Genomic DNA, 461,373 nt, shown 5'->3' with positions numbered 1-461,373 from the left:
TGCCCTGCGCCTGCGCGAGGGCGAGGCCGACGATGTAGTTGGCCACCACCTGCGCCAGAAACGCCTTCGTGGAGGCCACGCCGATCTCCGGGCCGGCGTGGGTGTAGAGCACCGCGTCCGATTCGCGCGGGATCTGCGAGCCGTTCGTGTTGCACACCGCCAGCACCTTCGCGCCCTGGGCCTTGGCGTGGCGCACGGCCTCCAAGGTGTCGGCGGTCTCGCCGGACTGGGAGATCGCGAGCACCAGCGTGCGCTCGCCGAGCACTGGGTCGCGGTAGCGGAACTCACTGGCGACCTCGATCTGCACCGGGATGCGCACCCAGTGCTCGATGGCGTACTTCGCCAACAGGCCCGAGTGATACGCGGAACCGCAGGCGACGACGAAGACCTGGTCGAAGGACTTCAAGTCGGTGTCGGCGAGGTTGTTCTCGTCGAGGGTGACGCGCTCGCCGTCCCAGTGACCGGCCAGCGTGTCGCGGATGGCGGCGGGCTGCTCGTGGATCTCCTTCATCATGAAGGAGTCGAACCCGCCCTTCTCGGCGGCCTCCAGGTCCCAGTCGATGGTGAAGGGGTTGCCCTGCGCGGGCGTGCCGTCGAAGTTGAGGATGTCGTAGTAGTCAGCGGCGAGGTAGACCACGGTGTCCTGGCCCAGCTCCACGGCGTGTTTGGTGTGCTCGATGAAAGCCGCGACATCCGAGCCCAAGAACATCTCGCCGTCGCCCACGCCGACGATCAGCGGGGTGGAGCGTCGCGCCGCGATGATCTCATCCGGGTGATCGGCGTGGGTGAACAAGATGGTAAACGCACCCTCGAGGCGGTTGAGCACCTTGAGCGCGGAGGCCCGGAAATCACCGGCGGTATCGCCCTCGTTGTACGCCTGGGCGAGCAGGTGCGGGGCGACCTCAGAATCCGTGTCGGAGACAAGCTCGATCCCATCGCGCTCGAGTTCCTCGCGCAGGGACGCGAAGTTCTCGATGATGCCGTTGTGCACCACCGCGACCTTGCCGTCATAGGACAGGTGCGGGTGGGCGTTCTCATCCGTCGGGCGGCCGTGGGTGGCCCAGCGGGTATGCCCGATGGCCGTGGTGCCCTCGAACTTATCGACGCCGACCTCCGCAATCCGGTCATCCAGGTTCGCGATCTTCCCGGCGCGCTTGACGGCATGGATGGCGTTGTGGCCGTCCGCATCTTTTCCGACGACCGCAACTCCCGCGGAGTCATAGCCCCGGTACTCCATGCGACGCAGCGCATCAACGGCCAGGTTCAGGGCCTGTCGGTGGCCCACATATCCGACGATTCCACACATGGGCTACAGAATAAACGACGCATGCATCTCTGTAATGACGCGCTGGCCGAGTGTCTGCCCGAGCCCGCGGCCGACATCCTGACCCCGTACAGATACACCTCAGGTAATTTCCACTACTCTGGGTGCCGTGTCTGCGAACCTGAAGAAGTCTCTGTCCAAGCTCTCCAAGCGGGGCCCGCACCGCGTGCTGGTCGGCGACCTCGCGTACGCCGGCTTAGAAGGCAAGGTCTACACCCCCGCCGAGGGCGATGGCCTGCCCGCCGTGGCTTTCGGCCACGACTGGATGAAGCGGCCGAAGCACTACCACGCCACGCTGCGCCACCTGGCGAGCTGGGGAATCGTCGCCGGCGCGCCGGCCACCGAGCGGGGCATCAACCCGGATCACACCGGGTTCGCCGCCGATTTAGATTCGACCCTCCAGATCCTCGCCGGCGTGCGCCTCGGCCACGGCAAAGCCACCGTGAACCCGGGCCGGCTCGGCTTGGTTGGCCACGGCATGGGCGCGGGCGCTGCGGTGCTGGCCGCCGCCAACAATGAGCGGGTGAAGGCCGTCGGCGCTCTCTTCCCGGCCGAGGTCTCCCCCTCCTCCTACGACGCCGCCCGCAACGTGAAGGTGCCGGGCATGATCGTCGGCTCCGGCACGGGCGAGCTCTTCGGCGCCGGCAATCCGGAGAAGCTGGCGAACTGGTGGGGCGGCGAGGCCGTCTACCGCGAGGTCGACGGCATTAACCAGCAGACCTTCTCCGAGGACACGCTGTTCAAGATCGCTTTCGGCATCGGCTGGCCGCAGCCCTCCGGCCAGGAGCGCGTGCGCGGCCTGCTCACCGGCTACCTGCTGCACCAGCTCACCGGCGACAATGACTACTCCGATTATTCGGAGGAGCTCGCCGAGAGCCCGAAGATCGAAAGCGTTAGCCGGGCTGAGCTGGCCGAGCGTGTCGACGACAACGTCGAAGGCATGACCCGCGCCATCGCCCAGCCGGAGAACTAGTCGCGGCGTAACACCCCCTTGACGCGGGCGTCGGTATGCCGGCGGGCGTGCTGCGGGTGCCGACGGCCCCGCTCCCCCTTCCGCGCCGCAGAGCGCGCCACATTGTTCTCGACGTCCTCCTGGACTTTCTGCAGGTTCTTTTCGAATTCCAACATGCGCGCCGCGGTGCGTTGACGAAACTGGCGGGCAAATTCTTCGAAGTCGTTCACCAGCTACCTGCCTTTCGGGTGCGGTTTCCGTCGTCGGGCTCATCCTCAGGACCATGCTCTGGCGCCGGTGGCGGTGGTGGCTCCGGGACATCCGGCACCGGCGCCGCGCTAGCGGCTGATGCCGGCTGTGGTGCCGGCGGTGGTGGCTGCGGAGGATCGAGTTTCTTCGGTGGTGGGTCCGGCTCCGGCACCTGGTCGAGCTTCTTCGGAGGTGGATCTGGCTCGGGTACTTCGTCGAGCTTCGGTGGCGGAGCTGGTTCAGGTTCGGGTTCGGGTTCCGACTCCGGCGTCTCCGCGGGCTCGCAGCAATTAACCGCCTCGATCAGGGCAACCACCCCGATAGCTAAAAGGCCTAACCCGGCGCTGCCGGTAGTACCTATACACGGCTCGGGGCCGACTTCAGTGACTGCCTCGCAATAGCACTGCTCGACCTGCTGGCAGGCCTCCTCGGTGATGTTGACCTCGATGATCTCCGGCTCCGGCGTCGGCGGCACCTGTGGCGGCTTAGGCTCAGGCGCCGGAGCTGGAGGCATATCTACCGCTAGCGGCGGGCAGGCCTGGGCTGCGATCGTGGCCAGCGCCCCGGCCGCCTGGAGCGCTACCTGCCCAGACGAGTGCGCTACCGGTTGCGCTGGTATTTCGGCAGCCGGGTTCGGATCCTTCGGCGGCGGGCAGTCCGGCGCGGACGGTTCCTGCGCAACCGTCTTTTCCGGAATAGGTTTCTCCGGAACCGGCTTCTCGCTCATGGGCTCCGGCTGCGGCTGCGGCTTAGCGACGGGCGCCTCCCCACCATCACCAGGCTTCTCCGGTGCAGGTTTCTCCGGACCGGGTTTCTCCGGACCCGGCTCCGATTCCGGCTCCGGCTCCGGCGCGGGCTTGGGAGGGTCTTTTTCTTCGTCGTCGCAGTGCTCTTCGCAGCGGCGGATCCACTCATCCAAGCAGCTTCCGATCATCTCGTCACGGTCGTGGCAGGTCTCCACGCTCGTCGACAGGGCGCTTTCGATGAGTGTCGTGCCGGCCGTGATGAGGATCCCCAACAGCCGGCTGTGCGGAATAAGGAGCATGATCTGGCCCAGCACCCTCAGCATGGGGATCACGGCGATGAGGATCTCGCTGATGCCGGTATCGGCGTCCCTTTCGATGCTGTCGATCGCCGCGCAGCACTGCGCCATCTCTTCATCGAGCTGGCAGGCCTTGTCGAGCTGGCGGTCATGCCGATCATTTTCGTCCTTGAAACGCCCGCTCATGACCCCGTCCGCGATCCCGGAGGCTAAGTCGCTGAGAGGACCCAGGACGTCGAAACGCGGCCGGCCCCGCCCGCGCCCGCCGCCCACGGCGGTACTCACCGCGCTACGCAGCGCCGGCGTATCGAGGCCGTCGATCGAGCCGAGCGCATGACGCAGCTGCGAGATGGTGGTCTCCGGGCCGGCGTAGCCGCCTTTGGCGGCAACGGTGAACTCGTTGACGGCGCTCGCGAATTCGTCGACCAACTGGGAAATCATGCGTGTCGTCACGACGACCTCCCGGACAAGCGGGCGGCGAAGTTGTCATCCGCCTCGCGTAGGACGGCGACCTGGCGGTCGCCGGCGTCGGAGGCGGCCAGCAGGGCGTCGATACGCACTTGCCCCGCAGCATGCAGACGCTGCAGCGCCGCGTCCAACCGGCGGGCGGTGGCGCTGAAATCGCGGCCCGCGGCCTGCGGCGGGACGTGCGGCCGGGCGCTGGCATGGGCCGTGCTGGCATCGGCGGCCGTCGACTTAAGCCCCCGAAGCTTCTCGACGAGCTGGTCCGAATCGAACAATAAGGCTGAATCCGTCATGGGCGATGCGGTGTCCTTCCCCTTCGTGTGTGCGGGCTAACCGCCGGCGGCGGGCCCGCCGGGTGCCCGCTCGCGTGACGGGCCCCGACACCAGATATGACTGGCGGGAAAGACGGATGGTTCCCGTGGGTTTCCTTCGCTTAAGGCCCATCCCCAAAGCGTGCCGTCCATGGGAAGCCGTCACACGGGTTCTACTGACACAAGCTCTTTAGTATTACTTAACAAAGATATTGTCTAGTCCCATAGTTCACAGTATCTTTAGGACGTAGGATGTCCGACGGGTATGAGTCCTGTGCCTGCCTGCGAGGATGTTCTTCCTGAGTCAACTAGAAGAATCCATGTCACAGAAAGTTGAATCCAATGTCAAAGTTGGAAAACTTCGCCGCTAAGGCGATGCCTATTGCGGGCCGCATCGCACAGAACAAGTGGCTGACCTCCGTGCGTGACGGTGTCATCTACGCAATGCCACTCCTCATCATCGGCTCATTCCTCATTCCCCGGCTGGGAGGACTACCTGACCGAAATAGGCGTGTCCGCCTACCTGTGGAAGGGGGTGAACAGCTCTTTCGGCCTCCTACATGGCATCGCAGGGGCTGTTCGTGGCTATCGTTCTCGGCCTCATCAACGGCTGGGTCTACCAGTGGTTTATCAATCACAACATTCAGCTGCGGATGCCTGAGGGCGTGCCCCCGGCCGTCGCCAAGAGCCTGAGCGCTATCGTCCCGGGCGCGGTCCTCGTCGTGGCCTGGCTCATCGTCTACGCGCTGCTCGACGCCCTCAGCTTGCCTGACATTCACTCCATCATTCAGGCTGTCGTCGCCGGGCCTCTTGGTCTGCTCGGCTCCAACGTCTTCGGCATCTTCATCCTCATCCTCTTGAACTGCGCGTTCTGGTTCCTCGGAATCCACGGAGGCAGCGTTGTCGACGGGATCATGAAGCCCGTGTGGATCGCTAACCTCGACGAGAACCGCGCAACCTACGAGGCGGGCCAAGAGCTGCCGAACATCTTCACTCTTTCCTTCACGGAAAACTTCGTCTATCTCGGCGGTTCCGGCGCTGCCCTCGGCCTAGGTATTGCGTTGTTCGTCATGTCCCGCAAGCGCAAGGCTTCCCAGCGATCCAAGACCCTCGGCCCGCTGGTCATGCTCCCCGGCTGGTTCAACATTAACGAGCCGATGATGTTCGGCGTGCCGGTTGTGTTAAACCCCCTGCTCATCGTTCCCTTCGTCGCCGCACCGATCATCAACATGCTCATTACGTACGTGTGCATGAAGGTGGGCATCGTGCCCCTGACCTACGTCACCCCGGGCTGGACCACGCCGCCGATCATCTCCGGTGTGCTCGCCACTGGCAGCATCATGGGCTCAATACTTCAGCTCGTCCTGGTGATCATTGACGTTTGCCTCTACCTTCCCTTCATCTTCACCCAGGAGCGCAAGTGGAAGACCGAGGAAGCGCCTGACGCTGCCACCGATGCGGAAAGGGCATAAAACTGTGCGCCGACTTATTAGTGCCAACGCCTCGGAAATCCTCAACGCCAGCACTGCCGAGCTCATCGAAGCCATTCGCGCCTCCGAGGGACGCGTGATCCTCAGCGAAAACGTCGCCCCGCGTCAGGCCTTCATCGAGGACATCACGAACGCGGAGATTGCCCGGGCCTTTGGCGCGAACCTCATCCTTTTGAACTTGGTGGACGTATTCAACCCTGTCGTTTCCGGCCTGGACTGCGAGCCGGAGAAGCTCGTGGAGCGCTTGCACGAGCTCACTGGACTCCCGATTGGGGTCAACCTCGAGCCGGTCGATCCGGACGTCGACATGATGGATGAGCGCCTTGACGTCGCACGCGGCCGTACCGTGAACGCTGAATCCGTCGCCGCCTTATCCTCCCTCGGGTTTGACTTCGTGTGCCTCACCGGCAACCCGGGTACCGGGGTGACCAACGCTCACATCGCCGCAGCGATTTCCACCGTGAAGGCCGGCTTCGACGGCTTCATCATCGCGGGCAAGATGCACGCGGCCGGAGTCAACGAGCCCATCATCGACAAAGACTCCGTCCGGCAGTTCATCGACGCGGGAGCAGACATCATCCTGGCGCCGGCCGTGGGCACCGTGCCTGGTTTCACGGCGGAGGAGCTGACCTCCATTGTGGACGTGGCTCATGGCGCAGGTGCGCTGGTCATGACGGCGATCGGCACCAGTCAGGAGGGCTCCGACCCGCAGGTCATTCGCGCATTGCCTTGACCAACAAGATCTGTGATGCCGACATTCAACACATCGGTGACGCCGGCTACGGCGGCGTGGCCCCCGGGGTGAATATCAACACGCTGAGCGACGCTATTCGCGGCGTAAGGCACACGGTTTCCCACATGGCACGTTCAGTTCGACGATAGTGAAAGAAAGGAACTATACGATGCAGAAGATCAGCATTCTTCTCGCCTGTGTGTCCGGCATGTCAACCAGCATGATGGTGCAGAAGATGAAGGAGGCGGCCTCCCAGCGCGGGATTGAGGTCTTCATCGACGCGGTCTCGACCGCGGAGGCACTGGAATCCACCGGCGACTACGACGTTCTCCTCCTCGGGCCCCAGGTCGCCTACATGGAGAACGAGTTTCAGTCCAAGGTCAGCATCCCGGTGGGCGTCATCCCGATGATGATGTACGGCACCATGAACGGCGAGGGCGCGCTCGACTATGCCGTCACTGTGAAGGAAGGCAAGTAAATGGCCGAGCCGGCTAACTCGGAATCGGCCATGGGCCTGATCCTCCATGGCGGAACGGCACGCAGCCATGCCATGAACGCCATCCGTGAGGCCAAGGCGGGAGACTTCGAGGCCGCCCGTGCGTCTCTCGCCGAGGCTGACAAGTCTTTCATCGAGGCTCACGCATTCCAGAAGGCCCTTCTCACGCAAGAGGTTCGTGGCGGCTCGACGGAGCTATCCCTCCTGCTCATCCATGGCGAGGACCACCTCATGACCGCGCAGGTGATCAAGGACCTGGCCGTAGAGTTCGTCGATTTATACGAAAGGATCGACGCGTAACGCCGCGCCGCCCGGGCTAAGCCCGGGCCAAGCGCTTACACCGCGGCGGCCACGGCCGCGATGCGCCCGGCGACCTTGCGGGCCTGTTCCTCGTCGGCGGCTTCGACCATGACGCGGAAGATCTCCTCGGTTCCCGACGGGCGCAAAAGCACCCGGCCGGCATCCCCGAGCTCCTCTTCGGCGGCGGCACGGCAGGAGATCACGTCGTCGTTGCTCAAGATGATCGACTTATCGGAGACCGGCACGTTGATGAGGACCTGGGGTAAGACGGTCATGACGTCGGCAAGCTCGGCCAGCGACTTGCCCGTGGTGGCCATGCGCTTCATCAGGTGCAGACCCGTGAGGGTGCCGTCGCCGGTGGTGGCGTACTCGGAGAACACGACGTGGCCGGACTGCTCGCCGCCTAAGTCGTAGCCGCCGCGGTTGAGTTCTTCCAAGACGTAGCGGTCGCCCACCTTGGTGTCGATGACCTTAATGCCCTCGCGCTCCATGGCGAGCCGCAAGCCGAGGTTCGACATCACCGTCGCCACGAGGGTGCTGTGGCGCAAATCGTTGTCCTCGTTGAGCGCGACGGCGAGGATCGCCATGATCTGATCGCCGTCGACAACGTTGCCCTCCGCGTCGACCGCCAGGCAGCGATCGGCGTCGCCATCGTGGGCGAGCCCCAGGTCCGCGCCGTATTCGACGACGGCCTGCTGGATCTGCTCGATGTGGGTGGAGCCGCAGTTGTCGTTGATGTTGTAGGAATCCGGACGGTTGTGGATCGGCGTGACCTGCGCGCCCGCTGCCTCGTACGCCAAGGGTGCGACGGCGCTGGCGGCACCGTTGGCGGTGTCGACGACCACGTGGATGCCGCTGAGGTCGGTCTGCATCGCGTCGGCGAGGTGGCTGAGGTAGCGCGAGCGGGCGTCCGGGGCTTCTTCGATGATGCGGCCGATGCTCGTGCCGGTGGGGCCCTGCTCCTGGAGATCCTGCATAGTCTCCTCGATCTCGTTTTCGACGTCGTCGGGAAGCTTGTGCCCGCCGGCCGAGAAGAACTTGATGCCGTTATCGGGCATCGGGTTGTGCGACGCGGAGATCATCACCCCCAAATCAGCGCCATAATCATCCGTGAGGAAGGCAACGCCGGGGGTGGGTAGGACGCCGACGCGTAAAACGTCGACACCCCGCGAGGCCAAGCCTGCGGACAGGGCGGCGGCGAGCATCTCGCCGGAGACGCGCGGGTCTCGGCCGATGATCGCGGTCGGGCGGCGTTTGTGAGAGCGGCGGTCCTTGGTCAGCACCACTGCCGCCGCCGCCCCAAGGCGCAGGGCGAGGGACGCGGTGAGCTTTTCGTTCGCGAGTCCGCGAACGCCGTCGGTTCCGAAGAGTCGAGTCATAAGAAATATTATGCCTGCCCGCCCGGCTACATCCCCCACGTGTGGTTGATATACCTTTTCCGGTAGCCATTAGTGCAACTTTCATATTAACTACGGGTACTGTGTCCTAAATCTCGCACGACCGGAAGTCTCTATGGATCAGATTGATCAGTTAATCGAGTCTGGGCTCGGCCCCGTAGCCGACATTCTGGACGCTATTGTCTTCTTCGAGCTGCCGATCGCCGGCGGTATCCCCTTGATCGTCATCTGGCTGATGGCCGCGGCGATCTTCCTCACCGTCTGGCTGGGCTTCCAGCCGATTACCGGTATCAAGCACTCCTTCAACGTCATCCGAGGCAAGTTCAACCGCAAGACCGACCCCGGCGAAATCTCCACCTTCCAGGCGCTGGCCCCCGAGCTTTCGGGCACGATCGGCCTCGGCAACATCGCGGGCGTGGCGGTGGCGATCTCCGTCGGTGGGCCCGGCGCCGCGCTCTGGATCGTCGTCTTCGGCCTCATCGGCATGAGCGTGAAGATGTCAGAGGCCACCCTCGGCGTCATGTTCCGCAAGGTGCGTGACGACGGCACCATCGCCGGCGGGCCCATGTACTACCTGCGTGACGGTCTCCGCAAGGTCGGTTGGGTCAAAACCGGCAGCGTGCTCGCGTGGCTCTACGCCCTGTTCACTTTGCTCGGCCTCTACGGCGCGGACCTCTTCCAGTCCAACCAGGTCGCCGAGATCGTCTCCGAGTCTTCCGGCTCCGAGTTCTTGCAGCAGAACAACTGGGTGATCGGCATCGTCATCGCCACCCTGGTGGGCATCGTGATCATCGGGGGTGTGAAGTCGATCGGCAAGTGGACCGGCCGCATCACCCCGGCCATGGCCGCGATCTACATGATCTCCGTGACCGCGGTGAGCATCGTCAACATCAACGACGTCCCGGCGGCACTGGCCTCCATGGTCACGGGCATGATCACTCCGGAAGGCGTGACCGGCGGCGTCATCGGTGTCGCGGTCGTCGGCATCCAGCGTGCGCTGTTTTCCAACGCGGCCGGTGTGGGTACCGCCGGCTTCGCGCACTCGGCCTCCAAGACCCGCCGGCCCGCGACCGAGGGCTTCACCGCGATGTGGGGACCGTTCTTCGACTCGGTCATCGTCTGCATGCTCACCGCCACCGCCATCGTGGTCACCGGCGTCTACGAGGGCGCCGGCGAAGACGTCGAAGGCGTGGCGCTGACCGCCTCCGCCTTCGGCACGGTCGCCGGTTGGTTCCCGTACCTGCTCACGGTCTGTGTCGCACTGTTCGGCTTCTCGACGGTCCTCGCCTACTCCTACTACTTCGAGCAGGCAGCCACCTACATCTTCGGCCACAGCGACGGCGTGCGCTGGACCGTCAAGGTCATCTGGGTCATCGGCCCCATCATCGGCGCCTCTGCCTCGCTGGATGCGGCGATCACTTTCGCCGACGCCTCCTTCTTCCTCATGGCGATCCCGAACCTCTTGGGCATCTACTTCCTGTCCAACGTGCTGCGCCGCGAGATCCTCTCCTACCGCAAGTCGCTATCCCGCGGGCAGATCACCGCGATTCCCGACGAAGACCTCCAGGTCGGCATGGGCAACCACGAGCCGACCGCCGAACAGGTCGAGCACGCCGAGGCCGTCGAGCGCGGCGAGCGCGAACCCGATACCGGACCGCAAGAGGTCGATCCGGACGAGTTGGTGAAGCGTTAGGCGTTGTGCGGGGTGGTTACGGGCTGGTGTGTGCTACTCACTTTGAGAGGTGCTAGCGCTGCATGAGGCCAGGCGGGCCCGGATCCCGGCGTTCAGCCGGAGGCGTTCTAACCGACCTGCGCGATAAGGACCGCGGTGGGAATCCCGACCGCTATCGGCACGATCGCCAGCCCGGCGAAGATGAAGCGCTTCCACCCGAACTGAACGCCTACTCGTTTCAGCTGGTCGTGCCACAACAGCGTGGCCAGCGACGCCCACGGAGTAATCAATGGGCCAGCGTTGACCCCAATCAGCAAGGCTGTCACCCCGGCCGGGATTGTCACCGCCGGCTCTAACATCAGATACGCCGGAATGTTGTTGATGACGTTGCTCGCTACCACCCCGGCGCCGGCCACCGCATACAACCCACCCGGGGTATCGCCTGCCCCACCGAGTAGATCTTGGACCACGGCGGCACCGCCCAAGATGTTGATCAGCGTCGCCAATACTGAAAAGCCGGTGGCCAACACCAGCGCCGACCATGGCACCAGATCCAGGCTGATGCTTTCTCGACGTTGCCACCACGCCGCGCAGAGCAGGATGCCGGCGGCGAATGTGCTCGATACCCAATAAGGAATCGGCGAGACGAGCGCGGGCAGAAGGCAGCCGATCACCACGAGGGCGAGTACTAGGAGCGGATCTTTCTGCGCCCGAGGATGCGGGGCCGTAACCGCGTGGCCGGTTGCCGCGCGCAGTTGCACCAGCCATGAGGCTGCACCCACCACCGCCAGCGCAGCGATCGCCGGCAAAAACACATAGTGCTGATACCCCGCGGGGGAAGAGAAGTAGCCGCCCCCGACGGCAAGGAGGTTCGTCAGGTTGGACACCGGCAGCACGAGGGATCCGATGTTTGCGATCCACACCACCGAGATCGCGGTGGCCATCACCGAAAGCCCGTTTCTTCGGGCCAGCACGATCGCCAGCGGAGTGATCAAGATAGCGGTGGTATCCAGCGAAAAGAAGACCGTCACGAGCACCGCGAGCACCAGGATTCCTACCCAGATGACAGCCTTCCGCGCCTCCGTCGATCGCGGAGCGCGGTGTTCGATCCAGCGGGTGACTTCCTCGAAGGCACCGAAATCGGAGGCGAGATTGACTACGACCGACATCCCGATGACGAATCCGAAGATCGGCAGAAGCCGGGCGAAAAGCTCACCGGCTTGCGCAGGATCCAGCCACACCAACAAGGCGGAGAAGATGAGCGTGCCCGCTGCCAGGCAAGCAAGCGCTGACTTGTTCATGGCTTCCAGGTTTACGCCTCTATGTGTTGCGAGCACCGGCTCGGGTGAAACGATCGAAGCTGGCCGTGGACTGCCCCGTCACCCGGGCGTCTTTGAGCCAGCGCACCTCACGATACACAGCCGGCGGGCACGCGAGTAGCCGGCGCTTAACCGTCAGATGCGAAGAAAACATCCCCGCAGCACACATGTACTGCGGGGACGGCGGGTCGATTCCCTAGTTGGAAGGGGACTGACTCCTTAAGGCTCCAAGCACACCGGCATAACACATCGCCGAAATCAGGATGACCGGGAAGGAGGTCAGCGCGTCGACGATGGCGCCCTCCTTAACGATCACCATCGTGACCACGCCCACGATCCAACCAGCGAGGGGAAGGCAGAGGGTTTTCTTCCTGTCTCAGCTAGGAGTAATGCCCCTTAAGGTGGTGTAACTCGGTGGCCGAGATCGTCTGCAGATTCGTGTTGTGCACGGATGTAGAGCGGCCACCGTGTGATCCTTCGAGTCAACCTCTTACCGAATCCTCGAATGGAGTCATCACGATGACCGCACCTCATATCGTCGACCCTGCCGGCCTTCTTGGCCAAGCCCTCGCCGAGGCGTCGCCGGATCTGATGCGCGAGCTGCTGCAGACCATGATCAACGCCTTGCTGTCCGCCGATGCCGACGCCGTCTGCGGGGCGGAGTGGAACGCCCGCTCTGCCGAGCGCACCAACTACCGAAACGGCTACCGCCACCGCCCGCTCGATACGCGGGTTGGCACCGTCGACGTGGCGGTGCCCAAGCTGCGGTCGGGGTCCTACTTTCCCGAGTGGCTGCTCGAGCGCCGCAAGCGTGCTGAGTCCGCGCTGATCACCGTCGTGGCGGATTGCTATCTGGCCGGAGTGTCCACCCGCCGCATGGACAAGCTGGTCAAGACCCTGGGCATCGACTCACTGTCGAAGTCGCAGGTCTCCCGCATGGCCACCGACCTGGATGAGCAGGTCGCCGCGTTCCGGCACCGGCGCCTGGATGAGGCAGGGCCGTTGACTTTCGTCACCGCCGATGCGTTGACGATCAAGGTTCGGGAAAACAAGCAGGTCGTCAAGGCCTCGGTGCTGCTGGCCACCGGGGTCAACGGCGACGGGCACCGCGAGGTGCTGGGCATGCAAGTGGCGACCAGTGAGACCAAGGCCTCGTGGAACACCTTCTTCGCCGACCTGGTCGCCCGCGGCCTGGGCGGCATGCGGCTGGTGACCTCTGATGCGCACGCCGGCCTCGTGGATGCGATCTCGGCGAATCTGCCCGGAGCCGCCTGGCAGCGCTGCCGCACCCACTACGCGGCGAACCTCATGGCGGTGTGCCCGAAGTCCATGTGGCCGGCCGTGAAGGCCATGCTGCACAGCGTCTATGACCAGCCCACCGCAGACGCCGTCAACGCCCAGTTCGACCGACTATTGGACTACACCGAGCACCGGCTGCCCGAGGTCGCCGACCACCTCGGTGACGCTCGAGAGGACCTGCTCGCCTTCACCACGTTCCCCGACGACGTGTGGCGGAAGATCTGGTCCAACAACCCCACCGAGCGGCTCAACCGCGAGATCCGCCGCCGCACCGACGTTGTAGGGATCTTCTCCAACCGGGATGCCATCGTCCGCCTCATCGGCGCCGTCCTGGCCGAGCAGACCGACGAATGGGCCGAAGGACGTCGCTGCCTCGGCCTCGAAGTCCTGAGCCGATGCCGACTCGCCCTGACCACCGACACCAGCTCGCAGACGGAGGTAAACACCGACCCACTGATGCAACTACCCGCCTGACCACCAACGAAGGATCAAAAACCAGTTACACCACTACCAGGGGCTTGACCCAGCTAGGCATCGAGACTCTTAATCCATACCGTTGAAGTGTGACCGGCAGCCAGGACATAGATTTCCCTAGCCCGGGGCATCGAGGTGATACGCGCACACAATTATGACCTTTTATAAGTCAAACACTGTGCACGGTCAATGCTAAGAGCCCAAGGCGACTCCGACGGTGTGGTCTCGTGTACCTATGAGTCTCCCCGGATCCATTGATTCCCGATTACGCACGTGCGTAAAGACCGCTTCGCACTATGCCGCGGCATAGTAAGTCTGGGGCTGTTTCAGCTCGCGGGGTCACTGCGGCGGCCTTGTTAGGGCGAACGCCTGAGGGATTCCGACTCTGTTTTACGCACGTGCGTAAAACCCACTCCACACTATGCCACGGCATAGTAAGTCCGGGGTTACCGAAGACGACTCCGACAGTATGGCCTCGCGCACCTATCAATTCCCCCGGGACCCATCGATTTCCGATTACGCACGTGCGTAAAGACCGCTTCGCACTATGCCGCGGCATAGTAAGTCTGGGGCTGTTTCAGCTCGCGGGGTCACTGCGGCGGCCTTGTTAGGGCGAACGCCTGAGGGATTCCGACTCTGTTTTACGCACGTGCGTAAAACCCACTCCACACTATGCCACGGCATAGTAAGTCCGGGGCTGTTTCAGCTCGCGGGGTCGACTCATTTCAACCTCGCGCACAGACCACACCCCATAAACAACGAATAAACAACGAAAACGCCGCCCGCCCCAAACCAGGAGCAGACGGCGTCTCGACAACGCAGCTGAACCGAAGCTTTAGCGCTTGGAGTACTGCGGTGCGCGGCGGGCCTTGTGCAGACCGGCCTTCTTGCGCTCGACGGCACGAGCGTCACGGGTGAGGTAGCCGGCCTTCTTCAAAGCCGGGCGGTCAGCCGGGTTGTACTTGTTCAGCGCGCGGGCGATAGCCAGGCGCAGGGCACCGGCCTGGCCGGTGGGGCCACCGCCGCCGATGTTGGCCTTGATGTCGAACTGGCCTTCGCGCTCGAGCAGCGTCAGCGGGGAAAGGATGTCCTGCTGGTGCAGCTTGTTCGGGAAGTAGTCGTCCAGGGTGCGGCCGTTGACGAGGATCTCGCCGGTGCCCGGCTTCAGCAGCACGCGGGCGATGGCGCGCTTACGGCGGCCGACGGTCTGGATCGGGCCCTCATTAACAACCGGGGCGGCCTCTTCGACCTCGTCCTCGGCCTCGGTGTTGAGGGTGTCGCCGATGGTGTAGCTGAAGTCCTCGGTCGCGGCCTGGACGGCAGCGATGTCCTCAGCGGAGGCGACGTTGTCCTGCTCCTGCTCGTTGGAGATGTTCGGATCAGTCATTACTGGCTCACCTGCTTGAACTCGAAGGTCTCGGGCTGCTGACCGGCGTACGGGTGCTCGGAGCCGGCGAAGACGTGCAGCTTCTTGATGGACGTGCGGGAAAGCTTGTTGTGCGGCATCATGCCACGCACGGATTCCTCGATCAGTCGCGCCGGGTTGCGGTCGAGAGCCTGACCCAGGGTCATGGTCTTCAGACCACCCGGGTAGCCGGAGTGACGGTAGCGGTTCTCGCGCTCGCGCTTGTTGGAGGAGATGTGGACCTTGTCGGCGTTGATCACGATGACGTGGTCGCCGGTGTCGACGTTCGGTGCGAAGATCGGCTTGTGCTTACCGCGCAGCAGGTCAGCGGCGGTGGAAGCAAGCTTGCCGAGCACCACGTCGGTAGCGTCGATGACGTACCATTTACGGGTAATGTCACCGCTCTTCGGGTGGTAAGTAGACATGCATGACTCCTTTAAAAGTCTGTCTAGAGGTGTGCCGGCCAACTGGTCACGCTCCGTCGACTTCGGCACCACTGTGCTGAAGCCCCCGATGCACCCGCGGCGGCCGGTGGAGACCCGCTGGTGACGCGTAGACGTAACTCGAAACGTTGATTTTAGGACACCTGCTGTTAGGACACCAAAACGCCCGGGGCCGTCTTAAAGACGACTCCCGGGCGAGGTGTAGGCGTCACTGGTCCCAACAGATCTGTGTCAGAAGCATTCCCCCAAATGCTTCCGACGCAGACATCCCTACCGTGACAGCGCGCGGGCGTGCTCAAGCATCTGCCCCCGAGGCCGGGATGAGCCCGCGGCGCTGGGTGTGCGGTGGTTACTGCCAGGAGGCGGCGGCGCGACGGTTGATGTCGCTCATGTTGGCGTTGCCCTCGGCGAGAGTGGTGGAAATGGTGGACAAGATGGTGTTGAGTTCGGCGGCGGCAGCATCCCACTGGGCCTGGGCGGCCTGGTAGGCGGCAGCCGAGTCACCCTCCCAGGCCTCGATCATGGGCTGGAGCTGACGCTTGAGGTCGTCGAGCTCGCCGGCGATGCGGGCGGAGGTGTTCTGGATGTCGGCCGAGCCGGCCTCGATCTCACCGAACTGGTACTTGATCTGGCTCATGGATAGTTCCTCTCCTTGCGTGGTTCCTACTAGAGGTTCAGGCCCGGGGTGGCCACGGCGTTGAACGCCTGGGCGTTAGTGGCCTCAACGTCCGAGAAGTTGTGGGCGTTGGAGCGCAGGTTGTCGGAGATCGACGCCAGCGCCTCCTGCAGCTGGTGGGCGGCGGTGTTGTAGCGCTCCATCAGGTTGTCGAAGCTGACCTGGGCGTTGCCGGCCCAGGCCCCGCGCAGGCCGTCGACGACGCCGCGCAGGCGGTTGAGTTCGGCCTGGACGTTCGAGTTCACGCCGTCCACGTTGCCGGCAGTGGCAACCATGACCTCGGATTCGGTACGAAACATCTGGCTCATCTTCGCGATGGTCCCTTCCTGTGTGAGTGGCGGGCAGTAGCGAAAGGAGTTCTTCTTCTCTTTCCTTCCGCACCGATATATGACTGGGCTTTAGGTCAACTGGTTCCCGGCACGTACCCCGGAATCTGCGATTGTTAAAGAATCCACCGCCATCGTGCACGCGGCGTGTTGTGCTACCGAGGCTTCGGCACGCGTGTGGCAGCCGACGGAGACCTGCTCAGTGCCTTCGGTCCAGCTAGTCCAGCGCACCTGGGAGCCATCCTCGGGGTATTCGACATAAGCCGCGCGCTCGCCTTCGCGGTGGAATTCGGCGAGCTCGTCGTCCATGCCGACCTGGCGTTCCAGCTCCGCATACAGGGCCTCCTGGCTGATGCCGTGCAGCGGATCGGTGGCTATCAGGATGCGCAGCTCCGGATCGGGGCCGGTTGCGCGCAGTACATCGCCGTCTTCTTCTATAGCGAATCCCTCGGGCAGCTCGACGGAGATCTCGCCGGCTTCCAGCACGACACTCGCCGGCCTCTCCGGCTCCGGCTCTGGCGATACAGACTCCTCCGGTTCTACCTGCACAGCCGGGGGTTCTTCTACCACCTCCGAACCGGCGCCGGCAACCGCGCGCAGCCCAAACCACACCACTCCCCCGACCAAGATGAACACCGCGACAGCGATCGCCACCAGCGTCATCAGCCGGGAGGGATCGTCGCTGGCCAGGCGGTGTTTGCCCGCAGCACCAGCCGACACCTCCGCAAACTCGCCGGTATCGGGCCCCTCGGGCGCGGCGTCCGCTATGCCGGGTTCCTCCACCGCCACGCCGGCGGTGGCGAAGAGCCGGTGCAAGGTCTCGGCGATCTCGTCGTCAGCATCGATGGTTACTGCGACCTCCGGCCAGACCTCGCCGGCGAGCGTGCGCACCTGATCGACGACCGCGTTCGCCGCCCAGCCCTCCGTGATGCCGCGGGCGGGCAGGTCGTAGCGGTAGACGACGTCGGAGGGGCGCAGGCCGTCGAAAACCGTCGCGGAGTCGAAGACCGTCACCCCGAGCGTCGGGTTGCCGGTGCGTGGGGCGGCGAGATTCGTCATGGCGTGTCCTTCCTCGCGATCTGACAGGTGCCGACGACACCACCGCGCGCCACATACGTCCCTCGCCCCGGCGGCTGGGTGGTGGGGTTAACGCCGAAGAGCGTGCCGTCGTCGCGGTCGGCCGAAAGCACGATCGCGGCGTGTTGTTCCTTACGCACCGCGGCGAGCAGCCCGGAGAACAACGCCCGTCCAATCCCACCGGAGCGCCGCGCAATAACCAGGTGCAGCCCGATATCGCGGGCGTGCGGGATGAGCTCGAGCAGCGCGTGGATATCGTTGTCGGCAACGAGGTCGAGATCGTCGATGACCACGTAGATCTCCGGGCCCGACCACCAGGAGCGTTCCTTCAGCTCGGCCACCGAAATGTCCTGGTCGGGAAGGCGCGCGCTCAGCGTGGCGACGGTATCGCGCACCACCTGCCCCACCGCGGTCGACGAGGCGGCGTAGGCGGCGAGCATGGCCTCATCAATGCGCCCGAGGTGAGCCCGGCGCGGGTCGATGACCACGAGGCGGGCGCGCTTAGGGCCCAGGCCCACGATGCCGTGCATGATCGTGGCCAGCGCCGTGGATTTGCCGGCACCTGCCTGGCCGGTGATGACGAGGTGGCCATCGTCGTCACGCCAGGACAGCGTCTCCAGCGCCGGGCCGCCGCGGCCGAAGGCCACGGGGACGCTGGTATCGAGTTCGGAAAGCTGCAGCTGGGCGGGCAGTTCCTTGAGCGCGGGCACGGGCTCTCCGGCGGTGGTGGCGCGGATGTGTTCGATGTCTTGGGCGGCGGTGTGCGCGATGAGCATCTGGGATCCATCCGGCGCAAGACCGCGCCCAGGGTGGGTGGGCAGGCGTTTTTGGGCCTTGCGGTCGATAACGGAGTCGAGGGGTTCGACGAGTCGCAGCTCGATGCGGTGGGTGATCAGATCGCGCAGGGCCGGGCGGATGGTCGACCAGCGCGGCGTCGATAAGATGAGGTGCACGCGCGCGGCCGGGCCGTCGGCGGCGAGCCGGGTGACGGGATCGACGAGGTCGTCGAGCTCGCCTCCCGTGGTCGCGATCGCGTGCCAGCCGTCGATGACTAAGAAGGTGTGGCGCTTTTCTGGCTTATCGACGAGTGCGCCCACCTCATCCACGATCCGCCGAATGCGCTCTTCATTGCTGCGATCGGCGTAGCCGGCGACGTGCGGGAGGCGGGCGAGGTGCGCCAGTGCGCTGCCGAAGTCGATGATGTAGAAGCGCGCGGTGGAGGTATCGGCCGTGACGGCCGCGGAGGCAACGAGCGTGCGCAACGCACCGGATTTGCCGCTTTGCGGACCACCGCAGACAGCGACGTGCCCGCCGCCGGCCTTCAGGTCAATGCGCAGCGGGTCCTGGCGCTGGCGATACGGGCGATCGATAATGCCGATGACCGGCTGCAACGCCGGTTCTTCCTCCGCCACGGCGGAAAGCTCGAGCATCTCCGGCAGCGGATCGAGCCAGATCCGGTGCGCGGACAGCCCGCGGATCTCGGCGGCGCCTTGGGCGGCGGTGACGACGGCGTCGAGAAGCGTGTGATCCTCCTCGATCGTCTCGGTGATATCGGGCTCCGCTGCCGGTTCGACGCCGGTGAAGCGTCGTACGCTCGTCTCAGGTTGAACAGGGCTACGGCGGATGTGGCGGCGGGCGGGCCCAGAGACGTAGGCAGCCTGGAAGCGCACGAGGCGCTGGGCGTCGGTACGCAAGAAACCGGCACCGGGCCGGGCGGGCAGTTCGTGGGCGTCGGCAACGCCTAAGACCTGGCGGGATTCGCCGGCGGAGAAGGTCTTCAGCCCGATGCGATAGGACAGGTGCGAATCCAGGCCGCGGAGCTTGCCTTCCTCGAGGCGCTGGGAGGCCAAAAGGAGGTGTACTCCCAGCGAGCGTCCGAGGCGACCGATGGCGACGAAGAGGTCGGCGAAATCCGGGTGCTGGCCTAAAAGCTCGGAGAACTCGTCGACCACGATGACCAGGGCGGGCAGCGCCTCGAGATCCGGGCGCGTGCTGCGGCGCGCCTGGGCGTAGTCGGTGATGTTGGCGAAGTTCCCGGCCCGGCGCAGCACCTCCTGGCGACGGTTGAGCTCTCCGGACAGCGCGTCATACATGCGCTCGACGAGTACGGCCTCGTCTTCCAGGTTCGTGATCACCGCGGAGGTGTGCGGGAGCTTTTCACAACCCAAAAACGTCGCACCCCCCTTGAAGTCGACGAGCACGAGGTTCAGCTCACTCGGATCGTGGGTGAGCGACAGGCCGGCGACGAGGGTGCGCAAGAGCTCGGATTTTCCGGAGCCAGTCGCCCCGATGCACAGGCCGTGCGGGCCCATGCCGCCTTGGGCGGATTCCTTCATGTCGAGCTTCAACGGGGCGCCGGTCTCCGTCACGCCGATCGGGGTGACCAGGCGCGTGGACGCATGCGTACGCTGCGGCCACAGCCGTGCGGGGTCTAAGGATTCCACTCCCCCTAGCCCGACGAGGGCCAGCAGTTCGTTGCTGCTGCGGCCGGAGGCGTGCTCGGAGCGTCGATAAGCGGTCATCGCCCGCGCGTGCTGCGCCGCAGCTGCCGAGCTCAGTGCGTCGGGCGAGCCTAGATCCTCCGAGCCGGTCGCCGTGGTCACCGCGAGATGCTCGCCGACGCGCAACGCGATGCCCTCGGCCTCCGCGCGGTAGCGCAACGCACTGGCCGCCGAGCGGGTGTCGACCTCGATGAGGCAGGTGTAGGCCTCGTCGTCGATAAATGCCTCCGTGCCGTTCGTCATCGTCTCCGAGACGATGAGCACCCGATGCCGCGCCTTTGTCGGCTGGTGGGCGTGTGGGTACCACTTCAGCTCGTCGAAACCCCCGCCGACTAACTCGATGCCGAGCGTGTCCGGGCCGTGTGCCGTGGTCAGCTGGGCGATGAGCGCGCGGGTGAGCGCCGGTGCCTGCGGGCCGTTGAGGGAGAGGAAGCGAAACGCGCGCAGCTGAACCACCACGGGCATATCCGCCACCGTCGAGACCGCCGCGAGGGTGCGGCGTAGGCTCACCGCGCACACCGGCTCGAGATCCTCCGCCGCCCCGGAGTCCTTGACCTCCAGGGAGGTGCTCAAGGAGGCGGCGCCGGTGCCGAGGCGGACCTCGAGGACATCGTCGTCCTCCCCGGCGCGCTCCCACATGCGGGCGGTGCCGACGCGCGACAACAGCTCGTCGGGCGACGGGTGGCGGTGCAGCTCGTGCGAACGCTGCCGCGCGGCCGCCGAGAGCGCCTTCTCGCGCACGATCTGCAGGTGACGTAGGTAGGTGCGGCGCGTTTCGTCGACATCCCCCTCGCTCTGCGGCGGGGAGAACATCATGAGCATGGACACGCCCATCATGAGCGGCAGGACCAGCATCATCGGGCTGGCCGCGCGCCCGCCGGCGAACATGACGGCAACCATGGCCACCATCGCCGCGACCATGATCACCGGCATGAGGATCCGGATGATCGGCATCGGCTTCGGCCGCTGCGCGGCCGGCACCGCGTCGACGGTGATGGTGCCGGAAGGTTACGGTGGAGCCGGCTCCCGCTGCCCAGGAGCTGGGGTCTCCACGATGTAATCGGACTGCTCAACAAGCACGCTCACGTGCGCATCCTTCCCCCGAAGGTGTGTCACTTCGCCACCGATTCCCCCGAATCCGTGGACACGCCCGCGATTCTAGGCGATGATGCCACTGTTGGCAGCGCTGTTTTTCTAGCCGGCCTTTCCTGCCCTCTCCACCCGGCTCAGCATCGCGTTGATCAGCAGGCAGGCGGCTAGAAACGCCGCGACAGACCCCGTGGCTTCGAACAGCGACTGCCCGAGAGTAATCGTGTAGCACCCGGAGGCGAAATTGAAGGCCCCTGAGCCAAGCAGCAGGGACGCCCCGGGGGTCCGCTCCACCCTTCCCCCTCCATGACGTAGATCACAGTGTACCGGTGGACAGGACTGCCGCCTTCCGCCATGATGAACACCATCGGCAGGTGGGGGGCCTGCCGGATTCACACGCACATATTTCGGGGGAGTACTGACATGCCTGCGCATTCACTGCGCCTGACCACCCGCCTGCACGTCGGCGGATTCCACCGCGAGATCGACCTGACGCTACCGACGTCCTCGGCGATCGCCGAGGTCCTTCCCGAAGTCCTCGAGCTCGCCGAAGCACCACAGATCACCCGGCCCTGGCGCGCCTCGACCGTCGGGGGCAAGGCGCTCGACATGTCCTCGCCGCTGGCGGAAACGGGCTTACATCACGGCCACGTGCTCGTGCTCACGCCGGCCGAGCCTGTCGACGCCCCCATCGTCCGCGACTCCGCCGAAGCACTCGTCGCCCATTCCTCGGGCCGCGGCGCCGTCGGCGGTCTCACCGCCGCCGTCATCACCGGCGCTTTCATGGCGATCACCCTGCTGAACAGCTACGTCGAGCTCGAATGGGCGCTGCTCGCCGGTGCCGTACTCGCGGTCATGAGCGCCCGCCAACACCCCCTTCTCGCCCTGCCCATCGCGGCGCTGGTCGCCTACGCCTGCGCCCGGCTGGTCACGGGAGGCTCGCTTATCGACGCCCCCACCTGGGCACTCATCACCGCCGCCTCGGCGGCGCTGGTGACACTGGCGGTGTTGGGACTGGTGGGTGCCGTCGGCACGCGTACGGCCGGCGGCATCGGTGCGGCCTCGGCGATCGCTTATGCCGCTTCTATCGGCGCTCTTCTGTCTTTCGAGGCCGCCGCGGCCAGCGCGCTGGTCGCCGGAGTGGCGCTGGTGACGTGCACCCCGGGGCTGGTGACCACCCTGGCCGGGCTGGAGGTACCGCGCCTGCCCACCGCCGGCCAGGACTTGGCCGTCGCCGATGGCAACCCTCCTGATACCGACGAACGCGCCCGGCGCGCCGGGCGCATCCACGATGGCATGAGCATCGGCACGGCCGCGGGGATGCTTGTGGCCCTGGGATATCTCGCGAGCCTCGACGGCTGGGCACCGCTTTTGTTGTCCCTGGCCATCGCGGGTGCGACGATCCTGCACGCCGCGCGTCACCGCCGCCTCGTGCCCGCCTGGGCGTTGAGCGCTGTGGGACTCGGCGCGCTGCTGGCGGCCGCCGAGGCGGCGGCGTCTGATCTCGCGGCGGTGATTGTCGGGATGGTCGCCCTCGTCGCTGTCACGGCCGGGCGCTGGGCCGACCACATACGCACCATGGCCCCGACCACCGCCGCCTGGTTGGAGCGCGCCGAGTTCGTCGCAGTTATCGCCGTGCTACCGCTGGCGGGGTGGGTCGGAGGACTCTTTGCCCTCATCAGGGGGTTGGGATGAGACGCTTACTCGCCTGCCTTCTCCCGTTAGCAGCCCTGGTCGCTGCGCCTTTGGCCACGGCCGAAGAGTGCGTCCGCGGCGTGCCCGCCCCTCCGCCTGAGCTGCCGCCTCGACCTGTCGCGGAGCCGAAGCTTCATGATTTCGCCACCGGCGCCGGGGTCACCGTCGCGGTGATCGATACCGGAATCCATCCCCACCCGGAGCTTCTCCACTTAGAGCCCGGCCACGACGTCACGAACGCCGCCGTTTCCGACCCGCACCACGACTGCGACGGTCACGGCACCGCCGTCGCCGGCATCATCGCGACGCAGACCTCCGGAATCGCCCCGGACGCACGCATCGTGCCGATCCGGCAGACCACCGCCTACGCCCGCATGCCCGCCGGCCACGGCGATGAGGGCGAGGGCACCCTGGCCTCGCTGACTGCGGCGATTCACTTAGCTCTCGACGAAGGCGCCGACATCATCAACGTCTCCGTCGTGGCCTGCACCGACGCCGAAGTCGACGACCACGAGCTCAACGAGGCGCTCCGGCGTGCCGAAGAGGACAACGCGGTCATCGTCGCCGCGGCCGGCAACCGGACCACCGACTGCCACGACCACGCCACCGTCTATCCGACGCATGCCCCCACCGTCATCGGGGTCCAAGCCACCCAAGGCTCCGCCGAGGCCGCGGAGTATTCGCTCACCCTCCCCCCCGGATCAGCCACGCCTGAGCGCTCCCGGTCACGTGCCAGTGGCTTTAGCCCCGGATAGCGACGGCTGGGTCTCCGCCATCACCCCACCCAATGGGGAGAACCAAGAGTTTCACGGCACCAGCTTCGCCGCCCCAGTGGTCGCGGGCACGGCGGCGCTTCTGCGCGAACGCTACCCCGAGTATTCCGCCGCTGAGCTGCGCGAACACCTCTTCGCCAGCGCGCAGTCCACGACCGATTCACTCGATCCGCTCGCCGCGCTCACCACTCGGCCTGCGCCTACGCCGGAATACCGGACCGCGGCGATCACGGCGCCGGTGGCCGAGGAGCACTCCGTCGATCTGCGGGTGCTCATCGTCTTGGCGAGCGTGATGGTCGTCCTCGCGATCGCGACCGGGCTGCGCCGCCCGCCGGCGCCGGCGCGGAGACGACGCCGGCTCACGAACCTCTTTAAGGAAGAACCTTAAGGGGCTCCGAATCGGACTCGTTTTGCGGACCCGCGTCGAAATGCGGGTGGCAGAGGGCTGGAGGGCCGGACGGCCATGCGGCTGTATCGCTTTCGTGCGCCTGGTCGAAAGGAGCCTTACAGAAAGGAGTCCCGCGCGGTCGAAACGAGCACTCCTTTAGATGCCACTCATTTCGACCAGCGCTAGCGCGTCATGCGAATGCAGTCCGAACCGAACCACCACCACGCCCCAAGACCCTAGTCCTCGAGCTCCCAGGTGGAGTCTCGCCACCAGCGGCGCTCGGGGACGTCGCCGCGCGATTTGTCGTCGAGAAGCTTGACGCCGAGCACGTGGTGGAGCTGCACGACATCGTGCTCGAAGCCCCACTGCGAGCCCGCCATGTACATGCCCCACAGCTTGGCGGTGTTCTCGCCGACCAGCTCGACGGCCTTGTCCCAGTTGTCCTTCAGGTTGAGGCACCAGTGGCGCAGGGTACGGGCGTAGTCGAAACGCAGGTTCTCCTCGTGGAGGACCTCGAAGCCGTTGGACTGCATGTCGCGCACGATGATGCCGGAGCCGGCGAGCTCGCCGTCCGGGAAGATGTAGCGGTCGATGAAGCCGCCGCGCTGCGTCTGGTGGTTGTCCGGGTAGGTGATGCAGTGGTTGAGCATGAGCCCGCCGGGCACCAGCTTGTCGGAGAGGAACCGGAAGTAGGAGGGGTAGTTGTCCACGCCGATGTGCTCGGCCAGGCCGATCGAGGAGACCGCGTCGAAGCCGGATTCTTCGGTGTCGCGGTAGTCGGCGTAGCGGATCTCCGCGACGTCGTCGAGGCCTTCGTCGATAAGCCGCTGCTGGCCATAGTCCGCCTGCTCCTTCGACAGCGTCACGCCCAGGGCGCGCACCCCGCGGCGGGCGGCGTAGCGGACCATGCCGCCCCAGCCGCAGCCGACGTCGAGAAGCGTCTTGCCCTCTTCGAGGCGCAGCTTTTCGTAGACGAGCCGGAACTTGTTGTCCTGGGCCTCATCGAGGGTGGCGTCCGGGTGCGGGTAATAGGCGCAGGTGTAGGTCATTTCCTCGCCCAAGAAGAGCTCGTAGAAGTCGTTGCCGACGTCATAGTGCGAGGAGATCACGTCGGCGTCGCGCTCCTTGGAGTGCCGCGACAGGCCCTGGCGCAGGGAGCGCTCGAGCCAGCCGGCGCGCTCGACCTCGGGCACGGGCTGGATGCGCAGAGCGCCGTGGTGTCCCAGGGAGCGGTAAATCTTGGCGATCTCGCCGAGGCTCGGTTTGCGGAAGTTGTCATAAAGCTCGCGCAGCGAGTCGAAGATGCCATAAGGGTATGCGAGGTGCTCGCCCTCGACGGTGAGCCCGCCGGTCATCCAGGCGCGCGCGAAACCGAGATCGCCCGGCGCGGTGGCGATATACGACAACCCCTCCGGGTTGTGAATGCGCACTGTGTATTTGGCGTCCTCCGGACCGGTCGCCGACCCGTCGAAAACCTCCCAGCGAAAAGGGTTCGGTGGGGCCACGAGGGTTTCGATCATCTCAGCGATCGACATCGGGGTAAATGCCATGGTGTGTTCAGTCTCCTTTCTTAAGCACCGCTGACGGTCTTCTCGTAGAGGTCCGGGAAGCGTCCGGCAGGGTCATAGCGTTTCTTCAGTTGTCCGGGAAGCTCGCCGCCGTATAGCTCGGCGAACTCCTCGCGGGTGTAGAAGGCCTCCGAGTATAGCGACTTATGCCCGCCGAGCTCGCTGACCTTCTTCTCAATGACCCGGTTGAACGCCCCGGGCTCGGCGTCGGCGGAGACGTGATCGCCCGGCACCGCCGACCAGAATCCGGCGTTGATCCAGGTCACGCCCGGACCGAGGGGGTAGAGGGGCCAGGGGGAGTCAGCGTCGGCAAGCACGTCGCCGCTGCCTGCCAGCTTTTCGACGCCGCCGCGCAACCGAATCGGGCACAGCCACATGGGCTGGATGTCGCTCGCGGAGAAGAACCACTCGATCCACTCCGGGAGGCGATCGACGGTGACCTCGATGTCTTGGACCACGCGTTCGCGGTGCGGCAGGCCATTGGGCCGGTTGATGAGGTTATGCTCGATGTCATAGCGGCGATCTAAGCCTATGAGCTTCCAGTAGAACGACGAGCGCAGAAGATCACGCGGCCACAGCTTCCTAACGGTGGGGTTTTGCGCCCCGAACGCGCGCGAGCACCAGAACCAGTCGACGTCCCAGCGCCAGATGTAGTCGCGGATGCTTAAGCGATCGCGCAGGATGCCCTCGGGGTGCTGGATCGAGCGGTAGTAGATCTGCTCGCGGGTGTAGTCGGAGGTCGGCCCGGCCTTGTCGGTGCCGCACGCAATGACCAAGTAGAGCTCGTGAGGCGAAAACGCCACGCCGTCGAGCCCGTGGATGGTGCGCCCCTCGAAGGTGCCGGCCTCGACGATCTCCCCCATCGCCTCGGCGTAGGTCTGCGGGTCGTGGAAACGCACGTGGGCGAGATCGACGTAGTCGTGGACTTCTTCGAGCTCGATCTTCAGGCGCACGGCGTAGCCGAGGCTGCCGTAGGAGTTCGGGAAGCCGCGGAAGAGGTCGACGTTCTCCTCCGGGGAGGCGGTGACGATCTCGCCGGTGCCGGTGAGGATATCCATCTCGAGGACGGCCTCGTGCGGCAGGCCGTTGCGGAAGGAGGTGGACTCCACACCCATGCCGGTCACCGCCCCGCCCAGCGTGATGGTTTTCAGCTGCGGGATGACCGTCGGGGCGAGCCCATAAGGCAGGCAGGCATCGACTAAGTCCTCGTAGGTGCACATGCCCTGCACGTCGGCGGTGCCGGCGACGGGGTCAATGGCGATGACCCCGTTAAGCCCGCTGACATCGAGGCCCACGTTATCGGCGTGCCGACCCCGAAAGAGGTTCGAGGTCTTCTTCGCCAGGCGTACGCGCCGGCCAGCCGGGACGTTACGGAAGCTCTCCAGCAGCCTCTCGACGGCCCGATCGTGCTCATAGAACCCGACCGGCTGCCGCCGCCGATAGTCAAGCCCCCTTCCGGGCAGGAGACGCCCCACCCCGTCCGAGACTCGACCCAGAGCACCGACCAGCTTTTTACTCAATCCCATGTCAGGCCACTTTAACTAAACCTTGAAGATTTAGCCCGACGAGTCCCCGCTCAAGACTTCCTCCCGGTTGAGTGCGGGGCCTTCCGGCAGCAGGCCCACGAGCTCCCATCCCACCCGATGCGCCTCCGGCAGGCCGAGTGCCTGCACCGACGCCGCATCAGTGTCGTGGATGACCCCGGTTGCGGTCACCACGTGCAGGCCGTGCCCCGTATCGACGGCCACCGCCCCGCCGTCCAGCCCCACCAGCGCATCAAGCTCGGTCTCGCCGACCAGCTGCGTCTCGCCGGACGGCGCCTGCGCGAGCACCCCTGCCCCGCCGCCGGCAAGCGCGCAGAGGTGGCGTTCCGCGGGATCGAGAAACTCCGGGTGTATCTCCGGAAGGGGTGGCGGGGCGGCGTCGGCACGCGTCCCCAGCTCGGCTACCTCCGCCTGCCGGCTTTCCGCGCCCGCGTGGGCGAGGATCTCCGCCTGCAGCTGGCTGAGCGGCGCGATCGTCTCGCCGTTTTCGGCCCAGTAGCCGGTCTCGGTCTCGACGACGACGGGCAGAGGCTCCGGCACCGCGACCGGCCGGTGCTCGGCGAGCGCGTTGATGAGCGTGGGCGGCGCCTGAGCCACCGGGGTCTCCGGGGTGATCCCCAGACCGCGGCGCACCGCGCCGCCGGCGTCGCTTTCGGCGTCCGGCAGGAGGCGGCGGCCGTGGCTAGTGACCAGCCAGTCGTCGATAAGCACGGCCTCGTTATCGGCGAGCGGCGTCGGTGCCGGCGCGCCGGGGCCGAGCAGAACCTGCCGGCCGGACGGGGAGACGCACACGGCCCAGGTGTCGTTCTCCCCCGGCGCATCGCTGGCCAGCAGGTCGGGTGCCCGGGTGATGCCGAGCGGTGGCCCCTTGTCCACCCCGCGCAGATGCTCCTGGCCTATCGCCTGCGCCTGCGCCTCGCCGCCGACGATGAGGCGCGCAGAGGTGAGGTTGTCCACGGGGTGGAGGCGTTCATCGATACGCACGTAGAGCTGGCCGGAATCCGCTCGCAGCAGATCCGCCTCCCCGGGATCCGGCTGCGGGTTGAGCCAGGCGAACAACCCGGCGCCGAGCATGCCGAGCACCACGGCGACGCAGCCGAAGATCACCCCGCGGGTGCGGGTGCGCAGCGGGTCGTGGATCATGCGGATATCGCCGAAAACCAGCCCGTGTTCGACGCGGCGGCGCAAGAAGCGATGCCCGGAGACCTGGGCACGGGTGGTCGGCAGAAAAGGCGAACTCATCTAGAAAACTCATCTCCCCGATGATGAAGTTTTTAGCCGATGTCGCTTACCTTACGTTCTGGGAGGGGATCCGGCGACTCGGAACGCATGCGCTTCAGCTCGTCGTCGTCGAATTTGTCGTTGACCGCGAAGATGATCACATCGCCGTCGCGGTAGACGGGGGTAGCGCCCTCGGCGTTGAACAGGCCGTACCACAGCTGGTAGTTGACCAGCTGCTGCGCCCAGAACGGGCCCGGGGACAAGACGAAGTAGTGCATGTTCAGCTCGTCGGCGGCGCAGTCGACGAAGTTCTTCTCGCCGTCGCCACCGCCGGCGGTGCCCTCGCCGAGCAGGTCCGTGTCCGAGTAGAGGCGCGTGGTGGCGGATTCGCGCATAGACGTCGGCCACTGGTAGTGGCGGTGCAGGCTCGGCAGGCCGTTGTAGGGATACATCCAGCCATAGCCTTCGGCCGGATCTCCGCCGATGAGCCCCTCGTAGGCGTGTGGCTGGCGGGCCAGCCAGTCCCAGGCGCGCAGGTCGGCTGCGTTGACCATGCGGTCGTCTTCGCGCGGGGCGAGATATGACGCCCGGGCGCCGGGGCCGGAGACATGCAGCCCATACAGCGCCACCCCGGCGCCGACGGCCACCGCGAGCCCGCCGGCCAAAAGGTGCGGCCAGCGGCCTTCGAAGGGGGCGCCGCTTAATAGCCGGATGAGCACGGCGAGGCCGACGGCCGCGGCGGCGAACGTCATAATCGCCACGGGCATGATGAGGCGGTGGGCCGTGGAGTAGTGCAGCCCGGCGATGAGATCGAGAACCCCGAGGTCATAGGGCTTCAACGCGTGGGCGGTCAGCCACAGGCTGAACCCATAAAACAGCGGGGCCCAGAGGTTGCGGTACCACACCAGGGCGGTGATCCCGCCGATCGCGGCGAGGACGAGCACCAGGGTCATGTCGTTACCCGGGAAGAACTGGCTGACGTGCCGGGTGTCCATGGTCAGCGCCTCGAGCCAGGCCTCTTCGCGGGTCACGGCGCCGTCGGAAGTCGTCCAGTCGATCACCTCCTCGGCCTGGCCGCTGCCGAAGAGCAGCTGCGGCAGGATCACCAGCGCGCCCGTCAGCCCCGTCAGCGCGATGACCCCGAGGTCTTTGAGCCGGGAGCGCGCCGGCCGGATGAGCAGGTGGGTCAGCCAGTAGAAGCCGGCGATGAGCACCACCGTGGTCACCGCCGAGGGGTGCAGCTGGGTGATGCCCGCCAGCGCGAGCGCGGCGGCGAACGCCCAGGCCGGCTGGTGCGGCAGGGTGGCAAAAAGGATCGCGACGGCCGCCGAGGCGGTCACCCCCGCGACATAAGGCCAGGCGCCGACGTAGTTGCCGATCCAGATGACCGTCGGGATCATCATCGCGCTGGCGGCGGCCAGGCCGGCGGCGATCGACGCCGTGGTCGAGCGGTTGCCGACCATCTTCCACGCCACCAGCCCCAGTGAGATTGGCAGGGTGATCGCCGGGGCGATGATCGCCATCATGTTGATCGCGGCAATCGGGCTGGCCGGCGCCAGCTGCGTCACGAGCGCTGCGGCCGCGTGATAGGCCACCGGGTAGTAGTTGCTCGCCTCCGATTCGATGTTGAGCAGCTCGCCCATCCGGGTCGGCGAGGCCATGCCCTCTTCGGAGATGAAGCGCACCACGCTGGCGTGCCAGTGGGAATCCCAGCCCTGCACGACGGTCTCCAGGCCCCGCGGCAGCTGCGCCTGCCAGTACATCGGCAGCCCCATGGCCAGCCCGGCGCCCACCACCACGCCGGCGCCGGGCAGGATCGCCCGGATTGCTTCTCGACGGTCCACCGCCCACGCCCCCGGCCGAGTCAGCACCCGCCAGCCGAACGCGAGCCCGGCCAACACACAGGTGGCCAGCAGGGCGGTCAGCGCATTGAAAGGGATCCCGACGACCCCATAGAGCCAGCCCGCCAGCCCATAAATGCTGAAGCTAATCGGTGCGGCGACAGCGAGACTCCAGACGGGTCGCAGCCCCGATAATGCTCCGACCACCAGTCCCGGCAGCACGATGACCAGCACAGTCATCACTGCTATGAGTCCCACGTTCGCGTTCCTTCGGTCATTGTCCTGGCGTGCCCGGCCACTTCCGTGCCCGCTTATTCTAACGCCCGCCTAGCCCCGTCGAGCCTTAGTCGTGGCCACGCGCGTGGCGAGATCCTCCACCGCCGGGTAATCCACCCCGCTTAAGGTCAAACCCTTCGCCGGCGCGACGGGAATCTCGGAGGAACGCTTCTCGGCTTCCAGCAGCCGGGTGATCAGCCCGAGATCCGCACTCCCCTGCCCGATGCGCAGACATACGCCGACCAGCGAGCGCACCATCGACCAGCAAAACGCATCGGCGCTCACGCGCGCCATATACAGCTCGGGCTCTTCCGGGGTGCTGATGTCTTCCCAGGTAAACACCTGCAGATCGCGAATCGTGGTGGCGTGCTCGCGGGGCTTACAAAAAGCGACGAAGTCATTGAGCCCGACCAGCATGTGCGCCGCCTCCTGCACCGCCTCCAGGTCGATGCGGCGGCTCCAGGTGGCGGTATCGCGGGCGCGCGTCGGCAGCGCCCCGGAAGGATGGGTGGTCACCCGGTAGGTGTAGTGGCGACGCAGGGCGGCGAAGCGGGCGTCGAAACCCTCGGGTGCGACCGTGATGTCGCGGATCGCGATGTCCTCGGGCAAAAACCTGCCGAGCCGACGCACCAGCCGCCGCGGGTCGCCGTCGATGGAGCGCTGTTCGAGGCTAGCCGCAGGGATATCGACATGCGCGGTCTGCCCGCTGGCGTGCACGCCGGCATCGGTACGCCCGGCGACGGTGAGCTGGGCGTTCGTGCGCAGAATCAGGCTCAGCGCCACCTCGATCACCCCTTGGACCGTGCGCAGCTGGGGGTCTTTCTGGGCGGCCCAGCCGTGGAAGTCGGTGCCGTCATAGGCCAGATCGAGGCGCAGCCGCAGACTATCCGAGCTCACGGGCGGCCCTCCTCACAGCCTCGTCGCGCAGTTTCTGTTCCTCGTCCCGGCGCTGATGCTTATCGACGTCCCGTTTCCCCGTCGCCAGCGTCGCACCGAGGTACAGCAGCCACAACAACAGCGTGTCGAGTCCGAGGCGCTGGAAGAGTCCGGGGCTAAGCGCCGGGACGGTCAGCCAGATGATGACGCCGATGACGGAGACGAGTAGCAGGACGGCGGTGATAATGGAGACGGGCCTGCGGGTGCGGTAGGTCTTAGCGATCACCAGGGCCATGGCTATCCAGGTGAACGCGGCGACGAAGGTCAGCGCTATGACATGGGCGTTGGCGCGGGGATCGGGGATGATGACTCCGGCTGTAGCGATGGCCGCGGCGGTGCCGAGTAGCAGCCAGGCGGGTAGGCGCCGCCACAGAAGGACCGCGAGTAGGAGTGCTGCGGCGCCGAGGCCTGTGCCCAGGCGGAACCAGGCGTAGCCGCCGCTGCAGACATAACGAATATGGGTGTCTTCGGTGATCATGGTGCAGCTGGACATGCCGAGATCACCGATGGCGTGATCTCTTAGCAGGTAGTCGCCGGCCGCCCACCCCGAGACAGCGAGGAGTTGGCCGACGATGACCAACACCCCAGCGGCGATGAGCGCGAACCCAGCTTTCCGATTACCCTCCATGCCGCCTTAGGCTACCGGGGCGCGGATTCGCTGTGGCGTTTTGGGGTTCTTCTGGGTTCGTTCTCGGCTTCGTTTCACAGATTTGAGTAATTACCGACGTTAACCCCGGTTTGGGTGTCGAAATCGCCGGATCGTCGGTACTTACTCAAATCTGGGCCCCATTCCGGCCCGAAATAGCCAACAAATGTAAACAACCGCTGCCCCGCCCCGCCTGGCACGCACAGAAAAAGACCCCGCCCACCTAGGGACGGGGTCTTTTATGCTCAGAGGCCCAAGGCCTAAAGGACTTACTTGTCCTCAGACTCCGAAGCCTCAGCCTCGGACTCAGACTCCGAAGCCTCGGCCTCAGCAGGCTCCGAATCCTCAGCGGCCTCTTCCTCCTGCTTGCGCTTGGAGACGGCGGCGCGGGTAGCGCGGGTGGCCTCGGCGGAGACGGTCTCCTCCAGGACCAGGGAGATCTGGGTCATGGGGGCGTTGTCGCCGGCGCGGTTTTCCAGCTTGATGCTGCGGGTGTAGCCACCGTCGCGGTTCTCGAAATGCGGTGCGAGATCGTTGAACAGGTGCGCGACGATGTCCTTCTGCGGCAGGTGCTTGGCAACCTGACGGCGGTCGTGCAGCGTGCCGGACTTGGCGCGTGTGATCAGCTTCTCAGCGAACGGGCGAAGGACCTTGGCCTTCGCGTCGGTGGTCTTGATGGAGCCGTGCTCGAACAGTGCCGCAGCCAGATTGGATAGGATCTTCTTCTGGTTGTGCGGGGAACCGCCGAGACGGGCACCCTTCTTCGGGGTAGGCATGTGTTACTCCTCGTGGACGGAATTCGTAGCGCGAATTTCTCAGCGCGTGCGTTTTACTCAGAATCCTCGGTGCCGGGTTCGATGTAACCACCGGTCTCGGCGTCGTAGCCTTCCAGCTCCGACGGGTCAAAGTCCTCGGGTGCGTCCTTGAGGGTGAGATCGAGCTGAGCCAGCTTGATCTTGACCTCGTTGATCGACTTCTGGCCGAAGTTGCGGATATCCAGCAGGTCCGATTCGGTGCACTCGGCGAGCTCACCGATGGTGTGGATTTCCTGGCGCTTCAGGCAGTTGTAGGAACGCACGGAGAAGTTCAGGTCCTCGATCGGCATGTTGTATGCCGCGATGTACTCGGTTTCCTGCGGCGACGGGCCAATCTCGATGCCCTCGGCGGCGGTGTTCAGCTCGCGGGCGAGTCCGAACAGCTCCACCAGGGTGCCGCCGGCGGACGCGATGGCGTCGCGGGCGGTGATCGAGTTCTTGGTCTCGACGTCGATGATCAGCTTGTCGAAGTCGGTGCGCTGCTCAACACGGGTGGCTTCGACCTTGTAGCTGACCTTGAGCACGGGCGAGTAGATCTGGTCGACCGGGATGCTGCCGATGTCTCCACCGGAGCCTGCCGGGGCGGCCGGGACGTAGCCACGACCGCGCTCGACGACCAGTTCCATGTCGAGGCGGGCCTCATCGTTCAGCGTCGCGATCACGAGATCCGGGTTGTGGATCTCCACGCCCGCTGGCGGCTGGATGTCGCCTGCGGTGACGTCGCCGGGGCCTTCCTTGGACAGGTACATCACAACCGGCTCGTCGGAGTCGGACGAGAGCACTAGGCCCTTTACGTTGAGGATGATCTCGGTGACGTCCTGCTTCACACCGTTGATGGTGGTGAACTCGTGGAGCACACCATCGATCTTGATGCTGGTCACCGCTGCGCCCGGGATGGACGACAGCAGGGTGCGGCGCAGCGAGTTGCCGAGGGTGTAGCCGAAACCGGGCTCGAGCGGCTCGATGATGAACCGGGAGCGAGCGGTGTCGATGTATTCCTCAGTAAGCGTCGGACGCTGGGAAATGAGCATGTTCTTCTCCTTTGTCGGCGACCGCTATATGACGCCGGTAGGAATGGAATGAAACGGGGACCGGGGTTGAGGATTCCCGGGAAGATCTACTTCGAGTAGTACTCGACGATGAGCTGCTCCTGCAGCGGAACGTCGATCTGAGCGCGCTCGGGCAGCTGGTGCACGAGGATGCGCAGGGTGGACGGAACGACCTGCAGCCACGCCGGGATGACGGCGTTGATGAGGTTTTCCTGGGCCTCTTCGAACCACAGCATCTTCTTCGACTTCTCGCGGACGTCGATGATGTCGTACTGGGTCACGGCGTGCGACGGCACGTTGGTGCGCTTGCCGTTGATGGTGAAGTGGCCGTGGGAGACCAGCTGGCGTGCCTGACGACGGGTGCGTGCCAGACCCGCGCGGTAGACGACATTGTCTAGGCGCGACTCGAGGAGGATCAGCAGGTTGTCGCCGGTCTTGCCGGGGCGACGGTTGGCTTCCTCGTAGTAGCGGCGGAACTGGTTCTCCATGATGCCGTAGGCGAAGCGGGCCTTCTGCTTCTCCTGCAGCTGAGTCAGGTACTCAGACTCCTTGATGCGAGCGCGGCCGGCCTGCCCCGGAGGGTAGGGACGACGCTCGAAGGACATGTCGCCGCCGACGAGATCGACGCGGAGACGACGGGACTTACGGGTTGCGGGGCCGGTGTAACGAGCCATTGTTAGTTACCTCTTCCTTTCCCTTAAACGCGACGACGCTTCGGCGGACGGCAGCCGTTGTGCGGCTGCGGGGTCACATCCGAGATCGAGGAGACCTCGAGGCCGGCGGCCTGGAGGGAACGGATGGCGGTCTCACGGCCCGAGCCCGGACCCTTGACGAAAACGTCGACCTTCTTCATGCCATGGTCCATGGCCTTGCGGGCGGCGTTCTCGGCGGCCATCTGCGCGGCGAACGGGGTGGACTTACGGGAGCCCTTGAATCCCACGTGGCCGGAGGTGGCCCAGGAGATGACGGCACCGTTCGGGTCGGTGATCGACACGATGGTGTTGTTGAAGGTGGACTTGATGTACGCGTGGCCCTGGGCCACGTTCTTCTTGACGACGCGGCGGCCGGAACGGCGCGCGCCGGAACGAGTCTTCGGAGGCATCTACTACTTCTTCTTTCCTGCGATCGTCTTCTTCGGTCCCTTGCGCGTACGGGCGTTGGTCTTGGTGCGCTGTCCGCGAACCGGCAGGCCACGGCGGTGGCGCAGGCCCTGGTAGGAACCGATCTCAATCTTGCGGCGGATGTCAGCGGCCACCTGGCGGCGGAGGTCACCCTCGACGGTCCAGGAAGCTTCGATGACGTCACGCAGAGCCGAGACCTGATCGTCGGTCAGGTCGTCGGTGCGCAGGTCCGGAGAGATCTCGGTGCGCTCCAGCAGTTCCTTGGCTCGGGTCGGCCCGATGCCATAGATGTAGGTAAGTGCAACCTCCATGCGCTTGTTGCGCGGGAGGTCCACTCCAGCTAGACGTGCCATAAGGCAATTACCTTTCGGGTTGGTACGGTGGTTTTCTCCCCACCCATCCCCGCCACGCGACGCTTTGTCCGGACCGAAGGCCGGAGGAGTGGGCCGTGATACGCGGGGCTCCGGCCACCGTGGCCGGAGGTGAAACAGACACGCGGGCTATGCGCCCACGCGTCCTGAGAAGGGAGGCTTACTGGTGCTACTACTTGTAGCGGTAGACGATACGACCGCGTTCCAGGTCGTAGGGGGACAGCTCCACTACCACGCGGTCCTCCGGGAGGATGCGGATGTAGTGCTGGCGCATCTTGCCGCTGATGTGGGCAAGAACCTTGTGCCCGTTGTCGAGTTCAACACGGAAGTATGCGTTCGGAAGGGGCTCAATGACGCGGCCCTCAACCTCAATTGCGCCTTCTTTTGCCATAACCTCTTACATTCCTGGTGCGGGTATCTCCTACATGACGCGCAGGCATTCGGATATGCCTACACACCAAGTCGCAACAATACACGCTGACCAGCAGAAAGCAAAAAGCCTCCCGCGTAAGGAGGCTCGCTGAAGAAAGACGCTGCCGCGGCGCTACCAGATGTAGACCTTGTCGCCGACATTCAGGTTGTTGAAGTAGTGCACTGCGTCATTGTGGTGCAGGCGCACGCAGCCGGCGGAGCCGACGTTGGTCGTGCCCTCGTGGAAGGCGTGACCGTTGTTGGTGAAGTACACCGCGTAAGGCATCGGGGCGTTGTTGAACTCGTAGGAGATCTCATCCTTAACCTTACGGGTGACGTGGTGCATGCCCTTCGGGGTCGGCGTGTGCGCATAACCCGGCGACTGCTCGACCGGGCCGTAGGTGATGGTGCCGTTGTGCTGCAGCCAGGTCTTGCGGCCTTCCAGGTCCACGCAGGCACGCGCCTCCGGCGGGCAGGGGTTGTTGCGCGGGGCCTGGTTCTGGCCGTTGTTGGCGGGCTGGGCCGGGACCGGCTCCTCGCGCGGGGCGGTGCGCTCAGCGATCAGGCCCGGGAAGACGGCCTCGATGGCCTGGTCGACGACGCCCATCAGCTGGTTGACCTGCGCCTGGTTGAGGGTGCCGGCGATCAGGGAGTTAATGGCCACGCGGGTGTTCCAGGCCTGATCGCGGGTCTGGTTGTAGAAGTTGTCGAGCTGCCCCTGGATCTCATCCTCGATGGCGCCGAGGTTCAGATCGCTCGAGAGGTTACTCAGGCCGACCTGGGAGGAAAGCTCATCAACGGACGGCAGCTGCTGAGCGTGAGCGGGGGTGATCAGTGCGGAGCCGGCGAGGGCGGTGCCGGCGACGACGGCGGCGGTGCGGCGGGTGGCGGTGGAGAAGAAAGAACGGAGCGACTTCATGGGCCTCAGTATAAGTGTTGACTGGCAATTTCGTGTATAACAATGCGCATCGCTCTTACCGAGGGGTAAGAATGCGCGGGCCGCTCTCGGTGGCAGCGACGGTGTGCTCCCAGTGAGCGGCCGGGGATCCATCGAGGGTGACGACGGTCCACTCGTCGTCAAGCACCCTATTATCGGCCGTGCCTAGCGCGAGCATCGGTTCGATAGCGAGCGTGGTCCCCTCCTGGATGATAGGGCCTCGGTTGCCGAGGCCCGCGTTGGCCACGAACGGGTCCTCGTGCATCGTGTGCCCGATGCCGTGGCCGCCGTAGCCGTCGACGATGAACAGCTCGTGGCCGAACTTGTCCTCGGCGTCGTAGGTGGCCAGCTCGAGGGCGTGGGAGACGTCGGTCAGCCGGTTGCCCGGCACCATCGCCTTGATGCCCTCCAAAAGGACGTACTCGGTGGCACGGTTGAGGGCCTCGGTGGGCTCGTCGAGCTCGCCGACGCCGAAGGACCACGCGGAGTCGCCGACCCAGCCGTCGAAAGTCGCGCCGCAGTCGATGGAGACAAGATCCCCCTCGGCGAGGATGATGTCCTCGGAGGGGATGCCGTGGACGATCACGTCGTTGACCGAGGCGCAGATCGACCCCGGGAACCCCTGGTAGCCGAGGAAGGTCGGCACCGCGCCAGCATCCCGGATCAGCTCCTCGGCGACGCGGTCGAGCTCAGCCGTACTGACCCCGGGTTGAGCAGCGTCGCGGACGGCCTTGAGTGCGCGGCCGACGATCTCGCCGGCGGCCTGCATGGCGTCGAGTTCTGCGGGGGTTTTCGCCGGGATCTTCTTTCGCCGTCGAAAAGCCATTACTTGCCGAGCGCCTCCAGCACCCGCTGGTTGATCTCCTCGACCTCGCCTTCGGCCTGGACGGTGATCAGCTGGTCGTCGTAGTGCTCGATAAGCGGGGCGGTCTCCTCGTGGTAGACGCGCAGGCGGTTGCGGATGGTCTCCTCATTGTCGTCGGCGCGGCCGCGGGCGAGCATGCGCTCGACGACGACCTCCTCGTCGACCTGGAAGTTCAAGACACCATCCAGCGCAAGCCCCTGGTTCTTCAGCAGCTCGGTGAGGATTTCGGCCTGCCCGACGGTGCGCGGGAAGCCGTCGAGAAGAAAGCCGTCGTCGGCGTCTTCTTCCTCGAGGCGAGACTCGACCATGCGGGCGGTGACGTCCGTGGGCACCAGCTCGCCGGCGTCGATGTACTGCTTCGCCTCGACGCCGAGCGGGGTGCCCTCGCCGATGTTGGCGCGGAACAAATCGCCGGTGGAGATGTGCGGGATGGAGAGCTTTTCGGACAGCAGAGCGGCCTGGGTGCCCTTGCCGGCACCGGGGGGTCCGAGGAGTACGAGACGCATTACTTCAGGAGTCCTTCGTAGTTGCTTTGCAGGAGCTGCGATTCAATTTGCTTCACCGTGGTCAGGGCCACGGAGACCAGAATGAGGATGGCGGTGCCGCCGAAGGCGGTCATGCCACCGGCCTGGGTTCCGACGCCCAGATCCAAGGCGATGTTCGGGAGCACGGCGATGACGCCGAGGTAGATCGAACCGACGAACAGCAGGCGGTTCATCACATATCCAAGGTACATCGCGGTCGGGCGGCCCGGGCGGATACCGGGGATGAATCCGCCGTACTTCTTCATGTTCTCGGCCTGATCGTTCGGGTCGTACTGGACCGAGACGTAGAAGTAGGAGAAGAAGATGATGAGCACGAAGTACAGCAGGATGTACTGCCAGGACGACGGGGTCTCCAGCCACGTCATGACGTTGCGCTGCCACCAGTTATCCGGCGGGCCACCCTGGTCCGAGTAGACGATCTGGGTGATCAGCACCGGCACGTACATCATCGACGATGCGAAGATGACCGGAATCACGCCGGCCTGGTTGACCTTCAGCGGCAGATACGTCGAGGACCCGCCGTACTGACGACGGCCCACCATACGCTTGGCGTACTGGACCGGCACGCGACGCTGGCCCTGCTCCACGAAGACGACGCCGACGATCAGGAGGACAACCGCGACAGCGACGATGGCGAAGACCAGCCCACCCGACTGCGAGAGGATGTTCGCACCGTCGGTGGGGATACGCGTGGCGATACCCGCGAAGATCAGCAGCGACATACCGTTGCCGACACCCTTTTCGGTGATGATCTCACCGAGCCACATGATCAGTATCGCGCCCGAGGTCATCGTAATGACGATGACGATGAGGTCGAAGAGGTTCCGGTCCTCCACGAGCACCGGGAAGCCCTGGCCGAGCAGCTGCTCGCGGTCGGCGAGCGCCACGATGCCGGCGGACTGCAGCAGCGCGAGCCCCAAGGTGAGGTAGCGGGTGTACTGGGTCATCTTCGCCTGACCCGACTGCCCCTCTTTCTTCAGCTCCTCGAACTTCGGGATCACGACGGTCAGCAGCTGCGTAATAATCGCCGCCGTAATGTACGGCATGATGCCGATTGCGAAGATCGACAGCTGCAGCAACGCGCCGCCGGAGAACAGGTTGATGATGGAGAAGAGGTTGTCCCCCTCCTCACCGAGCGAGTCCAGCCGTCCCTGGATGGCGGCATAGTCCACACCCGGGGCGGGGATCTGGGCACCGATGCGGTAGAGAATGATCAACGCGATGGTGATCAGGATCTTTTTGCGCAGATCGGCGTCCTTAAGCGCCTGAATAATGGCGGACACGTAACCCTCCTGGCTTCAGCGGACACACGGATAATGCGTCACCGAAGATAATTGACACTGTCATTCCGCCCCCGCTGCCGAGGCATGCTTAAGAGCCGGAAGTCCTAAGACTCCACTACTTTAACAGCCCTTGCCGAAACTCCGTCATCGGCCACCGGGTTTTCGGGCCCGGTATGCACCGCTTCCGCAGGTTGAAGGCCGCTTTTCGACGATCGTTTTCAACCACTTCCGTTTGGGAGGGTGGTTCGTTTGTGGGCGTGTGGTGCATTCCGGGCGCACGCGCTTACGGGGAGGTCGCTAGGAGGGTCGGCGGCATTCGGATGACGCGCTATCGCTGGTCGAAAGCAGGACTATAGAAAGGACTACTCGTTTCGACCGCGCGAGACTCCTTTCTATGAGGATCCTTTCGACAAGCGCAAGCGCAACAAGGCACGCGGAAGGGCCAGGCAGCCACTGCCGCCGACCAGCAGTCCCATCCCCCCCATCAGCCTCTCCCGTGAGACTCCAGAAGTTTGACCGCCCTGCCTGTCATACAGCGCTACCGCTTTCGAGTCGTCAACCAAAACCCCAACACAAAAACGCCGCCCCACCCGGATCCGTATTCGAGCAGGGCGGCGTTACACCGTCCACGCTGAGCAGCCAGGAAAGACTACTTCGTCGCGGTGGTGGTGCCTCCGGCGGCCTCGATCTTCTCGACAGCCGACTTGGAGAACTTGTCAGCGGTGACGTTGAGCTTCACCGAGATCTCGCCATCGCCGAGAACCTTGACCGGGTTCTTCGGGCGGACGAGGCCAGCGGCGACGATGTCGGCGACGGTGACGTCGCCGCCGTTCGGGAAGTGCTTCTCCAGGTCCTTGACGTTGACGACCTGGTAGACGACCCGGTTCGGGTTCTTGAAGCCACGGAGCTTCGGCAGGCGCATGTGCAGCGGCATCTGACCACCCTCGAAGGCGGCCGGAACCTGCTTGCGTGCGCGGGTGCCCTTGGTACCGCGGCCGGCGGTCTTGCCGCCCTTGCCGGCTTCACCGCGGCCGACGCGGTGCTTCGGCTTGTTGGCGCCCTTCGACGGGCGCAGATCGTGGAGCTTGATGATCTCACTCATGGTTATCTACTCCCCTGCCACTTCTTCGACGGTGACCAGGTGGCGCACAACGTTGATCATGCCGCGGGTGGCGTCGTTGTCCTTCTTGACCACGGAGTGGCGGATCCGCTTGAGACCCAACGCCTCCATGTTCTGACGCTGCTTCGGGTTAGCGCCGACCAGGCCCTTGATCTGCGTGATTTTCAGTGCCATGGGTTACGCCTCCTGTCCTGCGCGGGCGCGCAGAATTCGGGCCGGTGCGACGTCCTCGAGGTCCTTGCCGCGGCGGGCGGCGACCTCTTCCGGACGGACCAGCTGCTTCAGGCCGTCCACGGTGGCGCGGACGACGTTGAGGTGGTTATCGGTACCCAGGGACTTCGACAGGACGTCCTGGATGCCGGCGCACTCGAGCACCGGTCGGACAGCGCCGCCGGCGATGACACCGGTACCCGGTGCGGCCGGGCGCAGCATGACGATGCCGGCTGCGTCCTCGCCCTGGACCGGGTGGGTGATGGTGCCAGCGACCATCGGCACGCGGAAGAAGTTCTTCCGGGCCTCCTCGGCGCCCTTCTGGATGGCGGCGGGGACCTCGCGGGCCTTGCCGTAGCCGACGCCGACCATGCCCTCGCCGTCACCGACGATGACCAGGGCGGTGAAGCTCATGCTGCGGCCACCCTTGACGGTCTTGGCGACGCGGTTGATGGTGACGACGCGCTCGATGTACTTGTCGCGCTCGTTGTCACGGCCCCGGCGGTTGTCGTTACGACGGCCGCCGCGGCGCTCGTTGTTGTGCTTGTTGTTCTGCTCGTCGGCGGAGCGTCCGCCGTCACGCCGTTCACGTCCCGGCATTACGCAATCCTTCCGTTGATGGTGTTGGTGATGGTCATTAGAACTTCAGACCACCTTCACGTGCGGCGTCCGCGAGAGCGGCGACGCGTCCGTGGTAGCGGTATCCGGCGCGGTCGAAGACGACCTCCTCGATACCGGCGGCCTTGGCACGCTCGGCGACGAGCTCGCCGACCTTGGCTCCCTTGGCCTTCTTGTCGCCCTCGAGGGCACGCACCTCCGGCTCCATGGTGGAGGCAGAGGCCAGGGTGTGGCCGGCCAGGTCGTCGATGACCTGGGCGTGCATGTGCCGCGAGGAGCGGTGTACAACCAGGCGCGGCTTCTGCGGGGTGCCGCGGAGGTTCTTGCGGATACGGAAGTGACGGCGTGCGCGGGCCTCGCGACGGCGCGACGAGATGTCCTTGCCGATCGGCTTGCGCTTCGTGTTCTCTGCAGTGTTGCTCATGCTTTACTTACCCGTCTTTCCGACCTTGCGGCGGATCTGCTCGCCCTCGTAGCGGATACCCTTACCCTTGTACGGGTCGTCCTTCCGCAGACGACGGATGTTGGCGGCGATCTGCCCGACCTGCTGCTTGTCAATACCGGAGATCGAGAACTTCGTGTTGCCGTCGACCGCGAAGGTGATTCCCTCCGGGGCCTCGATGAGGACCGGGTGGGAGTAGCCGAGGGAGAACTCGAGGTTCTTACCCTTGAGCTGGACGCGGTAGCCGACGCCGAAGATCTCCATGTTGATGTTGTAGCCCTCGGAGACGCCGATGACGGCGTTGTTGACCAGCGAGCGGGAGAGGCCGTGCAGGGCACGGTTCTTCCGGTGGTCATCCGGGCGGGCCACGGTGATCACGTCATCCGCGATGGAGACGGTGATCGGCTCCGGCACGTCGACGGTCAGAGAGCCCTTGGAGCCCTTGACCTCGACGGTCTGGCCGTTGATGGTGGTTTCGACACCCTTGGGCAGGGTGATCGGTGCAAAACCTACTCGAGACATTGTGAAACAACCCCTCCCTTACCAGACGTAGGCGAGGACTTCCCCGCCCACACCCTTCTCGTGGGCCTGACGGTCAGTCAGAAGGCCCTGGGACGTGGAAATGATGGCGATGCCGAGGCCACCGAGCACCTCCGGGAGCTCAGCGGACTTGGCGTAGACGCGCAGACCCGGCTTGGACACGCGGCGCAGGCCGGCGATCGAGGTCTGGCGGGACGGGCCGTACTTCAGTTCGAGGGTCAGGGTCTTACCGACCTTGGCGTCCTCGACGGTGTAGTTAGCGATGTAGCCTTCCTGCTGCAGGATCTCGGCGATGTTCGCCTTGAGCTTGGAGGAGGGCATCGACACGACGTCGTGGTGCGCGTGGTTGGCGTTACGCACGCGCGCCAGCATGTCTGCGATAGGATCAGTCATGGTCATGAGAGTGACCGTTACCTTTCTCGTTGCGGTTCCCTGATGGAGCAACCCACCCATGGCGTTCTCCGGGCGTTTACGGGGCTACTGACGCTTATATATAAGGAAGCCGGACTTAGTATTCCGGCCCGCTCGCCGCCTCTTACTCCGCCCGGTCCGCGTGATGGCGGGGGGCCTACAACAAAGTTGAGGATGATGTACTTGTCGGACCACAAGGTCCGACCCGCCAGCCTACCTGCCGCGGATGCGGCAACAAAATCGTCGATAAGCGGCCCTCGCCTGGACATTTTTTAGTGCAAAATTATTCCCGGCAACCGGTGACATATGCACAAAAACCGCTATGATGAGGCCATGACTTCTCCGACCGACCACAATCCTGTGAACCCCGTAGCCAATAAGTATGACCATCCCAAGGTTGGCAACCGGACCAAGCATGCGGCAGGTCTTGAGGGCGTTGCAGTCTCGATGCGGCACGCCGTACCCAACCACGGCATTCTGCCGCTGATCAACATGAACAAGTCCGGCGGCGTCGACTGCCCGGGCTGTGCGTGGCCGGAACCTGAGCAGGGCGATCTCGGTATCGTCGAGTTCTGTGAAAACGGCGCCAAGGCCATCGCGGAGGAGACCACCCCGGAGCGCGCCGATGAGGAGTTCTGGGCTTCCTACACCGTTGAGGAGCTGCGCGAGAAGACCGATCACTGGCTCGGCAAGCAGGGCCGTATCACCACTCCCCTGCTCTACGACCGGGAGTCCGGCGACGGCCACTACCGCCCGATCAGCTGGGACGACGCTTATGATCTCATCGCGAAGCACCTCCAGGAGACCCCGGCCGACGAGGCCGTGTACTACACCTCCGGCCGCGCCTCCAACGAGGCCGCGTACTGCTTCGGTCTGCTGGCGCGTCGCCACGGCACCAACAACCTGCCGGACTGCGGCAACCTCTGCCACGAATCCACCGGCGCGGCGCTGACGCAGACCGTCGGCCTCGGCAAAGGCTCGGTGACCATGAAGGACATCGAGACCACCGACCTGTTCATCTCCGTCGGCCAGAACCCGGGCACCAACCACCCGCGCGCGCTGACCGCCTTCCACAAGCTGAAGCGCAACGGCGGCAAAATGATCGCCGTCAACCCGATCCCCGAGACCGGGCTGATGAAGTTCCGCGAGCCGCAGTCCATCAAGGGCACGCTCGGCCTCTCGGAGAAGCTCGCCGATGACTACGTGCAGGTGCGTCTCGACGGCGACCGCGCCTTCTTCCAGCAGCTCAACCGCGAGGTAATCAAGCGCGACCTCATCGACCACAACTTCGTCGAGCAGTTCGTCCACGGCTACGACGAGGTCGTCGAGCACCTGAAGTCCCTCGACCCGGAGGAGCTGGAGCGCGGCTCGGGTGTGCCGCAGAAGGTCGTCGAGAAGGTCGCTGACCGCGTCGCCAAGGCGGACAGCATCGTGGTGGGCTGGACCCTCGGTGTCACCCAGCACAAGAACGCCGTCTACACCATCCGCGAGATGGTGAACTTCCTGCTGCTGACCGGCAACATCGGCAAGCCGGGCGCCGGCACCGCCCCGTTCCGTGGCCACTCCAACGTCCAGGGCGACCGCACCATGGGCATCTGGGAGAAGATGAGCGATACCTTCCTGCAGTCCTTGCAGGACGAGTTCGGTTTCGACGTCCCGCGTGAGCACGGCATGGACTCCGTCGATTCCTTCCGCGCCATGCGCGACGGCAAGGCCCGCCTGTTCTTCTCGCTCGGCGGCAACATCGTCCGCGTCATGAGCGATACCTCCGCCATGGAAAACGGCTTCGACCGACAGGATCTCACCGTCCACCTGTCGACGAAGCCGAACGGCTCCCACGCCTGGCCGGGTAAGAAGGCCCTGATCCTGCCGGTCAAGGCCCGCACCGACGTCGATATGCAGGCCTCCGGCCCGCAGATCGTCTCCGCGGAGAACTCCGCCGGCATCGTCTCCTCCTCGGAGGGGCACCGCCGCGCCAACGACGACCTCAACCTGCAGTCCGAGACTGAGATCATCTGCCGGATCGGCGAGCGCGCCTTCGGCGATGACTTCTGGGCCCCGATGCGCGACAACTACGACGTCGTCCGCGATCACATCGAGAACACCATCCCCGGTTTCGAGAACTACAACGAGCGCGTGCGCCAGCCCGGCGGGTTCTACCTGCCGAACGGCCCGCGTGAGCGCATCTTCAACACGGACGTCAAGAAGGCGAAGCTGACGGTCAACGAGACCAACGTCATCGACCTGCCGAAGGATCACCTCCTGCTGTCGACCGTGCGCTCGCACGACCAGTTCAACTCGACCATCTACGGCCTGGATGACCGCTACCGCGGTGTCCGCCACGGCCGCCGCGTCATCTTCGTCAACGGCGAGGACCTGCGCCAGCGCGGCCTCAAGGACGGCGATATGGTCGACATCGTCTCCGTCTGGGACGACGGTGAGCGCCGCGCGCCGAACTTCCGCGTCGTGGAGTACGACTCCGCCAAGGACTGCGCCACCTCCTACTTCCCGGAGTGCAACGTCTTGGTGCCGCTGGACAACACCGCGGATTACTCGAACACGCCGGCCTACAAGTCCGTCGTGATCCGCTTGGAGCCGCTCGGCTACACCGCCGACGAGCTGAAGGAACGCGAGGGGCAGCCGGCGTAGACGACTGACCATGACGGCCCGGACCCGCCGCCTGCATGTGGCAGTCCGGGCCTTGTCTTATGACCCTAAAAGACCCACGAAAGGAATCACCATGTCTGACAAGAAAGATTCGCCCGCCGAGGCCCGCACCGCCCACCAGTGGCTGAAGTCCGTCTCCGAGAAACTAGACAACGACCCGGCGCTCATCCAGGAGCTCACCGGCGACCTGCTCGATCTCACCCGCGACGTCGCGCACGGCCCGTCGCGCCCCGCCGCGCCGCTCACCGCGTTTTTGGTGGGCTATGCCGCGGGCAGGAACACCTCGGATGCGGCAGGGGTGCGCGCTGAGATAGCCAAGGTCAACGAGCATCTCGACGACTGGTCCCAGGAGAGCTAGTGGGCCGCATCGGGCAAAGCTACCGGGTCTCGAAAGTCACCTTCGACGGCGAGGACGGTGCCTATACCGTCGATACGCGCGGCGATACCGTCACCGTCGAAGAACCGCTCGAGCTGCGCCTGGGTGGCGCCGCCCTGACCACCACAATGCGCACCCCGGGCAACGACATCGAACTCGTCCACGGCTTCTTGCACGGCGAGGGCATGATCGACGGCCCCGGCCAGCTCACCGAGGCCCGCTACTGCGCCGGCGCGACCGGCCCGGATGGCCAGAACACCTACAACGTGATCGAGGCGGAACTCGCCGGCGGCGGTGCCCCGTCCCCGGACTTCATTCGCTTGACGACGACCACCTCCGCCTGCGGCGTCTGCGGCTCGACCTCGATCGAGAAGATTATGAGCAAGGCGAAGAACCCCATTACCCCGATCACGCTGGATCCGCATCTGGTGGTCAGCCTGCCGGAGAAGCTGCGCAGCCAGCAGAAGCAGTTCCGCCGCACCGGGGGCATCCACGCCGCCGGGGCGTTTACGCTCGACGGCGAGGCGATCGTGGTGCGCGAGGACATCGGCCGGCACAACGCCGCCGACAAGGTCATCGGGCACTTGCTCATGAACGACCAGCTGCCGGCCGAGAACCTGATTCTGGTCATGAGCTCGCGTGCGTCTTTCGAGCTGGTGCAGAAGGCCGTCATGGCCGGTTTCGGCGCCTTGGTGGCGGTCTCTGCCGCCTCGTCGCTGGCCGTGGATCTGGCCCGCGAGGCCGGCCTGGCGCTTACCGGCTTTACCCGCCCGGAGCGCTTCAATCTCTACGCCGGAGAACTGAAGGAGAACTGACGTGAAAGAACTGGGCAGCTGGCTCGATGAGACCCGCAAGGAGCGCGAGGCGCTCTACCGACACTTCCACAGCCATCCCGAGCTGTCGATGCAGGAGCATGAGACGGTCAGCCGAATCGCCGAGGAGCTGGCCGCCCACGGCATCGAGACCACCCGCGTCGGCGAGACGGGGCTCGTGGCGGTGCTGTTAAACGGGGAGGGGCCCGTCGTCGCCCTGCGCGCCGATACCGACGCTCTTCCGGTCAAAGAGGATTCGGGGCGCGAGTACGCCTCCACCGCCACGCAGGTCGATAACAGCGGCACGGAGGTGCCCGTGGCCCATGCGTGCGGCCACGACGTCCACATCATGAGCCTGCTCGGTGCGCTGCAGTTTTTCGACGCCCACCGCGACGGGTGGTCCGGCACCGTCGTCGGGGTCTTCCAGCCCGGCGAGGAGACGGCCGAAGGTGCGCGCGCCCTAGTGCGCGACGGCATCGCCGAGGCCATCCCTTCCCCGGATGTCTATCTCGGCCAGCATGTCTTGGCGACGCTGCCCGGCGGTCACGTCGGGGTGAGTGCGGGGGCGGTGTTTACGAGGGCGTCGTCGATACGCGTGCGCGTCTACGGCACCGGCTCGCACGGCTCGATGCCGGAGCTTTCGGTGGATCCGGTGGTGCTCGCGGCGGGTATCGTGACGCGGCTGCAGACGGTGGTCGCCCGCGAGGTCGCGCCGCGCAAGACCGCGGTGGTGACCGTCGGTGCCCTGCACGCGGGCACGAAGTCGAACATCATCCCGGATTCGGCGGAGATGCTGATCAACACCCGTGCCTACGACGACGATGTCGCTGAGCACCTCCACGAGGCGATCGAGCGTATCGTGCGCGCCGAATGCGACGCGGCCCGCTCGCCGAAAGAGCCGGAGTTCGAGTATTACGACAACTTCCCGCTGACCGATAACGACGCGGAGTGCTCCGAGCGCGTGCGCGAGGCTTTCGATTCTTACTTCGGAAAGCTCTCCCAGGAGATGGAGCCGGTGAGCGCCTCGGAGGATTTCTCGATCGTCCCGGATCACTTGGGCGTGCCCTATGTGTACTGGGGACTCGGTGGTTTCGCCGATCCCGTAAACGCCCCGGGCAACCACAACCCGGCGTTCGCGCCGGATATGCAGCCGACGCTCGATCGGGGTGTGGAAGCTTTAGTTGTCGCCGCGCGCGGCTGGGTGGGCTAGTCGCGGTAGACCTCGTTGCCCTTGTTGAGCCAGGCGTAGACGCCGCCGATGAGCAGGCCGCCGCCGATGAAGTTACCGATCCAGACCCACAGCCAGTTCCAGAGGACATCACCCAGCGGGAAGCCGCCACCGAAGGCACCGCCCCCGTTGAAGAGGTCGGCGAAGCCGGCAATCGACATCAGCGAGAAGTTGGCGATGACGTGCTCGAGGCCCAGGCCGACGAAGATCGCGATGATCGGGATGATGACGAAGAACTTGGAGACGAACTCCTTGGCGAACAGGGCGGCGACGATGGCCATGTTCACGACGAAGTTCGCCGCCATGCCTTCGAGCAGCGCCTCCCACCACGTCTTATCGAGCTTGCCCTCGGTCAGCGTGATGGCGAGGTGCGTTTCGTCGAACCCGCCGAACTTGCCGGAAAGCCCCAAGATCACGGCGATAAGTATCACGCCGATGAGGTTGAAGATGGTGGTAAACAGCATGAACCACAGTGCCTTGCCCCAGCCGATCTGGCCGGTGGTGGCGCCGTAGCTGCCGAACATCATGTTGCCGGTGGCCAGCTCCGTGTTGAGAATAACAATCGCGAAAAGGCCCAGGCCGAAGAAGAGGGCGAAGACCAAGGCGCCGAGGCCGTGGCCCGGCACGGCCGACTCGACGGCGTTGCCGGCCGCGACGGCGAAGCCGGTGCCCAGGGTCAGGTAGACGCCGGCGAGGATGGCGCGTACCCCGAAGCGGGGGACGTCGCTCTGCATGAGCGTGACCTTCTTGTTGACGCCACCTTCGATGGTGTCGTTCAGTGCCATGACAGTTCCTATCAAGAGTTCGCGAACGTGGACGAAGCGCCTGGTGATATGTGTTATGCGCTACAACCAGGCATTAGTTGACATTTCACCATGAATATCATTCAAGTGCAAAAGGATGACCTATTAGGTGCCCGGCATCGAGCGATGGGCATTATTCCAGGATTGATGAAGCTTGCGATCAGTTTTGGGGACTGAATCGTTGAAGGGCGGGGTCGACGGCATACCGCTGTAGCACTTTCATACGGCTGGTCGAAAGGAGTCCCGCGCGGTCGAAAGCAGCACTCCTTTATATAGCTCTGCTTTCGACCAGCGCTAGCGCGGCATGTGGATGAGGCGACTTAGTCCGGATTGCGGTCGGTTCCGTGGGGCATGTGCGACACTCGAACGCAAAACCTTGAAGGACGCGCCCCTCAAGCATCTTCCTTCAAGGGTTTGTGTAGCAGCAATGCGGACCCCCACCGAAAGGCGGACCTACAGAACGCTAGGCACCCTACCGACCATGAGGCGATAGCGATTTCGCGCGCCTGGTCGAAAGGATCCCCATAGAAAGGAGTCCCGCGCGGTCGAAAGCAGCACTCCTTTATATAGCCCTGCTTTCGACCAGCGCTAGCGCGGCATGCACATGAGGACACACACTCCCGGCACCGGCCACGATCATAAGACCCGAGCGACCCGAAGCCCCACACTCCTGAAACCCTTTTTCGTGAACCTTGCCACTACATGTTCACCAATAAAGCCAAAACTCCGGCACAACACACAAACCCCCACCACCAGCCAGGCAACCACACAGACGCCCATTAGCCAGGACTTTTGAGCACACAAACCCCAGAAGACCTAACCCCCACCCGCACAGGCGCCCCACCCCACACCCCTGAATAAACCTCTTCTATCAATACGGCCACGACTAATAGGTTTGCATGGCTAGTTCTGTGCTCCTATGATCGGAAGCATGAGTTACACAGTTCCCGGAATTTCTGATAGCGACGCCAAGGCCCTCATCGACGGCCTGCAGGAGCGCCTGACCGACTTCAACGATCTTCACCTCATCCTTAAGCACGCTCACTGGAACGTCGTGGGCAAGAACTTTATCGCCGTCCACGAGATGCTCGACCCGCAGATCGAGCTGGTTCGTGGCTTCGCCGACGAGGTTGCTGAGCGCATCTCCACCCTGGGCGGCTCCCCGCTGGGCACCCCGGCTGGCCACGCTGGCGAGCACCTGGACTACGACGTCAACAAGGCCGGCGTGGAAGAGCACCTGCGTGCCCTCGACGCCGTCTACACCAAGGTCCTGGAGGGCCTGCGCTCCGAGCAGAAGACTGCCGGCGAGCTCGACGCCATGACCGAGGACCTCTACATCGCCGAGGCCCAGGAGCTCGAGAAGTTCCAGTGGTTCATCCGCGCTCACCTGGATGATGGCGACGGCAACATCAACTAGCCTTTAAGGCGTGATCAGCGCCGACTCACCTGCGGGTGGGCCGGCGCTTTTCTTATGCCATAACAATGTTCACAGCCCGGCCAGCACGCGGTCAGAAAGCTCGCCCAAGCAGCTGAGATTCGCAAACCCGGGCCCCTGACGCAGCCCCGCCAGCATGGGTACGTAGAGCTTCGGGCAGAGCTTTTCGACGGACAAATCCACCCCAATCGTCGCCTCGAGCGCACGGGCGTTGCAGCCTCCGCAGGCCGAGCCCAACGCCGCGCGGGCGGAGGCATTGAGCAGAGGCACAAACCAGTCGGGGCGCCCGCCGCGAGCGTCGATGAGAGCGTCGCAGGTGAGCTGGCGGCCGTCGGCAAGCGTTAAACCCACCCGCTGGCCCCGGCGGGATGCGCCGCCACGCGAACCACCTGGCCGCTGACGTGGCTCGCCTCTTCGAGGGCATCGAGCTCGGCCTGCACATGCGTGGAGAAGACTCCCCTATCGGTGCGGGCGATGAAATCTCGGCGCACCGATTCCGCGAGCCCAGCCCACCCCGCGGGCGAGGTAAACACCGCGTTTTCGAAGTGGCTCTCCCCGCGGCTGAAGGCCGTCGCCCCAGGCGAGACCATTCTTATCCTGGCCACTTTCCGATGCCCCAGTTCCGCCACGATGGTGCCCGCCGTTTCTCCAGCCCCGATAACCACGACATCATCGCCCACCTCTGACCCGCAGGCCATGGCCTCCCAGAAGTCTGCCACCGAGAAGACTCCGGCCACCCCACTGCCACAGGGCAGGCGGTCGGCTGGTCCCGGGCCGGTGACCATAAGGCAGCGCGAAGACAGGAGAGAAAGCCCGTTCGCGGTTGACGCGGTAGCTACCCACCGCCCCGCGTCGATGTCGAGCGCAACCACCTCTGCGATCCGCAGATCCATGCCCGCACGCTCGGCAGCCCACTGCAGATACGAGGCCCAGCGCGCGTGCGTCGGGTGCGGGCGGCCCCGATCCACCCAGGAGGCGTAGCGCCCCGTCGAGCGCAGGTACTGCGGCCAGCTGAAGGCGAACAACGCGTCGTCAACCTCGCTGGATCTCTCGCCGGCTATGTGCGAGGCATATGGGAAGCCCACATCTTTTTCGGGCGGCGTTCCCAAAGGCTGCCGGCCCGTGGTCCAGTGGCCACGTTCCGTCCAGTTGCCGGCCACGCCGAGGGGGTCGACGACGGTAATGCGGGGTACGGCCAGTCCGAGTGTGCGCAGGGCAGCTGCCTTGGCGACGACCGCCACCGCCTTGGGCCCAGCGCCGATGATGAGCAAGTCGGTGAGCTCATGGGGGCCGTTGCGGTCTGCGGTATCGGTAATTGTGCTGCTTGTGGTCACTACGCCACACCCTCACTTCCTTTGACGCGCATACAATATCCTAATATATTAGGCTAGGCTAACCTGAACGCAAAGGAAGTTGGAGAGCTTATGCCCACCCCTGATCCCGCAGCCGTGCTCCACCGGCTGCGCACCGACGTCCCGGCCGAGGAGATCCTGGCGGATCCCCCGCCGATTCCGGAGCGCATCGACGCAGCGGACACGACGTTTATACTCCGCCGCGCCGACCCCGAGGCTGACGCCACGCTCGTGGCCACCTGGATGAACCGGCCCCATCTCGTCGAGACGTGGGAACAGCCCCGGCCGGAAGAACGCTGGAAGGCGCTGTGGCGCGCACAGCTAAAGACCACGTATTCCGTTCCGGTGATCGCCTCTTATCAGGGCGCTGAGGCGTGCTACCTCAAGATCTACCGCCCTCACCGCGACGAGATCGCGGGCTGCTACTCCTCGCTACCGCATGATCTGGGCATCCACATCGCGGTCGGCGACCCAGCATTGACGGGGCGGGGGATCTTCTCGGCGCTCATGGGGCGCCTCGCCGAGGCGCTTCTCGACGCCGATCCCCACAGCGGGGCGGTACTCATCGAACCCGACTACCGCAACCACCGCATCCACTCCGCCGCCCGCAAGCTCGGATGGCATGACTGCGGGGAGCGGCAGCAGCGCCCAAACCGGCGGGTCCGGTTATTCGTGCGCCCGCGCGGCGCGCTGCCCGAGCGCTTTCTCGACGCTTAAGCGCCGTAGGTCTCCACCAGGTGATCGACGAGCGCCTGGGCGGCGATCGCGTCGAGGCGGAAGAACTGGCCGTCGAGGCGCTCGACCCTGTCGTTCGCCACGGCCGGGGTCTCGGCGAGTGCCGGGTTGGTGCGGACCTGCTCGTCGGCAGGCGTGCCCGGATCGATGTCCATAACGAAGACGGTCTCGCCATCCAGTGCCAGCGGAACGTTTTCGACGCTGACAGCCTTGATGTCGCCGCGTCCGCCGCCCTGCTCGGTGGTGCCCACCAAATCGTCGGAAGGTACGGCAAGCTCAATGCCGAGCTCGGTGAGCACCTGCCCCTGGGCCGATTCCTCGGTGAAGAAGTTCACGCCGCCCTCCTGGGAGAGCGCGATGAGGTTGACCGGCCCCTCGATGTCGAGCGTCCCCTTCGCCTGAGAGACGGACTCTTCGTAGTTGGCGATGACCTCGTCCGCCCCCTCTTCCAGGCCGGCAGCCTCGGCCACCTCGCGGGTGGTCTCCTGCCAGGACTGATCCGAGTAGTCCACGACCTGCACCGGAACGACGTCCTTGAGCTGATCGTAGATCTCCCCGCCGGCGTCAGCACCGACGCTCGACAACACGACCAGGTCCGGCTCCTGGGCGAGGATGGCCTCGGCATCCGCGGAGCCGATCGTGTAGGTCGCCTCGACGCCCTTTTCCTCGGCGAGGTCGTTCCACGCCAGGCCGAAGCCGGTCTCATCGTCGAACATCGGGGCCTTCGGGTTACCACCACTCGAAGCCACCACCGGCGCATCGAGCGACAGAAGGGCGCCCGTCAGCGAGACCGCGCCGGAGACGATGCGCTCAGGCTGCTCCGGGATTTCTACCTCGGTCGGGTTACCGGCCCCATCGAGGGTGTCAATGGTGCGAGGGAAGGCTGCATCTTCGGGAGCGGACTGCTCCGCGGCTTGTTCGGTGGACTGCTCCGCAGACCCATCGTTGTCTGCAGGTGAGTCGCTCGAGCAGGCGGTGAGCCCAACCATGGTGGCCAGTGCCAGACCCGCGGCCGTCAGCCGGCGGGGAAGAGAGGTAGACATATGCGTCTCCTTGAAATCAGAGAAGTGATCTATGCGGTGTCAAGAAAGCTGGGCGCCAAGTTTTCGGACCTGCACCCAACCCAGACATGATGTTAGGTTAGCCTAGCCTCTCACAAAAGGGTTAACTATTGGATTACCCAAGAAAACCCTCGGGGACCACCCTATTCGGGGGTCGAGCCCCAGCGTCCTCAGCGCGGCACGACGAGCGGCCCGCCCGTCACGGGGTCGGCGGCCACCACGGCATCGAGCCCGAAGACATCCATGAGCAGCTCTTCGGTGATAACCTCCGCCGGCGCACCCGTCGCCGCCAAGTCGCCGCCGCGGCGCATGACCACCAGATGATCGGCGAAACGCGCGGCCAGATTGATGTCATGCAGCACCATGACGATCGAGCGGCCCGCCTCATCGCACTGGGCGCGCACCAAGCGCAGCACGTCGACCGAGGTGGCCAGGTCGAGGTAGGTGGTGGGCTCGTCGAGAAGCATCGTGGCGGTGTTTTGCACCATCGTCATCGCGATCCACACCCGCTGGCGCTGACCGCCGGACAGATCCCCGATCCGGCGGTCAGCGACCCCGCCCAGGCCGGTCGTCTCCATGACCTGGGCGGTGATCTTGTCATCGGCCGTGGACCACTGGGCCAGCCAGGACTGATAAGGATGCCTGCCGCGCGCCAGCAGCTGACGGACCGTCAGCCCGGGCGGCGCCACCGGCGTCTGGGGCAATAGCGCGAGCTTGCGGGCGCGCTCCCGGCGCCCCCAAGAATGCAGCTCGCGGCCTTCGAAGGTGAGCGAGCCCTCGTAGCGCAGGAGGTCGCACATCGTTTTCACCAACGTCGATTTGCCGGACCCATTCGGGCCGATCAGGCAGGTCACCTGGCCGGCGGGGATCGTGAGATCCAGCCCGGTAATGACAGGCCGATCGGGATAGCCCGTCTGCACCCCGGACATAACAAACACAGGCGAACTCACACGGTCTCCTCTCGTCGAACCCGCACGATGATGTACAGCAGGAAGGGGGCGCCGATGAAGGCGGTGACCACGCCCACCGGCAACTCCCAGGGCAGAACCACCCGCGCCAATAAATCCGCGCCGAGCAGAAGCACCGCCCCCATCAGCGCGGAGAACATGAGCGGGGGCGTCGGTGTCCTCGCCAATCCCCGCGCCACGTGCGGGGAGACGAACGCGATGAATCCGATGGGCCCGGCCGCGGCCACGGCGACGGCCGCGAGTATCACCGCGACCACCAGCTGCACGGCTTGGGCCACGCCCACCCGGTGGCCGAGCACGTGGGCGGTCGCCGGGCCGAGCACGAGTGCTGCCAGCTGGAATGCCAGCCACCCGCCCACTAGCACAGCAACCAGCACGACGACGAACGGCGCACCCGCATGGTTCCAGTCCCGGCCGTTAAGCGAGCCGGTCAGCCACATGCGTGCCGACGCCGCCCGATCCAACTGCGCATAAGCCAACAGCCACGTCGTCATCGAGGACAGGAAGATCGACATGCCCACCCCGATGAGCACGACCTTCAACACCGAGCCCCGGGCGGAGCCGGCCAACAGCCAGATCACCACGGCCGCGAGCCCGGCGCCGATGATCGCGGCGCCGGGGATGCCGACGGTCGCCATCACCGTCGTCGCCCCCGCCTCCACGACGCCGCCGGCACCGGCGCCCGCGAAGATGATGGTGGCCACCGCAGCCAGCGACGCCCCGTTGGTGATGCCGAGGATATCCGGGCTGGCCAGGGGGTTACGGGCCACCGACTGGGTGAGCGCGCCCGAAAAACCCAGGGCCGCGCCGACCAGGCAGGCCACCACCGCGCGCCCCAGCCGCATATCGAAAACGACCGCGCGCTCGATGGCGCTGCCACCGCCGGCGAATACGGCGAGGACTTCCCCCATGGACAGCTGGAACTCTCCCTGGGTGACGGAATAGCACACCCCGAGCGCCAACACCGCGCCCGCCAGCGCCACGCAAAGCAGCAGGCGGGGGTTGATAGGCATCGACGCCGGGCCGACCCTTAAAGCCCGCAGCACCGGAGCGTGGGGGCTCTGACTCTGACGTTGACTCATAAGCCGCCTCCTTCGATCCGGCCACGGCGCACCAGGTAGATAAACACCGGCACTCCCATGACCGCGAGCAGGACGCCCATCGGTAGCTCGCCCGGCGCGACGACGAGACGACCGAGAATGTCTGCCCACAGGGCTAAGAGCCCACCGCATAAGGCGGACAGCGGTATGACGAGCCGGTAGTCGGTGCCCGTCAGCCCGCGGACGATGTGCGGGGCGGCGAGGCCGATGAACGCGACGGGCCCGGCCGCGGCCACCGCCGCGGCCGAAAGGCCCGCCACGGCGAGGATGCCCGCCACCCGATAGCCCCAGACGGACACCCCCAGCGAGTAGGCGGTGTCCTCCCCGAGGGCGAGCAAGTTGATGCCCGGCGCCAGCGCCACGGCCACGACGAGGGCCACCAGCGCGATGGGCGCGGTGGCGAACACCACTGAGAAATCGCGACCGGCCACGGAGCCGGTGGCCCAACTGCGCAGGGCGTCCAGGACCGCCTCATTCGTGATCACGAGCGCGCTGACCACCGCCGAAAACAGCGCGGAGAGCGCCATGCCCGCCAGGATGAACGCCAGCGGGCTGCCCGCTGCCGGACCCCGGGACGACAGCACGAACAGCAAGGTGGTCACGATCAGCGCGCCGCCGATCGCGGGCACGGTATAGGCCGCTTCGCCGGATAGCCACCCGAGCGACACGCCCACGGCGACTGCGGCCGCAGCGCCCTGGCCGACGCCCAGGATGCCCGGCTCGGCGAGCGGGTTGCGGGTAAACCCTTGCATCAATGCGCCGGCGGCGCCGAGCGACAGCCCCGCGATCAAAGCCAGAAACGTCCGTGGGATGCGCTGGGTGCCCAGCAGGATGGCGATTTCGTCGAAAGGCTGGGGCTCTCGCGCCTCCGGGGACCAGGCGTAACGCAGGCCGTCGTCAAGCGCAGTCCAGATCTCCGCCGCCGTGGTGGCGCGCGCCCCCGTGTGGAAGCTGAACAGCATCGATGCGACGACCGCCGCGATCACTAAGACAGCGATACCGAGGGCACTCACAGTGGACACGCGTCGACGAGTCCCGGCGCGCGCCACGGTTAGAGTTGACACCTCGCTCGAATGCATGAGGTTATCCTAACCTCACATCACCCCCAGGTCACGCAGGCGGTGCAGGAAGAAGCCTCCCGCCTTCTCCCATCCCCGGTCGGAGACCACCCCGAAGTGGTCCTCTGCCACCTCACAGGCGTGCACATCCGCCCCGGTATCCTGCCACGCCGCGACCGGATCCCAGGGCCGCTTTCCGGCGGGGCGTCCGAGGCGGGTGCGGGTAGCAACCACCACGCAGACCTGCCCATCCCACCCCAGCGGCGCGGCTTTTTCTAAGAGGGAAGCACTCCTGGCGACGTTATCTTCCATCGCCTGACGCACCTCCGGATCGATCGCGGCGAGCTTCTCGACGTCCAGTCCGAACACCTCAGCCAAACCTTCACCGGCGTTCTCCGCTCGGCGAACGCGGGCGTGTGACCATACTCGTACCGCAGGATAAGCATCGAGGATCCCCAGGAAATCCACCGCGGCTGGCCCGCCCAGTTCCACCGCCACAGCATGTGCCAACGCTCCACCGAAAGACCACCCCGCCAGCCGATAAGGCCCGCTGGGCTGTACGCTACATATCCGTTGCGCGACGTGGCGGGCGGCGTCTGTGAGGGACTCGGCCTGCAGGCGGTCGTTCCAGGTCAGCGCGCGCACGCGGCAGCCGGTCGACGTCGCTAAGTCCTGCCACGGGGCGTGCAAGCCCGAGGCGGGCGGCATGCACCAGATCGTCGGTACCTCGTCTCCGAAAGTCTGCACGCTGATCCAGTCTTCGCCCGGGCTCTGCGCGCCGATGCGTGCGGCGATCCCGCGCGGGCTTTCGCCGGCAAGGATGTCCCCTACCGTCAGCTTAAGGCCTGACCGCCGAAGCCTTCCCAGAAGCTCAACAGCCAGCAGGGAGTGTCCCCCGGCCTCAGAGAAAGACTCCTGCCAGCCAACCCTGCGATCTAGGAGGTCGCCCATCTCGCGGGCGATGGTGGCTGCGGCGTCGTCGACGCTCGTCCCGATAGAAATGCCGGACGCCGAACCTGCCGCTTGCTGGCGGGGCTGAGGCGGGCGCAGGTGGGCGCGGGGCGCCTTATCGTCGCCACGCGCTACCGCGCGCAGAATCTCCCCGAGCCGGTGAGCGGCCCACTCAGCACGCTCATTACTGACCAGCGCGGGACGATACGCGAGGACGACTCCTCCACCCCTACCGGGGCGCGATACCACCGTCATGGGGTAATGCGTCTGTCCGAGTGAGTCCGTGCGGGCGATCTTCAGCGCTCCCTCGCCGTCCGGATCAGGGACGTTTTCCGTCACGACAATGGTGTCGAAGAGCTGGCTGGCCCCCATATCCGCCACAGAAGCCGCGGTGCGCTCGTTGAGCTCGAGACGTTGGTCGTGGAACTCGCGGAGCATAGCCTCAAAGTCCTCGCGGCCGTTGACGTCGACGCGGGCCGGGAGAGTCGTGGCAAACAACCCCATGACGTCTCCTATGCCGGTAAGCTCCAGCGGGCGACCGGACACCGTCACACCGAAGACCACGTCGCTGTGCCCGCTCAGCTCTCCGAGCACGATCGCCCAGGCCACGTCCACCAGTTCGGCGGCGGTAGCCCCTATCTGGCGGGCGCGCTCTTCGGCACGCTCGAGGATCCGCTCCTCTTCCCTGGGGTGAGAGGACAGCACCGGAAGAGTGATCTCGGCATCCTCTGTTCCTTGGCTATCGGCCACCTGCGTGGGCTCGGCCCCTGCCACGTAGGCGCGCCACGCGGAGGTGTCGCTGACGCGATGGCGCTCGACCCGCCGCAGGTACGCACGCACCTTCTCGATCTCGTGGAGGTCGGCGCGCGGGGTGGCGTCGTCGAGAAGCTCTTTCAGCAGGATCCCCGTCGACCAGTTGTCGGTGAGCAGGTGGTGGCCGCTGATCACCAACGTTGCCTCTGTCTCCGAGGTCCGCACGACGCTGGCGCGCACGAGCGGCGGACGCGAGATGTCGACGTCCCGGTCGCGGGCTTCGGACACGAAGCGGTTAACGACGGTTTCCGCGTCCCCTGAGAGGGCGGCCAGACAGCGGGCATCCACTCCTCGAAACGACGCATAAGCCTGCGCACGGCGCACCTCCCGCGACGGGAGGAACTGCACCGGCTGGCCGGCGGCGGTGGCATCGAAGCCCATCATCACGCCCGGGTGACGTTCGAGGACCTCCACCCATCGGCGCTTAAGCCTGCCGAGGCTCACCGAATCTGGGTCGTTGGCCACGAGATCGACACGCATAGCCACCGCGTAGGGGTCCGCGTCGTGTGCCATGACCTCAAACAGCATGCCCGCCTGCTGGGGGCTGGCGGGCAGCACCTCCTCCATGGCTCCGTATGCAGCTTCGATGGCGCGGGTCGGTTGATCGCAAATCCCCGACTCGTCCGCCGCCACCTGCGCTTCCAGCTCTGCCACCACGCGGGCGTGGAAAGAGTCGACGTCTTCGTGGCCGCCTGCCACTGTGTATTCGATCTCTGCTGTTGTCTCCGAGGCCTGCGCATGCACAAACACGTTGCAGGTCATCTCCTCGGTGCAGCGTCGGCGCGGTGAATCAGCCACGCCGAAAGCCTCCGCCGCCGCGGGAATGACGTTCACCACCACCGCCGGCGAGACGAGGTCGAGCCCCTGAAGCGCACCTGCGGGAGAGGCCGCCAGCTGGGCGAATCCCGCTCCCTCACCCGGCACCGCGGCACGGGCCTCGGTGACACAGCGGCGCAGGTCCACGGCGTCGGCAAGCGGGTCGACTCCCTCGGGCACCTCGATTACCAGGGGGTATTCCACGGTGAACCAGCCCACCTCGCGCTCCGTGATAAGCGCGCCGTCGCGCCCATGGCCTTCGACCCCGATCACCACCTGCATGCCCGCATCACCGCTCGAGCGCCCGCCGCTGTGGAGCGCCTGCGCGTGCGCGCGGGCGATCGCGGCGAGCATCGCTGTCTCCGGATCCTGCGCCAGCGCCGCCCCCGCTCGCAGACCCACCGCCCGCCGAACGGTCGTGGCCTCTGCCCTGGTGGCCGCATGCGGGCCGCGGTGGAGGTCTGTCTCGCTGCAGGCACGCCGAACCGATGCCCAGTGTGCGAGTTCCTCGAGGGGCAGCGCCGAGAGCTCTGCGTCGTGGGGATCACCGGCCGTGGACTGCAGGTGGGAGCGCAGCCCGTCCGAAGGTGTGAGCGCCTCCGTGCCCGCCAGCACCGCGTGGGCGTCGGCGCGCAGTGTCGTCCAGCTCAGCGCATCGACAGCGAGATGGTGGACCACCAGGCCGACGCGGTCTTCCAGCAGCACGACGGCCAACATCCGCCCAGCTTCTGGATCAATCAGGCCAGGTTCCTGCGCCACCTCATCCAGCGTGCACTCACGCCTTTCCTTAACACACTCGGCGGGATCAACCAACGAGGTCCGCGGAATGATCAAGGCGGGGCCATCGGGACCATCCGGATCGAAGACCGCACGCAAGCTCGCATGGGCCTCGACGAGCTGGGCCGCCAGCTTTTCCGCTGCCGTGCGCGTAGCACTCACTCCCAGCTCCCCATACTGGCGATACGCCGCCCAGCTCTGCGCATCCGGGCAACTGTCCCACTGGCGGGCGGCCACCGGCGACAGCGGAGCCGCACCCACCGGCTGACACGCGACGCCGGCGCTGTGCACGGCTTCATCATCGCGGGTCATCGCCGCGGCCACCTCCCCCAGCGAGGCCCCGGAGAGCAGCTCCTTCGGAGTGACGTGCCACCCGCTATCACGCAGCCGCGTGGCGACGAGCAGCGCCCCGATCGAATCCCCACCCTGGGCGATGAAGCCCTCGCCTGCCTGCATGGGGATGCCGATGGTTTCCTGGCAGCTCTCCAGTAGCGCACCCACCGTGGCATCAGCTTCGCCGTGGGAGTCCTCGCCGGCGTGCTCCGCATCCATGTCGGCGCGCAGCCGCGCGCGATCAACCTTCCCGGAGGTGGTCACGGGCAGCGTATCGACGAGCCGGATCCGCCCCGGCACCAGCCCCGCCGGCAGGCGGCGGGCGGCCTCGGCGCGCACGCTTTCCTCCGAAAGCTCGGCGCCGGCCTCCGGCACCACGCATCCGACCAGGCCAGCACGCCCGCGGACCACGACGGCCGCAGCCATAACCCCCGGGGCGGCTACAAGCGCGCTTTCGATTTCTCCGGGTTCGATGCGCCGACCGTTGACCTCTAACTGGTCATCGACCCGGCCCAAGAATTCATAACCTCGTTGGGGAAGCCAGCGCACCAGATCGCCGGTATCGTACAGGCGCTCCGGTCCTCGGCGTGGATCCACCGTGGTGGTGATGAACGCCTCTCGGGTGCGCTCCTCGTCATCGAGGTAGCCGCGGGCGACTTGGGGCCCGGCGAGGTAGAGCCGCGCCTTTTCACCAGGTCCGGCAAGCGTTTTACCCTCACTCAGCGCGTACGCCCGCATCCCCGCCACCGGGCGGCCAATCACGGCTGCCCCCGGCACGACGTCGGCGGTGAGCGCGTCAATGCAACACTCGGTGGGGCCATAGACGTTGATCGCAGCGACGCGTGTGTGGGCAAGCTGATCCCACAATGCCTGCGGAAGGGCCTCGCCTCCCACGACCACCAACCTGAGAGCGGGAAGCTCGAGTAGCCCCGCGCCGATCAGGGCGCCCATCAGCGAGGGCGTGGAATCCATGACGGTTATTCCCTCTGCATCTAACCTCGCCACCATCTCTGCGGGGTCGTCGAGGATGTCCTCGGAGTACAGGCGCACGCAATGCCCGGCCAGCAGCCACAACAGCTGATCGAGCGCGGCGTCGAAGGTGAACGCCGCGGTGTGCGCGACGAGGCCGCGCTGACGGCGATAAAGCCCCGCCAGGTGGCCGGCGAGCAGCGCCTCGAGGTTGCCGCGGGTGACCTCGACACCTTTAGGTTCCCCCGTGCTCCCCGAGGTGAAAAGCACATAAGCGAGATCTTCTGAAGTAGGCTCGCCGGTCTGCGCATTCTGAGCTTCAGGCCTGGGCACCGGCAGCGGATCTCGGCCGGCCACCCAGTGGGCTCCCACCCGTGCGAGGATGTCTCGCTGCCGCCGTGCCGGGGCTTGAGGATCGAGGCAGGTAAACGCCACCCCGGCGTGCAGGGCCGCCAACACGGTGACCACGAGTTCCGTTCCGCGGTCTAAGTCAATGCCAATGACGTTGCCTCGTGGCAGCCTACGCGATAGCTCCAGTACTCTGCGGCGCAGCTCATCGGCGCTGAGGGTCTCGTCATCGGTGATCAGGCAGGTCTTCTGCCCGGCGAGTTTTTCGATCAGAGTGCGCAAAGGCTGCGGTTTTTCCTGCGGAGTGAGTGCCCTGCGGGCGTCGATAAGCGCCGTCTCCTCCACGGCATCCGGCCCGCACACCTCGCCGAGCGGGGCGCTCAAGCGCGTCGGGGCCAGATGCACAAGAGCGCTGAACTCTTCGAGGAGCTGGCGTGCCTTCTCCCCGGATACGCGTGCGGGATCGGTCTCGAGGCCGAGATCCGCGCCGCCCTCGGCGGTCGGCGTGACGACGAGCCCGTAGTCCTCCGGCGGCCCTCCCGCGACGTTACGCAATGCGCCCTGCGCTTCTCCGAAATCAAGATGCACATCGAAGACTTTCGCGTTGACCCCCGCCCCGTGCAGCAGCGCGCCGGCTCCGGGGATGTCTAGGTCTTGGGGCAACCACTCCCCGCGATAGCACTGGTGTTCAGCAAGCTCGCGGAACTTCCGGTCCGTCTCGCGGATCAGTTCAGCGAGCGTGGCGCTCTGAGTGACCACCACCGCCAGGGGCAGGACGTTGACTCCCATCGCGGGAGTGGCTCGCCACGCGCGGGTACGCCGCGCCATCATCGGGATGGCCAGTACCAGCGGTTCTGGGCGACGGCCCGTGTCCTGCCACACGAACGCGGCCCACAGCGCGGTCACCGCGGTCACCCACGTGGTGCCGAGTTCGCGCGCGGCGGCATCGAGCTCCTCCCTCGCGGTGCGGGGCAATCGTACGGTGGTGGTCAGGGTGCGGCCCGAACCCGGCGCGGAACCGGTTGCTGCGTTCAGCTTTTCTCGTTCCTTCAGATCGGGCAGGGAGCCCGCCAGCCCGCGGAAATACTCACGGTCTTCGCGGAGCTCGCGCGAGGCGAGGTACGCGCGGTCGTCGGCCACCAGCTGGGATAGAGGCGCCCCGCGGTAGGGCTTGGGTTCGTGGCCACTGAGAAGCGCCCGATAGTGGGCCGCGATGCGGCGGCTTAACAGCGCCGCCGAGTACCCGTCGACGATGAGGTGGTGATAAAGCTGGATCACCCACGTTTCTTCGGGGCTTAAAACGAGGACGCGGTAGAGGCACAGCGGCACCTCGACGAGCCCGGCGCGCTGGATCTGCTCGGCCAGCTCGGTTTTCGCGGCGTCGACTAATGCTTCCGCCAGCACCTTGGGGTGGCGCGTGGCGCGCAGATCGCGCACTTCCACCGGGGCTACTTCTGGGGCGACGCGCTGGCGGGGTTCATCGCCGGTGGCCGCGATCCTGAGCCGGAGGGTCTCCGCCTCGCGGTGCGTGGCGGTGATCGCCTGCGTGAGCGTCGCCACGTCCACCGTGCCGTGGAGCTCGAGGACCTCCCCCACGACATAATGGGACGAGGTGGGATCGAGCCGCACGGCGTCGTACACGCCGCGCTGGGCAGAGGTCAGCGGCAGCGTCTCGGCCGTGGGGTCGGTGGAGTCGGATGTCGGCATCGGTGAGAATCCTCCCGGGGAGTCGGGGTGCAGTGGTTAGCAGGCAGGTGCGGCTCGAGGCCGCGCATCACGGCGATTCGGCGCTCAGCGCCGCGCGGTCGAGCTTGCCGTTGGTGGTGACGGGTAGCTCGTCGATAAGCACGACGCGATCCGGCACGGCATAGGCAGGCAGGAGTAAGGCCGCGTGACGACGCACCTTGTACTCCCATCCGCTATCGGTCGAAGGTTCTCCCTCAGCCACGATGAAGCCGATCAATCCGTCGCCTATGACCTGTGCGGCGGCGTCGTGGACCCCGGGGGTTTGGCGCAGTGCCTGGTCGACCTCACCGAGCTCGACGCGGTTGCCGCGGATCTTGACCTGTTCGTCGAGGCGTCCGTGGTATTCGAAGAGCCCCGTCGCGGGATCACGCCGGGCCAAATCACCGGTGCGGTAGCGCCGACCGCCGCTAGGGGCGGAGGAAAATGCGGCGTCGGTGAGATCAGGCCGCCCGATATAGCCGGCGCCGACCTGAGGCCCGCCGAGGACCAGCTCCCCGATGTCACCGTCTGTGGCTTTCTCGCCGTCAGGACCGACGATGAACGCCTCGACCTGCGGTTGGGGCCATCCCAAAAGGGGCGCCTGCAGGCCGGGTTCTGGTGAGCGGGACTCAAGCGTCGCCTCGAGGGCGTCGGTGTACTCGACGGCCAATACGTCCATTGCCGCCTCGGAAGGCCCGTAGAGCCCCCATACTCGACAGCCCACTAGCTCACCTGCTCGCCGCGCGAGATCGCTGGGGACCGCTTCGCCGCCGAGGAGCAGATGGGCCAGCGCTGTGTCCTCATGGCTGTCGAAAGCGTTGAGGAGCGCGCGCAGCATCCCGGGCACCATGGACAGGACCGTCACCTTGTGATCGCGTATGAGATGAGCCATCTCCTCGACGTCTCCGGGCCACCACCCGCGCGGGGGAACGATCACGGTTCCTCCAGCACATAAGGGGTTAAGGATCTCCGCGACAGCGACATCGAAACCGATCGGTGCTTTCCACAGGACTACTTGGTCGGCTCCTCCGAAGGTGTCGGCCATCCACCGCAGGTGGGTGGCCACCCCACGGTGGAGGTTGATGGCACCTTTGGGCCGGCCTGTCGTTCCCGAGGTGAAGATGAGGTAGACCGGTTCCTCCGGCGTGACCTTTCGCGCGGGCAAAACAGCGCCGCTTTCCCGCTTCCCTTCCTGGCGCAGCTCCTGCAAGACCTGGGCGTCGAGGTCCAACCAGAGCGGGTGCGGATCACCGGCAGGAACGTGCGCCTTGCTACTGGTGGTGAGGACGATCCGCGGGGCGGCATCGTGAAGAACTGCGCGGATGCGTGCTGCCGGCGCCTCGGCATCAACGGGGACGAAGCTGGCCCCGGCGCGGATCACCGCGACTGCCGCCACCACTTGCGCGACAGAGCGCTCGCCGATGACGACGATGCGGTCGCCCGCAGCGGTGCCGGCGGCAATAAGCCGGCGGGCGAGTGCACCGCTGAGCTGGGCCAGCTGCCTATAGGTCAGGTCGCCCTGACCCCCGGCATCGACAACCGCGAGGCGCTCGGGATCTGCTGCTGAGCGACCAACGTCGGCGAAGACCGAGTCCAAAAGACCTGTGACGGTATCCGTCGACCATGTCTCGTGTGCCTGGCTCATCGGGTGGTTTCTTCCTTGCTCCTTTCGGCAGTAACCACGTGCGTGCCCCACCCGACGGCGCGTTCGCCTCGGACCACGAAGCCGGCGTCGGCAAGTGCTCGGGCGAGTTGCCGGGCCGAGGGGATCGCCGTATCCATAAGGCACATGCGCATGAGATCGTTTTCATAATCGTGCTCATCGCCGCCGGTTAAAGGAAGCAGCGAGGTCACCACGTGGATCTCCTCGACCTCGAGCTCAGCCAGGCGGGCGGGGATCTCACTGGCGGATCCCCACGCGAAGGGGTCGATCGCAACGGCCGTGTCTGTGCTCGGGGCGCTGCCTTCCGCCGTGGAGGATCGGCGCCCGTCGCGCGCACCCGCGGTCACCGTGGAGTCCGGATGACGTCGACGAAGCTCTTCGGCATACACCCCGCTACCTGGTCCGACGACCAGTACGGGTCGCGCCGCGAAGTCCTCGCTGACCGCCACAGCCGGGGCGGTCCACTGTGCCTGGGCGTCCTCGGCAAGCGCGAGGCGATCATTGCCCAGGATCTCCCGGAAGGGGCGCTTTTCCTCGCCCAGCGGGACCGGCGCGTTACCGCGCAGCGCCGACTCCAGCTGCAGAAATGCCAGATCACGCAGGGCAGCTGGCCCCACGAGGCTTCCCGCCACGTGCGATTCCGGGTTGGCGAGTTCTTGGCCGAGGGCGGTGAGCCCCACCTCGACTCGGGCCTCGTTCTCGGTGAGGGTCACCAGGTCGAGCGCGGCGAGGTAGCGCACGAGGCGCAGGAGACGCTCCTCGGCGACGCCGGTCGAACGGGCCAGCCGGTGGAGGTTGTTCTCCCCGGCGTCGATGCGGGAAAAGAGCGCGAGCTGTGCGCCTGCGCGGATGGCCAGAGCTGGAGCGAGGTCGGTGAGTTCGTGCAGGCGGAAGAGGGCGTCATAGCCGCCGCCGACCACGCGGCCGTCCTCGTCGAGGCGGGCGTCGGTGGCGCGCCAATAGCCGGTGACATCGAGGTCCTCGTGGGCGATACCGCGTTCTTTGAGCAGGCGCCGCAGCGGCTTGATGCGTCCCGCCTCGCCGGCCACCCAGGCGAAACCCTCGCCGGGAGGAAACTCGAGGGCCTCCACCGCGGAGACGAAATCCCCGCCCTCGTCGCGCACGACGAAGCGGATGTCCGCATCCCCCGCGGTGGCCAAGGGGTAGGTGTCGGCCCGGGTGGGCACCTCGATGACCGCGTGCACCTTAAAGCCCGCGGGCACCTCTTCGAGTCCGCGGGCAATGGCCGGCAGTGCGGTCTCATCGCCGGCGAGCAGCAGCCAGTCGCGGTGTACGGGCAGCGAGCCGCAGTTCTTCGGGCCGACCACCCAGACAGGATCTCCCGGGGCGGCGTTCTCAACCCACCCTTCGGCCAGCCCCAGCTGGTGACGCGCGAAGTCCACGGTGATGCTGTTGGCCTCTTTATCGACGCTGCGCACCGTGTAGGTGCGAAACAGGCTGTTGACTTCAGCATTCCAGTTCAGTCGGCCGTCGCCCAGCGGTGCCGGGTAGGGGCGTTCGCCGGTGGCCGGGTCGGGGAAGATGATCCGGACATCGTCGTCGAAACCAGTGCTGACCAGCGGGGGCATCCACGTGCCATCGAGGGTGTGGCCGGCGAGCTGCTTGCCTTCGAATTCGACGCGCCTCATCCCCGGGGTGAGGTCGGTGACCGAGCGCACCCGCAGCTCCCTAATGGCCATCGGGTGAATGTCTTGGTTTCTGGACGATCGAGGCACGATGACGCTCCTTGTGAAATCGGCTGTGGTGAAAAGTAAGGGTCCTTGGCTGGCTAGTCCGCGAGGATCTCGTGCCAGGCGACGAGCGAGGTATCTTCGGCAAGGTCCGTGAAATCCACGTCGTGGCCCTGGGTGCGCAGCCACGTGACCACTTCGACGAGGCGTAGGGAATTCAGCCCTTGGTCAATGAGTTCTTCCTCCTCGTCGATGTCTTCGGGCGCGACGTCGACGAGGTCTGCGATGTGGGTTTTGAGCTCGTCCATGAACTCATCCATGCCGCAACCTCCCATACTCCTGAAGTAAGCGTAGGCTAACCTTATCACGCCGAAAGGATTGGAGGAAGCACCCATGCTCACCGCCGTTGACGCGGCCACCGACCCTTCGATCACCGCGACCGGAGTTTCCGACGAGGCCGCCGAGCACTACCGCGCCGTGGGCGCATGGATAGGCGATACCCACACGGCGATGCTCGCTCGCAGCGTATCCCGCTTCGCCCACCGCCCAGCGGCAACTGATCGCGACCGCTCGGTCACCTACGCGGAGCTTGACCAGGGCGCGGCCGCGGCCGCCCAGTGGCTCAAAGATGCCGGGGTGGGCCGCGGCGAAGCTGTCATCGTGCAACTGCCGAATTGCATCGCCTACCTCGAAGCGATCTTCGGCATCTGGCGGATCGGGGCTATCCCCGTCTTCACGCTCCCCGCCCACGGGGCCAGAGACATCATCCACTTCCACCGCCAGGCCCCCGCGCGTTTTCACCTCGGTCCGACGAAAGGCGATCGCCATCATCGCCGCGTCCTTGCTCAGCTCGCCGAAAAAGCCCCAGAGCTCACCCTGCTCGATGTCGACGTGCGGTCAGCCCACCCCTTCGGCACCACCGAGAACGACCCCGAACCGATCGAGGTGCCGCCCAGCGAGCTGGCGTTTCTGCAGCTCTCCGGAGGGACCACCGGGGCACCCAAGCTGATTCCCAAGACCCACGACGACTACCTCTATTCCGTGCGTCAGTCGCTCACGCTCTGCGACCTTCAAGGCGACTCGATAGTGCTGGTCGCGCTGCCGGCGGCACACAACTTCACGATGAGCTCTCCCGGCATCCTCGGCGCCCTCATGGTGGGTGCCCACCTCGTCTTCGCGCCGGATCCTTCCCCCACCACACTGGCGCCTCTCATCGATCGCCACCGCATCACCCATGCAGCCTTCGTTCCGCCCGTTCTCCTGGGCCTGCTCAACTATCCGGAGCGAGACCGCTTCGACCTATCCTCTTTAGAGACCATCTGGGTAGGCGGGGCGAAGCTCTCCGAAAACGTGGCGCGTCGGATCCGCCCGGAGCTGGGATGCCGGCTGCAACAGGTCTTCGGCATGGCCGAAGGCCTGGTCAACTACACCCGGCTAGATGATCCGGAGGACACCATCATCACAACCCAGGGGCGTCCGATGTCGCCCTTCGACGAGATCCGGGTCGTCGACACCGAAGGCTCTCCGGTTCCGCCCGGAAAGCCGGGGGAGCTACTGACCCGAGGCCCCTACACCATCCGCCGCTATCACCGGAACCCTGAGGCCAATGACCGCAGCTTCACGGCGGAAGGCTTTTACCGCACGGGCGATCTCGTGGTGCAGGCGGCGGACGGATCGATCACCGTCGTCGGCCGAGTCAAAGACCAGATCAACCGAGGTGGCGAGAAAATCGCCCCGGAGGCTGTCGAAAACGCGCTCCTCTCGCACCCCGAGATTCACGACGTCTCCGTCGTGGGAATCCCCGATGACGTGTGGGGAGAGCGTACCTGCGCCTATGTCATCCCCCGGGCGGGCACCGAGAATACCTCCCTGACCTCGACGGTAGTGAAGCGCTACGCCCGCTCCCGCGGGCTCGCATCCTTCGCCGTGCCTGACACCGTGGAGCTCTGCGATGAGTTCCCGCTCACCGGGGTGGGCAAAGTCTCTAAGAAAGACCAGCGCTAAGGCCGCTGCGCAGCCGCGTGGCGAGCGCCGGGACCTCGGCAACCTGGCCGGCAGCCGCAACGAAGTGATCCGGGCGGATGATGGCCGCACCAATGCGATGCTCGTCAAAGAAGCGGTGCAGGGTCCCGTCGTCCTCCAGGAGGTTGTCAGCCGGTGCCGGCCCTAAACAGCCGGAAGGAACGACTTTGTGGGTGGGCCATTCATCAGAAATCTCCGCTCCCCAAGTGAGGATGGACCATCCGGCGGGGAGGGCTTCGTCGAGAAGCATCGTGCGGCCCTGTGCCCGCACGAGCGGTTGAGGAAGCATGGTGCCGGCAGGCAAATCCCCGAGCACTAAAGGCCCGGCGAGCCTGGGCATGGGCTTGAAACGCATATCGGCAACGCCGCGGCGAATCGGAGGGATGGCACCGAGCGCCCGCGCTGCCACGTCGCGCAGGCGGGCCTTCCCGCCTTCCATGGACACGAACTCGCCCACCTGACGGGATCTGCCCACCATGGCGTTCACATGGTCCCGACGCTCCGCGTCATAGGTGTCCAACACGTCGGGGCCGTAGTCGCCGTGGACGACGCCGGCCAGCTTCCAGGCGAGGTTGGCGGCATCCCGAATGCCGGAGTTCATCCCCTGCCCCAGCCACACCGGCATGAGGTGCGCCGCGTCGCCGGCCAGGAGGATACGGCCCGAGCGGAAACGCTCAGCCACCCGGGAGTTGTGGGTAAATTCCCGGTACCGCACGACATCGTTATCTACCTGCACACCGACGCGCTCGGCGATAAGCCTCTGCACAAGCGAACGGCTGACCTCTTCTCCGTCGTGCAAAAGGAATTCGAAACGCCGCATGCCATGAGGCAAGCAGATCGAGACATAAGGCCTCGCGGGGTCTGCTCCGAGCACGCCGCCCGGACGGCCCACGGGATCTTCGGCGAGATCGGCGACGAGCCACCGGGTCGCGGCGGTCGATCCCGGAAACCCGATGCCCAGCTGTTTCCTCAGCTCGGAGCGGCCACCGTCGCACGCGACCACCCACTGCGTCTCGACGAGCGCGCCCGCCACCCGCGCGGTCACGCTGGTTGTGTGGTCACGTACGTCGTCGACACGCGCCCCTAAGCGCAGCTCGACGCCTGGTCGCTGGGCCAGCGAGTTGGCCAGGATACGGTCGAGCGCCCCCTGGTGGAACGCGTTTTTACGGGAGTATCCCAGCGGCTCTCCTTGTGCGTGGAATGTGGCGAGCACCCGGTCCTTGCGATCCACCACGCGCATGTAGTGGCCAGGCAAAAGGTGTGGTCGGAGGTCATCGATCACGCCCAATTCTTGGATGACGCGGAGCGTATCGTCGTCGATGCCCACCGCCCGGGGATAACCAATGAGCTCTTTGCGAGCATCCGCGATGAGCACGCGCACCCCACGGGCGGCTAACAACCCAGCGAGCACCAGCCCGGTCGGGCCTGCCCCGACGACAAGGACATCGACCTGCTCGGCGGCCTCGCTGGGCGAGTCTGCAGCTGAGCGCGGGTTCCTGGGATGGGGCTGGGCGGGGGCCATGCTGGACGGGATCCTCTCGGTCGGTTCTTAGGACATGCCCTTAGCCCGTGAGGGCTAGGACTTTTAGGCAAGGCTTACCTAATTCAAACGAGAGTGTACGCCCGTCGTCTGGCCGCGGTTCTGTGGGGCAGCCAGCCGCGGCCGGGCCCTAGCTACAACGCAGCTCTGATGTGGAGGCTGGGTTGTTCGGCGGTTCGCGTGTCAGTAATACGGGAGGGGGCTTTCTTCTTGGGCGCGGAGGGCACGGCGATGCGCCCCATTCCATGCTGTTCGGCGCGGAGTCGCTCTCGCCGGAATGCGCCTGCCTGAGTGCTTCTCGTGCCTTGGCGATCAGCCCGAAGAGAATTGCCGGACCGGTGTCTTGGGCTACTGGCGGAGGTGAAGTGGGGTTGACCTACGTGACTATGCCGCCGCATAGTGCGGACCGGATTACGCACGTGCGTAATCGGGATTCAATGGATTCCGGGGAATTCATAGGTCTGCGAGGCCCGCCGGAGTCACGGAGTCGACCTTGCGAGCGGAAACAGTCCCCAGACTCACTATGCCGCGGCATAGTGGGACCAGGTTTTACGCACGTGCGCAATCGGAAATCAATGGGTCCCGGGAGATTCATAGGAACACGGGACGCATTGAAACCGGAGGCCCCAGATTTTTACGCACGCGCGCAAAATCAGGCTCGGCTGTCGAAGTCGATCGTCCTTCACTCCCACAGGGCCACCGCGACGACTCCGCGAGCGGGAACGATCCCAGATTCATTATGCCGGGGCGTAGTGCGAACCGGGATTCTACGCACGTGCGTAATCGGAAATCAATGGATCCCAGGAAACTCATAGGTGCACGAGACCCATCGGAGTCACGAAGTCGCCCCGGCGAGCAGAAACAGCCCCAGAATCCCTATGCCGCCGCAGAGTGGGGAGCAGGTGTTTACGCACGTGCGTAATCGCAAATCAATGGATCCCGGGAAACTCATAGGCATACCAGCCGCACCGGAGCCACGGACTCGACTCCACGATCAGAACAATCCCAGAATCCCTATGCCACGGCATAGTGCGGACCAAGTTTTACGCACGTGCGTAATCAGGATTCAATGGATCCCGGAGAACTCATAGGAACACGAGAACACACTGTCGGAGTCACCTGAGGCGGCTAGTTTTTACGCACGTGCGTAAAAACTACCGTCGGTTGGCGATGCGAGCATCCCCGCCGCCAAATGCCCCGAGCAGCGAGCACTGATATCGCCGCGGCGGGGTCTGCTGAGAGTCGGTAAATCTGCACCGCCGAGGACTGGGGATGTGGTGGCCGAGGCCGGGTGACTTTTACCAACTACCCCGAAACCATCGCTACCGGCTTACTGGAGAAGCCTTACCGGAGAAGTCTTGTCAGAGAAGCGCCACCACCCGACCGCCCCTGAAAGCCGGAATCACACTCCCCGCATCATGCCGAAATCTATGCTAGGTTGCGAACAAGATCACAATCCCCGACCTGTGTGATAGTGAGGTGCCCAATGGGCAACCTGCTCAACCTGCTTTTTGGCGATCCCACGAACCCCGTATCCGAGATCAAAACGATCTTCTCCCAACACGACAACCCCCTGGCTGCGGCCCAGGACTGGGCAAAGAAGCTTCTGCAGGACAAGGACATCGACCCGATGAAGAGCCCGTTAGCAGCGATCAAGGAAGTCCGCACGGAAGAAAAGGCCTTCAACTTAAAGAGCGCGACCTACCTGGTGGAGAAGCTCACTAAGTAGGAGCAAACAAGAAAGGGCCGCAGGAAACGTTCATCCGTTTCCCACGGCCCTTGTCTCAGAGCGCAAACGCTTAGGAGCGCTGCATCTTTCCGTCCTTGTCAACGAACGGGAAGCCGAGCTCGCGCAGGAGCAGGCGGCCCTCGTCGTTGCTGGTGGCGGAGGTGACCACGGTGATGTCCATGCCGCGCGGGCGGTCGATCTTGTCGACGTCGATCTCGTAGAACATGGTCTGCTCGGAGAGACCGAAGGTGTAGTTACCGTGGCCGTCGAACTGCTGGTCGGACAGGCCGCGGAAATCACGGATACGCGGCAGAGCGATGGTCAGCAGGCGGTCCAGGAACTCCCACATGCGGTCGCCACGCAGGGTGACCTTCGCGCCGATCGGCATGCCTTCGCGGAGCTTGAAGTTCGCGATGGAGCGCTTGGCGCGGCGCAGCTGCGGCTTCTGGCCGGTGATCGCGGTGAGGTCCTCGATCGCGCCGTTGATGACCTTGGAGTCACGGGCGGCGTCGCCGACACCCATGTTGACGACAACCTTGGTGATACCCGGGATCTGCATGACGTTCTCGTAGCCGAACTCGTCGTTGAGCTTGGTACGGATGTCCTCGCGGTAGCGGGTCTTCAGACGGGGGGTGTAGTTTTCAGCCATTATTAGATGTCCTTCCCGTTGCGCTTGGAGACGCGGACCTTGCGGCCGTTCTCGTCGAAACGGTAGCCGACACGCGTCGGGTTGCCGTCGGAGTCGAGCACCATCACGTTGGAGACGTGGATGGGGGCCTCCTGGGTGACGATGCCACCGGAGGAGGCGCCGCGCTCGCGGGCGGAGTCAGCGACGTGCTTCTTGATGCGGTTGACTCCCTCGACCAGCACCTTCTCGCGCTTCGGGTAGGCCTCGATGACCTTGCCCTGAGCACCCTTGTCCGGTCCCGAGATGACGACGACCATGTCGCCCTTGTGGATCTTCATTACTAGATCACCTCCGGTGCGAGCGACACGATCTTCATGAACTTCTTGTCGCGCAGTTCGCGGGCGACGGGTCCGAAGATACGGGTGCCACGGGGCTCGTTGTCGTTCTTGAGGATGACGGCTGCATTCTCGTCGAAGCTGATGTAGGAGCCGTCGGGGCGACGGGTCTCCTTGCGGGCGCGGACGATGACCGCCTTGACGATCTCGCCCTCCTTGACGTTTCCGCCCGGAACAGCTTCCTTCACGGTGGCGACGATGGTGTCGCCGATGCCAGCGAAGCGTCGTACCGAGCCGCCGAGAACGCGGACGCACAGAATCTCTCGTGCGCCGGAGTTGTCGGCGACCTTCAGACGCGATTCTTGCTGAATCACTAGGGTCTCCTGACCTGGTTGTAACGCATGCCAGATTTCCGTCCTGGGCACGCATGGTCTTGGCTTACCGCTACCAGCGCTTGTCGACGAACCACTATCCACGTGGTCGCAGGGTCTCGGGCTCGCGGTTCGGAAACGCGCCGCATACACCCGACCGGCCCTGGTAACCCGTCTATTCAACCACGCAGCCAAGGCCCGCGCCAAATCCCTCTGACCGTGGCATATACTGCAACAGATCACGGAATCCGGGAGGGCGAACGTGGGCCGTCATTCACTGCCTGCTCCACGCTTGTGGAACGACATGCGCGTCCGCGTCCCCATCGGCATCGTCATCACGATAGCCCTGCTGCTCAGCATCCAAGAAACTCTGGACCCGCCCGAAAATCTCGATACCAACCAGGTGGCAGCGCCTCCCGAGGTACACATTGAGCCCAGTCCACCCGTCGAGATGTACATCCCGGCCGTCGAACTCGTCGCCCGCTTCGAAGAGGCCCCCTGCCGGGTGAATAACGGTGCGATCGATCCCGCCACGATGGATCTCGCGTGCGCGTATACCGCCGAGGATCGCCCTTATTCCCTCCCGGGAACGGCCACCGAGGATCTCACCGTCATCGCGGGACATACTGGCGCTGGGCTCAGCGGGGTGTTCGACAAGCTTTACGACGGCACCGCCGATCAGCACACCATCGCCACCGGCGACCAGCTGTATCTGCGTACCGAGGCCTCCGGAAGCCAGTGGCTGGTCTATCACGCGACCGACCTCCACGACCCCGATAAAGAGGGCCTCGCGCAGGATCCCGCGGTGTGGGGCGAGACTGCCATGCCCGGCAGGTTGTTGACCATCAGCTGCATCCAGCCGGCCAACCCGCTCGCCGCCGCAGTGCGCAACGCGGTCGTCGGCTGGCAATACGAGGGCGTCATCGACGAAGCACCCGATCACACCGTGCTCCCGCCCCTTTACCCGGGATTGGAGCCTGACGCGTCCTGAAACGCCGCAACCTCCATAAATACCCCTGAACGGGGTGAACAACAGACGTTTCGAACCGACATTCGCCGACCATCGGCAAACACACTCTGTGAGTAGCCTTTTAGCGCCACCGCGGTGCCGGGTTATGTCAGAAAAAGCTCAATTTTCAATGTTTTAACATGTGACTTTTGTTAATTTTTGAGACAAATGTTTCTAATGGGCTTAATGTTAAAACAGCTGCCCACGGCCACCATTCGGGCGCACGACTATCTATAACTACTGAGAATCAGGAGAAGACCATGAAGCGGTATTCCGTCTCCCTCACCGCCCTGACCGTGACCGCTGCCATGGCGATCGCCGCCGGACCGGCCGTCGCGCAGCCCACCGAGGGAACCCCGCCAGCCAACGACGCTCCCCGGCCGTGGAAGAAGACCAGACCTTCGAGGGCGAGACCTACACCACCCAGGACGGCACGATCTTCTACCGCCACGACGACGGAATCCACTGGGTCAATGCTCCTGAGCGCGCCCTGCCCGGCGTGGAGCTGAGCCCGGAGGAGCTGAACCGCTCGGCCGAGATCCAGGACACGGTCAACGCCGATTACGCCGCGGTCGTCGAAGAGACCGTCCCGCTTTCCTACGAGACCCTAGATGGCCAGGTCTTCTACCGCACCACCGACGGCACATACTGGGTGGATACCCCGGATCGCGCCGCCGGCAGCCTGAACGACCAAGAGCTGCAGCGCTCCGAGGAAATCGCCGCCATCGTCACCGCCGACCAGGAAGCCCGCGGCGGCGCACAAGAAACCGCCGCCAGCCCGGCCACCGTCGCCGGCATCCTACTGCCCGCCGCCCTGGTGGTCGGTGGTGTCATGTGGTACCTCAACTAGGACGGCAAGACCTACGTCCAGGACGAGTCGCGCGTCCATGCCATACCGACCGAGGAGAAGAAGGCGGCTTCCGACAAGATGCTGGCTGATCATGCCAACGAGGTCGCCGAGCAGGCCAAGGACGCCCAGAAGAACGGCGCGGCTGGCCACGCTAGAGCCCAGGACTCGGCTGCCACCGGCGAGCGTGGCATGGCCGCCGAGACCGGCAACAACACGCTCCCCCGCGCCCTGGCAGGGCTGGCGCTCGCCTCCGTTCTGGCAGTAGCTGGCTTCGCCGCCCGCCGCCGCTTCTTCGCCTAAGCGGCGCCCCCAAGATTCCGGCCCTTTTCGTCGAGCGCACGAGGGCCGGAATCTTTATGTTGAACCCATGACACTCATCTTCGCTGTCGGCGCCGCGTTCCAGACTCTTGCGACCTTGCTCTTCATGGTGTTCTATGCCCTCGGTCTCTATGTTTCGGTCGGCTACCTTGCGGTCGCCGCCAGTATCGGAGCCCTCGGCGCACTACTCAGTACCATCGGCTCGCTGCGCGGCCTTCGCCTGGCGAGCTTGCGCGTTCTCGGCCTCATACTCGGGCTTGCCGGGCTTCTAGGCTGGGGAACGAGAAGCTTCGCGAGCATCACCGGCGACTTCACGAACCCCTTGATCGGCCTGATCGACATCGGGGCCGAACCAGCGGCGTTGGCCAGCGTGGCGGTTCTCCTTGTCGCCACCGTGCCACCGCCTGCCTCCACGCACGCGTGGCTGTTCATCCTCGCCTACGGCGCTTCGCTCTACCTGCCTCAGCTCGTCTATGCCTTCCCCTTACTGACATACAGCATGTATAGCGTGCCCTGCGCGATAGGCATCGCCATGATCGCGGTGGCCCTAAAGGCACCCGCCCCCAAAGCTCCCCAGATCCTCGCCATCGTCGCAGGCTGCCTTGCGACCTTCGGCGCCCTCGGGTTTTTCCTTCCGTTCAGCATCATCGGCGCCGCTGTTATCGGCATCGCCGCCAGCATCACCGAGCGACGGCCGTGATAACAGCCCACGCTTCCCCTCGGCACTTTCCTACTGCCGCGCCCTAACGAACCGAGTGCCGTCGATAACCATCCCGGTCGGTATACAGATCAACGGGAGGAGCTTCGTGAGCGCCTCCGTCCCAGAAACACCCTCTTGTCCCAGCACAACCGGCTGAATATAGTCAACCTATGGCAGCCATACTCGGCCTCGGCGCCGGCTTGCAGGTGCTCGCGGTCCTTTCCTTCTTCGCCTTTCCGGTGCTGGGCTTGTGGGCTTCTGCCCTTCTCGGAATCCTCGGCGCGCTGGCGAGCATCCTCGGATCACTCCGGGGCTTCGGCACTTATGCGCTGCGCATCTTCAACGCGCTACTCGGCGTCATCGCACTGCTGGGCTGGGGCAGCTGGATCGCGGTGAGCGTCCTCTACGAACCCGGCGACCCCGTCATCAACATCGCTGGCATCGTCACCGTGCCGGCCGCGTTCGGCGCGCTCGCCCTTGTCCTTATCGAAAAATCGCCGCCTCCCGCCTCGACGCACGCCTGGGGCTGCGGACTCATCGCCGGCGCCAGCCCCTTCGCCAGTTCATTGGCTCTCAACGTCGCTTTCGGCACCATCATCCTGCAGATCGTCAGCTTCGTGGCAGCTGTCGCGAGGATCGCGCTCGCCGTGCGCTCCCCCGCGCAGACAGCACCGAAGGCCCTCGCCATCACCGGTGGGGTGCTCGGCATGGCGGGGACCTTGTTATTTTTCTTCCTTTATGTCTCGGTGGCGGTCGTCATCGCAGGTGTCGCCGCCAGCCTTAGCGAGCGCCGCCTCTAGGCGCCCAGCTCGCGTAGTACCCGCCGCACTTCGGCGCCGAAGGCTTCCGGCAGATCGATGGGCAGGGAATGCGTGCCCCCTCCAGGTAGGTCACCGTAAGCTCCGGGCGCCCCATGCCCCGAATGGCTTCAGCTCCCGCTTCGCCGACCAGGCAATCATCACCGGAGGTAATAACGTGCGTGGGCACCGCCAGGTCCGCCACGTAGTCCTGCCACGGCGCCGGGAAGCTCACCACCCCACTGGCCACGACGCCAAGATCCACGTGCAGCTGCCCATAGAGCCAGTGCAGATGATCGGTGCTGCGCCAATGCGCGCGCTTGAGCGTGTTCTCGGCCAGCGCGCCGACGGGATCGCACTGCCACCGTGCAGTACGCCGCACCGACTCACCCGCGGCCTCGGCATAGAAGCGTTCCTGCTCGACGCTCAGCCACGCCGGGTCGGCCAGAATCAGCCCCCGCATCTTCTTCGGCACCTGCTTCGCCACGGCCGTCGCAATCGCCCCGCCCATGGAGTGCCCGATAATCACCGCCGGCGCCGACAGCTTCTCGACGACCCCCACCGCCGCCTCCACGCTGCGGGAAAAACGTCGCGAGGCTTATCGACGCCTCCCAACCGCGGCGACGCCCCATGGCCGAGGGAATCCACCCCAATCGCCCGGTAGCCCTCAGCGGCCAGCTCGCAGCGCAGCGGCTGCCACCACAGCATCGAGTTGGACACGCCGTGGAAGAAGACCACCGGCACCCCGTCTTCCGGGCCGGTGCACGCACAATTCAGCATTTTTGTCACCGCTTTTAGAGGAGGCCGGCGTCGATAAGCGTGGCCTTCACCGCGTCCACCTCGTCGGGCCTGAGCTGCGCCACGGGCTGCGGCATCTGGGCGGAGTCGAAGACGCCGAGCAGCTTAAGGGCCGCCTTGAAGCCGCCGACGCCGGCGCCGAAGCCGCTTATCGACGTCGCCAGCATCGCCACCCGCATCAACTTCGCGAGCCGGTCCTGCTCCTTCTTCACCCACTGCCAATCGCCGGTTTCGGCGGCCTTCCACTGCCGAACGTAGCCTTCGGGGTCGACGTTGCCGAGGCCGGGCACGCAGCCGTCGGCACCTGCCAGGTACGCCCCGTCGACGACGACCTCGTGGCCCGTGAGCAGCGTCAGCGGGTGGCCGGCCTCCTCGTTGGCTTGGATGAGCAGCCGAAAGCCGACGTCGTCGCCGGAGGAGTCCTTCACCCCGGCGAGCACGCCCTCTTTCCCGAGGCGCACCAGCATGTCGTTGTCGAGCTTGGTGTGCACGCACACCGGGATGTCGTAGGCGAAGACCGGCAGCGTCGTCGCGGCGGCGATGAGGCGGAAATGCTCTTCGACCTGGGCTGGGCCGCCGAGCGCGTAGAAGGGGGCGGTGACCACGACGGCGTCGGCACCCGCGGCTTCTGCTTGCTGGACGTGCTCGATCACCCGCTGCGTCTGGGTGTCAATGCAGCCGACCAGCACCGGCAGGCGACCGTCGACGACGCTCAGGGTGCGGTCGATAATTGTCTGCCGCTCACTCGCAGTGCAAAACGCGCCCTCGCCGGACGAGCCGAGGATGAAGAGGCCGTCGACGCCGGCGTCGATCAGCCGGCTGAGATTGCGCTCGTAGGAGGCCGAATCGAGCGTGCGATCCTCGTGGCGGGCGATGACCACCGGAGGGATAACGCCTCGGAAGGAAGCTGTCATGATGGGGAATACTCCTAAGGGTTGCTACTGGTTGGGGTGCAGCAGGCTCGGTGCAGCGCCGAGCAGAGTGCGGGTGTAATCCTGCGAGGGGTTGTCCAGCACCTGCTTAGCCGGGCCGTGTTCGACGAGGCGTCCGTGATACATCACCGCGATGCGATCGGAGACATAACGCACGGTCTGGATGTCGTGGCTGATGAACACCATCGCCAGGCCGAGCTCTTCTTTGAGGTCGGTCAGCAGGTTGAGGATCTGGGCGCGCACCGACACATCCAGCGCCGAGGTCGGCTCGTCGGCGATGATCGCCTTCGGCTTCAGCGCCAGGGCGCGGGCGATGGCGACGCGCTGGCGCTGCCCGCCGGAGAGCTGGCCCGGCAGCGCATCCAAGGCTGAAGACGGCAGACCCACCATCTGGATGAGCTCGCGCACGCGCTCCCGGCGCTCTTTGGGCGTGCCCACCTTGTGCACGTTGAGCGGGTCCTCCAGCTGCTCGCGCACGACCATGCGGGCGTTCAGCGCGGTCGAGGGGTCCTGGAAGACCACGGAGACGAGCCGGCCCATGGCGCGGCGGTCGGCGGCGGTGCGCTTGGTCACCTCGCGGCCCTGGAAGAAGACCCTGCCCTCGGTCGGGGCCTGCAGGCCGCACATGACGTTCGCGAGCGTCGACTTGCCGGAGCCCGACTCGCCGACCAGTCCGATCGTCTCGCCCGGCTGGAGGTTGAGCGTGACGTCGTCGACCGCCTTGACCCAGTTGGGCTTGAAGATGGGGCCCGTGCGGGCCTTGAAGTGCACCTTGACGTTTTCCAGCCCGATCAGTGCCTCGGCGGCGTCGTTGTGCGGAGACTCTAGGGTGCTCGGGGTACTCATGATCTAGTCCTCGTTCCTGCTCAAAGCGGCGTAGTCGGCGTCGCTGCGTTGCGGGCCGTCGAGCTGGCCGTCCTTTTCCAGCTGGGCGGCGTAGTGCAGCTCGTCGGGAAGATCGGCGTAGATGTGGTCGGTGCCTTCGACCTGCCGCATGACCGGGGTGGTCTCCAGGCCGACCGACGGGTGCGAGGAGCGCGGGGCGAAGCGATCGCCGGCGGGGAACTCGCGGGGGCTCGGCACCGAGCCGGGCACCTGGTGCAGGCGGCCCGAGCCGGATTCGATGGAGAGCACCGCGCCCAGCAGGCCGCGGGTGTACTCGTGGCGCGGGTCGGACAGAAGCTCGACGGTCGGCGCCTGCTCGATAATCTGGCCGGCGTACATGACGGTGACCGACGAGGCCACCTCCGCCACCAGGGCCAGATCGTGGGAGACGAAGACCATGGCGAAACCCAGCTTCTCCTGCAGCGACTTGATCAGCTCGATGACCTGCTTCTGCACGGTCACGTCGAGGGCGGTGGTGGGCTCGTCGGCAATCACCAGCTTCGGATCGCGCGTGAGCGCCATGGCGATGAGCACGCGCTGGCGCTGGCCGCCGGAGAGCTCGTGCGGATAGGACTCCAGGGTGCGCTTCGGGTCTAGGCCGACCAGTTCCAGAAGCTCCTCGGCGCTGCGGGTGCCGCCACGCTTCGTCAGCTGCTTCATCTGGGTGCGGATGAGCATCGACGGGTTCAGCGACGACAGCGCGTCCTGGTAGATCATGGCGATCTCGTGGCCGAGCAGCGCGCGGTGCTCCTCGTGGGACATCTTTAAGAGGTCGCGGCCCTTGTAGAGGATCTCGCCGCTGACTTCGGCTTTCGGATCGAGAAGTCCCATCACCGACAGCGCGGTGATCGATTTACCGCAGCCGGACTCTCCGACCAGGCCCATGGTCTCGCCGCGCGCGACGGTGAAGGAGACGTGATCGACCACGTTGACCTCGCCGTGGCGCGGGAAGCGGATGGACAGATCCTTGATCTCCAGCAGCGGGGCGGCATCCTTGTTGGGCGCGAAGCGATCGCTGCGGGTAGCCTCGGTCTCTTTGAGCTCGGTGATGCGCTGCTGCAGAGAGCCGGCCTGCGCGGCGTAGGCGCGCACCGGGTCGACGAGCAGCTTGTCGGCCTCGCGGGCCTCGGAGACATGCGGGGCGTCTTTGATCTGGCCCTTGGGGGCGGCGACCATGGCGTCGGTGATGCCCTCGGACAAGATGTTGAGGCACAGCACGGTAATCATGATCATCAAGCCTGGGAAGAGCGCCTGCCACCACTCGCCGCGCAGCACGCCCTGCTGCGCAGAGGACAAGATGTTGCCCCACGTGGCGATGGGCTCCTGCAGGCCCGCGCCGATGAAGGTCAGCGAGGCCTCGAGGATGATCGCGTCGGCGACCAGCACGGTGGCGAAGACCAGGACCGGCGCGGCGCAGTTGCGCACGACGTGCTTGACCAGGATCCACGGCGCACGGGCGCCGGAGACGATGCTCGCCTTGACGTAGTCCTCGCCGTACTCGCTCAAGACGTTGGCGCGCGCCACGCGGGTGAGCTGCGGGATGTAGACGAACGCGATGGCGAAGATGATGACGGTCATCATCACCGCCGGGCGCTCGGGGTCGCGGAAGACGACGACGGCGACGGCCGCCAGGGCGATGCCCGGCACGGACATGATGATGTCCATGATGCGCATGATGACCTCGGAGGCCGCCTTGTTCGACACCGCGGCGATCGAACCGAAAATCGCGCCGATGGCCAAGGCGATACCGGTGGCGGCGAGGCCGACGACGAGCGAGACCCGACCGCCGTAGAGCAGGCGGGAGAAGACATCGCGGCCGAGGTTATCCGTGCCGAAGAAGTGCTCGCCGGACGGCGGCATGCTCTTGATATCGATAGCCATCGGATCCTGTGGGGCCAAAAGCGGGGCGAAGATCGCCGAGAGCGCCACCAAAACGAGGACGACCAGCGAGATCTTGGATCCGCGGCTCATGTTCTTCAACCCGGAGAACTTCAGTCCCGGGCGGGAGAGCTTTTCTACCTTTTCCTTCTGATTCATGACTAGACCGCCCTGATTCTCGGGTTGATGGCGATGTACAGGAGATCGACGATGATGTTGACCACGATGAAGGCGATCGCCACCATCAGCGTCGCTCCTTGGACCACGGTGACCCAGTTGTTGGTGATGCCGTCGATAAGCACCCTCCCCATGCCCGGCAGGGAGAAGATGATCTCGATGACCACCGCACCGCCCATGAGGTAACCGACGCGCAGGCCCAGCACGGTCACCGGGGTAATCAGCGCGTTGCGCAGGACGTTGCGGGAGAGGACGACATGCTTCGGGATGCCCGCGCCGAGCGCAGTGCGCACGTAGTCGCGGTCGAGCTCCTCGACCATGGAGGTGCGCACCACGCGGGTCATCTGGCCGACGACCGGCACCGCGAGGGCGAAGGCGGGCAGCAGCATTCGGCTGAACCAGCCGCCGGGGTCCTCGGTGAACTCGGGCAGCGGGCCGGCCACCGGCAGCGTGCCGAGGAAGAAGAGCACCAACAGGATCGCCAACCAGAACGACGGCATGGCGATGCACGCCACCGAGATGAGGCGGATGATTTGATCGACCCACTTGTCGCGGTAGAGGGCGGCGAGCACGCCGAGCGGGAAGGCCAGCACGACGGCCAGCACCAGGCCCAAAAAGGTCAGCTGGATGGTCACGGGCAACGCCGAGAAGACCTTGTCGGCTACCGAGGCGCTATTGAGCCCGTAGGTGCCCAAGTCACCGGTGACGACACCCAAAAGGTACGTGCCGAAGCGGACGAAGAACGGCTGGTCCAGCCCTTCCTGCTCGCGGTAGGCCGCGAGCTGCTCGGGCGTCGCGTTTTCTCCCAGGGCCGCATACGCTGGGTCGATGGGAGAAAGGGACATCAAGAGGAAGACCAAAAACGTCACGCCGACGATCATCAGCGGCAACGCGAGGAGCCTTCTTCCGACGAGTCTGAGGAGATTATTCACAGTCCTTGGCTCCAGATTCTGTAGTTATCACTAGGTGTGTTGCGCGGGTGTTTGCGCGGGCGCGAAAAAGGAGGGCACACCACCGTGGCGGGGTGGTTATCGCCCTCCTTGTCGAACATGTGCGAGCTCTCTGGCGAGCTACTTGGCCTGTGCTCCGATGGTCCACAGCCCGGTCGTGCCGATCGGCTGGAAGTTCTCGACGGCCTCAGGGTTGTAGGCGGTGAGCATCTGGCGGTGGAACAGCGGGTAGAGCGGGACCTCTTCGGCGATGATGTCCTGGACCTCATCCCACTTGGCCTGGGCCTCCTCGCCCTCCGTGGTGGATGCCTCGGTGATCAGAGCGTTGAGCTGCTGCCAGGCCTCGGGGTCGGACTCCTGCCAGAAGGTGCGCTTCTGGGTCCAGACGTTGTCGCCGAGCCACCAGTTGATCAACAGCGCCGGGTCGTTGCCGAAGACGGAGGGATCACCCGGGGCCAGCGCCACGTCGAAGGTGGGCTCGTCGACGTCGAGGTTGTTGGCGTACAGCGAGGCGGAGGCCTCCGACTGCAGGGAGACATCCATGCCGACGGCCTTCAGGTTCTGCTGAATCTGCGGCGCGAGATCCGCGATCCACGAGTGGTCGGTGGTCAGAAGCGTCAGTTTGAGGTCCTCGGCGCCGGCCTCGGCGAGCAGTTCGCGAGCCTTGTCCGGGTCGTAGTTGTACTGGGTTTCCGCCTCGTGGTAGTTCGGGTTGTTCTCCGACAGGAAGCTGGTCGCCTTGGTGGCGGTGCCGTCCATCGAGTTCTCGATGAGCTTATCGACGTCGATCGCGTAGAAGAATGCCTGACGCACAGCCGGATCGTTGAACGGTTCCTTGGCGGTGTTGAACAGCAGGAACGGGAGGTTGAAGCCATCGACCTCGGTGACGGTCATACCGGCGGCCTCGAGCTGCTCGCGGTTGGCGGCCGGGACGGCCTCCATGATGTCGATCTCGCCGGACTGGCCGGCGGTGGTGCGCACGGTGTCGTCCTTGATTACGGACCAGTTCAGCTCGGAGGCCTCGGCCGGGAAGTCGCCGTTGTAGTGCTCGTTCGGGGAGGCCTTGACGGAGGTATCGGTGATCTCGTCGTACTTCCACGGACCGGAGCCGATGGGCATGGAGGTCAGCTCTTCGTCGCTGGCCGCCTCGGGGACGATCTTCACGACGGCGAAACGCTTCAGCGCCTACGGGAAGGGATTCTTCAGCGTGATGGTGACGGTGGTGTCGTCCTTCGCCTCGACCGACTCGATGAAGTCGAGCATGGAGGCATAAATGTTGCCCTCGGCCATGGCGCGGTCGAAGGAGCTCACCACGTCCTGGGTGGTCACATCCGTACCGTCCGAGAACTTCGCGCCCTCGCGCAGGGTGACCTCATACTCGGTATCGGAGACCTCGTTCGGCTCCCCCTCGGCCAGCGCCGGGTAGGTGGAGTAGTCCGCCATGTTGAGCTCATAGAGCCCCTCCATGACGTGCCAGTTCGTACCTAAGGGCAACGCCGAACTCGTGCTCGAGGGGTGGTAGTCGGTGGCCTCATAAGCGACGCCGAGGTTGATGGGCTCACCCGAGCCGCCCTCGCCACCGGCGTTGTCCGCTTCCCCACTTCCGCCGCCACAGGCGGTGGCGAAGAGCACTGCCGCGGTAGCGAAGGCCGCGAGCCCTTTGTTGAACTTCACTGTCATCATCCTTCCCTTGAGGGCGGGGACCGCAGCGCCGGACTCTTCTCGGCCGGATACCGCGACAACCCTTTGATCAGTCTGTATTGAGACTAAATGTACGACGTGAGATGTCCTGCAACAAGCACTTTCTGTGCACTGCGTCATAGGCGGGGGTATTTGAGATATGCATCATGTTGTCTGACGTCTTATGACTACGCGGCTGAGCTGTTGTTATAAGGGCAGCGCGTATCACCCCTTAAGGAAGGCAAGGGGGTAGCTAAGGGGATGGCGGATTATGCGGGCGCATAGTTTTTGAGGCTGTTTCGTGTGGCTTGGGGGTCAGTTTGGGGGCTGGGGAGGTGAATCCGCTGTGACGGTTTCACAAACGCTTAAAGGACGATGCTTGTAGGGCGCGCCCTACAAGGTTTGGTAGCGAACAACAGCCTGAATTGGCGCCCCTCAAGGTTCTTCCTTTAAGCATTTGTGAAGCCGCCGTGGGCGCGCCTCATCACGTACTGGCAAACTCAACGATGCGCTCGCGCACCTGCGCCCACACGCGCGTGCCGGGAACGCTCAGACCTCCGTGGAAGCTCCCGGCCGGCATCATGACCTCCACGCTTACGCCCGCATCGCTCAGCTCGCGCGCGCGGTTGAGAGCTTCATCGCGTAAGGGATCAGAGAAATTCACCACGATGAGATGCCGCGGAACCCGCAGAGCACCCGGTGCGCTCCTCCCCCACCCCGGCAGCGTGATCGAGCCCGCGGAGCGACCCAGGTAGTGCTCCCACGCCGCCCGCGCCGCCTTCTGGGCCCACACCGGCCCTTCGTTATACGTGTCGTAGGACGCGGTATCGCATCGCGGATCCAGGCAGGGCTCGAGCAGAATAACCCTCTCCACGCGCGCCGCCAGCTCAGCGTCTACATGCCCGCCGAGCTGATCCACCAGCCCGCCACCAGCAGAATCACCAAGCAGCACCAGCGGTATGTCCGGATAAGTATCAGCTACGTAGCGCAGCACCGCCAGACAGTCTTCTACTGCCGCCGGGTAGGGATGCTCGGGTGCCAGCCGGTAATCGGGAGAGACCACGAGCGAGCCCGGAATCAACTGCGCGAGCTCGGCGTTGCGCGCGTCGTCGAACTCCGCGCGCCCCGTCACGTATCCCCCGCCGTGGATAGCCACCACCACGACCTCAGGAGCCGACACAGATCCCAACAGTCGCGTCTCCACACCGCCGACGTCTCGCAGCACTACAGCCGCCGAATCGGTACCTCCGAACGCCCTATCGCCTGCCGCGCGCAGAGCACGCACATCCCACGTGCGCTGCTCGGGGACGGAGGCGATGGCGTCGCGAAGCTCAGGGTCAATAAACATCACCTAAAACTCTAGACAAAAATGACAAAAGCGCCCACCCTCCGTGTGCACCCCAAGGGGCATTCACGGGCGGGTGGGCGCTGGCACGCGACGCGCGCACAGTGCACGCGCACAGCGCGCACTAGACGCACACTACTTCGCGCGCTCGACGATCTCGATCAGGCGGTAGTGCTTGTTCTTGGACAGCGGGCGGCACTCCTCGACGCGGACGCGGTCGCCGACACCGGCGGTCTCGTCCTCATCATGGGCCTTCACGTTCTTGTTGCGGCGCATGATCTTGCCGTAGAGGGCGTGCGACTTGCGGTCCTCGAGCTCGACGACGATGGTCTTGGCCATCTTGTCGGACACGACGTAACCGGTGCGCACCTTGCGGGCGCCCTGCTGCTTCTCGGTGGTCTCGTTCACGTTAGCCTCGCTCATTACTGATCAGCTCCCGGAACGGCGGACAGGCCCAGCTCGCGCTCACGCTGGATGGTGAGAATGCGGGCGATGTCGCGCTTGACGGTGCCGATGCGACGGTTGTTGGTCAGCTGGCCGGTGGCGAGCTGGAAGCGCAGGTTGAACAGCTCTTCCTTGGCGTCAGCCAGGCGCTGGTCCAGGTCCTCGTTGCTCAGCTCGCGGAATTCGCTGGCGGGGGTACCGACTGCCATTAGTACTGGTCCTCCTTACTGATGATGCGCACCTTGCACGGAAGCTTCTGCGCGGCGCGGCGCAGAGCCTCGATGGCGGTTGCGTCGTTCGGGTAGGTCATCTCGAAGAGGATGCGGCCCGGCTTGACGTTGGCGACCCACTTCTCGACGGGACCCTTACCCGAACCCATGCGCACGCCGAGCGGCTTCTGGGTCAGCGGGCGGTCCGGGAAGATGTTGATCCAGACCTTGCCGCCGCGCTTGACGTGGCGGTTGATCGCAATACGAGCGGCCTCGATCTGACGGTTGGTGATGTACGCCGGCTCGAGAGCCTGGATGGCGTAGTCACCCTGGGTGATACGGTTTCCGCCCTTGGAAACGCCGGTGCGCTTCGGGCGGTGCTGGCGCCGGTACTTGACGCGCTTCGGGATAAGCATGTGCTTTAGCCCTCCTGCTTCTTCTCAGCGCGCTGGCGGCGCTGGCCACCACGGCGCGGACGACGGTCGCGACCGCCGCGGCCGCCACGGTCGGACGGTGCATTCAGTTCGGACTCGCGGACGCCGCCGACGACGTCACCCTTGTAGATCCAGACCTTCACGCCGATGCGGCCGAAGGTGGTGGCTGCCTCAGCGATGCCGTAGTCGATCTCAGCACGCAGGGTGTGCAGCGGCACGCGGCCCTCGTGGTAGCGCTCGACGCGGGACATGTCGGCGCCGCCCAGACGGCCGGAGCAGATGATCTTGACGCCCTTGACCTGCGGCTGACGCATCGCGGACTGGATGGCCTTGCGCATCGCGCGACGGAAGGCGACGCGGTTGACCAGCTGCTCAGCGATGGACTGGGCCACGAGGGTGGCGTTGGCGTCGATCTGCTTGACCTCGAGGATGTTGAGGGCGACCATCTTGCCGGTCAGCTTCTCCAGGCCGCGGCGGATGCGGTCTGCCTCGGAGCCGCGACGACCGATCACGATGCCCGGGCGGGCGGTGTGGATGTCGACGCGGACGCGGTCACGGGTGCGCTCGATGACGACGTCGGCGATGCCGGCGCGCTCGAGGCCCTGCGAGAGGTACTCGCGGATCTTGATGTCCTCGGCAACGAAGTCCGAGTAGTTCTTCTTGTCGGCGTACCAGTGGGTCTTCCATTCGGAAGTGATGCCCAGTCGGAGGCCGTGCGGATGAATCTTCTGGCCCATTACTTAGCCCCTTCCTGCTGGCTCTCGACGACCACGGTGATGTGGCTCGTGCGCTTGCGAATCTGGAACGCACGACCCTGGGCACGCGGCTGGAAACGACGCATGGTCGGGCCCTCGTTGGCGTAGGCCTCGGAGACGACCAGGGTGCGCGGATCCAGGCCGAAGTTGTTCTCGGCGTTGGCGGCAGCGGAGGCGATGACCTTCGCAACCGGGGTGGATGCGCCCTGCGGTGCGTACTTCAGGATGGCAAGCGCCTCGGAGACGGACTTGCCGCGGACGAGGTCGATGACCCGCTTGGCTTTCATGGGCGACACGCGGACGTAGCGAGCAGTCGCGTGTGCGGAGGTGATGGTGTCACTCATCGCTTATCGACGTCCCTTCTTGTCGTCCCGGACGTGACCCTTGAAGGTCTTGGTAGGTGCGAATTCGCCCAGCTTGTGTCCAACCATCGACTCATCCACGAACACCGGCACGTGCTTGCGGCCGTCGTGGACGGCGAAGGTGTGACCGATGAAATCGGGAAGGATGGTGGAGCGGCGGGACCAGGTCTTGATGACCTGCTTGGTTCCGGCCTCGTTCTGAGCATCCACCTTGTTGAGGAGGTGCTCATCGACGAACGGGCCCTTCTTCAGGCTGCGTGGCATAGCGTGTTACCTCCTCTTAGCGCTTCTTGTTCGGGCGACGACGGCGCACGATCATGTTGTTCGAGTAGCGGTTCGGGTTGCGGGTGCGGCCTTCCTTCTGGCCCCACGGCGACACCGGGTGGCGGCCACCCGAGGACTTGCCCTCGCCACCACCGTGCGGGTGGTCGACGGGGTTCATCACAACACCGCGGACGGTCGGGCGCCATCCCTTCCAGCGCATACGGCCGGCCTTGCCCCAGCGGATGTTGATCTGCTCGGCGTTGCCGACCTCACCCACGGTGGCGCGGCAGCGGATGTCGACGCGGCGGATCTCGGACGACGGCATACGCAGGACCGCGTAGCCGTGCTCCTTACCGAGAAGCTGGATCGACGCACCGGCCGAACGGGCGAGCTTGGCGCCGGCGCCCGGCTTCAGCTCGACGTTGTGGATGGTGGTACCGGTCGGGATGTTGCGCAGCGGCAGGTTGTTGCCCACCTTGATGTCCGCGGACGGGCCGGACTCGAGCAGCTGTCCCTGCTTGAGGCCCTTCGGCGCCACGATGTAGCGCTTCTCGCCGTCGTGGTAGTGCAGCAGCGCAATGTTGGCGGTGCGGTTCGGGTCGTACTCGATGTGAGCGACCTTGGCCAGGATGCCGTCCTTGTCGTTGCGCTTGAAATCGATCACGCGGTAACGGCGCTTGTGGCCGCCGCCGCGGTGACGGGTCGTGATGTGTCCGTGGCTGTTGCGGCCGCCGGTCTTGGATAGCGGGCGCAGCAGGCTCTTCTCCGGAGTGGAGCGGGTGATCTCCGAGAACTCGGAGACGGAGCTGGCACGGCGACCCGGAGTTGTCGGCTTGTACTTACGAATAGCCATAGTGTGTCCTTACTTCGTCACTTCTTTAGGCGGTTTAAGCGCCGCCGCCGAAGATGTCGATGGAGTCGCTGCCGTCGCGAAGCGTCACGTAGGCGCGCTTGGTGTCCTTCCGCTTGCCGTAACCGGTGCGGGTGCGCTTGCGCTTGCCCTCGCGGTTGACGGTGTTGACGGAGGCGACCTGAACGCCGAAGATCTGCTCGATGGCAATCTTGATCTGGGTCTTGTTGGAGTCTGGGGCGACGTAGAACGTGTAGACGTTCTGCTCCATCAGCCCATAGGACTTCTCGGAGACGACCGGCGCGAGGATGATGTCGCGCGGGTTATCGTGGGCTGCCATTAGTTTTCCTCCTTGTTCTCCGCACCGCTGACGCGGTCAACGAAGGCGTGCAGAGCGGCGACCGAGAACACGACGTCGTCGGAGTTCAGCACGTCGTAGGCGTTCAGCTGCCCCGGCTCGAGGATCTGCACGTTCGGCAGGTTGTTCGCACTGCGCTGTGCATTCAGGTCCTCGCGGCCGATGACCAGCAGAATCTGCTTACGGTCGGTCAGACGCTCGATGAACGTACGGGCGGACTTGGTGGAAGGCTTCTGGCCCGGCACCAGCTCGTCGATGACGTGGATGCGGTCGTTCTGCGCACGGTTGGTCAAAGCGCCGTAGAGGGCGGCCTTGATCATCTTCTTCGGGGTGCGCTGCGCGTAGTTACGCGGCTGCGGACCGTGGACGACGCCACCGCCGGTGAACTGCGGTGCGCGGATGGAGCCCTGGCGGGCGCGGCCGGTGCCCTTCTGGCGGTAAGGCTTGCGGCCACCGCCGCGGACCTCGCCGCGGGTCTTGGTCTTGTGGGTGCCCTGGCGCTTCGCGGCCAGCTGGGCGTTGACGACCTGGTGCATCAGGGCGACGGACGCCTCGCGGTCGAAAATCTCGGCCGGCAGTTCCACAGAACCGTTGGTCTTACCGTCGTGGGTCTGGACTTCGAGGTTCAGAGTCATGCGTGTGCACCGCCCTTCACTGCGGTCTTGACGGTCACGACTCCACCCTTAGTACCCGGGATGGCACCCTTGATGAGCAGGATGTTGGAGTCGGCGTCGATCTTCTGGATCTTCAGGTTCTGGGTGGTCACACGGTTGTTACCCATGCGGCCGGCCATGCGCTTGCCCTTGAAGACGCGGCCCGGGGTCGAAGCGCCGCCGATACCGCCGACGCGGCGGTGAGCAGCCTGGTTACCGTGGGCGGCGCCCTGGCCGGCGAAGCCGTGGCGCTTCATGCCGCCGGCGTAGCCGTGGCCCTTGCTGATACCGGAGACGTCGACGAGGGTCTCGCCCTCGAAGATGTCAACGGTGATTTCCTGGCCGACCTCGTAGCCCGAGACGTCGTCCATGCGGATCTCCGCAACGTGACGACGCGGGGTGACGCCGGCCTTCTTGAAGTGGCCGCTCTCCGGCTTGTTGACCTTGCGCGGGTCAATTTCGCCGAAGGCGATCTGGATGGCGGTGTAGCCATCGTTGTCGGTGGTGCGAATCTGGGTGACGACGCACGGCCCAGCCTCGACGACGGTGACCGGAACGACCCGGTTTTCCTCGTCGAAGACCTGGGTCATGCCGAGCTTCTTGCCCAGAATGCCCTTGATCTCGTTTTCACTCATGTGTCAGTTCTCCGCTGCCAAAGTGTGTCGGTCTATCGAGTACTCGTGATTACTGAATGTTCACGTCGACGCTGGCCGGGAGGTCGATGCGCATGAGGGCATCGACGGTCTTCGGCGTCGGGTCGAGAATGTCGATGAGGCGCTTGTGGGTGCGCATCTCGAAGTGCTCGCGAGAATCCTTGTACTTGTGGGGAGAACGAATAACGGCGTACACGTTCTTCTCGGTGGGCAACGGCACTGGGCCGACGACGCGCGCACCCGTGCGGGTGACGGTTTCGACGATCTTCTTTGCAGATGCGTCGATCGCTTCGTGGTCGTAGGCCTTGAGCCGGATGCGGATCTTCTGTCCCGCCACGCTTATCCTCTTCCTCGCTCGGCCCCACATTCCGGTTACCCGGAAGCGGTGGGGTTTCGCTTCTCGATTTCCTCTATAACGTTGTCCGGAGCACTTCTGGGGCTTCGGGCGCAACGCCAGTGTCGTTGTCTGTCCTTGCCATGACGTCCCATCGCGTGGAAGGGGTAGGCGAAAACGCACACACGTCGTGACAAGTAGGGACCAGGATCTTAAGTGATAAGCGTGGCCCACTACGTATACTGCCGCTGTTTATTTGCCATGCCCCTTCTCCGGTCTCCGCGCTCGGGCTGCCGCACTGTGGCGTGACGACCTACCCCGATTGCGGATCCTTCCGTCACTGGTGACCATCGATGAAGATGGGGCCAGTCACACGAAGGTGTCATGTTCACCTCGCCATGGCCGTGTCCGCGGATGTAGATCCGCCTCACGTCGTGTCGAGGCAACCCATGTATTTAAACACGACGTTAAGCCTGCAGGCAAATCCCGTTTCCGAGTTGTCTTGGTCACGGTTTTGCCACGATTCTCCAAGCCTTAACCAAAATGTAATCGCCCGCTTAACAGTTGATCTGTAGCATGGGGATGCCAGCGCCATTGAGGGCGTCAACACGCCGCGACTGCGGCACACACTATCTAAGGAGAGTCATTCATGGCTGAGAAGAACAAGGACCAGCAGTCGGAGAACCAGGGCGCTACCGCCGCCACCAACGACGGTGAGCAGAACACCGGCCGCAACATCATTGAGAACACGGTCGTCGGCAAGATCGCCGGCATCGCGACCCGCGAGGTCTCCGGTGTCCACGCGCTGGGTGGCGGTGCCGCCCGCATGATGGGCACCATCCGCGACACCTTCGGTGGCAGCGAGAACATCCAGCAGGGCGTCGATGTCGAGGTGGGCGAGACCCAGGCCGCGGCCGACGTCTCCATCGTCGCCGAGTACGGCGTGGCCATCCACGAGCTGGCCGACGCTATCCGCCTGAACATCACCCGCTCCATCGAGCGCATGACCGGCCTGGAGGTCACCGAGGTCAACGTCACCGTGACCGACGTCCACCTGCCGCAGGACGACGACTCGGACGACAACCGCGAGCTGTCCGCCTCCGAGCAGCAGCAGCTGCAGCAGGGCCGCGTCCAGTAACCCGCGCCGGAGTCAGGACCCTTTTATGACCGGCCAACCACCACTGAGCAAGGAGCAGGCCCAGGCGCTCGCTGAGCATATCCGCAGCGTCGACGGGGTCGACTCCTTGCATCCCGGCCGTTTCGGTGAGGTGACCATGCTGTTTCCCGGCGCACGGGTTCCCGGCATCACCTTCAACCGCGACGGCCACGTGGAGGTCCATATCGTCGCTGACATCACCGGCACCTCTCTCGAGGGCGACTTGAACGCCCTCGCGGAGCGGGTCCGGGGTGCAGTGGCGGAGTCGACGGATCTCCCTGCGACTATCGTCATCGCCGACGCCGTATAGACGGCCTCGGGCACTGTCTGGAGTAACCCATGAACAACACCACTTTCTTAGGCGTGGTCGTCGGACTCGCCCTTGCGTTCGCCATCATCTTCGGCGGACTCGCTGGATTCCTGTGGGCGCTGCTGTTCGGTATCATCGGCGGGGCCGTCGGTGCCCAGCTGGAGGGCAGGATTGACCTGCGCGCTCTCGTGGACAACATCACGTCCGGAAACGGCGGCCGCGGGTGAGCGGTAACGACATCTTCTCCGAAAAAACCCTGACCCGGATCATCAACCACGCCGCGGGCCTTGTCCCCGGGGTGCCGACGATCACGAGCTCGTGGGCGGAGATCAGCACGCGCAGTTATCCGCGCTGCGATATCCGCCTCGACCAGACCGCCGGGCGCATCGAGGTTGATTCCATCATCGCGGTCAGCTGGCCCTCGCCGGTCACCGACGTCGCCTACCAGGTGCAGCACAACATCCACACCTGGCTGACGTCGATGACGGGCCTGAAGGTTACGCGCGTCGACGTCACCGTCGAGCAGTCCGTCACCAGCGAGGGGCGCATCACCGCCGAAGACATCAACAACTCGCCGCAGGTGCCGAACCTCACCGAGGTCCAGGTCCGCCCAGGCGTGCAGGTGCGCTCCCCGCACACGTTCAACCGCACCCAGGTGCGCTCGCCGCGCACTTCCCCGGGCGTGGACGTCTACTCGCCGGAAACCGACCGCGAGCGGGACCTGCGCCCCGTCGAGACGGCCGAGCCCACCGAGGTCTTCTCGCCGAGCACCGCGCCGGCCCGCCCGCTGCGGGAGGTCCCGATCCCGGCAGAAGAGCCGGTGCGTTCGGTTAACGCGCCGAGCCCGCCGAAGGCACGCCGCGTCACGGCGCCGGCCCCTGCCCGGGTCCGCTCGGTCACCGCGCCGCCCGCTGCCTCGCCGCAGACGGTGCGTGAACCTGCACCGGTGCGTGCGGCGTCGATAAGCGCGCCGAAGCCCGTCACCCCGACGCCGGTGCGCGCGCCGAGTATGCCGCGGCCGCAGCGCGTCTCGACGCCGCCCGCTGCCTCGCCGCAGACGGTGCGTGAACCTGCACCGGTGCGTGCGGCGTCGATAAGCGCGCCGAAGCCCGTCACCCCGACGCCGGTGCGCGCGCCGAGTATGCCGCGGCCGCAGCGCGTCTCGACGCCGCCGGCCACCCGCGTGCGGCGGGTACGCACGCCGCGTACGCCTCGCCTGGCGACGGTGCGCACCCCGCGGCAGCGGGCGCTGAAGCAGGTGACGGTGCCCGTCGAGAAGTCTCTGCGGGAGCCTAGCGCCCCGCCGCTGAAGCTGCGCGAGATTTACATCGACAACTACCAGGAGGTGCCTCGTGTCCGCTGATACCGACGCCACCACGGCGGCCGAACAACACCCGGCCGGCTCCCCTCAGGTACGCGGCTGGTCGATCCTGTTCGCGCTGCTGCTGCTCGCGCTGGCGGGCGTGTTGATCCGCGAGGCCGTGGTCATCTACGCCTCGCCGGCCGGCTGGGAGCCGTGGATCGCCGCGCTTCCGGAGCAGCTCGTCAGCCTGGACAACGTCTGGGTCGGCGTGATCGGGGTGGCTGCCGTCATCCTCGGTATCCTTCTGATCATCGCGGCGTTCAAGCCGCGGCGGCGTCGCTACGAGCGCCTCGAGGCCCCGCGCGCCCCGATCTGGGCGCGTCCGGTCGATATCGCCCGCTACACCACCTCGACCGCTAAGCGCGTCCCCGGGGTCCTCGCGGCGTCGACGTACGCGCGCAAGAAGAAGGTGAAGGTGCAAGCCACCGTCGTGCAGGTCACCGACGGCCTGGAGGAGCGGATCACTTCCGAGCTCGATCGCGAGCTGGAGCGGACGTTCGGTCCGGGCTTCACCGTGACCACCTCGGTGCGCCCCGCGGGTGTCGACGACGGCGTCTCCCCCGCCGGCCAGCCAGAGCAGGTTGAGGCGCCGGAGACGTCCGCAGAGAAGAAGGAGCAGAGCAATGAGTAGAGCACTCGCCGGATTCGACCGGGTGATCATCGGGTTGCTCGGCGTCATCGCCCTCGTTCTGGGTCTCTGGGCAGCGCTGTTCGCCTTCGACGTGGACATCGCCCACCAGATCGGCTCCTGGTACGACGAGCAGGTCCTCCAGAGCTTCTTGGAGTCCAACATCTACCCAGTGGTGGTGATCATCCTCGCCGTCGTGCTGATCCTTTTCGGTCTGTGGTGGCTGATCGCCAACCTACGGCGCAACTCCTTCAACCGCATGACCGCAGGCTCAGGCCGCAGCCAGGGCAAGGTCACCGTCTCCACCAACCGCGTGGCCAAGGCAACCGCCGAGCACCTGCGGGAGCTGCGGGACGTCACCCAGGTGCAGACGCAGACCCGCCTCGATCGGGGCCGGCCGACCATCGGCTGGACCATCACCGCGAAGCCCACTGTGAACTTGCCGCGGCTTCTCGACGACCTCGACGAAGCCAACGACGACGTCCGCGCCGCGCTGCCGGGATTCGACGTGGATACCCGGTTCCTGTTGAACTTCACCCCCGTCGAAACTGACTAGGGTTTAAGCCTCCAGCGGGAACACGTCCTCCACGACCCCCAGATCCGCCGCCGCCCCACCCGGGTGCCGGCGGATTTTTAATGCCTTCCCGGCCGCGCAGGCGACGATCTCCTCGAACTTGTAGGTCTCCGTATCGATATGCCGGCGTTGCGCGCGCAGCACCTCGAGGCGGTGGCTGATGATCACCAGGCTCACCGTGTCCTCAGTATGCGTGATAACGCCGTAGACCTCGTCGCCCATATCACGGCGATGGCGCCCGTCGAGGCGTATGGTCAACGGGCGTTCGTAAAGGCGCATCGACTCCACCACGCCGAGGCGGTGATCGGTGCCGTCGTGATCGCGCAGGACGGCGGGCATGCCGGTGCGCAGGCGCACGATCTCCCCGCCGGTCCACGTAGCCGGGCGCAAGGTGTCGTCGAAGCCTCGCACCGTGACTCGGTGCTGCACGCAGTCCAACGTGACCCGGCGGCGTGGAGACGTCGTGTCTATCACGGCGAAGTGGCCGTGGAGGGCGGTGTCGTCGATAAGCGGCGGAAACTTCTGGGCCATGCGGCGAAGGTGGGTGAGCAATTCTTCGTCGCTCGTGCCGAAGGCGACGCCCTCATTGCGCAGGATCTCCCACAGCGAGGCGAGCTCTAGGTCGGGGCGGCCCTCCCAGGCGGTGCGCAGGGCCTCGAGGACGACGGGGATACGGGTGGGATCTTTCATGTCATTGTTCGATGCTACCTGTGCTTAGAGACGCCGAAGGCCCCGCCCGCGGGGTATGCGGTCGGGGCCTTTAAGGTTCCTAGCACGCTAGGCGTGCTGGAGGGGCGAGAGTCGTCTTACTCGACGATCTTGGTGACGCGGCCAGCGCCGACGGTGCGGGAGCCCTCGCGGATAGCGAAGCGCAGGCCCTCGTCCATGGCGACCGGCTGGATCAGCTCGACGGACATGTCGACGTTGTCGCCCGGCATGACCATCTCGGTGCCCTCCGGCAGGGTCACAACACCGGTGACGTCGGTGGTGCGGAAGTAGAACTGCGGACGGTAGTTGTTGAAGAACGGGGTGTGGCGGCCGCCCTCGTCCTTGGACAGGACGTAGACGGAAGCCTCGAACTTGTGGTGCGGGGTGTAAGCGCCCGGCTTGATCACAACCTGGCCACGCTCGACGTCCTCACGCTTGGTACCACGCAGCAGCAGGCCACAGTTGTCGCCGGCCTCGGTGTAGTCCAGCATCTTGCGGAACATTTCGATACCGGTGACGGTGGTGGTCTGGGACTTCTCCTGGATGCCGATGATCTCGACTTCGTCGTTGACGTTCAGCTTGCCACGCTCGACACGGCCGGTGACGACGGTGCCGCGGCCGGTAATGGTGAAGATGTCCTCGATCGGCATCAGGAACGGCTGGTCGGTAGCGCGCTCCGGGTCCGGGATGGACTCGTCGCAGGCGTCCATCAGGTCAACGATGGACTGGACCCACTGCTCCTCGCCGTTCAGGGCGCCGAGGGCGGAGATGTGGACGATCGGAGCGTCCTCGTCGAACTCCTGCTCGCCGAGCAGCTCGCGGATCTCCATCTCGACGAGCTCGATGATCTCCTCATCGTCGACCATGTCGCACTTGTTCAGGGCGACGAGGATGTACGGAACGCCGACCTGGCGGGCCAGGAGGACGTGCTCGCGGGTCTGCGGCATCGGGCCGTCGGTAGCAGCGACGACCAGGATGGCGCCGTCCATCTGAGCGGCACCGGTGATCATGTTCTTCACGTAGTCAGCGTGGCCCGGGGCGTCCACGTGTGCGTAGTGGCGCTTCGGGGTGTTGTACTCGACGTGGGAGATGTTGATCGTAATGCCACGCTCCTTCTCCTCCGGCGCCTTATCGATGGCGTCGAAAGCGAAGGACTCGTTCTCCTCCGGGTACTTGTCAGCCAGCACCTTGGTGATGGCAGCAGTCGTGGTGGTCTTGCCGTGGTCGACGTGACCGATGGTGCCGATGTTCAGGTGCGGCTTGTTGCGCTCGAACTTCGCCTTTGCCACTGTATGTCCTCCTGGACTTCATGGTGGCTACGACTTTCGCAGCCACGTGGATGGTACTCCCACCACTGACACATCCTAATTCGGGATGAGACTGCAGTGGGGTGTTTTTACTTATGTGCCAGTTACACGATCCTAGATTTTGGCCGCCCGATTTTCAAACCAGTTCGGATGTGATCCTGGTGAGAGGATCGGCGGGAATCGCGGACCTACTCACAGGGTAACGGCCAGTTCAACGCCCCCTAATATCGGGGTGGCGTTCAACAGGCCGCTGCCCTGCAAGCGTCATGGGACCCAAGCCGGGCCGTGGCACAAAAGGCCCGGCTCGGGGTCGCAGGCGTCAGCCCTTCTTAGGCGTTGCCGTTGCGTGCCTCGATGATCTCCCGGGCGACGTTCGTCGGAACCTCACCGTAGGAGTCGAAGAGCATGGTGTAGTTGGCGCGGCCCTGGGTGCGGGAACGCAGGTCGCCGACGTAGCCGAACATTTCGGACAGCGGGACCAGGGCCTTGACCACCTTGGCGCCGTGGCGGTCGTCCATGGAGTTGACCTGGCCGCGGCGGGCGTTGATGTCGCCGATCACGTCACCCATGAACTCCTCCGGGGTGGTGACCTCGACGGCCATCAGCGGCTCGAGCAGCACCGGCTTCGCCTTGCTCAGGGCCTCCTTCAGAGCCTGGGAACCGGCGAGCTTGAACGCCATCTCCGAGGAGTCGACGTCGTGGTACTGGCCGTCCTCGAGGGTGGCCTTGATGTTGACCAGCGGGTAGCCAGCCAGGTAGCCGTACTGCATGGCGTCCTGGATACCGGCGTCGACGGACGGGATATACTCCTTCGGCACGCGGCCACCGGTGATGTTGTTGACGAAGGCGTAGGTCGGATCCTCGCCCTCCTCCAGCTCCTCCGGGCTCGGGGTATAAGGCTCGATAGAGATGACCACCTTCGCGAACTGACCGGAACCACCAGTCTGCTTCTTGTGGGTGTAGTCGACGTTCTCCACGGCCTTGCGGATGGTCTCGCGGTAGGCGACCTGCGGGTTACCGATGTTCGCCTCGACCTTGAACTCGCGCTTCATGCGGTCGACCAGGACGTCGAGGTGCAGCTCGCCCATACCGCCGATGACGGTCTGGCCGGACTCCTCGTCCAAGCGGACGGTGAAGGTCGGGTCCTCTTCGGCCAGCTTCTGGATAGCGGTACCCAGCTTCTCCTGGTCCGACTTGGTCTTCGGCTCGATGGCGACCTGAATCACCGGATCCGGGAAGTCCATGGACTCCAGGATGATCTGGTTGTTCGGGTCACACAGGGTGTCACCGGTGGTGGTGTCCTTCAGGCCGATGAAGGCGTAGATGTTGCCCGCGGTGGCCTCGTCGACCGGGTTTTCCTTGTTGGCGTGCATCTGGAAGAGCTTGCCAACGCGCTCCTTCTTCTCCTTGGTGGAGTTCTGGACCTGCTCACCCGGGGCACAGCGACCGGAGTACACGCGGACGTAGGTCAGCTTGCCGAAGAACGGGTGGACGGCAATCTTGAACGCCAGCGCCGAGAAGGGGGAATCCTTCGACGGCTTACGGGTCATCTCCTCGTCCTCGTTGCCGACGGCGTGGCCGTGGACCTCGCCGACGTCCAGCGGGTTCGGCAGGTAGTCGACGACCGCGTCGAGCAGCGGCTGGATGCCCTTGTTGCGGTAGGCGGTACCGCAGTAGACCGGGTAGATCTCAGAGTTGACGGTCAGCTTACGGATGGCCGCCTTGATCTCCTCGGTGGTCAGCTCCTCGCCACCGAAGTACTTCTCCATGAGCTCCTCGTCGGACTCAGCGACGGTCTCGACGAGCGCCTCGCGGTACTCCTCGGCCTTCTCCTTGAGGTCCTCCGGGATCTCCTGGATCTGCGGCTCCTCGCCGACGGCGACCTTGCCCGGCCACATGTGGGCCTTCATCTCGATGAGGTCGACGACGCCGTCGAAGTCATCCTCGGAGCCGATCGGCAGCTGCATGACCAGCGGCTTCGCACCCAGACGGTCCTTGATGGTGTCGACGGTGAAGTAGAAGTCAGCGCCGAGCTTGTCCATCTTGTTGACGAAGCAGATACGCGGAACGTCGTACTTCGTGGCCTGGCGCCAAACCTGCTCGGACTGCGGCTCCACGCCTTCCTTGGCATCGAAGACAGCCACGGCACCATCGAGAACACGCAGGGAACGCTCGACCTCAACGGTGAAGTCGACGTGGCCCGGGGTGTCGATGATGTTGATCTGGTTGCCCTCCCAGAAACAGGTCACGGCGGCGGAGGTAATGGTGATGCCGCGTTCCTGCTCCTGATCCATCCAGTCGGTGGTCGCGCCACCGTCGTGGGTCTCGCCGACCTTGCGGTTGATACCCGTGTAGAACAGGATGCGCTCGGTGGTCGTGGTCTTACCGGCATCGATGTGGGCCATGATGCCGATGTTGCGAACCTTCTTCAGGTCCTTAAGCACTTCTTGTGCCACAGTTTCTACCCCAACTCGTTTGTCGATTGACGTCGTGGACTCTCACCAGTGGACGCCTACATGTGCGAATAAGTTCTGTTCAATTCTGCCACTAATCGGCGCTTCCGGCAGCGGAAGGCCGCCCGCCGCGCAGACGCTCGAAGGAGTCAGTGGCCTTCGAGACACCCCAGCCCGACCGGAACGACGGCTACGTAGCATAGGCGCAGGAAGGCGCCGTGTCTACGGTCATGCCGGGCTTCGATCGGGCTGCGTGGGCGTTCATCGTGGAAACTACCAGCGGTAGTGGGCGAAAGCGCGGTTGGCCTCGGCCATCTTGTGGGTGTCCTCGCGGCGCTTCACGGAAGCACCGAGGCCGTTGGAGGCGTCGAGGATCTCGTTGGCCAGGCGCTCCATCATGGAGTTCTCACGACGCTGGCGGGTGAAGGTCACGAGCCAACGCAGCGCGAGGGTGGTGGAGCGCTCCGGGCGCACCTCGACCGGGACCTGGTAGGTGGCGCCACCAACGCGGCGGGAGCGGACCTCGAGGTCCGGACGGATGTTGCCCAGGGCCTTTTCCAGGGTGCCGACGGGATCCGTGCCCGTCTTCTCTCGGCACTGCTCGAGGGCACCGTAGACGATGCGCTCGGCGGTGGACTTCTTGCCGTCGCGCAGGACCTTGTTGACCAGCTGGGTCACCAGCTCAGAGTCGTAGACCGGGTCCTTGACAACGCGACGCTTCGGAGCGGAATTCTTACGCATTGTTTACTGTCCCTTCTTTGCGCCGTAGCGGGAACGGGCCTGCTTGCGGTCCTTGACTGCCTGGGTATCCAGGGCACCACGGACGATCTTGTAACGAACACCCGGAAGGTCCTTCACACGACCGCCACGCACGAGCACCATCGAGTGCTCCTGCAGGTTGTGGCCCTCGCCCGGGATGTAGGCCGAGACCTCGATACCGGTGGTCAGGCGCACACGGGCGACCTTACGAAGCGCCGAGTTCGGCTTCTTCGGGGTGGTGGTGTACACGCGGGTGCAGACGCCGCGGCGCTGCGGCGAGCCCTTCAGGGCTGCGGTGGACACGCCGGTCGGCTTATCCTTGCGGCCCTTGCGGACCAGCTGCTGAATAGTTGGCATAGTTCTCTTTCTTTATCGTCGCCAGGAAATCGCGGTTTCGGTGGGTGATCAACCGGGGTATACCTTTAAGCGCATGTGCGCACAGGAAAAATCGGGGCTCTTTTCCAGGGCCCGGCCGGGTGATTCCACTGCATCCGACGACCGCGGATGCGGGATGCCCACCAAAACGTGGGACTGTGTGGGAAGTTTAGCCTAAAGATTAAGCCAGCTCCAAAACGCGGGTGGTGCGCTGAGCTGGAGATCTATTGCGGCCGGTGGATGGGCGTTTTATGCTCACGCTATGGACGACAACGCGCCGGATCTCAGCGCCAGCGACGCGGATTGCTCACGAGTCATGACCATCTTGTCGCACGCGCTCGACGCAGGACAACTGGACTACCAAGAATACGACGAACGCTTAACCGCCGCGCGTGGCGCCCGCTTCCGGCGCGAGCTCACGCCACTCACCCGCGACTTAGATATCGACGATCCCACCTCGCTGACCACGCCCCAGCAGGAGACATCCCCCGCCTTAGAGCAGGTCTCCCCCGGCGTCGACGGCCAGGGCATGAGCATAGCGATTATCGGCGGCAACGACCTGACCGGTAACTGGGCCTGCGCCCCTCGCCACACCTCGATCGCGATCGTGGGTGGCGTCGAGATCCATCTCACCGAGGCCACGCTGGCGAGTGCGGAGACCACGATCACCATCTTCGCCGCCGTCGGTGGAGTGGAAGTCTACGTGCCCGAGGACATGCATGTCGACGTCAGCGGCCTGCCCATCCTCGGCGGCAGCGAAGTCAAAGACAGCCCCGGCGTGAGCATCCGCCGCACCGAGGTGCCCGCCGACGCCCCACGGATACACGTGCGCTACTTCGCGGTCATGGGCGGTGTTGACGTGATCCGCGTACCGCGCAGGCCCCGGCGGTCTTCCGAGAAGCACTGAGGGTTTGGGGCTATTCGGGCTATTCAAAACCCAGCGCCCCGACACCCAGAGGATCCGGGTGCCGGGGCGCGGGGCTTAAGCAGACCGTGCTAGCCAGAATGCCAGTCTGTTAGACGTCGAAGCTTTCATCCAGCGGGACCGATGCGCCGGTGAACTCTCCGTATCCGCCGTCGTCGCCGTAGATCGAGTCGCCGTAGGTCGGGATCGAGTAGGCGGCGTTGCGGGCGGCCTCCGTCGGGTTGACGGTGATGTTGCGGTACTGCGGGATACCGGTACCAGCCGGGATCAGCTTACCGATGATCACGTTCTCCTTCAGACCCAGCAGAGCGTCGGAGCGCTTGTTGATCGCGGCGTCCGTCAGCACGCGGGTCGTCTCCTGGAAGGAGGCGGCCGACAGCCAGGACTCGGTCGCCAGCGAGGCCTTGGTAATACCCATGATCTCGCTGCGCAGCTCGGCGGGCTGGCCGCCCTCGGCGATCGCCGCCGAGTTAGCCTGCTTGGCCTCCGACAGGTCAACCAGCGTACCCGGAAGGTACGGGGTCGAACCGGAGTCGATAACGGTCGCACGACGCAGCATCTGGCGGATGATGATCTCGATGTGCTTGTCGTGGATGGCCACACCCTGGGTGCGGTAGACGGCCTGCACCTCGTCGATCAAGTGCTTCTCGACGCCGCGACGTCCCAGCACCTCGAGCACGTCGTGCGGGTCGGCCGCACCACGCAGCAGGCGTTCGCCGACCTCGACGTGGTCGCCGTCGGCCAGGGAGCGCTCGATCATGGCGTCCGGGTTGGACTCCATCGGGCGGCGCACCTGGGCCAGGCCCTGGCGCTTCGAGAGCTTCTCGTAGACGACGTCGTCGCCACCGTCGTCCGGGGTGATCCGGACGGTCCAGAAGTTGCCCTCGTCCTCGATGGAGACGGTGCCGGCGACAGAGGCGATCGGGGCGCGGTTCTTCGGCACGCGGGCCTCGAACAGCTCCTGCACACGCGGCAGACCACCGGTGATGTCGCCACCGACACCACCCTGGTGGAAGGTACGCATGGTCAGCTGGGTACCCGGCTCACCAATGGACTGGGCAGCGACGATGCCGACGGCCTCGCCGATGTCGACGAGCTTGCCGGAGGCCATGGACTTGCCGTAGCACTTCGAGCAGACACCGGTCGGGGTCTGGCAGGTCAAAACGGAGCGGACCTTGACCTCTTCGATGCCGCGGGAGACGAGGTCGTCGATAATTTCCTCGGTGAGGTCGGTTCCGGCCTCGTAGAGGACGTTGCCGTCTTCGTCCTTGATGTCGTTGGCAGCCACGCGGCCGGACAGCGAGGTCTCGACCAGGGAGTGGCGGGCGAAGGACTTCTTCTCGCCGCCGGGGACGGTGAGGGTCTCGGCGACCGAGACGCGCACGCCCTGGCGGGTGCCACAGTCAGCCTCGCGGACGATGACGTCCTGCGCGACGTCGACCAGACGACGGGTGAGGTAGCCCGAGTCGGCGGTACGCAGAGCGGTATCGGCCAGGCCCTTGCGGGAGCCGTGCGAGTTGTTGAAGTACTCCAGAACCGACAGGCCCTCGCGGAAGGAGGTCTTGATCGGGCGGGTGATGTAGTCACCCTTGGAGTTCACGACCATGCCCTTCATGCCGGCCAGGGTCCAGATCTGGCGCATGTTACCGGCGGCACCGGACTTCACGATCATCGGAATCGGGTTGTCGTCGGGGTAGATATCCTCGACGGCCTGACCCACCCTGTTCGTGGCGTCCTGCCACAGCTCGACCAAGCGGTCGTAGCGCTCGCGCTCGGTGAGCGCACCCATGGTCCAGTACTTGCGCTCGATGTTCTCGGCTTCCTTCTCATAAGACTCGAGGATCTCGTTCTTGTTCGGAAGCACGAGCACGTCGGACATGGTGATGGTGATACCGGAGCGGGTGGCCCAGTAGAAGCCGGCGTCCTTGAGCTTGTCGAGGACCTGCGCCACCGTGATCATCGGGTAGCGGTTGGTCAGCTCGGAGATGACGTCGCCCAGCAGCACCTTGTTATCGCCACCGCCCTTACGAACCATGACGCCCTCGAGGTACGGGAAGGACCACGGCAGCAGCTCGTTGAACATGATGCGGCCCAAGGTGGTCATGATGGTCCACGACTGGCCCTTCTCCCACCCGTCCGGGAACTGCTCGGCCTCGATATCGGCCGGCGGGCGCAGGTGGTCGATGCGCACCTGGATCGGGGCCTGCACGCCGAGCACACCGCGGTCGCGGGCCATGATCGCCTCCGCGTAGGAGGAGTACACGCCCTGCGCCAGCTGATCGCCCTCGGCCGGACGGTAGCCGCCCTGGCCGCCGATCTCGTCCTCGCGCTTGTCCATGGTGAGGAAGTACAGGCCGGTGACCATATCCAGACGCGGCATGGCCAGCGGCTTACCGGAGGCCGGCGACAGGATGTTGTTCGACGACAGCATGAGCACGCGGGCCTCCGCCTGCGCCTCGGCACTCAGCGGCAGGTGAACGGCCATCTGGTCGCCGTCGAAGTCGGCGTTGAAGGCCTCACAGGCCAGCGGGTGCAGCTGGATGGCCTTACCCTCGACCAGCTTCGGCTCGAACGCCTGGATGCCGAGGCGGTGCAGAGTCGGTGCGCGGTTGAGCAGCACTGGGTGCTCGGAAATGGCTTCCTCGAGCACGTCCCACACCTCGGAGCGCTGGCGCTCGACCATGCGCTTGGCGGACTTGATGTTCTGGGCGTAGTCGTTTTCGACCAGACGCTTCATAACGAAGGGCTTGAACAGCTCCAGCGCCATGAGCTTCGGCAGACCACACTCGTGCAGCTTCAGCTGCGGGCCGACGATAATGACGGAACGACCCGAGTAATCGACACGCTTACCCAGCAGGTTCTGGCGGAAGCGGCCCTGCTTGCCCTTGAGCAGGTCAGACAGGGACTTCAGCGGGCGGTTGCCCGGGCCGGTGACCGGGCGGCCGCGGCGGCCGTTGTCGAACAGGGCGTCCACGGACTCCTGCAACATGCGCTTCTCGTTGTTCACGATGATCTCGGGCGCGCCGAGCTCGATCATGCGCTTGAGGCGGTTGTTGCGGTTGATCACACGCCGGTACAGGTCGTTCAGGTCGCTGGTGGCGAAGCGGCCACCGTCGAGCTGCACCATCGGGCGCAGCTCCGGCGGGATGACCGGGATCGCATCCAGGATCATGGAGGCTGGGTCGTTGCCCGAACGCTGGAAGGCGGCGACGACCTTGAGGCGCTTGAGCGCGCGCATCTTCTTCTGGCCCTTGCCCTCGTTGATGATGGTCGAGAGCTCTTCCACCTCGGCGTCGATGTCGAAGTTGCGGATCAGGGTCTGGATGGCCTCAGCGCCCATGCCGCCGGTGAAGTAGTCCTCGTAGCGGTCGACGAGCTCGTCGTAAATCGTCTCGTCGATGATCATCTGCTTCGGGGCGAGCTTGATGAAGGTCTGCCAGATCTCGTCGAGACGGTCGATCTCGCGCTCCGCGCGCTCGCGGATGTGCTGCATCTCCTTGTCGGCGGCGTTCTGCACCTTGCGGCGCACGTCCGCCTTCGCACCCTCGGCCTCGAGCTCTGCGAGGTCCTGCTCCAGGGTGGCGGCGCGCTCGGCGATCTCGTTTTCGGCGTCGGTCTCGACGTCCTTCTTCTCGAGGAGCATCTCCGCCTCGAGAGTGGACTGATCGTTGTGCCGGGCCTCCTCATCCACGCTGGTGATGATGTTGGCCGCGAAGTAGATGATGCGCTCGAGGTCCTTCGGAGCGAGGTCGAGCAGGTAGCCCAGACGCGAAGGCACGCCCTTGAAGTACCAGATGTGCGTGACCGGGGCGGCCAGCTCGATGTGGCCCATGCGCTCACGGCGGACCTTGGACTTGGTCACCTCGACGCCACAGCGCTCACAGATGATGCCCTTGTAGCGCACGCGCTTATACTTGCCACAAGCACACTCCCAGTCGCGGGTGGGACCGAAAATACGCTCGCAGAACAGGCCGTCCTTCTCCGGCTTGAGCGTGCGGTAGTTGATGGTTTCCGGCTTCTTAACCTCGCCCTTGGACCAACGGCGGATGTCGTCGGCGGAGGCCAGGCCGATGCGGAGCTCGTCGAAGAGGTTTACGTCGAACACGTAACTCCCTTTCCCCCTCCGGTGCGGAAGGGATTGAATGGCTTATCAGTTCTAGCTAGTTGACTTGCTCGCCAGCGACGCCGCTTATCGACGCCGCCGGCGAACCTGGCACGTGCCTTAGGCGATGTCGCTGTCGGCGTCGGCGCGCTCGTCGCGGGACAGGTTGATGCCCAGGCTGGAGGCTGCCTCGTCGTCCTCGTCGGAGCCCGAGAGCTCCATCGGGGTGCCGTCGGTGGCGAGCACCTCGACGTTGAGGCACAGCGACTGCAGCTCCTTGAGCAACACCTTGAACGACTCCGGGATGCCCGGATCCGGGATGTTGTCCCCCTTGACGATCGCCTCGTAGACCTTCACGCGGCCCACCACGTCATCGGACTTGACGGTCAGGAGCTCCTGCAGGGTGTAGGCGGCGCCGTAGGCCTGCATGGCCCAGACCTCCATCTCACCGAAGCGCTGGCCACCGAACTGTGCCTTACCGCCCAGCGGCTGCTGGGTGATCATGGAGTACGGGCCGGTGGAACGGGCGTGGATCTTCTCGTCAATGAGGTGGTGCAGCTTGAGCATGTACATGTAGCCCACCGAAATCGGGTGTTCGAAGGGCTCGCCGGAGCGTCCGTCGAAAAGCTGCGACTTGCCGTGCTCGTCGACCAAGACGTCGCCGTCGCGGTTCGGCTTGGAGCTGGCGAGCAGCCGGTTGAGCTCCTCGTTGATCGCGCCGTCGAAGACCGGGGTGGCGGTCAGCGACTCCGGCGGGACGTCGTAGAGCTCCTTCGGCAGGGTCTTGAGCAGCTCGGCGTTCTTCGGGTCGTTTTGATCGATGGTCCAGCCGGCGTGCGCCAGCCAGCCCAGGTGCACCTCGAGCACCTGGCCGATGTTCATACGACGCGGCACACCGTGGGTGTTGAGGATGATGTCGACCGGGGTTCCGTCCGGCATGAACGGCATGTCCTCCGGCGGCAGGATCTTGCCGACGACACCCTTGTTGCCGTGGCGGCCGGCCATCTTGTCGCCGTCCTGGATCTTGCGCTTCTGGGCAACGTAGACGCGGATCATCTCGTTGACGCCCGGGGACAGATCGTCGTCGTCCTCCCGGGAGAAGCGGCGGACACCGATGACCTTGCCGGTCTCGCCGTGCGGCACCTTCAGGGAAGTATCGCGCACCTCGCGGGCCTTCTCACCGAAGATGGCGCGCAGCAGGCGCTCCTCCGGGGTCAGTTCGGTCTCACCCTTCGGGGTGACCTTGCCGACGAGGATATCACCCGCACGCACGTCCGCGCCGATGCGGATGATGCCGCGCTCGTCGAGATCACGCAGGACGTCGTCGGAGACGTTCGGGATCTCGCGGGTGATCTCCTCGGCGCCCAGCTTGGTGTCACGGGCGTCGATCTCGTGCTCCTCGATGTGGATCGAGGTGAGGATGTCCTCTTCGACCACGCGCTGGTTGAGGATGATCGCGTCCTCGTAGTTGTGGCCTTCCCAGGGCATGAACGCGACCAGGAGGTTACGGCCCAGCGCCAGCTCACCGTTCTTGGTGCCCGGGCCGTCGGCGATGACCTGGCCGGCCTCGACACGCTCACCGGCGCTGACCAAGGGGGTCTGGTTGTAGCAGGTGCCCTGGTTGGTGCGCTGGAACTTGCGGAGGATGTAGGAGTCGCGGATGCCGTCGTCATCCATGATGGTGATGACATCGGCGGTGACGTTCTCGACGACGCCAGCCTTCGGGGTGATCACGACGTCGCCAGCATCGTAGGCGGCGCGCTGCTCCATGCCGGTGCCGACGTATGCGGACTCGGTGCGCACCAGCGGCACGGCCTGCTTCTGCATGTTGGCGCCCATGAGGGCACGGTTGGCGTCGTCGTGCTCCAGGAACGGAATCATGGCGGTACCGACGGAGACCATCTGGCGCGGGGAGACGTCGATGTAGTCGACGTTCTTCGCCTCGGTGACGGCGATGTCGCCGTCCTTGATGCGCACCTCGATGCGCTCCTCGACGATGTTGCCGTCCGCATCCTGTTCGACGGAGGCCTGCGCGATGGTGTGGCGGTCTTCCTCGTCGGCGGTGAGGTACTCGACCTCGTCGGTGACGCGGCCGTCGATGACCTTGCGGTACGGGGTCTCGATGAAGCCGAAGGAGTTCACGCGAGCATAGGACGCGAGGGAGCCGATCAGACCGATGTTCGGTCCCTCCGGCGTCTCGACGGGGCACATGCGCCCGTAGTGCGACGGGTGGACGTCGCGGACCTCGATGCCGGCGCGCTCACGCGACAGGCCGCCCGGACCCAGGGCGGAGAGGCGACGCTTGTGGGTCAGCCCCGACAGCGTGTTGTTCTGATCCATGAACTGCGAGAGCTGCGAGGTGCCGAAGAACTCGCGGATCGCCGCGGAGACCGGGCGGACGTTGATCAGCGAGGTCGGGGTGATCGACTCGGCGTCCTGGGTGGTCATGCGCTCGCGGACGACGCGCTCCATGCGCGACAGGCCGACGCGGACCTGGTTCTGGATGAGCTCGCCGACGGTACGCAGACGACGGTTACCGAAGTGGTCGATGTCGTCGGTGTACAGCGGGATGGTCTCGCCGTTCGGGGCGGTCATCTCCCGCTCGCCGACGTGCAGGCGCACCAGGTACTCTATGGTGGTGGCGATATCCTCTTCGGTCAGCGTCATGAGACCGTCGTGGTCACCGCCCAGGCCGAGCTTGCGGTTGACCTTGTAGCGGCCGACCTTGGCAAGGTCGTAGCGCTTGGCACGGAAGAAGGCGTTCTCGATGAGCGACTGTGCGAGATCACGCGTCGGCTGCTCGCCCGGGCGCTGCTTGCGGTAGATCTCGAGCAGAGCCTCGTCGGTGTTGGAGACGCCGTCGGACTCCAGGGTCGACATCATGAGCTCGGAGAAGCCGAAGCGCTCCTTGATCTGCTCTTCGGTCCAGCCCAGCGCCTTCAGCAGCACGGTCACCGGCTGGCGACGCTTACGGTCGATGCGCACGCCGACGGTGTCCCGCTTATCGACGTCGAACTCCAGCCACGCACCGCGCGACGGAATCACCTTCACCGAGTGCAGCGGACGCTCGGTGGACTTGTCGATCGACTGATCGAAGTACACGCCTGGGGAACGCACCAGCTGGGAGACAACGACACGCTCGGTGCCGTTGACGATGAAGGTGCCCTTGTCGGTCATCAGCGGGAAGTCGCCGATGAACACCGTCTGAGACTTGATCTCCTGGGTGTCGTTGTTAATGAACTCCGCGGTGACATAGAGCTGGGCGGAGTAGTTGATGTCCTTGTCCTTGCACTCCTCGACAGAGTGCTTGACCGGCTCGAAGCGCGGCTCAGACAGAGACAAAGACATATTGCCCGAGTAATCCTGGATCGGGCTCAGCTCGTGGAGAATGTCCTCCAGTCCACTCGTGATCACGGCATCGTCACCGCGCTCCTCCTGCTGGCGGGCGCGCCACTCCGGTGCGCCGATCAGCCAGTCGAAGGAGTCGAGCTGTAGATCTAGTAGGCCCGGCACGGGCACGGGCTCGCTAATCTTCGCGAAAGAGTAACGAGTCGGCGCACCGGGGATGTCGGCCTCTGACATGGTCTGGCGGGAGACTGCCAAGATGGGTCCTTCCAGCACCTCACGCGGAATCGGTGGGCTCCTGCTCTGGCTTACAGAAGCTCCGAAACCGCTGGTAGTTGTAGCATTCGGTCTGCTGTGGAATAAACGGCTCTGGAATGCACAAAGTCACCTTGTCAAGTTCGGTTTCTTAAAACCGTTGACAAGGTTCTCGGGCACACCAGAGCAGAATTCCAGCGCAACGATGTAGCTTATACCAAGTCTAAGGCACTGTAAAGACGTCCGGCGCGGCGCGGAGGCTACACGCGCCTACTCGCTATGTCACCGCCGGACTCTACCACCGCCGGCCGAGACTTCCGCAACTTGTGCGCTATTTCCGCCGGGCATGTCGCCCGCGAATCCGGCGACGCTGGCGGGTCTTGCCGCGCTCGGCGCCGTTGCCGAGGAAGGCACCCAAAAGGCCAAGCACCGTGATCACGACGCCCACCGCGACCACCGACCAGCGGATCAGCTCGGCAGTGGTGGAGCCTGAGATGTCGTCGATCTCCGCCAAGGTGGCGTCGACTTGCGCGTCCTCCCGGCTGCCAGTGAACTGCAGGAAAGTCTCGCGCGCCTGCTCGTCGTTCTCCTGGCCGGGCACGGCGTAGAAGTCGTAGATCTCGGTCTCAATGTCAACGACGAGCCCGGTGATCTGGTCTACGTAGAAGTCGGTGGTGGCGGAGTGGTACAGCGCACCCTGCTGATCGCCGACCGGGGCGGTGTTGAGGAAGGACTCGTATAAGAAGGCGACGTTCGTCGGCTCGATCTCCTGGCGGTAATGGTAGATCGTGCGGCCATCAATCTCCTGGGAATCGATGAAGGTGGCCGGGCGGGATTCGCGCAGGGTGTCGTCGAAGACGTCGTAGGTGGTCTGCTCGGCGTCGGTGGGGAACTTCATCCACACGCCGTCAACCTCTACTTCTTCTGGCGGCATGCCAATGGTGTGGGTGAGGTTCGCCGGGGTGGTCGCCTCGCCGGTGACCCGGTCCATCTCATAGCCCCAGGTCGAGGCGGTGATCAGCCGGTCGCTCTCCTCCTGCAGGCTGTCCCGCATGAGCGTGGTGCCGACCCGCACGCTCGCCGTGTCAGCCGTCGCCGGCTCCCCGATCTGTAGGTGGAGCTGGCGGGTTACCGGCGTTTCCAAGACGCGGCCGTTGGGATCCGTCAACAGACGGGTGGCCGCACTGTCATCAGTGAGCGTCCACGTGGAGTTCTCGAGATCCAGCGGGAGGCGGCCATCCGAATCGATGAGTCGTGGCGCCATCAACCCGCCGACGATCAGGGCAATACCTAAACCGACGAGGAGGGCAGAGATGATGCGGGACTTCGGAAGCATGCCGGACAGTCTACCCGGGCACCCGCTACGCGAAGACTTCTGCTCCGGCGCGTTCGGTATTCGTGGGGTGTGATGAGTGTGGGTGAGTTTGTTCTCATGGGGCGCTAACGCTGGTCGAAAGGAGGGCCATATAAAGGACTACTCGTTTCGACCGCGCGAGACCCCTTTAGGGGAGACTCCTTTCGACCACGCGTACAAACGCGCACGAAAACGTTACCGCCCCATGAACCCAACGCCGTCCGCCTACCCCACCCCGCCTTCCCACGCACTCCCAAACCACCCACACATGAGAAAACCCCGCGCACGCATCTCAGCATGCACGGGGTAAGCAAAAGCGCCAAGCAGCGCGCCGCCCTAGTATCAGGCGGCTAGGCGACTACTTGAGCTCGACGGAAGCGCCAGCGTCCTCGAGCTTCTCCTTGGCAGCCTCGGCGTCTTCCTTGTTGGCGCCCTCGAGGACAGCCTTCGGAGCGGACTCGACCATCTCCTTGGCCTCCTTCAGGCCCAGGCCGGAGACGATCTCGCGGACAGCCTTGATGACGCCGATCTTCTTGCCGCCGACATCGGTGAGGACGACGTCGAACTCGTCCTTCTCCTCGGCAGCGGCAGCGCCGGCATCGCCAGCGGCCGGAGCAGCAGCGGCGGCGACCGGAGCGGCGGCCTCCACGTCGAAGACCTCCTCGAACTCCTTGACGAACTCAGAGAGCTCGATGAGGGTCATTTCCTTGAAAGCTTCGATGAGCTCGTCCTTGGAAAGCTTAGCCATGGTGGCATCCTTTCTTTTCGTGTGCCGGCCCCCACCAAGGGCGGCCGGGCAATGTCTGTGTGCTTCTTAAGTGTTTGCTCTGCGCACGGCGAGAGACCGCGGACGCAGAGTGTTAGGCGTCCTGCTTCTCCTGCAGTGCTGCAGCGAGTCGCGCCATCTTGGTCGCCGGAGCGTTGAATGCACCGGCAGCCTTCGCCAGATTGCCCTTCATAGCGCCGGCCAGCTTGGCGAGGGTGGTCTCGCGGTTGTCCAGCTCGGCAATGGCCCTGACCTGGTCAGCGGTCAGCGGACCGCCGTCCATGTAGCCGCCCTTAACCACGAGCGCTTCGTGGTCCTCGGCGAACTTCTTCATGACCTTGGCGGCGTCAACGGCCTCGCCCTTGATGAAGGCGACGGCGGTCGGGCCGGTCAGGTGCTCGTCAAGGCCCTCGATCCCCTGCTCTTGAGCGGCGATCTTCAGGAGGGTGTTCTTGGCGACGTGGTATTCGACATCGAATCCGAGCTCACCACGCAGCTCCTGGACCTGAGAAACGGTCAGGCCGCGGTACTCCGTAAGGAACAACGAGTCGGCCTCCTGGAACTTCTCCTTCAGGGCTGCGAGCTCCGCAACGTTCTTCGGGTTTGCCATCTACCAACGCCTCCTTTCCCTTGTGTCGTAGCTTGTGATCCGCCCGGGACACTTCCGCTTCTACGAAAAATGCCCCGTGCAGCAGGCACAGGGCTAAAAGTTCGCACACACCATTTCCGAAAGGAAAGGCTCGCGAACGGTAGCAAGTGTCTCCTGCGTAGGCCGGCTCCCTAAGCCTTGTGGGTCAAGGCTTAAGATGCGCTTTCAATCCCTTGATGGGATGACCGACGGTCTTCGGTGAAACTTGAGCTCGACCCCCGGCGCATACCGGGGCCCGTTCAAACTTCATTCATGAACCTTACCGACGCTTAGCCCACCCACCAAATCGCCACCGAGCAACAGGGGCCTTGTGTGTGATGATCGCTACTATATACTGCCACTATTACTGTCGACACACTCTTAGTTCTATTCCTCCGAAAGTGAGCCGCCATGCAGTATTCCCAGGCAGTCGCTCCGGTGTCGGGCCGGGTGATCCCGCTTGACGACGTCAACGACCAGGTCTTTTCCTCCCGCAAGATGGGAGACGGCTTCGCCATCGCCGACCCCACCAGCGGCGAGGTCGTCTCGCCGGTCGACGGCAAGGTCCTCATGACCGCCAAGACCGGCCATGCCGTCGGCGTCGCAGGTGGCGACGGGCTGCAGTACCTCGTCCACCTGGGCATCGACACCGTCGAGCTCGAGGGCAAGCCCTTCGACATCCACGTCTCCAAGGGAGACACCGTCTCCGCGGGCGAGAAGATCGCGACGATGGATCTCAACGCCATCAAGGAGGCCGAGAAGGATCCGACGGCCGTCGTCATCATCACCAACTCCAAGAAGAAGCTCTCGGAGGTCATCGTGGCCACCGGTGATGCGCAGGCGGGGGATCTGGTGGCGGAGCCCGTCGCCAAGCGAGAAGAACAGGACACCGCGAAACCGGCCGCCGCCTCGGAGGAACGCCCCGCCGATCTCAGCGGCTTTGATGCGACCGCCTGGGAAATCATCAAGGGCATCGGCGGCGCGGAAAACGTCCGCTCCGTCACGCACTGCATCACGCGCGTGCGTTTTTCCCTCAAGGATGAAGACCGCGCCGACGACAGCCACTTCGAGGATCTCGACGGCGTGATCGACGTCGTGCGCGCCGGCGGCCAGTACCAGGTTGTTATTGGCCCGGACGTGGAGGACGTGTACGAGGCCGTCGAGAAGCAACTCGGCAATACCGGCGAGGCGAGCGACACCGAGGAGAAGAAGGAGCGCCCCACCACCGCGTGGGGATGGTTCAAGTACGGGTTCTCCGAGCTCATCGGCGTGATCACCGGCTCGATGATCCCGGTCATCGGCCTGCTGGCCGCCTCCGGCATCATCAAGGGAATCCTCTCGCTGCTGCTGACCTTCGACGTCATCACGGAGGAGACCCACACCTACGCCATCATCAACGCGATGAGTGACGCCGTGTTCTTCTTCCTGCCGATCTTCGTCGGCTTCACTGCGGCGCGCAGACTCGGGGCCGATCCGGTCATCGTCGCGATTATCGGCGGCGTGCTCACCTATCCGAGCATGCTCGAAATCGCCGAATCCGAAGGCGAGAACGCCATCTTGGGCATGCAGCTCAACGCCGACTTCTTCGGCCTGCCCTTCCACATGGCGAACTACACCTACTCGATCTTCCCGATCATCGTCGCCGCGTGGGCCGCCTCCGTCATCGAGCCGTGGCTGAAGAAGATCATCCCGAACATCGTGCGCATGATCTTCGTCCCGCTGTTCGAGGTCGTGATCGTCTCGCTGATCATTCTGCTGCTGCTCGGGCCTATCGTCACGTTCATCTCGACCGGCATCGCCAACATCATCCAGGGCATCTACGACCTCTCCCCGACCATCTCCGGGCTGGTCATCGGCGGCTTCTACCAGGGACTTGTGATCTTCGGGCTGCACTGGGCCGTAATCCCGCTGGTCGCCCAGGACATCGCGGCGACGGGGCACTCCTACCTGAATGCCATCATCTCCGCGACCATGGTCGCCCAGGGTGGCGCGGTTTTGGCGGTGTTCGTGAAGACGAAGATCGACAAGCTCAAGGGCCTGTCGGGCCCGGCCGCGATCTCCGCGTTCTGCGGCATCACCGAGCCCGCCATGTACGGCGTCAACCTCAAGTACGGCCGCGTGTTCATCATGGCGTCTATCGGCGGTGCCGCTGGCGGCCTGCTCACCGGCCTGCTCAATGTCAACATGTGGGGATTCACCGGCTCGCTCATCGGCTTCTCCTCCTTTGTGAACCCCGAGGGCCTCGACTCCAGCTTCTGGGGCTACCTCATCGCCTCCGGCACGTCGATCGTCGTCGCCTTCGTGCTGACCTACTTGTTCGGATTCAAAGACTCCGACGCCGATCCCGACAAGGCCCGCGAGGTCAAGAAGGTCCGCCTCGGCAACCGGGAGCCGGCGGGCACGAAGTAGGTTTCCGGGCGTGCCGTTAACGAACCGCCTTCAGCGCCTCCGCAGCCGCCCACGCCCCACACATGCCGTGGACTCCCGCTCCGGGCGGCGTCGCCCCGCTGGCCAGGTACCAGCCGTTGCCCAGCCGGTGCGGGTGCATGCTCCACCGGGGGCGCATGAGCGCGCCGAGCCCGCCCATCGCGCCGCCGGCGATGTCGCCGCCGATAAGATTCGGATTCCAGGCCTCCAGCTGGGCAGGCGAGGTCTCATGACGAGCCTGAATCGTGTCCCGAAAACCAGGGGCGAAACGCTCGATCTGGCGCACGATGAGCTCGGCCACCTCGCCCGGTCGCTTCTCGACGTACCCCCGCGGCACATGCGCATACGTCCACAAAACTGGCTGGTCGCCACGGGTTTTATCGGCCGCGTGTGGCTGGCAGACCATGCAGAAGGGCCGCTCGGGAAACCTACCGGCGCGCACGGCGCGTTCGGCCGCATCGATCTCCTCCGCACGCCCGCCCACGTGCACGGTTCCCGCCGCGCGCACGCGCGGATCATGCCAAGGCACGGGCTCGGAGAGCAAAAAGTCGACCTTGAACACGCCGGCCCCGTAGCGCCACGAGCTCAGCGCGCGGCGCACGCGCTGCGGGAGCTCCAGACCGCGCAGACGCATGAGTGCTGCGGGCACAAGGTTGGCGATCACCGCATCAGCCTCCGGCAGATCCCGCACGTCACGGATTTCCACCCCGGTGTGCACGCGCACGCCGTGGTGGACGGAGGCGGCGGTGAGAGCGTCGGCAAGCGATTGGGCGCCGCCTGCGACCATCGGCCAGCCGCGGCTCATGCCGAGCGCCCCGAAGACTAGCCCGAAAGCGCCGGTTAAAGGTGCCGACGGCGGCGTGATCGCGTGCACCGCGCTCCCCGCAAGCAGGGCACGGGCGCGTTCACCGCGCAGCGCCGCTCGCCCCAGCCAGGTGGCAGGCCAGAGCCCCCGGGCACCGAAGACGGCCATCTGCAGCGGGTGCGGCGGCCAGCGCAGCACGGGGCCGAGGAAGTTGTCGAGGTGCTCATCGATGTGGGCCACGAGATCGGCGTGCAGTGCCCGCCAACGCGCGGCATCCGGGCCGAGGTCGGCGGCGGTGGCGGTGAGGTCGTCGTGAAGCAACGCGGCCGGAGCGTTGGGCAGCGGGTGCGCCATGGGGATGTCGGGGTGGCGCCAGCGCAGTCCGAAATTTTCTAACTGCAGGTCGCGGAATGCGGGGCTCGCGATGCCGAAGGGGAAGGCGGCGGCGCCGGCGTCGACAAGCGTGTGCTTACCGAAGGGGTGATGTGAGCGCAGCGCGCCGCCGGGGGTGTCGCCGCGTTCGAAGACGTCGACCTGCCAGCCCTCGCGAGCGAGCAGCGCCGCGGCGGTTAGTCCGTTGGGGCCGGCGCCGATGATGCAGGCGCGGGGTGCATCGCTCATGACGCCTACTGTAGGCATGCAAAAACCCCACCGCCTGATGGCAAGTGGGGTTTGGAGCCGAGCGTTTAAGCCTCGGCGGCGTCGGTGAAGTTCTTCACCACGTTGGTGTCCACCGGAACGCCCGGGCCAGTGGTCGAAGAGATCGTGATCTTCTTGAGGTAGATGCCCTTCGAGGAGGACGGCTTGAGGCGGAGGACCTCGTCGAGAAGAGCGCCGTAGTTCTCGGCGAGCTTCTCAGCGTCGAAGGAGGCCTTGCCGATCAGGGCGTGCAGGTTGGCAGCCTTGTCGACGCGGAAGGCGATCTTGCCGCCCTTGACCTCGGAGACAGCCTTGGCAACATCGCCGGTGACGGTGCCGGACTTCGGGTTCGGCATCAGACCACGCGGGCCGAGGACGCGGGCCACGCGGCCGACCTTGGCCATCTGGTCCGGGGTGGCGATGGCGACGTCGAACTCGATGTTGCCGTTGTTGATCTCCTCAACCAGCTTCTCGGTGCCGACGATGTCGGCGCCCGCGTTCTCAGCCTCGGTGGCCTTGTCGCCCTCAGCGAAGACGGCGACGCGGACGGTCTTACCGGTGCCGTTCGGCAGGGAGACGGTGCCGCGGACCAGCTGGTCGGCCTTACGCGGGTCGACGCCGAGGCGGATAGCGACATCCACGGTGGCGTCGAAGTTCTTGGACGAGGTGGCCTGGGCCAGCTTGACGGCCTCGAGCGGGTGGTAGGTCTTCGAGGAGTCGACCTTGGCGGCGGCCTCCTGGTAAGCCTTGGACTTCTTGCTCATTGTGACAATCCTTTGTACGTGATTGGTGTGGTCGTGCGGGCCGGAGCGGGCCCTACCACGAGTTCGAAACGCGCGGACTAGTTCACGACTAGTTCTCGACGGTGATGCCCATCGAACGCGCGGTGCCGGCGATGATCTTGGCGGCGGCCTCGATGTCGCGGGCGTTCAGGTCGTTCTTCTTGGTCTCAGCGATTTCCTTGCACTGATCCCAGGTGACGGAGCCGACCTTGTCGGTGTGCGGGACGCCGGAGCCCTTGTTGATGCCCGCGGCCTTGAGCAGCAGCTTGGCTGCCGGCGGGGACTTCAGCTTGAAGTCGAAGGAACGGTCCTCGTAGACCGTGATCTCGACCGGGACGACGTTGCCGCGCTGGTTCTCGGTGGCGGCGTTGTACGCCTTGCAGAACTCCATGATGTTGACACCATGGGCACCGAGTGCCGGGCCGACCGGCGGAGCCGGGTTGGCCTGGCCTGCTTCAATCTGCAGCTTGATGAAGCCGCTGACCTTCTTGGCCATCGAATTACCTCTTTCCTTGGTACCGGGCGAGCACCCCTTCGATGTGAAAGGCACTTACCCGTCCGGATGCCCGCATTCGCGGGCCACCGGGGAGAATGTCTGGACTGTGCGAGCCCCAAGGGTACCCGGGCGCCTGCCACCAGCCCAAATCGTTCGGCTTTCGCGGGCGCCCGCGTGTGGGCTAGTTGATCTTCTCGATCTGGTCCGGAGTGAGTTCGACCGGGGTCTCGCGGCCGAAGATGGACACCAGCGCCTGGATCTTGCCGGTCTCCGGGTCAATCTCAGAGATCGACGCCGACACACTCGCCAGCGCACCGGAGAGGATGGTGACGGCGTCGCCGACCTCGAAGTCGTGGGCGTACTTCGGCTTCTCCTGCTCCTCCGGCATAGCGACGACGGTGCTGCCCTCGGCGTCGGTGGCCTCCGCCTTGCCCTCCTCGGTGGGGGCGGCCTTGGGTATGAGGAACTTGGCGACATCGCGGTGGCGCACCACCGTCGCGTTGCCCTCGTTGCCCACGAAGCTGGTCACGCCGGGGGTTTCGCGGACGACGGACCACGCGGCGTCGTTAAGATCCATGCGCACGAGCACGTAGCCCGGCAGCAGCTTACGCTTCACGATCTTCTTCTTGCCATCCTTGAGCTCCACCACCTGCTCGATGGGGACGACGACCTCGTGGATGTACTCCTCGACCTCCAGGGTCTGGGCACGCATCTCCAGGTTGGTCTTCACCTTGTTCTCGTAGGACGAGTAGGTCTGGATGATGTACCACTTGCCCGGCTGCTTCTTCAGCTCGCGGGTGAACTCGCGCAGACGGCGGCGGTAGTCGGCCTCGGCGTCCGCTTCCGCATCGTCGGCGGTCTCCGTCTGCTCGGAGGTATCACCCAAGGCGGCGGCCGCATTGGCGACGGCCTCGCCCTCGTGCTCAGCGGCCGGGGCCTGGGCCTCGGCCTGGTCCTGGTCGTTTTCGACGATGTCGCGGTCGGCGTCCTGCACCGGCTGCGTCTCGTCGGCCTCGGGGGCCGGAGTCTGGTTCTCGTCGCTCATAACAGTCAATCCCACTTTTCTTACTCGGGGCAGCGGCCAGGGGTTCGGATAAACGCCCCGGCCAATAAATGATCCCGCCGACCCAGGGGGTCCGACGGGATGTTCCTTCTGTGGGATCTGATTCTACTACTGCGCTCGGCCGGCTTCAAATACCTTCACATCTCGGCGCGTGGCGCGCTTTAGGTGAGGACTGCGTCGACTCCCAGCGTCACCAGCTGATCGACGCCCCACACCAGCGCCGTCAAGAAGATCAGGAAGGCGAACACCACCAGGGTGTAGGTGACCATCTCGCGGCCGGTGGGCCAGACGACCTTGCGAACCTCCTGGACAACCTCCGGGAGGAAGGAGACGACACCGCCGCCCGGGCCTTCAGAGGAATCCTCTTCGCGACGCTGCTGCGCCCGCTTCGCCTCCACCGAGGCGGTCGAGATGGTGCTCGCACCAGAGAGCTGGCGTTTACCAGTCGGGCGGGCCGAGTCCGGCTTCTGCGTTCCGTCTGTCACAGCTCTCCTCGAAAAGGTGTTGAAGTAGTTTGGCAGGGGCGACAGGACTCGAACCTGCAACCTACGGTTTTGGAGACCGTTGCGCTACCAATTGCGCCACGCCCCTAGGTCGTACCGCGTTTAAGCGATACGAGCAACCCTACCAGAGCCCCTCAACGGAGCTTTTCATAGGAGTCGGAGTCCCCGAGGCCATTGCCCTGAAGGAATCCCGGTAGCGGTGGAGAGACTCGAACTCTCGACCTCACGATTATGAGTCGTGCGCTCTCACCAGCTGAGCTACACCGCCCTATAGATTTTTTACGTCAGCCCCACCGAAGGGGGTGGAAACTAACAGAGCCCCCTAGCAGAATCGAACTGCTGACCTTCTCCTTACCATGGAGACGCTCTACCGACTGAGCTAAGGGGGCACAGCTTCGGTGTTTCGCGTCAGAGTTTCTCTCTGACCCGCTCCGTTGAAGCCTTGGAAAGATTAACCCGCCTCCAATCAACAACACAAATCAGCTGGTTAGCGCGGGTATTTTTATCACTTAGCGCGTGTCTTTGATTGCTTATCGACGTCCCAGGCTTCCCCGGGCTGAACACTTCGGGGTGCTTGAGGCCGAAACGGGGCCAGGATTTGAGTAACTACCGACGATCCACACGCCCCACCCCGAAAACAAAAAGAACCCTGCTCCGATCGAAACCGATCGAGGCGGGTTCTCAGTGAGTGTGCCAGGTAGAAGATTCGAACTTCTGAAGGCATACGCCGGCGGATTTACAGTCCGCTTCCTTTGGCCGCTCGGACAACCTGGCTTTCACTCCACAGCGGAATTTCTTCCGTGCGGTGCGGTTAGCTACCTTACTACGCCGAAGCCTATCGAGTGCAAATCAGCAGCTCAGCAATGCAATCCACAACGTTTAGCCGACACGCGAGACCGTGTAGCACGACAGCTGGCGCAACGCTTGGGTGGCGGGGATGTCGGGAAGACGGTCGAGCTGTTCTTCAGCCAAGGCCAGCTGGTCCTCGACCACGGCGAGCGCTTTCTGCCGCCCCGTGGAGCGCGCCAGGAGGGAGAGGGCGTGGTGGACGGAGGTGTCGTCGTTAAGTGGGCCGGTGAGCAGTTCCCGCAGTTGGGCGCCTTCCGGGGTGTCTTCTTCCATGGCCAAGAGGACTGGCAGGGTGAACACGCCTTCGCGCAGGTCGGTGCCCGGGGTCTTGCCGGATTCTTCGGGGTCGGAGAAGATGTCGATCATGTCGTCGACGATCTGGAAGATGATCCCGATATGCCCACCCAACCGGTACAGGGCGTCGACATGTTCCTCGCTCGCCCCCGCATGCAAGCCGCCTAAGTAGCCGGCCGAGGCGATGAGCACGCCGGTCTTTTCCCGGATGACGTCCATGTAGTGATCCACCGGATCGATACCCTGAGCAGGCCCGACGGTCTCGCGCATCTGGCCGGTGACCAGTTCTTCGAAGGTCTGGGAGAAGTGCGCGACGGTGGCTGTGTCCAGCTCACTCATCAGCCGCGAGGCGTGCGCCAGCAGGATGTCGCCGGCGAGGATCGCCACCGAGTTGGACCAGCGGTGGTTCGCGGAGTCCACCCCACGGCGCCGCTCGGCCTCGTCCATGACGTCGTCGTGGTACAGGGTGGAGAGGTGCACCATCTCCACGATGCAGGCGGCCTGCACGACCTTCTCGCTGCCCGGGCGCGGACCGAATTCCGAAGCCAGCAACGCCATCATGGGGCGGAAACGCTTCCCGCCGGCTTCGGCGAGGTGGGTGACCTTGTCCTGGATGAAGCCTTCGCCGCGGTTGAGCTCGCTGTGCAGGAGCTTTTCGACGTCGGCCATCCCCTCGGCAATCCGGGCGTTGAGGTCGGCGTCACCGAGATCCACAGCCCCGGCGTGGGGTTGCGGATTGGTCTGGCCGTTTGTCATGGTGGGCATACCTCGAGTGATTTCGACTAGCGGCGGCCCTGAACCCGGGCACGCCGAACGAGACAGTGCAAAGTTCATCTTCACCGTAGTCTAAGGATGTCCCCGAAGACACGCTCGGGTGGGCACGTGGGACAATGACGGCCATGACGCATGCTTCGCCCGCCTTTTTCGACCTCGTCGTGATCGGCGCCGGCCCCGCCGGATCTGCCGCCGCCATCCACGGCGTCGCCGCCGGTTACCAGGTGCTCCTCGTGGAATCCGGCGCCCTGGGCCGCGACAAGACCTGCGGCGATGGGCTGACCCCGCGGGCAATCTCCGAGCTGCGCAAGCTCGGTCTCGCCGACGTTGTTACCGAGCGCTACACCAACCGCGGCCTCAAGCTACACGGCTATGGCGGCTCGGTGACCGCGCCGTGGCCGGAGTCGGCCTATGGCACGGTGGGCTCGGCGATGCCCCGCACGCTTTTCGACGAACACCTCGCCCGCACCGCCCAGCAACGCGGCGCCGACGTGCGGGCGTTGTCGACGGCGCATGCCCCCGTCGTCACGCGGGGCCGCATCACCGAGCTCACCGTGCAGCCCGCCGACGGCGAGGCCTACACCGTGCGCCCGAAATGGGTGATTGTGGCCGATGGGGTGCGTTCGCCCGTCGGTAAGGAGCTGGGGCGGCGGTGGCACCGCGAGGAGGTCTATGGCATCGCCGCGCGCTCTTATGTCTCCTCGCCTTTTCACGCGGAGCCGTGGATGCATTCGCACGTGGAGCTGCGCGGCGAAGATGGTGCGATCCAGCCTGGCTATGGCTGGATCTTCCCGCTCGGCGACGGCACCGTCAACCTCGGCTGCGGGGCTTTGTCAACGAACGCCCGCCCGGCGAAGGTGAATACCAAAAAGCTGCTAGACCACTACGCCGATTTATGCCGCCCCGACTGGCAGCTGGGCATGCCCGAGCGGGTCACCTCGGCGCTGTTGCCGATGGGCGGGGCGGTCTCCCAGGTCGCGGGCGGCAACTGGATGCTCATCGGCGATGCGGCCGCCGGGGTCAATCCGCTCAACGGCGAGGGCATCGACTACGGGCTTGAGATGGCCGAGTGGGCGATCGATATGCTGGCCACCGATGCCGCCGCCGAGCTGCGCCGCGCCTGGCCGGAGCTGCTCCGTGAGCGCTACGGCGAGGCCTTCCTGCTGGCGCGCACGGCCGCCCGGCTCTTGACGTACCCGCAGTTCTTGCCGACGGTCGGCCCCCTCGCCCTGCGCGGTCCCATCGGCGCAAGGCTCATGCCGGCTGCGGCGCGGCTGATGGCGAATCTCATCACCGACGACGACCGCGACCTCTTGGCGAGGATGTGGCGCGCGGCCGGCCACTGCGCCAGCGCTGTGCGTCGGGATACGCCCTTGTGGTCCTAGGCCCGGATGGCGGAGTGCATCGCCACTATGCCGAAGGTGAGGTTCTGCCAGCCGGCGTAGGTCCACCCGTTGGCGTTGATGACCTCGGCCAGCTCTTCTTGGTCCGGCCAGGCCCGGATGGATTCGGCGAGGTATTCATAGGACTCCGGGTTCGAGGACACCAGCCGGGCCACGCGCGGCAGAAGGCGGGTGAGGTATTCCTTGTAGACCGTGCCGAAGACCGGGATCACGGGGGTGGAGAATTCGTTGACGGTCAGCTGGCCGCCGGGTTTGGTCACGCGGGCGAATTCGCGCAGCGCGGCGCGGTAGTCGTGGATGTTGCGCAGCCCGTAGGTGATGGTGACTTTGTCGAAGGTTTCGTCGGCAAACGGCAGGTGCATGCCGTCGCCGGCGACCTTCGGCACGTCGCGCTGGGCGCCGGCGGCGAGCATGCCGCGGGAGAAATCGCAGGCCACGCACCAGGCGCCGGATTTGGCCAGCTCCTCGGTGGACACCGCGGTGCCGGCGGCGACGTCGAGGACCTTCTCGCCTGGGTGCAGGTCTAGACGCTCGCGGGTGCGCCGCCGCCAGCGCCGGTCCTGCCCGAAGGAGATGATGGTGTTCGTCAGGTCGTAGCGCTTGCCGACGCCATCGAACATGCTCGCAACGTCAAAAGGCTTCTTGTCCAGGTCTGCTCGTGACACGTGGTCGAGTCTAGGCGACCCGACCGCCCAAGCCCTTGTCGGCCCACTCCGGCATGCTCCAGCGCCACCCGAAGCGGTTGCGGCTGTAGCGATCCGCCGCGATCGCATGCCGGTAGTAGCTCATGAGCTGCTCGCAGAGGCTGTCCCACGTCTTGTTGGCCACCGAGGCCCGCGCATTGTCGCGCAGTTGCGGCAGACGGCCGGTCTCCAGGGCCCAGGCGGCCGCCGCCGGCAGATCCTCGGCGAAGGTATCGACGTCCAGCAGGAGGCCGTTGACGCCTTCGTCGATAAGATCGACCGGCCCGCCGGCGCGGGGACCGATGGTGGGCACCCCGGAGGCCTGCGCCTCCTGGATGGTCTGGCAGAAGGTCTCGAACTCGCCGGCGTGGACGAAGAGATCCAGCGACGCGTATGCGTGCGCGAGCTCCTCCCCGCCTAAAGCGCCGGTGAACACGGCGCCGGGAAGGCGCGCCTCGAGCTCTCCACGCGAGGGCCCGTCGCCGACGATGACCAGCTGAATATCCTCACGGTTTGCCAGCCGTTGCAGCCGGTGCACGCCCTTTTCCGGTGCCAGGCGGCCGACGAAACCGACGATCTTCTTGGTGCCGGTGGGATCCCACTGCCGACGCAGGTGCGCGCAGCGCTTGGTCGGGTGGAAGCGCTGGGTATCCACTCCGCGGCCCCAGCGCACGATGTTGCGGATACCGTGGTTTTCCAACTCCCGGATGGTCAGCGAGCTGGGCGCCAGGGTGAGCTGGCACATGTTGTGGATGGTGCGGGCCCACTCCCAGGAGGCGGCCGCCAGCGGGGCGAGGTGGTACTTGGTGGCGAAACCGGCGACGTCGGTCTGATAGAGCGCCACCGCCGGGATGCGCAGCTGGCGGGCGGTGATCGCGCCGGAGGCGCCGAGGACGAACGGGCTGGCTAAGTGGACGATATCGGGGCGGAACTCCGAGAGCGTCTCATGCACCGCGGTATTGGGGACACCGACCGGCAAGGAATCGATGAGCGGGACGCGCACCGTGGGCACCCGCACGATGGGGAAACCGAGGTAGTCTCGGACCTCCTCCTGGTGGTCGCGGGCGCCGGGGGCGATCACGACGGCGTCATGGCCGTGGGCCTGGAGGTGTTCCAGCACGCGGAGAACGGAGTTGGTCACTCCATTGATATTCGGAAGAAACGATTCGGCGACAATCGCTACACGCATGTAGCACACCTTTCCAGGCAAAGTAAAACTCCCGGTTAAGAAAGAGCGTCCTCTTTAGTAACCCTGGATGACGATACGCCCTTTCGGGGGCGGGTGGCAATGGTGATAACCCACCATGCCACCGCCGCGATCACCACCGAGACGAACGCCACGCTGAGCGCCGGGATGATCGCGAGCGTCCAGCCACGTCCCTCCACCTTCACCAGGTCGGGGTTGTGGCGCGCGTAGGTCACCCACACGCTCTGGCCCTCACCGAGCCCAGTGGGATAGAGCAAACCCGCCGGTGGGGCGTGGTAGACGCCTTGGTCGTCCTGGTAGTCAACAGTGGTGCGAAACCACGACTGCCCCGTTACCGTCGCCATCGCCCGGCCCGGGTGGGAGTGGATCTCGCGGTCGTTGAGGGCCGCTCCCCCCACCATCGCGAAGGATCCGAGCAGCGCGCACGCCAACAGCGCGAGCACCAGCTGATGCAGGCGGCGCCGCACGGTGTTCCGGCCGGGCATCACCGGGCGCCAGCGCGGGCCTCGGCGCACGCTTAACGGGGCGCTCATACGCCCACGGCGTCCTTGAGCGCCGCATCGAGCGCCCGGCGCGTGGACCGGGTGGTGGCCGCCTCGATGACGCGGATGCCGTAGGGGTACTCGGCGGCGTCGGCAAGTGCGACCAGCAGGTCATTGAGCGTCTCGACGCGCACGTGGCCCACCCCATAGCCCGCGCACAAACTGGCGATGTCCGCCTCGTGCGGGCTACCGACGGCCGGCTCGAAGCTGGCGCGCAGCTGCGGGCGGCCAATCTCGAGCGACTCGAAGATGCCTCCGCCGGAATCGTTGGCCACCACCAGCGTGAGGTTTTCCGGCGCCGGCTGATCGGGGCCGATGAGCAGGCCGCCGATATCGTGCAGGAAGGTCACATCGCCGAGCAGCGCGAGGGTGTGCGGGGCGCGCACGGCCTCCGGGTTAAGGGTCTGGGTGGCCAGGGCGACGCCGATGGCTTGGGAGACGGTGCCGTCGATACCCGCGGCGCCGCGCGGGGCATAGGTATCGACGCCACCGAACGGCAGCCCCGTCAACGACGCGTCGCGCACCGGGTTCGAGGCCCCGAGCACCACGGCGTCGCCGACGCCGAGGCCATCGGTGAGCGCCGCCGCGACGTGGAGGCCGGTGAAGCCGTGGGTGTCGTCGGCAAGCACGCTGCGCACCGCCTCGGCCGCGACCTCGCTGAGCCCGCGGCAGGTGCTCAGCCACTGCTTGCGGGGACGCCCGCTGACCTTAACGCGGGTGCCGAAGTGCCGGCCGGTTTTCGCCGGGTCGGTGAACTGGTCGGTGCGACTTAAGATGATGACCTCGATGTCCGGGTCGGTGAGCAGCCCCAGCACCGGGCGGTGGAGGGTGGGGTGGCCGACGACGATGATCTGCTCGGGCTTCGTCTTGGCGACGTAGTCGGCGTACTCGCTGCTGCCGTCGGTGGTGATCTCGCCGCGGGCGAAAAGGCCGGCAGCCAGCGGGTGGACCGGGTGGAAGGGCGCCGGCGTGCTCGGCTCCGCGATGGTGGGCACGTCTTCTAAGCCTGCGACCTCCCAGGCCTCGTCGCCGGCGATGACCAGGGTGTTGCGGCTGAGATCGACGTCGACGCACCCGTGGTCCTTCCATAGATCCAGCGGCTCACGCGGCGCTGCATCGGTGGCGTGCGCAACAGGCAGCTGATCGCCCACCAGCGGAGCATCCAGGCTGACGTTGACGTGCACCGCGAACTGACTGCTTAAGGCGTGGCTGAGGCGGGGCACATCTTCCTCTGCCGCGATCTGGACGGTGTCGGTGACGGTGGAGAAGATCCCCTGCTGCTCGATCGTCTGCGACGCCCCCGTGCCAACGAGGCGGCGCGGGCGATCCGCTGAGAGCATGAGCAGCGGGGTATGCGAATGCTGGGCCTCCACCATCGCGGGCAGGCAGTTGGCCACCGCGGTCCCAGAGGTGGTCACCACCGCCGTATGGCGCCCGGAGACCCGCGACATGCCCAGGGCGAGGAAGGCAGCGCTGCGTTCGTCGATACGCGTATGCACCCGGATGCCCGGCTGGGCGAGCAACGCCAGCGACAGCGGGACGTTGCGCGAGCCGGGGCAGACCACGACGTCGCTTATGTGCCTGCTTAAGCGCTCGGCCAGCTGCTGGGCTAGCTGCATGGCCTCCGGCTGGTGCGCGGACGAAGACAAAGACTCAGACATAGCCGTTTAGTGTAGTTCTTACTGCTGCGGGGCAGGCTGCTGGTTCTCACCGCCGAAAAGGTCGTTCAACAGGTTCTCGAGGTCGTTTTGATCCGGCAGTTCCTCGGTCGGGATGTCGAGGTCCTCGAGGAAGTCACCGCTCGAGCCGTCCTCGCCGGGGGCGGGCTCGGGCTCCTCGGTGACGGTCAGGGTCTCGGTGACGGCCTCCTGCGTGGTCACGCTGGTTTCGGTGACCGGCTCCGGCGGCGGCTCGTTCGCGCGGTCCGCCGCGGAGCGCCAGAGGAAGTAGAGCACGGCAGCGCCGATGACGGCGACCAGCAGCAAGATGCCTAAGACGAGGGCCGCTCCCCCGCCGCCGCGGCCGCCTTTGTCGGTGTCGTCGTAGTCCGCGCCGTCGTAGTTGTAATCGTTGTAGTACGGCTGCTGATAAGGCTGCTGGTAGCCCTGGCCGTACTCATCCGGGAAGTGCTGCCGGGGTGGCTGGCTGCTGGACTGGGATCCCCCATCGCCGCCCGTGGGGCCGAGATAGCGGGTCTCGAAGTCGTCATCGCGCTGATTCATGGGCGATACCTTAAGGTCGAAAACTGAACATTTCCTGTATGCCGCGCGGGGCGTGACTGTGGTTATGCCCGAGCGGCCAGCACCTGAGCGGTCGGGGTGTCCTGCTCGGCGAGGCGTGCCGGGGTGTCGTCCGCGACGATGCGCCCGCCGTCCACACCGGCGCCGGGGCCGAGCTCGATGACTCGGTCCGCGCCCGCCACAGCGTTCATGTCGTGCTCGACGAAGATGACGGTATCGCCTTCGTCGACCAGCCGGCGCAGCTCGCGCATGAGCAGCTGGGCGTCGTGCGGGTGCAGGCCGGTGGTCGGCTCGTCGAGCAGGTAGAGCGTGTGCCCGCGACGCGCGCGCTGCAGCTCCGTGGCGAGCTTGATGCGCTGCGCCTCGCCGCCGGAGAGCTCCGGGGCACCCTGGCCGAGCCGCAGATACCCCAGGCCGACGGCGTTGAGTGCGCGCAGCGCCCGGCTGATGGAGGCATCCTCGGCGAAGACGTCGACGGCCTCCGCCACGGTGAGGCCGAGGACGTCGGCGACCGTGTAGCCGTTCCAGGTGACCTCGAGGGTCTCCGGGTTGTAACGCCCGCCCTGGCAATCCGGGCAGGTGACGTACGAGCCCGGCAGGAAGACGAGCTCGACCTCGATCTGGCCGGCGCCGCCACAGGTCGGGCACTGGCCTTGCTTGACGTTGTAGGAGAAACGGCTGACGTTCCACTTCCGACGCTTCGCCTCGTCCGTCTTGGCGAAGAGCTTGCGCACGCGGTCGAACAGGCCGGTGTAGGTGGCCACGCACGAGCGCGGGGTCCGGCCGATCGGCTTCTGCGTGATGGGTACGAGGCGGTCGACGTTGTCGTCGCCACGCACCTCGCTGACCGCGCCCGTGCGGGAGGCGAGCTCGTCTTCGTCCAGGTTCTTGGTCTGGGCGCGCAGGACGTCGGCGATGACCTTGAGCAGGGTGGTCTTGCCCGAGCCGGAGACACCGACCACGGCGGTCATCTGGCCCAGACCGATCGTGACGTCGACGTCCTTGAGGGTGCGGGCGTTGATGCCGTGGAGCTCAAGGGATGCAGACGCCTCGGGCGCGGAATCGTTGAGCTGCAGCTTCCGGTGGGCCAGCGCGCGGGCGGTCGGGGTGTCGGCGTCGCTGGTGGCGTAGTCGTCGGTGATACCCGAGTAGAGGATGTTGCCGCCGCCTTCGCCGGCTTGGGGGCCGACGTCGATAAGCCAGTCCGTCCCCGCGACCAGCTCCATGTCGTGCTCGACCAAGATGACGCTGTTGCCCTGCTCGATGAAACGGCGCACGAGCGTGGTGATCGCCTCGCGCTCGACCGGGTGAAGGCCGGCCGAGGGCTCGTCGAGGACGTAGAGCACGCCGAAGAGCCCGGCGCGCAGCTGGGACGCGAGGCGCACGCGCTGCAGCTCGCCGGTCGACAGGGTACGCGCCGGACGGTCCAGGCTCAAGTGCCCGAGCCCGAGGTCGATGCTGGAGCGCAGAATCGGGGTGAGCGATTCATAGAGCAGCTCCTCGGCCGGCGACTGCGGGGTGTGCTCGGAGAGCATGCCGTCTAGCTCGGCGAGGGTGAGGGCGTTGAGCTCGTCGATAGGCATGCCCAGGTAGGTCACGCGCAGCGCGTCCGCGTGCAGACGACGGCCGTGGCACGTGGAGCACGTGTGCGACTCCATGAAGCTGATGGTGCGCTTGCGCAGGGTGTCCGACTCGGTGTTCGCGAGCGTCTCGCGCAGGTAGTTCGCCGTCGAACGCCAGGTGCCCTGGTACTGCTTCTCCACCTGGTCGGCGCGCCGCTCCGGGCTGACCGTGACGACGGGGCGCTCGTCCGTAAACAGGATCCAGTCGCGCAGCTCTTGAGCGAGATCGCGCCACGGGGTGTCCATGGGAACTTCGAGGGTATCGAGGATGTCGCGGAAGTTCTTGCCCGCCCACGCGCCCGGCCAGGCCTTAATCGCGCCTTCGTTGATGGTCAGCGAATCGTCCGGGACCATCGAGGCCTCGGTCGGCTCATAGGTAATGCCGGTGCCCTGGCACTCCGGGCACATGCCCGCGGTGGCGTTCGGGCTGAAGTTGTCGGAATCCAAATGCCCGACATCCTGCGGGTACTCGCCGGTGCGCGAATACAAAAGGCGCACGGTGTTCAACATGGTCGACACAGTGCCGACGGTCGAACGCGCCCCGCCGGCCGAGGTGTTCTGCTGCAGCGCCACGCTCGGCGGCAGGCCCTCGACCGCCTCGACCTCGGGGCTGGTCGCCGAGCCGATGAGCCGGCGGGCGAAAGGGGCGACCGACTCAAAGTAGCGACGCTGTGCCTCCCCGTGGATGGTCCCGAAAGCCAGCGAAGACTTTCCTGAGCCGGAGATACCGGTAATGGCGACGAGTTCGTTACGCGGCAACGTCACATCGACATTGCGCAAGTTATGCAGGTTGGCCCCGCGGATCTGAATATGTGTTTCTGCGCTATCGGTCTTCACATTTCGGCCAGTATAGACCTATAAGTATTCGTATGCCCATTGGAGGCGTTCGAACCACCAGTCCTTGCGCTTCGCGTCGGCGGCGAGCTCCTCGAGGCGGGCGGGATCAGGCTCGAGCGGCCGGGCGTCGAAGTGGCCGTCGATGAGCGGACGCTCGCCGGTGACGTCCTCTTCGAAGAGGCGCTGCGTGCCGAGCCCGGCGGCGTTCGGGGTGACGGCGATGCCGTCGTCGTCTTCAAAGCCGGGCAAGGCGGCGACGGTAGCGATCCCCGCATTGATCCCGACCGCCGTGCCCAACTCCGACGAGACCGTCACATCCATGTGCCGGGCGTGCAGTTGTGCGGCGATCTCCAAGGTGCGGCGCGGCCCAGCCAGCGGCGCCACCTTGACGACGGCCACGTCCGCCGCCTGCCGACGCGCCACCTCCAAAGGATCCTCCGCCTTACGTATCGACTCATCCGCAGCAATACGGCAGAACACCCCGGCGCGCTGCAGGCGCATGCGCACCTCATACAGCTCATCGACCGTCCGCACGGGCTGCTCCAAATAATCCAACGGGCCGAACCTCTGGGCGGCCTCGATCGCCTGCTCCACGGTGTATCCCCGGTTGGCGTCAGCGCGGATCGTGGCCTTCGGCGCGGCTTTACGTACGACCGCGATGCGGGCGACATCATCGTCGAGGCTGTCGCCTTTCTCGGCGACTTTGACCTTGAAGGTGCGCACGCCCTCGAAGCGCGCGAGGACCTCGGGGACTTTCTCCGGTTCGACGGCAGGCACGGTGCCGTTGACCTCGACTTTCTCGCGGCGCGGCGCGGGCAGGCCAGTGAAGGCGGACTCGATGCCGGAGGCCAGCCACGCCGCGGACTCCTGCGCGTCGTATTCCAGAAACGGGGAGAACTCGCCCCAGCCGGCGGGGCCGTCGATGAGCAGGGCCTCTCGCCTATCGACGCCCCGGAAACGCACCGCCATCGGTAGCGAGACGACATAGGCGCGCTCGAGGATCTCGGTGACCGAAGGGATATCCACACGCTGCATGGGTCTCGAGTGTAGGCGGGTGTGGGTGGTGGGCTGGTTTCGCGGGTGGTTTCGCGGGTGGTTTCGGACTGTTGGTTCATGGTGCGTTTGCGCTTTTCGAAAGCAGCCAGTCGAAAGGACGCGCCCTTTCGACCGCGCGAGACTCCTTTCTATGGCCCTGCTTTCGACCAGCGATAGCGCGGCATGCGGACAGGGGTGCCCGGCCCTGGTTTCGGGACGGCAGCAACTCGGATCCGTGCCGAAAAGCGCGCTGGGAGACCGGAACGCTCCCGCCGAACATGCATCGCTACAGCTTTCGCACGCCGGGTCGAAAGGAGGTGCCCCTAAACGAGTCCCGCGCGGTCGAAACCAGGACTCCTTTCTATGGCCCTGCTTTCGGCCAGCGATAGCGCTCTATGCAAATCAGGGCACCCGGCCCCGACCACAGCCAGCTTCACGCCCACCCCACAACACTCGAACACAAATGCTTGAAGGAAGAGCCTTGAAGGACGCGCCCTTCAAGCATCTTCCTTCAAGGGTTTGCACATCAACAACGCCAACCCACACCAAAAGGCGGACCTCCAGAACGCCAGGCACCCTAACAGCAATACAACGGTATCGCTTTCGTGCGCCCGGTCGAATTCACCCTCATAGAAACGAGTCCCACGAGGTCGAATTCAGCACTCCTTTAGATGCCCCTCCTTTCGACCAGCGCTCACGCAATATGCAACCACCACCCCGAACAACTCACCCAAACATCCCACCTACACTCGGAGTGCATGAGCTACAGCACTGCACAGCCCTTCGACCCGTCCCAGTGGACGCCGGTCGAGGGCTTCGAGGATCTGACTGATCTGACGTATCACCGCCACGTCGGCACCTCGCGCGCCGACGGCACCGTCCGCATCGCCTTCGACCGTCCCGAGGTTCGCAACGCTTTCCGCCCGCACACGGTGGATGAGCTCTACCGGGCGCTGGATCATGCGCGGCGGGATCCTTCCGTCGGCACCGTGTTGCTCACCGGCAACGGGCCGAGCCAGAAGGACGGCGGCTGGGCGTTCTGCTCCGGCGGCGACCAGCGCATTCGGGGCCGCTCGGGGTATCAGTACGCCCGGGAGCACGAGCATGACGACGCCACCGCCGACGCCTCCGGCATCGACGAGGCGCGCACCAAGGCCGAGGGCGGCCGCCTGCACATCCTGGAGGTCCAGCGTCTAATCCGCACGATGCCGAAGGTCGTCATCGCGGTCGTCGGCGGCTGGGCCGCGGGCGGTGGGCACTCCCTGCATGTGGTCTGCGACCTGACCGTGGCCTCCCGGCAGGAGGCGCGCTTCAAGCAGACCGACGCGGATGTCGGATCCTTTGATGCCGGGTATGGCTCGGCGTATCTGGCGAAGATGGTCGGCCAGAAGTTCGCCCGCGAGATCTTCTTCTTGGGCCGCACCTACGACGCCGAGACGATGCAGCGGATGGGCGCGGTCAACGTCGTCGCTGATCACGGCGAGATCGAAACAGAGGCGATCGCGATGGCCCGCGAGATCAACGGCAAGTCGCCGACCGCCCAGCGCATGCTGAAGTTCGCGTTCAACCTCACCGACGATGGCCTCATGGGCCAGCAGCTCTTCGCCGGCGAGGCCACTCGCCTGGCGTACATGACCGATGAGGCCGTGGAGGGCAAGGAGGCGTTTTTGGAGAAGCGGGCGCCCAACTGGGATGAGTTCCCCTACTACTACTAGCCGCTAGCTCTCGTCGATACCGGCCCGGATCTGGTCGGCGCTCAAGTTGGAGCCGTGGCTTTCGGTGCGGAACTCGTCTTCGCGCCCGGCGCGCCAGAAGTCGACGAGGCGCAGGCGCCGGTCGGATTCGCTGGCGATGTAGCGATAGCGACGCACCCAGGCCACGATCATCACGGCGATAAGGACCAGGCCTAAGTAGCCGAGAACGGGGTAGACGTAGCCGACGAGCGTCGTGAAGCCGAAAAACGACAGGCCGAAGCCGACGAGCACGGTGGCCAGGTAGATCGGGAAGAACAGCTGCGGGCGCCCGGCCGAGAGCCTTTTGCCCAGCGCGTAGAACATGCCGAGTGCAGTGTTGAAGATCATGCCGTAGACCACCACCGCCATGATCTGGCCGAGCACCGGGTGGATGGAGTCGATGAGGCTGAGCATGGGCAGCTCATCGTCGCCGACGGTGTCGATCGCCAAGAAGAGCGTGACCGCGCTGACCGCGAGCAGCCCGGTAAACAAAAGCCCGCCGAGGAAGCCGCCGCGCCCGGCGACCCGCGGGTTGAACATCGTGCCGCCGATGACAATCGCCATGCTCACCGCCACCATGAGGTTGAAGCCCACGTAGTTGACGGCCGCGACCGTCCAGTGCGGCAGCGGCGAGCCGATCTCCCGGGCCGTGCGATCGAGCTCCGCGACGGGCGCGTGGTCGACGAAGAACACCACATACAGCGAAGCCAGGACGATAAACGCGATGATGAACGGCGTGATGGAACCGATGACGGTGGTGACCTTGTGGACGTCGAGAAGCCCCGCGCACACCACGAGCACCACCGTCAACAGCGCGCCCACCCAGACCGGCAGGCCCCACTGCTGCTCGAGGTTGGCGCCGCCGCCGGCGAACATGACGAAGCCCGTCGAAAAGAGCGTGACAATGACCCCGATGTCCAGCACCTTCGAAAAGATCGGGTGGCTGACGTGGTCGAAGACCTCCCCGTGCTCCGAGGCGCGGAAGTAGGACGCGAGCTGCAAGATGATCATGGTGATCAGGCTCATCACGATGGCCGAGATCACCACCGCCCACAGCCCCGGGATGCCGAATCCCACGTAGTACTGGATAATCTCTTGCCCGGATGCGAAGCCGGCGCCGACGATCACACCGACCACCGCGAAGGCCACGCGCAGTATTTCTTTCACCATGCGCAAGTATGCTACTCCAGCGCAAGCCGCTACATTCAGGGTTTATGAGCCGTCACTTGGACATCCTGCCCGTCGACCCGCACGACCCCGGCGCGGTCCTGCCCGCCTTGGAGGAGGCGATCGGCGGGCGGCACACCTACCTGCCGGTCCCGGCGTTCGATTCCACGCGCACCGAGCTCCTGCGCCACTCCCAGCGCGCCGGCGAGCCTATCGACGACGCCGTGGCCCTCGTTGTGGCTACCTCCGGCTCCACCGGCACCCCGAAGGGCGCGCAGCTGACCCCGGAAAACCTGGTGACAAGCGCCGACGATACGCACCAGCGCCTCGGTGGCACGGGCCAGTGGCTGTTGGCGATGCCGGCGCACCACATCGCGGGCATCCAGGTGCTGGTGCGCTCGCTCGTCGCCGGCACCGAGCCCCTCTGCCTGGACGTCTCGCAGGGCTTTCACATCGACGCCTTCGCCGACGCAGCTGCGCGCCTCAGCGCCACGGGCGATCGCATCTACACCTCGCTGGCGCCCCTGCAGCTTAATAAGGCGATGGAGACCTTAGCCGGCATCGATGCGCTGCGCAGCTTCGATGCCGTACTCGTCGGCGGGGCGGCGACCGACCCGAAGCTCTTAAGCGCAGCCGAAAAGCTGGGCATCAATGTGGTGACGACGTATGGGTCGTCGGAAACTGCCGGCGGCTGCGTCTACGACGGCCGCCCCCTGGCGCATACCAGGGTGCGCGTGCGCGGCGGGCGCATCCACCTCGGCGGCGCCACCATCGCCCACGGCTACCGCAACCTCCCGGGCCACGAGGCCTTCGCAGAGCCCGGCTGGTTCGCGACCTCCGACGGCGGCGAAATCCGCGACCAGCGCCTCGTGGTCACCGGCCGCCTCGACGCGGTGATCACCTCCGGCGGGATGAAGCTCCACCCGGAGGTCTTGGAGCGGGAGATGATGCTTATCGACGGCGTGGCCAACGCCTGCGTCGTCGGCATCCCCCATCCCCGCTTCGGTCAGGCGATCGTCGCCGCCTACACCGGCACGGCGGAGATCCCCGAGCTTCTCGACGGTCTCGCCCACCTCCCCCGCTGGCAGGTCCCGAAGGATGTGCGCCATCTCGATAAGCTGCCTGTGACGGGCCCGGGGAAGGTGGATCGGCGGGCCGTCGCGAAGCTTTTTGAAGCCTAGCCGTCGATGAAGCCTAGGTGCTTGTCGGTGTAGCGCGCGCCGGCGACGCCGTCGTCGACGAACCCGTCGAGGCGGGCGATCTCCTCCGCACTCAAGTTCAGCTGGGCGGCGGCGAGGTTGGCGCGCAGGCGCTCGACGTTCGTGGTGCCTGGAATCGGCACCACGTCCTTGGCCACCAGCCACGCGAGCGCGATCTGGGCGCTCGAGGCGTCGTGTGCCTGCGCGATCTCGCGCACCGGCTCGAGCAGGCGCTGGTTGGCCTCCCAGTTCTGCGGGTGCAGCCGCGGCGAGGAGGACTCGGCGTTCGCCTTGCCGCCGGCGAAGAAGCCCTTCCCCAGCGGGCTGAAGGCCACGAAGCGGATGCCCAGCTCGCGGCACAGGGGCAGGATCTCGTCTTCGACGCCGCGCTCCCACAGCGAGTACTCGCTTTCCACGTAGCCGACCGGGCATTCGGCATGGGCCCGGCGGATGGTTTCGGGCGCGGCTTCGGAGAGGCCGAAGGAGGCGATGAGGCCTTCGTCGATAAGCTCCTTCGCCGTGCCAGCGACGTCCTCGATGGGCACCTCAGGGTCGACGCGGTGCTGGTAGAAGACGTCGATGCGCTCGCGTTGCAGGCGGCGCAGCGAGGCGTGCGCGACCTCGCGGATGTGCTCCGGGCGCGAGTTCAGCCCGTCGGAGCCGCCCTCGGGAACGATGTTCCAGCCGAACTTCGTGGCCACCGGCACCTCGCAGTCACCGAGGGCGTCGCCGATGAGCTTTTCGACGGTATAGGGCCCGATCACCTCGGCGGTGTCGATGATCGCCGCGCCCTCCGCGGCGGCGGTGCGCAGCAGGGCGATCATGTCTTCGCGACGCGGCGCATCCGCCGCCGCGTGCTCTACGAGCTGGGTGGTTCCGAAACCGATCATCTAATCCTCCTCTTTCGCGATGGCGCAGAGCCTCTCGACGTCGGCGTCGCTGTAGGCCCGGCCGATCTGCTCGTCGTTGCCGCCGCCCATGGTATTGCCGTGCACGAGCGCGTCGCGCTGCGCCGGCGGGTTGACCGCGAAGCTGCGCGGGCGGCTGAAGACCTGGCGCACCCGATGCCCGGAGCGTAAGGCCATGAGGTGGAGCCAGACGTCGTCGGCGCGCGGGCTGACCTCGAGGAAACGCTCGCCCTGGGCGACGGTGTGCGTGACAAACGCCGCCGGGTAATACACTCCGGAGACCCCGGTGGCGAAGTGCAGGAAAGACGCGTCCGAGGTGTTCGCGGGCGTCCACTTGCGATAGGGCAAGAGCGCGCCGTCGCGCAGCTCGATGCGGTGCGCGCGGTAGGCGACGACACAATCCGAGCGCAGCTGCGCGATGAACAGCAGGCGCTCGAGGAACCACTCGGGATAGATCATGTCATCATCCACGGTGACCACGCGGCGGCCGGTGCCCTCGACCTCGCGGAACGTGCACCAGTATTTGGTGTGGGGGCCGAAGCGGCCGTCGGAACGCTTGATCTGCAGGCCGCGCTCGACGAGGCGGCGCAGCTGCGGCGGCCACTCCGAGTCGTAGTCGCAGTCGTCGAGCCACAGCACGATCGGGGCGGTGGTGTTGCCGCGCGCGATCGACTCGATGGTCAAGTGGACGTGCCGCAGGCGGACGCCGTGGCTGGTCAGCGAGATGATGACGTCCTCGGGCGAGGACTGCGGGATCCGACGGCGCGAGAGCCGATTATCGAGCATCAGCGGCAGCGAGCGCAGGAAATTGGGCACAGCGGTGGCCACTTGCTTGACGACATAATCAACCCACACGCCTCACCATCACCTCCTGGAAGATTCCTCTCACCCTAGCGGTTTCGCTGAGAGCCCAGGCCCACGCAGCGCCGATTTTTCTCATGAGGGACAATACCGACATGTCCGCCGCCGAAAAGTACCCCGCCACCGCCGCCGACTGGATCGCAGGCGCACGCCCGCACACCTGGGCGAATGCCTTCGCACCCGTGATCGTCGGCAGCGGCACCGCCGCTTATGCCGGCGGTTTCCAGCTACCGCAAGCCATCCTCGCGTTCATCGTCGCCTGGGCGTTGATCATCGGCGTCAACTACGCCAACGACTACTCCGACGGCATCCGCGGCACCGACGAGGACCGCTCGGGACCTGCGCGCCTGACCGGCGGCGGCCTCGCCCGCCCGGAGCACGTGAAGTACGCGGCGTTTTCCGCCTTCGCCGTCGCCGGTATCGCCGGCATCGTGCTCTCGCTGTTTTCGGCGTGGTGGTTCATTCTGGTTGGTGCGGTGTGCATCGCCGGCGCCTGGTTCTACACCGGCGGCAAGAATCCCTATGGTTACCGCGGCCTCGGCGAGGTGGCGGTCTTCATCTTCTTCGGCCTCGTCGCGGTCATGGGCACCCAGTACACGCAGGCCGGCACGGTGACGTGGGTGGGCTTCGCGGCGGCCGTCGCCATCGGCGCGATCTCCGCGAGCGTGAACCTCGCCAACAACATCCGCGACATCCCCTCCGACCGGGCCACCGGCAAGATCACGCTGGCAGTCACGCTCGGCGACGGCCCCTCCCGCCTCCTCTTCAGCTCACTGACGCTCGTGCCCTTCGTGGTTTCTGTCCTGTTCGCCTTCTCCTCGCCGTGGCTGCTGCTCGGCCTGGTGGCGCTGCCTTTGACGCTGCCGGGGATCCGGCGGATGAACTCCGCCGCCTCGGGTGCCGAGCTCATCCCGGTACTCGGATCCAACGGCCGGGCGATGCTGGTGTGGGCGCTGGTGACGGCCGCGGTCATGTTCCTGCTGGGAGGCTGAGATGCTCGATGTCATCACCGGCTTTGCGATCATCTTCGCCGTCATCGCTACCGGCTGGCTGCTCTCGCGCCGCGGGATCATCCCCAAGGGCGAGACGCGCCTCATGTTCAACCGGGTCGCGTTCTATGCCTGCACCCCGGCGCTGATCTTCTCCTCGGTCGTCGGCTCCGACCCGCAGCACTTCTTCTCCCCGGTGGTGCTGGTGGTGGCGCTGGCCACGACACTGACGGCAGGGTTGTACGTGGCGGCGTCGAACCTCGCTTTTCGACGCGACGTCCCCACCACAACCATGGGCGCCGCCGCCTCCAGCTACTTCAACTCGGTGAATATAGGCCTCCCCGTGTCCATCTACGTCCTCGGCGAGGCCACCCACGTCATCCCCACCCTCCTGATGCAGATGGCAGTGTTCACCCCGATCATCCTGGCGTTTCTCGGCTCCGACCAGGACTCGGTCGCCCACGGCTCGCGCAGACGGGCGGTGACGTTGTCGGTGCGCAATGCGTTGATCTCGCCGGTGGTGGTGGCCTCGTTCGCGGGGCTGGCTGTCGCCCTGATGGGCTGGCGGGTGCCCGAACCCGTTTTGGAGCCCATCCGCATCCTCGGCGGGGCTTCCATCCCGATGATCCTCATGAGCTTCGGTGCCTCCCTGACCGTCGGCGGCGTGCTGAGCTCCGTACCGGACCGCCCGGCCGTGATCACCTCGACGGCACTGAAGGTCGCGGGCATGCCGGTTATCGCCTGGCTGTGCTGCCTGGTTCTGGGCATCGACGGCGACTTCATGTACGCGGCGGTGATCCTGTCCGCCTTGCCGACCGCCCAGAACGTCTACAACTACGCCGCCACCTACCGACGCGGCGAAATCATCGCCCGTGACACCGTCTTTCTGACCACGTTCCTCTCGCTGCCCGCGATGCTCGCGGTCGCGTTCCTGTTCGGGCGGTAGGGGTTGGCGTTCTGGGGTGGTTCTGGGCTGGTTCTGGTCTGGTTCTGGTCCTGGGGCGTTTGCGCTGGTCAGGAGGGTTTCGCTCTGCGTTTCCGGGAGCGCGCTCGAACGTAGGCCTTAGTGCGCTTCCGCTTCAACGAATTCAGTCACCCCTAAAGGGGTCTCGCGGGGTCGAAATCAGCACTCCTTTAGATGCCCCTCATTTCGACCAGCGATAGCGCGCTATGCGGATGCGGGGCCCAGGCCTGGTTTCGGTCAGTTCCATGGGCCCCTCTGGGACGTTCAAACACAAATGCTTAAAGGAAGAACCTTGTAGGACGGCAAATCAGGCCATCTACCAACGCAAAACCTTGAAGGGCGCGTCCCTCAAGCATCTTCCTTTAAGGGTTTGTGCAGCAGCAACGCGGACCCGCACCGAAAAGCGGACCTACAGAACGCCAGGCACCCTAGCAGCCATACAACGGTATGGCGTTAGCACGCCCGGTCGAAAGGAGTCGGCCCGAAAGGAGTCCCACGAGGTCGAAACCAGCACTCCTTTAGATGCTCCTCATTTCGACCAGCGATAGCGCAACATCACCCCAACGCACGCTCAGCAAACCTCAGGCACCAAAGTGCCAGCACAACACGCCGCGACCAGCAGAGCTACCGGACCCAGGCCAGACCCCAGAACGGCCCAAACCAGAACCGCCCCAGACCGAACAGCCCCCTACCGCTGCGAGAGCTCGTTGCGGATCCACTGCTTGTGCTCGCGGCGTTGCCGCGACCACTCCGCCACCGCCGCGGTCGCGTCCTGGCGCAGCCCGGAGAACACCAGCATCGACAGCGGGAAGGCGATGAGCAGGGCAAACAGCGCGGACATGACCAGCGGGACGGGCGCGCCGATCAGCAGGGCCAGCAATTGGATCACGATCGTGAGCCCGAGAAACAGCCCCAGGCGTGCCGCTCCGTATTTCAGTGCGGCGCGGTTGGCGCGCTTGCGGGCCTCGGGGTCGGGCTCGGGCGGGCGATTCGATTGCTGCTCACTCACAGTGCTCCACCCTAGTCAACCGAAAGTTCGAAACCCTAACCACGTATCCTGGCACCGAGGAGGGATATGCATGGGACGCATTCTGCTGTTGGTGTTGATCATCGTCGCGATCTGGCTGTTGTGGAAGGCCTTCGGCCCGTCGAGTTGGAAGAGCCGCAACAACGCCGAACCGCCGGCTATCAAGGGGCCGGATGATGATGAGGAGTTTTTGTGGAACATCGACAAGCAGCGCTTTAAGGAACGCCGCGAGAAGGAAGCCCGGGAGCGCGCGCAGCGGGAGGCGGAACAACGCCGCCGTAAAGAGCGCCGCCCGGACGATAACCCGGAGAACCCCGAGGGCCCAGAGCTTCCCTAGCCGTCCGCCAAAGAATCAGGCGCGCTCTCCACGAACTGTGGGCTTAAGCCCAGGGTTTTCGCCACGGCGAGCACTTTTTCCCAGCGCACTCCCTCGCCGCCGCGTTCGATAGTGTGCAGTGTCGAGCGGGAGACCCCGGCGGTGTCGGCGACTTCTTGTTGGAGCCGCCCGGCGTCGCGGCGTCGTTGCGCCAGTTGGGCGCCGAGCGCTTGGAGTACGGGGTTGTCGCTGGCGGGTTTGCCGCCTTTCGCGCGCGGGGCTGGCACCCTGCCCGGGGAGGTCGACTGGCTCATAGCCTCCTACTCTATCGCCTCGTTGCCATTAGAGTGGGCAGCGCTTTCCAGTTTCCGACGACGAGGATCCTTCATGAGCACCCTCCCCACTCCCGCCGCGCTTGTGTGCGATATGGACGGTGTGATCACTCATACCGCCGCCGTGCATGCTGAGGCGTGGAAGCAGATGTTCGACGATGCGCTCGCGAAGTTGGCCCCTGACGCCGAGAAGTTCGACATCTCCACCGATTATCTCGCGTATGCCGACGGCCGCACCCGCGAGGACGCCGTGCACGCGTTCATGGCGTCGCGCGGGGTGGAGCTCAGCGATGACGAGATCACCGCGTTGGGCGATCAGAAGCAGGGCTACTTCGAAAAGGCGCTCGAGGAATCGGGGGTGCAGGTCTTCGACGACGCGGTGCATCTGGTTAAGCGTGCCCGCGAGGCCGGCTTGCCGACGGCCCTGGTCACCTCCTCCCGCAACGCCGAGCGCATCCTCCAAGCGGCGGGGTTGGAGAAGCTTTTCGACGTCCGCGTGGACGGCCACGACATCATCAACGAGAAGATCACCGGCAAGCCGGCGCCGGATTCTTTCTTGCTGGCCGCCGAGCGCCTCAATGTCCGCGCCGCCCAGTGCATCGCGCTCGAAGACGCCCGCTCCGGGGTGCGCGCCGCGTTTGCCGCGAAGTACGGGCTGGTCATCGGCGTCGATCGCTCCGACGGTGACCCGGATGTCGCCCAGGGGCTTTTCGACGCCGGCGCCGACCGCGTCCTCGCCGACGTCTCGGAGATCGACTTCGCGTTCGGCTTCTCCGAAAAGCACGACACCCCGCGCTCGACTGTGTTCGCCATCGACGGGATGAACACCGACAAGCTCAGCGATCTGGAGACCCTGTTTTCCACCGCGAACGGCTACTGGGGCACGCGCGCGAACCTGCCGGGCACCGTCGACAACGGCACCCACTACCCCGGCTCGTATCTGGCGGGCGTGTTCAACCGCGTGCACAGCGATCTCACCGACAGCGCGGGCCTGGTCCTGGAATCCGAGCACGTGCCCAACATCCCGGACTGGACCTACCTGCGGGTCTTCGACGATAAGGGCGCCCAGCTCATGCCGACGACCGCGAATATCCTCGACTCCCGCCTCGAGCTCGATCTCCGGGCCGGGTTGTCGCGGCGCTTTCTGCGCGTGCGGGCGGACAACGGGCGTCGCACCCGCATCCTCATCGAGCAGATGACCTCGATCCACCGCAAACACGCCGCCGCTTTGCGGATCGTCATCGCCCCGGAGAACTGGCAGGGCGAGGTGTCGGTGCGCTCGGCGATTAACGGGGCCGTCGAAAACCGCAATGTCGCCGACGACCGCGCGCTGACCACCCGGCATTTGACTCGGGCGCAGGGTAGGCACGTCGATAAGCACACCACCCTTGTGAACACCCGCACCAACCAGTCCGACATCGCCATCAGCATCGCCGCGCGCACCGACGGGCTCGGCGAGGGCACGCCGTTTTCCGAGGGCGAGCTCCATGGCCATGACTACACGGCCGCGGTGTATCCGCATGAGCCGGTGTCGATCGAGAAGATCGCCGCGGTGTTCTCCTCGCGTGATCGGGCGCAGTCGACCCCGGAGCTGCAGGTGTGCTGGGAGCTCGAGCAGCTCGGCGAGTTCGCGGCGCTCAAGCGTCAGCACTCGCTCATGTGGTCGGCGATCTGGCAGGTCTATGACACCTCGCTGCCCGCGGGGCGTACCGACGCGCTCGCGCTACGGGTGAACTCCTTCCACATTCTGCAGTCGATCGTGAAGGTGGATTCCGGCATGGACGCCGGCCTGCCCGCCCGCGGGCTGACCGCCGAGGGCTATCGCGGGCACATCTTCTGGGACGAGCAGTTCGTCTACCCGCTGCTGACCTCCCGGCGCCCCGAGCTCACCCGCGCGCTGCTGCGCTACCGCCACCGCCGCCTGCCTATGGCCCGCGCGCTTGCCTCCGAGCTGGGCTTTCGTGGGGCGATCTTCCCGTGGCAGTCGGGCTCGTCGGGATGCGAAGAGACCCCGCCGGTGCTGTATAACCCGCGGATGGACGCCTGGATGCCGGATAACTCGCACCACCAGCGCCACGTGGGCCTCGAGGTCGCACTGAGCGTGTGGCGCTATTTCCAGTTCACGCACGACGGGATTTTCATGCGTGATGTCGGTGCCGAGCTCATCCTCGACGCCGCGCGCGGGTATGCCTCGATGGCCACGTATGACGCGGCGACTGGGCGGTACTCGGTGCACCACACGATGGGGCCGGATGAGTTCCACGATGGCTACCCTTCGGCACCCGGTGAGGGTCTGACCGATAACGCGTATAACAACGTGCTCGCCTCGTGGGTGATGACGAAGGCGCTGGAGATCTACGACTACCTCGACGACGTCGACGCCGCCGTGCTGCGCGCTCATTTGAACCTCACCGACGAGGATCTGCGCCGGCTTGACGACGTCTCCCGCAACCTGCGCCTCGTCTTCCACGACGACGGCGTGCTCAGCCAGTTCGACGGCTACGAGGACCTTGAAGAGTTCGACTGGGAAGGCTACCGCGAGAAGTACGGCAACATCGGCCGGCTCGATCTGATCCTGGCCGCCGAGGGGGATTCGCCGAACAACTACAAGGTCTCGAAGCAGGCCGATGTAGCGATGCTCTTCTACGTCTTCGCACCCGACGAGCTCGCCGACATCCTGGACCACATGGGATACTCGCTCGACGAGGGTGCCATCCAGCGCACGATCAGCTACTACCGCGAGCGCACCTCGGATGGCTCGATGCTCAGCCAGATCGTCTACGCGTGGGCGATCAACGGCTACTCGCCGAACGAGGCGTGGCCGCTGTACCAGCAGGCACTCGAGGCGGACATCGACAACGAGGCCGGCTCCTCGACCGCCGAGGGCATCCACACCGGCGTGATGGCCGGCACCGTCGACTACGTGCAGCGCTGCCTCGCCGGCATGAGCGTGCGCGGGCGGGTGCTGCGTCTGCGTCCGGCGCTTCCCGACGCCGTCGACAACGTGGCTTTTCGCATCTACTACCGCGGTTGCCCGGTGCAGGTGAAGGCCGCCCACGAGCGGGTCGAGGTGCGCGTGGAAGACGACGCCAAAAACCCTGTGACCGTGGAGGTCAACGGGGATCGCCGGAAGCTCTTTCCCGGTGATCACGTGGAGTTTGCGGTTGCGTAGCAGTTGGCGATGGAAGGCGGCTGCCACGAGCGGCTCCCGCCTCAGCAGCGCTTTAGTTTTAACTGAGTGCGGGTAGTGCGTCGTCATCGAAGCTGTCTATTTCTTCCGGAAGCTCGATTGGCACGAATGAGGCATCTTCAATACGCATCGGCAAACTTCGATTATCTGAGGCAAACCGCAACCCAGCAGGAAACTCGAAATTAATCCGGCCAGGCCGCTTGTGATCAATCTCCACTGTGACGATGCCCAAAGTAATCAACGCGTGACAAGCCGAACAGACCGGGATCAAGTTCCACACCGCCGTCTTCCCACCATCACAATGCGCCTTGATGTGATGAAACTGAATAAACCGCGAATGATTACAGCCCGGCATCGCACACTGGTAGTTCCACAACGCAATCAACACCTGCGCCTGCGCATCAGTAACCAAACGCTGCGGCTTCGACACCATTATGTGCACCCCGCGATTATCCAGCAGATGCACACGTACGTCCCCGTTCAAGATTTCAGCCACCAAATCCGCCGAAGCCGCCCGGGGAATCGCCGGCAACACGGCCCTGCCCTCCTCGTTGACGATCATATTGACCTGAGTACCCGGGCTGCGTAGACGGTTCACCGGCTGACACCGGGTCATATTGATCATCGACATAACGAGGCAAACAGCTTATGTCGCATCGGAACCCCGTAACCGGTAGCATCCCGCGGATCGAGCGGCTTCCCCTCGTCATCAACCATCGGAGAAGAAACCAGTTCAGCCGGGGTTTTCACCGGCTCTCCAGTAGCTTTCTCCAGCTCCCGATCCAACGCTTCGGGGTCCTGCAGAACAGCGGGATCCATTTTCCGTATATCCCGGTAGTTGGCTAACTCTGCGATCTTCAACGCTGCCAGGAAACCAGCAGCCGTTGCCGGGGACATATGAGCGCTCATCTTCGCCCACCCAGTCTCATCATCAATATCAATACGCAGGGTTTCCTGCCTCAGCGTCTCGTCGCGTTCCCGGGTGCCAGCCAGTGCTTGACGTACCTCGGTCAGGGTCATCGAGGTGGCCATCTCATGCAGCCGGTAGGCGTTTTCTGGGCTGAGGTGTCTGCTGATTAAGCGCACCATGGAGTAGCTGATCTCACCGTGTAGGAAGGCATCAGCAATCTCGGGGTAGTTCTGCATGATGGTGCCGATGCGAAGGTATTCATAGGCGGTGGATTCTGCGATTTGAAGGTGGCGAACCATCCAAACAACGGTCGATGGTGCCCCGTGTGCGCGGGCAAGGTTGCGGTGGTGAAAGCTAGCCAGGCTCATGATGAGCAGGGCTTTGTAGATGGTGGCCTGTTTATTGGAATGCTCCAGTGTCTGCACTAGAGCTTGATCGTCCATGTCTGCTATGGCCTCGGTGGTGTACATGGTTTATCCCCCGGTAGTTGTTCGATCACCTGTTCTAAACTTAGCATGCGCATCCACTACCCACAAGAGTGGTGTCCAAGTTTTTTAATCCCGTTTGGCCTGCGACTTTGTTTTATGCCATGGCATAAAACAAGACTACGGAAGGTCAGACAATTCCCGCGCGTACAGCCAGGTGTTCGATATTATCTACCGGACTTGAGGGAAAGGGTGCCCCTGCGGCGACGTAGTGGCCCGGCTGTGGTGGGGTTGGTTTTATGCCGTGGCATAATCCACGCCTTCGCCCCGGCCAAAACCAAGGCCGCGCACCCCGCGCTGCGCCGCAAGCCCGTTACCGAATTGCGCCCCAGATCAGCCAAGTGAAGCGCACGCGGGCAGTAGCGGCGGACTTATTTTTATGCCGCGGCATAGTCGCTGACGAACATGACTTACGCCATGTAGTCAGGTTTTTGTCCGGTAACGAATCCAGACTGCGCGTTAGTAACAGCGTTAGCGACAGCCCTCTCCCCTTGCCGGCATCAGAAAATACGCACCCTTGGAGTCGGTTTTGGAGTCGGCTGACTCGGCATAGCTTCGCAATCAGGCCGCAAAGAAGACCCGCCAGACTATGCCACGGCATAATCCGAGCAGCCCTTTACCCGGCCACGGCCATGCCAAGCCCACACGTGACATATACCGCACGTGCGTCAAACACTCATCGCAGCACCCGGCCCGCGGAGCAGGGTGGAAAACCAAACGAGGTAACCCGACAGCTCCCGGCTCCCCCCAAGCCCCTCGCGCTAGTTCAGTCCCGCGTAAGAGTGCAGGCCGGAGACCACCAGGTTGATGAAGAAGAGGTTGAAGATCATCGTCGCCAACGCGACGATGTTGATGATCGCGGCCTTCCAGTTCTTCCAGCCGGCGGTTGCGCGGGCATGCAGGTAGGCGGCGTAAAGCACCCAGGTAATGAAGGAGACGGTCTCCTTCGGGTCCCAGCCCCAGAAGCGCCCCCAGGCAGCTTCGGCCCACACGGCGCCGAGGATGATGCCGAGGCCGAAGGTCGGCAGAGTGATGATGGCGCTGCGGTAGGCCAGGGCGTCGAGCTTGCGGGCGGTCGGCAGGGGCTTGGCCAGTGCGCCGAAGAAGCCCTTCTCCTTGCCCGGCGCCTGCCAGATGCGCAGCAGGTATAGCAGCGAGGCCACGCCAGAGACGATGCCGATGGAGGCGCCGATCGAGACCGTCGAGACGTGGATGGGCAGCCAGTTGGACTGCAGCGCCGGGACGACGGGCGCGGACTCGGCGTAGAGCTCGGTGCCGCCGTAGAACAGCAGCGCGAGCATCGGGGTGAGTATCCACGGCCACAGCGGGCGCCAGGACTTGCGGGTCAGGGCGGCGGCGACGATGACGAACACGCCGAGGGTGATCGTCAGGACGTATTCATAGAGGTTGCCGAGCGGAAACCGGCCGGTGGCCAGGCCCCGCAGGATGACGGCGGCGGCGTGGAAGACGATGGCCAGCCAGATCAAGGCCTGGGTCATGCCGCTGGCTTTGTCGGCGCCCTTTTCACGCTTGTGCAGTTCGTCGATATCAGACAGCGTCTCGGCGTCGGTGCTACCGGTATCGGTTACATCACCGCTGCCGCCGACGGAGACGAGTTCCCGGTCCTGCGCCTTGTTCTTGGCGGCGAGGCGGCGGCGGACGTCGACGACCGCCTGCATGCGCCCGTAGTACCAGAGGGAGACGAACAGGGCGACCGTGTAAATCACGAACGCCGACTGAAACGCCAGATCCGAGTAGTTTGAAAGCGTCTGATCGACCTGCATGGATGTTACGCTACCCCACCCGTCACGCAGTTACCAACGGATGGCGGGTAGCTTTTCAACCTTTCGATTGATGGTGGATGATGTCTTCGTCGACGAGGCTGTCCTCTTCGACCTCGTCGGGATCCTCGAGTTCGAGGATGTCGCGGGCGATCTCGTCGAACTCTGCGCCCCAGCCGGCGCGGTCGGTACGCGCCAGCCCGCCCATCTCGACGTGGGTGGATTTCCCGTCGTCGGCGGGCCGCAGGCGGATCCAGATGCGCCGACGGCGGATCATCAGGGAACCGACCAGAGAGCCGAGCATGATCACCGCGGAGACGAGCACCCAGATCTGGAAGGGATCGCGCGAGATCTGGAAGTTGGCGAATTCGGCGGCTCCGTCGAAGGTGATTTCGGTGCCGTCGTCAAGCGTCACCGACTCCCCCTGTTCGAGGTTGACGCGCTCTACCCGCTGCAGCTGCCCGGTGTGCACGAGGCTGGAGTCGAGCTCCCAGATCGACTGCGCGCGCCCGGTATCGAGGCCGGCGTCGCCGCGGTAGATATCGATCGCCACGGCGGGATCGCGCATCTCCGGGAAGGCGGAGGTGAGCAGTTCGTTGTTCTCGCCGTCCCACTGCGCGGTCGGGGCGAACAGGCCCTGCAGCGCGATCTGGTTCTGGCGGCGCTCGTAGAGATCCGGATACATCCCGGCGGGCGGGTCGAAGCGTATCGCGCCCGAGGACAGGAAGAAGGTGGGGTCGGTCGGCTCCCACTGCATCATCTGGGTGCGCTCTTCGCCGTTCGGGAAGGTGACGGTGAACTGCGGGGCGAAGCCGTGGCCCTGCAGGTAAACCCGGTCGCCGGCGACGCGCAGCGGGTGGTTGACCTGCAGCTGGTAGTCCTCCCAGGTCTCCGGGTCGCTCAAGATGTCCTCGCCGACGGCATAGGAGATATCGGAGGTAAACATCTCGGCCTGGCCGTTGGGCAGGTAGTCGGCGTGGAAGTTGTGGGTGATGAAGCAGAAGGGGGTGAGGCCGGTGCCGTCGAAAAGCGGCCCGGCGCGGAAGGAGTCGAAGTTCGACGTCGAGGTGTTGCAGAACTCCGTCGACTGCTCTACGGGCACGGCCATGGGCGCCTGGGAATTGGTGACCACGATGCGCTGTCCCTCGTAGTAGACCATGCGCCCGGCAGCCATGGTGATGAGCAGCGCCACGATCGCGATGTGGAAGATGAGGTTCGCCAGCTCGCGGCTGAACCCGCGCTCGGCGGAGAGGGAAAACGCCCCGGCACGGTCATCGGCGGCGTCGTATTCATTGACGCGCCACTTGCGCAGGTTGCGCCGGGAGGCGGCCTGCACCTCGTCGAAAGGCTTATCGACGACACCACTCGTATTCAACGGCAGGCGGTGCAAGTACTTCGGTGCGCGGGTCGGCGGGGTGCGGAACGCGCGCCAGTGGTCGATGGAGCGCGGGATGATGCAGCCGACGAGCGAGATCATCAGCAGCACGTAAATGGCGGCGAACCACGGGGATTCGAAGACGTCGAAAAGCATCAGCTGGTCGTAGATTTCGGCGATCCGACCGTTGGTGGCGATGTACTCGTTGACGTTGGACTCGTTGAGGCTGCGCTGCGGCAGCAGGGCGCCGGGGATGGCGGCGAGCGCCAGGATGAACAGCAGTACCAAGGCTGTGCGCATGCTGGTCAGCCAGCGCCAGCCCCTTTTCAACCAGGTGACGATACTTTGCACGAAACCTTTTTCTTTCCACAAATCAGATCAAGGTGGCACCGTACTCGACGGTCCACTGCCGGGTAAAGGCGATGAAGTAGTTCCACGCCCCGGAGACCAACAGCACGCCGACGATCACCATGAGCACGCCGCCGATGATCTGGATCGTCCGGGAGTGCCGGCGCAAGAAGTCGACGGCGTTCATCGCCTTCGCCGAGCCGAGCGCGAGCAGCAGAAACGGCAGGCCGAGACCTAAGCAATAGCCGATGATCAACAGCACGCCGCGCAGCGCGGTCATCCCCTCGGTGCCGGCGGAGACCGAGATGATCGCCGCGAGGGTGGGACCCAGACACGGCGTCCAGCCGAGGGCGAAGACCCCGCCGAGCAGGGGCGCGCCGACCCAGTTAGTCCAGCGTTTCGGCTGGATGCGGGTATCGCGCTGCAGCGCCGGGATGAAGCCCATGAACACCAGGCCCATGACGATGGTGATGACACCGCCGAGGCGCATGAGCAGATCGGCGTTGAGCGTCAGCGCCGAAATCAGCCCGAACACGCTCACCGTCGCGAGCACGAACACCACGGTAAAGCCGAGGATGAACAAGCCCACGGCGGCGACGACGCGGGTTTTTCGCGTGCGGGTGATCACGACGCCGTGGCGAGCGTCGTGACGCGTCTCCCCGCCGACGAGGCCGGCGAGATAGGAGAGGTATCCGGGGACCAGCGGCACCACGCACGGCGAGGCGAAGGAGACGAGCCCCGCCGCCGCCGCGGCGAGCAGGCCGAGGACGAGTGGGCCGGCGGCGGCGGTTTCCGCGAAGGTCTGCCCGATCGAGGCCTGGGTCAGCGCGGCCTGGGCAAAGAGAAGCGAGGTCGCATCGGCCACTACGCGCTGGCCTCCTGTTCCAGTTCGCGGGTGACCTCCAGGATGTCCTGGTCGGTGACCTCGCGGAGGAAGACCGCCGCGGGGCGGTGCTCTTGGTCGAGGATCACCGTCGTCGGGATCACCGAGCTGGGCACGCCACCGAGCGCGGCGGCGTACTTAAACGGCGGGTCGTACACGCTCGGGTAGGTCACCCCGTTGTCGACGACGAAGTCCTGCGCCGCCTCGCGCTGGTAGTCACGCACGTTGATGCCGAAGACGGTACCGGTGCCGTTGTCCTGCAGCTCCTCGTGGGCGCGCTGGAGGTCGTCGACCTCCGCGCGGCAGGGGGCACACCACTGGCCCCAGGCGTTGAGGACGACGATCTCGCCCTCGAAGTCCGCCAGGCCGATCTTCTCGCCCTCGTTCATGAGGTCGGGGCCGGAAAACTGCGCGACCGGCTCGCGTTCCTCCTCGGGGTAGAAGATGGCGGTCTCCCCGCCCGGGGAGTGGAACTCGAAGGTGCCACCCACGGCGACGGCCGATTGGGCCGACTCAGAACTCTGGCACGCACTGAGCGCCATGGACGCGGCGATGATCACCGCGGCGCATACGGTCAGAGCACGCATGTTAAATATCCCTTGCTGGTGTTGAGTAGATGAGATCGGTCAGCTGAGCGTTCTGGAAGACCAGGGAGCTCACGCTCGCCAGGTCGCACTGGCGCGCCGCCGGGTTATGCGCCAGCTTCTGCCCGCGCGCCGCGCGCTGGACGGTCACGATGGGCAGCTGGTGGGTGACCAGGATGGCCTCGTGGCCTTCCGCTTCACGACGAGCCCGCTCCACCGCCCGCTGCATCCTCTCCAGGATCTCGGCATAGGGCTCACCCCAGCTGGGCTTGGTGGGATCCACCATCAAAGGCCAGCGGATCGGGTTCCACAGCTGGGAGCGCCAGCCCTTGGTGCGCAGGCCCTCGAAGCGGTTGCCGGCTTCGAGCAGGTCCTCGTCGGTGCCGACCGGCAGGTCCAGCAGGTCCGCGAAGGGGCGGGCGGTCTCCTGGGCGCGCTGCAGCGGGCTGGCGGTGAGGGTGACAACGTCGTGGCCCTTGAAAGAGTGGGCGGTACGCGCCGCCTGGCTGTGGCCGCGGGAGGTCAGCCCGTAGCCGGGCATGCGTCCGTACAGGATGCGGCGGGGGTTATCGACCTCGCCGTGGCGGACGAGGTGCACGATCGTGGTGCTCATCTACTTCGCTTTCGGTTAGTTCTCGTCGCGGGCCTGGGCGGCGGCCTTCGCCGCGGGCGCCAAGGCGTTTTCGATGCGCTCGAAGTCCTCGTCGCCCAACGCGGTGGAGACGAACCAGGTCTCGAACACGCTCGGCGGGCCGTAGACGCCGTGGTCGAGCAGGGCGTGGAAAAACGCCGGGTAGCGGAAGGTCTCCGCCGCCGACATGTCGCTGAAGTTGCGGCCCTCGCCTTCAGCGAAGCGCACGGAGAGCATCGTCGAAGCACGCTGGATGTGATGCGCCACGCCCTCGCGCTGAAGGGCCTCGCTGATCAAGGTGGCCAGGCGGTCGGCGTTGGCGTGCAGGATGGGATAGACCGACTCATCGGCACCGCGCAGCGAGGCCAGGCCCGCCGCCATCGCCACCGGGTTACCGGAGAGCGTGCCGGCCTGGTAGACGGGGCCGTGAGGAGCCAGGTGGTCCATGATCTCGGCGCGGCCACCGAAGGCGGCGGCGGGCAGGCCGCCGGAGACGACCTTGCCGAAGGTGGTGATGTCGGCGGCGACCTCGTCGACGCCGAACCAGCCCTTATACGAGGTGCGGAAGCCGGTCATGACTTCGTCGAGGATGAGCAGGGCGCCGTTGTCGTGGGCGATCTGCTTCAGCGCGGCGTTGTAGCCCTCGCCGGGCGCGACGGTGCCCATGTTGCCGGCGGCGGCCTCGGCGATGATCGCGGCGATCTCGCCGTCGTTCTCGGCGAAGGCGCGGCGCACGGCCTCGAGGTCGTTGTAGGGCACGACGATGGTGTCGGCGGCCGACGCGCCGGTCACGCCCGGCGAGTCCGGCAGGCCGTAGGTGGCCACACCGGAGCCGGCCGAGGCCAGCAGCGCGTCGACATGCCCGTGGTAGCAGCCCTCGAACTTGATCACCTTCGACCGGCCCGTGTACCCGCGGGCCAGGCGCACGGCCGACATGGTGGCCTCGGTGCCGGAGTTGACCAGGCGCACCTTATCCACCGAGGTGCGCGCGATGATCTCCTCGGCAAGGGCGATCTCGCCTTCCACCGGGGTGCCGAACGCCAGGCCCTTCGTCGCGGCGTCGGTCACGGCGGCGATGATCTCCTCGCGGGCGTTGCCCAGAAGCATCGGGCCCCAGGAGTCGACGAGGTCGACATACTCGTTGCCGTCGACGTCGATGAGCCGGGAGCCCTCGGCGCGCTCCATGAAGCGGGTCTGCCCACCGACGGAGCCGAAGGCGCGGACCGGGGAGTTCACGCCGCCGGGGATGGCGCGCAGCGCGCGCTCGAAGAGTTCGGCGGAGCGGGCGGTGTTAAGGGAGGTCAGTTCTGTGGCGCTCATGGGAAGTCATTGTAGGACACGTCCCGGGGTAGTCCATAGGTTGGATACACCCCCGCTAGGCCCCCGCTTCTCGACGACTATCCGCCCACCACCCGGCGCCCCGCCGCGCGGGCATCCGCGATGACCGCCGGCACGCCGACGCCCCCGGCCCACGCACCGGTGAGCTCGAGGCCGTCGACGCTTTCGGCCTGCTTCCGGATCTTCGCGACGGTGGCGAGGTGCGTCTCGTCGTAACGCGGCAGCCCGCCGAACCAGCGCTGGGTGTAGATCTCCTCCGGCTTGTGGGTCTCCGTGTCGAAGCCGGTGACGGTGCGCAGGTCCTCGAGGGCGTAGTCGACGAGGGTGTCCTCGTCGGTACGCAGGGCGGTGTTATCTCCGAAGCGCCCGAAGCTGGCGCGCACCAAGGCGCCGCCCATGTTGGCCAAGTGCGGCCACTTCTTCGACGAGAAGGTAAACGCCTTCGCGTGCAGACCCGGCTCGTCGGTGGCCACGAGCACGCCGGTGTTGTCCGGCAGGCCCTCGTGGGTGGGAAAACGCATGGCCACGACCACCGAGTCCGCCAGCTGGATCGTCTTCAGCGTGGTTGATAGCTCCTCGGAGAGGTTCTTGGTGAGCAGCCCGGCGGTCGGCGCCGGGGTGGCGATGAGCAGCCGGTCATAGGGCTTATCGGCCGCCTCTGCCCCACCGGTGATCCGGAAGCCTGCGTTATCGCGGGTGATAGCGGAGATGAACGCGTCGAGGTAGATGTCGGCGCCGGATTTCTCGGCGAGCGTCTCATAGAGCTGGGCGTAGCCGCCGCGGAAGGTGCCAAACACCGGGGCCGGCGGGTCGGTCGGCGCCGGGCGGGCGGCCTCGATGCGGGCGACCGCCCGGGAGAGCGTGACGGGCTCGCCGGCTTCGGCCAGCTCGTCGAGGGCCTCGGCGAGCTGCGGGATCGTGGCGCGCAGGCCCAGGTCGTCGGCGAGGCAGGAATACACCCCGCCGAGCAGGGCGGAGACGATGTGATCGACGACCTCGTCGCCATAGCGCTCGCGCACCAGCTTCCCGACGCTCACGTCACCCCCAATCTCCCAGTCGATCGGGGTGGCGGTGGCCTCGGCGTCGATACGCGCGGCTGTCTTATCGCTCACCAAATGCGCCACGGGTGCCGATGACGACGGGATCCCCATCACCCCACCCTTCGGCAGAGCCTTGGCCTCGCCGCCGGTGTAGACCAGCGGGTGCATGCCCGAGGGGTAGACGATCTCCTCGCCGAGTCCCAGCGACTCGAAGTACTCGACGGCGTCCTGGCGCCGCGCCAGGAAGGCCTCGGCGCCGACGTCGGTGCGGCCTGCGTCGAAAGGCACGGTGTGCAGCTTGCCGCCGATGCGCCCGGTGGCCTCGAAGATGTCGATGTCTGCGTCCTCGTCTGCCCGCCGGATCTCGACGGCCGCAGTCAACCCAGCAAGACCCGCTCCGATGATGGCATAACGCATGATGTCTCTCAGTCCTCCTCGTGAATGATCGCGACAGCGTCGGTCACGGCCTGCGCGTCCGTCGACGGCAACACCCCGTGGCCCAAGTTAAAGATGTGCTCGCGGGCATGCCCGGCGTCGATCGCCCGCCGCGCCTCGGAGCGGATGCGGCGCACCTGCTCGCGCACGGCGTCGTTGCCGGCGAACAGGAGCGCGGGATCGAGGTTGCCCTGCAGAACCTTCGCGCCGGCCTGCTCGTACACGCGCGCGGCAGCCTCATCGAGCGGTGTGCGCCAATCGACGCCAACGACCTCCGTGCCCGCGCTCGCCATATCCGGCAAGAGCTCCCCGGTGGCCACCCCGAAGTGGATGCGCGGGATCACGCCTTCGACCTCGGCGAGGATCTGGCGCGAATAAGGCTCCACGAACTCCCGGTAGTCGGCGGCATTGAGGAAGCCGGCCCACGAGTCGAAGAGCTGCATCGCGTCGATCCCGGCGTCGACCTGCGTTTTCAGGAACGAGGTGATGGTGGGCACGAGGCGGTTCATCAGGGCGTTCCAGGTCTCCGGCTCGGCGTGCATCATCGCCTTGGTGCGCTCGTGGTTCTTGCTCGGCCCACCCTCGATGAGGTAGCTGGCCAGCGTAAACGGCGCGCCCACGAAACCGATGAGCGCCTGGCGGTCGGTGAGCTCGTCGAGGATGATGCCGATACCCTCGGCGACCTCGTCCACGGTGTGGTCGAGGATCGGCAGCTTATCGACGTCCGCCCTCGTCCGCACCGGGTGCTCCACCACGGGGCCGGTTCCGGGGACGATCTCAACGTCGATGCCCGCCGCCCGGAAAGGCACCACGATGTCGGAAAACAAAATGGCGGCGTCCACATCGTGCCGACGCACCGGCTGCAGCGTAATCTCCGCCAGCATCTCCGGGCGGAAGCAGGAATCCAGCATGGTGACCCCCTCCCGCAGCTTGCGATACTCAGGAAGCGATCGGCCTGCCTGGCGCATGAACCACACCGGCGTGCGGCTCGGGGTCTTCCCCTGCGCGGCGTCCAGGATCGGGGCATCAGTCAACTCACGTCGGCTCATATCACCTGATTATGGTCCAAAAGTTGGATCAAACGCCAACGGGCGGTTGGGCGGGTCTGGGGTGCAGGGCGGTTCTGGGGTGTTGTGGGGCGTTGTGGCCATGTGGCGGTATCGCTTTCGTATACCTGGTCGAAAGGAGTCACTTCTTTCTATGAGGGTGAATTCGACCAGCGCTAGCGCGTCATGCCAGGGTGGGCTTAACGAACTGCGGGAGCCCTGCCGGAGAGGCTGGTGGGGCGGATAGTGCGCCTGGCCGGCGATGCTAGGCGCCTCGCCCTTCCGGGATCCGTGTTGCGCTAACGCTGGTCGAAATCACCCTTATAGAAAAGACTCTCACGCGGTCGAAATCAACACTCCTTTAGATGCTACTCCTTTCGACCAGCGATAGCGAGCTATGCGGATGCGGGGACTCAGGCCTGGTCGCGGTCAGTTCCGTGGGACCTGCGGGGCGTTCGAGCGCAAATGCTTGAAGGAAGAACCCTGAAGGATGCGCCCTACAAGCATCTTCCTTCAAGGGTTTGCACAGCAGCAACATCAAACTGCACCGAAAAGCAGACCTTCAAAACACCAGACACCCTAGCAGCCATACAACGCTACAGCTTCCGCACGCCTGATCGAAATCACCCCCACAGAAAGGAGTCCCGCGAGGTCGAAATCAACACTCCTTTAGATGCTACTCCTTTCGACCAGCGCTAGCGCAACATGAAACCACCAAACCACCAACCACCAACCCACAAGCCCCCAGAACGACAAAACCCCTACACCCTCCGGAACCGCCGGGCACTGCGGGAGCGCGCTTCGATCACCGCGGACGAGGCCACCATGAGGATGGTCGCCGCCATCGGGTTGAGCACGCCGGCGCAGGCTGCAGCGATCGCGAGGATGTTGTAGCCCCAGGAGAAGTAGATGTTGCCGTCGATGATGCGGCAGATCCGGCGGGCGTGAGCGATGAGTCGGGCGACCGCGCTGACCTCTTCGCGCAGCACAACCGCCCCGATGCCCAAGTGATCCCCGCCGCTGCCGAGTTCGAGAGCAGCAGTGGAGCCGTTGAGCACTCCGATGTCGGCGGCGGCCATAGTTTGGACGACCGTCGCGTCGCCGACCATCGCCACGGTTCGGCCTTGGGTGTGCACGCTGCGCACCACCCGCGGTTTCTGGCCCGGCGCGATCCCGGCCAGCACTTGGTCGACGCCGATGCGATCCGCGAGGCGCCGGGAGACCGGGTAGGCGTCGCGGGAGATCATGATCGTCTCGATGCCTTGGTCTTCGATGGCGTCGACGGCGTCGGTGGCGTCGTCGCGGACGGTGTCGAGAAGCGTGATCACTCCCCGGTCACTGCCCTGCCAGCTGACCACCAACGGGGTACCACCTGAGACTACGGCCGCGGCGATCCGCCCGGAGACCTCGGACATGGTGCGCGGTCGCCAGACGCGGACCTCGATCCGCCTTGATCCGCCCTCAGAAGACCTTCCCGAAGCCCCCGGCAGCTCCACCACACCGGTGAACGTGCCGTTGTCGTCGATCGCGATGCTGGTGGCCTCCAGCCAGCGGGGCAGGCAGTCGTCGTCGCCTGCGTCCCGGTCGCGGGAGATCCGGGCCGCGCGCACCACCGCCTGCGAGGCCGGGTGGTCGGATTCGACCATGAGCGCCGCCGCCACGCGCAGGATCAGCTCGGGGTTTTCGCCGTGCTCCACGGCGATGCTTTCCACACGCACGTCGTTGGTGGTCAGCGTGCCCAACCGGTTGAAGATCACCGTGTCCACGCTGTCGAGCGTCCGGATCGCCGAGCCGTCGCGCACCATCACCCCGTGCCGGGCGGCGGCCTCGATGCCGTGCCGGATCGCCAACGCCGGCGAGAGCGCCAGCGCCACCGGCGCGACCGAGGCGAGCACCGCCAGCGCCGTGGCGATCGAGGCGTTCAGGTTGCCGGTGATGAGATACCAGGTCAGAAAGTCGAGCATCGCGACCACGACGGCGGAAGGGATAAGGAAGGACGCGGTTTTGGTCGAGAGCATCGTCGCCCGGTTTTGGCGGTGGCTGGCTTCCTCGACCCAGCGGTGGATCGCCGCCATCCGCGTCTGGTGCCCGGTGCGCTCCACGCGCACCTTGATCCGGCCCTCGACGTTGCGGGTGCCCGCGTACACGTAGGTCCCCACCTTCGCGGTGCCGGTGGTTTCGTCGGCGGCGGCGACGAGGTTGGGCGCGGTGGTGCAGCTGCCGCCGATGACGGGGCCATCGACAGGAATGATCTGACCGGCCTTGACCACCACGTCGTCGCCGACGTTGATCTCGCCGAGTGGGAGCATCTCCGGCTCGCCGGCCGCGGCGTGGCGGTGGCCGGGTCGGCGCGAGCGGGTGACCTCGACCTCGAGGTTCGGATCCGGGCGCACGCGTTCCATCTGCGCGAGGAGGCTGGTGCGGGCGCGGATCGTTGCCAAGCGACCGGCCAGGAGCACCACCGTCATGACGCAGGCGACGTCGAGGAAGAGCTCACCTTCGATGACCCCGCGGTTGTCGAAAGCGAACCAGCTCGGCCGCGATGACCAGCCGGGCTCGCCGACGTCGGTAAGTAGCATCACCCCGGCCGACCAGAGCACCGCCAGCCAGATCGCCAGGGCGCTCGCGCCGTCTAAAGCGGTCAGCCCGCGGCGCACTCCCCCGGCGAGCGCGCGGGTGAAAGGCCACGCGGAGTAGGTCACCACGGGCACGCTGAAGGCGAGCGCCCACCACTGCCAGCCGTCAAACTGCCACTCCAGCACGTAGGACAGGGCGAGCACCGGCACCGTGCACACGACGGCGACGATCAGCCGCGCAACCGAGACGAGGGAGCGGGCGGTGTAGAGGACGTCGTCGTCGCCGTCGTCGACGTCGACGGGCCGCCGCGGCGCCTCGGAGAGGAAGCCGGCCCGGCGCAGGCGCTGCTGGGCGGCGTGTTCTTCCTCCGCGTGTCGACGCGTCGCCCACGACATATTCTTGCCCCGCACCTTACGGCCCTGCGCGGTGGGGTGTTCGGTGAGCTGGCGGCGGCGCAGGGAGGCGTCGGTAAGTACGGCGCTCACCCCGAAGCGCTCGAGGCACGCGGTGATGCGCGCGAGGTTCACCGTGGCGGGCGCGGTGAGATACGCCGTCGCCGAGGGGTGGATGATGCGGGCGCTGACGCCGTCGATGACTTCTAGAGCGTCCTCAATCTCGCCGACATCCGGCGCCTCGGGCAGCCCGGACAGCTCGAAGGTATAGGACCTACGGCTGGCCGGGTCATAGCCTTCGGGGGTGAAACCTGTGTGCAGGCCCGCTTCGACGGCGGCGGTGCGAGCGGCGTCGATGGCTGAGGAGACAGAGTCTGCGCCGTGGGCCTTGGGGCTGGGCATGGCCGTTGAGTGTACTCGCTTATGAGCCCGCACCGAAGGGCTAGTTACGCTCGCGGATGAATTCGTTCGCCGCCGGGCGGTAGAGGAACATCGCGGCGAAGGCGACGAAGGCGATGATCACGATCGCCGCCAGCCCTGCCACCGAGACGACGAAGCCGGCCAGGTTCAGCCCGCCGGCGAGAAACAACAGGACCGACAGCCAGCGGCGTGCCACCCGGCTGCCGCGGCGCAGGTAGGACGCGGCAACCGTCATGAAAAGCGCGAGCACGATGTTGCCGATGCCCACGACCCACTTGTTGGTCTGGAAGGTCTGAGCGATGTCCAGCGGGGCGTCGTCGAGGTTCGCGTACTGGAGGATGAACAGCCCGCTGACCAGCATGAGCACCGCGGCGACGAGCGTGAGGACGAACCCGTAGCGCAGCGCCTTCGGCCACGTGCCATCCGGGCTGCGCTCGTCCCGCCACTGGCGGTTGGGATCATTGCCGCCGCCGGTAAACGGGGTGGGAAACATCGTCATGGTCTCTGTCTCACTTTACTGTTTCTTGTCGTCGTCGGTGTCTTCGAGTTCACCGGTGTATTCGACTGTCTCACGCTGGTTCGCAAAAATCAGCCCGAGCACCGCGGCGACGGCGATGATCAGTTGCAGGGAGCCGTCGAGAAGAATGAGCGGCTCCGGCACGTGCGTCCCGGCCGGCTGGGCGGCGAAGACGAGAAGGCCGCGCAGCGCGAGGAACAGCGAGAAGACCATGAGCAGCCGGCGCCCGCCCCCAGCGAAGCGGTGTTTCTTCACGAACAGCCACAGCATCACCGCCAGCACCGTCACGATCGCCACGTTTAAAAGCCCCATCAGCAGAATCGAGGCCGTGACGGTGAGGTCGACGGCCTGCTCGGCGTCGACGGGCAGCTGCTCCTCGGCGCCGGCGTCGCGGGCGGCGGCCTGCAGGTCGGCGGGGTCGATGAACCCCATGATCACCGACAGGATCTGGTGGAGAAGCTCTAAGCCTACGGCCGCCGCCCAGCAGGCGCTCGCCAGCAGGACGGATTCCGGCAGGTGTTTGCTGCGCACGGCAGTGCTCACGGTAGGTGGGGGCCTTTCTGTTGCGGGGCTTATCGACGTCGCAAAGCGCGCGCCGCCTCAATGGCAAAGTACGTCAGGATCTGATCCGCCCCGGCGCGCTTGATGGAGGTGAGGGATTCCATCATGACCTGATCGCGGTCAACCCAGCCCTGGGCGCCGGCGGCCTGGATCATCGCGTACTCGCCGGAGACCTGGTAGGCGGCGACCGGGACCGGGGAGGCCTCAGCAACGCCAGCGAGCACGTCGAGGTACGGCAGCGCGGGCTTGACCATGACGAAGTCCGCGCCTTCCTCGATATCGAGCTGCGCCTCCAGCAGCGACTCCCGGAAGTTAGCGGGATCCTGCTGGTAGGTGCGGCGATCGCCGGTCAGCGACGAGCCGACCGCCTCGCGGAAGGGCCCGTAGAAGGCGGAGGCGTACTTGGCGGAGTACGCCATGATGGACACGCGGCGGTGGCCGGCGGCGTCGAGCGCCTGGCGGATCGCGGCGACCTGGCCGTCCATCATGCCCGAGGGGCTGACGATGTGGGCGCCGGCCTCGGCCTGGGCGATGGCCATCTGCTGGTACAGGCCCAGAGTGCGGTCGTTGTCGACGTACTCGTTGCCCTGGCGGTCGTAGGTCAACGCGCCGCAGTGGCCGTGGTCGGTGAACTCGTCGAGGCAGGTATCCGCCATGATGACGAGGTCCTCGCCGAACTCGCGGCGCAGCTCGCGCAGGGCGACGTTGAGGATGCCGTCCGGGCGGAAGGACTGCGAGCCGATGCCGTCCTTGTCCTCCTCCCGGGGCACGCCGAAGAGGTCCACGCAGCGCACGCCGACCTCCAACGCGTTGGAGACCTCCGACTTCAGGCTGTCCATGGTGTGCTGATAGACCCCCGGCATCGAGGAGATCTCGCGGGGCTCTTCGATGCCGTCGGCGATGAACGCCGGCAGGATGAAGTCCGCGGGATCGAGGCGCGTTTCGCTGGTGAGTGCCCGCATGGCGGGCGTGATGCGCAGCCGGCGGGGGCGGCGCACCGGGGTCACAGGCTCGTAGTCCGGGGTCAGGGGCGACGAATCCGACACGATGGGCGGATCACTTCCTTCGCAGTAGCTCGGGATGATTAGGAGTGTGCCGGCACCGCGACCCGAATCAAGCGTCGCGATACCGCATCAGGTATTCAATGCTATCCGGTATCGCTGTGAGGTATCACGCGCTCTTCGATTTCCGCGTCGCAGACGAGCTCTGCGAGCTCTTGCGCCGGCTGCGGCGCTTCTTGCGCGGCGGCGGCAGCTGGCCGACGGCCCGCAGGTGCGCGACATGATCGGCCAGGGCATCGACGAGGTGCTCGACGTCGGCGATCTCGGGGACGACGTCAACGCGCAGACCCATCTCCTCGGCGGTGGCGGCGGCCATCGGGCCGATGCAGGCGATGATGGTGCGCTGGTGCGGCTTGCCGGCGATGCCGACGAGGTTCTTCACCGTCGACGAGGAGGTGAAGCACACCGCGTCGAAGCCACCGGATTTGATCATGTCGCGGGTCTCGGCCGGCGGCGGGGAGGCCCGCACGGTGCGGTAGGCGACGATGTCGTCGACCTCCCAGTCGAGGTCGGTGAGACCGTCGACAAGCACGTCGGTGGCGATGTCCGCACGCGGCAGAAGCACGCGCGAGACCGGGTCGATCTCCTCGACGTAGTTCGGGAAGACCTCCACCAGCCCGGCGGCGTTCTGCTTGGTGCGCGGAGGCAAAAGCTCCGGGGCCAGGCCGCGCTCCTTGATCGCCGCCGCCGTCTTCGTGCCGACGGCCGCCAGGTGCACCCCGGCGAAGGAGCGGGCATCTAAGCCGAGGGCGTCGATCTTGTCCCAGACCGCGTTGACCGCGTTGACGGAGGTGAACACGATCCACTGGTAGCGGCCCTCGATGATGCCCTTGATCGCGCGGTCCATCTGCGCGGGGTTGCGCGGCGGCTCGACGGAGATCGTCGGCACGGACTGCGGGATCGCGCCGTGGGTGGCCAGGCGCGCGCTCATCGAGGCGGCCTGGTTCTTCGGGCGCGGCACAAGCACGCGCCAGCCATACAACGGTCGGTTTTCCCACCAGGAGTACTTGGTGCGCTCATCCACGCTGGTGCCCAGGGTGACCACGAGCTGGCCATCCAGCTCGGCGTTGATCTTGCCGAGGGTGCCCAGGGTGGTGTCGTAGGTGCGCTGCAGGCGGGTCGTGCCGTTGACGGTCACGGAGGCGGGCGTGGCGGCGTCGATGCCTTCGGCCTGCAGCTTCTCGGCGATGGTGCCGAGCTCCTCGGCCGTGGCCTGCAGCACCAGCGGCTGCGGGGCGGCGGCCAGCTGCGCGAAGTCGACGTCGCGGTTCTTCAAGTCCGTGACATCGGCCTCGGTAAAGGTGGAGCCGAGCGCGATGCCGGCGAAAGACGGCACCGTCGACGGCAGCGACATCCCCGGCACGACCTGGAACTCCAGGCCGGCGGCGGCGACCGCCTCGATCTCCGCCTTGATCGACTCCCGGGTCAGCGGGTTGCCGGCGACCAGGCGCACGACCTGCGGGCCGGATTCCACGGAGGACTCGAGCTCGGCGGCCTCACTTAAGGCCTCGTTCAGCTGCGTGACGACGTCCGCCACCGCGCCTTCCGCTACGGGGCGCACATCGGCGGCGGTGGGAGGGGCGGGACGCGCCGGTTTCCGACGAGCCCCCGCCTCCTTAGCCTCAGCGCACATGCGCTTATACTCCTCGTCCGCGGCGTCGAGGAGGTCCTGGGGCACGGGCAGCCTCTCGGCAACCACCTCGCGCACGCCGCTGGACACCTCGTCGTCGACAACCGCGATGGCCGTCGTGGACAACACCTCACGGGCGCGCACAGTCAGCAGGTCGGGGTTGCCCGGTCCGGCGCCGACGAAGACGATGGTCCCCGGCTGGGGAGTCGAAGGAGCCTGGGTCATACGGTTCTTTTCTACGTTGGAAGCGGGGCACTGACAGCTATCATGAAAAATTCACGACAATGTGGTTGTACAGGGCTAATCCCCTTAGGGGGACCTGTGTCAACTCAGCAAAACTGTCGTGTGGTATCCACCACCATAAAGCAGGGGTAGCCAGAATGAAAAACGTCGCGGGTGACAGCGGGTGATGGGGTGCGGTTTTCGCTGGGAATCCGCTAGGAATCCGCGTCTACGACCCCGGTGTCGACGAGGTAGCGATACAGCCCCAGCTCCACCGGAGAGTCGAGTTCCAAGTTCATCGTGACCACATCATGTTCGCGGCCCCCCTCGCCGCGCATCGTCGTCTGCTCAGGGTCTTTGCTCTCCGCTTCTCCCAGGTAGAAGAAGTCCGTGCCTTCCGCGTCGCTCTTTTTCACGAACAGATGCAAGGCTACCTCGCCGCCTAAAATCGGCTGCAACTCGTTGCTCTCGAGAGTGCGGCCGCTGCGGGAATACCAGTTCATCACGCTCGGGCTGACGAAGGAGTCGAGGTAGCGCGTGCTCGCCGGGACGTCCGGGTGCTTGTCGTAGGTGACGAAGATCGGACACGTACTCGTCGCCTTATCCACCTTGTAGCCGTACATCGTGGATTCCTCGTTCCTGTCCCACAGCAGCAGGCGGCAGACATCTTTGCGGCTATAGCGATTGCCCACCAAAAGCTCGCCGCGCCACGAGTGCTCGGCCTGGGTGAGGAACAAAGAGGTATCGACGATGTCATCCACGTGGGCACGGAAGGACTGGGAGGTATAGGCCCGATCATCACTGGCGGCATAAGCGAAGTAGAGCCCGGCGAACTCGGGGTCCAAAGAGATGACGTCGCCTTTGATGCGGATGATCGCGATATCGCCGGGTGCTTTGCGGCGGCGCGTACTGAAAAACTCCAGCGTGAGCATCCTTTCCACCGAGGATAAAACCTCCGGGTTGGCGGCGGTGTCGGCGTCGTCGAGAAGCTGGGAGAACTCCTCCCGGGTGATCTCGCGGTCGGTGAGCAGTTTCTGCAGCAGCAGAGCTTCGTGCGGGCGCAGTCCGTTGAGGATCTCGGAGGATAAGAACTTCAGATAGCGGGCTTCCTGTGGGCTCGGGCCGCGCTCGACGAAACGCAGCGAGTGCAGCAGGCTCCAGTAGTCGTTGTACTTGCTGCCTATAACGAAGGGGTCGACGGTGTCGAAGCGGGCGAAGTCGCGCAAGCACGGGATCTGGCCCAAGCGTTGTTCGAGCTGAGCGATCATCTTCTTGAACTCGCGTTTGCCGTCCAGGCGGGCCTTGGCCAGCGAGGTCAGGATGCGCTCCTGGGAGATGCGGTCGAAGTTGATGCTCGAGGTGCCCAGCTCGACGCCCTTCGTCTCCGAGCTGACGATCTTTTCGCGCAGGCTGTCCTTGTTGGCCGAATTATCCCCGGTCAGCGCTATGGGAATGAGGTAGTTGTTGGCGTAGTTGCCAATGAAGTCGATCACCCGGAGGTGGTCTTTGCCCTCGGCTTTGCGCAGTCCCCGGCCGAGTTGTTGGGTGAAAATGATGCTCGACTCCGTGGCACGCAGCATGACGATCTGGTTGAGCACCGGAATATCGATACCTTCGTTGAAGATGTCGACGGTGAGGATGTAATCCAGCTCTCCTTCCGCCAGGCGGCGCACCGCCTCATCGCGCTTAGCCTGCGTATCCGCACCGGACAAGGCGACGGTGCGCAGCCGGCAGCCGTTCAGGCTGCGCTCGTTAAGTTTCTCCGATAAGAGCTGCGCCTCGCGCGTCCGGCTGCAAAACATCAGCCCTTTGACTCCCCTCGGATAGCCGTAGACCCGCAGCATCTCCAGCAGGTAATCGACGCGTTCTGCCGATAACAGCTCATCGAGCGTCGAGTCGTCACGGGCGATCACTCCGCGGCTGTCCTCGAAGTCGGCGACTCCGTAGTAGTGGAAGGGCACGAGCATCTTGGAGCGCAAGGCGTCGTGGAGCCGGATCTCGTAGGGGACGTTGTAGTCGAAGAGCTCGTAGATGTTGAAGCCATCGGTGCGCTCCGGGGTGGCCGTGAGGCCGAGGAGGAACTCGGGTCGGAAGTGCTCGAGTAAGCGGCGGTAGCTATCGGCGCCGGCGCGGTGGACTTCGTCGATGATGATGTAGTCGAAGGCGCGTGGATCGATGCCGGGCAGGGTCTCCGGGCGCGCCAGCGACTGGTAGGAGGCGAAGACGTAGCGGGCGTCGATCTCCTTCTTGCCGCCAACGAACAGCCCGAAATCGTCGGGATCTGCCTGCAGCACCTTCTGGAACTCCTGCAACGCCTTCTGCAGGATCTGCTCACGGTGCACGATGAACAAGAGCCTGGCGGGATTCGCGTTGCGCACCGCGAGGGCAGCGAGAATAGTTTTGCCGGTACCGGTCGCTGAGATGATGACGGCTTTCTTCTCCCCCTCGTCGATGACGTGCTGCAACGCGTCGAGCGCCTCGGCCTGCATGCGGTTCGGCAGGATGCGCTCGCCCTCTGCTGTGGCCTCGACAACCCGACCATGGCGGGGGATGATGCTGCGCTGTTGGCGTAAGCGTTCGTAGTCGGCGATCCACTCGTCGGTTAGGGGCTGTGCCCGCTGACGTTGACGTCGGATGGCCGCGTGGAGTTGCTCCACAATCTCACCGTCGGGGAGGGCGGTAAAGCGGATGTTCCATTCCTGGTTCACCTTGAGCGCGCGATCGGTCAGGTTCGAACTGCCGACGATCGCGGTCAGCCCATCGGCCTGCTCGAAGAGGTAGCCCTTGGCGTGGAATCCCTCTTCCACCCCGTCATCCACGAGGACCTCGACGTTATCGAGGTTCAGCAGCTCGCGGAAGACGTCGGGTTCGTTGAAGTCGAGGTAGCGCGAGGTGATGATCGTGCCCTGCCCGGGGAACTCGTAGAGCGCCTGCTTGAGCATCGCTAACCCGGAGGAGGTGATGAACGCGACGGAGAAGATGAAACGCTCCGAGCGCGCCAGTTCCTTCTTCATCGCCCACAGCATCGTGTTGTCGGTCGTATTCGCAATCAGCTCCGGGTTATACAGCTGCTCTGCATTCACGCTGGCGTCGAGAAACCCGAACTCGATATCGCGCGCGATCGCGAGGGCGCGTTGATTCATCCGCCGAGCTTTTCTTCGATCAGCTGCACCGCGGGGACATCCGCCGGCGCCCAGTCGAGCCCGCGCAGTTCCGACGGGGCGAGCCAGCGCAGCTGGGAGTGCTCGGTCAGGCGGGGCTCACCGGAGACCAGCTCGCAGAAATACGTCGAGAGCACCACCGTGCCAAAGGGATAGTCATAGCTGGTGGTGGTAAGGAACTCGCCGACGGTAATCTCGCACAGCAGTTCCTCGTCGAGCTCTCTTATCAGCGCGCTTCGAGCGTCTTCGCCGGGCTCGATCTTTCCGCCGGGAAACTCCCACGACCCGGGCAGGCTCTGCTGCGCGCCGCGCTGCACGGCCAGGATCATGCCGTCGCGCACGATGACGGCTCCCACAACGTCAATCTTTTTCGCCACCGCTACCCCTACTCCCCCGCCGCCAGGTGGTCCTGGATCTGGCGGGCGTACGCGTCGGCGTGGCCGGTGGATAAAACGATGCGGTCAAAGGTCGCCCGGTTCAAGGTGAGCACCAGCCCGGGAAGGTGGCGGTGGCAGACCGCGAAGGTGCGGTGGCCTTCGGCGTCTTCGGTGGTCAGGGCGCCGGCGGCGGTCACGCCGGGAATGCGGGTGGAGTTCTCATAGCGGCCGTCGCCGAGCGCGGCGCCGGCGTCGGTAACCACGTCGACCCGCTCGACCGCACGCATGGGAATGGTCAGATGCGACCGGCGTACGGCCAGCTTCTCCCACCAGGACAGGTGCACGCGCACCCGGTCCGGGGAGATCTCGAGGCGGGCCATGGTGCTTAGCGCTCCATGACGTCGGCGGCGCCGTCGGCAAGCAATCTTTCGGCCAGGGCCGTGCCCAGCGCTTCGGGGTCCGTGCCGGTGTCTTCGGCGGTGAGCTGGGCGGAACCGTCGACGGCAAAGACGCCGGCGTGCAGGTGGATGCCCTCATCCATCTGGCGCGAGTACGCGGCCACCGGCGCGGTGCAGCCGGCCTCCAGGCGGGCGAGCACGAAGCGCTCGGCGCGGGCGCAGTCGGAGTCGGCGGCATCATAAAGCGTGTCGATAGCCGCGCGCCCGTAGTCATCGTCGGCGCGGGACTCGACGGCCAGCGCCCCCTGGGCCGGAGCCGGGTAGATCCGGGAGTTGTCGAAGACCTCGGTGGCGCGCTCGGCATAACCCGCGCGCACCAGACCCGCATACGCGAGGACGACGGCGTCGAGTTCCCCCTCGGTGACCTTGCCCATGCGGGTGTCGATATTGCCGCGCAGCGGACGAATATCCAGGTCCGGGCGGTGGGCGCGCAGCTGGGAGATACGCCGCGGCGCGGAGGTGCCCACCCGGGCGCCCTCCGGCAGGGTCTCAAGCGTCAGCCCGTCGCGGGCGATGAGCGCCTCGCGGTTATCTTCGCGGCTGGGCACGACGAGGTGGAAGCGCTCGTCCAAGGCTGTGGGCAGGTCCTTAAAGGAGTGCACCGCCAGGTCGCATTCGCCGCTGGCCATCGCCTCGCGCAGCGCCTGGGTGAACACGCCGACCCCGATGCGCTCGACCGGGGCCATGTTGACGTCTCCGGCGGTGGTGATGATCTTCAGCTCGGCGGGGTAGCCGGCCTCAATCAGCGCGTCGCGGACGTGGCCCGCCTGGGTGGTGGCGAGCTTCGACCCACGCGTACCGACCTTCAGGATGCGATCCGGGGCATTCGGGCTCATTGAGATTCGGTGTCCTTTCCGTCCTCTGGGGTGGCGATCGCCGGGCACTGCGCCGCCAGGTCCGACTCGGGCAGCTCGGTGGCATCGACCGCGACCGCCCGCGCCGGCGCCGCATCGAGGCCGAAGAGCTGCTGCAGCGCGGTCTCGTAGCTGAGGCTGCCGGACTCGGCGGCGAGTCGCTTGGCTTGCACGGTGGGCTCATGCAGCAGCTTATCGACGACCCGCTTCACCGTCCGCGTAATCTCCGTGAACTCGGTGTCATCGACCTCGGGCAGGCGCCCGCGCAGGCGGTCTAGCTCGGAATCCGCAATCCGGGCCGCCCCCTTGCGCAGGGCTGTCACCGCTGGGGCGACGTCGCGCACGCGCTGCTCGGAGGAATACGCCCCGAGCTCCTCGGAGACGATGTCCTGGGCCTGCAGGTGGGCCGTCGAGCTGGAATCGCGCGAGGTCACGGACTTGTGCAGCGATTCGATGTTGACCAGGTGCACGCCGTCTATTTCTCCGGCGGCGTCTTCGATATCGCGTGGCAGCGAGAGATCGACGAGCATGAGCTTCTCGCGGAGCTTTTCCGGAATATCGGCCACGGTGATGGTGAAGTCCTCGGCGCCGGTGGCGGAGACCGCAATGTCGACGTCGCCGAGATGGCCGACGGCCTCGGACAGCGGGATGCCCTCGGCGGGGATGCCGGCCTCACGGGAGTGCGCGGCCAAGCGGTGGGCGCGCTCGACGGTGCGGTTGGCGACGATAATCTTCTCCACCCCTAGGCGCCCCATGTGCGTCGCCGCCAGCGAGGCCATCGCCCCGGCGCCGATGACCAGGGCCGTGCGCCCGCTGAGGTCCTCGCGCTGCAAGTGCCCCAGCGCCTGTTCGAAGGCGACGGTGACCATGGAGGCGCCGGCGTCGTCGATACCCGTTTCCGAATGCACCCGCTTGCCGGTGCGCAGCGCCGACTGCGAGACCGCATGCAAGCCGGGGCCGACGGTGCCGCGCTCCGAGGCGTTCTGATAGGCGGCGCGCACCTGGCCGATGATCTGCTGCTCGCCGACCACCATCGAATCCAGGCCCGAGGCCACCACCATCATGTGCTCGGCGGCGGCGTCGGCGTAGCGGACATAGAGGTAGCTGCGCAGGGTCTCCGAATCGATGCCGGAGAGCGCGGTGAGCTCCTCGACGATGTCACGCACCCCGGCGTGGAAGGAGTTGGTGACGGTGTAGATCTCCATGCGGTTGCAGGTGGAGATGATCATCGCCTCCGAGAGCGACTCCCGCGCGATCAGCCTCGATGACGCGTCCTCCTGCACCGCAGCGTCCATGCTCAGCCGCTCCAGGAGCGCGACCGGCGCGGACCGGTGCGACATGCCGACGACCAGAACACTCACAAACGTCCTCCAGGATGGATGGCGAAAAATTCAATCAAAAGGATACCCCCGCTAGCAGCCCACTCCCCAACCGGGGCTATCGAAAGCGCTACTCTCATAAGTTAGGTATGGCTTAGATCGCGAGCTCAGCGGCCAACTCTTCGTTGTCCACCTCCCAGCAGGCGAACTCCTCATCGTCGATCACCACCACCGGCACGCGGTCGCCGAACTCGGCGGCGAGGTTCTCCCCGGCGTAGGCGGCGGGCGGCTTATCGACGTCAATAACCTCCATCCGCGCCCCCGCCTGCGCGATCACCGGCGTGATCTGCCGACGCACCCGCTCACACGAGCCGCAGGTGGCCCGCACCATCAGCTGCACGGTCTTGGTTTCCGGCGTGGTGTCCGCCATGGACGTCTGCCTCCTTGTGGCTCCTCGATCACCCCGACTGCAGGTGAAAGGACAGCCGGATCGCATGCGAACTACGATGGTTTCACCATAGTCCGCCGCTAAGGCCCGGCGGGGCATTTTGCCCGCCGAACGCCAAGAAACAACCCGCGAAAGAGCAAGGATGACCGTGAGCCCGGATCCCGCGCAGCCCCCGCAGTTCCCGTCGAACGCGCGCGATTTCCTGTCCCACTGGACCGCCTCGAGGGGCAACATCCGCAGCTTCGTCGAGGACTACGCCGCTCCCCCGCTCGGCGAGAAACCGCAGCGAGAAGCCGGTAAAGCCGCCGCGGAGGCCGCCGTCGCCGAGCTCTTCGGCATCGACATCGACGAATACGTCGCCGGCGCCGACTCCGTCCACGGCGCCCGCGAGGCCGCCGGCGCCAGCCGCCTGACCACCCCCGATCCGGACATCCCGGTCGATCCCGGCGCGGCCGCGTTTTTCGACGTCGACAACACCCTCATCCAAGGCTCTTCCCTGGTCCAGCTCGCGATGGGCCTGACCCGCCAGAAGTTCTTCCGGCTGCGCGACATCGCCCCCATGGTCTACAAGCAGGCCAAATTCCGGCTGATCGGCGCGGAAAGCTCCCACGACATCACCGCCGGACGCCAGCAGGCCCTCGAGTTCATCCGGGGCCGGCGGGTCGATGAGTTGACGGAGTTGGGGCGCGAGATCGTCGATAAGCGCATGATTGCCAAGCTCTACTCCGGCACGCGCGATCTCGCCCAGATGCATATCGACGCCGGCCAGCAAGTCTGGCTCGTCACCGCCACGCCGGTGCAACTCGCCCAGATCCTGGCAGAGCGCCTCGGGTTCACCGGCGCGCTCGGCACGGTGCCCGAGCAGGTCGACGGTGTCTTCACCGGTCGGCTGGTCGGCGACATCCTGCACGGCCCCGGCAAGAAGCACGCCGTGGCGGCGCTGTCGTCGCTGGAGGGGCTGGACCTGTCGCGGTGCACCGCGTATTCGGATTCCTCCAACGACATCCCGATGCTGTCCATGGTGGGCACCGCCGTGGCGATCAACCCGGACCGGGCTCTGAAGAAGGAGGCCCTACGGCGAGGCTGGATCGTGCGCGACTACCGCAGCGTGCGCCGCGCCGTGCGCACCTACGGGCTACCAGCGCTCGCGACCGCGGGGATCTCGCTGGCGAGTTTAAAACTGCGGCGGGCGCGAAGGCGCCGTTGATACGCAAGACGCCACCTCCTCAAGGGGAGGTGGCGTGGTTGTGAGAGGGCTTACTTGCCCAGCTTGCGGCGCTGAACGCGGGTGCGGCGCAGCATCTTGCGGTGCTTCTTCTTGGACATGCGCTTGCGGCGCTTCTTGATGACAGAACCCATATCGGTTTCCTCACTTTGCTTTCTTTGATACGTACCAACCTGCCGGCCTAGGTCTCGGCGTTCTCCAGCGGTGCACTCGCGAGAGGCGAACCCAAGCGACCGGCACGAATGCGTACCAGCATACCGGCGGCCCGCGGGCGCTCCAAACACCCGCGGGCCGCTAGCACCACCTTGACGGCGTAGCGGTTGCTACCCGACGTCGTAGAAGGAGTTATCGAGGTACTCGTTAACAGCCTTCTCCTGGACACGGAAGGAACGGCCCACGCGCACCGCCGGCAGCTCACCGGAGTGCACCAGGCGGTACACTGTCATCTTAGAGACGCGCATGATCTCAGCGACCTCTGCGACGGTCAGGAACGTTCCCATCTCTTCGTTAGCCATAATTATCTACCCTTCAGCAAGTTACGCGCTGCAGGCTTCCCCTCCCGCAGGACGAACACGCACGTGCCTGAGCTAGCCTACCGGGAATCCTGTGACTAGTGCTACTCAAGTTTTCAAAAGTGTCTGAAAGTGTCTGAAATGACGCCTCGCACGTGCGCGAACGGCAGCGAGGCCGGAGGCATGCGACACCCCCGCCGGGGTGGATTAGCCGCCCAGCTCGTTCGAACGGCGGGCGCACGCCTCGACAGCGCGGAAGACGGCACCGCGGATGCCCGACTCCTCGAGCTCACGCAGGGCCGCCACCGTGGAGCCGCCGGGCGAGGAAATGTTGGCACGCAGAGTGGCGGGCTCGTCGTCACGCTGGCTGAGCAGGGCGCCGGCGCCGGCGACCGTGCTCTTCGCCAGCTTCAGTGCCAGATCGCGCGGGAGGCCGGCCTGGACGCCGGCGTCGATAAGCGCCTCCGTGAACAGGAAGTAGTACGCCGGTGCGGAGCCAGAGACGGCGACGACGGCGTCCATCTGATCCTCCTTGACGACGACCACGTCACCCACCGCACTCAACACCTCAGCGACCTCATCCATCTGCTGGTCGCTGACGTAGCGACCCGGCGTGCACGCATTCATGCCCGCCCCGACGATCATCGGGGTGTTCGCCATGATGCGGATGACCGGAGTGCCCGCCGAGACCGCCTCTTCCATGTCAGCGATCTTCACGCCCGCGGCCAGGGACGCCACGACCGTGGAATCATTCTTATCGATCGTATCCGCCAACTCAGACAGCACCGAAACCACCTGCGGCGGCTTCACACACACGAAGACATAATCCGCGCCGCTGACCGCGGCATGGTTGTCATCAGTGGTGCGGATGCCGTACTCGTTCTCGAGATACTTCGAACGCGACGGCGTGCGGTTGGTAGCGATAACGGACTTGGGATCATGGCCGGCAGCCACGAGACCCGAGATGAGAGCCTCGCCGATGTTGCCAGCGCCGATAATTGCGATAGTGCTCATGACCCCCGATGGTGCCAGAAAAGGGGTCAGGGTCGCAGGGTGGGCATGGGTACTGGGTTGGTTTTTGTGTGCGTCGGTGCTGGTCGGGGTGGCGATCGACGGCGGGAAATAATCTCTGTCACTTGGGGTGGGGTGGGGTTGTTGGTGGGTTGTTGGTGGGTTGTGGGGACGGTGGGGTTTGGATTTGAGTAACTACCGACGATCTTGGGGTTTGGGGGCCTGGAATTGGGGTTATCGTCGGTAGTTATTTAAATTTCCGGGATAAATCCGGCCGACACGGGCCCAAGATTTGAGTAACTACCCCGGAAACGACCGAAGACCCCACGATCGGACGGAGTGATCGTGGGGCCTTCGAAAAAGGGATCTACGAGCTAGAGCACGAGCGCGGCAGGTCCCAACGTGATGACGAGACCGACGAGCGCGGCCAGGGTCATGGACAAACCATCGCTGGCGGTGCGCAGTACCTTCACGGCACCGACCATGACCGCGGTGACGATCAGCGCGCACACCACCACGAGCCAGCTGCTCACGTTCGCCCACAGCTGCTGGAATCCGAGGAAGATGGCCACGCCGATGACGATCCCCAGCAGCGCCAGGCCCAACACCGCGGCAATGTTGAGGCCGGAGTCGTCGTCGGAGTCATCGGAATCGTCGGCCGCGGCGACGTCCTCGGCAGGGCGCTCGGCCGGGGTGCGATCCGGGGTCTTCTGCTCGTCGACGGCAGACGCCTTAGTCGAGCCAGCCACACCGGCACCCGCAGCCGCCTGCGAAGAACGCTCCGCGTCCTCGAGCTCGTCGACGTGGTCGACCCGCGGCATCACGCCGGTCTCGGCGGGCTGCGGGGCAGGCTTCTTTTCAGGCTTCTTCTCCGCCTTCTTCTCAGCCGGGGCGGTGTCGTCCACCTTGTTGATGACACCAGTATCCTCATCCGACAGGCCCTTGCGCTCTTCGGCTTTCTCAGAGTCCTGCTTCGGCTCCGAAGCCTCCGAAACCTCCGCCGACTCCGAGCCAGAATCAGCCTCCGCCTCCTCGGCCGGCGCGTCGATCGGAACGGACGAGTGCTTCGCCTCCTGCGGGGCAGCGTCGACGGCCTTGAAGGAGCCGGTGAGCTCTGCGACGGAGACTCCGCCTTCCTCGAGGCTGCGGCGACGGCGGCGCTTGGGCTGCTCCTCGTCCCCGCTGTCCGGGTTCTCTTGGCGGGCGCGAGCCAGAAGCTCCGCAACTGTCAGCTGTTTGTTCTCAGCCATGGTTCGTGCCGTCCTTACTTCTCATTGTCCAGTCCCTTGTCGATGCGGCGCAGGATCACGCCCTCCCGCAGGGCCCAGGGGCAGATCTCCATGTTGTCGATCCCCAGTGCCCGCATGCTCGCCTCGGCCACGAGTGCGCCCGCGACGATCTGGTGGGAACGATCCGAGGATATCCCCTCCAGTTCCGCGCGGTCGGCAGCCGTCATCCGGGAGATGAACGCGATCAGCTGCCGCAGCCCGGGGGCCGTGAGCGTGCGCTTGACGTACGGTCCGGCTGAGCTCGGTGCGGAACCGGTCAGCCGGGCGAGGGTGCGGAAGGTTTTCGACGTTCCCACCGCGAGCCCGGGCTCTCCGTACATCTTGAACTTTCGGGCCGGTTCGACCAACTCGGCGTCGATGTAGTCGCGCAGTGCCTTGACGCGTTTGCGCTCCGGCGGGTCGGAGTCGAACCACTGGTGGGTTAACCGCCCGGCGCCCAGGTCGAGGGAGAGGGCGATGTCGGGGGTTTCGTCGGAGCCGGTGGACAGCTCCAGGGAGCCGCCCCCGATGTCGAGGTTGGTGATGCGTCCGGCGGACCACCCGTACCAGCGGCGCACGGCCAAAAACGTCAGGCGGGCCTCCTCCTCGCCGGAGAGCACCTCGAGGCGCACTCCGGTTTTCTTCTCGATGGCCTGGAGGACCTCCTGGGAGTTCGTCGCCGAGCGGATAGCCGAGGTGGCGAACGGGATGATCTCTTGGGCGCCGAGCTTATCGACGAGCTCCGCCGCCTCCGAGATCGCGTTGATGAGACGTTTTTGACCCTTCTCGTGGATCGCTCCCTTGTCGTCGAGCATCTCGACGAGCCGGAGGCTGGTCTTCCAGTCGCTCATGGGAGTGGGGTGCCCGCCGTTGCGGGCATCGACTGCCACGAGGTGAACAGTGTTGCTGCCCACGTCTAATACACCTAATCGCACATGTTCTAGGGTAGACGGTCTAGGTTGGTCTGGTGTGAATCACCCGCAATCTGGACCTACCCATCTAGGCTTTCCCGCCTTCTCGCCGGCGGGGAAATCGATCGCCGCCGGTCGTGAGCTCGCCCCGGATTTCCCGAGGGAGTGGTTCGAGTTCACCGACCCGGAGGATGCCGAGCACGTCTTCAGCATCGACTTGACCTGGATCGAGTCTTATTACACGTGCATGTTCGGCACCCAGAGCTGCCACGGGATCGACACGGAGCACCCGGCCATCGCCTGCTGTACCCACGGGGCGTTCCTCGCGGACGAGGAGGATCGCGATCAGCTCTACGACGCCGTCGCGGAGATGCCCGCGAAGTACTGGCAGCTGCGCCCGAAGGGCACCGACAAGTTCTTGGCCGACGCGATGGCCACCGACACCGAGCCCTGGCTCGAGTGGGACGAGCTGGATAAGGACGAGGGCGAGGCCGAACCCGCGCTGAAGACGAAGGTGGTCGACGGCGGCTGCGTCTTCGCCAACCGGGCGGGCTGGCCGAGTGGCACCGGCTGCGCGCTCCATCAGTGGGCGCTGGCGGAAGGGGGAGACATTACCGTCGTCAAGCCGGAGGTGTGCTGGCAGGTGCCGACGCGTCGGCACGAGGCGTGGGAGACCCGGAGTGACGACGTCGAGATCCTGCGGACCACCATCACCGAATACGACCGGCGGGCCTGGGGCAACGGCGGCGAGGACTTCCACTGGTGGTGCTCCTCGGCGCCGGGTTGCCACATCGCTGACGAGCCGGTGTGGGTCTCGCAGAAGGACGGGCTGATCGCGATGATGGGCGAGGCCGCCTACGAGGTGCTCGCCGAGCATTGCCGCAAGCGCGCCGAATACCCGCGGCTGAAGCACCCGGCGAGCGATCAGGCCTCAAACTTGTAACCGAGCCCGCGCACGGTGACCAGATGCCGCGGGCGTGAGGGCTCCTCCTCGACCTTGGAGCGCAGGCGCTTGACGTGGACGTCGAGGGTCTTGGTGTCGCCGACGTAGTCGGGCCCCCAGATGCGGTCGATGAGCTGACCGCGCGTGAGCACGCGCCCAGCGTTCGACAGCAGGTATTCGAGCAGGTCGAACTCCTTCAGCGGCATGGGCACCGGCTCGCCGTCGACAGTGACGGTATGCCTGCCGACGTCCATGCGCACCCGCCCGCCTTCGAGGATCTGCGAGTTCTCGACGTCGACGGCCTCCTCCTCGACCCCGGCGCCGCCGCGGCGCAGCACCGCCCGGATCCGCGCGATCAATTCGCGCGAAGAGTAAGGCTTGGTCACGTAGTCGTCGGCACCTAATTCGAGGCCGACGACCTTGTCGATCTCCGAGTCGCGCGCGGTGACCATGATGATCGGGACGTTCGACGTAGAGCGCATTTGCTTAGCGACGTCCGTGCCCGACATCCCCGGCAACATGAGATCCAAAAGCACCAGATCGGTACGCCCCTTCTCGAACTCCCTCAGGGCGCTAGGACCGTCGACGGCGGTGTCCACCTCGAAGCCCTCTTTGCGGAGCAGAAAGGCCAACGGGTCGGCCAGCGACTCCTCGTCCTCGACGATCAGAATGTTGGTCATGACGTTTTGTCCTTTCTGCGTGTCTTCACCCGGCTCACAGCTTTCCGGAGAGCACTGTCGCCGTCCTCCTCGACTTCCGCTTTCCGCTCTGGCTTCTCGGGCCAATGGATCGGAAGCTCGATGGTGAACGTCGACCCGGTGCCGGGTCGGGACCACAACTTGATGTTACCTCCATGGTTCGCCACCACATGTTTGACTATGGCTAGTCCAAGCCCGGTACCGCCCGTCGCCCGCGAGCGCGCGCGGTCGACGCGGTAGAAGCGCTCGAAGACGCGCTTCTGGTCCTCCGGGGCGATGCCGATGCCGCGGTCGGTGACGCGGATGTGCACCACGTCGTCGACCACCTTCTGCGAGACGGTCACCGGCAGGGCGTTCGGCGAGTAGTTAATGGCGTTCGAGATCAGGTTGCTCAGCGCCGTCACCAGCAGGGTCTTATCGCCGATGACCTGCAGGCCACCGGGTTTGCCGGCGGTCAGCTCGATGCCGGCGCTCTCTGCGTTGAGCTGGTTGCGGGCGATGGCCTCGTCGACCAGATCGTCGACGGCCACCGGCGCCATCTCCGGCAGCGCCTCGGCGCCCTGCAGCTTGGACAGCGAAATCAGCTCGGAGATCATGTCGCCCATGCGTTGGGATTCGTCGAGCAGCTTCTGCCCGAAATACTCGACGTGCTCGACGTCATCGACCGAATCGAGCAGCGCCTCCGCGAGCAGGCTCATCCCCCCAACGGGGGTCTTGAGCTCGTGGGAGACGTTCGCCACGAAGTCGCGGCGGGCGTTTTCCATGCGCACCGCTTCCGATTCGTCGGTGCCGTAGATGATGAGGAAGCGGTCGTCGACAAGCGTCAGCGGCTTGAGCAGGGCGCTGACGTGGGTGACCCGGTTGCCCGTGCGCCGGTGCGGCATGGAGAGCTCCAGCACGCGGGATTCTTTATCCTCGAAGACCTTCTGGGCGACCTCCCAGACCTCGGGGTTGATGGTGCGGTCGTGCACGATGGCCATGTCGTGCGCCCGCGAGTTCGACAGGATCACCCCGCCGGAGCGATCGACGACGGTCACCGCCGTCGGCGAGCCCTGGGTGACCAGGTGCAGCACCTGGCTGACGGTGGTGACCTGGTTGTCTTCGAACGTGGCGGTCGAGCGCATGCGGTCGATGCGTTCTTTGATGCGCATGCCTAACGGGAGCAGCACTGTTGCCAGTACTGCTCCCGCAATGAACGCGAAGGTGGCGGACACTACCTAGCGTTTACTTCTGACCCTGGTTGGCGACGGCCGCGGCACCGGCCTCGGCGGCCTCCGGATCCAGGTAGGTGCCACCCGGGTTGACGACGTCGCCCTCCGCCGTAATCTCGTAGACCAGCGGCATACCGGTCGGGATGTTGAGACCGGCGATGTCCTCCTCCGAGATCTTGTCCAGGTACTTCACCAGCGCGCGCAGCGAGTTGCCGTGGGCGGCGACCATGACGTTCTCACCCTTCATCGCGTGCGGCAGGATGTTGTCGGTGAAATACGGAACGAAGCGCTCGACGACATCCTTCAGGCACTCCGTGCGCGGGACCTGCGGCAGGTTGAAGTAGCGCGGGTCGTCGGTCTGGGCGTACTCGTTGTCCGGGTCGATCTCCGGCGGCGGGGTGTCGTACGAGCGGCGCCACGTCATGAACTGCTCCTCGCCGAACTCCTCGCGGATCTCCGCCTTGTTCAGGCCCTGCAGCTTGCCGTAGTGGCGCTCGTTGAGGCGCCAGTTGCGCACCACCGGGATCCAGTGGCGATCACACGCATCGAGCGCGATGTTCGCGGTGGTAATCGCGCGGCGCAGCAAGGAGGTGTAGACGATATCGGGCAGGGCGTCCTTCTCCCACATCAATCGGCCCGCGTTGGCGCCTTCTTCGCGGCCCTTGTCGGTGAGGTTGACATCGACCCAGCCGGTGAACTGGTTAGACTTGTTCCACTCGCTCTGGCCATGGCGAACGAGGATCAGCTTTCCGTTGCTCATACCTCCAGCATGCCAAATATTTAGCCGCCGTGGTGGTCAAAGTGATGGCCATCGCCGATCGCCCGGCGCGCCGAGCAATCCTGCTGCGGCATCAGGCGGGCCTGGAGGTAGCCCTCCTCGAGGCGCTGGGCACACGCGGCCCAGCTGAACTCCTCCGCGTGGCCGACGGCCGCCTCGCCCATCTGGATGCGGGTCTCGTCGTCGTCGAGAAGCTTTGCTAGGGCATCGGCCCAGTTTTCGGGGGCGTGGCCGTCGACAAGCACCCCGGTGGTGCCGTCGGCGACCGCGACGGGCAGCCCGCCGACGCGCGCGGCGACGACGGGGGTGCCGGTCGCCTGGGCCTCGACGGCGACCAGCCCGAAGGACTCGTTGTAGCTGGGCACGGCGACGATGTCGGCGGCCTGGTAGAGCGCGACGAGCTCCTCCGGCGGGCGCGGGTCCAAAAAGCGCACGCGTCGGTGCAGGCCGAGCTCGCGGACCATGTCCTGGTAGTACGCGCGATCGGCGGTCGCCCCGGAGGCGCCGCCGCAGAGCACCACGCGCAGATCGCGGGAGGGGTCGCGTTCGAAAAGCTTTGCGACGGCGCGGATCAGGACCTGCGGGCCTTTGAACTCCTGCATGCGGCCGACGAAGGCGACGACCTTGCTGTGCAGCGGCAGGCCGAGCTCGCGGCGGGAGCGCTCGGTGTTGCGGGAGGTACCAGGGGTGTAGAGCTTGGTGTCGGCGCCTGGGGACACGACCTCGATGTGGGTGGGATCGGCATCATAGTGCTCGACGAGCTGGTCGGTCTCGTCGCGGGTGTTGACCACGAGCAGGTTCGCATTATCGACGAGCTGCTGCTCGCAGATGCGGCGCGCCTCGGTCTCCGGGGTGTCATCCTCCGAGCGATAGGAGTTCTTCACCGCCGCGAGCGTGTGGGCGGTGTGCACCAAAGGCACGGCCCAGAGATCGCGCAGCAGCCAGCCGACTTGGCCGGAGAGCCAGTAGTGGGAGTGGATGACGTCGTAGCGCAGGCCGTGGCAGCGCGCGTATTCGACGACCCCGCCGGCGAACGCGACCAGCTGGGTGGGCAGCTCCGCTTTCTCGAGTCCCTCATAGGGCCCGGCGGTGATATTGATAACGCGCAAGCCCTCGGTGACGTCGACGACCGTGCCCTGGCTCGGGCGGGTCGCCCGGGTGTAAACGTCCACCCGGTGCCCGGCGCGGGCCAGCTCACGGGCGGTATTGAGCACGTAGACGTTAAGACCGCCGGCATCGCCGATACCCGGCTGCTCCAGCGGCGAGGTGTGCATCGAGATCATGGCGACGCGCATCTGATTCATGAAGTCCATGCTAGCCGTTAGGGTGGGGGCATAGTTTTCTCAGATTCTTCACCCACCACTATGACTCAAGGACGGTGACCGCCTCAACATGCCCGCTTATGAGACCAAGGCCTGGTTAGATGCTTATTCGTCGTGGACCGACGCCGAGCTCGATTACGGTACGACGACGCTTCTCGACGTCTACGACAACAACCTCGCGAAGAACCCCGGCAAGCCCGCGACGTGGTTCTTCGGCAAGTCGCTGACGTATGCGGAGCTCGACGAGCAGGTGCGCCGTGCCGCCGCGGGCCTGCGCGCCTTCGGCGTGCGCCCGGGGGATCGGGTCGCACTCGCGATGCCGAACTGCCCGCAGCACGTCATCGCCTTCTACGCGGTGCTCAAGCTCGGCGCGGCCGTTGCGGAGCACAACCCGCTCTACACCGCCCACGAGCTGCGCAAGCCCTTCCAGAACCACGAGGCGCGCGTGGCGATTGTGTGGGACAAGACCGCCGCGACCTTCGAGAAGCTGCGCGGCGAGACCGAGCTCGAGACCATCGTCTCGGTGAACCTGATCGACGCGATGCCGCGCGTCAAACAGTGGGGCTTAAGGCTGCCGATCCCGAAGATCCGCGAGGCCCGCGAGCAGCTGCACGCCCCAGCGCCGAACACCGTGCCTTTCGACGCCCTGCTCAGCGACGCCATCGGCGGCAGCGGCGAGGAGCTCTCCTCGGAGAAGTCCGTCACCCCAAAGACCCCGGCCGTCATCTTGTACACCTCCGGCACCACCGGCGCCCCGAAGGGTGCGGTGCTCTCGCACGGCAACCTCTTTGCCAACATCCACCAGGGCGTGGCCTGGGTGGAAGGCCTCGGCAAGCGCGAGGAACGCCTCTTGGCCGCCCTGCCCTTCTTCCACGCCTACGGCATGACCATGGCGATGACGCTGTCCTTCTACGTCGGCGGCGAGATGGTCATCGTTCCCGTGCCGAAGACCCCGCTGATCCTCGACGCCCTCAAGCAGCGCGAGCCGACCTGGTTCTCGGGCGTGCCGCTGCTGTTCGAGAAGACCCTCGCGGCCGTCGACGAGGACCAGAAGGCCTCGCTGAAGTCCGTGCTCAGCGCCTTCTGCGGCGCGGCGACCATGCCGCCGGAGATGGTCGCGCGCTGGGAGGAGCACACCTCCGGCATGTTCGTCGAGGGCTACGGACTCACCGAGACCGCGCCGATCCTCATCGGCACCCCGATGAACGACAAGCGCCGCCCCGGCTACATCGGCGTGCCCTTCCCGGATACCGAGATCCGCATCGCCAACCCCGAAAACCCCGAGGAGACGATGCCCGACGGCGAGGAAGGCGAAATCCTGGCCAAGGGCCCGCAGGTCTTCTCCGGCTATCTCAACAACCCCGAAGCCACCGAGAAGGCATTCCACGACGGCTGGTTCCGCACCGGTGACATCGGCGTGATGGACGAGGGTGGCTTCGTGAAACTCGTCGCCCGCCTCAAAGAAGTCATCATCACCGGCGGCTTCAACGTCTACCCCGCCGAGGTCGAGGCCGCGATGCGCGATCACCGAGACGTCGAAGCGGTCTCCGTCCTCGGGCTGGAGCGCAAGGACGGCTCCGAGGACGTGGTGGCCTGCGTCGTGCTTCGCGACGGCGCCGTCCTCGACCCCGAAGGCCTCAAGGAACACGCCCGCAAGCACCTAACCCGCTACAAGGTGCCGCGCCGCTTCTACCACTTCGAGGAGCTGCCCCAGAACATGATGGGCAAGGTCAACCGCCGCGAAGTCCAGGAGAAGCTGGAAGAGATGATCGAGAAAGACCAGGACGCCGGATCCCGCTAGACTGGCCGTAGATCACACGCATTGGAAAGGATTATCGGAAGTTCATGACCACCCCGAATAGCCCGCAAGGCAACAACGACCCGAACGATCCGAACAACTCGTTCAACGAGGGTTTTGGCGCTGGTGATACCCCGGCGCGCGGTCAGAGCCCGTACGAGACCCCGTACGGCGGCACCCCTTCTTATAGCGATTACGCCGGCTACGGCGGCTACCCCAGCTCCGACTCCGAGTACGGCGCGGGAGCGGGGACGCTGCACGGGGGTGGGGAGATCGCCGCCGGCCCGTGGCGCCGCTTCTTCGCCTACTTCATCGACTCGATGCTGGTAGGTTTAGCGGCCAGCATCGTGACCACCCCGTGGGTGATGAGCAACGTCGAACCCGACATGACCCCGCAACAGGTCATGGATGAGACCATCGCCCAGACGCAGGCGCTCGGCTTCGTCATGGTGTTCGTGATCTACGCGTACTTCACGATCCTGCACACGACCAGCTTCTCCACCGTGGGTAAGCATCTGCTCGGCATCCGCGTGGTCGACATGAACATGCAGCCCATCTCTCTGGGTACCTCCGCGCTGCGCTCGGTGTGGCTGCTGCTGGGCCTCATCCCGTTCCTCGGCGGCCTGATCCAGTTCGGCGTGGGCGTCGCGATCTTCGTGATGCTCTTTACCAACGACCGCACGCAGGGACTCCACGACAAGTGGGCCAAGACCCGTGGCGTGCTCCGCGAGGCCACGAACTTCTAGTATGTACTTGCTCCTGGGGCGCCGGTTTCGGCGCCCTTTTGGCGTTCTTGGTTGCCGCGGAATGGCGGAAATGGGGTTGTTTGCATGCAGCGATAGTGCTGGTCGAAAGCAGGCACCCCTAAAGGACTACTCGTTTCGACCGCGCGAGACTCCTTTCGGACCGACTCCTTTCGACCAGGCGTGCAAACTCGCTACCGCGGCATGAGATTCGAGGCTACTGCGCTCTTCGTGACCCGGCCTCCGCAGTCCCCACCCACCACACAGAACCGACCAACCTTTCCCGCATACAGCGCTACCGCTGGTCGAAAGCAGGCACCCCTAAAAGACTACTCGCTTCGACCGCGCGAGACTCCTTTCGGACCGACTCCTTTCGACCAGGCGTGCAAACTCGCTACCGCGGCATGAGATTCGAGGCTACCGCGTTCTTCGTGACCCGGCCTCCGCAGTCCCCACCCGCCACACAGAACCGACCAACCTTTCCCGCATACAGCGCTACCGCTGGTCGAAAGCAGGCACCCCTAAGGACTACTCGTTTCGACCGCGCGAGACCCCTTTCGGACCGACTCCTTTCGACCAGGAATACGAAAGCGATGCCGCTACACAACAGCCAGACAACCAAACCCCAGCAACCAAACCCCCACCGCGACACCCCCAGTTGAGTTTCTCACATTCCGGGCTCTAGAGAACTATATTACGCTCGCGTAGGTTACGGTTACGTAATCTCCTAGTATCGTCCCGGAAAGTAAGGACTGACGTATGTCTCTGACCCCGCTTCTGTCAATGGCACGGCCTGCCCTCATCTTCGGAGGACAGGGCACCCCGTGGCAGCAGATGCTGGCGGATGCCTCCGCCGGCCACCACGTCCGACAGCGACTGTCCGACGCCCTCGCCCAGGCCCGCACCCAGACTGGCCCTGTCGCCCGCACCATCGCCTCGACGGTGCCCGGTGCCCTCGCCCGCCTGGAGGAACTCACCGGTGAAAACGCCGCCGACCACATCGAACCCGTAGAGATCGACGCCCACCCGGCCGTGAGCATCCCGGGTATCGTCTTAGGCCAGATCGCTACCGTCGAGCAGCTGCGTGATCTCGGCCTGGATATCTCGGCCACGCACCTGGAGGGCCACTCCCAGGGCGTGATCGGTGTCGCGGCCGCGACGCAACCGCAGCAGGCTCTGACCTTCGCTATCCTGCTGGGCACCGCGGCCAGCCACCTGCACGGCGCTAATGATGCCCGCCCGCACATGGTCTCCATCCGCGGGCTGCGCCGGGTCACGGTCGAGGAGTTCATCGCAGACGTTGAGGGCGTGGAGGTGGCCGTCGTCAATGGGCCGAGCCACGTCATCCTTGCCGGCAGCCCGCAGGCGCTCGCCGCCGCGCGCACCGCGATCGCGAGCGCCGCCGAGCAGTTCAACGCCTCCCTCGAGGCCGCTGAGCGTGGCGGCAGCCCGCTCGAGCCGATCTACGACGAGCTGCCCGTCGCCTACCCCTTCCACCATTCGGCCAACGCCGCGGCCGCAGAGCTGGCCGCCTGCTGGGCCGAGCAGTGCGGCGTGAGCTTCGAGCACACCACCGCCCGCGAGCTCGCCGAGGATATCCTGGTCGACCAGCACAACTTCCTGGAGGTCGCGACGCGGCTGCGGGATGAAGACGTCACCCACGCGCTGGTCCTCGATAACGCGCTGCGCCGCATGACCGCCCGCCTGCTGGCCGGCTCCGGCATCGTGACCGTCTCCGCCGCCACCGGCGCGGACCGCGACGCGCTTGCCACCCCGGGCACCGAGCTGCCCGCGGCCACGGACTACACCGACTTCGCGCCGCGGCTGATCACCCTGCCGGATGGCTCCACCCGCACCCAGACGCGCTTTTCGGCGGTCACCGGCCTGTCGCCGATCATCTTGGGCGGCATGACGCCGTCGACGGCGGACGGTGAGATCGTCGCCGCCGCCGCGAACGCCGGCTACTGGACGGAGCTGGCCGGCGGCGGCATGTACTCCGACGAAGTCTTCAACGGCCACCGCGAGACCATGGAGTCCTTCCTCGAGCCGGGCCGGACCGCCCAGTTCAACACCATGTTCTTCGACCGGTTTTTGTGGAACCTGCAGTTCGGGCAGACGCGCATCGTCCCGCGGGCCCGCGCCGCCGGCGCCCCGTTCAACGGCGTGACCATCTCCGCCGGCATCCCGGAGGTCGACGAGGCCACCGAGCTGCTCGAGCAGCTGCACAACGACGGCTTCCCGTTCATCGCCTTCAAGCCGGGCACCAGCGCCCAGATCCGCGCGACGCTGAAGATCGCGGAGGCGAACCCGGATTTCCCGATCATCATGCAGGTCGAGGACGGCCACGCGGGCGGGCACCACTCGTGGACGGATCTCGATGACATGCTCATCGACACCTACGCCGAGGTCCGCGAGCACCCGAACGTGCTGCTGGCGGTGGGCGGAGGTATCTACTCCCCCGACCGCGCTGCGGAGCTGCTCACCGGCACCTGGTCGGCCCAGCACGACCTGGCGCCGATGCCGGTGGATGCGGTGTTCGTCGGCACGGTGGCCATGGCCACTCGCGAGGCCAAGGCGACCGACAGCGTCAAGGACCTGCTCGTCAACACGAAGGGCATCACCCCGGAGGACAATGACGGCTGGGTCTCGCGCGGCACGGGCGCAGGGGGCGCGGCCTCGTCGCAGTCGCACCTGCTGGCGGATATCCACGAGCTCGATAACTCCTTTGCCGCCGCGTCGCGCTTCATCACGTCGCTGGAGCTGGAGGAGTACGGGCCGCGTCGAGAAGAGATCATCGACTACCTCTCGCGCACCTCGAAGCCTTACTTCGGGGACGTCGAGACCATGACGTATGCCGAGTGGCTCCACCGCTTCGTCGAGCTGGCCTATCCCTTCCACGACCCGACGTGGGACGACCGCTTCTTCGACCTTCTGCACCGCATCGAAGCCCGCCTCAACGACGCGGACCACGGCGAGATCGAGACGCTGTTCCCCTCCAGCGATGAGCTGGAGGAGGCACCGGCGGCCGTCGAGAGGCTTCTTCGCGCCTACCCGGACGCCCACGAGATCACCGTCTCCCCGCGCGATGCCGCCTGGTGGATCTCGCTGCACTACAAGCACGTCAAGCCGATGCCGTGGGTCCCGGCGATCGACGGTGATCTCAAGACGTGGTTCGGCAAGGACACCCTGTGGCAGGCCCAGGACGAGCGTTACGACGCCGACCAGGTCCGCATCATCCCCGGCCCCGTCGCGGTGGCCGGCATCACGAAGAAGAACGAGCCCGTCGCCGAGCTGCTCGCCCGCTTCGAGGCCGGCACCACCTCCGTCCTCGAGGCCGCCGGCCAGAAACCGGTCGAGCTCTTCTCCCGCCTGGCCGACGCCGAGACGCCCGAGGACTACATCCGCAACGCCCCGACCATCGTCTGGCACGGCCACCTCATGGCGAACCCGGCCTACGAGATGGACGACGACGCCTACGACCTCGTGCGTGACGACGAGGGCAACTACTCCATCCGCATCAACGCCGATTCCTACTGGGACGATCTGCCGGAAGAGCAGCGCCCGTTCTACGTCCGCGAGGTCACCGTGCCGCTGGATCTGCCGGACGGCGTCGCCACCGGCGGCTCCCCGGTCGTCAGCGACGAGCGCCTGCCGGATTCGGTGTTCAGCCTGCTCGAGGGCCTCGCCGGCGTGGGCTCGACGAGCGAGACCGGCGATGAGATCACCGAGATGCCGAAGATTATCGACGGCTCCGAATCCGCCGACGCCCCCTTCGGCATCGCCCGCTACTCGTTTACCTTCACACCTGAGCTGCTCACCGCGCACACCAACACCACCGGCGCCGCGCTCGGGCGCGTCGCCCCGGGCACCCCGGACGTGCTCGTCGGGCCCTGCTGGCCGGCGATCTACACGGCGCTGGGTTCCGGAAAGCTCGACGACGGCTACCCCGTCATCGAGGGCCTGCTCAACGCCGTACACCTCAACCACGTCGTCGACGTGCGCGTCCCGCTCGAGGAGTTGGCCGATGGCCGCACCATCGACGTGACCAGCCGGTGCACCGCCATCGAGGAATCGGCGGCCGGGCGCATCGTCACCGTAGAGCTCGAGCTCTACTCCGGCGAGGAGCTGGTGGCCACGCAGATGCAGCGCTTCGCCATCCGCGGCCGCGCCCAGGGCACCGACCAGCCCACCCCGGCGCCGGAGTACGGCGGCGGTAAGTCGGCGGGCAAGATCACCCCGACGCCGCGTTCCTTCGTCGATCGCGCCGTGGTGAACGCCCCGGCCGACATGACCCCGTTCGCGCTGGTCTCGGGCGATTATAACCCGATCCACACCTCCACGAACGCCGCCCAGCTGGTCAACCTGGAGGCCCCGCTGGTCCACGGCATGTGGCTCTCGGCGACCGCGCAGCACCTGGCGGGTCGCCACGGGCGCGTCGTCGGCTGGACTTATTCGATGTACGGCATGGTGCAGCTCAACGACGAGGTGGAGATCACCGTCGAGCGCGCCGGCCGCAAGGGCATCCACCTCGCCTTCGAGGTGACCTGCCGTATCGACGGCGAGGTCGTCTCCGTCGGCCAGGCGCTCATGGCACAGCCGGTCACCGCGTACGTCTACCCGGGCCAGGGCATCCAGTCCGAGGGCATGGGCCGCGGTGATCGCGACGCGTCGGCCGCCGCCCGGGCTGTGTGGCGCCGCGCGGATGAGCACACCCGGCGCGCGCTGGGCTTTTCGATCCAGCAGATCATCGACGACAACCCCACCGAGATCACCGTGCGCGGCCAGCGCTTCCGCCACCCAGAGGGCGTGCTGCACCTGACGCAGTTCACGCAGGTCGCGCTCGCGGTGGTCGCCTACGCGCAGACCGAGCGGCTGCGCGAGGCCGACGCGATCGGCTCGAACGCCTACTACGCCGGCCACTCGCTCGGCGAGTACACCGCCCTGGCCTCGCTGGCGAACATCTTCGATCTCGAGGCGGTCATCGACATCGTCTACTCCCGCGGTTCGGCGATGGGCTCGCTCGTCGAGCGTGACGAGCAGGGCCGCTCCAACTACGGCATGGGCGCGCTGCGGCCGAACATGATCGGCGTGGCCGCCGACGAGGTCGACAACTACCTCGCGCAGGTCTCCGAGGAGACCGGTGAGTTCCTGCAGATCGTCAACTACAACATCGAGGGCCAGCAGTACTCCATCGCCGGCACCCGCGCCGGCCTGGCCGCGCTGAAGGAGAAGGCCAACGCTATCCGCGAGCGCGCCTACGTCACGGTGCCGGGTATCGACGTCCCCTTCCACTCCTCCGTCCTGCGCCCCGGGGTGCCGGACTTCGCCGCGAAGCTCGACGAGCTGCTGCCGGCCGAGCTCGACCTGGACACCCTGATCGGGCGCTACATCCCGAACCTGGTGGCCCGACCCTTCGAGCTCACCGATGATTTCCTCGACGCGATCCGGGCGGTGGCGCCGTCGGAACGCCTCGCCGGCAAGAAGGTCTCCGACTTCGCTGATGACAACGAGCTCGCCCGCGTGCTGCTCATCGAGCTGTTGTCCTGGCAGTTCGCCTCGCCAGTGCAGTGGATCGAGACCCAGAAGCTGCTTTTCGACCGCGTCGATCAGATCATCGAGGTCGGCCTGGCGTCCTCGCCGACGCTGACCAACCTGGCCAAGCGCTCCATGGCGGTCGCCGGGGTGGACCTGCCGGTCTACAACGTCGAGCGCGACCAGGACATCGTCATGCTGGCCGATGTCACCGAGGCCCCCGTCGTCGACGAACCCGTCGTCGAGGAAGACACCCCAGAGGCAGAGGCCAAGCCGGAGGCCGCGCCCGCCGCGCAGCCGGCGCCCGCCGAGCCTACTGCCCCGGCCGCCGCGCCGGCCGCAGCCGCCGACGCCCCGGAGCTTAACTTCAGCGCCGCCGAGGCGATCATGGCGCTGTTCGCCTTCTCCAACAAGATCCGCCTCGATCAGATCTCGGATACCGACACCGTCGAAGAGCTCACCAACGGGGTGTCTTCGCGTCGCAACCAGCTGCTGATGGACATGTCCGCCGAGATCGGCGTGCCCGCCATCGACGGCGCCGCCGATGCGGACGTGGCCACCCTGCGCGAGCGCGTCGTCGCCGCCGCCCCGGGTTATGCGCCCTTCGGCTCCGTGCTCGGCGAGGCGGTCACCGCCCGGTTGCGCCAGCTGCTCGGCGCCACTGGCCAGAAGCCGGCCTACGTCTCCGAGCGCGTCACCGGCGCCTGGGCGCTGCCGGCCAGCTGGGTCGGCCACGTCGAAGCCGAGATCCTGCTGGGCTCGCGCGACGAGGACTCCGTGCGCGGCGGCTCGCTGGCCACGATCCCGACGAGCGCGACCAGCAAGGCGGAGGTCGACGAGCTTATCGACGCCGCCGTCCAGGCCGTCGCCGCCCGCCACGGCGTCACCGTCTCCCTCGGTACTACCGGCGGCTCCGGTGCAGGCTGGGTCGTCGACTCCGCGGCGCTGAGCGCGTATGCCGAGTCCGTCACCGGCGATCAGGGCGTGCTCGCCAAGGCCGCCCGCACCATCCTCGACGAGCTGGGGCTTTCCCCGGACACCCCGGAGTTCGAGGCGACGGATACCACCGTCATCGACACCGTCGAGGCCGAGCTCGGCACCGGCTGGGTCGACCTGGTGACCCCGAGCTTCGATGCCAACAAGGCGGTGCTTTTCGACGACCGCTGGGCCTACGCCCGCGAGGACCTCGCCCGGGTCGCCCTCGGCGAGAAGGACCTGCCGGCTAACCGCTTCACCGGCGACGGCGAGACCGTCGCCGCCCAGGCCGAGTGGTGGGCCGACAACGGCGGTGATGCCTCCCTGATGCGCGAGATCGCCGCCGCCGCCCGCCAGGACGCCCCGGCGACCTACGCCGAGGACGTCGCCTTGGTCACCGGTGCGGCTCCCGGCTCCATCGCGACCGCACTGGTCGCACGCCTGCTCGAGGGTGGCGCGACCGTCGTCATGACCGCCTCGCGTATCAGCCAGGCGCGCAAGGAGTTCGCCCGCCGGCTCTTCGCCGAGCACGCCACCGGCCATGCCGCGCTGTGGCTGGTGCCGGCGAACCTGTCGAGCTACCGCGATATCGATGCGCTCATCGACTGGATCGGCACCGAGCAGAAGGAGTCGGTGGGCAACGAGGTGAAGATCCTCAAGCCGGCTCTCACCCCGACCCTGGCGTTCCCGTTCGCCGCGCCCGCGGTGGCCGGATCCCTCGCGGACGCCGGGCCTTCGGCCGAGAACCAGACCCGACTGCTGCTGTGGTCCGTGGAGCGCACCATCGCGCGGCTGTCGGAGTTGGCGCAGGCGGACGTCGATAAGCGCACCCACGTCATCCTGCCGGGCAGCCCCAACCGCGGCATGTTCGGCGGCGATGGCGCCTACGCCGAGGTCAAGAGCGCGCTGGATGCGGTGCTCGCGAAGTGGCACTCCGAGGCCGGCTGGCCCGAGGGAGTCACCCTGGCGCAGGCGAAGATCGGCTGGGTGGCCGGCACGCACCTGATGGGCGGCAACGACGCCCTAGTCCCGGCCGCCGAGGCCGCCGGCATCCACGTCTGGTCGCCGGAGGAGATCTCCTCCGAGCTCATGGAGCTGGCCTCTGAAGACAACCGCGCTAAGGCCGCCGAACACCCGATCGAGGCGGATCTCACCGGCGGGCTGGGCTCGTCGGCGATCTCCATTACCGAGCTCGCCGAGAAGGCGCAGGCCGATGCCGCCGGTCATACCCCGGAGGACGCGGCGGAGGCGCCGGTGACCATCAAGGCGCTGCCGAATACCCCGCACCCGAGCCAGCCGACCGGCGCCGAGGTGTGCGAGGTCACCCAGCCGCTGGAGGACATGGTGGTCATCGTGGGCCTCGGCGAGGTCTCCTCGTGGGGCTCCGGGCGCACCCGCTTCGAGGCGGAATACGGCATCCAGCGCGACGGCAGCGTCGATCTCACCGCCGCCGGCGTGCTGGAGCTGGCCTGGATGACCGGCCTGGTCACCTGGTCCGACGACCCGCACCCGGGCTGGTACGACGCCGACGGCACCGAAGTCGCCGAGGAGGACATCTACGACCGCTTCCGCGATGAGGTGGTCGCCCGTGCCGGCATCCGCGAGCTGACCGACAAGTACCACCTTGTCAATCACGGCTCCATCGACCTCACCGAGGTCTTCCTCGACCGTGACATCACCTTCACCGCCTCCTCGCAGGCGGAGGCCGAGGACATCCTCGCCGCCGATCCCGAGTTCACCGAGATCACCGAGGACGACGGCGAGTACCTGGTGACCCGCAAGCAGGGCGCGACGGCGCACGTGCCGCGCAAGGCGACGCTGTCGCGGACCGTCGCCGGCCAGATGCCGGATGACTTCGACCCGGCCAAGTGGGGCGTGCCGGAGCACATGATCGACTCGCTCGACCGCATGGCCGTATGGAACCTGGTCACCGCCGTCGACGCGTTCGTTACGGCCGGCTTCTCCCCGACCGACCTGCTCAAGGCGCTGCACCCGCTGGATGTGGCCATGACCCAGGGCACCGGTATCGGCGGCATGGAGTCCCTGCACAAGGTGTTCGTCTCCCGCTTCTTGGGCGAGGAGCGACCGAGCGACATCCTGCAGGAGGCCCTGCCGAACGTGGTGGCCGCGCACACCATGCAGTCGCTGCTCGGCGGCTATGGCTCGATGATCCACCCGATCGGCGCGTGTGCCACGGCGGCGGTCTCCATCGAGGAGGCCCAGGACAAGATCAAGCTGGGCAAGGCGGACTTCGTCATCGCCGGCGGCATCGACGACGTCCAGGTCGAATCGCTCACCGGCTTCGGCGACATGAACGCCACCGCCGAGACCAAGAAGATGACCGACAAGGGCATCCACGACCGGTTCATCTCCCGGGCCAACGACCGGCGCCGCGGCGGCTTCCTCGAGGCCGAAGGCGGCGGCTCGGTGCTCTTGGCCCGCGGTTCGGTGGCCGCTGATTTGGGTCTTCCGGTGCACGCGGTGCTCGCCCACGCGGCCTCGTACGCCGACGGCGCGCACACCTCGATCCCGGCGCCGGGCCTCGGCGCCCTGGGTGCCGGCCGCGGCGGTGAGAACTCGAAGCTCGCCCGCTCGCTGCGTTCGCTGGGCCTGAGCCCGAACGACGTGTCCGTGCTGTCCAAGCACGACACCTCGACGAACGCCAACGACCCGAACGAGTCCGAGCTGCACTCCCTGTTGTGGCCGGCGATCGGCCGGGATGAGAACCAGCCGCTGTTCGTCATCTCGCAGAAGACGCTCACGGGTCACTCGAAGGCGGGCGCCGCGCTGTTCCAGACCGGCGGACTTATCGACGTCCTGCGCACCGGCCGCCTGCCGCAGAACGCCTCGCTCGACACCGTGGATCCGCTCATCGAGCCCAAGGCCACCAACCTGGTCTGGCTGCGTGAGCCGCTCGACCTCGGCGCGGGTGCCGTGAAGGCGTGTGCGCTGACCTCGCTCGGCTTCGGCCACGTCGGCGCCCTGGTCGTCTACGCTCACCCGAGCGTCTTCGAGGGCGCGCTCGCGGCCGCCGGGCGCGACGTCGAGGCCTGGCGGGACGCCGCCACCGCCCGCCTGCGGGCCGGTGCCGCGCACCTGCAGGCCGGCATGCTGGGCCCGCGGGAGCTGTTCACCCCGATCGAGGGCCGCCGCCTGCCGGAGAAGAACGCCCAGGCCGCGGAGATCAACCTCCTGCTCAACGAGGACGTGCGCCTCGGCGATAACGGCATCTACCCCAGCGCCGAGTAACCCTCGCTGACTGTTTCGCTTGCCGACGCCACCCGCCCCGCCTTCCTCCCCCCCGAAGGTGGGGGCGGGTGTTCGCGTTTATCCGCGTTTTATCCACAGCTCATGCCGTTTTGTTGGTGAAGCATCAACGATATCCGGGGTTATCCACAGCTTTGGTTTCGGTGAGCGCGCGGTGGGTTAGAACCGGTTTAGCCTCCGAGGTGTCCACGTCATTCGAGTCCGACACCTACGGGGGATTGTCCACCATGACCACCGCCACCGACCGCTACGTCCACTGGGTTACGCCCACCTACCACGTCCACCTGCCGCCGCTGACGCATAAACGCCTCAAGAACATCGTCAAGCTGCTCGGCTACGACTTTAAAACCGACGCCACCGGAATCCACGTCGAGACCGAAGGCATCTGCTACAGCCTGCTACTCCACGGACCGACCGAAGAGATCCTCATCGCCCGCGCCAACATCTACGACGGCCTGCCCCACTACGCCTCCCACAAGCGCATCCGAGAAGAAGTCGACCGCTGGAACGTCCACCAGATGTGGCCACACGCCTACACCCACGTGTGCGAACATGGCCACACCCACGTCATCGGAGATGTCTCCATGAACTATCTCGGAGGTGTGACCGACAACCAGCTTCTTCTCCACGCCGAGCTGGTGTTTCAGAACGGAGAACGGCTGCGCTCGGAGCTGCAGCAGGCACTCAGTTGACCCCGAAATAGGGACTGAAAAGCGGGTTGTGTTTCCGCCCACATTCAAAGATCTACCATTCAGTCAGGCACGAAACATGTGTGTGTGAAAGGAAACAACGCGCAATGCCACAAGCAATCGTTGTGGGCGCCGGGCTGGTCGGATTATCAACCGCCTGGCATCTACAGGAAAAGAATTATGACGTCACCGTGTTTGACCGCGCGGGCGTCGCTGCTGGATCCTCGTGGGGCAACGCCGGGTGGCTCGCCCCGGGTAAGACCATCCCGCTGTCGAATGCGGGGCTGTGGGCGATCGGCCCCAAGGAGTTGTTCTCTCGGCACTCGGCGCTGCACATGCCGCTGCGGCTGGATCCGAAGCTGTGGAACTTCCTCGCCCGGTTCATGGCGCATGCCAACAACGGTGCGTGGGATCGCACGATGGCACGGCTGACCCCCATCGACCAGGTCGCCCTGGACGCTTTCGACGAGATGGTCGACGGCGGCGTCGAGAACGCCACCAACGCCCGCGATTTCATCGTCGGCTTCGAAAACGAGTCCGCGGCCTCCAGCTTCCTCAGCAAGGTCGAGGGCGCCCGCCGGCACGGCCAGGAGATCCCGCTGGAAAAGCTCGACGACCCGCAGGCGGCGTGCGCCCAGCTTTCCGACGCCGTCGGCGCCGCCTACCGCATGGGCGGACAGCGCTTCATCGAGCCGGGTCCTTTCACGGAGGCGGTGGCTGAAGCCGTCGAGAAGCGCGGCGGCACCGTGCGCACCGGGGTGTCCGTGACCTCGGTGACCTCCTCGGGCAAGCCGGTCGTGGAGCTCGGTACCGGTGAGCAGATCACCACGGACAAGGTCGTCATCGCCAGCGGCGCCTGGCTGCCGGAGCTCGCCCGCGACCTCGGGGTGCGCACCGTCGTCCAAGCCGGCCGCGGCTACTCGTTCTCCGTGCCGACGGAGAAGCCCGCCAACGACTGCATCTACCTGCCCACCCAGCGCCTCGCCATGACCCCGTACCAGGGGCGGCTGCGCATCGCCGGCACGATGGAGTTCCGCCACCCGGACGAGCCTTTCGACAACGAGCGCATCAACTCCATGCTCGAGCAGGCCCGCACCCTGATGACCGGCATCGACCTCAACGACCGCAAGGACGAGTGGGTCGGCTCCCGCCCGGTCACCCCGGACGGGCTGCCGCTCGTCGGCGAGACGAAGGTGCGCGACGTCTACGTCGCCGGCGGCCACGGCATGTGGGGCATCGTTTTGGGCCCGGCGACGGGCCGCTACCTGGCGAAGCTCATCGACACCGGCGAGGTCGACGACATCATCAAGCCCTTCGACCCCCTGCGCTAGCTAGGAGTTCTCGACCTCCGGCAGCTGCTCACCGGCTGCCGGATACGAGTCCTGGGCGCCGCGGGCCAACGTCGCGGCTGCCCCGACGCGGGCGGCGAAACGGGCGGCGTCGACGAGCCCGTCGCCCTCCGACAGGCGGGTGACCAGTGCACCGGCGAAGGCGTCGCCGGCGCCGGTGGTATCGACGGGCTGCACCTTCGGGGTGGGAATCTCGGTGAGCCCCTGCTCGTCGGCGACGAGGGCGCCGGCGGCGCCGAGGGTGAGCACGACCGTCTGGAAACCAGCCTCCCGCAGTTCGCGGGCCAGCTGGTGGGGATCGTCGCTTTCGTGCGGCCGCTCGAGCTGCTCGAGGACCAGCGCGGCCTCGTGCTCGTTGGCCAGAAGCGGGTTGGCCTCAAGCAGGCGTTGCTTGCCGACGGGCACCACCGGCGCCAAGTTCACCACCACCCGCCCGGCGGCGAGCTCGACCGCGCGGTCGAAACCACTGGCCGGGATCTCGCCCTGGAGCAACACGATGTCGGCGCCGCGGATGAGCTCGGCGTGCTGGTCGACATAACTGGCGGTCACGGTGGCATTCGCCCCGGGCAGCACGACGATGGTGTTCTCCCCGCTCGCCGAGACCGTGATGACGGCCAGGCCCGTGGGCTCGGTGGTCGTCGCCACCGCGCGCATGTCCAGCCCCGAGCGGCGCAGATGAGTCAGCGCGGCCTCGGCCTGCGGATCGGCGCCCACCGCGCCGACCATCGCGACATCGCCGCCGAGCAACGCCGCCGCCACCGCCTGGTTGGCGCCCTTGCCGCCGGCGGAAAACGTGCCGCCGGTGCCCATGAGCGTCTCGCCCGGATGCGGGTGCCGGGCCACCCGGGTGGTCAGATCGGCGTTAATCGAGCCGACGACGACGATTTTCTTTCCCTCACGGCGGGATACGCTGGTGGTCATGCCCCGGATTTTAGTGATGCCGACAGCGAAGCGGTAGCGATTAGTGGCTGGTGGTAACAGCCTTATCGATAAGGTAGAAAAGCCCGCGCACCACCACGGTGGCTACCGCGACGATGAGCACCGCCTCGCTCACGTGTGCCCAGGTAAGGGCCCCTCGTGGGACATGAAAGGCACGCGTGCCGCGGCGACAGCGACCGAGATGATCAGCGACCAGAACCAGGAGTGATCTTTGAGGTGCTTATCCATCGATCGTCTCCTTAGCTTGTTGTTCTCCTGTGCGGCCGAGCTTATGAAAAGCTGAATTTTTTCAAGGTTTTATTTCAGCTCTCTCGCCTGTGTAAACGGTTAGCATCACCGCGACGTCGATAAGCATGCGGCCCACTACCCTGGAACGTATGCATCCTGACGACCGCAGCCTGCTGGATATCCTCTCGCGCCGCAGCGATCTGAGCCGCCCGCGCGAGCAGGCCCACTTCTTCTTTCTGCCTTCGCAGTCGGCGGCCGAGTCTTTGGCTAACGCGGCCGCGCAGCACGGTTGGCAGCAGGCGGAGCCGCCACGCCAGCATGGCGACGATGCGCTCGGCTGGGCACTGACCTTGCGTCGCGACGACCAACCGACCAACGCCGAAACCATCCCCGCCACCCGGGAGCTTTTGAGCGATCTCGCCGCCGGTGTGGGCGGGTATTACGACGGGTGGCAGGCCGCCACGGACGTCGGTCTCGATCGGCCTTCCGACGGCCAGGCGATGCTGCTCGAAGAGCTAGACGCCGAAGACCGACGCCACATCGCAGAGCTCGTGCCGCTGCTGGAGAAACTCGGGGTACTGCGCACCCCGGAGGCGTTTGCGCAGTTCGCGGCGGCGGGGCGTATCGAATGGCAGAAAAGGGCGGCGGCGGATCCCGCAAGTGTCGACGATGTCGTCCACCTCCTCGGCACCGCCGCGGGCGAACAGATCGCCCGGGCCACGGGGCTGCGCTGGGTGCTGCTGGTGGAAGGCGAGCACGAGGAGATCGTGCTGGCGGATGCCGAGCGCGGCGTCATCCGCCCCTACTCTGAAGCGCTGCAGTGGTGGCGCGACGACGAAAGCGCCGACCTCGCCGACTTCGTACGCGCCGCGATCGTGCTCATTCAGCAGGAGGACTAGAACTCCATCCCGATCCAGACGGGCTCGGGCACGAGTTCCACGCCGAAGACCGAGACCACGCCGTTGCGGATCGTGCGCGCGAGGTTCGCGAGCTCCTCGGAGGTGGCGGAGCCGCGGTTGGTCAGAGCGAGGGTGTGTTTCGTCGACAGGCGCACCGGGGAGCGCTTCCCTGGGTAGCCGCGGGGGAATCCGGCGCGCTCTATGAGCCAGGCGGCGGAAAGCTTGATGCCGCCGGCGACCTCCCAGGCGGGCATGCGGTCGGCGTCGTCATCGCCGCGGTCGGCGCGGACGCTGTCGCGCACCCGATCGGCCACCTCGGCGGAAACGATGGGGTTGGTGAAGAAGGAGCCGGCCGACCAGGTGTCGTGCTCGGCGGGGTCGAGCACCATGCCCTTCTTGCGGCGCAGGCCCAAGACTTCCTCGCGGACGGCGCGGACGTCCCGACGCTCGCCGGTTTTGCCGGCGAGCTGGCCGAAGCGCAGCGGGGCTGAGAGCCCGTCGGTGGTCAGCTGCAGCTCGATCTCTAGAACGACGGCACGGCCGGTGAACTTGAGGTTGGAGTAGCGATAGGCGAGCTCGAGCTCGCTGGCGGGCACCCAACGGGTCTCGCCGGTGGCGCGCTCATAGAGGCGCACGCGGGTGAGTACGTCGGAAATCTCGGTGCCATACGCCCCGACGTTCTGTACCGGCGTCGCCCCGGCCGAGCCCGGGATGCCGGACAGGCACTCGATCCCGCCGAACCCGCGCTCCACCGCGGCGGCGACCACGTCGTCCCATACGGCGCCGGCGCCGGCGCGGACGAGGCCGTCGTCGCCAAGCGAAACCTCCTTGTTTTCCACCGCCACCGCCACCAGATCCAGCTCCCCGTCCGCGACGACCAGGTTGGACCCGCCGCCGACGATGAGCCAGCTGGTCGCGGTGTCGTCGAGACGCCGCACGACCTCCACGACCGCCTCCGGTGTAGAGCAGCGAACGAAGGCGCGGGGCCGGCCGCCGAGGCGGAGGCTGGTGACGTCCGCGAAGGTGGTGTGGGTGTCGACGGTGACGTTATCGAGGCCGTCGAGAAGCTGGGGCGTAAATGAATCAGTCACGCCTCCCACGGTAGTCTTATGGTTATGGCAACCCGTAGCGAAAACACCGTGACTATCAACCAGCCCCTCGACAAGGTGCAGAAGGCCTACGCCAGCGAGGATTACTGGAAGTTCATCGCCGAAAACCTCTCGCCCGAGCCGGGTGAGGTCGCCGAATTCGAGCCCGGCAAGGCCACCCTCTACGAAGTTCTGCCGCTCGACCTTCTGCCCGAGGCCGTGCGCTCCATGGTGTCGCAGGCGCTGAAGGTCAAGCGCGTCGTCACCGTTGAGGGGGAGAAGTACTCCTATACCGCCGACGTGAAGGGCACCCCGGTGAACTTCTCCGGTGAAGCTGAGATCTCCGGTTCCAACGAGCTGACCTCCCTGGCCTATGACAACGAGGTCAGCGTCGATATCCCGTTCATGGGCCCGGCCATCGAACCGAAGGTCGGCGAAGCACTCGCGGATCTCTTCCAGAACGAGGGCAACCTCACCGAGCGCTGGATCAACGAGAACCTCTAAAACCTCCTGGCCCACAGCACGTCGCGCGGCTGTGGGCCTTCGTGTGCAAGACTAGGGCTCATGTCGCAACGCTCTACCGGTTCCACCGTCGCCAAGGTATTGATCACGATCTTGGTGCTGGTCGTTTTGTTGATCATCCTTGCCGAGGTCGGCCTGCGGATGTTCATGTCCAACCAGATCACCTCCTCCATCGAGGAGCAGTCCCAGCAAGACCAGGTGGAGCTCACCGAGGAGCCCGAGGTCTCCTTCGGCACCGCCCCGCTGGTCTTCGGGCTGTTCGCCGGCCAGCTCAACGAAGTCAACGTGCGCACCCCCTCTACCCTCGAGATCACCGAGCAGGCCGTCTCCGGCCAGCCCGCCACCGACCTGCATATGCAGGGCATGGACTTAAGCGAGGAGATGGTGTCCGATAGGGTCACCGTCACCACCGAGCTGCCGGAGGACTACCTGCTCGCCGTGATGCGCGAGCAGCTCGTCCGGCAGCAGCCGGAGGACGCCGGCCCGCTGGCCGATCACCTCACAGTCACCGACGTCACCGCCAACGGCGCCGACAACACCATCGACCTGGAGTTCGTCCACGGCGCCGCCGTCATCAGCCTGACTCCGGTAGAGCAGGACGGCCAGGTCAGCTTCGCCGCCGACGGTACCCAGATCTTCGGCTTCGACCTGCCCGAGCAGGCCACCGACCAGATCACCGAGGCGTTCGCCGAGGGCGTGAACGCCCAGACCAACGAGGAGGCGAACGTGCGCATCGCCGATATACAGATCCTCGATGGCGCACTGCGCATCACCCTAGATGGCGAAAACGTCCCGCTCGGCGAGCTCGCCCGCCAGGCCGAGCAGTCCGGGGAGCTAGGGCGTGTCTGACAATTTCTTCAGCCAGCTCATGACGGCGATAGCCATCACGCCGACCCGGTAGACAACCGCGAGCTTGTCGTACCGGGTTGCCACACCCCGCCACTGCTTGAGGTTGCCGAAAACCGTTCCACCACGTTGCAGCCCTTGTAGGACTGCGCATCGAACGTCGGTAGACGCCCACCCATCGAGCCTTTCCGCTTCCGGACGGCGATCACGTCCTTCTTCTCCGGGATCGTCGCCGTGATCTTGTGCTCGCGCAGATACCTGTGCACAGCCTTCGATGCATACGCCCTATCCGCGCGCAGTTCATCGGGCCGGGTGCGCGGTCGGCCCACCGTCCCGGGCACCCGCAGGCGTTTCAACAACGGGATCAGCACCGGGCAGTCACCGCGGTGGCCCGCAGTAACGATCATGGTCAGGGGCATGCCATGGCCGTCGACCAGGGCGTGGACCTTGGTAGACAGACCACCCCGTGATCGGCCGACCGCGTGATCAGGCGGCTCGGCCAGCAGGTTGTTGTAATTCGACAAAGCCCCCTGTGACCCGCGTGATGTTCGTGACGTGCTGATGGGCCCGGGTGATCGTCAAAGTCCACCGACACCGACCAGTCGATCAGGTCTTCCGTATCGGCCTGTGTAGGAAGTCGCTGAAGGATCACGTCCGAGGTGTCCGTCCTTGGCCATCCGGTTGTGCCAGGTGTAGACCGTCTGCCAGGACCCGAAGCAGGCGGGCAGGTCACACCGCGCGATCCCTGCCCGAAGGCAGTAGAGGATGGCCTCGAGCATCTGCCGGGGATCGGAGAACGGTCGGCCTTTTCTCCCCGTGCGACGGGGCAGAAGCTCTTCGACCATCTCCCACTGGGCATCACTCAACATGTGAAAACGCGACACGGGAGCCAGGGTCCCATGCCACGCTTCCCTCAATTGTCAGACACGCCCTAGGTTCCGGCGACCCCAACCAGCAACCGGCGTAGCTTTGGGCGTGTGCAGGGCCGGACTCGGGTTTAGGTCGCCCGGTTCTCGCGGCCGCTATGAGTCTCCCCAGGCTTTGAATCACTGATCCGCAGGTCAAGCCCCTGGTAGTGGTGTAACTGGTTTTTGATCCTTCGTTGGTGCTCAGGCGGGTAGTTGCATCAGTGGGTCGGTGTTCACCTCCGTCTGCGAGCTGGTGTCGGTGGTCAGGGCGAGTCGGCATCGGCTCAGGACTTCGAGGCCGAGGCAGCGACGTCCTTCGGCCCATTCGTCGGTCTGCTCGGCCAGGACGGCGCCGATGAGGCGGACGATGGCATCCCGGTTGGAGAAGATCCCTACAACGTCGGTGCGGCGGCGGATCTCGCGGTTGAGCCGCTCGGTGGGGTTGTTGGACCAGATCTTCCGCCACACGTCGTCGGGGAACGTGGTGAAGGCGAGCAGGTCCTCTCGAGCGTCACCGAGGTGGTCGGCGACCTCGGGCAGCCGGTGCTCGGTGTAGTCCAATAGTCGGTCGAACTGGGCGTTGACGGCGTCTGCGGTGGGCTGGTCATAGACGCTGTGCAGCATGGCCTTCACGGCCGGCCACATGGACTTCGGGCACACCGCCATGAGGTTCGCCGCGTAGTGGGTGCGGCAGCGCTGCCAGGCGGCTCCGGGCAGATTCGCCGAGATCGCATCCACGAGGCCGGCGTGCGCATCAGAGGTCACCAGCCGCATGCCGCCCAGGCCGCGGGCGACCAGGTCGGCGAAGAAGGTGTTCCACGAGGCCTTGGTCTCACTGGTCGCCACTTGCATGCCCAGCACCTCGCGGTGCCCGTCGCCGTTGACCCCGGTGGCCAGCAGCACCGAGGCCTTGACGACCTGCTTGTTTTCCCGAACCTTGATCGTCAACGCATCGGCGGTGACGAAAGTCAACGGCCCTGCCTCATCCAGGCGCCGGTGCCGGAACGCGGCGACCTGCTCATCCAGGTCGGCGGCCATGCGGGAGACCTGCGACTTCGACAGTGAGTCAATGCCCAGGGTCTTGACCAGCTTGTCCATGCGGCGGGTGGACACTCCGGCCAGATAGCAATCCGCCACGACGGTGATCAGCGCGGACTCAGCACGCTTGCGGCGCTCGAGCAGCCACTCGGGAAAGTAGGACCCCGACCGCAGCTTGGGCACCGCCACGTCGACGGTGCCAACCCGCGTATCGAGCGGGCGGTGGCGGTAGCCGTTTCGGTAGTTGGTGCGCTCGGCAGAGCGGGCGTTCCACTCCGCCCCGCAGACGGCGTCGGCATCGGCGGACAGCAAGGCGTTGATCATGGTCTGCAGCAGCTCGCGCATCAGATCCGGCGACGCCTCGGCGAGGGCTTGGCCAAGAAGGCCGGCAGGGTCGACAATATGAGGTGCGGTCATCGTGATGACTCCATTCGAGGATTCGGTAAGAGGTTGACTCGAAGGATCACACGGTGGCCGCTCTACATCCGTGCACAACACGAATCTGCAGACGATCTCGGCCACCGAGTTACACCACCTTAAGGGGCATTACTGATCCGCAACCTATAGAGGGATCTCCATCACTGTTACTGCGAGGTGGAGGCTTAAGATTTGAAGGGCATGTCAAATATTGCTTGGGGCGAGAAGTGGGGCCGCGTGCCGGCGGCTTCGTGGGACGCTTGGTGGCACGTACGACCCCTCGATGCGCCATGACCGCCCCGCTGCCTTCTCAAAGCGCAACACCAACCAAGGCGCGCTGGGCTTTCGCCCTCGTCCTTTTGTTTTGCGCCAGCGTCGTAGATGAACTGATCGCGACGGTTCTCATGCTCGAAATCGACAGCACACGTGGGCTGTGGCCTTCTCTTCTTTTCGCGACCACAACAGCGGGCAGCCTCCTTGCCAGCCCTTTATCGCGGTACTTCCTTATCGAAGGGAAAAGCTTAGCGAGGATACTCGCCGGCATTCTCGCATGCGAGGCAGCGGTCATCCTCCCCTGCCTCTACCTTGCTCAGGACCCGGTGCCCGGCCTAGCCGTTTTCGTCGGAGGCCTCCTGGGGCTTCTCGGCGGGGCTCTTTGGGTGGTTGTCCTGCTCTTCGTGGCCGAGGCTTTTGAGAAGCAGGACTACGATTCAGTCAACAAGTGGGTCACGACGGTCCGCAATGCCGGCTTCGTCGCGGGTCCGGCTCTGGGAGGACTCCTCTACTCCCTAGGGTCTCTGTATATCTATGTGGGATGCATCGCGCTTTGCCTCTTAAGCGCCCTGTTCACGCTCACGAAGGTTCCCTCTCTCCCGTATCCTCCGAGCGAGGAAGAAGGCGCCTCGGGCGCTGCCCGGGGGGAGGTTCTTCCGGTCGATTGTGGAGCTGCTGAGGCTGCCCGGTGTGGCCATAAGGCTGCTGCCGCCGATGGGGGTGGCCTTCTTCGGCTCCGTGGTCAACGTGGGCATCGTCATTTATTTGCGCACCATGCAAGAGCGACCGGCCTCGGACTATGGACTGGTCGGGGCGTCGATGAGCGTCGGCCTCGTTATAGGCCCGATAGTGATGCAAGCGATCACACGTGAAAAGACGCAACGAGGAATAGGGTTATCGGGTGTGTTCACCGGGATAGCGATCATCGCGCTGTTCCAGCCCTGGAGCCTGGTGTTCACGATGGCCGCCGGCGTACTTCTCGGCATCGGAAACGGCGGGCAGAATGTCTTCGTGACCTCGCTGCTTATGAAAGCCATCCCGGAGGACAAGCGAACGACGCTCATTTCTGCGTTCGTGTTTTGTATCTATTCCTTCGTGTTCGCATCCTTCGTTGCCGGCCTGTTCTTAACCCCTGCCAACGTCATCCCCTTCATGATCTGCGGCGGTGGAATCACCATTGCCCTCGGCGTTTTCTCTCTGACCAGGAAATCTCTCAGCACCTAGGGTGCCTGATTCTAGGCGACGGTTTCCGAGTAGTTTCCGGATAGTTGGTAGCAGCAGCCATCCGGCCTCGGTCGCCACGTCCCAGGCCCCGGCGGCGCAGGCTCCCCAACCCTCAGCAGACCCCGAGGGTGGTGGCGCTAGTGCTCGGCACGCGGCATCAGGCGACAGTGTGTCCCGCGTACCTATGAGTTTCCAGAGATCCATTGATTTCCGATTACGCACGTGTGTAAAACCCGGTCCGCACTATGCGGCGGCATAGTCGCCGTGGCTGAGTTCCGTTGCTTCACCTCCGCCAGTAGACCAAGACGGCAATCCAGCAATTCTTTTCGGGCTGATCGCCAAGGTGTGAGGAACACTCCGGCAGGCGCATTCCAGCGAGAGAGAATCCGCGGGGCTGCACACCGCGGAAAGAGGCGTATCGCCGTGGTCTCCGTGCGCCCGAGAAGGAGTCTTCTCCGTATTACTGACGCAAGAAACACCGAAACTACGACGCCTCCGCACCAGTAATCACCGGCGCCAAAGGGCACTACCAGGTAGCCGGGCCTCTGCGACCAACTACACGGACACGCACTCCGTAGCTCCGGCAGTGCATCCCTACCGCCCAGCCCAGGCGCCTTATTTCAGGCGATCCCACCCGGCCACGCGCGTAGCGAGGCGCTGCGCCCCGGCCTCGAGGGCGACGACGGCGTCGTCGACACCCGCGACCGCCGCGATGTCCGCGGCACGGGCAGGCTCTTCCCGCGTGACGACGTGCTCCGCCCCACCGAGATACGCCGCCTCGTATACTTCCGGTGCCACGGCGCGCACCACGAGCACGACCGGTTCCGGCACGGCCTGGCGCACGGTGGCGATCTCCGCGAGGTAAGCATTCGCATCGCGGAGATCGGGATCCGGGGTCAACCAGATCTCTTCCACCCCGTGCTCGACAGCTAGGCGCGCCTCCGAGGCCTTGATCAACCCGTGGTGTTTACCCGATGGGTGCCCCACCGCCACCGCGGATCTCATGTTGTCCGGCACAAGGAATTCCTGGGTCGGATGGACCACGGCCGTGTGCGCTCCGGCGGTGGATGCCGACGTGAGAAAAGCCCGCACCTCATCTGCCCCAGCGGCGGGAGCGAGAACGGTGGTGCGGGCGTTGAGCCAGGTGATGTCGTCCATCTACCAGCCGTAGTTACCCGACAGGATGTCCTTGATCTGCGGACGGACATCGAACCAGTACAGACCGATGGCGACCATGCCGGCCCAGGACAAAAACGGGAAGCGCAGGGCCACCGCCAGGGTCGAGGCAGCGAGGATACCCGTCCACACCCATTTGCTCTGGCGACCGGCGGCGTCATAAGCATCGTCGCGGGTGGTTCCGGCGAGCACCGCTGCCACCAGACCCGTCAGGGCGATCAGCATGTACAGGCCCCACTCGAAAAAGTCATAGGCCATGATTAGGTACTGAGCCGCCATGTGATGCCTCTCATTTCCTCTCGTTGGTCTGATCGTCCTCGGAGACGACTTCCCCGTCAATGATATCGGGCGTGTCTTCTGCAAGAGAATCGGTCTGCTTCTTATCGGCGTCGCCGCGCAAACGCCCCAGCAGGTCGTCGAGGCGGCTGGAGGCATCCGCGCCGTCGTCGGCACCAGCACCGGCACCGGCCGCACCAGCGCCTTCTTTCTTCTGCGTACGCTCGCGGGCCTTGGCGACGGCATCGTCGATCGAGCCGCGCACCGACTGCACCGATTCCGAGACCTGGCCGCGGACCGTGTCATAGGCCTCCGAATCGCGGGTGCCATCCGCGGCGCGGGAGACGGAGCCGTACATCTCCTTGAAGATCTCCTCGGCCTCCTTCGCGAAACGGCCCGAGGCCTCCCGGATGTCGGAGCCGCCCTGGGCATAGGAGAGTTCCTGGCGGGCGCGCGAGGCCGCCTGCTTGAGGCGCTCGCTCAAGGAATCCTGCCCCTTTTCCGCGGTGCGCTCGGCGCGGTCCTCGCGGAGACGATCGCTAAAATCGCTGATCACCTCGCCCACGGCGGAGCCAGCGCTCTTGAGGCTATCGAGCAGGGAGGAACGGTTGCTGTTGTCTCCGGGGAGCTGTTCGGGCATGGTGGCGTGCTCTCCTTGATCGGGTTTCATCGGGTTTAGGCGCCGAAAAGTATCTGGTTAACAGTGTAAATAACCAGACCGGCCAGTGCACCCACGATCGTGCCGTTTAAGCGGATGAACTGCAGGTCCTTACCCACCATGAGCTCGATCTTGTCGCTGGCTTCGCGCGCATCCCACCGGTGCACGGTCTCCGAGATGATCGCGGTGACCTCCCCGGAGTAGTTCTCCGCCAAAAAGCGCACCGCGCCGGTAATCCGCCGATCCAGGCTGGCCCGCAGCTCCGGATCGCTCTGGATGCGTTTGCCCCAGTGCACGCACATCTCCCGCACCTTGGCCCGCAACAGGGAGTCGGGGTCCTCGGCGGCGTCGATAAGCGCCTGCGAAACGGCCTGCCAGATGGAGGCACCCGCCCCTCGGACCGCGCGGGAGCCCATGATGTCGTCCTTGATGGATTCGACGCGGGCGATCATGGTGGGGTCGTGCTGGAGGTCGTCGGCAAGTTGCGCGATGAAGCGCCGGATGCCGTGGCGGGCCTCATGGTCGGGGTCGTTGTCGATGTCTTCGAGGAAGGCGACGACCTCGCGGTAGACGCGCTCGCCGACGAGGTCGCGGGCAAAGCGCGGCGCCCACTGGGGCATGCGTTCGTCGATGAGCGAGACGATGGTGTCCTCGGCGCCGCCGACCCTTTCGCGGGTCCAGGTGATGATGGCCTCGACGACGGGTTCGGTTTTGCCGTCGTCGATAAGCCCCTGGAGCATGCGGCCGGCGTGTGGGCCCCACTCGGGTTCGGCGAGACGCGCGATGAACTGGGAGTTGATGATCGCTTCGGCGTCCGCCGGGTCGATGGCGCGCACCGCTTTCCCGGTGAAACGGCCGACCTCCCGGGAGACGATCGCGGCGTTATCCTCTTGGCTGAGCCAGGCGCCGATCTTTTCCGGCACCTGTGCGCCGGCTACTTTCTCGGTGATGAGCTGCGGGTTTAAGAAGTTCTCCCCCACGAATCCGCTGAGCGCGGTGCCCAGCTGATCCTTCTTGCGCGGGATCAGGGCGGTGTGCGGGATGGGGATGCCCAGCGGGTGGCGGAAAAGCGCGGTCACTGCGAACCAGTCGGCCAGTCCGCCAACCATGCCGGCCTCGGCGGCCGCGCGGACATAGCCCACCCAGGCGGGCGCGCCGCCGGGCTGGGTCTGCCACCACGAGCAGGCCAAGAAGATGGCCGCGGCCACGCCCAGCAGCGCGGTGACGAAAGCCTTGTGTCTGCGCAGCGCTTGTCGACGCTGCCTTTCCACCTCCGGGCTCGGCCCCGGCACCGTCGAGGGTTCAGACATGGTCTCCATTATGGCCACAGCCGCCTCCGGCAGAAGAAAAGGGCCCGGACCGTCTGGCCCGAGCCCTCATCAAGCGTGCGCGCTAGTTATAGCGACCGGTGCGCTTGGTATAAGCCTTGTAATCCTTGCGGCCGACGACGGCAGCGAGGACGAGGCCGACAACGAGCAGCACCACGCCGATGACACCGCCGATAACCATGAGGGTAACCGGGCTGTGATCGGCGGTGCCGGTGCCCCAGAAGAACTGGGCGAGGCCGAAAAGCAGCGTGCCGAAGCCGGCGAGGGAGGCCATAACCAGGCCCATACCCAACCACGTCGAGGTCTTCAGCAACGAGGAGTGCGGAGCACTGAGGGAGACCGGGTCGTAGCCTTCGATGTAGGCATCCTCGGCGTTACCCGTGTGGTAGGTGGGGTAACCCTCGGTGTGCAGGTTCTCGTTGTGCTCGACGGCGGCGGCGTGGGAGCTCATGACCGTTTCTCTCTTTCGCTTGTGCAGGTGATCAGTGATCGGAACACGACTACTTAGTCAGTTTAGTCGTCCTTGCCGCGGAATGCGGCACGTGCCCTTTCGCGGGTGACCGCGGAGACCGCGGTCAGCGGGATGCCGGCCGGGCAGACATCGGCGCACTCGCCGTAGAGCGAGCAGTGGCCGAAGTTGCTCTCCAGGGAGTCGACCATGTCGCGGGCGCGCTTGCCGCGCTCCTCCTTGCCGAGCGGCATGTTCGCCAGGTGCACGAGCTTCGCGCCGGTGAACAGGTGGGCAGCACCGTTCGGGCAGGCCGCGACGCAGGCGCCGCAGCCGATGCAGGCGGCGTGGTCGAGGGCGAACTCGGCGGTGTTGCTGCCCTGGAGCAGCTCGTCGGCATCCGGGGCGGTGCCGGCGTTCATGGAGACGTAGCCACCCTGCTCCATCACGCGGTCGAGGGCGGAACGGTCGACGACCATGTCCTTGATGACCGGGTAGGCAGCCGAGCGCAGCGGCTCCAGCTTGATGGTGTCACCGTCGGCGAACTCCACCAGGCGCTGCTGGCAGGCCGGGGTGTGCTGGGAGGGGCCATGCGGGCGGCCGTTGACCATGAGGCCACAGGTGCCACAGATGCCCTCGCGGCAGTCGGAGGCGAAGGCGAAGGGCTCTTCGCCGCGGTGCAGCAGGCCAGAGTTGATGTGGTCGAGCAGCTCGAGGATGGACATCTGCGGCTCTGCGTCGTCGACCTTGACGGTCTCGAACGCGCCGTCCTGATTCGGTCCGGCCTGACGCCAGATCTCTACAGTTAGATTCATTACTTGTAGTTCCTTGTCTGCAGCGGGATCGATTCGAAGTACAGCGGCTCTGCGTGGCGGATGAACTCGCCGTTTCCGCCCGGCTCCCAGGCGGAGACGAAGCACCAGTTCTCGTCGTCGCGCTCCGCCTCGCCGTCCTCGGAGAGGTGGTCGTCGCGGTAGTGGGCGCCACAGGACTCGTCGCGGTCGAGGGCGTCGATGCACATGAGCTCCGCGAGGTCGATGTAGTCGGCGACGCGGGCGGCGTACTCGAGAGCCTGGTTCATGTAGTTCTGCTCACCGGTGACGTGGACGTTGGCCCAGAAGTCCTCGCGCAGGGCACGGATCTTGTCGATCGAGGTGGTCAGATCGTCGACGTTACGGGACACGCCGCAACCCCAGTAGAGGATCTCACCGAGCTCGCGGTGGAAGTCCTCGGCCGGGCGCGGGTTGTCCGTCTGGACGTCAAACAGGCGATCGATGCGCTTCTGGGCGCGCTCGACGGCTGCGGCGGCCTCCGCGGACTCGGGGGACAAAGCGTCCTCGCCGAGGTGGTTGGCCAGGAAGTTCGGGACGGTAAACGGCAGGGTGAACCAGCCGTCGACCGACGCGGACAGCAGCGAGTTCGCACCGAGGCGGTTGGCGCCGTGGTAGGTCCAGGAGCACTCGCCGGCGGCGAACAGGCCGTCGACGGAGGTCATCTCGTTGAAGTCGGTCCACAGGCCGCCCATGGTGAAGTGGACGGTCGGGGCGATACGCATCGGGCCCTCGTGTGGGTCCTCGCCGATGGCCTCTTCGTACATCTTGAAGAGGTTGGAGTAGCGCGAATCGATGGTCTCGCGGCCGAGGTTCTCGAAGGCGTCACGGAAGTCCAGGTATGCGGAGTTCTTCAGCGGGCCGACGCCGTAGCCGGCGTTGATCTGCTGGGAGATCGCGCGGGAGGCGACGTCACGCGGAACCAGGTTGCCGAAGGCCGGGTAGCGGCGCTCCAGGAAGTAGTCGCGCTCTTCTTCCGGGATGCTGTTCGGGTCGCGGTCGTCGCCCTTTTCCTTCGGGGACCAGATGCGGCCGTCGTTACGCAGCGACTCGGACATCAGGATGGTCTTCGACTGCCAGGTCGCGTTGACCGGCAGGCCCGTCGGGTGGAACTGGACGAAGGCCGGCGACGCCAGGTAGGCACCCTGCTCGTAGGCGCGCATCATGGCGCTGGCGTTCGAGTTCTTGGCCAGGGTGGACATGTGGTAGACGTTGCCGTACCCGCCGGTGCCCAGGACCACGGCGTGGCCGGTGTGCGGCTCGAGCTCGCCGGTGATCAGGTTGCGGATGACGATGCCGTGGCAGCGACGCTTGCCGTCGGTCTCGGTGACGATGAGATCCTGCAGGTCGGAGTGGGTGAAGATCTCCACGTTGCCGAGGTGGATCTGGCGGGTCAGCGCCGATGCCGTCGACAGCTGTAGCTGCTGGCCCGTCTGGCCGCGGGTGTAGTAGGTACGCGAGACCTGCACGCCACCGAAGGAGCGGGTAGCGAGGGTGCCGCCGTACTCGCGGGCAAAAGGCGCGCCGATGGCGGCCATGTGGTCGATGACGCGGACCGACTCGACGGCCAGGCGCCAGCAGTCGGACTCGCGGCTGCGGTAGTCGCCGCCCTTGACGGTGTCCTTGACATGGCGGTAGGCGGAGTCGTTGTCCACCTTCTTGCCGCGGGCGGAGTTCACGCCACCCTGGGCGGCGATGGAGTGCGCACGGCGCGGGGCGTCGTGGTAGGTGAAGACCTTGACGTTATAGCCCAGCTCGCCAAGCGCGGCGGCCGCGGCGCCGCCGGACAGGCCGGTGCCGACGACCAGGATGGTGAACTTCCGGCGGTTCAGCGGGGAGACCAGGTTCATGTGCTCCTTCTGGTGCTCCCAGGCCTCCTTGCTGGGCACGCCCTTCGGCTCAGCGCTGTCCAGGATGGTGCCAACCTTCACGCCGGCGACGGACGACTCCGGGTTGACGAAGTTGTCGCGATCGTGGGTGCGATCGGTGTTTTCAGTGTTACTCATGGCTTCGTTCTCCTAGCCGACCAGGCCAACGGCGATGGACAGGGGCATTACGATGTTGCCGATCATGACGACAGCGGGCACGACCGCGGCGAGGAAGGCGAAAACTCCCATCCACTTGCGGCCGGTGATGCCGAGGTCCGAGGCGGCCAGCTTGATTCCGTGGAACAGGTGCAAAAACAGCGCCAGCATCGCGATGATGTAGAAGATGGTGACCGGCCAGCGCGAGAAGGTGGCGATCATGTTGTTCTGGATCTCGCCGTGCACGAACTCGCTCGGGGCGGCCGGCTGGACGCCCATGGTGAGATCCAGGACGTGGAAGATGATGAACGCCAGCAGGATGACGCCGGTGATCAGCATCGAGCGGGTCGCGGTGGTGTCCAGCCCGCCCATGAGGTTGGAGCGGGAGAACTTGCCGCGCGACTGCTTCGAGCGGCTGGCCAGGGTGATGGCACCGTGGATGTGCAGGATCACCGCGACCAACAGGACGATACGGGCGATCCAGAGGAGGCCCTCCTCCGGCAGCAGCGGGGCGCCCGCCTCCCGCAGCCAGCGGCCGTATTCGTCGATCGCCGGGACGCCGTTGTGGTCCGGCATAAAGATCTTCAGGTTGCCGACCATGTGGATCAGCACATAGATGGCGAAGATCAGGCCGGTGATGGCCATTACGAGCTTCATGGCCCACGTCGGGTAGGCCGGCCGCTCACGTAGCGGCTGTTCAGTAATTTTGCCGTGACGGATTGCCTCACGGTCCACATTATTCACAGTCATGGCACCTCCAGTGTCGTAATCACTTTAAAGCCCCACCGGGGACCAGACCAGCGAGACCCGTCTTCTGCGGCGCTTTAAGCTCTGCCAACGGTGCGTGCAAACTCGTCACCGCGAGGTTAGGGTGTCCTATATTGTCCAGCATTCACACCGTCTTCGTGGGCCCTACACGTGAAATTCACAGGCGTACACTCCACTACCTTCGCAAGTGTGACCTTCACCACGCCTGGTTTTCCGCCCAATACAGGCCACCCCGTTAGGTGTCATACTTTCGGCGGATAACGGATTCACACACCTACGCCACACTGCTGCGAAGACCTTCACAAAATCGACCTCGCTTTTTACCTTAAGAAGGTGAGCCGCCTCACGGTATTCTTTCGGCATGGCCAAGACCTATGTCGGATCGCGCCTGCGCCAGCTGCGGCGCGAACGGGACCTCAGCCAGGCGGCGCTCGCCGAGTCTCTCGGCCTATCCGCCAGCTACGTCAACCAGATCGAACACGATGTCCGCCCGCTCACCGTCCCAGTGCTCATGCGCATCACGGATACCTTCGGCGTGGACGCCACGTTCTTCTCGCAGGACGATGACTCTCGCCTGCTCGCCGAGATCCAGGACGTCATCCAGGACCGCGAGCTGGTCACCAACTCCACGGCCACCGGTTTAGACCTCCACGAGCTCTCCGAGATGGTCTACAACCACCCGGACATCGCACGCACGCTCGTCGATATCCATCGCCGCTATCGCACCGTGCGCGACAAGCTCTCGCTGGCCACCGACACCCGCCGCGTTGCCCCCGGCCAGCAGGCCTTATCGATGCCACACGACGAGGTCCGCGACTTCTTCTACACCCGCCAGAACTACTTCGACACCCTCGATCACTGGGCGGAGTCCCTCGCCGCGGACGTGGGGGTGGCCACCTCCCATATCTCGGAGACCGAAAAGGCACTCGCCGAGCGCCTGCGCGAAAAACACGGCATTGACCTGCACACCTCCGAAACCCCGGGGCTCCTCCACCAGCTCGACGCAGCCTCCGGAACACTCCGCCTCGCCAGCTTCCTCACCACCGGACAGCGCGCCTTCCGCATGGCGGCAGAGCTGGCGCAGCTCGAGGCGGAGCCGCTTTTCGACGAACTCATCGCCGCCGAACCCTTTAGCTCCACGGCCTCGCGCAACCTCGCCCGGCGCGGCATCGCCAGCTACGCCGCCGCCGCGACGGTCATGCCCTATCGCCTGATCCACCGGGAAGCGGAGCGCTGCGGCTATGACGTCGAACACCTCATGAACGTCTTCGGCGTCGGCTACGAAACGGTCGCCTCGCGGCTGTCCACCCTGCAGCGGCCGAATCTGCGCGGGGTGCCTTTCACCTTCGTGCGCGTCGATCGCGCGGGCAATATGTCGAAGCGCCAGTCCGCCACGGGCGTGCACTTCACTAACTCCGGCGGTACCTGCCCACTGTGGGTGGTCTACGAGACCTTCGCGCGGCCGGGCACGATCGTGCGCCAGCACACCCAGATGCCCGACGGGCGCGACTACCTGTGGGTCGCCCGCACCGTGCGCCATCATCACGGCCGCTTCACGGATACCGACAAGCTCTTTTCCATCGGTTTGGGCTGCGAGGTGCGCCACGCCGATCGCACCATCTACTCCCGGGGGCTGGATCTGTCGAAGTCCGCGAACGCCACCCCCATCGGCGCGGGTTGTCGCACCTGCCCGCGCAGCAACTGCCCGCAGCGGGCGTTCCCGGCGATCAACACGGAGCTAGAGATCAATCCTCATCGCTCGTCGATTGCGCCCTACTGACCTCGCGGCGCGCGACCTCTCGGGGGTTATACGTCGACGAGCGGATCTTCGGCGAGCGGTCGAAGTTGGAGGCGATCGCACCGGCCAGCACGCCGAGCGCCGTGGAGAACCACCCGATGCGCACATAGGTGCCGACGCCCACCGCCGCCCCGTCGAGCTGTTCGCTCAAATAATCCGGTGGCACGATGACGGCGGCGAGCAGCGTCAGCGCGACGATGCCTAAGGCGAAGACGACGAGCACGGTCAGGCCGACCGTCGTCGAGGTCACCGCGTTATCGAGCCTGCCCAGCCACCGCGGCGAGCGTCGGGCGGGTTTCTGCCACAGCCCGTTCGACAAGACCAGCGATACGGTGAGCACGCCGACCGCGACGAGGCTGATCCCGGCGAGCCGGGGCAGGCTCACCGCCTGGGCGAGCATCCAGATCGACCCGTAGAAGATGCCGAAACCGCCGGTCGCGCCCACCGCGGCGAACACGCTGCCGAGCGCCCCGAGCAGCCGGCCCGGCTGGTTCGCCCGCACCAGGCCGAGGTATAAACGCATCACCCCCGCCGAACCCGAAGTCTGCGCCGGACGCGGCGCGGCGAGCTCGCTGAGCACACGCCCCAGCCGGCGCCGCTGGCCGAGGACGCCGAGCGCGGGGACGGTGACCACGGCGAGGCTGCCGTCGTCACGCATGCGGAAAGAATCCGGGCCCTGCGTACCTGTTAAGGGCTGGTCCGTGACGTAGATGAGGCGATCCCACCCGTAGGAGGCGAGATCCTCGCGCGCCTGGTCGAGATCGCCGTCACTATTGCCGGAGGCCTCGAACTCTAAGTAGGTGCCCTCGACGACGGGAACCTTTAGGCCGGCGTCGCGCAGGGCGGCACGGGCGTCGCGGGCGGGGATGCCGGGGTCGGCGACGATACCGACGGCGACATCACTCGGAAAAGAAGAGCTTGGAGCCATGAGGCCCCAAGCTTACATGCGGTCACTCTAATTACTAGAGGTTGATCATGTGGCCCTCGATGCCGTGGGCCGCCTCCTTCATCGCCTCGGAGATCGTCGGGTGGATGTGGACGTTGCGGGCGATCTCGGCGGCGGTGAGGTCGTAGCGCTGCGCCAGGGTCAGCTGCGGGGTGAGGTCAGCGACGTGCGAGCCGACCATGTGGGCACCGAGCAGTTCGCCGAACTCGGCATCGGCGACGATCTTCACGAATCCCAGGGTCTCGTTGGCGCCGACTGCCTTGCCGTTCGCGGAGAACGGGAAGGACGCGACCTTGATCTCCTTGTCCGGCCACTTCTCCTTCGCCTGCTCCTCGGTGTAGCCGAAGGAGGCGACGTTCGGGTTGCAGAAGGTGGCGCGCGGCATCATCTGGTAATCACCCAGCGGCTGGGTCTCGGCGCCGGCGATCACCTCGGCGGCGACGACGCCTTGTGCCTCGGCCACATGCGCGAGCTGCAGCTTCGCGGTGACGTCGCCGATGGCGTAGATGTGATCGACGTTGGTGCGCATGTACTCGTCGATGTCGATGGCCCCGCGCTCGGTGAGCTCGACGCCGGTGTTTTCGAGGCCGAATCCCTCGACGCGCGGGCGGAAGCCGACAGAGACCAGCACACGGTCGACGGTGATCGTCTCGGTCTTGTCGCTGCCCTTCTTCTGGTAGTCGACCTCGACGGAATCGCCGTTGTCGCGGACCTCGGTGGTGGCGTGGCCGGTGAGCAGCTTCACGCCCAGCTTCTTGTAGGCCTTCTGGATGACCTTGGAGACCTCGGCGTCCTCGTTCGGCAGCGCGCGGTCCATATACTCGATGACGGTGACGTCCACGCCGTAGTTGGCCAGCACGTAGGCGAACTCCATGCCGATCGCGCCGGCGCCGATGATGACCATGCTCTCCGGCAGGTCGGCGTCGAGGATCTGCTCCTCGTAGGAGACGACTTTCTCGGACAGCTCCACGCCCGGCAGGGTGTTGACAACGGAGCCGGTAGCGATGATGCAGTCATCGAAGGTGACGGTCTTGCCCTTGTCCTCACCGTCGGTGATTTCGATGGTCTTGTCATCGGTGAAGGAGCCCAGACCGTTGATCTCGGTGATCTTGTTCTTCTTCATCAGGTAGTGCACGCCACCGACGATCTTCTCCGAGACCTTGCGGGAGCGCTTGTGGGCGGCCCCGAAGTCGAACTCGACATCGCCGGAGATGCCGAAAGTCTTGGCCTCGTTGTTGAAGGTGTAGGCCAGCTCGGCGTTGCGCAGCAGCGCCTTGGAAGGGATGCAGCCCACATTCAGGCAGACACCGCCCCAGTACTGCTTCTCGATAACAGCGACCGACTTCCCCAGCTGCGCGGCCCGGATGGCGGCGACATAACCACCGGGACCGGCGCCGAGAACTACTACGTCATAATGTTCATTAGCCATAGCACTAAGAATACGTAAAAGGGTCCTACACGTCGACGCTTATCGACGCCTAGGACCCTCCGCCCTCAAGCGTGGCGGCGTGAAACAGGCTGTTAGAACAGGCCCAGGGCCAAACCCAGCTGGGAAGAACCCGAAGAACCGAGGTGGATGAGGCTACCGAGGAAATCGTTGATCTGCAGCTGAATCGTCTCGAAGATGGTCATTGAGCCCTCTTTTCTGTGGTGGAGTTGTTAGTGGGCTGGAAGCCCCGTGACAGACGGTACGCGTGGTGCATACCTTGTTGGCCGAAATTATGGCATACATACCACTTGCCCACCACCGCAGGCGGCGTTAAGGTTCTTTGCAGGTTACGTGTCACGTGCATGTAACACCTGAAAGAAGCTTGCGATTACGCTTTGTGTAAACCCTGTGCTCTGTCGAGTACGTAGTCTCCCACGCACTAAGGATCGAATAGCCGTGAAGAAGTTACTGCGCTCTCTTGCCGCCCCGACCGCGGCAGTCGCCTTGGCCCTTACCGCTACCCCGACCGTCCTCGCCCAAGGGGCCAATACTGCCACCGCTACTGCGGCAGCCACCGTCACTGAACTGACTGAACCCTCCCCGGACGTCAAGGACCGTAAGTGGTGGAAGATCGCCACCGAGAGCCCGGACGTCGAGGCGTACTCCGCTTACTCCCCGGCCATGGACCGCGAGATCCCGCTGGCGGTCATCCCGGCTACCAACGAGGCCGGCGAGCGCGTCGAGGGCGCCCCGATCATCTACATGCTCAACGGCGCCGGCGGTGCTGAGCAGAACAACGACTGGTTGACCCTCAACCCGACCACCGATGACAATCTCGGCACCATCGACTTTTACAAGGGCAAGGGCGTCAACGTAGTCATCCCGATGGCTGGCGCATTCTCCTACTACCTGGACTGGGTTTCCGAGCCCAACGGCTCCTACCTCAAGGGCCCGCAGATGTGGGAGACCTTCCTGACCAAGGAGCTGCCTGGCCCGCTCGAGTCCACCCTCAACGCGGGTGAGCAGCGCGGCATCATCGGCTTCTCCATGTCTGCACTCCCGGCGCTGCTGTACGCTGCCCACAACCCGGACATGTATGGCGCTGTCGCTGGTTTCTCTGGCCACTACCAGACCACGAGCCCGATCGACCACGCCGTTCACAGCCTGACTCTGGATCGTGGTGGCGCTACCGTAGACCAGATGCTTGGCCCCATCGGTGGCCCGCGCGCGGCGTACAACGACGTCGTCGGCAACGCGCATAATCTGCACAGCACCGCGGTCTACGTCTCTAACGGCTCCGGCCTGGCCGCTGAGACCGACCTGCCTGGCTACTACATTCGCAACGGTGCCCCCGAAATCGCGGCCAGCGCTAACGCGGCGGTCCTCCAGGTCGAGGGTGGCGTTATCGAAGGTGCGACGAACCACTCGACCCACAACCTGAAGGCCAAGCTCGACCAGCACGGCATCGACGCTGTATACAACTTCCGCAACACCGGCACCCACTCCTGGCCGAACTGGCGCGCCGACGTCCACGAGTCCTGGCCGGTCTTCGAGCAGGCGTTCTTCGGCTAATTCTCTTTCGGCCCACGCCTGCCGCATCACCGCCCCGTTCCGGCTCTGGCCGCGGGGCGGTTTTTCGTATGTACCGTGGAGGCATGGACCGCCTCGACATCGACCCGGTAGACCTCGAGCCGATCGACTCCCCCACTGCCCTGAGCTGGGCCGCTGAGTGGTCGGAGCAGACCGACCGTGCCCATCCCCGCACCTCGTTGCAGGCGAAGATTCGCCGCATCCTCGACGCCGACGACCGCATCGCCTACGTCGTCCGCCGCGGCGAGCACCTTTATAACTTCTGGCGCGACGAAACCAACCCCCGCGGGCTGTGGCGGCGCACCAGTCTAGAGAGCTTCCGTGCCCCCGAGACCGACTGGGACACCATCATCGACCTCGACGTCCTCGCCGCCGAAGAGGACGAGGATTGGGTCTGGAAGGGCGTGCACATGCTCGTCCCCGACTATGACCGCGCCCTCATCCGCCTCTCGCGCGGCGGCGCGGACGCCACGGTCATCCGCGAGTTCGACATCCCCACCGAAAGCTTCGTCGAGGGCTTCGAACTCCCCGAGGCCAAACACGACGTCTCCTGGATCGACCGCGACACCCTCCTCGTGGGCACCGACACCGGCGAAGGCTCGCTGACATCCTCGGGCTACCCGGCGCAGGTGCGGCGTTGGCACCGGGGACAAAAGCTTCTCGACGCCGAGATCCTCGCCTCCGGCTCCCTCGACGATGTCGCTGTCGGCGGGTGGTGCGATACCCACACCGGCCGCGTCGTCATCGGCCGGGCGCTGGATTTCTATTCCTCGCGCACCACCGTCACGACGCCTAGCGGCCTGCAGACCCTCGAACTGCCCGAAGACTGCGAGGTCTTAATCAGCCGTGACTGGCTGTTCATCCTCCCGCGCACCGCATTCGCCGACGTCCCCGCCGGCGGCTTGGGCGTGATCGACCTCGAGGACTTCCTCGCCGGCGCCCGTTCTTTCCGCACGATCTTCACCCCCTCGCCGTCGACCTCTTTGGAATCCCTCGCGCTCACCGAGAACTTCCTGGTCATGACCGTGCTGGACAACGTGGCCACCCAGCTGTTGGTGCGGCCTTTGGCGCAGATGGCGGCGCCGTCGACACCTTTGCGACTGCCAGAGAAGATGACCGCCCGCGTGGTGGCCACCAGCTCGCACGACGGCGACGAGATCTGGATCAACGGCTCCTCGTTCACCCTGCCCGCCACGCTGTTTCGGGCGGATCTCTCCGAGTCCTTCGAGGCCGAGGAGATCGTCACGACTCCCCCGCGTTTCCGGGCGGCGGGCATCGAGACCCGCCAACACTTCGCGATCAGCGCCGACGGCACCCGCATCCCCTACTTCATCACCGGCGATTTCACGCGCGGCAAGCGCCCGACGCTCGTGGGTGGCTACGGCGGCTTCGAGATCTCCCTAACCCCCGGCTACTCCCCGGTGCAAGGCCTGGCGTGGTTGCAGCGCGGCGGGTTCGTGGTCACCCCGAACCTGCGCGGCGGCGGCGAGTTCGGCCCCGAATGGCACTCCCAGGTCACCGGCGTGCAGCGCCACAAGGTGTGGGAGGATCATGAGGCTGTGCTGCGGGATGTGGTCACGCGCGGCTACACGACGCCCACCCAAATCGGTATCCGCGGCGGTTCGAACGGAGGCCTGCTCACCGCGGGCGCGCTGAATCGCTACCCGGACGCCTTCGGCGCGGCCGTTGTCCAAGTCCCGCTGACGGACATGCTGCGCTACCACACGCTCTCGGCCGGGGCTTCGTGGATGGCGGAGTACGGCGATCCCGACGACCCCGTCGAACGCAAGGCCATCGAATCCTGGTCGCCGCTCCACAACGTCGCCGACGCCTCCGAGGTGACGTATCCGCCCGCCCTGGTCACGACCTCCACCCGCGACGACCGCGTCCACCCCGCCCACGCCCGCCTCTTCGCCCACGCGCTGGCGAAAGCCGGACACGACGTCGACTACTACGAAAACATCGTCGGCGGACACGCCGGAGCCTCGAACAACGAGCAGGTCGCGCATATGGAGTCGCTCATCTTCACCTGGCTCAGCGAAAAAGTTGGGGGTTAGGTTCTGGTGGTTGGGTTGGTTTAGGGCTGGGTTCGTTTGGGGCGCTTCCGCCCAGCGATAGCGCACCATAAGGATGCGGAGGCTTAGTCCGAGTCGCGGCCGGTTCCGTGGGGTCTGCGGGGAATTCGAACGCAAATGCCTGAAGGAAGAACCTTGCAGGACGCACAATCAGGCCATTTTCTCGCACAAAACCTTGAAGGACGCGCCCTACAAGCATCTTCCTTCAAGGGTTTGAATAGCAGCAACGGCAAACCGCGCCGAGAAGCAGACCTACAGAACGCCACGCAACCTAGGGGCCATGGGACGTTATCACGTTTGCGCGCCCGGCCGAAAGGAGTCAGCCCTAAAGGAGTCCCGCGAGGTCGAAATCAGCACTCCTTTAGATGCTACTCATTTCGACCAGCGATATCGCTTTATGCCCGCTTTATACCCGTAGAGACATTGGCAGACCACGCGAGTGTACCAGAGGGGCGAATGGTGCTGCTGTGACCAAACGTCAGGCCCCTCCCCTGCGTTCCCGGCCAAACCCTCATGTTGCACTAACGCTGGTCGAAAGGAGTCGCCCAGAAACGAGTCCCGCGCGGTCGAAATCAGGGCTCCTTTCGATAGGACTCCTTTCGACCAGCGATAGCGCAACACGCAAAACCGCCGCAAAACCGCCCAAAACGCCCTACACCAAAACCCCACCAGACCAGCACCCGCCCCACACCCGAGTAGCATTAGCCGGGATATGACTACTCGCCTGCGCTCTACCCCGATCCCCGGCACCCGCGATTCCTACACGGGTGTCGATTTCAACCTGGGCTTTCACATCCGCCATTACGATCTGGAGCTGAATTACCGGGTCGAGCCGAACCGCTTGGAGGGCACGGCGAACCTGCAGCTGGTGACGTGGAAGGACCTGGATCAGCTCACGCTGGACCTCATGCCGAACATGACGGTCAGGCGCATCACGGTCGCTGATTCAAAGGCGCGCGAGATCACGGTGGCGCGTTTCCGGCAGTCGAACGACAAGCTCCGCGTCAACTTCGCCGAGACCGTCCCCGTGGACTCTGCGTTCACGCTGGTCATCCGCTATGCGGGGACCCCGCGTCCGCGGCGCACCGCGTGGGGTGAGATCGGCTGGGAGGAGCTGGAGAACGGCTCGCTGGTCGCCTCTCAGCCGAATGGCGCGCCGAGTTGGTTCCCGTGCGATGACACCCCGGACGAGAAGGCCACCTATGACATCGCTATCACGGCCGATCATCCGTACACGGTGGTGTGCAATGGCGATCTCGTCGAGAAGAAACGGCAGTCGTCGACGACGCGGTGGCATTATCGCACGCGCCACCCGATGGCGACCTACCTCGCAACCGTGCAGGTCGGCGAGTTCCAGCACCTCGATCTCGGGGGCCGCTGCGACGCCTGGGTGCCGGCCGAGCTCGTCGCGGACGCCCGGCGCGAGCTCGCCGATCAGGACGAGATGCTCAATCTCTACGAAAAGCTCTTCGGCGAGTACCCGTTTGCGCGTTACACGGTCGTCGTCACGGAGGATGAGCTGGAGATCCCGCTTGAGGCCCAGGGCTTATCCATTTTCGGCGCCAACCACATGCGTACTGCCGGCCGCTGGGAGCGCTTGATCGCCCATGAGCTCTCGCACCAGTGGTTTGGCAACTCGCTGGGTTTGGCGCAGTGGAATGACATCTGGCTCAACGAGGGTTTCGCCTGCTACGCGGAGTGGCTGTGGTTTGAGCACCGCGGTCGCGCGATCGAGGAGTCGACGCGGCATCACTACGATGAGCTAGCGAAGAAGCCCGCAGACCTCCTGCTGGGCGACCCGGGCCCGGAGGATATGTTCGACGATCGCGTCTACAAGCGCGGCGCGCTGACCGTCCATGCCCTGCGCGTGCTCTTGGGGGATGCCGCCTTCTTCGAGGCCATCCGCAACTACATCGCCAGCGGCACCCACGGCATCGTCGAGCCGGTGGACCTGCGCCGCGAGCTCTACAAGCTGCACCCGCAGGCCGAGGTCGACGAGGTCTTGCACGCGTGGCTCGACAACCTCGAGCTTCCGGAGTACCCCCTGTGAGAGCCCTGTCGCTGGCGACGCTCTTCGCCGCCCTCTCCGGTTTCGGCGTCATCATCGTCGCCGGCCGCAGCCTCGGCGAGGAGCTCTACGACCAGTTCATGGCCTATTGGGGCCTGTTCTTCGCGCTGACGGGGCTTCTCGACGGCCTCATGCACGAAACCACCCGCGGCATCTCCGCCAAGTCGCACCAGCGCACCGACGCCACGCGCCCTGCGGCCACCCGCCCGTGGCGCTTCGGCGCGGTCATCGGCATCACGGTCGCCGTTCTCGCGCTTCTTACGGCCCCGTTGTGGGTGCCGTTGCTTATCGACGACGGCCGCTCCCCCGCCGTCCTCATGGCCATCGGCCTTCTGTCCTATACCTTCCAAACGGTGCTCTCGGGCGTGCTCTCCGGCCTGAAGGCCTGGCCGCGCTATGCCACGATGGTGGCGATCGACTCCGGCATCCGCCTCGTCCTCGCACTCATCGCGTGGGCGGCGGGCTGGGGGCTGACCGGCTTCTTCGTCATCACGGTCATCGGCGCGCTGAGCTGGCTCATCGTGTTGCGGCCGCAGCACCTGCGCGCCGCCGTCGATGTCTCCCCCGGCGTGTTCGCCCGCCGGCTGGGCTGGGCGATGGCCGCCTCCGGCTCCTCGGCCGCGCTCATCACCGGTTTCCCGGTACTGATGAAGATCACCTCGGATGATGCCGCCTCGCTCACGGGGGCTAGCCTGAGTGGCGTGATCGCGGCGGTGACTTTTACCCGCGCCCCGATTCTGGTGCCGGTGCAGCGCTTCCAGTCGGCGCTGATTGTCCGCTTCGTCGATCAGCGCACCCGCTCCGCGCTGCTCATGCCGATCGGACTCGTGCTCGCCGTGGGGCTTCTCGGCGCCGTGGCGGCCTGGCTGATCGGGCCGTGGCTCATGGTGGTCATCCTCGGCGAGGGCTTCTGGGTCTCCGGGCCGATGCTGGCGGCTCTGACGTTCGCCTCGGCGTGCACGGGATCGCTCATGATCACCGGCGCGGCCACCCTGGCCGGCGAGCGTCACCGGCTGTATGTGCTCGGGTGGGTCATCGCCACGCTCGTCGCCTTCGGGGTGCTCCTTGTGCCGCTGCCGCTGGAGATCGGGGTCGCCACCGCGTTGATGATCGGGCCGGTCGCCGGCGCCGTCGTCCACCTCAGCACGCTGCCGAGCGACGTATAGTTGCAGCCATGACCAGACTGCTCGTGACCGGCGGCGCCGGCTTCATCGGCGCCAACTTCGCCCGCCTGGCCGTCTCCCGCGGCCTCGAGGTCGTGGTGCTGGATAAACTCACCTACGCGGGCAACCGGAAAAACCTCGCCGGCGTTGACGTCGAATTTCACGAGGGCGATGTGTGCGATGAGGCGCTCGTCGATAAGCTCACCCGCACCGTGGATGCCGTGGTCCACTTCGCCGCCGAAAGCCACAACGACAACTCGCTGGATGATCCGCGCCCCTTCGTCGATACCAATGTCACCGGCACGTTCACGCTGCTGGAGGCGGCGCGACAGCACGACGTGCGCTTCCACCACATCTCCACCGACGAGGTCTACGGCGATCTCGCGCTCGACGATCCACAACGCTTCACCGAGACCACCGCGTACCGGCCGTCGAGCCCGTACTCGGCGACGAAGGCCGGCTCCGATCACCTGGTGCGCGCGTGGGTGCGTTCTTTCGGGCTGCGGGCGACGATCTCGAACTGCTCGAATAATTATGGGCCTTACCAGCACGTCGAGAAGTTCATCCCGCGGCAAATCACCAACATCCTCACCGGGCGCACCCCGAAGCTCTACGGCACCGGCGAGCAGGTGCGCGACTGGATTCACGTCGACGACCACAACGAGGCGGTGCTGACGATCCTCGCCAAGGGGCGCCTCGGCGAGACCTACAACATCGGCGCGGATAATGATCACGTATCGAACAAGCAGGTCATCGAGTTAATCTGCGAGCTCATGGGCGCAGAGGGCTACGAGCACGTCGCCGACCGGCCCGGCCACGACCAGCGCTACGCGATGAATTCGACGAAACTGCGCGAAGAGCTCGGCTGGCGGCCGCGCTACACCGACAATCACACTGGCATGCGTCAAGGCCTGCAACAGACCATCGCGTGGTATAGGGACAATGAGAGTTGGTGGCTGCCGGCGAAGAAGCGCACCGAAGACCATTACCGAGAAAGGGGCCAGTAGCTGTGATCGAGGGACTTAAAATCATCGATCTGAGCGTGCACGAGGATCAGCGGGGCTGGTTCAAGGAGAACTGGCGCCGCAGCTGGCTGCCGGGTTTTCAGCCGGTGCAGCAGAACGTGTCATTCAACGCCGAGGCCGGCACCACTCGGGGACTACACGCCGAGCCCTGGGACAAGCTCGTCTCCGTCGCCACCGGCCGGGTCTTCGGCGCCTGGTACGACCTGCGCGAAGACTCGCCGAGCCACGGCCAGACCCAGACGGTGGAGATCACCCCGGACACGGCCGTCTTCATCCCGCGCGGGGTGGCCAACGGCTTCCAGGCGCTCGAGGACAACACGACGTATCTCTACCTCGTCAACGCCCACTGGTCGCCCGAGGCGCGCTACACCAACATCTCGTATCGGCGAATCGACTGGCCGCTCGAGCCGCGCAACCTCTCTGACAAGGACCGCGAGGCCCCGCTGGAGGCGCCCGCGATCCCGGCGCGCAAGATCCTGGTCACGGGTGCCGACGGCCAGCTCGGCCGCGCCTTGCGGAAGGTGCTGGGTAAACGCGGCGAGTTCTGCTCGCGCGCCGAGTTCGATATCACCGCCCCGCCGGAGCGCGACTGGGCGCAGTACGCGGCGATCATCAACGCCGCCGCCTACAACGATGTCGACGGCGCCGAGAATGACCGCGCCGCCGCCTGGGCAGTCAACGCCACGGCCCCGGGCAGGCTCGCGCAGATCGCCCAGGAGTACGACCTGACGCTGGTGCACGCCTCCACCGACTACGTCTTCGACGGCACGCAGGACTGCTATAGCGAAGACGACCAGCCGGCTCCCCTGTCGTTCTACGGCGCCTCGAAGGCCGCCGGGGAGGCGGCCGCGGCGGGAGCCCCGAAGCACTACGTGGTGCGCACCCAGTGGGTCTACGGTGAGGGCGGAAACTTCGTCGATACGATGGCGGATCTCGCGCGCCGGGATGTTCAGCCCCAGGTGGTCCACGACCAGGTCGGGCGCATCACCAGCGCTGAGGAGCTTGCCAAGGGTATCGTACACTTGTTGGACACTCGTTCAGACTACGGAATCTATCACCTCACCGGCGGCGGCGATGCGGTGGGGCGCGACGAGATCGCCATGGCGGCGTTCATCGCGCTCGGCAAGGATCCTTCCGACGTGCACCCCACCACCACGGCCGCCTACTACGGCGAGCGCGCGCACGCCGAGCGCCCACAGCGCACCGTGTTGGACACCAGCAAGATCGAGGCCACCGGTTTTCGCCCCGGCAACTGGCGTGCGAACTTGGCGGTGTATCTGGCATGAAGGGCATCATCCTCGCCGGCGGTTCCGGCACGCGGCTTTTCCCGCTGACCCGGGGGATCTCCAAGCAGCTCATGCCGATCTACGACAAGCCGATGATCTACTACCCGCTGACCACCCTCATCCGGGCGGGCATCCGGGAGATCCTCGTGATCACCACCCCGGAAGACTCCGCGGCCTTCCGCCGGTTGCTTGGCGACGGCTCCCAGCTCGGCCTCATGATCGACTACGCCACCCAGCCACGCCCCGAGGGCTTGGCGCAGGCTTTTCTCATCGGCAAGGACTTCATCGGTGCCGACTCCGTCGCCTTGGTCTTGGGCGATAACGTCTTCGACGGCCACGGCTTTACCACCGCGCTCGCGCACTGCCAGGACCCACGCGGCGGCATCGTGTTCGCCTACGAGGTCTCCGACCCGCAGCGCTATGGCGTCGTCGAGTTTTCCGACGACGGCCGTGCCCTCTCCATCGAGGAAAAGCCCGCGCACCCGAAGTCCAACCACGCGGTGGTGGGCTTGTACTTCTACGACAACCACGTCGTCGACATCGCAGAGCAGGTCACCCCCTCTGCCCGCGGCGAGTTGGAGATCACCGCCGTCAACGACGCCTACCTCCAGGCCGGCCAGCTGACCGTGCAGCGCATGATGCGCGGCGACGTCTGGCTCGATACGGGCACCTTCGATTCCATGTCGGAGGCCAGCTCTTATATCGAGGTCCTGCAGAAGCGCACCGGCCAGGTCATCGGCTCTCCCGAAGTCGCCGCCTTTGAGCAGGGCTTCATCGACGCCGCCCAGCTCACCCGGCTCGCCGAGCCGCTGCAGAAATCCGGCTACGGCCGCTACCTCACCGACGCCATCCACTAGAAGGTCCCGATGATGCCCACCCTCAGCGTGTTGATCTCCTCCTATCACGGCAACGACCCCGTTCAGCTCTCGGCGGCGTTGAGCTCGTTGATCGCACAGACGCGCCCGGCCGACGAGATCGTCATCGTCATCGACGGGCCGATCCCCGATCGGCTGCGCCAGGTCATCGACGGCTTCTGTGCCTCCGAGCCGAGCGCACGCACCGTCGAGTTAGAGACCAACCAGGGCTTGGGCCCGGCGTGCCAGGCGGGCCTGGAGACGATCAGCAGTGACTTCATCGCCCGCCTAGATGCCGACGACATCGCCTATCCCGAGCGCTTCGCCACCCAGCTGGAGGCGTTTGCCAGGGACCCGGATCTCGACGTCTGCGGTACCGCCGTAGCCGAGTTCCAAAAACACCCCGGCGACGGGGATAACGTGCGCCGGATGCCCGAAAGCCACGAGGAGATCCTGAAGTATCTGCGGATCAACACGCCGGTGAACCACCCGTCGGTGATGATGCGTACCGACGCGGTCCGCGCCGCCGGCGGCTACCGGGACGTGCACTTCATGGAGGACTACGACCTGTGGGCGCGCCTGGCGACCGGCGGGTATCGCTTTGTGAACCTCCCGGAGCCGCTGACGTATTTCCGGGTCTCCGACGAGCAGTTCGGCCGCCGCACCGGCAAGGAGATGTTCGCCGCCGATGCCCAGATGCAACGCAACCTGGTCCACTACGGTCTGATCTCGCAGCCGCGCGCGGTGCTCAACATGCTCGTGCGCTCGGCTTACCGGCTATTGCCGGCGCCACTTCTGCGCCGTGTATATTCTCGGTTGTTTCATCGCTAAACGCTAGGATCTTTAATTGCTATGGAGACTTCTACCGGGTTCGAGGACACCTGGCTGATCATCCCCTGCTTTAACGAGGGGCCGGTCATCCAGTCGGTCATTGAACACGCGCGCGAGACCTTCCCGAACATCATCGCGGTCAACGATGGCTCGCGGGATAACTCCGCCGAGGCGATCCACGCCGGCGGTGCCTGGCTCGTCGATCACCCGGCCAACCTGGGGCAAGGCGCCGCGCTGCAGACCGGTATCGAGTTCGCCCGCTCGCGCCCGGGCGCCCGGTTTTTCGTCACCTTCGATGCCGACGGCCAGCACCAGGTGGACGATGTCGTCCGGATGGTCGAGCGGCTGCGCCACGAAGAGGTGGACATTATCGTCGGCACCCGCTTCGGCGATAAGGAGCGACGCCGCACGAAGGTGCCCCTGCTTAAGCGCATCATCTTGCCGATCATCGCGAAGCTGTCGGCGAGCTCCCGTAAGCTCGGGCTGACGGACACCCACAACGGGCTGCGGGCGTTCAACAAGAAGGTGGCCGACGGCATGAACATCCGGATGAACGGGATGTCGCACGCCTCCGAGATCGTCAGTGCGATCGTCGAGAACGGCTGGCGGGTGGCCGAGGAGCCCGTCGAGATCCTGTACACCGAATACTCCATGAGCAAGGGCCAGTCGCTGATCAACGGCGTGAACATCCTGGCCGACGGATTGGTATCGAAGAGATTGCCGTGATCCAACTCATCCTTTTGATCGCCGCCGTGGCGCTGGCGATCTACTTCCTCACCCACCGGCGCAAGGCGCAGGCGAAGGCATTCGTGAAGATCGGCTTCGTCGTCTTTCTCATCGCCACCGTCTGGGCGGTGCTGCGCCCGGATGACCTCACGGTGATCGCCAACGCCATCGGCGTCGACCGCGGCACGGACCTCATGCTCTACGCCCTGGTGGTGGCGTTCATGTTCACCACCTTATCCACGTGGATCCGCTTCCGCGAACAGGAGCTGCGCTACGCCCGCCTGGCGCGCGCGGTCGCGCTGCAGTCGCCGGTGGCCCCGGACGATCAGCCGCAGTAGAACTCCACGGTGCGGCGGATGCCCTCTTCGAGCGTGATCTCGGGGCGCCAGCCGAGCACCTCGGTGGCGCGGTCGTGCGAGAGCGCCGAGCGCGGCACGTCCCCGAGACGCGCAGGTGCGTAGTCCGGGTTATCGGGAGCGCCGGCCGCCTCGGCGACCAGGGTGTGCAGCTGCCGGTCGGTGGTCTCCACCGAGGTGCCGATGTTGAAGCGCAGGCCCCCGCCGACCGGGCCGGAGGTCAGGTAAAAAGCGCGCACGACGTCGCCGACATAGACGTAGTCGCGGGTATTCGACCCGTCGCCGAAGACCTTCGTGGGCTCGCCCGCGAGCAGGCGCTGGGCGAAGATGGCGACGACACCGGCCTCCCCGTGCGCGTCCTGGCGCGGGCCGTAGACATTCGCCGGGGCGATGTGCGAGCACTCCAGCCCGTAGAGGTTGCGGAACATGTTGAGATACACCTCGCCGGCGTACTTGCTGGCTGCATAGGGCGAGCAGGGATCCGGAACCCGGTCAGAGGGGACCGGCAGCGGGGCCTCGGCGCCGTAGATCGCTCCGCCCGAGGAGGTGAACACGATCTTGCGCACGTCTGCTTTAAGGGCGGCTTCGGCCAGGCGGATCGTGGAGAGGATGTTCATCTCCGCATCGGCGACCGGGTCCTCGACGGAGGCGCGCACGTCGATCTGCGCCGCAAGGTGGAAGATCACCTCCGGGCGGGCCTTGGCGACGAGCGTATCCAGATCCGCCTTACGCAGATCGGCCTGGACAAACTCGACGCGCCCGCTCTCTACGGCGTGGGCGAGGTTGTCCATCGTGCCGCGGGAGAGATTATCGACGACCACCACCTCGTGGCCTTCAGAGACCAAGAGGTCGACGAGGTGGGATCCGATGAAGCCGGCACCGCCAGTGACTATTGTGCGCATGCCCAAAAGATTAGCACTCGTAGTACAACGCTAAACCGCCCCGAGGCCCTGGTCAAGTTCATGCAGATCCTGCCAGGCGATCAATATTCACCCCGGAGGATCTTACAAGAAGAGGCCGCGATGTCGAGGCACTAGTCCTCGCGCGCGGCCTGAGGTAGGTGGAAGAGCGGGTCCTTTTAGTACCCGCGACGCTTCCACTCCTCGAGGTACGGGGCCTCGTCGCCCACCGTGGTGTGGGGGCCGTGGCCGGTGCGTACCTGGGTCTCGGCGGGCAGGGTCAGAATCGAGGTCTCGATCGAGTCGATGATCGTGTCGAACGAGGAGAACGACCGGCCCGTCGCGCCCGGACCGCCCTGGAACAGGGTGTCGCCGGCGAAGAGCTCGTTGGCCTCCGGCAGGTACAGGCAGCACGAACCAGGCGAGTGACCCGGGGTGTTGAGCACCTTCATGTCCGTACCCGCGATCCGGAAGGTCTGCATGTTCTGCATCTCGATGAAGCCCGTGTCCGGGTGCGTCATGTCCCACAACATCTTATCGCCGCCGTGCAGGTAAATCGGCGCGGACAGCTTTGCGGAAAGCTCCGGTGCGACGGTCACGTGATCGTTGTGACCGTGGGTGCAGATGATGCCGCGCACGTTGCGGTCACCGACAGCCTCGATGATCGGATTCGCGTCGTGGGCAGCGTCGATAATGTAGACATCCTTATCGTCGCCGACGAGCCAGATGTTGTTATCGACGTTCCACTCTCCGCCATCGAGGGCGAAGGTGCCGTTGGTCTCGACGTGATCAATACGCAGCTGGTCAGTCATTAAAGAACCACCACCGATCGCAGAACGTTACCCTTCTTCATGGTCTCGAACGCATCCTCAACGGCGTCGAGCGGGATGCGCTCAGTGACAAACTTATCAAGCGGCAGCTGGCCGTTCTCGAAAAGCTGAGTGTAGGCCGGGAAGTCGCGCTCCGGCAGGCAGTCGCCGTACCAGGCGGGACGCAGGGAGCCGCCGCGGCTGTAGAAGTCGATGGCGGGCAGGTCGATCTTGTCGGTGAGGTTCGGCACGCCGACCATGACCATGCGGCCCGCGTGGTCGCGGGAGTAGAAGGCCTGCTGGAAGGTCGGCATGATGCCGACGGCGTCGATGGCGACGTCGGTACCGAAACCATCGGTGAGTTCGCGGACGGCCTCGGCGACCTCTTCCACGCTCATGTCCTTCGAGTTGATGGTGTGGGTGGCACCCAGGCCCTTGGCCCACTCGGTCTTGCGCTCGTCGATGTCGACGGCGATGATCTTGCCGGCACCAGCCAGCTTCGCGCCAGCGACGGCAGCCATGCCGACACCCCCCAGGCCGAAGACGGCGACGGACTCGCCGTAGGAGATCTCACCGGTGTTCACGGCAGCCCCCAGGCCGGCCATGATGCCGCAGCCGAGCAGACCGACGGCAGCCGGGTCTGCCTCCGGGTTGACCTTGGTGCACTGACGCTCGTGGACGAGGGTCTTCTCGGCGAAGGAGCCGATACCCAGCGCCGGGGTGAGCTCGGTGCCGTCGGTCAGGGTCATGGACTTGGAGGCGTTGAAGGTGTTGAAGCAGTACTTCGGCTCACCCTTCTTGCAGGCGCGGCACTCGCCACAGACGGCGCGCCAGTTGAGGATGACGTAGTCGCCTTCTTTGACGTGGGTGACGTCCTCACCGACGGTCTCGACGACCGCAGCGGACTCGTGGCCCAGCAGGAAGGGGAAGGCATCCTCGATGTCACCGTTGCGGTAACCCAGGTCGGTGTGGCAGACACCGCAGGACTTGACCTTGACGATGACGTCGTTCGGGCCCGGCTCCGGGATGACGATGTCGGTCAGTTCGACCTCGGCACCCTTCTCGCGGGCGATGATTCCCTTCACAGTGGTGGACATTCGGCTCCTTAAAACGATATCGGACTTCCGTTGCGATCTTTTCCGGGTTGCGTGTGCTTCTCCCCCGGAAACGCGTCCGAGCGTGGTTTCCCGAACTCCGAACACGCTTGCAACGCGCTTACGCGCCCACCGTACCAACGAATTCCAACAAGGGCCCGTTAATGAAAACAAGGTTCGACTGACGGACAGGTGATATCAATGCGGGGTGGATTAGGCGATAAATAAGGGGATTTTCACGCTTTTCGGACATATCCAGGCATAACAAAGGCCCCGATCCCCTTAAGAACTCGTGGGGATCGGGGCCTGAAAGGCGCCGGCGTGTTAGCTAGCAGCGATCACGTTCGCGACGTGTTCGTGGCCGCGATGGTTGACATGCAGCGGCAGATTGCCGGGCCCAGCGTAGAAGTCGACAATGCCGGCCCACATGCGCTGGTGATCCGGAGCACACATGTGATTGTGGGCGGTCGACGGCTTCAAGTCAAGAAACTCGACGCCGGTGGCGCTCGCCAGGGCGCGCTGCATGTTCTGCGCCTGCCACTGCCAGCGGTTCGCGTCCGGGAAGAAGGTGGTGTCCGAGATTTCCGGGCCGACATGGAAGAGACAGACGAAATCGCCCTGTGTCAGCGCCGGGTAGCCCACGATCTGGATCCGGGCGTTCGGCGCGGCGTTGCGGATGCGCTGGATCTGCGGGGCCATGGCGCCGACGAACGTGGCATTAAGCTGCGCGTCATTCAGGTGGCGGTTGTTGTAGGTGTCATTGAAGCCGGTGGAGATGATCACCCGCTGGGTGCCGGGGTTCAGCCCGCCAGTGGACAGGGCGCGATCCACCTGGGCGGAGACCTGCGGGCCCGCAGAGATCGATACGGCGCCGGAGCAGGAGTAGTCGCGCACCGCGAGTCCCAGCTTCGCCGTGGCGGCGCGGCCCCAGGTGAACTGGCCCTGGGGGCAGCCGCGGTGCGGGTTACCCGAGGAGCCGAGCTGGCCGTTGCCGATGCCGCCGGCGAGGTATTCCGGCACGGTCGGGTTCGCGATGACCGAGTCACCGAAGATGACGGCATTGCGCTCCTGCGCCTGCGAATTCGTGGCAGCGGGGCCGAGCATGAGGGCAATGCCGGCGACTAGCGCGGCAACCACGGCAACGAGGCGCCGGGCGGTGATTGTGAGCAACATTAAAATCTCCTTAGTAACAACCGGGAACTCGCCGGAGATATAAATAACATGCAATCCTTTAGGCACACGAACCACAGTAGTCAGTGTACAGCTTGGCTTTCAAAACCAAAACCACAACGACCTACACTAACTCATCGGCCATTCCTAGCCAGCGTTAACTTAAACCACAGCGTGGATCTGTGCTGAGTTCAACCGTTGCGTCCGTCCGACCGACCAAGGAGTAGCTCTACCCAATGACCACCCTGAACCCCCTGCAGTCCGCGGCGTTCGAGGCCCGCTCTCTCACTTCGTTCGTCCCGTCGCTGTTTCGCACTGGCATCATCGACACCAAAGCCCGCCTCCGCGACACCGCCGCACTCCTGCCGAACCTGGCGCGCTACCGCTTCACCCTCGCCCGCGAGGTAGAGACCGGCGCCTCCTCCGTCCCGGATCGTCTCGCGCTTATCGACGACGACGGCACCCTCACCTACCGCCAGTTCCAACAGCAGGCACAGACCCTGGCGAAGTACCTGCTCTCCCTCGGGCTGGACAAGCTGCGCATCGGCATCATGGCCCGCAACGGCCGCGGCATGCTTTTGCCCATGGCCGCCAAGGGCTACGCGGGTGCCACGATGTACCTGCTCAACGTGGGTTCCTCGGCAGACCAGCTGCTCGGCTCGATCGAGGAAAACGACATCAACGTCTTGTTCATCGACGACGAGTTCGCCGAGCGCATCCCCGATCGCCCCGGCACCCTGCCGATCATCGCCCACACCAGCGAGGCGCACCCGGATGAGCTGACCATCGAGAAGATCGTGCGCCACCCGGAGGCCGTCCAAGAGATCCGCCTGCCGGTGTTTCCCGACCACGGCGACATCGTACTCATGAGCTCGGGCACCACCGGCATCCCCAAGGGCGTGGTGCGCCCGGAGCCGAAGCTGCCGGTGGTCCTCCAGGGCATCGTGCGCGCCATCCCGATCCACGCCGACCAGCGCGTGCAGATGACCGCCTCCATGTTCCACACCTGGGGCTGGGCGATGACTAACGTCGTCTTCGCCGCCCGCAACACGGTGGTCACTCAGCGCGTCTTCGACCCGGAGAAGTGCTTCCAGCAGATCGAGAAGTACCGCTGCGACGGCCTGTTTTCCTCCCCCATCTTCTTCAAGCAGATGCTGCAGCTGGAGAACCAGAAAGACTACGACACCTCGTCGCTGAAGTACCTGGCCTCCTCCGGCCATGCACTGACCCCGGCGCTGGTGGAAGAGGTACACAAGCGCTTCGGCAAGATCCTGTGCAACATCTACGGCTCCACCGAGCTCACCCTGGCCGCCGGCGCCACCGCCGAGGAGATCGCCGCCGATCCCACGATCGCCGGCGAGGTCTCCGCCGGCACCCGGCTGAAGATCCTCGACGACGACGGCAACGAAGTGCCCAACGGCGAGGTCGGCCGGATCTTCCTGCGCAACTCCACCTCCCTGACCGGCTACACCAACCCGAACATCCCGATCGTGCGCGTCGGCGACCTCATCCAGATGGGCGATTCCGGCTACCTGGATGAAGAAGGCCGCCTGCACGTGCTCGGGCGTGTCGACGACATGATCATCGTCGGAGGCGAAAACGTCTACCCGCGCAGCGTCGAGGAGGTCCTCGAGCCCATGCCCGGCATCCGGGACCTCACAGCCCAGGGTGTCGACGACGACCATTCCTTCGCCCGCATCGCCGTCTGGATCGTGCGGGAGGATTCCGACGACGGCCGCGCCCTCACCGAGAACTCCGTGCGCGACTGGGTGCGCGACCGCCTCGTGGAGCACTCGATCCCCCGCGATGTCCACTTCGTCGACGAGCTGCCGCGCAACGCCGTCGGCAAGGTCGTGCCGCGTTTCCTGCCGAACTAACGGCTGGGCGCGAGCAGCCCGACCTCGCTACGGCCCAGGCACAGCTCGGTATCGAAGCTTGCGACGGTGATCTCCTCACCGCCACCGGCAGCCGAGATGTGCAGCTGCTCCAGCCCATCACGGGCGGCCACCCGCACCGGATCGCCGTCGACGATGGATATCTCGAAGTCACCATCCTCACCGGTCAAAACGTTGAGCCTGATCACCCAATCGCGGGCCATCAAGGGCCCGTCGAGCGCGATCGTGCGGGTCTTTCCCGCCGACACGCAGCCCGGCTCCTGCTCCGTGGCACGCACCGGGTAGAGCTCTGCGGCGATGAGGTTGCCTTGGGCGTCGACAAGCGCCGGCTCGCGAGTGACCGCGCCGATATCCTCCTCCGACAGCAGCGCGCCCAGCCGGTGATAGGGGTGCGCGATGGGCAGCAGCACCTCGAGGGGCACAGCCTGGTCGAAGATGGGCTCGGCGCGCTCGTCGAGCTGCGCCTGCAGCGTGGTGAAGTAATCGCCCGCCGGCTGATCCGCCCAGCTGCGCGCGTAGGTAAGCGTGCTGACCAAGCTGCTCACCGCCAAGACCACCAGCACCACCGCGCCCGGGATGCGCAGGCGCCCGCGCACCAGCACCGCCACGGTGAGTACGACGAAGACCGCGACCTCCGCGAAGTGACGCAGCGTCTGGGTGATCTCCGCCGCGGTGGCGTCGCCGCCACGAGCCAGCGCGAGCGCCATTATCGGCAGCAGCGGGTAGGCTCCGACCACGATCACCGCTGGCAGGGCCCGGGAGGTCAGAGCGAACAGGAGCACCAGCACCGCTGCGAGCACCCCGAGCACCACGGCGGCCAGCGGCGGATCAGTAAACGGCGGGCCCGGGTGCCACCGGCCCCAGTCCCAGGGGCCGCCGATAAGCGTCGGCAAGAACGCATCCAGGTAGCCGGCATGGACCAGCGCGCCGAAGTCCCCCCGGCTTTCCGACGAAGGATTGCCCACCACCAGCGCATACACCACCGCCCACACGACTGCCGGGCCGATCAGCGGCGCGCTGAGCTTCGCCACGGGCAGCATCCCCCGCTGCAGCGCCCACGCCCACGCCGCGACCAACAGCAGCGAGGCCGGGGCGGCAAGAAGCGCGCGCTCGCTGAACAGGCAGGCGGCGAAGACCGCCAAGAGCACAATCGCCAGATCCCCCGGGTGCCGACGCCGCACGTACAACCACGCATGCACCAACCACACCGCCATCATCGCGTGCAGCGGCAGCGAGTTGACCGCGGCCGCCGCCCACGTGGTCACCGGCAGCGTCAGCGGCGTCAGCGCGTAGATCCCGGTGACCCACCAGGCGCTCGACGGGCGGATGCGCCACGCCGCATACGCGACCGCTCCGACCGCCAGCAAGTTGCCGAACCCCAGGGCCGCCACCCCCGCCGGCCAGTTAAAACCTTCGGTGAGCTGCGCAAACAGCCAGATCACCAGCCAGGACCCGGGCATTAGGTGCCCGTCGTGCTCGGTGAACAACAGCTCGCCGAGCGGCGTCTCGCGGGCCGTGCCCAAAAGGATGAGGTCGTCCCAGTAGAACCACCCCTGCGCAGCCACGACCGTGCGGATCGCGAGGCCCGCGATCACGACGACAATCAACGGCCAAAGGTGGGTACGGTTGCTCTGGCTGCTCTGGCTGCTATGCGATGAATGGGTGTAGGCGGTGGTCGTCTGGGGTGTCATACCCGGAATCTTACGTTGCGTGCGGGTGGATTCCGGGGGTGTTTGGGGGTTCGGGCTTGTTGCGTGGGGTGTGTGAAGGGAGGTGCGGCTGTTGGGACTGTTGTGGCTTGCTGGCTATAGCGCTGCATGCGGACGCTCGCCGGGCGCTTATGGTGCGTTAACGCCTAACAGCTAGTCGACGTTGAACGAGTATCTACCGGTAAGCCCGTTGTGGATCGTGATGGAATAACTCTGCCCATTAGCCTCCGCACCTGAGAGCGTCCGATAGTTTGTGTGCGGGGGGTGGTTTACAGGTAGTCCGCGAATCGGTCTGGGTATGCCACAGCTAGTTGGTTGATGGCTTGTTTCCAGCCATTGGCCTTCGCTCCTTGAACATACCCGTTGCACTCAACGGCACGCTTGGCTTGCTTCGCGCGTTTGGCAACGCGTTAGTCTTCGATGGTGCACATCATCAACCAAAGCGTCTTCAGTGCTGCTGTATCGTTCGGGAACTGGCCCCGGTTTCGGGTAGCTTTACGCAGCTCAGCATTGAGTGACTCGATTGAATTCGTGGTGTATATCACCTTGCGCGCCGCTGGCGGGAACTGCAGAAACCCCACGAACCGTTCCCACGCATCACGCCAGATATTCACCGACTGCGGGTACTTCTGGCCAAGCTCAGAGGTTTCGAACGCATCTAAGCTGGCACGGGCGGTATCTTCGTTTACGGCCGTCTAGATCGCACGTAGCGCACTGGAGACGGGTTTTCGGTCCTGATAGGACACCCACCTATTCGCCGCCCGGATCAGGTGCACGATGCAGGTTTGTACCATCGAATGTGGCCAGGTTGCCTCCACAAGCTTCCGGTAGACCTTTAAGACCATCACAGCAGACGATGAAGACATCCTGGACGCCACGGTTGGCCAGATCTGCGCACACAGATGCCCAAAAGGCGGCACCTTCATTATCAGCAATCCACAAGCCCAGGATGTGCTTGATACCGTCTATGTCGATGCCCACCGCCATGTAGCACGCCTTGTTGACTACACGGTGGCCATCGCGGATCTTCACGCGTAGCGCATCAAAAAAGATTACTGGGTAGAACTCGTCGAGTTGACGGTTCTGCCAGATCATCACCTCGTCTAAGACTGCATCGGTAATCGTGCTGATCGTATCCGGGCTCATATCCACCCCCAGGGTGGAGCCAAGATGGTGCTGAATATCACGCACTGTCATCCCACCGGCGTACAGCGAGATGATCATGTCATCGAGCTCTGTCAGCCGGCGTGAGCCCTTGGGCACCATCTGGGCAGTAAACGTGCCGGAACGATCCCTGGGCACGATCCCTTCCAACGCGCCGTGCCCAGAATTGACGGTCTTGGTCTACGACCCGTTGCGGTGGTTACTACCCTGTGTTGGTTCAACCTGGGCCTTCATCGTCCGGTCGGAATGACCGTAGCCCAAATGGGCATCCATTTCCGCCTGCAAAACCAGCGTTAATCGATGCCTGCAACAGGGCTTTGACCAGGTCGCTGGCGTTATCGGTGGACGTCGACAACTCGCCAATCAGCTTGGCGAGCTCAGGATTTTCCATCAGCTTCTCGCTGATCTCGTTGACCTTGTCCTGGTCATGGTTTTTCTTCGTTGTCACCGTTGTCATTATCGGTGAAACTCCTTCTGGATCAGAGCCTCACACACAAATTTCCTGACACCCTCGGAAACTGTGGCGTTTGGCCCTTGTCAGTGAGGCTGATCGGGGGAACCGTCAAAAAGAATGGGCCTCCGTCAAAAGATGCAAGCTTCCGTCGAAAAGTATTGGGTGGGCACCAACAAGTGCTGATCGGCTCGCGTCTACTAGCTAGTCAAGCCTGCGCCCGCGAGGACTTATCACCGACTGTACTCAGACCCTGGCCAGCCAGCTGACCCAGTACAAGAAGCGGAAGAAAACCCAAGACATTTCAAAGCCTGATAATGAGTAGCCGTGGCCGTTGTTTTGCCTCTGAGCTGGGATGACGGCCACACTTTTGTCTAGTGGAGAGTCCAGACAGGTAGGTTCCTCCAGTCATCGGGAAATCCCATCTCATCGATTTGCCGCAATGCCAGTGGGTGATACTCTTCCTCGATCAACTTACGAACCTTATTCACCCAGGTCGAGCCAGGAGAGACGCTTCGTAGCATGAATGCGATGATGGTGAGAGCCCCGAAGAGTCGTTCGCTTTGCCCTTTAGGTAGACAAGACAACTCTTGGATCGTGCGGAAAGCGTTTGTGGATGCTGGGGTGAAGTAACGGTTCCAGAGTCGACCGTGGTGCGCACAAGTGTTTCGTAGCACGGTGAGTTGTTCGCACCAACGAGCGAGGGGATCTTGGTTGTAGTAGCTCTTCTTCTGTCGAGAATTCAGCTGATCAGGGTCGATATGAAAACCGAAACTGTGTGAGATGTTTCGCTGATCCTCAAGTAGGAGGCCGTCAAAGAGAATCGAAATGTCGGAGAAATCAAGAACATCAGCAAGAACCCAGAATGGGTAGTCGTCGTAGTTGGCAGCGTAGTGGGCAACAGCTTGACTGCGCTTGCGCGCTCGGTCCACCCGCTTTTCTGCAGTTTCTAGCCAATCTTGATGCTGGAAGTTCTCACGGAAATAGCTGCGATCCTTGTAGGACAAGGCACCTTTCGCGATGAGTAATTCGCCGATCCTCGCGCGAAGCGCAACCTCAATGCGCTCAATCCCATCGTAGATAAGTGTGCGCATTTTGCGGTCGAACTCGTAGAGCGCCACTACTTCCTCAAACGTTGTGCCCGGCACGAAGTTATCAGCGCGTTGTGGTTCTTTGGGATCTTCAGGCTCCGGAAGCACCCGGTAGGAGTACCAGTACCCGGACAATCGGTAGTAGGAAACGCTAGACAGCCACTGCCGTGCTAGCGGCTCGTGACCTCCATCCCGCGGGTGCGCAGGAGTGCAATCTGCTCATCAACCGTGGTGGGATTCTTGATCTTCTTCATGGGGGACTGTTTCCTAGATAGAAATCCAGCCCGTCTCCAACCTAGTGGTCGAAGCGGGCTGAACGATTACCTTCACAATACCACGCCCCCCGCGAGAACTCCAGCCCTTGAGGTCAAGCCCCTGGTAGTGGTGTAACTGGTTTTTGATCCTTCGTTGGTGCTCAGGCGGGTAGTTGCATCAGTGGGTCGGTGTTCACCTCCGTCTGCGAGCTGGTGTCGGTGGTCAGGGCGAGTCGGCATCGGCTCAGGACTTCGAGGCCGAGGCAGCGACGTCCTTCGGCCCATTCGTCGGTCTGCTCGGCCAGGACGGCGCCGATGAGGCGGACGATGGCATCCCGGTTGGAGAAGATCCCTACAACGTCGGTGCGGCGGCGGATCTCGCGGTTGAGCCGCTCGGTGGGGTTGTTGGACCAGATCTTCCGCCACACGTCGTCGGGGAACGTGGTGAAGGCGAGCAGGTCCTCTCGAGCGTCACCGAGGTGGTCGGCGACCTCGGGCAGCCGGTGCTCGGTGTAGTCCAATAGTCGGTCGAACTGGGCGTTGACGGCGTCTGCGGTGGGCTGGTCATAGACGCTGTGCAGCATGGCCTTCACGGCCGGCCACATGGACTTCGGGCACACCGCCATGAGGTTCGCCGCGTAGTGGGTGCGGCAGCGCTGCCAGGCGGCTCCGGGCAGATTCGCCGAGATCGCATCCACGAGGCCGGCGTGCGCATCAGAGGTCACCAGCCGCATGCCGCCCAGGCCGCGGGCGACCAGGTCGGCGAAGAAGGTGTTCCACGAGGCCTTGGTCTCACTGGTCGCCACTTGCATGCCCAGCACCTCGCGGTGCCCGTCGCCGTTGACCCCGGTGGCCAGCAGCACCGAGGCCTTGACGACCTGCTTGTTTTCCCGAACCTTGATCGTCAACGCATCGGCGGTGACGAAAGTCAACGGCCCTGCCTCATCCAGGCGCCGGTGCCGGAACGCGGCGACCTGCTCATCCAGGTCGGCGGCCATGCGGGAGACCTGCGACTTCGACAGTGAGTCAATGCCCAGGGTCTTGACCAGCTTGTCCATGCGGCGGGTGGACACTCCGGCCAGATAGCAATCCGCCACGACGGTGATCAGCGCGGACTCAGCACGCTTGCGGCGCTCGAGCAGCCACTCGGGAAAGTAGGACCCCGACCGCAGCTTGGGCACCGCCACGTCGACGGTGCCAACCCGCGTATCGAGCGGGCGGTGGCGGTAGCCGTTTCGGTAGTTGGTGCGCTCGGCAGAGCGGGCGTTCCACTCCGCCCCGCAGACGGCGTCGGCATCGGCGGACAGCAAGGCGTTGATCATGGTCTGCAGCAGCTCGCGCATCAGATCCGGCGACGCCTCGGCGAGGGCTTGGCCAAGAAGGCCGGCAGGGTCGACAATATGAGGTGCGGTCATCGTGATGACTCCATTCGAGGATTCGGTAAGAGGTTGACTCGAAGGATCACACGGTGGCCGCTCTACATCCGTGCACAACACGAATCTGCAGACGATCTCGGCCACCGAGTTACACCACCTTAAGGGGCATTACTGAAACCAGCTAATTCACCACAGCGATCGGGGCAGCCAGTATGTGTCACTGAAGTATTCCACTGCGCTAGCTGAGTCAGGAATCCGCCCGAGTGTGGGAACAGTCGGCGATTCTTACGACAATGCACTAGCCGAAACAGTCAACGGTCTCTACAAGGCTGAACTGATTCATGCCCAGGGCCCGTGGACGTCGGTCGGAGAAGTCGAACTGGCCACCTTGCGGTGGGTGCATTGGTGGAACACTAAGCGACTTCACGAAGCATTGGACTACGCCACCCCACAGAAAATAGAAACCGAGTACTATCTCACCGAGCCCATCAACACAGGGCCGTAAAAGAAGCGGAACTAAACCCAGGACGCTTCAGTTTTCCGTGCATCACGTATTCGCCCATACAAATATCGTATACGAAAAATACTGTGATCTGAACCTCTGGCTCCATAACTACTGAGCGAATCCAGCTACGCCTCATAGAGACCTCACTTGCGACCTTGGTCGCACAGCCGCCACATTAACCACGATCAGGCGCGCTCAGAGCCCATCTAAGCATCCAACAAAAGCCGAACCGGCAAAGAAGCATCCAAGTCACGTGGGTATAAAAGTGGATACGAAAGTTCCTTTACAGTTCATCCATCCTGCTTTTACTCTTCTTTACAGATAGCTCACCGCTATCACCTGTTTCCACAGGCAAGACTATAAACAGGAGGGATTAATATGCCTCGTTTTCGCATAGCAGCGGCTCTCGCCGCGGTTGGTATGATGTGCGCTGGCCATACAGCTGTCGCTCAAGAGGTCTCTACTTCGACTTCTCAGGCCATCAACGACTGGTCGACTAACCTTTCCTCCGACCCGCTCGAGGCTACTGCCACACCAGTAGATGAACCCTTCGGCGGTGCTGTCGACGACAAACAGCTGGAAGATAGCTTTCATTGCACATCGCCTGTTCCGCCTACAGACGCAGAAAAGACCGTTCTGCTAGTTCATGGCGTAGGTTTTTATGGGGAAGCAACCTACGGTTGGAATTTTGAAGAAACCCTCACAGACCAAGGCTACGATGTCTGCTACATCGAACAGCCTCACAGCGGCCGAGGAGATCTCACAGTGGCCGGTCAATACGTCGCAGAGGCTGTCAAGCTAGCACACCAGAGATTGAATCGGCCCGTGTCAGTCATCGGCCATAGTGCTGGGCCAGCTGCGACGATGTGGGGGCTCCGGTATGACGATGAAGCCGCAGCGAAAGTTGATGACTTTATTTCCCTAGCAGGCGCTTTGCACGGCACAACTTTGGTCGAGCCGGCGTGCCGACAGCTGGAGGCATGTCCGGTCATCGCCTGGCAGATGCACCCGAAGAGTCAATTCATCACCGCGCTACACGCGAAACCATTGCCTGACAATATTGACATCACCTCGATCTACAGTCGCTCCGACTATGGCATTCAGCCAGCCGCAGAGGCGACTCATGTACGCGGCGCTGCCCACATTGCCGCACAGGATGTCTGCCCTAAAAACCTCCCCGGGCATCTGGGACTGCTTGCCGACCCGGCTGCCCACGCTCTCGTTGAAGACGCCCTGAGCAACCCCGGGCCGGCCGATATTAATCGTCTCCCCCAAGATGTATGCAAGAACGGCATCACCGCCCGAGTGGATAAAGACGATATCAGCACAGCTCTAAACGCCCTCGTCGAATACGTTAAAGCACTCGGTGAACCGCGCTATATCTCAGAGCCAGCTCTGCCCGAATACGCTCGCCAAGATGCTCCAGCAGGCCCAACTCCCCCAGGAGAGATAGCTCAAGGGTCCTCCATGCGAATCAAGGGCAGCGCTGACAGCTTCGCGCAAGCATCCAGCGATGCCTTGCGTTAACGGTACACACGAATCTGAATAGTGCACCCGGCAGTCGAGTCCAACACCACGTGGATTACCGATAGTCCCAGTGCACTGCTTCTATCGCGGTCACGGATACGCGCGAAGACGGCTGTCCCGAGCGGCAGTTCGAACAGCCGTCTTCGCAACGTGTCACAGGCCTTTGGAACGGTCTCTAAACGCTCAAAAGCCCAATAAGCCAAAGCTGCGACCCTCAACCTGGGCACCCACCGCTTCTAAACAATCTCACCGATGCTCACGACATAAGCCGTAGAGGCCTACCAAGGTGGTTGATCTAGTCTTCCTCCGCGCTACCGCGCAGGGGAACCGTATATTGCTTATGGTATGAGACCCCTTAGACATCTGGGTAATCACCACTCTTCTTTAGCGCCGCAATATGTCTAGCTACCGTGGCACGTGAAACTCCTACCTCTGTCCCGATTTCAGCCCACGTAGGCACCGTTCCCGTCTGGACATACTGGTCGTTCACCATCTGGCTAATGCGGGACTTCGTAGATCGGCCTTGAGCCTTTTTCTTACGATGCGTCTTTTCTAGGGTTTCTCAGCGTCCTTGTGCGTACTCCGCCGTGTGGGTCTGTTTTCCAGCGTTGTGCGGCCTTCTGCCCGCCTCTGCGGCCCATTGTGGCTAAAGCCTTACGTTCTTGTGTTGTAACGCGTGCAGCGGACGCAGAGACACCTGTATGACCGTTTTTGGATTGAGTGACATATCCGCGCACACGCCTGGCCATAGTCAAACGATCACGCATCGGCGGCATCTCATCATCGCGACCATCTGCGCCGTAGCGCTGAGCAATACGATAAGCATGCTCATAGGCATCAATAAGCGCGGCATCGGTCATGCGCTGGCCTCCTGCTCGTAACCGATGCCCAGTCTTTAAAGCATGACGAAACGCAGTCTCATCACGCGCCGCCCGACCCGGACAGACCCACAGCACCCGCACCCCCTCGACCAACTCCGGATCGAAAGCCTCAAGGCCGTCACTGAGCTCTTGATCCACATCGACAGCTAACGCCGCAAACGCTTGCGCGTGCTCCCGGCGAGCTTTCACAGCGTTAATAAGTTCCCGCCCACTAGAAAATTGCTGGCGAACAGTAGCTTCCCGTTCGAGCACCCCGGTCATGCTACGCTTCCCTCAATTGTCAGACACGCCCTAGCACTCCGCCTGGTCGAAAACAGCCACCCCTAAAGGAGTGCTGGTTTCGACCGCGCGAGGCTCGTTTCTGTCGGGATGATTTCGACCAGCGCTAGCGCACCATGCACGATTGGCGCATGGGAAGCGCAGTGCAGACACCCGGCCGCCCCATCAGCCACATCTTCCCCAGCACCCTCGCCTGAAGGTCATCAAACCCGCTTCGGGTGCCCACACGTTCCGCCTGGTCGAAAACAGCCACCCCTAAAGGAGTACTGGTTTCGACCGCGCGAGAGCCCTTTCTATAGACCTGATTTCGACCTGCGCTAGCGCACCATGCGCAGACGCCCACCAACGCACCCGCACCGCATCCGCAAAGCACCCCAATCAAACCCAACGAAAACAGCCGCCCCACCGTAAACACCGGCCGGGCGACTATTTCGAGTGGAGCCGCCTGCGAGAATCGAACTCGCGACCTTCTCATTACGAGTGAGATGCTCTACCGACTGAGCTAAGGCGGCATGGCTTCGGGAATAGATCTCCCCTACACCGAGGCTTCACTTTAGCCTACGGTCAACACCTCTCGGAAACACCCAGCTCAGCGGGCATGAAAGGCCTTGCGGATCCGGCCGAGCATCCCGTCGAGAGCCAGCTGCGGAGAGACGAATCCCAACAGTCTTTCGCGGGCCTGGCGGATGGCGTCTTGAGCCTCGACGAAGGCGGCCATGTCGCCGCGGCGGGCGAGTTCTTCGGAGAGGGGTCGGAAATCGGGGTGGGTGAGCTCGAGCTCGGCGTCCGCAGAGATCATCATGCCGTCGCGGTAGATGCCGGCGAGATCCATGAGGGCGAGGTCGAGGACGTCGATCTGGGCGCGGGTGCGGCGGCGCTTCTGCTCCTGCTTCAGCTCCTTGATCGCCCCGGCGCTGCCGCGGGTGGCTTTCTGCGCGCCCTTGCCTTTCGCGCCCATGCCGAGGGAGTCTTCGAGCTTCTTCAGTTCTTGCTCGTCGATCTCGTCGTAGATCTCGTCGTTTTCTTTCTTCGTGGTGTTGATCAGGGAGTTGACGGCCTTGAACGCCTCGTCGCCGGAGAAGATCAGCTCCGCGAGGTTGATCGCCTGCGCCCGGCGGTTCTGCATGATCGGGGTCTTCACCAGGCGGCGGGCACGCCCAATGTGATGCAACGAGCTGGTGGCTGCGAGGCGGGCGTCGTGTTCGGAGGCGCCTTCGTCGACAAGCAGTCGAACGATCTGCTCCGTCGACGGCGAGGGGATGTATAAGTGGCGGCAGCGCGAGCGCAGCGTCGGGATGAAGTCTTCCGGGGCCAGCGAGGGGGCGCACAGGATGATGACGGTGCGCTCCGGGGGTTCTTCGATGGTTTTGAGCAGGGTGTTGGCGGCGTCGTCGCGGAGGCGGTCCGCGTCTTCGATGATGACGACGCGCCAGGAGGCGACCGTCGGCAAGGAATGGGCGGTGGGGATGATCGTGTCGCGCACGTAGTCGATGCTGATGACGTTGCCTTCGGGCACGACGTGTGCGACGTCGGTGTGGGCGTCGTTCATCACCGCCCGGCACGGCTCGCAGCGCCCGCAGCCGAGCTCGGCGCCGTCGGTGCACACGAGCGCCTGGGCGAAGGCGAGCGCCGCCACCGAGCGCCCCGAGCCGGGCGGGCCGGTAAAAACCCAGGAGTGGGTCATGGCATAAGGGTCCGCGCCTTGCCTCCCGCGGGCGGTGGCCGCGGCCGCCAGGATCGCGTCACGAACTCCCGGCTGCTCGCCGAGCCGCTGCGCCACACTCATTCCGTTCACCCGCCCTACCCTAGCGCCGGCGGCCCACGGGTGTCAGAAGTCGCGATAGAGTTGTTGGTCATGGACCGGATTCTGAGAGCCCTAAAGTGGCTGTGGGGGACCTCGTGGCCCCTTTATGCTGCCCTGGTCCTCAGCTCGAACCTGATTGGTGCCGTGGGCATCATGCTGTTCATCCGCTACCTGCTGCCGCTTCCGGAGCTACAAGAGCTCGAACTCGGCTGGCTGACGCTGACCACCCTCGGGGTTCTGTACGTCGGCTTCGCGATCATCGTGGCCGTCGGCGCCACCCTCCTGCTCTTTAGGCCGGTGCTCGACTGGCAGCGCGACCCAGATAGACACGACCCCAACATGGTGCGCTACCTAGTCATGCGCATCCCCATCTACCAGGCGATCGTGTGCGCGGTGGTGTGGGGCATCGGCATCGCCATCGCGGTCGGGGTCATCGCCGCAACCTCCGGGCAGACGGCGCTGGTCGTCGGCATCGCGCTGATCCTCGCCGCCGCCGTCATCGTGCTGCTGACCTACCTGCAGGCCGAGCGCATGGTCCGCCCCGTCGCGGCCGCCGCCCTGGCGCAGCGCTTCGAAGACGCCACCCTCGAGCCGCCGATCACCCACCGCCTGCGCATTACGTGGATCATGACGACGGCGGCGCCGGTCGTCGGCATCTTGTTGCTCATCGCCGGGCAGCGCGCGGGCTTCTTCACCGACCGCGCCGCGGACCTCGACTGGGCGGTCTTCGCGCTCTCCATCACCGCCCTGATCACCGGCTACATCGGCACCAGCTTATCGACGGCCAGCGTCACCGACCCCATCCACGAACTCCAAGACGCCGTCACCCGGGTGCGGCGCGGCGATCACGACGTCCGCGTGGACATCTACGACGGCTCCGAAATCGGCGTCCTGCAGGCCGGCTTCAACGAGATGATGCGCGGGCTGAAGGAACGCCAGCGCGTGCGCGACATCTTCGGCCAGTACGTCGGCTCCGAAGTCGCCGAACGCGCGCTCGAGGAGCGCCCGCAGCTCGGCGGCGAGGACCGCAAGGTCGCGGTGCTATTTATCGACGTCATCGGCTCCACCGGCTTCGCCGTCAACCACTCGCCGGAGGAAGTGGTCACGGAGCTGAACAAGTTTTTCGACGTCGTCGTCGACGTGGTCCACCGCAACAAGGGCGTGATCAACAAGTTCCAGGGCGACGCCGCGCTCGCCGTCTTCGGCGCCCCGCTCAACGTCAACGACGCCACCAGCTGGGCCCTGACCGCCGCCCGCGAGATGCGCTCCGAACTGCGTGAACTCCGCCTGCAGGCCGGCATCGGGGTGGCGGCGGGCCACGTCGTCGCCGGCAACATCGGCGGCCACGACCGCTTCGAATACACCGTGATCGGCGACGCCGTGAACCTCGCGGCACGCCTGACCGAGATGGCCAAGGACACCCCGGGTCGCGTGCTGACCAACGCCGCCACCCTCCGCAGCGCCAACGAGGCCGAGCAGCGACGCTGGACCACCCTGAAGTCCGTCGAGCTGCGCGGACGCAACAAGATGACGCAGCTGGCACGCCCCGTGCGCTCCACGATGGCTGATCGTGCGTGAGGGGTAGGTGGGGTTTGCCGGTTTGCTGGTTTGCTGGTTTGCGGGCGCTGGGGTGGCGCTGGGGTGCCGTAACCGCCCTAGAAGAGCATGGAGCGTTTGCGCTTCACCGAAAGGAGTCGCTCCGAAAGGAGTCCCACGAGGTCGAAAGCAGGACTCCTTTCTATAAGGGTGAATTCGACCAGCGTTAGCGCGGCATGCGTACCCGGCGGCCACCGCTAGAAAATCTCGCGGTCGGCTCACCCCATCCGCCTCGTTTAACCCATCCGCCCTCCGCGCCATCCGCAGCGCCAGCCCTCATAGTGCGATAACGCCCGGTCGAAAGGAGTCGCTCCGAAAGGAGTCCCACGAGGTCGAAAGGAGGAGCCCTTTCTATAAGGCTGATTTCGACCAGCGCTAGCGCCGCATACGAGCAAGACTGCTGGTTTTCCCAAACCACCCCGCGACGCTAGGCCCACCGAGACGTCAGTAGCGCGAACGCGCGATACCGTCAACCACCAGCATCTGCCCCAGCGCGTTAAGGCTAAAAGCCACCGCGCCGAGCGTGCGGGCGCCGAAGCCGCGGCTGCCCCGGCTCACCGTGGCGCGCAGCAGCGTCGCCGCTTCCGAGGCGAACAGGAGGTTCGCGCCGTGGCCGACGCCCTTGGCGGGGGTGTTGCCTTGGCGGATGCGGGGATCGTCGGCAAACTCCGTCGTGATGGCCGCCGCCACCCCGCCGAGCCCGCTCGCCAGCGCGACCTTGGGGTTCTTCCACGCCGCCAGGCCGACGCCGGCCGCCACGATGCCCAGCCGCGTCCCCAGGCCGGCTGGCCGCACGCGGGCGCGGAAGGCGTCTTTGATGGCGTAGCCGTAGGCGCCGTACTGAGCGATCGCGGCCAGAATCGCGGGCGCACCGGCGCGATCCGGGTGGGCGCTGCGCTGGAGCTGTGAAATCATCCCGGCGATGACCCCGCCGGTGACGGCGGTCTTCTGCACCATCGGGCGGTGGCTGCGGAGAATCGCACCGCTGAGCAGGGGCAAAGCCGTCGGCTCCGCCACGGCGAGCAGGCGCTGCCAGCCGAAGACGCGCGCGGCGAAGGCGACGTCGTGGGCGATGAGAAACGCGCCGCGCTCCGGCTCGCTCGTGGACTTCTTCAGCGCGGCGAGCAGGGCCTCGAGCCCGTCGTGGGTGCGGTCGACGAAGGCATCGAGCGTATCGGTTCCGAGTTCCTTCGGCATGGGCTACTTCCTCCTTCGGGATCCGGCCTTGACCACGTTCTTCGTGGTCCGCGCCGGCTTCTTCGCTGTTTTCTTAGAAGTTTTCTTAGAAGACTTCTTAGAGGACTTCTTAGACGTCTTCTTCGCAGGCTTGCCGCCGTCGGCGGCCTGCTTCGCTCGGCGCTCGGACAGCAGCTCGTTGGCCCGCTGGTCCGTGATGGTATCCGGAGTATCGCCGCGGCGCAGCGAGGCGTTGGTTTCGCCGTCGGTGACATACGGGCCGAAGCGGCCGTCTTTGACGCTCATGGGCTTGCCGGAGACGTCGTTATCGCCCAGCAGTTTCAGCGGCGGCTTGGCTGCGCTGCGTCCGCGGCGCTTCGGCTCGGCGTAGATGCGGCGGGCTTCGTCGAGGGTGATCGTGAAGATCTGCTCCTCGCTCGACAGCGAGCGCGAGTCCTTGCCCTTCTTCAGATAAGGGCCGTAGCGGCCGTTCTGGGCGGTGATCATTTCGCCGTCGGAGGGGTCTTCGCCGACTTCGCGCGGCAGGCTGAGCAGCTGCAACGCCTCGTCGAGAGTCACCGTGCCGGTCTCCATGGACTGAAACAGTGAGGCGGTGGCGGGCTTGAGCTTGTCGGTGACGTACTCGTTGATCCGCTTGTCCTTCTGCTTCGCGGCGGTCTTGGTGTCCCAGTTCTTCTTGCGCTTGCCTTCCTCGGCGCGCTGGGCGTCCTCGGCGGCGCGCTCCTCGGCGACGATCTGCTCGGCTTCGGCTTCGGCTTTTTCGCGCTCGTCGTCACGCACTTGCTCGGTGACATACGGCCCGAAGCGGCCTTCCTTGGCGACGATCATGCGCCCGTTCGCCGGGTTCTCACCCAGCTCGCGGCCGCCCTGCGGGGTGGCGAAGAGTTTCTCGGCGACCTCGAGGGTCAGCTCGTCCGGGGTGGTGGCCTCCGGGAGGTTGGCGCGCTGGTACTCCGGCTCTCCGTCGGCGTTGGTGCCCACCACCCGCTCGATGTACGGCCCGTAGCGCCCGACGCGCACGACCACGTCGCGGCCCTTTTCGTCCTGGAACATGACCAGGGAGTTGACCTTCCGGGCGTCGATGGACTCGAGGTTGACGTCGATAAGCGACTTCAACCCGCCCAGCTTCGCGATCGCCTCGCTCATCTCATCGCTGGCGTCCGCGTCGCCGTAGTAGAAGCCGGTGAGCCAGTCGGTGCGGTCCTCGGAGCCGGCGGCGATGGCGTCGAGCTGGTCTTCCATAGAGGAGGTGAACTCGTAGTCGACGAGCGAGGTAAAGCTGTCTTCCAAAAGCCCGATCACGGCAAACGCCACCCAGCTGGGCACGAGCGCGTTGCCGCGCGGGTAGACATACCCGCGGTCCTGGATGGTCTTGATGATCGACGCGTACGTCGACGGACGGCCAATGCCTAGGTCTTCCATCTTCTTGACCAGGGAGGCCTCGGTGTAGCGCGCCGGCGGGTTGGTGGAGTGCCCGTCGGCGGTGATCTTTAAGGCCGCGAGCTGGTCGTTTTCGGCCAGCCGGGGCAGGTGCGAGGACTCGGACTTGTCGGTGTTCGAGCTCAGTGCGCGCAGGAAGCCGGGGAAGGTGATGGTGCGCCCGGTGGCGGAGAATTCGGTGGCGCGTGCGCCGTCGGCACCCTGGGAGGTGCCGGTGATGGTCACCTTCATCGACGTGCCCTTGGCGTCCGCCATCTGGGAGGCGACGGTGCGCGCCCAGATGAGTTCGTAGAGCTTGAACTCCTCGGCGTCGAGCTGGCTGCTGAGCTGACCGGGCGTCGGGAAGTTCGAGCCGGCCGGGCGGACCGCCTCGTGGGCTTCCTGGGAGTTTTTCACCTTGCGGTCGTAGCGACGCGGCTTATCCGCCACGTACTGATCGCCGTAGAGCTCCTTCGCCTGTGCCCGGGCGGCGCGCATGCCCTCGTCGGAGAGCGAGGTCGAGTCGGTACGCATATACGTGATGTGGCCGTTTTCATACAGCCGCTGCGCGATACGCATCGTGCGCTCGGAGGTGAAGTGCAACCGCCGGCCGGCCTCCTGCTGCAGCGTCGAGGTCATAAACGGCGCCTGGGGTTTACGCGAGTACGGCTTCTCCTCGACGGAGGCGACAGTCATTGTCGCCCCCTTCAGCCCGGCGGCCAAGGATTCGGCAAGCTGCTTATCGACGACCGTCAGCTCATCCTTCGTATTCTTCAGCTGACCGTCATCGTTGAAGTCACGGCCCTGGGCGACCCGCTGCCCGTCGACACCCGTCAGGCGCGCCTCGAAGGTGCGCGGATTGTCCTGATCCGCCTGCTCGTTGCCGGTGTCGAGCTCAGCGGTGAGATCCCAGTAGTCGGCAGAGACGAACGCCATGCGCTCGCGCTCGCGCTCGACGATCACTCGCGTGGCCACCGACTGCACGCGCCCGGCCGACAGCCGCGGCATGACCTTCTTCCACAACACCGGGGAGACCTCGTAGCCGTAGAGGCGATCGAGGATGCGGCGAGTCTCCTGCGCATCCACCAAATCCTGGTCGATGTCGCGGGTCTGCTGGGCGGCTTCACGAATGGCGGACTCGGTGATCTCGTTGAACACCATGCGACGTACCGGCACCTTCGGCTTCAGCACCTCGAGCAGATGCCAGGCGATAGCTTCGCCCTCGCGGTCAGGGTCAGTGGCGAGATACAGCTGATCGACCTCTTTGAGCAGGCGCTTAAGCTCCGTGACCTTCTTCTTTTTGTCCTGGCTGACGACATACAGCGGCTTGAACTCATGCTCGGTGTCGACGCCTAAGCGCGCCCACGGTTCCTTCTTGTACTTCGCGGGCACGTCCGCGGCTCCGCGGGGCAGATCACGGATGTGGCCGACCGAGGCCTCGACGATGTAGTTATCACCCAGATACTTCTGGATCTTCTTCGCCTTCGTCGCCGACTCGACGATGACCAGGGTCTTACCCTGGTCGCCGGTATCATCCGTCACGGTAGGGCCGCTTCCTTCCTACTGATCACTTATGATCATTCACATTCACGCATTTTCGTTAACGCCAGACTTTAGCGCAGGCACTAATCACTTCGCGACGATACACAGTATTTAATAGGTCTCCTACACCCGAGCCAGGAAAGGACCATCAGACGTGGCTGACCAGATCACCCAGTGGATCGAAGCCATTGTCACGCTGCCCATCTTCCTTCCACTGGTCACCATCATGGCGTTTCTCGACGCCACCATCCCCGTCATCCCCTCCGAACCCGTCCTCAGCGTGGGTGCGTCCTGGGCGGGAGCGACGGGCCAGATCAACCCGTGGCATGTCTTCTTTGCAGCCCTAATCGGGGGCATGGCGGGAGACAACACCTGCTACATCGTAGGCCGCAAGTTCCAGAACAAGGTGGCCAACTTAAACCCCAAATCGAAGCCGGGCAAGGCCATCGGCTGGGTGCGCCGAATGATGAAGCACTACGGCGGGGCGACGATCATCATCGCCCGCTTCGTGCCCTATGCCCGCTTCACGCTCACCCTGCTGCTCGGGTCCGTGCGCTACAACTGGCTGCTGTTCTTCATCTACGACACCATCGGCGTGGCGATCTGGGCCGGAGCCATCGTCAGTGTCAGCTACTTCGGCGGCCTGCTCTTCGAGGGCGCACCGCTCATTGGTGTCCTCTTCGGCGTGGTGGCCGGCACGCTCATCGGCGTCGTGATCCAGAAGATACAAAACAGCGTCATCGAGTGGCGTGCCGAGCGGCGCGCGACCTCCTCGGCTTAGGGGTTGTGTGGTTGCAGTTGCGGTTGTGGAGAGTTAGGGGCCGGTTGGGGCCATGCAGCGGCATCGCTTTCGTTCGCTTTCGTTCGCCTGGTCGAAAGGGGTCGCCCCTAAACGAGTCCCGCGCGGTCGAAAGGAGCACTCCTTTCTATAGCCCTGCTTTCGACCAGCGATAGCGCTTCATGTCAACACGCTCACCCCGGCCTCGCTTTGGACCACTCAGCAACGTTCCCCGGAGACAGACACCCCATCAGCCATGCAGCGGTATCGCTTTCGCACGTTTTTACACGTTCCCGCACGCCTGGCCGAAAGGAGTCACCCCTAAACGAGTCCCGCGCGGTCGAAAGGAACACTCCTTTCGATAGCCCTGCTTTCGACCAGCGCTACCGCGTTATACACGTAGAACACCCAGAACCCCAACAAACCCCCAGAACCAACCACAAACACCAAACGCCGCAGACCGAGAACGCTGTCCTCGACCTGCGGCGCCACCACCACACACAGTGTTTAGAGCGCGCGCACCTGCTGCGCCTGCGGGCCCTTGGTGCCTTCGCCGATTTCGAATTCGACCTGCTGGTCTTCTTCGAGGGTGCGGAAGCCGGAGCCCTGGATCTCGGAGTAGTGGACGAAGACGTCAGCGGAGCCGTCTTCGGGGGCGATGAAGCCGAAGCCCTTTTCGGCGTTGAACCACTTCACGGTACCTTTTGCCATGGTATGTCTACCTATCTGTTCTCGAATGGTTTGGGACTGGTCGCCTCACGCTGTGCGAGGCGGGTCGGGAGTCGAACCACCAAGCCCCCTCCGTTTCGAGGAAACCTGGTGCCCGCGTATCTTTCTTTTGCGAGCACCTTGTAGAACTGCGCACTGAAAATCCACGACCGTTGCCAGTGTCTCACGGAAGCGCGGTTTTGGCTCGCTCAGTGACTAAAATCGCTGGAAAACTACCGTTCGGACTACCCCTGGGGGTGAAGTACGTGTCTTGGGTTTCGCCGGGCGCCCAGTTCGCCACCGAGCTTCTCGACGCCGCCGGCCAACGCTTCCCCGAAGCCACACTCACACACTGTGAGACCATCCCCGCCCGCCCGGCCACCTATCGTGAGTTCCCACAGTGGGTGCCGGGGTGGTTCGTCGATAAGCTTGCCGATTCCGGCATCACCCGCCTCTATTCTCACCAGGCCGCGTGCGCCGAGGCCGCGTACGAGGGTCGCCACGTGGTGGTGGCCACGGGCACGTCGTCGGGCAAGTCGCTGGGCTATCAGCTGCCGGTGCTCACAACGCTGGCAAAGGATCCCACCGCCACCGCGATCTATCTCACCCCGACGAAGGCGTTGGGCTCGGATCAGCTGCTCGCCACCGAAGAGCTCCTGCGCGGTATCGCGGAGCTGGCCTCGGCCCACCCAGCGCCCTATGACGGCGATACCCCCACCGAGTCCCGCCGCGGCATCCGGGAGTCTTCGCGCTACATCTTCACCAACCCGGACATGCTGCACGTCTCCCTCCTCGGCGCGCATGCGCACTGGGCGCGGCTGCTGCGCCACCTGCGCTTTATCGTCATCGACGAATGCCACACCTACCGCGGGGTGTTCGGAGCGAATGTGGCGCTCGTGATCCGTCGGCTGCTACGCATCGCCGCGCGCTACGGGGCGCGCCCGACCGTCATCCTCGCCTCGGCCACCTCCGCCGACCCGGCAGCCCATGCCCGGCGGCTGACCGGCCTTGAGGTCGAAGCCATTACCGACGACGGCGCCCCCACCGGCACCCGCACCGTCGCCTTGTGGGAACCGGGCTTCATCCCCGGCGCCGAGGGCGAAAACGGCGCCCCGGTGCGGCGCGCCGCCACCACCGAGGCCGCCGGGCTGATGGCCGTCACCGTCGCCGCGGGCGCGCGCACGTTGACCTTCGTGCGTTCCCGGCGCGGCGCGGAGATCGTCGCCCTGCGCACCCAGGAGGAGCTCGGCTCGATGGGGCGCAGCGACTTCAGCCCGCGCATCGCGGCGTATCGGGCGGGGTATCTGGCGGAGGATCGTCGTCAGCTGGAGCAGATGCTGGACGACGGCCGCCTCCTCGGCGTCGCCACCACCAACGCCTTGGAGCTGGGCATCGACGTCGGCGGCCTCGACGCGGTGATCACCGCCGGCTTTCCCGGCACCGTGGCCAGTTTCCGACAGCAGGCCGGCCGGGCCGGTCGGCGCGGGCAGGCGTCGCTCGTGGTGCTCGCCGCGCGGGATGACCCCATGGACATGTATCTCATCCACCACCCCGAGGCCCTGCTGGGCTCGCCGGTGGAGCAGAGCGTGTTCAACCCCGAAAACCCCTACATCCTGCCCGCGCACGTCTACTGCGCGGCCGTGGAGGCGCCGCTGACTAAGCGCGACGTCGAGGCGTTGTCGGCGCACCGCGTCGTCGAAGAGCTCACCGCGCAAGGCCTGCTGCGCCGCCGCTCCCGGGGCTGGTTCGCCGCACCCCGGCCGGCGCTTGACGACGACCTGCCCACCCCCGAAACCGCCCACCAGCAGGTGGCGCTGCGCGGCGGCAGCGGCGAGGAGGTCATGATCGTCGATTCCACCGACGGGCGCCTGCTCGGCACGGTGGAGGCGGCGCGCGCCGCCAGCCAGGTGCACACCGGCGCGGTCTACCTCCACCAAGGGCAGAGCTATGTCATTGAGGAGTTGCTTCTCGACGACTACCTCGCCCTCGCCATCCCAGAGGCACCGGAGTACACCACGAGCGCACGATCGGTGACCGACATCCACCTCGTCGAGGAGCCGAGCGCTGACAAGCTCATCAACTACACGCCGGGTTTGTGGGTCGCTGACTGCGAGGTGGAGGTCACTGAGCAGGTGGTCGGCTATATCGTGCGCTTCCCGGACGGCAGCGTGGGCGAGCACGTGCCCCTCGACCTGCCGGCGCAGACCCTGCGTACCCGGGCGGTGGCCTACACCCTCGATCCCCTCGTCGTTCAGGCCGCCGGCATTAGCGCCGGCGAGCTGCCCGGCGCGCTGCACGCTGCGGAACACGCCGCGATCGGGCTGCTGCCGCTGATCGCGACCTGCGATCGCTGGGACATCGGTGGGGTCTCCACCGCGCTGCACGCGGATACCAACCTGCCGACGGTGTTCGTCTACGACGGCCACCCCGGCGGCGCCGGCTTCGCCGAAGAGGGCTTCCGCCGCTTCCCCGAGTGGATCGAGGCCACGTGGGAGACGGTGCGCTCGTGTTCCTGCGAGTCCGGATGCCCGGGGTGCGTGCAGTCACCGAAGTGCGGCAACGGCAACAACCCGCTGGATAAGCAGGCCGCGCTGAAGCTCTTGGGGGCTTTAGTCTCGATGACCTCCGGGAAAGAGACCTGATCAGTTCTTCTTGCGCTCACGGTACTTTTCGATTCCCCACCACATCAGCGGGGTGAACAGCACGGCGATAAGCCAGTAGATCAACCAGAACGCCCCTTCCCCGCCGGCCACCGCGATGCCGATGGCCAAGAGCACCGCGGTGATGCCGCTGGCCAGGATGCACTTACGCAGCTGCACCTTCGAGTCGGTCTCCGCGGGCGGTGGGACCTCACGCCCGGTGCGCCGGGCGAACCAGCGGTCGATGGTGCGGATGATGTCCCAGCCGAAGACCACGGAGAACGAGATGTAGAACGCGGCGAAGCCGTGCATGAACTGCGCCTGCCCGTTTTCGTGGAGTGTCATGTAGAAGAAGACGAGCAAGACCAGATCGATCAGCGGGGTGGCCGCCAGCAGCGCCAGGCCTACCCGGGGCGCTTTCAGCAGGTAACGGACCACGCAACCGAGTATGAGACACACCCAGAACACGACCTCGGCGGGGATCGTGGCAATAAGCATAGGAATCTTAGACAGTGATTTTCCACACGTACGCGTGCAGCAAAATACCGGAAGGTTTGTGGCCGCGGCCACGGATCTCACAGCGGCCCGGCGCGGGCCTGCGCCTCGCGCATCCCGACTGTGGCGGTCACGAGGACGTCTCCCACCTCCTCGACGATCTCGCAGGCCGATAGCTGCGCATGGTTATGCCTCGCGAAGTCCTCGGCCACTGCGCAGGCGTTTTCGCCGGTGACGTGGGCATAGGCCCCGGCGACGGCGGCCATATCGGCGGCGAGCTGGGCTTGGCGCTCGTCGACGAGTAGTTTGGCGGCCCCTCCGAGCGCGAGCAGCAGTGCGCACAGGGCGGAGATGATTCCGGCGGTGGCGACGGTAGCGTTGCCTTTCTCGTCGATAAGCACTCGTGGCATCAGTGGCCTTCTAGGGGTGCGACGGCGGTGGCGGTCATGTCCCCGAAGACCGCGGGTACGGTGGCCGTGACGGTGACGGTATCGGTGCCGGTGGTGACCTCGATGTGGCCGCGGGCGGGTGCGTAGTCGGTGCCGATGGCATAGGCCCGGGCGCCGGCTGAGGCCGCGTGGATGGCGGCGAGGTGGGCACCCATGGTGGCCAGCGCGCCGATGATCGCGGCAGCCACGATGACCAGGCTCGATAGCGCGAGGGCAGCCTCGATCGAGACGCTGCCGCGATCGTCGATGCGCATCAATAAACCTCCTTTCTTCTCGTGGGGTGGGTTAGCTCGGGGTGTTGGACAGGGCGTCGGTGATGATGGATTCCATGGCGTCGACCACGCCGTCGCCGTTGATGACGAGGTAGAGCACGGCGGCGAGCGCTGCTGCCGCCAGGGAGCCCATGGCGTATTCGATGGTGGACATTCCGCGGTCGTTGCTGGTGAGAACCTGGATACGGGTGAGCAGATGCATGAGATTCTCCTCGTGGGTGAGTGTGGTTTAGGTGGGTAGAAGGTCGCTTCCGAGGCTGATGACCACCGGCACGAGGCCGAGGACGATGAAGGCCGGTAGGAAGCAACCGGTCAGGGGCAAAGAGATGAGCACTCCGGCGCGTTCGGCGCGGGCGACGGCCCGGTCGGTGGCCCCGGAACGCAGCTGGGCGGCGAGTTCCCGGCAGCCGCCGGCGATGGCGGCGCCGGAGTCGGCGGAGCGGCGGATGAGGCGGGCGAGCTCGTCGAAGCCGGAGACGGTGTCGAGTTCGGAAAACGCTCGTGCTGGCGGGACCCCGACGGCGAGGATCGGGCCGATGCGGCCCCAGTGGCCGGTGGTGGTGACCCCGGCGACGTCGGCGACGGCGCGGGTGGCCTCGTCGATCGGGAGTCCTGCCTGGAGGCAGAGCGCGAAGAGTTCGACGTCATCGGCGAATTCGAGCTCGTCGGGTTCTTCCGGGCCGGCGCGCGGGGTCTTCACGCTGCCCTCGCCGGGGCGCAGGCGGTAATCCGGGGAAACGCCGGTGACTGCGAGTGCTCCGGCGAGCAGCACTAACACAAGCGGGGCGATCATGCGCTGGCCCTTTCGATGATCCAGCGGGAGATCAGCACCCCGCCAGCGATGAGCGTGGTGCCGCTGACCAGCAGGATGCCACCCAGGCCTCCCCCGAGCAGCAGGCCGAGGGGATCGGCGCCCATGCTCATGCCCATCAAGATTCCGACGACCGGCAGGCACGCCAGGATGCCGGCGGTCGCCTGCGGGCCCTGGAGGCTGGCGGCGGTGGAGCTGCGGTGGGCCTGGCGGCGCTGGAGGCGGTCTTTGGCCTGTTCGAGCAGCGTCGCGACGGGGATGCCATGGGTGTCGCTGAGTTTCCACAGCCGCGCCAGAGGGCGAAGGGCTGCTTGTCTGTCGAGGACATCGTAGCCGGTGCCGCCGCGGCGGGTGTGCGTGACCACTGCGGCCAGCGCGTCGGTGACCTCCGCCGGGGCAGACGCGGGCAGTTCCCCGGCCGCGCGGGCGAACGCAGGCCCGATGAGAGCCCCGGCGCGAATGTCGGCGACGTCGTGTCCCAGCACTGTCTGCGTGGCGTTGTCGATCTCCTTGTCGCGGCGTGAGCGCCGCAGGTTGTCGAGCAGATACCCGGCGGTGGCGGTGGCGATGACCACGCTGATGATCGTGCTGATCTCGCCTAAGAGGAGAAAACCGATCAAGGAGGCAACGCCGATCACGGGCAAAAGCCGCGTGATGCGCACGGACTTCTCTGCGTGCATATCAGCATCGTCGGTATCGTTCGGCGCGATCCTCCCGGCGGGGTGGGCCCCATAGATCCAGCAGGCTGCGGCCAGGCTCAGAAGAGACCAGGTCATAGTCATGGCGTGCTCCTTTCCACCAGCCGGCGCGCACTCTCGCTGAGGGGGTGCCCGTGCGACCACACGGTGGTGGCGGTCACGGGGTTGCCTCCGAGCGCGGCGATCTCGTCGAGGCGCCGGCGCCCGTCGGGGCCACGGCGCATGACTAATGCGCAGTCGACCGCGGCGGCGAGCTGCGAGTGCAAAGCAACCCGATCGAGGCCGCCGAGAGCGGCGAGGGCCTCCATGCGGGCGGGTATCTCGCCGGCGATATTGGCGTGCAGGGTGCCGGCGCCGCCGTCGTGGCCGGTGTTGAGCGCGGCGAGGAGGTCGACGACCTCGGCGCCGCGGATCTCTCCGACGATCAACCGATCCGGGCGCATGCGCAGCGCCTGGACCAAGAGATCGGACATGGTGATGGTGCCAGCACCCTCGGTGTTCGCGGCGCGGGTGGTCAGGCCCACGACGTGTGGGTGGCGGGGATCGAGTTCCGCGGTGTCCTCGATGACCACGAGGCGTTCGCTAGCGGGGACCTCGGATAGCAACGCTGCAAGCAGCGTCGTCTTGCCGGTGCCGGTGCCGCCGACGACGAGGAAAGACAATCGGGCGGCGATCATCTCACGCAGGAAGGAAGCGATGTCGTGCGGCAGAGTCTCAGCCTCGACCAGATCGTCGAGGCTGGTGCGCGCCTGGCGCAGCACGCGCAGGGAAATCAGCGTGTGCGTGCGGGCCGGCGGGCTGAGCGCTGCGTGCAGGCGGATGCTGGTGCCGTCGGGGCGGTTGATGCGGCCGTCGACGAAGGGGCTGGCGTCGTCGAGACGCCGGCCGCACGCGCCTGCCAGCCGGGAGGCGAGGCGGCGGACTTCCTCGTCGCCGCTGAAGGTGAGACTGGCGTGTTCGAGTCCGTGGCCACGGTCGATAAACACCTGCTCGGGCCCGTTGACGCAGATGTCGGTTACCCCGTCGATCTGGAGGAGGGCTTCGAGAGGGCCGGCGCCGGTGGTGTCGTCGCGCAGCCTGCGCAGGGTGTCGAGCACGTCGAGGTCCGTGATGACCCCGGCCTCTTCGCGCACAACGCGCGCGAGGGTGGCGGCGTCGGCGTCCAGCAGCGTGGGATCGTCGATAACCCGCTGGCGGATCTTGTCCATGATCTCGCTCATTTATCCCACCCCCGCGTGCTCGAGGACGGCCTCGGTCGCCGCCCGCAGACCGGCCGGCACCTTGGTGGGCAGCCCTTCGGTTTCTGCCCGCCGCGCCAGCGAGGCGATATGGGGCAGCGCAGCGCTCGGGCGGTGGCCGAGCACCCGCGCTAATTCCTCGTCTTCCAGGCCGGACCAGCCTCGGTGGCGGGTCAAGATGACGTGCTCCGCTTGACGAGCACGCAGGCGCTGCACCAGCGCTCGTCCCGCGGCGGCCGGGCGGATCTCGGCGGGCACAATCACCACGGTGAGATCGCCCAGGTTTCCCGCGTGGCTGCGCGGCAGGTCCAGAAGCGTCAGCCCACCGGTGCTTAAGACGTCGACGATGCGGGTGACCTGCTTGTCTTCGAGAACGAAAGGGTCATCGACCGTGCTGCGCGCCGCGGAGAGCACCCCGATGCCGTCGGACGTGTGTGGCAGCGCCGAGCGCAGGTCATCCGCATCGATGCCTCCGGTGTCAGTGAGCATGAGATCCGGCCAGCGGGCGCCGGGCACATCTTCGATGCCTAAAAGGAGGTCGAGTCCGCCGGAGTGCGGGTCGGCGTCGATAAGCGTGACCGTATGTCCGCGCCGGGCGGCCTGCCGGGCAGTGAGCGCCGCCGTGGTGGAGGTGCCCGCTCCCCCGCAGCTGCCGGTAAACGCGACGCTTATCGCACTGCCTCCTCCACGCGTCGCGGCTGTGGTGGCGACGGGCAGATCGGCGAGCGCCTCGAGGATGTCCGGGGCCTGGGCAGGCAGGATGAACGCTTGTTCCGCGTGGCAGGCGAGCGCCTTCGGCCAGGGGATGTCGGAGCTTTCGGTGTGCAGAAAGAACACCTTGCCGGGAAGCCGCGTGCCGACGAGCGCATCTGCCGTCGTCGCATCCACGAGCACTGCGGCGGCGCGGTGGGCATGGCGGCGCATGCCGCTGTCATCTGCTTCGCCCAGGTCAATGACCGGGCGAGTGGTGGCGGCGGCGACGTGGACGGCCTCTGGGTGCAGGACGGGATCGGTGACGGCGACGAGGATGAAGGCATCGCCGTCGCGGGCGCGGTCCTTGTCGCGATTCATCATGTGGGCGGTCATGGCCTAAGAATCGCGGATTGCGGCGCGTGGTGGGCGGCGGCGTCGAGAAGCTGTGGATAACCCCGAAATTGGCGGACGCGTCAACAGTTTCCTGTGGATAGTTGGAACCCCAGGAGACCGCCGCGCCTCGCTGCCGCTCAGAAATGCTTGCTACCAACCCAGAAAAGAGTGACGGCCCGCGCTTCGGGGGGTGCGCGGGCCGTCTACCCGGCCTCGGGGGGCGAGCCGGGGCAGGTCAACCTCGTAAGGGACCTTGCGCGTCTGATGTTACACCAAAGACTTTCCCATGCCAACCCCTCATGCCACGTAACGTTCAAGCCCTGCCAAGCGATAGTCCCACTGGTACTCTTTGGTCACATCCGTCACACTCAAGGCGTATCGCCTTAGGGTGGGAAACGGCCTCCGCAGCACTTAGAATTGAGCCATCATGAGCGATTCTTCCAGGTCTTCGCACCACGCCTTACCTGCCCCGCAGACGCGGCAGGCGGCGTTTTTTGACCTGGATAAAACCATTATCGCCACTAACTCGGCGTTCGCCTTTGGCAAGCAGTTCATGCACAACGGGCTCATCAGCCACTCCGAGGCGCTACAGATCTCGCTGGCGAAGGCGAGCTTCATGATGTCTGGCCTGTCCAGCGAGCAGATGGATAGCACCCGCGACCAGATGGCCGAACTGGTCACCGGCTGGGAGGTCGACGAGGTCGTGCGCATCGCCCGCGAGGCGCTGCACACCGTGGTCACCCCCACCATCTACGCCGAGGCCCGCGAGCTCATCCGCTATCACCGCGCCGCGGGCCGGGACGTCATCATCATCTCGGCCTCCGCCTCCCAGCTGGTCTCCTTAATCGGCGAGGAGCTCGGGGTGCACGACATCGTCGCCACCGAACTCGAGGTGGTCGACGGGAAGTTCACCGGCGAGATCCTGACCTACCTCAAAGGCGGGGCGAAGGCCGAGGCGATGAAGAAGCTGGCCCAGGAGCGCGGATATGACATGTCGGCAAGCTTCGCCTACTCCGATTCCGCCACCGATATCCCCATGCTGGAGCTCGTGGGCAACCCGGTGGCGGTGAACCCGGACCGGCAGATGAAGAAGACCGCGCTGGAAAACGGCTGGGAGATCCGCTCCTTCCGCGACCCGGTGCCGCTGCTGCAGCTGCCGAACGCCCGCGAGATCTCCATCGGCGCCGGAGTACTCGCCGGCCTCGCGGCCGTCACCGCCGGCGGCATCTGGTTCGCCCAGCGCAACCGCCCCAACGCCTCCTAGGCGGCGGTGACGATCGACGCGCCCTCCTCCGCCCCATCGACCCAGCCCCGCAAGAAGACCTCGACGGCAGCAACGACGCCGTCGGCACGCCCGAATCCGGCCACCGCCTCCCGATATTCCCGAACGTGCCGGTGGTGGCGGATCTCCGGGACGGCGAGGCCGGCGGCGTCGAGACCCGAGGCCACCGCCGCAATCCGGCTCGCCGCCCGCGCCACCACGCCGCTGCGCTCCCCAAAAATCGCATGCGCGGCGATCTCCCCGTGCACGATCGCCGGCAGCAGCACCGGGTCGGCAGCCGGTGAGGTGATCACCGCCTTGAGCGTCTGGATACGCCGCGCACCCTCTGCGCTTAACGGCACCCCCTCTCCTCCCGCCAGCACATCCAGGCGGGCGAGCGCCTGGGCAGGGGCGCGCAGGAAGGTCGCCACCGTCGCATCGATAACCGGCGAGGCCAGCAGCGAGTACACCGAGACCGCGTGTCCTAGCGGCGTATCCGCAGCCACCGCTTCTGTATCGGCGACGGCGTGGCGTTCGGCGTGGCCGTCGATAAGCACCGACAACCGGGCCCCGCGCAGCGCCGATTCGCCCCGGATGATCTCGCCTTTGCGCAGAACCGGCGGGCGGCGATGCACCGCGTTGATGCGCTCGCGCGCCTTCCGCGCCAGCTCGTCGATCGCACCCCGATCGCGCAGGGCGGCCAGCGGGTCTTTCGGGCCTGTGCTTTTCATGGCCTCTAGACTATCGGGGCCTTTCCCCGGCGCGGTTATGCGTTTCTGTCAACATTAAAGGGAAATTGGCGTTACAGTGGTGGACTGTTAGATGTAACCGGTATGGCGGTGAATCTACCCACGGCCTAGACTTACCCACGACACTTTTATTCGATGCGAGGCAGGTAATACACGTGAGCACCCCCGGGAACAAGAACGGACTCTTCACGGACGGCTCGGAGCGTTACTCCGGTGAAGTGAACTCGATCCCGCTTTCCGACGTCGACTCCACCAAACCCGGCGAGACGTCCATCGGCGATCTCGTCTCCAATGCCACCTCCCAGATGTCCAGCCTCGTGCGCGGTGAGATTGAGCTCGCCAAGACCGAGATCGTGGGCGAGGCCAAGAAGGCCGCGATCGGCAGCGCCCTGTTCGTCGCCGCCGGTGTCATCGCCCTGTACAGCTCGTTCTTCTTTTTCTTCTTCCTCGCTGAGCTGCTGTCGGTCTGGCTGCACCGCTGGGCTGCCTTCCTCATCGTTTTCCTGGTGATGATCGTCCTCGCCGCCATCCTCGGCCTGGTCGGCTTCCAGCGCTTCAAGAAGATGCAGGCGCCGAAGCGCACGCAGGAACAATTCGCGAAGAACAAGGAGATCATCCCGAACGAGTCCAACCGGAAGGCCCGCAGCGGCTCCGGCAAGGGCCTCTACACCTCGGGCAGCCTGGATTTCCAGGCGCGCGCCCAGGACGGCTCCACCGCCGCCACCGGCCCCGTGCCGAACCCGAGCCGCTAAGGCCCCGCCTCCATCTCAGAGAGAGACCCCGCCCGCCGCGAAAGAAGACCTCGGCAGCGGGGTTTTCACATGCTTATCGACGGGAGGGAGCCCACCTTGGCGCGAAGCCGCCCCCGGCCGGATGTCGTCGAGCTCGACGGCCCCTTCGACCACGCCTACGTCCACGCCCGTGGCCTACGCCTCCACGTGGCCATCGCCGGCGCCCCCGGCGCTCCGCTGGTGCTGCTCCTCCCCGACGCCTTCGGCGGCTGGTATGACTACGCGCAGGTCATCGCCCCGCTCGCCGCGCGAGGTTTTCGGGTCGCCGCGGTCGATCCGCGCGGCTACGGGCTTTCCGATAAACCTCCCTACCAGTCGGGCTTTTCCGCCCGCAGCCTCGTCAGCGACCTCGCGGGCCTGATCCCGGCGCTCGGCTACGAGAAGGCCAGCGTCATCGGCGCGGATACCGGCGGCACGCTCGCCTGGATCCTGGCGACCACGCACCCGGCGCGCGTCGATCACCTGGTGTCGATCTCGAGCGCGCACCCCGTGGATTTGCGCCGTGCCGTCGCCGCCCGGCCCTGGGATTTCTTGTGGATGCTGCAGCGCCACCTCTTGTTCCACCTCCCGGCGACGGCGCTCACCCGCGCTTTCGGGCTCATTGAGCGCGAGATCCGCCATTTCGGCGCCCTGAACACCTCCGCGCGCTTCCACCGCACCGAGGCCTTTCAAGAGATGCAAACACTGCGCGCGAAGGCCGGCCGGATCGACCGCGTGCCAACGGCCATCGTGCACACCGCCCGCGTGCTCATGGCACCGCTGTCGCTGAAGCATCAGAAGGTGAAGGTCTGCGCGCCGACGCTTATTCTCCACGCCCCGCAGTCGCTGTGGGCGCGGCTGATCGATCGCACGCGCGAGCGTGTCGCGCCCGGCACGATGCTGACCGCGACCTCGCTGCCGGGGGCGAAGAACCTGCCGCACATCGAGGCCCCGGAGGCGTTCGTCGAGGCGGTGGCTAGTTTCCTGGGGAAGGCTTAGGCACCCACGCACGCTTGCGTATCGACGGGCTGCGTATGCTGCGTCACCTCTCCGACCTGGCGCTGCACCTCGCGGGCGGTCACCGCGAATCCGGTGCTGCTGTTTTCGCGGCTGGCGCCGAAGACCACGCCGAGCACCTCGCCGTTCCGGTTGACCAGCGGGCCGCCGGAGTTGCCCTCGCGGATGGAGCCGCGCACGGCATAGGCCTCGCGCTCCACGCGCCCGTTGGCGTAGATGTCCGAGCCGGAGATGGTGATCCGATCGGCGATGCGGGCGGGGGCGGCCTCGAAAGGCCCGGAGCCCGGGTGCCCGAGGACTAAGGCGTCATCGCCGGTGCTCGCCGGCTGCTGTGCCCACACCAGCGGCTCGAGCCCCAGCCCGGGGCTGTGCAGCACCGCGATGTCCACGTTCGGGTTGAAGTAGACGACGTCCGCCTCCTTCACCCCCAACACCGTATCGAGGCGCACGGACTGGGTGCCGGCGACGACGTGGGCGTTAGTTATCACATAGTCCGGTGCGGTGACGAAGCCGGAGCCCATGAGCCTGCGGTCGCAGATCTCGGCGGCGCCCATGACGTGGATGATCGAGGGGCGTAAGGCCTCGACGAGCTGCGGGCCGGCGACGTTCTGGCTGGGGGCTTCGACGTCTTCGCGGGTATCCAAAAACGGGGAGACCAGCGGAGGCAGGCCAGAGTCGTCGAGAACCGCGGCCAGCCGGGCCGGCAGCTGCGCCAAAGAGTCCGGGGTCAGCGAGTCGATGGTGCGCAGGACCTTGGAGTTGCGCACCCCGTCGCTGGCCGGCGGGCCTAAACCCGCGGCCAGTGGCACGGAGACCATCCACACCACCACGAGCACCGCGACGAACTGGAAGAGCGCACCGACCGCCGAATCCAGCAGGTGTGCCGACGAGCGCCGCATCTGATTGCGGATGCCCGCGCCGAGCATCCCGCCCACCAAGTTGCCGAGGCTCACGATCAGCACGATCACCGCCAGGGCCAACAGGAAACGCAGCGCCGAAGACTCCACCAGCCCGCCGACCAGCGGGGCCAGCGCCACGCCGATGATCAGGCCCGCGACGATACCGATCGCCGAAAGCACCGAGCCGACCGCGCCTTGCCGCCAGCCGCTGACCAAAGCGATGAGTCCGACGATGACGAGCAAGACATCGACGACGAGTGCGGCTGTCACGGAAAGGTTCCTAACGGTTTTCGGAAGAACTAGTGCGCAAAAGCTTACCCTTCAGCGCCCAGATTCCTGATTCCGCGAGGCCCCGAGTTCCTCGTAGAGGTCCACGGTGCGCTCTTGATCCCACTCGCGGGCCCAGCCGGCGACCTCCAAGACGGCGTCGAGCACCCCGGCGGTAAAGCCCCACACGAGGTAGTCACGCACCCGAAACGCCGGGCCGCGGTAGTTCTTCCAGGCCACGGTGATGCGACAGGAGGGATCGACAAGCTCGCGCACCGGGGCGACGAAGACGTCGTCGGTTTCCTCCGGCGAGGTGGGATACAGCTCGGCGGGCTCGTCCCAGTAGGCGATCACTGGGTGCACGGGGTTCCTATTCGAGCGCACATGCAGCGAGCCCATGCGCGCCAGCGGGGTAACACTGCGCCGATCCAAGCCGACTTCCTCCCAGGCTTCGCGCAACGCGCAGTCGACGACGCCGTCGTCCTGCGGGTCTACCTTGCCGCCTGGGAACGCCATCTGCCCTGCGTGCGAACGCATCCTCGGCGAACGGTGGGTGAGCACGACGCCGGCGTCTTCCGGCAGCTCTTCGGCCTCGCGGGCGCCGCTGATGAGCACGAGCACCGCCGCCTGCGTGCGCACCGCCCGCTGCGGGGCGCGGGGATCATTGCCGAGCACCCCGCGCACCCGGCGCGTGCCCGGGGTCATGCTCTGGATCAGCGGACGCATCCACCGCGGCGAGCGAGCCGGCCGCAAGGTGGTGTTATACCCGGGCGCGTCGGGGGCGGGGGCGGCGTTATCCATGGGGTGTCACACCTCGGCAAGAGCGTTGTCGACGGCACGTTCTATCTCTTCGACGCTAGCGAAAGGCGTCGGGAAGTAGTCGATCTGCTCTCCGTCGACGAAGACCACGGTGATGGGGATGACCCCGGGCAGGCCCAGCGCGCCGGCGAAGGTGTTGTCATCGTCCTGGTAGCTGGGCAGATCGACGTCGAGCTCGTTGAGCAGCGCCGCTCCCCTGCCGGCGGCCTGATCGGCATGCACGCCGACGACCGTGTACTCCGGGTTTTGCTCCGCGAAGGCCTCGATGTGCGGCAACTCCTCGCGACACGGCGCACACCACCACGCCCAGATGTTGACGACGCTCACCCCCTCATCGTTCGGCTCAGGGCCGGTCTCGGCGCCGAGGCAGTCGAGCTCAATACCACCGACGCCGGTCGACGGGCACTGCGGCCGCTTGACGACGCCCCCACCCGGCACGGCTTGGGTGGCCTCGTCGGTGGCGGCGGCCTCGTCGTCGGCACCCTCGGTGTCGCCGATGAGCATAACCGCGCCTACGGCGACGGCGATGGTCACGACGATCCCCACGATCACGGAGATCACCACGGCACTGCGGCTCACTCGCTCCACCCCGCCATCGCGAGGAGGTGCGCGCGGTCGTCGCTGGTAATGAGCTTCGCGGCGGCCTCCGGTTCCGTTGGGCCGTCCTGGCCATAGGCGGGGCAGTCGGCGGCGAGGAAGCAGGCGCCGCAGGCCGGGCGGCGGGCGTGGCAGACGCGGCGGCCGTGCCAGATGGTGCGATGCGAAAACATCGTCCATTCCTTCTTCTCGATGCGCTCACCAATCGCCTTTTCGATCTTCACCGGATCCTTCGCGATCTCCGGGGCGATCAGCCCCCAGCGGCGCACCAGGCGCTGAAAGTGCGTATCGACGGTCAACCCAGGCTTGCCGAAAACGTTCCCGCGGACCACATGCGCGGTCTTGCGGCCCACGCCCGGGAGGCTGACGAGATCGTCGATACCTACCGGCACCTCGGAGTCGAAGCGCTCCACGAGCGCCTCCCCGATGCCGATGAGGTGTCCCGCTTTCGCCCGGTAGAAGCCGACGGGCCGCAGGATCTCCTCCATCTCCGCGCGGTTAGCGTGGGCGTAGTCCTCCGGCGTCGGATACTTAGAAAACAACCTCGGCGTGACCTGGTTGACCCTTTGATCCGTGGTCTGCGCGGACAGCACCGTGGCGATGAGCAGCTCGAGGGCGTTGTGAAAGTCGAGCTCGGCGTGCGCGTCCGGGTACGCCACCGCGAGGGTGCGGTTGATGCGCCGGGCCCGGCGCGTCGTCCCCAGTGAGGTCTCCTTGCCCTTCGCCGCCCGGTGGGTGCCCACGCGGGGGCGGCGCATCGGGGTCAGAGATCCAGGCGAAGAGGGTTGAGTGGCCATGCCAACGATTGTAGCTTTCGCACCCGCTAGAATTGGCCGCATGATCGTCCTTCTCGTTCTCGTCGCCCCGCTGGCGCTGGCTCTGTTCACGATCTGGATGGAGACCCTCGAGTCCACCGCCCTGCATCGCCGCAGCGACCATACGGAAGCGAAGGACACCGCTCACACCGCTGCGAAGTCTGAGGAGCCCGACGAACTCCCCTGATTTCCCCGCTCGACATGCGCGGATGGTGGTACCTTTGTTAAGATTGTCACCATTAGTGTGACAAGAACCTCGCCCCAGGAATTGAGTGACAAAATCCACGACGGAGAGGAATCTCACCTATTATTAAAACCGTCGCGCTCGCCCCGCCTGGGCCGCCGTCGACGTCGACCCGTATCACACGGTCCACATTTAGGAGTTAATCATGGAAAGCGTGCAAGAGATTCTCGCCCGCGCGGGCATCTTCCAGGGTGTCGACCCTGCAGCGGTCAACAGCCTCATCAAGGACCTGGAATCTGTCCGATTCCCCCGCGGAACCACGATTTTCGACGAAGGTGAACCGGGCGACCGCCTCTACATCATCACCTCCGGCAAGGTGAAGCTCGCCCGCCACGCCACCGACGGCCGCGAGAACCTGCTCAGCGTCATGGGCCCGTCCGACATGTTCGGCGAACTGTCCATCTTCGACCCGGGCCCGCGCACCTCCTCCGCGATCTGCGTGACTGAAGTGCAGGCCGCCACCATGAACTCGGAGCTGCTCAGCCGCTGGATCTCGAACCACCCGTCGATCTCCCAGCAGCTCCTGCGCGTCTTAGCCCGCCGCCTGCGCCGCACCAACGACGCACTCGCCGATCTCATCTTCACCGACGTGCCCGGCCGCGTCGCCAAGACCCTGCTGCGCCTGGCCAACCGCTTCGGCACGCAGGAAGGCGGCGCGCTGCGCGTCAACCACGACCTCACCCAGGAAGAGATCGCCCAGCTCGTCGGCGCCTCGCGCGAGACCGTCAACAAGGCACTCGCCACCTTCGCTCACCGCGGCTGGATCCGCCTGGAAGGCAAGTCGGTGGTCATCGTCGACACCGAGCACCTGGCCAAACGCGCCCGGTAGGTGGGTGGCTGATCGGTTGGTTTTGCCGATTTGACGCTTGCTGTTTGACGCTTGCCGTTTGAACGGAGCCGCGGCGCTGGCCCTGGAATGATCTGGGGGCTGGCGCCGCGGTGTTGTTTTGGGGTGGTTGGGGTTAGTTCTTGGGAGCTGGATTTAAGTAACTACCGACGATCTTGGGGGTTGCGGGACCGAAAATCGGGTTATCGTCGGTAGTTACTTAAATACCTTGGGGGTTTGAGGCCGAAACGGGCCCAGGATTTAACTAACTACCGACGATCCGGCGGATTCCGGGCCGAAATGAGGCTTATCGTCGGTAGTTACTTAAAAAACAGGGTGGATCCGGCCGAAACAGGCCCAAAATTCAACTAACTACCGACGATCCCACGAATTCCGGGCCGAAACGAGACTTAACGTCGGCAGTTACCCAAATCCCCCGCGGACACCCCAAAACCCCAAACCTCAAACCCAACCGCAATAAAAGTCAACAATGTTTAAATAAATTTCACGAAACGTGATGCGGATAACATTGAAACTGTTAGCATGTACCCAACCGAGCAACAGTGACACAGAGGGAGGATCCGCATCCATGGCAGGCGCAGAACCGTTCGAGGCCCAGAGACTCAACTACAAAGACCAGCAGATTACGTACTTCGACCGGGGAGCTGCCCAGGAAGGCCGTCGTCCCGTGCTTCTGATTCACGGGACCTCGGGCACGGCCCAAGGCCACTACGGGCAGATCTTCCCGATGTTGGCGACGAACACCCGCGTCATCGCCAGCGACTGGGCCTTCCCCGGCGCTGATTCGCTTGAGCTCGATGAGCTCGTCGATCAGCAGCTCGCCGTTCTCGACGCCACTGTCGGTGAGGAAAAGGTCGACGTCATAGGCTTTTCGCTCGGTGCTGTCGTCGCCCAGGCCCTCGCGGCCCGCTACCCCGAACGCGTGGGAGCACTGATCTTGGTCTGCGGCTGGGCAAGCACCGATAACCACCAGAAACTCCGCAATGGCCTTTGGCGGACTCTCTATCAGGAAGACTCCGCGGCGCTGAAGGAGTTCATGGCGCTATGCGCGTTCTCGCCGGGCTTCGTGCGTCGGCAGGACCCGGAGGTCATTGAGCCTGCTTCCAGGCCATCGAGATCAACGAGTTCGTGCGCCAGCAGATGGAGCTCAACGCCCGGATCGATACCACTGAAGAAGCCGGCTCCATTACCGCCCCCACCTTGATCGTGGCAGGCAGAGACGACCTCATGGTGCCGCGCCATCACTCGCAGGAGCTTTTCGGGCTCATCGAGAACTCTCGCTACACGGAGTTCCAGTCCGGGCACATGGTCGTGCTCGAGCGGCCTGCTGAGCTCATCCACGCCGCAGAGATCTTTTTCGACGACCCCGAGGCCGTCCCCGCCGGCACCGAAATCCCCGCCACCAACAGCTAAAACAACAGCTAAAGGAAAGGAAACACCCCATGGCCAGCCCCTTGCTCAAAGACGTTAGCGAGTTCCCCGACCAAAAGGCCCGGGGCCCCGCCCCGGAGCCGACTTCCCGCGAAGCCAGCGTGATCGTCGTCGGAGGTGGATTCTCCGGTCTCGGTTTAGGCGTTCACCTGCGCCGCCGCGGCATCCGCGATTTTCTGATTCTGGACCGCAACCCACAGTTCGGCGGCTGTTGGTGGGATAACACGTATCCCGGCGTGGCGTGTGATGTGCCCAGCCACCTGTACTCGTTTTCCTTTCGGCAAAACCCGAACTGGTCTCGTCGTTTTGCCCCGGGCGCGGAGATCCAGGACTACCTGGAAACGGTCGCCGAAGAAGAAGAGCTCAACCAGCACTACCGCCCCTCCACTAACGTAACCGGCGCGCGCTGGGACGCGGACACCAACCAATGGCACGTGAAGACAGACCAGGGCGACTACGTCTGCACGTATTTGATCATGGCTTCTGGTCACCTGGTGGATCCGAAGCTGCCGGAGATCCCCGGGATCGAGGATTTCCCCGGCGAGGTCCTCCACTCCGCCGCCTGGGACCACTCGGTCTCTGTCGAAGGCAAGCGCGTGGCGGTGATCGGCACGGGCGCCTCCGCGATACAGGTCACGCCCGAGGTGGCGAAGGTCGCCGAGAAGGTCACGGTCTTCCAGCGCACCCCGGCGTATCTGGTGCCCCGCCACGACACCGAGTATTCCGCCGCCCAAAAGCGCACCTTCGCGCGCAGCACGGAGGCACTCGCCCTAGAGCGCGCCAACCTGTTCTGGGAAAACGAGCAGATGTATCCGCTGATGCGGATGACTCCGTCGGCACGCGCGATGGCGCTGAAGATGGCGAATGATCTGCGCGATGAGCTTGTCGACGATCCCGAGATCCGCGCCCAGCTCACCCCTGATTACGAGCCTGGCTGCAAGCGTATCCTGCTCGCCGAGGACTTCTACCGCGCGTTCAACCGCGACAACGTGGAGCTTGAGGACTCCGCCCTCGAGCGGGTCGAAGGCGCCACGTTAATCTCCGCGGCCGGAAACGAGGTAGAGGCGGATGTCATCATCCTGTGCACCGGTTTTGATGTTTCGGAGCCGAAGTACGCCCGCGTGGTCTTCGGCGAGGACGGTCGCAGCCTCTCCGAGCACTGGGGTGAGGGCGAAACACCCGGCTGGACGATGTTCGAGCGGGGCTTCCCGAACCTGGTCGCCGTCAACGCCCGCAACACCGGTCTGGGGCATAACTCGCTGATCTATATCATCGAATCGCAGGTCGAAAGCGTTGCCAGCCTCATCGATTGGGCCCTGCGCGAAAAGGTCGAGCGCCTCGAGATCAACGATGACGCCGCCGATAAGTGGCGCCAGCGCATCAGCGAGCTCAGCGACAACACTGTGTGGACCAGCGACGGCGGCTGCGGCGCATGGTACATCGACGAGCGCACCAACGAGCTCACCGCCCTGTGGCCGGGCTACGCCTGGGACTTCCGCCGACGGATGCAGGAAATCGGGCCCGAGCTTTTCGATGCCCGCCCCACCGCCACGCCGTCGGCCTAGGCGCCTTCCGCCTCTAGGTAGCGCAGCGCCACCCGGGTCGACTGCTCGGCGGCGCCGCGCAGGACGGGGTCGACGTCCTGGTACATCTCGTCGACAAGCTTGTCGACGGTGACTTCACGCCCGTGCTTCTCCCACTGCTCGCGGATCTGGTCGAGGCGGTAGTGGCGGCGGTCGATGTACTTCCGGGCCATGGCGGAGACATCGGGTAGCTCCGCGCCGTGGCCGGGCAGCAGGGTGACGTCTTTGCCGCGCTTTTCGAGCATCTCCAGCGAAACCAGGTACTTCCCCAGGTCGCCGTCGGTCTCGGAGATCATGGTCGTGTGCCGGCCGGCGATGGTGTCTCCGGTAACGATGCCTTCGAGGGAGTCTTCCCCGAGCTCGCCGGAGTGAATGAAAAAGGAGGCCGAGTCCTGGGTGTGTCCCGGGGTGTGCACGACCTCGATTTGGGGGGTGAGTTCGTCGAAGGTGATGATTTCACCGTCGCGAAGCGGCTCCCCGCCCTCGCAGTAACGCTCGTCGAAGGCGCGCACCGGGGCGCCAGTGAGCTGGCGGAAGCGCAGGGCACTATCCGCGTGGTCGTGGTGGCGGTGGGTGAGCAGCACCAGCGCCACCTTCTCGCCCTGGGCAGCGAGGATGTTGAGGTGCCCCTCGTCCTCGGGCCCTGGGTCGATGACCACCGAGATTTCGTCTTCGGGGACGCGGATGATCCAGGAATTGGTGCCCTCCAGGGCAGCGTAGCTGGGGTTACCACAAAGAACGACGGCCGCGGACTCCGTCACCGGGCGCAGCTGATTGTAAGCGGGGTGCTCCATGCCTCCCAGCCTACCGCTAACCTGTGGATTCCCTCCAACTACAAGCAGGCTTTAGTCGTTGACCTCGGCGACGACCTCAACCTCCACCGGCGCATCCTTCGGCAGCACGGCGGTGCCGACGGCCGAACGCACGTGGGTGCCGTTATCGCCGAATACGTCGCCCATCAGGTTCGACGCGCCGTTGGCAACCTCCGGCTGGTTGTAGAACTGCGGGTCGGAGGCGACGTAAACGACGACCTTGAGCACGCGGGCGACGTTGTCGATGCCCACCTCAGCGTCGATCGCGGCCAGGGCGTTGAGCGCGGCGGCGCGGGCGAGCTCCTGAGCCTTGTCCTCGGCGACCTCCGCGCCGACCTTGCCAGTGGCGGCGAGCGAGCCGTCGATAATTGGCAGCTGGCCGGAGGTCCACACCTGGTTTCCCACGCGCGTGGTCGGCTGGTAGGCGGCCAGCGGGGCCACCACCTTCGGCAGTTCGATGCCGAGCTTCTGCAGATTCTCCGTTGCAGTCATTATTCACTAACCTCCCGCTTCATAAAGGCGATCGAGTTCTCCGGGTTCGGCCCCGGGGTGACGGTGACCAGCTCCCAGCCATCTTCACCCCAAGTGTTGAGGATCTGGGTGGTCGCGTGGCTTAATAGCGGTACGGTCGCATACTCCCAAGTCGTCATGGGGCCACTCTAGCGATTATTTCGCCAACGCTTCGACGCTGCCGCCGTGAGCGAGGAAGTGCGTCCAGGACCTGACTTCAGGGTTGGCGCGCAGCAGCGCGCGGCGCTGGCGTTCGGTGAGCCCGCCCCAGACGCCAAACTCGACGCGGTTGTCGAGGGCGTCGGCCAGACACTGGGTCTTCACCGGGCAGCGGCGACATACCGTGGCGGCCACGCCACGCTGTTCGGCGCCGCGGACGAACAACACGTCCGGGTCCCCTCCGCGGCAGTGGGCGCGGGTAACCCACTGCGAGCGCAGGTAGTCTTCGGGAACCCGACTGTCCTGCTGGTATTCCGGTGTGACCCTCGCGGTCATGACGATCCTTTCTAGTCGCATCACCTGAGCGGTTGTGCGGTGTAGTTTTTCACAGATTTTGCAGACCGTCGAATACGTCACACATCTCGGGGGTACCGAGTGGTTCCCCTTCCCATGTACACACCGTAAGGTAACGGGGATGAACGTTCGCAGCTCCTCCCTCCTCAGGATTCTGATCGCCACCGTGGTCGCAGGCCTGCTCATCGCCCTGGCCCTGGCCCCCGTAGCGGGCATTTCAGGGGCGGCCGTCCAGCGCACCAACGAGACCATGCAGTCCAACCTCGCCGACATGACGGCGGAGGAACTGCCTGGTGTGACCACCATCAACGACCGCACGGGCACGCTGATCGCGCACGTTTATGATCAGCGTCGGCACCCGGTCAGCGGCGATCAGATCTCGCAGGCGATGAAGGATGCGATCGTCGCGATCGAGGACCGGCGCTTCTACGAGCACGAGGGCGTCGACTTCCAGGGCTTCGCCCGCGCGATGGTCACGAACTTGATGGCCGGCGGCGTCGAGGAGGGCGCGTCGACCATTAATCAGCAGTATGTGAAGAACTACCTCCTGCACGTCGCCGCGGACAGCACGGAGGCCCAGGCGGCGGCCACGGAGCAGTCGATTCCCCGCAAGCTGCGGGAGATGCGGATGGCCGCGCAGCTCGATAAGGAATTGACCAAGGACGAGGTGCTCACCCGCTACCTCAACGTCGTGCCCTTCGGTAACCACGCCTACGGCGTCGAGGCTGCCGCCCGGACCTACTTCGGTATTCCGGCCTCGGATCTCAGCGTCCCGCAAGCCGCGATGCTCGCCGGCATGGTGCAGTCCTCGGAGTACTTGAACCCGTACACCAACACCGACGCGGTGATCGAGCGCCGCAACACGGTGCTGCAGGCGATGGTGGAATACGGTGCGATTTCCCAGGAAGATGCCGACGCCTGGGCCGCCGAGCCGCTCGGCGTGCTCGAATCTCCGGCGCTGCTGGGCAACGGCTGCATCGCCGCCGGCGACCGCGGCTTCTTCTGCGACTACGTGATCAACTACCTCGAGGCCAAGGGCATCAGCGAGGAGCAGATCCTCAACGACGAGCTCACGATCACCACCACCCTGGACCCGACCGCCCAGGACGCCGCCCACGACACCGTGACCTCGATGGTCGATCCCGCCCAGCCGGGCGTGGCCGAGGTCCTCAACGTCGTCGAGCCAGGCACCGATTCGCGCCCGATCCGGGCGATGACCTCCTCGCGTAACTACGGCCTCGATCTGGAGGCCGGCGAGACCTACCTGCCGCAGCCGACCTCGCTGGTTGGCAACGGCGCCGGCTCGGTGTTCAAGATCTTCACCGCCGCCGCGGCGATGGAGGCCGGCCGCGGCCTCAACGACGTGCTCCCCGTGCCGGAGCGCTACGAGGCTCAAGGTTTAGGTGCCGGCGGCGCCGCCAACTGCCCGGCGAACACCTACTGCGTGGAAAACGCCGGCACCTACCAGGACCAGATGACCCTAGAGGAGGCGCTGGCCTATTCGCCGAACACCACGTTCGTCATGCTTATCGACGAAGTCGGCGTCCCCGCCGTCGTCGACATGTCCGTCAAGCTGGGCCTGCGCTCTTATGAGGCGCCGCAATCCTACAACGAGGACTACTCCATCGCCGACTACTTCAAGAAAGCCAACCTCGGTTCCTACACCCTGGGCCCGACGGCCGTGAACGCTCTGGAGCTGTCCAACGTGGGTGCCACGCTGAGCTCGCAGGGTCGCTGGTGTGAGCCGAACCCGATCGCGACCGTCGAGACGCGCGACGGCGAGGAGCTGCACTTAGAGCGCCCGGAGTGCGAGCAGGTCGTCGAGCCGGAGCTGGCGAATGCCCTGTCGCAGGCCATGGTCTCCGACGTCACCGAGGGCACCGCCCGCAACGCGGCCCAGGCGACCGGCTTCGGCGACGTCGCCGCCGCCAAGACCGGTACCACCGAGTCCAACCAGTCCTCGGCCTTCTTGGGCTTCAACAACGCGATCGCCGCCGCGCCGTACATCTTCAACGACGGCACCGGCACCTCCCCGCTGTGCACCTCCCCGGTCCGCCAGTGTGGCGCCGGCAACCTCTACGGCGGCCAGGAGCCCGCGCAGACGTACTTCACGCTGCACCAGAGGATTCCGCAGGCCATCGGCGCCGGCGTCGCAGGTGGGCCCGCCGGAAATTTTAGGGAAGGGGCTGCCGAAGAGCTCTTCGCCGACCTCGCTGGATCGGACGAATCGGCAGCCCGCGCCGCCCTCGAGGACGAAGGCTTCGAGATCTCTTCAGTCCAGCGGATCAACAGCGACCTGCCGGCTGGCACCGTCGTGGCCGTCGAGCGTATCGACGGCGAACAGGCCGTCACCCTGATCCTCTCCAACGGCCAGTCCCCGAGCGGCGGCGGGGCCTCCGACAACGCCTCCGACCAGCCGGCCGGCGGCGATTCCGCAGGCGACGACACCCCGCCCTCGGCGCCGGAGCCCCCACAGGGTCCCTCGACGGAGGAGCTGGACCGCCTACGCGAGGAACTCGAGTCTTTGGGCAACGATCTTCGCAACCAGTTCGGCCTGTAAGCATCATCTCTCTGATCATTTCTCTGATCATTGATGCGCTCACCGTTAAGCTGGAGCAGTGAATTTTTCCAACTCCGATCACGACTCCACCTCCCGGCGGTGGGCGGCCGGGCTTGCCGCCGCCGGCGCCGCTGGTCTCGCAGCCGGGGCCGGGTTCCTCTACTGGGGCAACCGGGAACTGCATAACTTCGAGTTGAAGCAGCTGACCATACCGCTTCTGCCCGCGGGTTCTCTGCGCGGCAGAGGCGAGTTCCGGCTCCTGCATATCTCGGATCTGCACATGATTCCGGGCCAGGAGGACAAGATCGCGTGGGTCTCCGCCCTGGATTCTCTGCAGCCGGATCTGGTGGTCAACACCGGCGATAACCTGTCGGATGCCCGCGCGGTGCCCGATACCATCGCCGCCCTCGATCCCCTGCTCAACCGGCCGGGGCTGTTCGTCTTCGGCACCAATGACTATTGGGCGCCGCGCATGGTCAACCCGCTGACCTACCTGACGAAGAAGAAGCGCACCCCGTCCTATGTCGAGTTGCCGTGGAAGGACATGCGTGCGGTGTTCATCGAGCGCGGCTGGCACGACGCCACGCACACCCGCCCCGAGTTCAAGGCCGGCCCGCTGCGCCTGGCGGTAGCAGGTGTCGACGACCCACACCACGACCTCGACGACTACGAGACCATCGCCGGCCCGCCAAACGAAGACTCCGATCTCGCCCTCGCCCTGCTGCATGCCCCGTACCCGCGGGTGCTGCGCCGCTTCGCCGACGACGGCTACGACCTCGCCCTGGCCGGCCACACCCACGGCGGTCAGTTCTGCCTGCCGGGCTCAAAAGCGCTGGTCACCAACTCCGGCATCGATCGCGCCCGCGCGCAGGGACTGCACGACTTCGACGGCATGGCACTGCACATCTCCAACGGCCTGGGCACCTCGAAGTACGCGCCCTTCCGTTTCTTCTGCCGCCCCTCGGCAACGCTGCTGCGGCTGACCGAACGGAAGTAGGCCTGGCGCGGGGTTGCGTTGGGGCGCGAGTTGGCATGCCGCGCTATCGCTGGTCGAAAGCAGCCACCCCTAAAGGACTACTCGTTTCGACCGCGCGGGACCCCTTTCTATAGGGATGATTTCGACCAGCACAATCGCAACATGAGGCTTCGAAGGGCAGGCGGCCAGCATTGCCGGGCGGTCGCCCCATCCGCCCCAGCAGCCTCTTCCTTAAGGCTCCCACTGTCGGCGCGCCTACCGCCGCCATACAGCGCTATCGCTGGTCGAAAGCAGCCACCCCTAAAGGACTACTCGTTTCGACCGCGCGGGACCCCTTTCTATAGGGATGATTTCGACCAGCACAATCGCACCATGAGGTTTCGAAGGGGCAGGCGACTAGCATTGCCGGGCGGTCGCCCCATCCGCCCCAGCAGCCTCTTCCTTAAGGCTCCCGCCGTCGGCGCGCCTACCGCCGCCATACAGCGCTATCGCTGGTCGAAAGCAGCCACCCCTAAAGGACTACTCGTTTCGACCGCGCGGGACTCCTTTCGAACCAACTCCTTTCGACCAGGCGTGCGAACGCGGTACCGCCTCATGTATACCAAGGTGCCCGACGTTCTACAGGCCCCCCTTTCCGGCGCGCGCCCACGTCACCGCTACACAAACCCTTAAAGGAAGATGCTTGAGGGGCGCACCCTTCAAGGTTTTGCGCAAGAAAACGGCCTGACTCCAAACCCTTCAAGGTTCTTCCTTCAAGCATTTCCGTTCGAGTGCCATGCAGGTTCCACAAAACCAACCTCGACCCGGACTGAGCCCACACATCCGCAACCAACACATCCGCGACCAGCACAAGCGCAACACAGCACCCCGAAAGGATAGGCACCCACACCATCCACCCCACGCAGGGATTTTGTCGCCTGCGGGAGGGTACGTTAAGGTATTCCAGGTACCGCGAAGACGGGCCCACACAAAGAAGGCCGGTCATCGTAGTTCCACGGGATATGGCGCAGCTTGGTAGCGCGCCTCGTTCGGGACGAGGAGGTCGCAGGTTCAAATCCTGTTATCCCGACCACGCACCCGGCCACCGGAAAACACTCCGGCGGCCGGGCCTTTTTCTTGCCACCAAAAACTGCCCCAGCGCCCGGTACGTGACGCGAATAACTGCACGTAAGCCACCAGGTGTAGCCTCATGGTCGTAGTACAACGCCATACTGAAACACATAAATACACACGCAATACACACGTAATAAGTGGATAGTTGAGGTGCCGATGGAGCTTGCAGCCGTCGTTGTCATCGCAGCGTTGGCGGTCGCGCTCGCCCCAGTGGGGGTCCGCGTTTTCGACCGCGCCGCGGGCTGGCCGCTAGCCGGCCTGCTCGCCATCGCCGCGGTCATTTTGGCCCGTGCCCTGCCGGAAATCATCTCCGGCGAGCCGTTGACATACCGCCTTGTCTGGGCGAAGGACGTCTTGGGCCCGGGTGCCGATGTCGCGTTATCCCTGCACGCCGACACCCTCTCCGCCCTGTTTGGCCTGCTCGCGCTGGTCATCGGCGCGGTGGTCTTCGTCTATTCCGCCGCGTACCTGCCGAAGGGCCGGTCGAATACGAGCTTCTATACGCTCATGACCGCGTTTACCGCCTCGATTCTGCTTTTGGTGTTCGCGGGCGATGTGCTGGTGTTGTTCGTCGCGTGGGAGCTGGTCTCGCTGGCGTCGTTCATGCTCATCGCGCGCTCGGGCTCGAGCGGCGAGGCCGGCGCCCAGCGCACGTTGATCCTCACGTTCTTCGGTGGGCTCACGCTGCTGGCGGCGCTAGCCATCGCCGCGGTGACCGCGGGTTCGACCGATCTCAACGAGATCCTCGCCTCCCCGGCGTGGGAGAACAACCCGCAGCTCACGGCCTTGGTGGCGGTGCTCGTCGCGGTCTCGGCGTTCACGAAGTCCGCCCAGTTTCCGTTCCACTTCTGGCTGCCGGAGGCGATGGCCGCGGCCACGCCGGTCTCGGCGTTTCTGCATGCGGCGGCCGTCGTCAAGGCGGGCGTCTACGTGCTGCTGCGCTTTTCGACGATCTTTGCCGACGTCACCGCCTGGAACCTCCTGCTGGTGATCGTCGGCATGGGCACGGCCTTTGTCTCTGCCCTGTTCGCCATCCAGAAGACCGACCTGAAGCATTTGACCGCGTATTCGACGGTCTCTCACCTCGGGTGGATCGTCGCCACGATCGGCATTGGCACGCCGGTGGCGCTGACCGCCGCGCTCGTGCACACGCTGGCGCACGCGCTGTTCAAGTCGAGCCTGTTCATGCTCATCGGCGTCGTCGACCACGAGGCCGGCAGCCGCGACATCCGCCGCCTGGGCCCGCTGTGGCGCAAGATGCCGTGCACGTTCGTGGCCACCGTCATCGCCGCGCTGTCGATGGCCGCCGTGCCCCCGCTGTTCGGCTTCCTGTCGAAGGAGTCGATGCTCACCGCCTTCACGGATGCCCCGCTGGGTTCGGTCGGCACCGCCGTGCTGCTCGCGGTGGCGGGCGTGGCCGCGCTGTTGACGTTTTTGTACTCCGCGAAGATCGTGTTCGGCACGTTTTTCGACGGCCCGCGCCCGCTGCCCAACGTCCACGAGGCCCCGGTCAGCCTCTGGCTGCCCGCTGCCCTACCGGGTGTGATGTCGATCCCGCTGGCCTTCGCCGCCCCGGTGCTCGACACCCCGTTTAGCGCCGCGGTCAACGACATCGCCGCACCGACCGACCACCACGTCCACCTGGCTTTGTGGCATGGCATCACCACGCCTTTGCTGATTACGGTGGCGGTGCTGGTCGTCGGCACCTTAGCCCTGTTTGCCCGCCGCCGGATCTTCGCCGCGGCCGAATCCCGTGACCTGCTGCCGGCGACCGGCAACGACGTCCTCCACGGCCTCAACCGCTTCTTCAGCCGCTGCGGGCGCTGGCTGGCCGGCATGGCCGATACGCTCAACCCTTCGCGGCACGTGCTGTGGATCGTGGTGCTGATCATCGCCCTCGGCACGGTGACCACCTTCGCCACCTCCGGCATCGACGGCGTAACCCCCGCCCCGCGTGCTGAAGGCCTCGAGCACCCCCTCGATCTCGTGCCTCTCCTTCTTATCGCCGCCTCCGTCGCCGGCCTGGCGTTCTCGCGCTCGCGGCTTACGGGCGCGGTGCTCATCGGCACCGTCGGCGTGGGCATGAGCCTGCAGATGCTGCTGCTCGGCGCCCCGGACGTGGCGCTCACCCAGTTCCTGGTGGAGGCGCTGACGGTCATCGTCATCATGCTGGTCATCCGCCACCAGCCGATCCACTTCCCGACGGTCGCACCCCGCCGCAAACTCGTCGCCGGCATCCTCGCCGTCGCCGCGGGGCTCACGGCGTTCGCCGGTACCGTCGCCCTGCTCGGCCGGCGCGACCGCTCCGAGCTGGCCATGTGGTATCTCGACAACGCGCCCGATGTCACCGGCGGCAGCAACATCGTCGCGGTCATCATCGTGGAATTCCGTGGCTTCGATACCTTGGGCGAGCTCTCCGTGCTCGGCATGGGTGCGGTGGTGCTCGCCGCGCTCGTCTCGACGATGCCACGCTACCCCTTCAGCCGCGGCCTGCACCCGGCACCTTTCGGCCAGTCTCAGCTCAACTCGCTGCCGCTGCGCAAGGTCACCGTCCTGGTGATCCCGGTGCTCATGGTGCTCTCCGTGCTCATCTTCTTCCGCGGGCACACGGCCCCGGGCGGCGGCTTCGTCGCCGCGCTGGTGTTGGCCACGGCCTTCGGCCTGTCCTATATGTCCAAGGGTTCCGACCGCCCCGTCGTCGGCCGCACCGTCCCGCTGTGGCTGACCGGCATCGGCATCATCGTCGCGATCGCCTCCGGATTCCTCGGGCTGATCGAGGGCGGCTTCCTCTACGCCCTGCACGGCGAGATCCTCGGCGAGCATTTGACCACGTCGCTGATTTTCGACGGCGGCATCTACCTCACCGTGCTCGGCATGCTCACCATGGCCATCAACGCCCTCGGCGGCTACTTGCGCCCCGGCGTCAGCTACCTCGAGGACCTCAACTACGTCCGCGGCGACGGCGAGAAATCGCTCGTGCCGGGCCTGGTGGGCACCACCGAAACCGACGAGGACTACCCCGAGCCCATCAACCCCGCCGACGCCCCGCGCTCCGTGCTCGCGCGCGGGCGGGCGAAGGCGGCGTCGGCAAGCGGCTCTACCCCAGCCAGTGAGCTGGGCCTGCATGGAAAGGAGGACGCTTAAGCCATGATCATCGCCCTCACCATCGGCGTGCTCATCACCGGCGCCGTCTACCTGATGTTCCAGCGCGGCATGGTCCGCATCATCTTCGGCATGACGTTGCTCTCGCACGCCGCGAACCTGATGCTGCTCGCCGCCGGCGTCGGCGCCTGGCGTGGGGAGGCCTTCGCCGGCGAGCGCAACTTGAGCGCCGCCGCCGATCCGCTGCCCCAGGCGTTCGTGCTCACCGCCATCGTCATCGCGATGGCCACCACCACGATCCTTCTGGCCACCGCGGCGCTCGGGCGTAACGACGACACCGATGACGCCGAAGGCGCCGAAGGCCCCCGCCGCCAGGACACCCATGCCGGCGACCCGTTCTCCACCCTGGGGCGCGACGCCGTGCACCAGGACGCCGCGCACCAGAAGGAGGCGCATAACTCGTGAACGCCGAGGTTACGCTGCCGCTGTTCGTCGCCACGCCGCTGATTCTGGCAGCGGTCGCCGTCATCAGCCCGTGGAAAATCCTGCGCGACATCCTGCACATCGCGGTGCCGGTCGTCGGGATCGTCGCTGGTGGCTGGCTGTTCGCCTACACCGCCATGAACGGCACTATCGCCCACACGATCGGTTTGTACCCGGCCGGGGTCGGCATCACTTACGCGGCGGATCAGTTCTCGGCGCTGATGATCGTCACGACGATGATCGTCGCCGCCACCGCCAACTGGTTCGCCACCGCCACCGGGGAGACCAACTCCCGCTTCTACGCCTCGTTGACCCTGATCCTCGTCACGGGTGTCAACGGCGCGCTGCTGACCGCTGACCTGTTCAACTTCTTCGTCATGATCGAGGTCATGCTCCTACCCTCTTATGGGCTGGTGGCCATGACCGGCGGGCGCAACCGCCTGCGCGGCGCGCGCGTGTTCATTCTGACGAACCTCGCGGCCTCGACGCTCTTGCTCGTCGGCGTCGGCTTCGTCTACGGGGTCACCGGCGCGGTGAACATCGCGGCGCTCGCCGGGGTCGGCGCGGCGGGCGGCCCGGCGCTGGTGGCGCTGGGGCTGGTGGTCATCGCGATCATCACGAAGGCCGGCATCTTCCCGGTGCACACCTGGCTGCCGCGCACCTACCCGCTGTCCTCCGCGGCGGTGATGGGGCTGTTCTCCGGTCTGCACACGAAGGTCGCGGTCTACATGCTCTTCCGCATCTTCGTGGTCATCTTCGACCTCGACGACCGGTTCACCTGGCTGATCACCATCCTCATGGTGGTCTCCATGATCCTGGGCGCGTTCGCCGGGCTTGCCGAACACACCATCCGCCGCGTCCTCGCCTACCAGATGGTCACGGGCATGCCGTTCATCCTCGTGATGTTCGCCTTCGCCCCGGACAACCCGCACGCCGCGCTCAGCGCCGGCATCGTCTACACGCTGCACCACATGATCACGATCGGCGCGCTCATCCTCAACGCCGGTGCCATCGAAGAGACCTACGGCACTGGGCGTTTGGCGCGGCTGACGGGTTTGGCGCATCGACACCCGTGGACCGCCGCCATCTTCGCCGCCGGCGCGTACTCCGTGGTTGGCTTCCCGCCGTTTTCGGGCCTGTGGGGCAAGGTGCTCCTAGTGATCGCGGCCGCCGAACCCGGCGATATGCGCTCGGTGGTGGTCATCACCGCGATCATCGTCGCCTCGTTCGGTGCCCTGCTGGCGATGCTGCGCGTCTGGCGCAAGGTCTTCTGGGGTCGCCCGATGCGCGGCGTGCCGGCGGGCCTGCGCATACGCAAGCGGCTTCTGGCGCCCTCGGCGGCACTGATGGTGATCTCGGCGGGGATGTTCGTGGCGGCGGGGCCGCTTATCGACGCCGTGCACACCGCCACCGACCAACTCCTCAACGTCGAGGCCTACACCGCGGCTGTCCTCGGTGACGATGCCGTCGGCGTCGTCGACCCCGAAAACCCCACCGGAGGTAACCGCTGATCATGCACGTCGTGACGTATATTCCCTGGCTGATCAAGGAGATCATCGTCGCCGGATTCCAGGTCGCGTTCCGCGCGTTCTCCCCCGGCATCGGCTTCAGCCCGCTGGTGGTGCGCTACCCGCTGCGCGTGACGAGCGACTGGGAAATCTTCTGGTTCAGTACCTCGATCACCGCCACCCCGTCGACGCTCTCGCTGGGCCTGCGCGAACCCGATCAGCCCGGCGGGCCCCGCATCCTGCTCGTCCAGGACGCCTTCGGCGATGACCCGGCGGCCATCACTCGCTCGCTCGCCGACATGGAAGAACGCCTCTGCCCCCGGGTCGCCGACATCGACCACGGCGTTCCCGGGCAGGGCTCGGCCCGCGAGCTGGCACCGGAGTTCTTCGACTACACCAGCCCAGCTCCGGGCGCGGACAAGAAAGGTAAGGCGCGATGAGTCCTTTCGAATGGATACTGACGATCAGCATGGCCGTGATGGCTCTCAGCCTTCTGGCCGGCGTGGTGATGATCCTCAAAACCTCCGACCTGCTCAGCCGAGCCGTCCTCGCGGACCTCGTGTTCTACGCGATGATCGCGCTGTATCTCACCTGGTCAGTGACCAACGAAACGTTCATCAGCTACGAGATCGCGATCCTCGCGGCACTTGTCGGCGGCGTCATGCCGACGCTGTCCATGTCGCGCGTCATCTCCCGAGGTAGGAGGTAAAACCATGACCATTATCGAAATCATTGTCGCCGCCCTCGTGGTGCTCGCCGCGTTCATGACGCTATCCACCGTCGTTGCGCAGTGGCGTGCGCCCGACGCGTTGACACGCACGAACCTCATGGGCCCGCTGGTGTGCGTGGCGGTGCCGGCGCTGGTGATCGCCAAGCTGGTGTGGGACTGGGCGCACGTCGGCTTCGACCTCAACGACACCCTGCGGGCCGTGATCGCCATCGCCGGCGTGTGGGTCGTCGCATCCGTCGGCTCCTACTACCTGGGGCGCTCGATCTACGGCGTGACTGTCGTGGATAACGCTGGCGAGCAGTAGGGGTTTCTGGGTTTTCTGGGTTCTGCGGGTTTTTGGGGTTTTTGGGGTGTTGGGGCGGGTGCGCTGGTGGTTGCTTCATGTTGCGCTTTCGCTGGTCGAAAGGACCCTCATAGAAAGGAGTCTCGCGAGGTCGAAACGAGTAGCCCTTTAGGAGTGGCTCCTTTCGACCAGCGATAGCGCTACATGGCCGGGTAGACGTGACGGACTGCGGGACCCCACAGGAGTGACCGATGGGACAGATGGGGCGACCGGCAGACCACCATAAGCGCCAGCCCCTCCGGACCCCCATGTTGCGCTTACGCTGGTCGAAATCATCCCCACCGAAACGAGTCCCACGCGGTCGAAACGAAGTCCAAACCAGCAGCCCTTTCGACCGCCTCCTTTCGACTTCCCCGCAGGACCGCAGGACCGCAACAACCAACCCAACCACCCCACACGCAAAAGCGCCCGCCACGAACCAACGGTCCGCAGCGGGCGCTTAAACATCACCGCTTACTTCGAGGAGGTGAAGATCTCCTTGACGCGGTTGCCCAGGTACTCGTCGACCTGGCTCCAGTACCAGTAGCAGCGCTCCTCGGTCTCCGGGGAGACGCCAGCCATGGCGCCGGCGATGTTGTTGGCGAGGGCTTCCTTCTCCTCGTCGTCCATGACCTCGCGGTAGAGGATGCCCGGCTGGACGAAGTCGCCGTCTTCCTCGTGCTGGACGTAGGCCCCGCGGTAGAGCTTGTCGCCACCGTGGTGGTCGGCGCCACGCATGGCGTCGGTGGGCTCACCGTAGACGTTCTCCTCGGAGAAGTAGTCTCCGTGGTTCGAGGTCTCGCCGTCATCCAGGTAGCCGGCACCCCAGCGGGTCTTGTTCGGGGTGTACGGCGGGCGGTCCGCAGCCTGGAACTCGTAGTTCATCTGGCCGTGCTGCGAGTAGTTGTGGATGTCGTTGAGCGGACGGTTGACCGGCAGCTGACGGTAGTTCGGCCCGATGCGGTAGCGCTGCTGGTCGGCGTAGGCGAAGACGCGACCCTGCAGCATCTTGTCCGGCGAGAATCCGATGCCCGGTACCAGGTTGCCCGGGTCCAGGGCCAGCTGCTCGATCTGGGCGAAGTAGTTGATCGGGTTGCGGTTGAGCTCGAAGTAGCCGACCTTGATGCGCGGGTAGTCCTTCTTGGACCAGGTCTTGGTCAGGTCGAACGGGTTGTAGCGGTAGTTCTCCGCTTCGTCGACCGGCATGACCTGGACGTAGACGTCCCAGCGCGGGTAGTCGCCGTTCTCGATGGCGTTGAACAGGTCCTCGCGGTGGTAGTCGGCGTTTTCGCCGGCCTTCTGCTCGGCCTCGGCGTCGGTGAAGTTCTCCACGCCCTGCTGGGAGATGAAGTGGTACTTCACCCAGAAGGCCTCGTTGTCCTTGTTGATCCACTGGAAGGTGTGGGAGCCGTAGCCGTTCTGGTGGCGGGTGGTCTTCGGGGTGCCGCGGCCGCCCATCAGGTAGGTGACCTGGTGTGCGGACTCCGGGGTGCGGGTCCAGAAATCCCACTGCATGTCGGCGTCGCGCAGGCCGGTCTGCGGGTGGCGCTTCTGCGAGTGGATGAAGTCCGGGAACTTCATGGGATCGCGCACGAAGAAGACCGGGGTGTTGTTGCCCACGATGTCGTAGTTGCCCTCTTCGGTGTAGAAGCGCAGGGCGAAGCCGTGGACGTCGCGCCAGGTGTCCGGGGAGCCGGACTCGCCGGCGACCGTCGAGAAGCGGCCGGCCATCGGGGTGACGGTGCCCGGCTGGAAGAGCTGGGCCTTGGTGTACTGCGAGACATCCTCGGTGACGTGCAGCTCACCGAAGGCGCCGTGGCCCTTGGCGTGCGGGATGCGGTCCGGCACCATTTCGCGGTTGAAGTGGGCCAGCTTCTCGATGAGGTGGATGTCATCGAGGATGACCGCGCCCTGGCGGCCCTGGGTAATGGAGTGGTTCTCAGAGGCCACCTCGGCACCGTTGTGGCGCTGGGTGTGGTCGGTGGACGGAGACTGCAGTCCCCGGTTCAGTACGTCGTCGACGTTAGACATGTGTCACTGCCTTCCTATTAATCGATCACGATTGATCGGTGCTGTCTAACGATGGTAGTTGAACTGTCTCGCACCGCGCAAGAAAACCACGGTGACATCTCCCACGGTAGCCGCATGCATCAGAGTTTTCTCATGAACGCGAGCGCGCACCCCCTGATCCCCCGGGCCGAGCATGCCCGTTTTAAAGCGCTGACCTGCTAACGTCTAGCAGGTGTCGTACCACTCAGCGCGCGAGGATGAACGAGTCACTGAACTCGCCCTCCGCGCTGGTCGCGGCGATCGCAACGCATTGAATGAGTTCATCCGCGCCACCCAAGACGACGTCTGGCGCCTGCTCGCCCACCTCGGCGGACCCGAGATCGCCGACGACCTCACGCAAGAGACCTACCTCAAGGTCATCAGTTCGCTGTCGTCTTTCGCGGCGCGCTCGTCGGCACGCACCTGGCTCATGTCGCTCGCCCGCCGCACCTGGATCGACAACATCCGCCACGAGCGCGCCCGCCCGCGCAAATCCGCCACCGAGTACGAGGATGCCGCCGCCGAGCACCCCGCCCGCGGCGCCGACCCCGGCGAGTGGAGTGAGATGATCGACGCTCGTGCGCTTCTCGACGCCCTGCCCGCCGATCGTCGAGAAGCACTCGTATTAACGCAGGTACTGGGCTATTCCTACGAAGAAGCCGCCCGCATCGCCGGGGTGCGCATCGGCACGATCCGCTCGCGCGTCGCCCGTGCACGCAGGGATCTCATCCAACACCAGGAACAAGAGTGATCCAACGTTATAATAAATGGGTTGTATCTGTTCCTCTATTGAATACTGGATTCCGGGAGATTCCCCGTTATGTGGAAACGCGCTTTATCCATAGCTTTGGCCTTCACCGGCATTATCGTCGGTGCGGGCTTCGCCTCCGGCCAGGAGGCTCTGCAGTACTTCGTCGCTTTCGGTTACTGGGGCCTGGCGGGTGTGGCTGTCGCCGCCATCCTCATGACCATCTCAGGCATCGCCCTGCTCCAGCTCGGCTCCTACTACCAGGCCCGCGAGCACTTAAGCGTGCTCTCGTCGATCTCGAATAAAGCGGTCGCCTGGATTCTGGACATCGCCACGATCATCACGCTGTTTTCCATCGGCTTCGTCATGTTCGCCGGCGGCGGCTCAAACCTGGAGCAGCAGTTCGGTATCCCGGTCTGGGTCGGCGCGCTGATCATGCTCGTGTTGGTCCTGATCACGGGCATGCTCGACGTCAACAAGGTCACCGCCGTCATCGGCGCGATCACGCCTTTCGTCATCCTGTTCATTGCTTTCGTGACCATCTGGACGCTGGTCACCGCGGACTGGGACATCGCCCACCTCAACAACGTGACCGCCAACGTGGACACCACCCTGCCCAACTGGTGGATCTCCGCACTGAACTACATCGGCCTCTGCGTCATGACCGCAGTCTCCATGACCATCGTCATCGGCGGCAACATGATGGACACGAAGGCCGCCGGCTTCGGCGGCGTGCTCGGCGGCGCCTTCTTCCTCGGCATGCTGCTGCTTCTGGTGCTCGCCCTGTTCCTCGAGGTGGAATTAGTTGCCGACGACGCCCTCCCCGTACTCACCCTGATCACCAACATCCACCCCTGGCTCGGCTACGCCATGGCGATCGTGGTCTTCGGCATGATCTTCAACACCGCGATCGGCATGTTCTACGCACTGGGTAAGCGGCTGACGCGTAAGCGTCGGCACCTGTACCGCCCCGTGTTCATCGCCGCCTGCCTCATCGGCTTCGTGCTGTCCTTCGTCGGCTTCGAATCCCTCGTCGCCTACCTGTACCCGCTGCTCGGCTACATGGGCGTCTTCATGATCATCGTGCTCTCCGTCGCCTGGCTGCGCGGCGGGCAGAAGCTGCGCTCCGAGGGACGCCGCCGCGCCCGCGCCTTCGCCCTCACCGAGCGCAAGTACGACCCGCGCCTGCGCTTCTCCAAGCGCAACGAACGCGAGCTGGCGAAGCTCACCGCCTCGTCGAACATCGAGGACAAGGACTTCACCGAGAACATCGAAGACGAAGTCCACCACAAGCTCGAAGAAGACGAGAGCCTGCCCGACTACGACCGCGACGACCTGCCGAACACCGTCGCCTACGTCACCCACACCGACCCCGTGCCCTACGAGGACAAGGACGACGAGTCCGGCTCGTCCGCCGCCCTCGATACCGACGACAAGGACAAGTAGTCAGTATCCCAGGCGCATGAGATAAGGCCCCGGAGGTTTTCACCTCGGGGGCCTTTGTGCTCTGCTGTCTTTAAGTACTAGACCAGCAGCTCAGCGATCTGGATGGTGTTGAGCGCCGCTCCCTTGCGCAGGTTATCGCCGGCGACGACCAGCACCAGGCCCTTGTTATCGGCCACGGTCTGATCCTGGCGGATGCGGCCGACGAGCGAGTCGTCGATACCCGCGGCGTTCAGTGGCGACGGCATGTCGACGACCTTGACCCCCGGCGCCTCGTTGAGCGCCTCTTCGGCCTCGGCGGCGGTGATCGCGCGGTCGAAGCGGGCGTGGATGACCATCATGTGCCCGGTGAAGACGGGGATGCGCACGCAGGTGCCCGCGACCTCGAGGTCCGGCAAGCCCAGGATCTTGCGCGACTCGTTGCGCAGCTTCTGCTCCTCGTCGGTCTCGCCGCTGCCATCGTCGACGAGGTTGCCCGCCAGCGGCACCGCGTTGAACGCGATCGGCGCCGGGTAGGGCCCCAGGTCCTCCGGGTCGAGCACAGAGCCGTCGTTGGTCAGCTCCACGTTGCGATCGCCGATCTCCGCGACCTGCTTCGCCAACGTCTCCACGCCGGCCAGGCCAGAACCCGAGACCGCCTGGTAGGAGGCGACATGCAGCGTGTTCAAGCCGGCCGCCCGGTTGAGCACATCCATCACCGGCATGGCCGCCATGGTGGTGCAGTTCGGGTTCGCGATGATCCCCTTGGGAAGATCCTTCGACGTCTCCGGGTTGACCTCCGAGACGATCAGCGGCACCTCCGGGTCCTTGCGCCAAGCCGAAGAATTATCGACGACCGTCGCCCCCGCGGCCGCAAGCACCGGCGCCCACTCGCGCGAGGTCCCGCCGCCGGCAGAAAACAGCGCGATGTCGATGCCCTGCAGCGACTCCTCGGTCTGCTGCGTGAGGTCCTCGACGACGACGGGCTCACCGTTGAACTCCAGCTCCGTGCCGGCGGAGCGCGGCGAGGAGAAGAAGCGGGCCTTCTCGGCCGGGAACTTCCGCTCCTCGAGCAGGGTACGCATCACGCGGCCGACCTGGCCGGTGGCACCGACAACAGCGATGGTGGTCATGGGAAAAAGGGCTCCTTTCTTTGCGGTCTAGCGACCGGTGCCGGCGTAGACGGTAGCGACTTCGTCGCCACCCAACCGGAACTTGTCGTGCAGCGCGCGGGCGGCGTTCGCCAGGTCATGCTCGCGGACGACGGCGGTGATGCGGATCTCGGAGGTGGTGAACATCTCGATGTTGATGTTCTGATCGCGCAGCGCCTCGGAGAACTCCGCGGTCACCCCCGGGTGCGACTTCATGCCGGCGCCGACCAGGGAGACCTTGCCGATCTGGTCGTCATACAGAACGTCCGCCCAGCGACCCTCGTCCTGCAGCTTGCTGAGCAGCTCGAGGGCGCGGGGCCCGTCGTTACGCGGGCACGTGAAGGTGATGTCGGTGGTGTTGTCCTCGACCGAGGAGATGTTCTGCAGCACCATGTCGATGTTGATCTCGGCATCGGCCAGCGCGCGGAACACCTTGGCGGCCTCGCCGGGGGTGTCCTGGACACCCAGGATGGTGATCTTGGCTTCGGAATTGTCGGTAGAGACTCCGGTCAGGACTGCTTCTTCCACGGGAATATCCTCCAAAGAGCCGGCAACGAGGGTGCCGGGGTCGTTGCTATAAGACGAGCGGACGCGCATCGGGACGTTGAACGCGCGAGCGTACTCCACGCTGCGGAGCACCAGAATCTTCGAGCCACACGCCGCGAGCTCGAGCATCTCCTCGAAGCACAGCTTCTCCAGCTTCTGCGCGTCCGGGACGATGCGGGGGTCGGCGGTGTAGACGCCGTCGACATCCGAGTAGATCTCGCAGACATCCGCATCCAGCGCCGCCGCTAGGGCGACGGCCGTGGTGTCCGAGCCACCGCGGCCCAAGGTGGTGACGTCGCGGGAATCCTTATTCACGCCCTGGAAACCGGCGACGATGCAGATCTTGTCGTTATCCAGCGCCTCGCGCACACGCCCCGGGGTGACATCGACGATGCGGGCGTTGCCGTGACGCTCAGTGGTGAGCACGCCGGCCTGCGAGCCGGTAAAGGACTGAGCTTCGGCGCCGAAGGAAGAAATCGCCATGGCCACCAAAGCATTCGAGATACGCTCGCCGGCGGTTAAGAGCATGTCCATCTCACGCGCCGGCGGGACAGGGTTCACCTGCTCGGCGAGGTCCAAGAGCTCATCGGTCGTATCCCCCATAGCGGAGCACACGACGACGACCTCATTGCCCGCCTTCTTAGTGGCGACAATCCTCTCCGCGACCGCGCGGATACGCTCCGCGGACTCGAGCGAGGAGCCTCCGTATTTCTGGACGACCAGTGCCACGTGGCGGCCACCTTTCGGTCTCGGGGTCAAGGGAATCGAATTTTTAGACTCAGGCAACTACTTTAGCCACTCCCTCCCCCACCGCGCCCGCCTGTGCCCCTACCACCTCCCCCACACTTTGCGAGTACCCTCTGAAGCCGTGCACAGCAATCTTCTCGCGGTGGTCTTCGCGCTGGCATCCGCCCTGACCATCGCCTGGGGAACCGTCGTGCGCCACCGAATCGCGGCTGATGCAACACTCGACGGCTCCTTCAAGAGCTCGCCGGTGATCAACGCCATCCGCCAGCCCCTCTGGTGGGCCGGCACCGGCACCGCGCTGCTCGGGTACGGGTTCCAGATCGTGGCACTCGGCTTCGGCACCTTGCTGGTCGTGCAACCCATTCTGGTGCTGTCGCTCATGTTCACCCTTCCGCTGGCAACGTGGTACGACGGGAGGCGCATGCGAGCCCATGAAACCTTCTGGGCACTGGTCTTGACGGCGTCCGTCACCGTCCTCGTTCTCCTCGGCCGCCCCGCCGCCGGCGACACCCAACCACCATGGGAGCGCTGGGTGTGGGCCTTCGGCCTCGGCGCCCTCGTCTTGGGCGGCATATGGGTGCTCGCGGAGTTTTTGCGCGGGCCCTCGCGGGCCCTGGCGCTGGGTGTGGTCACCGGCGCGTTGTTCGGATACGTGGCGGTGCTATCGAAGGCATTCGTCGACATCGCCCTCACCCAAGGGGCCTGGGGTGTGATCGCGAACTGGGAGACCTACGGCCTCATCCTCGGGGCCACACTGGGAACCACCGTGCAGCAGTACTCCTTCAACGCCGGCGCGCTGCGTCACAGCCTGCCCGCCATGACAGTCTCCGAGCCGATCGTTGCCTTCAGCTTGGGCTACGCCGTGCTGCGCGAGCAGTTCCAGGTATCGACTGCGCTCGGATGGGCCGCCATGGGGCTCGCCTTGGTGGGCATGATCGCCGCGACGTTCATGCTGACGCGGAAACGGGTGTGAGGGTTTGTGCTGCGGCGAATGCTTCGAATGCTGGCGCGCACTATCGACAACCCCCACGCACCCCACCGAAGTCGACAATCGTGACCGTCTTCACTATGCTGCCGGGTATGCGCTCTTACCAGCTGCCTTTTAGCGGCCTCCTTCTTAGCCGCGGCGGGGCCTGATCGGATCACACACGGCCGGCACCCCGTCGCGGAGTTTGTCGTCGCCGGCCGTGGAAGAATAAACCGATGGCACGCCTCACACGCTAAGCCGCACACACCCCAAAGGACTGGTTGAATCATGAGCCCGAACGACGCTTTCATCTCCGCACCCAACGAAATCCGCACCCCGGACGGGGACATCCCGGCTGACCAGCCGGCCTGGAACCGGCAGCGGAATTCCCGGATGCCGCACGATCGTTACCTGACCTTCGCCGAGGAGGTCGAGGACATCACCCTGCCGGATCGTACGTGGCCGGATAAGAAGATCACCCGCGCGCCGCAGTGGTGCGCGGTCGACCTGCGTGACGGCAACCAGGCACTGATCGACCCGATGAGCCCCGAGCGCAAGCGCCGCATGTTCGAGCTGCTGGTGCAGATGGGCTACAAGGAGATCGAGGTCGGTTTCCCGTCGGCCTCGCAGACGGATTTCGATTTCGTCCGCGAGATCATCGAGAAGGACATGATCCCGGACGACGTCACCATCCAGGTGCTGGTGCAGGCGCGTGAGCACCTGATCCGCCGCACGTTCGAGGCCTGCCAGGGCGCGCCGAACGTCATCGTGCACTTCTACAACTCGACCTCGAAGCTGCAGCGGGATGTGGTCTTCCGCAAGGACCGGCCCGGCATCAAGAAGCTGGCCACCGACGCGGCGCACCTCATCAAGGACATCGCCGCCGACTACCCGGAGACCAACTGGCGCTGGGAGTATTCGCCGGAGTCGTTTACGGGCACCGAGCTGGACTTCGCGCTGGAGGTCTGTGACGCGGTCGTTGACATCATGGAGGCCACCCCGGACAACCCCATGATCCTGAACCTGCCGGCGACGGTCGAGATGATCACCCCGAACGTCTACGCGGATTCGATCGAGTGGATGCACCGCAACCTGGCCAAGCGGGAGTCGGTGATCCTGTCCCTGCACCCCCACAACGACCGCGGTGAGGGCGTCGCCGCCGCCGAGCTGGGCTACATGGCCGGCGCGGACCGCATCGAGGGCTGCCTGTTCGGCAACGGCGAGCGCACCGGCAACGTGGATTTGGTGACGCTGGGCCTGAACCTGCTGACCCAGGGCGTGGATCCGCAGATCGACTTCTCGGACATCAACAAGATCCGCACCACCGTCGAGTACTGCAACCAGCTGCGCGTGCCGGAGCGTCATCCTTATGGCGGCGACCTGGTGTTCACCGCGTTTTCGGGTTCGCACCAGGATGCGATCAACAAGGGCCTCGACGCCATGGCCGGCCGCGTCCGCGAGGGCGCGGACAACACGCAGGTCTCCTGGGAGGAGCTGCGCGAGACCACCTGGGAGGTGCCGTACCTGCCGATCGACCCGAAGGACGTCGGCCGCAACTACGAGGCCGTCATCCGCGTGAACTCCCAGTCCGGCAAGGGCGGTGTTGCCTACATCATGAAGACCGATCACGGCATCAACATGCCGCGCTCGATGCAGCCGGAGTTCTCGTCCATCGTGCAGGCGGTCACCGACTCCGAGGGCGGCGAGGTCAACTCGAAGAACATGTGGGATCTTTTCGCCGCAGAGTACCTGGACCGCGACGATTACCTGGACCAGCTGTCGGTGCACGTCGATAACGCGGAGACCGAGGGCGATAACGTCCGGGTCTCGGCGAAGGTCACCTTCCGCGATCAGGAGCACGAGATCACCGGCGAGGGCAACGGCCCGATCGCCGCGTACGCCAACGCTTTGGAGTCGCTGGGGATTAACCTCGATGTCGTCGACTACGCCCAGCGTGCGCGCACCGCAGGCGATGACGCCGAAGCCGCCTGCTATATCTACGCCGACGTCGACGGCGCCAAGGTGTGGGGCGTCGGTATCGCCGGTTCGACCACCTTCGCGTCCTTCAAGGCGGTGACCTCGGCGGTCAACCGCGCGCTCGTCGGCTACAAGCCGCAGGGCATGTAGATGGATTCCTACCCTTTCGTCGCGGTCGTCACCCACGCCAGCGGCATCCACCCGGCGACCAGCCGCCTGATCACCCTCGACGCGGTGACCTTCGACTCCGAAGGCAACCGCGGCGAGGACCATCACTTCGTGTTCGATCCCGGCACGGACCCGGGCCCCCGCCACATGCACGGACTCACCCACGCCGAAGTCGCGCAGGGCCAACCCTTCAATCGGGTGCTCAAGAAGTTGGATGCGCTTATCGACGGCCGCACCCTCATCACTCACCGCGGCCCCGAGACGTGGGGTTTCATCGTGGCTGAGGCGCGGCGCGCGATGACAGCGGCGGCGCGGGCGAACCGCTCGCGCGGCCGGGGACGCTCGCGACGGCGCCGCCGGGTGGGGCATGTACCCCGTCCGGACCGGATCGTCGACACGCTGGCGACGGCGCGGCGGCAGGGGGTGTCGCTCGTCGATACGCGACTGCTCGCCGTGGCCGCGCGCTATGGGCTGGATACGCCCGCGCCTGAGGCGTCGGTGCAGCGCGCGCAGCAGGCGGAGGCCGAGTTCGCGCGTCAACAGACTGAGGCGCTCATCGAGTTGTATTTCGCCCAGCGTAAGCGCGGCGGGATCGCGAGCCGGGATCCGCAGGAGCTGCAGGCGGACAAGGTGGGGCTGCAGCGCTCCACGGTGCGGGTTGAGGCGGCGAATGCGCCGCGCCCGCATGAGAACCCGGGACGCTACGATGCGGCTCAAGGCCCGCAGAAGGGCATGGAGGTCGTGGTCGCCCCAGAGGTGGCGATCGATCCCAACGAGATCATCGCGGCGTGCATGGCCGCGGAGCTGGCGTATTCGGAAAAGCTCACCCGCGAGACCTCTCTCGTGGTGAGCAATGAGCGTACTGACCTGCGCGGAAAGGCGATGCACGCCCACCGCAAGGGGATCGCCTTGGTCAGCGACGAGGAGTTTTTGCAGCTGGCGGAGTCGCTGCGCGCTCAATGAGTTGCGCGCGCCCGCATTGCCCGGCGGGCGTATTAATCTATATCCCATGAATCTGAGATTGCCCGGGCCGATCCGCCGTCTGCGGTCGTCGGTGGCGACGACCGCCGCGACTCTCGCCACCAAGGCCTCCCGCGCCACCGGCCGCGGCGCCGGCGGCATGATCGGCGGCCTGATCGCCAACGCTATCGATCCGACGATCATGGCGGATCTCGGCGGTGGCCGCCCGACGGCGCTGGTCACCGGCACGAACGGCAAGTCGACCACCACGAGGATGCTGGCGGCCGCGGTGGCGAAGACGCAGTCCGTCGCCACGAATGAGGGCGGCGACAACATGGACGCCGGCATCATCTCCGCTCTCTTGGCCGGCCGTGACAAGGACGCGATCATCTTGGAGGTCGACGAGCTGCACGTGCCCGCCGTGGCCGACAAGCTGCAGCCGCAGGCGCTGGTGCTGCTCAACCTCACCCGCGATCAGCTGGATCGCGTCGGCGAGATCAACTCGATCGAGCGGGCGCTGCGCTCGACGGTGGAGGCGCATCCGGAGATGCTGGTCGTCGCCAACTGTGACGACGTACTCATGACCTCGGTGGCCTACGACGCCCCGAACGTCGTGTGGGTCTCCGCCGGCGCCGGCTGGCTCGGCGACTCCGTGACCTGCCCGCGCACCGGCGGGCACGTCGTGCGCACAGACGACGACTGGTACGCGGTCAAACCTCTTGCCGACGGCCGCCAGTTCCGCCGCCCCACCCCCGACTGGATCGTCACCGACGATGGCATCACCCACCCGAACGGCCAGGCCGAGTTGAGCCTGAAGCTGCCGGGCAGGGCCAATCGCGGTAACGCCACCCAGGCCATCGCCGCGGCCGTCGAGGCCTTCGACGTGCCCTTCGACCAGGCGCTGGCCGCCGCCGAGGGCATCGACAACGTCGCCGGCCGATACACCACCGTGGAGCTCGGCGAGCATAAGGTGCACCTGCTTCTCGCCAAGAATCCGGCCGGCTGGCAGGAGGCGCTGACGATGGTCGATCGCAGCGCCGACGGCCTCGTCATCGCCGTCAACGCGAAGCAGGGCGACGGCGAGGACCTCTCCTGGCTGTGGGACGTGCGCTTCGAAGACTTCGGCGAGCTCGAGGTCAAGGCCGCCGGCGAGCGCGCCACCGACCTGGCGGTGCGTCTCGTCTACGCCGGGATCACCCACGAGCACATCCCGGATACCATCGCCGCGATCCGCGCCTGCCCGCCGGGGCGCGTGGAGGTGTTGGCTAACTACACCGCCCTGCACGATCTCAAGCGGGCGCTGACCAAGGAGGAGGACTACCGTGGCTGAGTTCGAGATCGGGCTGGTTCTGCCGGACGTTTTGGGCACTTATGGCGACGACGGCAACGCCCTCGTCTTAAGGCAGCGCGCCCGCATGCGCGACATCGACGCGGAGATCGTGACCATCCGCCTCGGCGAGCCGGTGCCTGACTCCCTCGACGTCTACACCATGGGCGGCGGCGAGGACACCGCCCAGATCCTCGCCGCGGAGCACCTCATCGCCGACGGCGGTTTGAGCCGCGCGGCCGACGCCGGCGCCCCGATCCTGGCGATCTGCGCCGGCCTGCAGGTGCTCGGTGAGTCCTTCCGAGCCTCCGGCAAGTACGTCGACGGCGTCGGGCTTCTCGACGCCTCCACCACCCCCATGCAGCAACGCGCCATCGGGGAGGTGGCCACGCAGCCGACGCGCGCCGGCATCACCGCCGAGCTCACCGAGCCGCTGACCGGCTTCGAAAATCACCTCGGCGGCACGATCCTCGGCTCGGAGGCGGAACCGCTGGGACGGATCACCCACGGCGTCGGCAACTCTGATCGCTCCACCGCCGAAGACCTTCCCGACGTCCAACGCCAGCGCAGCGCCGAAGGCGCGGTGCAGGGCAACGTGATCGCCACCTACATGCACGGGCCCGTGCTCGCCCGCAACCCGCAGCTGGCGGATCTACTGCTGGCCAAGGCAACCGGCCAGCGTCTCGACGAGCTCGAGCCCCTCGAAATCGCCGCCATCGACCGTCTGCGCATCGAGCGCCTCGACGCCGCGAAGAAGTAGCTGTTAAGGGGTTCGTTAGAACGCGTTAGAGCGCGCGACGGCCGCTGAGCGCCCGGGAGAGCGTGAGCTCGTCGACGAACTCGAGATCGCCGCCCAGCGGGATCCCGGAGGCCAGCCGCGTCACGGTGAGATCCGGGAAGTCCCGCAGCAGCCTTCCCAGGTACGAGGCGGTCGCCTCGCCCTCCGTGTTCGGGTCGGTGGCGATGATGACCTCGTTGATCTCGGGGGCGTCGGCGTACAGCGGGTGCTCCGGGGTCGAGTCCGCGAGCTCTTTGTCTTTGAGCACCCCGCCGATGCGCTGCAGCAGCTGAGCGAACGTCAGGTCCTTCGGCCCGACGTTCGACAGCGGGTCCAGGGCCCCGCCGAGGACGTGATAACGACCGTTGTACTCACCCGTGCGCTCGATGACCTGAATGTCCTTGGCCTCCTCGACGACGCAGATCACCGATGCGTCCCGACCAGAATCCGCGCAGATCCGGCACACCGACTCCCGCGAGATGTTCGCGCAGATACGACAGAAGGTCACCCCGTCCCGGACGGCGGCCAACGCGTCGCGGAGCCGGTCGATGTCATCCGGCTCGACGCGCATGAGGTGGAACGCGATGCGCTGGGCGCTTTTCGGCCCGATGCCAGGCAGGCGGCCGAACTCGTCGATGAGATCCTGCAGCGGGCCCTCGAACATCGCCACTCCCCTTCCGTTTCGCTCCGGCACTGTGCTCGGTCAACCTTTCCGAGTCTAGACGCTTCGGTGAGCCGGGTTTGCGAGGCCCGCGGGTGGGTCTCCTGGGGTCTCCTGGGGTCGTGGGTGCTCGCCTCGTCGAAAGGAGGGGTACCGAAAGGAGTCCCGCGCGGTCGACACTCCTATAGAGATTCCGCAAGTTGGGGGTGGTTATTGAGCTGATTGAGCGCATCCCGAATCTCACGAAACATCTCACGAGCGATAGCCCGTTTCAGACAACGTTGGATCTCCTTTGTGGTTTTACCTTCCGCAGTCCTTCTCGCCACATAGTCCTTGGTGCGTTGATCATGCCTCATACGCACAAGCGTGGTCGTGTGTAACGCTCGGTTGGCTTGCCTATCACCACCCCGGTTTAACCGATGCCGGTTCGTTCGACCTGATGATGCCGGAATCGGACACACCCCTGTTAACGCCGCAAACCCAGCCTCAGAGTAAAAACGCTCCGGATTATCCCCCACAGTCAGCAACAACTGCGCAATCGTATCCGGCCCGGCACCATAGATATCCAATAGTTGCGGGGTGTACTGGCGCAACAAGTTGGTAATACGCTTTTCTAGATCCTTAATTTCCGCATGAGCACGCTGAATCCGCTCAGCAGCGAGCTTTAAGACATACATCGCTTCCTGCTCGATAGTGTCGGTAAAGCTTGAAGGATCAGCATCCACGAGCGCTTTAAGCCTTTGAGCAGCACTCAGCGGCTGGTAGGCGGCCTTGATGTTTTCCGGGGCAGAAACCAACAGGGCTTGCAGGTGGTTCAGCTCAGCGCTGCGGTTTTTCACAGCCAGGCGACGAAACGCGTGCAAGGGGCGTAGAGCTTCGACGAATCCGTTGCGGGCTTTCGCAATCGCGGTGGTCCTATGGCTTAGTACGGCTTCTGCGGCGTGGTAGGCATCGAATTGGTCGGTTTTGCCTTGGCGGCGCCGGGCAAACCGGTTAGGCCGGTTGACCTCATAGACAAGGTAGCCAGCCTCAAGGAAGGCTTTGGTGATGTTTGCCCCGTAGGTGCCGGTGCATTCAATGCCGACAGCTTCAACACTGTCGTAGATGCCGATAGCAGCAATGGCTTTGGTATAGCCTGCGGCGGTTGCAGGGATGGTGAAGTCTTCGACGGGTTCGCCCATGGTGGTTATCACGGCAACGTGGTGGGTGTCTTTGTGTGTATCGATGCCGATGGCGACTGGTTGTGCCGTTGTGATGGTCTCAGGCATGATGGCGGTGAGAGAGCGTCCGATAGTTTGTGTGCGGGGGGTGGTTTACAGGTAGTCCGCGAATCGGTCTGGGTATGCCACAGCTAGTTGGTTGATGGCTTGTTTCCAGCCATTGGCCTTCGCTCCTTGAACATACCCGTTGCACTCAACGGCACGCTTGGCTTGCTTCGCGCGTTTGGCAACGCGTTAGTCTTCGATGGTGCACATCATCAACCAAAGCGTCTTCAGTGCTGCTGTATCGTTCGGGAACTGGCCCCGGTTTCGGGTAGCTTTACGCAGCTCAGCATTGAGTGACTCGATTGAATTCGTGGTGTATATCACCTTGCGCGCCGCTGGCGGGAACTGCAGAAACCCCACGAACCGTTCCCACGCATCACGCCAGATATTCACCGACTGCGGGTACTTCTGGCCAAGCTCAGAGGTTTCGAACGCATCTAAGCTGGCACGGGCGGTATCTTCGTTTACGGCCGTCTAGATCGCACGTAGCGCACTGGAGACGGGTTTTCGGTCCTGATAGGACACCCACCTATTCGCCGCCCGGATCAGGTGCACGATGCAGGTTTGTACCATCGAATGTGGCCAGGTTGCCTCCACAAGCTTCCGGTAGACCTTTAAGACCATCACAGCAGACGATGAAGACATCCTGGACGCCACGGTTGGCCAGATCTGCGCACACAGATGCCCAAAAGGCGGCACCTTCATTATCAGCAATCCACAAGCCCAGGATGTGCTTGATACCGTCTATGTCGATGCCCACCGCCATGTAGCACGCCTTGTTGACTACACGGTGGCCATCGCGGATCTTCACGCGTAGCGCATCAAAAAAGATTACTGGGTAGAACTCGTCGAGTTGACGGTTCTGCCAGATCATCACCTCGTCTAAGACTGCATCGGTAATCGTGCTGATCGTATCCGGGCTCATATCCACCCCCAGGGTGGAGCCAAGATGGTGCTGAATATCACGCACTGTCATCCCACCGGCGTACAGCGAGATGATCATGTCATCGAGCTCTGTCAGCCGGCGTGAGCCCTTGGGCACCATCTGGGCAGTAAACGTGCCGGAACGATCCCTGGGCACGATCCCTTCCAACGCGCCGTGCCCAGAATTGACGGTCTTGGTCTACGACCCGTTGCGGTGGTTACTACCCTGTGTTGGTTCAACCTGGGCCTTCATCGTCCGGTCGGAATGACCGTAGCCCAAATGGGCATCCATTTCCGCCTGCAAAACCAGCGTTAATCGATGCCTGCAACAGGGCTTTGACCAGGTCGCTGGCGTTATCGGTGGACGTCGACAACTCGCCAATCAGCTTGGCGAGCTCAGGATTTTCCATCAGCTTCTCGCTGATCTCGTTGACCTTGTCCTGGTCATGGTTTTTCTTCGTTGTCACCGTTGTCATTATCGGTGAAACTCCTTCTGGATCAGAGCCTCACACACAAATTTCCTGACACCCTCGGCGGTGACGCTCCTTGTTTTTCTGTTTTCAAGGTGCGTTACAAAGCGGGCATCAGTCAGTTCACTATTGGGAACAAGGATTCAAACTCCTATGAGGACATGATGTCCGCTTTGTCACGCTGTGAGACAGTCAGTCGACAGGTCGACCAAAAAGCAGTCACGACAGGTGGTGACGCTAGAAATCAGTTGGGTCAGGCTGACTGTCCTACCTAGTGCTACCACTAGGGGGCACTAGGAGGGTTGTTCCCCTGGCCTGTAAACCCGGGTGGGTTGGGGCCGGGGATCAAACCTCACAAGAACATAGTGAAAACAGTAGTCCTTTCTATGAGGGTGAATTCGACCAGCGCTAGCGCTCTATGCGGATGAGGGGGACTCAGTGGGGGTCGCGGTTGGTTCCTGGCCCTTCTGTAGCGCTCCGAACACAAATGCTTGAAGGGCGAACCTTGAAGGACGCGCCCTACAAGCATCTTCCTTCAAGGGTTTGTGCGGCAACAAGGCGGACCCACGTCAGATGCCCCATAAGCCCAAAAACCAGCGCCGAAACCACAAAAGCCCCCGTCAGCGCCACGAAAGCGCCAACGGGAGTCGAAACGCGGGCCCACAGAAAGGGCCCAAGGAAACGTTTAGCCGAACAGCGAGCCGAGGTCACCGCCCGGCGCGCCGCCACCCTGGGCGAACGGGCCGATCTTCTCCTCGGCCATCTTGCCGGCCTTGGCGTGGCCGTCCTGGAAGGCGCCGAGCACGAGGTCCTGCAGGGTCTCGACGTCATCGGGATCGACGACCTTCGGGTCGATCGTGATGCCCTTGACCTCTGCCCCACCGGTCATGGTGATGGTGACGAGGCCGTTGCCGGCGGTACCGGTGACCTCGGTCTGCAGAATCTCTTCCTGGGCCTTCTGCAGCTGAGACTGCACCTCGGTGGCGCGGGCGATGAGCTCGTTCATGTCGGGCTGCTGTCCACCCTGCGGCTCGGTCATGTTTGTGCCTTTCGTCTGTTGGGTTCTTTGCCCGCGCCAGTCTACAAGCTCGCGTGTCACCGCGTTTTAGAGGCGGCGCGCGCCGAGGTGTTCTTCGAGCAGCTCGATCGCCACTTCGGTCGCGTCTCGACGATCCTGCTCCCCCGGCACCCGCGCCTCATCGGCCATCCACTTCTCTTCGTCTTCCTGCGATTCTCCCGACGCAGCAGACGCAGCAGTCTCAGCAGGCTCCGGCGGCATCTCGGGCTCGGGCATGGGCCCGTCGCTAGGCTCCGGCGGCAGGGGAACACCGTTGGAGAAGGTGTTCTGCTCGTGCTGTTTTTCCCGCTCAGCAGCCTGGCGAGCAGCGGCCGCAGCCATCGCCCTCCAGTCCTGCGGCGGAGCGTTTTTGGGCGCGGGGGCCGGCGCAGGATCGGAATCCTCGTTACTTCCCCGCGTGGAGTTTCCGGTGGCCTGGTGGTTGGATTCGCGTTGCGACGATCGCGCCGACGGATTCCACGTCGGTTTCTCTTTCTTCGGGGCGGCGTCGAAACCCGCGGCGGCCGGGTCGGTGCCCACCACACAGGTGACCTCGATCTCGCGCTCGGTCTGCTCCTTGAGCACCGCCACGATGTCGGCGTTGTTCGCCGGCGCGTTGATGCGCTGGGCCAGCGCCCCGGTGTTGTGGCCGAGCACCAGCGTGTTGTCCTTCATCCCGAGCACACGCGCCTCGGTGAGCATGATCTCGGCCACGCGGTTGCGCTTGCCGACGGCCTTGCGCACTTTCTGCCACGATCCGCGGATACTCTCGGCCAAATCCTCCGGCGACTCTGCCGGCTCCGGCGACTCTGCCGGCTCCGGCTCACGCGGAGCCTCCTGCCGCGTAGTCTCGGGCGGCGCCGCAGGCGCAGCAGACGGTGCCGGCGCCGGAGCCTCCTCCCGCTTCTGCTCACGCGGCGCCTCTTCTTCGCGCCGCGCATCCTTCTTCGCACTGCGCGCAGTGGCTGCCGCAACGGCCGCGGCCGCCGCCGCATCCCGATCGCTCGCCGCGGGCGCGGGCGCCGGCTGGGAGTCGACGAGCATGTGCGCGCACGCGATCTCCAGCATGAGGCGCTGCGAGGTCGCCCCGCGCATGTCTTTCAGCGCGGAGTTGACGGTCTCGGCCAGGCGGGCGAGCCGGTCGCCGGCGAAGCGACCCGCCAGATCGCTTAGGACCTCGGCGCGGTCGGCGGGGGTGTCGACAAGCCCTTGGTCGAAGGCGGTGGGCACGGTCTGCAGGATCATGAGGTCGCGCAGCCGATCGAGCAGGTCCTCGGCAAAGCGCCGGGGCTCGTGGCCGGAGTCGACCACCTTGCCGACCACCGAGAACAGCGACGCGGCGTCACCTTCGGCGAGGGCGGTGACGGCGTCGTCGAGAAGCCCGAGATCCGTCACTCCGAGCAGCGGTAGCGCCTCTTGGTAGGTCAGACCGTCGGCGCCGGCGCCGGCGAGCAGCTGGTCGAGGATCGACAGCGTATCGCGCGGGGAACCGCCGCCGGCCTGGATGACCAGCGGGTAGACCGAGGGCTCGATGCGCACGCCCTCTTGGGCGACGATGCGCTCGATGAGCGAGCGCATATCCGGCGGCGCGAGCAGGCGGAACGGGTAGTGATGCGTGCGCGAGCGGATGGTGCCGATGACCTTCTCCGGCTCCGTCGTGGCGAAGATGAAGATGAGGTGCTCCGGCGGCTCCTCGACGATCTTCAGCAGCGCATTCGAGCCGGCGGGGGTGATCATGTGCGCCTCGTCGATAATAAACACGCGATAACGCGACTCCGCCGGTGCGTAGATGGCGCGTTCACGCAGCTCACGCATGTCTTCGACGCCATTGTGGCTGGCGGCGTCCAGCTCCATGACGTCGAGGTTGCCGGGACCGCCCGGCGCGAGCGCCCGGCAGGACTCGCACTGCCCACACGGCGTGGAGGTCGGGCCTTCGACGCAGTTCAGCGAACGCGCGAGGATGCGTGCCGACGACGTCTTACCGCAGCCCCTCGGTCCCGAGAAAAGATAGGCATGGTTGATATGGCCGGAGTCGAGGGCCCGGGAAAGCGGCGTGGTGACCTGCTCCTGGCCGACGACCTCGGCGAAAGACGCGGGGCGGTAAGTCCGGTAAAGAGCCACGCAGCCAACCCTACCCGCGAAACCAGTCGTCGAAATCCACACCCCGACGACGCAGCCGCCGCAACAGCACATCCATCCCCTGCTTATGCCCGATGGAATGCTCCTCATCGGTGAGCAGCAGCACCTCGAGCAGGAGCGTCATGCGCGCTTCTTCGCGAACATGCGGGGTGTTTTCACCCCACATCCGCGGGGGCATGAGCAGGCCATGGGCGACGGTAGCGCCCTCATGCGCGGTGGCGATCGCCGTGTTCTCCACGAGATTCGGCAGCATCACCGTCGGCTGCGGCGCGATCACACCCCGCATCCCGGAGATCATGTCCGCCGCGCTGACGACCACCGCAGCCGCCTCCGCCTCCCCTAGCGGCGAGTGCGCTATCAGCTCGCAGCGCACCGCGACCGCAGGATCGTCCTGCAGGGCCAGCCCGGTGTCGTGGTCCGCGAAGTTGGCGGTGGCGGCGAGGGCGGTGCCGTCGTCACGCGCGCTCGATCCCACCCGCCACTGCTGAACCTTCCGGAAGTTCAGCGGGCAGCCACAAAGCTCCTCGAGCCAATACGCGGTCTCCGGGAGGTCCAATTAGGCTCCCAGCTTCTCGACGGCCGCAAGCAGCACACAGGTGGCCACACCCCGGACGGCTTCCTCGAGTTCCGCGACGGGCGGCAGGGTCGGCGCCAGGCGGATGTTGCGGTCGTTGGGGTCCTTATGCAGCGGGAAGGACGAGCCCGCCTCAGTCAGCGCGATGCCGGCGCCCTTCGCCAGCTCCACGACGCGTGCCGCAGTGCCGTCGATGACGTCCAAGGAGATGAAGTAACCGCCACTCGGGGTGGTCCAGCGGGCAACGTCATACTCGCCGAGCTCGGCCTCGAGGATCTCGAGGACCCGGTTGAACTTCGGCGCCAACAGCGACGCGTGCTTGCGCATGACCTGGCGGACGCCATCCGCGTCACCGAAGAAACGCGCGTGTGCCAGCTGGTTGATCTTGTTCGGCCCAATGCCGCGGGCGCCGGCGTAGCTGGCGTACCAGTCGATGTTCTCGGTGGAGGTGTTGAGGAAAGCCACGCCCGAGCCGGCGAAGGTGATCTTCGACGTCGACGTCATGTGCCAGAAGCGGTTGGGGTTGCCGGCTTCGCGGGCCAAGGTGACGATGTCAATCACCTCCGGGAACTCCTCCGTCAAGGTGTGCACCGCATACGCGTTATCCCACACGATGCGGAAATCCGGGGCAGCGGTCTCCATCTCCGCGAGCTGGCGGGCAACGTCCTGGCTGACGGTGTGGCCGGAGGGGTTCGCGAACGTCGGCACCAGCCACATGCCTTTGACCTGCGGGTCCTTCACGGCCTCACGGACGGCGTCCATATCAGGGCCCTCGTCCAGCCACGGGACGGACAGCATCTCATATCCGAGCTTCTCCGTGATGGTGAAGTGACGATCGTAGCCAGGCACCGGGCAAATCCAGCGAACCTTCTCCTCCTGGTTCCACGGCCGCTCGGAATCCTGGGTGCCGAACGTGTGGGCGTACATCACCAGGTCGAACATCATGTTCAGGCTCGAGGCATCACCGGCGATGAGCTCGTCATAACGCACGCCAAGCAGCTCCGACCAGATCTCCCGGATGTCGCGGATGCCTTTGAGGTTGCCGTAATTGCGGACATCGGTGCCGTCGGCATCCTTAAAATCCTCGGTGCCGGGCAGCTCGAGCAGGCGCTGGGAGATGTCCAGCTGCTCCGACGACGGCTTACCGCGGGTCAGGTTGAGCTGGAGGTCCTTCGACTTCAGCTCCTCGTAGTCCTGACGAACCCGTTCTGCGAGTTCCTTGCGCTGGTCGTGGTCGAGATCGAGAAGCGACATTACTGGGCTAGCCTCCTACCGGATGGGGCGGAGCACAGGCGGGCGTCTCATCGCTACTCCCCCTGCGCTAGTACGCCCACCATGGTACCGCCTTCCCGCGCGGCTTTGATCGCCCAGCGAAAACAAAGGGGACCCCACGCACCCGCCAGAGCCCGTTGACCCTTGCTGCATTCCTGCCCTGGGGGAGTTCACGAGATGGACGCCGCGTGGGATCCTGGGACTACTCTAACCCACACCTACCGCCCGAAACCAAACCATATTTCCGTCAGCATCGCTGTGTCGCCTCTAAACGGGAAGAAAACTCGCCTCACCAGGCGATTTTGGCTCATTCCTACTATCGGCTAAAGTCTTTGCACGGAGGATTCGACTAGCGGCCTATGTCACACGCCTGGAACGCGTGCGGGGTTCACGCCCCTCGTGGGTTCAAATCCCACATCCTCCGCCAAAGGTGAAACGCCTGGCAGTTCGCTGCCAGGCGTTTTTCTCTTGCTAGGGGAAGTAAGCGGAAGCCATGGATGTAAAGGGAGGCCCGTAAGGGAAAGATAGGACCTATAATTCAGTGACCGGTTCCTCCTCAAGGACACGAGCAATATAAGCCTCATCAAAAACAAACCCCTCCGGAGTCTCGGTTGCGTCCGTTAGCGTGGTGTATCTGTAGCCCGCGGTAAGTCTTGTGCCGGTGTGCATGAAGGCGACCATCGCGGGTACCTTTCGAATCAACTTCTACCTATCCTCGAAAGGAAGTACCCTGCGATGGCCGCTGACCCTCATCATATCGATCCGACCGCGTATCTCGAAGAGCTACTGACTCAAGCGTCCCCAGATTTGATGCGCCAAATGCTCTCGGACTTCATCAACCAAATCCTCTCGGCTCAGGCCGACAGCGTCTGCGGTGCTGACTACGCCACTGTTTCTCCGCAGCGCACCAACACCCGCAATGGCTACCGTCACCGCCAACTCGACACCCGTGTCGGCTCCATTGACGTCGCTATCCCAAAACTACGCACCGGGAGCTTCTTTCCTGATTGGCTTGTGGAACGACGCAGCAGAACCGAACGGGCCCTGACCACAGTGATCGCCACCTGCTACTTAAAGGGTGTCTCCACCCGCAGGATGAACGACCTGGTCGCAACACTGGGGATCACCAACCTGTCGAAGTCCCAGGTCTCTGACATGGCCAAAGAACTCGACATCATGGTCGAGGAGTTTCGAACCCGCCCGCTTGATCAGGGCCCGTACTACTACCTGTCCTGTGATGCGGTGACCATGAAAGTTCGTGAAGGCGGACGGGTAGTCACGACCAGCGTGCTTATTGCCACCGGTGTCAATAACGACGGCTACCGGGAGCTTTTGGGCATGCAAGTAGCAACATCAGAGTCCGTGGAATCTTGGACCGGGTTCTTCCAGGACTTAAAAGCCCGCGGACTTGGTGAAGTCTACCTCGTCACTAGTGATGCCCACCTGGGTATCCAGGCCGCTGTCGGCCAAGTTCTTCCTACTGCCGGTTGGCAGCGGTGCCGAACGCATTTTGCCAAGAACCTTTCCTCGAAAGTTTCCAAGCGCGGGTGGACGACGTTGTCGGGGATGTTTCATTCCATTTTTCAGCAAGCCGACGCCAGGTCCACGTGGGACCAAGCCCGGGAAGTAGTAGAGTTCTGTCACCAGCGTTTCCCAGAAGTAGCCGGATACGTGGAAGAGTCGTTGGATGAGATCTTAGCGTTCACGAACACGCCGAAAGCTGTGTGGACGAAGGTGTGGTCGAATAACCCGACGGAACGACTCAACCGGGAAATCCGCCGGCGTACTGACGTTGTCGGCATCTTCCCCAATCGGGCCGCGGTAGTACGACTCGTCGGGGCAGTGCTCGCCGAGCAGCATGATGATTGGATTCAACAAAAGCGCTACATGTCACTGGCAAGCCTGGAACAAACCCGAAAGCTTATCGTCGCCAACACCGTCGACGCGAGCAACACCGTCACGACCGAGGGAGCGGCCTAATGCACAGCAACCCAGCCCGCGCCGGTCCCCGACACCCCCTCCACTAGATTCCAATGATTCAGGAAGGACAGATACACCACTCCCGCGGACTTGACCGGAGTCTCCACAAGGAAACCCTTTTCCACACGGTCGTCCCACCACGACTCGATCACGCCGACGAACCATACGAACCCATATCGTTGCCCTTCCGCACGAAAAGAACCGCGCAACAAACGCTGAATGTTGGTACCCGCATTTTTTCGGTGTAGTTCGTAAACGAATCCACATCCGAGTGAGGATTAACATGCTGAGCTGCCCAATAAAGCACATCGAGAAAACGCTTGCCTTTCTCAAAGTCTTGAAGGATATTAGGGCCGAATGAGTTTGTTATGGGAGCCGTTGCTTTACGTAGGAGATACCCCATATCAGGAGTCGGGGTTTCCGCAAGAGAGCGTCCGATAGTTTGTGTGCGGGGGTGGTTTACAGGTAGTCCGCGAATCGGTCTGGGTATGCCACAGCTAGTTGGTTGATGGCTTGTTTCCAGCCATTGGCCTTCGCTCCTTGAACATACCCGTTGCACTCAACGGCACGCTTGGCTTGCTTCGCGCGTTTGGCAACGCGTTAGTCTTCGATGGTGCACATCATCAACCAAAGCGTCTTCAGTGCTGCTGTATCGTTCGGGAACTGGCCCCGGTTTCGGGTAGCTTTACGCAGCTCAGCATTGAGTGACTCGATTGAATTCGTGGTGTATATCACCTTGCGCGCCGCTGGCGGGAACTGCAGAAACCCCACGAACCGTTCCCACGCATCACGCCAGATATTCACCGACTGCGGGTACTTCTGGCCAAGCTCAGAGGTTTCGAACGCATCTAAGCTGGCACGGGCGGTATCTTCGTTTACGGCCGTCTAGATCGCACGTAGCGCACTGGAGACGGGTTTTCGGTCCTGATAGGACACCCACCTATTCGCCGCCCGGATCAGGTGCACGATGCAGGTTTGTACCATCGAATGTGGCCAGGTTGCCTCCACAAGCTTCCGGTAGACCTTTAAGACCATCACAGCAGACGATGAAGACATCCTGGACGCCACGGTTGGCCAGATCTGCGCACACAGATGCCCAAAAGGCGGCACCTTCATTATCAGCAATCCACAAGCCCAGGATGTGCTTGATACCGTCTATGTCGATGCCCACCGCCATGTAGCACGCCTTGTTGACTACACGGTGGCCATCGCGGATCTTCACGCGTAGCGCATCAAAAAAGATTACTGGGTAGAACTCGTCGAGTTGACGGTTCTGCCAGATCATCACCTCGTCTAAGACTGCATCGGTAATCGTGCTGATCGTATCCGGGCTCATATCCACCCCCAGGGTGGAGCCAAGATGGTGCTGAATATCACGCACTGTCATCCCACCGGCGTACAGCGAGATGATCATGTCATCGAGCTCTGTCAGCCGGCGTGAGCCCTTGGGCACCATCTGGGCAGTAAACGTGCCGGAACGATCCCTGGGCACGATCCCTTCCAACGCGCCGTGCCCAGAATTGACGGTCTTGGTCTACGACCCGTTGCGGTGGTTACTACCCTGTGTTGGTTCAACCTGGGCCTTCATCGTCCGGTCGGAATGACCGTAGCCCAAATGGGCATCCATTTCCGCCTGCAAAACCAGCGTTAATCGATGCCTGCAACAGGGCTTTGACCAGGTCGCTGGCGTTATCGGTGGACGTCGACAACTCGCCAATCAGCTTGGCGAGCTCAGGATTTTCCATCAGCTTCTCGCTGATCTCGTTGACCTTGTCCTGGTCATGGTTTTTCTTCGTTGTCACCGTTGTCATTATCGGTGAAACTCCTTCTGGATCAGAGCCTCACACACAAATTTCCTGACACCCTCTTCCGCAATAGCACGGGTAAGCGTCTCAGAAAGAACCCCGTGCCATACGCCTTTGATACCCACACCTTCTTGGCCTGCACTGGGATTGTAATCTTGATCCCCTTCGTCGTTATAAGGTTCAAGGGCGTTGAGGAAATCAGCCACCGAGTCAGCAACCTTGGTCAACTTCCCACCCGGATCAGTATCCAAGTGAAGAATCGCCCCTCGTGGAAACTCCGCCAAGTCATAGTTGATCACGAAACAGTTGTGCATACCGTCTTCGGTATCAGCAAACAAAAGGACTTCTTCAGGAATCTCCCACTCCTCCATCAAGAAGACCCCAAACTCAGCCAAATCAACATTGGCACCGGTGGCAATTTTCCCATTGCCGAAAATATTGTCAGTGCTCAAGCCTTCTGCCGCTCCCGGAAGCCCAGGCATCACGCACCTGGACAGCTTGAGACTACCGCCTCCGGTTTCTTGGATCAGCGCCCGATAATCCTCAGGCAAACGCCGACCGATCGCTCGTTCAATGTCCGCGATCCGCACATCATCGGCAGGCTCACCAGGGTCCTCGAAAAAGTCGGCATAGTTTTCCAAAATCAACTCTCCCTATAAATAGTCCGGAAGCGTTGGACCTATCCCAACGCCGGCTGTACGCCCCACGATTGAATACACCCACCAACCTGATGGGCAGTGCCGTTATCAGCGTTGGGATGCCAGCAGATTGACGCATCACGCTGAAAGACCTGGTACCGGCCATTCCAGGCGGCTATGCCCTCAGCGGTAATCGCATCACCGAACGTGTTCCACCCGCCGAGGCGGTGGTAGGCCCCCTCAATCTTCCCGCCGATCCAGTGACCGTGAAACACGTCTGCAGAAGCGGTGACCACCACAGTGCACACCGCGAGCACTGCACTCACAGTAGCTGCGACTATCCTGCCAGCCTTCATCGATGACCACCCTTAATATGCAGTGAATACTAATGCTTCCCTAAGGGAATACTTGGGCGATAGGAATCGTAGGTCATAATTCCTGCTTCGCTAGGCCTAACAAAGTATTTTTCTTCCGAGGGGGTAGTTTCACCAGTTAGCGCCCACTCAACAATCGGTCCTGGGCCCGCGAGAAGACCTGGAACCTACGCTGAGCCCCTAGTCCGGCAGCTCCGCCGCGCGGGCCATGAGACGGGACAGCGGCCCGGAGTCGGCCACCTCGTCGGGTGTGCCGGCGGCCCGGACGATGCCGTTATCGAGGACGATGACCTGGTCGGCGTCAGCGATGCCGGCGGGGGTGTGGGTGGACTCGATGAGAGTGATGCCCGGGAATTCCGCGCGCACGTTGTGGCGCACTTGGCTAGCGGTGGCGTCGTCGAGGTGGGAGGTGTACTCGTCGAGAAGCAACACGCGCGGGCGCAACAGCACCGCGCGCGCCAAAGCGAGGCGCTGGCGCTGGCCGCCCGAGAGCAACTGAGCGCCCTCGCCGACCTCGGTGTCGAGCCCGTCGCGCTCGGCGAGTTCGCGATCCAGGCTCACGACTTCTAAGGCGTGGTGCATCTCGTCGTCACCTGCCTTCGGTGCTGCCAGCGCGAGGTTGGAGCGCACCGTGCCGTTGAACAGGGTGGCTTGTTGTTCGACGAAGAGGACGGCGGAGCGGACGTCGGAAAGCTTCAGCTCACGCAGGTCCACCCCACCGAGGCTCACGTGGCCCGCAGTGGGGTCGTGGTGGCGGGCGATCAACGACAGCGCCGTCGACTTACCCGAGCCCGACGTGCCGATGAAACACGTATGGCTACCAGGCGCGATGCGCACCGTGACGTCCTGCACAGACGTGCTGCCCGCGGAATAGGAGTGGGTCACGCCGTGGAACTCGACGCCGAGCGGGCCGGAAGGCACAGCCACCGGGGACTCCGGTTCGCTCACCGCCGGGCGGGCATGGGTGAGCTCGTAGACGCGCTCGGCGGCGGCCATCGAGTCGTCGAGAACCGCCGCGAAACCGCGCACGCCCTCAGTGACGCTGAACAGCGCCCACACCAACACCGCAAACACGGCCAAGGCCACCGGCTCCACGCCCACGGCGGCGCCGACGAGCGCCACCGCCAGCACGGTGCCGGCATCCACCAGCACGGCGCCGACCTCGCGGGCGCCCGACCAGCGCGAACGCGGCGCCTCGGTGGCCTGCAGGCGGGCGTCGATAGCGTGCTGCCCCTGCAGCCGGCGCGTGACATGCCCGTAGCCGGTGACCTCGCTCATGCCCTGCAGGGAATCGGTGACGTGCTGGGTAAGCTCCCCGCGCTGGGCGGCGCTCTTCCGGGCGACGCGCATGCTCGTCCGGGCGCCCAATACGGGCACGACGCCCACGCTAAGCACCAGCCCCACGGCCGCGACCAGCACCGGCTGGAAGCCGACGAAAGGCAGGCTGGCCAGCACGGTCACCAGCGGGATGGTCGCCGCGGTGATCGCCGGCGGCAGGGTGTGGGCGAAGAAGACCTCGATGCGGTCGATGTCCTTCGTCGCCCGGTTGAGCACGTCGCCGGAGGTGGCCTTCATCTCGGTGGCCTGAGGAACGAGGCGTCGATACAGCTCGACGCGCAGGATCTCTAGGGCCTTGAACGCCACCAGGTGACCGAGGAAATGCTCCAGGTAGTTGAACAGGCCTTTGGCCAGGGTCAAGCCCACCAAGGCAAGGATGAGCCACACCACCGGCAGGCTCTCGCCGGCCACGAGGCTGGCCACAGCCCACGCTCCGATGCCCACCAGCGCCAGGTGCGCTGCGAAGTACAGATGCCTAAAGATCACCGAGCCGACCAGCGGGCTGAGCACTGGGCGGGTCACATCGATGAGCCAGCTCGTTACGCGCTGCATTTTTACTCACTCACCTTCCCCTCGATAACGCTGAGTACGCGCCCCTTGGCCATGGACGTGCGGTGGGTGGCCATCAGCACGGTGGCGTGTTCTGCGAGCTTCTCCACTGATTGTTCAATCACTGCTTCGGATTCCAGGTCCACCTGCGAGGTCGGCTCGTCCATGATGATGAGGTCGCGCCCGGCGACGATCGCCCGCGCAATCGAGATGCGCTGCGCCTGACCGCCCGAGACACTCATGCCGCGTTCCCCGACCGGGGTAGCGAGTTTTTCGGGCAGGCTTTCTGCCCACTCGCGCAGATCGACCTGCTCGAGGGCGGCCCACAGCTCCTCGTCCGTGGCGTCATGGCGGGCCAGTCGCAGGTTATCTGCCAAGCTGGCGTGGAAGAGCCAGGTGTGTTGCTGCACCACCGCGGATTGCGCGCGCACCAGATCCTGGCTCGCCGGGGTGAGCGCTACTCCGTTGACGCTGACGCAGCCCTGGTCGGGTACGAGGTCCCCGGCGGCGATGGACAGCAGAGTGGTCTTGCCGCTTCCCGACGCCCCCAGCAACGACGTCGCCCCTTGGACGTTAAGATCGACGCCCCTAAGGACCGGGTTATCGCCATAGGCGAAGTGCACGTCATCGAAGGTGACCACGGCCCCGGAATCAGCATCAGCATCAGCATCAGCATCAGCACGAGCCTGATCCGCCGAATCCCCAGCCCCGGCGCTTCTCTGAAGAAAAGCACTCATAGCCTTCTGCCCGCCGCGGCCGACCATGCCGATGTAGAAGAACCCGCCGACGGAGTTGATCGGCGTGGTCAGCTGCGAGGTCAGAAGCACCACCGCGAGTGCCTCGCCGACGCCGATGACGCCGGCATCCAGGCGCAGCCAGCTCATGGTGATGGCCACCGAAATGAGAAACAGCGAGAAGCCGGATTCCATCACGAACAGCAGCAGCTGGTTGCGGGCCAGCACCTTCATGAGCGCCTGGCGGTTATCCTCGCCCACGCCTTCGAGTTGGTCTCCGACTTTCTGGGCGGCACCGATGCCGACGAGCGTCGACAAGCCCTGGACGGCTTCGAGGAATTGGGCTGAGAGCTTTCCACGCATCCGTCGAGAAGCACTCGCATCGGAGGAGAAGAACCTCTGGAACCCACCCACCACGAGCGGCACAAACGGGATGGCGATGAGCAGGATCAACGCCGTCAGCCAGTCGACGAACACCGCGATGAGCCCCAGGGTGATCAGCGGGGTCAGCAGCGAGCCGACGAGCTGGCCCAGATATCCCTGGCGGTACTTGGTCACGGCCTCCACCGAGTCGGTGAACATCGCGACCATCGCGCCGGTCTCCCGGCCGCGAAAACGCGCCGGCCCGAGCCCGAAGGCGTGGCGCATCAGCCCGTCGCGGATGCGCGCGGACTCCACACACTGGCTCTTCCCCGAGGCCCGCACCGCCGCATAGGCCGCCAGCGCCGCCATGATGATCCCGGCGATACCCGCGATGACCCAGCCGGTGGGCAGGGTGGCGTCGCTAAACGCCGCGCCGAGAATCTTGCCGATCGCCAGCAGCGCCACCCCGACTGCGAGCGCGCGCACCCCAATGAGCGCGGACTGCACCCAGATCGCGGGATTGCCCGGAGAGAAAAACGTTTTCTTCATGTATTCCTTTGTACGCCTAGCGCGGCTCCTGATCGAAAGCATCATCGAAGACCACCGGCTCGCGGGGCATCTCGGTGGGATCGAAGACCTCAAGAAGCTCCTGCAGCGTCGCCGTCTCCGGGTAGCCCAGCGAGGCGCAGAGCCGCTTGACGACGCCTCCGCGCCCACCGGGTTGCGCACTCATCTCCCGCAAGGTCACCGCGCCGTCGCGCTTGGCCAGGCGCTTGCCTTCCGGGCCTAAAACCAGCGGGACGTGGACGTAACTGGGGACCTGGAAGCCCAGCAGATCCGCGAGGTAGGCCTGGCGGCCGGAGGAGTCGAGCAGGTCGTCGCCACGCGTGATCTGGTCGATGCCGCAGTCGCCGTCGTCGATGACCACCACGAAGTTATAGGCGAAATCGCCGGCCTGGCCGATGTTGCCGCCGCGGCGGATGATGAAGTCGTCGACGTCGCTCGCGTACTCGCCGGCGAAGTAGTCGTGCACGGTGAAAGAAGCGGTGTCTGTGCGCAGGCGCAGCGAGGGCACGCGTCCCGCGGCGGCGGTCTCGGCGCGCTTGCGCTCGCGCTCGGCGGGGTTTAAGTCACGGCACGTGCCCGGGTAGATCCCGGGGCGCGCATGCGCCGCCGAGGCGGCGACCTGGATATCCCGGCGGGTGCAATAGCACTCGTAGATCAGGCCGCGCTCTTCCAGCTCACCCAAGACCTCCTCGTAGCGGCCGAGGCGCTCGGACTGGTAGATAACTTCGCCGTCGAAGTCGATGCCTAGGGCCTGCAAGTCCTCGATCTGGCGCTCGGCGGACGTCCGCGAAGAACGCTGGCTGTCGATATCCTCTACCCTTAAGTAGAACCTGCGGCCGCTCAGCCGGGCGAACAGCCACGCGAGGACCGCGGTGCGCAGGTTGCCGAAATGCAAGTCCCCGCTCGGCGAGGGGGCGTAGCGACCAGCTTTAGCATTCATATCCCTTAAGCCTAGGATGAACGCTGTGACTATGACAGCAGAAGCACCCCGCCACGTCCGCACCGGGACCACCATCTTCCCCGTGCTCGTGGCCGTGTCCGCCGCCGTGTTTTTGATCTCCAACATCACGGCGACCAAGGGCGTCCAGATCGGCCCCTTCGTGCTCGACGCCGCGTTCTTCCTCTTCCCGCTGGGCTACGTCGTCGGTGACGTGATCAGCGAGGTCTATGGCTTCCGCAACGCCCGGCTGGCGATCTTCACCAGCTTCGGCATCACGATCCTAGCCGCGGTGTGCTTCTACATCGCCATCTGGCTGCCGGAGGCGGACTTCTACGACAACCAGGAGGCGTTTGCCTCCGTGCTCGGGTTGGTCCCGCAGATCATCCTCGCCTCCCTGGCGGGTTATGCCGTCGGCCAGCTGCTCAACGCGTGGGCCCTGGTGCAGATTAAGAAGCGCACGGGCGAAAAGTCGCTGTGGGCGCGCCTTTTGGGCTCGACCGTGATCGGCCAGTTCGGCGACACCCTACTGTTCTGCGCGATCGCCGCCCCGGTCATCGGCGTGGCCACGGCCGGCGACTTCATCAACTACGTCCTCGTCGGTTTCGCCTGGAAGACCGCCCTCGAGGCGCTACTGCTGCCGATCACCTACGCCGTCGTCGGCGCGGTCAAGCGCCACGAAAACTACTAAAACTCCTAGACACCAGCCTGCGCCCGGCCGCCGTGGGCGTAGTAGCGGGCCATGAACGCGTCGCGGAACTCGCGGTAGGTGCCGGCGTTGAGGTGGGCGCGGATGTCGTCGACCAGCCGGATCATGAACTCCAGGTTGTGGATGGTGCACAGGGTGCCGGCGAGGAACTCCTTCGCCTTGAGCAGGTGGTGCAGATACGCCCGCGAGTAGTTCTCGCTGACATAGCCGCCGAATTCCTCATCGACGCCCCGGAAGTCCCGCTTGAAGCGCGCGGCCGTGAGGTTCATCCGCCCGTCGAGGGTGTACACCCCGCCGCGGCGCGCCAGGCGGGTGGGCGCCACACAGTCGAAGGTGTCGGCGCCGGCCTCGACGGCGGCGAAGAGGTCATCCGGTTCGGAGATCCCCAGCAGGTGGCGGGGCTTATCGACGGGCAACTCCTCGCACACCCACCCGACGATCGTGCCCAGATTCTCCTTCTCGATCGCTCCGCCGATGCCGTAGCCGCCGAAGCCGCGCCGGCCCTCGTCCTCGGCGCGTCGGGACAGCTCCTCGAGCCCGCGGGCGGCCACGCGGCGCAGGTCCTCGTACTGCGCGCCTTGGACCACGCCCCACAGCGACTGCCGGGGTTTGTCGGCGCGCAAGCGGGTCAGGCGGTCGTGCTCTGTCAGGCAGCGCTCGGCCCACCGGCGAGTGCGCTCGACGGAGGTCTCCTGGTAGGCGCGGGGCTCGACGAGCGTGGTGAGCTCGTCGAAGGCGAAGATGAGGTCCGCGCCGAGCGCGTGCTGGATCTGCATGCTCACCTCGGGGGTGAAGCGGTGGCGCGAGCCGTCGAGATGCGACTTGAAGTTCACGCCGTCGTCGTCGACGATCGCCAGGCGCTCCTTTTCGGCGGCCCGGATATCGTTGCGGGTCAGCCCCGCCGTGTCCATGGCGAGGACCTTCTTATATCCCGCGCCCAGGCTCATGACCTGGAAGCCGCCGGAGTCGGTGTAGGTGGGCCCGTGCCAGTTTTCGAAGGCGGCCACTCCCCCGGCCTCGTCGACGATCTCGGCGCCGGGCTGCAGGTAGAGATGGTAGGCGTTCGATAAGATCGCCTGCGCCCCGGTGGCGCGGATCTGTTCCGGGGTCAGGGTTTTCACCGTCGCCTTCGTGGCCACGGGGATAAACGCCGGGGTGTCGATGGGACCGTGCGGGGTGTGGATGCGCCCGGTGCGGCCGTGAGCGCCGTCGAGAAGCGCGCCCACCTCGAAGGTTAAGTCTTTCATGCGTCGAGGGATTCCTTGTTGTCCTTGGTGCGATCGACGCCTTCGAAGCGCTCCTCGAGCTTGGTGCCTTCGATGTCGATGTTCGGCAGGATCTTATCCATCCACTTCGGCATCCACCAGGTGGCCCGTCCCAGGATGAACATCGCGGCGGGCACCAGGCCCATGCGGATGAAGAACGCGTCGAAGAAGACGCTCAAGCCGAGGGCGAAGCCGAAGATCTGGATGAACGGCAGCGGCTGGTTGATGAAGGCCACGAACACGGCGATCATGATGACCGCGGCGGCGGTGACCACGCGTACGCCGCGGGAGAAGCCCACGACGACGGATTCCTCCACACCGTTGTATTTGTTGTAGAGCTCGTTGCTGCCGCCGGTTTTGACGTAGTGCTCGCGCATGCGGGTGCCGAGGAAGATCTGGTAGTCCATCGCCAGGCCGAAGGTCACGCCGATCAGGAAGATCGGCATGAAAGAGATCAGCGGCGCCGGGGTGTCGACGAGCCCCCACAGCCCCTCCTGCCACACCAGGATGGTCAGGCCGAAGGAGGCGCCGACGGAGAGCAGGAAGCCGAGGCTGGCGACCACCGGCACCATGATCGAGCGGAACACAAGCAGCAGCAGGATGATCGCCAGGCCGACGACCACACTGAGATACAGCGGCATGGCCTCGCCGAGGCGTTCGGTGATGTCCATCTGCACCGCGGTCAGCCCCGTCAGCCCGATGGAGACACCGGTGGCGTCCTGGATCTCGGTGCCGATGCTGCGCAGGGCGCTGGCGGTCTCCGCGGTGCGCTGATCGGCCGGGCCGGTCTCCGGGGTAACCAGCACCTGGGCGGAGGAGTTGTCGTCGTTGACGGTGACGAGCTGGGCGTGTTTGACGTCGACCAGCGAGTTCGCCTGGCTGACGGTGTACAGGTAGGACGCCAGGCCGGCGGCCTCGCGCTCGTTGACGTCCTCGCCCGCGTCCTGGATGGCGTTTTTGATCGGCACCAGCGGGGCGGCGTCGGGGTTGACGTTGTCGGCGTCGACGATCATGAGGAAAGGCGCGTTGACGCCCTCGCCGAAGCCTTCGGCCATGAGCTCGGCCGACTGGCGCTGGGTGGTCTCCTTGCCGGAGGTGGCATCCGAAGGCAGCGCCATCTCGAGCTGGCTGACCGGCAGGCTCATCGCGCCCAAGCCGAGCACGACGACCGCGATGACCAGGCCCGGGACGCGCTGGATCAACTTCACCCACTTGGTGCCAAGGGTCTCGCCTTCCAGCGAACGCCAGGAGCTGCGCGGCGGTTCTTCCTTCTTGCCCCAGCCGGGGTTGCCGGCCAGCCCGGGGATCTTGCCGCCGAAGGCCTTGGAGCGGGTCAGGCCCAGAAGCGCAGGGGTGAGGGTAAGTCCGATGACCACGGCGATGGCGACGGTCAGCGCGGCCGAAAGACCCATCCAGGTGAGGAACTCGATGTTCGCGATCACCAGGGCAGCCAGCGCGACGAAGACGGTCATGCCAGCAAAGACCACCGAGGACCCGGCCGTGCCAGCGGCGAGCCCCGCGGCGTCCGGCCCGCCGAGCCTCTGGTACTCGGCGCGGTAGCGCGAGAGGATGAACAGCGAGTAGTCGATGCCGACGGCCAGGCCGATCATCACGGCGAGCACCGGGGTGATGTCGTTGAGCGTGAGCCAGTGCGTCGAGGTCAAGATGGTGAGCACGCCGATGCCCACGCCGACCACGGCGGTGACCACCGGCTTGATCGCGGAGATCAGCGAGCCGAAGGTGATGATCAAGACGATGAACGCCACCGCCAGGCCGATGATCTCACTGGTGGTGTTGATGACGATCGCCTCGCCGAAGCCCGGGCCCCCGGCCTCGACGCGCACGCCGGCGTCCTCGCCGACCTCGATGGCGTCGCGGACCACCTGGCGCTGGTCCTCGGTGACGGCCTGCGCCGACTCGGCGTCGAAGGTGAAAGTGGTGTACGCGATGGTGCGGTCGTCGGAGACCATCGCGAGGTTCTCGGCGTCCGCCCGCGCGGTCGGCTCCGGCAGGCCCATCTCGGTCTCGAGGTCGAAGACCGTGCGCTGGAGCTCCTCCGAGACCTTAAGCGGGTTGCCGAAACGCTCGGTGCCCTGCCTATCGTCGAGGTTGTCCTCGATATAGGCGAGCGTCTCATCCATCGCCGCGCTGTTCTGCGGCTCGTCGAGGGTTTCGCCCTCTGGGGCCTGGAAGACGACGTTCACGGTAGCGGCGTTCACGCTCTGGCCGGCGCCGGGGAACTCCTCGTCAAGCTTCTCGACGGCCTCAATCGCCGGCGTGCCAGAAATCTCGAACTCCGAGGTAAATGGCTTCATCAGGGTCAGGGCCGCCACGGTCATCCCCGCGAAGATGACCAGCCAGGCGGCGATGACCTTCCACTTATTCAGGAACGACCATTTGCCCAGGCGAAACAGGAATTCAGCCACTTATGCAAACGCCTCTCACGCGTCATAAACGCGATAGAAAAATGTGTCTTCGGGTCTGACTCATTGTAGGTGTGGAGTCTCTAGAGAGCGAAAAACGCCGCCTCCGCATGTTCTGTGGAGACGGCGCCAAAAGCTCTGGCGGTGGCGGAGGGATTCGAACCCTCGGTGGTTTTACCCACATTCGCTTTCGAGGCGAACACCTTCGGCCGCTCGGACACGCCACCGTCGAAAGACTCTAACGGACGCGTGCGGGCGCGACCAAATCACCAGCTCTACTTGTCCTGGAACTTGCCGGCGATCTTGTTGATGCCGTCCTTGACAGCGTCGCCAGCGTCGGAGAACTTCTCCTTAACGTCGGACTTGACCTGGTCGGCCTTGCCCTCGTCCTTCACGGACTCATCGTTGGTGGCCTCGCCGAAGGCCTCCTTGGCCTTGCCGCCGAGCTCTTCTGCCTTCTCGTTGATGTCCTTCGACATGTTCATCCCTGCCTAGTCTGATCGGAATTGCGGTTTTCGCTTCGCCAAGCGAATGCCTGACTTCCCCTACGCTATCGCCGATGGCCGGCTTATGGCTAGCCTCCCAAACAATAGATACGCATTCGTAACCTGGAATTCATTTTCGCAGCTCATTGAAGAAATCTTCAAGTAATTCGGCACACTCTTTCTCCAGCACCCCGCCGCTCAGTTCCGGGACGTGGACGGCCGCGGGCAGGCGCAGGGCGTCGATAAGCGAACCGCACGCCCCCGTCTTCGGCTCATAGGCCCCATAAACCACGGAAGCCACGCGGGCACCCGCCGCGGCGCCCGCGCACATCACGCAGGGCTCCAGCGTGACGACGAGCTCGCACCCCGACAGCCGCCAGCCGTCACCGTGGCGCCGGACCGCCTGCCGGATCGCGAGGACCTCGGCGTGCGCGGTGGGGTCTTGGTCGGCCTCGCGGCGGTTGGTGGCGGCGGCGAGCTCGTGGCCGGCGGCGTCGAAAAGCACGGCGCCGACGGGCACATCGCCGGGCGGGGTCTCGCGCGCGACCGCGAGTGCGCGGCGCATGCGGGACTCGGCGCGGCGCTGCGGTTGCGGGGTGGGCAGAGCCATGGGAACAAGGAGCCGGTTAGTAGCCGGCGGCCTCGGCGAACTCGTCGGCGAAGCCTAGATCGTCGGCGATGGCCATGAGCGCGTCGTGGGGCCAGGTCTCGGGGTCGTCGGCCAGCACGGTGAGCGTTTCGGCGGTGATGCCGAGATCGGCGAGTAGCTCGAAGTCGCCGTCGGCCCAGCCGTCGATCTCGTCGAGCTCGTCCGGATCGATCGCCGGGATCTCCAGGCCCGCGTGCGCGGCCCAGCCGGTGGCGTAGTCGTCATCCACCGCCATGGTGATATCGGAGATGAAGACCCGCTCGGTACCCGGCGCGAGGCGCGCGATCACGAAGTACTCGTCTTCGACGCAGATCAAAGCGAACGCGGCGGTCTCGGACCGCAGCCGCCTCAGGGCGCCGATGGCCGCGGACGGGGTATCGAAATCATCGCGGAAGGAGCGCACGTTCCACCGGCCGTCGCCGGCAGTGACGGTCACCGCGAAGCTCATGGGCTGCATGCTCAGTCAGATTAGTCGCCATCAGGCATAATTGTCACTGTGACTGCGAACGACTCTTCCCCTGCCTACTGCATCATCGGACTCGGCCTGATCGGCGGTTCGCTCATGCGCGACCTCGCGGCCCGCGGCGAGACTGTCTACGGCTATAACCGTTCCACTTCAGGTGCCCGCACGGCGATCAAAGAGGGCTTCGACGCCTCCGATCGCCTCGACAAGACCCTCATCCGCGCCAACGAGGACCACGCGCTCATCGTGCTGGCCGTGCCCATGCACGCGGTCGGCGAGGTACTCGACGCGGTCGTCGAATACGCCCCGAACTGCGGGATCACCGACGTGGTCTCAGTGAAGACCGCCGTCTACGAAGAGATCGACGCGCGCGGGCTCAAGACCCGCTACGTCGGCGGCCACCCCATGGCCGGCACGCAGCACTCCGGCTGGAAGGCCTCAGAGACCGGGATGTTCAAGCGCGCCGCGTGGGTGATTACCTATGACTACGCCGCCGAGTGCGAGGCCGCCGGCGAGGAGATCGATTCCTCCTGGATCGAGCTGTTCAAGACGGTGACGCGGATGGTGGAAAAGCTCAAGGCCGAGGCAGTGCCGGCGCTGGTGACCAACCACGACGCCGCCGTCGCCCGCGTCTCCCACCTTCCGCACGTGCTCGCCGCGGCGCTCTCGGTGGTTGGGGACAACGGCGGGGTGCTCGCCCAGTCGCTGGCGGCGGGTTCCTTCAAGTCCGCCACCCGCGTCGCCACCACCGCCCCGGATCTGCAGCGGGCGATGTGCGAGTCGAACGCCACGGCGCTGGTCGGGGCGCTCGACGAGTTCATCGCGGAGCTCGCCAAGGCCCGCGACGACCTGGCCTCCGAGACCCCGCAGATCAAGGAGCTCATCGAGGCCGGCCACCGCACCCGCATCCGCCTGGAGGCCCGCTCGGGGGCGAGCAAGGACTCCGTCTCGCCGGTGAAGATTTCCTCGCGCCCCGTCCTGCGCCTGCACCCGGGCGGGCCGAACTGGGTGCGCCAGCTGTCGCAGACCGAGGACATCGGCGGACGCATCGAGATCTTCTAGGCATACGACGCGGTGTGACGTAGGGCTCGATCGGGGGCACGCTCTCCCGCCTGCCCCACGCTATCCCTAGAGTGGGGGATTAGTTAAAATTACGAGTACCCAACACCGTGACCGGAGGAGATCCCATGCGCAAGACCGCCCTGGCCGCTATCACCCTGAGTGCCCTCGCCCTCGCCGCCTGCACCAGCGACAACGTCGGCGACGACAACACCCCGGGCGCCGTCGCGCAGCAGGACCAGGGCGCGGTCGGCAGCCAGGTCGACAACCAGGCCTACGGCGGCTCCGACGACCAAGAGATCGAGGCCGACGTCGACCAAGCGCTTCTCGACGCCGCCGGCACCTCCGACTGGGCCGACGCCGAAGAAGGCTGGGCTGGCCACGTGATGGGCACGGACGTCAATGTAAGCACCCTGCTGATCGACACCAACCTCGACCCGAACGACGGCGACGCCGTCGAGACCGCCGAGCAGATCGGCAACGAAGCCGCCTCCGCCCTCGAGGGCGAGCGGGCCGCCGAGCAGCTGACCAAGATCACCGTCTCCTACAACGACGGGCGCGGCGCCTACACCCAGCAGATCAACGGCTCCTAGGGATTCAGCCGTAGCGAGGACTTTTGGGCGACAAGGCACAGGCGAACCCTTCATCGAATTGACCGCCTCGCAGCGGCAGGAAGTAGCTAGCCTGGTAGATAGAGCCAGAGCTTAACCGACCCCCAATTTAAGAAGCATCACTGTGTCTGACTATCAGAACTACATCAACGGCCAGTTCGTGGATCCCTCCGACTACCACGACGTGCTGAACCCCTCCACGGGTGAGGTGATCACCCGGGCGCCGGAGTCCGACGCCTCCGCCGTCGACGAAGCCGTCGCCGCCGCCAAGGCCGCCCAGGTCGAGTGGGCGAAGCTGCCCGCCGTCGAGCGCGCCTCCTACCTGGTGAAGCTCGCCGCGGAGCTGCGCAAGCACGTCGATCGCTTCGCCGATTACCTCGTGCGCGAGCAGGGCAAGACCCGCGAACTCGCGGGGGTGGAGGTCAACTTCACCGCCGATTACCTCGACTACATGGCCGGCTTCGCCCGCCGCATCGAGGGCGAGGTCATCCCCTCGGATCGCCCCAACGAGTCGATCTTCCTCACCTACCAGCCGCTCGGCGTGGTCGGCGGCATCCTGCCGTGGAACTTCCCCTTCTTCCTGATCGCCCGCAAGATGGCGCCGGCGCTGGTGACGGGCAACACGATCGTCGTCAAGCCGTCTGAAGAAACGCCCATCAACGCTTTCGAGTTCGCCAAGCTTGTCGACGGCACCGGCCTGCCCGCCGGCGTCTTCAACATGGTCGGAGGCAAGGGCTCGGTCATCGGCAACGCCATGACGACGCACAAGGACGTCGACATGATCTCCATGACCGGCTCCGTGGGCACCGGCAAGAAGATCATGGCCGCAGCGGCGGAGAACCTCACCCGCGTCAACCTGGAGCTCGGCGGCAAGGCGCCGGCCATCGTGCTTGCCGACGCCGACCTTGACCTCGCCGCCACCGCCATCTGGAACTCCCGCGTGATCAACACCGGCCAGGTCTGCAACTGCGCCGAGGTCGTGCTGGTGGAAGAGGCGGTGCACGATGAGCTCGTCGAGAAGCTGAAGGAGAAGTTCGAGGCGACCCGCTACGGCGACACCTCCGAGACTGACGAGCTGGATATGGGCCCGCTGATCAACAAGGCGGGCGTCGAGACCTGCGGGAAGATGGTGCAGGATGCCGTCTCGGCGGGCGCCACCGTCGTCTGCGGCGGTGAGCCCGCCACGGACAAGGGCGACGGCTTCTTCTTCCAGCCCACGATTCTCGACGGCGTGGAGAAGGGCGCCCCGATCACCCGCGAGGAGATCTTCGGCCCCGTCCTGCCGATTGTGACGGTGAAGGACCTGGACGAGGCGATCGAGTTCGCCAACGGCTCCGACTACGGCCTGACCTCGTCGATCTACACCGAGAACATCCACCACGCCCACAAGGCGGCGCGCGAACTGCTCTACGGCGAGACCTACATCAACCGCGAGAACTTCGAGGCGATGCAGGGCTTCCACGCGGGCCGTCGCAACTCCGGCATCGGCGGTGCCGATGGCAAGCACGGCATCATGGAGTACGTGGAGACCCACGTCACCTATATCGAGTCGAAGATGTAGGTTTCTGGAGGTCTGAGTTTGGGGTGGCTGGGCTAGGTGAAGGGCAAGCAGCCGCTTGACCTAAATGAAAAAGCCCGGCTCATCCCCGCTCGCGCGGGGCTGCCGCGATCCTTGGCATTCCTGATGTCGACGACTACGGCTCATCCCCGCTAGCGCGGGGCTGACACTAGCCGACCTGGCATTTTGTAGCCTGAAACGTCATCTTAGATACGACTTCATCCCCGCACAAGCCTTGTTTCTCCCGATATTATGAAAGCGGCTCCCGCGATTGGGGGCCGCTTTCTGTGTGCATTGTTTGCCCTATAGCCACTCGGGTCCGGGGTATCGCCCGCCTGTCACAACCTAAATAACCATCAAGATGGCCCACACTCCCCACATCGCGAGTAGTGATGAGAGACCCGCAATAACAGCAAGGGTTATGAGCTAACCATTACGAGCGCGGGCTGCAAAGATCCCCGTCACAATCCCCAAGGGGATAGTGATTGTGTAGTACGGCACCGTTCCGTCCGGGAGGATGAAGGGAAACGATAAGGGAAGGCGATAGCCAAGAACGAAGCAAAACCGAGACCCACGCAGTCAGTGGGACATGCTGGCGGTTAGTGCTCATGGGGTCATTCCCTTCTTTCGCCTTACTTCACGCTAGCTGGCAGGGATTGGAGAGTGCTGAGATGAACCACGGAAACCGGCAGGCAGGCTGCCGATGCATAAGAGAGTATCCTGTCGAAATCCAGCTTGAAGCTCGCCGATTCAGGGTCTAGCGGACTGCGGGGAGCTCACGGGAGGGGCTGATGAGACTGGTGGGGTGACCAGCTGGTGGAATCGCGCATTCATCCGACCGTGCGTTCATAGTGCTCTTGCGCTGGTCGAATTCACCCACACGAAAGGACCCCACAAACAGGCCTCCTTTCGACTTCGCAGGACTCCTTTCCGAGAGGGTGCTTTCGACCAGCGTAAGCGCAGTATGGCGGTACAAACCCAAGCGAGGCCGAGCGAAGCCACGCGGGGAGGTAAACCCCCGCGACGCAAAAACTCCCCCACCGCCACGGTGAGGGAGTTAGTGCAGATGGTGCGCCCGGAGGGATTCGAACCCCCAACCTTCTGATCCGTAGTCAGATGCTCTATCCGTTGAGCTACGGGCGCATGCTGCTCTCTGCAACGAGGATCGACCTTACACCCACGAAAGCCCACCACCAAAACGGCAGGTAAACATAGGTTTAACTACACGCCGAGCGAAAACCTGCTTAAATCCCCAGCACCGCTCGGGCGATGAGGAAGTAGAGGATGAGGCCAGTGGCGTCGACGAACGTCGTGATGAACGGGTTCGAAAACACAGCCGGGTCCGCGCCGATTGCTTTCGCCAGCAGCGGCATGATCCCGCCGACCGACGCCGCGAGCGTACACACCGCCGTCAGCGTCAGCCCCAGCACTAAGCCTATCGACGCCCCGTAGATCGCCCCCAGCAGCAATCCGAAGGCGACGCCGAGCAGCAGCCCCAGCAAGGCGCCGACGCGCAGCTCGCGCCAGAGCACTTTGAATACGTCTTTCTTGCGCACGTCGCCCAGCGCCAGCGCACGCGTGACCGTCGTCGCCGCCTGGTTGCCGGTGTTGCCGCCGGTGCCGGTGAGCAGCGGGATGAACAGGCTGAGCACGACGGCCGCCTGCAGCGCCTCCTCGAACGCATCCAGGACCTGCACCGTCAGCAGCGCAGACACCGCGAGCACGCCCAGCCAGACGATACGGGAGCGCACCAGCTTCACGACGGCCGTGGTCAGATAAGGCTGTTGCAGCGGCTCGGCACCGCCACCGCGGGCGGCGTCTTCGTTGTCGGCCTCCTCGACGATGTCGAAGGCGTCGTCGACGGTGAGCATGCCGACGAGGCGGTCGGAGTCGTCGACAATCGGCAGCGCCAGGTAGTCGAGCGGGAGGAACCAGCGGGCGGTCTCTTCATCGTTATCGGCGGCGTGCGCGTATTCGGGCTCGCTCATCAGCTCTTCGACGCGCTCGTCCGGGTCTGCCGTAAACAGTGTGCGCAGGCTGGTCACGCCGACGAGCTTGCGGTCACTGGTGACGACGGGCACCGTATAGATCGACTCCGCATCCGCGGCCTGCTCGCGCAGCCTGTCTAAGGCGGTGGCGACGGTGTCGTGGAGCCCGACCATCGGCACCTGCGGCGACATGCGGCGCCCGATGGAGCGCTTCGGATAGCCGAGGACAACGCCGGTGACGTCACGTTGGCCCTGGGCCAGCGTTTGCATGAGTCTTTGGGCGATTTCGGCTGGCAGCTCGTCGAGAAGCGCCACCCGGTCATCCGGGTCGAGGGAGCCGAAGAATTCGGTGATAGGGGCATCGCCGAGGGCGTCGACAAGCTCGGCCTGGTGGGCGGAGTCAAGGGCGTCGAAGGCGTCGTAGGAGCGCGCCCGCGGCAGCAGGCGCAGCACGAGCGCGGCCCGGTTGGGGCCTAGGCGTTCGAGCAGGCTGATGGTGTTTTTCAACGACAATTTCCCCAGCAGCGCCTGGAGTTCTTCGGCGCGCTGGGGTTCGAGCTGCCCCTCGGTGAGGAGGATGCGCTCGAGATCGTCGATCACCACGGTATCGTCAGCCACGAATACCGAGGCTACCTGGAACTAGAGCGAGATTCCGAACACCGGGATCGCGATGAAGTACACCGCCGCGGTAATGAGGAAGACCGCGATGATGTTGAGGAACACGCCGCCCTTGATCATGTCGCCGATGCGCACGTAGCCGGAGCCGTACGCGATGGCGTTCGGCGGGGTGGCCACCGGCATCATGAACGCACAGGTGGCGGCGAGCGCGACCGGGATGACCAGCAGCAGGACGTTCTGCTCGCCACCGTCGGTCAAGCCGATGCCGACGGCCACACCACCCATGATCGGCAGGAAGGTCGCGGCCGTGGCGGTGTTCGAGGTGAACTCCGTCAGCACCAGGATGAGGGCGGCGATGGCCATAACCAGCAGGATCGTCGGCAGAGCGCCGAGGCCGCGAGCCATCTCACCGATCCACAGGGACAACCCGGAGTCGGAGAAGGCGGCCGACAGCGAGAGGCCACCGCCGAACAGGAGCAGGACGTCCCACGGCAGTTCGTTGGCGGTCTTCCAGTCGAGAACGCGCTCGCCCGTCTTGAACGACGCCGGCAGGATGAACATGAGCACGCCGGCGATCACGCCGATGATGGCATCTTCGTAGATGATCTCGATCTCGAAGTGATCCAGGGCCAGCGGCACAAAGACCCACGCTAGGGCGGCGGCGACAAAGATCACCGAGACCGCGACCTGCGGGAATTCCCACGGGCCCAGCTTCTTACGCTCGTTGCGGATCAGCTCCTTGCCGCCCGGGATCTCCTTCATCTCCGGGGCGAAGATGGTGATGAGCACGAGCCAGGCGATGATCATGAAGACCACGGCGACCGGCACGCCGACCATCATCCATTCGCCGAAGCCGATGGTGATGCCGTGCGCGCCCTCCAGGTAGCCGGCCATCAGGGCGTTCGGCGGGGTACCGATCAGGGTGCCCAGCGAACCAATCGACGCCGAGTACGCGATCGCCAGCATGAGCGCGGTGGCGAACTTCTTCTGGTTGCGCCAGCCGCCGACGCTATCGGCGGTCAGGGTGAGCACGGAAATACCGATCGGCAGCATAACGACGGCCGTGGCCGTGTTCGACACCCACATCGACAAAAAGCCGGTGGCGAGCATGAAGCCTAGGATCAGCTGTTTCGGCTTCGTACCGACCAGCGCCACCACCGCCAGCGCGAGCCTTCGGTGAATGTTCCAGCGCTGCAGGCCCAGCGCCAGCAGGAAGCCGCCGAGGAAGAGGAAGATCGTCGACGACGCATACGGCGACCCGACGTCCGAGAACTCGGAGACCTGCGCGATCGGGAACACGGCGATCGGGATCAGCGCCGTGGCCGCCAGCGGGATGGCCTCGGTCATCCACCACGTGGCCATGAGCACGGTCACCGCCGCGACGACGCGCAGCGCCTGGTGGTTGTAGTCGGCCTCCGGATCCGCGCCGATGGACTGCTCGACGGTGTCTACGGCGTCCGCGGGGAATATCAAAAAGACGATCGCAGCAAGCACCAAGCCGATAATGATGCCCGCCGCCTGACGACGCCACGTCCCTCGGTCAAGCTCCTCACCCGAGTCAGACTCTTTGTAATCAATTTCGGTATTCACCGGTGAACTCATAGGTATGACCCTTTCCTTCCACCCGCACCAACTATGCCGTAGTTCATCGTAGAACGGCAGACGTGACATGAAGAAGTTTTTGGCAAATAAAGTAGCTGCGTTACATCGTCAAAGGCTTTTTGACCTGCGCAATCATGCTGGTTATCACCACTTTTTTGCTTAGGTATTACCTCTCAGCGGGGGGTAAATTAGCTACCCCCGGACCCTGCCCGTTCAGACATGTGCGCACGTGAGCATTGAGGATTTTCCCACCTGCTCAACTAGGAATAGATCCACGGCTTGCTGATCTTCAGCCCAACCCGCTCCCCCACTTCCAGGCGCAGTCCACTCCAATACGCCCGGAGGGTGGTGCCGCGGGCGGTCTGCGCGGTCAGAGAGTACCCGCCAGGCACATACAGCACAGAGATCACCTCCGCATCGACGGTATCGGCAGCATCGGAAGGCTTGACGACGCTCACGTGCACCGGGGCCACGGCCACCTCAACGTCGCCGACGGCGGTGGTTGAGGGCTGTCCGTCTTGCGGCCAGTCGCCGGCAGTCCGCCTGCGGAGTCATGCCGCGGTATCGCTGGTCGAAATCACCCTTATAGAAACGAGTCCCGCGCGGTCGAAAGCAGGTCTCCTTTAGGGGTGGTCCCTTTCGACCAGCGATAGCGCCGCATAGCGCTACGTGCCTGGCACCACGAGAGATCCACCAGAGGAAGGCGCACCGCCGCCGATCGGCCACCCCACCAGACGCATTCGCCCCACCAGTCTCGCGCGTCACCTACCGGAGCCGGATCGACCCCAGTCCCAGAACCCCAACAGAACCTCAACGCAAAAACTCCCCTACCGCCACGGCAGGGGAGTTAATACAGAGCGTGCGCCCGGAGGGATTCGAACCCCCAACCTTCTGATCCGTAGTCAGATGCTCTATCCGTTGAGCTACGGGCGCTGAGCAGCGTCACAGGTGAAAGCCTGTAACGCTGAAAACTCTACATCGCGGGCCGAACAGATCCAAAAACAGATCTACCCTCAAGCCCACAAGCGAGCTCTAGGAGCTGAAAGAGCTCCCCAGCAGCGAGCTCCCGGAAGAACCAGAAGAACCGGAAGAACTAGAAGACCCAGAAGACCCCGGCAAGAAGCTCTCCACAGAATCCGAAGACTCGGCCCCCACCGTGAACTCATAGGTCTCGGTGAAGCTGCGCCCGTGGACGTCGGTCGCGGTGACCTCGGCGGTGTGGGTTCCTTCCTCGAGGCCCTCCGGCAGCGGGATGCACCAGATGTGGGCGGCGCGGTCGGCGATGCTGCCGCCGTGGACCAGCTGTTCCTGGACGGCGACGGGGTCGGAGTACTCGGCACCTGCGTACTGCTCTTCGCCCTGCATCGGCTGGGTGCGCTCGGCGGGCACTGCTTCGCCACCGTCGAACGAGACGGTGACCTCGGAACCGGTGGAGCCCATCCAGAAGTTGGTGGTCAGGTAGGTCTCGGCGAGGTCCTCGACGGGCACCGCGTTCGGGTGTGCGAAGGGTTCGACGGGCCCGGTGTTTTCGGCGTTGGAGTCTTCGTATTCGACGTGCTTGTCGAACCACTCGCGGTAAGCCGGGGTGTTCAGGCCGATGTTCATCTGGTCGGACTGGTCGCCGCCGACGACGGTGAAGTACTCGCTGACCTGGTTGTCGTTGATCTCGAGGGTGAGCACGCCGGGCTTGGAGCCGTCGCGTCCGTAGGAGAGCGGGTAGCCGTCGTCACCCATTTTTCCGCTGTACCAGTCGCCGGAGATGCCGCCGGCGACGACGTTGGTAAACGGCAGGCCGTCGATACCGTGGACTTCCTTCCAACCGCTGAGGCTGTCGCCCTCGCGCAGGTTGGCCACCGCGTGGGCGTGGCCGCTGACGGCGATGGTCTCGCGCCCCTCGACCAGCTCGGCGATCTCGGTGAACTGGTCGATCTGGTGCTGGGTCGAGGAGTAATCGGCGAAACCGACCAGCGGGATGTGGGAGGCGAGGACGATCAGCTTATCTTCCGGGGTGTTGGCGATGTCCTGGCGCAGCCACTCCATCTGCTCGTCGTCGATGGCGCCGTTGTACTCGCCGTCGCTGACGGGGTATTCGACCGACTCTAAGGAGATGATGTGGGCGTTGCCCACGTCGTAGGAGTAGTATTCGGGTCCGAACTGCTGGCGGTAGGTGGCGAACTTGTGCTCGTCGCTCTCGGCGTCGAAGTCGAGGTCGTGGTTGCCGGGCAAAAAGCGGGCCGGGCCGTTGATCCCGGCGGTCAGTTCGCGGATCTCCGGGTAGAGGGAGAGGTCGTCGCCGACGACGTCGCCGATGAACAGCGCGCCGCACTCGGTGTAGTCATCGCGCTCGGCAAGGTCGCGGAACGCGCCGTTGGCGGCGTAGCCGACCTCGTCCTGGTCGTAGGTCTGCACGTCGCCGCCGATGATGCAGTTCTGCTCCGGCGCGGCGGCCTGCTCCGAGACGGTCAGCGGGAAGTTCACGGCCTCCGGGGTCGGGCCGGTGGCCTCGAGGCCGCCGTAGCGCAGCTCAGGCGAGCCCTCGGGCACGTGGTTGTAGTAGAACTGAGCGACGTTGTGCTCGTCGACGGGCACCTGGTAACCGGAGGGCTGGGTGATGAAGACGGTGGTGTTGTCGTCGACGGGGATCTCGTAACGGCCCTCGTCGTCCGTGGTCACGATGTCTGCGCCGTTGGAAACGGCGACGCCGGGGATGCCGGGCTCGTCGTCATCCTAGGTGGAGTTGCCGTTGGTGTCTTCGAAGACGTAGCCGGTGAGCACGTCGTCGACCTCGCCGTCGGCGCTGTCGATGATTTCCACCCCACCGGCGGCGGGGGCGGTCTGGGCGATAGCGGTGGGAACGAAGATAGTGGTGGTGGCCAGGGCAACTGCCGTGGCGCTGGATGCGGTGATACGGAAGGTGCGCATGGCCCCAGAACCTAACCAGGCCGCGTTGCGATGCCTTTAAGCGAAGTTAAAGCCCAAGTTAAAAACGACACCGCCGGTTACACAGCCAGCGGTGTCGCACTCTGCGGAGATGAGAGGATTCGAACCTCCGGACCTCGTGAAAGGTCAACTCCTTAGCAGGGAGCCCCAATCGGCCGCTCTGGCACATCTCCTGATCAAGACGGTCAGTGTCTCGATATCTCCAGTCATCGTAGCGGGGCCGCGCCCGCCAGACCAAACCGGGCCGTAGGATTGCTGGCATGATCCGCCCCGACCTCAACGACATCCCGTCGTACGTGCCCGGCGCGCGTGTCGACGACACCCTCAAACTCTCCTCCAACGAGACCACCCAACCGCCGCTCACAGCGGTGCAGAAGGCGCTCGCCGACGCCCTGGCCACCACCAACCGCTACCCGGACATGGGCGCCACGGCGCTTCGCGACGGCCTCGCCGCCCACCTCGACGTCCCCGCGACACAGGTGGCGGTGGGCACGGGGTCCTCGGCGCTGTGCCAGCAGCTCGTCCAGATCACCACCTCCCCGGGCGAGGAGGTCCTATTCCCCTGGCGCAGCTTCGAGGCCTACCCGATCTTCGCGCAGGTGGTCGGCGCACGGCCCGTCGCCATCCCGCTAACTAGCACCGGGCATCACGATTTCGACGCCCTGGCCGCCGCGATCACCGACAAGACGCGCCTGATTTTTGTCTGCTCGCCGAATAATCCCTCGGGCCGGGTGACCACCACCGCGCAGTTCGACGCCTTCATGACCCGGGTGCCTGAAAACGTCCTCGTCGCCCTCGATGAGGCCTACTACGAATACAACCGCGACCCGGAGGCGGTCGACGGCCGCGACGTAACCGCTCGGTATCGCAACGTCGTCGCCCTGCGCACGTTTTCCAAGGCCTACGGGCTGGCGGGCCTGCGCGTCGGCTACGCCTTTGGCCCTGAGCCCATCATCGACGCCCTCAACAAGGTGGCGATCCCCTTCGGCGTCTCCTCGCTGGCCCAGGCGGCGGCGCTGGAAAGCCTGTCCCACCCAGACGAGCTTGCCGCCCGCGTGGAGGAAACCGTGCGGGCGCGGGAGCTGGTCGTCGATAAGCTGGGGACCGCCGAGACCCAAGGCAACTTCGTCTGGCTCCCCGACGTGGACTCGCAGGCCATTGCCACCGCCCTTGCCGCCGAGGGGGTGCTCGTGCGCGCCTTCGACGAGGGGGTGCGCATCACCGTGACCGACCGCGCAGAAGCCGAGATCCTCATCAACGCCTGGAAGGAGGCGCAGCTCTAGTTATGCGCAGTGTTTTCCTACTCATTCTCGATGTCATCATCGTCGCCCTCGCCCTGTGGGCGGTGGCGGCACTCGTGCCGGGCGTGGAGATCACCGGCGGGCCGAACATCTCTAGGGAGTGGACGTTCGTGGCCGTCGCGGCGGTGTTCATCCTGGTCAACTCGGTGCTCGGGACGCTTCTGCGGGTGCTCGGGCTGCCGCTGACGTGCCTGACCCTCGGCCTGTTCGCGCTGGTCATCAACGCCGCCGTCTTCGCCGCCGTGGCGTGGATCTCCCAGCAGATCGGGCTGGGGCTCTACATCGACGGCTTCTGGCCGGCGCTGTTCGGCGCGATCGTGCTCGCGCTCGTACGTTGGGCGCTGTCCACCCTCACCGAGGGGCTGCGCCGCGCCTAAAGGCACCTAAAGGCGCGCCTAAACTAGCCGCCGGCGAACGGGGGCAGGACGTCGATACGCTCGGCGTCGCCGACGAAGGTCTCGGGTGGGGCGCTGCGGCCGTCGAGAAGAAACGTGCACCGCGGGAGAATGTCTTTGAGGCTGAGCCCGGAATCGGTGGTGCCGGTGTGGCAGGCGGCGCGGTTGTCGAGAACCTGGCCGAGCGTGGTTTGCCTTCCCGGCGCCTCGATCTGCTCCAGGCCGACGCCGGTGGCGGCGCGCGCCGCGGCGAAGTAGTGGATCTCCATGACGCTCCTTGTCGGGAGGAAAAGGGTCGTTTAACGCGACGCTATCATGGTTTCAAACCAACCCAGTGTGGAAGGATTTTTCGTGCGCTCAATTGAGGATCATCTCGCGGCCACCCGTGACATGCTGCCGGATGTGGGCGTCGAGACCCTGTCGGTGGCCCCTGAGCTGGCCGGCCGCACGCTCGCCTCCGACATCATGGCCGCCAGCGACCTGCCGCCCTTCGATAACTCGCAGATGGACGGCTACGCCCTACCCGCCGGCCGCAGCGCCGAGGAGATCACCGTCGGCGAGACGATCCCCGCCGGCACGGACCCGGACGAGCTCTACCCGCACGGCCTTAACGATCAGGCCGTGCCCGTCATGACCGGCGCGAAGCTGCCGGGGGCACGGCAGCCGTCGTGGCGGTGGAGCATTGCTCGCCGGCTGAGTTCGTCGATCCCGGCGCGAGCATCCGCTTGCCTGAGATCACCCCGCAGCAGTTCGTGCGCCCGCGCGGCTCGGATATCGCGCGCGGGCAGTTGCTCCTCGCCCGGGACACACGGCTCACTCCGGCGGGGATCGCGACGCTGGTCAGCCAGTCGATCCCGGCCGTCGAGGTGTATCGCCGCGCTTCCGTGCTGATCGTCACCGGCGGTGCGGAGGTCGGCTCTGTAGGGGCGGCCTCGATCCCCGATTCCAATGCCCCCATGCTCGCCGCGCTGTGTCAGCGCCACGGCATCGACGTCGCGGGCTTCGTGCGCACCAACGATGACCCCGAGGCTTTGCGGGAGGGGTTGCAGGCGGCCGTCGATAAGCACCGCCCCACCGCCGTGGTGACCTCGGGCGGGATCTCGGCCGGCAAGTTCGAGGTGGTGCGCCAAGTGCTTAGCGACGGCTGGTTCGGGCACGTCGACCAGCAGCCGGGCGGGCCCCAAGGCTTATCGACGTTCGCCGCCACCCCCGTCATCAGCCTGCCCGGAAACCCGGTCTCGACGTTGGTGAGCTTCCGCATGTTCATCGCCCCGCTTCTCGGCCAGGCCCCTCAGCCTGTGACCGCTCAGCTCGCCGAGGCCCGCGAAGGCTTGAGCGATGAGCGCGATCAGCTGCTGCGCGGTCACCTGAGCAGCCGGCGCGACGGCACGCTCGTGGCCACGCCGACCGGCGGGACCTCGTCTCACCTGCTGTCGCAGGCCGCGACCGCCGACTGCCTCATCCGCATCCCGGCGCGCGCCGCGCTCACACCCGGCGCCGCCGTGACCGTCTACCCGCTTTAAACAGTGAAGGACTTCTGTCGTGTCGCATGATCATGATTCCTCCGCGGCGGCGAACCGGCCTGGGCGTACCGGGCTGGTGATCGTCGCCTCCACCCGCGCCGCCGACGGCGTCTACGAAGACCAATCCGGGCCGATCGCGGTGGAGTTTTTGCGCTCCAAGGGCTTCGAGACCCCCGCGGCCCTCGTCGTCGCCGACCGCGACATCCGCGCCACCCTCGACGAGGTCTTCGCGCGCCCGCAGGTCCCCCACGTGGTGCTCACCTCGGGTGGCACGGGCATCACCGCGGACGATCAGACCGTGGAGGCGCTCACGCCGCACCTCGAGCGGGAACTTCCGGGCGTTGTGCAGGCGTTTTTCACTAAGGGCCGGAAGAATATCGCCACCGCCGTGCTATCGCGGGCGGTCGCCGGGGTGAGTGGTCATACCTTCGCGATGACCCTGCCGGGCTCGCGCGGGGGAGTAAAAGACGGCTGCGCGGTGTTGGATGAGTTAGTCGTGCCGATCATCGACATGCTAGAGGAGGACCGTGACTAAAGCTGATCCCGCATACGTCGCCGAGCACACCGGCAAGGTGCTGGCGGCGTTCATGACCGAGTCTCCGCTCGAGTCGCTGTATTCCGAGGCCCGCGCGCAGACCGTCACCGAGGCCATGGGCGCGCTGGTGGTTTTCGAGGGCATCGTGCGCGATCACGATGGTGGCCAGCGCGTGGCCAACCTGACGTATACCGCGCACCCCACCGCCGACGAGGAGATCGCCCGCGTCGCCCGCGAGGTCTCCGCCGCCCACCCGCGCACGCGGCTGTGGACGGCCCACCGCACCGGCGCCTTGACCATCGGCGAGGATGCCTTCGTGGTCATGGCCGCCGCCGCCCACCGCGGGGACGCTTTCGCCGCCGCCTCCACCCTCGCCGATCGGGTCAAGGCCGAGGTTCCCATCTGGAAGGAGCAGGAACTCATCGACGGCACCAACACCTGGGTGGGTCTCGAATGAGGCCTGAGGACATCACCCGCTACCGCCGCCAGATCTCGCTGCCGGGCTTCGGCACCGCCGGGCAAGAGGCGCTTCTCGACGGCCACGTCGCCATCATCGGTGCCGGAGGCCTCGGCTCACCCGCGCTGCTGTATCTGGCAGGCGCCGGGATCGGCACGATCACGCTGATTGACGATGACGTCGTCGACGTCTCCAACCTGCAGCGCCAGATCATCCACCCGATGGACAAGGTGGGCACCCCGAAGGTCGAATCGGCGGCGGCACAGGTGCGCGCACTGAACCCAAACGTGTCGCTGCGGCTTTTCGAAGAGCGCCTGACCTGGTCGAATGCCCGCGAGGTGCTGGCGGATGCCGACGTCGTCCTCGACGGCACCGACAACTTCGACGCCCGCCACCTCGCCTCTGCCGCCTGCGCGCGGCTGGGCATTCCGCACGTGTGGGCCTCGATCTTGGGCTTCGAGGCGCAGCTGTCGGTGTTTTATGCCGGCAAGGGACCGATCTACGAGGACCTCTTTCCTACCCCGCCGGCCCCAGGCGTGGTGCCGAACTGCGCGCAGGCCGGGGTCTTGGGGCCCATCGTCGGCGTGGTGGGCTCCGCGATGGCGATGGAGGCGATCAAGCTGATCACGGGGGTGGGTGAGCCGCTGATCGGCAAGCTGGGCTACATCGATTCCCTGACCGGCATGTGGGAATACATCCCGGTCACCGGCAACCCCGAGGTCACCGAGCACGTGCGCACCTCTGAGCCGGCCCGCCAGGCGCCGACGCCGGCCGACGAGCTTCCCGACGTCCCCGAAACCTCCACCATCCCCGACGGCGCCGTGCTCATCGACGTGCGCGACCCCCACGAACACGCCGCCTTCACCCTCGCGGACTCGGTGAACATCCCCCTAGGCGACGTCCTCGACGCCACCGATCTGCCCGCGGAGATCACAGGTGCCGACGGACCCATCGTCGTCTACTGCGCCGGCGGAATCCGCTCCGCAAAGGCGGTGGCGAAGCTCCAAGAGCTCGGCGCCACCGACCTGGTGAGCCTGCACGGCGGGATCGACGGCTGGCTCGAGGCACGGGCGTAGGGGTTTGGGCTTGGTGCTGCCTTTGGTGACGCATGGTGCGCTTGCGCTGGTCGAAAGGAGGCGCCCATAAACGAGTCCCACGCGGCCGAAAGGAGCACTCCTTTCTATACGGGTGAATTCGACCAGCGTTAGCGTGGCATGAATGGCCGTTCGGCACTGACGCGCAATGCCACGGTCCGGCCACCCCATCAGCCCCGCCAGCCCCATCAGTCCCACCCCTAACCTCGCCAGCTCCTCGCAGGGGCATCCGCAAGACCAACCACCATAGTGCGCTTGCGCTGGTCGAAAGGAGGCGCTCATAAACGAGTCCCGCGAGGTCGAAAGGAGCACTCCTTTCTATGCGGGTGAATTCGACCAGCGATAGCGCGGTATGGCAGGGTAGATCCGCATAACAGGGTAGATCCGCAGAGCGCGAGAACCTCACAGAAGTGACCGTTGGGGCGGATGGGACGACTAATCGGCAACAATAAACGTCCACTACTCTGGGCCCCATGCGGCACACATTCCCGAAGAAGTAAACAGTGACCCCTTTTTGTCCTGGACTATTACCACCGTTATCTGAATAGCGATCCTCTTCGGAGTCCTCGCGCTCTGGAAGCGCTCACTAAAAGCCGACGCGAAAGGCTAGCCCCTATTCTTCCCGCGCGTGGGAGGCTTGGGCGCTGGGAGAGCTGGCTTCTGGCCCGCCGTCGATCTTGTCGTATTCTTCGTTCATCGCGTCGTCCTTGCTGCGGCCGAAGAAGAGGAAGCCGAACGCAATCGAGGCGATCAGCGCCAAAAGCATCACGGCGAAGAACGGCCACTGTCCGAACTGAATGATCAGCGGCACCGACGCCGCGGTGATGAGGCCACCGCCGAAGAAGGGCTCGAAGACGAGCTGCTTGTAGCCGAAGGCCTCGTACGCGGGCGTCTCGAGCTCTGGGTCGGCCATGCGCATGAGCAGCAGGCCGGTGGCGGTCACGCCCATGGACTGACCGAAGTCACCGATGCCGCGCTCGAACCAGAAGCGCGGAATGAACCGCGGCGCCAGGAAGAACAGCACGAAGCAGTTCCACGCCAGGCCCACCACAGCGAGGATGACGAACGGCACCCAGTTATCGACGATCGCGTTCAGCGACAGCGTCGCCAGCGCCGCAATGATCAGGAGGTCGAGGGCGAAGCCCTGGATGCGGTGCATGACGCCCTGGTCGATGAGCTTCGCGAGCGGCTCATAACGGTCCGCCACGATCTGGATGATCACGCCACCGAGCATGGCCAGCGGGAACAGCGGCACGTAGGCGAAAATCTCGACGATATCCGCCCACAGCAGCTGCTCGATGTACTGCAGGCCCGACAGGATGCCCTGGCCGATGAACACGGCGAGCGCCACGATACCGAAGGCGAAGGTCAGCGTCTCGACAGACGCCGTACGCGTGGTCAGGGTGCCCGCGGATTCCTTCTCTTCGTCGTCGTAGTAGAGGCCCTGCAGGGTGGACTTCGGGGTCTCGTGCGCGGAGTCGAGCACCTCGGACTTGCCGGTGCGCGCCGCCCAGTTCACGGCGATCACGCCGATGATCACGCCGGAGACGATGCCGACGGTCGCCATGGCCAACGCCAAGTCGCCGAGATCCGCGTGGCCGATCTCCTCGAAGACCGGGGCCATGCCGGCGGCGGTGCCGTGGCCGCCCTCAAAGCCGATCTCGATGAGGGTGGCGAAGACCGGCGGCACCGTAAACAAAGGAACGAGCACTAGGGCAGTGACGAGGATGCCCCAGACGTACTGACCGGAGGCGAAGGCGACACCCAGAGACAGCTGCACTCCGAGCAGCTTGGCCGCGCGGGTGAAGCTGGGGATCCGGGAGCCCAGGAACATTGTGGCGAACACGACGCTAATGAGCAGGCCTGGAAGCTCGCCCCAGACCTCCAGGGTGTTTTCTCCGAAGACACCGCCGTCTTCGAGGGCGGGCACGAAACGCCCGGCGACCTGCGGGCCGAGGAGAAGGGCCAGGAAACCACTGATGATGGATACCGGCAGGAACAGCTTCTGCACCACGGGGACCTGAACGCGGATCCCCTTACCGATGAGAACCAGCACGCCCAACAGCAGCAAAGCCACAGCAATTGAGGTGGAAGATATACGCGACTCCCAGTTTCTTGAACGCTAATTGTGATATAAAACTAGCAGTCCTCTTACTGTGAGTACCACCTCTTGACAGCGGGACCATTCCCAACCGGGGGCAATATCTCCTCCGAAAGTTCTATACCCCCCAGCTAGGCCCCCAGATGGTGCTCCAAATACTGCAGATCCGCCTGCTGCGGGCCGCGGTAGTCGCCCTCATAACCGACCTGGTCAATGAACCCCTTAACGAAAGGGCACACCGCAACGATCCTCAGGCCCTGAGCCGTCGTCTCTTCTAGCGCGCGGCCGATGAGGATGCCGGCGAGCCCGCGCCCGCCGAACTTCTCGTCGACCTCCGTGTGAAAAAAGATGCGCTCCTGGCCGTGATCGAGATATTGCGCCGAGCCGGCGAGCTCGTGGCCGTCGACATAGCTGATCTCGAATCTTCCGGTCGCGGGGTTCTGCTCGACTACGACCTCACTGCCTTGCTTGTCACGTGCGTTGTCACTCATGCCCGCCAGACTAGCCACAGTGAAAGAGCGGAGACGGAGGGATTCGAACCCTCGGAGGGTTGCCCCTCGCCGGTTTTCAAGACCGGTGCATTCGGCCGCTCTGCCACATCTCCTGCGGGAAAAAATTCTAACCTAAGGGCTGATCCTCACCTACCCTGGGGCTGCATGAAGGCAATCATCCAGACAGATAGTGACAACCCCCGTTCCCTCGAGTGGCAGGAGACCGAGAGACCGCAGCTCAACGAGGGCGAGGTCTTGGTCAAGGTCGCCGCCGCCGGCGTGAACCGCGGTGACATCGTCCAGGCCCACGGCAACTACCCGCCGCCGCCCGGCGCGAGCGAGATCATCGGCTTAGAGTGCGCCGGCACGATCGTGGATGCTGGGGACACGGATCGCTCCGTCGGCGAGGAGGTCGGCTGCCTGCTCGCCGGGGGCGGCTATGGCGAGTACGTCGCCGTGCCGGCGGGCCAGCTGCTGCCGGTGCCGAAGGGCTATTCGCTGAAGGAGACGGCCGCGGTCGTCGAGGTCGCGTGCACGGTGTGGTCGACGCTCGGCATGATCGGCGGGCTGCGCGAGGGCCAGCGCGTGCTCATCCACGGCGGTGGTGGCGGCATCGGCACGATGGCCATCCAGATCGCGAAGGCCTTCGGCGCCGAGGTGGCGGTGACCGCGGGTTCGGAGGAGAAACTCGCCACCTGCCGGGAGCTTGGGGCGGATATCCTCATCAACTACCGCGAGCAGAACTTCGTCGACGAGCTCAAGGGCACTTGCGATCTCATCCTCGACATCATCGGCGCCGACTACTTCGAGGACAATATGAAGTCTTTGGCCAAGGACGGCCACCTCATCGTCATCGCGGTGCAGTCGGGCCCGAAGGCGCAGATCAACTTGGGCCGGATGATGCCGCGTCGCCAGTCGATCACCGCTGCCACCCTGCGCGCCCGCGATTTAGAGGACAAGGCAAACATCGTCGCCTCCACGGTGGCCAACGTCTGGCCCCTGCTTGACGACGGCCGCGTCACCCACCGCATCCACACCACCATCCCGATGCCGGAGGCGGCGCGCGCCCACGAGCTGCTCGATTCCGGCGAGGTCACCGGCAAGGTCGTCCTCGAGGTCCCGCAGGACTAACCCCCTAGGCGAGCGACGCCACGACGCGCACTAGGTGTTCGACGTCGTGGCTCGTGTTGAACGGGCCGAGTCCCACGGTGACGGCGCCGCCGATGTCGTCGACACCCATGTCGGTGAGCAGCTGCGAGCTCGGCGCCAGCGAAGTCACGATGCCGTTGTCGAACAGGCGCTGCTGCACGGTATCGGCGGGCACGCCGTTGACGGCAAAAGACAGCCGCGGCAGCCGGTCGCTGTTCGCCCCGGCGGCGGCCTCCCCGGTCACGCCCAAGATGTGCACGGCGGGCAGCGATCCTAAGAAGGTGTGCAGGTCGTCGCCTAGCTCTTTGAGGTAGGCCTCGAGCGCCGCGAAAGACGCGGTGAGCCGCACCCGGCGCGACCCCCGCTTCTCGACGAGCGCCGCGTAGTGGTCCACCGTCGCACTGACGGCGCCGGCGAGTCCCGGCGAGACGGGCGAGGCGATGAGCTCCGGGTTACGCAGGCGCTTGAACATCAGCGGATGGCGAAACACCAGCGCCGCCACCTGCGGCCCGCCGAGGCGCGCTAGGTCGACGCCGAGGATGTCGACGTCCATCTCCTCAATATCGACCAGCCGGTGCGGGGCGTATTCCGACGCATCCGCCAGCACCCACGCCCGGGAGCGCGAGCGGGTGTTGTCGCTGATGGTCTTTACATCGGCAAGCGTGCCGAGTACGCCGTGGGCGGCGGAGAGGGCGACGAGGCGGGTGGAACCGTCGACAAGCTCCCGGTACTGCCAGCCCGGCAGCTCCCCGGTGCCCAGATCCGGCTGCGCCCAGCGAACCTCCGCCCCGAGCCGGGCGAAAGGTACGCTGGGCCGCTCGGAGTCCAGCCCGGAGAGGACTACCGAGCTGTTGCGGCGCAGCATCGGCTCCAGCGAGCGCGCAAGGTTGTCATAGAGCACCTCGAGAGAGGGCCCGAGCACCACGCAGTCGGCGGTCCCGCCGACCAGGTCGGCCACCGCGACGCGCGCCTGCTGCACAAACCCCTCCCCCTCGAGTGCCCCAGCGCGGGGCCGCTGCGCGTGATGTCCGCGGCCGCCGGAAGGGGTGAGTGGGGTCGTCGATAAGCGAAATGAGCGAGCGACCGCCGCCGAGACCCTTTCCGGAATTTGGGGTGCGGCCTGGGCGTTGAGGTAGGTCCAGCCGTCTCCTAAGGAGGTGTAATAGCCACGCACGCTATAGACGTCGTAGTCGGACATCCGTGAAAATCCTCCTGAGCCGAAACCGATCGTTCGCTATGGAATACCCAATTCAACCACCGCTCTACCCGGGGCTCCAAGTATGCGCAGTGACCTGCGCTCGGGGCGGGTAAGCAACGGCTACCATCGTAGCCATCGCCGCCCCGACCAGCGAAAAGTCAGAAAATTCTTATGTATTCCTCAACGTACGGACACCTTCCACCCACCAGGCACGCGCCTAAAGCGCCGGATACCGACGCAACCCCGACCGGGTACTAGGGTTAAAAGTCGTGCAGCACCATCGATCAGAACAACTCCGTGCCGATGTCGCGCGCATGACTTCCCAGCGCGACGAAGCGGACACCCCGCGTTCCGACTCGCAGACCATGTCCGCCGCCTTCCGCGACCTGATCCGCGGTGCCGGACAACACGAGCTCTGGCTGCAGCTGGGCTGGCAGGACATCAAGCAGCGCTACCGCCGCTCCACGCTCGGCCCGCTGTGGATCACCATCGCCACCGGCGTGATGGCGCTCGCCCTGGGCCTTTTGTATTCGATGCTCTTCCAGCTGCCGCTGGCGGATTTCCTGCCGCACGTCACCGTCGGCCTGATCATCTGGGGATTCATCGCCGGCTGCATCAAAGACGGGGCGAACGTGTTCATCGAGAACGAGGGACTCATCAAGCAGCTGCCGTCCGCGCTCAGCGTGCACGTCTACCGGCTGGTGTGGCGCCAGGCGCTGTTTTTGGCCCACAACCTGGTCATTTGGGTGGCACTGCTAGCGGTCTTTCGGATCAACGTCGGCTGGGAGGTGCTGCTGGCGATCCCGGCGATGCTTCTCATCGTGGTCAACGGTGTGTGGGTGACGATGCTTTTCGGCATCATCGCGACCCGCTTCCGCGACGTCGCCCCGCTGCTCGAATCCCTGGTGCAGCTCTTGTTCTACATCACCCCGATCGTGTGGACGACCCACACCCTGCGCGAGCAGGGCGGCCAGGTCGCCGAGCGCGCCCGCATCGCCGAGATCAATCCCCTGTATCACTACCTCGAGATCGTCCGCGCGCCCATGATCGGCCAGGATCTCGCCGCCTACCACTGGGGAATCGTCGCCGTGATCACCGTGGTCGGCCTCTTTGCTACCGCCGCGATCATGCGCCAGTGGCGGTTCCGCGTCAGCTACTGGGTGTAAAGGAGCACTTCCCACGACATGGTTTCCATCGACACCTACAACGCCTGCGTCGACTTTCCGATCTTCGACGCCAAGTCGCGCTCGCTGAAGAAGGCAGTCCTGTCGACGGCGGGCGGGGCGATCGGCAAGAACGCCGCGAACACGGTGGTCGTCGAGGCACTCAAAGACATCAACCTGCACTTACGCGAAGGCGATCGCGTCGGCCTGGTCGGCCACAACGGCGCCGGCAAGTCGACTCTGCTGCGCCTTTTATCCGGCATCTACGAGCCGACCCGCGGCGTCGCCGACGTCCGCGGGCGCATCGCCCCCGTCTTCGACTTAGGCGTGGGCATGGACCCGGAGATCTCGGGTGCCGAAAACATCATCATCCGCGGCCTCTTCCTCGGCCAGACGCGCGCCCAGATGCGCAAGAAGATGGACGAAATCGCGGAGTTCTCCGAGCTCGGCGACTACCTCTCCATGCCGCTGCGCACCTACTCGACCGGCATGCGCGTGCGCCTCGCCCTCGGGGTGGTCACCTCGATCGAGCCGGAGATCTTACTTCTCGACGAAGGCATCGGCGCCGTCGACGCCGCCTTCATGGCCAAGGCCCGGGTGCGGCTACAGGAGCTGGTCAAACGCTCCGGCATCCTGGTCTTCGCGTCCCACTCCAACGACTTCCTCGCCCAGCTGTGCACCACCGGCCTCTGGATCGATCACGGGGAGATCCGCAAGGCCGGGCTTGTCGACGAAGTCGTCGAAGCCTACGAGGGCCCCGAAGCCGGACAGCACATCCGCGACCTGGTCAAAAGGTTCCAGTCCGAGGAGGAAAGCTCATGACCGCCCCGCTGAATCGACAGGGCACGACCGCCGCGGTGATCGTCACCCACCGCCGCGTCGAGCTGCTGCGCGCCTCGCTCACGCAAGTCGCAAACCAAACCCACCGGCTCGACTGGATCATCGTGGTCGACAACGGCTGCGAAGACGAGGTGCGCTCACTTCTCGACGAGCTCGCCCCCGAACGCGGCGTCTACCTCCCCTCGAAGACAAACCTCGGCGGCGCCGGCGGCTTCGCCTACGGCTTCCTCACCGCCCTGGCCCTCGGCGCGGACGCGATCTGGTGCGCCGACGACGACGGCCGCCCCGCCGACACCACCACCCTCGAAACGCTTTACGACGTCGCCACCGCCCGCCACCTCCACCAGATCTCCCCGGCGGTCTGCAACATCGACGCCCCCGAGACCCTCGCCTTCCCCTTGCGCCAGGGCCTGACCTGGCACCGACGCCGCGAAAAACTCGAAGGCGACTTCATCGACTCCTACGCCTCCCTCTTCAACGGCGCGCTGATCTCCGCGGAGGCGATGGAGATCATCGGCGTGCCCGACTACCGACTCTTCATCCGCGGCGACGAAGTCGAATACCACCGCCGCCTCTCCCGCTCCGGGCTGCGCTACGGCACCGCATTAAACGCCTTCTACCTGCACCCAGACGGATCCGCCGAGTTCCACCCCATCCTCGGCGGGCGCATGCACGCCCAATACCCCGACAACGACACCAAGCGCTACTTCACCTACCGCAACCGCGGCTACCTCCTCTCCCAGCCCGGCAACCGCAAACTCGCCTTCCAGGAGCTCGCCCGCTTCGGCTGGTTCTTCCTCGTCCAGCGCAGGGACTTCTCCGGATTCCGCGAGTGGCTCCGCCTCCAGCGCGCCGGCATGCGCGAGGACTTCCGGCGGCCTTAGGTTTGGGCGGTGCGCTTGCGTTTGCGGCTGGTTGGTTGGTGTATGGTGCGCTTGCGTTTGCGGCTGTTTGGCGCATAGTGCGCTAACGCTGGTCGAAAGGAACCACCCTAAGGGAGTCCTGGTTTCGACCGCGCGAGACTCCTTTCTATAGGGGTGAATTCGACCAGCGATAGCGCACCATGTAAAGCCAGGCCCGGCAGGCTACGCGAGCCCTACCGAAGAGGCCGGTGGGACGGACGGGACAACCGACCGGCTACAGCAACCACCTACACGCTCCGACACCCATGCGACGCTAACGCTGGCCGAAAGGAGGTGCCCCTAAAGGAGTCCCACGAAGTCGAAACGAAGTCGAAAGGAAGTCGAAAGGACGCTTCCTTTCGACTTCCTTTCCACTTCCCGCACACAGCCCCACCACCACCGCCTTGACCAGCGGAAACGCAGCCAGCAGCCAGCACCCAAAAAGCAACCAAAACCCACCCAACCTACCCCCTCCGAAAGATCAGCCACCGCTGCACGACGAAGTTGAGCACGGTCACGACCGCCTGCGCGACGATGAACGCCACCAGCAAAGAGACGTTGACGTTGAGTTCGAGCTGTTCGTCGAGCACCGGGAACAGCAGGCGGTACAGCGTGATGTTGACGGCGTAGGTCAGGACGTAGACCAGCATGGTCGCGGAGAAGGTCCGCTTGGAGCCGCGCGCGGAGAAGGTCCAGCGCCGGTTGAGGTAGTAGGCGAAAAGGGTTCCGAGCACCCACCCCACCGTCCGTGCCCCGACGGTCCCGAGGACTTCGAATGCGACCTGCAGCACCCACGTGACTACGAGGTCGATGACGGCGGCGGCGATTCCGGCCGTCGTGAAGCGGGCGGCCTGGATGCGCAGCGAGTCGGAGCGCTTGTGGCCAGCGTCGATGAAGGCGTTGAGGGCGGAGGATAGGGAGGAAGAGATGGGTTTACCGCCTCTCGCGGAAAATCAGGGTGCGCTGCATGAAGAAGTTGGTGAGTGTCGCAACGCCTTGGGCGATGACGAAAGAGATGGTGTTTTTCACCGCCCCTTCGAATCCGAGCGCTTCTAGGGGCGCTTCTGTGACCCACCAGAGAAAGTTTTGCACCGCGAAGGTGGAGGCGTAGAGGAGGAAGACGGCCGTGGCGGTTTTGGCGGACAGCGCCGAGGAGAACGTGTATTTCGAGTTCAGGAGGTAGGCGGCGAGGGTGCCGAAGACCCAGCCGATGGCTTTCGCCAACTGGCGGTGGACGCCGACGGCGTCGAGGATCATCGTCAGCGAGTAGTCGATGACGGCGGTGAACACGCCCACGGCCACGAAGCGTTTCAGCTGCGTGCTCAGCGAGCTCGTCCCGGTATGCGGTGTCGACATAAGGGGTAAGCTTACTCGGCCGCACGCAGAAGGCCGCGGAAGATGTCCAGCTTGTCGACGGGCGCGAGCTGCCGCGGCCCCATCGCACCCACGGCGGCGAGCTGGTGGAGGGAGGCGTCGCACAGCTGGCGCACCTCGGCGGCGGGCAGGTGGGAGCCGTCGTCGTCGACCCAGCCGATGGCCTCCATGATGGATTCAGCGATGGTGTCGGTGAGCTCGTCGTTGCCGAGGCAGCTGAGGGCGAGCACCATCGCCCAGAACGCGTCGATGGCTTCGGGATCTGTTTCCAGCGGCAGGCGCGCGAGGATCTCGCGGGTCGAATCTTTAAGGTGCACGTCGCGACCTAAGTCGAGGGCCTGCAAGAGCGGGACGAGGTCGAAGAGTCGGGAGCGTTCGATGATGCCGCGCACCTGCGGGCGGGTGCGGCTCATGACATCGCGGGTGGTTTCGGTTCCGGTGAGTTCGGCGTTGATGCGGGCGATGTCGAAGCCGGTATCGCCGAAGCGTCCGGATCCGCCGACGCATAGGGCCCACGGGGTGCCGTCGTCACGAATCCAGCTATGCGCGGTGACGATCCGGAATTCCCATAAGCCCCAGCAGAAGGTGAGCTTTTCGCCGATGCGTCCGAGGTGTTCGCGCAGGTGGGCCTGGCGGTCGAGTTCTTTGCCGGCAGCGTCGTGAAAGGACCAGGGCGCGTTTTCCCGCAGGCCGAAGGCCACCGCGATGACGTCGCGCAGATCGGCCAGCTCGAGGGAGTCGATGACGCCGAGTTGGCGGTGGGTTTCGCCGTCGGCACGCACGTTCGCGATCTGGAGGATGATCGTGCGCGCCTGATGCGCGGGTCCGCGGCGGCGGGCACGCGCGGCCGCGAGGTCTATAACGACCTCGCTGTCGGCTTCGCTATGGCTGGTCATGACTTTTGGGGCAACGGCAGCGGCCGGATCTCACTGCCGAAGCGTTCGGCCAAATAGGAGCGCTGCTTGCGGGAGGACTCGAAGCTGTGCCAGTATTCGACGATCTCGGCGAGCGCCACCGCCATCGCCCACGCCTGCCGAGCGCGCTGTTCCCCGTGAAACGTCTCGGCGATCTCTTCCGGATCTGGGTGGGGTGGGGCGTCGAAACGCGGCAGGGTGATCTGTGGCCGCTCCTTCTTCGCCTGCTTCGCGGCCTCGCGCACCTTGGCCACCTCCTCGGCGACGAGCTGGGCGATCTCGGCGACCGTGTCCGGCTGCTCAACAACGAAGGCGTGCGCGGTGAGCTCGGCGGCGTCGGCGACGATCCACGCGCCGGACATCAGAGACGGCGCCTCCGGGTCGGTCTGGACGTGCCAGCACACGGTGTCGTCGTCACTCTTATCGACGACCGCCACCACAGCGTGTTCACTCATCTAGGACGCATCCCCCTGGTGCCGACGGTGCTCCACCTCAGAGCCGACGTACACCACCGCCCCGGCCAGCGCACCGAGCAGCGTGTGCGGGCGCTTCACACCCCGGCCGCGCAGATGCTTGGCGACGACACCTTCCACCGCCGACAACCCGGCCAGCGCCGCGGCCGCTGCCCCGATCACCGTCCAGGTAGTCACGGGCGAGGCGGCCTCGTCGGCTTCCGGTTCGTCGTCGGCAGGTTCTTCCGCAGCGTTCGCGGCGGCGGCAATGCCGAGGCCCGCGCCGAGCGCTGCGATACGCGCCCCGATGACCGGCCACCTCCCGGAGACATAATCCGGCACGGCGACGCACGCCGCCACGCCGAGGGCCTGGGAGATGCGGCCGAGCTCCGTGTCGTCGAGGCTATATGAGTCCTGTGCGCGTTGTTCCATGTCCCCGATACTAGCCAGTAAGGTAGGCGGGCATGATCCCGCAAAAGAACATCGACCCTTCAGACGTGCGCCACGGCGCGCACCTCGCCGCCCAGAAGACCGAGGCGCCGCTGAGCGATTTCATGGTACGGCTCATGGCCGAAGAGCTGCCTTTTTTGGACTCGAAGGACCGGGTGCGCGTCTACGAGTTGCTGCGCGAACACCAAGACGCCGGCGGGGCCACCATCACCAGCCAGGACGAGCTGCCCGCCGAGATCCGCGAGCTGATGGACCTTTAACCCAACCAAAACGCTCCCCGCACCCTGGTTAAGGATGCGGGGAGCGCCAGTCACGCCAGTGAAGGTCTAGCCGAAGATGCCGGAGGAAAACTCCGAGACAGCGTCGCCAGCGCCGGCGAAGATCTGGGCGAGCTTGAGACGAAAATATTCATCGGGCGTAACGAAATCTCAACCGGACAAGATAAAGAGCCCACGCTTACCTGACGCGTGCGCCGGGTAGGGTAGAGCAACGTACAAGGTGCCCGTGTCGCGTGGTTGCGCGCGGCATGTGCGGCACGTCCCGTCGAAGAGAAGATTGCAGAAGATGCACCAGCAGACCACCGTTAAGTCCCTCCACGGCTGGGGTCGCACTGCCCCATCGACCGCCCACGCCCTCGAGACCGCTGACCCGGAGACGATCATCTCTGCGGTCCGCCGCGTCGCCGAGGAGAACGCCGACAAGCCCGCCCACGCCCGCCGTGGCGTCATCGCCCGCGGCATGGGTCGCTCCTATGGCGATCCGGCGCAAAACGGTGGCGGTCTCGTCGTCGATATGCGACCCCTCAACCGCATCCATTCGATCGACCCGGACACCGCGCTGGTCGACGTCGACGCCGGTGTCACCCTCGACCAGCTCATGAAGGCCGCGCTGCCTTATGGCCTCTGGGTTCCGGTGCTGCCCGGCACCCGCCAGGTCACCATCGGCGGCGCGATCGGCCCGGACATCCACGGCAAGAACCACCACACGGCGGGCTCTTTCGGTGATCACGTCGTCGAGATGCAGCTGCTGGTTGCCGACGGCCGCGTGCTCACCCTGCGCCCCGATGGCTCCGACGACGACCCGGAGGCGACCCTCTTCTGGGCCACCGTCGGCGGCATGGGCCTGACCGGCATCATTCTGCGTGCCACCATTCGGATGACGAAGACGGAGACCGCCTACTTCGTCGCCGATACCGACCGTACCGACACCCTCGACGAGACCATCGCCTTCCACTCCGACGGCTCCGAGGCCGGCTACGAGTACTCCTCGGCTTGGTTCGACGCCATGAGCCCGGAGCCGAAGCTCGGGCGGGCGACGATTTCGCGCGGCAGCCTCGCCACCCTGGACCAGCTCAAGGAGCTGGCCCCGAAGCTCGCGAAGGACCCGCTGAAGTTCAACGCTCCGCAGCTGATGACGGTCCCGGACATCTTCCCGTCGTTCACGATGAACAAGCTGACCCTCGGCACCATCGGCGAGCTCTACTACGCCATGGGCGCCCCGGCGCGGAACCAGATCAAAAACCTCACGCAGTTCTACCAGCCGCTGGATCTCATCGGCGAGTGGAACCGCGGCTACGGCAAGAAGGGCTTTCTGCAGTACCAGTTCGTGGTGCCGACCACCGCGGTGGACGCCTTCAAGCAGATCATCCGCGACATCCAGGCCTCCGGCCACTACTCGGCGCTCAACGTGTTCAAGCTCTTCGGCGAGGGCAACCGCGCCCCGCTGTCCTACCCGATGCCGGGCTGGAACGTCTGCGTCGACTTCCCGATCCGCCCGGGCCTGAACTCCTTCCTCGACCGCCTCGACGAGCAGGTCATGGAGTTCGGCGGCCGCCTCTACCTGGCCAAGGAGTCCCGCACCTCCGCCGAGAACTTCCACAAGATGTACCCGGAGCTCGAGGGCTGGCTGGCCACCCGCAACGAAATCGACCCGACCGGCGTGTTCGCCTCCGACCTCTCGCGCCGCCTCGAGCTGCACTAGTCCCCCACTAGTCCCACCACACAAAGGAGATCACCATGCTCAACGCAGTAGGCCAGGCCCAGCGAATCGCCTTATTCGGCGGCACCTCCGAAATCGGCCTCGGCATCGTCACCGAGTTTTTGAAGCGCGGCCCCGCCGAGGTCGTCCTCGCCGCCCGCTCGGCCTCGCCCCGGGTGGACGCGGCCGTCGAGAAGCTTCGCGACGCCGGCGCCTCCGAGGTCACCGTCGTCGACTTCGACGCGCGCGAGACTGATCAGCACCCCGAGGTCGTCGACCAGGTTTTCGCCGGCGGGGATGTGGATATCGCGATCGTCGCGTTCGGCACCCTCGGCGATCAGGAGAAGCTGTGGCAGGATCACGCCGCGGCCGTCGAGAGCGCCGAGATCAACTTCACCGGCTACCTGTCGGTCGGCGTGCTGCTCGGCCAGAAGCTCAAGGAGCAGGGCCACGGGCATCTCGTCGCGCTGTCCTCGGTCGCCGGCATGCGCGTGCGCCGCTCGAATTTCGTCTACGGCGCGTCCAAGGCGGGTGTCGACGGCTTCTATTCCCAGCTCGGCGTCGCCTTGGAGGATTCGGGTGTGCACGTGCTCGTCGTGCGCCCCGGCCAGGTGCGCACGAAGATGAGCGCGGATGTCGAGAAGGAAGCACCTTTTACGGTGGATGTCTCCGATGTCGCCGAGGCCACCGTCGAGGCGGTGCTCGCGGGCAAGGACTCCATCTTCGTGCACCGCAACTTCGGGCCCATCTCGCTGATTCTGCGTAACATCCCGCACAAGATCATGAAGAAGCTCAGCTTCTAGCGGTTTCTCCCGCGACTCTGCATATCGGCGAGCTTGTGCGACACTATTGGGCATGAGTACTGCCGTTTGGAACGTCGACGGCCGCGCGCGCACCGGCGGCCGCGACACTCTGAGCCGCGCACACACGCTCTGGGCCACCTTGGCGGCCGGCGTGTTCGCGGCTATCTTCTCGCTGGCCGCCTGGCTCGTGCTGGAGCGCACCAGCCTGCCGGCGTTCAACACCTCGATGGTCACCCGGGCGCTGGCGACGGCCGGCACCCTGATGGTGCTCGTGGCCGTCGGCGTTTTGGCGGTGTGGTGGCTGCGGGATACGTCGCCGCGGCCACGGTGGCGGCGGATACTGACCTACCTGGTGTTTTATATCGCCCCGGCGGCGCTGGTGGTGACGACGATCGCGATCCCGCTGTCGTCGACCCGCCTCTACCTCGACGGCATCCAGGTTGACCAGGCGTTTCGCACTCAGTTCCTGACGCGCATGGAAACCACCATGGCGAATCAGGACATGAACTACCTGGACATGCCGACCTACTACCCCATCGGCTGGTTCTGGCTGGGCGGGCGCCTGGCGAATGTGCTGGGTATCCCCGGCTGGGAGGTCTACCAGCCGTGGGCGATTGTCTCGCTGGCCATCGCCGCCTCTATCCTCGTGCCGCTGTGGCAGCGCGTCACCTCCTCGCTGCCGGTCGCCGCCGGGATCGCGCTGGTCACCACGGCGATCACGCTCGTGTTGAGCGCCGAGGAGCCCTATGCCGGCATCATCGCCATGGGGGTTCCTCTCGTGTTCGTCATCTTGCACACCGCGCTGGGTGGCTCGTGGTTTGCGACGGCCGCGGTCATGCTGTTCTTCGGCGTCTCGGCGAGCTTCTACACCTTGTTCACGGGCGTGGTGGCGCTGGCCGTCGTGGTGTTCGCGGTGGTCTTCGCGGCGACCCACCGGCGGTGGTGGGTGCCTTTCACCCGCATGTTGGTGATCGGTTTCGGCTCGATCGCGATCGCCGCGCTGGCGTGGGGCCCGTACTTCTACCGCCTGCTCACTGGCGACGAGCAGCCGGAATCCACCGCGAATCACTACCTGCCCGCCGAGGGCACCCAGGTGCCGGTACCCTTCCTCGCGCCCTCGGTGATCGGGCTTTTGTGCCTGATCGGTCTGTTCTATCTGGTGCTGCGTTTCCGCGATCGCGCGGTGCGCATGCTGACGATTGCGACCGTGGTCTTTTATGCGTGGGCGCTGGCGTCGATGGTGGCCACCTTGGCGGGGTCGACTCTTCTGGGTTTCCGCATCGAGATCCTCATCGTGTTGATGATGGCCACCGCCGGCGTGCTCGCTCTCGCCGAGATCGGCCGGGTGGGCCCGGCGCGGCTCTACCCGGAGTCCACGCACCCGCATGTGGCGCGGCGGATCACCACGATCGGGATGATTGTGTTGCTCGGCGGCGGGCTCTTCTACGCGCAGGCGATCCCGGCGCGCAACGAGTCGGCCATCGACAACGCTTATTCGGATACCGACGGCTACGGCGAGCGTGCGGACCAGTACGTCGCGGACGTGGGCTCGGCGTACGTCGACATCCGTGACACGATCACCGGCTATGGCCACGAGCCGACCGAGACCGTCGTGCTCACGGATGAGACACCTTTCCTCTCTTACTATCCTTTCCATGGCTTCAACGCTTTCACCAGCCACTATGCCAACCCGCTGGGCGAGTTCTCGCAGCGTAACGAAGAGATCGCCCGGTGGGCCGAGCAGTCCTGGTCGTCTGCTTCGGACCCGGAGGCGATGCACGAGCTGATCACGTCGAGCCGCTGGGAGGCCCCGGATGTCTTCCTGTTCCGCGGCAGTGATGCCGAGAATCTCGACGACGGCTGGAAGCTGCATCTCGCGGAGGATATCTACCCGAATCAGCCGAACGTCCGTTATGAGGCCACGTTCTTCAACCCGGCCGCGTTTGACGATCCCGATCTCTGGCACATCGACCAGGTCGGTGCATTCGTGGTCGTGACCGCGACACACTAATATCATTTCTGCTATGTCCACAAGAACCACACCTGCCACACCTGCCACAGGCGTATTGCCGGGGCGGGTGAGCTCTCCGCTCGCCACGCTCGGCGCCGTCTCCGGCATCGCCGCGTTCCTACTGTTCATCCTGGTTCCTTTCCTGCCCGTGAATCAGGTCCAGTCCTCGGTCAGCTGGCCGCAGAACGAGTCTCTGAACTCGGTCAACGCGCCGCTGATCTCTGTCGCGCCCGAGAAGTTCCGGGCCGAGATCCCCCTCGCCGCCGCGGACATGGTGCGCGACGAGGAATCCTTGATCCTCGCCACCGTGCCACCGTCGGGCCCGCACGCCTCTGACCGCGGGCTTTTCATCAACACGACCGAGGACGGCGGCATCGACGTCGCGGCACTCAGCGACGTCTTGATCTCCCTCTCCGCCGAGGATCTCGACGAAGCCGGCGACGACGCCTCCCTGGAGATCGAGTTCACCGGCGACGGCTCCCGCGTGACGGTGGAGGGCACTGACTTCGGCGACGAGAGCACCGAAGACCTGCGCCCGCAACTCACGGGCATCTACACCGAGATCGACGACACCCCGGAGAACTACCAGGAGCTTGTGGACGCGGGCCTGGCCGTGGACGTCGAAATCAACTCTCGGTTCACCTCAAGTCCGACCATCACCAAGCAGGTGGCGATGTGGCTCGGCACCGGCCTGGCGCTGGTGGCGGTGTGGGCACTGTGGCGCCAGGGCCGCGACGAGCGCCCATCGCAAGATAAGGACTACAGCCGGTGGCGCCGGGTGACGGGTCTCGACGGCATCGTCCTCGCCATCCTGGGCTTCTGGCACATCTTCGGCGCGAACACCTCCGACGATGGCTTTATCCTCACCATGGCGCGGGTGAAGGAAAACGCCGGTTACCTGGCAAACTTCTACCGCTGGTACGGAGTTCCCGAAGCACCCTTCGGCACGCCCTACTATGACCTGCTCGGACTGATGTCGCAGGTGAGCGCCAACTCCATGTGGATGCGGCTGCCGACGTTGTTGGCCGGTATCGGTATCTGGCTGCTGTTGTCGCGCGAGATCCTGCCGCGTTTCGGCGCGAATATCGACGACCGCCGGGTCGCCCACTGGACTGCCGCCTTTATGTTTTTGGCGTTCTGGCTGCCGTTTAACAACGGCATCCGCCCGGAGCCGATGGTGGCTCTGGGCACGCTGGTGACCTGGGTGCTTTTCGAGCGAGCCATCGCCCACCAGCGCCTCTTCCCCGCCGCGCTGGGTTCTTTCACCGCGGCTCTCACGCTGACCGTCGGGCCCACGGGCCTGATGGCCGTCGGCGTGTTTTTGATCTCGCTGCCCGCTGTCATCCGCATGATCGCCCGCCGCGTGGAGAACAACCCGGAGCAGAAGCTGCGCGCTGGTCTCGGCACCATCGGCCCGTTTTTGGCCGCCGGCACGTTCGTTCTGGTGCCGGTGTTCGCCGATCAGACGTTGGCGACCGTCATGGAATCGACCCGCGTGCGCGGTGCCGTCGGCCCGGCGTTGGAGTGGTACTCGGAGTACGTCCGCTACGCCACCCTGTTCCAGGAAACCGTCGATGGCTCGCTGACCCGTCGTTTTGCCATGTTCCTCATGTTCGCCTGCCTGGGGCTGGTGCTCTACGGAGTCATCCGCAATGGCAGCATCCCGGGCGTGAACCGCGGGGCGACGATCCGCCTGTTGCTCATCGTCGGCCTGAGCATGTTCTTCCTCATGTTCACCCCGACGAAGTGGACCCACCACTTCGGCATCTACGCCGGCATCGCGGGCGCCGTGGCCGCCCTCGGCGCGGTGGTGCTCAGCCAGATCGCGGTCCGCTCTCCGCGGGTGCGCACCTTCGCGCTCGCCACGGTGATGTTCCTTTTGGCGCTGACCTTCGCCGGCTGGAATGGCTGGTGGTACATCTCCGCCTACGGGGTGCCGTGGTGGGACAAGAAGCCACAGATCAGCGGTATCGAGTTCACCTCGATCATCCTGCTGATCTCCCTTTTGATCTTGGCGTTTGGCATCTTCCAGACCTTCCGCCACGAGTACACGCGCGCCCAGGCCATCAAGGCCGGCACGGTCGAGGATTTCGACGCCCGCGACCGCCAGCACGCCGGCCGGTGGGCGACCGCCATGACCGCCCCGGTGGCGCTGGTGTCCATCCTCGTGGTGCTCTTCGCGATGGCCAGCTTCGTCAAGGCTTTCGTCGACCAGTACCCGGCGTATACCGTCGGTTTGGGCAACCTGCGCTCGTTGACGGGCGACACCTCGCATTTGGCCGGCGACACCCTGCTGGAGACGAACACCAACGATTCCTTCCTCACCCCGCTTAATGACGACGTCGACTTCGGCGACTCGCTCGAAGACGAGGACACGGTGGGCTTCGGCCCCAACGGTGTGCCCGGCACGATCACCTCCGATAGCACCGACGCCGCTAATGTCGGCGCCATCGGCAGCGACAACGGTGCCGAAGACGCCGCCACCACGGGTTCCACGGCTACCGACAACGATGCCGACACGACAACGGGATCCACCGGCGACGACGAGGATTCCACTTCGGGAACCACGGACACGGACGAGGACACCTCGACGACTGGGTCGACTGACGACGAACAGCAGACCCAAGACACCGCCGGCGGCGTGCGCGCCGGGGCGGGCGTGAACGGTTCCTTTGCCCACCTGCCGTTCCACCTGGATCCTGCGGAGATTCCGGTCGTCGGTTCGTGGACGGAGACTCCGACTACGGCGGCGAAGACGACGACCGCGTGGTACGAACTGCCCGAGATCCAGGAGAACACCCCGTTGCTGGTGGTCTCCGCGGCGGGCAGGATCGCCCACACGGACCGTGACGGCATCGAGCAGCCGGGTGAGAAGCTCGTCGTCGAGTTCGGTAAGAGCGACGGCTCCGGCCAGCCCGAGGTGCTCGGTGAGGCTCAGCTTCTCGATCCGGGCCTGGCCCCGACGTGGCGTAACCTGCGACTGCCGCTCGACGCGCTGCCTGAGGAGACCGATACCATTCGCCTGGTGGCCGAGGACACGTCGCTGGATCCGGACACCTGGCTGGCCTTTACCCCGCCGCGTATTCCGGAGCTGTCGCAGATGTCGGACGAGATCGACGACACCCCGCCGGCTCTGCTGGACTGGCCGGTCGCCTTGCAGTTCCCGGAGCAGCGCAGCTTCGATCACTATGCCGGCGTGACCGAGATCCCCGAGTACCGCATCTCGCCGGATGACCCCGGTAGGGAGGCTCTGTCTGGGTTCCAGGACTTCTACGGTGGCGGCGCGATGGCCACGGCGGAGGCCGTCAACACCTCGTATGAGATCCCCAGCTACGCCGCGAACGACTGGCAGCGCGATTGGGGCTCCCTTGAGCGCTACCAGCTGCGCCGCGATTCCGAGGGCAACGAGCCCGATAAGGCCGTAATCAACCATGAGGAGATCGTCCGTTCGGGCCTCTGGCACGAGTCCGACATGAAGATCCGCGAGGACTAATCACTCGGGTTCCTCCTCGGTCTCCTCGGCCGCTGGGAATTCCGCGTCGTCGAAGCTGTCGCCGGTCAGGGCGAGGACCTTCGTCTCCTCCACTTCTTCGAATCCACCCCGATGGAGAATCATCGGGGTGGATCTGTTTTTGGAGAAGAACGTGGTCCCATCGGGGAAGCGGAAGTACACCATCGACCGGTCCCTGTCGTCCAGCTCGACGATGACGACGCCCGCGGTGACCAGCGAGTGACAGGCCGCGCACAGCGGCATCATGTTCCACACGGCCGTGGGGCCTCCGTGGTGGTGACAGACGATGTGGTGCATCTCGAGGAAGCGGGAGTGGTTGCATCCCGGCATGGCGCACTGGAATCCCCAGCGGGCCACGAGCGCGCGGACCTGCAGGTCACTGGCGAGCCGCCGCGGCCGGGAGACCATGATGGTGGTGCCATCGGAGTCGAGCATGTGGGCGCGCAGCATGCCGTTGAAGGCGGCGGCGACGAGGTCTGGAGCGCGGGCGGCCGGGTTTTCCGGCATATACGGCCGGCCGTCTTCCGTCATCATGAGGTTGACTTGGGTGCCGGGCGCTCTCAGCGGGCTGGTGGGGTTCGAGCGCACCATCGAGGTCATCGATAGGAATGCCCCGAGCATGTGCTGCCGCAGCGGTGCACCGAAACCGCTGGCCGGCGGGTTCTCTGCCGGTGCCGCCTCGGGCGTCTTTTCTGCCTCGGCGAGTGCTTCGTCGAGCGCGTCATCGTCGGCAAGGACCTCGGGGTCAATGTCCTCGAGGCCGCGGATGCTGGCTAGCTCAGCGATCTTGAGGGCAGCTTTCAGCGCTGCGCCGTGCTCTGGGTTGAGGCGGAAGCTGCCGGTGAGCCACCCTTCGTCGTCATAGCCGAGGTGAAAGCTCTCCTGCCTGGGCTGTTTATCTGCTTTATCGGCCCCAGCCAAGACGGCTTCGAGTTCCGTGAGAGTCAGTGTCCTGGCCAGTTCGACGAGGCGTTGTTCGTTGTCGCACGTGAGGTGGGCGGAGATGAGGCGGCAGGCGGTGTAGCCGATCTCGCCGTCGAGAAAAGCCTGGCCAGCGAGCTCGAATTCATGCATCAGTTTGCCGAGGCGCAGGTATTCCCAGGCGGTCGATTCTGCGATGCCTAGGTGCCGGCGAAGCCATATCTGCGTCGACGGGGCGCCACGCTCTTTAGCGAGCCCACGGGCGTGAAAATCCGCGAGCGCGAGGATGAACGCCGCCCGGTATCGGGTCATCTCCTGATGGACGTGCGTCATCGTTCGAACGAGTGTTTCTGCGGGCATATCCCGGATTTCCCCCGGTGTATACATGTAAATCCCCCTGATGGCGTTGTCTGCCTGCTTGTTGGACCCTACATTAACACAAAACTAGGACACATGTTCGAATTATATTCACACACATGTTCTAATTCCGGCGCATTTACCGAGCTCAAACATACGAGAGACTATGCGTCCGCATAGTAGTCTTCCCGAATAGATACAGGCGTTCGAAAGGGAGATGACACGGCTTTCAACTATGCTGCCGCATAGTAAACAGCGGGATGCGGTAGAAACTTAGCCCAGAAAAATCTCTGGAGCCTCCGCGGCTCCAGGCGACAACGCTCCGGTAACCGGCTCGTCGTGGCTCTACCTCAACCCCTTTTCTCGCCTGCGGTCAAGGCCCGGACGTGTTTTTCTTGCGAAAACTACCCCCGGCACACGCCGCAACGGCGACATATCACTATGCGGCCGCATAGTGCGCAGCCCTCGCGAAGCCCCACAAGAGCAGTCATGGGGAGCGCTCCCCGTTTTCATTCCCACCCGCCGCCAGCTTTCTTAATGTTGCCCTCGTACCAGTTCTGAAGAGGGCTTGTAGCAGCCCAGAAAGGCCAACTCCCATGACGCAGCCCAGCCCCGAGCAGTCCAACTCGACTGCCGCCAGCCATTACCCAGCCGTCCACTCGTCGGCAGACACGACGCTCTACGACAAAGACGGACTTCCGGTGCACCCGTCGAAGCAGAAGAGTAAATTAGCCGCTTTCCTTCTGACTTTCTTCCTCTCCGGGATAGGAGCGGGTAATTTCTACCTCGGCCAGACCACCCGCGGGATCTTCAGAATCCTGGGGCATCTGGCCACGCTGATCACCCCTATCCCGTGGGTGGGATGGATCATCGGCGGTCTTACGATCATCATCTTGTTCGCGTGGTGGGTCACCGAACTGATTTTCATCGCTACTGGCAGCGGGGGCTACGACAAGGATTCGCGCGGCGTTCCGCTGAAATCATAACCCGCTTTCAGCCTCCACGCGATGCCTCCCCCGCGCCGGCGGCATTGTCTCGCGCCACTGCTTGATCGAGGTAATGGCACCTTTCGTGTAAACATAGGTGCGGTCGCGCTTGGCCTGTCGCCAGGCTCGCCACACCACCCACGCGATGGCCGTGTATTGAATCACGCCGGCGAGCACCATCGTCGCGAGCGCCACCGAGTTCGAGCCCAAGTAGTTCCACAAAAAGTGAGCGACGAAGGCGACCGAGAGCCACCCGAAGACGACACCGAAGCGCCAGAGCAGGCCGCGCCGCGCCGCGAACAGCGCCTGGCCAAGGCCCCAGCCGACCAGCCCGGTCCAGATGATGTGCAGACCAGGACCGGCGAAGACGCGCAGGACCCAGGCGCCGATGACGCCGTCGAAATCCGAATCTGGGTGCAGCGAGGCCAGCATGGCACCGTAGAGGAAATTCTCGATCGTCTCGAAGCCCAAGCCGACGACGGCGCCCGTCGCCAAGCCGTGCCAGGGCCGGTTGAGCCCGCGGAAGGCCAGCAGGATCACCAGCACGCCCAGCGCCTTGGCCGGTTCTTCGGGGTAGGCGCCGCCGAACGAGGCCAGCGCGTCTTCCCAGCCGGCGGCTTGGGCCATGTAGGTCGCGGGACCGGCGGTGAGCAGCACGATCGTCATGCAGAAACCCGCGCCCCACATCAGGGACGCAACCATCCACCACAGCGTCTGCCCGAAAGGCAGCCTCGGCCAGAAGGGCGTCAGCCGCAGCACCAAGAGGATGAGCGCTAGGTACCCGAAGGAGAACACGAGCCCCATCCCGGCCGCGGTGGTGGAACCCAGGAACCCGACTATCAGGTTAAAGGCGATGAACGGAACCGCGACCACTGTGGCGAGAATCGCGAAGACCAAAAACGTACGGCTCATAGAAACTCCCACGATTCGGACAGAGATTCCGACAGCGACCCCGCCCCGAGTTCCTCCACCGCGGCGGCGAGTTCGGCGGGCAGGGGTTCGTCGTGAAGCGCCCGCCACACCCCGTCGGTGATCGGTAGGAACCTGTCGCTCGCACCGACGTCCTGGACCTGCGCGTACATCGTGCGCCCGCCGTCGATCTCGGTGAGGATGCCGATGCGGTGCGTGAGATCGTCGAAAAGCACCAGCGTGCCGCCAACGTTGATCACCTCTCCGTCGGCCTCGACGAAGCCCGCCGAGCTGGCGCTCATCATGCGACGGAGGGTGCGCTCACGGTCGGCGACCTGGTCGTGGATGATGGATTCGACGAGCACGTCGCCGCAGTCATAGCCGAACATCAGCATCGCTTCGAAGTTGCTGGCGCAGCGCAGCTGCTCGCCGCCGACGGTCACGGGGATTTCGATGTCATGCGACGCCGAGGAGAGTACGACCGGCTCCCGCTCGGTCTGCGCCTGCGGGATCGCTAACATCAGCGCCCACGGAACGCCCATCAGCACCGTGAAAAACGCCACGATAATGGCGATATAGCTGAAGGTACGACGAGGCTTCAGCTGGTATCTACTCGCAGTCACGGCGCGCATACTGCCACAGCCTACCCGGGCCAGCGCCTATTATCGGGGCCATGGATGATCTTTACCGCTACGTCAACGGACCTTGGCTCGATAAGCACGTGATCCCCGACGACCGCGGCGTGGACGGCACCTTCCACCAGCTGCGGGACACCGCCGAGAAGCAGGTGCATGGCCTCGTGGAGACGGACACGGGCCGGGCTGGCACCCTCTACGCCTCGTTTATGGACACCGCCGGGGTCGACGCCGCCGGGCTCGCCCCGCTTGACGACGACCTCGACCGCCTCACGGCCCGCGATGTCACGGAGTTCGCCCGTCGCCTCGGGGAACTGGAGCGCCGCGGGGTGGGGGCGCCGGTGACTTTTTGGGTCGAGAAGGACTCGGGCTCGGAAGACGCCATCGCGTATGTGGTGCAGTCGGGCCTCGGGCTTCCGGATGAGGCCTACTACCGCGACGAGGCACACGCGGAGACGCTCGAGGCGTATCGCGAGCACGTCGCCACGATGCTCGGCTTCCTCGACCCGGCGCGCCTGTTCGGGCTGGACGCCGCCACCGCCGCCGAGCGCACCGTCCGCTTGGAAAAGGAGATCGCCGCAGGTCACTGGGATGTGGTGGCCTCTCGCGACGCGGTGAAGACCTATAACAAGGTCGAGCTGTCCTCGCTGCCGGGCATCATCCAGGAGCTGCTGCGCGCCGGTGGGATGCCCGCCGGCGAGGTCGTCAGCATGATGCCCAGCTACCTCGATCACCTGGCGTCGCTGCTTAGCGACGACCGCCTCGCCGACTGGCAGCTGTGGGGCACGTGGCACATCCTGCGCTCGCGGGCCGGCGTGCTGCCGGAGGAGGTCAGCGCGAAGAACTTCGAGTTCTACGGCACGCGGCTGTCCGGTGCGAAGGAGCAGAAGGCCCGCTGGAAGCGCGGCGTTTCTCTCGCGGAGTCGCTGGTGGGCCAGGAGATCGGCCGGGTCTATGTGGATACGTACTTCCCGGCCAGCTCCAAAAAGGAGATGCTCACGCTCGTCGATTACCTGCTCAAGGCCTACCACGAGCGCATCCAGGCGCTCGACTGGATGACCGACGAGACGAAGCAGAAGGCGCTGGAGAAGCTCGCACAGTTCCGCCCGAAGATCGGATACCCCGACAAGTGGCGCTCCTACGAGGGCCTCGAGTTTCAGTCCGCGGGCGCCGACCTTCTCGATAACGTCCGCGCCGGCGCTCAGTATCTGCACGACTATGAGCTGGGCAAGATCGGCAAGCCGGCGGATCGCGACGAGTGGGTGACCACCCCGCAGACCGTCAACGCCTTCTATAACCCCGTGGTCAACGACGTGACGTTCCCCGCCGCGATCCTCCAGGCGCCGTTCTATGACCCCTCCTTCGACACCCCGGAGCTCTTCGGCGCGATCGGCGCGGTCATCGGCCACGAGATCGGCCACGGCTTCGACGACCAGGGATCGCTTTACGACGGCCACGGCAACCTCGAATCCTGGTGGAACGACGATGATCGCGCCGCGTTCAACGAGCTGACCAGCAAGCTCGTGGATCAATACGACGGTTTGGTGCCCCAGGTTCTGCAGGAGAAGGGAATCGAGACCCGCGGCGTGAACGGAGAGTTCACCCTCGGGGAGAACATCGGCGACCTCGGCGGGCTAGGCATCGCGGTGGTCGCGTATCAGAAATACGTCGAGGCCCACGGCGAGGACGAGCCCAGCGAGTTCGACATCGCCGAAGGCTCGCCCGATATTCAGGGCCGGAAGTTTACCGGCCTGCAGCGCCTCTTCCTGGCGTGGGCGCGCGTGTGGCGCACGGCGATCCGCCCGGAGATGCAGCAGCAGTACCTGGCGATCGACCCGCACGCGCCGGCGGAGTTCCGCTGCAACCAGGTGGTCGCGAACATCGACGAGTTCTACAAGGCCTTCCCCGAGTTCGCGGAGGACGACGAGGGTTACCTCGCCCCCGCCGACCGGGTGACCATCTGGTAACCGGGTCCTAGTTGAACAGACCGTCGGAAAGCACGAGCTCGGCGATGACCAGCGCGTCATCGTCCGAGTCTGTGTCCGAACCCGCATTCGCCGGCGTCGCCGTGAGGTGCAGGCGGGAGGTGGAGTAGCCCGTCTCCCCGCGGCGGAAGGGGTGCGGCAGGTTGGTCATGCGCAGCTTATAGGACAGCACCTCGCCGTTGACGGTGACGGTGCCCACCGCGCGCTGGCGGGTCGCCTCCGCGATTTGGGCTTCCTCGACGGTGGTCTCCGGCTCGTCGCCGGAGCCCTGCAGCCGGAAGGCGGGCGCGGGGCCGTCGGAGTGCGCGGCGCCGTCGTCACCTTGGACGATGGTGCGGATGATCTCGGTGACGGCCACCGGATCGTGCAGCGCGTTGGTGACGAAACGCTTGCCCAAGATATTGTGCTCCATCTCGGTGAGCGTGCCTTCGGGGTCGATCTCGTTTTCCCGGTAGGTCACCGGAAGCTGGATGAGGCGCTGCCGGCTGGAGTCCTCGCCGCCGAAGTAGATCTCGATGCCCACCTTGCCGGCGGGGTCGACGATCCGGGCGGTGCCGATCAGCGTCTTGATGCCGCCGTAGCGGGCGGCGATGTCCTCTTTCGTCGGGTTCAGTTCGGCATCGGGGTAGATTTCTGCGGTTCCACTCATGTTCTGCCTTTCCGAGACGTCTCTTGTATCCCACCCTAGTGTGACGTCGCGCGCTACGCTGGGGCCCATGACTCCTCCCCCGAAGCTCGAGCCAGGTTCGCCAGACGATGATTACCCCTTGAACGAAATGGGCGCCGACAGCTTCCACGTCGGTGGGGTGCGGCGCACCCTGCCTCCCGAAAAGCAGCTGGAGCAGCTGCTCAGCTATATGGAGGCACACTACGAGCTGCCCGATTTCGCCCCGCCGTGGAAGGGCGGCAGCGGGGACCCGGGGCCGGCGGATCGCTACGTCGGAAAGCTTCCGGACCGCATCACCCACGCCGCGATGCTCATGCTCGGTTCGGCCGTCGACCACGCGATGCCGGGCGTGGCTTATGGCCGCGGCGTGGACACCGAGGAGGTGCCCGAGCTCAACGGTCTGATCATGCGCCCGCCGAACCCGAGCGGGAAGTGGGTCATCAGCCTGCATTCCGGCGGCTGGTGGCGCGGCGCGGGCGAGGCGCTGGAGTTCCAGTGGCGCCCGGAGGTCGCCGCGGCGGCCGCGCTGTCGAATACGACGATCCTGGATCTCGACCATCCGCTCGCCCCGGCCGCCAGCCTCGCAGAGATCGACGCCACCGTCGCCCGCGCTCTCGACTGGGCGCGCAGCCAGGGCGCGAAGCACGTCACGGCCTGGGGTTATTCCTCGGGCGGGGCGCTGGCTGCGATGCAGGCCGCGCGTGCCGACGCCCTCGTCCTCACCTTCCCGGACCTGGCGTCCGTCGACAACCTGCCCGCCGACATCCGCGGCGAAATCAGCGTGCCGGAGCCGGATACGTGGCCTAAGACGCTGGTGCAGATCGCCACCCAGGATGAGATCGCCGCCCGGCCGGAAGGTATCGACGACCACTCAGTTAGCGAGTACCTCTCCACCCACCGCATCTCCACCCCGGAGGTCGCCCGCGAGCGGATCCGGGACGTCGCGGAGTTCCTGCGCGAGCTCTAAGCCGCGCGCTAGAGGTTGAGAATATCGTCGGATTCGCGCAGGTCTTCTTCGATCACGGGCTCGTCGACCTCGCAGAGGGTGACCGTGGCTCCGGTGGAATCGGCGATGATGGCGAGGCGCCCGAACTCGGCCTCGAAGGGCGCACGGATGACTTCGCCGCCGAAGTCCGCGGCTACGCGGCAGGCCTGGTCGACGTCAGCCACCCCGAGGAAGGACTGCCAGAAGCTGGGCACGTCCGCGCTGAAGATCTTCTCGGCGTCGCGCAGGCCGGCGAAGGCGGCGCCGTCGCTTAGGGCGGTGGCGAACCCGGTGCCGGCGCCGTCGTCGAGCACCTGGAGGTCCCAGCCGAAGACCTCGTGGTAGAAGTCGATGACCGCACGGAACTGGGAGGTCGCGGAGTAGTCGTGCCAGACGACGGTGCCGGGCTCGCCGGCGGCGATGAAGGCCTCCTCGTCGACCGGTTCGATGAGCCCGAAGAGCCCGCCGGCATTATCGGCGGCGATGCTCATGCGGCCTTGGGGCACGTCGGTGGGTTCGACGAGCACGCGGCCCCCGGCGGTGGCGACGTCGCGGGCGAGCTGATCGATGTCGTCGGCCAGGAAGTAGGTGACCCAGGTATCCGGCGCGGAGCCGTCGTTCGGCAGGATGCCGGCCACGGGCAGGCCCTCGCGGCGGGCGATGAGATGCTCCGGCTCGCCGGTAACCTCCCAGCCTAGAAGCTTGGAGTAGAAGTAGCGGGACTTGCGCGGATCGCTCGAGCGCAGGTCAATCCAGTAGGGCATTCCCCCGTGGGCGGCGAAGGCGGGCATGGTTTAGAGGTTCCTCCACTTCTCGGGGTCGAAGTCGTCGTCGGCGGTGGCTTCGTCGAAGTAGTCGTCGTCTTCTTCCGTGCCCACCAGCGCGCACATCCCCTCGACGCAGACGAGCTCGCCGCCGGTGAGCGTGCGGCCGCGCCGCGTCTCGACGTCCCCGTCCACCGTCACCGCGCCGGCGGCGATGAGCTCTTTGGCCTGACCTCCGGATTCGACGAGCGAGGCCAGCTTGATGAACTGGCCGAGTTTAATGCTGCCTCCGGAGACTGCGACTGTGTCCGTCATGGGCACCGATTTTAGCCGCCGCGTACTAGGCCTGGTCCCTCGGCATGATGTTCATGGTGTCGATGTTCATGTGCGGCGGCAGGGAAGCCACCCAGCGGATCGCCTCGGCGATGTCTGCGGCGCTGAGGTTGAGTTTGTCGGCGTAGACGGCGTCGGCACGCTTTTGGTCGCCGTCGAAACGCACGAGCGAGAAGTCCGTGGCCACCCGGCCGGGGTCGATCTCGGTGACGCGCACGGGGTGGCCGTCGGCGATCTCTTCGATACGCAAAACGCGGGTGAGCGCCTTGAGGCCGAACTTGGCGGCGTTGTAGCCGGAGCCGTTCTCATAGGGATCGAGCCCGGCCTTCGAGCCGATGTTGATGATCAGCCCGTCGCCGGAGGCGCGCAGCTTCGGCAGCAGGGCTTTGGTCATCCGCACCGTGCCGAGCACGTTGGTGTTATACATCCACTCCCAGTGCTCCATGTCCGTATCCAAGAAGCGCTCGAGGCCCTTCGCCCCGCCGGCGTTGTTGACGAGCAGGTCCGCCCGCTCGATCTGGGAGGCGAAATTATCGACGGAGGCCTGGTCCGTGACATCCAACGCGATCGCCCGACCACCGGTGGCCTCGGCGACCTCCTGGAGGCGCTCCAGGCGGCGGGCGCCTAAGACGACGTCCCACCCGGCCTGCGCGAGGGCGTAGGCGGCGGCGGCGCCGATGCCGGAGGAGGCTCCGGTAATCACGGCGACGCGGCGGGCGGATTCGGTGCTGCTACCTGCTGCGCTCATGGTTTCCGATTGTGGTCTAAGACATAGTTACCCGCAAGGGTGTGAGAAGGACTTGCCGCGTCGTGATTCCCGCGTTATTCTCAGACAGGTCCGTAACGAAAACGTTACATTTTTATTCCAATCCGCCACTACCGCGAGCCGTCGCGGCGAACGAATAGAAAGTTTCTCCATGCTCTTTTCGCACTCCGGATCCCGCGGCCGCCATCGCAAGGTCACCACGTCTGAGTCGTTCAAGGGACGCGTTGCGCTGGTCACGGTCGCCGCCGGTACGGTCTCCGCCGCCGGCGCCGGTGGTGCCGCAGCCGCCACTCTGCAGGCAGCACCGGAGAAGGTGGATGTTGATATCGAGAAGACCAGCGACGCGGAGGCCCTTTCCGCCGAGCCGGTGAGCGAGACCCCGCAGGTCCTCGCCATCGCCGAGCACAAGCCGGTCGCCGGCCTGGCGGACCAGCTGGATAAGGCCGTCGCCGCCGTCGAGGAGCGCGAGGCCGCCGAGGCTGCTGCTGCCGCCGCTGAGGCTGCTGCTGCCGCCGCTGCCGCCGCCGAGGGCCTGTCCTCCTCGTCCGCTGGGGATATCCTCAACCCGCTGAACGCGGCCGTCGTCAAGCCGACCGAGGGCGTGTTCACCTCCGGCTTCGGCCCGCGCTGGGGCACGATTCACAAGGGCATCGACATCGCCAACGCCATCGGTACCCCGATCCTCGCGATCATGGACGGCACCGTCATCGACGCCGGCCCGGCCTCCGGCTACGGCAACTGGATCCGCATCAAGCACGACGATGGCTCGATCTCCATCTACGGCCACATGGTCTCGCTGAACGTCAGCGTCGGCGACCGTGTCTCCGCTGGCCAGAACATCGCCGGCATGGGCAACGAGGGCTTCTCCACCGGCTCGCACCTCCACTTCGAGATCCACCCGACCGGCAACGGCGCCGTCGACCCGGTGCCGTGGTTCGCCGAGCGCGGCATCACCATTCAGTAATCCACCTGGCGGATCGTGATGTTGATCCGCCCCTCTTTGACACCGGTCCCGCGCGGGCCGGTGTTCGCGTTGAGGCGGGTAATGCCGTGGTAGACCATCCGCGCCGGCCCGCCGAAGACCACCGCGTCGCCGGAGAGCAGCGTGAGGTCGTCGAAAGGCGCATTCGCGGACTCTGTGCTGGCGAGGCGGAAGACGGCCTCATCCCCGATCGAGAAGCTGACGATGGGGCGGTGGAGGACTCGTGGTCGCCGATATGCATGCCCATCCCCGCCCCGGGTGGGTAGTAGTTCACCAGCGCCGCCTCCGGGCGATAAGAATCCAGCCAGGGCTCGAGCTCTTCCGCCAGCTCCGCGGCCTTTCGCACCGCGGCCTTCGCCAGCGCGACCAGCCGATCCGGCAGCGGGGGCACCGGCACCCCGCCGAGTTCGCGCACGTACCCATAGGGGCGCGTGCGCCAGTGCCGACCCAGCGATAAGACATACGCGCTCATTTGCCCGCCGGCGACCACCGGACGTTGCATCCGCAACGGCGTGCCGGCCACCCCGCGCGCGATCTCGCGGGCCTCGCGCACCAGCCCCGCCTGCGTCTCTAGGCTCAGCCAGCCCGGCAGGTGCGCGATCCCGGCGCGCACGCGGCGGTGGGGGCGCGGGAGGTCGTCGAAAAGCGTGGGCACAGTTTTCCTCCTCGGGCCTTCACGCGCACAATGGGCGCATGACCGAATCCATCAGTGATGCGCACAGCTTTGAGCGCATGGTCTCCGGGCAATGGTATCTGCCGGGAGGTCCGGAGCAGTCCGCCCGGCACGCGCGCGCCCGCGAGCTGAGCCGGAAGATCCACGAGCTGGCAAACACCGATCTGCCGCGGGCGCAGGAGCTTCTGCGCGAGCTGCTCGCGCCCGGCTCGCACGCCCCGGAGATGCTCACGCCTTTCCAGATCGAGTATGGGGTCAACACGACGTTCGGGAAGGATTGTTTCGTCAACTTCGACGTCACGATCCTCGACTGCGGGCCGGTGACGATTGGTGATCGCACCATGATCGGGCCGAAGTGTTCGCTGATTACGGTCACCCACCCGGTCGATGACGTGGCCAAGCGCCGCGCCGGATGGGAGATCACACGAGCGGTGACCATCGGCGAGGATTGCTGGCTGGGCGCCGGCGCCACGATCCTGCCCGGGGTGAGTATCGGCGATCGCGCGGTGGTGGCCGCCGGCACCGTGGTGACGCGTAACGTGCCGGCCGACACCCTGGTCTCCGGGGTGCCGGCGAAGATTGTGCGGGAGCTTCATGTTTGATCTCGAATCCATCGGCGCGGGCCTGCCGGTCGCGGAGACGATCGCTAGGCTAGGCCCGCTCATCGACGCCACCGGCTCCCTCGTCGTCGAGGCCCCACCCGGCACCGGCAAGACCACGCTCGTCCCGCCCGCGCTGGCCCAACACACCGGCGGCAAAGTGCTGGTCACGGCGCCGCGGCGGGTGGCGGTGCGGGCAGCGGCGCGGCGGCTGGCGCTTCTCGACGGCAGCGAGCTCGGCGAACGCGTCGGCTATTCCGTGCGCGGTGAGCACTACGACGGTTCGGCGGTGGAGTTCATGACCCCGGGTGTGCTCATCCGGCGCCTGCTCAACGACCCGGGCCTCGAGTCGGTCACCGGCGTCATCTTCGACGAGGTCCACGAGCGCCAGCTGGATACGGACCTGGTTCTCGGCATGGTCGCGGAGCTACGCGCGCTGCGCGAAGACCTGCAGGTGGTGGCAATGTCGGCGACCCTGGATGCCCGCCGCTTCGCGGAGCTTCTCGACGGCGCCAACATCCTTTCCACCCCCGCCGTGACTCATCCGCTCGAGATCGATTACCAGCCCCATCCCGGCCGCATCGAGGGTACCCGCGAGTTCTACGCGCATCTGGCCCGACTTGCCGAGCAGGCGGTGGCGCGCCGCGGCGAGTCGGCGCTCGTGTTCGTACCCGGCGTGCGCGAGGTCGAGCTGGTGCTCGGCGCCCTGAGCGGGGATTATCCCGCGTTGCCGCTGCACGGGCGGCTTAAAGCGCGCGAGCAGGATGCGGCGCTGGCGCGCTTTGCGCAGCCGCGGATCGTGGTGTCGACCGCCGTGGCGGAATCCTCGCTGACGGTGCCGGGGGTGCGCATCGTCGTCGACTCCGGCCTGTCCCGCGTGCCCCGGCGCGACAGCCTGCGCGGGATGACCGGCTTGGTGACGATCTCCGCCGCCGTCTCCACCGCCGACCAGCGCGCCGGCCGCGCCGGGCGCGAGGGCCCGGGCTGGGTGATCCGCGCGTATGCGGAGAGCGACTACCAGCACTTTGCGGCGCATATCACCCCGGAGATCGCCACCAGCGACCTCACCGACGCCGCGCTTAACCTCGCGGTGTGGGGCACCCCGCGCGGCGAGGGCCTCGCGCTGCTCGATCCTCCCCCGCCCCGCGCGCTGCACGACGCCGAAGACACCCTCCGCGCCCTCCACGCCATCGACGACGAGGGCCGCGCCACCGACACCGGCCACCGCCTCGCCGCCCTCCCGCTGGATCCCCGCCTGGCCGCGGCGCTCGATGCGCACGGCCGCCAGGCCGCCGACGTGATCGCCGTGCTTTCCGAGTCCCCCACCGGGGACGTGGGGCGGGCGCGCGTCGATAAGCGCGTCGCACGACGCCTGCAGCGCCTCGTCGCCGACAAGGGCCCCGTGTCTGCGGGCAGGGTCGTGGCCAGCGCTTTTCCGCAGTGGGTGGCCCGGCGCGCCGGGGAGGACGACTACCTGCTCGCCTCCGGCACCCGCGCCCGCCTGCCCGGCGATTATGGGCTGCGCGGCGCCGAGTGGCTGGCCGTCGCCGACGTCTCGCGCACGCAGAAGGGCTCGGTGATTCGGGCGGCGGCGCGTATCGACGAAGCCGACGCCCTAGCCGCCGTGGGCGTGGAGGAGCGGGTCGTCGCGACGCTGCACGAAGGTTCCGTCCGCGGCCGCAAAGTCCGCCGGGCCGGGGCGATCGAGTTGTCTTCGACGCCCGTGCGCGTCGCGCCTGACCAGGCGGCCAGCGCTTTGGCGGACTCCGTGAGCGCCGCGGATTTCACCTACTCGCCGAAGGCGGCGGCGCTACGCGACCGGCTCGCCTTCCTCCACGAGCAGTGCGGCGAGCCGTGGCCGGATCCCGCGCGCGCCGACGTCGGCCCGGAGCTCGAGCACGTCGCACGCGGCACGCCGCTGGCCAAGGTGGACATGTACCCCGCGATGCAGCGGATCCTGCCCTGGCCGGAGGCCTCGCGTCTCGACGACCTCGCGCCCTCGCGCCTCCACGTGCCGAGCGGCTCCAACCCGCGCATCGACTACTCCACCGGCCGTCCCGTCGTCCGCGTCAAGCTGCAGGAATGCTTCGGGATGACCACTTCTCCCGAATGCGCGGGCGTGAAGGTGCAGTTCCACTTGCTCTCGCCGGCGGGGCGGCCGCTGGCGGTCACCGATGACCTCGAGAGTTTCTTCTCCGGGCCCTATCAGGAGGTGCGCAAGGACATGCGGGGGCGCTATCCTAAACATCCTTGGCCCGAGGATCCCTGGACCGCGACCGCAACAGCGAAAACGACCGCGAGGACGAAGAAATGATGCGTTGGCTATTCGTCGCTCCCGCCTCCGTCGCCGTGGGCGCGCTGCTGAGCTGGCTCGACGTCCCGGCGGCCTGGATTCTCGGCGCGATCCTCGTCTCCGGCTCGCTCGTCTTATCGACGGGCCGCGAACTCGAAGTCAACCCCCACTTCTACCGTTTCGCCCGCGGGATGATCGGCATCTTAGCGGCGGTGCCGCTCGTCGGGGTGCCGCCGGGCCAGCTGCTCGGGGTGTTGCCGGCGGGGCTCATGGTGGCGGTGATCACGGTCGGGATCGGCATCGTCGGCGGTCTGCTGCTGGCGCGTTCGCAGCGTGACATCTCTCCCGAATCCGGGGTGCTGTCGATGCTCGCCGGCGGGGCGTCGATGATGCCGGCGATCGCCACCGAGGTGGGTGCCGACATGCGCTTCGTGGTCCTCGGCCAATACCTGCGCCTGCTGGCGGTCTCGGTGACGTTGCCGCTGGTCGCGGGCATTCTCACCTGGCCCGACAACCAATCCAGCGCGCTGACCATCGGCGGCGACCAGCCCTGGTGGATGCTGCTCCTCGTGGTGACGGTGGCGCTCGTCGGCGAAAGGCTGGGCCGCCTCGTGCACCTGCCGGTACCCAGCGTGTTCGCCCCGCTCTTGTTGACGGTGCTCATCTCCTGGGCACTTCCCGACGGCCTGACCATGGCCCCACCCGAAGCCCTGACCATCCTGGCGTTCCTCTCGATAGGCTGGGTCTGCGGCGGCGCACTCTCCGTGCCCGCGCTCAAAGCGTTCTCGCGGAACCTGCCGGCGACGATCGCGTTCATCGTGATCGTGATGGCTGCCTGCGCGCTCACCGCCGTGCCGCTGGTCGGGTGGCTAGATATCACCTACTTCGAAGCGTACTTAGCGACGAGCCCCGGCGCGCTAGAAACCGTCCTCGCCCTGGGCGCCGAAGGCGGTGCCGGCTACGAGGTGGTCGGACTCCAGCTGATCCGCCTGATCATGGTGCTGCTGGTCGCAGGCTGGCTGCCGCAGCTCTTGCGGTTGATCCTGCGGAGGTAGGTTGGTTGGGGTTTTGCGCTCGTTTTTGGCTCGCGCGGTCGAAAGGAGGCGCCCCGAAACGAGGGGGTGCGGGGTCGAAAGGGCGCTGTTTTCGGACTCCTTTCGGTGAGGGTGAATTCGACCGCGCGGGCGCTGTTTTGGGCTGTGGCGCGTTGACTGTGACCCGTGAGGCGTAAGACGGCGGGGATCGACTATGCGGCGGCATAGTAGTTCGGACTCCAGCAGCGTAAGGGGCCGCCGAGCCTATGCCATGGCATAGTTCAGGCTCGGCGCTCGCTCGAGAACTATGCGGCCGCATAGTGACTCGGGCTCGAAAGCAGGTGTTTGCTGTGAACAGCACTCCGATTACGCGCGTGCGTAATCTAGGTAGTTACTATGCGGCCGCATAGTGGGATCTAAAAGAGCTCCTAGACCCACAAGCCGAGAGTATTGGTCAAGTCCACGCGAGTGGTGTATCTGCCTTTCGATAAAACAAGCAGCATGACGATCTCAGGGACCGGCACGAGCCCGATGGTGCGACTGGCTCATGCAACCTCCTGAACAATGTCGCCGGCATCGATGTGGTGGGCAGCCATCATGGTCTTCGTCTGCTCCAGGCTCGTCAACGACATGTAGCGCTTCTGCTGGATCCTTCTCATCATGCTGCTTTGCCAACACGGCACCAACCAGGCGGATCACCGCGTCGCGGTTGGGGAAGATCCCCACCACATCGGTGCGCCGGCAGATCTCCCGGTTCAGCCGCTCGGTGGGGTTGTTCGACCACACCTTCGTCCACACTGCTTTCGGGGCGTGGGTGAACGCGAGTAGCTCATCCAGGGCTTCTTCCAGGTAGTCGGCCACGTGCGGGAACTTCTGCTCACAGAAAGTCACTACGTCCCGGGCCTGGTTCCACACCGATGCGGCGTCCGGTTGCTGGAAGATCGTCTGGAACATCGCCGACAAGGTCGGCCATTGGCTTTTGGGCACCACTCCGGAGAGGTTCTTCGCGCAATGCGTCCGGCAGCGTTGACAGGAGGCGTTGGGCAGGACCTCGCCGATGACGCGTGCTGGATGCCCACGTATGCGTCGCTGGTGACCAGGTACACCTCGTTTAAGCCGCGGGCTTTCAGGTCGCGGAAGAAACCCGGTCCACGAGGCCACCGACTCGGAGGTGGCGACCTGCATACCGAGTAGTTCGCGGTAGCCTTCCGCGTTCACGCCGGTGGCCAGCAGCACGGAGGTTTTCACGACCCGTCCGCCTTCACGCACCTTCATCGTCAACGCGTCGCAGGAAACATACAGGTAGGGGACGGTATCCAGGGGTCGGGTGCGGAAGTCCTCCACCATCTGATCAAGATCTTTGGCCATCTCTTAAGACCTGAGACTTCGACAGGTTGTTGATCTCCAGGCTGGCGACCAGGTCGTTCATCCTGCGGGTGGAGATACCCTTGAGGTAGCAGGTGGCGATCACGGTGGTCAAGGCCCGTTCGGTGCGGGTGCGCCGTTTAAGCAGCCAGTCCGGGAAGAAGGAACCGGTGCGTAGTTTCGGCACGGCGACGTCGATGGTGCCGACTCTGGTGTCGAGGTCGCGGTGGCGGTAGCCGTTTCGGACGTTGGTGCGGTTGTCACTGACGGTGGCGTCCTCGGCGCCGCAGACTTAGTCGGCCTGGGTCGAAAAGGATCTGGTTGATAAACCTTGGAGCATCTCGCGCATTAGGTCCGGGGAGGCTTGGGCCAGTAGTTCGTCGAGGTAGGTAGTCGGGTCGATAGAATGGGGGCCAGCGGCCATCGTGGTGTCCCTTTCGAGGAAGTGTGGTTACGGATTCGAAAGGTACTGCGGTGGCCGCCCACATCTTCCATGGGGTCCTCACCGGCAGCTACAGATACACCACGCTAACGGACGTCACCGGAGCACCCGGCGCACGGAATACAAACAGCCCGAACAACAGAGGCAAGATCCGCACGATCACCAGCCAGGTCGAACGCGAAGGTAATATGCGTGACCTGCTGGGTGAGCGCCCGCCGGTGGTCCCTGGCGTGATCGGGGCGTGGGTACGCGAACCCCGGGATTAATTATGCGACCGAATAGTCCCGGCAGAGTCGTAGCAGACCCCGGCTGGTTTTATGCCATGGCATAGTTTTCGCCGCCGCTAGTCGCACCCCGCGCAGGACCACTCACGAAGTCGAAATCAGGTGCACCGAAACGAGTCCTGCAAAGTCGAGTTCAGTGCTCGTTTCGACCCGCTGCTTTCGACCGGAAGAGCCAGCTAAACGGCGTTAAGTTTCAGCTGTGACAGGTGAGGCAGAAGTGCAGATTCAAACGCGCGCCGGAGCGCGCCCGCCGACCAGCCACAGGCCCCTGCCCTAGCGCCTACTCGCTTTGGCCGACACCCCAACCGAAAGCTCTCCCACACCACCGAAGTCGAAAGGAGCCTCACCGAAAGGAGGGGTCCGCTGGCCGAAAGGAGGGTTCGTTTCGACCATCTGATTTCGACGTCCCGGCCAGCCAACGCCCCTCATCCACGCAAGCCCAAACAAAAAAGCCAGAAACACCGTCCCGAACAGCGCAAACCCAAAAAGCTTCCCGACCCAATCCGCAAAAGCCTCTCAAGCCAACTCGCGCAGCTCGATACCCCTGCCACACGCCCGCGCGGCGCGCACCGCGAGAGCCTGCGCTGCCGCGCGGTTGTCCACCTCCACGATCCAGAACTCACCGAGCTGTAGACCTCCGGGACGCAGTGGGCCGTCGCCGAGCCTTCCGCAGGTGGACACCGTCGTCGCCTTCCTCGGCGGGGTCAGGGCCACCGCCGTGACCAGCTGCCCGTGCGCTTCGAGGCTGCGATTGAACTCGTCAACCCCAGAAGCAACCCCAGAATCAAAACCAGGAGCAGTATCCGGGTCGTAGACGGCCGCGAGGAGGAACTGCGGCATCTAGTCGAGCACCTCCGTGCGCAGCACGGACATCGGCACGGAGCCTAGGGAGAGCGCGCGGTCGTGGAATTCGCGCAGGCTCTGCCCCTGTTCGAGGGCGTCTTCGCGCACCTCGCGCCAGAGTCGCTGGCCGAGGGCGTACGAGGGCGCCTGCCCGGGCCAGCCGAGGTAGCGGTCGATCTCGAAGGCGAGGTTGGCCTCGTCCATCGCCGAGTTCTCGCGCAGGAAGCCCTTCGCGTAGGAGCCGTCCCACACGCCGGTGCCCTCGGGGACCTTCTTGCCCAGGTGGACGCCGATGTCCAGCACCACGCGGGCGGCGCGCAGGCGCTGCGAGTCCAGGTAGCCCATCCGGTAGCCGGGGTCTTCGAAGAAGCCGGCTTCGTCCATGAGCGACTCCGCGTAGAGAGCCCAGCCCTCGCCGTGGCCGGAGTTCCAGCAGGCGACGCGTCGCCAGAGGTTCAGGTCGTCCTGCGCCAGCGCCTGCCCGAGCTGCAGGTGGTGGCCGGGCACGCCCTCGTGGAAGACGGTCGTCTTTTCCTGCCAGGTGTGGAAGGTTTCCTGGCCTGGGGGCACGGACCACCACATCTGGCCGGGGCGGGTGAAGTCTTCCGTCGGCGGGGTGTAGAAGATGCCGCCGGTGCCGGCGGGGTCGATGCGGGCGACGATCGTGCGCAGCTCTTCGGGCACGTTGAAGTGGGTGCCGTGGACGGTGTCCATGGTCTCGTCGGCCAGCTTCTGCATCCATTCGCGCAGGGCTTCGGTGCCGGTGAGGGTGTAGCGCTCGTCTTCGTTGAGGCGGCGGAAGGCGCCGCGGACGGAGCAGTCGGAGCCGTAGAGGTCGTGGGCGATGGATTCCTGCTCGGCGATGATGTCGCAGAGGCGCTCGCGGGCCCAGTTGTAGGCCTCGTCGAGGTCGACCAAGTCGCCGACGAAGTAGTGCGAGAACAGCTCGTAGCGGTCGCGGCCGACGCAGTCGTTGTGCGCGGCCTGCGGGGCCAGGTCGGTCGACAGCCAGTCGGCGAACTCCGCGAAGGCCTGCTTGGCCTTGCTGACTTCTGCGCAGTCGGGATCGACCCCGAGGCTCTCCAGGAGGGAGCCGGAGTCGGCGAGACTTTCGCATTGGTCGATGACGGCGTCGATCTGGCGGTGCGCGGCGACCTTGCCTTGGGCGGCGGCCTCGGACAGGGAGTCGCAGTAGCCGCGCAGCGCCTTCGGCACGCGCGAGAGGCGCGAGCGGACGTTGTCGTGGGCGTCGGCGCCGTCCTTCGGCATCTGTACCAGGGAGTCGCGGATGGTCTGCACCGGCGAGGCAATGTTGTTGAGCAGGCGCAGGTTCTCGCCGCGGTGGTGCAGGTCGAGCTCTAAGCCCAGGCGGTCGACGAGGATGTCAGCGGTGACCTGGTCGATGCCGTCGAAGTCATCGTCGTCGTCCGAGTCGTCGGTGCCGTCGTTGAGGGCGTCGACGTCGGCAATCATGTCGCGGGTGCGCTCAGCGACCTCGTCCCAATAGTCGGGCGAGAAGTCTTGCAGCTCGCCGTCGTAGCCCTCGATGCCCCACGCGGTGGCGTCGGTGGGGGTCAGGGCGGCCATGTCGTAGACGTATCCCTCGCAGGTGGCGTCGAGTAGCGACGGGGCGCGTTCGCCATCCTCGATGGAGTCCGTGCCGGTGCGGGCGTCGGACTCATTAAACTCGGAACTCATAACGGCAGATCTTAACCCCCGGCGGGCAGGCTTTTCTACTTGAGAAACGCGCGTCGACACCTGGATTTGCCGCCCGTAACCTGGAAGTCATGGACACGGCCCGCAAAATCCTGGACTCCGCTTCCCACATCGAGGTGTTTACCGGCGCCGGTATGTCCGCGGACTCGGGCATAGCCACCTACCGTGACGCGATTACCGGCGTGTGGGAAAACGTCGACCCCATGGCGATGGCCAGCATCGACGCGTGGGCCATACGCCCCGAGGAGATGTGGGCCTGGTATCTCTGGCGCGCCTCGCTGGTCCGCCGCGCCGAGCCCAACCCCGGCCACATGGCGATCGCCCGCCTGGCGCAGCGCGAGGGCAAGCGCGTCACCGTCACCACCCAGAACATCGACGATCTTCACGAGCGCGGCGGCAGCGAAAACGTCGTCCATTTGCACGGCTCGCTGTTCGACTTCCGCTGCTCCATCTGCTCGCGGCCGTGGCGGGGCGAGGTCGAGCTTCCCGACGAGCCCGTCGCCGCCCTCACCCCACCCACGTGCCCGCTGTGCGAAAACCTCATCCGACCCGGTGTCGTGTGGTTCGGCGAGCCGCTACCGCAAAAGGAGTGGGCGGAGGCCGAAAGGCGCATGATCGAGGCGGATGCGGTGATCATCGTCGGCACCTCCGGGGTGGTCCAGCCCGCGGCCTCATTGCCGCTGATCGCCGCCGAGGCCGGCACCCCGATCATCGAGGTCACCCCGCAGCGCACGGACCTCTCGCACATCGTCGACGTGCATCTCGACGGCACCGCCGGGCACGTGCTGCCGGAACTTATCGACGCCACGTAGCCACTCGCCGCGCGCCCACGGCCAATCGCCGTTAGGCTAGGGGCCCACGGGGGATAACCACAGATTCTTTTCGGGGGTATGTATGACTACTGGCGCCCACGCCTATGTCGAGCAGAAGCACAACGCAGAACCGCGCCTGACTCCACCGGTGGCACTGGATCAGTCGAACCTGGTCAATCCGGTGCGCCGCGCGCCGCAGAGCGGGTGGCGTCGCCTGGTGCACCGCCTCAGCGGCGGGCGGGTGAATCCGGGCGATTCGCCGGAGCAGCAGCGCCGCACCGAGTTGTTCGAGCGCATCCGCCAGCCGCTGCGCGGCGATTATCGCATCGCGGTGATGAGTTTGAAGGGTGGCGTCGGCAAGACGACCACCACGGTGTGCCTGGGCAGCGTGTTTTCTTCTGTGCGCGGGGATCGGGTGATCGCGGTGGATGCGAACCCGGATCTCGGCACGCTGGCGCAGCGGGTGGCCGCCCCGGGGCATGCGACGGTGCGCGATCTGCTCGCTGCGCAGGATACGTCGCGCTACCCGCAGGTCCGCAGCTTTACCTCGCAGGCGCCGAGCCGGCTGGAGGTCATCGGCTCGGAGCGCGACCCGGCGGTCTCGGAGGCGTTTTCGGAGGATGATTATCGCCGGGCGATCGATATCTTGCAGCATCACTACAACATCGTGCTCACCGACTGCGGTACCGGCCTCATGCACTCCGCTATGTCGGGCGTGTTGGCGCTGGCCAACACCTTGGTGCTGGTGACCTCGCCGGCGCTCGACGGCGCGCAGTCGGCGTCGGCCACCTTGGATTGGTTGAACCTGCACGGCTATGAGCACCTGGCGGCGAACTCGGTCGTGGTGGTCTCGGCGGCGCACGACGAGGCCCCGACCATCGACTTAGAGCAGCTCACCGCCCATTTCGCGGCGCGCACCCGCGCGGTGCATCACATCCCTTTCGATCGGCATCTCTCGGAGGGCGCGACCATCGATCTGGAGCGGCTCCAGCCGGCGACCTACGAGGCGTATCTGCAGCTGGCGGGCATCGTCGCCGATGATTTCGGGTCTTGGCACCGCCACGCCGCCACCTGAAACTAGACACCTCGGTCTAGAAAATCATCGAAAATAGGTCCTCATTGCGGACCGCCCGGTCTAATTTCGGTATGGTCTAGTCCATGTCCCCGATTGAGTCAGTCTTCGCGCTGCCCGATACCCCCGCGGCCAAATGCCTGCATTTGATGCGACTGACTCCCCTGACCACGCGTGCCGAGCTCGTCGAGGCCACCGGCTTATCCCAGCCGACCGTGACCCGCGCGGTCAACGCGCTCATCGAGGCCGGCCTCGTCATCCAGCGCACCGACCTCACGCGCTCGCACGGCCGCGGCCGGCCCACCGTGCCCGTCGAGCTCACCGACTCGCCGTGGATGCATGGCGGCATCGCGGTGGGCACGCAGTCCACCTACATCGGGCTTTTCGACGTCCGCGGCCGCACCATCCGCGATACCACCATCGACCTGCCGATCGCCACGATGGCGCATGACGATGTCATCGAGCATCTCATGGCTGGGCTCAACCGGCTCACCGTCGGCATCCCGCGGCCCCTGACCACCGTGGGGCTGACCTTCCCCGGATTCATCGAGCCGCACGGCAGCGTCGATGCGCCCTCGCTTGGGTGGCGGCGCATCGACATCATCGGCCGCCTGCACTATCAATTCTCGGTGCCGGTGACGATCTCCGCCGCCGTGCCCGCCATCTTGGGTTCCGAGCTGCAGGCCTCTGAACTGCACTTCGCCTCCCCTCCCCCGACGGCGCTCGCGCTGTTTGCCGATGACTCCATCGGCGCCGCCCGCACCGACGGCGACGGGGTGCGCCAACTCGACGTCGAGCTTGCCGACGACACCCTCCTCACCACCGCCGGCCTCCTGAAAGGCACCGGCGCCACGAGCCTTCCCGAGCTCGTCGCCCGCGATGACGACTCCTCGCGCGCACGGCTCGATACCCGCGCCCGCGATCTCGGCGTCCTCGCCGCCGAGCTCATCTCCGAGCACCGCCCGGACACCCTGGTCGTGGCGGGCGGGGCGTTTATCGACGACCCGCAGGCCCCCGGCAAGTTCGCCCGCTCGGTGCGCGAGCAGCTCGGCGCCGACCTCCAGGGCGCCTCGCTACGCCTGATCCCCACCCACGACGAGGTCGTGCGCGCCATCGCCCGGGCCATCGCCTTGGATAGGGTGCTGCGCGACCCGCTGTCCCTGGCCGGCTAGAGCGCGGAAAACAGCTGCTCAGGGCCTTCGTAGGCGATCGTTTCGAGCCCCGGCACGCCCTCGCCGCGCGTGACATAGCGCGCCTCTTCGGCCGCCACCCCGCAGACCTCCAGGGCGACGGCGACCGCCCGCGGGTCATCGACCCGCAAGCCCAGATCGCAGCTCAAAATCGCCGGCACCTGCGTGCCCAGCCAGTCCAGGCGCAGCCGCAGGTGCTCCGCGACCCCGGCGGGCAGGTCGGCGAAGAGTGCGACGAGGCGGCCGTCGTCGACAAGCGAGCTCACCGCGCGCACCGCCTTTTCGTCCAAGTCCAGCTGCCCGGCGCGGGTGGCGGCGATGGCTTCGTCGATATCTGTGAGGCTCAGCCCAGTTCGGGCGGCGAGGCGCTGGAAGAAGCCGCGTTCGTCGATCTCGCCGGTGAGCAATAAGGGGCGCAGCTGCGCGAAGTCGTCCCAGAACCCGGTGGCGCCGAGGGCGTGCTCGACGAGCGCGCGGGCCTTGTCGCCGGGCGGGTGGGCCAGCACGCCGACGTAGTCGATGAGCAGCGCGGTCATGCTTCCAGAGTAGATGCGTAGACTCGCCGGGTGTGATCGATTTCGCTGCTACCGCTGATGTCGTCGCCCCGCAACTGCTCGGCGCTCACCTCACGCACGCCGGTGTCACGCTGCGGATTACCGAGGTCGAGGCCTATTTAGGTGCCGACGACCCCGCCGCCCACACCTACCGCGGGCCCACGAAGCGCAACGCCGCGATGTTCGGCGCCCCGGGGAGGATGTATGTCTATCTCTCCTACGGCATCCACCTCGCCGGCAACATCGTCTGCGCGCCTAAGGGCATAGGCCACGGGTGCCTGCTGCGCGCCGGGGAGGTTGTCGACGGGCTGCCGGTCGCGCGCAAGCGTCGCGGGAATCGCGCGGATTTCGAGCTGGCGCGCGGGCCCGGCAACCTCGGCCAGGCGCTGGGACTGGACCTCGCCGATAACGGGGCCTCGGTGCGCGGTCCGTCGTTTGTGTTGGAGGAACGCTCGCGGGTGCCGGAGATCGCGACGAGTGGGCGCGTCGGGATCAGCCGCAACACCGAGGCGCCTCTACGCTTCTTCATCCCCGGCGAGCGCAGCGTTTCCCAACGTCGCACGCCTAAGAGATAGGCCCTAGGATCGACGGTATGAATGATGTGACGATCCGCCGCGAGACCGATGCCGACATCCCGGCGATTACGGAGCTGGTGGGGTGCGGTGTCGTCGAGAAGCTTCGCGACGACAACGCCCTCGCCGTTTCTCTCGTCGCGGTTGAGGAATTCGAGATCGTTGGCCACATCGCCGCCTCGCCGGTACGTATCGACGACGGCACCGGCGGCTGGTTCTCCCTCGGCCCCGTCACGGTGGCTGAGGGTCACCGGGGCCGCGGCATCGGCAGCCGGTTGATTGAGCACGCTATCGACGCGCTCAAAGAAGGCGGCGCCGGCGGGGCGGTGCTGGTGGGCGATCCCGCGTACTACGGGCGTTTCGGGTTCGTGCGCACCGAGTTTCTCACCCATCCCGGGAATGTCGACGACTACCTGCTGCGCGCGCTGCGCCTCGGCGACTCGCGGTTCCCTGCCGGCGACGTGCACGCGCACCCCGCGTTACAGGATCTTTAGAGCAGCACTTCGCGGCGGTAGGCCTCGAAGCGGCGGAGCCTGCCGGACTGGAAGGTATTCCGCACGGGTGCCGGCAGCGTGACCTTGGATCCGAGGCGCATGTGCACCTCCGGCGTGCGAGTAGACGGGCAGTGGAAGACGAGCTCGCGGCCGTCGGAAAGTGAAAACCTCAAGCCCGCATCGCGCCACCAGGACCAGTCCACCTTGTCGGTGGGGCGGTGGAACTGGATGAGCTGCTCCTGGATGCGGGTTACCCCGGTGACCTCGGCGCCGAGGGGGTAAGGATCGCCGTCGCGCTCCGTCATGGACGGGGTGACCTGAAGTAAAGGCTCGAAGGACTCGAAGCCGGGGAAGTCCGTGACCTCCACGTCGAAGGAGACGTCTACCCATCCTCTGGAGAGTTTCAGCCAGCCGGCGAAGGCGCCGACGCCCTCGTCGACCTCCACCTCGGCGCCATAGGACTCGATCCGCTTGCCGATCAGCCAGCGCAGCATGTCGAGCGAGGCGGCATCCGTATAGCTTTCGACCACGGGTGTGTCTGAGTTCATAGTTGTCCAGCTTAGCGCTCGACGACGGGGCACTCGATCAGCGTCCAACCCCGTGCGAGCAGCGCCTGCTGCAGACGTTCCAGCGCGCGCGGGCCGATGCCGCGCAGAGCCAGAATATCCTGGTAGTTCGCCCCGTCGAGTGCTTCCAAATGCGGGTAGCCGGCCTCCCGCAAGGCCTTGCGCGCGGGGCTGGCCAGCCCCTTAATCCCCTCGAATTCCACTGCCATGACCTTCATGTTAGGCCGGTGTGCGCACTTGTGCGCGCCAACTTCCGTAATCTTGCCAGCATGGGATTCTCCGACATCGTCCGCTACGCGGAAAACACGATCAACCGCTTCGGAGTGCGACGGAGCACGAAGAAGGGCTGGCGCCCGCACCTCTTCCCCTACCGGGGCTATGGCACCGACAACCGCGTGCACGTCATCGGCCGGGTGCTCATGCAGGACCCGAACATGGAGGGCCCGCGCTCACGGGACAAGAGCGGACGTGTGGAGAAGGCGACCTACGAGGCCAAGCGCGGCTACCGGCAGTTTTTCACGATCCAGGTCGCTGACTACCCCGCCGAGGTGCGCCTTCCCAACGGCACCGCGCACACCACCTACACCAATGACAACGGGTATTTCGACCTCTCTATCGAGGACCACGGGCTGAAGCCCGGCTGGCATGAGGTCAAGGTCGCTTCCGAAGACGGCGGGCTGGTGCACGCGCAGGTGCTCATCACGTCCTCGGAGCAGACCGTCGGGATCGTCTCGGATATCGACGACACCATCATGGTCACCAACCTGCCGAGAGCACTACACGCCGCGTATAACTCCTGGGTGAAAAAGACGGATGCCCGCCAGCCGGTCGAAGGCATGCGGGAGTTCTACGAGACCATCCTGCGCGAACACCCGCACGCGCCGGTGTTTTACTTATCGACGGGCGCGTGGAACACCTACGACACCCTCATCAGGTTCATCCACCAGCACCAGCTGCCGGAAGGCCCGCTGCTGCTCACGGACTGGGGGCCGACACCGACCGGCCTGTTCCGCAGCGGCACCGAGCACAAGAAGGTCCAGCTACGCAACCTCATCATCGACTACCCCAACATCAACTGGATCCTGGTCGGCGATAACGGGCAGCACGACCCACTGACCTACGGCAACCTCGTGGCCGAACACCCGGAGGCCGTGGCGGGCGTGGCGATCCGCGAGCTCACCCCCAGCGAGCACGTCCTCGCCCACGGCACCGCGGTGTCCCTGACCGCTCCGGCGCGCACGAGCGATCAGGGAGTGCCGTCGATCTCTGCACCGGATGGGTTCGGGCTGAAGGAGAAATACGAGGCGAATCCTTTTGTGTAGGGGTGGTCCGATTCGAGGTAGGTAGTAGCGCGTGTCCGCGTAGTTGGTAGTAAGGTTCCGGCTACCCGGTAACACCCTCTAGCTCCGAAGCCTCTCTAATAAAGAGAACCCTGTAGTTCGACGTTTCCTGTGTCAGTAATACAGAGGGAATTCTTCTTCTCGGGCACACAGAGACTACGGCGATACGCCTGATTCCACGCTGTGCGGCCCCGCGAGATTTCGCCCGCGGAGTGTTCTTAGGAGTGTTTCTCACATTTTGGCGATCAGCCCGAAAAGAAGTATTGCTGGATCGCCGCCTTGATCTACTGAGCTAGGTGAAGAAACAGAGCCCATCTGGAGAGCATCGCGGACCTGCGGGGCGAAAGCCATGCGCCCATCACACAAAACCCCCGGAAGTTGTTTCGAGTTGTTTGAGAGTTGTTTAGGCGCCGATCCTTGAGCGATCTCTAAGCGATCCCTGCCCTACGCTCTTGTGTCCGCGAGCACGGGTACGCTAACTTATCCTGCATGATCAACTAACCTCCACTCGGCCGCCAGGATGCCGAGCAGACAGCACGATTGACTCTTCTCTTCTGCTACGGAGGTATGCGCATGACTGCGCTTATTTTTGATCACATTTCCTTTTCTTATGCCGATCGTCGCGTGATCAGCGATCTCAGCCTGCGGATCCACCCCGGCGAACGCGCGGTGCTCGTCGGCCCGAACGGCAGCGGCAAGACCACCCTTTTGCAGTTGGCGGCCGGCCAGTTGCTCCCAGAGGCCGGTGCGATTCACGCTCCCGACTCGGCGCAGGTCCTGCCCGTCGAAAGCTTCGACGGCACCGTCCAGGAGTACCTCGACGCTTCCCTGCATTCGCTGACGGTTCTCGAAGATCGCCTCACCACCGGCGAGGATTACGAGCAGGTCCTCGACGAGATGATCGCCCGAGACGTCTGGTCGCTGCCGACGCGCAGGGAGAAAACCCTGGCCGGCCTGGGATTGAGCATGCCGCACACACGCCCGCTGGCCACGCTCTCACCCGGCCAGCGCGCCCGCCTGCAGCTGGCGGTGACGCTTCTGCTTCGCCCGCATCTTTTGCTTTTCGACGAACCCACCAACCACCTCGACACCGCCGCCGTCGATTTTCTCGTCACTACCTTGCGCTCCTGGCCGGGCCCGGTGTTGATGGCAAGCCACGACCGCGCCTTCATCGAGGCCGCCGCCAACGTCATCTACGACCTAGAGCTCGCCCCGTGGCAGGCGCTCGCGACTGCTGCTGGCGAAGACGGTCCGCCCGGCGTCCATCGCTGCGACGGTAATTACTCCGACTACCTGCTCGAACGTACCCACGCGATGGCTAGTCACGAAGAGCTGCATGCCCAGCAGCAGGAGCTTAAGCAGTCGCTGCATGACCACCGCGAAGCGACGAAGTCCATCGCGGCCGGCGGATCGCGCCTGGCCAAGGTGCAGGACAAGCGCGAGAAGTTCATGCTGTTGCAGCGAGCGGCGGGGACGGCGGCGCGTCGCAATCGTGATGACGAGCGCAAGCTCGCCGACCTCGCCGCCCACGAGGTGCGCAAGCCCCGCTATTACCACCTGGAGTTTCCCACCCAGGCGGCACAGTCGAGCTTCAGCCTGTCGCTCAGCGCCCGCAAAGCCCGCGTGGCGCAGCGCCTGCAGCCGGTGACCTTCGATCTCGGCGCGGGCGAGCACCTCTTGGTAACCGGGGACAACGGCTCCGGAAAGTCCACCCTGCTGAGCTGGATCGCTACCGGCACCCCGCCCGCGGGTGCCGACGGCTCCCTCACCACCGAGGACCACGTAGCACTAGTGCCGCAGCGGATGCCGGAGCCAGGAGATTTCCCCGAGGACGTCTGGGAGGACGGTATTGGCGAGGCCGGCCGCGGGCTGCTCCACCCCTCGATGTGGGCCAGGCCGATCCCGAAACTGTCGGCGGGCAACCAACGCCGGGCGCAATTCGCGGTGGCGCTGCACACTCAGCCGCATCTTCTGGTAATCGACGAGCCCACCAACTACCTGGACCTGGCTACCATCGAAGCACTGGAGACGGCGCTGAAGCAGTGGGAAGGTAGCCTCGTCATCGCTAGCCACGACCGCTGGTTGATCGAGCACTGGGAGGGAAAGCGGTTGCACTTAGATGCTTTGGCCAGATAGCGCGAATCCCGGGCCCCGCTGTCCGGCGGGATCTCCCGGGATTCACTTCCCCACGACACGCATGCCGCAGGGCTTTCGCACTCACCTTATCTGTTATGTAGTTGGGTATCAATGACCCAAGGAGTAGGGAACAATGCCCGAATCACTCGCAGATCAAGTCCTTCCCCTGATCCGGACCAAAGAGCGTGATCTGTGGGAGTACGGACGGTCAAATGAACAGGGTAGGCGCATGCTCGAGGGGCTCGACATCCTCGAGGAGGCGGCTGCACAGATCAGCAAGCCCCACCCTCCCTACCCTGCGGAGGAAGTTTTCGATGTCGCCCACCGAGCCCTGAACAGCGCAGTGCGCGTCCTCGCGCGGGCGGACGATTCCGCCGGCATCATCGGCGACGCCGTACGGGGTCTTCTGGCTCTGCACCCGCAGTTGGCGCCCCACGGCCGGATGAAAGGCGCGAAGCTGAAGGACTGGTTCATCAAATTCCATGATGGCCCCGGTGGCTACTTCTTTGAGCTTGACCCGGTGCAGTACCAAGAATCGCTCGGGAAGAATGGCTTGGAGAAGATCCGCGAGCACTTCACCGGCCCCGAGGCGGAGGACAATTCCCGACGAGTCTACTTTTCCCAGCGCTTCGCTGTCCTCGACCGTGATCCGGAAGCTATCCTCGTCACCCACCTCAGGGATAGGAAGGTTCCCGCCTGGTATGAAGATGCCGCCCGTGTGCTCGCGGAAATCGGTGAGTACGACCGTGCCATCGAGATCGCTCATGACGGCTACACCCACGGTGGCTCCCCGTGGCAGCAGGACGATTGTGCTCAGTACTACCTCACGCTGGTCGCCGAACATCAGCCGGAACGCCTGCGCGAGGAGACGTTCAACGTCGTCACCTTGCTACCAACCGCCCGCACGGCCTCGCAGTACCTGGAGTTGGTGGAGGATTCGGAGAAGGACGCAGCGCGCGCAGAAATGGAGCAAGTGCTCGCCCAGCACCCTCGTGAGTGCGCGCTCTTCCGGATCGAGCACCGCGACGATGACTTGGCGACGTTGCGCTACGTCGACGCCCACCTCAATGGTGAGCAAGACATGCGCGAAGTGCTTGCCGAGCGGCTCTTTCCCACCGAGCCGGCCATCGCCACCCAGGTGTTTTTGGATCGTATCGCCGATCGCCTCGTCAAGGCAGAGAGCAAACGCTACCGGCCGGCAGCGCGCGGGTTTGTGAAGTTGATCAAGCGCGCTCGCAAGGCAGAGGCACCGGAAGCTCTCGAGGTCATCGATAAGTTTGTCGCCGGCCTTCGGCAGAAGTACAGCAATCGCCCCAAGTTGATGCAGGCCCTCGACGAGCAGGGCCTGTAGCCCCGCCTGGGCCCGATCACGAAATTTGGTTAAGTGACTTTACCAAATTTGGTAAAATGAGTTGACCAAATTCTTCAGGGGGGCGCGTGTTCGTCGATCCGGCGCGGTACAAGCCACGCATCATCGATGCCCAGGTGCAGCGGGCACTCCGCACCTATGGCGCGGTCGCCATCGAGGGCGCGAAGTGGTGTGGCAAAACGTGGACCTCTGCGGTGCAGTGCCACAGTGCCGTCTATCTGGGGGATCCGGCGGGTGGGTTCCAGCATCGTCGTCAAGCTTTGCTCGACCCGTCCCTCGTGTTGAGCGGCGAAACCCCGCGACTTATAGACGAATGGCACGAAGCCCCCGAAATCTGGGACGCGGTGCGCTTCGAAGTGGACCACCGGGGCCAGCGCGGGCAGTTCGTGCTGACGGGCTCGTCGACACCTAGGGCGTGTCTGACAATTGAGGGAAGCGTGGCATGGGACCCTGGCTCCCGTGTCGCGTTTTCACATGTTGAGTGATGCCCAGTGGGAGATGGTCGAAGAGCTTCTGCCCCGTCGCACGGGGAGAAAAGGCCGACCGTTCTCCGATCCCCGGCAGATGCTCGAGGCCATCCTCTACCGCCTTCGGGCAGGGATCGCGCGGCGTGACCTGCCCGCCTGCTTCGGGTCCTGGCAGACGGTCTACACCTGGCACAACCGGATGGCCAAGGACGGACACCTCGGACGTGATCCTTCAGCGACTTCCTACACAGGCCGATACGGAAGACCTGATCGACTGGTCGGTGTCGGTGGACTTTGACGATCACCCGGGCCCATCAGCACGCCACGAACATCACGCGGGTCACAGGGGGCTTTGTCGAATTACAACAACCCGCTGGCCGAGCCGCCTGATCACGCGGTCGGCCGATCACGGGGTGGTCTGTCTACCAAGGTCCACGCCCTGGTCGACGGCCACGGCATGCCCCTGACCATGATCGTCACTGCGGGCCACCGCGGTGACTGCCCGGTGCTGATCCCGTTGTTGAAACGCCTGCGGATGCCCGGGACGGTGGGCCGACCGCGCACCCGGCCCGATGAACTGCGCGCGGATAGGGCGTATGCATCGAAGGCTGTGCACAGGTATCTGCGCGAGCACAAGATCACGGCGACGATCCCGGAGAAAAAGGACGTGATCGCCGCCCGGAAGCGGAAAGGCTCGATGGGTGGGCGTCTACCGACGTTCGATGCGCAGTCCTACAAGGGCTGCAACGTGGTGGAACGGTTTTCGGCAACCTCAAGCAGTGGCGGGGTGTGGCAACCCGGTACGACAAGCTCGCGGTTGTCTACCGGGCCGGCGTGATGACTATCGCCGTCATGACCTAGCCGAAGAAATTGTCAGACACGCCCTAGTGCCGTGACCACGCCACCTACAACCAGGAGACCAGTGGTGGTGAGGAACAACGGTTTAGTGCCGAAGCGGGTGATGAAGAAACCGGCTGTGGGCGTCATGACGGCGGCGCCGAGCATATAGGCCGTCGCCAGCCACTGGACCGTCACTATTTCGACGTCGAAACTGCGGCCGATCGGCGTGAAACCGACATTCAAAAAAGTTTCGTTAAACGTTGCCAGGAACGCGGCCAGCGTGGCGGCAAGCATGATGGATTGAGAGAAAGTGCGTTCTTTCTCAGGGGTCGGTGAAGCCATGAAAGGTCAAGCCCCTGGTAGTGGTGTAACTGGTTTTTGATCCTTCGTTGGTGCTCAGGCGGGTAGTTGCATCAGTGGGTCGGTGTTCACCTCCGTCTGCGAGCTGGTGTCGGTGGTCAGGGCGAGTCGGCATCGGCTCAGGACTTCGAGGCCGAGGCAGCGACGTCCTTCGGCCCATTCGTCGGTCTGCTCGGCCAGGACGGCGCCGATGAGGCGGACGATGGCATCCCGGTTGGAGAAGATCCCTACAACGTCGGTGCGGCGGCGGATCTCGCGGTTGAGCCGCTCGGTGGGGTTGTTGGACCAGATCTTCCGCCACACGTCGTCGGGGAACGTGGTGAAGGCGAGCAGGTCCTCTCGAGCGTCACCGAGGTGGTCGGCGACCTCGGGCAGCCGGTGCTCGGTGTAGTCCAATAGTCGGTCGAACTGGGCGTTGACGGCGTCTGCGGTGGGCTGGTCATAGACGCTGTGCAGCATGGCCTTCACGGCCGGCCACATGGACTTCGGGCACACCGCCATGAGGTTCGCCGCGTAGTGGGTGCGGCAGCGCTGCCAGGCGGCTCCGGGCAGATTCGCCGAGATCGCATCCACGAGGCCGGCGTGCGCATCAGAGGTCACCAGCCGCATGCCGCCCAGGCCGCGGGCGACCAGGTCGGCGAAGAAGGTGTTCCACGAGGCCTTGGTCTCACTGGTCGCCACTTGCATGCCCAGCACCTCGCGGTGCCCGTCGCCGTTGACCCCGGTGGCCAGCAGCACCGAGGCCTTGACGACCTGCTTGTTTTCCCGAACCTTGATCGTCAACGCATCGGCGGTGACGAAAGTCAACGGCCCTGCCTCATCCAGGCGCCGGTGCCGGAACGCGGCGACCTGCTCATCCAGGTCGGCGGCCATGCGGGAGACCTGCGACTTCGACAGTGAGTCAATGCCCAGGGTCTTGACCAGCTTGTCCATGCGGCGGGTGGACACTCCGGCCAGATAGCAATCCGCCACGACGGTGATCAGCGCGGACTCAGCACGCTTGCGGCGCTCGAGCAGCCACTCGGGAAAGTAGGACCCCGACCGCAGCTTGGGCACCGCCACGTCGACGGTGCCAACCCGCGTATCGAGCGGGCGGTGGCGGTAGCCGTTTCGGTAGTTGGTGCGCTCGGCAGAGCGGGCGTTCCACTCCGCCCCGCAGACGGCGTCGGCATCGGCGGACAGCAAGGCGTTGATCATGGTCTGCAGCAGCTCGCGCATCAGATCCGGCGACGCCTCGGCGAGGGCTTGGCCAAGAAGGCCGGCAGGGTCGACAATATGAGGTGCGGTCATCGTGATGACTCCATTCGAGGATTCGGTAAGAGGTTGACTCGAAGGATCACACGGTGGCCGCTCTACATCCGTGCACAACACGAATCTGCAGACGATCTCGGCCACCGAGTTACACCACCTTAAGGGGCATTACTCCATGAAACCTCTTTAGACGAAGGCGGATGAGCGTCCGAACGCTTTTGTCATCGCGGTCATTCTCGCAACACTCATCGGGATTGCTGCACTAATCATCGCGCTGGCACCTCGCGTGACGATAAATCCACTCAGCCAGTGTTAGCCGAGATTACTGTCCCGCCGCAATCCCCAACGCAAACACCACCCGCATCACCGTAAACGGTGCATCATATGCGGGTGGTGTTTCTTTTTTCGAAGGCGTCTGCCGCAACGAACTTATTAGTTCAGCACAGCATCCACGACGACATTGGTTGTTCCCGGGGTCATGTACCAGGTGTGCTCGCCACCCTCGACCCGGTGCAGCGAGGTCGGCACATCGCAGTCAGCCGGCGTGCGGATCACAACATTACCTTCGCGGTGCTCTCCGACATTGCTCATGTCGCAGTTATTTTTCGCACCGAGCACCCCGAGTGCGTTGTCGGCGGAGTAGTAGTCTGCGCCGTGGCGGTTACCACCCTGATAGTTGATGACTCCGTCATTGGTTCCGTGGATCAAGGTCACCGGCACCGCACCGGCAGCGCAATTATCCAGCGTCGGTAGATAATGCGCCGCCCCCACTGAGACCACGCTATCAACCAGGTCAGGCGCCACGCACGCTAAGTGCGAGGAGAAGCCGCCGCCATTGGAAAATCCGACCGCGTACACCTCCATCTGCGCGGCCTCACGGCCATGTTTCGCGGCCACATCGGCCACCACCTCACGGACAAAGCCGACATCGGCGGCAGAATCGGTCACCGCATACGGCGCACCCGCCCAAGCTCCGTCCACGGCGTCAACATAGACGACGATCGCCTCGGACCCGAAAGCCTCGTGCAGACGCGAGATGTCTCCGAATTGGGTGGTCGGTTCTTTCCATCCGGCAAAACCCAGCACAACCGGGTACTCACGATCTGCGGAGTAGTTATCCGGCAGCGAGATACGGTAGCTTCGATCACCCAACCAGACCTGCTCGGTGTTGACCACTGTGGTGCCAGGCAACGACGGCACCGACGAGGACGGTGGAACGTAGGGTTCAAAGTTGATCTGGTCGAGAACCTGCTCAACGGAGGGTATCTTCGGCATCCAGGAAGACGAGGACAAGGACTGGGCGCTGGCCATCGGGGCAGCCAACACGGCTCCCGCAACGACACTGCCGACAAGGGCAGTCTTCAATGATTTCTTCATACCCGCTAAGTCTAGGGCGTGTCTGACAATTGAGGGAAGCGTGGCATGGGACCCTGGCTCCCGTGTCGCGTTTTCACATGTTGAGTGATGCCCAGTGGGAGATGGTCGAAGAGCTTCTGCCCCGTCGCACGGGGAGAAAAGGCCGACCGTTCTCCGATCCCCGGCAGATGCTCGAGGCCATCCTCTACTGCCTTCGGGCAGGGATCGCGCGGTGTGACCTGCCCGCCTGCTTCGGGTCCTGGCAGACGGTCTACACCTGGCACAACCGGATGGCCAAGGACGGACACCTGGGACGTGATCTTTCAGCGACTTCTTAGACAGGCCGATACGGAAGACCTGATCGACTGGTCGGTGTCGGTGGACTTTGACGATCGCCCGGGCCCATCAGCACGCCACGAACATCACGCGGGTCACAGGGGGCTTTGTCGAATTACAACAACCCGCTGGCCGAGCCGCCTGATCACGCGGTCGGCCGATCACGGGGTGGTCTGTCTACCAAGGTCCACGCCCTGGTCGACGGCCACGGCATGCCCCTGACCATGATCGTCACTGCGGGCCACCGCGGTGACTGCCCGGTGCTGATCCCGTTGTTGAAACGCCTGCGGATGCCCGGGACGGTGGGCCGACCGCGCACCCGGCCCGATGAACTGCGCGCGGATAGGGCGTATGCATCGAAGGCTGTGCACAGGTATCTGCGCGAGCACAAGATCACGGCGACGATCCCGGAGAAAAAGGACGTGATCGCCGCCCGGAAGCGGAAAGGCTCGATGGGTGGGCGTCTACCGACGTTCGATGCGCAGTCCTACAAGGGCTGCAACGTGGTGGAACGGTTTTCGGCAACCTCAAGCAGTGGCGGGGTGTGGCAACCCGGTACGACAAGCTCGCGGTTGTCTACCGGGCCGGCGTGATGACTATCGCCGTCATGACCTAGCTGAAGAAATTGTCAGACACGCCCTAGGAATGAACGAGGCGACCGCCCTGTCCATCGTCGGCGCCTACGGCGGCTTCGTCTACATGACGACGCTCGTCGCCTCGCTGGTCGCCGATCGCCTGCTCGGCTCGGAGCGCACGCTGTTTTACTCCGCGATCCTGGTCATGCTCGGCCACGTGCTGCTGGCGGTCATCCCGGGCTTCCTCGGCCTGGCGCTCGGCTTAGTCTTCGTCGGCCTAGGTTCGGGCGGCGTGAAAACGTGCGCCCAGGTCGTGCTCGGTGATTTGTACTCCAAGGAGGACACGCGTCGCGACGCCGGCTTCTCCCTGTTCTACCTGGCCGTGAACATCGGTAGCTTCTTCGGCCCGCTGGTCACGAACTTCCTGGGCTTCCGCTACAACTTCCACATCGGCTTCGGTGCCGCGGCCGTCGGCATGGCAATCGGCCTGATCCAGTACGCCCTCATGCGTAAGTCGACCATCGGCGAGCACGGCCGCGAGGTCCCCAACCCGCTGCCGCGCTCGCGCTACCTTCCGTGGGCTCTCGTAGCAGTGGCGATCACCGTCGTGGCCGTCGTGCTCATCACCACCGGCATCGTCCCCTTGGCGTCGCTGTCCACCGTGATCGCGCTCATCGCATTGGTCATGGTCATCGTGCTGCTGTGGCAGATGTTCTCCTCGCCGCTGACCTCGCCGAAGGAGAAGTCGCGCCTCATCGGCTACATCCCGATGCTGCTGGTCTCCGTCGGCTTCTTCGCCATCTTCCAGTCCCAGTTCACGGTCTTGGCCGTCTACGCCGACCAGCGCTTGGACCGAAACTTCCTGTTCTGGGAGCTGGACCCGGGTCAGGTGACCTCCTTCAACCCGGTGTTCATCATCTTGTTCTCCACCCTCTTCGCACTCATGTGGTCGAAGCTCGGCCCGAAGCAGCCCTCGTCGCCGGTAAAGTTCGGTATCGGCGCGATCACCATCGGCGTCTCGCTGTTCTTCTTCCTGCCGTACGCCACCTCAGGAGAAAACGGAACGCCGATCTGGGTGGTCATTTGGATCCTCTTCCTGTTCACCATGGGTGAGCTCATGGTCTCCCCGGTGGGCAACTCCTTGGCGACGAAGGTCGCCCCCGAAGCGTTCAGCTCCCGCACCATGGCGATGTGGCTGCTCACCCTGTCCATGGGCACCGCGCTGTCGGGCTCGCTCGGCTCGCTCTACGACCCGAGCGATCCTTCCGCCGAGCGCACCTTCTTCACGGTCGTTGGCATCGCCGCCATCGTGTTGGGCATCGCCATCATCGCGATCAAGGGCTGGGTGCTACGCAAGTTCGTCGATGTGCGGTAGGGCACGCCCTGAAACACTCCACTCATAAAGAGCGATCTATATATACGTGACTGCTAAAGAAAAGAACCCGGTTGATCTCAAGCAGGCCATCGACCACCGGCCGATGACCCTGTCGCAGTGGTTGATTGTCGTCATGGCGACGATCCTCATGATGACCGAGGGCTACGACGTCCAGGCGATGGCTTTTACCTCCACCGCCGTCGAGGCCGACCTCGGTTTGAACGCCAGCCAGCTCGGTCTCGCGCTCAGTGCCGGGCTGGTGGGCATGATGATCGGCACCGCGACGATCGGGCCTTTCGCCGATCGCTTCGGCCGCCGGCCGGTTCTGCTCGTCGCGCTCTTAGCGAACCTCGTCTTCATGCTACTGACCGCCACCTCCAGCAGCATCGCGGAGCTTTTGACCTGGCGCGTGCTCACCGGCATCGCCATCGGCGGCACTCTGACCACGGGCATCGTGCTGGTCTCGGAGTTCGCCAACGTCAAGTATCGCGCGCTCGCGCTCGCAATTTACTCCTCCGGCTTTCCTATCGGCGCGACCATCGGCGGGTTGGTCGCGGTGCCGGTGATCGCCAATTACAGCTGGCAGGGCGTCTTCCTGCTGGGTGGCTTCATCACCTTGGCCGCGGTCGTCGCGGTGATCTTCATCATGCCGGAGTCGATCGACACCCTGGCCATCCACCACCACAAGGGCGATGCCAAGGCGCTTCCCAAGACGGAGGCCATCGCCCGCCGCCTAGGCATCACCGGCCAGATCCAGCTCCCGCCGGTCAACCTGGATAAAGGAAACTCCGCCAACACCTATAAGCGCCTGTTCACCCCGGAGTATCGCGGCAGGACGCTCAAGCTCTGGGTGGTCTACTTCCTCGTTTTGTCCTGCTTCTACTTCGTCTCCTCCTGGACGCCGCGGCTGATGACCGAGATCGGCCTGACCGCCGAGCAGGGCATCTATGGCGGCATGACCATCATGGCGGGTGGCATCGTCGGCAACGTCTTCTACGGGCTCTGCTCCGCGCGCTGGGATCCCCGGCGCGTCATGGCCGTCTTCGGGCTCATCACCGCCGGGCTCATGGTCACTTTCGCCTCGACCACCTCCTGGGTGGGCATCGCCTTGACGACGGGCCTCATCCTCGGCGCGTTCATCAACGGCTGCATGGCCGGCCTCTACACCCTGGCCCCGCGTTCGTATCCGGCGGACATGCGCTCCACCGGCGTGGGCACGGCGATGGGCGTGGGACGTATCGGCTCCGTGATCGCCCCGGCCCTGGTCGGCTGGCTGCTGGAAGCGGGCCTCACGCCGATCTCGATGTTCATCGGCTTCGCCGTTGTGATCGTCGTTCCCGCGCTCCTCGCGCCGTCGCTCGCCCAGCACCGGGACGTCAAGCGGGTGGATTAAACCCCGCGCAGCACGTCGCGGACCACCTCGGCCAGGTGCCGAGCGCGCCTACCCGTCCCCTGCTCGATCTGGGTGCGACACGAAAAGCCGTCGGCAATCACCTCGCCACTGGCAGCCCGCACCCGCGGGAACAGCTCCCGCTCGCCGAGTTCGAAGGACATCTCGGCATGCCCCTTCTCGAAACCCCAGTTGCCCGCCAGGCCGCAGCAGCCCGTGCCGATCTCCTCGCCCTCAATCCCGAGCGCCTCCAGGATCGCGCGGGCCCCACTCGGATCACCCAGCGCCTGCTCATGGCAGTGCACCTGGGTTAGCGCCTGCCGAGCAGCCGCCGGCACCTTCAGCGAGCCGAGATGCGGCGCCACGAACGTCGCCCACGACACGGTGGCCTCGGAAAGGCGCCTCACGTCCTCATGAGGGCTCAACGCGGTCATCTCGCGCGCCAGCATCACCGTGCAGCTGGGCTCCAACCCAAGCACGGGCAGGCCCTCGTCGAGATAAGGACGCATCTTCTTCGCCGTGTGCTCAATGACCCGCCGCGCCGTTTTGAGCTGGCCGGTCGAATGCCAGGTCAGCCCGCAGCACACGAAACCCTCGGGCATCACCACCTCGTAGCCCAGCAACTCCAGCACCTCGATCGCCGCGCGCTCCGGTGCGGTATCCAGGTGGTTATTAAACGTATCGGGCCACAACACCACGCGCTTGCGCCCGTCATTCCGCGCGACACCACGGGTCAGCGGCGCTGGGGCGAAGCGAATGAGCGGGCGCTTCACCAGCCCGCCGAGACGCCGCACCATGGAGCTCACGGCGGGGGTGCGGAAGGCGGCGTCGATAAGCGAGCCCAACCCGGGGATCTTATGCGCGAGGTGCGCGGCCAGCGGCAGCCACCCGAGCGTGAGGTGGGCGCGCGGGCGCAGGCGGCGCCGGTAGTGGTGGCGGTAGATTTCGGCTTTGTAGGTGGCCATGTCGACGGACACGGGGCACTCGTCGGCGCAGGCCTTGCAGCTCAGGCACAGATCGAGGGCGTCGATGGCGTCCGAGGTGTCGACGGTCTCGCCGCGCATGAGCTCCGCTAACACGCGGGCGCGGCCGCGGATGCTGTGGACCTCGTCGCGGGTGATCTGGAACGACGGGCACATCGCCCCGTCCAGGCTGCGGCAGGCGCCGACGCCGACGCAGCGGTTGATGCCGCCGAGCAGGCCGCCTTGATCGGCGGGGTAAGTGTGGATCTCGGTGAGCTCGAGTTGGCGTTGCTGCGGGGTCATGCGCAGGCCGTCGGTGAGCGCGTCGGGTTCGACGAGCCTTCCTGCCTCCCCCATAAACCGCCGGAAGGTTTCGATACCTTCGTCGCTCTAGAAATCGAAGCTGATGCGCACGTGGATGCAGCTCTCACCGAAGTGGCCGAAGGGGATGCCGCGCAGGCCGTGGCGCTCCATGAGCGCGTAGAGTTCCCGCAGGTAGGCGGCCAGGTTCTCGGGCGGGACGGCGGAGTCTTCCCAGTTGGACCAGGCTTCGGAGCCGTCGGGAAGCCGGGTGACGGTGCCGGCCGCCGACTCGCGGATCTCCCACAACCGCGCCATCTCGCGGGCATCGGTGACGGTGACGGCATGGCGCGCGGTGGCGGCGTTGGTCACTTGCTTGGCGACGCCTGCCAGCTCCCCCTCCGTCTCCCCCACGACCTCGCAGTAGAGCCAGCCCCCGGCATTATCACCCGGCAAGGTGGTGTTCTCGCGGCCGGGGCGGGTGCGCAGGGCATCGAGAAGATCGCCGCCCATGCCTTCGATGGTGGTGACCTGATCGATGCGCAGGTTGGTGGCGTCGGCGGCGGCGTCGATCACCGAGTCATACGCGAGGACGACCAGGCCCTTTTTCGTCGGCCGGGGCACGAGCTTCACGGTGAGGCGGGTGATGATGCCGAGCGTGCCCTCCGAGCCCGCGATCGCGTGCGCCATGTTGCCGGCGAGGTAGTGGAGGCCGTAGCCGGAGACCTGGCGCGGGAAGCGTCCGAGTTCGGCGGTGATGAGTTCGCGGTTGTCGTCATAAAGCTGGCGGAGCTGGGCCTCGATGTCTGGGTCCGTGCAGCCGTGGGGGTTGAGGGTGACCTCGTGGCCGTCGGCACGCATGAGCGTGACGGCGACGAGGTCATCGGCGGCGGTGCCCCATGCGACGGAGTGGGAGCCGCAGGCGTTGTTGCCGACCATCCCGCCCACCGTGCAACGCGAATGCGTCGACGGGTCCGGGCCGTAGGTCAGGCCATAGTCGGCGGCGGCTTTGCGAAGATCGTCGCAGATCACGCCGGGTTCGACCTCCGCGGTGCGCTCTTCCGGGTCGATGGCGAGGATGCGGTTGAAATACCGCGAGGTGTCGATGACCAGGCCCTCGCCAATCGCGTTGCCCGCCACGGACGTCCCGCCGCCGCGGCTGATGATCGACCAGCCGTTGCGGTGAGCCAGCGCGATGCCGCGCTGGATGTCGTTGACGCTGCGCGGCTCCAGCACGGCTTTAGGTCAGCGGCGGAAGATCGACGCATCCGAGGTGTACGCCGCGCGGGTGGTGGCGTCGGTGCGCAGGGGGAATTTCTGTGGCGCGGGTGGGTGGTGGGTGGTCATCGGCGGCGGTCCTCCTCCCCTGCGGTAGCTAGCGGATACCTACGAACGTACCGGTGGGTGGGTAGAGCGGTTGCCGACATGCTGGATCAGTGGAGTTAAGGGACACAATGTGTGCTAAAAAGTGGGCTGATTTCGCCTCTGAGCTGCGGCGATAGCGGCATATTGAATCTCGTGGGCGCCCTTCGAAAAACTATGCGGCGGCATAGTGGGGTGCGAGGGCGGGCCAAGCACAAAAAGGGCCCCTGCGCGGTGCAGAGGCCAGTTGCCTGTTTTTCCGCGGGTGGTACCCGCTTTGTGGATCTAATTGCGGGGAATCTGATGCTCCCGCCGCGCCACTCTCTTCCTTCAACGCCCCATCATTGCGATTTTTCGCGACGCCATTCCTGCCGTCATTGCAACATCATTGCTGTCATTACATGCCTCACTACGATTTTCGGCCGCGTCATTACAATTTCCACGTCGTCATTACTATTTCTCGGCCGCGTCAGTGCAACATCATTGCAAGGTCATTACTGTCATTGCGTTCGTCATGACGTTTTTCTCTCTATCATTGGCATATGAATGACGCGGCCCAGCGCAATGTCCACCGCAATGTCGACCGCCAAGCTGCCACGGACGCCCACCTCGAGGACCCGGACCACGAGGCAATCACCGCGGTCATTGACCACATGACCGACCAAGGCTCGACAATCACCCGCGGAGCAGCCAACGAGACAGAGGTTCTCGAAAGACTCAACGCGGTGGCCGAAGATGACTCCGGTGAGCTGCGCCCCACCATGGCAGCCCTTCTGGCCTTAGGTGTGTACCCGCAGAAGTTCTACCCTCTGTTGTTCGTCACGGTGACCAGCCATCCGGTCGCAGACGACATCACATCCATGGAGGGCACCCCGCGTATCTGCGACGGCCCGATGCCCCTCGCCATCGACTCCGCCGTCACGCATGTCTTGTCCCTGCTTCGCACTCACGGCCCCAAGGCCAGCCCAGGCGCAGAAAAGGAGATCCCTGAGGAAGCCCTGCGCGAGGCAATCACCAACGCTGTCCTGCACCGCGACTACAGTACCTACTCCCGAAGCCAGCAGGTCCGCGTCAAGGTCTATCCCGACCGCGTGGAGATCAGCAGCCCGGGAGGGATGAAGGCTAGCCGCAGCGTCGACAACTTGGCCGAGGGCCGTCCCGATCCCCGCAATGAAACCCTGGTGAGGCTCCTGAGCCAGGTCCGTAACAGCCAAGGACGATACGTTGCCAACAACCAAGGCATCGGCATTCCCCGAATGGTCGAGGCCATGTGCTCCCACGGCCTTCCCGCCCCGATCGTCGAAGATACGGACGGCGAGGTCGTCGTCACCCTTTATCGCTCTCTTTACAACCCGGAGTAACCCAGCGCCGCGCCCACTTACTGACCTAAGCACCGTTGTGGCCCACCGCACGTTTTGGAAAACTTTTAACTAAACCCTCCGCCACGACCGATCCGGATACTCCCGTGACCACACGCTTCACTTTCGACCCCTCCCATCTCAGCGCGTATTGTTCGGCGCCGGCCAAGCCCGCGCACACACCACCGCCGCGCTCGCAGACCTCAGCGCCCGCTGCCCGCTGCTCATCACTACCCAGCGCGGCCTCGCCGCCGCACGAACGATCACCCAAGACCTCGCTCTCGCGGCGCTTATCGACGATGCCGTCATGCACGTCCCCCGCGATCATGCCGATAAAGCCCGCTCCCTAGCTGCCGAGTCCAACGCCGATTCCATTATCTCTGTCGGCGGCGGCTCCACTGTCGGTCTCGCTAAAACGGTCGCGCTGACCACCGGCTTGCCGATTGTCGCCGTGCCCACCACCTACGCTGGCTCCGAGGCCACCGCAGTCTGGGGGATCACCGATAAACGTACGAAGAATACCGGCACCGACCTGCGTGTCTTGCCCAAAGCTGTCGTCTACGACCCAGAGCTCGTCGCCACCCTGCCCCGCGAGCTCGCCACGGCGTCCGCCCTCAACGCGTTGGCGCACTGCATCGACTCCCCCTGGGCCCCGCGCGCCGATCCAATCAACCGCGCCCACGCCCTCGAGGGCGCCCGCCTCCTTCGCGACGGCCTCGATCTCCTCCACGACAACGAAACGCACGCCGAAGAGCAGCTCTTGGCCGGCTGTTATCTCGCCGCGCTGAGTTTTTCTTCCGCCGGCTCAGGAATCCACCACAAGATCTGCCACGTCCTCGGCGGGACCTTCAGCCTTCCCCACGCGCAGACTCACGCCGTCGTGCTGCCTCACGTGCTTGCACTCAACGAGTCCGCGGGCGCTCCTGCCGTCGCGCGCCTAGCCGAAGTCTTCCAGACGGACACGGCCTCCGCCGGCCTCGCTGACCTCTACTCACGCATCGAGGCACCCCGGCACCTCTCCGATCTGGGCTTTAGCCACAACGACATCCCCGAAGCGTGCCAGCGCATTTTGTCGGCGGCACCACCGAACAATCTCGCCGAACTCACCGAAGACAACCTCGCCGAGCTACTGCACAACGCCCTCTAGCAGCCCATTCTTAGCTCCCGCCCATCTTTCGCCAGTTCCGAGGAGTGCAGCCCACCTGCGCGCGAAAGGCACGCGCAAAACTGGATGCCGACGAGAAACCACAACGCGCCCCAATCTCCGCGATCGACAGCCCGGCGCGGTGTGGATCGCGCAGCATCATTTGCGCCACCGAGATCCGCCGCCAGCGCAGGTACCCGGCGACCGTCAGTCCCGCCTCGGCAAACGCCCGGGACAACTGGCGTGCGCTGATCCCCACGCCGGCCGCAATCTCTTCCACGCTCAGCTTCGGGTCGTTGTAGCGCAGGCCGATCAGGTCCTTACCTAGGGCCACCAGTGTCTTCGCACCGGCCGTCGAACCGGTCAGCGCGTGGTGGGTTAGCTCCAGTAGCCGATCTTGGAGAGCGCCTGCCTCTGCTAGTGGCCTTCGTGGGTGCTCGCCTGCGGATCCGATCGCCTCTGCCAACAGCGCCGTCAGGCTCTGCGTGCTGGGGCTCGCATCCCGACCAAAGCTGAACACGAACGGAAGCTTGTCCACCAAGTTCCCGAACAGCTCCACGAAGGACGACTCCGGGATGGTGAGGACGAGCTCGCGCAGGCCCGTCGGAAAGCCGCGCGTAAACGGACGATCGCCGTGATAAACCACCGCCTGCCCGGGACGGAGCGAGAGCATCCCGTCGCTGTGGACGAAGAACGCTTCGCCCTCGAGGGCAAAGAAGATCGCCACCACGCCGGTCGGGTTGTCGCGGATGAACGCCTCGCTGCGCTCAACGATTTGCGACGTCCCCTTCACCGACGCCACCCGCATCGAGGGCAACACGAGGTTGGCTTGGGCGGCGGTCATGGGGGCGTCGTCAAGCGTGCGTATGTCGAGAGGCAGCAGCGCTTCCGAGTTGTGGTTTTCCCACAGCTCGATCCGGCCGTCGACCGGCAGCGCCTCGGTGGAAAACGACAGCCTCCGCCACGTTTTCTCAGTGTGCTCGTCGCCCACACCCACCTACCTAAACGGCACCTCGGCGATGGAGCGCCGCAGCTTCCTGGTGCGCAGTTTCTCGGGGTTTTCGGCGAGTTTTTCCATCGCTTTGACCGCGCACATCATGTGCGCTTCCTTCGAGTTGCGGTAGAACGCCTGCGCTTGCGCGGGCAGTTTGGGCACGGCGTGCAGCGGCAGGTCGGAGACCGACAGCAGCGAACCATAAGGCACGCGGTAGCGGTAGCCGTTGCCGGCGAGCGTGCAGGATTCCATGTCGACGGCCGCCGCCGTCGAGCCCCGCAGCCATTCCCACAGGTTGCGCGGGGTGTGCCATTCCCAGTTGCGGTCGTCGGTGGAGATCACCGTGCCGGTGCGCATGAGGGATTTGTCCTCGCCGTAGATCTCGTGCACGGCGGCCTCGAGGGCGCGCTGCACTTCGGGTACCGCGGGGATCGGGATGTTCGACGGCAGGTGATTGTCCAGGATATGGTCATAACGCTGGTACGCGTTGCCGAGGATGAGGTCGCCGATGCGCATGCGCCCGTCGAGACCCGCGCAGTGGCCGATCATGATCCACGCCTCGGGGCGCAGCACGGCGAGCGCGTCGGTGATGGTTTTCGCGTTCGACGGCCCGACGCCGATGTTGATCATCGTGATGCCGTTGCCGTCGCGGGTGCACAGGTCGTAGCGCGGCATCTGGTAGGGCGATTCCAGGGTTAAGTCTTCGATCTCGGCGTCGCTTTCGCTGGTCAGCTCCTCCCCGACGGGCAGGCGCAGCGAGGAGTACCGGCTCGCGGGATCGCGCAGCTGCGCCAGCCCGAACTTCACAAACTCGGTTGTGTGCATCGGGTAGTTGGTAAACAGGATGTATTTCTGGCAGCTGTCCACGTCGATGCCGGTGTAGTGCGCGATCCGCGCGCACGCGATGTCGAAGCGTTGCGGCCCGAAGTGCATCAGCGGTTTCTCCTCCCCGTGGAAGGCGTCCCAGTCGCCGTCGACGATGGCGTCGTGCACCTCGTCGAGGGTCGGTCGCGGGATCTCGCCGTTCGCGTGTCGACGGGCCTCAGACACGTCCCCCACCTTCCCGATATATTCCGGCGGGATGCGGGTATCAGACGCCCCGACGTAGATGTCACAGTCATAGTTCTCGATCAGCTGGGCGAGCTGTTGCTCCAAATAGTCGCGCATGACCGCGGGCTTGGACAGCTCGGCGGAGTAGCGGCCGGGTTCGTCGACGTAGCCGAAGGGGAGGGTGCGATCGACGGGCCGCCAGGCGCGCACGTCGACGGTGAGCTTCGGATAGGTCACTTCGGCGTAGCTGGCGGCGGAGTGGCCGTTGACGATGGCGCGGGCTTGGGCGCAGGCCGCGTCGTAGAGCTCGGTGAGCCTCTCGACGGCCTCGGCGGCGGTGTCAACTCGTTCCATGACCCCACCCTACTGAGGAAAATCCGTACACTGCAGTGCATGGGCATCCGTGATCAGCTGCGCGAACATCTCGTGCGCACCCTCCGGCAGTTCTGGCGGCTAAGCCCGGCGGAGTTCGAGGGGCGCACGGTGCCTTCGGACGGGATGACGGAAGAACTCGCCGACGAGATGCTCGACAACCTCCCCGACAGCCCCGATGATTTTTCGCCTTTTGGGGCGGATCAGGAGGTGCCGCTCGTCGTGAAGCTGCGTCCCCGTGGCACCGTCGAGGATGACTGGTCTGCCCGCCCTACCCCCGAGCGCCCCTGGCCGGTGGTGTTATTGCACGGCACGGGCCAGTCGAACGGCGATTTCCAGGAGCTGACCTCGGCCTTGCGTGCCGACGGCTGGGTCGTCTTCGCCCCCTCCTACGGTATACGCGCCACCAGCCCGATCGAGGTCTCCGCGGAGTTCGTGGGCGCCTATCTCACCCAGGTCCTGCAGGCCACCGGCGCCGAGAAGCTCATCCTGCTCGGCCACTCCCAGGGCGGGCTGGTCGTGCGCTATTGGATGCGTTTTTTAGGAGGCGCCCGGCACACCCACCACTTCGTGGGGCTCGCGGTGCCGCATTTGGGCACGACGATCGGCGGGCTCGCCAGCCCGATCATCCGCACGGAGCGCGGCGAGGAGATCGCGCTGAAGATCGCGGAGGCGGCCGTCGGCCCGGTCGTGCACCAGATGCTGGTGGATTCGGAGTTCATCACGCGCCTCAACGGTGACGACCCGCTCGACGACGGCGTGACCTACACCTGCATCGCCACCCGCTCCGACTCGCTGGTCCAGCCGCCGGAAAGCGGCTTCCTCCCCGCGCCTGACGACGACCCGCACCGCGTCCACAACATCTGGGTGCAAGACCTCGAGCCGCACTCGGTGGTGCTGCACGAACAGATGCCCTTCGATCAGAAGGTGCGCCGGCTGGTGCTCGCCGCGCTGCGCCGCGTGGCGGCTGGGGCGCCGGCGGCGCGCTCGACCTAAAGCTCCAACGCGTCGAGCACCTGGTCGAAGGCTTCGCCGACCCCGGTGCGCCACAGCGTGGTGGCCTTGTGGTCCCCACGCCCGGGCCCGCCGTTGATCACGGCAACCTCTTTGCCTTGGCGCCGCGCGTCGATGACGAAACGGTAGCCGCTCATCACCGCCAGCGAGGAGCCCACGACCACAAGCGAGGACGCGGCAGCCAGCATTTCTTCGCCGGCCGCCCGGCGCGCCCGGGGCACGGATTCGCCGAAGTAGACCACGTCGGGCTTTAAGCGCACCGAGCCGCACACTTGGCAGCCGGGCATGCGGAATTGGGCGACTGTGGCGTCGGGAAGCGCGACGTCGCCGTCGGGGTTGACCATGTCGCGGGTGATGTGCAGCGAGGATAGGTACCCGGGGTTGGCGGCGTCCATGCGGTCGTCGAAGTGCGCGCGGATTTCGCGGTGCCCGCAGTCGAGGCACACGACGTGTCCCATGTCGCCGTGGATGGTCAAGACGTTGCCGCTGCCGGCGGCTTCGTGCAGCCCATCGACGTTTTGGGTGATCACGCCGGTGATGTAGCCGGCGCGTTCGAGTTCGACGAGCGCGTAGTGCGTGCGGTTCGGCGCCGCCTGGGTCATGGCGCGCCAGCCGACGAAGCTGCGCGCCCAGTAGCGGTGGCTGGCGGCGGGGTCGTGGAGGAATTCCTGGTAGGTCATGGGCCGGCCCTTGGTGAGCTTGCCGGTGGGGCCGCGGTAGTCGGGGATGCCGGAGTCTGTCGATACGCCGGCGCCCGTTAAGACCAGCGCCGGGCCGCTCCGCAGCTGCGCCACCACGCGCTCGAGGGCGATATCCGCTGGTGTCGGCGCGGCTTTCTCCTCGACGACGCGCGCGATCGACCGCAGCGCCGAGGCGTGCGCGCGGGCGATGGCGGGGTCACTAAAAGAGCTCACACGCCCCGAGTCTAGTGGCGCGCGCCTAGCGTTCCAGCAGCGTGGAGTCGAGCTCGCCGTGGCGCGAGCACCGCGCCGTCCAGCCTATCGGGTGAATGCGCACGACCATGCGCCGCCCGCAGATTTGGCAGTATCGCGGCGCTTCCAGCCCCGCGCGTGCCGACGGCGACCACCCCTCCCCGACGGTCCCCACGGCGGTTCCGGTAAACGGGTCGTAGGCGGCTTTATCGCCGCTGACCACGGCTTCTGCCAGCGCGCCCATCTACAGCACCTTCAGCGGCAGCTGCAGGCGGTCGAGCATGTCGAGGTCCTTTTCGGCCGCCCGGCCGAGGGTGGTGAGGTAGTTGCCGGCGATGATCGCGTTCATGCCGCCAAGCAGGCCGGCTTCGGTGCCGTCGTCGCCAAGCGAGAGCTCGCGGCCGCCGGCGAAGCGCAAGATGGTGCGCGGCATGGCGAAGCGGAACATCGCGATGGCGCGCAGCGACTCGCCGCGCGTGGGCACGGGGTAGTTGGCCAGCGGGGTGCCGGGCCGGGGGTCGAGGAAGTTGATGGGCACCTCGCAGGGCTCAACCGCGGCGAGCTGCTGGGCGAATTCGACGCGCTGTTCGAGGGTCTCGCCCATCCCGATGATCCCGCCGGAGCAGATCTCCATGCCGTTGTCGCGCACGAGCTCTAGGGTGCGCTGGCGCTCTAACCAGTCGTGGGTGGAGACGATCTGCGGGAAGTGCGAGCGCGCCGTTTCCAGGTTGTGGTTGTAGCGTTTGACGCCCATCTCGCGCAGCCGGGCGGCCTGCTCGGCGGTGAGGATCCCCAGCGAGGCGGAGATATTGATGTCGACGTCGCGTTCGATCGCCACGATCGCGTCTTGGACCTGGTCGAGTAGGCGCTCGTCCGGCCCGCGCACGGCGGCGACGATGCAGAACTCGGTGGCGCCGTTTTTCGATGACTGCTTCGCCGCCTCGACCAGCTCCGCGACGTCGAGACGCACCGCGCGCACCGGCGATTCGTTGAACAGCCCGGACTGCGAGCAGAACGAGCAGTCCTCGCCGCAGCCGCCGGTTTTCAGCGAGATGATGCCTTCGACTTCGACGATGTCGCCGCACCATTTCAGCCGCACTTCGTGCGCGAGCGCGGAGAGCTCCGCCAGCCGCGCGTCTTCGATGTGCAGCACCTCCAGCAGGTCCTCGGCGCCCGCGGGCTCGCCGGCCTCGAGCACGGTGCTGCGGATACGGTCCAAGATGTCAGCCATGGCGATAGCATAGCCCGATCGTTAAACACCGTTCAAGTGGGCGCGGTGGTTAGGATGGCGGCCATGACGCTTTACGACGACACCCTCCAACTCCTGCGCCAACTCATCCGCAACGCCTGCGTCAACGACTTCACCGGCGACACCGGATACGAGTACCGCAACGCCAACACCCTCGAGGAGTTCTTCGCCGACACCGACGTGCGCATCCGCCGCTTCGAGCCGCACCCGGGCCGCGTCTCCATCGCGTTCACCGTCGACGGCACCGACGACGCCGCCGAACCGCTCACCCTGCTCGGCCACACGGACGTCGTGCCCGTTGACGAATCGAAGTGGACCGTCGACCCCTTCGCCGCCGAGATCATCGACGGCAAGCTCTACGGCCGCGGGAGCGTCGACATGCTGTTCATGACCGCCACCATGGCCGCCGTCACCCGCGAGGTCGCGCGCGCCGGCCGCCCGCGCGGCACGCTCACGTTCGTCGGCCTCGCCGACGAGGAAGCCCGCGGCGGCTGGGGCGCGAAATGGATCTCGGAGAACGAACCCGACGCCTTCAGCTGGAAGAACTGCCTCTCAGAGACCGCCGGCTCGCACCTGCCGCTTGCCGACGGCTCCGACGCCCTCGCCATCAACGTCGGCGAAAAAGGCGCGGCGCAGCGACGCATCACCGTCGTCGGCGACGCCGGGCACGGCTCCACGCCCTTCGGCAAGGACTTCACGGTGGTCAAGCTCGGCGAGGTCGCCCGCCGCATCGCCGCCGCCGAACCCCCCGTACTTGCCGACGACCTGTGGACCGGCTTCGTCGAAGCCTTCCGCTTCGACCCTGCCACCGAAGTCGCCCTCAAAAAAGGCGACGGCGACTACGACGTCTTCGGCAACCTCGCCGCCCACGCGCACGCGTTTTCCCACACCACGATCTCGCAGACCGTCGCGCACGCCGGCGGCCCGATCAACGTTTTGCCCTCCACCGGGTATCTCGAGATGGACATCCGCCCCACCCCGGGCACCAGCCAGGACGACATCGACGCCCTACTCCGCGACGCCCTCGGCGACCTCGCCGAAGAAGTCACCATCGAACGCCTCATCTCCGAGCCGGCGACCGTCTCCCCCACCGAAGGCCCGCTGTGGGACGCGGTCGTTTCCACCTACCACGAGCTCATGCCGGATGCGCAGGTCGTGCCCGTGTGCGCCACCGGCGGTTCTGATTTACGCTTCGCGCGCCGGCTCGGCGGCGTCGGCTACGGCTTCGCGCTGCACGCCCCCGGCCGTGACCTCGCCGAGGCCAACCGCCAGCTCCACTCCCACGACGAGCACCTCTACCTCGAAGACCTCGAGCTGACCGTCGCCGCATACCAGAAACTGGTAAACAAGATGGTTCGCTAACAACCGCGCCTGTGGACAACTACCCCGCACCCCCGTAGTTATCCACAGTTTTCGGCTGGGGCGGGGCGGGGCGTTGCGAAGCGTTTAAGCTCAGCGGCGTGAACATCCTCGACGAGATCGCCGCCCTGCAAAGCCGGGGCCTCGACATCCTCCGCGCCGCCACCGAGCTGGCCCCGCGGGATCTCGTCGCGCGCGCCGGCATCTCACTCGCCGAGGCCCGCGCGTGGTGCCGCACCGCGCGCGAGCTGCTGGGCCCCACGCGGTTCACCGCTTATCGACGCCGCGTCACCACCTCCGCCCACAACCACCGCCACTCGGTGCAGACGCTGGTACTCATCAACAACTACGCCCGCAAGCTCGCCGCGATGGACGCGGACCACGACACGATCGCCGCCGCCGCCCGCGAAGCCACCCGCCCGAGCCCCGAAGACGCCGACGACACCCCGCGCCTGCGCCACCGCGTCGATCACCGCACGAAGCGGATGCACTTCCAGTTCTTCACCGGCATGAACCAGGGCCGCGACCTGCTGCACTCCGTGGACGCGAAGGCCGGCTCGCGCACCGGCGTCGGGCTCACCGACACCGACCGCGGCGCCGCATTGACCCAACTTCTCGACGGCGACGGCATCTCCCCCACCACCGTCACCCCGATGGTCATCGTCGGCCTCGACGACGCCACCCGCATCCGCGACGGCCACGGCGACGACGTCACCCTCGCCCTTACCGACGGCACCACCATGACCGGCGCCGAATTCCTCGCGGCCACCTTAAGCGACTACAGCTACGTCGGCCTCTACCACCCCGTCGCAGGACCGGCGAACCTCTACCGCACGCAGCGGCAGTTCAACCGCAAACAGCGCCTCCTCGCCCGGGCGGAGTCGCCGGTGTGCGCGTGGCCGGACTGCCACCGCGCGGCCGAGGCCTGCGAGGCACACCACCTCACCGACTGGGGCGAGGGCGGCCAGACGAACGCCTCCGAGGTGGCGATGCTGTGCGCCTACCACAACAGCGTCAACCGGCGCCGGGGCCGCGGGCACATGATCCGCGACGGCGACGGGCTGCTCAAATGGGTCCCACCGGGCGGCGGTGCGCCGCTGGTCAAGGACCACCCGGTGTCCGTGCTCGGTGCGATGCACCTTCTTTAGTGCATTAGTGCAACTGCGACTGCCCCGCGACACATTCGGTGAGCAGTCCATTCGGCGCGCCCAACCGGTCGATGGTCTCGGCGGTGTAGCAGCCGCGCTGCAGACCGGTGGTGGTCACCCCGTCGAAGGGCGGCAGGTGCCACCGGGTGCCCGTCCAGGTGGCGTGCAGGATGTAGTCGGAGCCTGCCGCGCCGACCTCGGCCCACCGGCCGTCGCAGAACGTCACGGTGTTCATCGCGTCGACCCCGATGTCCGCGCGGATCGCGGCGATATGGCAGTTGCCGACTGGCCCCGACGCGTTGACCACGGGGACGCCGGCCTGCGAGGAGAGCGCCGCTGGGTTGAGGTCGACGGCCGCGGCGGCGGTCGCCATGCCTAGCGAGAGGGCGACGGCGGCGACGGCGGACGCGATGCGGGTGGAAATTCGTGTCGTGCTCATACTTTAAGGCTATAACCGGGGTTCGGCCCGCGCGGCCGCGCAGCGCAGCTTTGACCGATTTGTTACCGCTTCGCACCCTAAGATGAGGGCCCATGGAGACTTCCCGCCGCGCCGAGCGCTTATCGACGACCACCGCCATCCTCGCCGTCTTCACCTCGCAACTGCCGATCACCGTGGTCGCCGTGTCGCTGTCCGAGATCGCCGACGACACCGGCACCCCCATCGCCGGCCTGCAGTGGATGCAGTCGCTGTACCTGCTCGCGATGGCGGCGGCCGTCCTCTCCGCGGGGGTCATCGCCGAGACCGTCGGCCGCAAGCGGGTCATCGTGTCGGCGCTGCTGCTCATGGTGGTGGGGGCGACGGTGGGGGCGGTGGCGTCGATAAGCGCCGGCGGCGTCATGCCCCTCCTGCTCACCGCCCAGGCGACCGCCGGCGTCGGCGCGGGCGCGCTGCTGCCCACCACCTTGGCGACGATCAACACCACCGTGACCGACCCCGCCCGGCGCGCCCGCGCGGTCGCCGGGTGGGTCGGCGGCACCACCGGCGGGCTGGCCGGCGGAGTGCTGGCCGGCGGGGTGCTGGCCGGCGGGGTGATCAGCCAATGGCTGAGCTGGGGCTGGGTCTACGTGCTCGTGGCCGCCCTCGCCGCGGCCGTCGCGGGTTTCGCCGCGTTCGCTCTGCGGCGCGCCCCGACCTCGGACCCGGGTCTCGACGTCGTCGGGCAGGCGACCGCGACGCTGGGGATCGTCGCCCTGATCTTCGGCTTCATCCGCGGCGGCTCCGCCGGCTTCCTCTCCGCGCCCGCCCTGCTCGCCTACCTCGTCGCCGCGGCGGCGTTCGTGGTCTGCGCGCTGCACGAGCGCCGCACCCGCCGGCCCCTCATCCCGCCGAGCATGTTCCGCGCACCGTTGTTCAACGCGGCCGCACTCGCCGCGGCGATGGCGCTGTTCACCGTAATCGGAACGGGATTTTTGCTGGTCGTCTTCCTGGGCCAGGGCCTCGACCACGACCCGTGGCGGATCGCGCTGCACATGGTGTTCATGCCCGGCACCGCACTTGTCGCCGCGTTCACCGTCACCGGGTTCCTCATGTCCAGACTGGACGCCGCGCACGTCCTGCTGTGCGGAATCATCTCCGCGGGCCTCGGCACCTTCGCCCTGTCCCAGCTCCCCGGCGACTTCACGCTTATCGACGTCGCCTGGCGCCTCGCCTTCATCGGCCTCGGCGTCGCGTTGATGATCTCCCTGGCCGCGGCCGTCGCCGTCCACTCCTGCGCACCCGACCTCGCGCCCAAAGCCGGCGCCGTGAACACCGCGTTCCGCCAGACCGGCGGCGCGTTAGCCCCCGCTTTCCTCGGCTCCCTCTACGCCGCAGCCGCCGCCGGGGGCGGCGACGCGCTTAATGCCTTCACCGGCGCGGTCGGTGTCATTGCATGGTTGCTGCTGGGCACGGGCCTGCTCGTCATGGGCGCCATCGCGCTTGATCGGGCGCGCTGACTGTCGCGGTGCGCCGCCCCCATACATCGATAGTCCGGGACCGGGAAGGCGGCCGTGTCACTCGGCGTCGCGCGCGTACTTAACCTCCCGCGTGCCGAACATATCGAGGTCGAGCGGCGAGGTGTCCTCACCCAGCTCGCGGTCGATGAGACTGTTGAGCTTGTCCAGCAGGCGCTGCACTAGGTCGCGGTCGAAATCCGGGTGGTCGGGGTGGCCGATGTTCTCCATCTCGTTCGGGTCGGCGACAAGATCGTGGACGGTGACGTCCGAGGTCTCGTAGAGCTCGTCGACACTGCGGGGCCGGCCGTACTCCAGCGGCGAGAACCACCTCACCAACTTGTGGCGGCCGTCGACGACGATGCGGTAGAAGGTGCGGCGGGTGAAGTCGGGTGCTCCGTACTTCTCGCCGACCTCGCGCATTTTCTGGGCCCGCAACTCGGTGTCAGCGGGCAGGCCGAGCAATTCGGCCATGGCGCCGGTCACCGTCCACTGGGGGTCGACCTGGTGGAGGCCATCCCACATCAACAGCGCGCCGTCACCGGGCTCGTCGGCGTCGCCGCGCGGGGGTTTGACGTGGCGCGGGTCGGTGAACACGCCCGACAGGTCCCGGCCCGGAAGATCGGGGTAGGTTTCCTGGCGGATGTCGTCGTCAAGCCCCGCGAAGGAGAGGCAGGTCGGCACGAGGTCGATGTGGGAGCCGACGGCGGTGGTCTCGACACCGGAGGCGCCGCCGGGGACGACGGCCGTCATGTTCACGACCGTCGCTTCGTCGTAGTGGATGCCGCCCTTCTGCGACATGCCGTGGGCGCCGTTCATTTCGCCGTGGTCGGAGGTGAAGATCACCACGGTGTTGTCCCAGAGGTCCTGGGCGTCGAGTTCCGCGAAGATCTTCGAGAACTCCCAGTCCACCAGGCGCATGCAGTTGATGAGGTAGATGCGGCGCTGCTTCCAGATCTCCTCGCCGTCCGCGCCGGCCGGCGGGTTGGTGTAGTTGAGCTCGATGAACTCCTTGTAGTTGTGCACGCCCAGCGGCTGCTGGGACAGTTCGTCGTGCACCGATTCCGGCAGCTCGGGGTCCCACCAGCGGGTGAGCTCAGCCATCGACGGCAGGCCGTGCATCATCGGCTCGAACATGGACTTCTCGTGCCCCGCCTCGGCTTCCTGGGCCAGGTAGAACATGATGTCGTGCGGGTTGACCATCGAGGAGATCAGCAGCCACGGGTCGTCCTTCGGGGCGGTGTTGCGCAGCCAGTCGACGGTCTCCATCGCCACCGTGCCGTCCTTGGTCTGGCCCTCCATCGGCCCGCCCCAGTTGTCGCCCCAGGTCTGGTAGTCGGAGAAGCCGTAGTCCTCGAGCGCGTCGGACGTGCCCGGCGGGACGTCGGAGACGTGCCACTTGCCCTTGAAGGCGGTGTAGTAGCCCTGGTCGCGCATCATGGTGCCCAGCGTCGGCGCCCCGGGTTCGAGGGAGGACACCCACGGGAAGTTGGTGTTGTCCCACAGGCCGTTTTTGATGGCGTGCTGCCCGGTCCACATGGTGGTGCGCGACGGGGTGCAGATCGGGACGGTGCAGTAGTGGCGGTCGAGGGTGACGCCCTTCTTCTGCAGGCGGCGCAGCGACGGCAGTTCGACGCCGTCGGGAAGGTCCATGCGCATGTCCCACTGGTCCATGCACAGGATGAGGATGTTCGGCTGACGGTAGAGGTTGGCGGTCATAGGTCGGTCCTTTCTTTAGGAGGTGGGTTTGTCTTTAGGAGGTGGGTTTGCGCAGGCGGAGTTTGCGGGCCAGCCGGGCGCCGCCGGCGGGGTCGTCGGAGTAGGGGCGTTCCACGCCGCCGGGCATGTCCGCTTCGAGGGGTTCGAGGAAGGCGATCTTCGCGTCGTTTCCCAGCCGGGTTGCGAGCCACAGCAGCAGGAACATCATCAGCGTGTTGAGCATGATCACCGTGAGGAACACCCGCGGGTCGTCGAACTGGCTAGAGGTGATAAGCGCGGCGGCGGTGTTGCGTTGGGCGGTGCCCAGCGCCCCGAGCTGCGACTGCGCCGGGCGGCCCTGGCCGGTGCCGTAGCCGACGTAGAACGCGATGAGCAGCACGGCCATGCCGGTGAGCAGCGCGCCCCAGAGCTGGGCGTCGATAAGCTGCGGGAGGTAGCCGAGGACGGCGAAGATGAGCAGCCCGTACAGCGCGATGTTGGAGATGCGCGCGACCGGGGTCTGGATCGCGCCGGCCACCTTCTCGGCGACGGTGCGCAGGATCATTCCGGCGATCAGCGGGGTGATCATCTGCAGCAGCAGCGGCTGGGCGATGGCCCACATGCCGACGGAGACGGTGTCGTCGAGCAGCATCGGCAGCAGGGTCGGCAGAAGCAGCACCGTCGCCGCCATGTGCACCATTTGGATGGTCGCGCCCTGGCCGATGTCGTTGTCGGATTGGGCGGTGAGTTTGATCAAAAGCGGCGCCCCGGCGGCCGCGGAGAAGATGAGCAGCGCCGAGGAATAGGGTGCCGGGATTTCGAACATGACCACGGCCAGCAGCATCACGCCCGGAACGACCAGGAAGTTCGCGACCAGCATGCGCACCAGGTACTGCCAGTCGCGCAGGTGTTGGAGCAGCTTGCGGGGGTCCTGGGTCAAACCGACGTTGAGCATGCTCAACACCACGAAGATCACGGTCAGCCAGCCGGAGAGTTGTTGGAAGAGATCGAACATAGTTCCTCAAGCGTACGCGGGGGAGGGTTGTGAGTACCTTTGTAGTCGCAAGGACCAACATTTGCTTGGAAAGTGGTGCACTGTGGAATCGCTGACCGAACTTCTCGACGTCCCCGGCGCGACCTTCGAGATGGGTACGAACGACTTCTACCCCGAGGAAGGCCCGCCGCGGAAGGTGACGGTCGCGGACTTCCGGCTGGAGCGCCACCCGGTGACGAACGCGCAGTTCGCGGCGTTCGTCGCCGAGACGGGGTACCGCACCACGGCCGAACGGGCGCCGGCGCCGGAGGATTACCCGGGCGTCGATCCCGCCGAGCTGGTGGCCGGTTCGCTGGTGTTCACCCCGACCGACGGGCCGGTGCCGCTGCACGACCACCGCCGGTGGTGGCGGTTCTCCCCCGGCGCGTGCTGGCATGCGCCGGACGGGCCGGGCTCCGGGTGGCAGTCGCGCCCGGACCACCCGGTGGTGCATATCAGTTTCGCCGACGCCCAGGCCTACGCCGAGTGGGCGGGGCGCCGCTTGCCGACGGAAGCGGAACTCGAGTACGCCGCGTGGGGCGGCGCGCCGCGCGAGCGCATCTACCCGTGGGGCGACACCCCGGACCCGACGCGGGCGAACACGTTCCAGGGCCGGTTCCCCTACGAGGGTTACCGCGGCTCCTCCCCCGTCGGCGCGTACCCGGCCAACGGCTACGGGTTCTACGACCTGATCGGCAACGTGTGGGAGTGGACCTCGACGTTCTACACCACCGGCTCCCAGCGCCGCGACGCGGACAACCAGGCGTGCTGTTCACCGGCCCGGCGCTTATCGACGCCCGCCGGCCACACCTTCGCCAGCCGCGCCGTCAAAGGCGGCTCACACCTGTGCGCCCCGGAGTACTGCCACCGTTACCGCCCGCCCGCCCGGCAGCCGCAGACGGAGGATTCCTCCACCAGCCACCTCGGGTTCCGACTAGCGGAGTGATCTGCGGCGGCTAGGCCGCGACGTCCGGGTGCGGGACGATGTCGGCGAGCACGCTGTCCAGCTCGCGCTGGCTTTTCGCCAGGTCGTAGTTCTGCTGCACGTTGAGCCAGAACTGGGCAGAGGTTCCGAAATAGCGGGCCAGCCGCAGCGCCGTGTCGGGGGTGATGGAGCGCTTGCCGTGCACGATCTCGTTGATCCGCCGCGGCGGGACCCGCAACGCACGGCCGAGGGCGTTCTGGCTCAACCCGAGCGGAGCCATGAACTCCTCGAGGAGGATCTCGCCGGGCGGGGCGTCGGCGACAGCGTGAGTGGTGGCCATGGGCGCTACACTTCCTTGACTTTGCGGCGGGTGGAATCGCCTCTGAGCATAACGCGCCGCGACACGTACCCGGGTGACCGCGGCGCGTCATGGCGTGTCGCGCGGGCCGGCTCAGTGCCCGAGCTCGCGGCGGCGTTCGGCGGCGCGGCGCAACCTCTCGGCGCGCAGCTTCGACTCCTTTTCTTCCAGTTCGTCCGCGATCTCTTCTTCGTCGTCGCTGAGACCGGCCAGGCCGCGCGCGCCCCAGCTCGCCATCGCCGCAACGGGAAACACGACCCAGAAGAACGACCAGTGGAACACGAAATGAAGCGTCCTGGGTTTAGGGCGTGTCTGACAATTGAGGGAAGCGTGGCATGGGACCCTGGCTCCCGTGTCGCGTTTTCACATGTTGAGTGATGCCCAGTGGGAGATGGTCGAAGAGCTTCTGCCCCGTCGCACGGGGAGAAAAGGCCGACCGTTCTCCGATCCCCGGCAGATGCTCGAGGCCATCCTCTACTGCCTTCGGGCAGGGATCGCGCGGTGTGACCTGCCCGCCTGCTTCGGGTCCTGGCAGACGGTCTACACCTGGCACAACCGGATGGCCAAGGACGGACACCTGGGACGTGATCTTTCAGCGACTTCTTAGACAGGCCGATACGGAAGACCTGATCGACTGGTCGGTGTCGGTGGACTTTGACGATCGCCCGGGCCCATCAGCACGCCACGAACATCACGCGGGTCACAGGGGGCTTTGTCGAATTACAACAACCCGCTGGCCGAGCCGCCTGATCACGCGGTCGGCCGATCACGGGGTGGTCTGTCTACCAAGGTCCACGCCCTGGTCGACGGCCACGGCATGCCCCTGACCATGATCGTCACTGCGGGCCACCGCGGTGACTGCCCGGTGCTGATCCCGTTGTTGAAACGCCTGCGGATGCCCGGGACGGTGGGCCGACCGCGCACCCGGCCCGATGAACTGCGCGCGGATAGGGCGTATGCATCGAAGGCTGTGCACAGGTATCTGCGCGAGCACAAGATCACGGCGACGATCCCGGAGAAAAAGGACGTGATCGCCGCCCGGAAGCGGAAAGGCTCGAAGGGTGGGCGTCCACCGACGTTCGATGCGCAGTCCTACAAGGGCTGCAACGTGGTGGAACGGTTTTCGGCAACCTCAAGCAGTGGCGGGGTGTGGCAACCCGGTACGACAAGCTCGCGGTTGTCTACCGGGCCGGCGTGATGACTATCGCCGTCATGACCTAGCCGAAGAAATTGTCAGACACGCCCTAGGAGGAGAAGCTGGATCCGCGGGAGGATCCGAACGAGGAACCTGCACCGAAGGAGGAGCTAGAGCCGCCCTCGATGGAGGAACCGGAGCCGCCGCCGTTGGCGGAGCTGCCCTCATCCTCGTTGTTGGAGCTGGACGAGGAACCACCTTCCGTAGGGGAGCAAGCGTTGACGGCGTTGGCGATGAGGCCAATGCTGGTCAGCACTGCGGTAAATCCTGCGATGCCCTGGAAGACGTGGCGGTACTCGTTGGCCAGACGGGCGAGCTCGGGGTTGAAGAGGCCGAGCTGCTGCTGGATCCGGTTGTTGATTTCCTGGATCTGCGGGCGGAAGACCTCACCGACCAGGGCACCCGGGATCAGCAGGAGCGGCAGCAGGGAGATGCCGACGCTGCTGCCACAGCGCAGGATATCGACGCTGCCCGCACTGGAGCCGTTGTCGGTGTCGGTGCCGTTGCCGGTGACGGTGATCTCGGTCTTGTTGCCATTACCGTCATTCGCACTGACGGTGCCACCCGGGTTGAGCTCAGTACCCTCCGGGACCTCAACAGTCCAGTTACCCTCATCATCCACCTCAGTGGTGATCTCAGTGCCATCCGGCAGGGTCACCGTGATCTCCTCACCCGGCTCACCGGTACCAGTGATCTCACGATCATCGGTATCCACCGGGTTAATCAACGGCGGGTTCTCGTCGACCGGCGTGGAGGGCTCAGGCGTGGAGGTCTCGTCGAACGGGTTGGAACTGCCCTCGATCTCGTCGCCGTTCGAGACGCCGTCGCCATCGAAGTCGCCGTTGGGATCGGTGATCGGGTTGCCGTCCTGGCCGACCAGCTGGAACTGGGCGTTGCCCGTCTCGGAGGAGTCGTCACCGTAGGTGATGTTCACCGGGACATTCGGGTTCAGAACCTCGTTGAGCTCCTGGCCAACCAGGACCAGGTCACCCTTCCGCACTTCAGGCAGGTCGTTGAAACGCTCAGCCAGGACATCCAGGCCCGGCGCGGTACCCGTGACGATCGCGGTGTTCGGGTCAACCTCGAAGGTCCAGCCATCAGCCTGGAAGCCGTCCAGAACGTTAGCGCCCTTGACCTCGGCGTCTTCAGCGCCAGCGAACGGATCGTTCGTCTGAGCGGTCTCGCCACCCTTGACCTGGGTCGGGTCGTAGGACGGATCGAACTTGCCAGCATCATCGGTCGGATCGTTGACCTTGACGGTCACGCCGACGGTCTCGCTGGATCCATCGGGGTAGGTGACCGTGATCTCTGCCGGGACCACACCTTCGGTCGAGACGTCCGGGGTGTCTACCCACTCGGTGGTCGTACCGGTAGGCAGATCGTTCAGGTTCGCGATGCCGTCATCCGAGTTAGGTTCTTCACCGATGTTGGTGGAAACTTCCTGCGGGGTCGGGTTGAAAACGTCCGCGTCACTCTGAACGGTGATCGGGACGGCAACTTCCTTCGGCTCATCCTGGCCAGGAACGTTCACGACAACCGTGCCAAAGATGGGGCCCGGCTGCTCGACGTTGGGCTGCTCCTTCCACTCAAAGGTGGTGCCCTCGGGGAAGTCGCCAGCGTTCTCAATGCCCGATTCCGCGGACGGAACGTCACCGCGCGGAGTCTCGATCTGCTTTGCTACCGGATCCGGGATAACCGGTGCAGCCGGCTCTTCTGCCGGAGTGTCGTTCTCGTCGAACGGGTTGGACCCGCCCTCGATCTCGTCACTGTTCGAGACGCCGTCGCCATCGAAGTCGCCGTTCGGATCGGTGATCGGGTTGCCGTCCTTACCAACGAGCTGGAAGTTAGCGTTGGTCTCATCGGTGGTGTCATCACCGTAGGTGATCTCAACCGGAACGGTCGGGTTCAGCAGGTCCTCGCCGAGGCCCTCAGCAACCTTGGTCAGGTCACCCTTCTGCCCTTCGTCCAAGCCGTTGAAACGCTCGGTCAGCTCGTCCAGACTCGGAGCATTACCAGTGATTACCGCGGTGTTGGGATCGACCTCGAAAGTCCAGCCGTCAGCCTCAAATCCTTCCTTGGTGGAAGCGTTGTTAACCGGGGCCGCTTCTTCCGCGTTCTCAAACGGATCGTTGGTGGTGCTGCTCTCGCCAACGGTCACGTTAGTCGGCTCGTACGAGGGGTCGAATGCCGCGTTGTCGGGGTTGTTCTCTGTAACGGTGATCGGGACGGACGTCTTGTCCTTGGACCCATCCGGGTAGGTAACCTCAACCCACACCTCGTAGTCACCGACCGCAACGTCCGCACCGGGCTTGATGGTGATGGCACCGGTATTCGGCTCGACTTCAGCCCAATCCGGGTTGTTAGCGGGCTCGTCGCCGTCCTTCGTTTCGGACGGGGCGAAGGTGGTGCCCTCCGGAGCCGGCTCGGTCTCCTTTTCCTCCGTGCGCTCGTTGTCGAAGGTCGGCGCGGGGATAGTCTCCTCGCGGCCTTGCTGCACGGTGCCGTCCTCGTAGTTCGGCACCAAATCCTCGGCGAGCTTCTTCACGATGAAGGAATCAGCCGCGATCACATTGGAGCCAGTGAACAGCTTAGCGGTCACGATCTCATCGTTTTCAATCTCTGCAGGAATCTCGAGCGTACAAGCGTTAACCTGTTCCAAGCTGGTCAAGTTCTCGCAGGTCTTGAGGACCGTGCCGTCTTCCTTAGTCCACTCAATCTTGTTCGGCAGAAGATCAGAGAGCTGGCCGGTGACCTCGATCTCTGCAGTTTGACCTGCGTAACCCGGCTTCTCGAGCATATCGAAATTGGTGATTTCGAGAGAAGCAGCGGCGTAAGGAAGAACCGCGAAGTGGAGATTATGCCACATCGGTCTCGTAGCGAGATTCTGTGCCGGAACCGCCTGTGGCGTGAACGAAATCATCTTGTCCGGCCACTCGTAGGTTGACATAGCGAACGGCGAGTAAGCTTTGCGGACATTACCGTCGCGGTCACGAACAAATCCGAAGAGGTAGCGTTCGCTCTGATTAGTCAAAGTCTGACCTAGGTCAGGATCTTCTGGGAATCGGAGAGTGTAACGGCCCTCTTCATCGGTTTTGCCAACAACCGTAGTTGCAATGAAGTCGGGGTTCTCGCGCAGCAATTCGATAGCTGCCTGTGTCTGGTTCTTTTGCGGAAACCTTTCTACCCGCTCACTGTAGGCAGTAATACCCTCCGGTGTCAGAGTCGACATTACCACTTCGTAGCCAACGGCAGCAGGATCAGCCGAATCCTTGCCAGGACCATCTAGGCGCGCATCAGTGTTTTCGATCCAAACACGGCCCGAAACAGTATGCTTGGCGCTCGTGTTAACAGCTGGGTTCGAAATCGGCCCTTGGTCGTCCTTGACCCACTCCTCCTCCGGCAGCACCAAGTCTTCCACGCCGTAGTCGGCTGGCGGAGCCATGAAGACAGCAGTGCGCTGCATGTTAACGTTAATAAAGTTCAAAGCACCAGACTGGTCCGCCCCCGCCGAGTTACGGAAGGCGCCGGGGAACACACCACCGTTCTGACGGAGCGGTTGCAACAGTGTACCCGTGACCGGATCCTCGTAGGGCTCAATCCAGAGACGGTACGACTGGCCGTTCGACGCGGTGTAAGTGTGCTCGTTACCGGCAAGGTCAACCCAAGGCTGGCGCAGGTCGAAGACATAAGCGCCGGGACCGTTCTGGGCACCATCTCCGCCGCCCATGTCATCATGGGTCTTCGTTGCATAGACTGGCGACACAGCACCATCACGATCGATCCACTGCATGTAGACGGTCGTGCCTGCCGGCACCGGGGAGTTACCCGTCGCCGTGGAGCCTAGGTTTGCGTTATCCAACACGTAAGCATGTCCCGAAAGGATGCTTTGCGCGTTGGTCATATCGGTCTGGGTCGTTACATAGCCGTTTTCATGGCCATCGACCCAGATCGGTTCCTGAATATCAGAGGTCGGGGTGTCCCCCCGTCCGTGTTCTCGGCAGGCGCGTTGGCGTTTTCGTCCGGAGCGCCCTCTTCCGCCTCCTGAGCTGCTGCGATCGGAAGCGCATTAGGCGCCGCGACCGGCTGAGCAAATGTTGCGACCATCGAAACCGACAGTGCCGCTGCAGCGATGGTCACACCGCGACGGCGAATCCGGGATGGAGTAGATCCCACTTTCAATCCCCTTCGTTAGGACAAATGAAGACCTGGATAGTGCTCGTGTGAGAACTGTCATTTCTCTCCGCCACGAAAACTGCTGAGCAAACTCTGGTTCGCTTGTCCACGGGCGCCATGCCATTGGCATTATTTTAAGGTTTTTTCAGAAAGGTCTATTCGATTAGACAGTCTCTAAATATTGCCTAGGTCACCCTCACAAAGGCGCTGCCTGGGACTAGAACCCGAACTATCGATACTTGCACTTTAATTCCCCCATAGGGGGATTTTATAATTACGGGCTTATAGCCGGATTCTGTCCGTACGCTCGGTGTGATCGCGGTCAATTACGGTTCGGTAACGCTTTTGCGGTTGGAATCGAGGGCGAGGTCGTCGTGAAGCGACCATCCAACATCAAAAGTCAGCGGAGTGTCACTTCCCGCAAACGTTGCCAACGTGTTGCCAGTAATGAGGCTGTCCAGAACGCGACGGCGCATCAGCACTCCCGACACGACGAAAAGGGCAAGGGGGGCCGGGCTTGACTTCACCATGGCAAGGTCGTCGAAGAATTGGGCGTCGAGCTCGGAAATCTGCTTGGCGATGCTTACGTAGCGGGCAAAGTATCGCTCCACCACGGGCTGAAATTCCTCTGGAGTACTCGCCAAGAGATCCTGCAGCTGGCGCTCCATCGGCTCGAGCTCGTGCGACTCTTTAACCACGCCCTCTTTTAACAGCAGTTGCGCGGCCCACTTTTCATCCCCACCACGCTCAAAAGGGAAGATCTTGTCCCGAAGGGTGAGCATGACACCCACAACCTTCCGCACGCTCGCCTTTTTATCAATAAGCCCTAAAATTTCCCGGATTTGCTCTAACTTAAACTCGCCGATGACCGTGAGCAGGTTAATCAAGGTGAGGCGATAGAAGTGATCCTCGGTGTAATCCGCCTGGTTCACAGATACTCTCGAAGGCGGCGGGATCAAGCCTTCCCTGACGTAATACTTGATCGTCGGAACTGACATCCCCAAGCGTTCGCTTAGCATTCCAATAGGCATAACCCTTATGTTAGCCACACAAAAACTTATTAATTATTTTTAAGTTTTGGGTTCGCTTCCGATAGCCACCGTGCGGATAGCGCAATCCTTTAGTGCCGTCTTTTGAAGCTTAAGATTAGGACGAACAAAACGGAGGCCACCTGCCCCATCAAAGAGCCGGCAGCCTCCGTACAGAGTGAGCGCATCTCAAATGCAGATGGCCCCCGGAATCAGCGGAGAATGTCCAGTCCAGAAATACGGAAAGTCCAGCGGGTTGACGCCCTCCCCAGCCAGCGCCAGGACGTCGTTATTGCGGGAGGTGTAGGCAACCCTCAGACGACGCCGTCTCTTCTTCGCCGCCTACCCGACACAGTCCGCGCCCCCGTAAGACGGTGACTCACGCAGTGTTCGCAAGGAACGGTCCCTAAAGTCCAGCGGGTTGGCGCCAGCAAGAAACGTGTTCGACCCCTGCGCCCCAAGAAAGTTGCGGCGCAGGGGTCGATGTCTCGGTGGTTTTTACGTCCGTGGCGGAGTCTTCATAGGTGAACGGCCGAGGTAGCTTTCCAACTGCCGAAACCGCAGGTCCATCGAGTTCGGACGCCGGGGGTTTCGAGCATGAGCCCCCTGGATGGCGATGTTGGTCGCTGCCACCCATAAGCCAATGGTCAGGCACAACAAGGGTTCGCGGCGTGCCGACCAGGTCAGGTCCTGCAGACTAGTCACATACTGCGATTTCATGATGGCGAAGCGTTGCTCAGTCAAAGACCGGGCGGCTTCGTAGTAGATCGCGTGTTCCCAGCTTCCCGGCACCATTGCCCACGCTGCCAGCTTCCACTGCTCCTCGGAGTACACGTGTTTCATGGTCGTCTGTAAGCAGCAGCGAAAACGGCTCGCCTCCCACTCTGGGTGCACTTCCGGCTTGTCGAAGGACTCCAGCAGCGAATCTGGCTTCAGCCGACACTTCACCCGCCCCTGCACAGCAGGACAGACCAGCTCGATCTTGTGCACCTCACCTATCTCCGCCTTGGTGGCAAACGGATTGTCTGCTTTCGACCGAGAGGCGAAGGGCCTGGTGTTCGTGCCCATCATCAACGGAAAAAGTTTCTGTAACGCCTGGTCATGGGCCTCGAAGCCGTCGGGCGCATCGAGGAGATCCTTGAGCCTGCCTACCAGCCGTCGTCCCTTGACTAACGGCAGCGCAGCCGGACAATAAAACGTCCCGTCGATCTGTATTGGCCCAGGGGATTGTTTCTCCTCGTCGTCGTGGCCGGCGCTGGCCCAAACGGTTTGACGATTCTTCGGGTAGCGCACTACCGGTGCGTAGCCTTGCCGCAGCACCATGGAGGTAAAACCTTTGCGCACGCTGTAGCTCATATCCAGGCACATGTTCGGCAGTTCCGCGTTAGGGGCGTTCTTGCGCTGATCAAGACCGTTAAGCCGGTGATGGTGAAGGGCCACCGACAACGCCTCAACAGAACCCGGCGATGGCTTGTCGATGCCGATGGCCGTGATGACTGGGGCGATCCCATACAGATTTTTCTTCGACCCCACCCTTGATAAAGCAGTCACGCCAAGGCCGAATCCCTGCTTGCTGATCTCTCGTGCTCCCTCGCCAAGAACGACCGAACCGGAACCCCTGTCGCGGAGATAATATGCGCCGATGTAGGCAGCACCCCGCATCTTGTCGTCCTTGCTACCGAGGCCTTCCGTCGGGCCAGCCAGGCTGATGATCGTCTCGTCGGCAACCACGTCGCCGACGCCGCCGACGGGATTCTTGTCGTCGATACTGCCAGCGATCAGGAGGTTAACGACCGTGTGCAGCAGATCCTTAGCCTGTGCGGCGGCCTCTTGCTGCTCGAGTGTCCGCGCGGCCATCATCGCACGGTGACTGGCGTTGCTCACGCGCCTGGCGGGAAGGTCGGGCCCGGAATCCAGTGGCTTCAACCGGCGGGTCAGCCAGGCGTGAAGGCTGGAGTAACTGGCGATGGGGCCGTCATGATCCAATCCCACGATACGGCGCTGCTGAAGGCTCATCTGGTCGATGCACCGGTGGATCCGTCTGACGGTAGGCGTTGTCGGGATCATCATCGTCGCCAAGGCCACAGCAAGATAGGTGGTCATGCTCGGGATGACGCCGACAGGTCGACGCCCACCCTCGCCCCGGCATTCCTCAGCACACTGGTCGATCAACACGGCTGCTCCGGAGCGATCTACCACAGTGTAGGAACGCTCCAAGACCTCATTGGTCAGTCTGTAGGACAATACTGCGGTGGTCATGACAGCCTCCGTGCGCGCAGCAGCAGCTCTGCCAGTCGTTCCGGCTCAACGACAGCCAAGTGCTCCGAGTGGTAGTCCAGGGAACGAAACAGGGAGTTTCCGCATAGCCGGGCCACCGTGGCGGTCGGCAAAGTGGAGTTGACCATGTCCAGCATCCAGCGAACCCTCAGCGCTTCGACCGTGGTGGAGGCAAACCCTCGTGCCCGCAGATAGCTAAACGCATTGCCGATAGTGGAGGTATGCGGGCGCTTTCCCGACGGGGTGGGCAGGAAATACGCGCGGCCTACTTCTTGGGCACGCGCAAGGAGGCGTCGGCTGCGTACCGGGCAGATCACCGGGACGATCCGGTCGATCTTCCCCTTGCGATGGACACGGATAAGGGCGACAGTTTCCCCGGTCTCCAGAGTCAGTGCGGTGACGTCACTGCCGCGCAGATCAAGTATCTCCGAGGACCGCAAGCCTGCCTGATAGGCCAGATCCAGAATCAGCTGCGTTCGACGCTTATGCACCTCAGGCAGGCTCGTGCAGTTGGCATATAGTTCCCGGATCAACTCCGGACTAGCCGGCACCACGGGACGGGAACGAGGCTTGCTGTAACTGAGCACCGGCGGGAAAGACCCCGGGTAGAGCACCCGCCCGGCCGTATGCAGCACGGTCTTGTAAGTACGAGCACTGGTCGACTTATGCTTAGCCGCCGCCAGCCAGGAATCGACCGCATCGCGCTTCAGGGCTCTGCGGGGGTCGATGTCACCGTAGAATATCGACACGTCGTAGAGATAGTTCGCGAGGAATTTCACGGCATCGGCGTCGCGTTTGTCTGACTTTTTGCCCGTGCAGGACCAGACATGAGCTGCAACCTTGATGGCATCCCTGGCTAAATCCGGGTTCGGCTTCTTGATTCTGAAGGAACACAAGCGGTCGTAGCGGAGGTGATCATGAATCCGGGGTTTGCGGCGGGCGGCCATGAAGCCGTGATCATGGCGAGACGCTGCATCGCTGGCAGAGCTAAGCGGATCCTTCTTCGGGTCCTCCTCGGGTGGTTCCGCAGCAGCCATTTTCGTGAAGCGTGCCATCAGACCCACCCCATTTCTTCGTACAGATGGTCGGTTTGGTGGTTGCTGATATCGTGCGGGCATGTCAGAATAGACATGTCTCCTCCTAAAGGCTCTGAGAGGTTTTTGAGAGGGAATGGCAGTTCAAGTTCTTCTGGAACTTGAGCTATCGGCGGGGCCGGATCTTCCAGGATCTGGCCCCGCTTTATGTGTTGGTGCGGGTCCACTAAGTATTCTTGTGTCGTCGTTTCCTCTCCTGTCTCTGTGGTCTCAGTGGTAGCGTGCGTCTTCGACGTCGATGACACGGCCTTCATCATCGATATCCGGGTCAACCCTGCGGGCTGTCCCGAAACGCAGGAAGGCCGGGATCACCACGATCCCGGCGCAGTTCCACCACCAGTAGTTGTTCCACGTAGGCGTTGCGGGATTGCCTGCCCTGCGAGGCTCGGATCGTCAGCTCACGGGCCATCCACACGGGAATGCGGAGATCGATCCGCACCAGGGAATCCGCGGCTACCTCGCGGGCCTTGCTGGGGCCGTATCGTCCGGCCGGAATCACAATCATCGCGCCACTCCTCGGGTCCAGCGTGCGGGCCGCCGACGGTCGCCGACCCCTGTGCCACAGATTTCTCTGCGGCATGCAGTCCTCGGAGGATCCGAGTCCTGCGTTTTTATCCCTGGCCCCGAGTGGGCCGCCCAGAGGACGCTTCTAGCTCCTTCATGCGGGCATTTAATTGTGCTTTACATCACAGTACTGGAACCAGGCTGGAATGGCAAGGGTGCAATTCATTTTTTCCACAGATTACGGACGCCGATTCCCGACACCGAAAAGACATTCGTGTCGAGCCCCGGCTGGAGTCAACTAGTAGTGCTTCCCCGAGGGTCTTGCCGATGCCAATCATCGTTGAGCCACACAGCGACCAGACCATGAATAACATGACCGTCATCCTCCGCCAATCGCTGACAACACAGAGCAGTCAGAATCTGTTGCCGACACAGCAATGCCGCGAGCAAGCCAGCCTTCGCATAGTGGGCTCAAAATGTGAGTTCGCAACAGCACCGTTCAGGGCCGTCAGAAAGAATCGCCCACGGAGCCGGCGGCGCGTTCGAAAACGCATATGCTCGAAGATGTGGGCTAGGCCGAGCAACCCTTCAGGTTCGGCGCGTAAGCCGGAGTGGACATGGACGGCAACGACGGTGGTCGCCGGTCACGGTCAAGAAAGGGGGCTGAGTCGGACTTCGTTGTCGAGGGCGATCTTCGATGCAAGTGAGTGCACTGTCTACGGGCGCCCCCGTATGTCGACTGTATGGTGAGCCCAAGTCGGCGCTACCGGGCCCCGACTCAGAGTTATTCCTGGGGAGTTTCCCGGGTGATCCAACCCAACCAGAAGGTCGGTGTCGCGGCGATCAGCAGATGCACAGCCAGGATGAGCTGCCACACTGATTGGAGGACATCCTCGGCCCAGACTCCACCGGATTGACCGATGACCGCAAGAAAGACCATGAGCACGACGCCGGCGCCGATCGCAACCCAGAATCCGGCGGTAAAGGCTCGCGACTTGAGGCTGCGTTCGTACTCGTCCAGATACCCGGACTGGGTTTCAGCAATGTCTCGGGTGGCGGAGCGAGTGATCAGCCAGCAGAGGATGAACACGACAAGCGCTACCCACCAGATTATAGAACCGAAGGCGGTCGCCAGGGTCGCACCGATGAGCACGAGCCAGGCGACTGCCGCAGCACTGATGGCTGCTATTTTTCTTGTCTTCATCGCTTCAAGGTCCTCCAGCTCCGCTTGTCTCGATGATTTTCCGCAAACGTAACTAATCCCGGAAGCACGCTCCGGAATTCTTACCTGTAATCGTCTGGCGAATAGGTGAAAGGTTCTCTGCTAAATACCGACTCGACGGGTAAGTCGAACACCGCGCAAATGGCCATCGCCAAGTCGAGCGAGGGAGTGTGTTCGCCCCGCTCCAACGCACCGATGGTCTGGTGGTTGACGTCAACCTTGTCAGCCAAGGCTTTGCGAGACAGGTCCATCTCGGTCCGCAACACCCGCAGGCGGTTGTAGAGCGGACGCACCTCTTTCTTCCTCGGCATAGACCCAGCGTAGCACCTGACCTTTGCACGAACAACACTTTCTGCCCTTATTTACATAAAAACATTGCATATACACAACACATCGTTGTATCTTCGGGGGTGTAATCACCACAGCGAACGGAAAACACCATGCTCCAGCTCAACAATGTCAGCAAGAGCTACACCTCCCGGCGGGTGCTGCGCGGCATCAGTCTCGATGTCCTTCCAGGCGAGCTCTATGGATACGTCGGGGGCAACGGCGCCGGCAAAACCACCTCCATGCGCATCATGCTCGGCATCAGCGAAGCCGACTCCGGCACGGTGAGGTTAAACGGAAGCCCCATCGATGACCGAGTGCGCTCGACAATCGGCTACATGCCCGAGGAGCGCGGCCTCTACCCAAAGATGACACTCGTCGACCAGCTGACTTACTTCGGCGTCGTCCACGGTGTCACTGCCCGCTCGGCCCGCGCCGCCGCGGACTACTGGCTTCACCGCTTAGGCCTGTCCGGCCGCTTCGACAGCCCGCTTGAATCGCTGAGCCTCGGTAACCAGCAGCGCGTACAGCTGGCCGCCGCCCTAGTGCACGAACCAGCCGCCCTCATCTTGGATGAACCATTCTCCGGATTGGACCCGGGTGCTGTGAATACGATCGCGAACATTCTCCGCGAGGAAGCCGACCGCGGCATCCCGGTCGTCTTCTCGAGCCACCAGCTCGAATTAGTCGAGAAGCTCTGCGACCGCATCGGCATCCTGCGCGACGGCCGCATCATCGCCGAAGGCACCTACGAGCAACTGGGCAGCGCGGTCGGACGACAGTATGTCATCGAGACTCCCGTCGCCCGCGCCACGTGGCTGTCGCAACTGGAGCGGGCCCTCGATAACGACGCCGAGCATCTGTCCGTCCAAGCACAAGACGGCAACCACACCCGCGTAAAAATTTCCGAGCACCTCGACGAACAGCTCATCATTGACGTTATCCGCCGCAGCGGCGACCTCACTGCCTTCTACCAGTGGCTGCCGCCGCTGACCGAGATTTACTCCGCGGCCATGTCCGGCACGGCGGACTCCCCCACCACCGCAGCGGCCTAGCGCACAGAAACAAAACAGCACCACCGAGCACCCTTCCCACCACGCCTGAAGGAAACACCATGACAACGCTGGATGAATCTCCCCCACCACATATCTCCGATCCCCCTTCCCAACGTCCACAGCTGGCACGCACCGCTGGCACCAACCGCTGGTCCGTCGTCTTCGCGGTCCTGTTCCGCGAGCTGAAGGCCAAGCTACTGACCCCCGGCTACCTGTGGAGCACCATCGCCTTCACCGCGGTCGCCTTCTTCACCCCGGCCCTGCTCAACCGCGGGGGTGACAACACCTCGGTCATCGCGATTCCGCCGGAGTCCGGCGGATTAACGGGGCTCCTCGAATCCGGCGCTCAGGGCGCCTGGTCAATCCGTGAAGTCGCGGACAAGCACGAAGCCGAAGCACTCGTCACCAACGGCGACGTCGACGCCTACCTGACCCCGGCCGCTGACGGCAGCTGGTCACTGGTCAGCTCGGAGGCGGTGAGCCCACAGTTACTGGAATCGCTGCAGACCTTGCTGTCCACCCAGTCGTTGACGTCCACTGCCGTCGAAGCCGGCGCTACCCCAGAGCAGTTGACCGAGGCCGTCTCCGATGCCACCGTCACCCCGATCATCCTCGAACAAGCCGTCGTCGATATGCCGACGCTGCTTTTCGCGTTGGGCACCGGCCTGACAATCGTGTTCATCGTGCTCCTGTGGGGCGCGACCATGGCTAACGACGTAGTCCAGGAGAAAACCACCCGTGTCGTCGAAATCCTGCTGGCGACGCTGCGCCCGTGGCAGCTGCTGGCCGGAAAGATCATCGCGATCACCATCATCGGCATTCTCCAGGTCGCCGCGGTCCTGGCCGCCACCTGGGCGGGACTAGAACTGTTCGGCGACGGCATCTCCTTTGAGGGAATCCCCGTCAAGTTGGTCGTCGTCGGCGTCATCAGTGTCTTAATCGGTGTGCCGCTGCTGGCCTCCTTCATGGCCGCTATGGCCGCCCGTGTCGACCACCCGGACGACGTCTCCACCGCCACCCAGCCGGTCTACCTGCTGCTGATGGTTCCGTTCGCCGCGGTCGTATTCCTGGCCTTCGAAAAGCCGAACGGTGCTGCGTTAGAGATTTTGTCCTACGCGCCGGTGACCAACATTTTCGCGATGCCAGTCTTCGTGACCGCCGGCGATGTCGCACCGTGGCAGCTGCTGGTCAGCCTGGCGATAGCCCTGTTGACACTGGCTGCGGCGATCGCACTGGCAGGACGCATCTACTCAAACTCGGTCTTGCGCAGCGGCACCACCGTCTCCTTCCGGGAAGCCCTGTCTTCCACCTAACCCCATCTCGTCACCGACCACCGCACCACACCACCAGAAAAGGATGAATACTGTGAAGACCTTCACTACCCGTTCTGTTGTCACCCTCGTCAGCGTCATCGTCATGATTGCGCTGCTCGCACTTGTCTTTGCGACCTCCTTCCCGTGGTGGCTGGGACTGATCATTGCGCTGGTTCTCCTGCTGCCGATGCAGATCTACCTGAACAAATCCAACCCACAGCGAAACAATCTCCGCAATGACTACTAACGAACCGCACGTCGGCGACGCCGCAGAGGTGCAACTACCGCGATAAGGTCATCGTGTTCTCCAAGCTCGACCGAATGGCAGCCGCCGACGCCGATGATCAACAGGTGATGTTCCTCGGCTCCGAATTCTGCCGCGCCGGCGCGCAGGTCGCGCAGGTGGGGCTAGCGTCCGGGGCATTCCAAACGCGCAGCTTCCGGGCACTCTGCTGAGGGTGTGATCTCGGGTACCGCCTCCACCTACGCCCCTGTCGGCGGGTTCATTCTCCACAAGTCAAAACTGGTGACAGTTCCAGACGCCATCCCAACGACCACCGCCGCCGGGCTCTCCCTGGGATGCCAGGCCGCCCACAGCATGGTCCGGAGAACCAGAATAATTAGGCTCTTCAGGATTTAGCTGGCCAAGCCACCTACATGTTATCGATCAGCACCGCTCACGCACTCCAGATCCGGAAGAACCCCATTATGCCGTCGCGGTAGACGTTGCCGCCGAAAGTCCATTTCTTGCCGGCGGACTCGGATACCCCGGCCTCGCGGGCGGCCTGTCGAATGCTGTCGCGTGCACGCAGCTGGGCGAAACGGTGACGTTGCTCCGATAGCGGGCGCCGGCCCGGGCCCTCTTTACTCGTCGAGTTCCCAACACAATCCCTCACTCAATCAGAGGAGGTGTTGCAACGACCGGTTGAAACCACCGTGGGAGGTTAATCTTTTCGATCGCAGCTGCCCCCTCGCGGCGCCCGATGATCACGATCCACTCGCCCAAACCAGAACCTGCGGGCAAGATCCCCACAATGCCCATTCCGCAACCACCCGACCCTAGAAACAAAAGAAACCGGAGGTCACACCCTCTTTCGAGTTTGTGACCTCCGGTGCCTGCAGTTCGAGAACTGCACAGAGTGCCCGGGGCGGGACTTGAACCCGCACGTTCTTGCGAACACTGGCACCTGAAGCCAGCGCGTCTGCCAATTCCGCCACCCGGGCGGGCGACTTGACTAACATAGCATGAGGACCCGGATTTCGGACAAATCGCCTGTTCAACAGCAGCGCGGTGAGCTGGCCAGGAGCGGGATAAGGGCTTTGCGGCTACGAGTTTATGCTTTCTACCCCTTATAATTGCTTCATCCACGTCCCGGAGGTCGTTGCCAGCGGCCTGCCAGGGCGTCGCATGCAACGATGTAGACACAGGACAGACAAACGACACCGGGAAGGAGGCGCGATATCCGATGGGCCTTATGGATCGCTTCGCTCGTTTCGACAGCACGCTCCAGCGCGGCCTCGATAACGGATTCGCGCTCATCTTCGGTGGCCGGGTGGTGCCCGCGGAGATCGAGGAGCTGATCAAACAGGAGGCGCAGGATAACCTGGCCTCGACGGAGGATGATCAGATCTTCGCCCCCAACATCTATATGGTGGGGGTTTCCTCGAAGGATCTGGAGAATCTCTCGCGGGATCAAGACCTACCCGCACGCCTGGCGGACCAGACGGCCCGCTTCGGCCGGAACCAGGGCTGGGACTTCTACGGCCCGACGGTGGTGCGCATCGCGGAGGAATCCGGGGTGCACACCGGCCAGCTGCGGGTGTCGTCTTTCGCGTGGTCCGACCCGGAACACGAGAGTGGCTTCGATGCCATCGACCACGATCCTGTGGATGACACCGACAATGATAGGGGCCCGATGGACTCTCAGCACGACCACCAAGCGCCGACGACCGTGTCCCCCACGGTGAATGCCAGCCGGGGTTCCGCATCAGACGAGGCCCGCGACCGGGAGCCGGCCCATCCGGGCCGTTCGGTGTCGCTGCTTTTGCAGGACGGCTCGTCGCGGACCTACCACGTCAAGGAAGGCTCGAACATCATCGGCCGTTCCAACGAGGCGGATTTCCGCCTGCCGGATACGGGGGTATCCCGTCAGCACGCGGAAGTCACGTGGGACGGCACCGATGCGGTGCTCGTCGATCTGCAGTCGACGAACGGCACGACCGTCAACGACAGCGCCATCGAGAACTGGCTGCTCGCCGACGGTGACGTGATCACCGTCGGCCATTCGCACATCGAAGTCCGTATTATCGATTCCTCCGACCGGTAGGTCACCCGGGAGACACTAGGAGAGTTCATGGACGCTGCTGTTCTCGGCTTCGCACGTATTGCACTACTGGTGCTTCTGTGGGTCTTCATTCTGCTCGCACTGACCACCATGCGTGCGGACGCCGACTCCGCCTCCGGCCGCCCGGGCCGCAAGCGGGGCAAGCGCTCCCGCGTCCCGCGCCTGGCCCGCCCGGCGGCGATGGCGGGACCTGCGCGCCGGCAGAAGGCGCGCGTACTTACCGTCGTCGAGGGCCCCTACCAGGGCTCGCACATGGATATCTCGCAGGTCGATTCGGTCGTGCTCGGCCGCAGTGACGCCTGTGAGTTCGTACTTGGCGACGATTACGCCTCCTCCCGCCACGCCCGCCTCCTCCGGCGCGGCTCCGACTGGTTCATCGAGGACCTCGAGTCGCGCAACGGCACGTTCGTCGGCGGCTACCGCATCGACCAGCCCGAACGCGTCCAGGTGGGCACGGACATCAAACTCGGCGGCACCACAGTGAGGCTGGCACCATGACCTTTAGACTCAACTTCACCATCGCCTCCGATCGCGGCCTGGTGCGCGGCAACAACGAAGACTCCGCCTACGCCGGGCCGAATCTTCTCGTCTTGGCCGACGGCATGGGCGGCCACGCCGCCGGCGAGGTCGCCAGCGCGTTGATGGTCGAGCAGCTCGAGAAGCTGGATCGCGATCCCGGGGACAATGACATGCTGGCGCTGCTCGGCAACTACGCCGAGGACGCCAACCGCCAGATCGCGCGCACCATCCGCGAGCGCCCCGAGACCGACGGCATGGGCACCACCCTGACCGCCGTGATGTTCAACGGCCGCGAGGTCGGCCTCATCCACGTCGGCGACTCCCGCGGCTACCGCCTGCGCGAAGGAAAGCTCACCCAGCTCACCGTCGACGACACCTTCGTCCAATCCCTCGTGGACGAAGGCAAGCTCGACCCGGCCGACGTCTCCTCGCACCCGCGCAAGTCGCTGATCTTGAAGGCCTACACCGGCATGCCGGTCGATCCGACCCTGGCCATGCTGGATGTCCAGCCTGGCGATCGCCTGCTTTTATGCTCCGACGGCTTATCCGACCCGGTGACCGCCTCCACCATCGAAGCCGCCCTCGGCCAAGGCGATCCCGCCCAGGCCGCGAAGCGTCTGGTGGAACTCGCGTTGCGCTCCGGCGGTCCGGACAACGTGACCGTCGTCGTCGCGGATGTTTTGGATGAGCGGGAGCTGTCGGACGTCGATAAGCGGCACCTGCCCACCGAACCCGTGGTCGGCGGCGCGCTCGCCGGCGACGCCGAGACCCCCACCCACCCCGATACCTCCGCCGGCCGGGCCGCGGCCCTGCGGCGCCCGGCGACCATCCCGCCGAACCAAGCCCCCCGCGAGCCCGAGGCCGCCGAGATGGCCACCGGCACCGACGAGGACGACGACGAGGAGTCCGACCCCTCCCGCGCCGGCCGCTGGTTCGCGCTCGCCGCGGCGTGCCTGCTCATCCTGGGGCTCATCGGCGTGGCGTGGTGGGGCTATGCCCGCCTCGACGACCAGTACTTCGTCGCCGTCGACGGCGACGATAACTTCGTCGTCGAACAGGGCGCCGACTTCTCGCTCTTCGGCCGTGACCTGCACACCCCCATGCAGCGGGTGTGCATCAACGAAGACGGCAACCTGCGCTACGTCGACGCCAACACCAACGCCGACTGCTCGCTCTTCGGAACGAAAGACCTGCCCGAACCCGTGCGCGGCTCGGTGGAATCCTGGGGCTCGGGTAGCTACGAGGAGATCGTCGACAGGCTCCAGAGGCTTTCCGACGAAGCCCTCCCCGTCTGCGTCTCCCCCGGCGAAGACCGCGAAGACAGCGCCGAACGCCCCGAGGTCAACTGCCGGACAGTGGAGGAGGAATAGACCGTGAAGAAGATCTTTCTGCGAAGCACCGAACTCGGGTTCCTGCTGCTCGCCACGGTGATTCTCGCCGTGATGCTCATTAGCCTCGAGCTGTCCCAGGGCAACGCGATCACCACCGAGATGGCCTACCTCATCGGCGGGTTCATCGGGGCCTTCGGCATCGCCCACTTGGCCATCCGCTTCCTCGCGCCTTATGCGGACCAGCTGCTTCTGCCCGTGGCGGCCACCTTGAACGCGATCGGGCTGGTGGTGATCTACCGCCTCGACATCGCCAATGAGACCTCCCTGGCCAACCGGCAGGTGCTATGGACCTTGGCGGGCATCGTGCTGCTGGTGGCCACGCTGGTGATCCTGCGCGATCACCGCACGCTAACCCGTTTTTCCTACCTGCTGGGCCTGGTGGGCCTGGTGCTTCTGGCGCTGCCCCTGGTGTGGCCGCAGCCCGTCGATTCCGACGCGCGGATCTGGATCAACTTAGGCCCCTTCTCGATCCAGCCGGGCGAATTCTCCAAGATCCTTCTGCTGCTATTCTTCGCGCAGCTGCTCGCCCAGAAGCGCGCGCTGTTCACGGTCGCCGGCTACCGCTTACTGGGCCTGGACTTCCCGCGCCTGCGCGACCTCGCGCCCATTCTGGCGGTCTGGCTCATCGCCCTTTTGATCATGGCCGCCTCCAACGACTTCGGCCCGGCGCTGCTGCTCTTCGCCACCGTCTTGGGCATGCTCTTTATGGCCACCGGGCGGATCTCCTGGCTGATCATCGGCGTCATCCTCGTCGCCCTCGGCGGGGTGAGCATCTACTCGATCTCCGACAAGATCCAGGACCGCGTCCAGAACTTCTTGGACCCCATCGCCAACTACGATTCCACCGGCTACCAGATCTCCCAGTCGCTGTTCGGCCTGTCCTGGGGCGGGATCACCGGCACCGGCCTCGGCGACGGGCACCCGCAGATGGTGCCGGTCGCGCACTCGGACTTCATCCTCGCCGCCGTCGGCGAGGAGCTGGGGCTCTTCGGCCTGGCGGCCGTGCTGGTGCTCTTCGCGCTGTTCGTCTCCCGCGGCTTCCGCACCGCGTTGAAGGTGCGTGATTCCTACGGCAAGCTGCTCTCTGCCGGCTTAGCGCTGACCATCGCCATCCAGGTCTTCGTGGTGGTTGCCGGCATCACAGCACTGATGCCGATGACCGGCCTGACCACCCCGTTCATGTCCGCCGGCGGTTCCGCGCTCATGGCGAACTACATCTTGGTCGCCGTGCTTCTGCGGATCTCGAACTCCGCCAACCGCCCGGCCCGCGAGATCGAAGACCCCGCGCAGCTGTCTGCCGGCCACGGCACAGGACATGGCGCCGGGGCAGAAACCGGATTGTTTGCCACCCAGAACGCCCAGGAGGTGCGTCGATGAACAAGTCCATCCGTATCGGAGCGATGTTCGCACTCCTGCTCATCCTCATCCTCTTGATCAACATCACGATCATCCAGGCCTTCCGCGAGGAGGCCTACGCCCAGAACCCGCTGAACGCCCGCAGCTTCGAGGAGATGCAGCAGATCCAGCGCGGCAACATCTCCGCCGGCGGCCTGGTGCTGGCCGAATCCAACCCCACCGGGGAGGGCACCTACTACCGTGAATACCCCGGCGCGCCCTACACGTTTGCCCCGGTGGTCGGCTACCTCTCGCCGCAGTACGGCGCCGCCGGCATCGAGGCCTCCCAGAACGGAGTACTTAACGGCCAGGACACCTCGGTGCTGGCCTCCCGGGCGTTCAACCTGTTTTCCAGCGGCGACGAGCCCGGCGCCAACGTCGAGCTGACCCTGGACCCGGATACCCAGGCCACTGCCTATTCCCAGCTGGCCGACAACGGTTACTCGGGGGCGGCGGTGGCGCTGCGGCCGTCGACAGGCGAAGTGCTGGCGATGGCCTCGACGCCGTCCTATGACCCCAACAGCATCGACGAGAACTGGGAGCAGATCACCAACGATTCCTCCCAGCCGCTGATCAACTCCGCCACCCAGGAGACCCTGCCGCCGGGCTCGATCTTCAAGATCATCACCACCGCCGCCGGCCTGGAAAACGGCTACACGCCGCAGTCGACGGTGACCGGCCAGGCGTCGATCACCCTGCCGAATACGAACACGACGCTGACCAACTACGCCGGCCAGTCCTGCGGCGGCTCCGAGCAGGTCACCCTGGAGACGGCGTTCATGCTCTCCTGCAACACCGCCTTCGTGCAGATGGGTATCGACGTCGGCGCCGACGCCTTACGCGACGCCGCCGAAGCCTTCGGCGTGGGCGAGCGTTATGACTTGGGCCTCGAGATGTCCTCCGGCGAGCTCGGCGAGCTGCCGGACGACGCCGCCGTCGGCCAGACCTCCATCGGCCAGCGCGATGTGACCATGTCCGCCCTCCAGGCCGCCGTGATGGCCGCGACCGTGGCCAACGATGGCCGGCGCATGGAGCCCTATGTCATCGACCGCATCACCGAGGCTGATCTCTCCACCGTGAAGACCACCCGCCCCAACGACATCACCCAGGCCGTCACCGAGGAGCAGGCCGATACCCTCGAGCAGCTGATGTTCGCCTCCGAGCGCAACACCTCCGGCTACGACGGCAACAACTACGCCTCCAAGACCGGCACCGCCGAGCACGCCGAAGGCGTCCCGCCGCACACCTGGTACGTCGCCTATGACCCGGACAAGGATGTGGCGGTCGGTGTCGTCGTCAAGAATGGTGGCGGCTTCGGTGCCTCGGCCACCGGCGGGCAGGTCTCCGCGCCGATCGGCCGCGCGATCTTGGCCTCCGCCCCCGCGGGAGGCGATGAGTAGTGAGCGAAGAGACCAAGGAGCAGCTACAGGAGCAGATAGGCGACGATTACCGCCTGCAGTGGATCATCGGCCACGGCGGCATGTCGACGGTCTGGCTTGCCGACGACACCCGCCACGACCGCGAGGTGGCCATCAAATTCCTGCGCCCGGAGTTCTCCAACAACGAAGAGTTCCTCGACCGCTTCCGCAACGAGGCGATCGCGGCGGAATCGATAAGCTCCGACCACGTGGTGGCCACCTATGACTACCGCGAGGTCCCCGACCCGGCCGGGCACACCAACTGCTTCATCGCCATGGAGTACGTACGCGGCGAGTCGCTGGCCGACCTGCTCTCCCGCGAGGGCGCGCTCGACGAGGACATCGCCCTCGACGTCCTCGAGCAGGCCGCCCACGGGTTATCCATCACCCACCGCCAGGGGCTCATCCACCGCGACATCAAGCCCGGCAACCTCATGATCACCCAGAGCGGCGAGGTGAAGATCACCGACTTCGGCATCGCCAAGGCCGCGGCCGCGGTGCCGCTGACACGCACCGGCATGGTCGTGGGCACCGCTCAGTACGTCTCACCCGAGCAGGCCCAGGGCTTCGAGGTCACCTCGGCCACCGACGTCTACTCGCTCGGCGTGGTCGGCTACGAGATGCTCGCCGGGCACCGGCCTTTTTCCGGCGACTCCGGGGTCTCGGTGGCGCTCGCGCACGTCAACAACGCCCCGCCGCCGCTGCCGACGTCGATCTCCGCCGAGGCCCGCGAGCTCATCGGCATCGCCCTGCGCAAGGACCCGCAGACCCGCTTCGCCGACGGCAACGAGTTCGCCCTCGCCGTCAACGCCGTACGCGACGGGCGCCGGCCCCCGCAGCCGGCGAGCGCCGCCATGTCCGGCGTCGCCCAGGAACCCTCCCCGACCGCCTCGACGCACATGCTCGGCCAGGTCGCCCGGCCGCGCACGACGCAGCCCGCCGCCGGTACCGGCGCCTCAGGTGCAGCGGCGAAGAAGGCGGGGCAGAAACCCGCCAGGAAGTCGGCGAAGAAGTCCTCCGGCGGCGCTTTCGGCATCGGCCTGCTCATCGCCGCGATCATCGCGATCGCCGGCGCCATCGGCGTGTGGACCGCCGCCCAGGCCGGGCTCTTCGACCGCCAGCCCAGGCCGACTCCCGAAACCACCGAACCCGAGGTCGTCACCGAGTGGGTCACCCCCACCGAAGAGACCGTAGAACCCAACCAGGAGGCCCCGCCCGAACAGGTGACCACCACCGTGCGCCCCGAGCCCGAGTCCGCGCCGGCCGAGCCCACCGCCCGCGAGCGCGAGACCCTCTCCCCGCCGCCGCTGACCAGCCGCCAGCCCGCGCCGCCGCGACCTCAGCCCAACCAGCCGAGTGTGCCGCCGGCGCCGACGTCGATACCCGACGCCCCCAACCCGCCAGAGTCGGCGCCCGGCGCGAGCCAGACCACTCTGCCCGCGCCCGGCGGGGACACGGCCGACGACCCGGTCGCGGACCTCGAGAACCTCCTCGGGGGTGTGTAGATGAGCCTGCTCGCAGACCGCTACCAACTCGCAGAGCGCATCGGCACCGGCGGCATGTCCAACGTCTTCGCCGCCAGCGATGTGCTTTTGGGCCGCGACGTGGCCGTCAAGATGCTCAAGCCGGACATGGCGCGCGACGATAACTTTAGGGAACGTTTTCGTCGAGAAGCGCAGAACTCCGCGAAGCTGAACCACCCCAACATCGTCGCCGTGTTCGACACCGGTGAGACGGATACCGACGGCCTCGATGTCCCCTACATCGTCATGGAGCGCATCCACGGCCGCACGCTGCGCGACGTCATGCGCACCGACGGCCCCCTGAGCCCGGCGCGGGCCGCTGAGCTTTTAGTTCCCGTGTGCTCGGCGCTGCAATCCAGCCACGAGGCCGGCATCATCCACCGCGACATCAAGCCGGCGAACATCATGATCACCAACACCGGCGCGGTGAAGGTAATGGACTTCGGCATCGCCCGCGCGCTCGACGACGCCACGAGCGCCATGACGCAGACCTCCGCGGTCATCGGCACCGCCCAATACCTTTCGCCGGAACAGGCCCGCGGCCGCGCCGCCGACGCGCGTTCCGATGTCTACGCCCTCGGCTGCGTCCTCTACGAGGCCGTCACCGGCACCGTGCCCTTCGAGGGCGAATCCCCCTTCGCCGTCGCCTACCAGCACGTTCAGGAAGACGCGGAGGCGCCGTCGGCGCGTATCGACGACCCCACCCTCGATAACACCGCCCGCGTCAACATCGACGCCGTCACGCTCACCGCGATGGCGAAACATCCCGCGGACCGCTACCAGTCGGCCGCAGAGATGGGCGAGGACCTCGAGCGTTTGGCCCGCGGCCAGGACGCCCGCTCGGCCGCTATGCATCTCGAGGACGCGCAGGCCGAGTCCGCGTCTGAGGACGTCTCGACGACGGCGTTTGCGGCTGCTGGTTCTTCTGCTGCTGCCTCTGCTTCGCCCGCCGCCGAGAAGAAGCCCTTCCCCGTGGCGAAGGTCCTCGCACTCGTGCTGGCCGGCCTCGTGATCGTGGCTGCCGGCCTGTTCGGCTGGCAGATGCTCTTCGGCGGCGGTTTCGGCCGCGAGGATTCTTCCACCGCCTCCCCCGCCCCGAACAGCGAGGCCGACGAGCTCGCCGTGCCCGATGTCTCCGGCCTAACCCGCGCGGAGGCGACCCGCCAGCTCGAGGAGCTGGGCTTCGAGGTCGAGGTCGAAGAAGAGCCCAGCTCGGAGGTCGACGAGGACCGCGTCATCCGCACCAACCCGACGGCTGGTTCGGAGCTGCGCGTCGGCACCACTGTCACCCTGATCGCCTCTTCGGGCGAGCGGATGACCACCGTCCCCGACCTCTCGGGGCTCACCCCCGCCCAGGCGCGCACCGCGCTCGACGAGGCGGGCCTGCGCCTGAACCCGCAGGTCGACGAGGATTCCTCCGACTCGGTCCCCGAAGGATCGATCATCCGGCAGTCCCCGGCGCCCGGGGAGGAAGCGTCCGAGGGCGACGAGGTCTCCGTCACCGTCTCCACCGGCCCGGAGCTGGCCCGCGTGCCCGATCTGACCGGAGCCACCTGGGCGGAGGCGCAGAACACGCTGCGTTCGCTCGGCTTCGAACCGACCGCCGAATACCTCGACTCCCACGAGGACGAGGACCGCGTGCTCGCCGTCGGCGGCGCCGGCGAGGAGGCCCCGGTGGGCTCGGAGGTGATCGTGCAGGTCTCGAACGGGATGCTCATAGACATGCCGTCGATCACCCGCCTCAACCCCGACGACGCCCAGCGCGCGCTCCGCGACGCCGGCTGGGAGGGCTCACCTAGCGATTTCCGCATCTCGCCCGATCGCCCCGGCACGGGCGCGCTTGTCGACGAAGGCCTCGTCGCCGGCACCGACCCCGAAGCTGGCGAGTCGCTGCGCAAGGACGCCCCCGTGACCGTCTACATCTGGGAGTTCCGCCTCGAGGAGCTCGCCCCCTCCGGCGTGCGCGACGCTCTCCGCGGAGGTTGACGGAGAATCTCACCTGCTAGGCTTATCGACGTAAACCACCACGCGACATCAACGGCGAAAAGGATCTGATATGCCCAAGGCGAAGGTCACGAACACGACCCCGCAGAAAACGCGTTCCAGCGTCAGCCGGACCCCGGTGAAGCTCAACACCAGCGGCACGCCGATCTGGTACAAGGTCATCATGTTCGGCCTCATGCTGCTGGGCTTGGCCTGGATCGTCGTCTTCTACCTGGCTGCCGGCATGATCCCGTTCATGGTTGAACTCGGAGCGTGGAACTACGCGATCGGCTTCGGCCTCTTCATCGTCGGCCTGCTCATGACCATGGGCTGGCGTTAGCTTCACTTCTCTATACCCCGTCCCCCACCCGGGTGGCGGGGTTTTCTTATGCCCTGTTACTTCTGCCGCCTACCCCCGTGGTGTGTACTCGTGTTGGCTCGTGTTCGGGTGCAACAGTTATCCACAAGCTGTGCATAGGTCTGTGAAATACCTTTCCACAGCGGTTGCCCACAGCCTGTGGATAACTCTGTGCACTGTTTCCCCATCGGCGTGCGTCGTTCGAACCCCAACGCTGTACCCGGGAGTATGGGCAGGTTCCGACACTTCGAACGCATACCTGTTCGGTAAATTACAAGAATGTAGTTATCCACAATGTGGACAACTTCGCCGCTTTTCTGGGGATAACTCCACCGGTGGATAACCCTGTCAACAACACGCCGAGGTTGTACACAACTCCCCCGCATCCACTCTGGAGTACCCCCGGGTTGGGTGGGTGCTTGCCGGTGGTTTGTTTATTCATGATCTAGGAGCCACTGAAGGTCAGTGATGCGTTAGATCCGTGATGGGTTCCCAGACAGCAAACTCCCGCGGGCTTAGTGTGTAGCTGACCGCTCTGTCCTTGATTTCCTCGAAGCTTGCTTCCACAGATTCCTTGAGCTGCTGCAACTCGTATTCGGTTTCGGCTCGAGAAAGGGTCGTGAGATGTGGTTTGTTGGTAGCGCTTCTCCGGCTATCTGGTAGTCCCGGTTTCCGGGTAGTTGGTAGCAGTCATCCGGCTTTGGCAGTCACGTCCCAGGCCCTGGCGGCGCAGACTCCCCAACCCTCAGCAGACCCCGAACGCGGCGGCACCAGTGCTCACCACACGGCGCAGGTAACAGGGAGTCTTGCATACCTATGAGTTCCCCGGGATTCATCAATTTCCGATTACGCACGTGCGTAAAAAGCAGAGGCCGACTCCGTAACTCCAACAGTGCGCCCTCGTGTACCTATGAGTTTCCCGGGACCCATTGGATCCGGATTACGCACGTACGTAAAAGCACGGTCCGCACTATGCCGCGGCACAACGTAGGTAGGTTCCGTTTCTTCAGCTAGGCCAGTAGATCAGGGCGGCTCCGGCTATTCTTTTCGGGATGATCGCCAAGGCCCAAGGAACACTCCGGAAGGCGCATTGCGATGAGAGAGGCTCCGCGAGGCCGCGGAGCGTGGAATGAGGCGTATCGCCGTAAAATCTCCGCGCACCGAAAAGAAGAATTCTTCTCCGTGGTACTGACACAGGAAACGCCAAACTACGAAGCCTCCGCATCAGAAAGACGTCGTAGCTAGGAGTGCTACCAGGCAGCCAGACCCCTACTACCAACTGCGCGGACGCGCGCTACCGCCTACCCCGAATCGGGACGCAGACCCGTTGGCCGTGGTGAGTGGACCATAGTCACCAACCACACAAGCGTTCCGGGTGCCTTCACTAGAGATGCCGGGATTTAAGTAACTGCCGACGATAATCCCGTTTCCGCCCCCGAAACCGCCGGATCGTCGGTACTTACTCAAATCCAAGCCCCATTCCGGCCCGAAATCCGCAAGATATTTAAGTAACTACCGACGTTAACCCCGTTTCGGCCCCCGAAACCCCCGGATCGTCGGTACTTACTCAAATCCAAGCCCCCAACAAACAACCCCAACACTCACATAACACCACCCACGGCGATCGCTCGGATCAACCACCAGCACACAACAACGCACGCGAGCCCAACCACGGCCACCGCGGCCCAGCCCAAGCCGCGCGAGCGCACCACGAACCAAGCCAACACGGCACCGACCACGAGCCCGCCCAGGTGACCGACCAGGCTAATCCCCGGAACCAACAGAGAATAGGCAACGTTCGCGGCAACCAAAACCAGCGGTGCGCGGAGGTCGCCGCCTCGGGCGGCGGTGACGGCGACGAAGATCGCCATGAGGGAGTAGAGGGCACCGGAGGCGCCGGCCGTCGGCACGTGAGGGGTAAAGGCGAGCACCGCGGCGGACGCGCCCACGACGCTGACCAGATAGGTCGCGGCGAACAGTGCGTGGCCGATGTGGCGCTCGACCTCCCGGCCGATGAGGATCAGCAGGAACATGTTGATCGCCAAGTGGCCTATGTCGAGGTGTAGGAAACCCGAGGTCAGCACGCGGATCCACCCGTAATCGGCACCCGCGGACAACGGTCCCCACAGGATCATGTGCGCGCCGATCCCGCTGGCCTGCAGGCCCGTAAACGACAAGCGCTGCACCATCGCCACCACGGCGACCGCCGAACAAGCAACCACGATGAACAAACACACCGGCGCCTGCCGGGCGTATCCGCGAAGCCACTGCGAAATCCTCATGGGATAAAAGTAGCCCAAGGGCTACCCCAAGAGACCTACTTCGAGATCTCGATGCTTTCGATCACCACGTCCTCGACCGGGCGGTCCATGCCGCCGGTGCGCACGGAAGCGATCTTGTCGACGACCTTCTGCGACGCCTCATCCGTGACCTCACCGAAGATGGTGTGGGCGTTGTTGAGGTGCGGGGTCTTCGCCACGGTGATGAAGAACTGCGAACCGTTGGTGCCGGGGCCGGCGTTGGCCATGGCGAGGAGGTACGGGCGGTCGAAACGCAGTTCCGGGTGGAACTCGTCGGCGAACTGGTAGCCCGGGCCGCCGCGGCCGGTGCCGGTGGGGTCACCGCCCTGGATCATGAATCCGTCGATGATGCGGTGGAAGATGGACCCGTCGTAGAACGGGCCGCTCTTCTCGCCCTTGGCGTTGACGGTGGAGTACTCCTTCTCGCCGGTGGCCAGGCCGACGAAGTTCTCGACGGTCTGCGGGGCGTGGTTGCCGAACAGATCGACGAGAATGTCGCCGTGGTTGGTGTGCAGGGTTGCCGTAGCAGTCTTAATGCTCATGGCAACCCATGGTACCGAAACTCTAGAGCTTCTCGACGACCCGGTTCCGCGCCTCCACCAGGTTCTTCAGGGAGGCCTCGGTTTCTTCGTAGCCGCGGGTCTTCAGGCCGCAGTCCGGGTTGACCCAGAGCCGCTCGGCGGGCACGTGCTTGAGAGCGGCGGTGATGAGCTCTTCGAGCTCGTCGACGCTCGGCACGCGCGGCGAGTGGATGTCCCAGATGCCCGGGCCGATCTGCGAGTGGAAGTTGTCGTTGAGGTCAACGAGCAGCTCCATCTTCGAGCGGGCGGCCTCGATCGAGGTGACGTCGGCGTCGAGGGCGGCGACGGCGTCGATGATCTGGCCGAACTCGGAGTAGCAGAGGTGGGTGTGGATCTGGGTGGTCGGCTTCGCGTCCAGCGCCACGAGGCGGAAGGAGCGGATGGACCAGTCGAGGTACGCCGGGCGGTCGTCCTCGCGCAGCGGCAGCAGCTCGCGCAGGGCGGGCTCGTCAATCTGGATGACGCTGATGCCGGCCTCCTCGAGGTCGCGGACCTCGTCGGCGAGCGCGAGGGCGATCTGGTCGGCGGAGACGGCGAGCGGGACGTCGTCACGCACGAAGGACCAGGCCAGGATGGTCACCGGGCCGGTGAGCATGCCCTTGACCGGCTTGTCGGACAGGGACTGGGCGTACTTCGCCCACTCCACGGTCATGGCCTTTGGGCGGGAGACGTCGCCGACGACGATCGGCGGGCGGGTGCAACGCGAGCCGTAGGACTGGACCCAGCCGTTTTGGGTGGCGACGAAGCCGTCGAGAAGCTCCGCGAAGTACTGGACCATGTCGTTGCGCTCGGCTTCGCCGTGGACGAGCACGTCGAGGCCCAGGTCCTCCTGGAAGCGCACGACGTCGGCGATCTCCTTCTTCAGCGCCTCGGTGTACTGCTCGTCGCTGAGCTTGCCCTTGCGGTGATCGGCACGCGAGGTGCGGATCTCCTTGGTCTGCGGGAAGGAGCCGATGGTGGTGGTGGGCAGCGTCGGCAGGCCGAGCGCTTCCTGCGCTTCTCGACGACCCGCGAAGTCCGGCTTACGCTCCACCTGGCCGTCCGGCAGGGCGGCGGTGCGCTCCTGGACGGCGGCGACGCGGGTGCGCTCCGACTCACGCCGGGTGCGCACGGCGCGCTGGGAGCGGGCGACGGCTTCCTCGTCGCCGTTGGCCAGGGCGACGGCCTCGGCGATCTTCTCGTCGGCAAACGCGAGCCAGCTGACCACGTCGACCGGCAGGTCTTCCTCGGCGGCGAGCGTGTGCGGCACGTGCAGCAGGGAGACCGACGTAGAGACGGAGACCTCGCGGCCGGCGAAGGACTTGAGCACCTGGTCGCGCTCGGCGAGGTCGGCGGCCCAGACGTTGCGGCCGTCGATAAGCCCGGCCACCAGGTGAATATCCTTGCCGACGGTCTCGTTGATGCGTGCGACGTAGTCCTCGTCGTTGGCCAGGGTGCCCGGCGCGAGGTCGACGTGCAGGGCCTCCGGGGCGGCGTTGGCCAGGGCCTTCAGCCCGGCGCGCAGGGAGCCGTACGGGGTGGTGATGAGCACGTTCGGGCGCTCCTCGCCGGCGGCCGGCTCGAGCAGGCGGCGGTGGGCCTTCTCGGCGAGCTCGGCGAGCTTCTCATCGCCCGGGCCCAGGTCGGCGACGAGGGCCGGCTCGGCGAGCTGCACCCAGTCGACGCCGGCGCGGGCCAGCTCGGTGAGGATTTCGGCGTAGGCGTCGACGACCTCGTCGAGACGCTCCAGCGGCTCACCAGCACCTTCGGCGGCCTTGGCCAGAGCCAGCAGGGTGACCGGGCCGACCAGGTACGGGCGGACGACGACGTCAGCCTCGCGGGCCTCCTCGACGATGTTGAGGATGCGCTGCGGGCGCGGGGTGAGGGCGTCGGTGCCGACCTCCGGCACGAGGTAGTGGTAGTTCGTGTCGAACCACTTGGTCATCTCGAGCGGGGCGCGCTCCGAGTTGCCGCGGGCCAGGGCGAACTCCTCGTCGAGCGAGACCTCGCCGCCGCCGATGAGGCCGACGGTCAGGGCGGTCTCGAGCACCTGGTCGTAGTACGCGACATCCGCCGGGATGGCGTAGTCCTCGTTGAGGCCCAGGTCCTGGAGGCGGTGGTAGTTGTTCAGTCGCAGGGAGTGCGCCGCGGAGGTGAAGTCCTCGGCCGAGATGCGCCCGGCCCAGTAGCCCTCCAGGGCCTTCTTCAGTTCACGGTTCGCGCCGATGCGCGGGTAACCCTCGATGGTGACTTTCGGGAAAGAAGACATGATGCGTAGTTTCTCTTTGTTCTCGGTGAGCTAGGGGGTCAGATCTAGGCCATGCGCCGCATGGGCTGCTTGGGGTGGATACCCACGCGGGTCAGCAGTTCGCGGGTGACGTCGATCTTGTTGTGCGTGTAGACGTGCAGTCCACCCGCACCGCCCTCGAGCACCTCGCGCGCGAGCTGGACGGTGAGTTCGAGTCCCGTTTCCCACTCGGCGTCGGGGCCGATGAGCGCGGCTTCGTTGAGCTGTTTCGCCAGTTTCTCCGGCACGCTCAACCCGGCCAGCTTGCCCATGCGCTCCAGCCTCTTCGCCGAAGTCATGGGCATGATGCCCGGAATGAGCGGAATCGTCACTCCGGCCAGCCGGGCCTTCTTGACGAACCGGAGGTAGTCCTCCGCCTCGAAGAAGAGCTGGGTGATCGCAAAGTCGGCGCCCAAGCGCTGCTTGGCCAAAAGGACGTCGAAGTCCTCGTCCTCGTTGGCCGACTCGAAGTGTCCCGACGGGTAGCACGCCACGCCGACGGCCAGGTTGCCGGCGGCGAAGCGGGCCGCCTGGCCGCGCTCGACGTCGCGGATCAGGCGGATTAAGTCGGTGGCGTGCTGCAGGTAGCCGGGCGGGAGGCTGCTCTCGCCTTCGGGCAGATCTCCGCGTAAGGCGAGGAGGCCGCGGACGCCAGCGTCGATAAGCTCGTTGATCCCCCGGACCATCGCGGCGCGATCGCCCGTGGTGCACGCGATGTGCGCGAGCGGGCGCATGCGGGTGGTCTCGGTGATGTACTCGATGAGCGCGGTGGTGCCCTTCAGCCAGCCGGAGCGCTGCGAAGACGTCACCGCCAAATAGTCAGGCCGATAAGACTCGAGCTCCGCGAGCAGGCCGTCGAGCTTCTCGACGTCCGCGGTATTCCCCGCGCGCGGCGGGATGACCTCGAACGACAGCGCGAGACGGTCCCAGTGCGGGGTCGAAGAAGAAGCCTGCTCCCCGGAGTCCACCGGTGCGGAGGCGGACAGTCGCGGGGCGGCCTGCCTGCGGGTGGGCATAACAGGTCGAATCCTTTGCGATCTTTAGACGATTCTCACATGAATAGCAGGGCTCTGCATTGGTTCATCAATGTAGAACGAGCGGTTCATTTTTCACGAAAGCTCAGAGAGCGCTCGCGGGGAAATCTTTGTGACCAGCACATTCACACGACTCATGTATGAATATAATTCTTTGCTGACGCGGTGTCCACCCCCGTCGCTAAGCTGGGGTGCGTTAGCTAACCCCGCTTATGCAGTAAGGAAGACCCGAGAAACGATGAACCCGATGATCATTCAGGGCCTAAGCCTCGCCAACCAGCTGCGTGGCGCACTGTCGAACAACAAGAAGAAGGCCAAGCGCACGGTCTACGACGAGCTCCGGGACTCCTCGGCGAACATTTCCGACCTGCGCCGTTACCTCGAACTCCTCGATAGCGACGAGAAGCTCGACGTCGGCGGCAAGGAGGCCGCCAAGCGTCGCAAAGCCCGCGCCGCCGCCGGGCCCGTCACCCAGGCCGCGCACGTGCGCCTGAACAACCGCAAAAACCGCCTGGCTCGGCGCCGCGCCGCGGTCGACGCTTTCGACTTCGACAAGGCGAAGGACCAGCTTCTCGACGGCGCGGAGGAAGCGAAGAAGACGGTGAGCAAGAAGCTCAAGCCGTGGAAGAAGAAGGCCAAGAAGCAGTCCCGCAAGATCGAAAAGGCCGCCGAGAAGGCCCGCAAGCGCGCCGAGAAGAAGGCGCGGGCGAAGCAACGCCGCCAGCAGCGCCGGAAGGTGGGCAAGAACCTCGGCATCGTCGCCGCGGTGCTCGCCGCGCTGTCCGCGGTGGCCGCCGCTGTCTACTGGTTCTTCTTCCGCCAGCAGGGCCAGGCCCCAGCCACCCGCCCGCCGCACGTCGAGGAGCACGCCGGCAAGAAGGAAGCCACCTTGGTGCACACCTCCCGCAGCGAGGATGACCTCGAGGCGGAGCCGGCTGAGGCGGAGCCGCGCGAGAAGCTCGCCAGCGAGCTGGCCGCAGAGCCCGCCGAGCGCGACGAGGAACTGCTCGGCTCCATCGACGAGCAGCTTGCCGCCCACCGCCAGAACGAAGACGCGGTCGCCGAAGCCTCCGAGGGCGCCCAGAACGCCTCCGACCAGCTGGATGAGGAGACCCGGCGCGCCGAGGAGATCTTCAAGCGCTACCGCGAGGATCAGACGGACAACCAGGACAAGTAAAGGAGATTTCATTGGCAACCCCCACCGCAGTCATCACCGGCGCCTCCCGCGGCATCGGCCGCGCGATCGCCGAGGATCTCTCCACCACCCACAAGGTCTACGCTGGGGCGCGCTCACTCGATGCGCTGGCCTGGACCGAAGGCACGGAGATCACCCCCTTTGTCATCGACATGGCCGACGATGACTCAGTGGCGTCGGCGGTGGACGAGCTGGGGCTGGGAAGCCTCGACGTGTTGGTCAACAACGCCGGCATCGCGAACGAGCGCCCGCTCGAGGAACTGGACCGCAACGCCTGGCGCGAGCTTTTCGAAGTCAACGTCTTCGGCGTCGCCGACCTCACCCGCCGCCTGCTGCCCGCCCTGCGTGAGGCCCGCGGCATCATCGTGATGATGAACTCCGGCTCCGGCCTGAACTCCTATGCCAACGGCGCGCTGTACTGCGGCTCGAAGTTCGCGCTGAAGGCACTCGGCGATGCGGTGCGCGAGGAAGAGCGCCCTCACGGCGTGCGGCTGACCTCCATCCACCCCGGCTTCGTGGCCACCGACATGGGCTACACGCTGCGCGAACAGTCGAACCGCCCCGGCGGCCCCGAGACCTACGCCACCCCAGCAGACATCGCCGCGGCGGTGCGGCTGGCCGTCGACACCCCGCCGAACGCCCAGACCGAGGTCATCACCGTCCGCCCGATGCAGAACGCTTAAAGTCGTGTTCCGCGTCTTATAGGCGCTCGGCGATCTTCGCGGCCATCGCGCGCTGGCCGGCGGGCGTCGGGTGCATGGGATACGCGCCGGTATTCGCACCGAAGAAGTCGACCCAGCGCTCGGCCGGCTCCGCGCAGGCCGTGTGCTCGGCGGCGGTGGTGGGGAGGACGAATTCGGCGTCGTGACGCTTGGCCGCCGCCGCGACCGTCTCGTTGAGCTGGGCGGTCAGATCCACGATCCAGGCTTGGTCGTCCTCGCTCAAAAGCGGCACATCCGCGCACTGCTCACCCTCAGCGACGAGCGGCACATACCCCGTCACCAGCACGCGCGCCTCCGGGGAGCGCTCGCGGATCGCGGCATGGACCGCGTCGAGCTCCGCGGGTAAAGCGGCGAGCTCCTCGTCGACCATGGCCTGCATCTGCCCGCGGCACCTCGTCGGCTCACCGGCCGAAAAACTGCCGATGAAGCAATCCACCAACGACGAGAAGCTAATGTCATTGCCCCCGATCGACAGCGTCACCAGCGAAGTATCGGGGCCGAGCGCGTCGATCTGCGGCGGGATCACCTCGCCGCCGATGTGCCACTCCCCCAGCACATGCTCGGTCCGCGCACCGGAACAACTCTCGTCTACGCCCTCGACGTTATCGAGCGCCAGCACCCCGGCCGGGTAATTATCGACGGAACGCACACACGGGCCCGGCCCCGTCGTTTCCGAAGCGGTCGAGCCCATGGCGGCATAGGAATCGCCGAGGGCGACATACGACCAGGTCGTCGGCTCTTCGGTGGGTTCTGGGGCCTGTTCCGGGGTGGGTGTGGCCTGTTCTTCGGCCGGTGTACACGAGGCGATGAGCAGGGCTGCAACGGTGGTCCCAACGAGCGCGGGAAAGCGGAAATGCATGGGGGTTAGTGTAGGGGATTCTCTTTAAGCGTCCTTATTGACATCTTGTTGAAAACCCGACTACCATCAGAAGTGTTTTCAAGAAGGATTCAATAAGATCCGGAAAGGACGGACCGACATGACTGCCCCGCACATCATCCACGAAGACCACGACCACCAGCACGGCCCCGGCTGCGGCCACGCCGCCATCCCTCACGGCGACCACACCGACTACCTGCACGGCGACTGCCTGCACCGCGAGCACGAGGGCCACTGGGACGAGTGCGAGCCGACCGAGCACGTCGTCCACGACGACCACCCGCACGAGCACGGCCCGAACTGCGGCCACGTCGCAGTCCCCCACGGTGACCACGTCGACTACATCCACGACGGCCACCGCCACGCCGCCCACGGCGACCACTGGGATTGCCACTAATCCGCCACTAAATCCGGCTCAACGTCGGTGAATGCTGCTGATACATAAAACGCCTCCGGATGGCTCCCGGGGGCGTTTTGCTGTTGGTATCTGGGGTTGGATTTGAGTAAGTACCGACGATCCGACCGTTCCCCGCACGAAACAGCCCTAACCCACCCCCAGTTCACGCAGGAATGCGCGCGCCTCCTCCACGCCCTGCCATAGCTGGCCGTTCCAGCCGAACTTGCGCGCGGCGTCGACGTTGCGCTGGCGGTCGTCGAAAAACACGACGTCGCCCTTGTCGTGGTCGCCGTAGGTGTCGACGAGCGCGGCGTCGGCAAGCTCATAAATCTTGTGGTCCGGCTTGGCGCAGCCGACCTCCGAAGAAAAGACCTTCGCGGGGATGTTCTGGGCCTACTCGGCGCCGCGCACCGCGCGGGCCATCGAGACCGGGGCGTTGCTCAAGATGCCTAGGGGGACGTGGGCGGTGAGGAGGCCGTCGACAAGCTTTTGTGTCTCGGGCACGAGCTTGGCGTTGCGCTGACCATCGAGATCCCCCAGCACCTGGGTATCCACCTGCGGGTGATCCTCCTCGGTGATCCCCGCCTCCCCGAGCACCGTCCACCAGTAGTCCTCCTCGGACATGCCCAGGTCATAGGCGTCGCGGTGCTTCCAGTAGGCGGCCATCAGCTCTTCTTCCCGGATATCGGCGGACTGATCAGCCAGACAGTTCATCAACCGACGCACCCGATCGCCGTCCGGGACGAGGACGCGGCCGAGATCGAAGACAACGAAAGTCACAAGTGCTCTCCTTTTCCTAGGGCATGGGGTGCAGGGTCTGTAGAGCCATGATGTACCAGGAGAGCGCGTCGTGCTGGGTGGGGTCTCGCACTTGGTGGGCTAGCAACACAAAAGCCGCCGCCAGCACTTCAGTGTCTGTGCTGGTGGCGGCTAAAACCGTGGAGCATAGGGGAATCGAACCCCTGACCTTCGCATTGCGAACGCGACGCTCTACCAACTGAGCTAATGCCCCGTGCGCTAGAGAGGTTACTCCGAGAAGCCCAAACGACAAAAATCCCAGGCGCCGGGGCGCTTATCGACGACCCCCTCCCCCAGTCCAGATGGGCTGATCGCCGGCTGATCCGTTGATTACGCACGTGCGTAATCCTGCGTTACTTCACTCGTCCCCGACGAACCAAAAAGACCGCCTCCCAGCACCGTAGGAAATCAGTGCCAGTCAGCGGTCGCGACTGTGGAGCATAGGAGAATCGAACTCCTGACCTTCTGCTTGCAAAGCAGATGCTCTACCAATTGAGCTAATGCCCCTTTGTTCCGTAGTGGGCCTAGCAAGAATCGAACTTGCGACCTCATCGTTATCAGCGATGCGCTCTAACCGACTGAGCTATAGGCCCTGGGAACGATTAAGAACATTACCCAGTACTCAGTACTGCACCAAATCGCCAGCGCAAACGGCATAATACCCCTGACTGATACACTTTTTGATACCAACGATGACAGCACCGAAACAGAACCAAGACTAAGCTCCAGACGAGCTAGTTAGCCAAGACGTGATAGAGACCCCAGCCGGGGCTGTAGTGCTCGTTGAAGCAGGTGATCCCCTCTTCGGAGCGCGGGTCCAGGTGATGGCAATTCGAACTGACCTGCCCCATCAACCCGAACGTTCCCAGCCCAGCGAGAATAACGCCCAGAAGACCCACACCGGCAGACGCCCATAAGAGACGGCCGAGTCCCTCCCCGCGAGCCAGGAAAGCCATGACGATCACGCTGAGTACCACCACAACCGACAGCACACCCGCAGTGATGGTGAAAAAGGACGCGACTGCGGCCACGGCGCCCACCGCCAACAAGGCATAAACGATTATCTTCTGCGAGTCCACTTACACCCCTTTCCTGAGCCCACAACCTGAGGGCACAGCTGCTCATCAACCACACTTTTCACACCCATTGGGGTTACATGAAACGTAGAGTACCAACGCGCTGCCCATACTGCAGTAGATGACCAATAAGAATGAGTGTTGATACCTGAACCATTTAGGGTTCATCGTCTTAACCGTGCGAAGCTGTCAGATTCCTGGCACAATGCGCTCATGAGTTCAGCCCCCACCCCCGCAGTCGAACTCTGCGATATCGCGGTAAACCTCGGCGGTTCCGACATTCTCCACGACGTTAATCTTCTGGCCACCCCCGGCCGCGTCCACGCACTACTCGGTCGCAATGGTGCCGGTAAATCCACCACGTTTAAAGCGCTCCTCGGCCTTGTCCCCCATACCGGCTCAGTGCGTATCAACGGCCAGGACTTTCGCCCGGAGCTACTCCAGCACATCGGATCTTCCATCAACGGTGCCGCCTACTACGGGCACCTGAGCGCGCGCGACAATTGCCGAGTGCACACCAAGGTCTTCGGCATCCCCGATGAGGAGGCCGACCGGGTCCTCAACGTGGTCGGACTCGGCGATACTGGCCGTAAGAAGGCACGCTCCTTTTCCACGGGTATGAAAGCCCGCCTGGCACTGGCAATCGCGCTCATTGGGTCGCCTGAGATACTCGTGCTCGATGAGCCTCAAAACGGGTTGGATCCCCAGGGCATCACGGACTTAAGGCGCATGTTGCGTGAGTTCGCCGAAGCCGGAAACACGGTGATCATCAGCTCGCACCAGTTGAGCGAGGTCTCTCGCATAGCTGACGACGTCACCGTCATCGACCAAGGAACCACCGTCTTTAGCGGCACGAAGAGCGAGTTCGTCCAAGGCGGAGACCTCGAGGATCGCTTCCTCGATCTCACCGGAGGCCACCACGGTGGAGGCGATCATGAGTGATGTCCGCCTACAGGAATCATTGCCGGGCCACCTGCGCGCCGAGCTCATTCGCCTCAAAGGCTCTGCCGCCTTGTGGTTCAGCCTCATCGGGCTGCTCGTCGGCGGCCTGAGTATCTTGCTCTCCGGCGGGGCCCGCGCCGCCGGATTTGAGTCCGCCGTGTTCTCCTGGCAGGTCATGTACTTCACCGGCATGGCGGCACCGCTGATGATGGTGCTGGCGGCAATCCAGGAATCCCGTGATCGCAAGGCGGACATGGCGGGCCTGCTCTGGCGCGGCGCCCACGCGCGCAACGCCCAGGCCGCCCGACTTTTTGGCGCCGGGCTTGCCGCATGCCTTTTCCAGGTATTCAGCTACGGCTCAATCATCCTGGTCGCCGGTTCCCCCGTCCAGGAGAGCCTTGTGGCCATGGCCTACTCCATACTCGGCGCGTGGGGATACATCGCGCTCGGCGCTCTCGTGGCTCGCGAGATGGGCATGGCAGGCGCCTTGTTCGTCGGTGTGTTGTGGCAGATCCTCGGCGGCATTTTCGCCGAGTCCCAGATCTGGTGGCTGATCCCGGCCGCTTGGCCGATCAGGATCCTGCTCGAGCCGACCGGAGTGAACTTCAACGGCACCCCCATCGAGCCGACGAATCCGGTGCTCGATGATCCTCCCCTCCTCGGCGCCCTGCTCTGCCTGCTCTTCGCGGTAGCCATGAGCGCTCTGGTGATCCGAACCGCCCAGCCCTATAAAACCTCCGGGCGCACAAAGCGCACACAGCCCTCAAAGCGCACACAAACCCCCGCAGCGCAGCACACTGCGGCGACCCAGAGCTTTGCATCGCTGTCCACGGAATCGACAGCCGGCACTCATCGCCGCGCGCAGCACCCATTCCCACTGGGAGCGGTCAACTTGGCTCTCCGCGGCTCGGGCATCTGGATACTCACAGCCCTGGCGGCCGCGATCATCATCTTCACATCGATCACTTATGACCCAGAGCTGGTCAGCCAGATCATGACCTTCACCTTGTTCCCCGTAGGTGTGGGCCTTCTGCCGGTGCTTTCCTGGCGGATCTACCAGACCGGCCACGCGCTACTGCATGTCCACAACCGGGCGGCAACACATGTGTACGTCTTCTATCACGCGCTGGTCATCACCGTTCTAGTGGCGATCCTCGCGCTGTGCCTGGTGCTTCGAGGCATGCCTCTCACAGACGTAGCGATCCGCGCGATCCTCTGGTTGCTCGTGGGCATCGCCTTGGCGTTGCTAGCGCTGACCTTGACCGTGCGCTTCGGGCCGGCGGCCGCCCTCGGCGCGCTAATCGTGTGGACGATTGTGGGTCTGACCTTGGGCGGCGACGCGCTTTCTGAAACCTTCCTGTGGATGGTCGCGGTACCCTCCTGGCCGGAGATCGGCATCGCGCCCCATCGCCGGGTCCTAGCGCTGATCCTGGCAGTAATACTCGCGGCGGCCGCTAGCGCCGCGGCGTTGCACGCCTTGCGGGCCAGCCGCCGGAGTTCATAAAGGAGTCCCCCTAAGGCTCCTCAATTTCCACGTGCAGCAGCATGCCGCCAAACAGGCTGGCGATGCCGTTGTAAACCACGGCGGCCAGCGGCGCGAGCACCGCCATGAGCACGGCGACGATCGCGCCCATCAGCGCCGCGATGGAGATCACCAGCCCGAAGCCGACGGCCTGGGTGCCGCCGACGTCGGCGAACAGGCTGTTCGCGGCATCCCAGATGCCGGCGACTTCCATGCCGATATACAGAATGGTCACGGCAATGAGCCATGCCACCAGCCCGATCAGGGACATCGCGAGCGCCACTTTGAACGCGGACAGGGGCGAAATGTGGGTCACCGCTACGGGACGTTCGGCCATAAGTTTACTCCTTTTCGTCCGTTTCTTCGTCAGACTTTACGCCAGGAAGCTCCCCTTGTGCCTCTTCCACGGACTTTTCGCCCTTGGCGACGGCATGCGCCACGTGCTCACCGTCATCTTCGACGTTGACGTCGATGGCGAGCAGCTCCACGTCGCCCTCAAGGTCGACGAGGCGCACGCCCATGGTCGCGCGTGACGACGGACGAATCTGATTCACCTCAGTACGGATGACCCCACCGGCAGACGTGATCGCGAAGATCTGATCGTCCTCGTCGACGGTGAGTGCGCCGATGAGCTTGCCGCGCTTGGGCGAGTACTTGAACGTCATCACGCCGAGGCCGCCGCGGCCCTGGGTGGCGTACTCTTCGATCGCGGTGCGCTTGCCGTAGCCGCCGGAGGTGGCCACGAGCAGGTATTCGCCGTCGTGGACGACGGTCATGGCGAGCAGCTGGTCGTCGTCACGGAAGCGCATGCCTTTCACGCCGGCGGTGGCGCGGCCCATGGGGCGCAGCTGGTCGTCGTCGGCGGTGAAGCGGATCGCCTGGCCGCGCTCAGAGACCAGGAGCAGATCGTCGCCTTCGCCGACGAGCTGGGCGCCGATCACGGCGTCGCCCTCGTTGAGGTTGATGGCGATCAGCCCGGCGTGGCGGGCGGATTCGTAGTCGGTGAGCCGGGACTTCTTCACGCGGCCGTCGCGGGTGGCCAGCACCAGGTACGGGGCGTCCTCGTAGGACTGGATCTGGATGACCTGCGCGATGCGCTCTTCGGGCTGCAGCTCCAGCAGGTTGGCGACGTGCTGTCCGCGCGCCGCGCGCCCCGCCTCGGGCAGCTCGTAGGCCTTGAGCCGGTAGACGCGGCCGAAGTTGGTGAAGAAGAGGATCCAGTCGTGGGTGGAGCAGATGAAGAAGTTCTTGACCACATCGTCCTGCTTCAGCTCCGCGCCGCGCACGCCCTTGCCGCCACGCTTCTGCGACTTGTAGGCGTCCACCTTCGTGCGCTTGGCGTAGCCGGTCTGGGTTAGGGTGACCACGACGTTTTCGCGGGCGATGAGGTCTTCGGCGTTGACTTCGCCGACGTCGGCGATGAGTTCGGTGCGCCGGTCGTCGCCGTACTTCTCGACGATCTCGCCCAGCTCCTCACGCACGATCGCACGCTGGCGCTCCTCGCGGGCGAGGATGTCCTTGTAGTCGGCGATCTTCTCTTCGATCTCGGCGAGCTCTTCGACGATCTTCTGCCGCTCCAGGGCCGCCAGGCGGCGCAGCTGCATCGCCAGGATGGCGTCGGCCTGGATTTCGTCGACGTTGAGAAGCTCGATGAGGCCGGTGCGGGCTTCCTCCACAGTCGGGGAGTTGCGGATGAGCGCGATGACCTCGTCGAGCATGTCGAGGGCCTTGACCAGTCCGCGCAGGATATGGGCGCGCTTTTCGGCCTCTTCGAGGCGGAACTGGGTGCGGCGCACGATGACGTCGATCTGGTGGGCAACGTAGAACGACAGCATCTGGTCGAGGCGCAGGGTACGCGGCACGCCGTCGACGATCGAGAGCATGTTCGCCGGGAAGCTCGTCTCGAGCTGCGAGTGCTTGTACAGGTTGTTGAGCACCACGCGGGCTACGGCGTCACGCTTGAGCGTGATCACGATCCGCATGCCCACGCGGTCCGAGGACTCGTCCTCGATCTTCGCGATGCCGCTCAGCTTGCCGCTGGCCACCTGGTCGGCGATGTTCGCGATGAGGTTATCCGGGTTGACCGCATAAGGCAGCTCGGTGATCACGATGGTCTGGCGGTTGCCGTTTTCTTCGAGCTCGGTCTCGCCGCGCATGCGGATGGAGCCGCGGCCGGTGGTGTAGGCATCGTGGATGCCCTTGGTGCCGACGATCTTCGCCGCCGTCGGGAAATCCGGGCCCTTGACGTACTTCATGCACGCCTCGAGCTTCTCGTTGTCGCTCGCGTCCGGGTTATCGAGCAGCCAGAAGATCGCCTCGCCCAGCTCGCGCAGGTTGTGCGGCGGGATGTTGGTGGCCATGCCGACGGCGATACCGTTCGAGCCGTTCATCAAAAGGTTCGGCACGCGCGAGGGCAGGACGTCCGGTTCCTGGGTCTTGCCGTCGTAGTTCGGGGAGAACTCCACGGCGTTTTCGCGGATGTCGCGGACCATCTCCATCGCGAGCGGAGTGAGCTTGCACTCCGTATAACGCATGGCGGCCGGGCCGTCGTTGCCGCGGGAACCGAAGTTACCTTGGCCGTCGACAAGCGGGTAGCGCATCGACCAGGGCTGCGCGAGGCGCACGAGCGTGTCGTAGATGGCGCTGTCGCCGTGCGGGTGGAACTGACCCATCGTGTCCGAGACGGGGCGCGAGGACTTCACGTAGCTACGCTCGGGGCGGTAGCCGGAGTCGTACATCGCGTAGATGATGCGGCGGTGGACGGGCTTCATGCCGTCGCGGACCTCGGGCAGGGCGCGGCCGACGATCACGCTCATCGCGTAATCGATGTAGCTGGTCTGCATCTCCTGGTTGAGGTCGATGGGCACGATGCGGTCGAAACCACCGCCGTCGCCGGAGCCAATGCCGGAACCTGGGGTGTCGCTGCTCATGGGCACCTTCTCTGCAATCTGACAAAGAGCAATGGAACACTCCTACTCTACCCCTTGAGATGCGCTGATACGGCTTGCATGCCCGCAATGTGGTATCAGACTACTACCATTTTGTCCTATGGCCATGACCTTGAGACTGACCCCCGAGCAAGACCACGCACTGACCCTCCTCGCCGCCGCCCACGGCAGCAGCAAACACCAAGCGGCCGCCTATGCCATCGTCAGCACCGCCGCCCGCACGCTGGACGACGCCCGCGTCGCCGCCCTCGCCCGCGACACGCTCGACGAGTACCGCCGCACCGAGAACCGCATCCGCCAGGCAGGCCAGCGGTGAGCCCGGAGCAACTTCTCGCCCTGGCGGATATCTTCACCGCTGAATACCCCGCCCGCGTGCGCAGCTACTCGGCGCTGGTCGCGGCAGCAAGCGTGACGACGGCCCGCCTCCACGGCGTCGCCGTACTCACCTCCCCAACGCACACCTCGGCGGCGCTGGCGGAGACCCTGCGCCGGCTCGAGCCGCTGACCTCGTCGAATGCGGAGTTCGCGGCCTTTTGCGCCCGGGTCTATGAGCGCCGGGCGGCCGGCGAGGGCGATTTTTAAGTGGCGAAGTGGCGACAGCCCGCCGCCATGTGTTAATTTTGAGGACGTTGTGGCTGCAGAAACTGGTGAGGTTTTCTGTGGCGGAAGAGCTGCAACCCTCTGGGTCGCCATAGTTTTTCGCACAGCACCATCTGGCAGTGTTGTGTTCTAAACTATAGCGACCACCGCTTTTTCTGATCAACTTCCTCGATCCGTGAGAGGCCATCCGATGAGCCACCTCGCCCTCCTGCTGGAATCCGAGCGCCGCCGCCCCGTCATTCGCGATCTCGCCCAGCTCATCGACAAAGCTGTCACCCACTCCACCGGCCTGCGCGCCCGCGCGCTCAAGACCGGCCTGCACGCAGCTCAGCGCATCCGGGCTGACCTCGTGCCCGAAGCCATCGACCGCCTGCTTCCCGATGTCCTGGGCGATCTCGAACACTACTGGCAGAGCTACGAAGCCGGAAGCCGCAACGAGGAGACAGACTTCGGCTCTTACCTCGCCCCACATACGGATGAGGTCGCCGCTTCCTTGGTGTCGACGGCCGATGGGGCCGTGGACAGGGTTAACAACCGCGCACTCGTGAAGATCTATCACTCTCTACGCGCTCGCGGCGGGCGCATGATCTCACCGCACGTACCGGAGCTCGGCCGGGTTGTCGAGCGCCATATGCGTGGCTAGCGGCGTCGCCAAGCAATTCCTGCCACGATCAGCGCCGCGATGAGTAGCACGCCCGACAGCCAGGTCAGCGGGTTGCGCCACACCTGGCCGGAATCCGGGTCCTTGATGCCGGGCGCCACGTTGTAGGTGTGCTCTACTTCTTCGAGCTGCTCCTGCTCGGCCGCGGCGGCCTGGGGGTCATAAACGGGGCCCTGGGTACCCGGCGGCGGGGTCTCGCCGCGGGCGGCGGCGAAGACCTTATAGCCGACCTCATCGTCGCTGCTGTTGGTCACCGCGAGGATCACGTGGCCGTCGAGGAAGCCGGTGGTGCGGGTCTTCAGGCGCGCGTTGACGTTGCCGGGATGCATCGGCGGGCGCTGGCCGAATAGGACGCTGTCCTCGCTGCCGTCGGCGGCCAGCTGCTTATCGCCGACGACCACCATGTACTCGTCAATCCGGTTGTACAGCGCGAAGCTCAGCTCGCCGCCGCTCGCCGAGGGCTTCGTGATCATCGCCTGCGCATCCACCGCCTCCATCCACTCCAGCGGCACCTCGTGATACTGCGTCTGACCAGCGTCGATGGTGCCCTCGATGGCGGTGTCAGCGCTGCGTTCATCCACGGGCTTTAACGCGTCCGCGAAGCGCAGCTTCGGGCGGTCGATCTCCTCGAAGTCGCCGGCGTCGACGACCTCCGGCACGGCCGTGAGCGTGAGCTTCACGGGCACGCTCGTATCGTCCTCGGCGGCCTGCGGGTTGAGGCGGAGGAAGGTCTCGCGCTCATAGGAGCGGTTTTCGGGTCCCATCGGATCGGAGATCAAAAACCCGGAGCGCAGGCCCTTTCCCTCGCTTTCGGCGTTCATGGTCGGGCTGATGTCGAAGTCGGAGAGGTAGCCTTGATCGTCGATAAGATCGGCGGTGAGCTGGACGGAAGAATCCACCGCGTGCGGCTCGAGCGTGAAGCCCACGTGCAGGCGGTGTCCCTGCGGGATCTCCACCTTCATATACGCGATGTCGTCGGTGTTCTCGGCGCCCTTGGCCGCCTCGAGTTCGACCTCGTAGCGCTCGGGCTCATCCAGGGTGCCGACGATCATGTCCACCGCCTGCTCGAAGTCCTGGGCCTCTCTCAGGTCGACGGGATCGCCGGCATCGGCCGGTTGGGCCACCGCCGGAGCCTCGAAGCCCAGGCTCAGCGCGGAGAAAGCAGCGACGGTGGTTAAGGATACAAAACGCCTACGCATGGCTCCATCATCGCATCTCAAAAGCTTTGTCGGGGGCGTTTAGGAAGTGATGTGCGTCGGCGTGCTGGCCCGGACTAGATATCCAGGAAACTAGATATCCAGGAAGCGGACGTCCTTCGCCTTGCGGGTGATGAAGGAGCGGCGGGCGGCGACGTCGTCGCCCATGAGGACGCTGAAGAGCTCGTCGGCACGCTGGGCGTCTTCCATCTCCACCTGGCGCAACACGCGGGTCTCGGGGTTGAGGGTGGTCTCCCAGAGCTCGGAGGCGTTCATCTCACCGAGGCCCTTGTAGCGCTGGATGCCGTCATCGGTGTTGATCTTGCGCCCGGCGTTGAGGCCTTCCTCTAGAAGCTCGTCGCGCTCGGCGTCCGAGTAGGCGTAGCCGGCCTCGCCCTTGCTCCACTTGAGCTTGTACAACGGCGGGTTCGCCAGGTAGACGTGACCGTTTTCGATGAGCTGCGGCATGAAGCGGAAGATCAGCGTCATGAGCAGCGTGGCGATGTGCTGGCCGTCGACATCGGCATCCGCCATGAGCACGAACTTGCTGTAGCGCAGCTTGTTGATGTCGAATTCCTCGTGGATACCGGTTCCGAGCGCCGTGATGATCGCCTGGACCTCGTTGTTCTTGAGCACCTTGTCCATGCGCGCCTTCTCGACGTTGAGGATCTTGCCGCGAATCGGCAGGATCGCCTGGAACATCGAGTCGCGGCCCTGCTTGGCGGAGCCGCCGGCGGAGTCACCCTCCACCACGAAGAGCTCGGTCTGGTCGGCGTTCTTGGAGCGGCAGTCGGCGAGCTTGCCGGGCAGGCCGCCGATGTCGTGGGCCGACTTCCGGCGCACCAGATCCCGCGCCTTGCGCGCGGCCACGCGGGCCTGCGACGACGCAATGGCCTTGTTGACCACAGACTTCGCCTCGGCGGGGTTCGCGTCGAACCAGAAGCTCAAGTGCTCGTTGACGGTGCGCTGGACGAAAGACTTGATCTCGGTGTTGCCGAGCTTGGTCTTCGTCTGGCCCTCGAACTGCGGGTCGGCGACCCGTACGGAGATCACCGCAGCCAGGCCCTCACGGCAGTCATCGCCGGTGAGGTTCGGGTCCTTCTCCTTGAGCAGCTTGTGGTCGCGGGCATAGCGGTTCATCAGCGACGTCAGCGCAGAGCGGAAGCCCTCTTCGTGCGTGCCGCCCTCGTAGGTGTTGATGGTGTTCGCAAACGTGTGGACGGATTCCTTGAAGCTGCCGTTCCACTGCATCGCGATCTCGACCTCGTGCTCATCGGCCTTCGCCTCGAGGGCGATCACCGAGGGATGCACCGGGGTCTTGGAGTTGTTCAGGTGGTGAACGTAGTCGACCAAGCCCTCCGGGTAGTGATAAGTCACGGTGCGCTCGCGCTTGGTCTTCGGCTTCTCCAGGTCCTCGTCGACCGGGGTGGCCTCGGAATCTCCCTGCTTCGCCAGCGCCTCGTCGTCGAAAGAGTCCCCGTCGACGACCTGCGCGGTATCCCCCTCCTCAGCGAGCGCTTCGAGCTCGAGCTCCTCGTCGGAGACGCGCTCGTCGCGAAGCGTAATAGTAAGGCCCTTGTTCAGAAACGCCATCTCCTGCAGGCGCTTCGCGATGGTGTCGTAGCTGAACTCCGTGGTTTCGAAGATCTCCGGGTCCGGCCAGAAGCGCACCGAGGTACCGGTGCCGCGGGCATTGGAGCCTTCGACCAAATCCTCGGGCACCGCGTTGGTGAAGTTCTGGTACCAGTGCTTGCCCTCGCGCTTGATGTGGGTCTCGACCCGCGTCGACAGCGCGTTGACCACCGAGATGCCCACGCCGTGCAGGCCGCCGGAGACCGCGTAGGAATCCGAGTCGAACTTGCCGCCGGCGTGCAGCTGGGTCATGACGACCTGCACCGTCGGTACGCCCGAGGCGTGCATCTCGACGGGAATACCGCGACCGTTATCGACGACCTCGACACCGCCATCCTCCAACAGGGTGACGGTGACCTTGTCGGCGTACCCGGCCATGGCCTCGTCCACCGAGTTATCGACGACCTCCCACACCAGGTGGTGCAGGCCGCGGGCGCCCGTCGAACCGATATACATACCGGGGCGCTTGCGCACAGCCTCCAGCCCCTCAAGGATGGTGATCGATGAGGCGTCATAGTGGGGCTCAGTGTTTGCCACGGGGCTGACACTCCCTAAAAATTCCGAGAAGCGATTCTAGACCTTTTCATTCTACACACCCTCACTCGCCCCTTGATCGGAGCTTCGGAGCGTGTAAGGCACCAATTTCAGCGCCTGTGCGCGTTTTCCCAGGTCACTTTCGGGCACCTATCAATCCCTTACCCATAGGTATCGCGCGGGCCTCGGCCCTTCACGTGCAGCGGGCCTTTGCGCCAGCTCGGCGCCTTCGGGCCGAAGATCTTCAGCTCGGTGATCACGCCGGGGCCGATCTTCTTCGCGATCTCCGACAGAATCGTCGACTGCATGTACTTCAGGTTCGTCGCCCACGCGGTCGAGGTGCAGGTGACGAACACCTTGCCTTCCTTAATCATCTCCACCGTCGTATGCTGCGCGATCTGCTCGCCGACCAGCGTCTCCCAGTGCCCGGAGACCCAGCCGTGCGCCAGCTCGTGCTGCCAACCACGTTGGGCAATCTCCTTGCCGACGACCGTCCCCATCCTCGGCACATCCAGCGGCCGGCGCTTAGCCCTGCCGTCCGGACCGGTGGGGCGGCCGCGTCGGAACCTGCGCCGGCTTAACGACGGAATCTCCACCCCCGGCACCGTCGCCTCCGCACCGTTCGGCTGCGCGTCGCTTAAGGCCTTATAATTCTGCCGCCGCAGGTCCGGGACGTTCTTTCCGCGGCGCTTCGCGGCCTTACGCATCTCCTCGAAGGCATGCGAGACGGCGTCGTCTGTCATTGCGCCTCCTTCGCGCGGCTGATCCGCGAGACCCTGCCTTCGTCCGTGTCGTCTGTGACCACGTTATAACGCTCGATCACCTCGCCGGCGAGATTTACCGGCAAATCCTCGTCAACCGCCGCGGTGATGAAGACCTGCTCCACCCCCGCCGCCAGCTGGACGAGCTTTTCGCGGCGCCGCGCGTCGAGCTCGGCGAAAACATCGTCGAGCAGCAGAAGCGGATCCGAACCGGCGTTCTGTTTGAGCAGCTCGAACTCCGCCAGACGCAGGCTGAGCGCCAGCGACCACGTCTCGCCGTGGCTGGCGAAACCCTTCGCGGGCTGATCGCCGAGATCGAGCAGCAGATCATCGCGGTGCGGCCCGACCAGCGACGTGCCGCGCTCGATCTCCTTGTGACGGTGCGCGCCGAGCTCGCTGAGCAGCGCCGCCTCCAGGATCTCGGAGGTGATCGCCTCGTCGTCGCCGAGCATCTCGTTGACTTGCTTCTCGACGGTCGAGCGGTACCGCGTCGCCGCCGGCCGCGACTCCGGGGCGATCGCGTGGTAGGAGCGGGTGATAAGGGGGCCGAGGTCGTCGAGAAGCTCGAGGCGGGCGGCGGTGACCTGCGCGCCGAGGCGGGCGAGCTCGGCGTCCCACACGTCCAGGGTGGCCAGCGCGGAGGCGCCGTCGGCATCCTCGTAGCCGCGGCGCAGGTCCGCCCCGGCGCTCTTCAGCAACGCGCCGCGCTGACGCAACACGCGGTCATATTCGGCTTTCACCCCAGCGAGCCGCGGCGTGCGGGCGGCGATGAGATTATCCATGAACTTGCGACGCTCCGCCGGCTCGCCGCGCACCAGCGCGAGATCCTCTGGGGCGAAGAGCACCGAATGGGTCACGCCGAGCAGCTCGCGGGGGCTTTTCAGCCGCGTGCGGTTGATCTGCGCGAGGTTCGCACCCTGTGGCTTGATGAGCAGATGCGAGGTCAGCTCCCGACCCTGGTTCACGGTGGTGGCCGACAGCCGCGCGTTCGGCTGGCCGGTGCGCACCAGCGGCGCATCCTGCGCAATCCTATGCGAGGACAGATGCGCCAGATAGCCAATGGCCTCGATGATGTTCGTCTTGCCGAAGCCGTTGCGGCCGACAAACAGCGTCACCCCGGGGCGCAGGTCCAAAGACAGCTCCGGCCACGAGCGGAAGTCCCGCAGATCCAGCTGGCGAATGTGCACTGCGGCCGCGGCCTAACCCGGCAGACGCACCGGCATGAGCAGGTAGGTGAAGCTCGTCTCCGGTGTCGGGAAGTTGCCCTCGTTGTCGGCTTCGGGCAGCTCGTCGGGCTCCGGGATGAGGATCGCGGGTCGCGAGGGCTCCGTGAAACCGAAAACGACCCTCTCGGTGCGCACCACCGACAGGCCGTCCTTAAGGTAGCTCGGGTTGAACGCGGTGATCAGGTGATCGCGGCCGGTAAACGCGGCGGGGATGACCTCCTCCGCGTGGCCGGAGTCCACACCGCCGGCCGATAGGATCACCTGGCCCTCGGAGAACTCCATGCGGATCTGCGCGTTGCGATCCGTCACCAGCGACACACGCCGAATCGCGTCCTGCAGCGGCGCGATCTCGACGGACGCGAGCGAGGTGTGCGTCGTGGGCAGAAGCGGCGCGATGTTCGGGAACTCCGCATCCAGCATGCGGGTGGTGGTCTCGCGATTATCCGAGTGCAGACCGAACAGCCCGTCGCCGCCGACCGTCTCACCAGTGCCGACGGCGATCTCCACCGGGTCGTTCAAACTCGTATCCAGCGTGCGCGCGTTGTCCTGCAGCGACTTCGCCGGCACGAGCAGCCTGGCCTGGATGCTTGTCGACGACGGGTTCCACTCCACGTTCCGGATCGCGAGACGGAAGCGGTCGGTGGCGGCCAGGGTGACCTTCTCGCCGGTGATCTCGATGTTGACGCCGGTGAGCATGGGCAGGGTGTCGTCGCGACCCGCGGCCACCGCCACCTGGGTCACCGCATCGACGAACAGGGAGGGATCGATGGTGCCGGTGACCTCGGGCAAGGTGGGCAGCTGCGGGTAGTCGTCGAGCGGGATCAGGGGCAGCTCGAAGCGGGAGGAGCGACAGGCCAGCAGGAGTTTCTGACCGTCGACTTCCAGTTCGACCGGCTTGTTCGGCAGCGTGTTGACGATCTCCGAGAGCAGCTTGCCCGCCACCGCGATGCGGCCCGGTTCGGCGATCTCCGCCGGCAGGGTGACCCGGGTGGAGATCTCATAATCGAAGCCGGCGAGCTCCAAGCCCTCGTCGGTCGCGGTCATGACCATCGCGCGCAGGACCGGTTGGGTGGCCTTCGTCGGCAGGTTGCGAGCGACCCACGCGACGGCGTTGGCGAGATCGTCGCGAGAGACGCGAAACGACACCGATTGTGAATCCATGATCTCCTCAGGCTCCCTGATTTCCCTCAAATGACAGCCTCCAACGTACCCCAGCGCGCAGAAGTCTTGTCATTCAGGCGAGCGGCTTGATGAGTGGTCGGTGCTGTGAGCGCGGGTGGCGTTGCGAGGGTTTTCCCCACATCCCGTTTCCTTTAGAAGAATTACAAGTAATAAGAGAGTAAGAGCAGTAAGTCCTGTTGAATCTGGGGACAAAGGCCCAAACGTCGAGGTGGCGACGGCGCGTCGGGATGTGTGGATCGTTGTGGATAACTTGCGGATAAACCGGCTCGGGTGTGGATAACTTTTCTGTCGGTTGAAATCTCCACAGTGGCAATCTTGTTATCCACCGTCCATACACAGGAGTTTTGGGGTTATCCACAGGGCGCTCACCTGGGGTTTTCTTTGTGTGGTGTGGACCACTTGAGTGAGGAAACTCTCTAAGTACACCGACGTAATTACACAGGTGTGGAAGAGTCTGTGGATAACTCTAAAGGCTGGGCTCGCTGTTATGGAGCGCTAGCTAAGGTGCGTGTCCCGCTCTTCGGCGCGTTTTGAGTTTGCTGCTGCACAAACCCTTGAACGAAGATGCTTGAGGGGAGCGTCCGGTCAAGTCCGCGGGAGTGGTGTATCTGTCCTTCCTGAATCATTGGAATCTAGTGGAGGGGGTGTCGGGGACCGGCGCGGGCTGGGTTGCTGTGCATTAGGCCGCTCCCTCGGTCGTGACGGTGTTGCTCGCGTCGACGGTGTTGGCGACGATAAGCTTTCGGGTTTGTTCCAGGCTTGCCAGTGACATGTAGCGCTTTTGTTGAATCCAATCATCATGCTGCTCGGCGAGCACTGCCCCGACGAGTCGTACTACCGCGGCCCGATTGGGGAAGATGCCGACAACGTCAGTACGCCGGCGGATTTCCCGGTTGAGTCGTTCCGTCGGGTTATTCGACCACACCTTCGTCCACACAGCTTTCGGCGTGTTCGTGAACGCTAAGATCTCATCCAACGACTCTTCCACGTATCCGGCTACTTCTGGGAAACGCTGGTGACAGAACTCTACTACTTCCCGGGCTTGGTCCCACGTGGACCTGGCGTCGGCTTGCTGAAAAATGGAATGAAACATCCCCGACAACGTCGTCCACCCGCGCTTGGAAACTTTCGAGGAAAGGTTCTTGGCAAAATGCGTTCGGCACCGCTGCCAACCGGCAGTAGGAAGAACTTGGCCGACAGCGGCCTGGATACCCAGGTGGGCATCACTAGTGACGAGGTAGACTTCACCAAGTCCGCGGGCTTTTAAGTCCTGGAAGAACCCGGTCCAAGATTCCACGGACTCTGATGTTGCTACTTGCATGCCCAAAAGCTCCCGGTAGCCGTCGTTATTGACACCGGTGGCAATAAGCACGCTGGTCGTGACTACCCGTCCGCCTTCACGAACTTTCATGGTCACCGCATCACAGGACAGGTAGTAGTACGGGCCCTGATCAAGCGGGCGGGTTCGAAACTCCTCGACCATGATGTCGAGTTCTTTGGCCATGTCAGAGACCTGGGACTTCGACAGGTTGGTGATCCCCAGTGTTGCGACCAGGTCGTTCATCCTGCGGGTGGAGACACCCTTTAAGTAGCAGGTGGCGATCACTGTGGTCAGGGCCCGTTCGGTTCTGCTGCGTCGTTCCACAAGCCAATCAGGAAAGAAGCTCCCGGTGCGTAGTTTTGGGATAGCGACGTCAATGGAGCCGACACGGGTGTCGAGTTGGCGGTGACGGTAGCCATTGCGGGTGTTGGTGCGCTGCGGAGAAACAGTGGCGTAGTCAGCACCGCAGACGCTGTCGGCCTGAGCCGAGAGGATTTGGTTGATGAAGTCCGAGAGCATTTGGCGCATCAAATCTGGGGACGCTTGAGTCAGTAGCTCTTCGAGATACGCGGTCGGATCGATATGATGAGGGTCAGCGGCCATCGCAGGGTACTTCCTTTCGAGGATAGGTAGAAGTTGATTCGAAAGGTACCCGCGATGGTCGCCTTCATGCACACCGGCACAAGACTTACCGCGGGCTACAGATACACCACGCTAACGGACGCAACCGAGCGTCCTTCAAGGGTTTGCGTGTTCGCGCCGCGGAACCGACCGCGACCGGGGTTGAGTCCCGGCATCCGCATGCCGTGCTAGCGCTGGTCGAAATCACCCTCATAGAAAGGGCTCTCGCGAGGTCGAGATCAGCACTCCTTTAGGGGAGGCTGCTTTCGACCAGGCGAGCGCGCGGGCGCTTGAAGCGGATGTGATGGGCTCCATACGGGACTGTTGGGGAAGGTGTGACTGGTGGTGCGACTGACTGTCAGTGCCTGACGTGCCGCACACCGATCCCGTATACCGTGCTAGCGCTGGTCGAATTCACCCTTATAGAAAGGAGTCCTCCTTTCGACCGCGCGGGACTCCTTTAGGGGCGACTCCTTTCGACCAGGCGTGCGAACGCGCGCGAACGCCACCCAAACTACCGCCGCGAGCGGTTCTTGATCAGCTGGGTGAGGTGCTGGATCTCGTCGTAGGTGTCGCGCTTTTCAGTCATTTCGCCGCGGATCTTCTTATCGGCATACATGACCGTCGTGTGGTCTTTGCCGCCGAACTCTTGGCCGATCTTCGGCAGCGAGAGATCGGTCAGCTCGCGGCAGAGGTACATCGCCAGCTGTCGGGCGTGCGCGACGGCCCGGGTCTTGCCGGTGCCGATCAGGGTGTCGACATCAATGTCGAAGTACTCCGCCGTCGTGTCCTTGATGGCGGCGGCGGTGATTTCGACGTCGGCGTCCGGGAGAATATCGCGCAGCGCGACCTCCGCGACCTGCATGGTGATCGGCTCGCGGATGAGCGACGCATAAGCGGTCACTCGGATGAGCGCGCCCTCGAGCTCGCGGATCGAGGACTCGAACTGCGAGGCGATGAGCTCGAGGACGGATCGTTCCACCAGGTTGCGATCGGCGGCGGCCTTCTTCTCCAGGATCGCGATGCGCGTTTCCAGATCCGGCGGCTGCACGTCGGTGATCAGACCGCCCTCGAAGCGGGTGCGCAGCCTTTCCTCCAGCGTGGTCAGCTCGCGCGGCGGGCGATCCGAGCTCAGGATGATCTGCTTATCCGCCTGGTGTAAGGCGTTGAAGGTGTGGAAGAACTCTTCCTGGGTGCCTTCCTTGCCCTCGAGGAACTGGATGTCGTCGACCATGAGGATGTCCAAGTTCCGGTAGCGGCGCTTGAAGGACTCCTGGCGATCGTCACGCATCGAGTTGATGTAGTCGTTCGTGAACTCCTCACTCGAGACGTACTTGATCCGCAGGTTCGGCTGGAGGAGCTGGGCGTAGTTGCCCGCGGCATGCAAAAGGTGCGTCTTGCCAAGACCCGACCCACCCCAAATAAACAGCGGGTTATATGCCCTGGCCGGGGCCTCGGCCACCGCGACCGCCGCGCCGTTGGCGAAGCGGTTCGACGAGCCCACCACGAAGGTCTCGAAGGTGTACTTCGGGTTTAGGCTGGTCTCGCGGTTCGGATCGTGCGAGGGCTCCTCGCGCGGCAGGCGCTTCGGCGCGGGCACGGTGGGATGATTGCGCTTCTCGACGTCCTGCGCATGACTCTGAGCCAGCTCGTCCAGATTCATCGGGATCTGGGTGCCCGGCTCATGATGCTTGCGCGCCGGCCGCGGCGCAGGCGCAGGCTCCGCCGCCGGCGCCGAGTGCTCGGCCACCGGCGGCGTCGTCGGCGCGACGGTGACCGCGAGGATGCAGGGGCTGCCCATGCGCCGGCCGAGCTGCTCGGCGATGTACTGGCCGAGTTCGTTTTCTACGACCTCCTTGGCCTGCGCGTTGGGGGCGGTGAGCACGGCGTAGCCGTTGACCATCGCGGCGGGGCGCACCGCCTGGAGGTAGATGCGTTGCAGGTGGGTGAACGTCGGCACGGAGGAATCCGGTCGTTCCGACGCCGCGAGTAGTTCGTTGACTACCTCGGTCCAGGTGCCGTGCAACTGGGTGGCGGGATCGGTCACGGCGTTTCCTGCTTTCTCGGGTCGTTGGCGGCTTGTTGTTCACACGGGGCGGTGGATGGAATTTCGGGCGCCGACCACGTATTCCACACACTTATCCACAGGTGTGGACAGTCTATCCGGTCGGGTTATCCACAACCTATCCCC

407 protein-coding genes, 16 tRNA genes, 1 other RNA gene and 14 pseudogenes (1 of these 438 only partly in view) are annotated in these 461,373 nt (G+C 65.1%); 164 read left to right on the top strand and 274 right to left on the bottom strand.

Annotation, left to right across the window (positions count from 1 at the left end; all coding sequences use genetic code 11):
• On the bottom strand, positions 1-1,306 hold the 5' portion of the coding sequence (glmS, locus tag C3B44_RS02180; RefSeq protein ID WP_108430921.1) for a glutamine--fructose-6-phosphate transaminase (isomerizing). Its footprint begins 572 nt before the window's first position; the window shows 1,306 of its 1,878 coding nt (coding positions 1-1,306); the start codon lies at positions 1,304-1,306; the stop codon falls past the left edge of the window.
• 127 nt (positions 1,307-1,433) lie between these two features.
• Here glmS and C3B44_RS02175 point away from each other — a divergent pair, with 127 nt between their 5' ends.
• On the top strand, positions 1,434-2,297 hold the full coding sequence (locus tag C3B44_RS02175) for a dienelactone hydrolase family protein (protein ID WP_108430920.1): 864 nt from the start codon (positions 1,434-1,436) through the stop codon (positions 2,295-2,297).
• Here the strand turns inward: C3B44_RS02175 and C3B44_RS02170 are convergent.
• The 3 genes from C3B44_RS02170 to C3B44_RS02160 are packed head-to-tail and all read right to left on the bottom strand — an operon-like array spanning position 2,294 to position 4,325.
• Positions 2,294-2,506 carry a hypothetical protein gene (locus C3B44_RS02170; protein ID WP_108430919.1) on the bottom strand — a complete coding sequence of 71 codons (213 nt, stop codon included), beginning with the start codon at positions 2,504-2,506 and terminating at the stop codon, positions 2,294-2,296. The two genes, C3B44_RS02175 and C3B44_RS02170, sit on opposite strands and share 4 nt — an antisense overlap.
• Positions 2,503-4,008, bottom strand: a complete 1,506-nt coding sequence (locus C3B44_RS02165; protein ID WP_159077374.1) for a hypothetical protein — start codon at positions 4,006-4,008, stop codon at positions 2,503-2,505. Before C3B44_RS02165 ends, C3B44_RS02170 begins: the two co-directional genes overlap by 4 nt.
• Positions 4,009-4,016: 8 nt before the next feature.
• The gene (locus C3B44_RS02160; RefSeq protein WP_108430917.1) at positions 4,017-4,325 is read right to left on the bottom strand and encodes a hypothetical protein; all 309 of its coding nucleotides are present in this window, start codon (positions 4,323-4,325) and stop codon (positions 4,017-4,019) included.
• A 575-nt stretch (positions 4,326-4,900) separates the two neighbouring features.
• Between C3B44_RS02160 and C3B44_RS02155 the strand changes: the two are divergent.
• The 4 genes and pseudogenes from C3B44_RS02155 to C3B44_RS02140 form a co-directional block, all read left to right on the top strand.
• Positions 4,901-5,815: pseudogene (locus tag C3B44_RS02155) on the top strand (PTS sugar transporter subunit IIC); the annotation flags it as partial.
• Positions 5,799-6,715, top strand: a pseudogene (locus C3B44_RS02150) (DUF7916 family protein). The pseudogenes C3B44_RS02155 and C3B44_RS02150, both read left to right, overlap by 17 nt.
• A gap of 20 nt (positions 6,716-6,735) precedes the next feature.
• Entirely contained in the window at positions 6,736-7,044 is a 309-nt protein-coding gene (locus C3B44_RS02145) for a PTS sugar transporter subunit IIB (RefSeq protein ID WP_108430916.1), read from the top strand.
• Positions 7,045-7,362, top strand: a complete 318-nt coding sequence (locus C3B44_RS02140) for a PTS lactose/cellobiose transporter subunit IIA (RefSeq protein ID WP_108430915.1) — start codon at positions 7,045-7,047, stop codon at positions 7,360-7,362.
• 35 nt (positions 7,363-7,397) lie between these two features.
• Here C3B44_RS02140 and glmM read toward each other — a convergent pair whose 3' ends face one another.
• Positions 7,398-8,741 (bottom strand): phosphoglucosamine mutase, encoded by a 1,344-nt coding sequence (gene glmM, locus C3B44_RS02135; protein ID WP_108430914.1) that lies wholly within the window; start codon positions 8,739-8,741, stop codon positions 7,398-7,400.
• Between the two features lie 133 nt (positions 8,742-8,874).
• Between glmM and C3B44_RS02130 the strand changes: the two genes are divergently transcribed.
• The gene (locus C3B44_RS02130; RefSeq protein ID WP_108430913.1) at positions 8,875-10,452 is read left to right on the top strand and encodes an alanine/glycine:cation symporter family protein; all 1,578 of its coding nucleotides are present in this window, start codon (positions 8,875-8,877) and stop codon (positions 10,450-10,452) included.
• Positions 10,453-10,559: 107 nt separating this feature from the next.
• Here C3B44_RS02130 and C3B44_RS02125 read toward each other — a convergent pair whose 3' ends face one another.
• Together C3B44_RS02125 and C3B44_RS12050 are read right to left on the bottom strand one after the other, a co-directional pair.
• The gene (locus C3B44_RS02125) at positions 10,560-11,732 is read right to left on the bottom strand and encodes an ArsB/NhaD family transporter (protein ID WP_108430912.1); all 1,173 of its coding nucleotides are present in this window, start codon (positions 11,730-11,732) and stop codon (positions 10,560-10,562) included.
• A 214-nt stretch (positions 11,733-11,946) separates the two neighbouring features.
• Positions 11,947-12,069: a hypothetical protein gene (locus C3B44_RS12050; RefSeq protein WP_278320637.1), complete on the bottom strand. Its 123-nt coding sequence runs from the start codon at positions 12,067-12,069 to the stop codon at positions 11,947-11,949.
• A 200-nt stretch (positions 12,070-12,269) separates the two neighbouring features.
• Here C3B44_RS12050 and C3B44_RS02120 point away from each other — a divergent pair, with 200 nt between their 5' ends.
• Positions 12,270-13,523, top strand: coding sequence for an IS256 family transposase (locus tag C3B44_RS02120; RefSeq protein ID WP_108430911.1), 1,254 nt, complete (start codon positions 12,270-12,272; stop codon positions 13,521-13,523).
• Positions 13,524-14,358: 835 nt separating this feature from the next.
• On the opposite strand, the gene rpsI is transcribed toward C3B44_RS02120, so the two are convergent.
• The 6 genes from rpsI to eccCa all read right to left on the bottom strand — a co-directional run bounded on the left by rpsI (position 14,359) and on the right by eccCa (position 20,932).
• Positions 14,359-14,910 carry a 30S ribosomal protein S9 gene (gene rpsI / locus C3B44_RS02115; RefSeq protein ID WP_108430910.1) on the bottom strand — a complete coding sequence of 184 codons (552 nt, stop codon included), beginning with the start codon at positions 14,908-14,910 and terminating at the stop codon, positions 14,359-14,361.
• Positions 14,910-15,353 (bottom strand): 50S ribosomal protein L13, encoded by a 444-nt coding sequence (gene rplM / locus C3B44_RS02110; protein WP_108430909.1) that lies wholly within the window; start codon positions 15,351-15,353, stop codon positions 14,910-14,912. The genes rpsI and rplM overlap by 1 nt, the downstream gene beginning before the upstream one ends.
• A 367-nt stretch (positions 15,354-15,720) precedes the next feature.
• Complete coding sequence (locus tag C3B44_RS02105) at positions 15,721-16,008, bottom strand: WXG100 family type VII secretion target (RefSeq protein ID WP_108430908.1); 288 nt, start codon at positions 16,006-16,008, stop codon at positions 15,721-15,723.
• Between the two features lie 29 nt (positions 16,009-16,037).
• Positions 16,038-16,355, bottom strand: a complete 318-nt coding sequence (locus C3B44_RS02100) for a WXG100 family type VII secretion target (RefSeq protein WP_108430907.1) — start codon at positions 16,353-16,355, stop codon at positions 16,038-16,040.
• Between the two features lie 90 nt (positions 16,356-16,445).
• On the bottom strand, positions 16,446-17,432 hold the full coding sequence (locus C3B44_RS02095) for a type VII secretion-associated protein (protein ID WP_108430906.1): 987 nt from the start codon (positions 17,430-17,432) through the stop codon (positions 16,446-16,448).
• Positions 17,429-20,932, bottom strand: a complete 3,504-nt coding sequence (gene eccCa / locus C3B44_RS02090; RefSeq protein ID WP_235840348.1) for a type VII secretion protein EccCa — start codon at positions 20,930-20,932, stop codon at positions 17,429-17,431. The genes C3B44_RS02095 and eccCa overlap by 4 nt, the downstream gene beginning before the upstream one ends.
• A gap of 531 nt (positions 20,933-21,463) precedes the next feature.
• On the opposite strand from eccCa, the gene eccD reads away from it, so the two are divergent.
• From eccD to C3B44_RS02070, 3 genes are all read left to right on the top strand, one after another.
• On the top strand, positions 21,464-22,735 hold the full coding sequence (eccD, locus tag C3B44_RS02080) for a type VII secretion integral membrane protein EccD (protein ID WP_158268612.1): 1,272 nt from the start codon (positions 21,464-21,466) through the stop codon (positions 22,733-22,735).
• A gap of 80 nt (positions 22,736-22,815) precedes the next feature.
• Positions 22,816-23,490, top strand: coding sequence for a S8 family serine peptidase (locus C3B44_RS02075; RefSeq protein ID WP_158268611.1), 675 nt, complete (start codon positions 22,816-22,818; stop codon positions 23,488-23,490).
• Positions 23,471-23,896, top strand: a complete 426-nt coding sequence (locus tag C3B44_RS02070; protein ID WP_158268610.1) for a S8 family serine peptidase — start codon at positions 23,471-23,473, stop codon at positions 23,894-23,896. Before C3B44_RS02075 ends, C3B44_RS02070 begins: the two co-directional genes overlap by 20 nt.
• Before the next feature lie 236 nt (positions 23,897-24,132).
• Here the strand turns inward: C3B44_RS02070 and C3B44_RS02065 are convergent, their stop codons facing one another.
• The 22 genes from C3B44_RS02065 to rpsH all read right to left on the bottom strand — a co-directional run bounded on the left by C3B44_RS02065 (position 24,133) and on the right by rpsH (position 42,654).
• Positions 24,133-25,446 (bottom strand): SAM-dependent methyltransferase, encoded by a 1,314-nt coding sequence (locus C3B44_RS02065; protein ID WP_235840347.1) that lies wholly within the window; start codon positions 25,444-25,446, stop codon positions 24,133-24,135.
• A 20-nt stretch (positions 25,447-25,466) separates the two neighbouring features.
• Positions 25,467-26,990, bottom strand: coding sequence for an FAD-binding oxidoreductase (locus C3B44_RS02060; RefSeq protein ID WP_108430899.1), 1,524 nt, complete (start codon positions 26,988-26,990; stop codon positions 25,467-25,469).
• Between the two features lie 30 nt (positions 26,991-27,020).
• Positions 27,021-28,250, bottom strand: coding sequence for a type VII secretion protein EccB (gene eccB / locus C3B44_RS02055; protein WP_108430898.1), 1,230 nt, complete (start codon positions 28,248-28,250; stop codon positions 27,021-27,023).
• Between the two features lie 32 nt (positions 28,251-28,282).
• Entirely contained in the window at positions 28,283-30,328 is a 2,046-nt protein-coding gene (locus C3B44_RS02050) for a DUF6541 family protein (protein ID WP_146183445.1), read from the bottom strand.
• Between the two features lie 69 nt (positions 30,329-30,397).
• Entirely contained in the window at positions 30,398-31,243 is an 846-nt protein-coding gene (gene truA / locus C3B44_RS02045; RefSeq protein WP_235840346.1) for a tRNA pseudouridine(38-40) synthase TruA, read from the bottom strand.
• Positions 31,230-31,910, bottom strand: a complete 681-nt coding sequence (locus tag C3B44_RS02040) for a hypothetical protein (RefSeq protein WP_108430896.1) — start codon at positions 31,908-31,910, stop codon at positions 31,230-31,232. The genes truA and C3B44_RS02040 overlap by 14 nt, the downstream gene beginning before the upstream one ends.
• 287 nt (positions 31,911-32,197) lie before the next feature.
• Positions 32,198-32,704, bottom strand: a complete 507-nt coding sequence (gene rplQ, locus C3B44_RS02035) for a 50S ribosomal protein L17 (protein WP_108430895.1) — start codon at positions 32,702-32,704, stop codon at positions 32,198-32,200.
• A 53-nt stretch (positions 32,705-32,757) separates the two neighbouring features.
• Positions 32,758-33,774, bottom strand: a complete 1,017-nt coding sequence (locus C3B44_RS02030; protein WP_108430894.1) for a DNA-directed RNA polymerase subunit alpha — start codon at positions 33,772-33,774, stop codon at positions 32,758-32,760.
• Between the two features lie 86 nt (positions 33,775-33,860).
• Entirely contained in the window at positions 33,861-34,466 is a 606-nt protein-coding gene (gene rpsD / locus C3B44_RS02025; protein WP_108430893.1) for a 30S ribosomal protein S4, read from the bottom strand.
• 23 nt (positions 34,467-34,489) lie between these two features.
• The gene (gene rpsK, locus C3B44_RS02020; RefSeq protein WP_108430892.1) at positions 34,490-34,894 is read right to left on the bottom strand and encodes a 30S ribosomal protein S11; all 405 of its coding nucleotides are present in this window, start codon (positions 34,892-34,894) and stop codon (positions 34,490-34,492) included.
• Between the two features lie 3 nt (positions 34,895-34,897).
• On the bottom strand, positions 34,898-35,266 hold the full coding sequence (rpsM, locus tag C3B44_RS02015; RefSeq protein ID WP_108430891.1) for a 30S ribosomal protein S13: 369 nt from the start codon (positions 35,264-35,266) through the stop codon (positions 34,898-34,900).
• 190 nt (positions 35,267-35,456) lie between these two features.
• Positions 35,457-35,675: a translation initiation factor IF-1 gene (gene infA, locus C3B44_RS02010; RefSeq protein ID WP_108430890.1), complete on the bottom strand. Its 219-nt coding sequence runs from the start codon at positions 35,673-35,675 to the stop codon at positions 35,457-35,459.
• Between the two features lie 153 nt (positions 35,676-35,828).
• Positions 35,829-36,614, bottom strand: coding sequence for a L,D-transpeptidase (locus C3B44_RS02005; protein ID WP_108430889.1), 786 nt, complete (start codon positions 36,612-36,614; stop codon positions 35,829-35,831).
• A gap of 55 nt (positions 36,615-36,669) precedes the next feature.
• Positions 36,670-37,458, bottom strand: a complete 789-nt coding sequence (map, locus tag C3B44_RS02000) for a type I methionyl aminopeptidase (protein WP_108430888.1) — start codon at positions 37,456-37,458, stop codon at positions 36,670-36,672.
• Entirely contained in the window at positions 37,458-38,003 is a 546-nt protein-coding gene (locus C3B44_RS01995; RefSeq protein ID WP_108430887.1) for an adenylate kinase, read from the bottom strand. Before C3B44_RS01995 ends, map begins: the two co-directional genes overlap by 1 nt.
• A complete protein-coding gene (gene secY / locus C3B44_RS01990; protein WP_108430886.1) occupies positions 38,003-39,325 on the bottom strand; it encodes a preprotein translocase subunit SecY in 1,323 nt (440 codons plus the stop codon). Before secY ends, C3B44_RS01995 begins: the two co-directional genes overlap by 1 nt.
• Before the next feature lie 649 nt (positions 39,326-39,974).
• A complete protein-coding gene (gene rplO / locus C3B44_RS01985; RefSeq protein WP_108430885.1) occupies positions 39,975-40,427 on the bottom strand; it encodes a 50S ribosomal protein L15 in 453 nt (150 codons plus the stop codon).
• Positions 40,428-40,433: 6 nt separating this feature from the next.
• Positions 40,434-40,619, bottom strand: a complete 186-nt coding sequence (rpmD, locus tag C3B44_RS01980) for a 50S ribosomal protein L30 (protein WP_108430884.1) — start codon at positions 40,617-40,619, stop codon at positions 40,434-40,436.
• 3 nt (positions 40,620-40,622) lie between these two features.
• A complete protein-coding gene (gene rpsE / locus C3B44_RS01975; RefSeq protein WP_108430883.1) occupies positions 40,623-41,255 on the bottom strand; it encodes a 30S ribosomal protein S5 in 633 nt (210 codons plus the stop codon).
• Positions 41,256-41,292: 37 nt separating this feature from the next.
• Complete coding sequence (rplR, locus tag C3B44_RS01970) at positions 41,293-41,697, bottom strand: 50S ribosomal protein L18 (protein WP_108430882.1); 405 nt, start codon at positions 41,695-41,697, stop codon at positions 41,293-41,295.
• Between the two features lie 3 nt (positions 41,698-41,700).
• Positions 41,701-42,237: a 50S ribosomal protein L6 gene (gene rplF, locus C3B44_RS01965; protein ID WP_108430881.1), complete on the bottom strand. Its 537-nt coding sequence runs from the start codon at positions 42,235-42,237 to the stop codon at positions 41,701-41,703.
• Between the two features lie 18 nt (positions 42,238-42,255).
• Positions 42,256-42,654 carry a 30S ribosomal protein S8 gene (gene rpsH, locus C3B44_RS01960; protein ID WP_108430880.1) on the bottom strand — a complete coding sequence of 133 codons (399 nt, stop codon included), beginning with the start codon at positions 42,652-42,654 and terminating at the stop codon, positions 42,256-42,258.
• Positions 42,655-42,999: 345 nt separating this feature from the next.
• Between rpsH and C3B44_RS01950 the strand changes: the two genes are divergently transcribed.
• The 4 genes from C3B44_RS01950 to C3B44_RS01935 all read left to right on the top strand — a co-directional run bounded on the left by C3B44_RS01950 (position 43,000) and on the right by C3B44_RS01935 (position 47,731).
• Positions 43,000-45,315: an FdhF/YdeP family oxidoreductase gene (locus C3B44_RS01950; RefSeq protein WP_108432518.1), complete on the top strand. Its 2,316-nt coding sequence runs from the start codon at positions 43,000-43,002 to the stop codon at positions 45,313-45,315.
• Between the two features lie 91 nt (positions 45,316-45,406).
• Positions 45,407-45,691 (top strand): DUF6457 domain-containing protein, encoded by a 285-nt coding sequence (locus C3B44_RS01945; RefSeq protein WP_108430879.1) that lies wholly within the window; start codon positions 45,407-45,409, stop codon positions 45,689-45,691.
• Positions 45,691-46,524 carry a formate dehydrogenase accessory sulfurtransferase FdhD gene (gene fdhD, locus C3B44_RS01940; protein ID WP_108430878.1) on the top strand — a complete coding sequence of 278 codons (834 nt, stop codon included), beginning with the start codon at positions 45,691-45,693 and terminating at the stop codon, positions 46,522-46,524. Before C3B44_RS01945 ends, fdhD begins: the two co-directional genes overlap by 1 nt.
• A 1-nt stretch (position 46,525) precedes the next feature.
• Positions 46,526-47,731, top strand: coding sequence for an amidohydrolase (locus C3B44_RS01935; RefSeq protein ID WP_108430877.1), 1,206 nt, complete (start codon positions 46,526-46,528; stop codon positions 47,729-47,731).
• Here C3B44_RS01935 and C3B44_RS01930 read toward each other — a convergent pair.
• On the bottom strand, positions 47,728-48,534 hold the full coding sequence (locus C3B44_RS01930; protein WP_108430876.1) for a formate/nitrite transporter family protein: 807 nt from the start codon (positions 48,532-48,534) through the stop codon (positions 47,728-47,730). The two genes, C3B44_RS01935 and C3B44_RS01930, sit on opposite strands and share 4 nt — an antisense overlap.
• A 949-nt stretch (positions 48,535-49,483) precedes the next feature.
• Between C3B44_RS01930 and dps the strand changes: the two genes are divergently transcribed.
• Positions 49,484-49,969, top strand: coding sequence for a DNA starvation/stationary phase protection protein Dps (gene dps, locus C3B44_RS01925; protein ID WP_235840344.1), 486 nt, complete (start codon positions 49,484-49,486; stop codon positions 49,967-49,969).
• A 69-nt stretch (positions 49,970-50,038) separates the two neighbouring features.
• Here the strand turns inward: dps and C3B44_RS01920 are convergent, their stop codons facing one another.
• Positions 50,039-50,338, bottom strand: a complete 300-nt coding sequence (locus C3B44_RS01920) for a hypothetical protein (RefSeq protein WP_108430874.1) — start codon at positions 50,336-50,338, stop codon at positions 50,039-50,041.
• Complete coding sequence (locus tag C3B44_RS01915) at positions 50,329-51,321, bottom strand: SidA/IucD/PvdA family monooxygenase (protein ID WP_108430873.1); 993 nt, start codon at positions 51,319-51,321, stop codon at positions 50,329-50,331. Before C3B44_RS01915 ends, C3B44_RS01920 begins: the two co-directional genes overlap by 10 nt.
• A gap of 90 nt (positions 51,322-51,411) precedes the next feature.
• Between C3B44_RS01915 and C3B44_RS01910 the strand changes: the two genes are divergently transcribed.
• Positions 51,412-52,056 (top strand): GNAT family N-acetyltransferase, encoded by a 645-nt coding sequence (locus C3B44_RS01910; protein WP_108430872.1) that lies wholly within the window; start codon positions 51,412-51,414, stop codon positions 52,054-52,056.
• On the opposite strand, the gene fepB is transcribed toward C3B44_RS01910, so the two are convergent.
• The 8 genes from fepB to C3B44_RS01870 all read right to left on the bottom strand — a co-directional run bounded on the left by fepB (position 52,053) and on the right by C3B44_RS01870 (position 66,667).
• Positions 52,053-53,117, bottom strand: a complete 1,065-nt coding sequence (gene fepB, locus C3B44_RS01905; protein WP_108430871.1) for a Fe2+-enterobactin ABC transporter substrate-binding protein — start codon at positions 53,115-53,117, stop codon at positions 52,053-52,055. The two genes, C3B44_RS01910 and fepB, sit on opposite strands and share 4 nt — an antisense overlap.
• 188 nt (positions 53,118-53,305) lie before the next feature.
• Positions 53,306-54,085 (bottom strand): ABC transporter ATP-binding protein, encoded by a 780-nt coding sequence (locus tag C3B44_RS01900; RefSeq protein WP_235840343.1) that lies wholly within the window; start codon positions 54,083-54,085, stop codon positions 53,306-53,308.
• On the bottom strand, positions 54,082-55,185 hold the full coding sequence (locus C3B44_RS01895; protein ID WP_108430869.1) for a FecCD family ABC transporter permease: 1,104 nt from the start codon (positions 55,183-55,185) through the stop codon (positions 54,082-54,084). Before C3B44_RS01895 ends, C3B44_RS01900 begins: the two co-directional genes overlap by 4 nt.
• Positions 55,182-56,225, bottom strand: coding sequence for a FecCD family ABC transporter permease (locus C3B44_RS01890; protein ID WP_235840342.1), 1,044 nt, complete (start codon positions 56,223-56,225; stop codon positions 55,182-55,184). Before C3B44_RS01890 ends, C3B44_RS01895 begins: the two co-directional genes overlap by 4 nt.
• 72 nt (positions 56,226-56,297) lie before the next feature.
• The gene (locus C3B44_RS01885) at positions 56,298-62,975 is read right to left on the bottom strand and encodes a condensation domain-containing protein (RefSeq protein ID WP_108430867.1); all 6,678 of its coding nucleotides are present in this window, start codon (positions 62,973-62,975) and stop codon (positions 56,298-56,300) included.
• Between the two features lie 67 nt (positions 62,976-63,042).
• On the bottom strand, positions 63,043-64,638 hold the full coding sequence (locus C3B44_RS01880) for an amino acid adenylation domain-containing protein (RefSeq protein WP_108430866.1): 1,596 nt from the start codon (positions 64,636-64,638) through the stop codon (positions 63,043-63,045).
• Positions 64,635-66,356, bottom strand: coding sequence for a siderophore-interacting protein (locus C3B44_RS01875; RefSeq protein ID WP_108430865.1), 1,722 nt, complete (start codon positions 66,354-66,356; stop codon positions 64,635-64,637). Before C3B44_RS01875 ends, C3B44_RS01880 begins: the two co-directional genes overlap by 4 nt.
• An 89-nt stretch (positions 66,357-66,445) precedes the next feature.
• The gene (locus C3B44_RS01870; RefSeq protein ID WP_158268609.1) at positions 66,446-66,667 is read right to left on the bottom strand and encodes a phosphopantetheine-binding protein; all 222 of its coding nucleotides are present in this window, start codon (positions 66,665-66,667) and stop codon (positions 66,446-66,448) included.
• 73 nt (positions 66,668-66,740) lie between these two features.
• On the opposite strand from C3B44_RS01870, the gene C3B44_RS01865 reads away from it, so the two are divergent.
• Positions 66,741-68,351: a (2,3-dihydroxybenzoyl)adenylate synthase gene (locus C3B44_RS01865; RefSeq protein WP_108430863.1), complete on the top strand. Its 1,611-nt coding sequence runs from the start codon at positions 66,741-66,743 to the stop codon at positions 68,349-68,351.
• On the opposite strand, the gene C3B44_RS01860 is transcribed toward C3B44_RS01865, so the two are convergent.
• Positions 68,332-69,891, bottom strand: coding sequence for an FAD-dependent monooxygenase (locus tag C3B44_RS01860; RefSeq protein WP_108430862.1), 1,560 nt, complete (start codon positions 69,889-69,891; stop codon positions 68,332-68,334). The genes C3B44_RS01865 and C3B44_RS01860 overlap by 20 nt on opposite strands.
• Before the next feature lie 1,504 nt (positions 69,892-71,395).
• On the opposite strand from C3B44_RS01860, the gene C3B44_RS01855 reads away from it, so the two are divergent.
• Positions 71,396-71,638: a hypothetical protein gene (locus C3B44_RS01855; protein ID WP_108430861.1), complete on the top strand. Its 243-nt coding sequence runs from the start codon at positions 71,396-71,398 to the stop codon at positions 71,636-71,638.
• A gap of 70 nt (positions 71,639-71,708) precedes the next feature.
• Here C3B44_RS01855 and rplE read toward each other — a convergent pair whose 3' ends face one another.
• The 3 genes from rplE to rplN are packed head-to-tail and all read right to left on the bottom strand — an operon-like array spanning position 71,709 to position 72,975.
• Positions 71,709-72,287 carry a 50S ribosomal protein L5 gene (gene rplE / locus C3B44_RS01850; protein WP_108430860.1) on the bottom strand — a complete coding sequence of 193 codons (579 nt, stop codon included), beginning with the start codon at positions 72,285-72,287 and terminating at the stop codon, positions 71,709-71,711.
• Positions 72,288-72,289: 2 nt separating this feature from the next.
• Complete coding sequence (gene rplX, locus C3B44_RS01845; protein ID WP_108430859.1) at positions 72,290-72,604, bottom strand: 50S ribosomal protein L24; 315 nt, start codon at positions 72,602-72,604, stop codon at positions 72,290-72,292.
• Between the two features lie 2 nt (positions 72,605-72,606).
• The gene (gene rplN / locus C3B44_RS01840; protein WP_108430858.1) at positions 72,607-72,975 is read right to left on the bottom strand and encodes a 50S ribosomal protein L14; all 369 of its coding nucleotides are present in this window, start codon (positions 72,973-72,975) and stop codon (positions 72,607-72,609) included.
• 301 nt (positions 72,976-73,276) lie between these two features.
• Between rplN and C3B44_RS01835 the strand changes: the two genes are divergently transcribed.
• From C3B44_RS01835 to C3B44_RS01815, 5 genes are all read left to right on the top strand, one after another.
• Entirely contained in the window at positions 73,277-73,963 is a 687-nt protein-coding gene (locus tag C3B44_RS01835; RefSeq protein WP_108430857.1) for a sortase family protein, read from the top strand.
• Positions 73,964-74,363: 400 nt separating this feature from the next.
• The gene (locus tag C3B44_RS01830) at positions 74,364-74,831 is read left to right on the top strand and encodes a hypothetical protein (RefSeq protein ID WP_108430856.1); all 468 of its coding nucleotides are present in this window, start codon (positions 74,364-74,366) and stop codon (positions 74,829-74,831) included.
• A 78-nt stretch (positions 74,832-74,909) separates the two neighbouring features.
• Entirely contained in the window at positions 74,910-75,131 is a 222-nt protein-coding gene (locus C3B44_RS01825) for a hypothetical protein (RefSeq protein WP_108430855.1), read from the top strand.
• 67 nt (positions 75,132-75,198) lie between these two features.
• Positions 75,199-75,849, top strand: coding sequence for a hypothetical protein (locus C3B44_RS01820; protein WP_108430854.1), 651 nt, complete (start codon positions 75,199-75,201; stop codon positions 75,847-75,849).
• Positions 75,850-76,019: 170 nt separating this feature from the next.
• A complete protein-coding gene (locus tag C3B44_RS01815; RefSeq protein ID WP_108430853.1) occupies positions 76,020-76,649 on the top strand; it encodes a hypothetical protein in 630 nt (209 codons plus the stop codon).
• Here C3B44_RS01815 and C3B44_RS01810 read toward each other — a convergent pair.
• The 19 genes and pseudogenes from C3B44_RS01810 to rpsJ all read right to left on the bottom strand — a co-directional run bounded on the left by C3B44_RS01810 (position 76,630) and on the right by rpsJ (position 90,610).
• Positions 76,630-77,175 (bottom strand): alpha/beta fold hydrolase, encoded by a 546-nt coding sequence (locus C3B44_RS01810; protein ID WP_158268608.1) that lies wholly within the window; start codon positions 77,173-77,175, stop codon positions 76,630-76,632. The genes C3B44_RS01815 and C3B44_RS01810 overlap by 20 nt on opposite strands.
• A complete protein-coding gene (locus C3B44_RS11585; RefSeq protein ID WP_146183444.1) occupies positions 77,172-77,435 on the bottom strand; it encodes an alpha/beta fold hydrolase in 264 nt (87 codons plus the stop codon). Before C3B44_RS11585 ends, C3B44_RS01810 begins: the two co-directional genes overlap by 4 nt.
• Positions 77,436-77,440: 5 nt before the next feature.
• Complete coding sequence (locus C3B44_RS01805; RefSeq protein WP_108430851.1) at positions 77,441-78,358, bottom strand: dihydrodipicolinate synthase family protein; 918 nt, start codon at positions 78,356-78,358, stop codon at positions 77,441-77,443.
• 24 nt (positions 78,359-78,382) lie between these two features.
• Complete coding sequence (locus C3B44_RS01800; protein ID WP_108430850.1) at positions 78,383-79,222, bottom strand: ABC transporter ATP-binding protein; 840 nt, start codon at positions 79,220-79,222, stop codon at positions 78,383-78,385.
• A 3-nt stretch (positions 79,223-79,225) separates the two neighbouring features.
• Positions 79,226-81,298: a dipeptide/oligopeptide/nickel ABC transporter permease/ATP-binding protein gene (locus C3B44_RS01795; protein ID WP_108430849.1), complete on the bottom strand. Its 2,073-nt coding sequence runs from the start codon at positions 81,296-81,298 to the stop codon at positions 79,226-79,228.
• A gap of 2 nt (positions 81,299-81,300) precedes the next feature.
• The gene (locus C3B44_RS01790) at positions 81,301-82,248 is read right to left on the bottom strand and encodes an ABC transporter permease (protein WP_108430848.1); all 948 of its coding nucleotides are present in this window, start codon (positions 82,246-82,248) and stop codon (positions 81,301-81,303) included.
• A 138-nt stretch (positions 82,249-82,386) separates the two neighbouring features.
• Positions 82,387-83,709, bottom strand: a pseudogene (locus C3B44_RS01785) (ABC transporter substrate-binding protein).
• A gap of 721 nt (positions 83,710-84,430) precedes the next feature.
• The gene (locus C3B44_RS01780; RefSeq protein ID WP_108430847.1) at positions 84,431-85,294 is read right to left on the bottom strand and encodes an alpha/beta hydrolase fold domain-containing protein; all 864 of its coding nucleotides are present in this window, start codon (positions 85,292-85,294) and stop codon (positions 84,431-84,433) included.
• 132 nt (positions 85,295-85,426) lie between these two features.
• Positions 85,427-85,714, bottom strand: coding sequence for a 30S ribosomal protein S17 (gene rpsQ, locus C3B44_RS01775; RefSeq protein WP_108430846.1), 288 nt, complete (start codon positions 85,712-85,714; stop codon positions 85,427-85,429).
• Positions 85,714-85,944 carry a 50S ribosomal protein L29 gene (gene rpmC, locus C3B44_RS01770; RefSeq protein WP_108430845.1) on the bottom strand — a complete coding sequence of 77 codons (231 nt, stop codon included), beginning with the start codon at positions 85,942-85,944 and terminating at the stop codon, positions 85,714-85,716. Before rpmC ends, rpsQ begins: the two co-directional genes overlap by 1 nt.
• The gene (rplP, locus tag C3B44_RS01765; protein ID WP_108430844.1) at positions 85,944-86,360 is read right to left on the bottom strand and encodes a 50S ribosomal protein L16; all 417 of its coding nucleotides are present in this window, start codon (positions 86,358-86,360) and stop codon (positions 85,944-85,946) included. The genes rpmC and rplP overlap by 1 nt, the downstream gene beginning before the upstream one ends.
• A gap of 5 nt (positions 86,361-86,365) precedes the next feature.
• Entirely contained in the window at positions 86,366-87,115 is a 750-nt protein-coding gene (gene rpsC, locus C3B44_RS01760; protein ID WP_108430843.1) for a 30S ribosomal protein S3, read from the bottom strand.
• Entirely contained in the window at positions 87,115-87,477 is a 363-nt protein-coding gene (gene rplV / locus C3B44_RS01755; RefSeq protein ID WP_108430842.1) for a 50S ribosomal protein L22, read from the bottom strand. The genes rpsC and rplV overlap by 1 nt, the downstream gene beginning before the upstream one ends.
• A 3-nt stretch (positions 87,478-87,480) precedes the next feature.
• Positions 87,481-87,759: a 30S ribosomal protein S19 gene (rpsS, locus tag C3B44_RS01750; RefSeq protein ID WP_108430841.1), complete on the bottom strand. Its 279-nt coding sequence runs from the start codon at positions 87,757-87,759 to the stop codon at positions 87,481-87,483.
• 16 nt (positions 87,760-87,775) lie between these two features.
• Positions 87,776-88,612 (bottom strand): 50S ribosomal protein L2, encoded by an 837-nt coding sequence (rplB, locus tag C3B44_RS01745; RefSeq protein WP_108430840.1) that lies wholly within the window; start codon positions 88,610-88,612, stop codon positions 87,776-87,778.
• Between the two features lie 34 nt (positions 88,613-88,646).
• Entirely contained in the window at positions 88,647-88,949 is a 303-nt protein-coding gene (rplW, locus tag C3B44_RS01740) for a 50S ribosomal protein L23 (protein ID WP_108430839.1), read from the bottom strand.
• Entirely contained in the window at positions 88,949-89,602 is a 654-nt protein-coding gene (rplD, locus tag C3B44_RS01735; protein WP_108430838.1) for a 50S ribosomal protein L4, read from the bottom strand. The genes rplW and rplD overlap by 1 nt, the downstream gene beginning before the upstream one ends.
• A complete protein-coding gene (rplC, locus tag C3B44_RS01730; protein WP_108430837.1) occupies positions 89,599-90,255 on the bottom strand; it encodes a 50S ribosomal protein L3 in 657 nt (218 codons plus the stop codon). The genes rplD and rplC overlap by 4 nt, the downstream gene beginning before the upstream one ends.
• A gap of 49 nt (positions 90,256-90,304) precedes the next feature.
• Positions 90,305-90,610: a 30S ribosomal protein S10 gene (rpsJ, locus tag C3B44_RS01725; protein ID WP_003848085.1), complete on the bottom strand. Its 306-nt coding sequence runs from the start codon at positions 90,608-90,610 to the stop codon at positions 90,305-90,307.
• A gap of 646 nt (positions 90,611-91,256) precedes the next feature.
• On the opposite strand from rpsJ, the gene C3B44_RS01720 reads away from it, so the two are divergent.
• Genes C3B44_RS01720 through amaP form a run of 6 tightly spaced genes read left to right on the top strand, consistent with a single transcriptional unit; the run spans position 91,257 to position 94,620 of the window.
• Entirely contained in the window at positions 91,257-91,745 is a 489-nt protein-coding gene (locus C3B44_RS01720) for an Asp23/Gls24 family envelope stress response protein (RefSeq protein WP_108430836.1), read from the top strand.
• Between the two features lie 25 nt (positions 91,746-91,770).
• Positions 91,771-92,073: a hypothetical protein gene (locus C3B44_RS01715; protein ID WP_108430835.1), complete on the top strand. Its 303-nt coding sequence runs from the start codon at positions 91,771-91,773 to the stop codon at positions 92,071-92,073.
• 29 nt (positions 92,074-92,102) lie between these two features.
• Positions 92,103-92,300 (top strand): hypothetical protein, encoded by a 198-nt coding sequence (locus C3B44_RS01710; RefSeq protein ID WP_108430834.1) that lies wholly within the window; start codon positions 92,103-92,105, stop codon positions 92,298-92,300.
• Positions 92,297-93,436: an Asp23/Gls24 family envelope stress response protein gene (locus tag C3B44_RS01705; protein ID WP_108430833.1), complete on the top strand. Its 1,140-nt coding sequence runs from the start codon at positions 92,297-92,299 to the stop codon at positions 93,434-93,436. The genes C3B44_RS01710 and C3B44_RS01705 overlap by 4 nt, the downstream gene beginning before the upstream one ends.
• On the top strand, positions 93,426-94,067 hold the full coding sequence (locus C3B44_RS01700; protein WP_108430832.1) for a DUF6286 domain-containing protein: 642 nt from the start codon (positions 93,426-93,428) through the stop codon (positions 94,065-94,067). Before C3B44_RS01705 ends, C3B44_RS01700 begins: the two co-directional genes overlap by 11 nt.
• Entirely contained in the window at positions 94,060-94,620 is a 561-nt protein-coding gene (gene amaP, locus C3B44_RS01695) for an alkaline shock response membrane anchor protein AmaP (RefSeq protein WP_108430831.1), read from the top strand. The genes C3B44_RS01700 and amaP overlap by 8 nt, the downstream gene beginning before the upstream one ends.
• A gap of 3 nt (positions 94,621-94,623) precedes the next feature.
• On the opposite strand, the gene C3B44_RS01690 is transcribed toward amaP, so the two are convergent.
• The 5 genes from C3B44_RS01690 to rpsL all read right to left on the bottom strand — a co-directional run bounded on the left by C3B44_RS01690 (position 94,624) and on the right by rpsL (position 100,222).
• Positions 94,624-95,328 carry a hypothetical protein gene (locus tag C3B44_RS01690; RefSeq protein ID WP_108430830.1) on the bottom strand — a complete coding sequence of 235 codons (705 nt, stop codon included), beginning with the start codon at positions 95,326-95,328 and terminating at the stop codon, positions 94,624-94,626.
• Between the two features lie 116 nt (positions 95,329-95,444).
• The gene (gene tuf, locus C3B44_RS01685) at positions 95,445-96,635 is read right to left on the bottom strand and encodes an elongation factor Tu (RefSeq protein WP_108430829.1); all 1,191 of its coding nucleotides are present in this window, start codon (positions 96,633-96,635) and stop codon (positions 95,445-95,447) included.
• A gap of 347 nt (positions 96,636-96,982) precedes the next feature.
• Positions 96,983-99,109, bottom strand: a complete 2,127-nt coding sequence (gene fusA / locus C3B44_RS01680) for an elongation factor G (RefSeq protein ID WP_108430828.1) — start codon at positions 99,107-99,109, stop codon at positions 96,983-96,985.
• A gap of 270 nt (positions 99,110-99,379) precedes the next feature.
• The gene (gene rpsG / locus C3B44_RS01675) at positions 99,380-99,847 is read right to left on the bottom strand and encodes a 30S ribosomal protein S7 (protein ID WP_108430827.1); all 468 of its coding nucleotides are present in this window, start codon (positions 99,845-99,847) and stop codon (positions 99,380-99,382) included.
• A 3-nt stretch (positions 99,848-99,850) separates the two neighbouring features.
• On the bottom strand, positions 99,851-100,222 hold the full coding sequence (gene rpsL / locus C3B44_RS01670; protein WP_108430826.1) for a 30S ribosomal protein S12: 372 nt from the start codon (positions 100,220-100,222) through the stop codon (positions 99,851-99,853).
• Positions 100,223-100,502: 280 nt separating this feature from the next.
• On the opposite strand from rpsL, the gene C3B44_RS01665 reads away from it, so the two are divergent.
• On the top strand, positions 100,503-101,147 hold the full coding sequence (locus C3B44_RS01665; RefSeq protein ID WP_108430825.1) for a DUF1707 SHOCT-like domain-containing protein: 645 nt from the start codon (positions 100,503-100,505) through the stop codon (positions 101,145-101,147).
• 109 nt (positions 101,148-101,256) lie between these two features.
• Here the strand turns inward: C3B44_RS01665 and C3B44_RS01660 are convergent, their stop codons facing one another.
• The 5 genes from C3B44_RS01660 to rplJ all read right to left on the bottom strand — a co-directional run bounded on the left by C3B44_RS01660 (position 101,257) and on the right by rplJ (position 111,597).
• Positions 101,257-105,270, bottom strand: coding sequence for a DNA-directed RNA polymerase subunit beta' (locus C3B44_RS01660; protein ID WP_108430824.1), 4,014 nt, complete (start codon positions 105,268-105,270; stop codon positions 101,257-101,259).
• Positions 105,271-105,387: 117 nt separating this feature from the next.
• A complete protein-coding gene (rpoB, locus tag C3B44_RS01655) occupies positions 105,388-108,888 on the bottom strand; it encodes a DNA-directed RNA polymerase subunit beta (protein WP_108430823.1) in 3,501 nt (1,166 codons plus the stop codon).
• A 310-nt stretch (positions 108,889-109,198) separates the two neighbouring features.
• On the bottom strand, positions 109,199-110,203 hold the full coding sequence (gene pgfA / locus C3B44_RS01650; RefSeq protein WP_108430822.1) for a cell envelope lipid trafficking protein PgfA: 1,005 nt from the start codon (positions 110,201-110,203) through the stop codon (positions 109,199-109,201).
• A gap of 376 nt (positions 110,204-110,579) precedes the next feature.
• Entirely contained in the window at positions 110,580-110,969 is a 390-nt protein-coding gene (gene rplL, locus C3B44_RS01645; protein ID WP_108430821.1) for a 50S ribosomal protein L7/L12, read from the bottom strand.
• Positions 110,970-111,081: 112 nt separating this feature from the next.
• Positions 111,082-111,597, bottom strand: a complete 516-nt coding sequence (gene rplJ / locus C3B44_RS01640) for a 50S ribosomal protein L10 (protein WP_108430820.1) — start codon at positions 111,595-111,597, stop codon at positions 111,082-111,084.
• A gap of 429 nt (positions 111,598-112,026) precedes the next feature.
• On the opposite strand from rplJ, the gene C3B44_RS01635 reads away from it, so the two are divergent.
• Positions 112,027-114,024 (top strand): PTS sugar transporter subunit IIABC, encoded by a 1,998-nt coding sequence (locus C3B44_RS01635; RefSeq protein WP_108430819.1) that lies wholly within the window; start codon positions 112,027-112,029, stop codon positions 114,022-114,024.
• A 16-nt stretch (positions 114,025-114,040) separates the two neighbouring features.
• Here the strand turns inward: C3B44_RS01635 and C3B44_RS01630 are convergent, their stop codons facing one another.
• The 10 genes from C3B44_RS01630 to C3B44_RS01585 form a co-directional block, all read right to left on the bottom strand.
• A complete protein-coding gene (locus tag C3B44_RS01630) occupies positions 114,041-115,468 on the bottom strand; it encodes a phytoene desaturase family protein (RefSeq protein ID WP_108430818.1) in 1,428 nt (475 codons plus the stop codon).
• A gap of 65 nt (positions 115,469-115,533) precedes the next feature.
• The gene (rplA, locus tag C3B44_RS01625; RefSeq protein WP_108430817.1) at positions 115,534-116,250 is read right to left on the bottom strand and encodes a 50S ribosomal protein L1; all 717 of its coding nucleotides are present in this window, start codon (positions 116,248-116,250) and stop codon (positions 115,534-115,536) included.
• Positions 116,251-116,338: 88 nt separating this feature from the next.
• A complete protein-coding gene (rplK, locus tag C3B44_RS01620; protein WP_108430816.1) occupies positions 116,339-116,764 on the bottom strand; it encodes a 50S ribosomal protein L11 in 426 nt (141 codons plus the stop codon).
• 181 nt (positions 116,765-116,945) lie between these two features.
• On the bottom strand, positions 116,946-117,809 hold the full coding sequence (nusG, locus tag C3B44_RS01615) for a transcription termination/antitermination protein NusG (protein ID WP_108430815.1): 864 nt from the start codon (positions 117,807-117,809) through the stop codon (positions 116,946-116,948).
• 179 nt (positions 117,810-117,988) lie between these two features.
• Positions 117,989-118,312 carry a preprotein translocase subunit SecE gene (gene secE, locus C3B44_RS01610; protein WP_108430814.1) on the bottom strand — a complete coding sequence of 108 codons (324 nt, stop codon included), beginning with the start codon at positions 118,310-118,312 and terminating at the stop codon, positions 117,989-117,991.
• A 30-nt stretch (positions 118,313-118,342) separates the two neighbouring features.
• Positions 118,343-118,418: transfer RNA gene (locus tag C3B44_RS01605), tRNA-Trp, on the bottom strand.
• Between the two features lie 106 nt (positions 118,419-118,524).
• Positions 118,525-118,598 (bottom strand) — tRNA-Met (locus C3B44_RS01600).
• Positions 118,599-118,646: 48 nt separating this feature from the next.
• Positions 118,647-118,719 (bottom strand) — tRNA-Thr (locus C3B44_RS01595).
• A 302-nt stretch (positions 118,720-119,021) separates the two neighbouring features.
• A tRNA-Tyr gene (locus C3B44_RS01590) sits at positions 119,022-119,104 on the bottom strand.
• Positions 119,105-119,209: 105 nt separating this feature from the next.
• A complete protein-coding gene (locus C3B44_RS01585) occupies positions 119,210-120,229 on the bottom strand; it encodes a polyprenyl synthetase family protein (protein ID WP_108432517.1) in 1,020 nt (339 codons plus the stop codon).
• 143 nt (positions 120,230-120,372) lie between these two features.
• Here C3B44_RS01585 and C3B44_RS01580 point away from each other — a divergent pair, with 143 nt between their 5' ends.
• The gene (locus C3B44_RS01580; RefSeq protein ID WP_199222375.1) at positions 120,373-121,632 is read left to right on the top strand and encodes a geranylgeranyl reductase family protein; all 1,260 of its coding nucleotides are present in this window, start codon (positions 120,373-120,375) and stop codon (positions 121,630-121,632) included.
• Here the strand turns inward: C3B44_RS01580 and C3B44_RS01575 are convergent.
• From C3B44_RS01575 to C3B44_RS01545, 7 genes are all read right to left on the bottom strand, one after another.
• Positions 121,629-122,315, bottom strand: a complete 687-nt coding sequence (locus C3B44_RS01575; protein ID WP_108430812.1) for a demethylmenaquinone methyltransferase — start codon at positions 122,313-122,315, stop codon at positions 121,629-121,631. The two genes, C3B44_RS01580 and C3B44_RS01575, sit on opposite strands and share 4 nt — an antisense overlap.
• Before the next feature lie 10 nt (positions 122,316-122,325).
• Positions 122,326-123,522 carry a glycosyltransferase family 4 protein gene (locus C3B44_RS01570; protein ID WP_108430811.1) on the bottom strand — a complete coding sequence of 399 codons (1,197 nt, stop codon included), beginning with the start codon at positions 123,520-123,522 and terminating at the stop codon, positions 122,326-122,328.
• Positions 123,523-123,557: 35 nt separating this feature from the next.
• Complete coding sequence (locus C3B44_RS01565) at positions 123,558-124,025, bottom strand: DUF3592 domain-containing protein (RefSeq protein ID WP_108432516.1); 468 nt, start codon at positions 124,023-124,025, stop codon at positions 123,558-123,560.
• Between the two features lie 44 nt (positions 124,026-124,069).
• Positions 124,070-125,743, bottom strand: a complete 1,674-nt coding sequence (gene menD, locus C3B44_RS01560) for a 2-succinyl-5-enolpyruvyl-6-hydroxy-3-cyclohexene-1-carboxylic-acid synthase (RefSeq protein ID WP_108430810.1) — start codon at positions 125,741-125,743, stop codon at positions 124,070-124,072.
• 18 nt (positions 125,744-125,761) lie between these two features.
• Positions 125,762-126,304: a hypothetical protein gene (locus tag C3B44_RS01555; RefSeq protein ID WP_108430809.1), complete on the bottom strand. Its 543-nt coding sequence runs from the start codon at positions 126,302-126,304 to the stop codon at positions 125,762-125,764.
• Between the two features lie 62 nt (positions 126,305-126,366).
• The gene (locus C3B44_RS01550) at positions 126,367-128,724 is read right to left on the bottom strand and encodes an ATP-binding cassette domain-containing protein (RefSeq protein ID WP_242979244.1); all 2,358 of its coding nucleotides are present in this window, start codon (positions 128,722-128,724) and stop codon (positions 126,367-126,369) included.
• Between the two features lie 75 nt (positions 128,725-128,799).
• Positions 128,800-129,807, bottom strand: a complete 1,008-nt coding sequence (locus C3B44_RS01545) for an o-succinylbenzoate synthase (protein ID WP_199222376.1) — start codon at positions 129,805-129,807, stop codon at positions 128,800-128,802.
• Positions 129,808-130,574: 767 nt separating this feature from the next.
• Between C3B44_RS01545 and C3B44_RS01540 the strand changes: the two genes are divergently transcribed.
• Positions 130,575-131,531, top strand: coding sequence for a 1,4-dihydroxy-2-naphthoyl-CoA synthase (locus C3B44_RS01540; protein ID WP_108430807.1), 957 nt, complete (start codon positions 130,575-130,577; stop codon positions 131,529-131,531).
• A gap of 3 nt (positions 131,532-131,534) precedes the next feature.
• On the opposite strand, the gene C3B44_RS01535 is transcribed toward C3B44_RS01540, so the two are convergent.
• A complete protein-coding gene (locus C3B44_RS01535) occupies positions 131,535-132,719 on the bottom strand; it encodes a YkvI family membrane protein (RefSeq protein ID WP_108430806.1) in 1,185 nt (394 codons plus the stop codon).
• A gap of 44 nt (positions 132,720-132,763) precedes the next feature.
• Here C3B44_RS01535 and menE point away from each other — a divergent pair, with 44 nt between their 5' ends.
• A complete protein-coding gene (menE, locus tag C3B44_RS01530) occupies positions 132,764-133,897 on the top strand; it encodes an o-succinylbenzoate--CoA ligase (protein ID WP_108430805.1) in 1,134 nt (377 codons plus the stop codon).
• Here menE and C3B44_RS01525 read toward each other — a convergent pair.
• Together C3B44_RS01525 and C3B44_RS01520 are read right to left on the bottom strand one after the other, a co-directional pair.
• A complete protein-coding gene (locus C3B44_RS01525; protein WP_108430804.1) occupies positions 133,894-134,805 on the bottom strand; it encodes an aldo/keto reductase in 912 nt (303 codons plus the stop codon). The two genes, menE and C3B44_RS01525, sit on opposite strands and share 4 nt — an antisense overlap.
• Complete coding sequence (locus C3B44_RS01520) at positions 134,806-135,678, bottom strand: glycosyltransferase (RefSeq protein WP_108430803.1); 873 nt, start codon at positions 135,676-135,678, stop codon at positions 134,806-134,808.
• A gap of 101 nt (positions 135,679-135,779) precedes the next feature.
• On the opposite strand from C3B44_RS01520, the gene C3B44_RS01515 reads away from it, so the two are divergent.
• The gene (locus tag C3B44_RS01515) at positions 135,780-136,676 is read left to right on the top strand and encodes a 1,4-dihydroxy-2-naphthoate polyprenyltransferase (RefSeq protein ID WP_108430802.1); all 897 of its coding nucleotides are present in this window, start codon (positions 135,780-135,782) and stop codon (positions 136,674-136,676) included.
• Between the two features lies 1 nt (position 136,677).
• On the top strand, positions 136,678-137,619 hold the full coding sequence (locus C3B44_RS01510; protein ID WP_108430801.1) for an AEC family transporter: 942 nt from the start codon (positions 136,678-136,680) through the stop codon (positions 137,617-137,619).
• Positions 137,620-138,325: 706 nt separating this feature from the next.
• Here C3B44_RS01510 and C3B44_RS01505 read toward each other — a convergent pair.
• On the bottom strand, positions 138,326-138,646 hold the full coding sequence (locus C3B44_RS01505; protein ID WP_108430800.1) for a DUF4229 domain-containing protein: 321 nt from the start codon (positions 138,644-138,646) through the stop codon (positions 138,326-138,328).
• Between the two features lie 70 nt (positions 138,647-138,716).
• Between C3B44_RS01505 and C3B44_RS01500 the strand changes: the two genes are divergently transcribed.
• Positions 138,717-139,001: a hypothetical protein gene (locus C3B44_RS01500; RefSeq protein ID WP_108430799.1), complete on the top strand. Its 285-nt coding sequence runs from the start codon at positions 138,717-138,719 to the stop codon at positions 138,999-139,001.
• Here the strand turns inward: C3B44_RS01500 and C3B44_RS01495 are convergent.
• The gene (locus tag C3B44_RS01495; protein ID WP_235840341.1) at positions 138,998-139,294 is read right to left on the bottom strand and encodes a helix-turn-helix domain-containing protein; all 297 of its coding nucleotides are present in this window, start codon (positions 139,292-139,294) and stop codon (positions 138,998-139,000) included. The two genes, C3B44_RS01500 and C3B44_RS01495, sit on opposite strands and share 4 nt — an antisense overlap.
• Positions 139,295-139,367: 73 nt before the next feature.
• Between C3B44_RS01495 and C3B44_RS01490 the strand changes: the two genes are divergently transcribed.
• Positions 139,368-142,484: a beta-phosphoglucomutase family hydrolase gene (locus C3B44_RS01490; protein ID WP_108430798.1), complete on the top strand. Its 3,117-nt coding sequence runs from the start codon at positions 139,368-139,370 to the stop codon at positions 142,482-142,484.
• Between the two features lie 58 nt (positions 142,485-142,542).
• Here C3B44_RS01490 and C3B44_RS01485 read toward each other — a convergent pair whose 3' ends face one another.
• The 21 genes from C3B44_RS01485 to C3B44_RS01385 all read right to left on the bottom strand — a co-directional run bounded on the left by C3B44_RS01485 (position 142,543) and on the right by C3B44_RS01385 (position 167,337).
• The gene (locus C3B44_RS01485; protein ID WP_158268607.1) at positions 142,543-143,064 is read right to left on the bottom strand and encodes an HNH endonuclease signature motif containing protein; all 522 of its coding nucleotides are present in this window, start codon (positions 143,062-143,064) and stop codon (positions 142,543-142,545) included.
• Between the two features lie 59 nt (positions 143,065-143,123).
• Positions 143,124-143,882: a DUF222 domain-containing protein gene (locus C3B44_RS01480; protein WP_108430796.1), complete on the bottom strand. Its 759-nt coding sequence runs from the start codon at positions 143,880-143,882 to the stop codon at positions 143,124-143,126.
• A gap of 776 nt (positions 143,883-144,658) precedes the next feature.
• Positions 144,659-145,681, bottom strand: a complete 1,023-nt coding sequence (gene ccsB / locus C3B44_RS01475) for a c-type cytochrome biogenesis protein CcsB (protein ID WP_108430795.1) — start codon at positions 145,679-145,681, stop codon at positions 144,659-144,661.
• A 55-nt stretch (positions 145,682-145,736) separates the two neighbouring features.
• The gene (locus C3B44_RS01470) at positions 145,737-147,353 is read right to left on the bottom strand and encodes a cytochrome c biogenesis protein ResB (protein WP_108432513.1); all 1,617 of its coding nucleotides are present in this window, start codon (positions 147,351-147,353) and stop codon (positions 145,737-145,739) included.
• A gap of 73 nt (positions 147,354-147,426) precedes the next feature.
• Positions 147,427-148,266 (bottom strand): cytochrome c biogenesis CcdA family protein, encoded by an 840-nt coding sequence (locus C3B44_RS01465; RefSeq protein WP_235840340.1) that lies wholly within the window; start codon positions 148,264-148,266, stop codon positions 147,427-147,429.
• The gene (locus C3B44_RS01460; protein ID WP_199222372.1) at positions 148,266-148,871 is read right to left on the bottom strand and encodes a TlpA family protein disulfide reductase; all 606 of its coding nucleotides are present in this window, start codon (positions 148,869-148,871) and stop codon (positions 148,266-148,268) included. The genes C3B44_RS01465 and C3B44_RS01460 overlap by 1 nt, the downstream gene beginning before the upstream one ends.
• A 1-nt stretch (position 148,872) precedes the next feature.
• Positions 148,873-149,481 carry a histidine phosphatase family protein gene (locus C3B44_RS01455; RefSeq protein WP_108430793.1) on the bottom strand — a complete coding sequence of 203 codons (609 nt, stop codon included), beginning with the start codon at positions 149,479-149,481 and terminating at the stop codon, positions 148,873-148,875.
• A 15-nt stretch (positions 149,482-149,496) separates the two neighbouring features.
• Entirely contained in the window at positions 149,497-150,819 is a 1,323-nt protein-coding gene (hemL, locus tag C3B44_RS01450; RefSeq protein WP_108430792.1) for a glutamate-1-semialdehyde 2,1-aminomutase, read from the bottom strand.
• A gap of 77 nt (positions 150,820-150,896) precedes the next feature.
• Positions 150,897-152,294, bottom strand: a complete 1,398-nt coding sequence (locus tag C3B44_RS01445; RefSeq protein WP_108430791.1) for a protoporphyrinogen oxidase — start codon at positions 152,292-152,294, stop codon at positions 150,897-150,899.
• Between the two features lie 8 nt (positions 152,295-152,302).
• A complete protein-coding gene (gene hemE, locus C3B44_RS01440; RefSeq protein ID WP_108430790.1) occupies positions 152,303-153,361 on the bottom strand; it encodes a uroporphyrinogen decarboxylase in 1,059 nt (352 codons plus the stop codon).
• A 758-nt stretch (positions 153,362-154,119) separates the two neighbouring features.
• Positions 154,120-156,729: a heavy metal translocating P-type ATPase gene (locus C3B44_RS01435; protein ID WP_108430789.1), complete on the bottom strand. Its 2,610-nt coding sequence runs from the start codon at positions 156,727-156,729 to the stop codon at positions 154,120-154,122.
• Between the two features lie 40 nt (positions 156,730-156,769).
• Positions 156,770-157,246: a hypothetical protein gene (locus C3B44_RS01430; RefSeq protein ID WP_108430788.1), complete on the bottom strand. Its 477-nt coding sequence runs from the start codon at positions 157,244-157,246 to the stop codon at positions 156,770-156,772.
• A 15-nt stretch (positions 157,247-157,261) separates the two neighbouring features.
• Positions 157,262-157,807, bottom strand: a complete 546-nt coding sequence (locus tag C3B44_RS01425) for a hypothetical protein (protein WP_108430787.1) — start codon at positions 157,805-157,807, stop codon at positions 157,262-157,264.
• Between the two features lie 29 nt (positions 157,808-157,836).
• Entirely contained in the window at positions 157,837-158,832 is a 996-nt protein-coding gene (hemB, locus tag C3B44_RS01420; RefSeq protein ID WP_268876410.1) for a porphobilinogen synthase, read from the bottom strand.
• Between the two features lie 163 nt (positions 158,833-158,995).
• The gene (locus C3B44_RS01415; protein WP_108430786.1) at positions 158,996-160,741 is read right to left on the bottom strand and encodes a bifunctional uroporphyrinogen-III C-methyltransferase/uroporphyrinogen-III synthase; all 1,746 of its coding nucleotides are present in this window, start codon (positions 160,739-160,741) and stop codon (positions 158,996-158,998) included.
• Between the two features lie 212 nt (positions 160,742-160,953).
• Positions 160,954-163,881: a DEAD/DEAH box helicase gene (locus tag C3B44_RS01410; RefSeq protein ID WP_108430785.1), complete on the bottom strand. Its 2,928-nt coding sequence runs from the start codon at positions 163,879-163,881 to the stop codon at positions 160,954-160,956.
• On the bottom strand, positions 163,878-164,276 hold the full coding sequence (locus C3B44_RS01405; RefSeq protein ID WP_108430784.1) for a (deoxy)nucleoside triphosphate pyrophosphohydrolase: 399 nt from the start codon (positions 164,274-164,276) through the stop codon (positions 163,878-163,880). Before C3B44_RS01405 ends, C3B44_RS01410 begins: the two co-directional genes overlap by 4 nt.
• Positions 164,277-164,284: 8 nt before the next feature.
• Positions 164,285-164,656, bottom strand: coding sequence for a hypothetical protein (locus tag C3B44_RS01400; RefSeq protein WP_108430783.1), 372 nt, complete (start codon positions 164,654-164,656; stop codon positions 164,285-164,287).
• A 5-nt stretch (positions 164,657-164,661) separates the two neighbouring features.
• Complete coding sequence (hemC, locus tag C3B44_RS01395; protein WP_108432510.1) at positions 164,662-165,546, bottom strand: hydroxymethylbilane synthase; 885 nt, start codon at positions 165,544-165,546, stop codon at positions 164,662-164,664.
• A gap of 20 nt (positions 165,547-165,566) precedes the next feature.
• Complete coding sequence (locus tag C3B44_RS01390) at positions 165,567-166,949, bottom strand: glutamyl-tRNA reductase (protein ID WP_108430782.1); 1,383 nt, start codon at positions 166,947-166,949, stop codon at positions 165,567-165,569.
• Positions 166,950-167,061: 112 nt separating this feature from the next.
• On the bottom strand, positions 167,062-167,337 hold the full coding sequence (locus C3B44_RS01385) for a glutaredoxin family protein (RefSeq protein ID WP_108430781.1): 276 nt from the start codon (positions 167,335-167,337) through the stop codon (positions 167,062-167,064).
• A 160-nt stretch (positions 167,338-167,497) separates the two neighbouring features.
• Here C3B44_RS01385 and C3B44_RS01380 point away from each other — a divergent pair, with 160 nt between their 5' ends.
• Positions 167,498-168,562 (top strand): HAD family hydrolase, encoded by a 1,065-nt coding sequence (locus C3B44_RS01380; RefSeq protein ID WP_108430780.1) that lies wholly within the window; start codon positions 167,498-167,500, stop codon positions 168,560-168,562.
• Between the two features lie 50 nt (positions 168,563-168,612).
• Here the strand turns inward: C3B44_RS01380 and C3B44_RS01375 are convergent, their stop codons facing one another.
• From C3B44_RS01375 to C3B44_RS01355, 5 genes are all read right to left on the bottom strand, one after another.
• Positions 168,613-168,714: a 30S ribosomal protein bS22 gene (locus C3B44_RS01375; protein WP_003855542.1), complete on the bottom strand. Its 102-nt coding sequence runs from the start codon at positions 168,712-168,714 to the stop codon at positions 168,613-168,615.
• A 189-nt stretch (positions 168,715-168,903) separates the two neighbouring features.
• Positions 168,904-169,095, bottom strand: coding sequence for a helix-turn-helix domain-containing protein (locus C3B44_RS01370; protein ID WP_108430779.1), 192 nt, complete (start codon positions 169,093-169,095; stop codon positions 168,904-168,906).
• A gap of 204 nt (positions 169,096-169,299) precedes the next feature.
• The gene (gene proC / locus C3B44_RS01365) at positions 169,300-170,106 is read right to left on the bottom strand and encodes a pyrroline-5-carboxylate reductase (protein ID WP_108430778.1); all 807 of its coding nucleotides are present in this window, start codon (positions 170,104-170,106) and stop codon (positions 169,300-169,302) included.
• Between the two features lie 371 nt (positions 170,107-170,477).
• The gene (locus C3B44_RS01360; RefSeq protein ID WP_108430777.1) at positions 170,478-171,353 is read right to left on the bottom strand and encodes a hypothetical protein; all 876 of its coding nucleotides are present in this window, start codon (positions 171,351-171,353) and stop codon (positions 170,478-170,480) included.
• 14 nt (positions 171,354-171,367) lie between these two features.
• Positions 171,368-172,306 carry a Ppx/GppA family phosphatase gene (locus C3B44_RS01355; RefSeq protein WP_108430776.1) on the bottom strand — a complete coding sequence of 313 codons (939 nt, stop codon included), beginning with the start codon at positions 172,304-172,306 and terminating at the stop codon, positions 171,368-171,370.
• Positions 172,307-172,340: 34 nt separating this feature from the next.
• On the opposite strand from C3B44_RS01355, the gene C3B44_RS01350 reads away from it, so the two are divergent.
• The gene (locus tag C3B44_RS01350) at positions 172,341-173,225 is read left to right on the top strand and encodes a DUF3109 family protein (protein WP_108430775.1); all 885 of its coding nucleotides are present in this window, start codon (positions 172,341-172,343) and stop codon (positions 173,223-173,225) included.
• Here C3B44_RS01350 and C3B44_RS01345 read toward each other — a convergent pair.
• The 4 genes from C3B44_RS01345 to mshA all read right to left on the bottom strand — a co-directional run bounded on the left by C3B44_RS01345 (position 173,207) and on the right by mshA (position 177,207).
• Positions 173,207-173,905 carry a response regulator transcription factor gene (locus C3B44_RS01345; RefSeq protein WP_108430774.1) on the bottom strand — a complete coding sequence of 233 codons (699 nt, stop codon included), beginning with the start codon at positions 173,903-173,905 and terminating at the stop codon, positions 173,207-173,209. The two genes, C3B44_RS01350 and C3B44_RS01345, sit on opposite strands and share 19 nt — an antisense overlap.
• Complete coding sequence (locus tag C3B44_RS01340; protein WP_108432509.1) at positions 173,902-175,074, bottom strand: sensor histidine kinase; 1,173 nt, start codon at positions 175,072-175,074, stop codon at positions 173,902-173,904. The genes C3B44_RS01345 and C3B44_RS01340 overlap by 4 nt, the downstream gene beginning before the upstream one ends.
• 73 nt (positions 175,075-175,147) lie before the next feature.
• Positions 175,148-175,894, bottom strand: coding sequence for a phosphoglyceromutase (locus tag C3B44_RS01335; protein ID WP_108430773.1), 747 nt, complete (start codon positions 175,892-175,894; stop codon positions 175,148-175,150).
• 20 nt (positions 175,895-175,914) lie between these two features.
• A complete protein-coding gene (gene mshA / locus C3B44_RS01330) occupies positions 175,915-177,207 on the bottom strand; it encodes a D-inositol-3-phosphate glycosyltransferase (protein WP_108432508.1) in 1,293 nt (430 codons plus the stop codon).
• A gap of 97 nt (positions 177,208-177,304) precedes the next feature.
• Between mshA and C3B44_RS01325 the strand changes: the two genes are divergently transcribed.
• From C3B44_RS01325 to C3B44_RS01305, 5 genes are all read left to right on the top strand, one after another.
• Complete coding sequence (locus tag C3B44_RS01325; RefSeq protein WP_108430772.1) at positions 177,305-179,035, top strand: long-chain-fatty-acid--CoA ligase; 1,731 nt, start codon at positions 177,305-177,307, stop codon at positions 179,033-179,035.
• Between the two features lie 44 nt (positions 179,036-179,079).
• Positions 179,080-179,778, top strand: a complete 699-nt coding sequence (locus tag C3B44_RS01320; RefSeq protein ID WP_108430771.1) for an RDD family protein — start codon at positions 179,080-179,082, stop codon at positions 179,776-179,778.
• A gap of 756 nt (positions 179,779-180,534) precedes the next feature.
• Positions 180,535-189,531, top strand: coding sequence for a type I polyketide synthase (locus C3B44_RS01315; protein ID WP_108430770.1), 8,997 nt, complete (start codon positions 180,535-180,537; stop codon positions 189,529-189,531).
• Positions 189,532-189,731: 200 nt separating this feature from the next.
• Positions 189,732-190,241 carry a type III secretion system chaperone family protein gene (locus tag C3B44_RS01310; protein WP_146183443.1) on the top strand — a complete coding sequence of 170 codons (510 nt, stop codon included), beginning with the start codon at positions 189,732-189,734 and terminating at the stop codon, positions 190,239-190,241.
• A gap of 104 nt (positions 190,242-190,345) precedes the next feature.
• Positions 190,346-191,569, top strand: a complete 1,224-nt coding sequence (locus C3B44_RS01305; RefSeq protein ID WP_108430768.1) for an NAD(P)/FAD-dependent oxidoreductase — start codon at positions 190,346-190,348, stop codon at positions 191,567-191,569.
• Here C3B44_RS01305 and C3B44_RS01300 read toward each other — a convergent pair whose 3' ends face one another.
• The gene (locus C3B44_RS01300) at positions 191,570-192,508 is read right to left on the bottom strand and encodes a ribokinase (protein WP_108430767.1); all 939 of its coding nucleotides are present in this window, start codon (positions 192,506-192,508) and stop codon (positions 191,570-191,572) included.
• A gap of 395 nt (positions 192,509-192,903) precedes the next feature.
• Here C3B44_RS01300 and C3B44_RS01295 point away from each other — a divergent pair, with 395 nt between their 5' ends.
• A complete protein-coding gene (locus tag C3B44_RS01295; protein ID WP_158268606.1) occupies positions 192,904-193,653 on the top strand; it encodes a ribonuclease E inhibitor RraB in 750 nt (249 codons plus the stop codon).
• On the opposite strand, the gene C3B44_RS01290 is transcribed toward C3B44_RS01295, so the two are convergent.
• The gene (locus tag C3B44_RS01290) at positions 193,650-194,744 is read right to left on the bottom strand and encodes a UDP-N-acetylmuramate dehydrogenase (protein ID WP_108430765.1); all 1,095 of its coding nucleotides are present in this window, start codon (positions 194,742-194,744) and stop codon (positions 193,650-193,652) included. The two genes, C3B44_RS01295 and C3B44_RS01290, sit on opposite strands and share 4 nt — an antisense overlap.
• 24 nt (positions 194,745-194,768) lie before the next feature.
• Here C3B44_RS01290 and C3B44_RS01285 point away from each other — a divergent pair, with 24 nt between their 5' ends.
• Positions 194,769-195,245, top strand: a complete 477-nt coding sequence (locus C3B44_RS01285) for a DUF2505 domain-containing protein (protein ID WP_108430764.1) — start codon at positions 194,769-194,771, stop codon at positions 195,243-195,245.
• Between the two features lie 60 nt (positions 195,246-195,305).
• Positions 195,306-196,112: an LmeA family phospholipid-binding protein gene (locus C3B44_RS01280; RefSeq protein ID WP_108430763.1), complete on the top strand. Its 807-nt coding sequence runs from the start codon at positions 195,306-195,308 to the stop codon at positions 196,110-196,112.
• 35 nt (positions 196,113-196,147) lie between these two features.
• On the opposite strand, the gene C3B44_RS11730 is transcribed toward C3B44_RS01280, so the two are convergent.
• From C3B44_RS11730 to C3B44_RS01270, 3 genes are all read right to left on the bottom strand, one after another.
• A complete protein-coding gene (locus tag C3B44_RS11730; protein ID WP_199906022.1) occupies positions 196,148-196,633 on the bottom strand; it encodes a transposase in 486 nt (161 codons plus the stop codon).
• A 54-nt stretch (positions 196,634-196,687) separates the two neighbouring features.
• The gene (locus tag C3B44_RS11725) at positions 196,688-196,978 is read right to left on the bottom strand and encodes a transposase (RefSeq protein WP_199906021.1); all 291 of its coding nucleotides are present in this window, start codon (positions 196,976-196,978) and stop codon (positions 196,688-196,690) included.
• A 240-nt stretch (positions 196,979-197,218) separates the two neighbouring features.
• Positions 197,219-198,472 (bottom strand): IS256 family transposase, encoded by a 1,254-nt coding sequence (locus C3B44_RS01270; protein ID WP_108430618.1) that lies wholly within the window; start codon positions 198,470-198,472, stop codon positions 197,219-197,221.
• Positions 198,473-198,762: 290 nt separating this feature from the next.
• Between C3B44_RS01270 and C3B44_RS12145 the strand changes: the two are divergent.
• Both C3B44_RS12145 and C3B44_RS01260 read left to right on the top strand, forming a co-directional pair.
• A pseudogene (locus C3B44_RS12145) lies at positions 198,763-199,359 on the top strand (MFS transporter); the annotation flags it as partial.
• A gap of 52 nt (positions 199,360-199,411) precedes the next feature.
• On the top strand, positions 199,412-199,969 hold the full coding sequence (locus C3B44_RS01260) for an MFS transporter (RefSeq protein WP_235840501.1): 558 nt from the start codon (positions 199,412-199,414) through the stop codon (positions 199,967-199,969).
• Positions 199,970-200,584: 615 nt separating this feature from the next.
• On the opposite strand, the gene C3B44_RS01255 is transcribed toward C3B44_RS01260, so the two are convergent.
• The 8 genes from C3B44_RS01255 to C3B44_RS01220 all read right to left on the bottom strand — a co-directional run bounded on the left by C3B44_RS01255 (position 200,585) and on the right by C3B44_RS01220 (position 207,459).
• On the bottom strand, positions 200,585-201,127 hold the full coding sequence (locus C3B44_RS01255) for a beta/alpha barrel domain-containing protein (RefSeq protein WP_108430760.1): 543 nt from the start codon (positions 201,125-201,127) through the stop codon (positions 200,585-200,587).
• Positions 201,128-201,424: a DUF2516 family protein gene (locus C3B44_RS01250; protein WP_108430759.1), complete on the bottom strand. Its 297-nt coding sequence runs from the start codon at positions 201,422-201,424 to the stop codon at positions 201,128-201,130.
• Between the two features lie 10 nt (positions 201,425-201,434).
• Positions 201,435-202,061: a CGLAU_01105 family protein gene (locus tag C3B44_RS01245; protein WP_108430758.1), complete on the bottom strand. Its 627-nt coding sequence runs from the start codon at positions 202,059-202,061 to the stop codon at positions 201,435-201,437.
• 35 nt (positions 202,062-202,096) lie between these two features.
• On the bottom strand, positions 202,097-203,398 hold the full coding sequence (locus tag C3B44_RS01240) for a DUF445 domain-containing protein (RefSeq protein WP_108430757.1): 1,302 nt from the start codon (positions 203,396-203,398) through the stop codon (positions 202,097-202,099).
• Between the two features lie 73 nt (positions 203,399-203,471).
• Positions 203,472-203,858 carry a hypothetical protein gene (locus tag C3B44_RS01235; RefSeq protein WP_108430756.1) on the bottom strand — a complete coding sequence of 129 codons (387 nt, stop codon included), beginning with the start codon at positions 203,856-203,858 and terminating at the stop codon, positions 203,472-203,474.
• A 62-nt stretch (positions 203,859-203,920) separates the two neighbouring features.
• On the bottom strand, positions 203,921-204,670 hold the full coding sequence (locus tag C3B44_RS01230; protein WP_108430755.1) for a succinate dehydrogenase/fumarate reductase iron-sulfur subunit: 750 nt from the start codon (positions 204,668-204,670) through the stop codon (positions 203,921-203,923).
• Entirely contained in the window at positions 204,670-206,691 is a 2,022-nt protein-coding gene (locus C3B44_RS01225; RefSeq protein ID WP_108430754.1) for a fumarate reductase/succinate dehydrogenase flavoprotein subunit, read from the bottom strand. Before C3B44_RS01225 ends, C3B44_RS01230 begins: the two co-directional genes overlap by 1 nt.
• A 12-nt stretch (positions 206,692-206,703) precedes the next feature.
• Positions 206,704-207,459, bottom strand: coding sequence for a succinate dehydrogenase cytochrome b subunit (locus C3B44_RS01220; protein WP_108430753.1), 756 nt, complete (start codon positions 207,457-207,459; stop codon positions 206,704-206,706).
• 379 nt (positions 207,460-207,838) lie between these two features.
• Here C3B44_RS01220 and ramB point away from each other — a divergent pair, with 379 nt between their 5' ends.
• Positions 207,839-209,257 (top strand): acetate metabolism transcriptional regulator RamB, encoded by a 1,419-nt coding sequence (gene ramB / locus C3B44_RS01215; protein WP_108430752.1) that lies wholly within the window; start codon positions 207,839-207,841, stop codon positions 209,255-209,257.
• Here ramB and C3B44_RS01210 read toward each other — a convergent pair.
• Entirely contained in the window at positions 209,223-210,203 is a 981-nt protein-coding gene (locus tag C3B44_RS01210; RefSeq protein ID WP_108430751.1) for a hypothetical protein, read from the bottom strand. The two genes, ramB and C3B44_RS01210, sit on opposite strands and share 35 nt — an antisense overlap.
• Before the next feature lie 34 nt (positions 210,204-210,237).
• Complete coding sequence (gene lpdA, locus C3B44_RS01205) at positions 210,238-211,650, bottom strand: dihydrolipoyl dehydrogenase (RefSeq protein WP_108430750.1); 1,413 nt, start codon at positions 211,648-211,650, stop codon at positions 210,238-210,240.
• A gap of 456 nt (positions 211,651-212,106) precedes the next feature.
• Between lpdA and C3B44_RS01200 the strand changes: the two genes are divergently transcribed.
• The 10 genes from C3B44_RS01200 to C3B44_RS01155 all read left to right on the top strand — a co-directional run bounded on the left by C3B44_RS01200 (position 212,107) and on the right by C3B44_RS01155 (position 223,606).
• Positions 212,107-213,222, top strand: a complete 1,116-nt coding sequence (locus C3B44_RS01200; RefSeq protein ID WP_108430749.1) for an alpha/beta hydrolase — start codon at positions 212,107-212,109, stop codon at positions 213,220-213,222.
• A gap of 83 nt (positions 213,223-213,305) precedes the next feature.
• Positions 213,306-215,297, top strand: a complete 1,992-nt coding sequence (locus tag C3B44_RS01195) for a prolyl oligopeptidase family serine peptidase (protein WP_108430748.1) — start codon at positions 213,306-213,308, stop codon at positions 215,295-215,297.
• 730 nt (positions 215,298-216,027) lie between these two features.
• Entirely contained in the window at positions 216,028-217,365 is a 1,338-nt protein-coding gene (locus tag C3B44_RS01190) for a M1 family metallopeptidase (protein WP_108430747.1), read from the top strand.
• Positions 217,362-218,549 (top strand): lipopolysaccharide biosynthesis protein, encoded by a 1,188-nt coding sequence (locus C3B44_RS01185; RefSeq protein ID WP_108430746.1) that lies wholly within the window; start codon positions 217,362-217,364, stop codon positions 218,547-218,549. The genes C3B44_RS01190 and C3B44_RS01185 overlap by 4 nt, the downstream gene beginning before the upstream one ends.
• A gap of 8 nt (positions 218,550-218,557) precedes the next feature.
• Positions 218,558-219,553, top strand: coding sequence for a dTDP-glucose 4,6-dehydratase (rfbB, locus tag C3B44_RS01180; protein ID WP_108430745.1), 996 nt, complete (start codon positions 218,558-218,560; stop codon positions 219,551-219,553).
• 2 nt (positions 219,554-219,555) lie between these two features.
• On the top strand, positions 219,556-220,857 hold the full coding sequence (rfbD, locus tag C3B44_RS01175) for a dTDP-4-dehydrorhamnose reductase (RefSeq protein WP_108430744.1): 1,302 nt from the start codon (positions 219,556-219,558) through the stop codon (positions 220,855-220,857).
• Positions 220,854-221,714, top strand: a complete 861-nt coding sequence (rfbA, locus tag C3B44_RS01170; protein WP_108430743.1) for a glucose-1-phosphate thymidylyltransferase RfbA — start codon at positions 220,854-220,856, stop codon at positions 221,712-221,714. Before rfbD ends, rfbA begins: the two co-directional genes overlap by 4 nt.
• A 12-nt stretch (positions 221,715-221,726) precedes the next feature.
• Entirely contained in the window at positions 221,727-222,542 is an 816-nt protein-coding gene (locus tag C3B44_RS01165) for a glycosyltransferase (RefSeq protein ID WP_108432507.1), read from the top strand.
• A 21-nt stretch (positions 222,543-222,563) separates the two neighbouring features.
• Positions 222,564-223,268 (top strand): glycosyltransferase family 2 protein, encoded by a 705-nt coding sequence (locus C3B44_RS01160; RefSeq protein WP_108430742.1) that lies wholly within the window; start codon positions 222,564-222,566, stop codon positions 223,266-223,268.
• Entirely contained in the window at positions 223,265-223,606 is a 342-nt protein-coding gene (locus C3B44_RS01155; RefSeq protein ID WP_108430741.1) for a DUF2304 domain-containing protein, read from the top strand. Before C3B44_RS01160 ends, C3B44_RS01155 begins: the two co-directional genes overlap by 4 nt.
• On the opposite strand, the gene C3B44_RS01150 is transcribed toward C3B44_RS01155, so the two are convergent.
• From C3B44_RS01150 to C3B44_RS01135, 4 genes are all read right to left on the bottom strand, one after another.
• Positions 223,594-224,526, bottom strand: a complete 933-nt coding sequence (locus C3B44_RS01150; protein ID WP_108430740.1) for an NAD-dependent epimerase/dehydratase family protein — start codon at positions 224,524-224,526, stop codon at positions 223,594-223,596. The genes C3B44_RS01155 and C3B44_RS01150 overlap by 13 nt on opposite strands.
• 176 nt (positions 224,527-224,702) lie before the next feature.
• Positions 224,703-225,335, bottom strand: a complete 633-nt coding sequence (locus C3B44_RS01145) for an MBL fold metallo-hydrolase (protein ID WP_108430739.1) — start codon at positions 225,333-225,335, stop codon at positions 224,703-224,705.
• Positions 225,335-226,429 carry an S-(hydroxymethyl)mycothiol dehydrogenase gene (locus C3B44_RS01140; RefSeq protein ID WP_108430738.1) on the bottom strand — a complete coding sequence of 365 codons (1,095 nt, stop codon included), beginning with the start codon at positions 226,427-226,429 and terminating at the stop codon, positions 225,335-225,337. The genes C3B44_RS01145 and C3B44_RS01140 overlap by 1 nt, the downstream gene beginning before the upstream one ends.
• A 321-nt stretch (positions 226,430-226,750) precedes the next feature.
• Complete coding sequence (locus C3B44_RS01135) at positions 226,751-227,599, bottom strand: GDSL-type esterase/lipase family protein (RefSeq protein WP_108430737.1); 849 nt, start codon at positions 227,597-227,599, stop codon at positions 226,751-226,753.
• 233 nt (positions 227,600-227,832) lie between these two features.
• Between C3B44_RS01135 and C3B44_RS01130 the strand changes: the two genes are divergently transcribed.
• Positions 227,833-229,473, top strand: a complete 1,641-nt coding sequence (locus tag C3B44_RS01130; RefSeq protein ID WP_108430736.1) for an AMP-binding protein — start codon at positions 227,833-227,835, stop codon at positions 229,471-229,473.
• On the opposite strand, the gene C3B44_RS01125 is transcribed toward C3B44_RS01130, so the two are convergent.
• From C3B44_RS01125 to C3B44_RS01105, 4 genes and pseudogenes are all read right to left on the bottom strand, one after another.
• Entirely contained in the window at positions 229,470-231,098 is a 1,629-nt protein-coding gene (locus C3B44_RS01125; RefSeq protein WP_146183489.1) for a hypothetical protein, read from the bottom strand. The two genes, C3B44_RS01130 and C3B44_RS01125, sit on opposite strands and share 4 nt — an antisense overlap.
• 371 nt (positions 231,099-231,469) lie before the next feature.
• Positions 231,470-232,821: pseudogene (locus C3B44_RS01115) on the bottom strand (IS256 family transposase).
• Between the two features lie 368 nt (positions 232,822-233,189).
• Positions 233,190-234,014, bottom strand: coding sequence for an Abi family protein (locus C3B44_RS01110; protein WP_235840522.1), 825 nt, complete (start codon positions 234,012-234,014; stop codon positions 233,190-233,192).
• A 307-nt stretch (positions 234,015-234,321) separates the two neighbouring features.
• Positions 234,322-235,575, bottom strand: a complete 1,254-nt coding sequence (locus C3B44_RS01105; protein ID WP_108430618.1) for an IS256 family transposase — start codon at positions 235,573-235,575, stop codon at positions 234,322-234,324.
• A 142-nt stretch (positions 235,576-235,717) separates the two neighbouring features.
• Between C3B44_RS01105 and C3B44_RS01100 the strand changes: the two are divergent.
• Both C3B44_RS01100 and C3B44_RS01095 read left to right on the top strand, forming a co-directional pair.
• Positions 235,718-236,041 (top strand): annotated as a pseudogene (locus C3B44_RS01100) (integrase core domain-containing protein); the annotation flags it as partial.
• 378 nt (positions 236,042-236,419) lie between these two features.
• Positions 236,420-237,568, top strand: a complete 1,149-nt coding sequence (locus C3B44_RS01095; protein ID WP_146183486.1) for an esterase/lipase family protein — start codon at positions 236,420-236,422, stop codon at positions 237,566-237,568.
• Between the two features lie 536 nt (positions 237,569-238,104).
• Here C3B44_RS01095 and C3B44_RS01085 read toward each other — a convergent pair.
• The 3 genes from C3B44_RS01085 to C3B44_RS01075 all read right to left on the bottom strand — a co-directional run bounded on the left by C3B44_RS01085 (position 238,105) and on the right by C3B44_RS01075 (position 240,514).
• The gene (locus C3B44_RS01085; RefSeq protein WP_235840480.1) at positions 238,105-238,710 is read right to left on the bottom strand and encodes a hypothetical protein; all 606 of its coding nucleotides are present in this window, start codon (positions 238,708-238,710) and stop codon (positions 238,105-238,107) included.
• Positions 238,711-239,164: 454 nt separating this feature from the next.
• Positions 239,165-239,240, bottom strand: a tRNA-Thr gene (locus C3B44_RS01080).
• A gap of 77 nt (positions 239,241-239,317) precedes the next feature.
• On the bottom strand, positions 239,318-240,514 hold the full coding sequence (locus C3B44_RS01075) for a DNA polymerase III subunit delta' (protein WP_199222448.1): 1,197 nt from the start codon (positions 240,512-240,514) through the stop codon (positions 239,318-239,320).
• A 69-nt stretch (positions 240,515-240,583) separates the two neighbouring features.
• On the opposite strand from C3B44_RS01075, the gene C3B44_RS01070 reads away from it, so the two are divergent.
• Positions 240,584-242,110 carry an adenylate/guanylate cyclase domain-containing protein gene (locus C3B44_RS01070; RefSeq protein WP_108430730.1) on the top strand — a complete coding sequence of 509 codons (1,527 nt, stop codon included), beginning with the start codon at positions 240,584-240,586 and terminating at the stop codon, positions 242,108-242,110.
• Between the two features lie 462 nt (positions 242,111-242,572).
• On the opposite strand, the gene C3B44_RS01065 is transcribed toward C3B44_RS01070, so the two are convergent.
• Both C3B44_RS01065 and topA read right to left on the bottom strand, forming a co-directional pair.
• Entirely contained in the window at positions 242,573-243,325 is a 753-nt protein-coding gene (locus C3B44_RS01065) for a hypothetical protein (RefSeq protein ID WP_108430729.1), read from the bottom strand.
• 3 nt (positions 243,326-243,328) lie between these two features.
• A complete protein-coding gene (gene topA / locus C3B44_RS01060) occupies positions 243,329-246,286 on the bottom strand; it encodes a type I DNA topoisomerase (protein WP_108430728.1) in 2,958 nt (985 codons plus the stop codon).
• 154 nt (positions 246,287-246,440) lie between these two features.
• Between topA and C3B44_RS01055 the strand changes: the two genes are divergently transcribed.
• A complete protein-coding gene (locus tag C3B44_RS01055; protein WP_108430727.1) occupies positions 246,441-247,067 on the top strand; it encodes a DedA family protein in 627 nt (208 codons plus the stop codon).
• 504 nt (positions 247,068-247,571) lie between these two features.
• Here the strand turns inward: C3B44_RS01055 and C3B44_RS01050 are convergent.
• A complete protein-coding gene (locus tag C3B44_RS01050; protein ID WP_108430726.1) occupies positions 247,572-247,775 on the bottom strand; it encodes a cold-shock protein in 204 nt (67 codons plus the stop codon).
• A 263-nt stretch (positions 247,776-248,038) separates the two neighbouring features.
• Here C3B44_RS01050 and C3B44_RS01045 point away from each other — a divergent pair, with 263 nt between their 5' ends.
• Positions 248,039-250,414, top strand: a complete 2,376-nt coding sequence (locus C3B44_RS01045; protein WP_108432506.1) for a DEAD/DEAH box helicase — start codon at positions 248,039-248,041, stop codon at positions 250,412-250,414.
• Here C3B44_RS01045 and C3B44_RS01040 read toward each other — a convergent pair whose 3' ends face one another.
• The 8 genes from C3B44_RS01040 to ssd all read right to left on the bottom strand — a co-directional run bounded on the left by C3B44_RS01040 (position 250,415) and on the right by ssd (position 255,460).
• Entirely contained in the window at positions 250,415-250,909 is a 495-nt protein-coding gene (locus tag C3B44_RS01040; protein WP_108430725.1) for a hypothetical protein, read from the bottom strand.
• A 77-nt stretch (positions 250,910-250,986) separates the two neighbouring features.
• The gene (locus C3B44_RS01035) at positions 250,987-251,316 is read right to left on the bottom strand and encodes an Rv3654c family TadE-like protein (protein WP_108430724.1); all 330 of its coding nucleotides are present in this window, start codon (positions 251,314-251,316) and stop codon (positions 250,987-250,989) included.
• Positions 251,316-251,609 carry a hypothetical protein gene (locus tag C3B44_RS01030; RefSeq protein WP_108430723.1) on the bottom strand — a complete coding sequence of 98 codons (294 nt, stop codon included), beginning with the start codon at positions 251,607-251,609 and terminating at the stop codon, positions 251,316-251,318. Before C3B44_RS01030 ends, C3B44_RS01035 begins: the two co-directional genes overlap by 1 nt.
• 31 nt (positions 251,610-251,640) lie before the next feature.
• On the bottom strand, positions 251,641-251,829 hold the full coding sequence (locus C3B44_RS01025; RefSeq protein ID WP_108430722.1) for a DUF4244 domain-containing protein: 189 nt from the start codon (positions 251,827-251,829) through the stop codon (positions 251,641-251,643).
• 27 nt (positions 251,830-251,856) lie between these two features.
• Positions 251,857-252,420: a type II secretion system F family protein gene (locus tag C3B44_RS01020; protein ID WP_108430721.1), complete on the bottom strand. Its 564-nt coding sequence runs from the start codon at positions 252,418-252,420 to the stop codon at positions 251,857-251,859.
• Positions 252,417-253,220, bottom strand: coding sequence for a type II secretion system F family protein (locus C3B44_RS01015; protein WP_108430720.1), 804 nt, complete (start codon positions 253,218-253,220; stop codon positions 252,417-252,419). The genes C3B44_RS01020 and C3B44_RS01015 overlap by 4 nt, the downstream gene beginning before the upstream one ends.
• Positions 253,217-254,356 (bottom strand): TadA family conjugal transfer-associated ATPase, encoded by a 1,140-nt coding sequence (locus C3B44_RS01010; RefSeq protein ID WP_108430719.1) that lies wholly within the window; start codon positions 254,354-254,356, stop codon positions 253,217-253,219. Before C3B44_RS01010 ends, C3B44_RS01015 begins: the two co-directional genes overlap by 4 nt.
• Positions 254,357-255,460 (bottom strand): septum site-determining protein Ssd, encoded by a 1,104-nt coding sequence (ssd, locus tag C3B44_RS01005; protein ID WP_108430718.1) that lies wholly within the window; start codon positions 255,458-255,460, stop codon positions 254,357-254,359.
• A 427-nt stretch (positions 255,461-255,887) separates the two neighbouring features.
• Between ssd and C3B44_RS00995 the strand changes: the two genes are divergently transcribed.
• On the top strand, positions 255,888-256,724 hold the full coding sequence (locus C3B44_RS00995; protein WP_108430716.1) for an HAD family hydrolase: 837 nt from the start codon (positions 255,888-255,890) through the stop codon (positions 256,722-256,724).
• Here the strand turns inward: C3B44_RS00995 and C3B44_RS00990 are convergent.
• Positions 256,721-257,452, bottom strand: coding sequence for a hypothetical protein (locus tag C3B44_RS00990; protein WP_108430715.1), 732 nt, complete (start codon positions 257,450-257,452; stop codon positions 256,721-256,723). The genes C3B44_RS00995 and C3B44_RS00990 overlap by 4 nt on opposite strands.
• 173 nt (positions 257,453-257,625) lie before the next feature.
• On the opposite strand from C3B44_RS00990, the gene C3B44_RS00985 reads away from it, so the two are divergent.
• On the top strand, positions 257,626-258,222 hold the full coding sequence (locus tag C3B44_RS00985) for a phage holin family protein (protein WP_108430714.1): 597 nt from the start codon (positions 257,626-257,628) through the stop codon (positions 258,220-258,222).
• A gap of 96 nt (positions 258,223-258,318) precedes the next feature.
• Positions 258,319-259,239, top strand: coding sequence for an alpha/beta fold hydrolase (locus C3B44_RS00980; protein ID WP_235840481.1), 921 nt, complete (start codon positions 258,319-258,321; stop codon positions 259,237-259,239).
• Here the strand turns inward: C3B44_RS00980 and C3B44_RS00975 are convergent.
• The 4 genes from C3B44_RS00975 to nth are packed head-to-tail and all read right to left on the bottom strand — an operon-like array spanning position 259,236 to position 262,636.
• A complete protein-coding gene (locus C3B44_RS00975; RefSeq protein ID WP_108430712.1) occupies positions 259,236-260,426 on the bottom strand; it encodes a MarP family serine protease in 1,191 nt (396 codons plus the stop codon). The genes C3B44_RS00980 and C3B44_RS00975 overlap by 4 nt on opposite strands.
• Positions 260,427-260,477: 51 nt before the next feature.
• Positions 260,478-261,224 carry an NUDIX hydrolase gene (locus C3B44_RS00970; protein WP_108430711.1) on the bottom strand — a complete coding sequence of 249 codons (747 nt, stop codon included), beginning with the start codon at positions 261,222-261,224 and terminating at the stop codon, positions 260,478-260,480.
• A gap of 6 nt (positions 261,225-261,230) precedes the next feature.
• Entirely contained in the window at positions 261,231-261,821 is a 591-nt protein-coding gene (locus tag C3B44_RS00965; RefSeq protein ID WP_235840482.1) for a TlpA family protein disulfide reductase, read from the bottom strand.
• Complete coding sequence (gene nth, locus C3B44_RS00960; RefSeq protein WP_108430710.1) at positions 261,818-262,636, bottom strand: endonuclease III; 819 nt, start codon at positions 262,634-262,636, stop codon at positions 261,818-261,820. Before nth ends, C3B44_RS00965 begins: the two co-directional genes overlap by 4 nt.
• A 40-nt stretch (positions 262,637-262,676) precedes the next feature.
• On the opposite strand from nth, the gene C3B44_RS11580 reads away from it, so the two are divergent.
• The 5 genes from C3B44_RS11580 (at position 262,677) to C3B44_RS00940 (ending at position 266,741) form a co-directional block, all read left to right on the top strand.
• A complete protein-coding gene (locus C3B44_RS11580; protein ID WP_158268664.1) occupies positions 262,677-262,841 on the top strand; it encodes a hypothetical protein in 165 nt (54 codons plus the stop codon).
• Between the two features lie 202 nt (positions 262,842-263,043).
• Positions 263,044-263,727, top strand: coding sequence for a CRP-like cAMP-activated global transcriptional regulator GlxR (gene glxR, locus C3B44_RS00955; RefSeq protein WP_108430709.1), 684 nt, complete (start codon positions 263,044-263,046; stop codon positions 263,725-263,727).
• Between the two features lie 586 nt (positions 263,728-264,313).
• Positions 264,314-264,949, top strand: a complete 636-nt coding sequence (locus tag C3B44_RS00950) for an alpha/beta fold hydrolase (protein ID WP_158268665.1) — start codon at positions 264,314-264,316, stop codon at positions 264,947-264,949.
• A gap of 2 nt (positions 264,950-264,951) precedes the next feature.
• On the top strand, positions 264,952-265,158 hold the full coding sequence (locus C3B44_RS00945) for an alpha/beta fold hydrolase (RefSeq protein WP_158268666.1): 207 nt from the start codon (positions 264,952-264,954) through the stop codon (positions 265,156-265,158).
• Between the two features lie 29 nt (positions 265,159-265,187).
• Complete coding sequence (locus C3B44_RS00940; protein ID WP_108430706.1) at positions 265,188-266,741, top strand: flavin-containing monooxygenase; 1,554 nt, start codon at positions 265,188-265,190, stop codon at positions 266,739-266,741.
• On the opposite strand, the gene C3B44_RS00935 is transcribed toward C3B44_RS00940, so the two are convergent.
• Genes C3B44_RS00935 through C3B44_RS00920 form a run of 4 tightly spaced genes read right to left on the bottom strand, consistent with a single transcriptional unit; the run spans position 266,738 to position 268,576 of the window.
• On the bottom strand, positions 266,738-267,553 hold the full coding sequence (locus tag C3B44_RS00935) for an MBL fold metallo-hydrolase (protein WP_108430705.1): 816 nt from the start codon (positions 267,551-267,553) through the stop codon (positions 266,738-266,740). The two genes, C3B44_RS00940 and C3B44_RS00935, sit on opposite strands and share 4 nt — an antisense overlap.
• A 51-nt stretch (positions 267,554-267,604) precedes the next feature.
• Positions 267,605-268,063 carry a RidA family protein gene (locus tag C3B44_RS00930; RefSeq protein WP_108430704.1) on the bottom strand — a complete coding sequence of 153 codons (459 nt, stop codon included), beginning with the start codon at positions 268,061-268,063 and terminating at the stop codon, positions 267,605-267,607.
• Positions 268,063-268,221: a Sp36 family protein gene (gene sp36 / locus C3B44_RS00925; RefSeq protein WP_108430703.1), complete on the bottom strand. Its 159-nt coding sequence runs from the start codon at positions 268,219-268,221 to the stop codon at positions 268,063-268,065. Before sp36 ends, C3B44_RS00930 begins: the two co-directional genes overlap by 1 nt.
• A gap of 16 nt (positions 268,222-268,237) precedes the next feature.
• Complete coding sequence (locus C3B44_RS00920; RefSeq protein WP_108430702.1) at positions 268,238-268,576, bottom strand: WhiB family transcriptional regulator; 339 nt, start codon at positions 268,574-268,576, stop codon at positions 268,238-268,240.
• A 139-nt stretch (positions 268,577-268,715) separates the two neighbouring features.
• On the opposite strand from C3B44_RS00920, the gene C3B44_RS00915 reads away from it, so the two are divergent.
• From C3B44_RS00915 to C3B44_RS00875, 9 genes are all read left to right on the top strand, one after another.
• Positions 268,716-271,154 (top strand): transglycosylase domain-containing protein, encoded by a 2,439-nt coding sequence (locus C3B44_RS00915; RefSeq protein WP_108430701.1) that lies wholly within the window; start codon positions 268,716-268,718, stop codon positions 271,152-271,154.
• A 58-nt stretch (positions 271,155-271,212) separates the two neighbouring features.
• The gene (locus C3B44_RS00910; protein ID WP_108430700.1) at positions 271,213-272,151 is read left to right on the top strand and encodes a metallophosphoesterase; all 939 of its coding nucleotides are present in this window, start codon (positions 271,213-271,215) and stop codon (positions 272,149-272,151) included.
• A gap of 974 nt (positions 272,152-273,125) precedes the next feature.
• Positions 273,126-273,202: transfer RNA gene (locus tag C3B44_RS00905), tRNA-Pro, on the top strand.
• Positions 273,203-273,399: 197 nt separating this feature from the next.
• The gene (locus C3B44_RS00900) at positions 273,400-276,387 is read left to right on the top strand and encodes a DUF4040 family protein (protein WP_108430699.1); all 2,988 of its coding nucleotides are present in this window, start codon (positions 273,400-273,402) and stop codon (positions 276,385-276,387) included.
• Between the two features lie 3 nt (positions 276,388-276,390).
• Positions 276,391-276,810 carry a cation:proton antiporter subunit C gene (locus C3B44_RS00895; RefSeq protein ID WP_199222446.1) on the top strand — a complete coding sequence of 140 codons (420 nt, stop codon included), beginning with the start codon at positions 276,391-276,393 and terminating at the stop codon, positions 276,808-276,810.
• Positions 276,807-278,339 carry a monovalent cation/H+ antiporter subunit D family protein gene (locus tag C3B44_RS00890; protein ID WP_108430698.1) on the top strand — a complete coding sequence of 511 codons (1,533 nt, stop codon included), beginning with the start codon at positions 276,807-276,809 and terminating at the stop codon, positions 278,337-278,339. The genes C3B44_RS00895 and C3B44_RS00890 overlap by 4 nt, the downstream gene beginning before the upstream one ends.
• Positions 278,340-278,341: 2 nt before the next feature.
• Positions 278,342-278,776 carry a monovalent cation/H+ antiporter subunit E gene (locus C3B44_RS00885; RefSeq protein WP_108430697.1) on the top strand — a complete coding sequence of 145 codons (435 nt, stop codon included), beginning with the start codon at positions 278,342-278,344 and terminating at the stop codon, positions 278,774-278,776.
• On the top strand, positions 278,773-279,045 hold the full coding sequence (locus tag C3B44_RS00880) for a cation:proton antiporter (protein ID WP_108430696.1): 273 nt from the start codon (positions 278,773-278,775) through the stop codon (positions 279,043-279,045). Before C3B44_RS00885 ends, C3B44_RS00880 begins: the two co-directional genes overlap by 4 nt.
• A gap of 4 nt (positions 279,046-279,049) precedes the next feature.
• Positions 279,050-279,370 (top strand): Na+/H+ antiporter subunit G, encoded by a 321-nt coding sequence (locus C3B44_RS00875; RefSeq protein WP_108430695.1) that lies wholly within the window; start codon positions 279,050-279,052, stop codon positions 279,368-279,370.
• A gap of 492 nt (positions 279,371-279,862) precedes the next feature.
• Here C3B44_RS00875 and C3B44_RS00870 read toward each other — a convergent pair whose 3' ends face one another.
• Positions 279,863-281,419 carry a catalase gene (locus C3B44_RS00870; protein ID WP_108430694.1) on the bottom strand — a complete coding sequence of 519 codons (1,557 nt, stop codon included), beginning with the start codon at positions 281,417-281,419 and terminating at the stop codon, positions 279,863-279,865.
• A 211-nt stretch (positions 281,420-281,630) separates the two neighbouring features.
• On the opposite strand from C3B44_RS00870, the gene C3B44_RS00865 reads away from it, so the two are divergent.
• Both C3B44_RS00865 and C3B44_RS00860 read left to right on the top strand, forming a co-directional pair.
• Positions 281,631-282,188, top strand: a complete 558-nt coding sequence (locus C3B44_RS00865; RefSeq protein ID WP_108430693.1) for an RNA polymerase sigma factor — start codon at positions 281,631-281,633, stop codon at positions 282,186-282,188.
• Between the two features lie 69 nt (positions 282,189-282,257).
• Complete coding sequence (locus C3B44_RS00860; RefSeq protein ID WP_108430692.1) at positions 282,258-283,631, top strand: YkvI family membrane protein; 1,374 nt, start codon at positions 282,258-282,260, stop codon at positions 283,629-283,631.
• 77 nt (positions 283,632-283,708) lie between these two features.
• Here the strand turns inward: C3B44_RS00860 and C3B44_RS00855 are convergent, their stop codons facing one another.
• Both C3B44_RS00855 and C3B44_RS00850 read right to left on the bottom strand, forming a co-directional pair.
• Entirely contained in the window at positions 283,709-284,740 is a 1,032-nt protein-coding gene (locus C3B44_RS00855; protein WP_108430691.1) for an aspartate-semialdehyde dehydrogenase, read from the bottom strand.
• Positions 284,741-284,767: 27 nt separating this feature from the next.
• Positions 284,768-286,033, bottom strand: coding sequence for an aspartate kinase (locus C3B44_RS00850; RefSeq protein WP_108430690.1), 1,266 nt, complete (start codon positions 286,031-286,033; stop codon positions 284,768-284,770).
• Between the two features lie 139 nt (positions 286,034-286,172).
• Here C3B44_RS00850 and C3B44_RS00845 point away from each other — a divergent pair, with 139 nt between their 5' ends.
• From C3B44_RS00845 to C3B44_RS00825, 5 genes are all read left to right on the top strand, one after another.
• Positions 286,173-287,024 carry a DMT family transporter gene (locus tag C3B44_RS00845; RefSeq protein WP_108430689.1) on the top strand — a complete coding sequence of 284 codons (852 nt, stop codon included), beginning with the start codon at positions 286,173-286,175 and terminating at the stop codon, positions 287,022-287,024.
• Positions 287,025-287,306: 282 nt separating this feature from the next.
• Positions 287,307-289,145: a 2-isopropylmalate synthase gene (leuA, locus tag C3B44_RS00840; RefSeq protein WP_108430688.1), complete on the top strand. Its 1,839-nt coding sequence runs from the start codon at positions 287,307-287,309 to the stop codon at positions 289,143-289,145.
• Entirely contained in the window at positions 289,146-290,126 is a 981-nt protein-coding gene (locus tag C3B44_RS00835; protein ID WP_108430687.1) for a DNA polymerase III subunit epsilon, read from the top strand.
• 46 nt (positions 290,127-290,172) lie between these two features.
• A complete protein-coding gene (locus C3B44_RS00830) occupies positions 290,173-291,453 on the top strand; it encodes a Mur ligase family protein (RefSeq protein ID WP_108430686.1) in 1,281 nt (426 codons plus the stop codon).
• Positions 291,446-292,210 carry a type 1 glutamine amidotransferase gene (locus tag C3B44_RS00825; RefSeq protein WP_108430685.1) on the top strand — a complete coding sequence of 255 codons (765 nt, stop codon included), beginning with the start codon at positions 291,446-291,448 and terminating at the stop codon, positions 292,208-292,210. The genes C3B44_RS00830 and C3B44_RS00825 overlap by 8 nt, the downstream gene beginning before the upstream one ends.
• 25 nt (positions 292,211-292,235) lie before the next feature.
• Here the strand turns inward: C3B44_RS00825 and C3B44_RS00820 are convergent, their stop codons facing one another.
• The 8 genes and pseudogenes from C3B44_RS00820 to ffs form a co-directional block, all read right to left on the bottom strand.
• Positions 292,236-292,892 carry a recombination mediator RecR gene (locus C3B44_RS00820; protein WP_108430684.1) on the bottom strand — a complete coding sequence of 219 codons (657 nt, stop codon included), beginning with the start codon at positions 292,890-292,892 and terminating at the stop codon, positions 292,236-292,238.
• A 179-nt stretch (positions 292,893-293,071) separates the two neighbouring features.
• The gene (locus C3B44_RS00815) at positions 293,072-294,157 is read right to left on the bottom strand and encodes an IS110 family RNA-guided transposase (RefSeq protein WP_199222447.1); all 1,086 of its coding nucleotides are present in this window, start codon (positions 294,155-294,157) and stop codon (positions 293,072-293,074) included.
• A gap of 45 nt (positions 294,158-294,202) precedes the next feature.
• A pseudogene (locus tag C3B44_RS00810) lies at positions 294,203-295,554 on the bottom strand (IS256 family transposase).
• A gap of 679 nt (positions 295,555-296,233) precedes the next feature.
• Positions 296,234-296,587 (bottom strand): YbaB/EbfC family nucleoid-associated protein, encoded by a 354-nt coding sequence (locus tag C3B44_RS00805; RefSeq protein ID WP_108430683.1) that lies wholly within the window; start codon positions 296,585-296,587, stop codon positions 296,234-296,236.
• Positions 296,588-296,653: 66 nt separating this feature from the next.
• Entirely contained in the window at positions 296,654-298,726 is a 2,073-nt protein-coding gene (locus tag C3B44_RS00800; RefSeq protein WP_108430682.1) for a DNA polymerase III subunits gamma/tau, read from the bottom strand.
• A gap of 10 nt (positions 298,727-298,736) precedes the next feature.
• Positions 298,737-299,300, bottom strand: coding sequence for a hypothetical protein (locus tag C3B44_RS00795; RefSeq protein WP_108430681.1), 564 nt, complete (start codon positions 299,298-299,300; stop codon positions 298,737-298,739).
• A complete protein-coding gene (locus C3B44_RS00790; protein WP_108430680.1) occupies positions 299,301-300,572 on the bottom strand; it encodes an aspartate aminotransferase type Ic in 1,272 nt (423 codons plus the stop codon).
• 120 nt (positions 300,573-300,692) lie between these two features.
• Positions 300,693-300,791: signal recognition particle sRNA small type (ffs, locus tag C3B44_RS00785), an RNA gene on the bottom strand.
• 137 nt (positions 300,792-300,928) lie between these two features.
• Here ffs and C3B44_RS00780 point away from each other — a divergent pair.
• Positions 300,929-301,017 (top strand) — tRNA-Ser (locus tag C3B44_RS00780).
• Positions 301,018-301,325: 308 nt separating this feature from the next.
• Positions 301,326-302,570: an IS256 family transposase gene (locus C3B44_RS00775; RefSeq protein ID WP_108430557.1), complete on the top strand. Its 1,245-nt coding sequence runs from the start codon at positions 301,326-301,328 to the stop codon at positions 302,568-302,570.
• Between the two features lie 459 nt (positions 302,571-303,029).
• Here C3B44_RS00775 and C3B44_RS00770 read toward each other — a convergent pair.
• From C3B44_RS00770 to gluQRS, 5 genes and pseudogenes are all read right to left on the bottom strand, one after another.
• Positions 303,030-304,381 (bottom strand): annotated as a pseudogene (locus C3B44_RS00770) (IS256 family transposase).
• Entirely contained in the window at positions 304,381-305,016 is a 636-nt protein-coding gene (locus C3B44_RS00765) for an SMI1/KNR4 family protein (protein WP_158268663.1), read from the bottom strand. Before C3B44_RS00765 ends, C3B44_RS00770 begins: the two are co-directional and overlap by 1 nt.
• A 551-nt stretch (positions 305,017-305,567) precedes the next feature.
• On the bottom strand, positions 305,568-307,277 hold the full coding sequence (locus C3B44_RS00755; RefSeq protein ID WP_108430677.1) for an amino acid ABC transporter ATP-binding/permease protein: 1,710 nt from the start codon (positions 307,275-307,277) through the stop codon (positions 305,568-305,570).
• A 2-nt stretch (positions 307,278-307,279) separates the two neighbouring features.
• On the bottom strand, positions 307,280-308,920 hold the full coding sequence (locus C3B44_RS00750; protein WP_158268662.1) for an ABC transporter ATP-binding protein/permease: 1,641 nt from the start codon (positions 308,918-308,920) through the stop codon (positions 307,280-307,282).
• 16 nt (positions 308,921-308,936) lie between these two features.
• Positions 308,937-309,878 (bottom strand): tRNA glutamyl-Q(34) synthetase GluQRS, encoded by a 942-nt coding sequence (gene gluQRS, locus C3B44_RS00745; protein WP_108430675.1) that lies wholly within the window; start codon positions 309,876-309,878, stop codon positions 308,937-308,939.
• A 31-nt stretch (positions 309,879-309,909) separates the two neighbouring features.
• On the opposite strand from gluQRS, the gene C3B44_RS00740 reads away from it, so the two are divergent.
• Positions 309,910-310,566, top strand: coding sequence for a queuosine precursor transporter (locus C3B44_RS00740; protein WP_235840479.1), 657 nt, complete (start codon positions 309,910-309,912; stop codon positions 310,564-310,566).
• Positions 310,567-310,571: 5 nt separating this feature from the next.
• Here the strand turns inward: C3B44_RS00740 and tgt are convergent, their stop codons facing one another.
• The 6 genes from tgt to C3B44_RS00710 all read right to left on the bottom strand — a co-directional run bounded on the left by tgt (position 310,572) and on the right by C3B44_RS00710 (position 315,863).
• Positions 310,572-311,831, bottom strand: coding sequence for a tRNA guanosine(34) transglycosylase Tgt (gene tgt, locus C3B44_RS00735; RefSeq protein ID WP_108430673.1), 1,260 nt, complete (start codon positions 311,829-311,831; stop codon positions 310,572-310,574).
• Positions 311,828-314,275 (bottom strand): MMPL family transporter, encoded by a 2,448-nt coding sequence (locus tag C3B44_RS00730; RefSeq protein WP_108430672.1) that lies wholly within the window; start codon positions 314,273-314,275, stop codon positions 311,828-311,830. The genes tgt and C3B44_RS00730 overlap by 4 nt, the downstream gene beginning before the upstream one ends.
• A gap of 136 nt (positions 314,276-314,411) precedes the next feature.
• A tRNA-Ser gene (locus tag C3B44_RS00725) sits at positions 314,412-314,499 on the bottom strand.
• Positions 314,500-314,547: 48 nt separating this feature from the next.
• Positions 314,548-314,751 (bottom strand): CsbD family protein, encoded by a 204-nt coding sequence (locus tag C3B44_RS00720; protein WP_108432504.1) that lies wholly within the window; start codon positions 314,749-314,751, stop codon positions 314,548-314,550.
• Between the two features lie 136 nt (positions 314,752-314,887).
• A complete protein-coding gene (locus C3B44_RS00715; protein ID WP_108432503.1) occupies positions 314,888-315,322 on the bottom strand; it encodes a nucleoside deaminase in 435 nt (144 codons plus the stop codon).
• Positions 315,323-315,383: 61 nt separating this feature from the next.
• Positions 315,384-315,863 carry a tRNA adenosine deaminase-associated protein gene (locus C3B44_RS00710; protein WP_108430671.1) on the bottom strand — a complete coding sequence of 160 codons (480 nt, stop codon included), beginning with the start codon at positions 315,861-315,863 and terminating at the stop codon, positions 315,384-315,386.
• A gap of 39 nt (positions 315,864-315,902) precedes the next feature.
• On the opposite strand from C3B44_RS00710, the gene C3B44_RS00705 reads away from it, so the two are divergent.
• From C3B44_RS00705 to aldA, 3 genes are all read left to right on the top strand, one after another.
• The gene (locus C3B44_RS00705) at positions 315,903-316,931 is read left to right on the top strand and encodes a prephenate dehydrogenase (RefSeq protein ID WP_108430670.1); all 1,029 of its coding nucleotides are present in this window, start codon (positions 315,903-315,905) and stop codon (positions 316,929-316,931) included.
• A 125-nt stretch (positions 316,932-317,056) separates the two neighbouring features.
• Complete coding sequence (locus C3B44_RS00700) at positions 317,057-317,521, top strand: hypothetical protein (RefSeq protein WP_108430669.1); 465 nt, start codon at positions 317,057-317,059, stop codon at positions 317,519-317,521.
• Between the two features lie 142 nt (positions 317,522-317,663).
• Positions 317,664-319,100 (top strand): aldehyde dehydrogenase, encoded by a 1,437-nt coding sequence (gene aldA / locus C3B44_RS00695; RefSeq protein ID WP_199222443.1) that lies wholly within the window; start codon positions 317,664-317,666, stop codon positions 319,098-319,100.
• 1,064 nt (positions 319,101-320,164) lie between these two features.
• On the opposite strand, the gene C3B44_RS00690 is transcribed toward aldA, so the two are convergent.
• The 8 genes from C3B44_RS00690 to C3B44_RS00660 form a co-directional block, all read right to left on the bottom strand.
• A tRNA-Arg gene (locus C3B44_RS00690) sits at positions 320,165-320,240 on the bottom strand.
• 101 nt (positions 320,241-320,341) lie between these two features.
• Positions 320,342-321,703, bottom strand: a complete 1,362-nt coding sequence (mgtE, locus tag C3B44_RS00685) for a magnesium transporter (protein WP_108430667.1) — start codon at positions 321,701-321,703, stop codon at positions 320,342-320,344.
• Between the two features lie 21 nt (positions 321,704-321,724).
• Entirely contained in the window at positions 321,725-323,305 is a 1,581-nt protein-coding gene (locus tag C3B44_RS00680; protein WP_108430666.1) for an SLC13 family permease, read from the bottom strand.
• A gap of 260 nt (positions 323,306-323,565) precedes the next feature.
• The gene (locus C3B44_RS00675) at positions 323,566-323,778 is read right to left on the bottom strand and encodes a hypothetical protein (protein ID WP_146183485.1); all 213 of its coding nucleotides are present in this window, start codon (positions 323,776-323,778) and stop codon (positions 323,566-323,568) included.
• Positions 323,779-324,165: 387 nt separating this feature from the next.
• Positions 324,166-324,238: transfer RNA gene (locus C3B44_RS00670), tRNA-Arg, on the bottom strand.
• Between the two features lie 99 nt (positions 324,239-324,337).
• Positions 324,338-326,014, bottom strand: coding sequence for a calcineurin-like phosphoesterase C-terminal domain-containing protein (locus C3B44_RS00665; protein WP_199222445.1), 1,677 nt, complete (start codon positions 326,012-326,014; stop codon positions 324,338-324,340).
• Positions 326,015-326,032: 18 nt separating this feature from the next.
• On the bottom strand, positions 326,033-326,227 hold the full coding sequence (locus tag C3B44_RS11720) for a hypothetical protein (protein WP_199222442.1): 195 nt from the start codon (positions 326,225-326,227) through the stop codon (positions 326,033-326,035).
• Between the two features lie 104 nt (positions 326,228-326,331).
• Positions 326,332-326,418 (bottom strand) — tRNA-Ser (locus C3B44_RS00660).
• Between the two features lie 87 nt (positions 326,419-326,505).
• Here C3B44_RS00660 and C3B44_RS00655 point away from each other — a divergent pair.
• Positions 326,506-327,528 carry a histidinol-phosphate transaminase gene (locus C3B44_RS00655; protein ID WP_108430664.1) on the top strand — a complete coding sequence of 341 codons (1,023 nt, stop codon included), beginning with the start codon at positions 326,506-326,508 and terminating at the stop codon, positions 327,526-327,528.
• Positions 327,529-327,530: 2 nt separating this feature from the next.
• Positions 327,531-327,923, top strand: coding sequence for a phage holin family protein (locus C3B44_RS00650; RefSeq protein WP_108430663.1), 393 nt, complete (start codon positions 327,531-327,533; stop codon positions 327,921-327,923).
• 23 nt (positions 327,924-327,946) lie between these two features.
• Here C3B44_RS00650 and C3B44_RS00645 read toward each other — a convergent pair whose 3' ends face one another.
• Complete coding sequence (locus tag C3B44_RS00645; protein WP_108430662.1) at positions 327,947-328,210, bottom strand: MoaD/ThiS family protein; 264 nt, start codon at positions 328,208-328,210, stop codon at positions 327,947-327,949.
• Positions 328,211-328,256: 46 nt separating this feature from the next.
• Between C3B44_RS00645 and C3B44_RS00640 the strand changes: the two are divergent.
• The 4 genes and pseudogenes from C3B44_RS00640 to C3B44_RS00625 all read left to right on the top strand — a co-directional run bounded on the left by C3B44_RS00640 (position 328,257) and on the right by C3B44_RS00625 (position 331,532).
• A pseudogene (locus C3B44_RS00640) lies at positions 328,257-329,464 on the top strand (molybdopterin molybdotransferase MoeA).
• 19 nt (positions 329,465-329,483) lie between these two features.
• On the top strand, positions 329,484-329,999 hold the full coding sequence (locus C3B44_RS00635; RefSeq protein ID WP_235840477.1) for a MogA/MoaB family molybdenum cofactor biosynthesis protein: 516 nt from the start codon (positions 329,484-329,486) through the stop codon (positions 329,997-329,999).
• Between the two features lie 52 nt (positions 330,000-330,051).
• A complete protein-coding gene (locus tag C3B44_RS00630) occupies positions 330,052-330,456 on the top strand; it encodes a molybdenum cofactor biosynthesis protein MoaE (protein WP_108432502.1) in 405 nt (134 codons plus the stop codon).
• Positions 330,453-331,532 (top strand): ThiF family adenylyltransferase, encoded by a 1,080-nt coding sequence (locus C3B44_RS00625; protein ID WP_108430661.1) that lies wholly within the window; start codon positions 330,453-330,455, stop codon positions 331,530-331,532. The genes C3B44_RS00630 and C3B44_RS00625 overlap by 4 nt, the downstream gene beginning before the upstream one ends.
• Positions 331,533-332,163: 631 nt before the next feature.
• On the opposite strand, the gene C3B44_RS00620 is transcribed toward C3B44_RS00625, so the two are convergent.
• The 3 genes from C3B44_RS00620 to C3B44_RS00610 form a co-directional block, all read right to left on the bottom strand.
• Complete coding sequence (locus tag C3B44_RS00620; protein ID WP_235840476.1) at positions 332,164-333,627, bottom strand: sodium/glutamate symporter; 1,464 nt, start codon at positions 333,625-333,627, stop codon at positions 332,164-332,166.
• Between the two features lie 155 nt (positions 333,628-333,782).
• Positions 333,783-334,142, bottom strand: a complete 360-nt coding sequence (locus tag C3B44_RS00615; protein ID WP_108430659.1) for a GNAT family N-acetyltransferase — start codon at positions 334,140-334,142, stop codon at positions 333,783-333,785.
• A gap of 28 nt (positions 334,143-334,170) precedes the next feature.
• A tRNA-Ser gene (locus C3B44_RS00610) sits at positions 334,171-334,255 on the bottom strand.
• Between the two features lie 52 nt (positions 334,256-334,307).
• Between C3B44_RS00610 and C3B44_RS00605 the strand changes: the two genes are divergently transcribed.
• On the top strand, positions 334,308-335,273 hold the full coding sequence (locus C3B44_RS00605; protein ID WP_108430658.1) for an NAD(P)H-quinone oxidoreductase: 966 nt from the start codon (positions 334,308-334,310) through the stop codon (positions 335,271-335,273).
• Between the two features lie 4 nt (positions 335,274-335,277).
• On the opposite strand, the gene C3B44_RS00600 is transcribed toward C3B44_RS00605, so the two are convergent.
• Positions 335,278-336,489 (bottom strand): aminotransferase class V-fold PLP-dependent enzyme, encoded by a 1,212-nt coding sequence (locus C3B44_RS00600; protein ID WP_108430657.1) that lies wholly within the window; start codon positions 336,487-336,489, stop codon positions 335,278-335,280.
• A 314-nt stretch (positions 336,490-336,803) separates the two neighbouring features.
• On the opposite strand from C3B44_RS00600, the gene wzm reads away from it, so the two are divergent.
• The 3 genes from wzm to glfT1 are packed head-to-tail and all read left to right on the top strand — an operon-like array spanning position 336,804 to position 339,376.
• Entirely contained in the window at positions 336,804-337,655 is an 852-nt protein-coding gene (gene wzm, locus C3B44_RS00595) for a galactan export ABC transporter permease subunit Wzm/RfbD (RefSeq protein WP_108430656.1), read from the top strand.
• Between the two features lie 18 nt (positions 337,656-337,673).
• Positions 337,674-338,474, top strand: a complete 801-nt coding sequence (gene wzt, locus C3B44_RS00590) for a galactan export ABC transporter ATP-binding subunit Wzt/RfbE (protein ID WP_108430655.1) — start codon at positions 337,674-337,676, stop codon at positions 338,472-338,474.
• Positions 338,471-339,376, top strand: coding sequence for a galactofuranosyltransferase GlfT1 (gene glfT1 / locus C3B44_RS00585; protein WP_108430654.1), 906 nt, complete (start codon positions 338,471-338,473; stop codon positions 339,374-339,376). The genes wzt and glfT1 overlap by 4 nt, the downstream gene beginning before the upstream one ends.
• Before the next feature lie 482 nt (positions 339,377-339,858).
• Here the strand turns inward: glfT1 and C3B44_RS00580 are convergent, their stop codons facing one another.
• The 5 genes from C3B44_RS00580 to C3B44_RS00560 form a co-directional block, all read right to left on the bottom strand.
• Positions 339,859-340,251: a GtrA family protein gene (locus tag C3B44_RS00580; RefSeq protein WP_268876442.1), complete on the bottom strand. Its 393-nt coding sequence runs from the start codon at positions 340,249-340,251 to the stop codon at positions 339,859-339,861.
• A 76-nt stretch (positions 340,252-340,327) separates the two neighbouring features.
• The gene (locus C3B44_RS00575; protein WP_199222441.1) at positions 340,328-340,750 is read right to left on the bottom strand and encodes a GtrA family protein; all 423 of its coding nucleotides are present in this window, start codon (positions 340,748-340,750) and stop codon (positions 340,328-340,330) included.
• Positions 340,751-340,761: 11 nt separating this feature from the next.
• On the bottom strand, positions 340,762-341,664 hold the full coding sequence (locus C3B44_RS00570; protein ID WP_199222440.1) for a hypothetical protein: 903 nt from the start codon (positions 341,662-341,664) through the stop codon (positions 340,762-340,764).
• Positions 341,661-342,137, bottom strand: coding sequence for a hypothetical protein (locus tag C3B44_RS00565; protein WP_108430652.1), 477 nt, complete (start codon positions 342,135-342,137; stop codon positions 341,661-341,663). The genes C3B44_RS00570 and C3B44_RS00565 overlap by 4 nt, the downstream gene beginning before the upstream one ends.
• Positions 342,138-342,566 (bottom strand): hypothetical protein, encoded by a 429-nt coding sequence (locus tag C3B44_RS00560; protein WP_108430651.1) that lies wholly within the window; start codon positions 342,564-342,566, stop codon positions 342,138-342,140.
• A gap of 32 nt (positions 342,567-342,598) precedes the next feature.
• Here C3B44_RS00560 and C3B44_RS00555 point away from each other — a divergent pair, with 32 nt between their 5' ends.
• From C3B44_RS00555 to C3B44_RS00535, 5 genes are all read left to right on the top strand, one after another.
• The gene (locus C3B44_RS00555; protein WP_108430650.1) at positions 342,599-342,844 is read left to right on the top strand and encodes a hypothetical protein; all 246 of its coding nucleotides are present in this window, start codon (positions 342,599-342,601) and stop codon (positions 342,842-342,844) included.
• Positions 342,845-343,148: 304 nt separating this feature from the next.
• Positions 343,149-344,564 (top strand): decaprenylphosphoryl-beta-D-ribose oxidase, encoded by a 1,416-nt coding sequence (dprE1, locus tag C3B44_RS00550; RefSeq protein WP_108430649.1) that lies wholly within the window; start codon positions 343,149-343,151, stop codon positions 344,562-344,564.
• A gap of 35 nt (positions 344,565-344,599) precedes the next feature.
• Positions 344,600-345,364, top strand: coding sequence for a decaprenylphospho-beta-D-erythro-pentofuranosid-2-ulose 2-reductase (gene dprE2 / locus C3B44_RS00545; protein WP_108430648.1), 765 nt, complete (start codon positions 344,600-344,602; stop codon positions 345,362-345,364).
• Positions 345,365-345,416: 52 nt separating this feature from the next.
• Positions 345,417-347,375, top strand: coding sequence for a galactan 5-O-arabinofuranosyltransferase (locus tag C3B44_RS00540; protein WP_108430647.1), 1,959 nt, complete (start codon positions 345,417-345,419; stop codon positions 347,373-347,375).
• A gap of 67 nt (positions 347,376-347,442) precedes the next feature.
• A complete protein-coding gene (locus C3B44_RS00535) occupies positions 347,443-350,868 on the top strand; it encodes an arabinosyltransferase domain-containing protein (protein ID WP_235840474.1) in 3,426 nt (1,141 codons plus the stop codon).
• Here the strand turns inward: C3B44_RS00535 and C3B44_RS00530 are convergent, their stop codons facing one another.
• Positions 350,869-352,140 carry an HNH endonuclease signature motif containing protein gene (locus C3B44_RS00530; protein WP_158268661.1) on the bottom strand — a complete coding sequence of 424 codons (1,272 nt, stop codon included), beginning with the start codon at positions 352,138-352,140 and terminating at the stop codon, positions 350,869-350,871.
• A gap of 620 nt (positions 352,141-352,760) precedes the next feature.
• On the opposite strand from C3B44_RS00530, the gene C3B44_RS00525 reads away from it, so the two are divergent.
• On the top strand, positions 352,761-353,150 hold the full coding sequence (locus tag C3B44_RS00525; protein ID WP_108430644.1) for a TM2 domain-containing protein: 390 nt from the start codon (positions 352,761-352,763) through the stop codon (positions 353,148-353,150).
• On the opposite strand, the gene C3B44_RS00520 is transcribed toward C3B44_RS00525, so the two are convergent.
• Both C3B44_RS00520 and C3B44_RS00515 read right to left on the bottom strand, forming a co-directional pair.
• Positions 353,145-354,062 carry a PrsW family intramembrane metalloprotease gene (locus C3B44_RS00520; RefSeq protein ID WP_108430643.1) on the bottom strand — a complete coding sequence of 306 codons (918 nt, stop codon included), beginning with the start codon at positions 354,060-354,062 and terminating at the stop codon, positions 353,145-353,147. The genes C3B44_RS00525 and C3B44_RS00520 overlap by 6 nt on opposite strands.
• On the bottom strand, positions 354,059-354,691 hold the full coding sequence (locus tag C3B44_RS00515) for a hypothetical protein (protein WP_108430642.1): 633 nt from the start codon (positions 354,689-354,691) through the stop codon (positions 354,059-354,061). The genes C3B44_RS00520 and C3B44_RS00515 overlap by 4 nt, the downstream gene beginning before the upstream one ends.
• Positions 354,692-354,732: 41 nt before the next feature.
• Between C3B44_RS00515 and C3B44_RS00510 the strand changes: the two genes are divergently transcribed.
• Complete coding sequence (locus C3B44_RS00510; protein ID WP_199222439.1) at positions 354,733-356,661, top strand: M13 family metallopeptidase; 1,929 nt, start codon at positions 354,733-354,735, stop codon at positions 356,659-356,661.
• A gap of 7 nt (positions 356,662-356,668) precedes the next feature.
• Here C3B44_RS00510 and C3B44_RS00505 read toward each other — a convergent pair whose 3' ends face one another.
• Entirely contained in the window at positions 356,669-357,328 is a 660-nt protein-coding gene (locus tag C3B44_RS00505) for a CG0192 family protein (RefSeq protein WP_108430640.1), read from the bottom strand.
• A gap of 127 nt (positions 357,329-357,455) precedes the next feature.
• Here C3B44_RS00505 and C3B44_RS00500 point away from each other — a divergent pair, with 127 nt between their 5' ends.
• A complete protein-coding gene (locus C3B44_RS00500) occupies positions 357,456-358,313 on the top strand; it encodes an alpha/beta hydrolase family protein (RefSeq protein ID WP_199222444.1) in 858 nt (285 codons plus the stop codon).
• Between the two features lie 8 nt (positions 358,314-358,321).
• Here the strand turns inward: C3B44_RS00500 and C3B44_RS00495 are convergent, their stop codons facing one another.
• The 3 genes from C3B44_RS00495 to C3B44_RS00485 are packed head-to-tail and all read right to left on the bottom strand — an operon-like array spanning position 358,322 to position 360,176.
• A complete protein-coding gene (locus C3B44_RS00495; protein ID WP_108430638.1) occupies positions 358,322-359,122 on the bottom strand; it encodes a VOC family protein in 801 nt (266 codons plus the stop codon).
• Between the two features lie 3 nt (positions 359,123-359,125).
• The gene (locus C3B44_RS00490; protein ID WP_108430637.1) at positions 359,126-359,410 is read right to left on the bottom strand and encodes an RNA-binding S4 domain-containing protein; all 285 of its coding nucleotides are present in this window, start codon (positions 359,408-359,410) and stop codon (positions 359,126-359,128) included.
• 25 nt (positions 359,411-359,435) lie between these two features.
• Positions 359,436-360,176: an SDR family oxidoreductase gene (locus tag C3B44_RS00485; RefSeq protein ID WP_108430636.1), complete on the bottom strand. Its 741-nt coding sequence runs from the start codon at positions 360,174-360,176 to the stop codon at positions 359,436-359,438.
• Positions 360,177-360,345: 169 nt separating this feature from the next.
• On the opposite strand from C3B44_RS00485, the gene C3B44_RS00480 reads away from it, so the two are divergent.
• Positions 360,346-361,158, top strand: a complete 813-nt coding sequence (locus C3B44_RS00480; protein WP_108430635.1) for a M23 family metallopeptidase — start codon at positions 360,346-360,348, stop codon at positions 361,156-361,158.
• Here C3B44_RS00480 and C3B44_RS00475 read toward each other — a convergent pair.
• Positions 361,152-361,831 (bottom strand): annotated as a pseudogene (locus C3B44_RS00475) (alpha-ketoglutarate-dependent dioxygenase AlkB). The gene C3B44_RS00480 and the pseudogene C3B44_RS00475 overlap by 7 nt on opposite strands.
• 38 nt (positions 361,832-361,869) lie before the next feature.
• Here C3B44_RS00475 and C3B44_RS12045 point away from each other — a divergent pair.
• From C3B44_RS12045 to C3B44_RS00460, 3 genes are read left to right on the top strand one after another with little or no spacing between them, the layout of a single operon-like run.
• Positions 361,870-362,451, top strand: a complete 582-nt coding sequence (locus tag C3B44_RS12045; RefSeq protein WP_278320635.1) for a sugar O-acetyltransferase — start codon at positions 361,870-361,872, stop codon at positions 362,449-362,451.
• The gene (hrpB, locus tag C3B44_RS00465; RefSeq protein ID WP_108430634.1) at positions 362,444-364,762 is read left to right on the top strand and encodes an ATP-dependent helicase HrpB; all 2,319 of its coding nucleotides are present in this window, start codon (positions 362,444-362,446) and stop codon (positions 364,760-364,762) included. The genes C3B44_RS12045 and hrpB overlap by 8 nt, the downstream gene beginning before the upstream one ends.
• On the top strand, positions 364,759-365,796 hold the full coding sequence (locus tag C3B44_RS00460; RefSeq protein ID WP_108430633.1) for an AbrB family transcriptional regulator: 1,038 nt from the start codon (positions 364,759-364,761) through the stop codon (positions 365,794-365,796). Before hrpB ends, C3B44_RS00460 begins: the two co-directional genes overlap by 4 nt.
• Positions 365,797-366,285: 489 nt before the next feature.
• Here C3B44_RS00460 and C3B44_RS00455 read toward each other — a convergent pair whose 3' ends face one another.
• Positions 366,286-367,143, bottom strand: coding sequence for an IS256 family transposase (locus C3B44_RS00455; protein ID WP_278320634.1), 858 nt, complete (start codon positions 367,141-367,143; stop codon positions 366,286-366,288).
• A pseudogene (locus C3B44_RS12040) lies at positions 367,127-367,369 on the bottom strand (transposase); the annotation flags it as partial. The gene C3B44_RS00455 and the pseudogene C3B44_RS12040, both read right to left, overlap by 17 nt.
• 218 nt (positions 367,370-367,587) lie before the next feature.
• On the opposite strand from C3B44_RS12040, the gene C3B44_RS00450 reads away from it, so the two are divergent.
• On the top strand, positions 367,588-367,848 hold the full coding sequence (locus C3B44_RS00450) for a hypothetical protein (RefSeq protein WP_146183499.1): 261 nt from the start codon (positions 367,588-367,590) through the stop codon (positions 367,846-367,848).
• Positions 367,849-368,382: 534 nt separating this feature from the next.
• Here the strand turns inward: C3B44_RS00450 and C3B44_RS00445 are convergent.
• Positions 368,383-368,706 (bottom strand): YciI family protein, encoded by a 324-nt coding sequence (locus C3B44_RS00445; RefSeq protein WP_108430631.1) that lies wholly within the window; start codon positions 368,704-368,706, stop codon positions 368,383-368,385.
• Complete coding sequence (locus C3B44_RS00440) at positions 368,707-370,407, bottom strand: DUF885 domain-containing protein (protein WP_108430630.1); 1,701 nt, start codon at positions 370,405-370,407, stop codon at positions 368,707-368,709.
• Between the two features lie 89 nt (positions 370,408-370,496).
• Here C3B44_RS00440 and C3B44_RS00435 point away from each other — a divergent pair, with 89 nt between their 5' ends.
• From C3B44_RS00435 to C3B44_RS00425, 3 genes are all read left to right on the top strand, one after another.
• Entirely contained in the window at positions 370,497-371,237 is a 741-nt protein-coding gene (locus C3B44_RS00435; protein WP_108430629.1) for an NAD-dependent deacylase, read from the top strand.
• An 82-nt stretch (positions 371,238-371,319) separates the two neighbouring features.
• A complete protein-coding gene (locus tag C3B44_RS00430) occupies positions 371,320-372,312 on the top strand; it encodes a MinD/ParA family ATP-binding protein (protein WP_108430628.1) in 993 nt (330 codons plus the stop codon).
• An 83-nt stretch (positions 372,313-372,395) separates the two neighbouring features.
• Entirely contained in the window at positions 372,396-373,481 is a 1,086-nt protein-coding gene (locus tag C3B44_RS00425; RefSeq protein WP_108430627.1) for an ROK family transcriptional regulator, read from the top strand.
• Here the strand turns inward: C3B44_RS00425 and C3B44_RS00420 are convergent.
• Positions 373,478-374,035, bottom strand: coding sequence for an HAD family hydrolase (locus C3B44_RS00420; protein WP_108430626.1), 558 nt, complete (start codon positions 374,033-374,035; stop codon positions 373,478-373,480). The genes C3B44_RS00425 and C3B44_RS00420 overlap by 4 nt on opposite strands.
• 32 nt (positions 374,036-374,067) lie before the next feature.
• Here C3B44_RS00420 and C3B44_RS00415 point away from each other — a divergent pair, with 32 nt between their 5' ends.
• Both C3B44_RS00415 and C3B44_RS00410 read left to right on the top strand, forming a co-directional pair.
• Positions 374,068-374,628, top strand: a complete 561-nt coding sequence (locus C3B44_RS00415) for a DNA-3-methyladenine glycosylase (protein ID WP_108430625.1) — start codon at positions 374,068-374,070, stop codon at positions 374,626-374,628.
• A gap of 17 nt (positions 374,629-374,645) precedes the next feature.
• On the top strand, positions 374,646-375,119 hold the full coding sequence (locus tag C3B44_RS00410; protein WP_108430624.1) for a GNAT family N-acetyltransferase: 474 nt from the start codon (positions 374,646-374,648) through the stop codon (positions 375,117-375,119).
• On the opposite strand, the gene C3B44_RS00405 is transcribed toward C3B44_RS00410, so the two are convergent.
• Both C3B44_RS00405 and C3B44_RS00400 read right to left on the bottom strand, forming a co-directional pair.
• Complete coding sequence (locus C3B44_RS00405; RefSeq protein WP_146183500.1) at positions 375,116-375,667, bottom strand: hypothetical protein; 552 nt, start codon at positions 375,665-375,667, stop codon at positions 375,116-375,118. The genes C3B44_RS00410 and C3B44_RS00405 overlap by 4 nt on opposite strands.
• A gap of 11 nt (positions 375,668-375,678) precedes the next feature.
• Entirely contained in the window at positions 375,679-375,894 is a 216-nt protein-coding gene (locus C3B44_RS00400; RefSeq protein ID WP_146183501.1) for a helix-hairpin-helix domain-containing protein, read from the bottom strand.
• 60 nt (positions 375,895-375,954) lie between these two features.
• On the opposite strand from C3B44_RS00400, the gene C3B44_RS00395 reads away from it, so the two are divergent.
• From C3B44_RS00395 to C3B44_RS11710, 6 genes are all read left to right on the top strand, one after another.
• Positions 375,955-377,007 (top strand): App1 family protein, encoded by a 1,053-nt coding sequence (locus tag C3B44_RS00395; RefSeq protein ID WP_108432497.1) that lies wholly within the window; start codon positions 375,955-375,957, stop codon positions 377,005-377,007.
• Positions 377,008-377,598: 591 nt separating this feature from the next.
• Positions 377,599-379,161 carry an ATP-binding cassette domain-containing protein gene (locus tag C3B44_RS00390; protein WP_108432496.1) on the top strand — a complete coding sequence of 521 codons (1,563 nt, stop codon included), beginning with the start codon at positions 377,599-377,601 and terminating at the stop codon, positions 379,159-379,161.
• Between the two features lie 133 nt (positions 379,162-379,294).
• Entirely contained in the window at positions 379,295-380,512 is a 1,218-nt protein-coding gene (locus tag C3B44_RS00385) for a hypothetical protein (RefSeq protein ID WP_108430621.1), read from the top strand.
• A gap of 86 nt (positions 380,513-380,598) precedes the next feature.
• Complete coding sequence (locus tag C3B44_RS00380; protein ID WP_108430620.1) at positions 380,599-381,015, top strand: AAA family ATPase; 417 nt, start codon at positions 380,599-380,601, stop codon at positions 381,013-381,015.
• Complete coding sequence (locus C3B44_RS11715) at positions 381,005-381,295, top strand: transposase (RefSeq protein WP_199906019.1); 291 nt, start codon at positions 381,005-381,007, stop codon at positions 381,293-381,295. The genes C3B44_RS00380 and C3B44_RS11715 overlap by 11 nt, the downstream gene beginning before the upstream one ends.
• Positions 381,296-381,349: 54 nt before the next feature.
• The gene (locus C3B44_RS11710) at positions 381,350-381,835 is read left to right on the top strand and encodes a transposase (RefSeq protein WP_108430615.1); all 486 of its coding nucleotides are present in this window, start codon (positions 381,350-381,352) and stop codon (positions 381,833-381,835) included.
• Positions 381,836-381,870: 35 nt separating this feature from the next.
• Here the strand turns inward: C3B44_RS11710 and C3B44_RS00370 are convergent, their stop codons facing one another.
• The 3 genes from C3B44_RS00370 to C3B44_RS00360 all read right to left on the bottom strand — a co-directional run bounded on the left by C3B44_RS00370 (position 381,871) and on the right by C3B44_RS00360 (position 384,825).
• A complete protein-coding gene (locus C3B44_RS00370; RefSeq protein ID WP_108430619.1) occupies positions 381,871-382,179 on the bottom strand; it encodes an MFS transporter in 309 nt (102 codons plus the stop codon).
• 54 nt (positions 382,180-382,233) lie between these two features.
• Positions 382,234-383,487 carry an IS256 family transposase gene (locus tag C3B44_RS00365; protein ID WP_108430618.1) on the bottom strand — a complete coding sequence of 418 codons (1,254 nt, stop codon included), beginning with the start codon at positions 383,485-383,487 and terminating at the stop codon, positions 382,234-382,236.
• A gap of 393 nt (positions 383,488-383,880) precedes the next feature.
• Positions 383,881-384,825, bottom strand: a complete 945-nt coding sequence (locus C3B44_RS00360) for a CE1 family esterase (RefSeq protein ID WP_108430617.1) — start codon at positions 384,823-384,825, stop codon at positions 383,881-383,883.
• A 77-nt stretch (positions 384,826-384,902) separates the two neighbouring features.
• Here C3B44_RS00360 and C3B44_RS00355 point away from each other — a divergent pair, with 77 nt between their 5' ends.
• From C3B44_RS00355 to C3B44_RS00340, 4 genes and pseudogenes are all read left to right on the top strand, one after another.
• On the top strand, positions 384,903-385,142 hold the full coding sequence (locus C3B44_RS00355; protein WP_108430616.1) for a transposase: 240 nt from the start codon (positions 384,903-384,905) through the stop codon (positions 385,140-385,142).
• A gap of 105 nt (positions 385,143-385,247) precedes the next feature.
• A complete protein-coding gene (locus tag C3B44_RS00350; protein WP_108430615.1) occupies positions 385,248-385,733 on the top strand; it encodes a transposase in 486 nt (161 codons plus the stop codon).
• 28 nt (positions 385,734-385,761) lie between these two features.
• A pseudogene (locus tag C3B44_RS00345) lies at positions 385,762-387,090 on the top strand (peptide MFS transporter); the annotation flags it as partial.
• 46 nt (positions 387,091-387,136) lie between these two features.
• A complete protein-coding gene (locus C3B44_RS00340) occupies positions 387,137-388,483 on the top strand; it encodes an MFS transporter (protein WP_108430613.1) in 1,347 nt (448 codons plus the stop codon).
• On the opposite strand, the pseudogene C3B44_RS00335 reads toward C3B44_RS00340, so the two are convergent.
• Positions 388,480-390,978: pseudogene (locus tag C3B44_RS00335) on the bottom strand (FAD-binding and (Fe-S)-binding domain-containing protein). The gene C3B44_RS00340 and the pseudogene C3B44_RS00335 sit on opposite strands and share 4 nt — an antisense overlap.
• A 668-nt stretch (positions 390,979-391,646) precedes the next feature.
• Here C3B44_RS00335 and C3B44_RS00330 point away from each other — a divergent pair.
• The gene (locus C3B44_RS00330; protein ID WP_108430612.1) at positions 391,647-392,465 is read left to right on the top strand and encodes an ATP-binding protein; all 819 of its coding nucleotides are present in this window, start codon (positions 391,647-391,649) and stop codon (positions 392,463-392,465) included.
• 148 nt (positions 392,466-392,613) lie between these two features.
• A complete protein-coding gene (locus C3B44_RS00325) occupies positions 392,614-393,609 on the top strand; it encodes a maleylacetate reductase (protein ID WP_108430611.1) in 996 nt (331 codons plus the stop codon).
• Positions 393,610-393,619: 10 nt separating this feature from the next.
• Here C3B44_RS00325 and C3B44_RS00320 read toward each other — a convergent pair whose 3' ends face one another.
• Positions 393,620-394,597, bottom strand: a complete 978-nt coding sequence (locus C3B44_RS00320) for a helix-turn-helix transcriptional regulator (protein WP_108432495.1) — start codon at positions 394,595-394,597, stop codon at positions 393,620-393,622.
• A 6-nt stretch (positions 394,598-394,603) separates the two neighbouring features.
• Entirely contained in the window at positions 394,604-396,004 is a 1,401-nt protein-coding gene (gene amn, locus C3B44_RS00315; protein ID WP_108430610.1) for an AMP nucleosidase, read from the bottom strand.
• Positions 396,005-396,043: 39 nt separating this feature from the next.
• Here amn and C3B44_RS00310 point away from each other — a divergent pair, with 39 nt between their 5' ends.
• Positions 396,044-397,018, top strand: a complete 975-nt coding sequence (locus C3B44_RS00310; protein WP_108430609.1) for an esterase/lipase family protein — start codon at positions 396,044-396,046, stop codon at positions 397,016-397,018.
• On the opposite strand, the gene C3B44_RS00305 is transcribed toward C3B44_RS00310, so the two are convergent.
• Genes C3B44_RS00305 through bioB form a run of 3 tightly spaced genes read right to left on the bottom strand, consistent with a single transcriptional unit; the run spans position 397,015 to position 399,199 of the window.
• Positions 397,015-397,950, bottom strand: coding sequence for a Sir2 family NAD-dependent protein deacetylase (locus C3B44_RS00305; protein WP_108430608.1), 936 nt, complete (start codon positions 397,948-397,950; stop codon positions 397,015-397,017). The two genes, C3B44_RS00310 and C3B44_RS00305, sit on opposite strands and share 4 nt — an antisense overlap.
• A 25-nt stretch (positions 397,951-397,975) precedes the next feature.
• Positions 397,976-398,212 (bottom strand): biotin synthase auxiliary protein BsaP, encoded by a 237-nt coding sequence (bsaP, locus tag C3B44_RS00300; RefSeq protein WP_108430607.1) that lies wholly within the window; start codon positions 398,210-398,212, stop codon positions 397,976-397,978.
• Complete coding sequence (gene bioB, locus C3B44_RS00295) at positions 398,213-399,199, bottom strand: biotin synthase BioB (RefSeq protein WP_108430606.1); 987 nt, start codon at positions 399,197-399,199, stop codon at positions 398,213-398,215.
• Positions 399,200-399,262: 63 nt separating this feature from the next.
• On the opposite strand from bioB, the gene C3B44_RS00290 reads away from it, so the two are divergent.
• A complete protein-coding gene (locus C3B44_RS00290; protein ID WP_108430605.1) occupies positions 399,263-400,579 on the top strand; it encodes a M20/M25/M40 family metallo-hydrolase in 1,317 nt (438 codons plus the stop codon).
• Between the two features lie 98 nt (positions 400,580-400,677).
• Positions 400,678-401,724: an HNH endonuclease signature motif containing protein gene (locus tag C3B44_RS00285; protein WP_108430604.1), complete on the top strand. Its 1,047-nt coding sequence runs from the start codon at positions 400,678-400,680 to the stop codon at positions 401,722-401,724.
• A gap of 4 nt (positions 401,725-401,728) precedes the next feature.
• Here the strand turns inward: C3B44_RS00285 and C3B44_RS00280 are convergent, their stop codons facing one another.
• Positions 401,729-402,163 carry a hypothetical protein gene (locus C3B44_RS00280; RefSeq protein WP_108430603.1) on the bottom strand — a complete coding sequence of 145 codons (435 nt, stop codon included), beginning with the start codon at positions 402,161-402,163 and terminating at the stop codon, positions 401,729-401,731.
• A gap of 92 nt (positions 402,164-402,255) precedes the next feature.
• Here C3B44_RS00280 and C3B44_RS00275 point away from each other — a divergent pair, with 92 nt between their 5' ends.
• The gene (locus C3B44_RS00275) at positions 402,256-403,659 is read left to right on the top strand and encodes an MFS transporter (protein WP_108430602.1); all 1,404 of its coding nucleotides are present in this window, start codon (positions 402,256-402,258) and stop codon (positions 403,657-403,659) included.
• A gap of 57 nt (positions 403,660-403,716) precedes the next feature.
• On the opposite strand, the gene C3B44_RS00270 is transcribed toward C3B44_RS00275, so the two are convergent.
• Together C3B44_RS00270 and C3B44_RS00265 are read right to left on the bottom strand one after the other, a co-directional pair.
• Positions 403,717-405,375: a sulfatase-like hydrolase/transferase gene (locus C3B44_RS00270; RefSeq protein WP_108430601.1), complete on the bottom strand. Its 1,659-nt coding sequence runs from the start codon at positions 405,373-405,375 to the stop codon at positions 403,717-403,719.
• Between the two features lie 34 nt (positions 405,376-405,409).
• Positions 405,410-406,369: a bile acid:sodium symporter family protein gene (locus tag C3B44_RS00265; protein ID WP_108430600.1), complete on the bottom strand. Its 960-nt coding sequence runs from the start codon at positions 406,367-406,369 to the stop codon at positions 405,410-405,412.
• 82 nt (positions 406,370-406,451) lie between these two features.
• Between C3B44_RS00265 and C3B44_RS00260 the strand changes: the two genes are divergently transcribed.
• Entirely contained in the window at positions 406,452-407,333 is an 882-nt protein-coding gene (locus C3B44_RS00260) for a formylglycine-generating enzyme family protein (protein WP_268876469.1), read from the top strand.
• Between the two features lie 10 nt (positions 407,334-407,343).
• Here C3B44_RS00260 and C3B44_RS00255 read toward each other — a convergent pair whose 3' ends face one another.
• Both C3B44_RS00255 and C3B44_RS00250 read right to left on the bottom strand, forming a co-directional pair.
• A complete protein-coding gene (locus tag C3B44_RS00255; protein WP_108430598.1) occupies positions 407,344-407,652 on the bottom strand; it encodes a HigA family addiction module antitoxin in 309 nt (102 codons plus the stop codon).
• A gap of 111 nt (positions 407,653-407,763) precedes the next feature.
• The gene (locus tag C3B44_RS00250) at positions 407,764-407,952 is read right to left on the bottom strand and encodes a hypothetical protein (RefSeq protein WP_199222463.1); all 189 of its coding nucleotides are present in this window, start codon (positions 407,950-407,952) and stop codon (positions 407,764-407,766) included.
• A gap of 85 nt (positions 407,953-408,037) precedes the next feature.
• Here C3B44_RS00250 and C3B44_RS11705 point away from each other — a divergent pair, with 85 nt between their 5' ends.
• Positions 408,038-408,277: a transposase gene (locus tag C3B44_RS11705; RefSeq protein ID WP_108430616.1), complete on the top strand. Its 240-nt coding sequence runs from the start codon at positions 408,038-408,040 to the stop codon at positions 408,275-408,277.
• A 105-nt stretch (positions 408,278-408,382) separates the two neighbouring features.
• Positions 408,383-408,868 (top strand): transposase, encoded by a 486-nt coding sequence (locus C3B44_RS11700; protein WP_199906020.1) that lies wholly within the window; start codon positions 408,383-408,385, stop codon positions 408,866-408,868.
• Positions 408,869-408,914: 46 nt separating this feature from the next.
• Here the strand turns inward: C3B44_RS11700 and C3B44_RS00240 are convergent, their stop codons facing one another.
• The 8 genes and pseudogenes from C3B44_RS00240 to C3B44_RS00200 form a co-directional block, all read right to left on the bottom strand.
• Positions 408,915-412,766, bottom strand: coding sequence for a Rib/alpha-like domain-containing protein (locus tag C3B44_RS00240; protein ID WP_108430597.1), 3,852 nt, complete (start codon positions 412,764-412,766; stop codon positions 408,915-408,917).
• A 598-nt stretch (positions 412,767-413,364) separates the two neighbouring features.
• On the bottom strand, positions 413,365-414,069 hold the full coding sequence (locus C3B44_RS00235; RefSeq protein ID WP_108430596.1) for a MerR family transcriptional regulator: 705 nt from the start codon (positions 414,067-414,069) through the stop codon (positions 413,365-413,367).
• 495 nt (positions 414,070-414,564) lie between these two features.
• Positions 414,565-416,325 (bottom strand): hypothetical protein, encoded by a 1,761-nt coding sequence (locus C3B44_RS00230; protein WP_108430595.1) that lies wholly within the window; start codon positions 416,323-416,325, stop codon positions 414,565-414,567.
• Positions 416,322-417,398, bottom strand: a complete 1,077-nt coding sequence (locus C3B44_RS00225) for a tyrosine-type recombinase/integrase (protein ID WP_158268667.1) — start codon at positions 417,396-417,398, stop codon at positions 416,322-416,324. Before C3B44_RS00225 ends, C3B44_RS00230 begins: the two co-directional genes overlap by 4 nt.
• 307 nt (positions 417,399-417,705) lie before the next feature.
• On the bottom strand, positions 417,706-417,942 hold the full coding sequence (locus C3B44_RS00220; protein ID WP_108430593.1) for a hypothetical protein: 237 nt from the start codon (positions 417,940-417,942) through the stop codon (positions 417,706-417,708).
• A 412-nt stretch (positions 417,943-418,354) separates the two neighbouring features.
• Positions 418,355-418,561, bottom strand: a pseudogene (locus C3B44_RS12140) (hypothetical protein); the annotation flags it as partial.
• Between the two features lie 164 nt (positions 418,562-418,725).
• The gene (locus tag C3B44_RS00205) at positions 418,726-419,145 is read right to left on the bottom strand and encodes a hypothetical protein (RefSeq protein ID WP_108430591.1); all 420 of its coding nucleotides are present in this window, start codon (positions 419,143-419,145) and stop codon (positions 418,726-418,728) included.
• Positions 419,146-419,225: 80 nt separating this feature from the next.
• Positions 419,226-419,474, bottom strand: a complete 249-nt coding sequence (locus C3B44_RS00200; RefSeq protein ID WP_108430590.1) for a helix-turn-helix transcriptional regulator — start codon at positions 419,472-419,474, stop codon at positions 419,226-419,228.
• 129 nt (positions 419,475-419,603) lie between these two features.
• Between C3B44_RS00200 and C3B44_RS00195 the strand changes: the two genes are divergently transcribed.
• The 4 genes from C3B44_RS00195 to C3B44_RS11575 are packed head-to-tail and all read left to right on the top strand — an operon-like array spanning position 419,604 to position 422,314.
• Entirely contained in the window at positions 419,604-420,545 is a 942-nt protein-coding gene (locus C3B44_RS00195) for an ABC transporter ATP-binding protein (RefSeq protein ID WP_108430589.1), read from the top strand.
• A 59-nt stretch (positions 420,546-420,604) separates the two neighbouring features.
• A complete protein-coding gene (locus C3B44_RS00190; protein ID WP_108430588.1) occupies positions 420,605-421,858 on the top strand; it encodes an ABC transporter permease in 1,254 nt (417 codons plus the stop codon).
• 52 nt (positions 421,859-421,910) lie between these two features.
• A complete protein-coding gene (locus C3B44_RS00185) occupies positions 421,911-422,105 on the top strand; it encodes a hypothetical protein (RefSeq protein ID WP_108430587.1) in 195 nt (64 codons plus the stop codon).
• A 53-nt stretch (positions 422,106-422,158) separates the two neighbouring features.
• Positions 422,159-422,314 carry a hypothetical protein gene (locus tag C3B44_RS11575; protein ID WP_158268668.1) on the top strand — a complete coding sequence of 52 codons (156 nt, stop codon included), beginning with the start codon at positions 422,159-422,161 and terminating at the stop codon, positions 422,312-422,314.
• Positions 422,315-422,998: 684 nt separating this feature from the next.
• Here C3B44_RS11575 and C3B44_RS00180 read toward each other — a convergent pair.
• Positions 422,999-423,082 (bottom strand) — tRNA-Leu (locus tag C3B44_RS00180).
• 242 nt (positions 423,083-423,324) lie between these two features.
• Between C3B44_RS00180 and C3B44_RS00175 the strand changes: the two genes are divergently transcribed.
• The 8 genes from C3B44_RS00175 (at position 423,325) to crgA (ending at position 432,772) form a co-directional block, all read left to right on the top strand.
• Positions 423,325-424,185: a DUF3662 and FHA domain-containing protein gene (locus C3B44_RS00175; protein WP_108430586.1), complete on the top strand. Its 861-nt coding sequence runs from the start codon at positions 423,325-423,327 to the stop codon at positions 424,183-424,185.
• 27 nt (positions 424,186-424,212) lie between these two features.
• Positions 424,213-424,701, top strand: coding sequence for an FHA domain-containing protein FhaB/FipA (locus C3B44_RS00170; RefSeq protein ID WP_108430585.1), 489 nt, complete (start codon positions 424,213-424,215; stop codon positions 424,699-424,701).
• Positions 424,698-426,092, top strand: coding sequence for a PP2C family protein-serine/threonine phosphatase (locus C3B44_RS00165; protein WP_108430584.1), 1,395 nt, complete (start codon positions 424,698-424,700; stop codon positions 426,090-426,092). Before C3B44_RS00170 ends, C3B44_RS00165 begins: the two co-directional genes overlap by 4 nt.
• Positions 426,093-426,095: 3 nt before the next feature.
• Complete coding sequence (locus tag C3B44_RS00160; RefSeq protein ID WP_108430583.1) at positions 426,096-427,490, top strand: FtsW/RodA/SpoVE family cell cycle protein; 1,395 nt, start codon at positions 426,096-426,098, stop codon at positions 427,488-427,490.
• Complete coding sequence (locus C3B44_RS00155) at positions 427,487-428,908, top strand: penicillin-binding transpeptidase domain-containing protein (RefSeq protein WP_108430582.1); 1,422 nt, start codon at positions 427,487-427,489, stop codon at positions 428,906-428,908. Before C3B44_RS00160 ends, C3B44_RS00155 begins: the two co-directional genes overlap by 4 nt.
• Positions 428,908-430,431: a serine/threonine-protein kinase gene (locus C3B44_RS00150; protein WP_108430581.1), complete on the top strand. Its 1,524-nt coding sequence runs from the start codon at positions 428,908-428,910 to the stop codon at positions 430,429-430,431. The genes C3B44_RS00155 and C3B44_RS00150 overlap by 1 nt, the downstream gene beginning before the upstream one ends.
• Positions 430,432-432,435: a Stk1 family PASTA domain-containing Ser/Thr kinase gene (gene pknB / locus C3B44_RS00145; RefSeq protein ID WP_108430580.1), complete on the top strand. Its 2,004-nt coding sequence runs from the start codon at positions 430,432-430,434 to the stop codon at positions 432,433-432,435.
• 70 nt (positions 432,436-432,505) lie between these two features.
• A complete protein-coding gene (gene crgA, locus C3B44_RS00140; RefSeq protein WP_108430579.1) occupies positions 432,506-432,772 on the top strand; it encodes a cell division protein CrgA in 267 nt (88 codons plus the stop codon).
• A 1,619-nt stretch (positions 432,773-434,391) separates the two neighbouring features.
• Here crgA and C3B44_RS00135 read toward each other — a convergent pair.
• The 4 genes from C3B44_RS00135 to C3B44_RS00120 are packed head-to-tail and all read right to left on the bottom strand — an operon-like array spanning position 434,392 to position 438,953.
• A complete protein-coding gene (locus tag C3B44_RS00135; protein ID WP_235840489.1) occupies positions 434,392-435,072 on the bottom strand; it encodes a rhomboid family intramembrane serine protease in 681 nt (226 codons plus the stop codon).
• Between the two features lie 35 nt (positions 435,073-435,107).
• Positions 435,108-435,632, bottom strand: a complete 525-nt coding sequence (locus C3B44_RS00130; RefSeq protein WP_108430578.1) for a peptidylprolyl isomerase — start codon at positions 435,630-435,632, stop codon at positions 435,108-435,110.
• A 22-nt stretch (positions 435,633-435,654) separates the two neighbouring features.
• The gene (gene metE, locus C3B44_RS00125; RefSeq protein ID WP_199222454.1) at positions 435,655-437,919 is read right to left on the bottom strand and encodes a 5-methyltetrahydropteroyltriglutamate--homocysteine S-methyltransferase; all 2,265 of its coding nucleotides are present in this window, start codon (positions 437,917-437,919) and stop codon (positions 435,655-435,657) included.
• Between the two features lie 44 nt (positions 437,920-437,963).
• Positions 437,964-438,953 carry a methylenetetrahydrofolate reductase gene (locus C3B44_RS00120; RefSeq protein WP_108430576.1) on the bottom strand — a complete coding sequence of 330 codons (990 nt, stop codon included), beginning with the start codon at positions 438,951-438,953 and terminating at the stop codon, positions 437,964-437,966.
• Between the two features lie 256 nt (positions 438,954-439,209).
• Here C3B44_RS00120 and C3B44_RS00115 point away from each other — a divergent pair, with 256 nt between their 5' ends.
• Positions 439,210-440,148 (top strand): hypothetical protein, encoded by a 939-nt coding sequence (locus tag C3B44_RS00115; RefSeq protein WP_108430575.1) that lies wholly within the window; start codon positions 439,210-439,212, stop codon positions 440,146-440,148.
• An 11-nt stretch (positions 440,149-440,159) separates the two neighbouring features.
• Entirely contained in the window at positions 440,160-440,849 is a 690-nt protein-coding gene (locus tag C3B44_RS00110) for an SDR family oxidoreductase (RefSeq protein WP_235840490.1), read from the top strand.
• A gap of 16 nt (positions 440,850-440,865) precedes the next feature.
• Here the strand turns inward: C3B44_RS00110 and C3B44_RS00105 are convergent, their stop codons facing one another.
• On the bottom strand, positions 440,866-441,747 hold the full coding sequence (locus C3B44_RS00105) for an SGNH/GDSL hydrolase family protein (protein ID WP_108430573.1): 882 nt from the start codon (positions 441,745-441,747) through the stop codon (positions 440,866-440,868).
• A gap of 118 nt (positions 441,748-441,865) precedes the next feature.
• Here C3B44_RS00105 and C3B44_RS00100 point away from each other — a divergent pair, with 118 nt between their 5' ends.
• A complete protein-coding gene (locus C3B44_RS00100; RefSeq protein ID WP_108430572.1) occupies positions 441,866-442,162 on the top strand; it encodes a hypothetical protein in 297 nt (98 codons plus the stop codon).
• Between the two features lie 393 nt (positions 442,163-442,555).
• Here C3B44_RS00100 and C3B44_RS00095 read toward each other — a convergent pair whose 3' ends face one another.
• From C3B44_RS00095 to C3B44_RS00075, 5 genes are all read right to left on the bottom strand, one after another.
• Positions 442,556-442,942 (bottom strand): HAD family hydrolase, encoded by a 387-nt coding sequence (locus C3B44_RS00095; protein ID WP_108430571.1) that lies wholly within the window; start codon positions 442,940-442,942, stop codon positions 442,556-442,558.
• Positions 442,943-443,101: 159 nt separating this feature from the next.
• Positions 443,102-443,174 (bottom strand) — tRNA-Ala (locus C3B44_RS00090).
• Positions 443,175-443,394: 220 nt separating this feature from the next.
• Positions 443,395-443,467: transfer RNA gene (locus C3B44_RS00085), tRNA-Ala, on the bottom strand.
• A gap of 12 nt (positions 443,468-443,479) precedes the next feature.
• A tRNA-Ile gene (locus C3B44_RS00080) sits at positions 443,480-443,553 on the bottom strand.
• A gap of 141 nt (positions 443,554-443,694) precedes the next feature.
• A complete protein-coding gene (locus C3B44_RS00075) occupies positions 443,695-444,039 on the bottom strand; it encodes a hypothetical protein (protein ID WP_108430570.1) in 345 nt (114 codons plus the stop codon).
• 210 nt (positions 444,040-444,249) lie between these two features.
• On the opposite strand from C3B44_RS00075, the gene C3B44_RS00070 reads away from it, so the two are divergent.
• Together C3B44_RS00070 and C3B44_RS00065 are read left to right on the top strand one after the other, a co-directional pair.
• Entirely contained in the window at positions 444,250-444,978 is a 729-nt protein-coding gene (locus C3B44_RS00070; protein WP_108430569.1) for an ATP-binding cassette domain-containing protein, read from the top strand.
• The gene (locus tag C3B44_RS00065) at positions 444,971-446,482 is read left to right on the top strand and encodes an ABC-2 family transporter permease (RefSeq protein WP_146183488.1); all 1,512 of its coding nucleotides are present in this window, start codon (positions 444,971-444,973) and stop codon (positions 446,480-446,482) included. The genes C3B44_RS00070 and C3B44_RS00065 overlap by 8 nt, the downstream gene beginning before the upstream one ends.
• 10 nt (positions 446,483-446,492) lie before the next feature.
• Here the strand turns inward: C3B44_RS00065 and C3B44_RS00060 are convergent, their stop codons facing one another.
• Both C3B44_RS00060 and gyrA read right to left on the bottom strand, forming a co-directional pair.
• Positions 446,493-446,837 (bottom strand): DUF3566 domain-containing protein, encoded by a 345-nt coding sequence (locus tag C3B44_RS00060; RefSeq protein ID WP_108430567.1) that lies wholly within the window; start codon positions 446,835-446,837, stop codon positions 446,493-446,495.
• Positions 446,838-446,841: 4 nt separating this feature from the next.
• On the bottom strand, positions 446,842-449,430 hold the full coding sequence (gene gyrA, locus C3B44_RS00055) for a DNA gyrase subunit A (protein ID WP_108430566.1): 2,589 nt from the start codon (positions 449,428-449,430) through the stop codon (positions 446,842-446,844).
• 118 nt (positions 449,431-449,548) lie between these two features.
• Here gyrA and C3B44_RS00050 point away from each other — a divergent pair, with 118 nt between their 5' ends.
• The 3 genes from C3B44_RS00050 to C3B44_RS00040 all read left to right on the top strand — a co-directional run bounded on the left by C3B44_RS00050 (position 449,549) and on the right by C3B44_RS00040 (position 450,691).
• Positions 449,549-449,764, top strand: a complete 216-nt coding sequence (locus C3B44_RS00050) for a DUF892 family protein (RefSeq protein ID WP_108430565.1) — start codon at positions 449,549-449,551, stop codon at positions 449,762-449,764.
• Entirely contained in the window at positions 449,761-450,030 is a 270-nt protein-coding gene (locus tag C3B44_RS00045) for a TetR family transcriptional regulator (protein WP_108430564.1), read from the top strand. The genes C3B44_RS00050 and C3B44_RS00045 overlap by 4 nt, the downstream gene beginning before the upstream one ends.
• A gap of 208 nt (positions 450,031-450,238) precedes the next feature.
• Positions 450,239-450,691, top strand: a complete 453-nt coding sequence (locus tag C3B44_RS00040; RefSeq protein WP_108430563.1) for a DUF6918 family protein — start codon at positions 450,239-450,241, stop codon at positions 450,689-450,691.
• On the opposite strand, the gene C3B44_RS00035 is transcribed toward C3B44_RS00040, so the two are convergent.
• The 7 genes from C3B44_RS00035 to dnaA form a co-directional block, all read right to left on the bottom strand.
• Entirely contained in the window at positions 450,688-451,908 is a 1,221-nt protein-coding gene (locus C3B44_RS00035; RefSeq protein ID WP_108430562.1) for a hypothetical protein, read from the bottom strand. The two genes, C3B44_RS00040 and C3B44_RS00035, sit on opposite strands and share 4 nt — an antisense overlap.
• A gap of 90 nt (positions 451,909-451,998) precedes the next feature.
• Positions 451,999-454,074, bottom strand: a complete 2,076-nt coding sequence (gyrB, locus tag C3B44_RS00030; protein WP_108430561.1) for a DNA topoisomerase (ATP-hydrolyzing) subunit B — start codon at positions 454,072-454,074, stop codon at positions 451,999-452,001.
• A 158-nt stretch (positions 454,075-454,232) separates the two neighbouring features.
• A complete protein-coding gene (locus C3B44_RS00025; RefSeq protein ID WP_108430560.1) occupies positions 454,233-454,814 on the bottom strand; it encodes a DciA family protein in 582 nt (193 codons plus the stop codon).
• Positions 454,811-456,019 carry a DNA replication/repair protein RecF gene (recF, locus tag C3B44_RS00020; protein WP_108430559.1) on the bottom strand — a complete coding sequence of 403 codons (1,209 nt, stop codon included), beginning with the start codon at positions 456,017-456,019 and terminating at the stop codon, positions 454,811-454,813. Before recF ends, C3B44_RS00025 begins: the two co-directional genes overlap by 4 nt.
• A gap of 12 nt (positions 456,020-456,031) precedes the next feature.
• Positions 456,032-457,219, bottom strand: a complete 1,188-nt coding sequence (dnaN, locus tag C3B44_RS00015; RefSeq protein WP_108430558.1) for a DNA polymerase III subunit beta — start codon at positions 457,217-457,219, stop codon at positions 456,032-456,034.
• A 700-nt stretch (positions 457,220-457,919) separates the two neighbouring features.
• Positions 457,920-459,164 carry an IS256 family transposase gene (locus C3B44_RS00010; RefSeq protein ID WP_108430557.1) on the bottom strand — a complete coding sequence of 415 codons (1,245 nt, stop codon included), beginning with the start codon at positions 459,162-459,164 and terminating at the stop codon, positions 457,920-457,922.
• A gap of 532 nt (positions 459,165-459,696) precedes the next feature.
• On the bottom strand, positions 459,697-461,229 hold the full coding sequence (gene dnaA, locus C3B44_RS00005; RefSeq protein WP_108430556.1) for a chromosomal replication initiator protein DnaA: 1,533 nt from the start codon (positions 461,227-461,229) through the stop codon (positions 459,697-459,699).
• Positions 461,230-461,373 lie beyond the last annotated feature (144 nt).

The organism is Corynebacterium yudongzhengii (genome assembly GCF_003065405.1).
GTDB classification, from domain to species: domain Bacteria; phylum Actinomycetota; class Actinomycetes; order Mycobacteriales; family Mycobacteriaceae; genus Corynebacterium; species Corynebacterium yudongzhengii.
This window is presented reverse-complemented; position numbering and strand designations above follow the sequence as displayed.

What these genes read in the sequence shown, in the direction of transcription:
- rfbB (WP_108430745.1), top strand. Translation starts at nt 218,558, where the DNA reads ATGACCAGACTGCTCGTGACCGGCGGCGCCGGCTTCATCGGCGCCAAC.
- C3B44_RS00370 (WP_108430619.1), bottom strand. Translation starts at nt 382,179, where the DNA reads ATGGCTTCACCGACCCCTGAGAAAGAACGCACTTTCTCTCAATCCATC.
- C3B44_RS00170 (WP_108430585.1), top strand. Translation starts at nt 424,213, where the DNA reads ATGGACGCTGCTGTTCTCGGCTTCGCACGTATTGCACTACTGGTGCTT.
- C3B44_RS00205 (WP_108430591.1), bottom strand. Translation starts at nt 419,145, where the DNA reads ATGAAGACAAGAAAAATAGCAGCCATCAGTGCTGCGGCAGTCGCCTGG.
- C3B44_RS00490 (WP_108430637.1), bottom strand. Translation starts at nt 359,410, where the DNA reads ATGACGGACACAGTCGCAGTCTCCGGAGGCAGCATTAAACTCGGCCAG.
- C3B44_RS00560 (WP_108430651.1), bottom strand. Translation starts at nt 342,566, where the DNA reads ATGGAACAACGCGCACAGGACTCATATAGCCTCGACGACACGGAGCTC.
- C3B44_RS01345 (WP_108430774.1), bottom strand. Translation starts at nt 173,905, where the DNA reads ATGACCAACATTCTGATCGTCGAGGACGAGGAGTCGCTGGCCGACCCG.
- C3B44_RS01865 (WP_108430863.1), top strand. Translation starts at nt 66,741, where the DNA reads ATGCTCACCGCCGTTGACGCGGCCACCGACCCTTCGATCACCGCGACC.
- C3B44_RS01340 (WP_108432509.1), bottom strand. Translation starts at nt 175,074, where the DNA reads ATGCGCATCAAAGAACGCATCGACCGCATGCGCTCGACCGCCACGTTC.
- tgt (WP_108430673.1), bottom strand. Translation starts at nt 311,831, where the DNA reads ATGAAAGACTTAACCTTCGAGGTGGGCGCGCTTCTCGACGGCGCTCAC.
- fepB (WP_108430871.1), bottom strand. Translation starts at nt 53,117, where the DNA reads ATGTCTACCTCTCTTCCCCGCCGGCTGACGGCCGCGGGTCTGGCACTG.
- C3B44_RS00100 (WP_108430572.1), top strand. Translation starts at nt 441,866, where the DNA reads ATGACTGCCCCGCACATCATCCACGAAGACCACGACCACCAGCACGGC.
- bioB (WP_108430606.1), bottom strand. Translation starts at nt 399,199, where the DNA reads ATGGCTGACATCTTGGACCGTATCCGCAGCACCGTGCTCGAGGCCGGC.
- C3B44_RS00485 (WP_108430636.1), bottom strand. Translation starts at nt 360,176, where the DNA reads ATGAGCGCAGCAGGTAGCAGCACCGAATCCGCCCGCCGCGTCGCCGTG.
- C3B44_RS01235 (WP_108430756.1), bottom strand. Translation starts at nt 203,858, where the DNA reads ATGAGCTCCCACGCCGCCGCCGTCGAGCACAACGAGAACCTGCACACC.
- C3B44_RS00360 (WP_108430617.1), bottom strand. Translation starts at nt 384,825, where the DNA reads ATGAAGAAATCATTGAAGACTGCCCTTGTCGGCAGTGTCGTTGCGGGA.
- C3B44_RS01160 (WP_108430742.1), top strand. Translation starts at nt 222,564, where the DNA reads ATGGAGACTTCTACCGGGTTCGAGGACACCTGGCTGATCATCCCCTGC.
- C3B44_RS01415 (WP_108430786.1), bottom strand. Translation starts at nt 160,741, where the DNA reads ATGACCCAGGCTCCTTCGACTCCCCAGCCGGGGACCATCGTCTTCGTC.
- glxR (WP_108430709.1), top strand. Translation starts at nt 263,044, where the DNA reads ATGGAAAGCGTGCAAGAGATTCTCGCCCGCGCGGGCATCTTCCAGGGT.
- rpsL (WP_108430826.1), bottom strand. Translation starts at nt 100,222, where the DNA reads ATGCCAACTATTCAGCAGCTGGTCCGCAAGGGCCGCAAGGATAAGCCG.
- C3B44_RS00680 (WP_108430666.1), bottom strand. Translation starts at nt 323,305, where the DNA reads ATGAGTTCACCGGTGAATACCGAAATTGATTACAAAGAGTCTGACTCG.
- C3B44_RS01025 (WP_108430722.1), bottom strand. Translation starts at nt 251,829, where the DNA reads ATGCATCTGCTCACCCGTATCCAGGTTCTCACCAGCAACGACCGCGGA.
- C3B44_RS00265 (WP_108430600.1), bottom strand. Translation starts at nt 406,369, where the DNA reads ATGTTCGATCTCTTCCAACAACTCTCCGGCTGGCTGACCGTGATCTTC.
- C3B44_RS01805 (WP_108430851.1), bottom strand. Translation starts at nt 78,358, where the DNA reads ATGACAGCTTCCTTCCGAGGCGTTATCCCTCCGGTGGTCATCGCCCGC.
- C3B44_RS01910 (WP_108430872.1), top strand. Translation starts at nt 51,412, where the DNA reads ATGCCCACCCCTGATCCCGCAGCCGTGCTCCACCGGCTGCGCACCGAC.
- C3B44_RS00410 (WP_108430624.1), top strand. Translation starts at nt 374,646, where the DNA reads ATGAATGATGTGACGATCCGCCGCGAGACCGATGCCGACATCCCGGCG.
- C3B44_RS00480 (WP_108430635.1), top strand. Translation starts at nt 360,346, where the DNA reads ATGCTCTTTTCGCACTCCGGATCCCGCGGCCGCCATCGCAAGGTCACC.
- amaP (WP_108430831.1), top strand. Translation starts at nt 94,060, where the DNA reads ATGAGTAGAGCACTCGCCGGATTCGACCGGGTGATCATCGGGTTGCTC.
- C3B44_RS00655 (WP_108430664.1), top strand. Translation starts at nt 326,506, where the DNA reads ATGATCCGCCCCGACCTCAACGACATCCCGTCGTACGTGCCCGGCGCG.
- rplL (WP_108430821.1), bottom strand. Translation starts at nt 110,969, where the DNA reads ATGGCTAAGCTTTCCAAGGACGAGCTCATCGAAGCTTTCAAGGAAATG.
- C3B44_RS00035 (WP_108430562.1), bottom strand. Translation starts at nt 451,908, where the DNA reads ATGCGTAGGCGTTTTGTATCCTTAACCACCGTCGCTGCTTTCTCCGCG.
- C3B44_RS01885 (WP_108430867.1), bottom strand. Translation starts at nt 62,975, where the DNA reads ATGCCGACATCCGACTCCACCGACCCCACGGCCGAGACGCTGCCGCTG.
- C3B44_RS01135 (WP_108430737.1), bottom strand. Translation starts at nt 227,599, where the DNA reads ATGTTGCTCACAATCACCGCCCGGCGCCTCGTTGCCGTGGTTGCCGCG.
- C3B44_RS00495 (WP_108430638.1), bottom strand. Translation starts at nt 359,122, where the DNA reads ATGCCCGCCTTCGCCGCCCACGGGGGAATGCCCTACTGGATTGACCTG.
- C3B44_RS01195 (WP_108430748.1), top strand. Translation starts at nt 213,306, where the DNA reads ATGGACCGCCTCGACATCGACCCGGTAGACCTCGAGCCGATCGACTCC.
- C3B44_RS01315 (WP_108430770.1), top strand. Translation starts at nt 180,535, where the DNA reads ATGTCTCTGACCCCGCTTCTGTCAATGGCACGGCCTGCCCTCATCTTC.
- bsaP (WP_108430607.1), bottom strand. Translation starts at nt 398,212, where the DNA reads ATGGGCGCGCTGGCAGAAGCCGTGGTCAGCGGCGATAAAGCCGCCTAC.
- C3B44_RS00050 (WP_108430565.1), top strand. Translation starts at nt 449,549, where the DNA reads ATGGCCATGACCTTGAGACTGACCCCCGAGCAAGACCACGCACTGACC.
- rpsC (WP_108430843.1), bottom strand. Translation starts at nt 87,115, where the DNA reads ATGGGCCAGAAGATTCATCCGCACGGCCTCCGACTGGGCATCACTTCC.
- C3B44_RS00820 (WP_108430684.1), bottom strand. Translation starts at nt 292,892, where the DNA reads ATGTTCGAGGGCCCGCTGCAGGATCTCATCGACGAGTTCGGCCGCCTG.
- C3B44_RS01460 (WP_199222372.1), bottom strand. Translation starts at nt 148,871, where the DNA reads ATGCGTGCTCTGACCGTATGCGCCGCGGTGATCATCGCCGCGTCCATG.
- C3B44_RS00510 (WP_199222439.1), top strand. Translation starts at nt 354,733, where the DNA reads ATGGATGATCTTTACCGCTACGTCAACGGACCTTGGCTCGATAAGCAC.
- C3B44_RS01500 (WP_108430799.1), top strand. Translation starts at nt 138,717, where the DNA reads ATGGGACGCATTCTGCTGTTGGTGTTGATCATCGTCGCGATCTGGCTG.
- C3B44_RS01190 (WP_108430747.1), top strand. Translation starts at nt 216,028, where the DNA reads ATGACTACTCGCCTGCGCTCTACCCCGATCCCCGGCACCCGCGATTCC.
- rpsM (WP_108430891.1), bottom strand. Translation starts at nt 35,266, where the DNA reads ATGGCACGTCTAGCTGGAGTGGACCTCCCGCGCAACAAGCGCATGGAG.
- C3B44_RS01035 (WP_108430724.1), bottom strand. Translation starts at nt 251,316, where the DNA reads ATGCCACGAGTGCTTATCGACGAGAAAGGCAACGCTACCGTCGCCACC.
- dps (WP_235840344.1), top strand. Translation starts at nt 49,484, where the DNA reads ATGAGTTACACAGTTCCCGGAATTTCTGATAGCGACGCCAAGGCCCTC.
- C3B44_RS01555 (WP_108430809.1), bottom strand. Translation starts at nt 126,304, where the DNA reads ATGAATCAGCGCGATGACGACTTCGAGACCCGCTATCTCGGCCCCACG.
- C3B44_RS12050 (WP_278320637.1), bottom strand. Translation starts at nt 12,069, where the DNA reads ATGGTGATCGTTAAGGAGGGCGCCATCGTCGACGCGCTGACCTCCTTC.
- C3B44_RS02165 (WP_159077374.1), bottom strand. Translation starts at nt 4,008, where the DNA reads ATGATTTCCCAGTTGGTCGACGAATTCGCGAGCGCCGTCAACGAGTTC.
- C3B44_RS00750 (WP_158268662.1), bottom strand. Translation starts at nt 308,920, where the DNA reads ATGAAGAAAACGTTTTTCTCTCCGGGCAATCCCGCGATCTGGGTGCAG.
- C3B44_RS01085 (WP_235840480.1), bottom strand. Translation starts at nt 238,710, where the DNA reads ATGACCGGGGTGCTCGAACGGGAAGCTACTGTTCGCCAGCAATTTTCT.
- C3B44_RS00500 (WP_199222444.1), top strand. Translation starts at nt 357,456, where the DNA reads ATGGGCGCCGACAGCTTCCACGTCGGTGGGGTGCGGCGCACCCTGCCT.
- C3B44_RS01075 (WP_199222448.1), bottom strand. Translation starts at nt 240,514, where the DNA reads ATGAGTGTGGCGCAGCGGCTCGGCGAGCAGCCGGGAGTTCGTGACGCG.
- C3B44_RS01780 (WP_108430847.1), bottom strand. Translation starts at nt 85,294, where the DNA reads ATGTTTATTGACCCTGAGCTTCGCGACGCCATCGCCTCCGTCCCCGAG.
- C3B44_RS01165 (WP_108432507.1), top strand. Translation starts at nt 221,727, where the DNA reads ATGCCCACCCTCAGCGTGTTGATCTCCTCCTATCACGGCAACGACCCC.
- rplF (WP_108430881.1), bottom strand. Translation starts at nt 42,237, where the DNA reads ATGTCTCGAGTAGGTTTTGCACCGATCACCCTGCCCAAGGGTGTCGAA.
- C3B44_RS01565 (WP_108432516.1), bottom strand. Translation starts at nt 124,025, where the DNA reads ATGCCCGGCCGGAACACCGTGCGGCGCCGCCTGCATCAGCTGGTGCTC.
- wzm (WP_108430656.1), top strand. Translation starts at nt 336,804, where the DNA reads ATGACTTCCCAGCGCGACGAAGCGGACACCCCGCGTTCCGACTCGCAG.
- C3B44_RS00930 (WP_108430704.1), bottom strand. Translation starts at nt 268,063, where the DNA reads ATGACTGCAACGGAGAATCTGCAGAAGCTCGGCATCGAACTGCCGAAG.
- C3B44_RS01570 (WP_108430811.1), bottom strand. Translation starts at nt 123,522, where the DNA reads ATGCGTGTAGCGATTGTCGCCGAATCGTTTCTTCCGAATATCAATGGA.
- rpsI (WP_108430910.1), bottom strand. Translation starts at nt 14,910, where the DNA reads ATGACTGATCCGAACATCTCCAACGAGCAGGAGCAGGACAACGTCGCC.
- rplQ (WP_108430895.1), bottom strand. Translation starts at nt 32,704, where the DNA reads ATGCCTACCCCGAAGAAGGGTGCCCGTCTCGGCGGTTCCCCGCACAAC.
- C3B44_RS01820 (WP_108430854.1), top strand. Translation starts at nt 75,199, where the DNA reads ATGACACTCATCTTCGCTGTCGGCGCCGCGTTCCAGACTCTTGCGACC.
- C3B44_RS01635 (WP_108430819.1), top strand. Translation starts at nt 112,027, where the DNA reads ATGCAGTATTCCCAGGCAGTCGCTCCGGTGTCGGGCCGGGTGATCCCG.
- C3B44_RS00430 (WP_108430628.1), top strand. Translation starts at nt 371,320, where the DNA reads ATGACTACTGGCGCCCACGCCTATGTCGAGCAGAAGCACAACGCAGAA.
- C3B44_RS00935 (WP_108430705.1), bottom strand. Translation starts at nt 267,553, where the DNA reads ATGGAGCACCCCGCTTACAATCAGCTGCGCCCGGTGACGGAGTCCGCG.
- C3B44_RS00240 (WP_108430597.1), bottom strand. Translation starts at nt 412,766, where the DNA reads ATGACCAACGCGCAAAGCATCCTTTCGGGACATGCTTACGTGTTGGAT.
- C3B44_RS01470 (WP_108432513.1), bottom strand. Translation starts at nt 147,353, where the DNA reads ATGCGCACAGCCTTGGTACTGCTGTTCATCCTGGCGCTCGCCGCCATC.
- C3B44_RS00995 (WP_108430716.1), top strand. Translation starts at nt 255,888, where the DNA reads ATGAGCGATTCTTCCAGGTCTTCGCACCACGCCTTACCTGCCCCGCAG.
- C3B44_RS00425 (WP_108430627.1), top strand. Translation starts at nt 372,396, where the DNA reads ATGTCCCCGATTGAGTCAGTCTTCGCGCTGCCCGATACCCCCGCGGCC.
- C3B44_RS00575 (WP_199222441.1), bottom strand. Translation starts at nt 340,750, where the DNA reads ATGTCGACACCGCATACCGGGACGAGCTCGCTGAGCACGCAGCTGAAA.
- C3B44_RS01540 (WP_108430807.1), top strand. Translation starts at nt 130,575, where the DNA reads ATGAGCTACAGCACTGCACAGCCCTTCGACCCGTCCCAGTGGACGCCG.
- C3B44_RS00540 (WP_108430647.1), top strand. Translation starts at nt 345,417, where the DNA reads ATGAGTACTGCCGTTTGGAACGTCGACGGCCGCGCGCGCACCGGCGGC.
- C3B44_RS00440 (WP_108430630.1), bottom strand. Translation starts at nt 370,407, where the DNA reads ATGAGTTCCGAGTTTAATGAGTCCGACGCCCGCACCGGCACGGACTCC.
- C3B44_RS01875 (WP_108430865.1), bottom strand. Translation starts at nt 66,356, where the DNA reads ATGGCCATTAGGGAGCTGCGGGTGCGCTCGGTCACCGACCTCACCCCG.
- C3B44_RS01815 (WP_108430853.1), top strand. Translation starts at nt 76,020, where the DNA reads ATGGCAGCCATACTCGGCCTCGGCGCCGGCTTGCAGGTGCTCGCGGTC.
- ramB (WP_108430752.1), top strand. Translation starts at nt 207,839, where the DNA reads ATGGCCAAGACCTATGTCGGATCGCGCCTGCGCCAGCTGCGGCGCGAA.
- C3B44_RS00040 (WP_108430563.1), top strand. Translation starts at nt 450,239, where the DNA reads ATGAGCCACCTCGCCCTCCTGCTGGAATCCGAGCGCCGCCGCCCCGTC.
- crgA (WP_108430579.1), top strand. Translation starts at nt 432,506, where the DNA reads ATGCCCAAGGCGAAGGTCACGAACACGACCCCGCAGAAAACGCGTTCC.
- C3B44_RS00220 (WP_108430593.1), bottom strand. Translation starts at nt 417,942, where the DNA reads ATGATTGTGATTCCGGCCGGACGATACGGCCCCAGCAAGGCCCGCGAG.
- rplR (WP_108430882.1), bottom strand. Translation starts at nt 41,697, where the DNA reads ATGAGCAACACTGCAGAGAACACGAAGCGCAAGCCGATCGGCAAGGAC.
- C3B44_RS01240 (WP_108430757.1), bottom strand. Translation starts at nt 203,398, where the DNA reads ATGGAGACCATGTCTGAACCCTCGACGGTGCCGGGGCCGAGCCCGGAG.
- C3B44_RS01380 (WP_108430780.1), top strand. Translation starts at nt 167,498, where the DNA reads ATGACCGTGAGCCCGGATCCCGCGCAGCCCCCGCAGTTCCCGTCGAAC.
- C3B44_RS00615 (WP_108430659.1), bottom strand. Translation starts at nt 334,142, where the DNA reads ATGAGTGACAACGCACGTGACAAGCAAGGCAGTGAGGTCGTAGTCGAG.
- C3B44_RS01480 (WP_108430796.1), bottom strand. Translation starts at nt 143,882, where the DNA reads ATGTACACCACCGAGGCCATAGCAGACATGGACGATCAAGCTCTAGTG.
- C3B44_RS00310 (WP_108430609.1), top strand. Translation starts at nt 396,044, where the DNA reads ATGGGCATCCGTGATCAGCTGCGCGAACATCTCGTGCGCACCCTCCGG.
- C3B44_RS00200 (WP_108430590.1), bottom strand. Translation starts at nt 419,474, where the DNA reads ATGCCGAGGAAGAAAGAGGTGCGTCCGCTCTACAACCGCCTGCGGGTG.
- C3B44_RS00105 (WP_108430573.1), bottom strand. Translation starts at nt 441,747, where the DNA reads ATGCATTTCCGCTTTCCCGCGCTCGTTGGGACCACCGTTGCAGCCCTG.
- rplK (WP_108430816.1), bottom strand. Translation starts at nt 116,764, where the DNA reads ATGGCCAAGAAGGTCAGCGGCTTCATCAAGCTGCAGATTGAAGCAGGC.
- C3B44_RS01795 (WP_108430849.1), bottom strand. Translation starts at nt 81,298, where the DNA reads ATGAATCAGAAGGAAAAGGTAGAAAAGCTCTCCCGCCCGGGACTGAAG.
- C3B44_RS01300 (WP_108430767.1), bottom strand. Translation starts at nt 192,508, where the DNA reads ATGACCACCAGCGTATCCCGCCGTGAGGGAAAGAAAATCGTCGTCGTC.
- C3B44_RS00645 (WP_108430662.1), bottom strand. Translation starts at nt 328,210, where the DNA reads ATGGAGATCCACTACTTCGCCGCGGCGCGCGCCGCCACCGGCGTCGGC.
- C3B44_RS01950 (WP_108432518.1), top strand. Translation starts at nt 43,000, where the DNA reads ATGACTTCTCCGACCGACCACAATCCTGTGAACCCCGTAGCCAATAAG.
- C3B44_RS00135 (WP_235840489.1), bottom strand. Translation starts at nt 435,072, where the DNA reads ATGAGGATTTCGCAGTGGCTTCGCGGATACGCCCGGCAGGCGCCGGTG.
- C3B44_RS01930 (WP_108430876.1), bottom strand. Translation starts at nt 48,534, where the DNA reads ATGGCACTGAACGACACCATCGAAGGTGGCGTCAACAAGAAGGTCACG.
- C3B44_RS00775 (WP_108430557.1), top strand. Translation starts at nt 301,326, where the DNA reads ATGGCCGCTGACCCTCATCATATCGATCCGACCGCGTATCTCGAAGAG.
- C3B44_RS00505 (WP_108430640.1), bottom strand. Translation starts at nt 357,328, where the DNA reads ATGAGTGGAACCGCAGAAATCTACCCCGATGCCGAACTGAACCCGACG.
- C3B44_RS01305 (WP_108430768.1), top strand. Translation starts at nt 190,346, where the DNA reads ATGCCACAAGCAATCGTTGTGGGCGCCGGGCTGGTCGGATTATCAACC.
- C3B44_RS01835 (WP_108430857.1), top strand. Translation starts at nt 73,277, where the DNA reads ATGCGCGTCCGCGTCCCCATCGGCATCGTCATCACGATAGCCCTGCTG.
- C3B44_RS00405 (WP_146183500.1), bottom strand. Translation starts at nt 375,667, where the DNA reads ATGAACTCAGACACACCCGTGGTCGAAAGCTATACGGATGCCGCCTCG.
- C3B44_RS11705 (WP_108430616.1), top strand. Translation starts at nt 408,038, where the DNA reads ATGTTGAGTGATGCCCAGTGGGAGATGGTCGAAGAGCTTCTGCCCCGT.
- rplJ (WP_108430820.1), bottom strand. Translation starts at nt 111,597, where the DNA reads ATGGCAAACCCGAAGAACGTTGCGGAGCTCGCAGCCCTGAAGGAGAAG.
- C3B44_RS01230 (WP_108430755.1), bottom strand. Translation starts at nt 204,670, where the DNA reads ATGAATCTAACTGTAGAGATCTGGCGTCAGGCCGGACCGAATCAGGAC.
- C3B44_RS02040 (WP_108430896.1), bottom strand. Translation starts at nt 31,910, where the DNA reads ATGGAGGGTAATCGGAAAGCTGGGTTCGCGCTCATCGCCGCTGGGGTG.
- C3B44_RS00155 (WP_108430582.1), top strand. Translation starts at nt 427,487, where the DNA reads ATGAACAAGTCCATCCGTATCGGAGCGATGTTCGCACTCCTGCTCATC.
- C3B44_RS00010 (WP_108430557.1), bottom strand. Translation starts at nt 459,164, where the DNA reads ATGGCCGCTGACCCTCATCATATCGATCCGACCGCGTATCTCGAAGAG.
- menD (WP_108430810.1), bottom strand. Translation starts at nt 125,743, where the DNA reads ATGTCTGAGTCTTTGTCTTCGTCCGCGCACCAGCCGGAGGCCATGCAG.
- C3B44_RS01250 (WP_108430759.1), bottom strand. Translation starts at nt 201,424, where the DNA reads ATGGCGGCTCAGTACCTAATCATGGCCTATGACTTTTTCGAGTGGGGC.
- C3B44_RS00790 (WP_108430680.1), bottom strand. Translation starts at nt 300,572, where the DNA reads ATGTCGCTTCTCGATCTCGACCACGACCAGCGCAAGGAACTCGCAGAA.
- C3B44_RS01070 (WP_108430730.1), top strand. Translation starts at nt 240,584, where the DNA reads ATGGACCGGATTCTGAGAGCCCTAAAGTGGCTGTGGGGGACCTCGTGG.
- C3B44_RS00445 (WP_108430631.1), bottom strand. Translation starts at nt 368,706, where the DNA reads ATGCCGCAGTTCCTCCTCGCGGCCGTCTACGACCCGGATACTGCTCCT.
- C3B44_RS01210 (WP_108430751.1), bottom strand. Translation starts at nt 210,203, where the DNA reads ATGGCTCCAAGCTCTTCTTTTCCGAGTGATGTCGCCGTCGGTATCGTC.
- C3B44_RS00060 (WP_108430567.1), bottom strand. Translation starts at nt 446,837, where the DNA reads ATGGCCGAACGTCCCGTAGCGGTGACCCACATTTCGCCCCTGTCCGCG.
- eccB (WP_108430898.1), bottom strand. Translation starts at nt 28,250, where the DNA reads ATGAGTTCGCCTTTTCTGCCGACCACCCGTGCCCAGGTCTCCGGGCAT.
- C3B44_RS00970 (WP_108430711.1), bottom strand. Translation starts at nt 261,224, where the DNA reads ATGGATAACGCCGCCCCCGCCCCCGACGCGCCCGGGTATAACACCACC.
- rplB (WP_108430840.1), bottom strand. Translation starts at nt 88,612, where the DNA reads ATGGCTATTCGTAAGTACAAGCCGACAACTCCGGGTCGCCGTGCCAGC.
- C3B44_RS01105 (WP_108430618.1), bottom strand. Translation starts at nt 235,575, where the DNA reads ATGACCGCACCTCATATTGTCGACCCTGCCGGCCTTCTTGGCCAAGCC.
- rplE (WP_108430860.1), bottom strand. Translation starts at nt 72,287, where the DNA reads ATGGCTGAAAACTACACCCCCCGTCTGAAGACCCGCTACCGCGAGGAC.
- C3B44_RS00600 (WP_108430657.1), bottom strand. Translation starts at nt 336,489, where the DNA reads ATGTCCGACTACGACGTCTATAGCGTGCGTGGCTATTACACCTCCTTA.
- C3B44_RS00235 (WP_108430596.1), bottom strand. Translation starts at nt 414,069, where the DNA reads ATGCCTATTGGAATGCTAAGCGAACGCTTGGGGATGTCAGTTCCGACG.
- C3B44_RS01495 (WP_235840341.1), bottom strand. Translation starts at nt 139,294, where the DNA reads ATGAGCCAGTCGACCTCCCCGGGCAGGGTGCCAGCCCCGCGCGCGAAA.
- C3B44_RS00165 (WP_108430584.1), top strand. Translation starts at nt 424,698, where the DNA reads ATGACCTTTAGACTCAACTTCACCATCGCCTCCGATCGCGGCCTGGTG.
- nth (WP_108430710.1), bottom strand. Translation starts at nt 262,636, where the DNA reads ATGGCCACTCAACCCTCTTCGCCTGGATCTCTGACCCCGATGCGCCGC.
- C3B44_RS01430 (WP_108430788.1), bottom strand. Translation starts at nt 157,246, where the DNA reads ATGACGATGTTTCCCACCCCGTTTACCGGCGGCGGCAATGATCCCAAC.
- C3B44_RS00435 (WP_108430629.1), top strand. Translation starts at nt 370,497, where the DNA reads ATGGACACGGCCCGCAAAATCCTGGACTCCGCTTCCCACATCGAGGTG.
- C3B44_RS01715 (WP_108430835.1), top strand. Translation starts at nt 91,771, where the DNA reads ATGACCGGCCAACCACCACTGAGCAAGGAGCAGGCCCAGGCGCTCGCT.
- C3B44_RS01945 (WP_108430879.1), top strand. Translation starts at nt 45,407, where the DNA reads ATGTCTGACAAGAAAGATTCGCCCGCCGAGGCCCGCACCGCCCACCAG.
- rfbA (WP_108430743.1), top strand. Translation starts at nt 220,854, where the DNA reads ATGAAGGGCATCATCCTCGCCGGCGGTTCCGGCACGCGGCTTTTCCCG.
- C3B44_RS01320 (WP_108430771.1), top strand. Translation starts at nt 179,080, where the DNA reads ATGACCACCCCGAATAGCCCGCAAGGCAACAACGACCCGAACGATCCG.
- ssd (WP_108430718.1), bottom strand. Translation starts at nt 255,460, where the DNA reads ATGACCGCCCACATGATGAATCGCGACAAGGACCGCGCCCGCGACGGC.
- C3B44_RS00460 (WP_108430633.1), top strand. Translation starts at nt 364,759, where the DNA reads ATGATGCGTTGGCTATTCGTCGCTCCCGCCTCCGTCGCCGTGGGCGCG.
- ccsB (WP_108430795.1), bottom strand. Translation starts at nt 145,681, where the DNA reads ATGCAGGTCGATCAGACGCTTTCAAACTACTCGGATCTGGCGTTTCAG.
- C3B44_RS00070 (WP_108430569.1), top strand. Translation starts at nt 444,250, where the DNA reads ATGAGTTCAGCCCCCACCCCCGCAGTCGAACTCTGCGATATCGCGGTA.
- C3B44_RS01335 (WP_108430773.1), bottom strand. Translation starts at nt 175,894, where the DNA reads ATGAGCAACGGAAAGCTGATCCTCGTTCGCCATGGCCAGAGCGAGTGG.
- rpmC (WP_108430845.1), bottom strand. Translation starts at nt 85,944, where the DNA reads ATGGCAGTCGGTACCCCCGCCAGCGAATTCCGCGAGCTGAGCAACGAG.
- C3B44_RS00065 (WP_146183488.1), top strand. Translation starts at nt 444,971, where the DNA reads ATGAGTGATGTCCGCCTACAGGAATCATTGCCGGGCCACCTGCGCGCC.
- C3B44_RS01580 (WP_199222375.1), top strand. Translation starts at nt 120,373, where the DNA reads ATGACGCATGCTTCGCCCGCCTTTTTCGACCTCGTCGTGATCGGCGCC.
- C3B44_RS01445 (WP_108430791.1), bottom strand. Translation starts at nt 152,294, where the DNA reads ATGCGTTATGCCATCATCGGAGCGGGTCTTGCTGGGTTGACTGCGGCC.
- wzt (WP_108430655.1), top strand. Translation starts at nt 337,674, where the DNA reads ATGGTTTCCATCGACACCTACAACGCCTGCGTCGACTTTCCGATCTTC.
- dnaN (WP_108430558.1), bottom strand. Translation starts at nt 457,219, where the DNA reads ATGGATTCACAATCGGTGTCGTTTCGCGTCTCTCGCGACGATCTCGCC.
- C3B44_RS00830 (WP_108430686.1), top strand. Translation starts at nt 290,173, where the DNA reads ATGAATCTGAGATTGCCCGGGCCGATCCGCCGTCTGCGGTCGTCGGTG.
- C3B44_RS00880 (WP_108430696.1), top strand. Translation starts at nt 278,773, where the DNA reads ATGAGTCCTTTCGAATGGATACTGACGATCAGCATGGCCGTGATGGCT.
- C3B44_RS00565 (WP_108430652.1), bottom strand. Translation starts at nt 342,137, where the DNA reads ATGAGTGAACACGCTGTGGTGGCGGTCGTCGATAAGAGTGACGACGAC.
- C3B44_RS01510 (WP_108430801.1), top strand. Translation starts at nt 136,678, where the DNA reads ATGCTCGATGTCATCACCGGCTTTGCGATCATCTTCGCCGTCATCGCT.
- C3B44_RS00025 (WP_108430560.1), bottom strand. Translation starts at nt 454,814, where the DNA reads ATGACAGACGACGCCGTCTCGCATGCCTTCGAGGAGATGCGTAAGGCC.
- C3B44_RS01860 (WP_108430862.1), bottom strand. Translation starts at nt 69,891, where the DNA reads ATGGCCCCCGCCCAGCCCCATCCCAGGAACCCGCGCTCAGCTGCAGAC.
- C3B44_RS01270 (WP_108430618.1), bottom strand. Translation starts at nt 198,472, where the DNA reads ATGACCGCACCTCATATTGTCGACCCTGCCGGCCTTCTTGGCCAAGCC.
- C3B44_RS01370 (WP_108430779.1), bottom strand. Translation starts at nt 169,095, where the DNA reads ATGGCTAACGAAGAGATGGGAACGTTCCTGACCGTCGCAGAGGTCGCT.
- C3B44_RS01375 (WP_003855542.1), bottom strand. Translation starts at nt 168,714, where the DNA reads ATGGGTTCTGTCATCAAGAAGCGCCGCAAGCGCATGTCCAAGAAGAAG.
- dprE2 (WP_108430648.1), top strand. Translation starts at nt 344,600, where the DNA reads ATGCTCAACGCAGTAGGCCAGGCCCAGCGAATCGCCTTATTCGGCGGC.
- C3B44_RS01400 (WP_108430783.1), bottom strand. Translation starts at nt 164,656, where the DNA reads ATGGCCCGCCTCGAGATCTCCCCGGACCGGGTGCGCGTGCACCTGTCC.
- C3B44_RS11580 (WP_158268664.1), top strand. Translation starts at nt 262,677, where the DNA reads ATGATCGTCCTTCTCGTTCTCGTCGCCCCGCTGGCGCTGGCTCTGTTC.
- rpsH (WP_108430880.1), bottom strand. Translation starts at nt 42,654, where the DNA reads ATGACCATGACTGATCCTATCGCAGACATGCTGGCGCGCGTGCGTAAC.
- rplM (WP_108430909.1), bottom strand. Translation starts at nt 15,353, where the DNA reads ATGTCTACTTACCACCCGAAGAGCGGTGACATTACCCGTAAATGGTAC.
- C3B44_RS01030 (WP_108430723.1), bottom strand. Translation starts at nt 251,609, where the DNA reads ATGCGCATCGACGATCGCGGCAGCGTCTCGATCGAGGCTGCCCTCGCG.
- C3B44_RS00805 (WP_108430683.1), bottom strand. Translation starts at nt 296,587, where the DNA reads ATGACCGAGCCGCAGGGTGGACAGCAGCCCGACATGAACGAGCTCATC.
- amn (WP_108430610.1), bottom strand. Translation starts at nt 396,004, where the DNA reads ATGGAACGAGTTGACACCGCCGCCGAGGCCGTCGAGAGGCTCACCGAG.
- C3B44_RS01325 (WP_108430772.1), top strand. Translation starts at nt 177,305, where the DNA reads ATGCCCGCTTATGAGACCAAGGCCTGGTTAGATGCTTATTCGTCGTGG.
- C3B44_RS00700 (WP_108430669.1), top strand. Translation starts at nt 317,057, where the DNA reads ATGCGCAAGACCGCCCTGGCCGCTATCACCCTGAGTGCCCTCGCCCTC.
- C3B44_RS00895 (WP_199222446.1), top strand. Translation starts at nt 276,391, where the DNA reads ATGATCATCGCCCTCACCATCGGCGTGCTCATCACCGGCGCCGTCTAC.
- C3B44_RS01855 (WP_108430861.1), top strand. Translation starts at nt 71,396, where the DNA reads ATGGGCAACCTGCTCAACCTGCTTTTTGGCGATCCCACGAACCCCGTA.
- leuA (WP_108430688.1), top strand. Translation starts at nt 287,307, where the DNA reads ATGAGCCCGAACGACGCTTTCATCTCCGCACCCAACGAAATCCGCACC.
- C3B44_RS00835 (WP_108430687.1), top strand. Translation starts at nt 289,146, where the DNA reads ATGGATTCCTACCCTTTCGTCGCGGTCGTCACCCACGCCAGCGGCATC.
- rpmD (WP_108430884.1), bottom strand. Translation starts at nt 40,619, where the DNA reads ATGGCACTGAAAATCACGCAGATCAAGGGCCTGGTCGGCGCTAACCCG.
- C3B44_RS00530 (WP_158268661.1), bottom strand. Translation starts at nt 352,140, where the DNA reads ATGACGCACGTCCATCAGGAGATGACCCGATACCGGGCGGCGTTCATC.
- C3B44_RS01015 (WP_108430720.1), bottom strand. Translation starts at nt 253,220, where the DNA reads ATGACTATGACCTGGTCTCTTCTGAGCCTGGCCGCAGCCTGCTGGATC.
- C3B44_RS02145 (WP_108430916.1), top strand. Translation starts at nt 6,736, where the DNA reads ATGCAGAAGATCAGCATTCTTCTCGCCTGTGTGTCCGGCATGTCAACC.
- C3B44_RS01065 (WP_108430729.1), bottom strand. Translation starts at nt 243,325, where the DNA reads ATGCCGAAGGAACTCGGAACCGATACGCTCGATGCCTTCGTCGACCGC.
- C3B44_RS00860 (WP_108430692.1), top strand. Translation starts at nt 282,258, where the DNA reads ATGTGGAAACGCGCTTTATCCATAGCTTTGGCCTTCACCGGCATTATC.
- C3B44_RS12045 (WP_278320635.1), top strand. Translation starts at nt 361,870, where the DNA reads ATGACCGAATCCATCAGTGATGCGCACAGCTTTGAGCGCATGGTCTCC.
- proC (WP_108430778.1), bottom strand. Translation starts at nt 170,106, where the DNA reads ATGAGCACTATCGCAATTATCGGCGCTGGCAACATCGGCGAGGCTCTC.
- C3B44_RS01145 (WP_108430739.1), bottom strand. Translation starts at nt 225,335, where the DNA reads ATGACTGACCAGCTGCGTATTGATCACGTCGAGACCAACGGCACCTTC.
- C3B44_RS00525 (WP_108430644.1), top strand. Translation starts at nt 352,761, where the DNA reads ATGACGCAGCCCAGCCCCGAGCAGTCCAACTCGACTGCCGCCAGCCAT.
- nusG (WP_108430815.1), bottom strand. Translation starts at nt 117,809, where the DNA reads ATGAGCGACGAGAACCAGACTCCGGCCCCCGAGGCCGACGAGACGCAG.
- C3B44_RS00950 (WP_158268665.1), top strand. Translation starts at nt 264,314, where the DNA reads ATGGCAGGCGCAGAACCGTTCGAGGCCCAGAGACTCAACTACAAAGAC.
- C3B44_RS00875 (WP_108430695.1), top strand. Translation starts at nt 279,050, where the DNA reads ATGACCATTATCGAAATCATTGTCGCCGCCCTCGTGGTGCTCGCCGCG.
- map (WP_108430888.1), bottom strand. Translation starts at nt 37,458, where the DNA reads ATGGCTTTTCGACGGCGAAAGAAGATCCCGGCGAAAACCCCCGCAGAA.
- C3B44_RS00885 (WP_108430697.1), top strand. Translation starts at nt 278,342, where the DNA reads ATGCACGTCGTGACGTATATTCCCTGGCTGATCAAGGAGATCATCGTC.
- C3B44_RS00280 (WP_108430603.1), bottom strand. Translation starts at nt 402,163, where the DNA reads ATGAGCACGACACGAATTTCCACCCGCATCGCGTCCGCCGTCGCCGCC.
- C3B44_RS01225 (WP_108430754.1), bottom strand. Translation starts at nt 206,691, where the DNA reads ATGAGTAACACTGAAAACACCGATCGCACCCACGATCGCGACAACTTC.
- C3B44_RS01490 (WP_108430798.1), top strand. Translation starts at nt 139,368, where the DNA reads ATGAGCACCCTCCCCACTCCCGCCGCGCTTGTGTGCGATATGGACGGT.
- C3B44_RS02100 (WP_108430907.1), bottom strand. Translation starts at nt 16,355, where the DNA reads ATGAGCCAGATGTTTCGTACCGAATCCGAGGTCATGGTTGCCACTGCC.
- C3B44_RS01870 (WP_158268609.1), bottom strand. Translation starts at nt 66,667, where the DNA reads ATGGATGAGTTCATGGACGAGCTCAAAACCCACATCGCAGACCTCGTC.
- C3B44_RS01435 (WP_108430789.1), bottom strand. Translation starts at nt 156,729, where the DNA reads ATGCCCAGCCCCAAGGCCCACGGCGCAGACTCTGTCTCCTCAGCCATC.
- C3B44_RS02160 (WP_108430917.1), bottom strand. Translation starts at nt 4,325, where the DNA reads ATGACGGATTCAGCCTTATTGTTCGATTCGGACCAGCTCGTCGAGAAG.
- C3B44_RS00815 (WP_199222447.1), bottom strand. Translation starts at nt 294,157, where the DNA reads ATGCCTGAGACCATCACAACGGCACAACCAGTCGCCATCGGCATCGAT.
- C3B44_RS01525 (WP_108430804.1), bottom strand. Translation starts at nt 134,805, where the DNA reads ATGATCGGTTTCGGAACCACCCAGCTCGTAGAGCACGCGGCGGCGGAT.
- C3B44_RS02130 (WP_108430913.1), top strand. Translation starts at nt 8,875, where the DNA reads ATGGATCAGATTGATCAGTTAATCGAGTCTGGGCTCGGCCCCGTAGCC.
- C3B44_RS11715 (WP_199906019.1), top strand. Translation starts at nt 381,005, where the DNA reads ATGTTGAGTGATGCCCAGTGGGAGATGGTCGAAGAGCTTCTGCCCCGT.
- C3B44_RS11725 (WP_199906021.1), bottom strand. Translation starts at nt 196,978, where the DNA reads ATGTTGAGTGATGCCCAGTGGGAGATGGTCGAAGAGCTTCTGCCCCGT.
- C3B44_RS01485 (WP_158268607.1), bottom strand. Translation starts at nt 143,064, where the DNA reads ATGATCGTCAACGAGGAGGGCAGGGCCGTGTTGCCGGCGATTCCCCGG.
- C3B44_RS00630 (WP_108432502.1), top strand. Translation starts at nt 330,052, where the DNA reads ATGACCGAGTCTCCGCTCGAGTCGCTGTATTCCGAGGCCCGCGCGCAG.
- C3B44_RS01895 (WP_108430869.1), bottom strand. Translation starts at nt 55,185, where the DNA reads ATGAGTCAACGTCAGAGTCAGAGCCCCCACGCTCCGGTGCTGCGGGCT.
- C3B44_RS00920 (WP_108430702.1), bottom strand. Translation starts at nt 268,576, where the DNA reads ATGACCGCGAGGGTCACACCGGAATACCAGCAGGACAGTCGGGTTCCC.
- rplP (WP_108430844.1), bottom strand. Translation starts at nt 86,360, where the DNA reads ATGCTTATCCCGAAGCGCGTCAAGTACCGGCGCCAGCACCGCCCGAAG.
- hemE (WP_108430790.1), bottom strand. Translation starts at nt 153,361, where the DNA reads ATGAGCCGACGTGAGTTGACTGATGCCCCGATCCTGGACGCCGCGCAG.
- C3B44_RS01995 (WP_108430887.1), bottom strand. Translation starts at nt 38,003, where the DNA reads ATGCGTCTCGTACTCCTCGGACCCCCCGGTGCCGGCAAGGGCACCCAG.
- C3B44_RS00570 (WP_199222440.1), bottom strand. Translation starts at nt 341,664, where the DNA reads ATGACCAGCCATAGCGAAGCCGACAGCGAGGTCGTTATAGACCTCGCG.
- C3B44_RS01360 (WP_108430777.1), bottom strand. Translation starts at nt 171,353, where the DNA reads ATGGCTGAGAACAAACAGCTGACAGTTGCGGAGCTTCTGGCTCGCGCC.
- C3B44_RS01535 (WP_108430806.1), bottom strand. Translation starts at nt 132,719, where the DNA reads ATGGTGAAAGAAATACTGCGCGTGGCCTTCGCGGTGGTCGGTGTGATC.
- C3B44_RS02005 (WP_108430889.1), bottom strand. Translation starts at nt 36,614, where the DNA reads ATGAAGTCGCTCCGTTCTTTCTTCTCCACCGCCACCCGCCGCACCGCC.
- C3B44_RS00940 (WP_108430706.1), top strand. Translation starts at nt 265,188, where the DNA reads ATGGCCAGCCCCTTGCTCAAAGACGTTAGCGAGTTCCCCGACCAAAAG.
- C3B44_RS01880 (WP_108430866.1), bottom strand. Translation starts at nt 64,638, where the DNA reads ATGAGCCAGGCACACGAGACATGGTCGACGGATACCGTCACAGGTCTT.
- rpsS (WP_108430841.1), bottom strand. Translation starts at nt 87,759, where the DNA reads ATGCCACGCAGCCTGAAGAAGGGCCCGTTCGTCGATGAGCACCTCCTC.
- C3B44_RS00605 (WP_108430658.1), top strand. Translation starts at nt 334,308, where the DNA reads ATGAAGGCAATCATCCAGACAGATAGTGACAACCCCCGTTCCCTCGAG.
- C3B44_RS01280 (WP_108430763.1), top strand. Translation starts at nt 195,306, where the DNA reads ATGTCGCAACGCTCTACCGGTTCCACCGTCGCCAAGGTATTGATCACG.
- glmM (WP_108430914.1), bottom strand. Translation starts at nt 8,741, where the DNA reads ATGACTCGACTCTTCGGAACCGACGGCGTTCGCGGACTCGCGAACGAA.
- C3B44_RS01825 (WP_108430855.1), top strand. Translation starts at nt 74,910, where the DNA reads ATGCTGGCTGATCATGCCAACGAGGTCGCCGAGCAGGCCAAGGACGCC.
- C3B44_RS01690 (WP_108430830.1), bottom strand. Translation starts at nt 95,328, where the DNA reads ATGAAAGATCCCACCCGTATCCCCGTCGTCCTCGAGGCCCTGCGCACC.
- C3B44_RS01455 (WP_108430793.1), bottom strand. Translation starts at nt 149,481, where the DNA reads ATGAGCACCACGATCGTGCACCTCGTCCGCCACGGCGAGGTCGATAAC.
- C3B44_RS01040 (WP_108430725.1), bottom strand. Translation starts at nt 250,909, where the DNA reads ATGCTTATTGCCACGATCCCCGCCGAGGTCGTGTTCTGGGTGTGTCTC.
- C3B44_RS01720 (WP_108430836.1), top strand. Translation starts at nt 91,257, where the DNA reads ATGGCTGAGAAGAACAAGGACCAGCAGTCGGAGAACCAGGGCGCTACC.
- glfT1 (WP_108430654.1), top strand. Translation starts at nt 338,471, where the DNA reads ATGACCGCCCCGCTGAATCGACAGGGCACGACCGCCGCGGTGATCGTC.
- rplW (WP_108430839.1), bottom strand. Translation starts at nt 88,949, where the DNA reads ATGGCAGCCCACGATAACCCGCGCGACATCATCCTCGCGCCGGTCGTC.
- C3B44_RS11720 (WP_199222442.1), bottom strand. Translation starts at nt 326,227, where the DNA reads ATGCGCACCTTCCGTATCACCGCATCCAGCGCCACGGCAGTTGCCCTG.
- rpsG (WP_108430827.1), bottom strand. Translation starts at nt 99,847, where the DNA reads ATGCGTAAGAATTCCGCTCCGAAGCGTCGCGTTGTCAAGGACCCGGTC.
- C3B44_RS02120 (WP_108430911.1), top strand. Translation starts at nt 12,270, where the DNA reads ATGACCGCACCTCATATCGTCGACCCTGCCGGCCTTCTTGGCCAAGCC.
- C3B44_RS01140 (WP_108430738.1), bottom strand. Translation starts at nt 226,429, where the DNA reads ATGTCCACCACTGTGAAGGGAATCATCGCCCGCGAGAAGGGTGCCGAG.
- C3B44_RS01630 (WP_108430818.1), bottom strand. Translation starts at nt 115,468, where the DNA reads ATGAGCGATGCACCCCGCGCCTGCATCATCGGCGCCGGCCCCAACGGA.
- C3B44_RS00120 (WP_108430576.1), bottom strand. Translation starts at nt 438,953, where the DNA reads ATGCCCACCCGCAGGCAGGCCGCCCCGCGACTGTCCGCCTCCGCACCG.
- C3B44_RS02030 (WP_108430894.1), bottom strand. Translation starts at nt 33,774, where the DNA reads ATGCTCATTTCCCAGCGTCCGACGCTTACTGAGGAATACATCGACACC.
- rplO (WP_108430885.1), bottom strand. Translation starts at nt 40,427, where the DNA reads ATGAGTGAGATCATCAAGCTCCACGATCTGCGCCCGTCGAAGGGCGCC.
- C3B44_RS00990 (WP_108430715.1), bottom strand. Translation starts at nt 257,452, where the DNA reads ATGAAAAGCACAGGCCCGAAAGACCCGCTGGCCGCCCTGCGCGATCGG.
- lpdA (WP_108430750.1), bottom strand. Translation starts at nt 211,650, where the DNA reads ATGGCTAATGAACATTATGACGTAGTAGTTCTCGGCGCCGGTCCCGGT.
- C3B44_RS01255 (WP_108430760.1), bottom strand. Translation starts at nt 201,127, where the DNA reads ATGGACGACATCACCTGGCTCAACGCCCGCACCACCGTTCTCGCTCCC.
- C3B44_RS01220 (WP_108430753.1), bottom strand. Translation starts at nt 207,459, where the DNA reads ATGACTGTGAATAATGTGGACCGTGAGGCAATCCGTCACGGCAAAATT.
- C3B44_RS00515 (WP_108430642.1), bottom strand. Translation starts at nt 354,691, where the DNA reads ATGCGCGCCGTGACTGCGAGTAGATACCAGCTGAAGCCTCGTCGTACC.
- C3B44_RS00385 (WP_108430621.1), top strand. Translation starts at nt 379,295, where the DNA reads ATGCCCGAATCACTCGCAGATCAAGTCCTTCCCCTGATCCGGACCAAA.
- C3B44_RS01585 (WP_108432517.1), bottom strand. Translation starts at nt 120,229, where the DNA reads ATGACAAACGGCCAGACCAATCCGCAACCCCACGCCGGGGCTGTGGAT.
- C3B44_RS00710 (WP_108430671.1), bottom strand. Translation starts at nt 315,863, where the DNA reads ATGCAGCCCATGAGCTTCGCGGTGACCGTCACTGCCGGCGACGGCCGG.
- C3B44_RS01245 (WP_108430758.1), bottom strand. Translation starts at nt 202,061, where the DNA reads ATGCCCGAACAGCTCCCCGGAGACAACAGCAACCGTTCCTCCCTGCTC.
- rpsD (WP_108430893.1), bottom strand. Translation starts at nt 34,466, where the DNA reads ATGGCTCGTTACACCGGCCCCGCAACCCGTAAGTCCCGTCGTCTCCGC.
- C3B44_RS02105 (WP_108430908.1), bottom strand. Translation starts at nt 16,008, where the DNA reads ATGAGCCAGATCAAGTACCAGTTCGGTGAGATCGAGGCCGGCTCGGCC.
- C3B44_RS00330 (WP_108430612.1), top strand. Translation starts at nt 391,647, where the DNA reads ATGAATGACGCGGCCCAGCGCAATGTCCACCGCAATGTCGACCGCCAA.
- C3B44_RS00715 (WP_108432503.1), bottom strand. Translation starts at nt 315,322, where the DNA reads ATGCGCCGCGCACTCGCGGTCGCGCGCGAGACCCCGCCCGGCGATGTG.
- infA (WP_108430890.1), bottom strand. Translation starts at nt 35,675, where the DNA reads ATGGCAAAAGAAGGCGCAATTGAGGTTGAGGGCCGCGTCATTGAGCCC.
- rpsQ (WP_108430846.1), bottom strand. Translation starts at nt 85,714, where the DNA reads ATGAGCGAGGCTAACGTGAACGAGACCACCGAGAAGCAGCAGGGCGCC.
- C3B44_RS00900 (WP_108430699.1), top strand. Translation starts at nt 273,400, where the DNA reads ATGGAGCTTGCAGCCGTCGTTGTCATCGCAGCGTTGGCGGTCGCGCTC.
- C3B44_RS00130 (WP_108430578.1), bottom strand. Translation starts at nt 435,632, where the DNA reads ATGAGCATTAAGACTGCTACGGCAACCCTGCACACCAACCACGGCGAC.
- C3B44_RS00720 (WP_108432504.1), bottom strand. Translation starts at nt 314,751, where the DNA reads ATGTCGAAGGACATCAACGAGAAGGCAGAAGAGCTCGGCGGCAAGGCC.
- C3B44_RS00555 (WP_108430650.1), top strand. Translation starts at nt 342,599, where the DNA reads ATGATCCCGCAAAAGAACATCGACCCTTCAGACGTGCGCCACGGCGCG.
- rpsK (WP_108430892.1), bottom strand. Translation starts at nt 34,894, where the DNA reads ATGCCTCCGAAGACTCGTTCCGGCGCGCGCCGTTCCGGCCGCCGCGTC.
- C3B44_RS00270 (WP_108430601.1), bottom strand. Translation starts at nt 405,375, where the DNA reads ATGACCGCCAACCTCTACCGTCAGCCGAACATCCTCATCCTGTGCATG.
- C3B44_RS01800 (WP_108430850.1), bottom strand. Translation starts at nt 79,222, where the DNA reads ATGAGTACCCCGAGCACCCTAGAGTCTCCGCACAACGACGCCGCCGAG.
- C3B44_RS00870 (WP_108430694.1), bottom strand. Translation starts at nt 281,419, where the DNA reads ATGTCTAACGTCGACGACGTACTGAACCGGGGACTGCAGTCTCCGTCC.
- C3B44_RS01285 (WP_108430764.1), top strand. Translation starts at nt 194,769, where the DNA reads ATGGCAACCCGTAGCGAAAACACCGTGACTATCAACCAGCCCCTCGAC.
- C3B44_RS02140 (WP_108430915.1), top strand. Translation starts at nt 7,045, where the DNA reads ATGGCCGAGCCGGCTAACTCGGAATCGGCCATGGGCCTGATCCTCCAT.
- rplA (WP_108430817.1), bottom strand. Translation starts at nt 116,250, where the DNA reads ATGAGCAAGAAGTCCAAGGCTTACCAGGAGGCCGCCGCCAAGGTCGAC.
- C3B44_RS00230 (WP_108430595.1), bottom strand. Translation starts at nt 416,325, where the DNA reads ATGACCACCGCAGTATTGTCCTACAGACTGACCAATGAGGTCTTGGAG.
- C3B44_RS00365 (WP_108430618.1), bottom strand. Translation starts at nt 383,487, where the DNA reads ATGACCGCACCTCATATTGTCGACCCTGCCGGCCTTCTTGGCCAAGCC.
- sp36 (WP_108430703.1), bottom strand. Translation starts at nt 268,221, where the DNA reads ATGACGACTTGGGAGTATGCGACCGTACCGCTATTAAGCCACGCGACC.
- C3B44_RS00400 (WP_146183501.1), bottom strand. Translation starts at nt 375,894, where the DNA reads ATGGCAGTGGAATTCGAGGGGATTAAGGGGCTGGCCAGCCCCGCGCGC.
- hemL (WP_108430792.1), bottom strand. Translation starts at nt 150,819, where the DNA reads ATGAGCGCCACAGAACTGACCTCCCTTAACACCGCCCGCTCCGCCGAA.
- C3B44_RS00290 (WP_108430605.1), top strand. Translation starts at nt 399,263, where the DNA reads ATGACGCTTTACGACGACACCCTCCAACTCCTGCGCCAACTCATCCGC.
- metE (WP_199222454.1), bottom strand. Translation starts at nt 437,919, where the DNA reads ATGTCTTCTTTCCCGAAAGTCACCATCGAGGGTTACCCGCGCATCGGC.
- menE (WP_108430805.1), top strand. Translation starts at nt 132,764, where the DNA reads ATGAGCCGTCACTTGGACATCCTGCCCGTCGACCCGCACGACCCCGGC.
- C3B44_RS01515 (WP_108430802.1), top strand. Translation starts at nt 135,780, where the DNA reads ATGTCCGCCGCCGAAAAGTACCCCGCCACCGCCGCCGACTGGATCGCA.
- C3B44_RS01295 (WP_158268606.1), top strand. Translation starts at nt 192,904, where the DNA reads ATGCATCCTGACGACCGCAGCCTGCTGGATATCCTCTCGCGCCGCAGC.
- C3B44_RS01130 (WP_108430736.1), top strand. Translation starts at nt 227,833, where the DNA reads ATGACCACCCTGAACCCCCTGCAGTCCGCGGCGTTCGAGGCCCGCTCT.
- C3B44_RS01410 (WP_108430785.1), bottom strand. Translation starts at nt 163,881, where the DNA reads ATGAATCAACGCGCCCTCGCGATCGCGCGCGATATCGAGTTCGGGTTT.
- C3B44_RS00190 (WP_108430588.1), top strand. Translation starts at nt 420,605, where the DNA reads ATGACAACGCTGGATGAATCTCCCCCACCACATATCTCCGATCCCCCT.
- C3B44_RS01095 (WP_146183486.1), top strand. Translation starts at nt 236,420, where the DNA reads ATGCCTCGTTTTCGCATAGCAGCGGCTCTCGCCGCGGTTGGTATGATG.
- C3B44_RS00420 (WP_108430626.1), bottom strand. Translation starts at nt 374,035, where the DNA reads ATGACCGCGCTGCTCATCGACTACGTCGGCGTGCTGGCCCACCCGCCC.
- C3B44_RS00520 (WP_108430643.1), bottom strand. Translation starts at nt 354,062, where the DNA reads ATGAGCCGTACGTTTTTGGTCTTCGCGATTCTCGCCACAGTGGTCGCG.
- C3B44_RS00855 (WP_108430691.1), bottom strand. Translation starts at nt 284,740, where the DNA reads ATGACCACCATCGCTGTTGTCGGTGCCACCGGCCAGGTCGGCCGCGTG.
- C3B44_RS01665 (WP_108430825.1), top strand. Translation starts at nt 100,503, where the DNA reads ATGGACGACAACGCGCCGGATCTCAGCGCCAGCGACGCGGATTGCTCA.
- hrpB (WP_108430634.1), top strand. Translation starts at nt 362,444, where the DNA reads ATGTTTGATCTCGAATCCATCGGCGCGGGCCTGCCGGTCGCGGAGACG.
- rplC (WP_108430837.1), bottom strand. Translation starts at nt 90,255, where the DNA reads ATGAGTGAAAACGAGATCAAGGGCATTCTGGGCAAGAAGCTCGGCATG.
- dprE1 (WP_108430649.1), top strand. Translation starts at nt 343,149, where the DNA reads ATGCACCAGCAGACCACCGTTAAGTCCCTCCACGGCTGGGGTCGCACT.
- rpsE (WP_108430883.1), bottom strand. Translation starts at nt 41,255, where the DNA reads ATGCCGGGACGTGAACGGCGTGACGGCGGACGCTCCGCCGACGAGCAG.
- C3B44_RS00755 (WP_108430677.1), bottom strand. Translation starts at nt 307,277, where the DNA reads ATGCAGCGCGTAACGAGCTGGCTCATCGATGTGACCCGCCCAGTGCTC.
- C3B44_RS00225 (WP_158268667.1), bottom strand. Translation starts at nt 417,398, where the DNA reads ATGGCACGCTTCACGAAAATGGCTGCTGCGGAACCACCCGAGGAGGAC.
- C3B44_RS01050 (WP_108430726.1), bottom strand. Translation starts at nt 247,775, where the DNA reads ATGGCAAAAGGTACCGTGAAGTGGTTCAACGCCGAAAAGGGCTTCGGC.
- C3B44_RS00650 (WP_108430663.1), top strand. Translation starts at nt 327,531, where the DNA reads ATGCGCAGTGTTTTCCTACTCATTCTCGATGTCATCATCGTCGCCCTC.
- C3B44_RS01010 (WP_108430719.1), bottom strand. Translation starts at nt 254,356, where the DNA reads ATGAGCGAGATCATGGACAAGATCCGCCAGCGGGTTATCGACGATCCC.
- C3B44_RS00175 (WP_108430586.1), top strand. Translation starts at nt 423,325, where the DNA reads ATGGGCCTTATGGATCGCTTCGCTCGTTTCGACAGCACGCTCCAGCGC.
- C3B44_RS00195 (WP_108430589.1), top strand. Translation starts at nt 419,604, where the DNA reads ATGCTCCAGCTCAACAATGTCAGCAAGAGCTACACCTCCCGGCGGGTG.
- C3B44_RS02095 (WP_108430906.1), bottom strand. Translation starts at nt 17,432, where the DNA reads ATGACGAATCTCGCCGCCCCACGCACCGGCAACCCGACGCTCGGGGTG.
- C3B44_RS00395 (WP_108432497.1), top strand. Translation starts at nt 375,955, where the DNA reads ATGGGATTCTCCGACATCGTCCGCTACGCGGAAAACACGATCAACCGC.
- C3B44_RS02125 (WP_108430912.1), bottom strand. Translation starts at nt 11,732, where the DNA reads ATGAACAAGTCAGCGCTTGCTTGCCTGGCAGCGGGCACGCTCATCTTC.
- rplV (WP_108430842.1), bottom strand. Translation starts at nt 87,477, where the DNA reads ATGAGTGACACCATCACCTCCGCACACGCGACTGCTCGCTACGTCCGC.
- C3B44_RS01020 (WP_108430721.1), bottom strand. Translation starts at nt 252,420, where the DNA reads ATGATCGCCCCGCTTGTGTTAGTGCTGCTCGCCGGAGCACTCGCAGTC.
- C3B44_RS01710 (WP_108430834.1), top strand. Translation starts at nt 92,103, where the DNA reads ATGAACAACACCACTTTCTTAGGCGTGGTCGTCGGACTCGCCCTTGCG.
- C3B44_RS00115 (WP_108430575.1), top strand. Translation starts at nt 439,210, where the DNA reads ATGAACCCGATGATCATTCAGGGCCTAAGCCTCGCCAACCAGCTGCGT.
- gluQRS (WP_108430675.1), bottom strand. Translation starts at nt 309,878, where the DNA reads ATGAATGCTAAAGCTGGTCGCTACGCCCCCTCGCCGAGCGGGGACTTG.
- C3B44_RS00275 (WP_108430602.1), top strand. Translation starts at nt 402,256, where the DNA reads ATGGAGACTTCCCGCCGCGCCGAGCGCTTATCGACGACCACCGCCATC.
- C3B44_RS01150 (WP_108430740.1), bottom strand. Translation starts at nt 224,526, where the DNA reads ATGCGCACAATAGTCACTGGCGGTGCCGGCTTCATCGGATCCCACCTC.
- gyrA (WP_108430566.1), bottom strand. Translation starts at nt 449,430, where the DNA reads ATGAGCAGCGACACCCCAGGTTCCGGCATTGGCTCCGGCGACGGCGGT.
- rplD (WP_108430838.1), bottom strand. Translation starts at nt 89,602, where the DNA reads ATGACTCTGAACCTCGAAGTCCAGACCCACGACGGTAAGACCAACGGT.
- C3B44_RS02065 (WP_235840347.1), bottom strand. Translation starts at nt 25,446, where the DNA reads ATGGCATTTACCCCGATGTCGATCGCTGAGATGATCGAAACCCTCGTG.
- pknB (WP_108430580.1), top strand. Translation starts at nt 430,432, where the DNA reads ATGAGCCTGCTCGCAGACCGCTACCAACTCGCAGAGCGCATCGGCACC.
- C3B44_RS00455 (WP_278320634.1), bottom strand. Translation starts at nt 367,143, where the DNA reads ATGGCCAAAGATCTTGATCAGATGGTGGAGGACTTCCGCACCCGACCC.
- mshA (WP_108432508.1), bottom strand. Translation starts at nt 177,207, where the DNA reads ATGCGCGTCGCCATGATCTCGATGCACACCTCGCCGCTGGAGCAGCCG.
- C3B44_RS00255 (WP_108430598.1), bottom strand. Translation starts at nt 407,652, where the DNA reads ATGGCCACCACTCACGCTGTCGCCGACGCCCCGCCCGGCGAGATCCTC.
- C3B44_RS00390 (WP_108432496.1), top strand. Translation starts at nt 377,599, where the DNA reads ATGACTGCGCTTATTTTTGATCACATTTCCTTTTCTTATGCCGATCGT.
- C3B44_RS00625 (WP_108430661.1), top strand. Translation starts at nt 330,453, where the DNA reads ATGAGGCCTGAGGACATCACCCGCTACCGCCGCCAGATCTCGCTGCCG.
- pgfA (WP_108430822.1), bottom strand. Translation starts at nt 110,203, where the DNA reads ATGCTTCCGAAGTCCCGCATCATCTCTGCCCTCCTCGTCGGTTTAGGT.
- C3B44_RS00355 (WP_108430616.1), top strand. Translation starts at nt 384,903, where the DNA reads ATGTTGAGTGATGCCCAGTGGGAGATGGTCGAAGAGCTTCTGCCCCGT.
- rplX (WP_108430859.1), bottom strand. Translation starts at nt 72,604, where the DNA reads ATGAAGATCCACAAGGGCGACATGGTCGTCGTCATCTCGGGACCGGAC.
- eccD (WP_158268612.1), top strand. Translation starts at nt 21,464, where the DNA reads ATGCCTGCGCATTCACTGCGCCTGACCACCCGCCTGCACGTCGGCGGA.
- C3B44_RS02060 (WP_108430899.1), bottom strand. Translation starts at nt 26,990, where the DNA reads ATGGGATTGAGTAAAAAGCTGGTCGGTGCTCTGGGTCGAGTCTCGGAC.
- C3B44_RS00740 (WP_235840479.1), top strand. Translation starts at nt 309,910, where the DNA reads ATGACAGCAGAAGCACCCCGCCACGTCCGCACCGGGACCACCATCTTC.
- C3B44_RS01385 (WP_108430781.1), bottom strand. Translation starts at nt 167,337, where the DNA reads ATGGCGGACACCACGCCGGAAACCAAGACCGTGCAGCTGATGGTGCGG.
- C3B44_RS00915 (WP_108430701.1), top strand. Translation starts at nt 268,716, where the DNA reads ATGAACGTTCGCAGCTCCTCCCTCCTCAGGATTCTGATCGCCACCGTG.